The sequence below is a fragment of the Thalassotalea sp. HSM 43 genome, from assembly GCF_004752005.1.
Lineage (GTDB): Bacteria > Pseudomonadota > Gammaproteobacteria > Enterobacterales > Alteromonadaceae > Thalassotalea_A.
In genome coordinates this window covers 807399-1268771 of sequence record NZ_CP038493.1, presented here as the reverse complement: position 1 = coordinate 1268771, position 461373 = coordinate 807399, and the positions used below count along the sequence as shown (strand labels likewise).

369 protein-coding genes, 2 tRNA genes, 4 rRNA genes, 1 other RNA gene, 1 pseudogene and 1 riboswitch (2 of these 378 running past the window's edge) are annotated in these 461373 nt (G+C 42.8%); of the genes and pseudogenes, 204 read left to right on the top strand and 173 right to left on the bottom strand.

Annotated features, from left to right (window positions below; translation table 11 throughout):
- The 3 genes in view from E2K93_RS05275 to E2K93_RS05265 are tightly spaced (at most 15 nt apart) and all read left to right on the top strand, a layout consistent with a single transcriptional unit that may run on beyond the window.
- Positions 1 to 1150: the 3' portion of an assimilatory sulfite reductase (NADPH) flavoprotein subunit gene (locus E2K93_RS05275; RefSeq protein ID WP_135438090.1), read on the top strand. The gene continues 671 nt to the left of window position 1, outside the view; only the last 1150 of its 1821 coding nucleotides appear in the window; its start codon lies off the left edge, out of view; the stop codon is at positions 1148 to 1150.
- Entirely contained in the window at positions 1151 to 2878 is a 1728-nt protein-coding gene (gene cysI / locus E2K93_RS05270; protein WP_135438089.1) for an assimilatory sulfite reductase (NADPH) hemoprotein subunit, read from the top strand.
- 15 nt (positions 2879 to 2893) lie between these two features.
- Positions 2894 to 3634 (top strand): phosphoadenylyl-sulfate reductase, encoded by a 741-nt coding sequence (locus E2K93_RS05265; protein WP_135438088.1) that lies wholly within the window; start codon positions 2894 to 2896, stop codon positions 3632 to 3634.
- A 92-nt stretch (positions 3635 to 3726) separates the two neighbouring features.
- Here the strand turns inward: E2K93_RS05265 and E2K93_RS05260 are convergent, their stop codons facing one another.
- Entirely contained in the window at positions 3727 to 5721 is a 1995-nt protein-coding gene (locus tag E2K93_RS05260) for a sodium-translocating pyrophosphatase (protein WP_135438087.1), read from the bottom strand.
- A 364-nt stretch (positions 5722 to 6085) separates the two neighbouring features.
- Between E2K93_RS05260 and ppa the strand changes: the two genes are divergently transcribed.
- From ppa to fadA, 3 genes are all read left to right on the top strand, one after another.
- Positions 6086 to 6634 (top strand): inorganic diphosphatase, encoded by a 549-nt coding sequence (gene ppa, locus E2K93_RS05255; protein ID WP_135438086.1) that lies wholly within the window; start codon positions 6086 to 6088, stop codon positions 6632 to 6634.
- A 264-nt stretch (positions 6635 to 6898) separates the two neighbouring features.
- Positions 6899 to 9070, top strand: coding sequence for a fatty acid oxidation complex subunit alpha FadB (gene fadB, locus E2K93_RS05250; RefSeq protein ID WP_135438085.1), 2172 nt, complete (start codon positions 6899 to 6901; stop codon positions 9068 to 9070).
- A 14-nt stretch (positions 9071 to 9084) separates the two neighbouring features.
- The gene (gene fadA, locus E2K93_RS05245) at positions 9085 to 10248 is read left to right on the top strand and encodes an acetyl-CoA C-acyltransferase FadA (RefSeq protein WP_135438084.1); all 1164 of its coding nucleotides are present in this window, start codon (positions 9085 to 9087) and stop codon (positions 10246 to 10248) included.
- A 95-nt stretch (positions 10249 to 10343) separates the two neighbouring features.
- On the opposite strand, the gene E2K93_RS05240 is transcribed toward fadA, so the two are convergent.
- A complete protein-coding gene (locus tag E2K93_RS05240; protein WP_135438083.1) occupies positions 10344 to 11090 on the bottom strand; it encodes a hypothetical protein in 747 nt (248 codons plus the stop codon).
- 667 nt (positions 11091 to 11757) lie between these two features.
- Here E2K93_RS05240 and E2K93_RS05235 point away from each other — a divergent pair.
- The 4 genes from E2K93_RS05235 (at position 11758) to rrf (E2K93_RS05220) (ending at position 17389) form a co-directional block, all read left to right on the top strand.
- A 16S ribosomal RNA gene (locus E2K93_RS05235) occupies positions 11758 to 13299 on the top strand.
- 655 nt (positions 13300 to 13954) lie between these two features.
- Positions 13955 to 16841, top strand: a 23S ribosomal RNA gene (locus tag E2K93_RS05230).
- 155 nt (positions 16842 to 16996) lie between these two features.
- Positions 16997 to 17111 (top strand): 5S ribosomal RNA (rrf, locus tag E2K93_RS05225).
- Positions 17112 to 17274: 163 nt separating this feature from the next.
- Positions 17275 to 17389 (top strand): 5S ribosomal RNA (gene rrf / locus E2K93_RS05220).
- Together the 16S, 23S and 5S rRNA genes form the textbook arrangement of a ribosomal RNA operon.
- A gap of 651 nt (positions 17390 to 18040) precedes the next feature.
- On the opposite strand, the gene torD is transcribed toward rrf (E2K93_RS05220), so the two are convergent.
- The 7 genes from torD to E2K93_RS05185 all read right to left on the bottom strand — a co-directional run bounded on the left by torD (position 18041) and on the right by E2K93_RS05185 (position 27379).
- On the bottom strand, positions 18041 to 18688 hold the full coding sequence (gene torD, locus E2K93_RS05215) for a molecular chaperone TorD (RefSeq protein WP_135438082.1): 648 nt from the start codon (positions 18686 to 18688) through the stop codon (positions 18041 to 18043).
- Positions 18688 to 21153 (bottom strand): trimethylamine-N-oxide reductase TorA, encoded by a 2466-nt coding sequence (gene torA, locus E2K93_RS05210; protein WP_135438081.1) that lies wholly within the window; start codon positions 21151 to 21153, stop codon positions 18688 to 18690. The genes torD and torA overlap by 1 nt, the downstream gene beginning before the upstream one ends.
- Before the next feature lie 15 nt (positions 21154 to 21168).
- On the bottom strand, positions 21169 to 22350 hold the full coding sequence (gene torC / locus E2K93_RS05205) for a pentaheme c-type cytochrome TorC (RefSeq protein ID WP_135438080.1): 1182 nt from the start codon (positions 22348 to 22350) through the stop codon (positions 21169 to 21171).
- Between the two features lie 29 nt (positions 22351 to 22379).
- A complete protein-coding gene (locus tag E2K93_RS05200) occupies positions 22380 to 22568 on the bottom strand; it encodes a periplasmic nitrate reductase, NapE protein (RefSeq protein ID WP_135438079.1) in 189 nt (62 codons plus the stop codon).
- A gap of 47 nt (positions 22569 to 22615) precedes the next feature.
- Positions 22616 to 23527, bottom strand: a complete 912-nt coding sequence (locus E2K93_RS05195; protein ID WP_135438078.1) for a mechanosensitive ion channel family protein — start codon at positions 23525 to 23527, stop codon at positions 22616 to 22618.
- 9 nt (positions 23528 to 23536) lie between these two features.
- Positions 23537 to 26152, bottom strand: a complete 2616-nt coding sequence (locus E2K93_RS05190) for an AAA family ATPase (RefSeq protein WP_323368255.1) — start codon at positions 26150 to 26152, stop codon at positions 23537 to 23539.
- Between the two features lie 258 nt (positions 26153 to 26410).
- A complete protein-coding gene (locus tag E2K93_RS05185) occupies positions 26411 to 27379 on the bottom strand; it encodes a class 1 fructose-bisphosphatase (protein ID WP_135438076.1) in 969 nt (322 codons plus the stop codon).
- 354 nt (positions 27380 to 27733) lie between these two features.
- On the opposite strand from E2K93_RS05185, the gene E2K93_RS05180 reads away from it, so the two are divergent.
- The 4 genes from E2K93_RS05180 (at position 27734) to E2K93_RS05165 (ending at position 35562) form a co-directional block, all read left to right on the top strand.
- Positions 27734 to 30148 carry a zinc-dependent metalloprotease gene (locus tag E2K93_RS05180; protein WP_135438075.1) on the top strand — a complete coding sequence of 805 codons (2415 nt, stop codon included), beginning with the start codon at positions 27734 to 27736 and terminating at the stop codon, positions 30146 to 30148.
- A gap of 2 nt (positions 30149 to 30150) precedes the next feature.
- Entirely contained in the window at positions 30151 to 31515 is a 1365-nt protein-coding gene (gene mpl, locus E2K93_RS05175) for a UDP-N-acetylmuramate:L-alanyl-gamma-D-glutamyl-meso-diaminopimelate ligase (protein ID WP_135438074.1), read from the top strand.
- Positions 31516 to 31527: 12 nt separating this feature from the next.
- Positions 31528 to 32139: a flavin prenyltransferase UbiX gene (locus tag E2K93_RS05170; RefSeq protein WP_189637855.1), complete on the top strand. Its 612-nt coding sequence runs from the start codon at positions 31528 to 31530 to the stop codon at positions 32137 to 32139.
- Between the two features lie 219 nt (positions 32140 to 32358).
- Entirely contained in the window at positions 32359 to 35562 is a 3204-nt protein-coding gene (locus tag E2K93_RS05165) for an amidohydrolase family protein (protein WP_135438072.1), read from the top strand.
- 65 nt (positions 35563 to 35627) lie between these two features.
- Here the strand turns inward: E2K93_RS05165 and E2K93_RS05160 are convergent, their stop codons facing one another.
- Positions 35628 to 35846 (bottom strand): EF-hand domain-containing protein, encoded by a 219-nt coding sequence (locus tag E2K93_RS05160; RefSeq protein ID WP_135438071.1) that lies wholly within the window; start codon positions 35844 to 35846, stop codon positions 35628 to 35630.
- A 313-nt stretch (positions 35847 to 36159) separates the two neighbouring features.
- Between E2K93_RS05160 and E2K93_RS05155 the strand changes: the two genes are divergently transcribed.
- Together E2K93_RS05155 and E2K93_RS05150 are read left to right on the top strand one after the other, a co-directional pair.
- Positions 36160 to 38340 carry a diguanylate cyclase gene (locus E2K93_RS05155; protein WP_135438070.1) on the top strand — a complete coding sequence of 727 codons (2181 nt, stop codon included), beginning with the start codon at positions 36160 to 36162 and terminating at the stop codon, positions 38338 to 38340.
- Between the two features lie 72 nt (positions 38341 to 38412).
- Positions 38413 to 39168, top strand: a complete 756-nt coding sequence (locus tag E2K93_RS05150) for an alpha/beta hydrolase (RefSeq protein ID WP_135438069.1) — start codon at positions 38413 to 38415, stop codon at positions 39166 to 39168.
- A 170-nt stretch (positions 39169 to 39338) separates the two neighbouring features.
- Here E2K93_RS05150 and E2K93_RS05145 read toward each other — a convergent pair whose 3' ends face one another.
- Positions 39339 to 40841: a CoA-acylating methylmalonate-semialdehyde dehydrogenase gene (locus E2K93_RS05145; protein WP_135438068.1), complete on the bottom strand. Its 1503-nt coding sequence runs from the start codon at positions 40839 to 40841 to the stop codon at positions 39339 to 39341.
- 108 nt (positions 40842 to 40949) lie between these two features.
- On the opposite strand from E2K93_RS05145, the gene E2K93_RS05140 reads away from it, so the two are divergent.
- Positions 40950 to 41894 (top strand): LysR family transcriptional regulator, encoded by a 945-nt coding sequence (locus tag E2K93_RS05140; protein ID WP_135438067.1) that lies wholly within the window; start codon positions 40950 to 40952, stop codon positions 41892 to 41894.
- A gap of 231 nt (positions 41895 to 42125) precedes the next feature.
- Here the strand turns inward: E2K93_RS05140 and E2K93_RS05135 are convergent, their stop codons facing one another.
- The 3 genes from E2K93_RS05135 to E2K93_RS05120 all read right to left on the bottom strand — a co-directional run bounded on the left by E2K93_RS05135 (position 42126) and on the right by E2K93_RS05120 (position 46560).
- The gene (locus E2K93_RS05135; RefSeq protein ID WP_135438066.1) at positions 42126 to 42791 is read right to left on the bottom strand and encodes a hypothetical protein; all 666 of its coding nucleotides are present in this window, start codon (positions 42789 to 42791) and stop codon (positions 42126 to 42128) included.
- Positions 42792 to 43702: 911 nt separating this feature from the next.
- Positions 43703 to 45325 carry a S8 family serine peptidase gene (locus tag E2K93_RS05125; protein WP_135438065.1) on the bottom strand — a complete coding sequence of 541 codons (1623 nt, stop codon included), beginning with the start codon at positions 45323 to 45325 and terminating at the stop codon, positions 43703 to 43705.
- A gap of 398 nt (positions 45326 to 45723) precedes the next feature.
- Entirely contained in the window at positions 45724 to 46560 is an 837-nt protein-coding gene (locus E2K93_RS05120; RefSeq protein ID WP_135438064.1) for a mechanosensitive ion channel family protein, read from the bottom strand.
- 227 nt (positions 46561 to 46787) lie between these two features.
- On the opposite strand from E2K93_RS05120, the gene E2K93_RS05115 reads away from it, so the two are divergent.
- Complete coding sequence (locus E2K93_RS05115) at positions 46788 to 49373, top strand: TonB-dependent receptor plug domain-containing protein (protein ID WP_135438063.1); 2586 nt, start codon at positions 46788 to 46790, stop codon at positions 49371 to 49373.
- A gap of 116 nt (positions 49374 to 49489) precedes the next feature.
- On the opposite strand, the gene E2K93_RS05110 is transcribed toward E2K93_RS05115, so the two are convergent.
- Together E2K93_RS05110 and E2K93_RS05105 are read right to left on the bottom strand one after the other, a co-directional pair.
- Positions 49490 to 50710, bottom strand: a complete 1221-nt coding sequence (locus tag E2K93_RS05110) for an amidohydrolase (RefSeq protein ID WP_228445571.1) — start codon at positions 50708 to 50710, stop codon at positions 49490 to 49492.
- Between the two features lie 209 nt (positions 50711 to 50919).
- The gene (locus E2K93_RS05105) at positions 50920 to 51111 is read right to left on the bottom strand and encodes a PA3496 family putative envelope integrity protein (protein ID WP_135438061.1); all 192 of its coding nucleotides are present in this window, start codon (positions 51109 to 51111) and stop codon (positions 50920 to 50922) included.
- Positions 51112 to 51466: 355 nt separating this feature from the next.
- Between E2K93_RS05105 and E2K93_RS05100 the strand changes: the two genes are divergently transcribed.
- Positions 51467 to 52216 carry an SDR family oxidoreductase gene (locus E2K93_RS05100; RefSeq protein WP_135438060.1) on the top strand — a complete coding sequence of 250 codons (750 nt, stop codon included), beginning with the start codon at positions 51467 to 51469 and terminating at the stop codon, positions 52214 to 52216.
- A gap of 121 nt (positions 52217 to 52337) precedes the next feature.
- On the opposite strand, the gene E2K93_RS05095 is transcribed toward E2K93_RS05100, so the two are convergent.
- Positions 52338 to 52664, bottom strand: a complete 327-nt coding sequence (locus E2K93_RS05095; RefSeq protein WP_169127221.1) for a DUF3718 domain-containing protein — start codon at positions 52662 to 52664, stop codon at positions 52338 to 52340.
- 454 nt (positions 52665 to 53118) lie between these two features.
- On the opposite strand from E2K93_RS05095, the gene E2K93_RS05090 reads away from it, so the two are divergent.
- The 6 genes from E2K93_RS05090 (at position 53119) to ung (ending at position 59868) form a co-directional block, all read left to right on the top strand.
- Positions 53119 to 53451 carry a YebG family protein gene (locus E2K93_RS05090; protein WP_135438058.1) on the top strand — a complete coding sequence of 111 codons (333 nt, stop codon included), beginning with the start codon at positions 53119 to 53121 and terminating at the stop codon, positions 53449 to 53451.
- Positions 53451 to 54152, top strand: coding sequence for a M48 family metallopeptidase (locus E2K93_RS05085; RefSeq protein ID WP_135438057.1), 702 nt, complete (start codon positions 53451 to 53453; stop codon positions 54150 to 54152). The genes E2K93_RS05090 and E2K93_RS05085 overlap by 1 nt, the downstream gene beginning before the upstream one ends.
- 320 nt (positions 54153 to 54472) lie before the next feature.
- Positions 54473 to 56929: a bifunctional aspartate kinase/homoserine dehydrogenase I gene (thrA, locus tag E2K93_RS05080; RefSeq protein ID WP_135438056.1), complete on the top strand. Its 2457-nt coding sequence runs from the start codon at positions 54473 to 54475 to the stop codon at positions 56927 to 56929.
- Positions 56929 to 57876, top strand: coding sequence for a homoserine kinase (gene thrB, locus E2K93_RS05075; protein ID WP_135438055.1), 948 nt, complete (start codon positions 56929 to 56931; stop codon positions 57874 to 57876). The genes thrA and thrB overlap by 1 nt, the downstream gene beginning before the upstream one ends.
- A gap of 9 nt (positions 57877 to 57885) precedes the next feature.
- The gene (gene thrC, locus E2K93_RS05070) at positions 57886 to 59172 is read left to right on the top strand and encodes a threonine synthase (RefSeq protein WP_135438054.1); all 1287 of its coding nucleotides are present in this window, start codon (positions 57886 to 57888) and stop codon (positions 59170 to 59172) included.
- Between the two features lie 6 nt (positions 59173 to 59178).
- The gene (ung, locus tag E2K93_RS05065; protein ID WP_135438053.1) at positions 59179 to 59868 is read left to right on the top strand and encodes a uracil-DNA glycosylase; all 690 of its coding nucleotides are present in this window, start codon (positions 59179 to 59181) and stop codon (positions 59866 to 59868) included.
- 26 nt (positions 59869 to 59894) lie between these two features.
- Here ung and E2K93_RS05060 read toward each other — a convergent pair whose 3' ends face one another.
- The gene (locus E2K93_RS05060; protein ID WP_135438052.1) at positions 59895 to 60461 is read right to left on the bottom strand and encodes a GNAT family N-acetyltransferase; all 567 of its coding nucleotides are present in this window, start codon (positions 60459 to 60461) and stop codon (positions 59895 to 59897) included.
- A 96-nt stretch (positions 60462 to 60557) separates the two neighbouring features.
- On the opposite strand from E2K93_RS05060, the gene E2K93_RS05055 reads away from it, so the two are divergent.
- The 3 genes from E2K93_RS05055 to E2K93_RS05045 all read left to right on the top strand — a co-directional run bounded on the left by E2K93_RS05055 (position 60558) and on the right by E2K93_RS05045 (position 62564).
- Positions 60558 to 61898, top strand: coding sequence for an NAD(P)/FAD-dependent oxidoreductase (locus E2K93_RS05055; RefSeq protein ID WP_135438051.1), 1341 nt, complete (start codon positions 60558 to 60560; stop codon positions 61896 to 61898).
- A gap of 190 nt (positions 61899 to 62088) precedes the next feature.
- On the top strand, positions 62089 to 62286 hold the full coding sequence (locus E2K93_RS05050; protein ID WP_135438050.1) for a TIGR02922 family protein: 198 nt from the start codon (positions 62089 to 62091) through the stop codon (positions 62284 to 62286).
- A gap of 71 nt (positions 62287 to 62357) precedes the next feature.
- On the top strand, positions 62358 to 62564 hold the full coding sequence (locus tag E2K93_RS05045; RefSeq protein WP_135438049.1) for a TIGR02922 family protein: 207 nt from the start codon (positions 62358 to 62360) through the stop codon (positions 62562 to 62564).
- A gap of 23 nt (positions 62565 to 62587) precedes the next feature.
- Here E2K93_RS05045 and E2K93_RS05040 read toward each other — a convergent pair whose 3' ends face one another.
- Positions 62588 to 63532 (bottom strand): D-2-hydroxyacid dehydrogenase, encoded by a 945-nt coding sequence (locus E2K93_RS05040; protein ID WP_135438048.1) that lies wholly within the window; start codon positions 63530 to 63532, stop codon positions 62588 to 62590.
- Between the two features lie 4 nt (positions 63533 to 63536).
- Positions 63537 to 64739, bottom strand: a complete 1203-nt coding sequence (locus E2K93_RS05035) for an NnrS family protein (protein ID WP_135438047.1) — start codon at positions 64737 to 64739, stop codon at positions 63537 to 63539.
- A gap of 111 nt (positions 64740 to 64850) precedes the next feature.
- Between E2K93_RS05035 and E2K93_RS05030 the strand changes: the two genes are divergently transcribed.
- Positions 64851 to 65270, top strand: a complete 420-nt coding sequence (locus tag E2K93_RS05030; RefSeq protein WP_135438046.1) for a hypothetical protein — start codon at positions 64851 to 64853, stop codon at positions 65268 to 65270.
- 73 nt (positions 65271 to 65343) lie between these two features.
- Here E2K93_RS05030 and E2K93_RS05025 read toward each other — a convergent pair whose 3' ends face one another.
- Positions 65344 to 66150 carry a YggN family protein gene (locus E2K93_RS05025; RefSeq protein WP_135438045.1) on the bottom strand — a complete coding sequence of 269 codons (807 nt, stop codon included), beginning with the start codon at positions 66148 to 66150 and terminating at the stop codon, positions 65344 to 65346.
- A 185-nt stretch (positions 66151 to 66335) separates the two neighbouring features.
- Positions 66336 to 67622 carry a CinA family nicotinamide mononucleotide deamidase-related protein gene (locus E2K93_RS05020; protein ID WP_135438044.1) on the bottom strand — a complete coding sequence of 429 codons (1287 nt, stop codon included), beginning with the start codon at positions 67620 to 67622 and terminating at the stop codon, positions 66336 to 66338.
- Positions 67623 to 67714: 92 nt separating this feature from the next.
- Between E2K93_RS05020 and E2K93_RS05015 the strand changes: the two genes are divergently transcribed.
- A complete protein-coding gene (locus E2K93_RS05015) occupies positions 67715 to 68473 on the top strand; it encodes a DUF4097 family beta strand repeat-containing protein (protein ID WP_135438043.1) in 759 nt (252 codons plus the stop codon).
- Positions 68474 to 68550: 77 nt separating this feature from the next.
- Here E2K93_RS05015 and putA read toward each other — a convergent pair whose 3' ends face one another.
- Positions 68551 to 72345: a bifunctional proline dehydrogenase/L-glutamate gamma-semialdehyde dehydrogenase PutA gene (gene putA, locus E2K93_RS05010; protein ID WP_135438042.1), complete on the bottom strand. Its 3795-nt coding sequence runs from the start codon at positions 72343 to 72345 to the stop codon at positions 68551 to 68553.
- Positions 72346 to 72479: 134 nt separating this feature from the next.
- Between putA and E2K93_RS05005 the strand changes: the two genes are divergently transcribed.
- On the top strand, positions 72480 to 72968 hold the full coding sequence (locus E2K93_RS05005) for a winged helix-turn-helix transcriptional regulator (RefSeq protein ID WP_135438041.1): 489 nt from the start codon (positions 72480 to 72482) through the stop codon (positions 72966 to 72968).
- Positions 72969 to 73088: 120 nt separating this feature from the next.
- Positions 73089 to 73373 (top strand): Lpp/OprI family alanine-zipper lipoprotein, encoded by a 285-nt coding sequence (locus tag E2K93_RS05000; protein WP_135438040.1) that lies wholly within the window; start codon positions 73089 to 73091, stop codon positions 73371 to 73373.
- 133 nt (positions 73374 to 73506) lie between these two features.
- Here the strand turns inward: E2K93_RS05000 and E2K93_RS04995 are convergent, their stop codons facing one another.
- Positions 73507 to 74370 carry a L,D-transpeptidase family protein gene (locus E2K93_RS04995; protein ID WP_189637854.1) on the bottom strand — a complete coding sequence of 288 codons (864 nt, stop codon included), beginning with the start codon at positions 74368 to 74370 and terminating at the stop codon, positions 73507 to 73509.
- 223 nt (positions 74371 to 74593) lie between these two features.
- Here E2K93_RS04995 and E2K93_RS04990 point away from each other — a divergent pair, with 223 nt between their 5' ends.
- Together E2K93_RS04990 and E2K93_RS04985 are read left to right on the top strand one after the other, a co-directional pair.
- Positions 74594 to 75361: a class II aldolase/adducin family protein gene (locus E2K93_RS04990; RefSeq protein ID WP_135438038.1), complete on the top strand. Its 768-nt coding sequence runs from the start codon at positions 74594 to 74596 to the stop codon at positions 75359 to 75361.
- A gap of 31 nt (positions 75362 to 75392) precedes the next feature.
- A complete protein-coding gene (locus E2K93_RS04985; protein ID WP_135438037.1) occupies positions 75393 to 76568 on the top strand; it encodes a mandelate racemase/muconate lactonizing enzyme family protein in 1176 nt (391 codons plus the stop codon).
- 2 nt (positions 76569 to 76570) lie between these two features.
- On the opposite strand, the gene E2K93_RS04980 is transcribed toward E2K93_RS04985, so the two are convergent.
- From E2K93_RS04980 to E2K93_RS04965, 4 genes are read right to left on the bottom strand one after another with little or no spacing between them, the layout of a single operon-like run.
- Positions 76571 to 77413: an amidohydrolase family protein gene (locus E2K93_RS04980; RefSeq protein WP_189637853.1), complete on the bottom strand. Its 843-nt coding sequence runs from the start codon at positions 77411 to 77413 to the stop codon at positions 76571 to 76573.
- 1 nt (position 77414) lies between these two features.
- On the bottom strand, positions 77415 to 78167 hold the full coding sequence (locus tag E2K93_RS04975) for an SDR family NAD(P)-dependent oxidoreductase (RefSeq protein ID WP_135438035.1): 753 nt from the start codon (positions 78165 to 78167) through the stop codon (positions 77415 to 77417).
- 31 nt (positions 78168 to 78198) lie between these two features.
- Entirely contained in the window at positions 78199 to 78972 is a 774-nt protein-coding gene (locus E2K93_RS04970) for an NRDE family protein (protein ID WP_135438034.1), read from the bottom strand.
- Positions 78973 to 78979: 7 nt separating this feature from the next.
- Positions 78980 to 80203 carry a threonine/serine ThrE exporter family protein gene (locus E2K93_RS04965; RefSeq protein WP_135438033.1) on the bottom strand — a complete coding sequence of 408 codons (1224 nt, stop codon included), beginning with the start codon at positions 80201 to 80203 and terminating at the stop codon, positions 78980 to 78982.
- Positions 80204 to 80420: 217 nt separating this feature from the next.
- Between E2K93_RS04965 and E2K93_RS04960 the strand changes: the two genes are divergently transcribed.
- Entirely contained in the window at positions 80421 to 80807 is a 387-nt protein-coding gene (locus tag E2K93_RS04960) for a molecular chaperone DnaJ (protein WP_135438032.1), read from the top strand.
- 72 nt (positions 80808 to 80879) lie between these two features.
- Here E2K93_RS04960 and E2K93_RS04955 read toward each other — a convergent pair whose 3' ends face one another.
- Positions 80880 to 82694 (bottom strand): DUF885 domain-containing protein, encoded by a 1815-nt coding sequence (locus E2K93_RS04955; protein ID WP_135438031.1) that lies wholly within the window; start codon positions 82692 to 82694, stop codon positions 80880 to 80882.
- 124 nt (positions 82695 to 82818) lie between these two features.
- Between E2K93_RS04955 and E2K93_RS04950 the strand changes: the two genes are divergently transcribed.
- Entirely contained in the window at positions 82819 to 83241 is a 423-nt protein-coding gene (locus tag E2K93_RS04950) for a DUF3010 family protein (protein WP_135438030.1), read from the top strand.
- Positions 83242 to 83319: 78 nt separating this feature from the next.
- Here the strand turns inward: E2K93_RS04950 and E2K93_RS04945 are convergent, their stop codons facing one another.
- The 3 genes from E2K93_RS04945 to E2K93_RS04935 form a co-directional block, all read right to left on the bottom strand.
- The gene (locus E2K93_RS04945; RefSeq protein ID WP_135438029.1) at positions 83320 to 84660 is read right to left on the bottom strand and encodes a hypothetical protein; all 1341 of its coding nucleotides are present in this window, start codon (positions 84658 to 84660) and stop codon (positions 83320 to 83322) included.
- A gap of 161 nt (positions 84661 to 84821) precedes the next feature.
- Positions 84822 to 85220: a hypothetical protein gene (locus E2K93_RS04940; RefSeq protein WP_228445509.1), complete on the bottom strand. Its 399-nt coding sequence runs from the start codon at positions 85218 to 85220 to the stop codon at positions 84822 to 84824.
- A 152-nt stretch (positions 85221 to 85372) separates the two neighbouring features.
- Positions 85373 to 87214, bottom strand: coding sequence for a DUF885 domain-containing protein (locus E2K93_RS04935; protein ID WP_135438028.1), 1842 nt, complete (start codon positions 87212 to 87214; stop codon positions 85373 to 85375).
- Between the two features lie 240 nt (positions 87215 to 87454).
- Here E2K93_RS04935 and E2K93_RS04930 point away from each other — a divergent pair, with 240 nt between their 5' ends.
- From E2K93_RS04930 to E2K93_RS04920, 3 genes are all read left to right on the top strand, one after another.
- Positions 87455 to 88474, top strand: coding sequence for a Fe(3+) ABC transporter substrate-binding protein (locus E2K93_RS04930; protein WP_135440408.1), 1020 nt, complete (start codon positions 87455 to 87457; stop codon positions 88472 to 88474).
- A gap of 102 nt (positions 88475 to 88576) precedes the next feature.
- Entirely contained in the window at positions 88577 to 90172 is a 1596-nt protein-coding gene (locus E2K93_RS04925; RefSeq protein ID WP_228445507.1) for an ABC transporter permease, read from the top strand.
- A 20-nt stretch (positions 90173 to 90192) separates the two neighbouring features.
- On the top strand, positions 90193 to 91266 hold the full coding sequence (locus tag E2K93_RS04920) for an ABC transporter ATP-binding protein (RefSeq protein WP_135438026.1): 1074 nt from the start codon (positions 90193 to 90195) through the stop codon (positions 91264 to 91266).
- Between the two features lie 16 nt (positions 91267 to 91282).
- On the opposite strand, the gene E2K93_RS04915 is transcribed toward E2K93_RS04920, so the two are convergent.
- Positions 91283 to 92110: a DUF2797 domain-containing protein gene (locus E2K93_RS04915; protein ID WP_135438025.1), complete on the bottom strand. Its 828-nt coding sequence runs from the start codon at positions 92108 to 92110 to the stop codon at positions 91283 to 91285.
- A gap of 20 nt (positions 92111 to 92130) precedes the next feature.
- On the bottom strand, positions 92131 to 92550 hold the full coding sequence (gene arfB / locus E2K93_RS04910; protein WP_135438024.1) for an alternative ribosome rescue aminoacyl-tRNA hydrolase ArfB: 420 nt from the start codon (positions 92548 to 92550) through the stop codon (positions 92131 to 92133).
- 90 nt (positions 92551 to 92640) lie between these two features.
- Here arfB and E2K93_RS04905 point away from each other — a divergent pair, with 90 nt between their 5' ends.
- Positions 92641 to 92892: a GIY-YIG nuclease family protein gene (locus tag E2K93_RS04905; protein ID WP_135440407.1), complete on the top strand. Its 252-nt coding sequence runs from the start codon at positions 92641 to 92643 to the stop codon at positions 92890 to 92892.
- 96 nt (positions 92893 to 92988) lie between these two features.
- Positions 92989 to 93711 (top strand): DUF3581 family protein, encoded by a 723-nt coding sequence (locus tag E2K93_RS04900; RefSeq protein WP_135438023.1) that lies wholly within the window; start codon positions 92989 to 92991, stop codon positions 93709 to 93711.
- 92 nt (positions 93712 to 93803) lie between these two features.
- Here E2K93_RS04900 and E2K93_RS04895 read toward each other — a convergent pair whose 3' ends face one another.
- Positions 93804 to 94058, bottom strand: coding sequence for a PGPGW domain-containing protein (locus E2K93_RS04895; protein WP_135438022.1), 255 nt, complete (start codon positions 94056 to 94058; stop codon positions 93804 to 93806).
- A gap of 140 nt (positions 94059 to 94198) precedes the next feature.
- The gene (locus E2K93_RS04890; protein WP_135438021.1) at positions 94199 to 94492 is read right to left on the bottom strand and encodes a hypothetical protein; all 294 of its coding nucleotides are present in this window, start codon (positions 94490 to 94492) and stop codon (positions 94199 to 94201) included.
- A gap of 109 nt (positions 94493 to 94601) precedes the next feature.
- Between E2K93_RS04890 and E2K93_RS04885 the strand changes: the two genes are divergently transcribed.
- Both E2K93_RS04885 and E2K93_RS04880 read left to right on the top strand, forming a co-directional pair.
- Positions 94602 to 95537: a DNA ligase gene (locus tag E2K93_RS04885; protein WP_135438020.1), complete on the top strand. Its 936-nt coding sequence runs from the start codon at positions 94602 to 94604 to the stop codon at positions 95535 to 95537.
- A gap of 72 nt (positions 95538 to 95609) precedes the next feature.
- On the top strand, positions 95610 to 96215 hold the full coding sequence (locus tag E2K93_RS04880; RefSeq protein ID WP_135438019.1) for a LysE family translocator: 606 nt from the start codon (positions 95610 to 95612) through the stop codon (positions 96213 to 96215).
- A gap of 31 nt (positions 96216 to 96246) precedes the next feature.
- On the opposite strand, the gene E2K93_RS04875 is transcribed toward E2K93_RS04880, so the two are convergent.
- The 8 genes from E2K93_RS04875 to E2K93_RS04840 form a co-directional block, all read right to left on the bottom strand.
- A complete protein-coding gene (locus E2K93_RS04875) occupies positions 96247 to 97140 on the bottom strand; it encodes a class I SAM-dependent methyltransferase (protein WP_135438018.1) in 894 nt (297 codons plus the stop codon).
- A gap of 87 nt (positions 97141 to 97227) precedes the next feature.
- Positions 97228 to 98652 carry a sodium-dependent transporter gene (locus E2K93_RS04870; RefSeq protein WP_135438017.1) on the bottom strand — a complete coding sequence of 475 codons (1425 nt, stop codon included), beginning with the start codon at positions 98650 to 98652 and terminating at the stop codon, positions 97228 to 97230.
- Positions 98653 to 98886: 234 nt separating this feature from the next.
- Entirely contained in the window at positions 98887 to 99414 is a 528-nt protein-coding gene (locus tag E2K93_RS04865) for a DUF3833 domain-containing protein (protein ID WP_135438016.1), read from the bottom strand.
- A 2-nt stretch (positions 99415 to 99416) separates the two neighbouring features.
- A complete protein-coding gene (locus tag E2K93_RS04860) occupies positions 99417 to 99941 on the bottom strand; it encodes a hypothetical protein (RefSeq protein WP_135438015.1) in 525 nt (174 codons plus the stop codon).
- Complete coding sequence (locus E2K93_RS04855) at positions 99917 to 100411, bottom strand: DUF2878 domain-containing protein (protein ID WP_135438014.1); 495 nt, start codon at positions 100409 to 100411, stop codon at positions 99917 to 99919. The genes E2K93_RS04860 and E2K93_RS04855 overlap by 25 nt, the downstream gene beginning before the upstream one ends.
- A 312-nt stretch (positions 100412 to 100723) precedes the next feature.
- Positions 100724 to 101314: a lytic transglycosylase domain-containing protein gene (locus E2K93_RS04850; protein WP_135438013.1), complete on the bottom strand. Its 591-nt coding sequence runs from the start codon at positions 101312 to 101314 to the stop codon at positions 100724 to 100726.
- 140 nt (positions 101315 to 101454) lie between these two features.
- Entirely contained in the window at positions 101455 to 101610 is a 156-nt protein-coding gene (locus E2K93_RS04845; RefSeq protein ID WP_135438012.1) for a DUF2496 domain-containing protein, read from the bottom strand.
- Entirely contained in the window at positions 101610 to 102260 is a 651-nt protein-coding gene (locus tag E2K93_RS04840) for a DsbA family oxidoreductase (protein ID WP_135438011.1), read from the bottom strand. Before E2K93_RS04840 ends, E2K93_RS04845 begins: the two co-directional genes overlap by 1 nt.
- 138 nt (positions 102261 to 102398) lie before the next feature.
- Here E2K93_RS04840 and E2K93_RS04835 point away from each other — a divergent pair, with 138 nt between their 5' ends.
- Positions 102399 to 102572 (top strand): XapX domain-containing protein, encoded by a 174-nt coding sequence (locus E2K93_RS04835; RefSeq protein WP_135438010.1) that lies wholly within the window; start codon positions 102399 to 102401, stop codon positions 102570 to 102572.
- A 20-nt stretch (positions 102573 to 102592) separates the two neighbouring features.
- Here E2K93_RS04835 and E2K93_RS04830 read toward each other — a convergent pair whose 3' ends face one another.
- Together E2K93_RS04830 and E2K93_RS04825 are read right to left on the bottom strand one after the other, a co-directional pair.
- Positions 102593 to 104527: a DNA topoisomerase III gene (locus tag E2K93_RS04830; protein WP_135438009.1), complete on the bottom strand. Its 1935-nt coding sequence runs from the start codon at positions 104525 to 104527 to the stop codon at positions 102593 to 102595.
- Between the two features lie 93 nt (positions 104528 to 104620).
- A complete protein-coding gene (locus E2K93_RS04825) occupies positions 104621 to 105181 on the bottom strand; it encodes an acyloxyacyl hydrolase (protein ID WP_135438008.1) in 561 nt (186 codons plus the stop codon).
- Between the two features lie 134 nt (positions 105182 to 105315).
- Between E2K93_RS04825 and E2K93_RS04820 the strand changes: the two genes are divergently transcribed.
- On the top strand, positions 105316 to 107094 hold the full coding sequence (locus E2K93_RS04820) for a trypsin-like serine peptidase (RefSeq protein ID WP_189637852.1): 1779 nt from the start codon (positions 105316 to 105318) through the stop codon (positions 107092 to 107094).
- A 180-nt stretch (positions 107095 to 107274) separates the two neighbouring features.
- On the opposite strand, the gene E2K93_RS04815 is transcribed toward E2K93_RS04820, so the two are convergent.
- From E2K93_RS04815 to E2K93_RS04795, 5 genes and pseudogenes are all read right to left on the bottom strand, one after another.
- Positions 107275 to 107820: a YkvA family protein gene (locus tag E2K93_RS04815; protein WP_135438006.1), complete on the bottom strand. Its 546-nt coding sequence runs from the start codon at positions 107818 to 107820 to the stop codon at positions 107275 to 107277.
- Between the two features lie 285 nt (positions 107821 to 108105).
- Positions 108106 to 111072: pseudogene (locus E2K93_RS04810) on the bottom strand (S8 family serine peptidase); the annotation flags it as partial.
- Between the two features lie 42 nt (positions 111073 to 111114).
- Positions 111115 to 111633: a protease inhibitor I9 family protein gene (locus E2K93_RS04805; protein WP_135438004.1), complete on the bottom strand. Its 519-nt coding sequence runs from the start codon at positions 111631 to 111633 to the stop codon at positions 111115 to 111117.
- Between the two features lie 64 nt (positions 111634 to 111697).
- On the bottom strand, positions 111698 to 115495 hold the full coding sequence (locus E2K93_RS04800) for a S8 family serine peptidase (RefSeq protein WP_135438003.1): 3798 nt from the start codon (positions 115493 to 115495) through the stop codon (positions 111698 to 111700).
- Between the two features lie 579 nt (positions 115496 to 116074).
- Positions 116075 to 116659, bottom strand: coding sequence for a porin family protein (locus tag E2K93_RS04795; RefSeq protein WP_135438002.1), 585 nt, complete (start codon positions 116657 to 116659; stop codon positions 116075 to 116077).
- Positions 116660 to 116953: 294 nt separating this feature from the next.
- On the opposite strand from E2K93_RS04795, the gene E2K93_RS04790 reads away from it, so the two are divergent.
- Positions 116954 to 117457, top strand: coding sequence for a DUF3016 domain-containing protein (locus tag E2K93_RS04790; RefSeq protein ID WP_189637851.1), 504 nt, complete (start codon positions 116954 to 116956; stop codon positions 117455 to 117457).
- 142 nt (positions 117458 to 117599) lie between these two features.
- On the opposite strand, the gene E2K93_RS04785 is transcribed toward E2K93_RS04790, so the two are convergent.
- From E2K93_RS04785 to E2K93_RS04775, 3 genes are read right to left on the bottom strand one after another with little or no spacing between them, the layout of a single operon-like run.
- Positions 117600 to 118025 carry a universal stress protein gene (locus E2K93_RS04785; protein ID WP_135438000.1) on the bottom strand — a complete coding sequence of 142 codons (426 nt, stop codon included), beginning with the start codon at positions 118023 to 118025 and terminating at the stop codon, positions 117600 to 117602.
- Positions 118026 to 118028: 3 nt separating this feature from the next.
- Positions 118029 to 119159, bottom strand: a complete 1131-nt coding sequence (locus E2K93_RS04780; protein ID WP_135437999.1) for a hypothetical protein — start codon at positions 119157 to 119159, stop codon at positions 118029 to 118031.
- A complete protein-coding gene (locus E2K93_RS04775; protein ID WP_135437998.1) occupies positions 119134 to 120558 on the bottom strand; it encodes an MBOAT family O-acyltransferase in 1425 nt (474 codons plus the stop codon). The genes E2K93_RS04780 and E2K93_RS04775 overlap by 26 nt, the downstream gene beginning before the upstream one ends.
- Before the next feature lie 375 nt (positions 120559 to 120933).
- Between E2K93_RS04775 and E2K93_RS04770 the strand changes: the two genes are divergently transcribed.
- The gene (locus tag E2K93_RS04770; protein WP_135437997.1) at positions 120934 to 121746 is read left to right on the top strand and encodes a restriction endonuclease; all 813 of its coding nucleotides are present in this window, start codon (positions 120934 to 120936) and stop codon (positions 121744 to 121746) included.
- Between the two features lie 176 nt (positions 121747 to 121922).
- Here the strand turns inward: E2K93_RS04770 and E2K93_RS04765 are convergent, their stop codons facing one another.
- From E2K93_RS04765 to E2K93_RS04730, 8 genes are all read right to left on the bottom strand, one after another.
- The gene (locus E2K93_RS04765; RefSeq protein WP_135437996.1) at positions 121923 to 122531 is read right to left on the bottom strand and encodes a hypothetical protein; all 609 of its coding nucleotides are present in this window, start codon (positions 122529 to 122531) and stop codon (positions 121923 to 121925) included.
- A gap of 35 nt (positions 122532 to 122566) precedes the next feature.
- The gene (locus E2K93_RS04760) at positions 122567 to 123196 is read right to left on the bottom strand and encodes a hypothetical protein (protein ID WP_135437995.1); all 630 of its coding nucleotides are present in this window, start codon (positions 123194 to 123196) and stop codon (positions 122567 to 122569) included.
- A gap of 41 nt (positions 123197 to 123237) precedes the next feature.
- Entirely contained in the window at positions 123238 to 123807 is a 570-nt protein-coding gene (locus E2K93_RS04755) for a YagK/YfjJ domain-containing protein (protein WP_135437994.1), read from the bottom strand.
- A gap of 293 nt (positions 123808 to 124100) precedes the next feature.
- The gene (locus E2K93_RS04750; protein ID WP_228445505.1) at positions 124101 to 124535 is read right to left on the bottom strand and encodes a hypothetical protein; all 435 of its coding nucleotides are present in this window, start codon (positions 124533 to 124535) and stop codon (positions 124101 to 124103) included.
- 9 nt (positions 124536 to 124544) lie between these two features.
- Positions 124545 to 124796 carry a helix-turn-helix transcriptional regulator gene (locus E2K93_RS04745; protein ID WP_135437993.1) on the bottom strand — a complete coding sequence of 84 codons (252 nt, stop codon included), beginning with the start codon at positions 124794 to 124796 and terminating at the stop codon, positions 124545 to 124547.
- 113 nt (positions 124797 to 124909) lie between these two features.
- On the bottom strand, positions 124910 to 125728 hold the full coding sequence (locus E2K93_RS04740; RefSeq protein WP_135437992.1) for a hypothetical protein: 819 nt from the start codon (positions 125726 to 125728) through the stop codon (positions 124910 to 124912).
- 98 nt (positions 125729 to 125826) lie between these two features.
- Positions 125827 to 127065 (bottom strand): integrase domain-containing protein, encoded by a 1239-nt coding sequence (locus tag E2K93_RS04735; protein ID WP_135437991.1) that lies wholly within the window; start codon positions 127063 to 127065, stop codon positions 125827 to 125829.
- A gap of 174 nt (positions 127066 to 127239) precedes the next feature.
- Positions 127240 to 127316: transfer RNA gene (locus E2K93_RS04730), tRNA-Ile, on the bottom strand.
- Positions 127317 to 127612: 296 nt separating this feature from the next.
- Here E2K93_RS04730 and E2K93_RS04725 point away from each other — a divergent pair.
- Positions 127613 to 128770 (top strand): GGDEF domain-containing protein, encoded by a 1158-nt coding sequence (locus tag E2K93_RS04725; RefSeq protein WP_228445503.1) that lies wholly within the window; start codon positions 127613 to 127615, stop codon positions 128768 to 128770.
- 18 nt (positions 128771 to 128788) lie between these two features.
- On the opposite strand, the gene E2K93_RS04720 is transcribed toward E2K93_RS04725, so the two are convergent.
- The 6 genes from E2K93_RS04720 to rpsU all read right to left on the bottom strand — a co-directional run bounded on the left by E2K93_RS04720 (position 128789) and on the right by rpsU (position 135305).
- A complete protein-coding gene (locus tag E2K93_RS04720) occupies positions 128789 to 129445 on the bottom strand; it encodes an outer membrane beta-barrel protein (RefSeq protein WP_135437990.1) in 657 nt (218 codons plus the stop codon).
- 15 nt (positions 129446 to 129460) lie between these two features.
- Positions 129461 to 130522 (bottom strand): acyltransferase family protein, encoded by a 1062-nt coding sequence (locus E2K93_RS04715; protein ID WP_228445501.1) that lies wholly within the window; start codon positions 130520 to 130522, stop codon positions 129461 to 129463.
- 214 nt (positions 130523 to 130736) lie between these two features.
- A complete protein-coding gene (rpoD, locus tag E2K93_RS04710; protein ID WP_135437989.1) occupies positions 130737 to 132584 on the bottom strand; it encodes an RNA polymerase sigma factor RpoD in 1848 nt (615 codons plus the stop codon).
- Positions 132585 to 132689: 105 nt separating this feature from the next.
- The gene (gene dnaG, locus E2K93_RS04705) at positions 132690 to 134453 is read right to left on the bottom strand and encodes a DNA primase (RefSeq protein WP_135437988.1); all 1764 of its coding nucleotides are present in this window, start codon (positions 134451 to 134453) and stop codon (positions 132690 to 132692) included.
- Positions 134454 to 134617: 164 nt separating this feature from the next.
- The gene (locus E2K93_RS04700; RefSeq protein WP_135437987.1) at positions 134618 to 135064 is read right to left on the bottom strand and encodes a GatB/YqeY domain-containing protein; all 447 of its coding nucleotides are present in this window, start codon (positions 135062 to 135064) and stop codon (positions 134618 to 134620) included.
- Between the two features lie 25 nt (positions 135065 to 135089).
- Positions 135090 to 135305, bottom strand: coding sequence for a 30S ribosomal protein S21 (rpsU, locus tag E2K93_RS04695; RefSeq protein ID WP_135437986.1), 216 nt, complete (start codon positions 135303 to 135305; stop codon positions 135090 to 135092).
- 224 nt (positions 135306 to 135529) lie between these two features.
- Here rpsU and tsaD point away from each other — a divergent pair, with 224 nt between their 5' ends.
- On the top strand, positions 135530 to 136543 hold the full coding sequence (gene tsaD / locus E2K93_RS04690; RefSeq protein WP_135437985.1) for a tRNA (adenosine(37)-N6)-threonylcarbamoyltransferase complex transferase subunit TsaD: 1014 nt from the start codon (positions 135530 to 135532) through the stop codon (positions 136541 to 136543).
- Between the two features lie 17 nt (positions 136544 to 136560).
- Here tsaD and plsY read toward each other — a convergent pair whose 3' ends face one another.
- The gene (gene plsY / locus E2K93_RS04685) at positions 136561 to 137130 is read right to left on the bottom strand and encodes a glycerol-3-phosphate 1-O-acyltransferase PlsY (RefSeq protein ID WP_135437984.1); all 570 of its coding nucleotides are present in this window, start codon (positions 137128 to 137130) and stop codon (positions 136561 to 136563) included.
- A 154-nt stretch (positions 137131 to 137284) separates the two neighbouring features.
- On the opposite strand from plsY, the gene folB reads away from it, so the two are divergent.
- From folB to E2K93_RS04670, 3 genes are all read left to right on the top strand, one after another.
- The gene (folB, locus tag E2K93_RS04680; RefSeq protein WP_135437983.1) at positions 137285 to 137641 is read left to right on the top strand and encodes a dihydroneopterin aldolase; all 357 of its coding nucleotides are present in this window, start codon (positions 137285 to 137287) and stop codon (positions 137639 to 137641) included.
- Complete coding sequence (gene folK / locus E2K93_RS04675; protein WP_135437982.1) at positions 137641 to 138138, top strand: 2-amino-4-hydroxy-6-hydroxymethyldihydropteridine diphosphokinase; 498 nt, start codon at positions 137641 to 137643, stop codon at positions 138136 to 138138. The genes folB and folK overlap by 1 nt, the downstream gene beginning before the upstream one ends.
- 72 nt (positions 138139 to 138210) lie before the next feature.
- Positions 138211 to 139008, top strand: coding sequence for an undecaprenyl-diphosphate phosphatase (locus E2K93_RS04670; RefSeq protein ID WP_135437981.1), 798 nt, complete (start codon positions 138211 to 138213; stop codon positions 139006 to 139008).
- 68 nt (positions 139009 to 139076) lie between these two features.
- Here the strand turns inward: E2K93_RS04670 and E2K93_RS04665 are convergent, their stop codons facing one another.
- Both E2K93_RS04665 and E2K93_RS04660 read right to left on the bottom strand, forming a co-directional pair.
- On the bottom strand, positions 139077 to 139520 hold the full coding sequence (locus E2K93_RS04665) for a CoA-binding protein (protein ID WP_135437980.1): 444 nt from the start codon (positions 139518 to 139520) through the stop codon (positions 139077 to 139079).
- Between the two features lie 98 nt (positions 139521 to 139618).
- Entirely contained in the window at positions 139619 to 140863 is a 1245-nt protein-coding gene (locus E2K93_RS04660; protein WP_135437979.1) for a multifunctional CCA addition/repair protein, read from the bottom strand.
- 133 nt (positions 140864 to 140996) lie between these two features.
- Here E2K93_RS04660 and E2K93_RS04655 point away from each other — a divergent pair, with 133 nt between their 5' ends.
- Complete coding sequence (locus E2K93_RS04655) at positions 140997 to 142658, top strand: ExeA family protein (protein ID WP_135437978.1); 1662 nt, start codon at positions 140997 to 140999, stop codon at positions 142656 to 142658.
- A 3-nt stretch (positions 142659 to 142661) separates the two neighbouring features.
- Complete coding sequence (locus E2K93_RS04650; RefSeq protein WP_135437977.1) at positions 142662 to 143621, top strand: general secretion pathway protein GspB; 960 nt, start codon at positions 142662 to 142664, stop codon at positions 143619 to 143621.
- A 148-nt stretch (positions 143622 to 143769) separates the two neighbouring features.
- Here E2K93_RS04650 and leuD read toward each other — a convergent pair whose 3' ends face one another.
- The 4 genes from leuD to leuA are packed head-to-tail and all read right to left on the bottom strand — an operon-like array spanning position 143770 to position 148444.
- A complete protein-coding gene (leuD, locus tag E2K93_RS04645; protein ID WP_135437976.1) occupies positions 143770 to 144366 on the bottom strand; it encodes a 3-isopropylmalate dehydratase small subunit in 597 nt (198 codons plus the stop codon).
- A gap of 9 nt (positions 144367 to 144375) precedes the next feature.
- Positions 144376 to 145770 (bottom strand): 3-isopropylmalate dehydratase large subunit, encoded by a 1395-nt coding sequence (leuC, locus tag E2K93_RS04640; protein WP_189637850.1) that lies wholly within the window; start codon positions 145768 to 145770, stop codon positions 144376 to 144378.
- A gap of 23 nt (positions 145771 to 145793) precedes the next feature.
- Positions 145794 to 146873 (bottom strand): 3-isopropylmalate dehydrogenase, encoded by a 1080-nt coding sequence (leuB, locus tag E2K93_RS04635; RefSeq protein WP_135437974.1) that lies wholly within the window; start codon positions 146871 to 146873, stop codon positions 145794 to 145796.
- 5 nt (positions 146874 to 146878) lie between these two features.
- Positions 146879 to 148444, bottom strand: a complete 1566-nt coding sequence (gene leuA, locus E2K93_RS04630) for a 2-isopropylmalate synthase (RefSeq protein ID WP_135437973.1) — start codon at positions 148442 to 148444, stop codon at positions 146879 to 146881.
- 377 nt (positions 148445 to 148821) lie between these two features.
- On the opposite strand from leuA, the gene E2K93_RS04625 reads away from it, so the two are divergent.
- Both E2K93_RS04625 and E2K93_RS04620 read left to right on the top strand, forming a co-directional pair.
- Positions 148822 to 149856 carry a CDP-glycerol glycerophosphotransferase family protein gene (locus tag E2K93_RS04625; RefSeq protein WP_135437972.1) on the top strand — a complete coding sequence of 345 codons (1035 nt, stop codon included), beginning with the start codon at positions 148822 to 148824 and terminating at the stop codon, positions 149854 to 149856.
- 4 nt (positions 149857 to 149860) lie between these two features.
- Positions 149861 to 151051, top strand: a complete 1191-nt coding sequence (locus tag E2K93_RS04620; RefSeq protein WP_135437971.1) for a CDP-glycerol glycerophosphotransferase family protein — start codon at positions 149861 to 149863, stop codon at positions 151049 to 151051.
- A 70-nt stretch (positions 151052 to 151121) separates the two neighbouring features.
- On the opposite strand, the gene E2K93_RS04615 is transcribed toward E2K93_RS04620, so the two are convergent.
- The 6 genes from E2K93_RS04615 to E2K93_RS04590 form a co-directional block, all read right to left on the bottom strand.
- Positions 151122 to 152660, bottom strand: coding sequence for a capsule assembly Wzi family protein (locus E2K93_RS04615; RefSeq protein ID WP_135437970.1), 1539 nt, complete (start codon positions 152658 to 152660; stop codon positions 151122 to 151124).
- Between the two features lie 148 nt (positions 152661 to 152808).
- Positions 152809 to 153234, bottom strand: coding sequence for an adenylyltransferase/cytidyltransferase family protein (locus tag E2K93_RS04610; RefSeq protein ID WP_135437969.1), 426 nt, complete (start codon positions 153232 to 153234; stop codon positions 152809 to 152811).
- A 108-nt stretch (positions 153235 to 153342) separates the two neighbouring features.
- Positions 153343 to 154404 carry a CDP-glycerol glycerophosphotransferase family protein gene (locus E2K93_RS04605; RefSeq protein ID WP_135437968.1) on the bottom strand — a complete coding sequence of 354 codons (1062 nt, stop codon included), beginning with the start codon at positions 154402 to 154404 and terminating at the stop codon, positions 153343 to 153345.
- A 9-nt stretch (positions 154405 to 154413) separates the two neighbouring features.
- Positions 154414 to 155010 carry a TIGR04211 family SH3 domain-containing protein gene (locus E2K93_RS04600; protein ID WP_135437967.1) on the bottom strand — a complete coding sequence of 199 codons (597 nt, stop codon included), beginning with the start codon at positions 155008 to 155010 and terminating at the stop codon, positions 154414 to 154416.
- 153 nt (positions 155011 to 155163) lie between these two features.
- On the bottom strand, positions 155164 to 156216 hold the full coding sequence (locus E2K93_RS04595) for a CDP-glycerol glycerophosphotransferase family protein (RefSeq protein WP_135437966.1): 1053 nt from the start codon (positions 156214 to 156216) through the stop codon (positions 155164 to 155166).
- A 32-nt stretch (positions 156217 to 156248) separates the two neighbouring features.
- Positions 156249 to 157292 carry an NAD-dependent epimerase gene (locus E2K93_RS04590; RefSeq protein WP_135437965.1) on the bottom strand — a complete coding sequence of 348 codons (1044 nt, stop codon included), beginning with the start codon at positions 157290 to 157292 and terminating at the stop codon, positions 156249 to 156251.
- 236 nt (positions 157293 to 157528) lie between these two features.
- Between E2K93_RS04590 and E2K93_RS04585 the strand changes: the two genes are divergently transcribed.
- A complete protein-coding gene (locus E2K93_RS04585; protein WP_135437964.1) occupies positions 157529 to 159076 on the top strand; it encodes an inorganic triphosphatase in 1548 nt (515 codons plus the stop codon).
- A gap of 17 nt (positions 159077 to 159093) precedes the next feature.
- On the opposite strand, the gene E2K93_RS04580 is transcribed toward E2K93_RS04585, so the two are convergent.
- The 7 genes from E2K93_RS04580 to E2K93_RS04550 all read right to left on the bottom strand — a co-directional run bounded on the left by E2K93_RS04580 (position 159094) and on the right by E2K93_RS04550 (position 164976).
- On the bottom strand, positions 159094 to 159417 hold the full coding sequence (locus tag E2K93_RS04580) for a hypothetical protein (RefSeq protein ID WP_135437963.1): 324 nt from the start codon (positions 159415 to 159417) through the stop codon (positions 159094 to 159096).
- Position 159418: 1 nt separating this feature from the next.
- Complete coding sequence (locus tag E2K93_RS04575) at positions 159419 to 160054, bottom strand: DUF4178 domain-containing protein (RefSeq protein WP_135437962.1); 636 nt, start codon at positions 160052 to 160054, stop codon at positions 159419 to 159421.
- A 48-nt stretch (positions 160055 to 160102) separates the two neighbouring features.
- Positions 160103 to 160792, bottom strand: coding sequence for a PspA/IM30 family protein (locus E2K93_RS04570; RefSeq protein WP_135437961.1), 690 nt, complete (start codon positions 160790 to 160792; stop codon positions 160103 to 160105).
- Positions 160793 to 160809: 17 nt separating this feature from the next.
- Complete coding sequence (locus E2K93_RS04565; protein WP_135437960.1) at positions 160810 to 161223, bottom strand: YjfI family protein; 414 nt, start codon at positions 161221 to 161223, stop codon at positions 160810 to 160812.
- A gap of 120 nt (positions 161224 to 161343) precedes the next feature.
- Complete coding sequence (locus E2K93_RS04560) at positions 161344 to 163053, bottom strand: polyamine aminopropyltransferase (protein ID WP_135440404.1); 1710 nt, start codon at positions 163051 to 163053, stop codon at positions 161344 to 161346.
- Positions 163054 to 163096: 43 nt separating this feature from the next.
- Positions 163097 to 163999: a DUF350 domain-containing protein gene (locus tag E2K93_RS04555; protein ID WP_135437959.1), complete on the bottom strand. Its 903-nt coding sequence runs from the start codon at positions 163997 to 163999 to the stop codon at positions 163097 to 163099.
- 11 nt (positions 164000 to 164010) lie between these two features.
- Positions 164011 to 164976, bottom strand: coding sequence for a hypothetical protein (locus E2K93_RS04550; RefSeq protein WP_135437958.1), 966 nt, complete (start codon positions 164974 to 164976; stop codon positions 164011 to 164013).
- A 171-nt stretch (positions 164977 to 165147) separates the two neighbouring features.
- Between E2K93_RS04550 and glnE the strand changes: the two genes are divergently transcribed.
- Positions 165148 to 168027 (top strand): bifunctional [glutamate--ammonia ligase]-adenylyl-L-tyrosine phosphorylase/[glutamate--ammonia-ligase] adenylyltransferase, encoded by a 2880-nt coding sequence (gene glnE, locus E2K93_RS04545; RefSeq protein ID WP_135437957.1) that lies wholly within the window; start codon positions 165148 to 165150, stop codon positions 168025 to 168027.
- Between the two features lie 66 nt (positions 168028 to 168093).
- Here the strand turns inward: glnE and lpxL are convergent, their stop codons facing one another.
- Positions 168094 to 169029, bottom strand: a complete 936-nt coding sequence (lpxL, locus tag E2K93_RS04540; RefSeq protein WP_135437956.1) for an LpxL/LpxP family Kdo(2)-lipid IV(A) lauroyl/palmitoleoyl acyltransferase — start codon at positions 169027 to 169029, stop codon at positions 168094 to 168096.
- 180 nt (positions 169030 to 169209) lie between these two features.
- Between lpxL and hldE the strand changes: the two genes are divergently transcribed.
- Positions 169210 to 170637: a bifunctional D-glycero-beta-D-manno-heptose-7-phosphate kinase/D-glycero-beta-D-manno-heptose 1-phosphate adenylyltransferase HldE gene (gene hldE, locus E2K93_RS04535; RefSeq protein ID WP_135437955.1), complete on the top strand. Its 1428-nt coding sequence runs from the start codon at positions 169210 to 169212 to the stop codon at positions 170635 to 170637.
- A gap of 188 nt (positions 170638 to 170825) precedes the next feature.
- On the top strand, positions 170826 to 171521 hold the full coding sequence (locus E2K93_RS04530) for a MaoC family dehydratase (RefSeq protein ID WP_135437954.1): 696 nt from the start codon (positions 170826 to 170828) through the stop codon (positions 171519 to 171521).
- A gap of 110 nt (positions 171522 to 171631) precedes the next feature.
- Here the strand turns inward: E2K93_RS04530 and E2K93_RS04525 are convergent, their stop codons facing one another.
- Positions 171632 to 173809, bottom strand: a complete 2178-nt coding sequence (locus tag E2K93_RS04525) for a S46 family peptidase (protein ID WP_135437953.1) — start codon at positions 173807 to 173809, stop codon at positions 171632 to 171634.
- A 260-nt stretch (positions 173810 to 174069) separates the two neighbouring features.
- Between E2K93_RS04525 and E2K93_RS04520 the strand changes: the two genes are divergently transcribed.
- Positions 174070 to 174765, top strand: a complete 696-nt coding sequence (locus tag E2K93_RS04520) for an NAD(P)H-dependent oxidoreductase (RefSeq protein WP_135437952.1) — start codon at positions 174070 to 174072, stop codon at positions 174763 to 174765.
- Positions 174766 to 174856: 91 nt separating this feature from the next.
- Here E2K93_RS04520 and yiaY read toward each other — a convergent pair whose 3' ends face one another.
- The gene (yiaY, locus tag E2K93_RS04515) at positions 174857 to 176002 is read right to left on the bottom strand and encodes an L-threonine dehydrogenase (protein WP_135437951.1); all 1146 of its coding nucleotides are present in this window, start codon (positions 176000 to 176002) and stop codon (positions 174857 to 174859) included.
- A gap of 227 nt (positions 176003 to 176229) precedes the next feature.
- Between yiaY and E2K93_RS04510 the strand changes: the two genes are divergently transcribed.
- Positions 176230 to 176316, top strand: a tRNA-Leu gene (locus tag E2K93_RS04510).
- A 318-nt stretch (positions 176317 to 176634) separates the two neighbouring features.
- A complete protein-coding gene (locus E2K93_RS04505; protein ID WP_135437950.1) occupies positions 176635 to 177489 on the top strand; it encodes a hypothetical protein in 855 nt (284 codons plus the stop codon).
- A gap of 193 nt (positions 177490 to 177682) precedes the next feature.
- Here the strand turns inward: E2K93_RS04505 and E2K93_RS04500 are convergent, their stop codons facing one another.
- From E2K93_RS04500 to E2K93_RS04490, 3 genes are all read right to left on the bottom strand, one after another.
- Positions 177683 to 180598 carry a TonB-dependent receptor gene (locus tag E2K93_RS04500; protein WP_135437949.1) on the bottom strand — a complete coding sequence of 972 codons (2916 nt, stop codon included), beginning with the start codon at positions 180596 to 180598 and terminating at the stop codon, positions 177683 to 177685.
- A 623-nt stretch (positions 180599 to 181221) separates the two neighbouring features.
- Positions 181222 to 181950 (bottom strand): FadR/GntR family transcriptional regulator, encoded by a 729-nt coding sequence (locus E2K93_RS04495; protein ID WP_135437948.1) that lies wholly within the window; start codon positions 181948 to 181950, stop codon positions 181222 to 181224.
- 590 nt (positions 181951 to 182540) lie between these two features.
- Positions 182541 to 184814: a VCBS domain-containing protein gene (locus E2K93_RS04490; protein ID WP_135437947.1), complete on the bottom strand. Its 2274-nt coding sequence runs from the start codon at positions 184812 to 184814 to the stop codon at positions 182541 to 182543.
- Positions 184815 to 185585: 771 nt separating this feature from the next.
- Between E2K93_RS04490 and E2K93_RS04485 the strand changes: the two genes are divergently transcribed.
- From E2K93_RS04485 to E2K93_RS04435, 11 genes are all read left to right on the top strand, one after another.
- The gene (locus E2K93_RS04485) at positions 185586 to 188687 is read left to right on the top strand and encodes a TonB-dependent receptor (RefSeq protein WP_135437946.1); all 3102 of its coding nucleotides are present in this window, start codon (positions 185586 to 185588) and stop codon (positions 188685 to 188687) included.
- A 183-nt stretch (positions 188688 to 188870) separates the two neighbouring features.
- On the top strand, positions 188871 to 189749 hold the full coding sequence (locus tag E2K93_RS04480; RefSeq protein WP_135437945.1) for an NAD(P)-dependent oxidoreductase: 879 nt from the start codon (positions 188871 to 188873) through the stop codon (positions 189747 to 189749).
- A gap of 141 nt (positions 189750 to 189890) precedes the next feature.
- A complete protein-coding gene (locus tag E2K93_RS04475; RefSeq protein ID WP_135437944.1) occupies positions 189891 to 192113 on the top strand; it encodes a polysaccharide lyase 6 family protein in 2223 nt (740 codons plus the stop codon).
- A 96-nt stretch (positions 192114 to 192209) separates the two neighbouring features.
- Positions 192210 to 194372: a heparinase II/III domain-containing protein gene (locus E2K93_RS04470; protein WP_228445499.1), complete on the top strand. Its 2163-nt coding sequence runs from the start codon at positions 192210 to 192212 to the stop codon at positions 194370 to 194372.
- Between the two features lie 14 nt (positions 194373 to 194386).
- A complete protein-coding gene (locus tag E2K93_RS04465; RefSeq protein WP_135437942.1) occupies positions 194387 to 194731 on the top strand; it encodes a cupin domain-containing protein in 345 nt (114 codons plus the stop codon).
- Positions 194731 to 196053, top strand: a complete 1323-nt coding sequence (locus E2K93_RS04460; RefSeq protein WP_135437941.1) for an MFS transporter — start codon at positions 194731 to 194733, stop codon at positions 196051 to 196053. The genes E2K93_RS04465 and E2K93_RS04460 overlap by 1 nt, the downstream gene beginning before the upstream one ends.
- 2 nt (positions 196054 to 196055) lie before the next feature.
- Positions 196056 to 196976: a sugar kinase gene (locus E2K93_RS04455; RefSeq protein ID WP_135440403.1), complete on the top strand. Its 921-nt coding sequence runs from the start codon at positions 196056 to 196058 to the stop codon at positions 196974 to 196976.
- Positions 196977 to 197010: 34 nt separating this feature from the next.
- A complete protein-coding gene (gene eda / locus E2K93_RS04450) occupies positions 197011 to 197622 on the top strand; it encodes a bifunctional 4-hydroxy-2-oxoglutarate aldolase/2-dehydro-3-deoxy-phosphogluconate aldolase (RefSeq protein WP_135437940.1) in 612 nt (203 codons plus the stop codon).
- A 12-nt stretch (positions 197623 to 197634) separates the two neighbouring features.
- Entirely contained in the window at positions 197635 to 198708 is a 1074-nt protein-coding gene (fbaA, locus tag E2K93_RS04445; protein WP_135437939.1) for a class II fructose-bisphosphate aldolase, read from the top strand.
- 28 nt (positions 198709 to 198736) lie between these two features.
- Positions 198737 to 199744 carry a class 1 fructose-bisphosphatase gene (locus E2K93_RS04440; protein WP_135437938.1) on the top strand — a complete coding sequence of 336 codons (1008 nt, stop codon included), beginning with the start codon at positions 198737 to 198739 and terminating at the stop codon, positions 199742 to 199744.
- A 223-nt stretch (positions 199745 to 199967) separates the two neighbouring features.
- Positions 199968 to 200297: a hypothetical protein gene (locus tag E2K93_RS04435; RefSeq protein ID WP_135437937.1), complete on the top strand. Its 330-nt coding sequence runs from the start codon at positions 199968 to 199970 to the stop codon at positions 200295 to 200297.
- 22 nt (positions 200298 to 200319) lie between these two features.
- Here the strand turns inward: E2K93_RS04435 and E2K93_RS04430 are convergent, their stop codons facing one another.
- From E2K93_RS04430 to purU, 3 genes are all read right to left on the bottom strand, one after another.
- Positions 200320 to 200832: a hypothetical protein gene (locus E2K93_RS04430; RefSeq protein WP_135437936.1), complete on the bottom strand. Its 513-nt coding sequence runs from the start codon at positions 200830 to 200832 to the stop codon at positions 200320 to 200322.
- A gap of 163 nt (positions 200833 to 200995) precedes the next feature.
- The gene (locus E2K93_RS04425; protein WP_135437935.1) at positions 200996 to 202132 is read right to left on the bottom strand and encodes a hypothetical protein; all 1137 of its coding nucleotides are present in this window, start codon (positions 202130 to 202132) and stop codon (positions 200996 to 200998) included.
- Positions 202133 to 202216: 84 nt separating this feature from the next.
- The gene (purU, locus tag E2K93_RS04420) at positions 202217 to 203059 is read right to left on the bottom strand and encodes a formyltetrahydrofolate deformylase (RefSeq protein ID WP_135437934.1); all 843 of its coding nucleotides are present in this window, start codon (positions 203057 to 203059) and stop codon (positions 202217 to 202219) included.
- Between the two features lie 242 nt (positions 203060 to 203301).
- Here purU and E2K93_RS04415 point away from each other — a divergent pair, with 242 nt between their 5' ends.
- The 4 genes from E2K93_RS04415 to E2K93_RS04400 all read left to right on the top strand — a co-directional run bounded on the left by E2K93_RS04415 (position 203302) and on the right by E2K93_RS04400 (position 206500).
- The gene (locus E2K93_RS04415; protein ID WP_228445497.1) at positions 203302 to 203841 is read left to right on the top strand and encodes a GbsR/MarR family transcriptional regulator; all 540 of its coding nucleotides are present in this window, start codon (positions 203302 to 203304) and stop codon (positions 203839 to 203841) included.
- Between the two features lie 93 nt (positions 203842 to 203934).
- Positions 203935 to 204705 carry an elongation factor-1 alpha gene (locus E2K93_RS04410; protein ID WP_135437933.1) on the top strand — a complete coding sequence of 257 codons (771 nt, stop codon included), beginning with the start codon at positions 203935 to 203937 and terminating at the stop codon, positions 204703 to 204705.
- 124 nt (positions 204706 to 204829) lie between these two features.
- Positions 204830 to 205630, top strand: a complete 801-nt coding sequence (locus tag E2K93_RS04405; RefSeq protein ID WP_135437932.1) for an alpha/beta fold hydrolase — start codon at positions 204830 to 204832, stop codon at positions 205628 to 205630.
- A 57-nt stretch (positions 205631 to 205687) separates the two neighbouring features.
- On the top strand, positions 205688 to 206500 hold the full coding sequence (locus E2K93_RS04400) for an acyl-CoA thioesterase (RefSeq protein WP_135437931.1): 813 nt from the start codon (positions 205688 to 205690) through the stop codon (positions 206498 to 206500).
- A 12-nt stretch (positions 206501 to 206512) separates the two neighbouring features.
- On the opposite strand, the gene E2K93_RS04395 is transcribed toward E2K93_RS04400, so the two are convergent.
- The 4 genes from E2K93_RS04395 to E2K93_RS04380 all read right to left on the bottom strand — a co-directional run bounded on the left by E2K93_RS04395 (position 206513) and on the right by E2K93_RS04380 (position 212215).
- Positions 206513 to 207235: a DUF2182 domain-containing protein gene (locus tag E2K93_RS04395; protein WP_228445494.1), complete on the bottom strand. Its 723-nt coding sequence runs from the start codon at positions 207233 to 207235 to the stop codon at positions 206513 to 206515.
- A 51-nt stretch (positions 207236 to 207286) separates the two neighbouring features.
- The gene (locus E2K93_RS04390) at positions 207287 to 207913 is read right to left on the bottom strand and encodes a DUF1326 domain-containing protein (RefSeq protein ID WP_135437930.1); all 627 of its coding nucleotides are present in this window, start codon (positions 207911 to 207913) and stop codon (positions 207287 to 207289) included.
- A gap of 135 nt (positions 207914 to 208048) precedes the next feature.
- Positions 208049 to 211135, bottom strand: a complete 3087-nt coding sequence (locus tag E2K93_RS04385) for an efflux RND transporter permease subunit (protein ID WP_135437929.1) — start codon at positions 211133 to 211135, stop codon at positions 208049 to 208051.
- Positions 211136 to 211138: 3 nt separating this feature from the next.
- Positions 211139 to 212215, bottom strand: coding sequence for an efflux RND transporter periplasmic adaptor subunit (locus E2K93_RS04380; protein ID WP_135437928.1), 1077 nt, complete (start codon positions 212213 to 212215; stop codon positions 211139 to 211141).
- Positions 212216 to 212368: 153 nt separating this feature from the next.
- Here E2K93_RS04380 and E2K93_RS04375 point away from each other — a divergent pair, with 153 nt between their 5' ends.
- The 13 genes from E2K93_RS04375 to E2K93_RS04315 all read left to right on the top strand — a co-directional run bounded on the left by E2K93_RS04375 (position 212369) and on the right by E2K93_RS04315 (position 226249).
- Complete coding sequence (locus E2K93_RS04375; protein ID WP_135437927.1) at positions 212369 to 212902, top strand: lipocalin family protein; 534 nt, start codon at positions 212369 to 212371, stop codon at positions 212900 to 212902.
- Between the two features lie 126 nt (positions 212903 to 213028).
- Positions 213029 to 215731 carry a fasciclin domain-containing protein gene (locus tag E2K93_RS04370; RefSeq protein WP_135437926.1) on the top strand — a complete coding sequence of 901 codons (2703 nt, stop codon included), beginning with the start codon at positions 213029 to 213031 and terminating at the stop codon, positions 215729 to 215731.
- A gap of 737 nt (positions 215732 to 216468) precedes the next feature.
- Positions 216469 to 217047, top strand: a complete 579-nt coding sequence (locus E2K93_RS04365; protein ID WP_135437925.1) for an LON peptidase substrate-binding domain-containing protein — start codon at positions 216469 to 216471, stop codon at positions 217045 to 217047.
- Positions 217048 to 217125: 78 nt separating this feature from the next.
- The gene (locus E2K93_RS04360) at positions 217126 to 217743 is read left to right on the top strand and encodes a sigma-70 family RNA polymerase sigma factor (protein ID WP_135437924.1); all 618 of its coding nucleotides are present in this window, start codon (positions 217126 to 217128) and stop codon (positions 217741 to 217743) included.
- The gene (locus E2K93_RS04355; RefSeq protein ID WP_135437923.1) at positions 217740 to 218414 is read left to right on the top strand and encodes a ChrR family anti-sigma-E factor; all 675 of its coding nucleotides are present in this window, start codon (positions 217740 to 217742) and stop codon (positions 218412 to 218414) included. Before E2K93_RS04360 ends, E2K93_RS04355 begins: the two co-directional genes overlap by 4 nt.
- Positions 218415 to 218541: 127 nt before the next feature.
- Positions 218542 to 219486 carry a YbgA family protein gene (locus E2K93_RS04350; protein ID WP_135437922.1) on the top strand — a complete coding sequence of 315 codons (945 nt, stop codon included), beginning with the start codon at positions 218542 to 218544 and terminating at the stop codon, positions 219484 to 219486.
- Positions 219476 to 220873, top strand: coding sequence for a deoxyribodipyrimidine photo-lyase (gene phrB / locus E2K93_RS04345; protein ID WP_135437921.1), 1398 nt, complete (start codon positions 219476 to 219478; stop codon positions 220871 to 220873). Before E2K93_RS04350 ends, phrB begins: the two co-directional genes overlap by 11 nt.
- Before the next feature lie 224 nt (positions 220874 to 221097).
- Positions 221098 to 221568 (top strand): nuclear transport factor 2 family protein, encoded by a 471-nt coding sequence (locus E2K93_RS04340; RefSeq protein ID WP_135437920.1) that lies wholly within the window; start codon positions 221098 to 221100, stop codon positions 221566 to 221568.
- Positions 221565 to 222275, top strand: coding sequence for an SDR family NAD(P)-dependent oxidoreductase (locus E2K93_RS04335; RefSeq protein ID WP_135437919.1), 711 nt, complete (start codon positions 221565 to 221567; stop codon positions 222273 to 222275). The genes E2K93_RS04340 and E2K93_RS04335 overlap by 4 nt, the downstream gene beginning before the upstream one ends.
- A gap of 5 nt (positions 222276 to 222280) precedes the next feature.
- Entirely contained in the window at positions 222281 to 223534 is a 1254-nt protein-coding gene (locus E2K93_RS04330; RefSeq protein ID WP_135437918.1) for an NAD(P)/FAD-dependent oxidoreductase, read from the top strand.
- Between the two features lie 28 nt (positions 223535 to 223562).
- Positions 223563 to 224378: a DUF1365 domain-containing protein gene (locus E2K93_RS04325; protein WP_135437917.1), complete on the top strand. Its 816-nt coding sequence runs from the start codon at positions 223563 to 223565 to the stop codon at positions 224376 to 224378.
- A 14-nt stretch (positions 224379 to 224392) separates the two neighbouring features.
- On the top strand, positions 224393 to 225634 hold the full coding sequence (locus tag E2K93_RS04320) for an SAM-dependent methyltransferase (RefSeq protein WP_135437916.1): 1242 nt from the start codon (positions 224393 to 224395) through the stop codon (positions 225632 to 225634).
- 216 nt (positions 225635 to 225850) lie between these two features.
- Positions 225851 to 226249: a hypothetical protein gene (locus E2K93_RS04315; protein WP_135437915.1), complete on the top strand. Its 399-nt coding sequence runs from the start codon at positions 225851 to 225853 to the stop codon at positions 226247 to 226249.
- Positions 226250 to 226263: 14 nt separating this feature from the next.
- Here the strand turns inward: E2K93_RS04315 and E2K93_RS04310 are convergent, their stop codons facing one another.
- From E2K93_RS04310 to folX, 4 genes are read right to left on the bottom strand one after another with little or no spacing between them, the layout of a single operon-like run.
- Positions 226264 to 226524 (bottom strand): DUF5062 family protein, encoded by a 261-nt coding sequence (locus E2K93_RS04310; RefSeq protein WP_135440400.1) that lies wholly within the window; start codon positions 226522 to 226524, stop codon positions 226264 to 226266.
- Positions 226525 to 226583: 59 nt separating this feature from the next.
- Positions 226584 to 227270, bottom strand: coding sequence for a GTP cyclohydrolase I FolE (folE, locus tag E2K93_RS04305; RefSeq protein ID WP_135437914.1), 687 nt, complete (start codon positions 227268 to 227270; stop codon positions 226584 to 226586).
- Between the two features lie 14 nt (positions 227271 to 227284).
- Complete coding sequence (folM, locus tag E2K93_RS04300) at positions 227285 to 228007, bottom strand: dihydromonapterin reductase (RefSeq protein ID WP_135437913.1); 723 nt, start codon at positions 228005 to 228007, stop codon at positions 227285 to 227287.
- Between the two features lie 10 nt (positions 228008 to 228017).
- Complete coding sequence (gene folX, locus E2K93_RS04295) at positions 228018 to 228428, bottom strand: dihydroneopterin triphosphate 2'-epimerase (RefSeq protein WP_135437912.1); 411 nt, start codon at positions 228426 to 228428, stop codon at positions 228018 to 228020.
- A 276-nt stretch (positions 228429 to 228704) separates the two neighbouring features.
- Between folX and E2K93_RS04290 the strand changes: the two genes are divergently transcribed.
- Entirely contained in the window at positions 228705 to 229412 is a 708-nt protein-coding gene (locus E2K93_RS04290) for a GAF domain-containing protein (protein ID WP_135437911.1), read from the top strand.
- A gap of 13 nt (positions 229413 to 229425) precedes the next feature.
- Here the strand turns inward: E2K93_RS04290 and E2K93_RS04285 are convergent, their stop codons facing one another.
- The 5 genes from E2K93_RS04285 to pdsR all read right to left on the bottom strand — a co-directional run bounded on the left by E2K93_RS04285 (position 229426) and on the right by pdsR (position 235812).
- On the bottom strand, positions 229426 to 230976 hold the full coding sequence (locus tag E2K93_RS04285; protein ID WP_135437910.1) for a glycogen synthase: 1551 nt from the start codon (positions 230974 to 230976) through the stop codon (positions 229426 to 229428).
- A 9-nt stretch (positions 230977 to 230985) separates the two neighbouring features.
- Entirely contained in the window at positions 230986 to 232263 is a 1278-nt protein-coding gene (glgC, locus tag E2K93_RS04280; RefSeq protein ID WP_135437909.1) for a glucose-1-phosphate adenylyltransferase, read from the bottom strand.
- 212 nt (positions 232264 to 232475) lie between these two features.
- The gene (locus E2K93_RS04275) at positions 232476 to 232772 is read right to left on the bottom strand and encodes an isoamylase early set domain-containing protein (RefSeq protein WP_135437908.1); all 297 of its coding nucleotides are present in this window, start codon (positions 232770 to 232772) and stop codon (positions 232476 to 232478) included.
- A gap of 160 nt (positions 232773 to 232932) precedes the next feature.
- The gene (gene pdsS, locus E2K93_RS04270) at positions 232933 to 235110 is read right to left on the bottom strand and encodes a proteobacterial dedicated sortase system histidine kinase (RefSeq protein WP_135437907.1); all 2178 of its coding nucleotides are present in this window, start codon (positions 235108 to 235110) and stop codon (positions 232933 to 232935) included.
- A 9-nt stretch (positions 235111 to 235119) separates the two neighbouring features.
- Complete coding sequence (pdsR, locus tag E2K93_RS04265) at positions 235120 to 235812, bottom strand: proteobacterial dedicated sortase system response regulator (RefSeq protein WP_135437906.1); 693 nt, start codon at positions 235810 to 235812, stop codon at positions 235120 to 235122.
- A gap of 230 nt (positions 235813 to 236042) precedes the next feature.
- Here pdsR and pdsO point away from each other — a divergent pair, with 230 nt between their 5' ends.
- From pdsO to E2K93_RS04230, 7 genes are all read left to right on the top strand, one after another.
- Positions 236043 to 236816 carry a sortase-associated OmpA-like protein PdsO gene (gene pdsO, locus E2K93_RS04260; protein WP_135437905.1) on the top strand — a complete coding sequence of 258 codons (774 nt, stop codon included), beginning with the start codon at positions 236043 to 236045 and terminating at the stop codon, positions 236814 to 236816.
- 411 nt (positions 236817 to 237227) lie between these two features.
- Complete coding sequence (locus tag E2K93_RS04255) at positions 237228 to 237683, top strand: hypothetical protein (RefSeq protein ID WP_135437904.1); 456 nt, start codon at positions 237228 to 237230, stop codon at positions 237681 to 237683.
- A 141-nt stretch (positions 237684 to 237824) separates the two neighbouring features.
- The gene (locus tag E2K93_RS04250) at positions 237825 to 238172 is read left to right on the top strand and encodes a DUF6249 domain-containing protein (RefSeq protein ID WP_135437903.1); all 348 of its coding nucleotides are present in this window, start codon (positions 237825 to 237827) and stop codon (positions 238170 to 238172) included.
- Positions 238173 to 238187: 15 nt separating this feature from the next.
- Entirely contained in the window at positions 238188 to 238724 is a 537-nt protein-coding gene (locus tag E2K93_RS04245) for an RNA polymerase sigma factor (protein ID WP_135437902.1), read from the top strand.
- On the top strand, positions 238724 to 239053 hold the full coding sequence (locus E2K93_RS04240) for a hypothetical protein (protein WP_135437901.1): 330 nt from the start codon (positions 238724 to 238726) through the stop codon (positions 239051 to 239053). Before E2K93_RS04245 ends, E2K93_RS04240 begins: the two co-directional genes overlap by 1 nt.
- Before the next feature lie 124 nt (positions 239054 to 239177).
- A complete protein-coding gene (locus E2K93_RS04235) occupies positions 239178 to 241430 on the top strand; it encodes a marine proteobacterial sortase target protein (RefSeq protein WP_135437900.1) in 2253 nt (750 codons plus the stop codon).
- Positions 241431 to 241443: 13 nt separating this feature from the next.
- Entirely contained in the window at positions 241444 to 242262 is an 819-nt protein-coding gene (locus E2K93_RS04230) for a class GN sortase (protein ID WP_135437899.1), read from the top strand.
- A 107-nt stretch (positions 242263 to 242369) separates the two neighbouring features.
- Here E2K93_RS04230 and E2K93_RS04225 read toward each other — a convergent pair whose 3' ends face one another.
- On the bottom strand, positions 242370 to 242711 hold the full coding sequence (locus E2K93_RS04225; RefSeq protein WP_135437898.1) for a DUF2750 domain-containing protein: 342 nt from the start codon (positions 242709 to 242711) through the stop codon (positions 242370 to 242372).
- An 80-nt stretch (positions 242712 to 242791) separates the two neighbouring features.
- Here E2K93_RS04225 and E2K93_RS04220 point away from each other — a divergent pair, with 80 nt between their 5' ends.
- From E2K93_RS04220 to E2K93_RS04210, 3 genes are all read left to right on the top strand, one after another.
- Positions 242792 to 243112, top strand: coding sequence for a hypothetical protein (locus E2K93_RS04220; protein ID WP_135437897.1), 321 nt, complete (start codon positions 242792 to 242794; stop codon positions 243110 to 243112).
- Positions 243113 to 243266: 154 nt separating this feature from the next.
- On the top strand, positions 243267 to 243767 hold the full coding sequence (locus E2K93_RS04215) for an LURP-one-related/scramblase family protein (RefSeq protein ID WP_135437896.1): 501 nt from the start codon (positions 243267 to 243269) through the stop codon (positions 243765 to 243767).
- 86 nt (positions 243768 to 243853) lie between these two features.
- Positions 243854 to 244702: a tetratricopeptide repeat protein gene (locus E2K93_RS04210; protein ID WP_135437895.1), complete on the top strand. Its 849-nt coding sequence runs from the start codon at positions 243854 to 243856 to the stop codon at positions 244700 to 244702.
- A 145-nt stretch (positions 244703 to 244847) separates the two neighbouring features.
- On the opposite strand, the gene msrA is transcribed toward E2K93_RS04210, so the two are convergent.
- On the bottom strand, positions 244848 to 245390 hold the full coding sequence (gene msrA / locus E2K93_RS04205) for a peptide-methionine (S)-S-oxide reductase MsrA (RefSeq protein ID WP_135437894.1): 543 nt from the start codon (positions 245388 to 245390) through the stop codon (positions 244848 to 244850).
- A 90-nt stretch (positions 245391 to 245480) separates the two neighbouring features.
- Here msrA and E2K93_RS04200 point away from each other — a divergent pair, with 90 nt between their 5' ends.
- Entirely contained in the window at positions 245481 to 245693 is a 213-nt protein-coding gene (locus tag E2K93_RS04200) for a DUF3820 family protein (RefSeq protein WP_135437893.1), read from the top strand.
- A 381-nt stretch (positions 245694 to 246074) separates the two neighbouring features.
- A complete protein-coding gene (gene rmf / locus E2K93_RS04195; RefSeq protein WP_135437892.1) occupies positions 246075 to 246248 on the top strand; it encodes a ribosome modulation factor in 174 nt (57 codons plus the stop codon).
- Between the two features lie 70 nt (positions 246249 to 246318).
- On the opposite strand, the gene modC is transcribed toward rmf, so the two are convergent.
- The 10 genes from modC to E2K93_RS04145 form a co-directional block, all read right to left on the bottom strand.
- Positions 246319 to 247416 carry a molybdenum ABC transporter ATP-binding protein gene (gene modC, locus E2K93_RS04190; protein WP_135437891.1) on the bottom strand — a complete coding sequence of 366 codons (1098 nt, stop codon included), beginning with the start codon at positions 247414 to 247416 and terminating at the stop codon, positions 246319 to 246321.
- The gene (gene modB, locus E2K93_RS04185) at positions 247416 to 248105 is read right to left on the bottom strand and encodes a molybdate ABC transporter permease subunit (RefSeq protein ID WP_135437890.1); all 690 of its coding nucleotides are present in this window, start codon (positions 248103 to 248105) and stop codon (positions 247416 to 247418) included. The genes modC and modB overlap by 1 nt, the downstream gene beginning before the upstream one ends.
- Positions 248106 to 248120: 15 nt before the next feature.
- Positions 248121 to 248963 (bottom strand): molybdate ABC transporter substrate-binding protein, encoded by an 843-nt coding sequence (modA, locus tag E2K93_RS04180; RefSeq protein ID WP_135437889.1) that lies wholly within the window; start codon positions 248961 to 248963, stop codon positions 248121 to 248123.
- On the bottom strand, positions 248957 to 249412 hold the full coding sequence (moaE, locus tag E2K93_RS04175; protein ID WP_135437888.1) for a molybdopterin synthase catalytic subunit MoaE: 456 nt from the start codon (positions 249410 to 249412) through the stop codon (positions 248957 to 248959). Before moaE ends, modA begins: the two co-directional genes overlap by 7 nt.
- Before the next feature lies 1 nt (position 249413).
- A complete protein-coding gene (gene moaD / locus E2K93_RS04170) occupies positions 249414 to 249674 on the bottom strand; it encodes a molybdopterin converting factor subunit 1 (protein WP_228445492.1) in 261 nt (86 codons plus the stop codon).
- Positions 249675 to 249680: 6 nt separating this feature from the next.
- On the bottom strand, positions 249681 to 250160 hold the full coding sequence (gene moaC, locus E2K93_RS04165) for a cyclic pyranopterin monophosphate synthase MoaC (RefSeq protein ID WP_135437887.1): 480 nt from the start codon (positions 250158 to 250160) through the stop codon (positions 249681 to 249683).
- A gap of 2 nt (positions 250161 to 250162) precedes the next feature.
- Positions 250163 to 250702, bottom strand: coding sequence for a molybdenum cofactor biosynthesis protein B (gene moaB, locus E2K93_RS04160; protein ID WP_135437886.1), 540 nt, complete (start codon positions 250700 to 250702; stop codon positions 250163 to 250165).
- 22 nt (positions 250703 to 250724) lie between these two features.
- The gene (gene mobA, locus E2K93_RS04155) at positions 250725 to 251324 is read right to left on the bottom strand and encodes a molybdenum cofactor guanylyltransferase (RefSeq protein WP_135437885.1); all 600 of its coding nucleotides are present in this window, start codon (positions 251322 to 251324) and stop codon (positions 250725 to 250727) included.
- Between the two features lie 38 nt (positions 251325 to 251362).
- Entirely contained in the window at positions 251363 to 252334 is a 972-nt protein-coding gene (moaA, locus tag E2K93_RS04150) for a GTP 3',8-cyclase MoaA (protein ID WP_135437884.1), read from the bottom strand.
- Positions 252321 to 252479: riboswitch (molybdenum cofactor riboswitch) on the bottom strand. (Overlaps the previous gene by 14 nt.)
- Positions 252480 to 252661: 182 nt before the next feature.
- Positions 252662 to 253867: an alginate export family protein gene (locus tag E2K93_RS04145; protein WP_135437883.1), complete on the bottom strand. Its 1206-nt coding sequence runs from the start codon at positions 253865 to 253867 to the stop codon at positions 252662 to 252664.
- Positions 253868 to 254093: 226 nt separating this feature from the next.
- Here E2K93_RS04145 and glp point away from each other — a divergent pair, with 226 nt between their 5' ends.
- Entirely contained in the window at positions 254094 to 255335 is a 1242-nt protein-coding gene (gene glp / locus E2K93_RS04140) for a gephyrin-like molybdotransferase Glp (RefSeq protein WP_135437882.1), read from the top strand.
- A gap of 125 nt (positions 255336 to 255460) precedes the next feature.
- Positions 255461 to 255997 (top strand): hypothetical protein, encoded by a 537-nt coding sequence (locus E2K93_RS04135; protein ID WP_135440398.1) that lies wholly within the window; start codon positions 255461 to 255463, stop codon positions 255995 to 255997.
- Positions 255998 to 256299: 302 nt separating this feature from the next.
- On the opposite strand, the gene E2K93_RS04130 is transcribed toward E2K93_RS04135, so the two are convergent.
- From E2K93_RS04130 to napE, 6 genes are read right to left on the bottom strand one after another with little or no spacing between them, the layout of a single operon-like run.
- Positions 256300 to 256887 (bottom strand): cytochrome c3 family protein, encoded by a 588-nt coding sequence (locus E2K93_RS04130; protein WP_135437881.1) that lies wholly within the window; start codon positions 256885 to 256887, stop codon positions 256300 to 256302.
- Positions 256888 to 256896: 9 nt separating this feature from the next.
- Positions 256897 to 257388, bottom strand: coding sequence for a nitrate reductase cytochrome c-type subunit (locus tag E2K93_RS04125; RefSeq protein ID WP_135437880.1), 492 nt, complete (start codon positions 257386 to 257388; stop codon positions 256897 to 256899).
- 9 nt (positions 257389 to 257397) lie between these two features.
- Positions 257398 to 259893, bottom strand: coding sequence for a nitrate reductase catalytic subunit NapA (napA, locus tag E2K93_RS04120; protein WP_135437879.1), 2496 nt, complete (start codon positions 259891 to 259893; stop codon positions 257398 to 257400).
- 9 nt (positions 259894 to 259902) lie between these two features.
- Complete coding sequence (locus E2K93_RS04115) at positions 259903 to 260154, bottom strand: chaperone NapD (RefSeq protein WP_135437878.1); 252 nt, start codon at positions 260152 to 260154, stop codon at positions 259903 to 259905.
- Positions 260147 to 260662, bottom strand: a complete 516-nt coding sequence (gene napF / locus E2K93_RS04110) for a ferredoxin-type protein NapF (protein ID WP_135437877.1) — start codon at positions 260660 to 260662, stop codon at positions 260147 to 260149. The genes E2K93_RS04115 and napF overlap by 8 nt, the downstream gene beginning before the upstream one ends.
- Positions 260663 to 260827: a periplasmic nitrate reductase, NapE protein gene (gene napE, locus E2K93_RS04105; RefSeq protein WP_135437876.1), complete on the bottom strand. Its 165-nt coding sequence runs from the start codon at positions 260825 to 260827 to the stop codon at positions 260663 to 260665.
- Between the two features lie 221 nt (positions 260828 to 261048).
- Between napE and E2K93_RS04100 the strand changes: the two genes are divergently transcribed.
- Genes E2K93_RS04100 through E2K93_RS04090 form a run of 3 tightly spaced genes read left to right on the top strand, consistent with a single transcriptional unit; the run spans position 261049 to position 265203 of the window.
- A complete protein-coding gene (locus E2K93_RS04100; protein WP_135437875.1) occupies positions 261049 to 263310 on the top strand; it encodes a GNAT family N-acetyltransferase in 2262 nt (753 codons plus the stop codon).
- A complete protein-coding gene (locus E2K93_RS04095) occupies positions 263310 to 264203 on the top strand; it encodes an ABC transporter ATP-binding protein (RefSeq protein ID WP_135437874.1) in 894 nt (297 codons plus the stop codon). Before E2K93_RS04100 ends, E2K93_RS04095 begins: the two co-directional genes overlap by 1 nt.
- Positions 264196 to 265203: an ABC transporter permease gene (locus E2K93_RS04090; protein ID WP_135437873.1), complete on the top strand. Its 1008-nt coding sequence runs from the start codon at positions 264196 to 264198 to the stop codon at positions 265201 to 265203. The genes E2K93_RS04095 and E2K93_RS04090 overlap by 8 nt, the downstream gene beginning before the upstream one ends.
- A gap of 71 nt (positions 265204 to 265274) precedes the next feature.
- Here E2K93_RS04090 and E2K93_RS04085 read toward each other — a convergent pair whose 3' ends face one another.
- The 4 genes from E2K93_RS04085 to tal all read right to left on the bottom strand — a co-directional run bounded on the left by E2K93_RS04085 (position 265275) and on the right by tal (position 268599).
- Entirely contained in the window at positions 265275 to 266351 is a 1077-nt protein-coding gene (locus tag E2K93_RS04085; RefSeq protein ID WP_135437872.1) for a ketoacyl-ACP synthase III, read from the bottom strand.
- Positions 266352 to 266460: 109 nt separating this feature from the next.
- Entirely contained in the window at positions 266461 to 267111 is a 651-nt protein-coding gene (gene trhA / locus E2K93_RS04080) for a PAQR family membrane homeostasis protein TrhA (RefSeq protein WP_135437871.1), read from the bottom strand.
- A gap of 150 nt (positions 267112 to 267261) precedes the next feature.
- Positions 267262 to 267429: a DUF3545 family protein gene (locus E2K93_RS04075; RefSeq protein WP_228445490.1), complete on the bottom strand. Its 168-nt coding sequence runs from the start codon at positions 267427 to 267429 to the stop codon at positions 267262 to 267264.
- Positions 267430 to 267645: 216 nt separating this feature from the next.
- A complete protein-coding gene (gene tal / locus E2K93_RS04070; protein ID WP_135437869.1) occupies positions 267646 to 268599 on the bottom strand; it encodes a transaldolase in 954 nt (317 codons plus the stop codon).
- A gap of 281 nt (positions 268600 to 268880) precedes the next feature.
- Here tal and yaaA point away from each other — a divergent pair, with 281 nt between their 5' ends.
- The 3 genes from yaaA to E2K93_RS04055 are packed head-to-tail and all read left to right on the top strand — an operon-like array spanning position 268881 to position 271989.
- Positions 268881 to 269657 (top strand): peroxide stress protein YaaA, encoded by a 777-nt coding sequence (gene yaaA / locus E2K93_RS04065; protein ID WP_135437868.1) that lies wholly within the window; start codon positions 268881 to 268883, stop codon positions 269655 to 269657.
- A 26-nt stretch (positions 269658 to 269683) separates the two neighbouring features.
- Positions 269684 to 270202: a TIGR03546 family protein gene (locus E2K93_RS04060; protein WP_135437867.1), complete on the top strand. Its 519-nt coding sequence runs from the start codon at positions 269684 to 269686 to the stop codon at positions 270200 to 270202.
- On the top strand, positions 270202 to 271989 hold the full coding sequence (locus E2K93_RS04055) for a TIGR03545 family protein (RefSeq protein WP_135437866.1): 1788 nt from the start codon (positions 270202 to 270204) through the stop codon (positions 271987 to 271989). Before E2K93_RS04060 ends, E2K93_RS04055 begins: the two co-directional genes overlap by 1 nt.
- A gap of 58 nt (positions 271990 to 272047) precedes the next feature.
- Here the strand turns inward: E2K93_RS04055 and E2K93_RS04050 are convergent, their stop codons facing one another.
- The 3 genes from E2K93_RS04050 to fldB all read right to left on the bottom strand — a co-directional run bounded on the left by E2K93_RS04050 (position 272048) and on the right by fldB (position 275135).
- Positions 272048 to 273064: a hypothetical protein gene (locus E2K93_RS04050; protein WP_135437865.1), complete on the bottom strand. Its 1017-nt coding sequence runs from the start codon at positions 273062 to 273064 to the stop codon at positions 272048 to 272050.
- 157 nt (positions 273065 to 273221) lie between these two features.
- Positions 273222 to 274493 carry an ATP-dependent RNA helicase SrmB gene (srmB, locus tag E2K93_RS04045; protein ID WP_135437864.1) on the bottom strand — a complete coding sequence of 424 codons (1272 nt, stop codon included), beginning with the start codon at positions 274491 to 274493 and terminating at the stop codon, positions 273222 to 273224.
- 117 nt (positions 274494 to 274610) lie between these two features.
- Positions 274611 to 275135, bottom strand: coding sequence for a flavodoxin FldB (gene fldB, locus E2K93_RS04040; protein WP_135437863.1), 525 nt, complete (start codon positions 275133 to 275135; stop codon positions 274611 to 274613).
- A 432-nt stretch (positions 275136 to 275567) separates the two neighbouring features.
- Between fldB and dsbC the strand changes: the two genes are divergently transcribed.
- From dsbC to ruvX, 5 genes are all read left to right on the top strand, one after another.
- Positions 275568 to 276296, top strand: coding sequence for a bifunctional protein-disulfide isomerase/oxidoreductase DsbC (gene dsbC, locus E2K93_RS04035; protein WP_135437862.1), 729 nt, complete (start codon positions 275568 to 275570; stop codon positions 276294 to 276296).
- 200 nt (positions 276297 to 276496) lie between these two features.
- The gene (gene recJ, locus E2K93_RS04030) at positions 276497 to 278218 is read left to right on the top strand and encodes a single-stranded-DNA-specific exonuclease RecJ (protein ID WP_135437861.1); all 1722 of its coding nucleotides are present in this window, start codon (positions 276497 to 276499) and stop codon (positions 278216 to 278218) included.
- Between the two features lie 136 nt (positions 278219 to 278354).
- Entirely contained in the window at positions 278355 to 279452 is a 1098-nt protein-coding gene (gene prfB, locus E2K93_RS04025) for a peptide chain release factor 2 (protein WP_135437860.1), read from the top strand.
- 16 nt (positions 279453 to 279468) lie between these two features.
- Positions 279469 to 281007: a lysine--tRNA ligase gene (gene lysS / locus E2K93_RS04020; protein ID WP_135437859.1), complete on the top strand. Its 1539-nt coding sequence runs from the start codon at positions 279469 to 279471 to the stop codon at positions 281005 to 281007.
- A gap of 105 nt (positions 281008 to 281112) precedes the next feature.
- Positions 281113 to 281544, top strand: coding sequence for a Holliday junction resolvase RuvX (gene ruvX, locus E2K93_RS04015; RefSeq protein ID WP_135437858.1), 432 nt, complete (start codon positions 281113 to 281115; stop codon positions 281542 to 281544).
- Between the two features lie 5 nt (positions 281545 to 281549).
- Here ruvX and E2K93_RS04010 read toward each other — a convergent pair whose 3' ends face one another.
- The 10 genes from E2K93_RS04010 to ssrS all read right to left on the bottom strand — a co-directional run bounded on the left by E2K93_RS04010 (position 281550) and on the right by ssrS (position 291437).
- Positions 281550 to 283439: a GGDEF domain-containing protein gene (locus E2K93_RS04010; protein ID WP_135437857.1), complete on the bottom strand. Its 1890-nt coding sequence runs from the start codon at positions 283437 to 283439 to the stop codon at positions 281550 to 281552.
- Positions 283430 to 285247, bottom strand: a complete 1818-nt coding sequence (locus E2K93_RS04005) for a GGDEF domain-containing protein (protein ID WP_189637849.1) — start codon at positions 285245 to 285247, stop codon at positions 283430 to 283432. The genes E2K93_RS04010 and E2K93_RS04005 overlap by 10 nt, the downstream gene beginning before the upstream one ends.
- Before the next feature lie 209 nt (positions 285248 to 285456).
- The gene (locus E2K93_RS04000; protein WP_135437855.1) at positions 285457 to 285714 is read right to left on the bottom strand and encodes a hypothetical protein; all 258 of its coding nucleotides are present in this window, start codon (positions 285712 to 285714) and stop codon (positions 285457 to 285459) included.
- Between the two features lie 119 nt (positions 285715 to 285833).
- A complete protein-coding gene (locus tag E2K93_RS03995; RefSeq protein WP_135437854.1) occupies positions 285834 to 286664 on the bottom strand; it encodes an SAM-dependent methyltransferase in 831 nt (276 codons plus the stop codon).
- A 100-nt stretch (positions 286665 to 286764) separates the two neighbouring features.
- On the bottom strand, positions 286765 to 287247 hold the full coding sequence (locus E2K93_RS03990) for a GNAT family N-acetyltransferase (RefSeq protein WP_135437853.1): 483 nt from the start codon (positions 287245 to 287247) through the stop codon (positions 286765 to 286767).
- A 68-nt stretch (positions 287248 to 287315) separates the two neighbouring features.
- Positions 287316 to 288545 (bottom strand): phosphoglycerate dehydrogenase, encoded by a 1230-nt coding sequence (gene serA, locus E2K93_RS03985; protein ID WP_135437852.1) that lies wholly within the window; start codon positions 288543 to 288545, stop codon positions 287316 to 287318.
- Between the two features lie 404 nt (positions 288546 to 288949).
- Positions 288950 to 289609 carry a ribose-5-phosphate isomerase RpiA gene (rpiA, locus tag E2K93_RS03980; RefSeq protein ID WP_135437851.1) on the bottom strand — a complete coding sequence of 220 codons (660 nt, stop codon included), beginning with the start codon at positions 289607 to 289609 and terminating at the stop codon, positions 288950 to 288952.
- A gap of 81 nt (positions 289610 to 289690) precedes the next feature.
- Positions 289691 to 290299 (bottom strand): 5-formyltetrahydrofolate cyclo-ligase, encoded by a 609-nt coding sequence (locus tag E2K93_RS03975; protein ID WP_135437850.1) that lies wholly within the window; start codon positions 290297 to 290299, stop codon positions 289691 to 289693.
- A 78-nt stretch (positions 290300 to 290377) separates the two neighbouring features.
- The gene (gene elbB / locus E2K93_RS03970; RefSeq protein WP_135437849.1) at positions 290378 to 291031 is read right to left on the bottom strand and encodes an isoprenoid biosynthesis glyoxalase ElbB; all 654 of its coding nucleotides are present in this window, start codon (positions 291029 to 291031) and stop codon (positions 290378 to 290380) included.
- A gap of 223 nt (positions 291032 to 291254) precedes the next feature.
- Positions 291255 to 291437, bottom strand: a non-coding RNA gene (gene ssrS / locus E2K93_RS03965) — 6S RNA.
- A gap of 325 nt (positions 291438 to 291762) precedes the next feature.
- Here ssrS and E2K93_RS03960 point away from each other — a divergent pair.
- From E2K93_RS03960 to gcvP, 10 genes are all read left to right on the top strand, one after another.
- On the top strand, positions 291763 to 292332 hold the full coding sequence (locus E2K93_RS03960) for a UPF0149 family protein (RefSeq protein ID WP_135437848.1): 570 nt from the start codon (positions 291763 to 291765) through the stop codon (positions 292330 to 292332).
- 43 nt (positions 292333 to 292375) lie between these two features.
- Positions 292376 to 293701, top strand: coding sequence for a Xaa-Pro aminopeptidase (pepP, locus tag E2K93_RS03955; RefSeq protein ID WP_135440397.1), 1326 nt, complete (start codon positions 292376 to 292378; stop codon positions 293699 to 293701).
- A gap of 137 nt (positions 293702 to 293838) precedes the next feature.
- A complete protein-coding gene (gene ubiH / locus E2K93_RS03950; RefSeq protein WP_228445486.1) occupies positions 293839 to 295164 on the top strand; it encodes a 2-octaprenyl-6-methoxyphenyl hydroxylase in 1326 nt (441 codons plus the stop codon).
- 83 nt (positions 295165 to 295247) lie between these two features.
- Positions 295248 to 296477, top strand: a complete 1230-nt coding sequence (locus E2K93_RS03945; protein WP_135437847.1) for an FAD-dependent monooxygenase — start codon at positions 295248 to 295250, stop codon at positions 296475 to 296477.
- Between the two features lie 634 nt (positions 296478 to 297111).
- On the top strand, positions 297112 to 298590 hold the full coding sequence (locus E2K93_RS03940; protein WP_135437846.1) for an efflux transporter outer membrane subunit: 1479 nt from the start codon (positions 297112 to 297114) through the stop codon (positions 298588 to 298590).
- Positions 298591 to 298612: 22 nt separating this feature from the next.
- On the top strand, positions 298613 to 299887 hold the full coding sequence (locus E2K93_RS03935) for an efflux RND transporter periplasmic adaptor subunit (protein ID WP_135437845.1): 1275 nt from the start codon (positions 298613 to 298615) through the stop codon (positions 299885 to 299887).
- Between the two features lie 24 nt (positions 299888 to 299911).
- Positions 299912 to 303010, top strand: a complete 3099-nt coding sequence (locus tag E2K93_RS03930) for an efflux RND transporter permease subunit (protein WP_135437844.1) — start codon at positions 299912 to 299914, stop codon at positions 303008 to 303010.
- Between the two features lie 336 nt (positions 303011 to 303346).
- Complete coding sequence (gene gcvT / locus E2K93_RS03925; RefSeq protein WP_135437843.1) at positions 303347 to 304432, top strand: glycine cleavage system aminomethyltransferase GcvT; 1086 nt, start codon at positions 303347 to 303349, stop codon at positions 304430 to 304432.
- Between the two features lie 202 nt (positions 304433 to 304634).
- A complete protein-coding gene (gcvH, locus tag E2K93_RS03920; RefSeq protein ID WP_135437842.1) occupies positions 304635 to 305024 on the top strand; it encodes a glycine cleavage system protein GcvH in 390 nt (129 codons plus the stop codon).
- 91 nt (positions 305025 to 305115) lie between these two features.
- A complete protein-coding gene (gene gcvP / locus E2K93_RS03915; RefSeq protein WP_135437841.1) occupies positions 305116 to 308010 on the top strand; it encodes an aminomethyl-transferring glycine dehydrogenase in 2895 nt (964 codons plus the stop codon).
- Between the two features lie 482 nt (positions 308011 to 308492).
- On the opposite strand, the gene E2K93_RS03910 is transcribed toward gcvP, so the two are convergent.
- The gene (locus tag E2K93_RS03910; RefSeq protein WP_228445484.1) at positions 308493 to 309398 is read right to left on the bottom strand and encodes a GntR family transcriptional regulator; all 906 of its coding nucleotides are present in this window, start codon (positions 309396 to 309398) and stop codon (positions 308493 to 308495) included.
- 286 nt (positions 309399 to 309684) lie between these two features.
- Here E2K93_RS03910 and E2K93_RS03905 point away from each other — a divergent pair, with 286 nt between their 5' ends.
- The 20 genes from E2K93_RS03905 to E2K93_RS03810 all read left to right on the top strand — a co-directional run bounded on the left by E2K93_RS03905 (position 309685) and on the right by E2K93_RS03810 (position 339778).
- Positions 309685 to 311187: a sulfatase gene (locus E2K93_RS03905; RefSeq protein ID WP_228445482.1), complete on the top strand. Its 1503-nt coding sequence runs from the start codon at positions 309685 to 309687 to the stop codon at positions 311185 to 311187.
- A complete protein-coding gene (locus E2K93_RS03900; protein WP_135437840.1) occupies positions 311180 to 312670 on the top strand; it encodes a sulfatase-like hydrolase/transferase in 1491 nt (496 codons plus the stop codon). The genes E2K93_RS03905 and E2K93_RS03900 overlap by 8 nt, the downstream gene beginning before the upstream one ends.
- A 40-nt stretch (positions 312671 to 312710) precedes the next feature.
- Positions 312711 to 314390: a sulfatase-like hydrolase/transferase gene (locus E2K93_RS03895; protein ID WP_135437839.1), complete on the top strand. Its 1680-nt coding sequence runs from the start codon at positions 312711 to 312713 to the stop codon at positions 314388 to 314390.
- A 25-nt stretch (positions 314391 to 314415) separates the two neighbouring features.
- Positions 314416 to 316329: an arylsulfatase gene (locus tag E2K93_RS03890; RefSeq protein WP_228445480.1), complete on the top strand. Its 1914-nt coding sequence runs from the start codon at positions 314416 to 314418 to the stop codon at positions 316327 to 316329.
- Positions 316330 to 316438: 109 nt separating this feature from the next.
- Positions 316439 to 318328, top strand: a complete 1890-nt coding sequence (locus E2K93_RS03885; protein ID WP_228445478.1) for an arylsulfatase — start codon at positions 316439 to 316441, stop codon at positions 318326 to 318328.
- Positions 318329 to 318354: 26 nt separating this feature from the next.
- Positions 318355 to 319926 carry an alpha-L-fucosidase gene (locus E2K93_RS03880; RefSeq protein WP_135437836.1) on the top strand — a complete coding sequence of 524 codons (1572 nt, stop codon included), beginning with the start codon at positions 318355 to 318357 and terminating at the stop codon, positions 319924 to 319926.
- A gap of 92 nt (positions 319927 to 320018) precedes the next feature.
- Positions 320019 to 322118: a right-handed parallel beta-helix repeat-containing protein gene (locus tag E2K93_RS03875; RefSeq protein WP_135437835.1), complete on the top strand. Its 2100-nt coding sequence runs from the start codon at positions 320019 to 320021 to the stop codon at positions 322116 to 322118.
- Positions 322119 to 322382: 264 nt separating this feature from the next.
- Complete coding sequence (locus E2K93_RS03870) at positions 322383 to 325148, top strand: TonB-dependent receptor (protein WP_135437834.1); 2766 nt, start codon at positions 322383 to 322385, stop codon at positions 325146 to 325148.
- 99 nt (positions 325149 to 325247) lie between these two features.
- Positions 325248 to 328412 carry a right-handed parallel beta-helix repeat-containing protein gene (locus tag E2K93_RS03865; RefSeq protein WP_135437833.1) on the top strand — a complete coding sequence of 1055 codons (3165 nt, stop codon included), beginning with the start codon at positions 325248 to 325250 and terminating at the stop codon, positions 328410 to 328412.
- 283 nt (positions 328413 to 328695) lie between these two features.
- Positions 328696 to 328998: a UxaA family hydrolase gene (locus tag E2K93_RS03860; protein ID WP_135437832.1), complete on the top strand. Its 303-nt coding sequence runs from the start codon at positions 328696 to 328698 to the stop codon at positions 328996 to 328998.
- Positions 328998 to 330191: a UxaA family hydrolase gene (locus tag E2K93_RS03855; protein WP_135437831.1), complete on the top strand. Its 1194-nt coding sequence runs from the start codon at positions 328998 to 329000 to the stop codon at positions 330189 to 330191. The genes E2K93_RS03860 and E2K93_RS03855 overlap by 1 nt, the downstream gene beginning before the upstream one ends.
- A 12-nt stretch (positions 330192 to 330203) precedes the next feature.
- Complete coding sequence (locus tag E2K93_RS03850) at positions 330204 to 331244, top strand: aldo/keto reductase (RefSeq protein WP_135437830.1); 1041 nt, start codon at positions 330204 to 330206, stop codon at positions 331242 to 331244.
- 5 nt (positions 331245 to 331249) lie between these two features.
- Complete coding sequence (locus E2K93_RS03845) at positions 331250 to 332101, top strand: amidohydrolase family protein (RefSeq protein WP_135437829.1); 852 nt, start codon at positions 331250 to 331252, stop codon at positions 332099 to 332101.
- A gap of 50 nt (positions 332102 to 332151) precedes the next feature.
- Entirely contained in the window at positions 332152 to 332928 is a 777-nt protein-coding gene (locus E2K93_RS03840; RefSeq protein WP_135437828.1) for an SDR family NAD(P)-dependent oxidoreductase, read from the top strand.
- An 80-nt stretch (positions 332929 to 333008) separates the two neighbouring features.
- Positions 333009 to 334376, top strand: a complete 1368-nt coding sequence (fucP, locus tag E2K93_RS03835; protein WP_135437827.1) for an L-fucose:H+ symporter permease — start codon at positions 333009 to 333011, stop codon at positions 334374 to 334376.
- Between the two features lie 9 nt (positions 334377 to 334385).
- Positions 334386 to 334724 carry an L-rhamnose mutarotase gene (locus E2K93_RS03830; RefSeq protein ID WP_135437826.1) on the top strand — a complete coding sequence of 113 codons (339 nt, stop codon included), beginning with the start codon at positions 334386 to 334388 and terminating at the stop codon, positions 334722 to 334724.
- Between the two features lie 191 nt (positions 334725 to 334915).
- Positions 334916 to 335764, top strand: coding sequence for a fumarylacetoacetate hydrolase family protein (locus tag E2K93_RS03825; protein WP_135437825.1), 849 nt, complete (start codon positions 334916 to 334918; stop codon positions 335762 to 335764).
- A gap of 24 nt (positions 335765 to 335788) precedes the next feature.
- Complete coding sequence (gene lldD, locus E2K93_RS03820) at positions 335789 to 336928, top strand: FMN-dependent L-lactate dehydrogenase LldD (RefSeq protein ID WP_135437824.1); 1140 nt, start codon at positions 335789 to 335791, stop codon at positions 336926 to 336928.
- 83 nt (positions 336929 to 337011) lie between these two features.
- Positions 337012 to 338391, top strand: a complete 1380-nt coding sequence (locus E2K93_RS03815) for an ATP-binding cassette domain-containing protein (RefSeq protein ID WP_135437823.1) — start codon at positions 337012 to 337014, stop codon at positions 338389 to 338391.
- A gap of 130 nt (positions 338392 to 338521) precedes the next feature.
- Positions 338522 to 339778 carry an NADH:flavin oxidoreductase/NADH oxidase family protein gene (locus E2K93_RS03810; RefSeq protein ID WP_135437822.1) on the top strand — a complete coding sequence of 419 codons (1257 nt, stop codon included), beginning with the start codon at positions 338522 to 338524 and terminating at the stop codon, positions 339776 to 339778.
- A gap of 80 nt (positions 339779 to 339858) precedes the next feature.
- On the opposite strand, the gene E2K93_RS03805 is transcribed toward E2K93_RS03810, so the two are convergent.
- The 4 genes from E2K93_RS03805 to E2K93_RS03790 form a co-directional block, all read right to left on the bottom strand.
- Positions 339859 to 341928 (bottom strand): S9 family peptidase, encoded by a 2070-nt coding sequence (locus E2K93_RS03805; RefSeq protein ID WP_135437821.1) that lies wholly within the window; start codon positions 341926 to 341928, stop codon positions 339859 to 339861.
- Positions 341929 to 342094: 166 nt separating this feature from the next.
- On the bottom strand, positions 342095 to 342703 hold the full coding sequence (locus E2K93_RS03800; protein WP_135437820.1) for a MarC family protein: 609 nt from the start codon (positions 342701 to 342703) through the stop codon (positions 342095 to 342097).
- Positions 342704 to 342867: 164 nt separating this feature from the next.
- Positions 342868 to 344013 carry an iron-containing alcohol dehydrogenase gene (locus tag E2K93_RS03795; protein ID WP_135437819.1) on the bottom strand — a complete coding sequence of 382 codons (1146 nt, stop codon included), beginning with the start codon at positions 344011 to 344013 and terminating at the stop codon, positions 342868 to 342870.
- Positions 344014 to 344164: 151 nt separating this feature from the next.
- On the bottom strand, positions 344165 to 344602 hold the full coding sequence (locus E2K93_RS03790; RefSeq protein ID WP_135437818.1) for a DUF4174 domain-containing protein: 438 nt from the start codon (positions 344600 to 344602) through the stop codon (positions 344165 to 344167).
- Between the two features lie 161 nt (positions 344603 to 344763).
- Here E2K93_RS03790 and E2K93_RS03785 point away from each other — a divergent pair, with 161 nt between their 5' ends.
- On the top strand, positions 344764 to 346827 hold the full coding sequence (locus E2K93_RS03785) for a protein-disulfide reductase DsbD family protein (protein WP_135437817.1): 2064 nt from the start codon (positions 344764 to 344766) through the stop codon (positions 346825 to 346827).
- Positions 346814 to 347422, top strand: a complete 609-nt coding sequence (locus tag E2K93_RS03780) for a redoxin domain-containing protein (protein WP_135437816.1) — start codon at positions 346814 to 346816, stop codon at positions 347420 to 347422. Before E2K93_RS03785 ends, E2K93_RS03780 begins: the two co-directional genes overlap by 14 nt.
- A gap of 94 nt (positions 347423 to 347516) precedes the next feature.
- Here E2K93_RS03780 and E2K93_RS03775 read toward each other — a convergent pair whose 3' ends face one another.
- Complete coding sequence (locus tag E2K93_RS03775) at positions 347517 to 348593, bottom strand: alkene reductase (protein WP_135437815.1); 1077 nt, start codon at positions 348591 to 348593, stop codon at positions 347517 to 347519.
- Positions 348594 to 349014: 421 nt separating this feature from the next.
- Between E2K93_RS03775 and E2K93_RS03770 the strand changes: the two genes are divergently transcribed.
- Positions 349015 to 351399 carry a M28 family peptidase gene (locus E2K93_RS03770; protein ID WP_135437814.1) on the top strand — a complete coding sequence of 795 codons (2385 nt, stop codon included), beginning with the start codon at positions 349015 to 349017 and terminating at the stop codon, positions 351397 to 351399.
- 102 nt (positions 351400 to 351501) lie between these two features.
- Here the strand turns inward: E2K93_RS03770 and E2K93_RS03765 are convergent, their stop codons facing one another.
- Complete coding sequence (locus E2K93_RS03765; RefSeq protein WP_416316102.1) at positions 351502 to 353487, bottom strand: BCCT family transporter; 1986 nt, start codon at positions 353485 to 353487, stop codon at positions 351502 to 351504.
- Between the two features lie 556 nt (positions 353488 to 354043).
- Between E2K93_RS03765 and arsB the strand changes: the two genes are divergently transcribed.
- From arsB to E2K93_RS03655, 22 genes are all read left to right on the top strand, one after another.
- Positions 354044 to 355066 (top strand): ACR3 family arsenite efflux transporter, encoded by a 1023-nt coding sequence (arsB, locus tag E2K93_RS03760; protein WP_135437812.1) that lies wholly within the window; start codon positions 354044 to 354046, stop codon positions 355064 to 355066.
- Between the two features lie 923 nt (positions 355067 to 355989).
- Positions 355990 to 356787 (top strand): ABC transporter permease, encoded by a 798-nt coding sequence (locus E2K93_RS03755; RefSeq protein WP_135437811.1) that lies wholly within the window; start codon positions 355990 to 355992, stop codon positions 356785 to 356787.
- Entirely contained in the window at positions 356784 to 357452 is a 669-nt protein-coding gene (locus E2K93_RS03750) for an ABC transporter ATP-binding protein (RefSeq protein ID WP_135437810.1), read from the top strand. The genes E2K93_RS03755 and E2K93_RS03750 overlap by 4 nt, the downstream gene beginning before the upstream one ends.
- Positions 357439 to 358638: a lipopolysaccharide biosynthesis protein gene (locus tag E2K93_RS03745; protein ID WP_135437809.1), complete on the top strand. Its 1200-nt coding sequence runs from the start codon at positions 357439 to 357441 to the stop codon at positions 358636 to 358638. The genes E2K93_RS03750 and E2K93_RS03745 overlap by 14 nt, the downstream gene beginning before the upstream one ends.
- Entirely contained in the window at positions 358635 to 360284 is a 1650-nt protein-coding gene (locus tag E2K93_RS03740; protein ID WP_135437808.1) for a polysaccharide biosynthesis/export family protein, read from the top strand. The genes E2K93_RS03745 and E2K93_RS03740 overlap by 4 nt, the downstream gene beginning before the upstream one ends.
- Before the next feature lie 18 nt (positions 360285 to 360302).
- The gene (locus E2K93_RS03735) at positions 360303 to 361622 is read left to right on the top strand and encodes a hypothetical protein (RefSeq protein WP_135437807.1); all 1320 of its coding nucleotides are present in this window, start codon (positions 360303 to 360305) and stop codon (positions 361620 to 361622) included.
- 13 nt (positions 361623 to 361635) lie between these two features.
- The gene (locus tag E2K93_RS03730) at positions 361636 to 363753 is read left to right on the top strand and encodes a hypothetical protein (protein WP_135437806.1); all 2118 of its coding nucleotides are present in this window, start codon (positions 361636 to 361638) and stop codon (positions 363751 to 363753) included.
- A gap of 93 nt (positions 363754 to 363846) precedes the next feature.
- Positions 363847 to 366009, top strand: coding sequence for a glycosyltransferase (locus tag E2K93_RS03725; protein ID WP_135437805.1), 2163 nt, complete (start codon positions 363847 to 363849; stop codon positions 366007 to 366009).
- Between the two features lie 133 nt (positions 366010 to 366142).
- A complete protein-coding gene (locus E2K93_RS03720) occupies positions 366143 to 367756 on the top strand; it encodes a hypothetical protein (RefSeq protein ID WP_135437804.1) in 1614 nt (537 codons plus the stop codon).
- A 152-nt stretch (positions 367757 to 367908) separates the two neighbouring features.
- On the top strand, positions 367909 to 369075 hold the full coding sequence (locus tag E2K93_RS03715; RefSeq protein WP_135437803.1) for a nucleotide sugar dehydrogenase: 1167 nt from the start codon (positions 367909 to 367911) through the stop codon (positions 369073 to 369075).
- A gap of 55 nt (positions 369076 to 369130) precedes the next feature.
- Positions 369131 to 371296, top strand: coding sequence for a glycosyltransferase (locus E2K93_RS03710; RefSeq protein WP_135437802.1), 2166 nt, complete (start codon positions 369131 to 369133; stop codon positions 371294 to 371296).
- Positions 371297 to 371322: 26 nt separating this feature from the next.
- A complete protein-coding gene (locus E2K93_RS03705; protein WP_135437801.1) occupies positions 371323 to 373341 on the top strand; it encodes a glycosyltransferase in 2019 nt (672 codons plus the stop codon).
- Between the two features lie 27 nt (positions 373342 to 373368).
- The gene (locus tag E2K93_RS03700) at positions 373369 to 375375 is read left to right on the top strand and encodes a capsular polysaccharide biosynthesis protein (protein WP_135437800.1); all 2007 of its coding nucleotides are present in this window, start codon (positions 373369 to 373371) and stop codon (positions 375373 to 375375) included.
- A gap of 10 nt (positions 375376 to 375385) precedes the next feature.
- Positions 375386 to 376603: a capsule biosynthesis protein gene (locus E2K93_RS03695; protein WP_135437799.1), complete on the top strand. Its 1218-nt coding sequence runs from the start codon at positions 375386 to 375388 to the stop codon at positions 376601 to 376603.
- Between the two features lie 15 nt (positions 376604 to 376618).
- Entirely contained in the window at positions 376619 to 377530 is a 912-nt protein-coding gene (gene galU, locus E2K93_RS03690) for a UTP--glucose-1-phosphate uridylyltransferase GalU (RefSeq protein ID WP_135437798.1), read from the top strand.
- A gap of 269 nt (positions 377531 to 377799) precedes the next feature.
- Complete coding sequence (locus E2K93_RS03685; RefSeq protein WP_135437797.1) at positions 377800 to 378348, top strand: acyloxyacyl hydrolase; 549 nt, start codon at positions 377800 to 377802, stop codon at positions 378346 to 378348.
- A gap of 137 nt (positions 378349 to 378485) precedes the next feature.
- Positions 378486 to 380036, top strand: coding sequence for a phospholipase D family protein (locus E2K93_RS03680; protein WP_135437796.1), 1551 nt, complete (start codon positions 378486 to 378488; stop codon positions 380034 to 380036).
- Positions 380037 to 380136: 100 nt separating this feature from the next.
- The gene (locus E2K93_RS03675; protein WP_135437795.1) at positions 380137 to 380532 is read left to right on the top strand and encodes a CopL family metal-binding regulatory protein; all 396 of its coding nucleotides are present in this window, start codon (positions 380137 to 380139) and stop codon (positions 380530 to 380532) included.
- 134 nt (positions 380533 to 380666) lie between these two features.
- Complete coding sequence (locus E2K93_RS03670; protein ID WP_135437794.1) at positions 380667 to 382148, top strand: efflux RND transporter periplasmic adaptor subunit; 1482 nt, start codon at positions 380667 to 380669, stop codon at positions 382146 to 382148.
- A 1-nt stretch (position 382149) separates the two neighbouring features.
- Entirely contained in the window at positions 382150 to 385272 is a 3123-nt protein-coding gene (locus tag E2K93_RS03665) for an efflux RND transporter permease subunit (protein WP_135437793.1), read from the top strand.
- A 102-nt stretch (positions 385273 to 385374) separates the two neighbouring features.
- Positions 385375 to 386964, top strand: coding sequence for a PepSY domain-containing protein (locus E2K93_RS03660; protein WP_135437792.1), 1590 nt, complete (start codon positions 385375 to 385377; stop codon positions 386962 to 386964).
- Positions 386965 to 387017: 53 nt separating this feature from the next.
- Positions 387018 to 388847, top strand: a complete 1830-nt coding sequence (locus tag E2K93_RS03655; RefSeq protein WP_135437791.1) for an ABC transporter ATP-binding protein — start codon at positions 387018 to 387020, stop codon at positions 388845 to 388847.
- A gap of 105 nt (positions 388848 to 388952) precedes the next feature.
- On the opposite strand, the gene E2K93_RS03650 is transcribed toward E2K93_RS03655, so the two are convergent.
- Positions 388953 to 389894: a hypothetical protein gene (locus tag E2K93_RS03650; RefSeq protein ID WP_135437790.1), complete on the bottom strand. Its 942-nt coding sequence runs from the start codon at positions 389892 to 389894 to the stop codon at positions 388953 to 388955.
- A 242-nt stretch (positions 389895 to 390136) separates the two neighbouring features.
- Between E2K93_RS03650 and E2K93_RS03645 the strand changes: the two genes are divergently transcribed.
- Together E2K93_RS03645 and E2K93_RS03640 are read left to right on the top strand one after the other, a co-directional pair.
- Positions 390137 to 391771: a phospholipase D family protein gene (locus E2K93_RS03645; RefSeq protein ID WP_228445476.1), complete on the top strand. Its 1635-nt coding sequence runs from the start codon at positions 390137 to 390139 to the stop codon at positions 391769 to 391771.
- A 5-nt stretch (positions 391772 to 391776) separates the two neighbouring features.
- Positions 391777 to 392712 (top strand): M14 family metallocarboxypeptidase, encoded by a 936-nt coding sequence (locus E2K93_RS03640; RefSeq protein ID WP_135437789.1) that lies wholly within the window; start codon positions 391777 to 391779, stop codon positions 392710 to 392712.
- A 156-nt stretch (positions 392713 to 392868) separates the two neighbouring features.
- Here the strand turns inward: E2K93_RS03640 and E2K93_RS17845 are convergent, their stop codons facing one another.
- Entirely contained in the window at positions 392869 to 398214 is a 5346-nt protein-coding gene (locus E2K93_RS17845) for a S8 family serine peptidase (protein ID WP_189637848.1), read from the bottom strand.
- Between the two features lie 439 nt (positions 398215 to 398653).
- On the opposite strand from E2K93_RS17845, the gene E2K93_RS03630 reads away from it, so the two are divergent.
- From E2K93_RS03630 to E2K93_RS03615, 4 genes are read left to right on the top strand one after another with little or no spacing between them, the layout of a single operon-like run.
- Complete coding sequence (locus E2K93_RS03630) at positions 398654 to 399445, top strand: MipA/OmpV family protein (RefSeq protein WP_189637847.1); 792 nt, start codon at positions 398654 to 398656, stop codon at positions 399443 to 399445.
- Positions 399445 to 399864: a DUF3019 domain-containing protein gene (locus tag E2K93_RS03625; protein WP_135437786.1), complete on the top strand. Its 420-nt coding sequence runs from the start codon at positions 399445 to 399447 to the stop codon at positions 399862 to 399864. Before E2K93_RS03630 ends, E2K93_RS03625 begins: the two co-directional genes overlap by 1 nt.
- A gap of 27 nt (positions 399865 to 399891) precedes the next feature.
- Entirely contained in the window at positions 399892 to 400578 is a 687-nt protein-coding gene (locus E2K93_RS03620) for a response regulator transcription factor (protein WP_189637846.1), read from the top strand.
- Between the two features lies 1 nt (position 400579).
- Entirely contained in the window at positions 400580 to 401779 is a 1200-nt protein-coding gene (locus E2K93_RS03615) for an ATP-binding protein (protein ID WP_135437784.1), read from the top strand.
- Between the two features lie 50 nt (positions 401780 to 401829).
- Here the strand turns inward: E2K93_RS03615 and E2K93_RS03610 are convergent, their stop codons facing one another.
- A complete protein-coding gene (locus tag E2K93_RS03610) occupies positions 401830 to 402357 on the bottom strand; it encodes an LA_2272 family surface repeat-containing protein (RefSeq protein WP_135437783.1) in 528 nt (175 codons plus the stop codon).
- A gap of 399 nt (positions 402358 to 402756) precedes the next feature.
- On the opposite strand from E2K93_RS03610, the gene E2K93_RS03605 reads away from it, so the two are divergent.
- Together E2K93_RS03605 and E2K93_RS03600 are read left to right on the top strand one after the other, a co-directional pair.
- A complete protein-coding gene (locus tag E2K93_RS03605) occupies positions 402757 to 403644 on the top strand; it encodes a LysR family transcriptional regulator (RefSeq protein WP_135437782.1) in 888 nt (295 codons plus the stop codon).
- Between the two features lie 192 nt (positions 403645 to 403836).
- Entirely contained in the window at positions 403837 to 404847 is a 1011-nt protein-coding gene (locus E2K93_RS03600) for an oxidoreductase family protein (RefSeq protein WP_135437781.1), read from the top strand.
- A 26-nt stretch (positions 404848 to 404873) separates the two neighbouring features.
- Here E2K93_RS03600 and E2K93_RS03595 read toward each other — a convergent pair whose 3' ends face one another.
- Complete coding sequence (locus tag E2K93_RS03595) at positions 404874 to 405401, bottom strand: NADPH-dependent FMN reductase (protein WP_135437780.1); 528 nt, start codon at positions 405399 to 405401, stop codon at positions 404874 to 404876.
- A gap of 258 nt (positions 405402 to 405659) precedes the next feature.
- Here E2K93_RS03595 and E2K93_RS03590 point away from each other — a divergent pair, with 258 nt between their 5' ends.
- From E2K93_RS03590 to E2K93_RS03580, 3 genes are all read left to right on the top strand, one after another.
- The gene (locus tag E2K93_RS03590; protein ID WP_228445474.1) at positions 405660 to 406529 is read left to right on the top strand and encodes a MipA/OmpV family protein; all 870 of its coding nucleotides are present in this window, start codon (positions 405660 to 405662) and stop codon (positions 406527 to 406529) included.
- A gap of 86 nt (positions 406530 to 406615) precedes the next feature.
- Complete coding sequence (locus tag E2K93_RS03585) at positions 406616 to 407527, top strand: alpha/beta fold hydrolase (RefSeq protein WP_135437778.1); 912 nt, start codon at positions 406616 to 406618, stop codon at positions 407525 to 407527.
- 100 nt (positions 407528 to 407627) lie between these two features.
- The gene (locus E2K93_RS03580) at positions 407628 to 408056 is read left to right on the top strand and encodes an acyl-CoA thioesterase (RefSeq protein WP_135437777.1); all 429 of its coding nucleotides are present in this window, start codon (positions 407628 to 407630) and stop codon (positions 408054 to 408056) included.
- 22 nt (positions 408057 to 408078) lie between these two features.
- Here the strand turns inward: E2K93_RS03580 and rlmF are convergent, their stop codons facing one another.
- The 4 genes from rlmF to E2K93_RS03560 all read right to left on the bottom strand — a co-directional run bounded on the left by rlmF (position 408079) and on the right by E2K93_RS03560 (position 411312).
- The gene (rlmF, locus tag E2K93_RS03575) at positions 408079 to 409008 is read right to left on the bottom strand and encodes a 23S rRNA (adenine(1618)-N(6))-methyltransferase RlmF (RefSeq protein ID WP_135437776.1); all 930 of its coding nucleotides are present in this window, start codon (positions 409006 to 409008) and stop codon (positions 408079 to 408081) included.
- 30 nt (positions 409009 to 409038) lie between these two features.
- The gene (locus E2K93_RS03570; protein WP_135437775.1) at positions 409039 to 409512 is read right to left on the bottom strand and encodes a DUF2947 family protein; all 474 of its coding nucleotides are present in this window, start codon (positions 409510 to 409512) and stop codon (positions 409039 to 409041) included.
- An 87-nt stretch (positions 409513 to 409599) separates the two neighbouring features.
- Entirely contained in the window at positions 409600 to 410109 is a 510-nt protein-coding gene (locus E2K93_RS03565) for a YgjP-like metallopeptidase domain-containing protein (protein WP_228445472.1), read from the bottom strand.
- Positions 410110 to 410136: 27 nt separating this feature from the next.
- The gene (locus tag E2K93_RS03560) at positions 410137 to 411312 is read right to left on the bottom strand and encodes a hypothetical protein (RefSeq protein ID WP_135437773.1); all 1176 of its coding nucleotides are present in this window, start codon (positions 411310 to 411312) and stop codon (positions 410137 to 410139) included.
- A gap of 281 nt (positions 411313 to 411593) precedes the next feature.
- Between E2K93_RS03560 and E2K93_RS03555 the strand changes: the two genes are divergently transcribed.
- The 8 genes from E2K93_RS03555 to E2K93_RS03520 all read left to right on the top strand — a co-directional run bounded on the left by E2K93_RS03555 (position 411594) and on the right by E2K93_RS03520 (position 424459).
- Positions 411594 to 412814: an MFS transporter gene (locus tag E2K93_RS03555; protein WP_135437772.1), complete on the top strand. Its 1221-nt coding sequence runs from the start codon at positions 411594 to 411596 to the stop codon at positions 412812 to 412814.
- Between the two features lie 253 nt (positions 412815 to 413067).
- Positions 413068 to 418161, top strand: coding sequence for a response regulator (locus E2K93_RS03550; protein ID WP_135437771.1), 5094 nt, complete (start codon positions 413068 to 413070; stop codon positions 418159 to 418161).
- Positions 418161 to 419216 carry a response regulator gene (locus E2K93_RS03545; RefSeq protein WP_135437770.1) on the top strand — a complete coding sequence of 352 codons (1056 nt, stop codon included), beginning with the start codon at positions 418161 to 418163 and terminating at the stop codon, positions 419214 to 419216. Before E2K93_RS03550 ends, E2K93_RS03545 begins: the two co-directional genes overlap by 1 nt.
- 172 nt (positions 419217 to 419388) lie before the next feature.
- Complete coding sequence (gene dnaK / locus E2K93_RS03540; protein WP_135437769.1) at positions 419389 to 421317, top strand: molecular chaperone DnaK; 1929 nt, start codon at positions 419389 to 419391, stop codon at positions 421315 to 421317.
- Positions 421318 to 421434: 117 nt separating this feature from the next.
- Positions 421435 to 422577, top strand: coding sequence for a molecular chaperone DnaJ (gene dnaJ / locus E2K93_RS03535; RefSeq protein WP_135437768.1), 1143 nt, complete (start codon positions 421435 to 421437; stop codon positions 422575 to 422577).
- A gap of 176 nt (positions 422578 to 422753) precedes the next feature.
- Positions 422754 to 423215, top strand: a complete 462-nt coding sequence (locus tag E2K93_RS03530; RefSeq protein ID WP_135437767.1) for an RNA methyltransferase — start codon at positions 422754 to 422756, stop codon at positions 423213 to 423215.
- 173 nt (positions 423216 to 423388) lie between these two features.
- The gene (locus E2K93_RS03525; RefSeq protein WP_135437766.1) at positions 423389 to 424111 is read left to right on the top strand and encodes a tetratricopeptide repeat protein; all 723 of its coding nucleotides are present in this window, start codon (positions 423389 to 423391) and stop codon (positions 424109 to 424111) included.
- 12 nt (positions 424112 to 424123) lie between these two features.
- Positions 424124 to 424459 carry a gamma-glutamylcyclotransferase family protein gene (locus E2K93_RS03520; RefSeq protein WP_135437765.1) on the top strand — a complete coding sequence of 112 codons (336 nt, stop codon included), beginning with the start codon at positions 424124 to 424126 and terminating at the stop codon, positions 424457 to 424459.
- A 43-nt stretch (positions 424460 to 424502) separates the two neighbouring features.
- Here E2K93_RS03520 and dxs read toward each other — a convergent pair whose 3' ends face one another.
- From dxs to xseB, 3 genes are read right to left on the bottom strand one after another with little or no spacing between them, the layout of a single operon-like run.
- Positions 424503 to 426374: a 1-deoxy-D-xylulose-5-phosphate synthase gene (gene dxs / locus E2K93_RS03515; RefSeq protein WP_135437764.1), complete on the bottom strand. Its 1872-nt coding sequence runs from the start codon at positions 426372 to 426374 to the stop codon at positions 424503 to 424505.
- Positions 426375 to 426388: 14 nt separating this feature from the next.
- The gene (gene ispA / locus E2K93_RS03510; RefSeq protein ID WP_135437763.1) at positions 426389 to 427276 is read right to left on the bottom strand and encodes a (2E,6E)-farnesyl diphosphate synthase; all 888 of its coding nucleotides are present in this window, start codon (positions 427274 to 427276) and stop codon (positions 426389 to 426391) included.
- On the bottom strand, positions 427276 to 427524 hold the full coding sequence (gene xseB, locus E2K93_RS03505; RefSeq protein WP_135437762.1) for an exodeoxyribonuclease VII small subunit: 249 nt from the start codon (positions 427522 to 427524) through the stop codon (positions 427276 to 427278). Before xseB ends, ispA begins: the two co-directional genes overlap by 1 nt.
- A 167-nt stretch (positions 427525 to 427691) precedes the next feature.
- Here xseB and thiI point away from each other — a divergent pair, with 167 nt between their 5' ends.
- Together thiI and E2K93_RS03495 are read left to right on the top strand one after the other, a co-directional pair.
- Complete coding sequence (gene thiI / locus E2K93_RS03500; RefSeq protein ID WP_135437761.1) at positions 427692 to 429155, top strand: tRNA uracil 4-sulfurtransferase ThiI; 1464 nt, start codon at positions 427692 to 427694, stop codon at positions 429153 to 429155.
- A 198-nt stretch (positions 429156 to 429353) separates the two neighbouring features.
- Positions 429354 to 430607, top strand: a complete 1254-nt coding sequence (locus tag E2K93_RS03495; RefSeq protein ID WP_228445470.1) for a DUF4382 domain-containing protein — start codon at positions 429354 to 429356, stop codon at positions 430605 to 430607.
- An 85-nt stretch (positions 430608 to 430692) separates the two neighbouring features.
- On the opposite strand, the gene E2K93_RS03490 is transcribed toward E2K93_RS03495, so the two are convergent.
- Complete coding sequence (locus E2K93_RS03490; RefSeq protein ID WP_135437760.1) at positions 430693 to 432339, bottom strand: dipeptidyl-peptidase 3 family protein; 1647 nt, start codon at positions 432337 to 432339, stop codon at positions 430693 to 430695.
- Between the two features lie 218 nt (positions 432340 to 432557).
- On the opposite strand from E2K93_RS03490, the gene E2K93_RS03485 reads away from it, so the two are divergent.
- A complete protein-coding gene (locus E2K93_RS03485; protein ID WP_135437759.1) occupies positions 432558 to 433055 on the top strand; it encodes a glycine cleavage system protein R in 498 nt (165 codons plus the stop codon).
- A gap of 89 nt (positions 433056 to 433144) precedes the next feature.
- On the opposite strand, the gene E2K93_RS03480 is transcribed toward E2K93_RS03485, so the two are convergent.
- On the bottom strand, positions 433145 to 434116 hold the full coding sequence (locus E2K93_RS03480; RefSeq protein ID WP_135437758.1) for a PstS family phosphate ABC transporter substrate-binding protein: 972 nt from the start codon (positions 434114 to 434116) through the stop codon (positions 433145 to 433147).
- A gap of 484 nt (positions 434117 to 434600) precedes the next feature.
- Between E2K93_RS03480 and E2K93_RS03475 the strand changes: the two genes are divergently transcribed.
- The 3 genes from E2K93_RS03475 (at position 434601) to phoR (ending at position 437873) form a co-directional block, all read left to right on the top strand.
- On the top strand, positions 434601 to 435560 hold the full coding sequence (locus E2K93_RS03475) for a porin (RefSeq protein ID WP_135437757.1): 960 nt from the start codon (positions 434601 to 434603) through the stop codon (positions 435558 to 435560).
- Between the two features lie 265 nt (positions 435561 to 435825).
- Entirely contained in the window at positions 435826 to 436518 is a 693-nt protein-coding gene (gene phoB / locus E2K93_RS03470) for a phosphate regulon transcriptional regulator PhoB (protein WP_135437756.1), read from the top strand.
- Positions 436519 to 436550: 32 nt separating this feature from the next.
- On the top strand, positions 436551 to 437873 hold the full coding sequence (gene phoR / locus E2K93_RS03465) for a phosphate regulon sensor histidine kinase PhoR (RefSeq protein WP_135437755.1): 1323 nt from the start codon (positions 436551 to 436553) through the stop codon (positions 437871 to 437873).
- A 128-nt stretch (positions 437874 to 438001) separates the two neighbouring features.
- Here phoR and E2K93_RS03460 read toward each other — a convergent pair whose 3' ends face one another.
- On the bottom strand, positions 438002 to 438328 hold the full coding sequence (locus tag E2K93_RS03460) for a phage holin family protein (protein WP_135437754.1): 327 nt from the start codon (positions 438326 to 438328) through the stop codon (positions 438002 to 438004).
- Between the two features lie 69 nt (positions 438329 to 438397).
- Here E2K93_RS03460 and rdgC point away from each other — a divergent pair, with 69 nt between their 5' ends.
- The 5 genes from rdgC (at position 438398) to E2K93_RS03435 (ending at position 442354) form a co-directional block, all read left to right on the top strand.
- On the top strand, positions 438398 to 439318 hold the full coding sequence (rdgC, locus tag E2K93_RS03455; protein ID WP_135437753.1) for a recombination-associated protein RdgC: 921 nt from the start codon (positions 438398 to 438400) through the stop codon (positions 439316 to 439318).
- Between the two features lie 159 nt (positions 439319 to 439477).
- Positions 439478 to 440875, top strand: a complete 1398-nt coding sequence (gene yegQ / locus E2K93_RS03450; protein WP_135437752.1) for a tRNA 5-hydroxyuridine modification protein YegQ — start codon at positions 439478 to 439480, stop codon at positions 440873 to 440875.
- Between the two features lie 37 nt (positions 440876 to 440912).
- The gene (locus E2K93_RS03445; protein WP_135437751.1) at positions 440913 to 441167 is read left to right on the top strand and encodes a YfhL family 4Fe-4S dicluster ferredoxin; all 255 of its coding nucleotides are present in this window, start codon (positions 440913 to 440915) and stop codon (positions 441165 to 441167) included.
- A 38-nt stretch (positions 441168 to 441205) separates the two neighbouring features.
- Positions 441206 to 441787, top strand: a complete 582-nt coding sequence (locus tag E2K93_RS03440; RefSeq protein ID WP_135437750.1) for a TMEM165/GDT1 family protein — start codon at positions 441206 to 441208, stop codon at positions 441785 to 441787.
- Positions 441788 to 441967: 180 nt separating this feature from the next.
- Positions 441968 to 442354 (top strand): ribosome recycling factor family protein, encoded by a 387-nt coding sequence (locus E2K93_RS03435; RefSeq protein WP_135437749.1) that lies wholly within the window; start codon positions 441968 to 441970, stop codon positions 442352 to 442354.
- 133 nt (positions 442355 to 442487) lie between these two features.
- Here E2K93_RS03435 and E2K93_RS03430 read toward each other — a convergent pair whose 3' ends face one another.
- Together E2K93_RS03430 and ettA are read right to left on the bottom strand one after the other, a co-directional pair.
- The gene (locus tag E2K93_RS03430) at positions 442488 to 444545 is read right to left on the bottom strand and encodes a M13 family metallopeptidase (RefSeq protein WP_135437748.1); all 2058 of its coding nucleotides are present in this window, start codon (positions 444543 to 444545) and stop codon (positions 442488 to 442490) included.
- A 275-nt stretch (positions 444546 to 444820) separates the two neighbouring features.
- The gene (ettA, locus tag E2K93_RS03425; protein WP_135437747.1) at positions 444821 to 446497 is read right to left on the bottom strand and encodes an energy-dependent translational throttle protein EttA; all 1677 of its coding nucleotides are present in this window, start codon (positions 446495 to 446497) and stop codon (positions 444821 to 444823) included.
- A 219-nt stretch (positions 446498 to 446716) separates the two neighbouring features.
- Between ettA and E2K93_RS03420 the strand changes: the two genes are divergently transcribed.
- Positions 446717 to 449575: a sensor histidine kinase gene (locus tag E2K93_RS03420; protein ID WP_135437746.1), complete on the top strand. Its 2859-nt coding sequence runs from the start codon at positions 446717 to 446719 to the stop codon at positions 449573 to 449575.
- Positions 449576 to 449637: 62 nt separating this feature from the next.
- Here E2K93_RS03420 and rhlP read toward each other — a convergent pair whose 3' ends face one another.
- The 3 genes from rhlP to E2K93_RS03405 all read right to left on the bottom strand — a co-directional run bounded on the left by rhlP (position 449638) and on the right by E2K93_RS03405 (position 453798).
- Positions 449638 to 450645 (bottom strand): rhombotarget lipoprotein, encoded by a 1008-nt coding sequence (rhlP, locus tag E2K93_RS03415; protein WP_135437745.1) that lies wholly within the window; start codon positions 450643 to 450645, stop codon positions 449638 to 449640.
- Between the two features lie 110 nt (positions 450646 to 450755).
- Entirely contained in the window at positions 450756 to 452906 is a 2151-nt protein-coding gene (locus tag E2K93_RS03410; RefSeq protein WP_135437744.1) for a VIT and vWA domain-containing protein, read from the bottom strand.
- Positions 452907 to 453027: 121 nt separating this feature from the next.
- Positions 453028 to 453798 carry a helix-turn-helix domain-containing protein gene (locus E2K93_RS03405; RefSeq protein WP_135437743.1) on the bottom strand — a complete coding sequence of 257 codons (771 nt, stop codon included), beginning with the start codon at positions 453796 to 453798 and terminating at the stop codon, positions 453028 to 453030.
- A gap of 164 nt (positions 453799 to 453962) precedes the next feature.
- Between E2K93_RS03405 and E2K93_RS03400 the strand changes: the two genes are divergently transcribed.
- On the top strand, positions 453963 to 457412 hold the full coding sequence (locus E2K93_RS03400) for an acyl-[ACP]--phospholipid O-acyltransferase (RefSeq protein WP_135437742.1): 3450 nt from the start codon (positions 453963 to 453965) through the stop codon (positions 457410 to 457412).
- A 63-nt stretch (positions 457413 to 457475) separates the two neighbouring features.
- Here the strand turns inward: E2K93_RS03400 and E2K93_RS03395 are convergent, their stop codons facing one another.
- Both E2K93_RS03395 and E2K93_RS03390 read right to left on the bottom strand, forming a co-directional pair.
- Positions 457476 to 459785, bottom strand: a complete 2310-nt coding sequence (locus E2K93_RS03395; protein WP_135437741.1) for a hypothetical protein — start codon at positions 459783 to 459785, stop codon at positions 457476 to 457478.
- A 240-nt stretch (positions 459786 to 460025) separates the two neighbouring features.
- Positions 460026 to 461373, bottom strand: partial view of a sigma-54 interaction domain-containing protein gene (locus E2K93_RS03390; protein WP_135437740.1) — the 3' portion only. It continues 14 nt past the right edge of the window; the window shows 1348 of its 1362 coding nt (coding positions 15-1362); the start codon falls outside the window, past its right edge; its stop codon occupies positions 460026 to 460028.

Sequence of the window (461373 nt, the reverse complement as noted above, 5' to 3'; positions counted from 1 at the left end):
CACCTTGCCGTTTGCGCAGAGCCCAGCCGCTAGTGTTTATAACAAGCAAAATCCGTTTACCGCGAGCATTATTGAAAATCAAAAAATCACCGGACGTGATTCAAACAAGGTAGTGCATCATATTGAAATTGATTTGCAAGGCTCTGACCTGCAATACCAACCTGGCGATGCGTTAGGGGTATGGCCGGTCAATGACAATGCCTTGGTCGACAGCCTGATTGCACAACTTGGTTTGAACGCCGACAGCAAGGTAACCCTTGCCGAACAACAGATGACGCTGCAACACGCTTTATTGCGTAAAAAAGAAGTGACCGCATTAAACAAAGCGGTGCTGCAAAAATGGGCAGACCTTGCCGACAACGCTGACTTGAATAGCTTACTCGCCGATGGTGAGCAATGTCGCCAGTATTTGTCGTCTACGCAACTTATCGATATGAGTCGTCAATTCCCGGTAAATATTGACGCTCAGGGATTGGTTGATTTGCTCGCATCCCTTGCGCCACGTTTGTATTCCATTGCCTCGAGTCAACAAGAGGTCGAAGACGAAGTGCACTTAACCGTCGGGTTGCTTGATTATCAGCAAGATGAGCAGCAACGTCGAGTTGGTGCTGCATCTGGCTTTTTGATTGAGCGTTTACAAGCCGACGATGAAGTTGACGTGTTTATCGAGCACAACAATAACTTCCGTTTACCAGAGAATGACGATACGGCGGTGATCATGATAGGTCCCGGTACCGGTATTGCGCCGTTTAGAGCCTTCTTGCAAGAGCGTGATGCACGCCAAGCTGGCGGTAATAACTGGTTATTCTTTGGTGACCAAACCTTTACTCAAGACTTTTTATATCAAACAGAATGGCAGGCTTATTTGAAGTCGTCGTTATTGTCGAAGTTGGATGTCGCCTTTTCTCGCGATCAGCAGCAAAAAGTCTATGTACAACACAAATTGCAAAAACAGGCTGAGCAGGTTTATCAGTGGTTGCAACAAGGTGCGCACTTGTATATCTGTGGTGATATGCAGCGCATGGCGAAAGATGTGCATAACACCTTAGTAGAGATTGTCAGTGAACAAGGGCAAATGAGCTTAGAAGATGCTGAACAATATTTAAAACAGTTGCGAATAGATAAGCGCTATCAGAAGGACGTATATTAAATGACTGCGAAACCAGCAAACCAAGCCGATAACCTCATTGTTACTGGCAAACTGGCTGATAACGAACGAATAAAAGGTGACAGCAATTATCTGCGTGGCACCATCGCCGATGATCTTAACGATGAGATCACCGGTGGTTTTACGGCGGATAATTTTCAGTTAATTCGTTTTCATGGCATGTATCAACAAGATGATCGTGATATTCGTCAAGAGCGCAGCAAGCAGAAGCTAGAGCCATTGCACAATGTTATGTTGCGTGCACGTATGCCAGGTGGTGTTATTACGCCAGAGCAATGGTTAGCTATCGATAAGTTCGCTGCGGATCATACGATGTACGGCAGCATTCGCTTAACAACCCGTCAAACGTTTCAATTTCATGGTGTGTTAAAGCCCAATATCAAATTGATGCATCAAACTTTGAATGCAATTGGCATTGATTCTATTGCCACTGCCGGTGATGTAAACCGTAATGTGTTGTGTACCTCGAATCCGGAACAGTCAAAACTGCACCAGACAGCTTATGAGTGGGCGGCGAAAATCAGTGAACATCTATTGCCTAAAACCAATGCCTATGCAGAGATTTGGTTAGATGGCGAGAAAGTTGAGCAGACCGACACGGTTGAACCGATTCTTGGCAAAAACTATTTGCCGCGTAAGTTTAAAACCACCGTGGTGATTCCACCGCAAAATGACGTTGATGTTCACGCCAATGATCTTAATTTTGTTGCCATCGCTGATGGTGAACAATTGATCGGCTTTAATGTCTTGGTCGGTGGTGGTCTGGCGATGACCTTTGGTGATGATGCTACTTATCCTCGCCGTGCCGATGATTTTGGTTTTGTTGCCTTGGCGGATACCTTAGCCATTGCTGAAGCCGTGGTTGGCGTGCAGCGTGATTGGGGCAATCGTGTCAATCGTAAAAACGCCAAAACTAAATACACTTTAGACCGAGTTGGTATTGATACTTTTAAGCAAGAAGTTGAAAAACGAGCAAAGGTGAATTTTGCACCGTCAAAACCGTTTGAGTTTACCTCTCGCGGTGACCGCTTTGGTTGGGTGGAAGGCGTCGATGGTAAACATCACCTGACCCTGTTTATCGAAAATGGACGTATTCTTGATACCGAGCAAGCGAAGCTTAAAACCGGTGCACGTAAGTTAGCTGAGATCCATAAAGGCAGCTTTCGCATGACCGCTAATCAAAACCTGATCGTCGCCGGTGTTGCAGAGCAAGATATTGCCGCGATAGAGCAAATCGCCATAGCGCATGGCTTGCTAGATAGCAGCCACTCTTCGCAACGTAAGCAGTCCATGGCGTGTGTGTCTTTCCCGACTTGTCCATTGGCAATGGCTGAAGCGGAGCGTTTTTTACCTGGCTTTGTCACCGACCTTGAAGGTTTGCTGGCAAAACACGGTATTGCCGATGAGCATATTATATTTCGCGTCACCGGTTGTCCGAATGGCTGTGGCCGAGCAATGCTAGCTGAAGTGGGCTTAGTCGGTCGTGGTCCAGACAAATACAATATGTATTTGGGCGGCAATTTGGCGGGTACCCGTATTCCAAAACTTTACCAAGACAATATCAGTTCGGCGCAAGTACTCGAGCATTTAGATAGCTTAATTGCTATTTGGGTAGAGCAGCGTAACGAGCATGAATGTTTTGGTGATTTTGTGATTCGTCACGGTATTGTCGATGAAGTCATCGTCAGTGCTAGAGATTTCCATAAGTAAGGATATGCAAAGAAGATGACAAATCTCGCTGTAAATAATCGTTTTCCAGCATCTTTACCAGACAGTTTACTGGATAGCTGGAATCAACAGTTGGCCTCGCTTTCGGCAACTGAACGTGTACTGTGGGCGATGGAACATTTGCCTGGAGAATTCGCACTAACGTCGAGTTTTGGTATTCAGTCAGCGGTAATGCTGCATATGATGACGCAAATAAAAGCGGATATTCCTGTGGTGCTAACCGATACTGGCTATTTGTTTCCAGAAACATATCGCTTTATTGATGAAATGACCGACAAGTTGAACTTAAATCTTAAGGTCTTTCGCTCGGAACTAACCCCAGCATGGCAACGCGCTCGGTATGGCGAACAATGGCAAAGTGGTGAAGAACAGCTTAAGCAGTACAACTTAGCCAACAAGGTTGCACCGTTAGAGCGTGGCCTTGACGAATTGGGGGTAAATACCTGGTTCTCTGGTGTACGACACAGTCAAACCCAACATCGTCAAAATTTACCTATTTTGCAGGTGATCAGAGGTCGTTTTAAAATGCATCCGATCATTGAGTGGAGTAACAAGGATATTCATCAATATCTGCAGACCCATAATCTGCCTTATCATCCGTTGTGGGAGCAAGGCTATGTATCGGTGGGAGATGTTCATTCGAGCAAACCACTTACTTTAGGTATGCAAGAGTCGGATACCCGTTTTAATGGTCAACAACGCGAGTGTGGTCTACATACCGATGGTGATGGCATCTAAGCGAACCTGACAGAGGTAGAATAAAAAAAGCCCGACGGATGTCGGGCTTTTTGATTGGTGTATTTACCAGTTACGCTTTATAGATCAGCGCGTTATAAAACCGGCGCGATAACTAGCGACACAATCGCCATAACATTTATTAAGATGTTCATTGATGGACCCGAGGTGTCTTTAAACGGGTCGCCAACGGTATCACCGACAACGGCAGCCGCATGAACGTCACTGCCTTTACCGCCGTAGTTGCCTTTTTCAACAAACTTTTTAGCGTTATCCCATGCGCCACCAGCGTTAGCCATCATCAGCGCCATAAGTACACATCCTAATAACGCACCACCTAGCATGCCACCAAGCGCTTGCGGGCTAATACCAAAGCCAACGACGACAGGGACACTGACGGCAATAACCCCCGGCAAGATCATTTTTTTCAACGCTGCCGTGGTCGCGATATCAACACATTTTGCAGTGTCAGGATCCGCTTTACCTTCCAGTAAACCGTCAATTTCTTTAAATTGACGACGTATTTCGTGAATCATTTCAAACGCGGCATCGCCAACGGCGGTCATGGTAATTGAGGCAATTAAAAACGGTACCATACCACCAATAAACAGTCCCATTAACACTTCAGGATCGCCAAGGTGTAATGAAAAGTCGGGGATTTTCACCGTCATAGTTTCGACATAAGCTGCAATGATTGCTAGCGCCGCTAACGCCGCTGCACCAATAGCAAAACCTTTACCAATAGCCGCTGTGGTATTACCTAATTCATCCAAAGAGTCGGTAATATTACGGGTTTCTTCGCCAAGCCCTGCCATTTCCGCAATACCACCTGCGTTGTCGGCAACAGGGCCGTATGCGTCAATCGCCATGGTGATGCCAACGGTCGCTAACATGCCAACCGCGGCGATACCTACACCATACAATCCGGCCATTGCGGTCGAGGCGTAGATAATTGCGCTTAGTGTTAACACCGGAATAACCACGGATTCCATACCAACTGAAAGACCGGTGATCATCACCGTTGCCGGACCAGTTTCACCGGATTTAGCGATTTTCTCAACAGGGGTACTAGAGGTATAGTATTCGGTTACTAAACCAATAATGATACCGCCAATAGCACCGGTTAACACCGCGCCCCAAACATATGCGCTAATACCTAAAAATTGTACAGTAAAGTAAGCGACGATAATAAACAGAACCGCGGAAATCATCGTGCCGGCACGCAATGCCACTTCGGCCTTGCTGGCAGACATCGCCTTCACTAATAAAATACCGATAATTGAACAGATAAGGCCAACAGATGCTAAGACCAGAGGCAGTGCCATTAGCGCGCCGCGATCGCCTAAGTTATCAACCGCCATGGTTGATGCGATGGCGATTGATGCGATCATAGAGCCACAGTAAGACTCAAATATATCCGAGCCCATACCGGCAACATCACCAACGTTGTCGCCAACGTTATCGGCGATAACACCAGGGTTACGAGGATCATCTTCTGGAATGCCGGCTTCTATTTTACCAACTAAATCTGCACCGACATCGGCACTTTTAGTAAAGATACCGCCACCAACACGAGAAAATAGAGCGACACAGGACGCGCCCATGCCAAAGCCATGAATATAATGTGCCGTGGTTGGATCGCCACCAAAGTACCAATATAAAGTACCCAGACCAATCAAACCGAGAGAGGCGACACAAAGCCCCATGACCGAGCCACCAAAAAACGCCACCGTTAATGCCGGCGCTGAGCCTTTTTCGTGAGCGGCATTGGTTGTTCGCACATTGGCTTTGGTTGCGGTGAACATACCAATATAGCCAGCCAGAGCTGACGATACAGCACCGACTAAAAACGCCAAGGCAGTATTTGGATCAACAAAGAAAAATAAAAGCACCAATAATATGCCTGCAAAGATGGCAAGCATTTTGTATTCTCGATGCATAAAGACCATGGCACCAAGATGTATTTGATCGGCGATTTTTTGCAGGGCTTCACTGCCTGCATCGTAGGATTTAATGATGTTATAGAGGATGAACGCAAAAATTAAACCGGCAATACCTAGTACCGGAGGCAGTAATAGCATGTTATCCATAATGTCCCCATTATTGTTGTTATCAGGCAAAACCCAACCGCAAAATAGGTTTCGATGGCTTTATAAAAAGCCTCATTGGGATACCACCGCCCAGACAACTTAACAAAGAGGTGAATATTGTTTCCGTTAAAATATCGTTAATTATTAACGCGTTAATCTTACCTTAGCTTTATAGATTGCAAATGTGTAGTAAAACTTGTCAAAAAATAACCAATTTGTTGGCATTATTTCGGGAAAAAGCCCAATATTTTGACTAAAGTTTCATTGTTTTTGGCTATTTTTAGGCCAAAACAGATGTTTTTAAAAATTAACTGGTTATAATAGCGGCCTTAAATTATTTAGTTATGTTTTAATGGGAAAAACCATGAGCTTAAACACTGTACCTGCGGGTAAAAACCTGCCAGATGAAATTAACGTAATCATCGAAATTCCAGCTCACGCTGATCCGGTAAAATACGAAGTAGACAAAGATTCAGGCGCTATCTTCGTTGATCGTTTCATGTCAACGTGTATGCATTACCCTACTAACTATGGTTATGTACCACACACCTTATCTGAAGACGGTGACCCGGTAGACGTTTTAGTTCCAACGCCATTCCCATTAATGCCTGGTGCGGTAATCACTTGTCGTCCAATCGGCGTACTTAAAATGACCGATGAGTCAGGCGAAGATGCCAAAGTACTAGCGGTTCCTGTAGACAAGCTTTCTACTATTTACCGTGGTATCAATGAAGCGACTGAAATGCCAGAGCTTCTACTTAACCAAATTTCTCACTTCTTTGAGCACTACAAAGATCTAGAGCCAAACAAATGGGTTAAGATCGAAGGCTGGGCCGATGCACAAGCCGCGAAAGACGAAATTACTGACAGTGTTAAGCGTTACGACGACGCAGAAGAAAAACCTGCTTTCTAAATTCGTATAGATTATTGAAAAAAAGCTCGCTATTGCGGGCTTTTTTTATGCCTGTTTGCTACTGATTTTTGCCAAATACACTACCTTTATTTAGTACCCTCAAATTATACGAAAATTGACATTTGCAAAATTAAAACGCTAAATTAAAACGCTTGTTTAAAAATATATTGATTTGCCAGCTAAGACAAGGCACACTCAGTCAACCCAAATGATTATTTAATCTTTGCAATATAACGATAATCCTTAACTGGAAAGGAGATAGGCATGATTTATCAAGGCGAACGCCTCACTGCCAAACTGCTCGATGATAATATCGTTGAGTTATGTTTTGACGCGAAAGGTTCAGTTAATGCGCTTAACCTAGCAACCCTGCAAGAATACAAAGAAGCTATTGCCGCCATCGCAGCAAATCAAGACGCACAAGGCGTTATTGTCACATCAGCTAAGTCCACCTTTATAGTAGGTGCGGACATTACCGAATTTACCGAATTATTCAAAACCCCAGATGAAAAAATTGCTGGCGTTTTTAAGTCAAGCAGTGACATCTTTGACGCGTTTGAAGATTTGCAAATCCCTAGCGTTGCCGCAATTAATGGTTTTGCCTTAGGTGGTGGTTGTGAAACCGCGTTAGTGTGTGATTATCGTGTTGCCGACACCAGTGCGAGCATTGGTTTGCCAGAAGTAAAGTTGGGACTAATGCCTGGCTTTGGTGGAACCGTGAGATTACCGCGCATTATTGGTGTTGATAATGCTCTTGAGTGGATGACCACAGGTAAGCCGTATAAGGCCGATAAAGCATTGGCGTTTCATGCTGTCGATGCGGTTGTTGCGCCGGAGCACTTGCGCGACGCGGCGCTCTCTATGGTAAAAGATGCAATTAAAGGTGACCTTGATTGGCGTGCTCGTAAACAAATCAAGCTAGATCCGGTGACCTTGTCTGAGACCGAACATTTGATGAGCTTCTCTACGGCAAAAGCCATGGTTGCAGCTAAGGCGGGCAAACATTACCCAGCGCCTATGGCTGTGGTTAAACTTATGGAAAAGTCGGTTAAGTTAGATCGAACCGAAGCCATGCTGTTAGAAAATGACGCATTTGGTAAAGTTGCTAAAACGGACGCTTGTACAGCTCAAGTAGGTTTGTTCTTAGCCGATCAAGTTGTCAAAGGTAAAGCCAAGAAAGCAGCTAAGCTAGCCAGCAAAAAAGTAAACCGTGCAACGGTACTTGGTGCCGGTATTATGGGTGGTGGTATCGCATATCAATCCGCTTACAAAGGCACACCGATAGTTATGAAAGACATCAATAATGATGCCTTAGACTTAGGCCTTACTACAGCGTCTGGCATTTTAACCAAGCTGGTTGATAAAGGCCGTATGAATGCCAAGAAAATGGCAGGCGTATTAAATAATATTACACCGACGTTAAGCTATGACAGTGTCAAAGACACCGACATTGTGGTTGAAGCCGTGGTCGAAAACCCTAAGGTTAAGTCTGCAGTTCTAAAAGAAGTGGAAGCCGTGGTCAGTGATGATGCCATTATCACTTCGAATACCTCGACCATCTCTATCGACCTATTAGCTGAAAGTGTGGCAAAACCAGAGCGTTTTTGTGGCATGCACTTCTTTAATCCGGTTCATAAAATGCCGTTGGTTGAAGTTATCCGCGGTAAAGATACGTCTGATGAAACCGTCGCAGCCGTTGTCGCTTACGCCGCTAAAATGGGTAAGTCGCCAATTGTCGTAAATGATTGTCCTGGTTTCTATATTAACCGCGTATTATTCCCTTACTTTGCTGGCTTTAGTCACCTGTTATTAGAAGGTGCCGATTTCAGCGCCGTTGATAAGGTGATGGAGAAGCAATTTGGTTGGCCTATGGGCCCAGCGTACTTACTCGATGTCGTTGGTTTAGATACTGCGGATCATTGTACTGACGTGATGGCGGCGGGTTTCCCTACACGTATGGCGAAATTAGCCAAGGATCCTATCCAAGCACTATATAACAGTGACAAACTTGGCCAGAAGAATGGCACTGGTTTTTATGACTACTCGAAAGATAAGCGTGGTCGTCCGGTTAAAGTGGCAAGTGAAACATCGGTCGGTATTCTAGCGGATATGTGTCAGCCAACGGCGGACTTTAGCAGTGATGAAATCATTGCCCGTTTAATGATCCCTATGGTTAACGAAACCATTCGATGTCTAGAAGAAGGCGTTGTTGATACCGCAGCCGAAGCTGATATGGGCCTGATCTATGGTTTAGGTTTCCCTCCATTTAGAGGTGGTCCAATTCGATACCTTGAAACGCTTGGTTTGGATAACTTTATCGCTATGGCAGACAAGTACGCGCATCTTGGTGAAATTTATCAGGTTACTGATGGCCTGCGTGATATGGCTGCAAGCAAGAAGTCATATTTCAACACCGATGTTAAAACCAACAAATAAGGGCGGATAATAGAATGAATGAAGTAGTAATTGTCGATTGTATACGTTCACCTATGGGCCGTTCCAAAGGTGGTATATTCAGAAATGTGCGTGCAGAAGAATTATCTGCATCGCTAATGCGTCAAATCTTACAACGCAATCCATCGTTGGATCCTGCCGATATTGAAGACGTTATTTGGGGTTGTGTTAAACAAACCAAAGAGCAAGGGTTTAATATTGCCCGTAATGCCTCATTGATGGCGGGTATGCCAAAGTCAATTGCCGGTGTTACTGTCAACCGTTTATGTGGGTCATCAATGGAAGCACTGCATCAAGCCAGCACCAGCATTATTGCCGGTCAAGGGGATGTATTCTTAATTGGTGGCGTAGAACATATGGGGCACGTGCCAATGATGTACGATGTTGACTTCGCTCCTGCGATGGCAAAATACATGGCCAAAGCGGCAGGTAACATGGGTTTAACCGCCGAGCTGTTAGGTAAACAACATGGTATCAGTCGTGAAATGCAAGATGAGTTTGGTGCTCGTTCGCATCAACGTGCGTTTGCGGCGCAGCAAGAAGGTCGATGGGACAATGAGATCGTTGGCGTTGAAGGCCATGATCAAACCGGTGCCTTAAAACTCATTAGCGAAGATGAAGTGATTCGCCCAGAATGTACTGTCGAAAGCCTGCAAGGTTTACGTCCAGTATTTGATCCGGCAAACGGTACAGTGACCGCTGGTACATCTTCGGCTATTTCTGATGGCGCCAGTGCCATGCTCGTTATGTCAGCACAAAAAGCAAAAGAGTTAGGGTTAACTCCGCGAATGAAGATTCGTTCAATGGGTGTTGCCGGTTGCGATCCTGCGACTATGGGCTATGGTCCGGTACCTGCGACTCAAAAAGCATTGAAACGCGCTGGTTTAACCGTCGCTGATATTGATGTCGCCGAATTTAACGAAGCGTTTGCCGCACAAGCGTTATCATGTATTAAGTCACTTGGTATGCTTGATGTATTGGATGATAAAATCAATCTTAACGGTGGTGCCATAGCGCTTGGTCATCCATTAGGTTGTTCCGGAGCACGTATATCAACGACATTGGTAAACCTTATGGAAAGTAAAGACGCGAATATTGGTCTTGCAACCATGTGTATTGGTTTAGGCCAAGGTATTGCCACGGTATTTGAACGAGTTTAATAACTCGCTCTATATAATAGCTTTTATACAAGCAACAAAAAGGGAGCGAATGCTCCCTTTTTTAATGACGCCTTATTGTTGTACTGCGCTATGTTTTATGGCGCATGCTGCACAAGGTTGTCTTTCTCATATCCAGCTTTAACCGCAATATCAATTGCCTTATCTTTATTGACACCGGCTTTTACCGCTTGATCAATAATGGTGTTGACGTGCTGTTTATCGACAGACTTCAAAGCCACTTCGACAATTTCTTCACCGCTGTCAGAAAAGTTAGCGAACACACTTTGTAAAAGGGTGTCTAACATATCGGGTAATTCGGTAAAGGCGATAGACAATAACTGATCAAAATCATCAGGATATTCTTCAACGGTTGTGGTCACGATTGTCGGTGCCATTACGGGTTTGGTTTGCAGAGCGGTAATATAGATATGGTCTCTATCATCGGGATGAATACGGCTTGCTGCTAATACGATGTCATCAGCGTAACCAGGCTCAGCTTTAATCGCTGCTTTAATAATGTCATTACACTGTGCCACTTCGTGTTGCATGGCCAGACTTATGACTTCGTCCGCGTAATTAGGATTTGCGTTTAATGAGCCTCTTATAACTTGACGATAGTCACTCGGGTATTGAGTAAATGCCAAGTCAATAATGGATTCATGAAGGTCCGGGTATCGTTTTAATAGACTGCTTACTGTTCTCTCGACAGATATTTCCTTTTCGACTGACTTTGACATCAGTTTAGAGAGAAACTTATTTTGTGATCCTTGTGCGTTTACTGCACCATTAACTGTTAGCGCTATTGCGATGCCCCAAAATATTTTTAGTGTTTTATTTTTCATGGGATACCAGCAGATTTAATTATTGTACTTATGTCTGAGTCTCTATCTAACTACAAGTTCAAATAATAAGCAATGAAATACGTCTGCTATTTATCGCAAAACAAACGAATTGTTATCACAAGTCAATAAATTGGTTATTAAATGTAACTTCTGTTTGAAAAAGCAGCGATCAAACTGTTTTTTTCAACTTTTCTTAAAATTGCTGTTGACGGCAGCTCAAAAATCCCTAAAATGCGCTCCACTTCCTCGGGGAAACAGCGGTAACTACCAATGTTGATTCGAATTAAAACGGAAGTTCGGTTTCAAGTTTGCAAGCCTTATATAATAACGCTTACAGACAACAACGAAATAATTTAAAGTTTTTTAAATTTAACTGTTGACTTCGAAACTGAGTTGCGTAGAATGCGCATCCGCTTTCAACGGAAAGCAACGCCAACAACGAATGCGATTGATTGGCTCGATTCGACAAGAATCGGTTCTTTAACAATTAGTTATCATGCAATTTGTGTGAGCACTCACAAGATAAGATGGTTTTACCATTAAGTCTTTTTTAAGACTTTACTTGATGAGTTCTCATGCAAACGACAATTTATGTCAAAAATGTTTTTCGAAAGAGAAACAGCAACAGAATTCATTGAGTCGAAACATTTGTTTCAAACAACTTTTTTAATTGAAGAGTTTGATCATGGCTCAGATTGAACGCTGGCGGCAGGCTTAACACATGCAAGTCGAGCGGAAACGAAGAGTAGCTTGCTACTCTGGCGTCGAGCGGCGGACGGGTGAGTAATGCTTGGGAATATGCCTTGAGGTGGGGGACAACAGTTGGAAACGACTGCTAATACCGCATAATGTCTACGGACCAAAGGAGGGGATCTTCGGACCTTTCGCCTTTAGATTAGCCCAAGTGAGATTAGTTAGTTGGTGGGGTAATGGCCTACCAAGACGACGATCTCTAGCTGGTTTGAGAGGATGATCAGCCACACTGGGACTGAGACACGGCCCAGACTCCTACGGGAGGCAGCAGTGGGGAATATTGCACAATGGGGGAAACCCTGATGCAGCCATGCCGCGTGTGTGAAGAAGGCCTTCGGGTTGTAAAGCACTTTCAGTCGTGAGGAAAGGTAAGTAGTTAATAACTGCTTACTGTGACGTTAGCGACAGAAGAAGCACCGGCTAACTCCGTGCCAGCAGCCGCGGTAATACGGAGGGTGCGAGCGTTAATCGGAATTACTGGGCGTAAAGCGTGCGTAGGCGGTTTGTTAAGCGAGATGTGAAAGCCCAGGGCTCAACCTTGGAACTGCATTTCGAACTGGCAGGCTAGAGTATTGTAGAGGGTGGTGGAATTTCCAGTGTAGCGGTGAAATGCGTAGAGATTGGAAGGAACATCAGTGGCGAAGGCGGCCACCTGGACAAATACTGACGCTGAGGCACGAAAGCGTGGGGAGCAAACAGGATTAGATACCCTGGTAGTCCACGCCGTAAACGATGTCAACTAGCTGTCTGTAGACTTGATCTGTGGGTAGCGTAGCTAACGCGCTAAGTTGACCGCCTGGGGAGTACGGCCGCAAGGTTAAAACTCAAATGAATTGACGGGGGCCCGCACAAGCGGTGGAGCATGTGGTTTAATTCGATGCAACGCGAAGAACCTTACCATCCCTTGACATCCAGAGAATTTACTAGAGATAGTTTAGTGCCTTCGGGAACTCTGAGACAGGTGCTGCATGGCTGTCGTCAGCTCGTGTTGTGAAATGTTGGGTTAAGTCCCGCAACGAGCGCAACCCCTATCCTTATTTGCCAGCGCTTCGGGCGGGAACTCTAAGGAGACTGCCGGTGATAAACCGGAGGAAGGTGGGGACGACGTCAAGTCATCATGGCCCTTACGGGATGGGCTACACACGTGCTACAATGGCAGATACAGAGGGCAGCAAGACCGCGAGGTGGAGCGAATCCCACAAAGTTTGTCGTAGTCCGGATCGGAGTCTGCAACTCGACTCCGTGAAGTCGGAATCGCTAGTAATCGTGGATCAGAATGCCACGGTGAATACGTTCCCGGGCCTTGTACACACCGCCCGTCACACCATGGGAGTGGGTTGCAAAAGAAGTAGCTAGCTTAACCTTCGGGAGAGCGGTTACCACTTTGTGATTCATGACTGGGGTGAAGTCGTAACAAGGTAACCCTAGGGGAACCTGGGGTTGGATCACCTCCTTACCTTAAGTAAAACGCTTACTTGGTCGAGATTGTTCCTTACAATCTTTCGACACTTCCTACATCCTTGTAGGTCGTCGAGTGTTCACACAAATTACATGATAACTATTGAAAGAAATCAAAGATGAAATCTTTGTTGATGAGATACCCTAAATTCAGTTTAGGGTCTCCCGATGATTTACCTTTGGTTTTTTACCAAAATCTTTGCCGAATGCGCGCATTGATTAATTCTTTAACAATTTGGAAAGCTGATATTAAACCCGGTAACTTATGCTTGCGACCTCCAATCGTAAGCGCTGAATAAGTTACCACGATAAACAACTTGTTGTTTATCAACCGAAACGTGTTAAAGCGTTTCAAATTATAACTAACACTATTCGTTGTGTTAGTTGTTCTTACTCAAGGCTCAAATGGCAACATTTGAGTTTGATAACGTAAGTTATCAACATTCTTATTGAATGCGTGAAAATGTCAGACATACATTTGAATTTGGATTTGTCTCCAAATTATTCAAAATGCCATTGCGCAGGATTTTGAGCGTTAGACAACGCCGTCAAGTTCATTACGCTGGGAGTTATCTTCGGACAATGACCAAGTAATTAACGACGACAAGGCAGTATAAGGTTCAAAAGACAAGCAAGACTTTTTGGGGTTGTATGGTTAAGTGACTAAGCGTATGTGGTGGATGCCTTGGCAGTTAGAGGCGATGAAGGACGTGTTAATCTGCGAAAAGCCCAGTTAAGCCGATAAAAGGCGTTATAGGCTGGGATGTCCGAATGGGGAAACCCACCCAACGTAAGTTGGGTATCGTTAAGTGAATACATAGCTTAACGAGGCGAACCGGGAGAACTGAAACATCTAAGTACCCCGAGGAAAAGAAATCAACCGAGATTTCCTTAGTAGCGGCGAGCGAACGGGAATTAGCCCTTAAGCGGTTTGTAAGTTAGTGGAATGCTCTGGAAAGGGCAGCGATACAGGGTGATAGCCCCGTACATGAAAATAAACTTACCGTGAAATCGAGTAGGACGGAACACGTGAAATTCTGTCTGAATATGGGGGGACCATCCTCCAAGGCTAAATACTCCTAACTGACCGATAGTGAACCAGTACCGTGAGGGAAAGGCGAAAAGAACCCCTGTGAGGGGAGTGAAATAGAACCTGAAACCGCATACGTACAAGCAGTGGAAGCCCTTCGGGGTGACTGCGTACCTTTTGTATAATGGGTCAGCGACTTATGTTCTGTAGCAAGGTTAACCGATTAGGGGAGCCGTAGCGAAAGCGAGTGTTAACTGCGCGTTTAGTTGCAGGGCATAGACCCGAAACCCGGCGATCTACCCATGGGCAGGTTGAAGGTTGAGTAACATCAACTGGAGGACCGAACACACGTATGTTGAAAAATGCGGTGATGACCTGTGGGTCGGAGTGAAAGGCTAATCAAGCCGGGAGATAGCTGGTTCTCCCCGAAATCTATTTAGGTAGAGCCTCGGACGAACACCATTGGGGGTAGAGCACTGTTAAGGCTAGGGGGTCATCCCGACTTACCAACCCTTTGCAAACTCCGAATACCAATGAGTGCTATCCGGGAGACACACTTAGGGTGCTAACGTCCTAAGTGGAAAGGGAAACAACCCAGACCGCCAGCTAAGGTCCCAAAGTCTATGTTAAGTGGGAAACGATGTGGAAAGGCCCAGACAGCTAGGAGGTTGGCTTAGAAGCAGCCACCCTTTAAAGAAAGCGTAATAGCTCACTAGTCGAGTCGGTCTGCGCGGAAGATGTAACGGGGCTAAACATAGCACCGAAGCTGCGGATTTGCGCAATAGCGCAAGTGGTAGGGGAGCGTTCTGTAAGCCGTTGAAGGTGTGTTGTAAAGCATGCTGGAGGTATCAGAAGTGCGAATGCTGACATGAGTAACGATAAGGGGAGTGAAAAACTCCCCCGCCGAAAGACCAAGGTTTCCTGTCCCATGTTAATCAGGGCAGGGTAAGTCGGCCCCTAAGGCGAGACCGAAAGGTGTAGTCGATGGGAAACAGATTAATATTTCTGTACTTCTATATATTGCGAAGGAGGGACGGAGCAGGCTAAGCAAGCATGGCGTTGGTAGTCCATGTGAAAGTATGTAGGCTGAGAATTTAGGTAAATCCGGATTCTCTTAAGGCTGAGATACGAGACGAGACTCTACGGAGTTGAAGTTGTTGATGCCATACTTCCAGGAAAAGCTTCTAAGCATCAGATATATAGGAACCGTACCCCAAACCGACACAGGTGGTTAGGTAGAGAATACTAAGGCGCTTGAGAGAACTCGGGTGAAGGAACTAGGCAAAATAGTACCGTAACTTCGGGAGAAGGTACGCCGGCTAGGGTGATGAGACTTGCTCTCTAAGCCTCGGTCGGTCGAAGTAACCAGGTGGCTGGAACTGTTTATTAAAAACACAGCACTGTGCTAAATCGTAAGATGACGTATACGGTGTGACGCCTGCCCGGTGCCGGAAGGTTAATTGATTGGGTTAGCGTAAGCGAAGCTCATGATCGAAGCCCCGGTAAACGGCGGCCGTAACTATAACGGTCCTAAGGTAGCGAAATTCCTTGTCGGGTAAGTTCCGACCTGCACGAATGGCGTAATCATGGCCACACTGTCTCCACCCGAGACTCAGTGAAATTGAAATTGCGGTTAAGATGCCGTATACCCGCGGCTAGACGGAAAGACCCCGTGAACCTTTACTATAGCTTGACAGTGAACATTGCTCCTACATGTGTAGGATAGGTGGGAGGCTTTGAAACTTGGACGCCAGTTTGAGTGGAGCCAATCTTGAAATACCACCCTTGTATGCGTGATGTTCTAACCTGGGGCCCTGATCGGGCTTGGGGACACTGTCTGGTGGGTAGTTTGACTGGGGCGGTCTCCTCCCAAAGAGTAACGGAGGAGCACGAAGGTTGGCTAAGTATGGTCGGACATCATACGGTTAGTGCAATGGCATAAGCCAGCTTAACTGCGAGACAGACACGTCGAGCAGGTACGAAAGTAGGTCATAGTGATCCGGTGGTTCTGAATGGAAGGGCCATCGCTCAACGGATAAAAGGTACTCCGGGGATAACAGGCTGATACCGCCCAAGAGTTCATATCGACGGCGGTGTTTGGCACCTCGATGTCGGCTCATCACATCCTGGGGCTGAAGTCGGTCCCAAGGGTATGGCTGTTCGCCATTTAAAGTGGTACGCGAGCTGGGTTTAGAACGTCGTGAGACAGTTCGGTCCCTATCTGCCGTGGGCGTTTGAGAATTGAAGAGGGCTGCTCCTAGTACGAGAGGACCGGAGTGGACGAACCTCTGGTGTTCGGGTTGTCATGCCAATGGCATTGCCCGGTAGCTATGTTCGGAACTGATAACCGCTGAAAGCATCTAAGCGGGAAGCAGGCTTTGAGATGAGTTCTCACTGGGACTTTAAGTCCCCTAAAGGGTCGTCGGAGACTACGACGTTGATAGGTCAGGTGTGTAAGGGTTGTGAGGCCTTGAGCTAACTGATACTAATTGCCCGTGAGGCTTAACCATACAACACCCAAACGGTTTTGTATGTGTTTGACATATTCGTCGAAAGACAGCGTTCATCCGTGAACACTTTCGACATTAGTGCATCCGTGCACGTCACGCATCATAAGAATTGAGTAAGAATTTAATATCACTTTCAAATTGTTTAACGTTTTTTGTCTGGCGACAATAGCGCTTTGGAACCACCTGATCCCATGCCGAACTCAGAAGTGAAACGAAGTAGCGCCGATGGTAGTGTGGGAGTTCCCATGTGAGAGTAGGTCATCGCCAGGCTCCTAATACCAAAAAGCCCGTTCATTAGAACGGGCTTTTTACTCTAAGCTTTAAGCTAAATTGATTTTTGAAATCTATTTATCTTAGCGTTTAGAACTTGAAGAGTTATAGCTTCAGGAGACCCTGAACATAATTCAGGGCGTTTCGAACGAAACAGTTTTTATCTAGCGACAATAGCGCTTTGGAACCACCTGATCCCATGCCGAACTCAGAAGTGAAACGAAGTAGCGCCGATGGTAGTGTGGGAGTTCCCATGTGAGAGTAGGTCATCGCTAGGTTCCTATTGAAAATGAAAAAGGGTATCCGCAAGGGTACCCTTTTTTACGTTTTACATCCCTATAAAACACCCTTCGGGGAGTTTCGCTCAGAAAATTGTTCCATACAATTTTTTGTAGCCTGTAATTTACTGAAGAAAAGTGCCTATATAAGAGTGTAATGGATACCCTTTTCCATTTTAGAAGAAGCGTGCATACTAATCCCGCGTTCACTCGATCCCGAAGGGGAGTCCCTGATAGCAACAAGTTGCTCTCGAAAATACCACGCGAAACACGTTTCGCTAACAACGTGATATTTCCCCCATGTGAGAGTAGGTCATCGCTAGGTTCCTATTAAGAGAAAAGCCCGTTCATTTGTACGGGCTTTTTTCGTTTCTGAATCTAAAAATATATTGAAAAATAGCACCGTCATTGCGTGATGACGGAGTGCAAATTGTTAATGTATGTTAACTTACCCTTACTGATAATAGTCCCTAGTCCCTAGTCCCTAGTCCCTAGTCCCTAGTCCCTAGTCCCTAGTCCCTAGTCCCTAGTCCCTAGTCCCTAGTCCCTAGTCCCTAGTCCCTAGTCCCTAGTCCCTAGTCCCTAGTCCCTAGTCCCTAGTCCCTAGTCCTTAGTCCCTAGTCCCTAGTCCTTAGTCCTTAGTCCCTAGTCTTAAAGCGCATTGATGTCTTCTTTCAACAGCGACACATCCAATAGCAAGTACTTATAGAGTAATTGGCAAATGCCTTGATAAAACCCTGAATTATCACAGCGGCTCATCTTGTCCAACAACAAGGGTAACCAATTAAGAACTCTATGTTGAATAAATTCAAGTTGCTCAGCACTTGCTCGTTTCGGATCTGGTGCATTAAGTGATGACAATACCAAGTTACCCAAATAATCTAATTGAATGGCAATATGGTCTGCGGGTTCATTAAAGTCTTCAATCACTGCTAAGCCTTGCTTTTTCAGCAGTGCCACCATTTCATCATGAGCTTGCTGAAACATCAGTTCTTCATTCGATAGATAAATTGAGGCGTACGGAGGTGCACCATTTTTATTATCCATTAAAAACAATTGAGAAAACTCAACCTTGCACTCTATATAAGGGTGTTTATGAATATTCAACTTGGCCAGACTTTGCTTGATAGCACTAACACTTTTGGCTAGTAATGGCTCAAGCGCTAATTGATCGAGCAGTGTCGCCCCCTGTTGATTAATATAGGCATTGAACTGTTCTTTACTCAGTTCTTTACTGAGCAAAGTAGAAAACCACCAAAAGATGGTCGCTCTGATTTCAATTAACTGCTTATCTTGCATCAACTCATCTCCGTTGGTTGGTTAAAGGCAGTAACATCCGGTGCTTTACCTTTGAATTTTTCAACCTGAACGACACAAGTGAATGCGCTACAAGCTTGGGCTAGTTTTGACGTACCAACATCCATCGTTAAGGTGTTTGGATCGCCATAAGTATCAATTGAGCCGATCTTCTCATCGACAGGTCCATACCAGGCACCTTCATGTATTCGTGTAACCCCAGGCGCATAGTTCGCATCGACGCGGGCACCGGCTATCAGTTGGCCACGTTCATTAAATACTCTGACTAAATCGCCATCTTTGATGCCTCGTGCTTTGGCATCGTCGGGATTGATGTATATTGGCTCGCGCCCTTGCACAGCATAGGTGTTACGAAACTCGGTAGATTCACACATTTGTGAATGCAGTCGTTTATCCGGATGACAGGACTGTAACCATAATGGGTATTTTGTCGACCCTGGACCACCGTGTGAACGTTCCTTTTTTTCCATCCATGTTGGATGGCCAGGGCAATCATCGTAGCCAAAGCGATCAATTTTACGAGAAAATATTTCTATAAATCCTGAAGGCGTACCAAGAGAATTTAACTCTGGATCTTTTCGGAAGTCGGCAAACTTGGTCCATAATGCGCCTTTACCAAAATCAACAAAACCTTTTTCCCAAAACTCAGCGAATTTAGGCATCTCAAATTTGCCTTTGTTGGCTTCTACGCAGCCATCATAGAGGTGTTTAACCCATTCCATTTCGGTGCGATTTTGGCTGTACTGTTTATCGGTGCCCATGCGTTTACACAGCTCGGTAAATATTTCAAAGTCTGTTTTTGAGTGGTACAAAGGGTCCACCAGTTTATGCATGGCAATAACCCCACGACTGGAATAGCTACCATATAAATCGATATCATTGCGCTCATATTGAGTACATGCTGGCAGAACGATATCAGCAAATCGACAGGTTGCGGTCCAGTTAAAGTCAACCGCAACAACTGTTTGCAGTTTTCTAAAGGCTTTCTTCATCTTGTTTTTGTCTTGATGATGATGCCACGGATTGTTGCCGCTAAATATGGCCATATGCACATCAGGGAAGGTCACTTTTGAGCCATTAGCGTCAATTGTTTTACCAGGGTTAAGAATCATATCGACCCAACGAGCGACGGGAATGACCGCACTGGCACCTTTAAAGTCATCACTTTTGTGTTTGATATGATCTGGCGAGTCTGGAATGCCAGGGAAAGCACCTGGGCCAGCAGCGCCAGTTGATGACACACCTACGCCAGAATAGTGATGCGCATAGCTTACACCACCACCGGGTAAGCCAATATAACCTAACATAGTCGCAAGTACTGCGCCCATCCAGTATGGTTGTTCACCATGTTGTTGTCGCTGAATACACCAACCATATAATAATTGAGTGCGATTCGACGCCATATCTTCGGCCAACTGTTTTAAGTCTTTGGCACTGATACCACAAATTTCGCTCGCCCATTCTGGAGTCTTAGGTTGACCGTCTTTTTCACCGGTCAGATACGGTAAAAAATCATCAAAACCAAGGGCGTACGTATCAATAAATTTTTTGTCGTATAACTCTTCGGTATAAAGGTGATGTGCCATGCCTAACATCATTGCCACGTCGGTTTGTGGGTTAATGTATTGATGCTCACAATTGAGGTAGTTTTGCGTTTTGCTTTTTACCGGATCAATACTGATCACGCGGATCTCTTTGTTGGCGACTTTTTCTTTAAGCTTGGCAAGGTACTCGTATGATTCATGGGTCTCACATGCCCAGCCAACTTGCAGGTTTTTGTGCAGGTCATTAGCCCAAAGAACAACAATTTTGCTGTTATCAAGAATATTTTCCCACGACGTGCTTTGTGCATACACTTCGGTAGAGCCTAATACGTATGGCAGTATGGTCTGTCCTGCGCCTGTTGAATAATCGCCAACTTTACGTACATAGTTACCGTGCATAGACACCGCACGAAACATATGATTACCGCAGGAATGTACTTGCCCGGTTTGACGCCAACCTGTTTGTCCGGCGTATAACCCAGACGGTCCATAAGTGGTTTGTACACGTTCAAGTTCTTCATAGAACATGTCAATTGCTTCATCCCAAGTCACTCGTACAAATCTGAAATCACCACGTTGACTGGTATCACTTTCGTGACGTTTGAGATAATAGTCGTATCGTACCATGGGGTAACGGATGCGGCTTGGACTGTAGATAATACCTTTTATGCCATTAAGCATATCGGTCGGATATTTATCCAGCTCAAACGGTTTTATTTTTGCGACTTTGCCACCGATAACTTGAGCGCGAAACGCACCCCAATGGGAACCCGAAATCTTCCATTTCGCAGCCTCTTCAAGGCTTGTTGCCGCTTTAGCAACCGTTAATAAGCTTGGGCCTACTAATGATGCGGTACTACCTATCATTAAGCCTTTTAAAAATGAACGTCTGGAAATAGTCATGATCTACCCCACAGGTTAATGATCTTTATCGAAAGTCGATGAATGTTTCTGCAGATACTTAAGTACAAGCGCTTGAGTATCACCATCAAGATTGACGAAGGACAACATGCCATTAAACATGCCAGGCCAAGTATTTGCGTCAAAATGATTTACCGCCGGTTGTGAATGACATACCGAGCAGCTTTTGTCGTAAGTTGATTTAGCATAAACCCAAAGGTCATCCGTGGAATCGGCCAAAGACTCTGATCGCATCCATACCGTGACTTTAATTTCTTGCCACGGCAAACCGGTTAATTCATCTTCGACTTCTTCGCCAGTGGCGACAACAAACTGCTCATTTTGAGCAACTTCAGGGGTCAAGAACCCGTCGTTGATGTTAAGAGAAAAGTCTTCATACATTACACGGCCAAACCCTTTGTTTTTGCGCCAAACGTGCAATTCAACTTTAATGGCTTCTTCGCTACTTTCTAGGACGGTGACTTTGGTTGCGGCATTCAGTTCGCCGGCATGGGTTTTAAGTTCACTGTCTTCAAAGAGGGCCAATTGTCTTACGCTATAGTAGCTACTGCCTTCTTCAAAACTGCTGGCCGCCATCGCTTCTAGTTCGGCCAACATACCGTCACCAGAGTGCATGTCTTCAGGCAATTCGTGGGCAATACCTTTATGGCAATCTATACAGCTTTGATCGCGTTCTGCCGCCATTTTCATTTGCACCTTGGCGCGTTCACTCATATCGTCAAAATCCATGGAGTCATAATCGTGACAATTCTTACACTCTAATGAGTTGTTGGCGGTAAATCGGTCCCACTCGTGGGTAGCAAGTTCCAAACGTTTGGATAGGAATTTTTCTCGAGTATTAATGGTGCCAAAGACCTTGCCCCAGACTTCTTTGGAGGCTTGCATTTTACGGGCGATTTTATCGGTCCAATTGTGCGGAACATGACAATCAGGACACGTTGCTCGCACCCCTGCATGGTTTTTCCAATGCACCGTACTTTGTAGTTCCTGATAGACATTATCTTCCATTTCATGGCAACCAATACAAAACTTTTCGGTGTTGGTTACTTCTAGGGCAGTATTAAAGCCACCCCAAAAAATGATGCCAGCAATAAAGCCGCCAAATGCCAAAGTACCTAAGCTGTAATGTACGCTTGGCTTGCGTACCACTTTTATAAATTCTTTTAACGATCTAAGCATATGGATTCTCGTCTCTGTTTATATATGTCTTAACCATGACCCGGAGGGCCAAAAATCAGCTGTGACATCCATACAATAAAACCATAGCCACCTACAGCCAGAGTAGTGACGATGGGAAAGAAAAATAAAATGATAAAAATGAACGCCTTAAACTCTTTGGTTCGGCTTACGTCATCTTGATTATTATCTGCGGTATTGAAGTCGCTTGGTTCGCTCACGTGCAATATCCTTGGTTGATGTTTCTAAATTAAAGTTTAGCCAATAATTATGATTGTGCAGGAGCTCGAGATATCTCGTTCTTGACCACCATGGTAGGCGCAAAGATGTTGGCACTGCGAAATTCTTCGTTCACGCGCAAGGTAATATCTGTTTCTAGCGCTTTTTCATATTTGGTATCTAGCACATAGACTTTAAGCGTTAATTTATAGGCAATAAAATTGTTGGTGAGTACTTGTGAGATCAGCACGTTGATTGGCTTATTTAGATAGGCAAACTTACTTAATGCGGCACATTCTCGGATGATACCCTGCGCTTTGGCTAAATCTTCATTAACACCAATATGAAAAGTAATCGCCACTTGCATGTCCAGCTCACCGTAGTTACCGCAAGATGTTAATTGATTGAGAAAGATATTATTGGGAATGGTGACGACGTTATCATCTAAGGTGTTCATTTTGACGCTGCGCAGACCAATCGCAATAATGTCGCCATATTCACCGCCAAATAACACCCGATCGCCTACTTGGAAAGGGCGGTCAAACATGATGATAATACCGGCAACAACCGAGGCTGCTAAATCCTTCATTGCAAAACCAACCGCAACCGCCAAGGTACCACCTAAGATAGCCAATAACTCTTTACTGAATTCAAAACTCAGTAAAACGGCGGTGGAAATCGCGAAGAAGTAAATAATAAATTGAAAAAACACCAACGCCTTTTGCAACAATAGGCGCTTCTCAGCAAATACTTCCGCCAAGTCGTTAACGATAGATTTGACCACCTTGAGTACAATCCATACCGTGATAAACAAAATCATCGACATAAACAGGCCGCCAGGTTTTATTACCTCGGCCAAAGTGGTAATGACCTGTAATTCCTTTGAATCTGGCACTTGTGCGATGGCGGAGCTGCTAAATACAGCAAGTAATAAGATTAGAAGACGAATAGGGGGAATCATATGGCGCTCCTAACGGGGTAACAGGTTCTGGCGAGCCAGATATTTAGACACAGGACGGAACCAAAGCCAGGTGATTTGATATCGACCGCTTACTTGCTCAAGGATATCTTGGGCAACAGAGGCTGATAATGCACTGTTGACTATCAGACCATGCAAACGCAGGTTGTTAACAATATCGTTGGTATTACAACGACCAAATTGGCATATGGTACGCAATACCAATAAGGTATTGATATCGAAACTCTCTATGATTTTGTTGTCTGGGTAGGCTGGGAGTTGCGCTAAATAACCACCCTTTTCAACATTAATCGAAGCCGCTAAGGTGCGACACGCAATCGCCGGATTACCTTCAGCGTAGCCCCAAATAATACGATAGATGCCACTTTTGTTGCGACCTTCAATGGTTTCATCTTCAACATCGACAAGTTGTCTCGGGATAATGAGTTGGCTGTAATCAACCTCAATGTTAGCCTCTTTGCAGCGTCTATCGAATAACTCGATAATCTGCTCTTCACTCCAAGGCCGTAATTCTATGGTGGCAGAATAAAAACCGGTGGCGATTCCTAAGGCACTCAGTAAAGGCCAGCTGCTATTATCAAAGGTTAGTACCCAGAGACACATGCCTTTGAGCTCATTAATCCAGCCATAAAGGCGGCGAATTTCTCGCTGTCCGCTGGCTTCAGGAGTCAATAAGCGGTGGCAGTTATCCATTAACACCAAATCAATTTGCTTCTCTTCTAAGGCTTTAATAATATCGCCGGCTTTAACGTTTTCGTTTTCTATCTCGAGCTGTTCGCGAACTTGTTCAATTATTTCACCAAAATCTTCACTGCATCTGAGAATCAATGCGTTAGGGTGTTTCTTCTGCAGTGAATGCAAGAAAAACGTTTTTCCCATGCCACGTTCACCAGTAACCGCAATATGCGAACGCTCGTTTTGTTCGAGCATGGTCATTACTTTTTCTATCGGCTCTTCGAGCACCGATGCGACGTAGGTTTCTTCGCTTTCAATTAATATGTCGGATTGCTCCGGAGAAAGATTTGCCAATGACTTTGACTTTTCTAACAGTTCCGAATTGTCACTGAGCAGTTTTTTACGATAAATTTCAGCGGTAATACGACGTCCAGATTCAACCTTTGAAATGAGACCAAGAAAGCCTTTGGTTATGACGTAATACAACACCATGGCTAATGCTAGGTTTGCCATGGCAAAACCTTTTAGGCCGGTTCTCGATTTTAATAACTTGGTGATAAATTCTGGTGTATCACGTTCTTGATCCATGTAGGTGAAACAATCATCACGCCACTGTTGAATAAAGAAGATATAAACCGGTAATAGCAACCATAAAAATGCGGTGAATAACCAAGATAAAATGGTACCGTGGGCAATAAAGATTTCCGCTAATTCAATACTGAGTTTGTACCAACCGACCCACCATACGGCAACTTTTAAAGACAGTGATTGCGCTCGAGTAATATTGCGCAACAAGTTTTGTTTGCCACGTTCAATAACCTTACTGAGAAAGCTGAACGCAAAAAATGTGACACAAACCCAAAACGTGATTGTGGTTAGAACCTCTATCACCATCGGGATTTGCAATATGTCGGCACTGCGCAACATATAATTGATAAAAATCAGCCACTCAAGCGGACTGCGAGTATGTTCGAAATACCAAACCGCTCGTGCGGCTTTGATTTTGCCCGATGTTCTTGGTCGTACGGCGAGTATTTTTTGCCGCCACTGACTGAGGCCTTCTTTAGCCCAATTGCGCCAGGTTCTAAATAAGATGATGCCTACAATAAGCATCACTAGGTTCATAAAAATATCGAGTGGAGCTGCGGCAAACCGTGCAGGCACTTCAAAAACCCGTTGAAAGGTACCTCGTATAATGATCACCAACTGCAATCGTAAGTAGCTTAATTCCAGTTTGGCTTCGGTTACGCCATTGAGTTTGGTTGAGGTAAGCAGTGATTTGAATTCGTCACTGGCTTCATTAAAGATTTGTTGCCTTAGCAAGTAGAAATTACGAATTTCACGAACTCGGGCAAACAATTCCTGATATTCAGAATCATTCTCCAGCTGTGTCATCAATCGTAAGTCGACATGCTTGGCACTTACGCGTTCGTATAATAGTTGGGTCTTTTCTTCGATGACTGGACGCATTCGAGCATATAGCTCTTCGTAATCATCGACACTGCGGGAAAGATCGATAATCTTGCCTTTTAACTCGTCAAACTCGGTTTCAAACTGCTGCAGTAAATCATCTTCGAGGTAATTGGCATCGCCGGTGTCGACAATGTCATTATCATCGATATCTGTGTCTAACGTCTCAAGTGCAGAACTGTCTTGCTCAGATTCATCAGCCTCAGAGTTTTTTTGTTTTGAGTCGCTTTGTTTGGCGTCGCTATCGTCTGCGTCTACAGCTTTATCATTAGCGCCTTTATCTTCATCGTTAGCTTGTTGTGTTTTGGCATTGCTGTCTTGATCGGTTTCAGCTGTTTTTGCTTTGTCTGATGGCGCAGGTTGCTTACTCTTTTGTTGGCTTTTTTGCTCAGTTGTTTGTTCAGCGGCAGGTTGGCTTTGTTCGCTTTTATCCGGTTGTTGTTCGGCAGAAACGCTCGGCACGAGCGTCAATAGACACAGCAGTAGACCGAGTATCAGATATTTGTACAGACCAAGGTGTGTATTTTTATTGTTAAGGTCGCAATACACTTTTGCCTACTCTCCCGTTAAAATTATTAACTTTGAGTATGGTCTAGATTACTGATTTTGCATAAAAATATACGAAATGGTAGATGGGGAATAGGAAAAACAAAAAACCGGCTTTGAGGCCGGTTTTGATAATCAATATGGCTGTTTAGATACAGCGCAGTTGGTTTGTGCTTACTTATAGTAGCTCAGACACTTCTCAACTTCTTTTTTGGCACCAAGAATAACTTCAACTCGTTGATGAATACCTGATGGTTCCATTTCCATAATACGGCCTGTGCTAGTCACACTCAAACCACCTGCTTGTTCAACTAGGAAGCTCATTGGGTTGGCTTCATACATTAAACGCAATTTATATGGCTTATCGGCACTTTTCGTATCCGCAGGGTAGGCAAAAATACCACCTCGTACTAATACTCTATGCACATCACCGACCATGGCAGCAATCCAACGCATGTTGAAGTTTCTGCCGCGAGGACCATCACTACCGGCAACCAAGTCGTCAATGTAGTTCTTCATAGGCTCATGCCAGAATCGTTGATTTGACATGTTGACGGCAAATTCTGACGTTTCAGGCTCAATTTGCACGTTACGTTCTGTGCGCATGAAACTGCCATGGGTGCGATCTAAGGTATAAAAGTGAGTACCATTACCTGTGGTCATCGCTAACATCGTCGATGGACCATAAAGTACGTAACCAGCACATACTTGTGAGGTACCTGGTTGCATGAAAATACTAGGATCAGACGGATCCGCATCTTCATCGACTTCCATGATTGAGAAAATGGTGCCAATCAATGAGTTGATATCAATGTTGGAACTACCATCAAGTGGATCAAAAGAGACGATATATTTACCATTTGGGTTGCCTGGTACTGAAGTGTCTTCTTCTTCAGAGGAAATGGCGCGAACAAAGCCTGATTCAAGGGTGATGTCCTTAAATAGCTGATTGGCAACCACATCAAGGCGTTTTTGTACTTCACCTTGAATGTTTTCATCAAGAGTCGAACCCATTACGCCACTCATTTGTCCTTGGCCAACACGGAAAGAAATTTCTTTACACGCGGCAAGGATTGTTTTTATCAGCGAAATCAAGTCTAAAGGTACGCCATCTTCACGTAGCGCTGGAGCGAGTCGTTGCATGTTTTACCTGAACTTAAGAATTAATGTTGTAATATTAAGTGAAAGTTATCATTGTGAGTAACCGAGATTAATTGTACTAAAGATAGGCAAAGATAGCTAAATAAAAGTGTCAGTTTTATCGAACATTGCATGCTTTGTTGTATGGTTTTTGTTCCAGTTTTAACCACTAAGATCGTTTCTACAATCACTTACCTAGCGCATTACATGTAAATTATCGGCAATCGTCAGCCGATTTCCAATCACTCACCAGGCAAAGCCTAGTTTAATCGCTAAATTTTATGGCTAGCCTATCGCCATTTACGTTTAAATTAAGGTATATTGACGCTTAATAATAATTCTAATCAGGTAACTTTCATGTCTCGTTTTACCAGCCTTTGCAATGTCATACTTTTGGCTATGGTATTGCTACCGCTTAAAGCATTAGCAGCTTTTGCTGACGACAAGTCATTTTTAGACGGTTTTATGCCTCTATATATTGACGATGCCAGCGGCAAAGTCTATTTGCAAATTGATAAAATTGATAAAATTGAACAACAGTTTTTATTTCAAAGCAGCATGCCGCATGGCATTGGCTCTAATGATATAGGCTTGGATCGCGGTCAATTGGGAAGTACCCGTTTGGTGCAATTTGAAAAGGTTGGCGATAAAGTTTTTTTACGTCAGTTGAATACTTATTACCGTGCCGATAGTGACAACGCGCTAGAACGCCAAGCCATAGATGAAGCGTTTGCCTCGTCTATTATTTGGGGATTCAAAGTGGTCGAGCAAGACGATGATAAAGTTATTATCGATTACACACCATTTTTGTTATCTGATATTCATAACCTAGCGGATACTTTAAAAGCGACCAAGCAAGGGAGCTTTAAAATTGACAGCTCGCGCAGCGGTTTATACAGCAAACGTACCAAAGTGTTCCCTGATAATAGTGAATTAGAAGCCACCGTGACCTTCACGGGTTCTGGTGCGGGTTCGCATTTAAAATCGGTGACGCCTGACGCAAAAGCGGTCACCGTTAATTTGCATCACTCTTTGATTCGCTTACCAGATAATGATTACCAAGTACGCCAATTCCATCCATTTTCAGGAATGTGGTCAGTAGCTTATGCCGATTACGCCAGTGCCATTGACGATCCTTTGGTGCAACGGGTGATTCCTCGTCACCGCTTAGCAAAAAAACAGCCAAACGCCAAGGTAAGCGAAGCTGTCGAGCCGATTGTGTACTACTTAGACCCAGGTGTTCCAGAGCCTGTGCGTTCGGCACTGATTGATGGCGCGTTATGGTGGGATCAAGCATTTACCGCGATAGGTTATAAGAACGCATTTCAGGTGAAAATGTTACCTGCTGACGCCGATCCAATGGACGTTCGTTACAATGTCATTCAATGGGTACACCGTGCCACACGAGGCTGGTCATATGGTGCCTCAGTTGTTGACCCACGCAGTGGTGAAATCATCAAAGGCCATGTCACACTTGGTTCATTGCGTGTACGTCAAGATTACCTAATCGCCCTTGGTTTAACATCACCGTTTAAAGGCAGCAACACCGATACTAGCCGTCAAAAAGACATGGCATTGGCGCGTATCCGTCAATTATCTGCTCATGAGGTTGGCCACACACTCGGCATAGCCCATAACTTTTCAGCCAGTGTTAATGGTCGCGCATCGGTGATGGATTACCCGCATCCGTTGGTCAGCCTTGATGGCAAAGGTAATATCGATTTGAGCAATGCTTATGACGATAAAATCGGTGAATGGGATAAGCATGTAATTGATTACGCTTATGGCGACGCCAATGACAGTGCCAGTTTACGCGCTATTGTTATGGCGGCGAAAAACAAAGGCCTGAAATATATGTCAGACCCGGACTCTAGACCGCAAAGTGGTGCCGATACCAATGGTCACTTATGGGACAATGGCGCAGATGCCGTAGCAGAGCTGAAGCGAGTTGTTAAAGTACGTGAAAAAGCATTGACTGATTTTGGCGTAGATACCATAACCACAGGCACGCCGTTCTCTGAAATTGAAAATGCCCTAGTACCGATATATAACTTCCATCGTTATCAAGTTGAGGCGGTTGTCAAAGCGGTTGCTGGTGTTGATTACAGTTACGCCATCAAAGGCGAAGATGCTCAGCCATTTAGTGTAGTAACAGCGGGTCGTCAAAACCAGGCAATCGATGCTTTGTTAGATACATTAGGTAGTGAGTTTTTAACGATGCCTGCGCATATTGTTGCGCTAATACCACCCAAAGCCTATGGCTATGGTCGTACTCGAGAAAGCTTTGCCAGTAACACTGGATTGGTCTTCGACCCAGTAACAGCGGCAGAATCGAGTGCTAAACACACCTTGAAACTGTTATTTAATCCGGCACGTTTGGCGCGATTGTATCAACAGCACCAAATTGACGGCAATATACCATCGGTAACACAATTGATTGAGCGTACGCTTGAACAAACCATTGAACAAGCGGCTACCTCAGGACTATCCGTTGCGGTGCAACAGCGCGTTAATCAGCAAGTACTTGATGGTCTAATCGCCTTATACCATAACGAAAAACTGGTGCCAGAAGTGCGCAGCAGCGTTTACTTAAGCTTGATTGACTTACAAGCTTGGTTAAAGAAACAGCAACAAAAAAGCAATCCGTTATACGGTCAATATTTATTGATGCAACAACAAATCGCCTACAGCTTTGAACAAGGTGATGTGGTTATTAAGCATCAACCAGCTAATTTGCCACCAGGCTCGCCAATAGGCATGGCAGGAGAGTAACCATGAGCAAGCATGTTCATATTCTAGGTATTTGCGGCACGTTTATGGGCGGCATTGCGGCAATAGCCAAAGAAATGGGGTTTCGCGTATCAGGCTGTGATGCCAACGTGTATCCACCGATGAGTACCCAATTAGAGCAATTGGGCATTGAACTCAAACAAGGCTATAAAACCGAACACCTTGCCGATGAACCTGACATGGTGATTGTTGGTAATGCCATGTCGCGTGGTAACCCTATGGTTGAATATGTGATGGAACGCAACATTGCTTATACCTCTGGTCCACAATGGCTATTAGACAATGTGCTTAAACATCGATGGGTGTTGGCGGTGTCTGGCACCCACGGCAAAACCACAACCAGCTCTATGCTGGCGTGGATATTGGAATATGCCAAGCTTGCACCGGGTTATTTGATTGGTGGCGTGCCACAAAACTTTGGCACCTCTGCACGATTGGGTAATAGCCCATTTTTCGTCATTGAAGCTGACGAGTACGACACTGCGTTTTTCGATAAGCGCTCTAAGTTTGTGCATTACCGACCAAGAACGTTGATCATGAACAACCTTGAGTTTGATCATGCTGATATTTTTGACAGTCTAGATGACATCAAACGCCAATTTCATCATCTTATTCGTATGGTTCCTGGTAACGGCTTATTGCTTGCGCCAAAAGATGAGCAAGCGCTGCAACAAACGTTGGATATGGGACGATGGACGCCACTTGAACTCAGTCACGATGACAACGGCTGGCAAGCGCACAAACTATGTGATGATGGCAGCGAATATGAGGTGTACTTTGCTGGCGTAAAGCAAGGGCAGGTTAAATGGCAATTGCTTGGCGACTTCAATATTGATAATGGCTTAATGGCCATCGCCGCGGCTCGTCATGCCGGGGTGCCAGTGCCGGTCGCTTGTGACGCTTTAGAATCATTTATTAACACCAAACGTCGCCAAGAGTTAGTCGGTGAGGTAAACGAGATTCGTGTCTATGATGATTTTGCGCATCACCCTACGGCGATAAGTAAAAACTTGTCAGGTTTTCGCGCTCGAGTCGGGCAACAGAGAATTCTAGCGGTACTCGAGCCTCGCTCTAACACCATGAAAGCCGGTGTGCACCGAGATACGCTGGCGTCGAGTCTTGATCATGCCGATCAAGTGTTCTTATATCAAGATGACAACGTACAATGGTCGGTAGAAGACATGGTTGCCGAATGCCAAGGGCAGGCATTTTTTCGCGACGATATCGATCAATTGGTAAGCTTAGTTGCAGAGCAAGCACAAGCCGGTGATCATATTGTGGTGATGAGTAATGGCGGCTTTGGTGGCTTTCATACTAAGCTTATAGAAAAGCTTAACACCTTAAATTAAGAGGAGTTATTGGTGGCATTTAAAGGAACGATTACCTTAGCCATAACCGGCGCATCGGGAAGTGCCTATGCATTGCGATTGTTGCAGTGCTTGTTGGCGGCAGAATATAAAGTCTATGTATTGATCTCTTCTGCAGCTCGTGTGGTGCTTGATACTGAAACCGGTTTTAAATTGCCGGGCAGCCCAGATGCTGCAACCGCCATTTTGGTGGAAAAGTTTAATGCCAAAGACGGTCAACTGAAAGTGTTTGGTAAAGAGCAATGGTTCTCGCCTGTCGCATCGGGATCTGCCGCGCCGAAACAAATGATCGTCTGCCCTTGTTCTACCGGCACTCTAGCGGCGATTAGTCAGGGCATGAGTGACAACTTAATCGAGCGAGCTGCAGATGTTGTCATCAAAGAGCGAGGCCAACTGATTTTAGTGCCACGGGAAACACCGTTTTCGACCATTCATTTGGCTAATATGCACAGCTTGTCGCAAATGGGCGTCACCATAATGCCAGCCGCCCCTGGGTTTTATCATAACCCTGAATCGATTGATGATTTAATCGACTTTATGGTGGGACGGATGTTGGATCATTTGGGCATTGAGCAAGCCATTATGCCTAGATGGGGATACCAATAATATCGCTCATTTCGTATAAGCAATTAATGCAATAAAAAGCCGGCAAATACGCCGGTTTTTTATTGCCGCTTATCGCAAAATATTGGTGTTTTATCTTAAACTATTTTGATTGTTTGTAACCATCCTTTACTCCTTGTTATCAATGTGTTGTAGTGCGTAAAAACTTTTACTATGCCAAACGTAGAACGTTTGGTTCATTGCAATAATAAGGTTTATTAGATGTCATTGTTTAAACTAAACAATAAACGCAAAGCGGCGGCTGTCGCGGTCGGTTTATTATTGGCTAGCTCTGCGGTTTACGCCGAAGAAGCGGAAACAGAAGAAAGCAAAGAGTGGTCGGTAAATGAGCCTCAGGGTGAATTTTACGATGTAAATATTAACGTTGATCAGGGTACCTGGATGAACGTTGATATATCACCAGATGGTAAAACGTTGGTGTTCGATTTACTTGGTGATATCTACACCATGCCAGTTAGTGGTGGTGAAGCGAAAGCCTTAACACAAGACATTGCATGGCAAATGCAGCCAACATTCTCACCAGATGGTAAGCACATTGCGTTCACCTCAGACCAAGGTGGTGGTGATAACATTTGGGTGATGCAAGCTGATGGCTCCAACCCAGTGCAAATCAGTAAAGAAACATTTCGTCTAGTAAACTCACCAGCCTGGAGCCCAGATGGTGATTATATCGTAGCTCGCAAACACTTTACTGGCACGCGTTCACTTGGTGCGGGTGAAGTATGGATGTACCACAAAGCGGGTGGTTCAGGCATGATGCTAACCAAGCGCCCAAATCAGCAGAAAGATTTAGGTGAGCCAGCATTTTCTCCAGATGGTCGTTATGTGTATTTCTCACAAGATGCGACGCCAGGCAAGACTTTTCACTATTCAAAAGACAGTGAAAAGGGTATCTATAAAATCAAACGCTATGACCGTGAGACGGGCGAAATCGACGTGATTTTGTCGGGTCGTGGTGGCGCCATTCGACCTACGCCGTCACCAGATGGTAAGAAGTTAGCGTACATATCGCGTGTTGATTTTCAGTCAACTTTATTTATCTACGATCTTGAGACTGGCAAAAAGACGGCGGTTTATGACAAGTTAGATCGTGATATGCAAGAAACTTGGGCAATTCACGGTGTTTATCCAACGATGGCTTGGACTCCAGATAACGAAGAACTCATCTTTTGGGCTGGCGGTAAAATCAATAAACTCAACCTAGATGACGCTGAGTCTGAAGTGATTGAGTTTAACGTGTCTGCGACCAAGAAAATGCAAAAAGCGTTACGTGTTGCACAAGACATTGATCAAGATAACTTTGATGTGAAAATGCTGCGCGATGTGGAGATTTCACCAGACGGTAAGAAAGTGGTATTTGAAGCCCTTGGCCACGTGTATGTGCGTTCATTGCCAGATGGCAAGCCAAAGCGTCTGACACGTCAAGATGATTACTTTGAATTAAACCCAAGCTTTTCACGCGATGGTAAAAAAATTGTCTTTGCTACTTGGAATGACCAAAAGCAAGGTAACATTCGTGTTGTATCAAGCCGATCAGGTAAAGGTAAAAACTTATTGGACGAACCTGGTAAATACATTGAGCCAGTATTCTCTCCAAACGGTAAAACTGTTGTGTTCCGTAAAACTCGTGGCGGTTATATTACCTCGCCACAGTTTGGTTTAAACCCAGGCATTTACCATGTTGCAAGTGACGGCGGCGACGCTGAGCTGGTTACCGAAAACGGTACTCACCCACAATTTGCTGACCGCAATGATCGCATTTATATGATGCGTTATGGTGAAATGCCAGAATTAGCTCGCATTGACCTTAATGGTAAAAACGAGCAAACCTTATATACCGGCAAATATGCGACCGAGTTTAGGGTTGCACCAAATGGCAAATACTTAGCCTTTGCAGAACGTTTCAAAGTCTTTGTTACGCCATTAACAGAGCGTGGTGATGTGATCCACATTGGTCCAGATGCGAAAAATATCCCGGTTCGTAAACTATCAAGTCGTGCGGGTGAGAGCATCAGTTGGAACGCTAACTCAGATAAACTGTATTGGAGCCTAGGCCCAGAACTTTATCAAGCCAGCCTTGGTGGCATGTTTGATATTGGTTACCAGCAAGATGAACAGCAAAAACCTGAAATCACCAACCTTGGCTTTAACAAAAAAGCCGATGCACCTGAAGGTCTAATCGCCTTAGTTGGTGGTACCGTGGTAACCATGGAAGGTGAGCAAGTGATTGAGAACGGTGTTGTTCTCGTTGATGGTAAGCACATTAAAGCCGTTGGCAAGAAAGGTGAGATTGATATTCCATCGTCGGCTGAAGTTATCGACGTCACAGGCAAAACGGTGATGCCTGGCTTGATTGATGCCCATGCGCATGGCTCACAAGGTAGCAATGAAATTATTCCACAACAAAACTGGAGTAACTACGCAACGTTGGCACTTGGTGTAACCACCATTCACGATCCGTCTAACGATACCACCGAAGTATTTGCTGCCTCGGAATTGCAAAAAGCCGGTGATATTGTTGCGCCGCGTATCTTCTCAACGGGTACCATTTTATATGGTGCGTCAATGCCTGGTTATACCTCGCATGTCGATAGCTTAGAAGATGCTCGTTTTCACATCGAACGTTTGAAAAAGGTCGGTGCATTTACGGTTAAGTCATATAACCAACCGCGTCGTAATCAACGTCAACAGGTTATTCAAGCGGCTCGCGAAATGGACATGATGGTCGTGCCTGAAGGTGGTTCATTACTGCAGCATAACCTATCAATGGTTGCTGATGGTCACACCTCGCTAGAGCACTCTATTTCAACGGCAAAAATCTATGATGATATTCGTCAGTTCTGGCAGCAGTCAGAAACCGCTTATGTACCTACTTTAGTGGTTGCCTACGGTGGTATCTCTGGTGAGCACTACTGGTACGACAAAACTCAGGTATGGAAACACCCATTGTTGAGCAAGTATGTACCGTCAGATGTGCTAGCACCTCGTTCAATGCGTCGTACCACGGCGCCTGAACATCACTACAATCACATTAACGTGGCTAAAGTGGCGAAAGAGATGCAAGACTTAGACGTTAAAGTTGCCATTGGCGCGCACGGTCAACGTGAAGGTCTGGGTTCGCACTGGGAAATGTGGATGTTTGCACAAGGTGGCATGACGCCATTAGAAGTACTGCGCACTGCGACCATTGATTCTGCTATTCACTTAGGTTTGGATAATAACATTGGCTCGTTAAAAGAAGGCAAACTAGCCGATATTATTGTGGTCGATGGTGATGTCTTAAACGACATTCGTCAGTCAGATAAGATCAGCCATGTGATGCTTAATGGCCGATTGTATGATGCCAACACCATGAATGAAGTTGGTAATTATGATAATGAACGTAAACCGTTCTACTTCGAATAGAATCTGCGAATACAGCATGTAGCAAAACAAAAACCGGAGCTTAGGCTCCGGTTTTTTATATCTGCTTACAATGCCAAGTCGATAATCATTTCAGTCAATTCTTCTTTGGAGATCGCATTATCGTGATTGGTATCAAATTTATGGAAAATAGATTCGCACATACGAATACCTTTATCCTGCAATAGTACATCAATCAACTCGACAAACTCAGAACGATTAATCACGCCGTCTTTATCTTCGTCAAACACTTCAAATAATTCATCTACCCATTGAGATAACTGCATAGTTAATCCTTGTCATTTAATGTCGGCGCCTTGTTACGATGCGCCTTAGGTTTGTTTATCTACTTTACTATTTGCTGTCGTCTAATACAAATATCAAGGGGCTATGCTGAGTTAAAGGTAAACAAAATGAAACCGCGAAAATGTAACAAAACATGCTTAACCACAAAAGCAGGCATATAACCCCTTGTTGTTATTTTAATTTTACAAACCATAATTGCGGTTTTAAAGGTCGCAGATTATTGGTAACATCAAGTCTATAGCGTAAATATCAACCATAATTGATAACCAAAAATAACAATAAAAAGAGCCGAATTTGTCATTTACCAAGGACTTTAATGAACAGCTAAAGCCTCTTATGGTCGTCTTGGCTGTATCCATTTTGGGTTTTATCGCCAACCTTTATCCTGTCCCATTGTTTGCCAATATCCACCTGATACTTGGTAATGTGGCGTTTGTTATTGTCGCCATGCGTTTTGGCGTGCTTTACAGTTCATTAAGTGCGGTTATTGTCGCGACCGCTTTTGTGGTTTCTTTTGGTCACCCATTTGGTTATGGCATTTTTGTGCTTGAGGCCATTGTTCTGGCGTATTTGCGCAAGCGCGGTTGGTATGTCTTGTATGCTGACATTGCCTATTGGCTGGTTATTGGTATGCCTTTAACGGCGTTTATCCTCAATTTTGTAATAGACGCACCGGGGCAGATTTGGATGTTTGCCACCGTAAAACAAGGGTTTAATGGCTTGATTTATGCCTGTCTAGCCGGGCTGATAGTGTATTTTTTTCCAAAGACCTTTGCCTTTTCGTTTCGCCAACAGCCGCGGGTGCAGCGCAGTTTTAAAGTGCAATTGGTTTATGCGACCACCTTAATTATTACCTTTTCGGTAATGACCACCTCAATATTTGTAAGCCAAAGCGTTATTGACCGCCAACACAGCATGTTAGAGAAAAGCATTGTTGAAAGCCGCGATTACATTTTATGGTCTACCAATAATATGCTTGATACTCATCGTCGTGCGGTAACTCATGGCGCCGATTTTTTAAGCCAGCTTGATGCAAAGCAGTTGCCTGAAGCAGGGCGTTATTTACAGACTTTGCGGGCGCAGTATCCACAGTTTCGCACCATGGCATTAACCAATAACACCGGCGATGTGATGCATTCAAGCCCTGAGTTCTTATTGGACGTTACTTCGATAAAAGACAAACTGAATATCTCTTTTCGGGAATATTTTCAGCGTTCGATGAATAGCTTTGAGGTGGTGGTTTCAAATGCCATGGTTGGCCAAGGGTTTGGTAATGATCCTATTGTTACTTTCAGTAAATCCTTTAAGTTTAAAGACTCAGCGTCGAACAGTGGCATTATCCAAGGCGCGCTTAATTTACATACGATTGAAGAGATTTTACCGAAAACAATGCAGCAAGATATCGCCATTGTTGTTACCGATGATGCGAATAAAATCATCTACGCCAGCCCTTCTCTTGATTTAGCGCCGTTGACGGTTTTTGATTCTCGTCCGAAAAAGGATATTACCTTTAAAAATACCGGGTTAGTGGAATTAGTTGCCGATGGCAAAGCAACCGGCGTTAATTACTTTCTTAGCCAAGGTAATCTCAGTAATGGCTGGCAAACCTTTGTCTTGTTGCCGTCTATCTCGGTCATGAAGTCGGTGGAAAAAGAATACTTATTGATTTTTTATTTGCTGTTTTTAGCGTTCTTAATCTCTATCAGCTTGGCGCATAAAATTGGCAAGCAAATCACCAGACCGCTGAAATTCATCATCGGTCAGTTGCATAAGTTTGAGCAAGATAAACAGCCTCAATTTGAACCTTTGTATCCTAATGCAGCGAAAGAAATCATCACCTTGTATGATGAAATGCAGCTATCAAAAAATGAAATTTTTAAATACCAACAGCATCTTCAAGAAAAGGTAGAGCAACGAACGGAACAGCTTGAAAAGGCCAATGATAAGTTAAAAGAAATGGCACAACGCGATGGTTTAACCGGTGTGTTTAATCGTCGCCATTTTGAAGAAACCTTTGCTTTGTTTAAGAAGATGGCGATTCGTAATAAGAATGATATGGCGTTGGTGTTAATCGATTTAGATCATTTTAAGACGGTTAATGATACCTATGGTCATGTCAGTGGCGATTTATGTTTGCAAACTGTATCGTCATTACTCGCTGAGGCTTTCTCTCGTGATACAGATTTGATTGCCCGTTATGGTGGTGAAGAATTTGTAATCTTGATCAACCATATCAGCCAAGAGCATTTGGCTCATAAGCTAGAGAAGCTGCGCTTAGCGATACAAAGTGAACGCATTATCGACAGCAACAACAAGGAAATAAAACTGACGGCGAGTTTTGGTGCAATTTTAGCGCCTGCTTCATTCTCTGCCGACGTTCAGAGCTGGTTAAAATTGGCCGATTTGGCCTTATACAAAGCCAAGCGCAACGGTCGTAATCAAGTGCATTTTGAAAATATGGTTGGCATCTTATAAAGATGCCATTTGCACAAGACAATAGCCAAACATCATCCCACTTTATGCAATAGAAATACGTTAAGGCCAAACATGATATTCATCTTTGCTCTCATTTTAGCGCTTATAACGCCTATCACATTCGCGAATGGACTTTCGTTAGACAGTATTGAGGATGGCAAAAGAGGGCGGGTAATACCGGTTGAGTTAACGTTGCCGGTGCAGCCTGAGCAATGCCAGGCAAACAGTAAGTGTCCGGTGGTGCTGTTAAGTGCGGGCTATGGCATGGCACATAACCAGTATTCATTTTTAGCGACATGGTTTAGTCAGCAAGGCTATCTTAGCGTTGCTATAGGGCATGAATTGGCCGGCGATCCACCATTGTCGGTAACCGGTAACTTATATGAAACACGCAGTGAAAACTGGATTCGAGGCGCTGAAACGTTAGATGTGGTGCGAACGCAATTAAGCGGCCAACTAAGCAATTATAATTTCGATGAGCTGCTGCTTGTTGGTCATTCCAATGGCGGTGACATTTCTGCTTGGCGTATCAATCAAAGTACACAGTATATAAGCGGCATCATTACCCTTGATCATCGCCGTGTACCTTTGCCACGAAATTCAGATATAAACACCTTGTCGATTAGAGCCAGCGATTTTGCTGCAGACCAAGGAGTGTTGCCGACGAGCGATGAGCAGCTACGTGATGGGAGTTGCGTGATAACCATTGCTGATGCTAAGCACAATGACATGTGGGACGGCGGCGCTGAACAACTTAAAGCCGATATTGTCGCCATTATAAAGGCATTTCTCAGTGCCACACCATGCCAACAGATAGCGAACCGCTAGCGCTTTCTTGATTGAATATAAAGGTTGCTCAGTTTACAGAGCGCTCAGTTTAAAAATGCCGTTAATTACATTGCCAAAAACAAACAAGAACAAACAAAAACACCGGCAATCGCCGGTGTTTTATTTTATCTGCTTAATCCAGCTTACGAAAGCGGATTAATAGTCGCGGACTATTTAAGGCTGATGGTAGTGTGTACGGTGTCACCATCTTGATGGTCTGGTTCAAACCAACGCGCCGTAACGGTTTTGGTTTGGGTCCAAAATTGCGTTACTTGCTTGCCGTTAGGTCCAAGATCACCAAGTTTCGAAGCACGTGAGCCTGTAAATGAGAAATACGCAACCGGTACAGGAATTGGTACATTGATACCAACCTGACCAACATCAATGTTATTTTCAAAGGTACGGGCAACATAACCTGATGAAGTAAAGATTGATGTACCATTACCATTTGGGTTGCTGTTGATGATTTCAATGGCTTCTGCCAAGGTGTCAACTTCAAGTACACATAACGCAGGACCAAAGATTTCTTGCGTATAAATGTCCATGTCCGTGGTAACACCAGAGAACATAGTAGGACCAACAAAGTTACCTTTCTCGTAACCAGGTACAACACAGTCACGACCGTCAACCAATAGGTTAGCGCCTTGTTCAACACCCGTGTTTAAGATGTTGATGATGCGTTGCTTAGCTTGTGGTGATACCACGGGACCTAAGTCTGCGGCACGGTTGGTACCAACATCAACGATCATCTTCTTCGCACGTTCAGCGATTTCTGGTAACCAAGTACGAGCTTCACCGACAAGAATTGTCACTGGGTTTGCCATACAACGTTGACCAGCCGCACCAAATGCAGAACCTAACAAGTCGTTAATCGCACGATCTTTGTTGGCGTCTGGCATGATAACCATGTGGTTTTTCGCACCCATCATACATTGTGCACGTTTACCGTGTTTGCTGGCGTGATTGTATACATGAGTACCAACATTGGTTGAACCAATGAAAGAAACTGCTTTAACGTCATCATGTTCACATAAACGGTTAACCACATCTGGGCCACCATGAACAACGTTAACAACACCAGCAGGAACACCTGCTTTAAGGGCAAGTTCAACCATAAACAAGCTGGCTGATGGATCTTGCTCAGATGGCTTAAGAATAAATGTGTTACCACAAGCGATCGCCGCAGGGAACATAAATGCCGGAAGCATTACTGGGAAGTTGAATGCGGTGATACCAACACCAACACCTAACGGTTTGTTGAGGGTGTAAACATCAACACCGGTCGCAGCGTTATTGGCGATTTCACCCAGTTGTAAGCGGGTAATTGAACAAGCATTTTCAACGGCTTCAAGAGCACGACCAACTTCACCTTCCGCATCAGGTAATGTTTTACCATGCTCTTCGGTGATTAACTTGGCGATCTCAACGGTGTTTTCTTCAAGCAATTGTTGGAACTTAAGCATGATGCGCATACGCTTGGTTAGCGAAACATTGCGCCATGTCTTAAACGCTTCTTTGGCGTTAGCAACAGCAGCTTCAACTTCGTCCATTGTTGCCATTGGTACTTTAGCCACAACGTCTTGAGTGGCTGGATTTAATACATCCAACCAAGTGTCTGATTTTGAAATAACTTTTTCGCCACCGATAATCAGTGGAATCTCGCGAATACTCATAGCTCGCCCCTTATTGTTTATAGCATTAGGCAAAAATGGTCATAAAAATGAAAATTGCCTTGGTTGTGCGTAGAGTAGGGGCTTACCACGTCTTTATCAATAGCATTGGTGCAACGTAGTGTTGCAATAATGCAAGACAGTGTTAACCGAATTTGTTATTCTGCAAAGATGAACTGGCACGACATTAAAATATTCCTAACCGTCGCTCGTACCCGCACGTTAAGTGAGGCTGGACGAAGCCTGCATATCGACTCTTCGACGGTGTCTAGGCGTCTGCATCAATTGGAAAAAAATCTCGGTGTCAGCTTGTTTGAGCGGGGTAGTGAAGGTCATGTGCTAACCGAAGAAGGCAAGCAGTTTTTGCGCAATGCTCGCAAAATGGAAAACACCTTGCACAATAGCCTAAACACGTTAGAAGGCAAAGACTTACAAGAAAAAGGCAATGTACGAATAGGCTGTACCGAGGCCTTTGGTAGCTTCTTTATTGCCAATCAGCTTAATCGATTTCAACAAGCCCACCCTAATATCAGTGTTGATATTCTGCCTTTGTCACGGCAAGTGAACTTATCTCGTTATGAGGCGGATATCGCTATTACGGTTGGCAAACCAACCAACACGTCGATGATAGTCACCAAACTTTGTGACTATCGATTGAAACTCTATGCCAGTAAGAAATTGCTTAATGCGCATTCGGTAGAGTCTGTGAAAGACCTGCAAAACATCCCCTGGGTTTCTTACACTGAGCATATGGACTTTGCCTCACAACTGGCGTTTATTGATGAGATCGCGCCAAATAATGATGCCAGTTTAAAAAGCAGCAGTGTTATTGCCCAATATATGGCGGTTAAAAGTGGTTTAGGTGTGGCGGTTTTGCCGTGTTTTTTGGTATCGCAGCAAGATGAGTTAGTGCCATTGTTTAGCGACACCTTTGATCTGGTGCGTTCGTTTTACTTAATGGCGCAACCTGATCGCAAACGTATTCGTCGAGTTGAATTGTTGTGGGACTATATAAAAGCGTTAACCGCTGAAAATCAACACGTCTTATTACCTTAACTTGAGCATGACCGCCTAAAAGCAATAACCGTTGAGTTTTAATCGATCAGAACTGACGGTGTTATAGACATAGCGCCGTCACAAATATATAACCTTCATTTCTGACGCTATTTGCATTAGCACATGCTGTGCGTCATTGCGGCGATGGCCGCAACCTCCATCAAGTTCGAGGTAACTTTTTAAGTCTGGTTTGTGCCATTAACTGCCGTTCATTAAGCAGCGTGATTATGTTTATTTACTTGATTTTATTAACTTCTTTAAATAATCATGGAAGTCATTAAAATTTACTAATGTTTGATTATATTGTTGAATTATAGAGCCTTCTCCCAAGGTTTTAATTCTAACCTCTTCAGGGATTAACATATTATTCAGTTCAAAAACCAAATAATCGTCGTAATCAATCTTAATAGCTCTTTGTGGGAATGAATCGGCTTTAAGGCTATGTATTTGGTTAAGACAATTACTGGTTGAATCATCAATACCCTCTGATTCATCGATAGGTTCACCTGATTCATCAACGAGTATCATAGGTGGTCCCCATTGCCCACTATACCAGTCTTTGGAGTCCTCTTTTCTTAAAAAAATCAAATACTCAGTACCAACTTCAATGCTATCAGCTATTGAAAACTCTACGAACTTTTCTTCATTCTCAATGTAATCGTAAAGGATTCTAGCTCGTACATTGGTTCCGCATGAAGGAATGTCTATTTCATCTTCATTAGTTTCAAATTCTACAACTTTAGCTTCTAACACTTGGACGTGAGCTACTCGGTCAGATTTCTCAATTACTTCTATCGGTTCTACATTGCGAAGAGTTGTTGCTTCTAAATTAAAGCTTAAATTGTAGATTAGCAATAGCAAGCTAATTTGCTTGTAGTTGATTAGATATCCTTTCAAAAGTCTAGCTCCATATAGTGGTTATAAAACGTCGGGTCATCGCTCTAACCAGTCGTTAGATTTTTGATTACATTACGTTAAATCATTTCATGACTCAATAGTGCCAAGAGCGATCATTGTTGGCTCGAAGATGCTTGCATTTAAGTAGAGCTTTTTGCATTTCGATAAGCTTTATAAATATCAGTCAAATTACCATCATAAAACCAAATTAGCCCGCATGTGCAATATAAAACTAGAGAAGCCAAAAAGTTTACGTCTCTCATTATTTCTAGTGCTATTGGATCAACGAAGTACCAATAAATTGAATAGCAACCATCTACACCAAACCACATAAAAAAGAGCATTAAAGGAAACTTAGACCATTGTCGTTTTATTAATACCCTCATGCTCCAAGGTGCTGTTAAATAAGCCACAAATGCCATAATAAGACTAATAGGTATATCCCAGTCTGGGGCTTCGTAATAATAAGAGCCAACGATGAGTAATATCACGCCAATTAACAGTGATACTAGCTTCCAAGGTCTTGCGTAATCCAATAATAAAGAGTTGATGATTAGCTCCTAATCCAAATATTTGTAACGGTGTTATTTTTCACAGACAGCCTATAGCCGCTTGTCACTCTAATTAGACCTTAGCCTGTTCAGTCGTTTATCGTTTATTATGCTTGGAACTCATTAATATCGATCGGCGATTGCCTTTATAAACTATCATAAAGTAGTTAGTTTTCAATCGATTAAAGTTTGTTTGTGCTGCTTTTTAAAGTGCAATTTGTGTCTAGAGATTGTCGCTTGGCTCGAGCATCCTTAACAATTTATCCGGCATTTTCCTAAATATTTAGGGATTAATTTCGCGCATAAAAAAAGACCGGCTAAGCCGGTCTTTTTAGATAATAACCAAGGGTTAGGTCGTTATTATCGACAGCGAGGTCCATTACCTTTACATGGTTCTGGCTCTGGCTCTGGTGGAGGAGTCGTACCGCCACAACCATTTGCTGTTAAGTAAGCATCGGCTGCTACTGCATCAACAATACCGTAACCAAAGTAAACATCATGACCGCTTGCGCCTGAATCCGTTGCACTTGCTTTCAATGCTTCACGAATATCAGTACCAGTACAGCTGCTGTGGTTAGACCAAACAAGTGCTGCAATACCAGATACTGCTGGTGTTGCCATTGACGTACCACTCATGAAACCATAGTCACTCGCATCGACAGAAACAGAAGCTGAAGACGCTGCGATTAGGCTGCTGCGGTCGGCAAAATCGGCACCAACCGCTGGAATGCTAGTTGCATTCGTCTCACCTAACGTACCGTATAACATACCGGCTTCGTTATTAACGATGATAGCGCCTAGGCCACCTGAGTTTTCACAGTTTTGTACTTTGTCATGGAAGCTGATGTTGCCGCGATCGATAACACAAATCTTACCATTGGCACTTGAGTCAACCGCTTCAGCAGTGCCCATGTAGTATGCCGCACCACTTGCAGAACCGGTGTTTTCCATTGCCGACGTTGCATAGGCTTGTGAATCAGCGCTCATATTCGCTGAGGTTGCCATACCTGCAGGGTAGGTTGATAAGGTATCAACACCACCGGCAGTAGCTTCAACACAGATTGTTTCATCAAATGTTGCATTCTTTCCTCGACCTGCAGTACAAGACGGGAATTGAGAGAAATCTGCAATGTTGTTATCAGCATCATTTGCACCAATCATCATTACTGATTCATAGCCTGCTGGGTATGAACGAACGCTGTTACCGTCGTTACCTGCAGCAGCAACAACTAAGCCGCCATTAGCTGTGAAGTTAGCGAAGGCATTTGATTCAGTGTTATTCGCACCGCCACCACCTAAACTCATTGAAATGATGTTCGCGCCAGCTTGCTCACACAAGTTAGTCGCGTGGGCTAAATCAGACGAGTAACCCCAGCCTGAGGCATTAAATACTTTGATGATGTGCATATCAACGCCTGGCGCCATACCTACAACACCAACGTTGTTATCTTCAGCACCTACAGTACCTGCAACGTGAGTACCATGTGGACCACCATTCTCGTCCCAGTTACCTGTACCACTGTCATTGTCGCCAGTGATGGTGCCCCAATTAAAATCAGGGTTAGAACGGTCAAGACCTGAATCGATAACACAAACCTTCATACCAGCTTGGCTATTGAAACTCACTTGATTGGCTTTTGATTGGTAAACAGCGTACGGCGTAAGCTGCTCTTGCATGGCATCGCCAAGGTCATCGTTGTACATGGCCATTGGGTAACGACGTTGATCCGCCTCAACCAATTGTACATGTGGGTTGTTTAATAAACCTTTAACAGCAGCTAAATCTTTGCCTGCGAATTTAGCAACAATAAAACCTTCAGAATCAAGTTTAATATCGCCACCTAGTTTTTTCGCCAGTGCTTTTACCACACCTTTCTTGCTGTTATCTACTTGGATTACGTATCGGTCATCAGCGGCATTGGCGGCAAAACTTGTGCTTATTGCCAAGGCTAATGAAGAACTTAGAAATGTTTTTAACTTCACTTTGGTTTTCTCCCTTACATTATAATTATTTTCCAGTCGTTTGAGTTTTTTGTGATCTCTGGGGAAGATCAATTGGTATTATGTAAACGACAAGAGTTTTTCAGTGTAGAGATATAATTTTAAATGTCAGCGGTAAAAGGTATAACAAAAAGTTATAGCTTATAACTTTCTTAAGTTATTGATGTGTTAGTGATTTTGTTGTTTTAACGATGTTTTTGTAATTGATTTATTGTACAAAAAAGCATCGTATGTCATTGAAGTTACATGTTAAAAACTTGTTAAATTGTTTGTTTGTGCAAAGACGTTTAGCCGCCCAGATGACTAATATTTAGACAGATAAACTGCATAAATATTTGTTCTAATTGTCGATGATTTTGATTTTGATATAATAAAATAGTTTAAGAATCTAATCTGTCATATCTAAACTGCATAAAGTCTTGAGTAATACGCTGCTCAAGAGAGACTGCTTGCTCGGTAGGGCAAAACAAAATTATGGTGAATTTAAAATTACCAAGCTCTGTCGTTGTAATGCGAATGTAAGGTTCTTCACCGGGCAAATCGACACCCAATCTTTTTTCAATCACCGAATTATAGCGTTGGCCTATTTCTAAGAATTCTTTAGTGTATTTATCCATACGTTGGAATATATGGTCTCGCGCATCAAACATGTTTATCTTGGTATCACAGTGAATCGAAAACGTGTGATACACATAGCGCTTCATAAAATTCATATTTTTAACCGTCTCGGTTAAAAACTGGCTGTTCGGGATGATGGCGGTGCGGCCGGTGTAATTGTAGGTATTGTTGGCAAAGTCGACTTCTTGGATCAAGGTAGACAGTATATTATGTTCTATCACTTCACCATGATTATCGCCGACCTTAATCCAGTCACCTATCACAAACGCGTTCGAGGTGGCGCGCAATATCGAACCACTCAAGCACAGTATTAATTCTTTTGAGGCGATAACAATTGCCACTGCTACCGCTGCAATTGAAAGTGCAAAGGTTTGTAACTCTCCCCACCACAGGCTCAGCAGAAAAATCGCCATAACCATGGCTTTAATATTTTTAGTTCGTGATATCCAAGTTCGGTGCTGTTCATTTAGGATGTCATTATCACGTTTAATAAAGACAACGATGTACTTAGACAGCAACTGCAATACCACCACAATGGCGATGGTAAGAAAAATCTTATTAGTAATTAGCAGAGAAAATTGTTGTAAAAAGTGCTCCATAAATAGCCCTTCCTAGATACCTGAAAAATGCCTGTTAATGATAACTATTTTCAACAAGCAAGATAACAAAAACAGAGTAACGAAATGTAACCCTTTGATTTTTTGCAAAGAATGCGTGAAAACATTTCATGTTAATAGTTTGTAAATGCGCTCTAGGTCAGATATAAAGGTAGTTGAAGTATTAATAATATACTCGTTAATAAAAAAAAATGTGAGGGAGAAATCTAATGTCTAGGAACTTCAAATTGCGTCACCTGACCCTAGCGGTCGGTATCGCTCTGGGTAGTCAGCCTGTGCTGGCAGCCGAAGAGGGCGAAGCAGTAGCCGATGAAAACATCGAGCAGATCGTTGTTGTTGGTACTCGTTCTGCACCGCGCTCGGTAGCGGATTCACCGGTACCGGTTGATGTCGTAAGCGGTGATGAACTATCTAAGTCTGGTGCGTCGGATTTACTTGATGCACTACAAAGTGCGGTACCGTCTTTCAATGTACGTGCGCAACCTATCTCGGATGCTGCGACTTTGATTCGTCCAGTTAACTTACGTGGTTTGTCTTCAGACTCCACACTAATTCTTGTCAATGGTAAGCGTCGTCATCGTGCATCTGTTATTGCCTTCCAAGGTGGTGGTGTCAATGATGGTGCTCAAGGTCCTGATATCTCAGTAATTCCATCCGTTGCTCTTAAGCAAGTGGAAGTACTACGTGACGGTGCGTCAGCACAATACGGTTCAGATGCTATCGCTGGTGTTATGAACTTTATTTTACGTGACGACAGAGATGGCGGTTCTATCTCGGTTAAATACGGTGAGTTTTCTGAAGGCGATGGTGAAACCACCGTTGTTGACGGTAACATTGGTTTACCATTTACCGATGATGGCTTTGCTAACTTCAGTTTCCAATTGAAAAACGTTGACCCGACAAGTCGTTCAGTACAGCGCCCAGACGCGGCTAACCTGATTGACCAAGGAAACACCGACGTTAACGATCCAGCGCAAATTTGGGGTAACCCAGAAGTTGAAGACGATATCACTATCTTTGGTAATATCGGATTGGATTTAGAAGATGATAAAGAAGCGTACTTATTTGGTAACTACTCTGAGCGAGATGTTACCGGTGGTTTCTATTATCGTAATCCACATAACCGTGGTAACGTTTTCTCAATTGATGGTGGTGAAACACTATTGGTTGGTGATGTTGCTCAATCGGAAGGCGCAGCACGCAGTTGTGCGGTGGTAAATATTCCTAAGAACCCTGATGGTTCAGATGGTAACGTGCTAACCTCGCCTGAGTATTTAGCCATGTTGGCCGATCCAAACTGTTTCTCAATGAACTCAATCATGCCAGGCGGTTATACACCGCAGTTCGGCGGTAACATTACCGATACCTCCATTACTGGTGGTGTACGTGGTGATATCAATGCTGGTTTGATGAAAGAGTGGAGCTTTGACTTAAGTGCCTCTGTTGGTCGAAATGAGTCTGAATTCTTTTTGAAAAACACTCTTAACCCATCGCTTGGTCTTTCAACACCAACCAACTTCCAAACAGGTAAGTACATTCAGTTAGAGAAAACCTTTAACCTTGATTTAGTACGCGGGTTTGATATTGGTTTAGCGGAAGACTTAAACTTTGCAGTTGGTGCCGAGTGGCGTGAAGAGAGTTTTGAAATCGTTTCTGGTGAAGAGTCATCTTGGAAAGCGGGTCCTTATGCTGACCAAGGCTTCAACATCGGTTCACACGGTTTTAAAGGTTTTGGTCCAGAATCACAAGGTCGCAATGAGCGTCGTAACTGGGCATTTTATGCTGATGTAGAAACTTACTTCACTGAAGGCTGGATGGTCGGAGCTGCGGTACGTTACGAAGACTTTAACACCTTTGGTGATACTACGGATTACAAAGTTACGACACAGTTTGAAATAACCGATAACTTGTCAATTCGTGCGTCACATAGTACGGGTTTCCGTGCACCAACTGTTGGTCAAGAGAACGTTGTTAATACGCAAACGTCCTTGGTTGAAGGTGAGCTAATCCAGTCATTCTTAGCGCCACCGACTGATCCTCTATCAGCATTCTATGGTGGTAAAGTGTTACAACCTGAAGAATCAACATCGTACGCAGCGGGTATCGTATACCAAAATGGTGATTTCTTCTTAACCGTTGATGCATACAGCATTGAAGTAACGGATCGTCTAGCGCAATCGAGTCAAATCGATGTACTAGAAGAAGATTGGGATGACCTACGTGACTTAGGTGTTAAAAACCCTGAATTGATTTCAGCGGTAACGTACTTTAACAATGACTTTGATACCACAACTGAAGGTGTGGATGTTGTTGCTAACTACTCAATGGGTCTGTTAGGCGGTGACACCAAGTTTAGCTTGGCATACAACTTCAACGATACAACGGTTGATAAGTTTAATCCTGAAACCACGTCGGAAGGTAAAGTGGAGCGATTGGAAGATGGTATTCCAGATCACCAAGCAACCTTTACCGTTAGTCAAAGTTGGGACGCGTTTGGCGCCTTCCTACGCTTCAACTACTTCGGAGAGTACTACGCGGTGCATGCCGATGATACCTCTGATGGTTGGTCAGAAACAGCTGACTCTACTTTCACTCTAGATGGTGAAGTAAGTTGGTATGCGACTGATAGCCTAACCTTTACGGTTGGTGGTAATAACTTGCTTGATGAAGAAGCACAAGAGTTGCAGAAAGGCCCTGATGGCGCTTACTCCGTTGTTGGTGGTAAGTACTACGAAAGTGGTCCATTCGATTACAACGGTGCATTCTACTACGGTAAAGTTACCTACAAGTTCTAAACTAGCGATAGTTTAAGATAAAAAAAACCTGCTCAATGAGCAGGTTTTTTATTGTCTTTTTTATGGCTTAATTAGCGGTATTTGCTAGCGGTAATTGCTAACCATCTTTAAGCCTCTTATTTTTGGTGACTATTCATGTAATCTAACGTCAAACCTATCAGAGTTTGCACACCGGTTTTCAAACCTGACTCATCGACAAAAAACTCTGGTGTATGGTGCGCTGGCGCATCTTCTTTCTTAGTACCTTTTGGCATTCCGCCTACACCCAAAAATAACCCAGGCACTTGTTGTTGATAGAATGAAAAGTCTTCGGCACCGGTTTGTGCTTTTGATAACACCACGTTCTCGCTGCCCAAATTGTTTTGTAAATAAGGCAACATTTTGCCCATTAACGCCGGATCATTATAGGTAACCGGGTAATTAGCGCCAAATGGCACGGTTACCTCGGCGACTGCGCCCATACTCGCGGCAATATTGATTGCTTTGCGTTTTACCGCTTCGCGAATGTGCTCTCGCATTTCTGGGTTTAAACTTCTTAAGGTACCAACAATTTCCACTTCATTAGGGATAATGTTCGAACGTACGCCACCGTGAATACTACCGACGGTGACAACAGCCGCTTCTTCGATTAATTCTAACTCGCGAGAAACGATGGTCTGTAAGCCCATAATTATTTGCGCGGAGGTGACCACAGGATCGACACTCTTCCATGGGTAAGCGCCATGCGCCTGTTTACCTTTAACGACAATTTTAAAGGTATCAACCGCGGCCAATGTGCCACCTGGCTTATAACTGATTTGTCCTGCTTCTAAGTTGGACCAAATATGAACACCAAATACGACGTCAACGTCAGGGTTTTTCATTACCCCTTGTTTAACCATCAATTCGGCACCGCCTTCTTCACCTGCGGGCGCGCCTTCTTCGGCAGGTTGAAAGATAAACTTCACTTTACCGGTTAGCAATTCTTTATGCTGACTAAGCATTTTTGCCGTACCTAATAGCATGGCTATGTGGGTATCATGGCCACAAGCATGCATAACCGGTACTTGCTGGCCGTTATACTCGCCTACCGCTTTGGAAGCAAAAGGTAAGCCGGATATTTCTTTTACTGGCAGACCATCTATGTCAGCGCGTAAAGCTACGACCGGGCCAGGTTTACCTGAATCTAATACAGCGACAACACCCGTATGGGCGATTCCGGTTTGCACCTCTAAGCCTAATTGCTTTAACTCGTCGGCGATTCGCTTGGCTGTTTCAAACTCTCGGTTTGATAATTCCGGGTGTTGGTGGAAATGGCGGCGCCATTCAATTACGTCCTGCTCGACACTTGTTGCCATCGTTTGTGGTGACAGATCTTTGGCAAAGCTGCTTGTTATGGCGCAGTTGAACGCTACAAAACAGCTTGCGGCTAATGCGGTTTTTCGAAAATAAGACATAAATCTCCCTAATAGGTGTTATTGCTATGTACTTGAGAGTAGAGAAGATTTAGGGAAATGAAAAGAACAATTTAGGAAATGTAGCAGATTAGCAATCTAATAAGTGGGATTTATAAATCCCACTCATCTTCGTCAAGCAACTCTTTAAGTCGCTTCTTTTCAAGTAACTCATCGATACGGCGTCGGGTTTTTGCTGTATCTGGGTTACCCGCATCATTTTCTGTGTTTGACGAAACCTCATCAGTAAAATCCATATCACTGTTGGTTAAATCGACATCATTAATGATTTTATTTCGAGACATTACTGCATCCTCAAGAATTTCGTTTGACCGTTATTTGTGAAAAATAGGCAAAAATAAATCGTACGTCAAACAAAATTTGCGATTTTCAAATCAAATGCATAAAAAAACGTCATCCCTTTGTTTACAGGCTGTTCAGGCCTGTTTCTTGCTTGGTGTTTGCGAGTAAATACACAGTGAATTTATGGTTTTGACTGACTTAGCGGCAAGGGCGGTATTTAAGTTTATGGGAGACATCGTTATCTTTATTAGGTAAGTTATTGGACAATAACCATGTTTGATAATTTTAAGGTGTTTGTCGAATACAACGACAGACTTACTTGGTTTATAGCACGATAACTGATGAGACAATGACGTCATGCAACGCAAGAATATTATAATTACCGGTGCCAGTTCTGGTATCGGCGAAGAATTGGCCAAACAGTTTGCGCAAATGGGGCGAAATCTGGTGCTATGTGCCAGACGCACCGAACGATTGCAAGCGCTAGCGAGCGAGCTTGAGCAGCAGTACCCAGCCATTACGGTGTTGGTTTTTGCTCTGGATGTAAACCAAGATGAGCAAGTGTTTACAGTATTTAAACAGGCAAAACAGCAGCTTGGCAGTATTGATAGGGTGATAGTTAATGCCGGTATTGGCAAAGGAGCATCCATAGGCACCGGCTATTATGCGCAAAATAAGCTGACTGCGGTTACCAACTTTGTCGCTGCGTTATGCCAATGTGAAGCCGCGATGGAGATTTTCAGAGAGCAAAATAGTGGTCATTTGGTCACCATATCATCGGTAAGCTCACAACGAGGTTTTCGTCGCTCGATGACTGTCTATGCTGCAACGAAAGCAGGGTTGGCGTCATTAACGGAAGGCATTCGAATCGATACCTTAGGCAGCCCTATTAAGGTGTCGACCATACATCCTGGTTATATTAAAACAGAAATTACCGATACCGATAAAAATCCCCCGTTTTTGGTTGATGTCACATCTGGTTGTAACAAGGTCATCGCTGCTATTGAAGCGGAAAAAAACATTGCCTTTGTACCGGGGTGGCCATGGGCTGTGATGCGTTATATTTTACCTATATTGCCATTATCGATAATGCGCCGATTGAGCTAGAGTACGCATATAAAATACATGGGATGTGAAAAGATTAACGCCCTGACTCAAAAACATCGAGCCAGAGCGTTGGGGGGAAGCAAGGTCCAGGGTGACAGATCAGTCCTCGCTGTTTATGGGCTTAAAAATTTACCGCATAAACGTTTGCCAAATCGGTAATTTCACTACCGCCTAGGCGTTCTTGCAGATGACTGGCGGTGTTATATGCACCGGCATTTTCTGCAAAGTTAACAATATTTTCGCCATTACATACCACTTTTGCTGCAACGGTTTTCTCTTTTAGGTGATAACCTTTAATAGTGCGACGCATATCGCCAAGGTCGTCAGCTTGCGCTGATTTACATACTTGAATTAGTGCATTTTCAAGATAAGGATCCATGCCCGCGGTTGCATTCATTGTAAAACCCATGCTGGTTGCCATTACTGCTGCTAAAGTTAGTGCTTTCATCGTCGTTCTCCACATTCTCATTAAGTATTCTGTAACAGTGTTGTTGTCGTTCGCTGTTAATCTAATAGTGACGCATTTTGCGAGAAAAGTTGTTAATGCAGAATGTGTGAATGTAACAACTTTGCCGGGCCTTTATTTACCGTTAATTCGGGCAAATTCAGTTAAAATCACGAGGTTAGTAGAGTTCATCAAATGTTAAAGATGTGTTAACAGAAACATTTTTTTACATCGGTGCATAAAAACACGGTTAAATCGTATATTTAGTCAAGGTGAGTTGCGGGTTTTGTGCGATGAGTGAAAAAGGAAAAAAAATTTTTTCTGGCGAGTCATAAAAAAAGCTGTTAAATTACTGGATAAATATACACTACTTGAAACAATTTACATTAAATGCACGGAAAATACTGGCATTATACGGCCACTATTTACGTCATACACTGGGTAATAAGGAAAGACTATGGCTGTTGAAAGTCGCTTTGTAGTGGTTCGAAATGGGGTGGAGGTTGAAACGTTTATGGACAAAAAGGCTGCCGATGAGTACGACAAGATGCTCGACATGGCCGATAATTTGTCGGCGTTACTCGATCAATCTTCGTTAGCACTTGAAGAGCAAATGATTGAAGATGTCAGTATCTTCCTCGCGAAAAATCGTGAACAAGTATTGATTTCACTATTGGCAAAAAAACCTAAGCCGGCGGCGGAACCTGTTGTTGAAAAGCAACCCGCGACCAGTAAAGCAAAACCTGCCGCAAAGAAAGCGACGGCAAAATCGAAAGCTAAATCTGCCTAATGGCGTCAATTGATTATCAACTGGTGCGCAGTAGTCGGCGCAAGACCATCAGCTTGCAAGTTAAGCATGGTCAAGTACGAGTGCTTGCTCCGGAATTTGTTAATGAGCAATACATTGCCGAGTTGGTTGTCAAAAAGCGCGCCTGGTTACAGCAAAAAATCGCTTTGCAGCAGCAAAGCAGTGAGACCGTCGAGCGCCAGTATCAACATGACGAGGTGTTTTACTATCTAGGTAAGCCTTATCGTTTGTCGGTTGTTGTTGCCAGTAAAAATAGCGTGTCGATTGAAGCGGAACACATAGTCGTTGCGGTTAAGGTGGCTAACGATGACCCAGCACTGATAGCCAATGCCGTGAAAAAGCAACTGCACGCATGGTATAAACAACAAGCAATGTCGATATTGTTAGCGCGCAGCGAACAATGGCAGCAAGACACAAAGTTAAAGGCAAAGTGCAGCACTGTACGTTATTTTAAGTCTCGTTGGGGCAGTTGTGACAGTAAAGGCCATGTAAAACTAAACTGGTTATTGGTCATGGCGCCAGACTGGGTTATCGATTACGTTATCATCCACGAGCTTTGCCATCTTAAACACATGAACCATTCTGCCGAATTTTGGGCACTGGTCTCGTCATTTTATGGTAACCACAAAGTCGCCAAAACATGGCTAACGCAACATCAATCTCACCTCTACTGGATAAACTAGTCGAATTTTTATCGGCTATTGTTTATTTATTCTGCAATTTGTTGTCCTACATGTAATTTTTCATTGTTAATTTCTTGTGATTAATGGCTTGACAGCGGCGAACCGCTGGTGCAGAGTGAAAGCATGAGAATATTTATGCACCTGACCAACATTACAATTACCACCACCATTGGTACCCCAATGGAGGTCAGTGGCTAGCGTGTAAATAAAACGTTCAAACATAAAAGCCCGTGACCTGCAAAGTTCACGGGCTTTTGTTTTTAAAGCAAAAATTATTTGCCACACTTGTTAATAACAATGGCTAATTCGAGGAAAACAATATGAGAGTGATAAAATTCGGCGGTTCTTCCCTTGCCAATGCAGACCGTTTTAATACGGTTTGCGAAATCATCGAAGCGAAAAGCCAGCATTCACCGGTTGCGGTTGTTGTCTCAGCACCAAAAGGCGTTACCAATCATTTGGTAGCGATGACGCAAAACCTAGATGATAGCAACTCTCTCGAACAACAAATTGACCATTTGCAAAAAACGGTAAACGCGATTTTTGATGATTTAGATAATGGCCAGCGGGCGTTTAATCGTCATCACGCTGACCAATCTCTGGCTCGCAGTCTCGGCCAGTTAAAACGTTGGATGCAGGGTTCAGCGATGTTGAATCATTGTCCAGATCATATTCGTGCTTGTGTGATCAGTCTTGGTGAACGTTTAAGTGTTGCTATCCTCGAAGCGCTGCTTAACACCGAACAACAAACCATTGCGGTATTAGAGCCAGAGCAATTTTTAAAAACCAATGAATCGTCACTCGATGCGGTTGCCGATTTGGTGTTAGCACGCCAACAATTTGTTGATAAATACAATCAACTACCGCGTATCAGCGTGATGCCAGGTTTTATCGGCGTAGCCCCATCTGGAAAATTGACCACGCTGGGTCGTAATGGCTCGGATTATTCTGCAGCGGTATTGAGTGTTTGTGTCAATGCCGAATGCTGTGAAATTTGGACTGACGTCGACGGTGTCTTTAATGCCGACCCGCGCTTAATTAAAGAAGCGAGCTTATTAGAGCACTTGTCATATCAAGAAGCGATGGAGCTTTCTTACTTTGGTGCCAAGGTGTTGCATCCTAAAACCATTGGCCCGATTGCTCAATATCACATCCCATGTTTGATTAAAAACACCTTGAACGTCGATGCTAAAGGTACCTTGATTTCCAATGAAGACAAGGGCGAAAAGCAGGTTAAAGCCATTTCAAATCTTGATGAGCTAACCATGATCAACGTCTCAGGACCAGGCATGAAAGGCATGGTTGGTATGGCGAGCCGAGTATTTGCTTGCATGAGCCGAGAAAATATCTCAATGGTAATGATCAGCCAATCGTCTTCAGAATACTGTATTAGTTTTTGTGTTTATTCTGCCGATGCTTATCGAGCTCAGCAAAGTCTGCAGCAAGAGTTTGAACTTGAGTTACTTAATCAATTGCTTGAACCAATCGATATGCAATCGCATTTGTCTATTGTCTCCTTGGTCGGTGATGGTATGCATCATCAACGTGGCGTCGCCGGCAAGTTGTTTAGTTCGTTGGCGCAAGCGCGAGTGAACGTCATCGCCATTGCTCAGGATTCATCAGAGCGCAGTATTTCAGTCGTCATTGAACAACGCAAATGCACTGAAGCGCTGAAAGTATGTCATCAAAACTTCTTTTCAAGCAGACAAACGATTGATGCGTTTGTTGTCGGTTGCGGGGTTGTTGGTAGTGAATTGTTAGCGCAAATTTCACGTCAGCAAGCATCATTAAAACAACAAGGGATTGAACTGAACGTTTACGGAATTGCCAATTCAAAAGGCATGGCGTTTGATGCTCAAGGTATTCCTATGGATAACTGGCAATCGGCGTTAGCAGGCGAACAAAAAACGCTGAGTGTCGATACCGTCAAGCACTTTGCCCGCAGTCATCATTTGATTAATCCGGTACTGGTTGATTGCACCTCGGATGCAGAGCTGGCGCTTAATTACGCCGATTATCTTGCTGAAGGCTTCCATGTTGTAACGCCAAATAAAAAGGCTAATACCGACAGCTGGCAGTACTATCGTCAAATTCGTGAAAATGCGCGTAAAACCAATCGTCTGTTTTTATATGAAACCAATGTTGGTGCTGGTTTACCGGTAATTGATACGTTGCAAAACCTTTTTAAAGCCGGTGATAATTTACAGCAATTTGACGGTGTTTTATCAGGCTCGTTATCGTATATTTTTGGTAAGCTAGATGAAGGCATGAGCTTATCGCAAGCTACCGAAATCGCCAAACAAAACGGCTTCACCGAACCTGATCCTCGTGATGACTTAAGTGGCATGGACGTCGCTCGTAAACTATTGATTATGGCACGCGAAGCGGGTATGGCACTGGAGCTGGATAACATCAAGGTCGAGTCGGTATTGCCAGACAACTTTGACTCAACTGGCTCGGTCGATGAATTTATGCAGCGTTTACCTGAGCTGGACAGCTATTTTCAAGATAAAGTTGAAAGTGCCAAAGAGCAGGGCAAAGTGCTGCGCTATGTTGGTAAAATCAGTAATGGTGAATGTCAGGTGGCCATTGAAGCCGTTGATAGCAGTCACCCACTTTACGCGATTAAAGATGGCGAAAATGCCTTATCGATTTTAAGTCGTTATTATCAACCGATTCCACTGGTATTAAGAGGCTATGGTGCTGGCGCTGAAGTTACTGCGGCAGGTGTGTTCGCCGATATGCTGCGCACTCAAGCTTGGAAGCAGGAGTTGTAATGACAGTAAAAGTTTATGCACCAGCGTCAATCGGTAACGTAAGTGTCGGATTTGATGTGCTTGGCATGGCAGTCACCCCATTATCGGGTGAATTGCTTGGTGATGTGGTCAGCGTTGAGGCCTCAGCCACAGGTGAAAATCAACTTGAAGTGGTCGGTGATTTCGCCGATAAATTGCCGGCAAACTATCAAGATAATATTGTTTATCATTGTCTGCAGTTATTTGAAAATGCGCTGGCAGATGTAGGTAAACAGCCATCTCCTGTGGCGATGCAACTTAACAAGAGTATGCCGGTTGGCAGTGGCTTGGGTTCGAGTGCTTGTTCTGTTGTTGCCGCATTAGTTGCACTTAATGAGTATTATCAAAAGCCATTTGATGACAGTAAATTACTCACCATGATGGGACAAATGGAAGCGCAAATCAGTGGCAGCTTGCATTACGATAATGTCGCACCGTGTTTTCTTGGTGGCTTGCAACTTATGGTCAGTGATGATGGTGTTATCACTCGAACTTTACCTGAGTTGGCCGACATCTATTGGGTTATGGCTTACCCTGGTATCGAGGTATCGACTCGTGCTTCAAGAGAAGTGCTGCCTTTGCAATATAGCAGGCAGACATTGATCCAATACGGACAAAATCTCGCTAGCTTTGTTGATGCCTGTCATCGCCAGGATAACAAACAGGCATTGTCGTATATTAACGATGTTGTTGCTGAACCGTATCGACTTGAGTTGATTCCCAGATGTCAGCAAGCAAAACAATATGTATTAGAAAATGGGGCCGCCGCGGCTGGTATTTCTGGCTCTGGACCGACATTGTTTGTCGCTTGCGAAGATTTATCTAAAGCGCAGCAATTAGCACAATATTTAACAGAGAACTATCTGCAATCTGATGCAGGTTTTGTTCACATTTGCCTTGCGGATCAGCAAGGTGCCCGAGTGATTTAAGGGGACAGTATGCAGTATTATAATTTAAAACATCCACAGCAAAGCTTGTCGTTTGCCGATGCCGTCCGTCAAGGCTTGGGTCAGGATCAAGGTTTGTTTTTTCCTAAAGATTTGCCGCGCTATGACAATATCGATGAGTTATTAGCGATGCCGTTGGCTGAGCGCAGCGCGAAAATTTTATACCCTTTCGTTGCTGATGAATTTAGTGAAGATGCGTTTTTGCAGTTGATTAATGACGCATTTAACTTTCCTGCCAATGTACAAGCGATTGATGAAAAAATGGCGACATTGGAGCTGTTTCATGGTCCAACACTGGCGTTTAAAGACTTCGGTGCGCGCTTTATGGCGCACTGTTTACAGTCGTTTAGTCAACAAAGCAGCAAGCCTATCACCATTTTAACCGCAACCTCTGGTGACACCGGTGCTGCGGTTGCCCATGCCTTTTATGGGTTAACGAATATCAAGGTGGTGATCCTTTATCCAAAAGGCAAAATCAGTCTCTTGCAGGAAAAGATGTTTACCACGTTAGGCGGCAATATTGAAACGATAGCCATTGATGGCAGTTTTGATGATTGTCAGGCGCTGGTTAAACAAAGCTTCGATGATGAACATTTAAAACACAGCATTGGTTTAAATTCGGCTAATTCAATCAACATTTCTAGATTGCTGGCGCAAATCTGTTATTACTTTGAAGCCGCGGCACAGCTCAAGCGCCAACGTGGTAGCATTGATGATGTTGTCGTATCGGTGCCAAGTGGTAATTTTGGTAACTTAACGGCAGCCATGTTAGCCAAAGCCATGGGCCTACCTATTAAGCGTTTTGTCGCAGCTACGAATGTGAATGATACCGTACCAAGATACTTGAAGAATAAGATGTGGCTACCAAATGACACTATCTCGACAATGTCGAATGCCATGGATGTCTCTAAGCCAAATAACTGGCCGCGAGTAGAGCATATGCTGACCTCGGGTATTATCGATGACCAAGATTTAGCGGGTATTGCCATTGACGAAGAGCAAACACAAATCGGTGTAACTCAATTGAACCAGTTAGGTTATATCAGTGAGCCTCATGCTGCAGTCGCCTACAAAGCGCTTAAATATCAACTTAAAGACGATGAGTTTGGCTTATTTTTAGGGACCGCACATCCTGCTAAATTCAAAGATACGGTTGAAAGCATTTTGGGCACACCGATAGCCTTACCAAAAGAGCTAGCTGATTGTTCAACGGAAGAGATTTTGTCCGTGTCAATGGCTAACGACTTTGCTAAGCTACGGGATTTTCTGCTTGGCTAAAAAGACATGAATTGGCAAGAGTTTCTCGAACAGCAAAAACAACAGGATTATTTTCAGCAGCTAATGAGCAGGGTGGCTAATGAACGCGACTCTGAGCATGCTATTTATCCACCTGAAAATCAGGTGTTTTCAGCGTTTGATTTAACCCCGTTTGAGCAAGTTAAGGTGGTCATTCTTGGCCAAGATCCATACCATGGTCCAGGACAGGCGCACGGCTTGGCGTTTTCTGTGCAAGATAGCGTAAAGGTACCACCTAGCTTAAAAAATATGTACAAAGAGCTGCTAACCGATATCAATGGCTTTGATATACCAGAGCACGGTAACCTCACTTGCTGGGCAGAGCAGGGGGTGTTACTACTCAATACGGTATTAACGGTGCGTCAAGGACAGGCTCACTCGCATGCTAAATTTGGTTGGGAAACATTTACCGATGCGGTGATAGCCGCATTAAATGAACACGCTGATAATTTGGTGTTTATATTATGGGGTAAGCATGCGCAGCAAAAAGGTAAGTACCTAGATGATACGCGTCATTGCATATTATCTGGCGCGCATCCATCACCACTATCAGCTTACCGCGGTTTTTTTGGTTGTCAGCACTTTTCATTGGCCAATCAATATCTACAGCAACAAGGCAAACAAGCTATTGATTGGCGTGTACCCGAAATGGTGAAAAAGCAAGGCCAGTTATTTTAACTACCCTCGCCATTTTTGGTAATTAACTACTTGAAATAAATGATCATTTCAGCGGCTACACAGTGGCAATCATAGCCGCAAATAGTACAGTTGTAGCCGTTTTTGCTGTCTTCATTCCACTTGCCTGGGTGATCTTTGACCAGCTGTCCGCCGCATTTGGTAAAATATTTTACCGCACTATTGCCCGGACTTGGGCGCCACAAGTGACTGACGCCAGCTTTGGCACCTTGCGCTTGCAATGCCTTTATAGACAACTCTAGCAGTCGCGAACCTATGCCATAGCCACGATAAGTTTCATCGACAGTATTGCATTTAAAGTAGGCGGTTTCGCTGATTTCCGTTTGCCATAAATCAGGGCTGTACCATTGGTCTAAGCTAAACTGTTGCGCGGCATAGGTAATACGAAAACCGACGAGTTTATCGCCATCATAGGCGACATAATTTGAGTTAACGCCGTTTTTTAAACCTTTGCCATACCAAGTATGAATATTACTGCTATCGACATAGCCATCACCATGGACAAAATTGCCTAGCGCGATGATGGCGTCAAAGTCGCTTGCCTGCATCTCTTTATAAATAATATCTTCTTTCATATCAGCTATTGTCGTAATTCCAAGGCCTGATAGTATATAGCAAATTTGCACACATTTGTGCGACAGTTTTAGGTCGCAACCCAGGACAAATAACCCATGTACGATCCCCTTATTCAAAACCAGCTTGCCAATAATCAACCATACCCGGACAGTTACTGGGCCAGTGTTAGCGGTAAAGCGCCGCAAAATAAAGGCCGTTTGCAGCAGGACTTAGATACCGACGTGGTAGTGATAGGCGCCGGTTACACGGGCATGTCTTGTGCTTTGCATTTGCAACGTGAGTACAATATAAAACCGGTAATCATAGAAGCAAATGAGACCGCCTGGGGCTGTAGCGGTCGTAACGCGGGTTTTATTTTAAAGTCGACGGGTCGCAAGTCGTGGACCAAAATGCAGCAACAGTGGGGCGATCCCGTGATGCGCATGGTGTATCAGGAAGCCTGTGAAGGTGTTGAACGTGTGCATGCTTTTATTAACGAAGGCATAGACTGCGATTTACAGCAACCTGGTTATATTCGTGTCGCTCACAAAGCCAACAAGATGCAAGAGCTAGAAGCCCAGGCTAAGTTGCTCAGCTCCATGTTTGGCTATGACGTTGATGTCTTGTCTCGCGCGCAAATTCATCAGCATTATATGGCCGATGAAAATGCTCATGGGGCGATACGATTTGAAGACGGTGTTGGCTTAAACCCATTAAAATTGGCATTCGGCTATCAACGTCTATTAAACGACGCTGAGGTTGATATTTATACCCATACGCCGGCAATTGATGTGCAAAAGCACGGTGCACGCTATCAGGTACATACCCCACAAGGCATTATCACCGCGACGAAGGTGGTTATCGCCGGTAACGGTTATATGCCGAAAGGTTTTCACCCCGCGGTTGCCAATAAAACCTTACCGGTGTTATCGCAAATTATCGTCACCGAACCATTATCTGATGCACAGTTGGCGGCATGTAATTTTGTTACCTCGAATGTGATCATGGATACCAGAGCGCTAAAATACTACTACCGTAAACTGCCGGATAATCGAATATTGTTTGGCGGTCGTGGCGCTATTACCGGCAAAGGTGCCGATGATCCTTATTTTGCAGAGCGTTTATTGCAGGAGCTTAAACGCAGCTTCCCTGGATTAGCAGACATTCGTTATCAATATCGTTGGTCAGGATGGATCTGTATGACCCTCGATGATATTCCTCATATTGCCCAAGCAGAATCCGAGCCGGGGCTCTTTTATGCCATGGGATATTGTGGCAACGGTTTAAGCTTTTCTGTGCAAGCGGGAAAACGGTTAGCGGACAAAGTGGCAGGCCAGTCGGTGCCGAATATACCGCTATATCAATCGCAATTACCTGCGTTTCCATTACCGATGTTTCGTCGCGTTGGTCAGTGGGCATATTTTCATTATGGCAAATTTGCTGATCGCTTTATGTAGCAGGGTATAGCGGGTAAATGTCGCTGCACTACGCTGAAAAAAAGACCTTATTTAGGAAAAAATATCTTGACCTATTTACTAGGAATTATTAGCGTAGAGGAGGAACGGAATCGACAATATAAGTGTTTAAACAACCACTTATGGTTAGAATGGAACTCAAAATAATAACGATAAAACTGAGTTCAACAATATGAAAAGCGATAATGTTAGAAATGTCACCGTCATTTATTTTGACAGTGAGACCCTAGAGCTTAATCACCACGTGGGTGACTTCCCAACACTCGAGCAAGGCCGAGTGGTACTTTCCGAAGCGTTTAAAAAAGGCAAATCCATTATTGCTGTTTGTGAAGGCGATAATCAGCCTTTAGAGTTGGAATACGCCAGCTAACTGTGCATGTTTTATGCAAACCACGAGAGATTATGCATTCCTACTGAGTGCTAAGGACAGGTAGTAAATCCATGCAAGTAACCGTCATTTATTATGAAACTGTATCATTAGAACTTTTACATGATGTTATTGATCTTGAGGTCAGTGACGAAGGTAAAGTGATCATTCCGGTGCAGTATAAACAAGGCAAGTCGATTATTTCTGTATACAAAGGCGAGCTAAATATCATCAACAAAGTCGGCGAACGAATGCCGGACTCAATGCAGCACGCCGTGTAAGCATCCTGTTATAAAAAACCGTGTCATTCGACACGGTTTTTGCTTTTAAAGTCTGCAATATTTTTACCGATACCATTAATTAAGCGTTGCTGTGCCTGTTGAGAACCCCAGGCAACATGTGCGGTTAGATAAAGGTTTTTTAGCTTATTATTGAGTAAGGGATGATTAGCAGGCGGTGGCTCTACCTCCAGCACATCTAATATGGCGGCACCTAGTTGCTTACATTTTAATGCATCAACAACGGCGTTAGAGTCAACCAAACCACCACGAGCGGTATTGACCAAAATGGCGTCTTTTTTCATTATCGCCAAAGTCTGTTGGTTGATCATCAGTTCAGTTTCAGCGGTCAATGGCGCGTGCAAGCTCACAACATCGGCAACGGCTAACGCTTGCTCAAACGGCGTGCGGCCGCTACGAATCGATTGACTACCCTGGCGTTCAGCAATGAGTACCTGCATACCAAATGCCTCAGCAATAATGGCAACGCGTTGCGCTATCGTGCCATAGCCTATGATCGCCATGGTTTTACCAGCTAGTTCGTTAAATGGTTGACTGAAATGACAAAATACCGGACTTTTTTGCCACTGACCCTGTTTGACGTTGGCAATATACTCTGATGATTTTTGCAAATGCTCTAACAACATCGCAAATACGTATTGGCTAACAGCTGTGGTGGAATAACCACTGACATTCATTACCGTTACGCCTTGTGCCTTGGCGGCGAGCAAATCAACATTGTTGGTACCGGTTGCGGCGATACAAATTAGTTTTAATCGCGGTAACTGCGCCATCACCTGTTTATCTATAATTACCTTATTGGTAATAATGACATCGGCAAATCGACAACGTGATACCACTTTATCGGCTTCGGTACAGTCAAAGTAGCCAATAGTATCAAACTGGCTTTCAATTGCTGAAAAGTCTATTTTGTCATTTATAGTGCTTTTATCTAGGAATACAGCGCGCATTTTTTTATCCGGGTCTGCCATCTTTTCGTGGTTGCATCAACATAGGTGCATATTTTATAACAAATATTGTAAAGGCTATTAACCAGCACAGGCTACTTAAATTGATAAACAGCATGTGCAGTTGTGGTGCCAGCCAAGGGCCAAAGCCTCGAACTAGGGCGGCAACAATAACCAATAAAAAGGCTAAGCTCATTATTTTCGAGGGTTTTAGCGGTTGCCCTGTATGGCCAAGACTAACTCTCGATATCATCGCTAGAATCAATCCACCCATGCCACCTATGGTCAATAAATGCCATATATGGCTTAATGCGACGGACTGCATAAATAACCCTATACCAATGGTTAACAGGCCAAACCAAACAAAGAACATACTGGCGTGTAGTGACCACAATAACGGCACTGATAAGGTAATCCATGGACGCCATCGTATCCATCTAATGGCTTGCAATGCGGCGCTGATAACAAACAATGTGGCAACAATGTCGTTAGCGATCATTAGGTTGGCTTGCGTTAAGTGAACCACAATAAGCAATAATAGGCTGATTGTACATGACCATTCAAGCCACGCCCAAGGTGCGACTTTTTGCGTACCAGTACCATTGGCAGTAAACATCGGTGTTACCCGTCCCGCCATGATTGACATCAGCAAGGTAATTAATAACAACACCGCATAGCTCAAGGTTTTTAATGAGATAACGAGGTAGCCTTGAATACTGCTATGCATAAGCGTATTGAGCAACGCAAAAAATAGCAGCATTGGAATAAAAAATAAGTTGCGGGTTTGCTTCACTTTAATGATGGGAATCGCCAAATAGATAGCAGCAACCAGCAAAAAGCTAACATCAATAATGGCCGCTAAAGTGGCACCAAACCAGGATGGCATGAGCATCACCAATCGGCCTAAAAACCACAATAATACAAGCCACATCAAAGGCTTGCCATTAATGGAACGAATACCAGTCCAATTTTGCACCGCCGTTAGTAAGAAGCCGACAACGATGGCGATGACAAAACCAAAGACCATTTCATGAATGTGATAAAAATAGCCTCCACCGTACACCTCGAAATGCAATGAACCTGACAGCACACCAACCCAAACAATTAAGGCAAGACAGCTGAAAAATGCACCTAAAGTAAAAAATGGGCGAAAGCCCAATCGAAAGAATGGCGCAATATTTTGTTCTTTAGTGAGATCAGTGATTTGCATCTTAACGAGGTCCGGTTAGCTACTTACTGTCTATTTTAGCTAATTACGCTCAATCAAGTTACTGAAAATTGTAATTTTTATGTGCTATACCTAATGGAAACAGGAGGATACATGCCTAAATCATTAAGATATCCATTAGCGGTGATTCTTGGCTGGATTATTGCCATCTTTATGGTTTATTCCGTAGAGCAGCTGGGACACCTGATTTATCCGCCGCCGGCCGATTTAACCAGTCAGCAGCAGGTCAACGAATACATGAAAACTGCGCCAGCCGGGGCGTTGGTTTTCGTCATCATTGCTTGGTTTGTAGCGACCTTTGTCGGTGGCATTGTCAGTTGCTTTATCGCCAAAGGCGCGAGCATGATGATGGCCTTCTTTGTTGGTTTGCTGATCTTTTTTGGCGCCATCAGCAGTTTGATGATGATAGACCATCCTGTTTGGTTTTCGGTGATCACTATGGTGGGTATCCCTATTATCGTCGCTTATACGGGACGGTATGGTAAACGTTTTGAGCAGCAGGTAGTGTTGTAGTAGTAGGGTTTAAAAGTAACAAGGGAAGCTGATGCTTCCCTTGTGTTATTGGCTATTGTGACGCGGCGAGGTATTAGTCGCCAACGCTAATTAGGTCAATGTCGTTCAGCTCGTCAACGCTGTCGGTTAGACGTTGTTCAATATCATCCAGCTCTTTTAAGTTCTGACAAAGATCTTCCGCTTGTTTCTCTAGATCTTCGGCTTGCTCTTCGACGGTGCTCTCGATATCTTCACCCATTTTTTCCATTTTCTCGCCGAAAGCTTCCATATTTTCTTCAAAGCTGCCATCACCTTCGGTCATTGCTGTACCCGCTGCAATAAGGATATCACCGACAAAGCTTGACACAACGCCTTCAATTTCGGCTTCTAATTCATCTTCTATAAAGCGATCAAACTCGTCAAAGTCTTGTTGCGCGACATAGTAACTGCCTTGGTCTTTATTAAAACGTTCGGCAACTTTTTGTTCAATACGAGCAAAGATTTTCTCCAGCTTTTCACTGTTATCTGTATCTTCACCACTGAACGCCGTGGCGACATGACTGATGGCGGTGAAGGCAATGCCTATGGCTTCGTTGGCCAAATTGACCACGTTCGGTACTTGCTCGTTGATTGCATCGGCGTAATCTGACAGTAATTGTTTTTGCTCACTGGTTAGACGAACCTGTTTGCCTTTAACAAATAGTTGGTCACCGTCATTGATTTGAATAATGGTTTGGTCTTTATCAATAAAGCGAATGTGTTGCTCTTCAACAACCACACCATAATTAACATTGACAGAGCAATGCTCTGAGCTGAAATTGTAGCTATCGTCGTCATGGGCAAATGCACTACCCGAAGTCAGGGCAATGCTGGTCAGTCCCGCTAGTACAAACTTTTTCATGCTAAATATCTCTCCCGTGAGTCATTAATTATATTTATATACAGTAATTAATGAGCAATATCGGTGCCATAAAGTGAAATATACTTATAAATCATGTGTTTACAGTGTTTTCAAATGTAAGTGATATAACCTTATAGACAAATGACTGGTGATATTTACCAACTATTAGTCATTTTCATTAACATTTATTTTTGTTTCGGTAATTGACGCTCAGTAACGTATCTAGGCGTTTCATCAATCTCGAGCACTTCGCGACGAATTAAATCTAATGCGGCATTAGCAACATAGGTTTGAAAGTAAGCGCGACCAGCTGGAAAATACAATTGTGTGGTTTGCAACGCATCTTTGCTGCCCCAAGCAAGCCATACCGTGCCAACGGGTTTTTCATCGCTGCCGCCATCGGGGCCGGCAATGCCAGAGACGGCAACGGCATAATCGGCATTACTTTTAGCTAACGCACCCTTAGCCATAGCAATAACCACGGGCTCACTGACTGCGCCATGCTGGGCTAAAAGCTCGGCGTCGACATCGAGCATAGCTTGCTTCATTTGATTCGAGTAGGTGACATAACCGGCTTCAAAAACCTGTGATGAACCAGCAACACTGGTCACTTTCGCCGCTATTAGGCCACCGGTGCAGGATTCTGCCGTGGTCATGCGCAGCTGTTTTTGTTGTAACAGCTGTACTAATGTTTGTTGTATGTTGGCACCATCAGTGTTGATTAAATGCGAACCAAATAGTGTTTTTAATTTATTAAACCAGGTTTGTCTTAACGTATTTTGGCTTTTTTCTCTGCTGGTAAGCTTTACTTCAAGCAGTGGCATACTGGCTCGAAAGCCTAACTCTAATGATTCCGGCCAATCAGGAAATGATTCATTGATCATTTTTTGTAAGCCTGATTCGCCAATGCCAAATACTTGCATTTTGTCGGTGACCACTTGTACCGAGTCTGGCAACATCTGCTTTAAGATTGGCTTTATCTGTTCGTTAAACATGGCTTTAAGCTCACGAGGTACACCGGGAGTACAGATGATCAAGCAATCGTTATGACGCAGGCTAAACCCCGGCGCACTGCCAATAGGGTTATCGACAATGTCACATTCCATCGGCAATAGGGCTTGCTTCATATTAGGACCGGTGAGGCGGTAGTTACGTTTTACGCACCATGCTTTCACTTGCTCTAACGCGATGGGATGAATCGTTAAAGTACGACCACTCATCTCGCTTAACGCTTGTGCGGTCATATCATCTACAGTGGGTCCTAAGCCGCCATTAATAATGACAACGTCGGCGCTTTGCGACAGGGTTTGCATCTGCTCGACCAACAGTGGCAAATTATCACCTACCGTTGTTTTTCGCGTTAACTCAACACCCATAGATTTGAGTTGTTGAGCTAGGAAAACCGAGTTGGTATCGACAATATCACCGCTCATTAATTCATTACCGGTGAGTAATAACTGCACATTTAACATATCAGCTTCCAGAAAATTAAAATTGTTTTTAAACCTTTTTCAAACTTACTGCATCATAACAGACAAAGAGATAGATTAATTGGAAAAATCAGATGAAAACAATCAATAAAATAATCCTGCCTACTTTGTTACTTGCGTCGTTTGGCAGCATTGCTGCGGCCAATGAAACCAAAGAGCAACGCTTTGATTTAACAGGTAAAGGTCAGTTGTTACTGGAGAATGTTAATGGCGATGTTGAAATCACTTCATGGTCAGAAAAAGCGGTATTAGTCACCGCCAACATAACCGCAGATGATCAAGACGATCTGGACAATGTTAAAGTTATTATGAAACAAAATGGCAATCGCATCATTGTCGAGACCGAATACCAAGAAAGCGATGGTGGCTGGGGTCGTAATAGCAATAGTGGCAGTGTTGATTACAGTGTCAAAGTGCCAGAGAACATTGATTTACGTGAAATAGATTTAGTCAACGGATCATTATTGGTAGAAAACGTTGCTGGTGAACTAAATGTCGATATTGTTAATGGTTCGGTAGAAGCGACTGGAATGGCCGCTGACGTTGAAGTGGATTCTGTTAATGGTGGCGTTGAGTTAACCTTTGCCGATGATGCCAAGAATGTGGATATTGAAGTAGAAACCGTTAACGGCGGTATTCGTTTGTACCTTCCAGAAAACTTTGGCGCAAATGTTGATGCCAGTACAGGCAATGGCTCAATAAAAACCGATTTTGGTATTAAGTCCGTTAAAGGCGAATATTGGGGCACCGATTTAGAAGGCAAAATTGGCGATGGCTCAAGTGACATCGAATTAGAAAGCGTTAACGGTTCGATTCGACTGTTAAAGAAATAAATTTACAGTTGCTTATCTAAGCACGAATAAAAAAGGGCTATGTTTTCACATAGCCCTTTTTCGGTTTGTAACAAAGCTTAGTCGCTGATTTCCATTGTCATCAACGAGGCATTACCACCCGCTGCTGTGGTATCGATGGTAACGGTTTTTTCGGTTACCAAACGCTCAAATAAGCTGGCATTACTTTGTGCGGTAATGACAGGTAAAATCGCGCCACTGCGAGCCGCAAGCTTCTCACTCACTAATTGTTTTAGGCGAGAGTTACTCGCGATAACAGCACCGGTCAAATGTGGATTTTCCAATACCGTTGGCAAGTGGTTCAGTGATACCGCTTGGAATATACCTGTAACAAGACCGAACTCAGTGAATACGTTCTCGCATTGCTGTGCTTGTTCAAGGTATTGCTCTTCAACCATGGCGATAACATTGTTACCGGCCGCCAAAGCAGAGACCACAGACAATAACCAATATTCGAAACTGGTGTCTTGATCACGGATTACAGTAAGTACGCCGCGCGATTCCATATACAGTTTATTTGATTCACCTGTAGGACCTGGTAGCGTAATCGGCTTACTTAACGCTTTTTCAATCATAGTTAATTGTTTGCGTGCCGCTTCTACAACATTTTCTATTTCGCTCTGTTCTGAGGTAAATAGTTTATTCGCTGCAATTTGTGCCAATATTTGTCGACCAACAGAGATACGCACGGTAACGTCGGTATCACGCCACTTTAACTCATCGTTTTTGGCATTTTGCAATTTCGCACCAATTTTCCACGCTGACGTTGAGTAATCATTAAATTGATTCTCAAGTTGTGCTTTGTCGCTATCGCTCAGCACATGTTCCGCAGCCGCTGACGCTTCTTTAACCAAACGAGTTAAGTACATAGGGCCACCGGCTTTAGGACCGGTACCTGATAGTCCGCGACCACCAAATGGTTGCACACCTACGACCGCACCAATCATGTTACGGTTTACGTAAACATTGCCGGCACGAGAGCGTTTTGCTAAATATTCACTCTTTTCTTCGATGCGCGTATGAATACCCATGGTTAAACCAAAACCGGTACCATTGATTTGATCAATAACGTTTTCCAGTTCATGGGCTTTGTAACGGATAACATGCACACATGGGCCGAAAACTTCTTGTTTTAGAACCGATAGATCGCTGATTTCATATAAACGCGGCGCAAAGAAGTAGTGACCGTGTTCGAGATTTGGCAACTCGCATTGATAATGCAACGTCGCTTTATCTTTTAAGTATTCTACGTGGCTATGTAGGGCGTTAAAGGCTTTCTCATCAATAACAGGACCAACATCGGTGCTTAGCAATGCAGGATCACCAACGTGCAATTCTTGCATTGCACCGGTGATCATCTTGATTACTTTGTCGGCGATTTCGTCTTGCACAAACAATACGCGCAATGCTGAACAACGTTGACCGGCTGATTGGAAGCCTGAGGTAACAACATCGTCAACCACTTGCTCTGGTAGGGCTGTAGAGTCAACGACCATACAGTTTTGACCACCTGTTTCGGCAATAAGAGGCACTGGGTCGCCGCTACGTTCAGCCAGTTTTTGTGAAATCCAAGTACCGGTTTCAGTTGAGCCAGTAAACATAATGGCTTGAATACGTTCGTCAGGAACAATGTTGGCACCAACTTGACTACCACGAGCAATAACTGGAACGACAACACCTTCAGGTAGGCCAACCTCATGCATCAATTCAATGGTGCGTAAGGCAATTAAACTGGTTTGCTCCGCTGGCTTGGCAACCACAGTGTTACCGGTAACCACGGCAGCCGCAACTTGACCAAGGAAAATAGCTAGCGGGAAGTTCCACGGGCTAATACATAGCACAACACCGCGAGATTGCAGTCGTTCATCACTCATCATTTCTGTTGCACGAGCAGCATAGTAGCGGCAAAAATCGACCGCTTCACGGACTTCGGCAACACCGTCAGCAGGAATTTTACCGGCTTCTTTGATACACATGGCGATTAACTCGTCACGGTGTTCTTCAAGTTTGTCTGCGGTTTTCAAGAGAATGTCGGCACGAACTTGCACATCGACTTTTGACCAGCTAGTGAATGCGTCTTGAGCTTGCGCAAGAATGTCTTGCATTTTGTCAGCGCTAGCATGTTTAAGGTAACCAATCACTTGTTCGTGGTTCGCTGGGTTTATGACAGGTTGTGCATCATCGACAACTTCACAATCACTGGCTTGTTCGAACCAAGTATTCAGCTGATCACGCATTGGCGTTATCTGATCGATATTGGTTAAATCAATGCCTTTAGAGTTGGCACGTTCTGCACCATAAAGTTCAATTGACTGTGGGATCATTGGGTTGTACTTGTTTTGCCAACTGCGAACTTCTTCCACTGGATCGGTCAATAGTGACTCAACAGGAATGTTTTCATCAACGATGTTATTCACGAATGAGCTGTTTGCGCCGTTTTCAAGAAGACGACGAACCAAGTACGCTAACAGATCTGAGTGCTCACCAACCGGTGCGTAAACTCGACATGCGACACGATCACCTGTGACGACTTGATCGTATAACGACTCACCCATACCGTGTAGACGTTGGAATTCAAAACCGTGTTTGTCGCCAGCCATTTCTAATATGGTTGCTACGGTATAAGCGTTATGTGTGGCAAATTGCGGGTAGATAGTGTCGCGGTATGACAATAGACGCTGAGCACAAGCGTGGTAAGACACATCCGTAGATGGTTTGCGACTGAATACTGGGAAGTCTTCAAAGCCTTCAACTTGGCTGATTTTCACTTCACTGTCCCAATACGCGCCTTTTACCAAACGCACCATCATTTGACGTTGTGCTGTTAAGGTTTGCTCGCGCACCCAATCAACAACGTATAAAGCGCGTTTTTGATAGGCTTGCAGTGCAATACCAAAACCATCCCAACCATCAAGATCTTTATCTAAGAATACCGCGCCAATCACATCTAACGATATATCTAGACGATCAGCTTCTTCGGCATCAACGGTAAAACCGATATTGTATGATTTGGCCAGTAACGCCAGTTCTTTCAAGCGTGGAATCAATTCGCTTATAACACGCTCACGATGGGTAAATTCATAGCGAGGGTGAATAGCAGAAAGTTTAATCGATATGCCAGGGCTTTTTTGCGGACCTCGGCCTTTAGCGGCTTTACCAATGGAGTGAATAGCAGTGACATAGCTATCAAAATAACGATCGGCATCACTCATTGTGCGTGCGCCTTCGCCTAGCATATCGTAAGAATAGGTATAACCTTTGGCTTCGGTCTTAACCGCACGGTCAACCGCGCCGTCGATATTGCGACCCATAACAAATTGAGTCCCCATGATTTGCATCGCGTATCTTACCGCTTTACGAATCACTGGCTCACCTAAGCGACCGACCGTTTTCTTCAATAGGCCAAATTGTTGTTTTTTCTTATCGTCAGAATAGTTAACCAGCTTACCGGTTAGCAACAAGCCCCATGATGAGGCATTAACAAAAATTGAGTCAGAGTTACCAATATGTGAACTCCAATCGCCTTCCGCAAGTTTATCGCGAATCAAGCTATCGGCAGTCTCTTTGTCTGGAACACGCAACAGTGCTTCAGCAAGACACATAAGTACGACGCCTTCTTCAGTAGACAAAGAAAACTCATTTAATAAGGCATCTACACCGCCTTTACCGACTTGGTCCTTACGGATTTGGACAACAAGTTGACGTGCTTTTTCCCAAACTCGTGAACGGGCATTAGCGCCGATTTCGGCTAATGGTAATAACGTCTCAAGAACGTCATTTTCGTTTGCTCGGTAGTGGTCACGAATTTGTTGACGAATTGGATCGTCAGTGGTCAAGGTTCCGTTAAAAAGCATATTGCAAACCTATATAATAATTAATTGGAAATTTTTCGAATAATCGCAGATTCACCACAGAATGTGCTGATGAAATTCCGAATAATTCAGTGTAATATAGGGGTATTGTAAAAAATAACCCTATTAAATTCTAAATGAGTTACAAAAGTAGAACACTTGACCGTATTGATTTAACAATCCTTGATACTTTGCAACGAAATAGCCGTATTTCTAATGTTGATTTGGCTAAGCACATTAACCTTAGCCCAAGCCCTTGCCTCGATCGAGTCAAACGATTGGAAAGCGAAGGCTATATAAAACGCTATGGCGCGGTGCTGGATGCTAAAAAGCTTGATCTTGGTATGTCTGCCTTTATTCAGGTTACGCTAGATAGAACAAAAGCTGAGGTGTTTAACCAGTTTCGCGACAACGTTGTCGATATCAAAGAAGTGGCAGAATGTCATATGGTTGCTGGTGGTTTTGATTACCTCGTAAAGTTGCGGATAACCGACATGGATAACTATCGAGAGGTGTTAGGTAAAGTGGTTGAATTGCCTGGGGTAAGTCAAACCCATACTTATGTGGTTATTGAAAAAGTCAAAGAAGACTTAGGGTTACCTGTTTTAGGCAAGGCAATTAACTAGCGTATTTGTTCCAAGTCTCTAAATAATAAAACAAAATATGCAATATTAAAATTTTATGCCATACTCAGGTTTGAGTTGTAAACTCATTGTTAACAATAGTATCAAATCGGAGTCGACAGAATGAAAAAGTTAATGACACTAACCGGTGCGGTTTTGACCCTAGCTTTGACAGGGTGCGTTACCTCTAGTGAATTAGAAAGCCACAGCAGTGATATGAACGCGAAAATTGACGGTCTTGCTGCACAGATGGAAGCTCTTTCTGGTGAGCATGCAAGCCTAAAAGCTGATCATGCAAAAACCATGGCTGAAGTACAAGAAGCAAAAGAAATGGCTGCTGCTGCCGCTGCTGAAGCGCAAAAAGCTAATGAGCGCGTAGATAACGTCGTAAGCTCATACAAGAAATAAACAGATTTAAACAAAGATAAAATAGCCGGCTAAGCCGGCTATTTTTTTGTCTGTAAATAAATGGGGTTCAGTTTATATTGTCACTGAAGCTTGTCACTCAATCATAGGGGGCAACAGTGGCTTAAGCCGCAGATTATTCTGATCTGATCTCAACCGGCAGGCCGTTAGGGTCTAAAATCAATTCTTCCAATATCTCTAAATCTTCAGGATTATTGCCAATAAAGCGCTGTACGCCATTGGATATTGGCAATAAGCTCGGGATATTGCCTTCGTTATCGGTCAGCGGGCTATGAATTTCAATAATGCGCGTATCCGGCTCAATATAAGTCATTTTAATTGGCGTATTGATGATTTTTACTCGAGTACCCGATGGAGATTTTTTAAATAACCATTCGATATCTTCTGGGTGCATACGTATACAACCGGCGCTGGCGCGCATACCAATACCGAATCTTTGATTGGTACCATGAATTAAATAGGCACTGGTACCTATGCGCATCGCGTAATCGCCTAACGGGTTATCTGGCCCAGCAGGGATCATCTTAGGCATTTCTTTACCGTGCTTTTCTAAATACTCCTCACGATGGTCCGCCGTCGGAAACCAATTTGGGTTTTTACGTTTTTCGGTAATTTTATCGATTAAGGTTGGTGTCATATGGCCAATGCGGCCAATGCCGACAGGAAACACATGAACCTTTTGTTTTTTAGTATCAAAAAAGTACAGGCGCAATTCGGATAGATTGATGACTATGCCTTCATGCTTGCCATAAGGCAGAATCATTTGCGTTGGAATAAGTAATTCGGTGCCTGGCTCTGGGCGTAAAGGGTCGACGCCTGGGTTTGCTTCCATTAGAGCAAGGAAGCCAACGTTAAAATCTTCGGCCAGTTTTTGAAAATAATCCCCTTTTTTGGCAGTGTAATAAGTTAGTTCACCAACCAAACGACTTTTGTCTTGTGGTAAGTTAAATTCAAGGGCGTTGCTAGTAAAGCAGGTCAACAAAAGACATACCTTTGTGAACCAAAAAGCGATTTTATTCATTTGTGTGCTAACTTAATGCCAAATACGATAGACGTAGGTCGTTATTTAAATATAAAGTAAGTTTACTCTGGCCTTTTCTGGATTACCAGTTTTGAACAGCAAGCTGCCAAGTTTTAGTAGAAATTGCTGTTAATAAAGAGCAAAAAACAACATTTTTAATCATGGTATATAGGACGATTGAGTGTACGAATTAGTCGAGCGCAATTTACAAACAAAAGTCAGCGATATCGAGTGGCAAACGCGCCTAGATTTAGCCGCCTGTTATCGATTAGTCGCCGATATGGGGTGGGATGATTTAATTTATACCCATATTTCTGCCCGCATTGGTGATAGTGAGGAGTTTTTGATCAATGCCTTTGGTGTTGCCTTTGATGAGGTAACAGCGTCCAATCTGGTTAAAATTGATATTGACGGCAATATCCTTGATGGTGGTGAGTTTCAGATTAACCCTGCAGGGTTTACCATTCACAGTGCCATTCATCAGGTACGTCATGATGCCGCATGTGTGTTGCATTTACATACCCCAGCGACTATCGCCGTAGCGTCACAACGCCAAGGATTGTTGCCTGTTAGTCAATACGCCATGTTTTCACTACCAAGCCTAAGCTACCATGATTATGAAGGGTTAGCGGTCAATCCGGCGGAAAAGCAACGATTACAGCACAATCTTGATAACAACAATCATCTGTTACTGCGCAACCATGGCGGTTTAACTTTGGGTCCGTCAATTGCCGATGCCTTTATGCGCTTTTATGATCTTAATCGAGCCTGCGAAATTCAATTGCAGTTGCAGGCTTCTGGGCAAGAGTTGATCAATATTCCACAGCACATTATTGATAATATTTTTAAGCAGGCAAATATTGTTCATTCCGGTAAAACCGGTGGTCAAAAAGCCTGGCCAGCAATGATGCGCAAAGCCTACCGACTTGATCCCGGTTTTGCTAAATAACCTCGCGACTATTATTTGGATATCCTAAAACATGAAAATTAATCGAGTAGAAATTTTTGATATTGAGTGCCCTAAACGAGATGTATGGAACCCAGTATTTATTCGTATTCATACCGATCAAGGTATTAGTGGCGTCGGTGAAGCAGGGCTAGCCTACGATCTCGGCCACAGTGCCGCGGCACATATGATCAAAGAGATCGCCGAGGCCATGCTAATCGGACATGACCCATTTCAAACCGAAGCATTATGGACTCGCATGTTACGTGAAAGCTTTTGGGGCTTAGGTGGCGGACCGGTTATTTATGCGGCGATGAGTGCCATCGATACCGCGCTTTGGGATATCAAAGGTAAAGCACTTGGTGTGCCTGTTTATCAGTTGCTCGGCGGCAAGGTAAACCACAAATTGCGAACTTACGCGTCACAATTGCAATTTGATTGGGATAGCGAAGTTAATCGACTGTTTGCACCTGAAGATTATGGCAAGGCGGCACAGAAAGCGATAGACGACGGTTATGACGCGGTTAAGGTCGACCCGATTATGTATGATGCTGAAGGCACCTGCTTCTTTGATCGCACCAAATTATTCACCAATAAAGAAATGAAACTGTTCCGTGCGCGTTTGCAAGCGATTCGCGATGCTATAGGTGAAGATGCTGATATTATCTTTGAATGCCACTCACTGCCAGGTGTTACTAGCGCGGTCCAGTTGGGTGAGTTAGTTGAAGAGTTTCGTTGTATGTATTTTGAAGAGCCGGTTAATTACCTAAACCCAGACTTGCATCGTAAAGTTGCGGATAAGGTCAATGTACCGATTGCCGGCGGTGAACGCTTATACAATCGCTGGGGCATAAAACCATACATGCAAGACATGTCGATTGATGTGTTACAGCCGGATATTGGTTTGTCAGGTGGCTTCACGGAAACCAAAAAAGTCTGTGATTATGCGGACACATTCGATGTTCGAATTCAGGCCCATGTTTGCGGCGGCCCTGTTGCCACGGCGGCATCGCTGCACTTAGAAACCGCGATCCCTAATTTTCTTATTCATGAACATCACACCTACGCCATAAAAGATTGGAACCGTGAATTGTGTGTTCAGGATCCGCAACCGGTTAATGGCTTTTTTGAGGTCTCAGAGGAACCGGGATTAGGCATTGAGCTGAATGATAAAATCGTCTATCGCTCACCACATATGGAAGTGAAATAAACTTAATCAAAGCGATAGATTCGCTTAGCATTGTCATGGCAAATCGCATTTAACGTCGTTTCCGGCACGGGAATGGTTAAATAGCTTTGCCATAGTTGCTGATAACTGCGGGAAAATAAGGTCAATGGAAAGTTACTGGCGAGCATCACCTGTTGTTCACCAAAGATGTCAAGCAACTGCAACACTATCTGCTGCATCTCGGCATCTTGCCATTGACGATCACGCATTTCCCAGCCAGAGCATTTAATCGCAACCTGCCCAGTATTTGCTAACGCGGTTAAATGTTGATGCATTGTTGGCGTCAGCTGATTTTGCTGTAAACCACAATGATTAACAACGACTTGTAAATTTGGGTTTGTGGACAAAACGTGCAACAAGCCGCTAATGTTTCGCTTATCATGCAGCGCTGCCTGACATTCAAAGAGTAGGTTTTGTTGTGCTAAATACGCCAAATTTTGCTGGCTAATGTTTTGCCCAAGAATGGCATGCGCCTGATCGTCAAGAATATGGCGAATGCCAATAACACTGCCTTGATTCAGCAACGTCTGGCACTGCTGAGCAAAATTTTGCGCGCTGAGATCAGCGAAGGCGATGCTTTTAAATGGCTTGTGCAAATGTTGTTGCAACCATTGAATTTCACGTTCTGGCTGGTTATTGTCGAAACCCGCTTCGATATGCACCAACCCCGTTAACTGAATACTCGCCGGCAGCTGTAAATCATCTTCACTAAAATTTTTACGTATAACTGATTTATCAGGCCAGTGCGGTGGCTGGTCGGCATTAAGCCAGTGATAGTCACCAGCGTGTAAATCAAATAAATGCAGGTGCGGGTCAATAATATCCATATTATTTGCTGGTGTAACCACCATCGATGACTTGCAGCGAACCGGTAATAAAGCTGGCTTTATCGGATGCTAAAAATAGCGCGAAATCGGCAACTTCTTGCGGTTGACCAAGACGATTTAACGGCTGCAGTGCCGCTTCTTCGGCGTGAACCTTATTTTTATCGGCACCACTGCTTTGGCAGTAGTTATCGATAGCCTTGTGATACAGCGGGGTTTCTATGGTGCCTGGACAGATGGCGTTGGCGCGAATATTAAAGCTGGCGTAATCCAGCGCCGTGGTTTTCGCCATAGAGGCCAAGGCATGCTTAGATAAGTTATACGCAAATGACGATGGCTTACCGATAATGGCTTGGTCTGAGGCGATATAAATAATGGCACCATTATGTTGCTGCTTCATCATCGGCAGCACCGCTTGTGTTGCCGCGATAGCGCCTTTAACATTGAGCGAAAACAACTGCTCAAAGGCTTGCTCTGATGTGTTTTCAATATTGGCTGAGTAGTGCATTCCAGCATTTGATATCAGCACATCAACGCGACCATGACTATTGATGATGTTGCCAATAGCGGTATGAACTTGTTGACTGTCGCGCATATCGCAATCTATAAAATGGCCGGTGTTTGACGTGCTAATATCGAGGTTGTAAACAATATACTCTGCATCAATAAAGGATTGGCAAATGGCAAGGCCGATACCTGACGAACCGCCGGTGACAATACATACTTTGTTTTGTTGTTGAAGGCTATCGTTATTCATTGTGCTTTCTCACTTTTGACCCGTACTGATGTTAGCTGGCTTGACCATTAACGTGAAATTGTTGTTGATCGCTGATATTGCCTTGACGATCATATGTTTGCTCAAAAAAGCGTATATTACCGGATGTGTGTTTTAATACTAACGCACTGGAGCGGGTGCCATAATCATTTGACGTGATAAAAATACTCGACAGCATACGTTCCCAATCAAGACCTACGCCGGTATCCGGCAGTAAATGTTCTGGTGCTTGTTGTGTATCTTGTAATAAGCGCAACATTTGTTGGCAATCCGGTGCTTGTTGTTTGGCTTTAGCCTGTTTTACTAAGGCCTCTAGCGCTTGCTCACCGCGCGCCATTTTGGGCCAAACATCATCCATTTTGCCATTGCAAACCGCATGAAATCCTGCATTTAACGCACTTGAACGTGCCGTCATACTATTAAAGCAATGCAGTGTGTTATTGGCGCTATATATCAAGTTAAACGGATTGTATTGTTGATGATTCTGAGCAAGCCACTGTGGCGTTATTTGCTGAGCTAACGCTTGGCTTACCAAGTGACCACGAGAGAGCGCGTCATCGCTATGGGCTTTGGGCGCGCGAATGTTGGTCAGGGCAGCAAACTGTCCTTGTTTGTTTAAACCAAGCCAAGTGCCACCTTGTTGTAAATCTTTGCCTGCGATTATTCCGTCTGGCTGTTGCCAACGGTGCGCTGCTTGGGTTGGTCGAGCATGAAATTCATCGCGATTGGCAGCGATTATCAACGGATAATCTGGGTGCTGGTCAATGGCAATGAATAAAATACACATAGGTGAGTTACAACGAACTTTTCGGTCTTAGCGCCACATTGGCAAATATCAACCCAGCGACTAGTGACATAAATATCAAAAAGGTTTGTGAACCAATTTGCTCGGTGCTGACAATCTGGCTACCGGTGATCATCGCATTAAGGCCGATATAAACTTTTGAACCCGGTACCAAAACGACCAAGCCTTGCAGCATCACCACCGTCGCTGGCGCCTTTATATAACGCGCGAATAAGTTTGAATAGATACCAATGGCAAAAGCACCGACAAAGGCACCTAAAGCGAAACCTAAGTATTTACCAGCCCAGAGGCTAGCAGCATAGGCAATAAAGCCACTTAAAATACCCCAAAAGGCATGGCGTGGGCGTGCATTAAAGATAATCACCAGAGACAGTGACAAAATAAATACCGCTAACCACGAACTCCATTGCGGCACCATGGCAGCATCGATTTTATCTGCTGTGCCCCATAACAAGTTGCCTAAGGTTAGACCTAAAACAGCCCCGAAATACAGTTTAAACATGACCATGGTGGCATCCATGATTTTTGCCGTACCCGAGATCAGGTTTTTTTCTGCCAACTCACTTAAGCCGGTGGTCAATGACAAGCCCGGTATAAACACAATGATGCTCGACAGTATCACCAGCGGCGCATTAATGGAGGGATCAATAAGAGTAATCGCGCTCGCCAATATGGCGGTTACGATACTGGAAAGTGGCTCTAGAGAGTTGGCGATTCCGCTGGAACGTTGTGACCACAGCACCAATAAAAACACCACAAAGCCTAACATCGTCGACCAAAACACATCATTCCAAGAAGTGTGCATCAACAACGCAAAAGCACCACCTGAAGCACCGAAGCCTAAAAAGGTTAGGATGGTTGAGTAGGGGGATGGCTTTTCTTCAATTTCGCGTAGTCGTTCAATGGCTTCGCTAAGGGTTCGTTGTCCTGAAGCTAACTCTTCAACCACATCATTGGTGCGCGACAATGCGGCCAAGTCAATATCGCCTGGGTTAACACGAACAATAAAGTTGTAGTCTTGCTGATCTTCAGGGTTGTAGAGAACAAAGGTCATTGATGTCGGAGTAAGAACGAAAGACGCCTGCACTTCGAGTAATTTAGACACACTTTTGAGATGGTTTTCCAGACGATAAGCGGTTGCACCGAACTTATGCAGCATTTTACCTAGGGTAATAATAAAGTGACGTTTTTGTGTAAACGAGTCTGGTTTCAATGACGGAGCCCTGTAGAACAAATAGTAGTAATGAATTAGGCTAATTTTACTATCTATTTGCTAACTCTGTTAGCTTTTTTTGGTGCTTTTTGTGTTCTGGTAAAAATTGCTCGGTAATTTATATGTTGTTGAGCTGGTTAGTTTTATTAAATAGTTGCTGTGTTTTATATTACAGCTATAGTATAATTATTGACCAATCTGCAAGGAGCGCACAAAATTGAAAAAACTGATCCCCATTCCACTTTTATTTAGCTGTGTCATTCCCATCTGTTTTGCCAACAACTCAATTGGTTTTGATAGCGTTGCTGACGCCTTGTCATCATTAAAAGAAAAGCAAGGTACCAGTTTTCGTACCTACAGCGGTTGGACCGTGGTCAACTACACCGAAGATAATTACTTTGTGCTCTGGTCATTTACGCCAAAGTCACATGCCGCGCATCCAAGTGCGATCAAAAGGGTCTTAATAGAAAATGGCAATCGGTTCTTTATTAATTCGTCAACCTTATGTCAGGCGGAGCAACAAGCTTGTGAACAACTGAAAACACAAATTCGTAATTCCAATAATGATATTTATAAAGTCATGGATGGCGATTTATCCGGCTAAATATCGGCAATAAATTCATTAAAAAGGGTCGCTTTTTGCGACCCTTTTTACCTATTGGTTAGCAACAATCGATTAGTCGGCTAACATCATTTTGCGAATGATAGGGACCGGCGAGCTACCATAACTTAAAAATTTATTATGGAATTCGGTTAAATTGAAATCGTCGCCCATTTTTTGCTTCAACTCTTCGCGTAAATCATAGATCTCAGAGTAACCGGTAAAGTAACTGGTTAATTGTACTTGTGACAATGTCGCACGACGCCATTTGCCTCGAGCTTCCGCTTCTTGTTGGAATGCTTGGTTGATCATTAAGTCCAATGCTTCTTCTTCACCGATGCCTTTTACTTGAATCGAGTAATCAATGATAGAGTTCATAATGACACGCAGGTTCCACTTGTAGTACATCAACCAAAGTTCAGGCTCAAAATCACCGTAGCCTTCTTCAAGCATCATGCGTTCAGTGTAAACCGCCCAACCTTCGACCATGGCGCCATTACCAAAGATCGATTTAACCAAAGACTTTGATTTATTACTGTGTACCAATTGGGTGTAATGACCCGGTACCGCTTCGTGAATGTTCAGTATCTGCAAGATCCAATGATTGTATTCGCGTAAGTAACTCTCCGCCTGCTCATCATTAAAATTATCCAATGGGGTAACGTTATAGTAGGTGTTAGCGCCACTGTCATATGGTCCTGGGGCACTGATTGATGCACCAGCAAAACCACGCATGTAAGCCGGCGTTTCACGCACCACCAACGGCTTGTCGGCATCCATTTCAATCAGACCTTTTTCCATGACAAACTGTTCAAGTTCTGGGATTTGCGCCTTGATTGCGTCAACAAAGTCGTCGCGCTTAACGTGTTTTACCGATAAGTGATCAATCAGTTGTTTGACGGCGAGCAACTTGTCTTCAGGCATTGCTTGCTCGGCAAAATATTTTGGCCATAACTCTTCAGTTAGCTTAATGACCTCACCATGAACTCGCTCTTTTTCTGATAGCGCTTTTTGGTAAAGTTGTTTTGCGGTTAAGCCTGAATAAATATCGAATTTAAATTTCTTCTCATATAAATCTTCACCAATACGAAAATCACGGGCATTGCCTGAGGTCTTCATCTCTTCAAGTTTATTGCTTAAAAAGTCAATGTAACCATTAATCGCCGCGGTAGATTCAGCAAGGCGCGTATTAAAGTCAGCCTTTTCTAGCTCTGATAAACCTGAGTCGCTAACCGCTTGCAAAATGGAGTTATTAAACAGAGCCGCGGCACCTTGGTTTTGCTGAATTGCTAATTCGGTATGAGTAATGGTTGGATCCGTTAGATTGTCTTTTGCTGCTTGATAAAACGCTGGTACGTTTTGCATGCGACGGTAAATGGTGCGTAAACGCTCATCCATCGGTTTGTAATCGGTGTTAAGAATCACGCCAAAAACACCGGCTACGTTGTAGTTGGATGGGTCCCATTGATAGCTTTTCAGCTCTTCAAAGGTAAAGATTTGAGATTCTAAGTGGTTTTTCAGTATGTAGTAATCACTGGCGTTGCTATCGCTTAGCTGGTTAACATCCATGGCCAATAATTGTGCTAATTTTTCTTTCGCGACGGCAATTTCACTTTTTAATATGTCTTCACTTGGAACCGACATTTTGTCATCGTATTTGTAGTAACCGACATAAACCGCGTAACCCGGGTTGAGCTCCCACAACTTTTCAATTAAGTCTTCAGAAAAACGACTAAACTGCTGATTCAAATCTTGCTCAGCTTGGCTGTCTTTTGGCGCTGCTTCGCTGACTTGTGCTTCAGCGGTTGCTTGCGGCTTTTTTTGCTCTTCAGCAGGTGAACAAGCGGTTAAAGCCATAATGATGGCGCTGGCGAGTATGTGTTTTTTCATGGTAATCGACCCATTGAGTTGGTTTTAGTGTTCCTACCTTGCCAATAAAATACTGGCAAATCAATATGAACAACTGAATCAGATTGCATTATAATAACGCCAATACAAATGTTTAGGAGTTAAAATGCGAGTTTGTGGCGTAGAAATAAAAGGCGATGATGCCATTATCTGTTTGGTGGCACTTGAGAATAATTTATACGATATCCCTTATATGCGTGTACCAAAAATCAGTTTACAAAAAGGAACCGATGCCGAAAATATTCGCAAGTTTCAGTTTACCTTTGCCAAGTTGGTAGAAGATTACAAGATTGATGCAGTGGTTATCAAAGAGCGCGCGACCAAAGGTAAGTTTGCCGGTGGTTCACAGGGCTTTAAAATTGAAGCGGCGATCCAGTTGATTGATGATCTGCAAGTTGATCTGGTGCGTGCTAACGTTATTAATGAAAAATTAAAGAAATCACAGGTGAGTATTGATTTTAGAGATACGGGCCTAAAGCAATATCAGCAAGCCGCGTTCGAAACAGCCTTCACATCGTTTAATCCTTAGTAACGCTGTTGCTCACTTAAACATTAAAAAGGTCCCTATATTAAGGGACCTTTTTTATATCTGAACATTGCCGTGAGCTTATTTTAGCTCGATGCCGATATGATAAAAGTGTCGCTCAGAGGCAAAGCTATCATTAACATGCTGCTCTTCTAAGGCATCTTTGCCAGTGGCGTAGTAGTCGACATAGTCGTCATAATCACCGCTGTCATAACTGCGAATCAAGTCGACGAAAGTACCTTTAATGCTGGTATCTGTGCCGATGATATCTTGATAACCTGGTAGGCCATCAATAATCGGTAGGCTACCAGCAATTGGTGCATAGATTTTCCATCTAGCTGGCATATCTAGCTCTGTTTGCGGATCTTTTGCGCGATACACAAAGGTAAATACCGCCATTTCATGGTTATTCACTGAACCGTAATCGTATAAACCATCGTCTTGAATTTCAGTTAAGCGATCAAGATCGATATCTGGCTCATTTTTGCTTGGCTTTAAGTCCAATGCATCGTTGTAGTTATCGGAATAAATACTATGTTCTGAATAAACACTGACGTTACCGAAAATAGACGATGTATCATCAAATACAATCTGTGCGTTACCTGAGTAAACCGACTCCGCACTGTATTCATGGTTGTCAAAAATCAGTACTTCACCGGCATCTTCTTCGACGGTGATGGCAAAGTGACGCACACCATTAAACACCTGATCTGTGTATAGCTCTGGATTACTGGATGATATTTGAATCATGGCGGCTGACTCAAAGGCATTGACGTCTTCTAAGCCTGTGCCAAATCCGCCTAACGCCACCAAGTTTCCGTTGTTGTCAGTGCCTTGCACGGTAAATGAGTGAGTCGCCCAAGGTTGTGAACTGTCACGACAAACTTCAACACCTTTGAACATGGTACTGGTACCACTGATAACCTCAATATCTGAAAATTCGGCGCTGCTGTTGGCTTGCGTTAGGGCATCAATACGCGGGTGATTCAACGTTAAATCTTGGCTATTGCACTGACAATTTTCGTTATTGGTTTGGCCGGCATGGGTTGCGTAATAGGTGGCAGCAACATCGGCGTCGACTTGATGAAAGCTTACCGCTTCAATGCCTTCATCATCTTCACCTTGTTGATAGTTGGCTACCAAGGTGTAATTGATACGTTGGTTAATCACGTCGACAGCAAAGGCACCTTGTGCGTCGGGTTCGTGTCGGCTAATCACCTGCCAATTTTCATCTTGCAGGATCAACTCTACATTGGTAAATGGACTTTCACTGCCACAATCATTAATGACTTTGGCTTGCAAATTAAAGGTTACCGGCACAGGTAAAGGTTTGTTTTCGATATCTTTGGAGCCGCCACCGCCGCCACAAGACATCAACAAAATAGACGAAGCTAATACAGAAAAAGAAAATTTTTTCGACATGTGTTATCCGTAATATCGATTATTATTGTCATTTCTGGGCGAAGAAATAGTCCATAGCCCAGTTATTTAGCGCATTTTTGTACGTTACAAACTATCTTACCTTGCAGCCATATAGGAAGGAACAATAAAATCGAAATTTTTTGTTAACAACATGATTTACATTACTTGAGCTTTTTCAATTCTTCTTTATCAGCCTTGTCGATTGCTTCTTTGGCAGCCTTCTCTGGATCGGTGCTGTCCTTGCTTGCTTGTTTTATTTTTTCGCTTGAATATGCGCCGGCAACGCCCTCACCAATAGAGGTTGCTTGTGCTTGCAGTTTTTTGCCTTCGGCTTCTCCTGCTAGCCAGCCTTGCTTGTATGAATCATCGCTATTGAACTTGTCTTCATCGCGAATATAGCTTTCATAATTATTACCAGCTTCTTGCAAGCCACTGTGTCGGCCATCATGGAATCCTTGTACGTATGATTGGTCATAGCCAGCCTGACGTAATTCACTATCCGATGTACCACAGCCATAAAGTAGGGCGCAACACAGCGCCATAACGATTAATCGCGTCATAATCTTCACTTTTCATTTGTTAGTTTAGATATATCAAAGATAGTAGATATTTGCTTATAGATGAATGCGGCTGTTGTGGCATTGGCGATAAAAAAACGGCTACCAGAGGTAACCGTTTTTGTTTTAGCGCATTGCAGAGTCGGATTTGCAGACTACTTTTGCGTGGCTACCCAGGCATCAATTTTGTTGGCCAAAACAGGCATTGGCAAGGCGCCATCAATCAACACTTGGGTATGAAATTTGCGTACATCAAATTTATCACCAAGCTCCGCTTGCGCTTTATTACGCATATCACGAATTGCTCTTTGACCGGTTTTATAAGCCAAAGCTTGACCTGGTATCGAGATATAACGTTCTACTTCAGCGGTTATATCAGATAAAGCCATAGATGAATTGTCGGCCATAAATTGGATCGCCTGTTCGCGGCTCCAACCAAAGGCGTGCAAGCCGGTATCGACAACCAAACGCATAGCTCGTAATTGTTCATCCACTAAACGGCCATACCATTGGTATGGGTCACTGAACATACCCATCTCTTTACCTAAACTTTCAGCATAAAGAGCCCAACCTTCAGCAAATACCGTGTAACCACCAAATTTTCTGAATTTAGGTAGGCCTTCAACTTCTTGTTGAATGGTGATTTGGAAGTGATGTCCCGGTGACGCTTCATGAATGCTCAGGGTTTCTAACAAGAACTTCGGCTGCGCTTTTAAGTTATAGGTGTTGATATAAAACACACCTGGGCGCGAACCATCCGGTGCTGGCGCCTGATAGCTGGCACCGGCGCTTGATGCGGCACGGAATGCTTCTACTGGCTTAACAACGTAATCAGCTTTAGGGAAAACATCGAATAGCTGCGGTAAGCGAGCATCGATTTTTTCTTTAACATTGACATAAGCGTCAACGACTTCTTGTTCTGTTTCCCAGTAAAACTGCGGATCATTTTGCAGGAAGTCGAAAAATGCCGGCAAATCACCTTCAAAGCCAACCGTCTCTTTCACTTTGGTCATTTCACCTAAGATACGGGCAACTTCTTGTTGTCCATATTGATGAATATCTTCGGCAGTCAAAGGTAAAGTGGTGTTTACTTCAATTTGATGTTGATACCAAGCTTTACCGTTTGGCAAGGCCGATAAGCCAACGCTATCTCGAGCCACTGGGGCATATTCATTTTCTAAAAATTCTGCAAATCGAGTAAATACTGGTACCAGATCGTTTTCAATCATCGCCTGATAGGCACTGCTTAATTGTTGCTTCTGTTCGTCACTGAAGTCTTTATCTTGTAATTTATTAATCGGGCCCCAAAATACGCTATCACTGGCGGCTTCAACCATATGAGCCTGCATTTGTGGTAGGACTTTGGCAACAATGGCTTTTGGTAACACCATATTGTTTTCCATACCCTTGCGCATCGCTGCTATGGCGCTGTCCATGTAAACCACAAAACCTTCGGCACGTTTTATAAAGTCTTGATAGTCTTTTACGCTATTAAATGGTTGTGCACTTTCACCTGAACCAAGGGCGGCGAATGTATTGTGGATACCGTACATTTGGTTTAGTGGCATCATATAACCATTAAACTGATAACCTTTAATATTCAGTTCGCGGTCACGCTCAAAGATTTCAAAGCTAAGTAGGTCTTGACCTTGCAGCTTGCTTTTATCGATAGCACGCAGTTTGTCCAAGTATTTCTGTTCTAGCGCTTTGCTCTCGGCCAAGCTTTGCTCAGAAATCGGCGGGTTAAATTGGTCATTATATTGGTATTCACCGACATACACCGCGTACAAAGGGCTTAACGCTAAACTGTCGTTAAAGTAATCTTCAAATAATTGATTTACTTGTTCAGCGGCTGATACCTGGCTGACGGCGTCGGTTTGGCTTTGTTGTTTCGCTGCGGCATCTGTTGTTGCCGGCTTAGGCGTTTCTTGTTGACCACATGCTGCAAGTACTGCAACAAGCGAGGCGGCGATGGTTGATTTTACCAAAGGTTTCATAGTCACTACCTGTAATTTACGGATTGTTAAAATTTCGCCTAACAGGGTAAACCATCTGAAAATTTTTTTCAGTGAGTGCGGCTAAATAGTGATTATTTTTTGAAAAACGTTTTATTCTTGATCTGGATCAGTATAATGCAAATGAGAATTATTGCTATTTAGCTTTTGCTCTTCTATTATCAGAGCAATAAATAGACTTAAACAAAAAAATTAATACAAGGTCAGAGCATGTTAACAAAAATGAAGTGGATCAAATCGACATCGGCCGCGGTGCTAACCCTGATGGCTGGTTCTATCTTTGCCAGCGCCAACGCTGAAGAAGTTAATATTTACTCCTATCGTCAATCGTTTCTAATTGAACCTATTTTAAGCAAGTTTACCGAACAAACGGGCATCAAAACCAATGTTGTGTTTGCCAAAAAAGGTTTGGTTGAGAAATTGAAAAAAGAAGGCCAATACAGTCCAGCTGATGTATTGCTTAGCTCTGACTTTTCTCGTCTTATGGAAATGACATCAGCAGGCTTAAGCCAACCGGTTAACAGCGATGTATTAAATAAAAATATTCCAAGCCAGTTTCGTGATGTTGATCAACATTGGTATGCATTAACCAAACGCGTACGTAATGTCTATGCCTCGAAAGAGCGTATGGGTGAACTTACCGGTATCAGCTATGAAGCTCTAGCCGCACCTGAGTACAAAGGCAAAATCTGTATGCGTAGCTCTAAGCACCCATATAATATTGCCCTTATTGCCTCAATGATTGCACATCATGGTGAAGCACAAACGAAAACTTGGTTAGAAGGTTTAAAAGCTAACTTAGCACGCAAGCCACAAGGTAATGACCGTGCGCAAGTTCGTGCTGTGAAAGAAGGTGAATGTGATTTAGCTCTGGGTAATAGCTATTACTTTGGTGTTATGCAGTCTATTCCAGAACAAAAAGTGTGGGCCGATGCGGTCAATATCTTGTTCCCTAATCAAGACGATCGTGGTGCTCACGTAAATGTCAGTGGTATCGCCATGACCAAATACGCTCCGAATAAAGACGCTGCAGTTAAATTGATGGAATTCCTGTCATCTGAAGTTGCTCAACAATCTTATGCGTCAGTGAATATGGAATACCCAGTAAATCCGCAGGTAAAACCATCTGAGATTGTTGCCAGTTGGGGCGAGTTTAAAGAAGACACTATCGCATTGTCAGAGATCTCTAAACATCGCAAAACGGCAATTAAATTATTGGATCAATTGAAGTTTGATCTTTAAAAGTACGACAAGGCGCAAAGATTAGAGGTATAATTGCGCCTTTAATTTTTACGATGAACAGAGTTTATTTTGCTCACTCCTAAATGGTACTCACCGTGGTCGGTGGCTAGTTATACAACAGCGGCAATTCTGGTTTTGCCGTTGCTGGCATTGATAGCTCAGTCATTACTACCTGATACCGAAGTCTTCTCTCATCTGTTTGATACCGTATTGCTTGATTATGTCATCAATACGGTTTCTTTGATCTTGCTGGTCATCGTTTTTTGTTTGTTGATTGGTGTACCATTGGCGTTTTTACTCGCCAATTATTCTTTTACTGGTTCCCAGTTTTTCAATTGGGGTCTGTTGTTGCCATTGGCAATGCCTTCGTATGTGATGGCGTATATATATACTGATTGGTTAGAGTATGCCGGTCCGGTACAACGTTTTTTACGTGACGTATTTGCATGGCAAACAAAGCAAGATTATTGGTTTTTTGAAATACGATCGTTATTTGGCGCCGCTGTGGTGTTGTCGTTTGTGCTATTTCCTTATGTGTATTTAATCGTTAAAACAGCGTTTAAGGAGCAGTCGCAATCATTAACTCAAGCCGCGACCATGCTAGGTAAATCGCCAATAACGGTATTTTGGCAAGTGTCTTTACCTCTTGCCAGACCGGCAATAGCCATTGCTGCATCACTGGTGGCGATGGAAACCTTGGCTGACTTTGCGGCGGTCAGCTATTTTGCGGTTAATACCTTGACCACTGCGGTATACGATACCTGGCTAAGTTACGGCAGTTTAACCGCCGCAAGTAAAATATCGGTATTGATGCTGCTGATGGTGTTTTTGTTTATTTCCCTAGAGCGCTTTAGCCGCAATAAACAACGCAGCTATCAAACCTCAAAACAAGCGCAAAATAAACGCTTAACAGGTTATCGAAACTGGTTAGCTTTTTCCGTTTGTATGCTGGTACTGGTATTGGCATTTTTATTACCGGTTATATACCTCGCCAAAATGGCATTTACCTACAAAGAGCAGGCGCTGAATAGCGATTTCTTTCAGTTTGGCTTTAATAGCTTGAGCTTATCTTTGATTGTTGCCTTTATTTGCGTGGTATTGGCGTTGGTGGTGGTGATTGGCAAACGATTTAATCAACGTTTAGCAGGTGTAATGCCAATGCGTTTTGCCAGCAGTGGCTATGCCATGCCGGGTACCGTATTAGCCATAGCGGTATTGATACCGCTGACCTTAATGGATCACTCACTTAACGACTATTTGGTGTCGCTTGGACAAAAGCCGATAGGGCTCATTTTTACCGGTACCATTTTTGCGATAATTTTTGCTTACGTGATTCGTTTTATCGCCGTTGCTATTGGCTCGGTAGAATCAAGTTATGAACGCATGCCGCCGAGTCTTGATCAGGCCTCATTTACCTTGGGGCGAAATCGTTATATCACCATGGTGAAAGTACACTTTCCATTATTAAAACGTGGTGCGTTTACCGCGGCGTTGTTGGTATTTATTGAGTCAATGAAAGAATTACCGGCAGCCTTATTGTTAAGACCGTTTAATTACGATACCTTGGCAACGTATGTCTTTCAGTATGTCTCTGATGAGCAACTGGAATTAGCCTCGATGGCGGCCATTTCAATCGTTATTGCCGGATTATTGCCAATTATATTGCTCAATCGCAGCATGGAACGCTATCAACATTAAAGAGTAACGCTTTACCTATTATGAGTTTATTGACCGTTAATCAGTTAAGTTGCCATTATCATAAAACCTCGGTTTTAGAAGACTTATCGATCGAATTAAAGCAAGGCGAAATCTTGTGTTTACTTGGCCCGAGTGGTTGCGGCAAAACCACCCTGCTTAAAGCGGTTGCTGGATTGATTGAAACCGAGCAGGGGTCAATAACCTTAAATGAGCAAACCTTACTCGATCACGAAAATGATATTAATATCAGTGCCGACAAACGTGGTTTAGGGATGATTTTCCAAGACTATGCATTGTTTCCGCATTTGTCAGTCAAAGACAATATTTGTTTTGGTATCAGCGAGTTAGATAAAAAAGAGCAGCAGCGCATAATCAAAGAACTGCTGACTTTGGTTGACCTTGAAGGACTTGAACAACGTTACCCACATCAATTGTCCGGTGGTCAGCAACAGAGGGTCGCGATTGCCAGAGCCTTGGCGCGTAAGCCGAAAGTGTTATTGCTCGATGAGCCGTTCTCAAATATTGATTCTCAGCTACGAATGCCGCTTATCAAAGACATTCGTGAGATATTAAAACGCAGCGGCATTGCCGCCATATTCGTAACCCATGCGAAAGACGAAGCGTTTGCCTTAGCCGATACCATGGCCTTGTTAAATGAAGGTCGTATTATGCAAAAAGGCCAACCGCAACACTTGTATCGAAATCCGCAAAATCGATTCGTCGCAGACTTTCTCGGTCAAGGCACGGCTTTGTCTGGTACCTATCTTGGCAATGGTACGGTGCGCTGTATTCTTGGTGATGTTGCTATTGATCAACAGCAATTTGATCGTTTAGGCGTGTCATTGAATGACAAGCAGGCGGTTGAAGTGTTTATTCGTCCGCATCAATTTGATATCACTATGGCAGATGATGAGCAGCCTGATTGCGCTGAAATATTGCAACTGCAATTTCATGACGATGGCTTTCGAGCTCAGGCATTGTTAGCGCAAAACTTGCTTGATGTTTGGATTCCAGGCCACCTACCGGTATCGGTAGGTAGCAAGGTTCAGGTGAGATTGACGCCACAACCTGTGGTGATGTTTAAAGCCAGTTAAGCTGACTCGCGTCGCTTTAAAAGCTGGCGGTTACCTCGTACGAGGTGAATTTTCGAATGTTAATTACGCCGCTATCGAAATATAAATACTGACCTTTAATACCCATTAAAGTGCCACTCACTTCTGGGTTCTTATCAAAGTTAAATGATGAAATCTTGGTTGGGTATTCCAGCACAGGAAAATCAATTTCGACCATCTCTTCATCTAATAAAGTTACTGCATCTTCACCAAACTCCAACTTGATACCGGCAAGCTTTTCTTCGATTTGCGGAATCAATAGTTTGGCTCGCTCTTGCAAATCGATAGGATCGGCTTTGCCTTTAAGCATATTACGCCAATTGGTTTTGTCGCTGATAAATTCGGCAAGGGCTATTTCAACGAGGCCAGACTGTAAGCGAGTGTTCACTTTGAAAATTGGCAACGCCTGATTAGCCCCTTGATCTATCCAACGTGTTGGTATTTGCGTATGTCGGGTAATACCGACTTTGATGGCGGTGGTATTGGCCAAGTATACGTAATGCGGCACCATGCAATGTTGTTCTGCCCATTCTGGTTCACGACAAGTACCTTGGGCGAAGTGACAGGTTTCAGGTTTCATGATGCACATGTCACACTTGGCTAGTTTGATCATGCAGGGATAACAAAAACCTTGCGAGTAACTTTTCTTGGTTTTTTTGCCACATTCCTGACAATTGATATTGCCGGTAAATGTCAGTGATAAATGTTTGCCAATCAGCTCATTCATATCAATCGATTGTTCACCAACGGGCAGTTGATAATGGGCTAGACCGTCTTCGAGTTTGCTGGTCATCTTACGTAAGTGACCGGTTAGGCTATTTGTCATAATCGTTGTGTTTATTTAGCTTAAATTCGTATTTTGCCACGATTAGATTTTATCTGACCGCGTTGGGTTTTTTTATCCATGCGCTTGCGCTGTGAGGATTTGCTCGGCTTAGTCGCTTTACGCACTTTCGTTACTATGGTGACAGGGGTGATCATTTCCCGCAAGCGTTCTATCGCATCTTGGCGATTTTTTTCCTGAGTGCGGTGGCTTTGGGCCTTAATGATTATCACCCCATCTTTGTTAATGCGACTGTCTTTTAAGGCAAGGATTTTTTCTTTGTAATAGTCGCTGATGCTAGCGTTTTTGACATCAAAACGCAAATGGATCGCAGACGATACTTTATTGACGTTTTGACCACCGGCGCCTTGCGCTCTTATCGCCTGTAATTCGATTTCTTCTTCTTTAATAATCAGTCGAGGGGTTATTCGGATATCTGCCATAAATTACCATTGCTGTTATGCGAGTGATTGCATATAAACACTAATGATATTAACCTGCCTGAGTGTGCAATCCCAGAAAAACATCAACTTATGAATCAACCTTGGTACGTCTATATACTCAAATGTGCTGATGATAGCTTATATGCTGGCATCACTACCGATCTCGAGCGCCGAGTAAAAGAGCATAACCAAGGTGGTAAGCTTGGCGCTAAATACACTCGAGTGCGTTTGCCAGTTAGCGTGGTTTATCATGAAACCTGTCAATGTCGTTCTAGCGCCAGTAAAAGAGAGGCGGCGATAAAAAAATTAACGCGTAAACAAAAATTAGCGTTGATCGGCTAAACTGGTCTTATATGTTGATAAGTTCATGAATTGTGCGGCGAAGATTGGTAAACTAGCGCCCGCGTAAATCTCAAGACAAGGTAAGTTAAGTCAAAAATGTTTATAGAGCAATTTTATAGTGAACAAAATCAGAAAGTTAGTTTTACTCGTCAACAAGCGAGCGATTTTGCCAAACAAGTAGCTGATGATTTCAATCCAATTCACAACCTAGATGCCAAGCGTTTTTGCGTACCAGGCGACTTATTGTTTGCAATTATTTTGCATAAGTCAGGCTTAAGCCAGCACATGCATTTTGATTTTTGTGGCATGGTTACCGATGGTATCGAACTGACATTCCCACAACAACACGTTGATGCCGCTAAAGTGGTAGACGACAATGGTAAGGAATACCTCAGCGTGAGCGCTAACGGTGATTATAGCTCGTGTGAAACCTTGATTGAGTCATTAATCCGCTCTTATGTTGGCTTTTCAGGTCACACCTTCCCTGAGATATTAAACGACCTGATGAAGCGTAACAATGTGATGATCAACCCAACACGGCCAATGATCATGTATGAGAGCATGGAAATAAACCTAAAACGCGTTGATATGAAAGAGATTTCATTGCGATTTGACGCCGAGCAAACGGTTCTTAATGTTGATGGTAAGCGTGGTCAGGCTAAGTTGAAGTTTGACTTGCTTAGTGGTGATGAAGTCGTTGGCGACGGTGTTAAATACATGGTATTAAGCGGTTTACGTGAATATGACCAAGCTGTTATCGACCAAATCTGTGAAGATTATCAGCAAATGAAAGCCGACTATAAAGTCGCTCAAGTTTAGACACACAACAAAGCGAATTTAACTCCGCTTTATTGAATACGTCTGAAGCAAATCATTTAGATAAAGCCCGCCTAGTATTATCGCGGGCTTTTCTATGCTCGCATTTTACGATTACGCCAGTGGTATCTGCCCGCTTTGATCATATCATCCGTTTTATTGGCGGCTTTTCTGCTATAACGTTGATATTTTCTTAAATACACTTTCGCCACTGGGAACTGGGCGCTTAATAGCACAAGCCCTAATGGGATAAATAAAATTGCCGGACCAGGCAGGACGATAAATAGAATACCGATAAACAAACATATTGCACCTAGCACTGTTTTGGCATGCAATTTAAGCGTTTCCATGATTCTCTCCACTTGAATATTTAATCATAATCATTATTGCTTAATACGAAGCAATGGCCGTGCCATAAAATTAATACCTTTAAAAACAGTTGTTTATCGTTTTGCCTGGGCTTTTTAGAGCATGGCTTTAGTGAATTTAACTAAGATTTAGTCATACTGTTCACTTTTTTCTTCCATTGTTTTAACTGTTTGTTATCAAGTTTGTTGTTGATACATAGCCACCAAACACGCTTAATTTGTTTTTCTTGGTATTTCAGTCGTTCGCCTTCTTTAGGGCCGTAGCCATAGCGCAATTTACTGCGCACTTTATCGAGTTTATTGTCAAAGTATTGGCATTGTTGTTTACTAAACGCATAGCTGTTTGCTGAAAATAATAACATTGAGAGGGGCAGTAGTAGGGCGCGAATAAACGCCAATCGTAGAGTATGTTTCATGTGACATTCCTTGTCTTAGTGAGTGATACAATACCAAGATTAGACCAACATTGGTTTATTGCCAGTTGTTGACTAAACTGAGGTTGGGCTAATAGAAAAAGGACTTTCTATGTTTCACATAACCTCATTAAACTTCAATAAAATCAAAACTAAACTCAAAATATCACTAACCTTGATAGGCCGCGCTTTGGTGATCAATGTGATCTTTTATGGTGCGCTGATTGTGGCCAATATCGCATCCGCAAAGCCAGCTGACATGCAACCTGCGATGCAACATGGCAAAGCGTATCAAGGTGATGTGCAACTGAGTGAATACTTAGTCAGCGAAAAGCTTGATGGGGTTAGGGCGCGTTTTGATGGCCGACAATTGCTCAGTCGTAATGGCGTGGTATTTAAGGTTCCAGAGTGGTTTTTACAAGGCTGGCCTGAGCAGGCACTTGATGGCGAACTGTGGATAGACAGAAATCAGTTTTCAAAAACATTAAGCGTAGTGTCCAAAGAGCAGCCACATGATGGTTGGCAAAGCGTGCGCTTTATGGTGTTCGACATGCCAGACAGCATTAAGCCATTTGTTGATCGTGTGGTTGATATGAATCACATCGTTGATGCCAGTAACAGTCGCTATTTAGCGGTCATTGAACAACAAAACATCGACTCTGCAGCGGCGTTGCAAACTCTATTGGAGCTGGTAATCGCCAAGGGTGGTGAAGGCTTAATGCTACATAAAAAACAGGCATTGTATCAACCGGGTCGCAATGCCAATGTGTTAAAAGTTAAACGCTTTGCCGATGATGAGGCGGTTGTTGTGGCTCATCATGCCGGCAAGGGCAAGTTTGCCAATATGATGGGATCGATAACGGTGCGCAACAGACAGGGCCAAGAGTTTAAAATTGGCACTGGATTTAATCGTCAAGAGCGGGTGAATCCGCCAGCAATTGGCAGTACAATTACCTATCGTTATTGGGGCAAGACCGTTACTGGTTTGCCTCGATTTGCTTCCTATTGGCGGCCCAGAGCACTGATCAATCTTGCCCCACAGCCATGATAGTTATTTTTCGCTTTGCTATTGCTGGCTGTGTGATACAGTACAGCTTGAATTGCATTTTGAGGTAAAAAAATGGCACTAGAGCTTTGGTTATCACTGGTATTAGTTTGTATGTTAGGGGCATTATCCCCTGGCCCATCATTGGCGTTAGTGGTGAGAAATACCATGTTAGGTGGTCAACGTGCTGGCTTAGCAACCGCCATTGCGCATGGCATCGGTGTCGGCTTATATGCAGCCATCGCTGTTACTGGCATTGGCTTAGTCATTGTTAACTCGCCAACGTTATTTTCAGTGATTCAATACTTGGGGGCAGGCTTTTTGTTGTATATGGCTTACCAAGCATTAACCAGTAAAGGTGCACAAGTAAACCTCGACACGCCAGAGCAACAAGCAAGCGTCCACGGTTGGCGCGATGGTTTCTTAATTGCTTTTTTAAACCCCAAACTGGCGATTTTCTTTATCGCGATTTTTAGTCCTTTTGTTGACGTCAACGCAACCACCACACAGTTAACGATTATGGTGCTGACCGTCGGTATCATTGACACCGTTTGGTACTGTATTGTCGCCTGGGGTTTATCTCGTGGGCCGGTATTAAATAAGCTAAGAGCGAAAAGCCAGTTACTGGATCGAATCACGGGCGTGGTGTTAATTGCCTTAGCATTACGGGTCGCTATTTAGAGTCGGCTTGTGTGTCTGATATTAAGCTAACCTATGATGGATAGCGGAATAACAATACTTTTAAGCCTTTACCCGCTTGAGCTTCTTTGAATACTTGAGGTGGCTCAACACGACCAATAAATTGACATTGTGGGCAATGCTCAGCGATCATCTCGAAGATAAAATCTTCGCCTAAGTCTGGTGAATTTAGGCAAAGCATTAGCTCAGCGCCTGGATTCATTAACTCAGGTAAGCGTTTGATGATTTTTGGATAATCTCGTTTTACGTCAATGCTGCCTTTTTGAAATGACGGCGGATCGGCAATCAACAAATCATATGGGCCATGCTTTTTTAATCGTGCCCAAGACTTAAAGATATCAACCCCTTCAAATTTTACTTTGCTTAGTTGGTGATCATTCAAGCGGTGATTATCACGGCCTTTGGCGAGAGCTGCTTTAGCGATGTCTATATTGACCGCTTGTTTGCCGCCACCGGCGATACTGGCGACTGAAAAGGCGCAAGTATAGGCAAACAGATTAAGCACATTGCGGTCTTGGCTATTTTCCATTACCCATTGTCGGCCATTACGCATATCCAAAAATAAGCCAAAATTTTGGTTTTGGCTGAAATTGAGATGATATTTTAGACCATGTTCTATGGCATTAAGTTGTTCAATTTCATCTCCTAGCAGCTGCTCAAACGGTGCCCTTGGACGACAGCGGTATTGTACTTTGACAGAGCGACACCCTTGGATACTTGTCATCAGTCCGTGGGCATTCTCGTCAAGCCATTGTGCTGATTCTTCTTGGTATAAGGTGATTAACGCCAGCGGTGGGAAATAATCAACACTGACATGCTCAAGGCCAGGATAAGCATGACCACGGCCATGAAACAAACGTTGGCATTCAATGCCGTCAATAGTGTCGAAATCGATATGTTCGAGCATAGCTAACAACTAATAGAGGAAATAATATAGCGACTATTTTAACGGAAAAACCCGGCCGAAGCCGGGTTTTTTATATTCGTTGAGCGATTAGCCAAATACGTTATAGCCGAAATATATTTTCGCTACGGTATTGATCAGGATAAGCGCCAAAATAACCGGTATAAATGTACCTAATGAGAAGTCGACATATTTGGCTAAAAAGCTTTTGCCAAAGCTATCGTTACCTTCACTTAGCTCGGCATTCAAATTATGTTTCTTCCAGCGGTAGGTAACAAACAAACAGATGAGCAAGCCGTTTAGTGGCAAAATCGTATCGTAGAACATGTCATAAATGACATCGAACAACGACTTGTCTGCGCCACCGTAGGCGACAAACTTGGTTAGGAAAGGTACCAAGCCAAAGCTCAATGTCGCCAAAATCGCTAACACAGAGCCACTGATGAATACCGTTCTTAAGGCTTTTTTACGGCTATGTTTCTTCTCATCAATAAAGTACGACACGGGTACTTCAATGATCGAAACCAATGAGGTTAATGCGGCAAAAAATACCAGCAAGAAGAAAATAGAGGCGATAACGCTGGCGAAGAAAAAGCCAATACTGGTTTGTAAGGCAAGGAAGATCTTCGGTAGAAATACAAAAATCATCGATACCGAGCTGTCACTAAGTTCGTCAGGATTAATGTTTGGATTAAAACTGAATATCGCTGGTAGCACCATTAGACCGGCGATGAAGGCAACACTGGTATCGGTTATTGCAACCAATTTTGCCGAACCTTCAATATCGGTTTTCTTCGATATATATGAGCCGTAAGTAACCAAGATACCCATACCCAATGACAGTGAGAAGAATGCTTGTGACATGGCGCCACTGATCACTGCAGGGGTAATTTTGTCAATGTCTGGAATCAAGTAAAACTTCAGGCCGCTTACCGCATTATCTAAAGTTAATACAAAAATAACCAATAGTATCAACATGATAAATAGTGATGGCATCATGATTTTGGCGGCGCGTTCAATACCGTCTTTAACACCAAAGTTAAGAATTCCGGCAATTAACGCACCAACAACCACCATAGATGAAAATAAATAATATGGGTTATTAATGATTTCGCCAAAGCCTTGGCCACTGGCGAGGTAGTCGAGTTGACCGGTGACGGTCATGACTAAATAGATAAAAATCCAAATGGTAAGTACGGTGTAAAAGACCGCAATCATAAACGGCGTAATAATACCAAGCAGACCGGCAATACCCCATTTAGAGTTTTCACCTGCTAGCGCTTTGTATGCACCAACTGGGTTTTTTGCCGCTTTGCGTCCGACAGCCATTTCCGCCATCATCACCGGTAAACAAATCGCTAAAACGAAGATAGCGTACATAAGTAAAAATGCACCACCACCATTTTTTGCGGCGTTTACTGGAAAGCCAACGATATTACCAATACCAACAGCAGAACCTGCTGCTGCTAAAATAAATCCGAGTTTCGAACTAAACTCTTCGCGAGGAGCGCCCATAATAATTCCTGACGTATCAATGTATATTTATTATATAGGCCATTGTTATACCAATAACAGGCCGATTGTTATCTGATTGATGCTATCAAGTATTGATGTAAAAGTCTGTATCAAATTAAAGCAAAAGATATTATCGTTTGCTCAAGCTGTAAACATACCCTTAGCTAGCACAAATAACTAGCACAAATAACTAGCACAAATAACTAGTACAAAGAGCTGGCTATGCTGAGGTCGCTATTCAAGCTTTTCAAAGAATAATGTAACGTTGGCGACATTGAGGCCAAATTTGAAGATTTTAGCGGTATTTATCATGTGGTTTTCATCAATCAGTACCATGGTATCGTCAAAGCTAACTTCATAGTCTTCGCCATCTACCGTTAAAATCATATCGTATTGCCAGATTAATACCGCACCATGTTGTTGACCGGTGGCGGTACCGAGAATATCATCGGCCTCGCCTTGATAGTTATTGGCATCAAGTTTCTTCAAACGCCACTGGCGGAATTGTTTTTCACCGTCGTTGTAGACAAAGTATTCATCGAGAACGCCGCTATCGCCTTGCCAAGACGCGTCGATATCAACCACAAAACGACGGGTTATTTCATCGTTAAAGCCGGTAACCAAGCCATAGCCTCTGATTTTTCCGTCAAAAAATGTTTCGAGTGTAAATACCGGGGTGGTATCTTGATACTCGCTGACATCGGTAGAGCAGCTAGTGAGCCACAGTAGTGATGACATTATCAGTAGGCGTATGGTATTCATCCTTAATCCTTTTGCGCGTTTTGGCCGGTCAATTTGGCCATTAATTTAGGTCGTGTACTTTTATCGGATAGCCAAATAGCGAGAAATTGGTTTAGTTGCACGCTTGGTTCGAAGCGATAAATCAAATTTTCATTATGCAATAAATAACCCACATCGTTATCGTCAAGCACCATGGTCAGTGAGTCATTTTCTTGCAAGTCTGGAAAGACTTGTTTTAGTTGTCTCAACCAGGTGTTGTTATCGGCGTGTTCAAATTGCATTTCTTGCCACTGGTTACCTGTTTCTTCAGCAAGGTCTGCACCATCTATATCAATATAATAGGTTAAATGTAATTTTAACGGACCTTTTATGCCTTTGAAGTTGCCATCAGGTGTGTATAGCCGAGCTTGATACACATCCCAAAACAGTACTTCGAGTTTGGCCTTGCCAACTTGACGCCAGCTATGTTGTTCCAGCGCTGAAATGGTGAATGTTAGAACCAGTAGGGTGACAGCGACAAGCGCTATGCCAATATTTCTGAGTTGCATTGCAACCTCCTTAGCAGGGCTTGATACAGTGGTAACACTGCCGCCCAAAAAAGCAGAAATAACACAGTCAATGGCAGCATATTCCAAGAGATGCTAACCGCACCTAGTTTGGCGGCGGCCCAGTAGCTTGATGGACCACTAATTACGCCCAACAAAGCCAGCTGCCAAAGAGTGTATGTCTTGTAGTAAAAGAAAATGGCGCAGTAATATGAAAATGCCGCCCACAAAGTTATCAACACATAGGCAGGCAATACTTGATTATCGAATGTGATAAAGCCGGTTTGTACCAGTAGGGTGTCGACCAATAGACCCAGCGCAAAGGCTAGGCCAACGAAGATTGGTTGGGGCCGGCTTGGTTGCGGGTAGTAAGCCCAAGCAACAACCATAGCGAACCCCAGTAAAGGTTGTTTCGCCAATACGGCAGTCAGCCATATTGCATTGAAAACCAGTGAGTTGAGTATCAGAGCCATAGTCAGGTGCCATACGATAACTTTGAATATGTAGGGTTATACGCAATAACCGCCTTTTTGGATGACTATCGGCTGATTTAATTCGTTTTTTTTAACAATGTGACTAGCAGCGCGTTAAGGTCTAATTATTTACCGCGCATAGACTCTGAAAGGTTTGCTTAGCAGCACGGATTGCCGTGCTATTTTAGAGATGTGTTAGTGATATACTGTCGAGGATTATTATCGGCGTTTTTTGCGTTATGCTGCTGCGTGATGTCGCTGCGGTATGTTGTTGAGATAGGTGCTCGCAAGTTAAGCAGGCCATTAAATTCATTAACTGGCTTGTAAGTAACGCTGGTAAAGAATTTGCACCCGTTGAACATAGACCATGGTCTCAGGGTAGGGTGGAATACCTTTATATTTCGCTACTGCTGTCTCTCCGGCGTTATAAGCGGCAGCTACTAAATGGATTTGGCCATTAAATTTATTAAATAGATGGGCAAGCAGCTTTGTTCCACCGGCTATGTTTTGTTCGGCATTAAAGCTGTTTTTAACACCCATTGATGCAGCCGTTTTAGGCATTAACTGCATTAAACCAATTGCCCCAGCTTTGGATACCGCATCGGCTTGAAAGTGAGATTCGGCATGCATGATGGCGCGGATCAACGCTTCCTGTACTTTATGTTGCTGTGCATTCTTCGCCACTTGTTGGGCATAGGCTTTTTGATTAAGCGGTGTGGTATGCCAATCGACGCGAGAGCCAGGCTTACAGGCGTAACAACCATTATCAATGACTTGAAAGTCACCATGGCTAGGCTGAGTGTCGGAAAAGCTAGGTATGCCATTGCTTTGATACTTATATACGCGCGGATGATTATCAGCTGCCTGCAGTGAGGCAATACAGAATAAATAGCTACTTAGCATGAATATACGCTTGGTTAGTATCGGCAAGGTCAGTCTTATTATTGTTAGAAACTTTATTACAGGTTACACCCTTAGGGTGAGTAAATAAAGGCTCATCTGTATGCTTGTAAAAGCACTTGCAAAAGCACTTGCACAAGAGCTTATTGCGGCAGTTCGTTATCCCGCTTTTTTTCGAAGTCAGCAATGACGATGCGCAACGCTTTAATTGCCACATCAGACTCGATTTTATTTTCTTCGAGCAGTTGGATCAGATCGATAGCTAGCTTGATTTCATCAGGGGCTGTTTCTAATGACATTATTGCACCTCCTCATTGATGATTTTAGTCAATATTTGTTGCCATGATTCAACCGGATGCGCGCCACTGATCAAATACTGACCGTTAATAATAAATGCGGGAACCGCTTGAATGTTTTGTTGGTGAAACTGTTGTTGCAGGCTGCGAATATCATCAAGGTAACGATCTTCATGCAATACGGCCTCACACTCGGTCAATGGCAGGCTAACTTGCTGGCATATGGTCATCAGTACCTGATGATCCGATATGTCGAGACGCTGACTGAAATAGGCGTCAAACAGTGCCATTTTTAATGCATGCTGTAAGCCATGAGCTTTGGCGTGATGCAATAATTGATGCGCGGCTAAGGTATTAACAATGCGCATATCGTCGCTAAAATTAAATTCTATATCGAGTTCAGCGCCGACTTGACGCAAGTTTTCACGGGCGTTTTGTGACTCTTCAACACTGATTTGGTATTTCCCGATCAAATGCTCACGCAGGTTTTGTCCATCGCTAGGCATATCGGGATTCAGTTCAAATGGGTACCAGTTAATTTGGTATTCGACTTGCTCGAATTGTTTTAACGCCTGCTCGAGACGTTTAAAGCCGACAATACACCAAGGGCAAACAACATCGGAGACAATATCAAACGACAATGTTTTCAACATAATATGAGATTCACAAAGGACAATATTAATAAATATGGCGGTTTGCTGCTGACAAAACAAGGGCTATCACTGCCGATAGTGGTTTTTAGGTCTAAACTAAAAAGCAAACGACATTTATTGGTTTAATAAGGAGTTATTATGCAAGAAGTTATTTTAGCCACCATCGCCGGCTTTTCTGTTGGGATCTTATTTTCATTCCTTAAGCTACCTATTCCTGCGCCTCCAGTATTACCGGGTGTTATGGGCATTGTAGGTGTTTATCTAGGTGGTTTATCTTATATTTGGATCGTTGAACGATTTTTCAGTAATTAACGTATTTATCGCAACAGTTGCTAAGCACTTTTCTTTTGGCCGCTGCCTGACTTCTTGCGGAAGCGGCGTTTAGGTTTAAAGGCCTTTTTTGGTAAACCTGAAAAATCCTGCTTTTGACCGGCTTGAATAAAGTCGTTAATGGTCAGCAATAATGGTTGCATAAATTGTTGGTAACCCATTTGCTTTTCACAGATGGCATTTAAGCTAGACTCCCATTTGGCGGTTAAGTCTGGTTTTGTTGCGGGTTCTGGCAGGGCATTGATTAGTGCTTTTCCTACCAAGGTTGCTTTTATTTGTTTGCCGTTGCGTTCTAGATAGCCACGTTTAAATAACAATTCAATAATTCCTGCTCGGGTCGCCTCGGTACCTAAGCCATCATTCTCTTTTAATATTTGTTTAATGTCTTTATCGGCAACAAAACGGGCAATATTGGTCATCGCTTCGAGTAAGGTGGCATCAGTAAAACTGGACGGTGGTTGAGTATGCTTTTCTAATAAATCACCATTTTTGCAGTGCAGTCGCTGACCTTTTTGATACTGGTTAAAGTCAACGTTTTGCAATGGTTCGCTGTCATCGGCACTCGTTGTTCGTTTGCTTTGATACATTTGCTTCCAGCCCAGTTGTTGCTCATGTTTTGCTTTGGCAACAAATCGACCTCCAGCAATGTCTAGCGTCAATTGCGACTTGTTAAACACATAATTGGCAAGGAACTGGGCAATGTATTGCCGACAGATCAAGCTATAAACCTTTTCTTCAACGTCGGATAGTGTGATATTTTTTGCTGATTTTAACGTTGGCACTATGGCGTGATGGGCACTCACTTTACTGTCATTGAAGGCTCTACTTTTTTGTTTGCTATCCGCTTGCTCAGCAAACGACTTGTATCGGCCATTATCGCTAGCTAAGTTGGCTAATATTTTAGCGGCATCCGCGTGATGCTCTTTTGGTAAATAGCGGCAATCTGAACGAGGGTAAGTAATCAATTTATGTCGCTCGTACAGACTCTGACAGGTATCGAGTACGGTTTGTGCTTTAAGGGAAAATATCTTCGCTGCATCAATTTGCAAGCTTGATAAATTATAAAGCAATGGCGCGGCTTGCTTGTGCTGCTTGTCGCTAATATCGGTAATTTGTGCCGGTTGATTGGCTATGCGCTGCACTACGTTTTCAGCAAGCTTACGCACCAGTACATGACCTTGTTCGTCCATGTAAGGCTGACATGCCTCACTTGGTTGCCAGCGTGCCTTAAAAGTGGTGCCTTGGTCATCTGCGACGATGGCATCGACTTGAAAATAAGGCTTAGAGACAAACTCATCGATTGCTTGGTCGCGCATCACCACTAAGCCTAATACCGGTGTTTGTACTCTACCGACCGATAATACTGAGTTGTATCCGCTTTTTTGACCGGCCAAAGTATAGGCTCTCGTTAAGTTAATGCCATAAAGCCAGTCTGCACGGGAACGAGCCAGAGCAGAGATCGATAATGGCATAAACTCGGTATTTCGCTTTAATTGAGACAGTGCCCGTTTTACTGCGCTAAGGTTTAAATCGCTGATTAATAGTCGTTGGCAGTCGGATTTCTTTCGTTCACCGATGTTTAGATAGTCGAGCACTTCATCAACCAGTAGCTGACCTTCTCGGTCTGGATCGCCGGCATGGATAATTTGCGGGCATTGTTTTACCAACTTTCTTAATACCGCTAGTTGCGAACGCGTTTTATATTTTGGTGTTAATTGCCATTGCTCTGGCACGATAGGCAAATGTTCAAATTGCCATTTTTTAAACGCAGGATCGTATTTTTCTGGTTGCGCTTGTTCAAGGATATGGCCGATACACCAACTGACCAAATCGCCATTACCGACCTGGTAGTAACCATCGAGCTTTTTATGAGGTTTAGGCAAAGCGGCAACAATCGCGCGAGCCAAACTCGGTTTTTCAGCAATATAAAGTTTCACAAAACCATATTTATTAGTTAGGACTGTATAAAAATACAGTTTAATGTCGTTGATGTAAAGTGAATAAATGAGGCAAAGTGGTTGCTGGATTGGTTAAAAATAAAAACCATAGGCCAGACCATAAATATCCGCACCTTGATTATCACTTGCTAAATTGGCATTAGAATAATGCTGCCAAAATAACGTCAATTGATGGTCTTGTTGATACAGCAGGTTTAATTGGACTTTATCTTCAAACATCCATCGCGAGCCAAGTTTGGCATAGCCCCAATTATCATCATTTTGATAGCTAACACCGATGCCAAAGCCAAACTGCAGTAACCATCGATCGTCAAACTGGTACAAGGGTAATTTTATTACTGGGGTTACTGATAAGCCATAGATATCGTCATACCATTGGTCAGCAAAGCTGCCGTAACGTTTACTGTTGTCGCGCCATTGATTAACTGAGGCTTCTAAATCAACAGTTAATGAAAAGTCATTGCTGATATCAAAGATGCGCGGTTCTATCCAAGTAATTTGATAAGCATCGTTGTCATCGTGACTGGCGTATCTTGGCGGTGACGTGCCAACAGACAGCATCAAGCCGCTCGCCAATGCTAAGCTAGAATGAAAAATAAATAGAACGATCAATAAAATGCGTTTAAATATCATAACTAACTAAAGTGTATACACATTTTCAATAATTATGAGGTTTTTGTGAGGGCTTTTTACGATTGCAATAGTGGCAAAAACGCCACTTAACGCTAGTCTTTAATAGAATAAATATGAACAGAAAGAGGCATAGCATGCGCCATATTGTTGCCGGTGTTTTCATTATTGTGATTGGCTTTCTCGCCAGTACCTTTAGTGTTGACGCGAAAGACCAGCATAAAAACGAGCAAATGACCTCGACCAAGGCGGTAAAAAACGGCTTTAAGCTCGAACAAAAGCAACTTAAACAGCAGCAACTCTTTCAACGTTTACATTCCCGAGCAATGATATCACCAACCCCTGGTTTGTCTGTATTGTTGTCGGACAATGAAAAAGCATCAATCAATCAAAATAAAGGCTCGGTGCAACGCAAAGGCATCGAGTTTAAGCAGCAGGTAGGTTTGGTTCGAGACATAAACAAAGAGGTCAGCTTTACCCAGTTTCAAACCGCACAGTTTAACAGTGCCTCACAAAAGTTTGCTGTCGGTATGATGCATCGCAAAGGGGGCGCGTATACATGGACAGCAACCATAAACGCCATTGATGCCAGCGCGATGCGTATTCATTTTGCTGGTTTTTCTCTTCCTGATGATGCCAAACTTTATATTTTCAATAATTCTGGGCAGGCATTTGGCCCTTATAGCGGTCGTGGTCGCAATAATAGCGGTCAATTTTGGTCACATACGGTATTTGGCGATACCCTACATTTGCAAATTGAGTTTGGTAGCCTTAGCAGCGAAAAAGATATTCAAGCAACCCGCTTTGTCATTGCTGGCGTGGGCTATATTGGCAGTAAATTTAAACTGCTCGATTTATGGTCGCAATGCGAATCGGTCGCCAGCTGTGTGGTAGCTGCAGACAATCAACAAGGGGATGGCGTTAGCGCTGCGAAAAAAGCGGTTGGCCATATGCAATATGTCTCGGGTCGTTATATCTATATTTGCAGTGGGGGATTAATTGCCGATGTCCCAGACAGTGGCCGAAATTATTTTCTTACCGCCAATCATTGCGTCAGTAAAGGTGGTGAAGCAAACTCCCTTGAAACCTACTTTTTCTTTCAAAGCTGCGGTAATGGCAGCGCACCACCAAGTGTGTTAGGGGCGTCGATATTATCGACCAATCGCAGCAGTGATTATACCTTGCTTGAGCTTAACGGCAGTTTACCAACGGGTACGGTTAGACTTGGATGGGACGCGACGCCTGTGGCGTTTAATGATGGCGAGATGTTGTATCGCATCAGCCACCCACAAGGTTATAAGCAGGCGTATTCGCAACACAATGTCGATACTGATAAAGGAACTTGTCGTAGCTGGCCAAGAGGTGACTGGATATATAGCAAAGACATAGTTGGGGCAACTCAAGGCGGCAGCAGTGGCTCACCGGTATTAAACAGTCAAGGGCGTATTGTTGGTCAGTTATCTGGTGCTTGTGGCTATGATCTTGAAAATGAATGTGCGGTTGATGCCAATGCAACCGTAGACGGCGCGTTTGCTGCTTATTTTTCTAGGATAAGTCAATGGTTGGCACCATCTGGTGTGCCTGACCCTGACCCCGATCCAGAGCCCGAACCTGAGCAAATGGTTGAAGTCGGGTTATCAGCGAGTTCTGAACCGGCGCGACGAAATCGTTGGACCGCAATCGTCGATGTGCAATTAACACCGGTTGTCGCCGGCGCTTTGGTTAGCGGCCAATGGAGTGGCAGTGCTAAAGGCTCGAGCAGTTGTACAACCAATGCTCAAGGCCGCTGTAGCTTAGAGAAATCGAATATCAGGGCCGAGCAAAATGCCGTGTTAAGCATCAGCTCAGTAGAGCATCCTGATTACGGTTATGCGGATAGCGATTCGATAACCATTAGTCCGCCAACTTCTAATTGATAAAATGAAATGGCTAATTCGTTTAGAGTTATTTCAAGCGCGAGGTAGTACTTAAAAGAGCTTGTTCAAATGCGAGCGTGTTTATATTTGGGCGAGCGGGAAACAATAAATGAAAATCAAATAAAAACAGCCTGTTTGCCAATAAGCAAACAGGCTGTGTATTATCTATTGCAGAGTCGTTTAAAAAATTGATCTAAAGGACGAACCACCGCTACGTCGTGATGAACGACGATTACGCATTCTTGAATGCAATTCTCGGCGCTTAGCATCTAGCCAGTCTTCTTTGGTGATGGTCTCAGAGGCTCTGTCTTTTTCACGTTCTCGATAGCTACAAAACTCTTCAAACGCTTCAATATCATCTTTTAAATCTCCGGCAACCAACTCGATCATAATGGCATCATCAAGAAAGCCAAGTGCCGGAATGTCGTCTGGCACCAAATCTTCCGGTTCGCTGAAATAAGCCAACGCACTTAATACATCATTGCGCTCTACTTCCGGAATCTGCCATTCGTCATCTTCAATCATGGCGATTAAAACTTGTAATTTACTGATGCGCTCTTTTACAAACTCAGGAACGTTGTCGTGTACATCGTTGATTAAATTTTTTGCATTGCTCAGTATTACATTTTCACTCAAATGTTTGGCACTGTCTTGAGCTTTTCGCATTACATCACGAAAATGGTTCAAATCAGATTCTGTTAACTGAAAGGTCACTTCAAACGCCATTGTCATTCTCCTTATATGGCTGTTATCTCGGAAGGATATTTCCAAAGCTAATCATTTAAATTTAACAGAGATTTTGGTTTTCACCATTTACTGACAAAGATAATCTTATTTATCAATCAGTCATGGGCATATTCTGACCGATATTTGTGCTTCTTTTGAGTGCCTGACTTGAGTGACAATGAACCGTTGTCGCGATGATATTGGCATTAAAACGTTAGTGCCAATTCGCGCAAATAAAAAAGCCGCAGAGATTATCTGCGGCTTTTTGCTAGTCAGTGCGATTGATTAGTGTTGGCGTCTTCTTAGTCCAAACAGTGCTAACAAGGTCAACCAATACATAGAACCGCCTGAAGAGCTATCCTCTTCAACTGGTGGCGGCGTAGGCGTTTCTTTTTCTGCAACCTCAATCATAATTGCAAATGAGGTCGATACTTCAGATTCACCGTCTTTGGCGGTTACCGTAACCGTTAGATCCGTTGCCGATGACAACTCAACCACTAACATGTTGTCTTCGATAACTGCGCCTTCTAAGCCGCTAACAATGTATGTTAATTCATCACCATCAGGGTCATTAAAGATTTCGGTTAAATCCACTTCAACGCGATATGAATCACCTTCATCAATGGTTTTACTGATATCGGCAACTTTATTGCTTAATACCGGTGCTTTGTTGAAGTTCACGTCTTCGGTGGCTAGCTTGATAAGCGTTGCACCAACATTACGTCGTAGATCCGGCGTTGTACCCACTTCTAATAGGCCGTAATAAACACTGTGTGGATCAAGGTTCACTAACTCATCATCGAAGTCTTTGTAGCCATTAACCGCTAGGTTTATATCAAATAGTTCACTGGTATCGACTTGAGACGGCGCATCAATATCAAAGCTTTCCTCGGCTGTATATTCAATAGCCGTGTAGCGGATAGTGACATCGTCAGGCTCATCGTCCACAGTGCCTTGGAAATTGTGCGCTACTAACCAGTAGTTGCCAACCGGTGGTCTCTCAATAACACAGATTTCTTGTGAATCAACACGACCACTGATGCAAATTGTTGAATAGTACGCTTCCCAAACATCTGGTTGGCCATCGTTGTTTTCATCAATACCTACATATAAGTCCATATCTGGCGCGGTGGTATCGATAAGTTCAACAATCAATCGCTTAGTGTATGGTTTAACGGTGATCTGATGGCTAAACAAGGTTTCAAGGTTGCGAGTGAAACTGCTTTTCTCTTCATCATTTGAGGTGCCAATTGGGCTACCTGTTGCCGATTGAGCTTTAACAAAGCCAAATCCTTTGACCTGTAAATCATCACTACCGGTTGTTTCGATATCAGTGATACTAATGTTGTTATCACTGTAGGTTTTTTCCAAAATATCTGGAACAAAACCGGCTTTAAAGCCAACGGTTGCTTGTAGGTGCGAGTCAGAAAGGTTTTCACCGTCTGCCGTTAAGTTAATGTAACCATGTACGTATGCATCACGCAGGCCGCTGTTTGCTGCTGCGGTAATGGTTAACGTTTGTTTTTCACCGGCTTTTAAGCTGAACGATGCTGGGCTAACCGATAAGGTAAAACCTTCATTTAAGTATTCATAGCTTGCCGTCCAAGTACCGTCTTTGGTGGCTTCGACAACACGAGTCCACTCACAGCTTTGTAGACACTCATTATCAACCATAGAGGTTGAATTAAGCCGTTTAGGATCGCCACCACTTTCTGGGTCAGCATCAAGATATTCTTGTTCGGTAATATCTAAAATAAGACCAGCATTTAGGGCTTTATCAACACGGATGCTACCAGCACCTTGGTCAAAGAAATCAGAACGTTGTTTAACACCGTCAAAATCATCATCTTTAAAGGTTTCTTGGTGTGCGGTTGACATCACAGCCGATTGCACTTGTGCAGGTGTCCATGTTGGGTGTGCTTCGTGCATTAACGCCAATACACCGGCTACGTGTGGGCTCGACATTGAAGTACCACTCATCGTGGTATAAGGGCTGCCTTGATCTTCATCAGTAAATGGCGTTTCTTCATTACCCGCAGCGTAGATATTCACACCTGGGCCGGCGATATCAGGGGCAAAGATATTTGGATATGGTAGGTTAGGACCTCGAGAGGTGAACACACCTGCAATATCGCCAAGTTCAGCGTCACGTGCTTGCTCGGCTGCACTGATGGTTGCAATATGGTCTTCACCAGCGGCTAGCCAATCAACAACAACTTGGCCATCAGTGGCATTTAAATGAATCGCTGGTAATAGGTGGGTATCCGCATCAATCGATTCTGAACCACCGTCAACGTTGATCAAAATCAGACCACCAGCGCCACCTTCTTTGACATTTAAGCCTTTGCGTACACGGGCAATGGTGCCGCGTTCACAGATAACAATTTCACCGTCAAATGTTCCTTCTGGGAACGGTTCCATACATTGCGCATCACCAAACGCACTGGCATGAACGACATTACCGGTATAGGCTTTTGTTGCGCCTTTACCAACAAGATCTGCGATTGGTGCTGAGTCACCACCGCTAAAACCTGTTAACGCTTTATCGGCAAAACCACCATCGTGGGTGTATGCAGCAACGGTGGTGATCCACGGTGCGTTACCTGGGCTACCAATCGTTTCTGCTCCTGGACCGCTGTTACCGGCAGACGTGGCAATATGCAAACCTGCGGTACGGGCGTTCAAAAATGCCAAGCTATCAGCGGTGGCCCAAGGATTATCAGCGCCGCCACCAATAGAGTAGTTGATAACATCAACACCGTTAGCGATCGCATGTTCTAGTGCGCGGATCGCCATTTCTGGCCAGCATCGACCTAAATGGTCACACACTTGATATGAAACAATGTTGGCATGAGGTGCAACACCACTGACTTGCTGGTATGAAAAATCAGTTTCAGCGCGAATCGTACCTATATCATCCGCAACCGCCATGTGGTGCGGAACATCATTTAGAATATTACCTGCCGCGGTTGATGCAACATGAGAGCCATGACCATTAAAGTCATAGCCGACTTTCATCTTATCTTCAAAATCTTCATAGCCATGATCGATTGCATCGGCAGGTCGAATCTCAAGGATTTCTGGGTAGCTGACGACACCGATAAGTTTGTCATTACAAAACTGAGCGTATTGTAGACAGTCGCCTAAGTAATTGCCTTCACCCAATGGGTTGGTATGGTCATAACCATCGCCACCAACATCAGCGAATGATGGATGAGTTGCATTGATACCGGTATCAATGATACCTACGACAACGCCTTCACCTTGATGACTGGTGTGGCCTTCGACACCTTGCTATACTTTCTTGGCACCAATAAATTCAGGTCCTGCGTATGTTTGTAGGCGGTGATAACCAATTTTTTCAACACTGGCAACTTCGTCCATGTTGGCAAGTACTGCCGCTTCTTGGTCGCTAAGTTGCACAGCCATGCCGTTTAAGGCGATCTGATATTGCAACTTTGCCGCTAGCGGTCTTTTTAACATCTGGCTAGCTTTGCTAAGCACACCAGATTGTTTTTGTTTTAATTGATTGATATATGATTGACTTGTGGCACTGTTCACGTCTAGTCGAGGAGAAGACTGATTACCAGTCGACGTGATTGAAGAATACGGATTATAGTTAGCCAGTGCTTTGTCTTTTAGTAACACATAATACATAGAATCTTGACGCATTTTATCAGCGACAATATTTTCTATTTTTTCCTTACCAGGAATGATAGTACTTCCGTCAATTCCATTATTTTGGCCAGCAATAGCAGGGCCAATTAAAATACTTGAGGCAAGTAATGCTAGGGGTGAAAGGTTAAATTTCATAGTCTTTCCAAATTTGCCATAAAAAGGAAGCTACAAGATCGTAGCTTCCATGGAGTTATAATGGTTATAAACGTCTACGTAGACCAGCTAGAGCAAGCATTAGGGCAAACATGCCACCAACACTACCACCACTGTCTTTTTCTTCTACGGCTGTCGCAACAACAGCAAAGTCAGCGCTTACTTCGTTTGCACCATCAGAGGCAACAACGGTAAGAGTGTAATCACCAGCGGCTTGTACAACACCAGTTACCACAAAACCGTCGATTTGAACGTTAGCAATACCAGCACCTGAGGCGGTAAAGGTAAGCATGTCACTTTCAACATCTGAGAAGATATCGCTGAAATCGATAGAGAAAGATTGTGTTTCATCTTTTTCGATTTCTAATTGAACAACTGGCATTTCGGCTAGCTTGCTGCTGTCAATTTTTGGCGCGATGTCATTTACGTTGTTGATGTAAACCATAACGTCAGTAGGCTTACCCATTGAGTTACCTTCTTGCGTATTAATGGTTAACGTCACTTCTTTAACCATTTCATAGTCAAGGGCTTCAGGGTTTTGCACGTAGATCTCATAAGTGTCTTGGTCAATTGCAAACGGCGTACCAGCAACGGTATTTACGATAGACACTTCAAGAGGGTAATTTTGTGAACCACCAAATCCGAAGAAACCTGCCGCATCTAAGTCGATGGTGCCAACAACCGTGCCCATTGGCGCGTTTTCATTAACGTTGAACGATTGCTCTTCGGCAATTTGCACAACGGCAGAACCGCCACTTACTACGCCAACCGTACCCAAGTGCATAAAGTCATCAGATGAACTGATCACCATAAACTCAGTATCTGGCAGGTTCCAATCAGCATGTTGCAGGGCAACAATTGTCACTTCTTCACCAGGTTGTGCGGTATAGATGTGGCTAAAATCAGCTTGCGTGGTCGCGTCAGCTAGTGCCTCTGCGTAGGTTTGCTCTTCAGTCGGTACAATCTCACCAACGTTAGCGAAGCCAACTACATTTGACATATCGGTTACGACCGTTTCACACCACTCGTTACCAAACCAATCGGTACCACAGAACTCTTCTTCGCTGTAGTAACCACCTTTAATTGGGTTAAACTGGGTGATTGCTGCGAATCTTTCCATTCCCGCATCACGATCGGTTTCGATGTGGAAACCAAAGTTTTGATCAAAATCGGCTAATTCATCTAACTCATGATGGAATAACTCTTCCACACATAGTTGCGATACCACGTTGTGACCATTACCAGCGAAACGTGTCGGTAATTTTGACTCAGTGTATCGACCATTAGGGTCCTGCCAATCGAACGCTTTGTTGTAATCGATGTAGTAAGTGGCTGGCTGACCTTTAGCGTTTAATTGTACAAACGGTTGGTTAACAGTTTGCTCATCACTCAACCACACACCTGCAAAACTTTCATCAAGACCAAACTCTTCAACCACGGCTTCAGAGAACATGTCGTAGAAGAATAATGGTGGACCCATTTTGTCGGTAAAGTTGGCCATCGCAGTTTGTACTTGGTTATGGAAATTAACGGCAATAACAAGTTTTTTACCGGTTATTTCACACATGGCTTCATCATAGATGGCACCACCAACGGCGCGAATCTTATGACCTTTCACGTCAACGATATTGTCATCAACTTGTGGCTTTGAGATTAGCACTGGATATGCTTCAAAGGTTGTTGCTGTGTTCGATTCATTGACGAATGTTGCACCATTACCACGGTAGCTAGGGCCACCCCATTGGTCAGTGCCATAGCGCTCATCACCTAGTGGCAATGTACCCCATTCAGTTGCGCCTAAATCTGGATTCCAACCTTTGTAAATTGGGTATTCAGACGCAATTGGATTTTTATTGATGCTAGTAGCTGGACGTGCTTGCAACATCCAAGCTAGAGCGATATCAGGGTTATTGTCAGAGGTTAAATTAAAGTAACCATTGATTTCGTGTTGCGTCAGGTTTGCATCGGTGTAATCAGCGGTTTCGGTCAAGCCCCATGCCGGTAGCATAGTGCCATCGATAGTAACGGTCACCGGAATTTCAACCGCGTGATGTGCCGGAACGGTCACTGTTTGCGGGTGACTAATGGTAAGCGCTTGGTGAGTGTCTTTGTCTCCATTGAACGCAAAACTCATTGCATAAGATTGCATTGAATCAGACATGTTTCTGATCACAAGGTTCTTAACGATGGTTTTTTCATCCATGACTTCGTGATGGCCAAACTGCACATATGGCTGAGCATCTTGCTTATTAACAACATACACTGGCGAGCTAACCGCTGAGTCTACGTCTTCTACACCGTGACCTTTGGCCAGTAGATTGGCTTCCATTGTCGCGGCAGAGTTTAAAATGTTTTCTGCTGCTGCCGTATTTGCCAGCAACGCTTTGATTTCAACAGGGCCAAGATTTTGGTTATTGCTTTTGATAACCGCCGCCGCTGCAGCAATACGAGCTGCTGCTGATAACGCATCAGTACGCGAACCGGTCATCGCTGCCGTTGAATCAGCGTTGCTGATTTTAACAACAGGGATATCATCTGCTTTAGTAACAATTTCAGGTTTTAATGCCATTGAACCACGAACAGGGCCCATTGGTGACCAATCTGCGATACGAACACCCATGTCATCGTCAGTATTTACCACTGAACCTACGGCAATTGTTGCCGTTGGCGCGGCTTCATGGGCAATCCAACCACGGTGTTTTGCTTCGGCTAAGCCCATGGTTGCCCATTCACCGCCAGCACCTGCTGGGGTCACAATTGTCACACCCATCGCTGATGCTCTGTCGATCATCATGTTTATTAACGAGATGCCTGCTTGTGAGTGCGCATCATAAAACGAACCGGCACCTAGAGAGTCAATCAGAATCACGTCAAGGTGATCTGAAACATCGCCATCTTGGTTAGGATCCATGGCGTGTTCAATAGCTGAAATAACGTTACCTTGAGTTGGCCATTGCACGGTCAATGTGTCTGGATCCCAAGACGCAGGTGATACGTTAGCGATTTTATAAGCGTGCAGTTTTGCACCTGGCGCAAGCTGATGGACGATACTTGCTAATTCAGTACCTTCACCTGTGTTATATACCGCACCATTCCAGTGAACGTATTCGTAGTTTTGGTCGATTGGGTTTTCATCCATACCCCAGTTCTCTGAGGCGAAATCCATACCACCAACAACGGTTTCTGTTGGGAAACCATCAAAGGCGATTGCACCATTTTCTAATGCATCTAGGTAACTACCCGCTACTGGTGGTGTTTCTGGATCGTTATCTTCACCGTATTCACCTGTTCCACCAAAGAATGCCAACGTGTAATCGATACCGGTAGAAACGATACCTACGTGTACACCTTCACCAGCATTTTCGTTCGCTGTGTAGGCGGCCATAAGCTCTTCCATTTCGCCTTCGCTAGAAATGGTGGCATTGGTTTGGGCTTTTAATGCTGATTTTGGAATAAATGCTTGAGCGTTGTTAACATCAATGTGGCTAACACCGGCAAGCGTTTCAAGTTCGCTGACACGATCTGAGGCAATGTTAACGGTAATGAAGTTAGCGAGTAATCCAGCACGGCTTGTGATCGATGCATTAGAGTCTATTGCTAAAACATTTTTGAAAAATTCGTCTTGCGCTTTGTTTATGGCGCGTAAGTCGTTTTTAAAGTTGGCTTTACCTTTAGCATAGCTACTTAAAGCCGGTTCGCCTTGAAGAAATATAGTGACTTGTTGAGTCGCTTTCTCATGCTTTCCAAAGGTGGCTTTTAGATCTGTTTCTGCGTGAACGAATGATGTACCAGCCGCAAGTGAGCTGGCAATACAAATCGCTAATGCGCTTTTTTTCAACTTCATAGAGTATCCCCGATTTATTTAATGGATATGCACTTTGTAATTTCAGTGTTGTATTTTTGTGCATTGCCATTGGTTTTATACGGCTAGCAAAATGCAAACAAGAGAAGGGCTGGCAAATTAATGTCAAAATAACGTCATATCCAATAAGGACTATGTCTAATAAATGTCAAAAGCCTTCCGTGGTAAGGGGTTGGGAGGTTTTTGTTCGGCGTTAGTTGATAAGGTTTTTTCACTGTTTTTGATATTGTAAAAAAGCGATATTTACCTTTTTTGCCGAGTTATTAATCGAGTTTTTTCGAATCAGTGATCAGGCTTTTAACCGTGAATAACACAAAGCAAGTTTTGCTTGTGGTTCTTTTCTCTTAGCGAAAGGAGCAAGGTGAATCGTTTTTACGACGATAAATGCGTATATAAAGATGCAGATAATAACCGGTAAAATCGTTTTAATTATGTATTTAATATTTGAACGGTTTGAGCTATTTGAAGGGTTTAAATTGTTAGAATGATATGAATTGTTAGCAAAGATAATGCCCGGCACTTAATGTCGCGCCAGGCATAAATGACACCGATAGTTTGTGATTAGAATGACAAACGAGCAGATGCCGACATGGTGTCGATTTCATCAGAAACCGCGTAACCAAGACCAATCGAGAAACTCTCATTAATATGGTAGTAACCTGACGCTGACAGAATAGTATCTGTTTCATCATCGATATCAATGTGAGCGATTTCAGCGCCAAGCTCAAATGATGGTGTTAGCATTGAACGAACGCCAAGGTGTAAACCGTAACCACTGTCATCAATAGACTCAGAGTCTGCTTCAAGCTCAATGTATTGATATGACACTTTACCAAAGATATCCGTTGTCTTTGTCGCGCCGTAGCGATAGCCAAGGTGCGCTTCACCTTGCATTAAGTCAACATCAATACCGTAAATGTCATCAGAAACGGAGCTGTAACTAGCGCCTAAGATTACGTTTTCACCGATTAACGTTGAACCGGCAATACCAAATCCATCTGGTTCATAATCAATGTCAGAGTCATCGACTTCAGCTGATACATACGAACCTTCGATGAATCTCCAGTTTGGTGATTCAGCGGCAGTAGAGGCAAATGAAGCGAGTGATAAGGCAACTAGAGAGGCAATTGTTGTAAGTTTTTTCATTTCAAATCCTTATAAAATATACGCCATAACAAATCATAATGGCGCCTGAACGTTAGCATTATTAATTTTAATGGGCAATAATCCATTGAAATTATTAGCTTTATTTTTGTAACGATTTATTTGAACTTGGTCAGCGGTGAGAGTCTAACGTGTTCATTAAGCTGGTGTTGACCAAAAGCCTGGCTCATAAAGCGTTTGCTGGGGAGTTGTTATTGAAACTAACAAGCTGTATTTGATAAACAGTGTACTGATCAGTCAATGGCGACTAAAATTAAAGCAAGGCAGGAGAATAAAATGCACAAATTATTAACTCTTATGGTGGTGGTGCTACTTGCGTCGTGTTCGAACACCACGGAAAAACCCTCAACTGTTTCCGCGACGGATAGATCGGCTACCGTCACATTGCTAAATCCCAGTGACTTTAATGATATAGACACCGGGAATATCGGCATACAGTCTGATTTCGAGCAGAGTGTGGCTGATAAGTTGGCGGAAGCGTTAGCGGACCACTTTGAAGGTAAAGGCGTCACCATTGATATTAAATTTACCAACATTGATTTGGCCGGTGAGACTCGATTCAATATGCAGGAAATACGTGTATTAAAAGACGTTTATATTCCAAGAATGTCATTCGAATACGTTATTAAAGATGCCGATGGTAAGGTTGTCCGAGAAGAGACTGCTGATATCAAAGATATGGGCTACCTGAGCCGAACACTATTTGGCAGAGCCGCGGATGAAATGATTGGCTATGACAAACGTATGCTGGTGGAATATTTTGAGAAGGTGATGCCTTAAGTAGCGGTCAAGCGATTCAATTTCTGACACCACCGTTTAGAATTAAAAAAGACGCTCGAGGGCGTCTTTAATTTTTGCGCAATCTGCAATGCTTCTAGGCTCTATTATGACAGCGGTATTTTATTCGGATACACATTAGACGTTATTTGGGCACTAACAAAACAGGAATTGCCGAGCGCTTTAGTACCGCCTCAGCAACACTGCCGACTAATATATTGTAAATAGCACTGTGACCATGGCGACCTAATATAATCATCTTTGCCTTTATTTTTTGCGAATATTCAACGATTTCATCTACGATTACACCTGTTACATGAATTGTTTTAACGCTATAACCTTGTTTTACGAGTGTTAAGGTGAGCTGATTTAGTTTCAGTGTTTGTTTTTCAAACTCGTCATCTAATTGCTCTTTAACAGACGTTGGGCCAACGTCAAAGCCGACAAATTCAGGGTTCGGTTCGCCAACGTGCAGTATATGAATTTCATCTTCAATTTGCACTAAGTCAGGTAGTGCATTGATCACTGAGTTGGAGACCTCAGAAAAATCAATAGCGATGAGTATTGTCATAATTTAATTCTCCAACGGCTGTTTTGTTTTTAAGAGATCATTGATGTCGGCCTTGCGATTCTGATAGTAAGCCTCTTCAATATAGGCAATGATTTTCTCAGACCATACATCCTGACTTTTTCTTGATAAATGAGACCATTCTGGAATTTCTAACTGGCTAGAAAGTTCAGGAAAGTCCATGGTATTAATGGCTGGTACGTTTAGCGCTTCTATCATAGGTTGCCAAGAAAGTTCTCGGTAATTGCTCTTTACATCACGCTCTAAATAAAGCCCTCTTGACGGCATGCGAATAAATACCATATCCCCACCACGCTGGCGTAATTTGGTTATTAGAGGGCGAAAGAAATTGACGGCTTCATCAGTCATTTGTGCCATTTCTTCCGCTGTTTTAAGCTTGTTTAAATTTAACCCTGGTAACCAGAAATTTAATATTTGCTGGTTGTCGAAGCTGCCTTCTTGCTCAACGGGAGCCCACATGTCAGTTTGTCTGTCTTGGTAAACATCACCTAACTTCCAACCCTGTTGATTTAGCACCTTTGAGTTTTTCCGTTCAGGTAAAGCAACATAGTGATCGACCAATTCAAATAACGAAAACGCTTCATCAATAAAGCCAAAGTTTTTGGCTAAGGGATCATGTAACTTGGTACTTAACCATTGTGAAGGTGATTCACTATGATAGCGTTGAAAAGCATCTTTACCAAAGTAGCCTTCAGTTAACCAATTGAATAAAAAAGGTGTTACGCCGACTAATATGATGCCATCAAAGTCGGTGTTTTCGACGATGTCTTCGACAAATAGTGCAGGGCTTGTTCCAGGTAATGCCAGTTGCAATGGGCGTGTACCTAATTGTTGCTCCATAATATTTAAATCGGCAGCCCACAAAAGTCTGCTTGAGCCAGTCAATACGACTCGAATATTATGATCGGGAGAATCAAGTTTTCGTCTTTCGTTTGCCCACATGGCATCCATACCACTTAGGTAACCGCCGGGTTGATGGTGCATTTTTCTAGCAAGCAACTCCCAACCTACCAACAGCAATAAAGATAATAGCAAAGAGGTGATTATTATCTTGCCCCAAGGCTGTTCAGGTATATCTCGATATACAATTTTAGAATTGGAAGTAAATAAAGGCATTGCCTGTTCCCTGTGTAATAACGATGGTAAAGGTCATGATGGTCAATAAGCAAACGACTAGCCAAGAGGGCATTGTTTTGACGGTATCTTCTAAAGTAGAGTTACGCATGTACCAATGAGCCGAAATTAATAAAGATACCACCACGAGCACTTCAACAATATATAACGTAGGTAGCGGTGTTGCTGCATTATCAGGGGCAAAGCCAAACATGGAACTGATAATTTGTGAGGAGGTCGTGAAGTCTTTAGCACGAAAGAATACCCAGGTGATGTTAACTGCCGCAAAGGTTAATAACATCAAACAAAATGAAGCCAGTGTCGATTTTAAAATCACCAACTCTCCCCATCGTTTACGGGTAAATCGCTCAATCACTAAAAAGCCACCATGTAAGCCCCCCCAAATTACAAAGTTCCAACTGGCACCATGCCATAAGCCACCGAGCAACATGGTAAGCATCAAGTTTATTTGGGTACGTATGCTGCTCATTCTGTTGCCGCCTAACGGGATGTATAGGTAATCTCGCAACCACGTAGAAAGCGATATATGCCAGCGCCGCCAAAAGTCGGAAAAGCCAATGGCTGCGTATGGGAATCTAAAGTTGGTTGGCAATGAAAAGCCTAAACAAAGCGCGACACCTATGGCCGTTGTCGAGTAACCAGCAAAGTCTGAAAATATTTGCCCAGCAAAGGCAAACGTGCCTAACCAGGCATCAATAAACGTCACTGAATCTTTACTGTTGTAGACCGTTTCAGCGGCTGGCGATAATAACCCATCGGCAATCACCACTTTTTGGAACAGCCCTAAAATAATCAAGCCTAACCCCCAACCAAACTGTTTTAAGTTGGCTAAGTGGGGCTGTGCAAATTGCGGAATTAAATGAGTCGGGCGGACAATCGGTCCGGCAACTAATTGTGGGAAAAAGGTCACAAATAAAGAAAAATCTAAAAATGATTTGGCTGGCTCTGCTCTCTTTAAATATATATCTAACGAGTAAGCCATTGTTTGAAACGTGTAAAAGCTGACGCCAACAGGCAATATAATTGACCATTCAGGCACTTGATAATCAATACCGAAACTGGCCATCAACCATTGCCAATTCTCCAGTAAAAACTCACCATATTTAAAATAACCCAAAATGCCCAAGTTGGTGGCTAGGCTCAGTAATAATAACAATCGCCGTTTATGTTGCTTTTGCTCTTTAAACATCCAGTTGGCGACATGCCAATCGACAATTGTGGAAATCCATAACAACACAACAAAAGGTGGGTTCCACGCGGCATAAAATAAATAGCTGGCAATAAGTAAATTGCTCTTTTTGATACGCCAAGAAAATGGCGCGTAATGAAGGGCAAGAACAATGAGTAAAAATAAAACAAACGACAATGAATTAAACAGCACTAGGGTATCCCTGACTCAAGACCTGTACGCACTGTCTTTAAGCGTAAATTAGTATTATGCAAAGAGTATAGTCGGGTTTATTGCATGTAGCGAATTGAGGGCTAGATATCTAACTGATTATATTGGCTTTTTAAGATGTGAGCTGGTGCGCAGTATAGGGCGTACAATGTGTCGCCGTTATCTTTTATGTTGCGGTGATTTATATCGTCAAAGTTTTCCTTTTATTGGATAACTCCACTGTTATTGTTTGGGAGGAAAAGTATACGAGTTTCATACGAGTCATTTTCACCAACATCCAAGTAACTTCTTAAAAGCCTTTAAAAAAATTTAGTAGCAAGTTAAATTAAGCGAAAGCTTACTTTAAAGGGATTAACTATGGCGAAAAGGAATGATTCAATAATAGATTTAATGTTGGTTTTACCTTGGTGGGTGAATGCGATATTAAGTTACTTAAGTTATATATTTTTCAAATATCAAATACCTTCAATGCACTTTCAGTCAGCTGCATTTAAAAGTTTGTCTAATGGGATATCGAGTCTGGCTGAACCAATATCGTTATTAATTGCATTCATTGCCGTAGTCACATTTTTTAAAGCTCTTCATCGTAAATCTCTGATATCTAGAATGTCTGGCAATGGCATTTTGGGCTTCCTTAATGCTTTCGAATCCAAGAAAGATCCTCTTAAAAACATTACTTGGCGAGAATTTGAAATGCTCGTTGGCGAAGTTTATAAAAAACTTGGTTATCTAGTATACGAGACACAAGCTGGGGCTGATGGTGGAGTTGATTTAATTCTAAAGCGCAACGGTGAAAAAATTATTGTTCAATGTAAGCAATGGCGAACGCAAAAGATCGGTGTTAAAACGGTAAGAGAGTTATATGGTGTTATGGTCGCTGAAAGTGCAGATAGAGCAATTGTTATGTGTTCTGGTACATACACAGCGGAATCTTACGTTTTTGCTAAGGGAAAACCGCTCGATTTGATCGGTGGTTCCCAGCTTAGGGAGATGATTGATTCTGTATCAACGAATAGAACAATTGAGACACTACCAAAATTAAATGAAAAGAATTGTACTAGTTGTGGCAATCCAATGTTGATCAGAATCGCTAAAAGAGGTCCAAATAGCGGAAATAAATTTTGGGGTTGCAGCACATTTCCAAGATGTAGGAGAACAGAAGAATATTGAAAATGAATAAATATTATTCTAAATATATCCAGCAGTTTATAACTAAGCTGGCCTGCAGTAAATCGAAAAACTGTATGGGGAAATGATGACCCTCCCTGACTTGTATAGCATCTTGAGAGCCTTGTAAATTAAGGTCTTTGGTTGGGTTGTTGCTCTTGGTGTTACTTACAGTGTTACTATATCCTTATGTCACCACCAAATGTTGCTTTCATTTGTTCAATTGCTTGAGGCCAATATTGCTGCTCCAATAAAGATATTTTATTCTTTCTCTCTATAAACGTATTCCAACGCATATACTTTGGTTTAGGCCAGTAATTAATATTCTCGAACATATTATTTACATCGGGCCAATCATAACCCCATAGTTCTTTTCTTAGCTTTCTAATACGCCTCATAAGTCTTTCTTGTGACCGTTCACTCTGGCAAGCGTAATGTAAACCTATACATTCACGACAAGCATAGGCGTATTTGATCGCATAGAGACTCTGGCGTTGTTTTTGGCAGTAGGGGCAGGTTATGTATAGTTTATTGCTTGCGCTTCGATTATCGAGCTTCAAAGTTATCTTATGTGGCTTATTGTTTATGTTAAAAGTTATATAGCGGATACCATTGTCATTTTCATCTAAAGATAGCTTTTTGTGATCATGACTAAGATAACCAGAACTTATTGAGTAGTTACCAAGCGGCTTAGTGAGTAGAGACTTAAACAAATTGGCTTTTATACTATGGTATTCACTTGTATATGCTCGTGTTTGTGTCCTACCGTAATGCTGACCTTTAGGCATAGCCAATTCCTTTTATATAGTCCGAAAAACAGGCGCTAATTAACCAGTGGACGGCAAGAGCCAAAAGCAGTTTTAGTGTAAAGCCCTCTTTCTTTGTAATTAAAAGGTGTCGAGGATTGCCATAAAATTTTGATGCCACCATCAAAGAGTGTAAGAGTATTGTATGAATAACCCTGCGATAGATAATGGTCATTCGGTTTTGGTTTTATTGCTTCAAAAGGACTACCTGTCATAGGGTCTTCGTAACTAATGAATGGCACAACAATATGATCATCTCCATTGCCATCATATTCATGTAACTTAATGTGAGTAAGCGGCATTAGTTCAAATTTTGTTTTTCTGAATGCCTCATTTGGCATACTTTTATCTTTATAATGTAGCGTTGTAATCATAGCTTGCTCGAAAGACACTGAGTTAGCCTTGAAGTCGATAACAAAATTTTTTATTGCTAAATAACTATCTGGACTTTGATAAAATTTATAAATTTCCCCATTACAACCATCGTCCCTACATGAATAAAAGTTACCCGTCGGCTCTTTTCCACTAGGGTTTACAGGAAAAGAACACTCCCATTTATTAGCAATATCTTCCAAATAATTATCTTGATAAGCAGTACAAGGAAGTGCTAAAAACCATAAAGAAACCAAATATAATCTTCTATTCATAATGCGGCTATAACCTATAAAATTTATCTACTCTAATTAAGTTACTCTACCCACTTAACCCTACTTGTGCCATAGTTTTTTGTTTGATTAGGCTTATAGCCTTTACCACGAGCTTTAGCTAGGTAGGATATACGCCACACGGCACTTTGGATAGAGTCATAATCGTTACGTTTTACATTGTAATAGCAATTCTTGGGGGTGAATTCTGAGCCGTCTAAGTGTTGTTCCCAAATATCTTTAACTTTATTAAGTATTTCAATAGGGTGCCGTACTTTATGACCATCAATAATAAGTGCGTAGTGGTAATGCTGTTGTTTAGCTGTTTCTAATTCTCTACACCAAATAAAGCCAATTCTATTTAGTTTATATTTACGCTTTAACCATTTAAATAATCTACGATTAAAAACAGTCATTATCTTATTATCATCGGTGAAGCTATACATCCTTAAATCAAAGCGTATCACATGAACTTTACTGTGATAATTTAGCATTGAATCGACTTGGTTAATCATCGCTTTAATCGCATGAATAATAAGGCCGCTGCCAGTCGAATTTACCCACCAAGTTTTACCGTTCACAGTTATAGCTTTGTCTTTGGTTATATACGGCATTAGATACTCTAAAGAACTAAGAAAGCATAAAAGGATATTATTAATTACCTAGTTAAAAGTTAGTTGTTACTTACCTGTCTATTGCTAGTGCCTATATTGCCTTGTTAACAAAACGCTAAAAATATAGGGGTAAAAAACCTACAAATAGCAGTTAACAAAGAACAACCTAATATTAGTGGGTCGCATAGGGTAAGTGATCGCTGACTTTATTTCTCAGTTATACTATTGTTATTGGCTAGTGGTTTAGCCGTCAAACTTCATCCACTAGCCAGTTTTAATGAAAGCCTACTTTGTTAATCCTCAGTAGGCTTCTTACTTTCTATTCGTTGTTCATATTCCCTATCAGCTTCGGCTTTTTCTTGCTCAGCTTGTTGTAGGCGTTTTACGGCATTTTTACTGCCATAATATGAACGGTCTTTATATTGTTTTCTGGCAATAGTACGAGCATCTTTATCTTGCTCCCAATCACAAGAAAAGTGATTTTCATCAAGCCAATAGAAGGCCTGTTTTTTACCGTTATATTCGCCTTGCTCAGAATGTATAAGCCAGTGTTGATAATATTCTCCAGTAAGTTGTTGTAGGTATGCTCTAAAGCCTCCACCAAGCTCATTACATAAGTGATCTCTAGCGTGTTTATTACCATCTGATAGAATTGAAAGTAATTCATAAGCTGTGCTATTTGCTTCTGGTAATGAACCGACAGGGGCGGTAAATAATAAATTATCCATAATTCCCCCCTAGGCTGCTTTTCGTTTTTTGATTAGCTCTGAAACAAGCTGTTTGATTTGATCTGGAGTTTGACCCTCAATACGGGCCTGTATGACGGCTTCTACTTCGCTTTTTATATATGCGACAGCTCGACAGCCGATCGAAATTGGAGGACAAAACAGTTTAGCTTTTTCATCTAATTGTAATGCGGATTTTGAGCGAGCAGTTAAAGTTAATACTTCAGGTCTGCGGATTAATTCATAAAACTTTTTAGTAGTCATGTTTAGTTACCTTAGTCTGTTGTTAAACGATTCAGGTTTAATGCTACTTAAATGAATTTATGACAAAACCTTTGTCTTATGATGAAAGGTTTGTCATATATAAGTTTTTGATATTAAAGGTTAAATATTTCTATCAATGTTTTTTTGATTGTTTCGGATTCTCTTTTTGTGACTTTTAAAGTGTTTGTTAGCCAATCATCAATATGACCCATAGGGATGTTATTTGGCTTACGTTGTTGCTGTTGCCAAACAGGAAATTCATCAATAGCCTTTTCAGTTTGTTTGTATAAATCTTGCCACGTATTAGTTTGTATAATCTTTTCTGAAAAGGTTAATTGTTGAATGGTTGTAGGGGTAACAGCATTTGAAGTTTCTTTTTCATTTATATTAGCTATTGAATATCCAGTATCAACAGTTTTATAACTTTCGGTAGGATCAAAAAAATTAGCTTTATCAGGCAGGTTATTATAAAACCATTTCGCCAAGCTAACTTTTTTTATAGTTGTTTGTGCTGGTATTGGGCAAAATGAATATTCATCATCAGGTGCCATACGGCGTATCTGAAATACTTCTAAAGTCGTTTCATTGTGTGGTTGAGTTATACACTCATGAATGTATAACTCAACTTCACCTGATAAATAGTCGTGCCACTCACAAGCAATACTAACTTCATCTAGTAATGCTTCTCTTATCAGTTCGGCCTCAGCTAGTTTTTTGTAATCTTCATCGTGGGTATTTATATCATCCCAACTCATTGATGAAATGCCTTCATCATTGTAAGGGTTAGTTAATTCTGCTTCAGCATATCTTACAGAATCTTCTTCCACTTGAAGTGTTCTACTGGCATCGACTAAAGAATCAAACCTATCCAAACCAGTTGCTACTAAAGACGCTTCTTCGGCAGTTAAGCCCCTTTTAAATTTGTTAATCATGTGAGTTCCTCATTTCACTACCTCAATAAATTAACTGGGAAAGTACTGAGGTAGTACCTTTCACTTAAAATGATCAGTTTTAAGCTATCCCAATAAATTTAACTTATGGCCTTTAAGCCCTTATTAGATTTATTAAATTGTCCTGTCTGAGCTTGTTCAATATGATCAGACCACCAATACATTAATTTACGTCTGCGCTCTAAATATTCTGCTCGGTTATAAGCTCGCCTTACTTCGTTTTTATCTACGTGAGCTAGTGCTGCTTCTATAACATCAGGATCAAAACCTTGTTCATTTAGCGTTGTGCTAGCTAATGCTCGTAAGCCATGTGAAACTAATTCGCCAGCGAATCCCATACGCTTTAAAGCCATGTTTACACTTTGGCTATTAGCGTGTCTTGTTGGATCTCGATGATTAGTAAATAGGTATTCTTTGCCGTCAGACATTGAGCGAATTGTATTTAACAGTTCTAAAGTTTGCTCTGTTAACGGGATGGTATGAGGCTTTTTCATTTTCATGCGATCGGCAGGAATAACCCAAACTTTGTTTTCTAGGTCTATGTCCTCCCAACGTGCTGTAGCTGCTTCAATTGGTCTTGTCATTGTATGAAGTTGCCATAGAACTAAACAACGTGTTGTTCGCAATATGGTTGACTCTCTAATTGCTGACAGTAGCTCTGGTAAACGTTCTGGCTTGATGGTCGCCATATTAGTTTTCTTAGCCGCAGGGAATAGTTTTGTGACATCAGCTAAGTAATTAACCTCAATAATGCCCTGAGCAACACCAAGTCGCATTACTTCGTTAATGTTACGACATAGGCGTTTAACAGTTTCTAAACTGCCTTTGTTGGCAATAGGAGTGAGTAGGGTAATAACCGTCTTAGGTTTGATTGTATCTAGTGGTACATTGCTTAGCGTAGGTAAAACATGACGTTCTAATCCGCGCCAAGCATGGTTAGCTGTTTCCTCTTTAACTTGCGTAAGCTTTAATTCAAACCATTTTTGAGCAACAACACCAAAAGTATTTTCTATAGCTTCTTTATTTTGCTGCTCTTGTTCTGTGCGGTGAGCTTTCGGGTCGACATTTTCAGCTAATAATGTTCTAGCATCTTTTCTTTTGCTTCGAGCTTGCGCCAGTGTTACTTCGGGATATTTACCAAAACCAATATTTGCTCGTTTTTTTGTATACGGTCGATAATAGTTAAATAGCCATAGCTTAGAGCCATTAGGTTTTACTCGTAACATTAGCCCGTCACCATCAACAAGGTTGTATTCCTTATCTTTAGGCTTTGCTTGTTTAACTTCTGTATTGGTTAATGGGGTAGTTATTCGCGCCATAGTAACACTAAATTCCGTTTAATTAGGTTGGTGTTACTAAGAGTGTTACTAAAAATGGTGGCTTTTACAAGTTATTATTAATCGTTAATAACCGTAAAACTAGCAGATGACAGGTTAAATCGTTGATTTTTAGGCATAAAAAAAGACGCTCTAATGCGTCTTTAATTATCTAAATGGTGGCCCCTCCCTGACTTGAACAGGGGACCTACCGATTATGAGTCGGGTGCTCTAACCAACTGAGCTAAGGGGCCATTAGGAAATGCTTTGATTTAGATAATAACCAAAAACGCTGGCAAGTATAAGGGCTTTTTTTTAGGATGTCACCACTTGCCAAAAAAAATCTCCCGCTTTTGGTTCGGTTGCCTAATTTATATACGCTTTCGTTAGTGTTTTGTTAACTGATAGCCGGCTAAATTTACCCATTTCAGACTAATCTTACAGGCCTATTGGCGAATATCTTCTAATTTAATCATTAACATCGCCGCAAAACTTGCTACTATATAGAAGCTCGCGATATATACAGATTCTAATAACAAAGGGAAGGTCGGTGACTGATTTTTTGCAAACCAGCAAAGCTTTCATCTTGGGTGTCGCATTTATTATCTTGGCTCATATTGGCCTGGACTATTCTGCTGCGCGCTGGTCAATACCGGTCGATTCCGTGCAATATTCATTGCCTGTTCTATTCGCTATCTCTCTTTTGCTTCCGGCCTATTTCAAACAAGCTCGAATTAGCTTTTTAACCATCATTGTCTCTGCCTATTATTATTTACCAGAAGCTGAGTTGGTGATCTCTGAGCCGCAATTGTATTTATATGGATTAGCAAGTTTGGCATGGTTATCGATGATCACCGAACGTGGTGTATTTAGCGGGCATGCAATAAAACAAGTGCTGTTACTTATCGCGACTTTAGCTGCCGCTTACTTGTGGCTATTCGCCAGTGCAAAGCTGCAGTTGATTTGGCCGCAATTATCCGGTGATGTGAGCAGTGTCTATCTACCATCTCTTATCGTTGGTTGTGTGGTGTTATGGCGCAATATGGCTCAGCCATCATTGTCGCAAACGGCCGTCCTGGCGACTTATTTAATATGGTGCATTGCCCAATTTGAACTGGTTGTTATTAACTGGCCAATTACCATGGCGATTCTGTGCTGTTATTATCTATTGGTTGTTATCGTCAATTCGTATTTCTTAGCCTACCGTGATGAGCTAACTGGCTTACCGTCTCGCAGAGCGCTCAATCAATATGCCTCTACCCTTGGCAATACTTACGTGGTGGCTATGTTAGATATCGATCACTTTAAGAAGTTTAATGACACCTATGGTCATGATGTTGGCGATCAAGTTTTGAAATTGGTGGCGACTAAAATTGCCAAAGTACGTCGTTCGGGTAAGGCGTTTCGTTATGGTGGTGAAGAGTTTTCATTGATATTTCCGCGCAAAAATAGCGAACAAGTTATGGCAGAGTTAGAGCGCATGAGAAAACTTATCGCGCACTATAAAATGGCTATTAGGCAACTTAACCGTCAGGGAAAACAAGATCGTAAAGGCTCAAAAGTCACGACCAAAACGGTGCACGTGACGGTCTCTATTGGAGTTGCTGTACATCAAAAACAAATGAGCTTTGATGACACCATTAAAATTGCCGACCAAGCCTTGTATAAAGCCAAAAAAGCCGGTCGTAATCGAGTCGTTTCGGCTTAGTTGAAAGAGTTATATTTGTTAAAAGCGGTAGGTTAAACCCAAGGCAAATTCAGCTTGTAGCCATAGCTTACTTGAACTTCTGATCAAACAGCCCTTATTACCTGAACAAAATATGTAGCTGTCGCTATCAAAAAATGTCCCGTAGCCACGAGCATCAAGACGCAGACTCAAACTATCGCTAAACAAAAACTTCACTCCGGCGCCTAAGTTGGCCGATATACGTGTTTCTGAATCTAAGCTCTTATCGCTAGGGTCAAGGTGCGCGACACCTAGGCCACCACCAATATGAAATGGTACTTTGCCTTCAGAGATGGTCACGGTGCCGCCAATATGCAAGTAACTGACGCTGACCTCGGTATCCGCTAAATCAAATTCGACATCAAAATCAGTGACACTGTGGCTAAACAACAGCTCACCGGTACGATTGTAATCAAAGTTCCAACCCAAGATAACACCACCAGAGCCGGCATTATCAAAATCTATTTCATAATATTCGGTTTCATCGATGCTTACTTCGTCGTCATCGTCTTCTTCATCGGGTTCGATATTATCTGAGGTACGGTGACCACCAAAAAAGGTCAGTTCCCAATATTCTTCATATGATGCGGCCAAGGCTTGGCTGCTGTTAATACAAAGGCAAACTAATAGCCCTAAGAGTGGATACGTAAATTTCATAGATTCTTCTTATTGTTACCAACCAATCAGATAACGACTGCGCTTATCGAGCAACTTTTTAATCAACACGGCGATAAGGTAGGAGATATAGATGACCACCATAGTAACGATAAAGGTGGTGAAGATATTTCCTTTGCCGGCGATTCCTAATAAATCTGGGCTATCGTAAATCATCCACCAAGGGGTGGTGATCCACGGATGAATAAAGTAAATAGCAAAGCTGACTTCAGCCAACTTTTGTAAAAAGCCAATGCTAATGTGTTCGAACTTATTGAGAATGGCCAAAAGCACAAAGTTGATAAGCAGTTTTTGCGGCAGCATTAAATCCGGCACGGTGGCTTCAAAGGCGTCTTTATTTAACACCCCATGGCCAAAGTAGTAGGCTTGAATAAACGCCAAAGCAATGGCCGTTAACAGCATGATTAGCCAATATTTATCGATAAATGGGAACAGCTTGTCACGATGACGGGATGCCCACGCACCAATTAAATAGACCGGGAAAAAGTACACCAATGACTGGATGGCATTAAGATTAGATATTGGTCGATGCACGTACATGGCAATTAAGAATAATGGTACCGCGCTTAACAATAACCAATGTTTACGGATCATCAGCATCACCAAAGGGGACAAGGCAAATAACATCATGCCCATAGGTATATACCAATAAGCGGTTAACGCTCTGCCGGTAATAACATACCAAGCCGCTGCGGTGGATGTTTCGCTTATGTCGGCGTGAAGGTTGTGCAGGGTTGGCTCTGGTGCAGCGGTTAAATGCCAGATAATCCAGGGCAAGGACAGCAATATATAGGGTAAAAATACATATTTGGTTTTGTTCTTCATGTATTTTCGGTAGTCCCAGCGATGATAAAATACATGGTGAAACAAGAAGCCAGAGATGAACACAAAAAATACCGTGCCATTCATCATCAGGTTAAACCAGAACTTATCGGCTAAGGTAACGATTTCCCAACCGGCAGGACGATAACAATGCGCCATCACAATAAAGATAATGGCGATACCACGAAAGTGGTTGATGCTGTTGAGAAATTTTTTCTTTTCTGTTGAGTTCGTCACGATTCAAATCATTATTCTTGCTTTATAATCAGTATAATCCTAGTTACTGATTTTGCTCGAAAAATGCTGAAATAGTGGTGAACAGGCTGTTGCCCTAATAGATGGTACAGAGTATCTGTGTTCAGTGGCTTAGCAAGTATAAGATTTGTCGCCCATAAAAAAGCCCGCATCAGCGGGCTTTCAAGTAGCTTTTTTGGCTTACGCGGTTTGGCGTTTATTCGCCGTCCAAGAAGCTCTTTAATTGCTCTGAACGAGACGGGTGACGCAATTTACGAAGTGCTTTTGCTTCGATTTGACGAATACGCTCACGAGTAACGTCAAATTGCTTACCAACTTCTTCTAGCGTGTGATCGGTATTCATATCAATACCAAAACGCATTCTCAGAACCTTGGCTTCACGAGCGGTTAAACCGGCAAGAACTTCATGAGTTGCTGCTTTAAGGTTTTCCGTCGTTGCCGCATCAACTGGAAGCTCACCACTGCCGTCTTCAATAAAGTCACCTAAGTGCGAATCTTCATCGTCGCCGATAGGTGTTTCCATTGAGATTGGCTCTTTAGCTATCTTCAATACTTTGCGAATCTTGTCTTCAGGCATCATCATGCGTTCAGCAAGTTCTTCAGGGGTAGGCTCGCGGCCCATTTCCTGTAGCATTTGTCGAGAAATACGATTTAGCTTGTTGATGGTTTCAATCATATGTACCGGGATACGAATGGTACGTGCTTGGTCAGCGATTGAACGGGTGATTGCCTGACGGATCCACCACGTTGCATAAGTTGAGAACTTATAACCACGACGGTATTCAAACTTATCAACAGCCTTCATCAAACCGATGTTACCTTCCTGAATCAAATCAAGGAATTGTAGACCACGGTTGGTGTATTTTTTGGCGATTGAAATAACCAAACGTAAGTTCGCTTCAACCATCTCTTTTTTCGCTCGACGAGCTTTCGCTTCACCGATTGACATGCGACGGTTGATGTCTTTGATACTTTGCACTGAAAGGTAGGTTTCTTCTTCCAGTTGATTAAGCTTGTGAATACAACGCTCAATATCAAAATCGACCATTTTCAATTTGTCTGAGTACGGTTTACCAGCGGCAATTTCACTTTCTAACCAATCAGTCTTGGTTTCGTTACCAGGAAAGATCTTAATGAAGTGTACCTTCGGCATACCTGCGCCAACCACACAGTGTTTCATGATAAGACGTTCTTGAACACGAACACGGTCCATAACGTCACGCATGTTTTTCACTAAGCGATCGAATAATTTAGGTATTAGGCGAAACTCTTTGAATAATTCGGCGATGTCATCAATGGCTTGCATAGCATCTTTATGACCACGACCTTTTTTATCGATGATTTTATTAGCAACATCGTAAAGACGGCGTAATTCAGTGAATTTTTCGCGTGCTTCCTCAGGACAAGGACCTGTGTCCTCTTCCTCTTCATCTTCCTCATCTTCGTCTTTCTTACCGTCATTATCTTCGTCGGCAAGTTCTTCTTGAGAAAGCTCAGAACCAACGTGCGTTGCGGTAGGTGCAATTTCATCATCCGCATTCGGATCAGCAAATCCAATGATAATATCGCTTAAACGAATTTCTTCCGCTTCAAAGTTATCCCATTGCTCTAGCAAGTAATTAATTGCTGGCGGATACTCAGAAACACTTCGTTGAACTTCGCGAATACCTTCTTCGATTCGCTTGGCGATGACGATCTCACCCTTACGAGTTAGTAGTTCAACTGTACCCATCTCGCGCATATACATACGCACAGGGTCAGTCGTACGACCTATTTCACTTTCAACCGTAGCAAGTGCTTGAGCCGCGGCTTCCGCTGCGTCTTCATCGGTATTGGCTTCACTCATCATAAGTTCATCGGCATCAGGGGCGTTTTCAAACACCTGAATACCCATGTCATTGATCATGCGAATAATATCTTCGACCTGATCGGAATCTATGATGTCTTGTGGAAGGTGATCGTTTACCTCAGCGAAGGTTAAAAACCCTTGCTCCTTACCTTTAGTGATAAGTTCTTTAAGTCTAGATTGTGGGGCTTGATCCATTGACGAATGTCCACCTGTCTTGGCTATCAAAATACAAACAGTAAAGGACAAAATTATAGCAAGACGAAATAAGAAATTCCAGTTAAAGCTAGAGGCTTATTCAGCCTAGCTTTGCGCGTTGATCAGCGCTTGAAGTTCTTGTTTTTCCGACGAGTTTAATTGTCCCATACGGGCTTTTTGTAACAATAATTCGGTACGTTTTTCGACAAAACTGTTTATCAGTTTTTCCAGTATGTCGGTAAACACATGTTCTGCCGCATCGCCATCAATGTGGTGTTCCCACATCAATAACTTTGACAATATTTTTTCTTGTTCAGTTCCACGCCACATTTCAATCAACTGACTAGAGTTCATTTGTGGTTTTTGTTTGCATTGCTGCATGAGTTGTTTGAACAAGTCAATGCCGGGCATCTCGATTCGATCGAGTACGCTTAAATCATCGAGTACATTTACTAAATGGGGATGCTCAAGCAATAATGCAATAGCTAATCTCACCGGAGTTACTTTTGCGGTGGATTTTTTTGCATTTTTTGTCACATTACGGGCTTGGTTTTGATTCAATCGCTCTAATTGTTGCTGCGAGCCGGAGCCAAATTTATTGGCTAACTCATTAACAATTGAATCTTTTAACACACTGTCTGGTAGTTTTTGCAAATACGGTTGAAATGTTTCAACCAAGGATGCTTTACCTTCGAGCGAATTGATATCCACTTGCTGCATTAAATGATCGAATAAAAACTGCGATAACGGGGTTGCGGTATCAAGTAATTTCTCGAAAGCTTGCTGACCCTGTTGGCGAATCAGAGTATCTGGGTCTTCACCATCGGGAACAAAAACAAACTTCAGGCTAATGCCATCACGCACCAATGGCAGAGCATTTTCCATGGCCCGCCAAGCCGCATCGCGACCCGCTTTGTCGCCGTCGTAGCAACAGATAACTTCTTTAACGGTACGGAACATGGTTTGCAATTGCTCGGTTGAAGTCGACGTACCTAATGACGCTACCGCATACGGAATACCATGTTGCGCTAAGGCAACAACGTCCATATAGCCTTCAACCACCACCAAACGCTGCAAGTCTTTGCAATACTTCTTCGCTTCGTAAAGGCCATAGAGTTCCTGGCCTTTATGATAAATTCGGGTTTCTGGCGAGTTCAGGTATTTAGGCGTTCCATCTTGAATCACTCGACCACCAAAACCAATGACTCGGCCTCGCTTGTCTTTGATTGGGAACATTAAACGGCCACGAAATCGATCGTATGGGCGATTTTTATCGCCTTGAATCGCCATGCCTAAATCCACCAGTTGTTTTTGACTTTGACTGGCGTTACCAAACACCTTCATCATGTCGTCCCAACTGTCTGCAGAGTAGCCTATTGAAAATTGCTTGGCGACTTCACCGGTTAAGCCACGGCCTTTAAGGTATTCGATAACCATGGCAGAGTCGGCGTGCTGGCGCAGATTTTTCTGATAAAACTGGCTGATCTGACCAAGCAATTCATAATCATCTTGTTTTTGTCTGTGCGCCAGTTGCGCTTTTTTCAATTCAGCAGGGCTTTGGTGGGTTTGCTCGCGCTCAACTTCCATACCGTGAAAACCGGCAAGCTCTTCGATGGCATCGACAAACTCAAGTCTATCGTATTCCATTACAAAACTGATGGCATTACCGTGCGCACCGCAACCAAAGCAGTGATAAAACTGTTTGTCGCGAGAGACCGTAAACGATGGGCTTTTTTCGCTGTGAAATGGACAACACGCTTGATAATTCTTACCGGCTTTTTTTAATGGCACGCGCGATTCCACCAGATCGACTATGTCGGTACGAGCGAGAAGATCATCGATAAAGGAGCGTGGGATTAATCCTGCCATGTTCTGTAATTATTATCTGCTGATGTGTTATTCAGGGGAAAAGTTACTATAACAAATTCGTCTTTCAATAGACAATCGTTGTCGACACACAGTGTTGAATATTTAGTCATTAGCAAAAAAAAACCGCACCTAATAGTGCGGTTTTTTATATAAACTAATTTGACTTATGCATTCAATGCAGCACGTACCTGACCACTTACTTGGCCAAGATCAGCACGTCCTTGCATTTTCGGCTTTAACACGCCCATCACTTTACCCATGTCAGCCATTGAGGCGGCACCGGTGTCGGCAATAGCTTGTTCGATCAATGCTTTGATCTCGTCAGCCGTTAGTGCTTGTGGAAGAAACTCTTCCAAAACGACAGTTTCAGCTAGTTCGCTGGCAGCTTGTTCAGGACGACCGCCATCGGTATACATGGCTGCAGATTCTTTTCGTTGCTTAATCATTTTGGTGATCAAGGCAATGATGTCGTCGTCGGTCACGTCTTTTTGACCGTCAATTTGCGCCTGCTTAATAGCTGACAACGCCATACGTATTACGCCAAGACGAGGTTTGTCTTTAGCACGCATGGCGTTTTTCATTTCGTTGCTGAGTTGTTCAAACAAACTCATAATTTAAGCGATTATGCCTAAAGTCTTAGTATAAACGAACGCGACGAGCGTTTTCGCGAGCAACTTTCTTCGCGTGACGCTTAACTGCAGCCGCTTTTTTACGCTTACGTTCCCAAGTCGGCTTTTCGAAAGATTCGCGACGACGAACTTCAGAAAGGATACCTGCTTTTTCACATGAACGCTTAAAACGACGTAGAGCTACATCAAACGGCTCGTTTTCTCTTACTTTAATTACTGGCATTGTGCCTCTCACCTCTAGTGAATACTGTTGACCCGATATACAAATAATCGTGTCTGATTAAAAATGGTGCAGCATTTTAATCCGATCCATTCACCAATGTAAAGTCTTAAATGGTTTTTTATTGAAAAGCTGTGGTGAAAAAACTGATTGGGAGTTAAAATTGCTCCGCTTACGGCAATGTGCTGTAAAATTAATGTTAATTCTGCCAATGGAATCTTAGATTTATGCGAATTTTAGGTATCGAAACCTCATGCGATGAAACCGGTATTGCCATTTATGATGAACAGCAGGGCATTATGGCCCACAAGCTGTATTCTCAAATCGAAGTGCACGCCGATTATGGCGGGGTCGTACCAGAATTAGCATCACGTGATCATGTGCGCAAGACCATACCATTAATTAAAGAAGCATTAAAGGAAGCGGGACTATCACCAGCGGATTTAGATGGTGTTGCCTATACTGCCGGCCCGGGTTTGGTCGGTGCCTTATTGGTGGGTTGCTCAATAGGTCGCTCATTAGCCTATGGTTGGAATCTACCAGCGGTGCCGGTGCATCATATGGAAGGTCATTTATTGGCGCCTATGTTGGAAGACGATGTACCAGAGTTTCCATTTATTGCCTTATTAGTGTCTGGTGGCCACACCATGTTGGTTCGTGTCGACGGTATTGGCCAATATGAAATGTTAGGTGAGTCGGTTGATGATGCGGCAGGTGAAGCATTCGACAAAACCGCTAAGTTACTTGGTCTTGATTACCCAGGTGGTCCGGTATTAGCAAAAATGGCGGAAGCTGGTCAGCAAGGTCGTTATAAGTTTCCGCGACCGATGACAGACCGACCGGGTCTTGATTTTAGTTTCTCTGGCTTAAAAACCTTTGCCGCAAATACCATTCGCGATAATGACAGCAGCGATCAAACCAAAGCAGATATTGCGTATGCCTTCCAAGAAGCGGTTGTCGATACCTTAGCGATCAAATGCAAACGTGCATTACAACAATGTGGTTTAAATCGATTGGTTATCGCCGGTGGCGTAAGTGCGAATACGTCGTTACGTGAAAAGCTGGCGGCGACCATGCAAAAGTTGAATGGCAAGGTCTATTATCCTCGTCCAGAGTTTTGTACTGATAATGGTGCGATGATCGCCTTTGCTGGTATGCAACGTCTTAAGTCTGGTGTCAGCGCTGATTTAACGTTTAAAGCTAACCCGCGCTGGCCTTTAGATACATTGCCACCAGTCTAGTTAAGCGTGGCAACATTTTAGACTTTGTCTTCTTTGCCTTTTATTAGGCGCATGATGTTGTCACGGTGTCTGAATATGATCAGCACCGACAACATAGTTACCGAATTGGTATACAGCGGTTTTATAATAAAGGTATATAGTGGCGCTAATGATACGGTGACAATTGCCGCTAAAGACGAGTAGCGACTGAATTTGACGATCAAACCCCAAGTGATGATCAGCGCAAATGCCATTATCCAGCTAATCGGCGCTAACGCACCAAAGGCGGTCGCCACGGCTTTGCCACCTTTGAAATTAAAAAATATTGGATACATATGGCCAAGGCAGGCAGCGATGGCGATAAAACCAAGATGTAATGGCTCGACCCCGAGTTTATAAGCACCCCACACCGGAACCATTCCCTTTAACACATCAAACAGCAATACCGCTGCCGCGGTTGCCTTATTACTCATGCGCAATACATTCGTCGCGCCCGGGTTATTAGAGCCTTGGGTTCTTGGGTCGGGTAAGCCTCGTAAGCGGCATATTAATACGGCACTGGAAATGGAGCCGAATAAATAGGCGACAATAACAATGCAAATTGTCATAAACAACGGACTGTCTCCTATTTTGAATTGTGATTATCTTTGTTTGTTTTTTAAACAAAGCGTTTATTGTGCCATTCTAACAACACAATGAGTGGTGTTTCCATATAACATTAGGGTAAAATTGTGTTTTTGGTAATAAGAGTGCTAAGTCAGCATGGATATCGTCTTTATTGAAGGTCTGAAAATAGACACTACTATTGGCTATTATGATTGGGAAAAAACCATCAAACAGCCGCTAATCTTTGATCTGCAAATGGGCTGTGACATTCGTGCTGCGGCGTCTGGTGATGAGCTGGCGAAAACCCTTGATTATGCGCAAATCTCCAATGAAATTGAAACCTTTGCCAATGCTAAAGTTGTTGATTTATTAGAAACTTTGGCTGAAAACCTAAGTCAGCATTTAATGCAAGCCTATCAAATAAAATGGCTCAAATTAAAAATTAATAAGCCTGATGCGGTTGCCAATGCCAGCGGTGTTGGCGTCATTATTGAAAGAGGCAGTAAAGCTTAATGGCTCAGGTTTATATTTCAATTGGCAGCAATATTGATCGCGAAAACCAAATTATTTTGGCGGCTCGTGCTTTATATAGTGAATTTGATAATGTGCTGTTGTCATCGGTATATGAATGCGAACCCGTAGGCTTTAGCGGTGAAAATTTTTATAATTTGGTCGCCAAAGTTGAAACCTCAAAGTCACCCGAGTACATAGGTGCGCTGTTAAAGTCGTTGGAAAAGCAGCATGGTCGAGTTGATTTCTCGAAGAAATTTAGCCCGCGTAAGATGGATTTAGATATTTTATTGTATGATGACTTAGTGATGGATGAACCGGTGCAATTGCCCCGTGATGAGATCCCGTTAAACGCCTATGTTTTGCAACCACTGGCTGAGTTAGCGCCAGATGATATTCACCCGGTATTGCAAAAAAGCTATCAACAAATTTGGCAAGAGTACGATAAAAGCCTACAGTATCTAACGCGCGTAGAATTTACATGGCCTGAATTTCGCTAGCCATGAAACATTAGCCTCTTAAATGAAGGCAAAGCGGCGATAAAATAATAACAAAGGAACGCTCTTCTTAGCATGTCTACTATTGAAACCATTATCTTGGCATTGATTCAGGGACTCACCGAGTTTTTGCCAATCTCCAGCTCCGCTCATCTTATTTTACCGTCACAACTGTTAGGCTGGGTTGACCAAGGCTTAGCGTTTGATGTCGCAGTTCATGTCGGCACCTTGTTGGCTGTGGTGCTGTATTTTCGCAAAGAAGTGGGCAGCATGCTGTTTGCCTGGACCGATAGCGTTGTTCATAAAAAACACAGTTTTGATGCGACATTAGCCTGGTGGATTATCTTTGCCACCATTCCTGCCGGGTTGTTTGGTTTATTCGGTAAAGACTTTATTGAAGAGAATTTGCGCAGTGCCGCCGTGATTGCCTTTACCACGATTGTCTTTGGTTTATTGCTGGGCTTTGTCGATATCAAAGGCAAGCAAAACAAACAAATCGAACACTTAGGTTTTAAAGGGGCAATGTTGGTTGGCTTAGCACAAGCCACGGCATTGATTCCAGGTACCTCGCGCTCAGGCATCACCATGACTATGGGTATGATGCTTGGCTTAACACGAGATGCCGCTGCCCGTTTTTCGTTTTTATTATCCATTCCTGCCATTGCCATGGCTGGCAGTTATTTGACTTTAAAGCTGATCCTTGAAGCGAACGGGGTTGATTGGCAAGCCATAGCCCTTGGTGCGACAGTGGCGTTTGTTAGCGCGTATGCCTGCATCCATTATTTTCTGATCCTGCTCGACAAGTTGGGCATGATGCCGTTTGTTATCTACCGCCTAATACTCGGCGCTTTTTTACTTTGGTTTATTGTGTAGAGCTAAGAGCTATAAAAGCGAAGAGCTAAGAGCTAAGGGCTAAGTGCGATAAGGGCAAAAGCAAAAAATTATCCGTGTACTGGTTCGGACAGCAAACCTTGAGATTGCAGCGTTGGAATGTCAATTTTAGGACATCGGTCGACTATCATGTCGATACCATATTGCTGCGCTAATGCTTGTGCGTCGGCATCTACAACGCCCAATTGTGTCCATATTATTCCGATAGCTAAGGTATGACACTGTTCAACAATCTCGGCTAAATATTTAGGCAATCTAAACACATCCACCATATCGATAGGCTCACTAATGTTGGCAACAACGTCAGCAAGAGAGGCGAATACCATCTCATTGTGCAAGGTTTGCCCTGCCAATTGTGGGTTAACCGGTAAGACTCGGTAGCCTTGTTGTTGCAAGTAGGCCATCACGCGATGACTGGCACGTTGCGGTTTGTCGCTGGCGCCGAGTAAAGCGATGGTTTTTACTTGCTTAAGAGTATCAATAATATCCTGCATAGTGCTTTCGCTTGTTTCGCTAATATATTAGTTAACGCCTTTATTTTAGTTGGCTAATTTAACGGTACGCTGCAGTTAGTTTAGAACATGCCTGGCTTTTACGGACGTAACTGCTGCACGAGTTCTAATCTTTTATTATAAATGGCCTGTTTGATTGCCAATCCTTGCAAGCCTTGGGCTACAAACTCTTTTGCGTTTACCGTCAAACAGGTTTGCATCACATGCCTTAAGTAATCCGCTTGTGGGTAGGCTGAGTCTTCGAGCCCTGTGCGGCCTCGAGCATCGGCTTCACATGCCAATAAAAACCACTCAAATTGCTCTTTTTTACGCCAAGCATCGAGTTTATCAAACAGGCTTAGTATGGTGCTGGGTTTGAGCTCAAGCGCTCGATGACAATGCAAGTGAAACTCACACACTTTCAGGCTTAATTCTCTAATCTGATTCGGTACTCGAAACGCCTCACACACCTGTTCGACCAATGGTAGACCTGCCTTTTCGTGGCCGCGATGGCTTGGCCAGTGTTTTTTGGCTGTCAGTCCTTTGCCCAAATCGTGACATAAGCTGGCAAATCGCACCGCTAAGTCATCACTTAAGCGCACTGTTTGTTGCAATACCATTAGTGTATGTACGCCAGAATCAATTTCTGGGTGATGCGCTGGTGGGTTCGGCACGCCCCATAGCGCATCCAAACTAGGCCAAATAACTTTTAAGGCACCGCAATCACGCAACACTTGAATAAAAACATCAGGATCGTGTTCCAGTAGCGCTCGAGACATTTCTTTCCAGACTCTGTCCGCCGTTAAATGATTTAATTCGCCAGACTCTGCCATTTGTTGCATTAGGGCGTTGGTTTCGTCAGCCACCCTAAAGCCCAAATGATGATAGCGGGCAGCAAAACGAGCAACCCGTAGCACCCGTAAAGGGTCTTCGGCAAAGGCCGAGGAGACATGACGCAGTAATTTTTTTGCTAAATCTTGTTGGCCACCATACGGGTCAAAAATTTGCCCTTGTTGGTTTTGTGCCATGGCATTGATGGTGAGATCGCGACGGATCAAGTCTTGCTCAAGTGTGACATCGGGTTCGGCATAACAGGTAAAGCCGGTATAGCCTTTACCTTGCTTGCGCTCGGTGCGTGCTAGCGCGTACTCATCTTTGCTTATTGGGTGGAGAAAAACCGGGAAGTCTTTGCCGACTTGTTTAAAGCCAAGTTGCAACATGGTCTCGCGACTGACACCGACCACTAGGTAATCGTGTTCATGTACATCACGGCCGAGTAGCGTATCGCGCACTGCGCCGCCAACCAGAAAGGTATTTTCAGCAATGGCATCCAGATTTGCTGTCATGGGAGTAAAATGGCACTAATTTGTTGATTGTTTGTAAGTGTATCGCACTTTTCACCAGCAAAATAGCGGCAAATTTTGACTTATCAGTGATGTTTGGTTAGCGTTTGAGGTAATCGACATTAAAAATAACATCATGAATCAAAATTATCTGCAATATTTCGGTCTGAGCGAAGCGCCTTTCTCCATCGCTCCTAACCCTGACTACCTGTATATGAGCCCTCGCCATAAAGAGGCTTTGGCACATCTGACCTATGGGTTTGGCGAAGCTGGTGGCTTTGTTATGTTAACGGGAGAGGTAGGTACCGGTAAAACCACGGTATCAAAACGCTTGCTGAGCCAATTACCGGCGAATACACAAGCGGCGTTTATCCTAAACCCAACGTTGTCCGCATATGAATTATTGGCGACCGTCTGTGACGAGTTATCGATTAAGTACAATGATGGCGCAACACTCAAACATCTTACCGATGCGATATTGAATCATCTATTGGAAAACCATCAACATGGTCGCAATACACTGTTGGTGATTGATGAAGCCCAGCACCTTGAGCCTCAGGTATTGGAGCAACTGCGTTTACTGACCAACCTTGAAACTCATACCAAAAAGCTACTGCAGGTTATTTTAATTGGTCAGCCTGAATTACAAGAATTACTAAAACGTAAAGATTTACGTCAATTGGCACAGCGCATTACCGCTCGTTATCATCTACTGCCATTAAGTTTTAATGAAACCCAGCAATATATAGAGCATCGATTGACGATTGCCGGCAGTAACCGACCGATATTCGATAAATCGGCGGTTAAATTGATTCAGAAAATATCAGGTGGTGTACCTAGGCTGATAAATGTATTGTGTGATCGCTCATTACTTGGCGCTTACGCAGAACATCAAACCCATGTTGATAAACGCTTAATTGGCGCTGCTGCCAAAGAAGCACTCAATATGGATACAAAAAAATTTAGCCCATGGCAAACACCTTGGGCCAAGGCGGCTATGTTTAGTGCCTTCGTGTTGATACCGGCAGCAATTGGTGCGGTCATAGGTGAGCAACAACTTAACAGCGAAAAGCAGTTGTTTGCGGTCAGTGAACAACGCCTTAAGGCGTTTAATGATGAGCAACTGAATCAACAGCGCAGTCATATCAGTAATACCCTGATAAACAGCAGTCGCGAGTTGAATACGGCGTTTACCGAATTATATCGTCAATGGCATATCGATTATGTGGCGAGTGATAAGAACGTCTGTGCAGCCGCGCAACAATTTAATTTACAGTGTCATTGGTTTAACGGCAGTTTTGACACTTTATTGGCGTTAGGCCATAAGTCGATCATTGCCTTTTACGATGAAAACGGTGCGCCTTTTTATGGGGTCGTTGATGGCAAAGCCAAGACCGGCAGTGATGATGTATTAAACGTTAATTTTGCTGGTAACACGGTATTACTTAATAAAAATTTTGTTGCCCGTCGCTACAATCAACAAGCGGTGTTGTTATGGCAACCGCCAGCAGAGTATGTCGACAACCTCAGTGAGGATGTCAGCCCATCATTATTGTTATGGAGTGAGCAACAATTGGCGAAAGCGCAGGGTCGACCGGTTCGTCAACTCAATAAACAAGATGCATTGTTTAGCAACCAACTGGCACAGTTCAAACGCATCAAGAGTGGCGAGACATTAACCGACATTGAAACGGCAATTGCGTTAAGTAGTTTTCAATATCAATTGCCAACTTCGATTGACGCGCAAGACGCGGCGAATGTTGTTGATGATTCAAGCGCACAAGTAGAGGGAGAATAGGTCATGTCATTTATTTTATCCTCATTACAAAAAAACGATAACCAAGCCGACAATAAGCAAGATACAGTGCCATCGCTGGCAGCGGATGACTTGCAGCAAGAGTTGCAGCAACCTGGGCAAGCAACGGCAGTAGACAGCGACGGTGTCAACTGGCAAACACCACTGTTTGTGATGCTGACTATTGTGTTAAGTGGGGCGCTCGGTTATTTCTTTATGGGCGGTATGCAAGCCTATCAATTAACGCAACAACGCCAATTATTAGAGCAACAACTTAGTCAAACAACAACGGCTGAGCCCGAAGAGTTGATTAGCCTTAATGTTAATGAACCAATGCACGCACATTTTATTGATGGCGCGGCGTTTAATCAGCAAATGCGTGAGCAACGACTTGCCAATGTTGAACAAAAACGAACTGAACAAGCATTATTGGCAAAACAGCAAAGCGATCGCATTGCCGCGGAAAAACAAGCGCAAAATCAGCAATTGCAGCAGCAAATCAAATCTTTATTAGCTCTGCAAGACAAACAAAACCAACAAGCGCAAGAGGCAAACAGTAATCGTGCTGAGCCTGAACCTGTAGTTGAGGAGCCAAAGTTCTCGCTAAATACCGATGAGTTGCAAGGTGTTGACCCTAAATTATTGGCTGCGGTCGAGAATGCGTTGAATGAGACGATGACAGCGGAGAGTGGTGCAGAGCCGGTCGCCGAACAAAAGCCGGTGGAACGCGTTAAACCATTGGGGCAAATGCCTAGTTGGCTGCATAATGAATTACCGGAACTGGTGTTTTCATTGCATATGTATACCTCAGATTCTGCCACCAGCTGGGTTCGTCTCAACGATAAAGACTATTATACCGGTAATATTACTCAAGAAGGCATCACCATCGAGCGTATCGAGCCACAATTGGTGATCATGCAGTACAAAGGCATGCGCTTTAGTATGCAGGCGCTATCGTCATGGTAGGGCTCTAGGGCTCTGCTAGATAGGGTGTCTAAGCATACGTCTAGGCAAATTGTCATTACCGCCACGGTGCCTAGGTAAAGACATGAAAATAAAAAAGAGAGCGTATAAGCTCTCTTTTTTTGTTTCGGATTATGGTTTGAACATTAAGCTATTGCCAAGCGGGTAGCGCTTCTTCATAGGCTTTGATCTTGTCTTTCTTTTGTAAAGTCCAACCAACCGCGTCAATACCGTTTTGTAGGCAATAGCGTTGAAATTCAGTCAAGCTAAACGGGTATTGGTTGTTGCCGTGTTTTACCGTCATGCTGGTTAAATCAACGGTCAATTGCAGTTCAGATTGGTGATAGTCAGCAAATAAGCTATCTATAACATCAGCGGCTAACACAACAGGGACCATACCAATGTTGATGCAGTTGCCAAAAAAGATGTCGGCAAAGCTCGGCGCTATAACAGCTTTGAAGCCGAACTCTTGAATCGCCCATGGCGCATGCTCACGAGATGAGCCACAACCAAAGTTTTCCCGTGCCAATAACACGCTGGCGCCGGTACTTTCCGGTTTGTTTAAGACAAAATCTGGGTTCGGCTCGGTACCATGGTAATCAAGATAGCGCCAGTCATGGAACAAATGTTCGGCGAAACCAGTGCGTGTCGTTTTTTGCAAAAACTGTTTTGGAATGATTTGGTCGGTGTCAATATTGGCACGATCCAATGCAACAACCTTACCGGTATGACTTGTAAACTTATCCATTGTTAACTCCTAAACACTGACTTCTGTAAAATGACCGGCAACAGCAGCCGCTGCAGCCATCGCTGGGCTAACAAGATGGGTGCGAGCACCACGTCCTTGACGACCTTCAAAGTTACGGTTGCTGGTTGAAGCACAACGATCACCTTCGCTTAGTTTGTCATCGTTCATACCCAAACACATCGAGCAACCTGGCAAGCGCCATTCAAAACCCGCGGCAGTGAATATTTGCGCCAGTCCTTCTTGCTCTGCTTGTTGCTTAACTCGATAAGAGCCTGGTACGACAATGGCGGTGACACCGCTGGCGACTTGTTTTCCGGCAATAACTTTGGCGGCAATTCGCAAATCTTCAATGCGAGAGTTAGTACATGAGCCAATAAAGACGTTATTAACACTGATGTCGCTGATTTTTGTGCCTGGCGTTAAATCCATATAGCTTAATGCGTTAACACAAGATTCACGCTCAACCGGATCGCTAAATTGCTCCGGTGCTGGCACTACATCATCAATCGCTGCAACTTGGCCAGGGTTTGTGCCCCAGGTAACTTGCGGCTTAATGCTGGCAGCATCGATTGTGACAACATGATCAAATGTTGCATCGGCATCGGTTTTCAATGTTTGCCAATCATTAACCGCTTCCAACCAAACACCGCCTTTCGGGGCAAATTCTTTATCACATAAGTAATCAAAGGTGGTTTGGTCAGGGGCTATTAAGCCCGCTTTGGCGCCAAATTCGATACTCATATTACATACCGTCATGCGCTCTTCCATGGTTAAATCACGAATCGCCTTGCCGGTATATTCCACCACATAGCCTGTTGCACCAGCGTGACCAACTGCGCCAATAATCGCTAAGATAATATCCTTGGCGGTAATACCGTGTTGAACGTCACCGGTAACGTGGATGTTCATGGTTTTGGCTTTGTTTTGACGCAAGGTTTGTGTTGCTAAAACATGCTCAACTTCCGAGGTACCGATACCAAATGCTAATGCACCGAATGCGCCATGAGTCGCGGTATGCGAATCACCACATACGATTACTTGGCCTGGCAACGTTAGGCCAAGCTCAGGACCAATAACATGAACGATACCTTGGTTCTTGTGACCCATACCATAGAGCTCGATGCCAAATTCTTGACAGTTTTTCTCAAGCGTCTTTAACTGGTTTGCAGCATTTTCACCGGCGGCATCAATGTCACAGCTTTTCGTGGAAATGTTGTGATCCATGGTCGCAATGGTTCGCGCCGGACTGTGCACAGGGCGATTATGAAACGCTAAGTTTGCAAACGCTTGCGGTGAGGTAACTTCGTGTACCAAATGACGGTCGACAAAAATTAGCGGTGTTTCGCCTTGAACAGCTTCAATTAAGTGACGCTGCCATAACTTTTCATACAAGGTGGTAGCCATGATGTTGTATAACTCCTTTACGACTATATATTAGCGGCAATAAAATCGCCGATTTCGGCTGTTGTTTTAGCGTTGCTGCGATATTCGCTGGCCAGTAAGTCGGCGCTTAACATGCCTTCGTTTAAGGCTTTGGCAACGGCACTTTCTACGGCATCGGCAGCGTCAGGTTGATTTAGGCTGAAACGTAACATCAACGCCGCTGATAATATTTGTGCGATTGGGTTGGCAACCCCTTGACCGGCAATATCCGGTGCTGAACCGCCTGCAGGTTCGTACATGCCAAAGTTATCTTGATTTAAGCTCGCCGACGGTAGCATACCCATTGAGCCGGTGATCATGGCGCAGATATCCGACAAGATATCGCCAAATAGGTTAGGGCATAACATCACATCAAATTGTTCTGGATCTCGCACAAGTTGCATCGCCGCATTATCAACGTACATATGCTCTAATTGCACATTCGGGTATTCGCTGGCGACTTCCTCAACCACTTGACGCCATAATTGGCTGGTGGCCAAAACATTGGCTTTGTCTACGGATGTGACTTTGTTGTCACGTTTGCTGGCGGCGTCAAACGCTAAATGGGCAATGCGTTTAATTTCGCGACGAGAATACAACATGGTATCAAAACCGGTTTCGTCGTCACCGCTGCCTTTACGACCTTTAGGCTCGCCAAAATAGATATCGCCGGTTAATTCGCGTATCACTAACACATCAAAACCCGGTGCGGAAATATCACCACGTAGAGTCGATAAAGACGCCAGTGCCGGTTGCAATGTCGCAGGGCGCATATTACAAAATAAGTCAAAATGCCCACGCAGCCCCAATAACGCACAACGCTCTGGTTGTTCGGTCGGAGGAAGGCTCGCCCATTTAGGTCCACCGACACTGCCAAATAAGATGGCATCGGCTTGCTCACAACCTTGCAATGTTTGTTCAGGTAGCGCGTTGCCATGCAAGTCGATGGCGGCACCACCGACATCAAAATCTTCCATTTCCAGGTTCAATTGAAAACGACTGGCGACTGCATCGAGTACCTTTTTGGCTTCTACCATGACCTCTGGGCCAATACCATCTCCTGCCAATACTGCTATTTTTGCCATTTCAATTAAACTCCTTGAATCTTCTGTTGTTGATGTGCCTGTTGCTTTAAAAACGCGACTTTTTGCGCTCGAGCAATACTGTTTAAGGCGTTGATTAACGCTTTCGCTGACGCTTCAATGACGTCGGTTTCAATGCCGTAACCATGAAAGTTGCGACCTTGGTAATTGACCACCAAATCGGCTTGACCTAGACCGTCTTCACCTTCACCTTTGTTGGATATTTTGTAATCCGAAACTTCAAATTCGATGTCGACTGCTTGTTTGATGGCTCTATACAATGCATCGACCGGGCCATTGCCTGTCGCCGCTTGCGTTTGTACCTCATCATTACAACGGATCTTAATACTGGCGGTGGCGAACTCACCACTGCCAGAGTGCACACTTAAGTATTCGATTTTGTATGCATCACTTTGATCGCGCTGTTGCTTATCAAACAACAAGGCTTCTAAATCTTCATCAAACACTTGGCCTTTTTTATCGGCCAAGGCTAAGAAATCTTGGTACAGCTCTTCTAAATTAAAATCCGTTTCTTGATAACCCAACTCTTGCATCCGATGTTTAATCACATGCCGGCCACTGCGCGATGTTAAGTTAAGTTTGGTTTTGCTGATGCCGACGCTTTCCGGCGTCATGATTTCATAGGTATTGGCGTGTTTTAACATACCATCTTGATGAATCCCTGAGGAATGACTAAACGCATTACTGCCGACAATTGCTTTGTTTGGCTGTACTGGCATATTACAAATTTGGCTGACCAACTTTGAGGTACGGGCTATTTCTTTGTGATTGATGTGGGTATTAAGGCCAAGTAAATCGTTGCGAGTTTTTAAAATCATTGCCACTTCTTCTAAAGAGCAATTACCTGCGCGTTCGCCGATACCATTAATGGTGCATTCAATTTGTCTGGCGCCGGCTTGCACAGCGGCGACAGAGTTGGCAACGCTTAAGCCCAAATCATTGTGACAATGCACAGAGATGACCGCTTTGTCGATATTCGGTACGCGATTGAACAAGTCGGTAATAATACCGCCAAATTCATGTGGCAAGGTGTAACCCACCGTATCGGGAATATTGACCGTGGTCGCACCGGCATCAATCGCAGCTTCGACCATTCGGCATAGATTGTCTTTTGGTGTACGACCAGCGTCTTCACAAGAAAATTCAACATCGTCGGTAAATTGGCGGGCAAACTTTACCGCATCAACAGCCATATCTCGCACGTCGCTAAAATCTTTGCGCAGTTTTTGTTGTACATGCACGTCTGAAGTGGAGATAAAGGTATGAATTCTGAATGCATCAGCAACACTCATGGCGTCTGCGCACGATTGAATATCGGCTTTTACTGCTCTGGATAGGCCACACACTCTAGAGGTGGTTAGGGTTTTGGCAATGGTTTGCACCGATTCAAAATCGCCAGGTGACGAGACCGGAAAACCAACTTCCATGATGTCGACCCCTAAGCGCTCGATTGCTAGAGCGATTTGCAGCTTTTCGTGTACCGACAAACTGGCGATCAAAGCCTGTTCGCCATCGCGCAAGGTGGTATCAAAAATTATGACGTTATCACTCATAGCTGTGTCCTTTACTCATCTTGAGGTATTGCTGTTCACGTTAATTAAAGCCGTTAAACGAAAAAACCCGCAGTATTATGTGCGGGTTTTTTCGTTTAACTGGTTTGTTTTAATGCACCAATAAACGCCCGCGGCCAAAAGGTAGCAGGAGAATCAGTAATAAAGTTGCACTAAAATACTTATTCATAAAAATAGGGTTTTTATTCTAAAACACGTTATTGCTTAACATTAGAGCCTTTACTAGACGCTGTCAACCGAAAAATATTGGTTTTTGAGTACAAACCTCTATATCGGTTTTTTGTTGTCGGCAACGATTCCATAGTTGCGACCCTGTGATACACTTAACACATTCAAATTCATAAGCTTTTGGGGGTAATTTGACCACCAACAACAAATATTTGTTCTATGTCACTTTATCTTACTCATTTAGTGTCTTAAGACCGATCGAACAAGAATTGCAAAAACGCGGTCATCAAGTGGCGTGGTTTATACCCGATGGCGCAGAAGCGGAAGCCTTTATTGACGCGGCAGATAATCGCTTACTCGACATGAAAGCGGTCAAACAATATAACAGCGATGCGGTACTCGCACCGGGTAACTATATCCCTGATTTTTTCCCAGGAGTCAAAGTGCAAGTGTTTCATGGCTTTGATTCGGGCAAGAAAAATAAGTTTAATATTCGCGGTTTTTTTGATTTGTACTGTACTCAAGGGCCAAATATTACCGAAGCCTTTAATGCAATTAATGACGGCACCTGCGAAGTGGTTGAAACCGGTTGGGCAAAGCTTGATCCCTTGTTTACTGAGCATGCCGATACGCAAAGCTATCGCAGCGACAAACCCTTGATATTTTATGGTCCAACGTTCTCGCCAAAACTGACCAGTACCTATGATTTGTATGAACAAATCAAACATCTTAGTGTCAATAAAGAATGGCATTGGATAGTTAAATTACATCCTAAAGCGACCGCAGAAGAAATTGCCATGTTTAAAGCGTTGGAAAGTGACAATTTACGCTTTTTAGAAACCGGCAATTTGATTCCGTTATTACAAGCCTCCGACGTTTTGTTGTCGGATACATCGTCGATATTGGCGGAGTTTGCACTACAAAATAAACCCGTTGTCGCCTATAAAAATCGACGCCCGGAATCTTGGATGATCAATTTTTCCGAAGCAGAGCAATTAGAGCAGCAATTGAGCTATGCTCTTAGTGCCGAACAACAGCTATTACAGAACATTGAACAGCATTGTGATGCTATCCACCCATACCGAGACGGTCAATCAAGTGAGCGTGTTGTTAACGCCATAGATGACTTAATTGCCCGGGGTACAGGCCATTTAAAAAGCAAACCTCTTAATTTGGTGCGCCGTTTGAAGATGCGCAAGAAACTAAAATATTACCGTTGGAAATAAGGCCATGTTTGACTGCAAAGTTGCTTACTACGTAAATAACAATATTCAGCATTTTCCGCCCGTGTACCGCTTACAACAGCGGTTGCCTGGTCCGGTAATTGTGCGTGGCAAAGATATTCTTAACTACATCAAAGAAAAATATCCTGAGATTGGCGAACGTACTTATTACATTCGTAATCGCAATAAAGCCCGCGCGTTTTTAAAAAAGCACAAGATGCGCGCTGTGGTTTACCCTATGTTTAAAACACTGAACTTTGGTTTGAGTGTGGAAATTTTTCATGGCGGCTTATCGGATAAACGTTATTTAGAAAATGCCTATATTTCGATGTATGACTTGGTTTTGTTTCCTGGACAGAAGTCCGTCGATAAAGTCGCCAAGGTTGATCTAGTCGAGCACATTAAACGCTATGAGGTTATTGGGTACCCTAAATTTGATCCGCTAATTGATGCGTCGTTAGATTACACCCCATTGTTTGATAATGGAAAGCCAACCGTGTTGTATGCACCAACATGGGTGTCCGAAGCAAAAGATGGCGCAAAAGGCCATAGGTTCTCATTGCATGGCGAAAGTTCTTTGCCATTATGGGGCCTAGATTTGGTCAAAAACATGCCTGAAGACATCAATTTAATTGTTAAATTTCATGCACTTGTTCAAGGCGGGGCAGACTCGGTAAACCAACAGATGGAAGACTATGTTAAACAGCATAATCTCGAACATCGAATTAAGATCCTATATGCCGATAACATCTTACAATATATGGATCAATCGGATGTGATGATTTCTGATATCTCATCGGCCTGTTACGAGTGGTTCCACTTTGACCGACCAATTGTCTACGCGAACCCAGCACCTGAGCACTACAAGCCAAGTGATGATATATCGTCAAATACCTTTGCATGGCAGGCTGGCGATGTGTTGTACAGCGCCGCAGATATTGAACCGATATTAAGGCAAAATTTGGCCGCTGATATTCACCAGCAAAAGCGCAATGAGATTTTTCATTATTCGATTTTTCAGCCTGATGGTCATGCCACGGATCGTCAAGCCGAAGCGATTGAGGATTTGCTGCAGGAATACCAAGATGTGCCATACAAAACCTTTATTCGTGATAGTGCATGGCGCCATTTTAGACGCAATATGTATTTGCAATTGGTGCTTAAACGCAAAATAGATAAGCTGGAAGGCTTAGAATAAAACAAGGGCCTAAAGGGCCCTTATTTTTTGTCTTTGCTTAACTCGTTCAAGGTAGCTTAAGTCGGACGGGTTATTTTAAATTGTACTCGACATTAAAGTAGATATTAGGCTTTGAGCTGTCATCGACACCCGGTTCAATAAAGCTCGACTGGCTATAGTCGCCGCCTATGGTGTATTTAAAATGCCCCTGTCGCAATTGATACTTAACGCTGACCATCAACACTTCTTCGTTAATCTTAGTTAAGGTATTGCCTAAGTCTGGGTTGTTTGGGTACCAATCACTATTGTCATAGTTTAAATCAAGATATCTGAATTTGACTTCCCAACTGGATAACTCGTTCAATTGCGAGATAAAACCCAAGACATAGGTTTCAGCGTCATTTTCATAGAGATTACCAAGCACACGGCGCTCATAGCGCATGCCGCTGCGATAAATATGATGCTCATATAGACAGTCGCCAACCCCATAACGGCTGTCTTCTTCGCCTAAACTCGCAGGTGTACAGTCGGTATAGCTGTCGGTATATTCGAGGTAGGCACGCCAGTAATGATCTAGGGCGCGAAATTGCGTATCGATACCATGAGTCCATACTTTCTGACCGATTAAGCCGCTGTTTTTGCTGTTGCCATCTTCGCCGATAACCTGGGTATAGATTGAAAATGGGAGATCAAATAATACATTGCTATAGCGTAAATCCGCGCCGGCGAGTTGGTTGCCAGGCTCGAGACCTTGCTTCTCACACTCAGCGGCTGACAATACACAGTTGTCGTCGCCTTTAAGCACGTCCCAAAAAGTGCTTAAATCACTCGGTCTATCATCACCTGCCCATTGTGCTAAACGTGTAACTCCGAGCTCTAGGTTTGGCATAGGCTTGATGGTCATACGAAAGCCCCACAACAAGGTGTTTGGTACGTGACGATCATCTTCAAATTGATTCATAAAGGTTGTCGCCGTCCAAGGGATATGCCATTCGGTGAAAGGAAACTTGAACGGTTCAGAGGTTTTGCGGGTGATGGCCAAACCGGGCATTGGTCGAGCGTTGTTGGTTAAGGCTAGGTTGGTATCCCAGCCGGGACCCCACCAGCGGCTGTATGCGCCAGCACTAAAGACCCAATTACCCCAAAACGCGGCGATATAGCTGTCATCAATGCGCGCTTCTTCATCGTCTTCGGGATCGTTTACCACGGTTACTGATAATCGCGCGGCTAATCGCTCGCCCATGTAAGTGAGCGTACCTTGGGCATTATTGTCATCTCGATATTCTTCGCCAAAACTGGTGTAGCGTCGATCATTACTGGCAAAGTTCATCTCAACATAATGTTGGTCTCGGCCAGCTCGACGCATGTGTTGGGCAATATGCCAATAGGCGTTTTTGCTTTCTTCATCAAGCTGCTCTGGCTGTATTTGCTTAAAAACACGACCGACATCGGCCCACATTATCGGGAATGTGGTCAGCGGTATATTAAGGTGGCCTTTATCGGCCAGCAATTGCAAATCTGCTCTAAGGTAAATGTTTGAGGTATCTATCCAGGGTTCGGCAAGCACGCTGCCGTGAAAAGCCAAGCCAGTAAGTGCAGCCAATGTCGCTGTTTTGAAGGAGTGTTTCATTAAGTTTCTTATTATCAGTTTGCTATGCTTTTCAGCTTAAAAGTATAAGAGGAAGTACTTAAAATACAAGCAGCTAAATGAAAACCGCACCTAGATAGATGCGGTTTTGAGTATTACGTTGTTGTCGATAAAGACGGTAACCGTGTTGCTATTCTTCGTTGTAGATCTTATCTAAAACGTTACGCAGTTTGGTACTTGAAGTGTGTGACGTATACGGGAAGTAAACAATTTCACAGCCTAACTTGGCAAATTCTTGTTCGATTTTGTTCCACTTGTCGGTGCCTTTCCAGTCATCACCAACGAACATACGATCGAACTTATAGTTGTTCCACGCTTCCATTTTGTCATAGTTCATTTGCGGTACAACTTCGTCAACAAACTTGATGTTCTCAACGATTTCCATGCGCTCTTGGAATGGAATGATCGGCTGTTTATTTTTCGCCGACATACAAAGTTCATCGCTGGTAACACCCACAATCAGGTAGTCACATTCTAATTTTGCACGTTTCAATACGTTCAAGTGACCGATATGAAACATGTCAAAAACGCCGGTGGTATAACCGATCTTTTTCATGATATTGCCTTTTCTAATCTATTTTTGTCGCTGATACTGGTGTGACTTAGTATAGCTCTATTCTTTGCCACGCAGTTTACACAACTTATTGGCGTTTTAACAGCAGCCTTAATCTTGGCATAAATAGTCAACAATACGTTGACTGGCTTTACCATCGAGCGTACCTGCTAGCTTTTCTGACATACTCAGGCGCACCTCTTGCAGTTGCTCAGGGTGTTGATATTGCTGTTCAACAAGTTGCTGTAAATGCTTGTAATCTTTAGCGTGTACGGCAATGTTGGCGTACTCGCCGTAATCTTGGTCCATGCGTTTATTAAAGCGAAACTTCAAAGGACCACTGTAACTTTTACGCAACTTTAAGAAGTCGCACCAAACCACAGGTTTATTTAAGGCGGCAAATTCAAATAACGCTGAAGACGCATCGCTGATCAGTATGTCTGAGCTCGCCAAAAATGGCACTAATGAGTAGTCTTCAACCTTTGCCAAGTACACGTTATCAAACGTTGCCCAGTGCTCTAGTAGCCGCTTTTGCTTGCGGTACTTTTCTTTGGCGATGGAAAAGTAGTGCGGTTTAAGCAAAATATTGTATTGCTTAAAATCATCTGGCCAATTTTTGGCAAACTTTTCAATTGAGCTTGGGTAGAATGTCGGCGCGTACGTCAGTGTCGGTTTGTTATTATCCAGACCGAGGGCCTGCATATCAAAGCCTGGTTGTTGACCATTGATGATAGGATCCAGTTTGCAAAAACCGACGTCAACGAACTCATCATTTGGGTACATCTCACGCAATCTTGAACAACGGTATTCACCTTCAACAAAGCGCACCGTCATCGCGGTATCCGATTTGGTGTAGTAACTGGCTTTTGGGCCGATGCCATGACCAAGTTGAGCTGATTTGCTTACTTGGTGCACGTCATCTAAATACTTAAAGGCGTTGGCAAAAAAGATCCAATTTGGCTTGTGTTGCAGGTAGTAATCTCTCGCCTGCTTATCGCTATCAAGCCAATGCACACTGAGTTGCTCTTTGGCTATGATCTGTTTTATCACGTCATCAAAGATGCCGTGATAAAACACAAAATGAGTTTCGATGCCACGTAGGCTCAGTTCTTTATGTACCGGAATGTATTGTGGTAAATAATAAAGGTGCAGTACGTCAAAAAATACCTTCATGCTGGGAGGTTAGCCCCAAGATGAATAGTTACTGCGACGACGAGCAGCAAATCTAGGGATGATAAGACCCATAATAATACCGATGGCCATAACACCACCGCCGTAGATAAACCAAGTCAACATGATGTTCAGTTCTTTGTTATCTAACGCTTCTGCTGCGGTTTGATACTGTTGAGTTACCACATCATGTTGCTTTTGCAATTGATTAAAACTCGTTTGCAGTTCATTAATTTTGCCGTTGGCTTCGCTAAGCTGCGACTCCAAGGTGTTGTTGGTGCTGACTTGCTCGGCTAAATCACCGTTAAGTTCAGACACGACAACTTTTAATCCAGGTGAGTTTGATACGTATTTAGCATCAACCCAACCGTTACGGTTTTTACTATCAACCAGTTGTTGGTAACCGTTTTGGACGCCACCGATTAAGGTAACTTCTTCACCGGCGTCCATGCTTCCCAGAATGCGGTACTGAGTACCAGGACCTGAGTGAAAATAAATAAATAACTCGTCACTGATGTAGGCTGTTTTACCATCGTTTTGTTGCTGTGCGACTGACGCAAATGGTACAGACAAGATCATCAGACTTAAAAATAAACGTAATAACTTCATTGGGCTTTCGTTGTAACAATTAGTTGCTACAAATACTAGGTGTTTGTAACAGTGATGGCAAGATGTACAGCTAAATAGACCCTGATTAAGCGGGGAAGTTTCGATAAAAATAAACAGTTGTTTATAAATTGTGCAAAAATTGTTTGTTTTGATTTAATCTTCTGTCAAATAGGGGACAACTTGTTTTATGTGCTCAGCAGTGCGAAGACCTGCCTTGCCGTCCAATAGATCAAACATAATTTGGTTTGCTGTTTGTCGACCTTGTTGTAATGACGGTGGATCGCATAGCGCCTGTTCGATGGCATCGGCGAGCTCATCAATACGCTCTATCTGAATGCTAAAATGAGCAATCAATTCTTTGACGTGAGGTACGGTACGTTTGCCGTCTGCGACTTTGAAGGTCACCATAGGTTTGTTCAAGGCACAGCATTCCGCCAGTATAGAGCTTGTATCGCCAATGCAGACATCGCTAATACCGATATAAGGAACAACATCTGGGCTATCGATAAAAAATACGTCAGCGTAGGATTTAATGCGTTTTTTGATGGTATCACTGGTCCAAGGGTGCACGGTAACCAATACATTGTAGAGTTCGGTGAATGCATCCAATTGATCAAACCAAAGCTTTATTGCTGATACCATAGATTTGTCCCAAGTCGCGGTAAACAAAATCGTCGGTTTGTCGTTATCAAAGCCGATGCGCTGCTTGAGTTGTTGCTTAAAGTCGCTGTCATGTTGGCCATTTAAAGCGGGGTCTAATTTTGGGTAGCCTTTAGCGACACCGCATCGTATACCGGCTTTTTGGGCACGCTCAACTTCATCCTCGCTGGTCATATAGAAATAATCGAGCAAGTTATAACCCTTGGCGTTGGCAAACGGTTTAAAGGTATACGGGCCGTGGCGCATGCCTATTTTAGTTATCTTGCTGGTCGGGAACTTGTAGCCAGCCTGACGACACATAATCACTGCCTTTGGAAAGGCTGGATATACTTTTGCCTCAACGCCAATATCGCGTAATTGTTGCTGCACCTTTTTATTTTTTGCTAATACCGAAACCTTTGGCAGGTGGCGTTGTACTTCACTGAAAATGTGGTAATCAAGGGTGTTGGCACAATACAGCATTACATCGTCGGTTTTACCGAGCATATTCAGCACCGACCAAGTTATTGAATAGGGGATTTTGATTAGGTAATAGCTCAGTACCACTGGTAACTCCTTATGTTGTTATTGTTGTTAAGCTAGCCTTGGTTGCGCTTGTCATGATCGGTGAGCTGATAATAATCTTGGTACCAATTAACAAAGCGACAAATACCTGTAGCGATATCGGTCATTGGTTTAAAGCCCGTGATGGCGAACAAATCATCGCTATCAGCAAAGGTTTGATAGACATCACCTGATTGCATTGGCAACATATTTTTAATGGCTTTGATGCCAAGTCGCTGCTCTAGAGCGTCAATAAAATCAGTAACGTTGATCGGTTGGCCATTACCTATATTGTATAGTTTGTATGGCGCCGAAGACTCAGCAGCGGTGCCGGTTTCGACCTGCCAGTTAGGGTTTTTGCTCGGCACAATATCTTGGATCCGAACAATGCCTTCAATAATGTCGTCGATGTAGGTAAAGTCGCGGCGCATATTGCCATAATTAAATACGTCGATAGGTTTGCCTTTGACGATGGCATCAGTAAATTTAAACAGCGCCATATCAGGTCGACCCCAAGGGCCATAGACGGTGAAAAAACGTAAACCCGTTGTCGCTAAGTCATAAAGGTGAGCGTAGCTATGGGCCATTAACTCATTGGATTTTTTTGTCGCCGCGTACAGTGAAACTGGGTGGTCAACGCAATCGCTTACGGCATAAGGTGTTTTGTTATTTAGCCCATACACTGAGCTTGATGAAGCAAACACTAGGTGCTCAATGTTATGTTGGCGACAGCCTTCCAATATTGCTAAATGGCCGTATAAATTATTGTCTGCATAACTAAACGGGTTATCTAAAGAGTAACGCACACCCGCTTGTGCCGCGAGATGCACCACGCGTTGGAATTTGTGTGTTTGGAATAACGGTGAAACCGCGTCTTTATCGGTAAGATCAAGTTTGACAAAACAAAATTGTTTCTTGCTCAATTGCGTTTGTAAGTCATATAAGCGCGCTTTTTTGAGGGCGACATTGTAATAGTCATTGAGGTTATCAATACCGACCACCTCATGACCTAGCTGACAAAGTTTAAGCGCCAGATGGTAACCAATAAACCCTGCAACGCCGGTAACTAAAAATCTCATTAGCACTCCTAAAGTTTCCTGCCTCGAGAAGTTCCCATTTATTATTAGTGTATTTGGAAAGCATATTGTTGTTCCGTTAGAAAAAGCATAAGACAAAAACTGAAAAAGTAAAATGCATATAAAATAATGACTTATAAGCTTTAGCTAGTTTAAATAAATAAGTTTTATTTGAAAGCCTGGTCAAGCTTTTGTATTGTTAGGTAATTACCTATTATCGAGAGTCATTACTGCCCTAGATGGACATCGAAATTGAGCTCAAGTATCTGCTAGAAGATACTGATGTTGCGCAAAAACTTGCCAATTTGCTGACCCAGCACAACCTAACATTTTCTGAAGGCCAGAAACGGTTAAATAACACCTATTTTGATACCCCTGATTTAGCGCTTAGACGCCAAGATATTGGCTTGCGTATTCGAACTTTCGATGATGGCAGTAAAGAACAAACAGTAAAATTAGCAGGGCAGGTGATTGGCGGTTTACATAAACGCCCAGAATATAATGTCAGTATTGATGCCGAACGACCAAACTTAAGCTTATTTGCCGACGATATTTGGCCTGAGGCTTTATCAATCAATAGTGTCGCCAACGACTTAGTGCCGTTATTTACCACCAACTTCTCACGTCACTTTTTCCATATACATTGCCCTGATGGCAGTGAAATCGAGCTGGTGTTTGATCAAGGTGAAATAAGCAGTGGCGAGCGTTATCGTGATATTTATGAAATAGAATTGGAATTACTCAGCGGTGATCCGCAGCAGCTGTTTGAATTGGCACAACATTTATTTGCTAAATTCAATATGCGACCCGGCACGCAGAGCAAGGCGGCACGAGGATATCAGCTATCAGGTATTTATCAACGTCAACAGGCCGCTCCAGATAACAGCGAACCCGCGCCGACTCTATTTGATACGCAAACCAAAAATTTACGCATTGATTTAGATAAAAATTTGTCTATTCCTGAATCGTTTCAAGTCGGCATGCAGCAATGCCTGGTGCATGTACAGCGTCTTGTCAGTGAGTTTTTGGAAGAGCCACACCTTTATACCTTAAAAGATATCAGCGACACATTAGCGCTTACCCGTCATGGTATTTGGCTATATAGAGATTATTTGCCTACCCAGCAGAGTGAGCAATTACGACAGCAAATTAAAACCGTTTTAACGGAATTATCTTGGGTTAAAACCGCAACGCAAATTAAAGAGCTGACCAAGCGCAAAGGCAGTTATCGTAAAAAGATTGAAAAGAACGAAGAGTTACTGGCAACGTTAAAAGAGCAGCGTCATGAATTGATGAACATGCAGGAAATTAAGTCACTGATGCTAAGTGAACGATTTAATATGCTGCAGTTAACCATGTTGCAATTTGCCATTGCCGATATACATAGCGAATCAATTGACACCAAACTAATGGATCTGGCACCGAGTTGGTTGTCGATTAGCCTCGATACTTTGCAGCAAAACATGCCTGCCGAGAAAGCCTTTTCAACCACGGATTATATTAATCATCATCAAAAAGTCGTATACAGTTTGTTGACCGGAAGTTGGTTTGGCCGGTTATACAACAAAGACGAACGGCGTCAATTTCGTGGGCCTTGGCTAGATATTCACCATGGTATTGATGAGTTGGAAACCTTATATTTTCTCAAGCATTATTTGCAACAACGAGAACAAAAGCCACCAGCGAAACTGGTTGCTTGGATAGATGATAAAGTGGAAAGCTTGTTGTTGGCACTGGAACACACCCGTAGGGCGGCGTTTGTCGCATCACCATATTGGCTTAAGTAATTAGCTTAAGCTTCAAATTAATCGTCGTTAACAAATTCGATTAGCTCGTCCATTAAACGTCGTTTAATTTCGAGTTGTTGCTCGGCGTCGATACCGTATTTTTCACCTAAAGCTTGATAGTCATCAGGACTCAAGGATACGGTAAGCCGTGGTCGTTTAGGTTTTTTGTGGACACTCAGGCCAAGAATCTGACGAATTTGATCGGACGGGCTAAGGCCTGCTTCGACCGCCGCTTTGCGGATCTCTTTTTGAACTTTCTCATCCATATCAAAGGCAACTTGAACCGCTTTCACGGCCTTAACATTGGATTGCCACTTGTCAGGAATTTTACGATTATTCATATTAGCTTCCTGGATACATATCCTTGATATCGGTTAATGGACGATACATATGTAAAAAGACATCGGTATCACCATCGTCCCAAACTTCCAAATCCATACCAAATCGATCATCAGAACCTTCTAGCTGATACAGCTCAAAACGCTCTCCTTGATCTTTGCCTTGGTATTCGCTTATTTGCTCACTGCGATGGTCTTTGCGGTGAAAATAACCCACTTTAGCAAAAGTATATTGGCGATATGAGTCACTCGACCAACCGTCACCGACCGGCGTGTCACCGTGCTTGTCGATGATGGTTTCACCTTGCTCAAAAATGTTTGCAAATTGGTCAAGGTCAAACAGTTCAGCGACATCGTCGTCAGTAAGCTTGAGGGAGATTTTTAAATAAGTTTCATCGTCTTTGTACAAAGACAAATAGATTTGTGTATTGCGGTCATCGATCAATACCCATTCGGTTTCAGTATGATGTTCATATTCATAACTGTTGACGGCGCTGACCAAGAACTGGGCGCCTCGCAATAGTTCAGGTAGGGCAAAAGAATCATCAAAGATAAAGATATCATCGACCTTTAAATCATCGACTCTGCTTAGCTTGCGTTGCTGTTCTGGTTTACCAAATAACTTTTTTAAAAAACTCATGGTGTCCTCAAAAAAAGGGCGCAGTGGGAGTCTGCGCCATTGAAACGACTACTTTTGTTTCGCTTTGATGCGGTCAAGTACAGAGTTAGCACTGTTATCTTGATTACCGATACCTGCTTCTTTAAGCTGCGCTTCAAGTGAGTTATCAGAATCTTCAGCTTCTAATACTTCCGCCGCTTTCAACTGATCATCAAACTTTTGCTGTTTCGCTTTAATGCGCTCTAGAGAGTCCTTCGCGTTTAACAACTTAGAGTTGCTTGAGGCAAAGTTGTCGGTAATCGCCGACGTTGCTTTTTGCACGCTATCTGTGGTTTTCACCATAGATAACTGACGCTTGTATTCGGCAACTTGACGCTCAGACTTCTTCACCAAATCTTTTAAGCGATTAGCATTGGTGCTAAAGCTATCTAAAGCTTGCTGCTGAGTGGTAAGTTCATTTTCTAGATTGGCAATTTTCTCAGCAACTTGTAGTGCTAATGGTTCGTTGCCTTTTTCCAATGCTTGTGTTGCGTAACCTTCATGTTCGCTGATGTCACGCTTGATGCGGTCTACGTCACGTGATGCTGCCATTTGCTGAGCCATAACTGACGTTAGGTCACGCTTGGCTTTGGTCAAGTGATTTTCAGCATCGCGGATTTCTTGTTCAAAAATACGAGTTGAATTGGCATCGACAATGCCTTCGCCAATTTCCGTAGCACCGCCACGAATTGCTGTCATAATTTTTTTGAAAATACTCATAATGTCTCCGCTATGGTTTACACCAAAAATTCATCCATATCATCGATAACTTCGATGGCATTATTACTTAGCACTGCTAGTTCGTGCTCGATATCGGCAAACGCCGATGAAATAGACAGGGCGCCAAATATGACGTACTTGTCTGCAATCTTCGAAAATGAAGATAGTGGCATTGGAATACTCATTTCCAACATTGCCTCTAACATCTCAGTTCGTTTTTCTACTTTTACTTCGTCTTCACCCCAAAGGTAGGTGATGCATAAAACTTGATCTTCAGTGACCGACAAGAAAACGGGTAACTCTTCACGCCCATTGATGGTGATTTGCAATACATCAACGTCCCCGCTAATCGGTTGGCAGTCAAAGCCTAATCCGGTAAGCGAGTCATCTCCAAGTCCGTTTAGGTGATCGGCAATCTTATGAATGTTCATGATTATCCTCATTTTGCATTTTTTGCTGTCCGACATAATATGTCAACGATACTAACTTTAGCATGGTGACATAATATGTCAATTAAAATTTTAAACTATTTGTACACTGCATTTGTTCACTTATTGCAAACTGGCATTATTTAAACCTTGTTGCGACTGCCAAGCTTGCTGATGATATTGGTAGACCTGATGCGACCCTAAGTAGTTCACTTTTACCTGTTCCGCTTCTGCGTAGAAATTTTTAGGAAATATAAACGCGCTTTCGAGCATGGCTAAGCTTAACCAGTCTGAAGTTATGGGCAATTGCTGCAATTGCTGTAAACGAGTCAGCGGCGACGCGCCTTGCTTACTGGCGATGGTCCAACCCCATTCACCAAAGCTCGGTACGTTATCATGCAATTGTTCTACGCTGGCAAATCCCGCCGCTTTAACGGTTTTACCAATTGAGATAAACGCCTTTTTCGCATGGTATGGGCTGGTCGATTGAATGGTAATCAGACCATCTCCCGCTAACAGCTGTTTGATTCGGGCGTAAAAGTTAACCGAATATAATTTATTTAAATCCGGGTGACTCGGGTCCGGTAAATCAATAATGATGGCGTCGAATACCTCGCCGCTGGTTAACAGTGTATCGATGTACAAGTAAGCATCGTCATTGATCACATTAACGCGCTTGTCGCGCAAGCTGCCCTGGGTTAACTGTTCGATACGTTTTGCTAGTGATGCGTCTAAATGCTGCTCTGGTTGGCTAAATATATCGACCAGTTGTTTATCTAAATCGATCAAAGTGACCTCTTTAACAGGCCATTTTAAGACCTCACGCAATGCCAAGCCATCACCACCACCAACAATCAGGATCTTTTCTTGGCGAGCTGAGCCGGCGAGTGTTGGGGTGACCAAATAGCTGTGGTAGATAAACTCATCACTTGATGAGAATTGCAAACGCGCATTGAGATAAAAGTTAATCACCGGTTCACTACCGCCCATATTGCGTTCAGTGAATGTCAGTTGCTGATAGCGAGTTTTTTGACTGTGAGCCACCTTGTCTAAGAACAATAAGTTGCTCATATTATTAAGCCACTGACCACCGTATTGGTGAATCACAATGATCAGCATCAGCAGCAGTACATGAAAGCCAACCAATAACTTTTTAAATCTTAATTTGTGCCAGAATCGATAAATAAATACCGTGCCCGCGAGCAGGTTTAGTGAAGCGGTCAGTGCCGCGGCTTCGGAAATATCGATGGCCAATAACACCGTGACCCAAATTGCCGCACCAATACCAGCACCAATATAATCGGCGCCGTACATGGTGCCAAAATTATGCGCAAGGTGCTGCTTATGTTGTAGTTCGCGGATACGAGCGACCAATGGAATTTCCATACCAATGAAAAAACCCAAGACAAAACCAAATAGGTAGGGGGTTTGCATCGCCAGCTCGGTGAGTTGTTTAAACAAACCGCCGCTTGGCATTGCGTCATTAGGTAATGCCAGCAGTTCACTGATGGTTTGTGGCAGTATTTGGGTAAAACCGATGAGGCTGGCGATAATAAGAATACTGGCGCTGCCTAACAAGCCAATGATCAACTCCAATACGACAAAGCCTTGGAATGCATCTTTGATTGCTCTTGCCGCAAATGAGCCTAAACCCATGGCGACAATCATCAGTCCTATCATGGCATAAATGGTACTTTCCATTATGCCCAGTACGCGTCCCGCATAATGGGACAACAAATATTCGTAAATCAGACCGCAACCGGCTAAGACAGCCATGGTTAGGATCAGCAGGACATCGTCCCAAAATAGCCGCGACGCAAAACGATTTTGCATCGCCGCCAACATGCCTGAAGAGTTGCTCACAGGTTATATCTGCCTATGCCATCAAACCAGTTAAGATCATCGCTATGGCGATGCTGATGGCCATTTCAATCGCTGCCACACCAACATTGTGTTGTTGATCGACTTCTTCAAACCTATTGATACCAAATAAGATGATGCGTTTAGCAAAACCGGTCAGTAGTGACACCAATACCGTCATTGCCATACCAAACACCAACCAACCCAGCAGGTTTTCAATGATGGTTTCTGGGCTATAAATTAAAAAATAACTGGCGGCTGTAACCGCTAGAGCGGTTGAAATAATCTGGCCGCTGTAACGCAATGCTAAGGCTATTTGACCGTCAACGAAGGCCTCTTGCATAGAATCGTGTTGATTGTTTCTCGCATAATGGGTTTCACGAATTCGAGTAACCAGTACCAGCATAACTTGGGATACGATAAAACCACTGAAAATGGCAACAAAAGTGTAGATGCTTAAACCATCTACCCATATCAGCACGGCACGAATAACGATAGCTGTGGCGATGACACTGGCGGCATCGACAATACCGACGGTGATATTGCGTTGGCGAATTTGCTCCATTTTATTGAGCTTGTTTAGCGCCAGTTTATCGTGCACAAATCGACCCAGTTTGATCAACAACAAACCGAATAAACCGTAAGCAAACATGCCAATCGCTTCAAGCTGGTAGCTTGGTGCGCTTTCGCCGGTGATGGCGCCAGAGAGAACGATACCCAGTGCGGCAATAGAGCCTGCAACGGAAATACCAAACGCGAAGTTATCTTCTTTAGCGAGTTCGTCTTTGGTATTTACTTTTGCCGACACACCAGAAATAAAACGCATGGCGGTTAACAGCACAATCGCCACAGCAACGTCGATGGCTAAAAAGATCAGGATTTCCTGATTAATCGCTGTGATATTAAATAAGTTACTCATTATATTTCCTGTTATTTTCCGCGTCTGAAACTGCGTGTTGTTTTTGTTCTACTGTTTCGAAAGCTCGAATTACTGGCGTATTTAGATTTGCTGTTGCTCTTCGCGTATTTTGATTTTGAGCCGCTTTGTCTGAACTTACTGCTTTGTTGGGCACTGACGCTTTGGCGTGACAACCCTGAAGAACCGGTACGGTTTTTACTGTAGGTGCTGGTAAAGGTTTGGCCCTTACTGGTAAATGATTTGCGTGTACGCGTTTCAACTTGTTGTTGCTTGCGATATTGTCTTGGCGAGGTGTAACGACTGCGACCATAATCGTTGTAATAACTGTAACCACGGTTACGCCCCCAGCGATTGTAATAAACACGATCGCTTAATGAACTGAACATGGCATACATGCCATACCATTGCCAAAACGACATGCCGGAGTTATCGGTTTGCCATTGGCCATAAGATGGATTGCCGACCAGTTGCGAACCAACACCAAAATCTTGCGCATTGTTAGCCGCTAACTCGTCGGATTTACTCATCGCATTGACACGAGGTAACTCGCCATTAGACATATCGGCTAATACGTTAAGCGGGTCGCTAAGTGCATCTGAGTACAATACTTTGTCGGCGGCTTGATAGATATTGACCAGCTCTTCGTAGCGAACCTGATCACTAGCAAACATAGTGCCTTGATTTTTAACGGTGTCTAATCGTTGCAATAACGCCAGATACATAGGCCCTTGAACAGTGGCATCTTTGCGAAATTCGTCAATCAACTGATTCATGTCGGGATTGCTTGTGGCGAGCTTGTCGGCGTATTGATTGATGAGGTTGGCGTTTCGTATTTCACCATTTTGCAAAGCGGAAGATAATTGTTGCAGGCGTTTCTCTACCAATGGTAATTGGTCTTCAATTTTGGCAACGTAAGGATCCCCGCAACCGGCAATGAATAAAACCGCTGCAAGGATTAAGGTTTTTAGGTACGGCATTACGTCTAATTTCCCTTTTTAATGCTAAGGTCATTATAATGACCAATGCTAAATAGCTTACATCGCATGACATAATATGTCCAATGTTAGATGTAACAAAGTGTTGTGTAGACACCTTGGGTGTCGTTACTTTAGGCAAAGAGTTGAACCAAATCAACAGAGAATATAAATATGAGTGAACCAGCTCAACCTGCTTTACCTGAATCCTTAGTCAGCAAACAAGAAAGTGCATACCGTCGGCTCAATGAAACCGCGGCAGAAGTCGTGCAACAACTTAATGATGCGCAAATAAGCCAGCTAAAAAAAGCGTTCGCACTCAGTGATTTTCTAACGGAGAATTTTTTACGCCGTCCACAATGGATTATCAAGGTGATAGCTCAACTTGGTGCTGAGTTTATGGCTAAGGTTGATATTAAGGCCGAGGTAGCTCAACAATTAAACGCCTGCACCACCGAAGCAGAACTACACAAACAGCTAAGGGATTTACGCAACCTGTATATGTCGGCCATTGCCTATGCCGATCTATGCCTCGATGCACCATTGCCATCGAGTCTTTATAACTTATCACATCTCGCTGACGCGCTTATAGATGGCGCCAATCAATGGCTTAGCAAGTATTGTCAGCAACTTTGGGGCACGCCCGTTAATCGTGCCGGTGAACCGCAACCGCTGCTGATTTACGGTATGGGTAAGTTGGGCGGCAAAGAATTGAATTTTTCATCGGATATCGATTTGATATTTTGTTTCCCCGAAAATGGTGAAACACAAGGCGGACGACGCAGTCTCGATAATCAGACATTTTTCACCCGTTTAGGGCAAAAACTTATTGCCGCTCTTGATCAAGTTACCCTTGATGGTTTTGTCTATCGTGTCGATATGCGATTGCGACCGTTTGGTGACAGCGGTCCTTTGGTGCTGAGTTTTGCAGCAATGGAAAGCTACTACCAAGAGCAAGGGCGTGATTGGGAGCGCTACGCAATGTTAAAAGCGCGCTTGATAGGGGATAGCCCATATCACGGACAACTAAGCGCCATGTTACGTCCATTTGTCTATCGCCGTTATATTGATTTTAGTGTGATTGAAAGCTTACGACAGATGAAACTGATGATCGCGCAAGAGGCAAGACGGCGACAACTTGGCGATAATATTAAGCTCGGTATTGGTGGTATTCGCGAAATTGAATTTATTGTTCAGGTTTTTCAGTTGATTCGTGGCGGTCGTATCAAGCAACTTCAACAACGTAACTTGTTAACAGCATTGCAATTATTGGTGGAGGTTGAATGCATCAGCAGTGAGTCAGCCGCACAATTACGCCATGCCTATGAGTTTTTGCGTCGCAGTGAAAACGCCATTCAGGCATTTAACGACCAGCAAACCCAACAATTACCGGTTGAAGAGCATAATCGTCAGCGCTTGTGTTATGTGCTGGGCTTTCAAAACTGGGACGATTTCATGCACAGCTGCAAGCAACATATGCAGGCAGTAAACGCCGAGTTTTCATTACTCATTGGTGAAGAGAGCAGCGCTAGCGAATCAACACAAGAGCATTGGCAAACCCTGTGGCAAGCGAACTGGCAAGATGAGCAAGCGTGCGAATATATCGCCAGTTATCAAGCAAACTGGCCAGCAAAAGAGATGTATCAGGCGTTGCAGCACTTTCGCGCCGAAGTTGCTAAGCGCAGTTTGGGGAGTCGCGGTCGCCTTATTCTCGATAAATTAATGCCGGTGTTATTGCAACTGCTCGAGAGCGAAGCGCAACCGTTAATATCTCTACAGCGGGTGTTGCAAGTTTTAAGCAAAATTGTCACTCGAACCGTTTACCTAGAATTATTACTGGAAAACCCGCCAGCTTTTAATCAGTTGTTGTCGTTATGCCGAGCCAGTGCATGGATAGGTGAGTATTTATCGAAATACCCATTACTACTCGATGAGTTGATAGACCCTAAGTTATTGTTTGCCGTTCCAAAGCTTGACGATTATCAGCAAATGATGATTGAGCAAATGATGCGTATTCCAGAAGATGATTTAGAAAATCAGATGGAAGGATTACGCCAATTTAAGCAAGCGAAACAACTTAAAATAGCCGCTGCAGATATCACCGGTATTTTACCTGTGATGCAAGTCAGTGATCATTTAACCGCCATTGCTGAGGCGAGCATTGCAACTGTGGTGAATATTGCGTGGCAACAAATGGTGCACCGTTATGGTCAACCAAATGCGACATTGGGCAGTGATGACAAAAAATTTGCGGTATTTGGTTACGGCAAATTAGGTGGCTTAGAGCTGAGCTACAGTTCAGATTTAGATTTGGTGTTTGTGCATCAATGTGATGCCAATGATGTCACCAGTGGTGACAAGTCGATAGCGTCAACGCAGTTTTACTTAAAATTGGCACAGCGTATTATGCATTTATTCAATACGCGGACTGCCAGTGGCATTTTGTATGAGGTCGACATGCGCCTAAGGCCTTCCGGTAATTCGGGGTTGATGGTGGTGCATATCGATACGTTTGCACATTATCAACAAAAAGATGCCTGGACCTGGGAGCATCAAGCGTTAATTCGGGCGCGTTTTGTCTGCGGAGATACGGCACTTGAACATCGCTTTAAGCAAATCCGCCATGATATTTTAACGTTGGCGCGAGACAGTAAAAACTTGGCTACAGATGTCATTAACATGCGCCGTAAAATGCGCGATCATCTCGATAAAAGTACGGCGCAGTTAATGGATCTCAAACAAGGTAGTGGCGGCTTGGCCGATATTGAATTTTTAGCGCAATTTTTAATTTTGAATTTCAGCCATAATCACCCAAGTCTGACGGCGTATTCAGATAATGTGCGTATGTTCGAATCCTTGGCCGCTGCACAGCTTATCAGCGACGATGAGGCCAACGGTTTGATTGAAGGGTATTGTGCGCTGCGCGATCAAGGCCATGCGTTGACCTTGCAAAACCAACCGTCGTTGGTTGCCGATGATGCTTTCACCGTACCAAGAGACCTAGTCAAACGCTGCTGGCAGAAATACTTGCTCTGCCATGGCGACGAAAATTAGTGCTATGGATGCATAAAAAAAACGGACGCTACGTCCGTTTTTTTTATGTGTTGTAAATATTGCCGCTTAATAAAACTTCGGGTCGCTTCTATTTGGCCGAGTTTTAAAACGACGGTGCAACCACATGTATTGTTCTGGGTGCTTGCGGATGGCTTTTTCTAACTGCTGATTAACATGGATGATATCGGCTTCGTCATCACCGCTTGGAAAATCTTCAAATCCACCGACAAATTCAATGATGTAGCCGCTGCCATCGGCTTTTCGCGACGGAATGCCCATAATGGTTTGCACACCGGGTTGCTTGGCAAATATCATCGTGCCTATGGTGCTGGCGACTTTTTCAACGCCAAAATATGGCACAAAGATGGAACGCTTGCGGCCATAATCTTGATCCGGTAAATAGATCACCACCTCGCCATCGGCTAGGGCTTCTTTCATACCCAGCACATCGGATTTATCAAGCATGTATTTATTCGAGCGATCACGACCTGCGTGTTGGAAGTACTCCATTAATTCATTGTGATTTGGACGATAGAAAACAACTGTAGGTTGCACAAAACCAATGCCACGAGCACAGGCTTCAAGACATAAGTTATGCATGGCTAACAATAACACGCCAGTACCTTGCTGCTGAGCATTGCGCAGAACATCTTCGCCTACCACGTGAATTTTGCGCTTTAAGCGCCAATCTGGCCACCACCAACCAATGCCGGTTTCAAATAACGCACGGCCGGTATTTTCAAAGTTTTGCACCAACATCTGTTGTTGTTGCTTTGCGGATAGTTCGGGAAAGCAGGTGGCAATATTTTTTTGTGCTATTTTTAGGCGAGTGCCGCCAAGTTTCATCATGCCGCGGCCGAGCAGGGCGCCCATCATCATTTGTAAACGATAAGGTAGCCAGGAAATGCTATACAGGATAAAAACGCCTAGCCAAGTTGGCCAATATTTGGGAAGCAGGAAACTTGCCTTGAATTGGGTTTGTAATGATTTGTTTTTACTCAAGGTTTGGTCAACTCATCGAAAAGCTTATGATACACTATACCTAATAACAGCAATAATTGCCGTAAAGGCAGATAATTAACGTCTGCGAACGTGTTAAAGCGTGCGAAATTTAACGCAAACAACGCGATCAATACACAGCGAACGCAACAAACGCTAATTATACCCATTTTGGAAACAGGTATGAAAGTAGATATTCCTAATTTTAGTCAGGCCAGAGTTTTAGTTGTTGGCGATGTCATGCTTGATCGCTACTGGTCAGGACCTACAGGACGCATTTCTCCGGAAGCGCCGGTTCCTGTGGTAAAGATTGATGGTCGAGAAGATAGACCCGGTGGCGCGGCCAATGTGGCGCTAAATATTGCCTCACTCGGTGGTCAAGTAACCTTGTCGGGCATTACCGGTCAAGACGAAGTGGCTAGCGCCCTAGATACCAGCTTGTCGGCGATGGATGTAATATGTAATTTCTCGCAATCAGCTGACGTACCAACCATCACTAAACTGCGTGTATTAAGCCGTAATCAACAATTGATTCGCCTCGACTTTGAGCAGTCATTACACGGCTTGAATAAACAAGACTTAAATGAACTGGTTAGCGAAAATATTCGTCAGCATCATTTGCTGTTACTGTCGGATTACGACAAAGGCACATTGTCTGATGTGCAAAGCCTGATCCAAATTGCAAAGCAAAATAACGTCCCTGTGTTAGTAGATCCTAAAGGATCGGACTTTAGCAAATACCGTGGCGCGACGCTTATCACGCCAAATATGAGTGAATTTGAAGGCGTTGTTGGCCCATGTAAAGATGAAAATGACATTGTTGCCAAGGGGCAGCAGCTGTTAAAAGATCTCGATTTACAAGCCTTACTTGTCACTCGTTCTGAAAAGGGCATGACCTTAATTCGACCTGATCAGGACGAGTTACATATTCCTACCCAAGCCAAAGAAGTGTATGACGTTACCGGTGCCGGTGATACGGTGATCGCCACACTTGCATTATCGGTTGCCGCAGGCAGCTCATTTTGTGAAGCAAGTGCGTTGGCCAACATTGCCGCTGGCGTTGTTGTTGGTAAGCTAGGTACCTCAACGGTGAGCGAAGTTGAAATCGCACAGGCACTGATGTCAGGTCAAGAAAGTGGCAACGGTGTGGTCACCGAAAGTCAGTTAAAGATGATCATTGAACAGGCGCAAAAACGTTCTGAAAAAGTGGTTATGACCAATGGCTGTTTTGATATTCTTCATGCCGGTCATGTAAGCTATTTAGCCAATGCGGCGAAATTAGGCGATCGACTGATTGTGGCGGTAAACGATGATGATTCGGTTAAACGTTTAAAAGGCAATGGTCGCCCGGTTAACCCTCTTGATCGTCGCATGGCGGTGCTGGCAGGTTTAGGTGCCGTCGATTGGGTGGTTAAGTTTAGTGAAGATACACCACAACGTTTGATTGCCAATTTATTGCCGGACATTTTAGTCAAAGGTGGCGATTATAAAGTTGAAGATATCGCCGGCGGTGCAGAGGTGATTGAAAACGGTGGCGAGGTCATGGTGTTGAATTTTGAAGATGGTGTTTCGACTACCGAGATAATAAATACCATACGCTTAGAAGATTAACGAAATATCTAAGCTGTCAGACCAGTGATTGAAAGGCGCGGTATAGCGCCTTTTTTGTGTCTGTAATACCTTAGCGGCATCATTTCAGCGTACAGCTGTGCTTTGTTTGAACAGACACTGGGGGTACAATGCAGGAAATTGAGTGAACACGATCTATTTGAACTTGCTATCGCCAAGAAGGAATTAACATGAATGTCGTCGAATTTATTCGTGAGCAAAAGGAACAATTGCAACAACGTAATGACCAATTTAAAGCACGATTAGAGCCGAAGTTTAAAAACATCAGTGAATTGATCAGCAGTCGCATTACCAATCTCACCAACACCTTAAATAACCCATGGTTTTCGAAGTTTGCTGATAATGAGCATGACAATGAAACCGCCTGCTCTGAAAAATGCGAGGTGGTTGTACAAACGCCAAAAGCAGAGAAAGCCTATAATCAATTATTGGCAAAACTTGGCCAAGAAACCTATGTAGGTCAATGGTATACCGTTGATCAGCAATGCATTAATCAGTTTGCCGAAGTGACCGGTGATGACCAGTGGATCCATACCGATCCGGAGCGCGCCGAACAAGAATCACCATTTAAGGCGACCATAGCGCACGGCTTTTTAACCTTGTCGCTATTGCCGAAACTCACCGACACAGTAAATGAGGATAACAACCCTTATCCTGACGCAAAAATGGTGATTAATATTGGTCTAAATCAGGTGCGATATCCATACCCTGTGAAAGCCGGCTCAAGGGTACGGGTTAGAACGCGTCTGATTGAATTAAAACCGATGAAACGCAGCATTGAATTGGTCAACGAAATGAGCATTGAAGTGGAAAATTCAAAGCGCTTAGGCTGTATTGCAGAGACGGTTTTACGTCTGTATTACTAACTCAATCGCGAGCTGAGTATTCATTCACTGACGTTTAACAGAATTATCTAACACCATAAAAAAGAGCAACCATAAGGTTGCTCTTTTTTTATTATTTGCCGGCGAAATGATTATTCAACAATGGTCATTTCGTCAACGATGTTACCAGCACCGTCAATATGTTCCATGGTCCACAGCATAAATGGCACACTGGTATGGATGGCACGATTTAACTTGGTGTCATAATCCCAATCACCAATGATTGATTCATACACGCCGTCAAATACCAGACCAACAAATTCACCTTTACCATTTAGTGTCGGTGAACCTGAGTTACCACCGGTGATATCTAGGGTTGATAAATAGTTAACCGGCACTGATTTCACTTTTTCACGGTAGTATTTACCGTAGTCTTTGTTGGCAATCGCAGTGCGGATATTTTCGAATAGATCAAATTCACTGTCACCGGCAACATACTTGGCTAGCATACCTTCTAATGTGGTAAATGGCGTCGCTGTTAAGCCGTCTTGTGGTGAGTAGCCTTTGACATTACCGTAGGTGATACGTAGTGAGCTATTGGCATCAGCGTAAACTGGCTCACCTTTGCTCTTTTTAAAGGCAATCATCGCCGCCATAAATGCAGGGCGCGCTTGTGCTAATTGACCATACAAAGCTTCCGCTTGTTGCTCTAGTTTACGGTCGTTGTCATATTGCGAAACCGCATACTGAATGTATGGGTCGTCACTGGCCTTGAAGTCATCTACCGACTTTTCCATCCAAGCTAAACGTGTCGCTTCGTCATCAAGTTTAGTGTTACTGTGCATCTCATCTAACTTCGCCGCTAATTTGTCAGCATTAAAGCCGTCAGTCAGGGCGAAAAATGCATCGAACGTTGGGTTGCGTTCAGACGCTGGGAACTGCGCATACTCGGCGATAAAGTGCGTCAATACCGCTTTGTCGACCTCGGCATCGTAACGACGGTTAACGCGTTTCATGCCTTGGGTAAAACGCTTCATGTCACGTTGTTGGTAACCTTGTTTGCGTTCGCTGTCAGCTTTGGTTTTTTCATTGGCCAAACGATATAGACGTTTTGAGACACTCATTAAATTGGTGCGACCAATATAGCTCATGATCAAATCGCGCTGTTGGTTTTTCTCGGTCTCAGCCACTAACTGGTTCAGCTCTTTAAGTGCTTTACCATATTGCTGTTGACGATCCGCAGAAGCATTGATCCAGTCTTGTAGTTCAGTCAACTCTTGTTGCTTACGGGTTAGCATGTCACCTTTATTAAAGCTTTCAACCATAGAGCCATAGTTTTTCGCGTAGTTGGCTAAACCAGCCAAGGTGCTTTCGTATTTGATACGCGCTTCGCTGCCAGCAGGTGCTGTGGTTTTGATAACGTCAATGTATTCTTCGCGGTAGCGTTTTGATGTTGGGTAAACCCAAGTAAACACATTTTCTACTTCATCGGCGATGCGATAGCGATTGGTGCGCCCAGGGTAGCCAAGTACCATGACATAATCGTTTTCTTCAACACCATTGGCGTTAACGTTTAAGAATGCTTTTGGCTTAAATGGAACGTTATCTTTTGAATAATCTGCCGGCTTACCGTCTTTGCTTACGTAAGCACGGTAGAATGCCCAGTCACCGGTGTGACGTGGCCACATCCAGTTGTCGGTATCGCCACCGAATTTGCCAATGCTTGACGGTGGTGCGTACACCAAACGGACATCACGCAGCGCCAATTGTTTCATTAGAAAGTACTCTAAGCCGCCGTGAAAGCTGTACACTTCACAACGATAATCTTGTGAGGTTTCACATTCGGCAACCAGTGCTTTTTCATTTTTCTCGATGGCGTTGTAATACGCTTCACCTTGTACTGAGCTTGCAATGGAACCGGTAATTTTTTCGGTAACATTGGTCAATGACTCGGTCACGTATACGCGAGAGCCCGGTGCTGCTTGTAATTCTTCGGCTTTGGTTTTAGCAACAAAGCCTTGCTTTAACAGGTTTTTGTCTTCTGAAGAGTTATATTGAATAGAACCGTAAGCACAATGATGATTGGTTACGACTAAGCCTTGCTCAGATAAAAATGATGCAGTACAACCACCTAAGCTAATGATGGCGTTCATTGGAAATTGGTCTAGGTTTTCCATTTGCGTTGGGTCTAACTCTAACCCCGCTTGTTTTAGCTTTCCGCTTATTTGTTGTAACTGATGCGGCTGCCACATCCCTTCGTCAGCTTGCAGAGTGCCTGCAAATACCAATGATGACAAGGACAGTGCCTTGATCAAATTTTTGTATAGCATATATGTATGTCCAACTGTTTTTATTATGTCAGGCGGTTTTTTAACCCATTCATACGCGGATGTAAACATAACCACGATAATTGGTAAATTTGTTGCGATAAAACTGTAAAATTTTATTCACCACTGCCTAATATCACGCTGTTGGCAGCGCATTTGCGTGACTCATCTATACTTTTTCTCAAGTGCTTGTGCAAGCCACGCTGATTTGGCAGCTGCCTGATCCGTTTATTGATTTTTTATCGATGTATTGGGAGTTTTTAATGACAAATATTGAATCGTTGCAACAGCAAATTTTAGACGCCTCTAATATGCGACATGCAACCAAGGTGTTTGATGACAGTAAAGTCATAGCTGAAGCGCAATTTACCACCATTTTAGAAGCCGCTCGCTTATCACCCTCATCATTTGGTTTTGAACCTTATCAATTATTGGTGGTGCAGTCGCCACAAAAGCGCGAGTTATTTAGAGACTTTACTTGGGGCGCTAATGGTGCTTTTAATGATACCTCTGGGCAGCTTGGCACCGCGAGCCATTTTGTGATTTTCCTGGCTCATACCCAAGTTAACATGCAGCACAATTCTGACTACCTGCAAACATTCCTCAAAGACGTAAAGCAATTACCTGACGATGTGATCGCTTTTTTTAATCAGGCCTATCAAAAGTTTCAGGAGCATGATTTTAAGGTAACCACCGACCGACAAATTACCGACTGGTGCGGTAAGCAAGCCTATATCGCTCTAGCCAATATGATGACTACCGCGGCGCTAATGGGCATTGATTCGTGTCCGATAGAAGGTTTTGAACAGGATAAAACTATCGCCGTGTTAGAAGAGCACTTTGCCATTGATCCAGCGCTATACAAACCGGCGGTTATGGCTGCCTTTGGTTATCGAGTGCAAGACCCACCACGGGGCAAAACAAGACGCACAATGGCGCAGTTGGTGAGTTGGTATTAAACAACAAAAAGCCCTAGTCGATGACCAGGGCTTTTATAATCTAGCTTAGATTTATGCCAATTTAAAATACCATCAGCATTAATCTTGGATGCTACATTGCGGCAGCGTATATCGCTTTGATTTCATCGTGCGTCGCTTGAATTGGGTTGGTTAAACCACACGCATCGTTCAAGGCGTTTGTTGCAAGCACATCAAAGTCGCTTTCTTTTACATCCAACTCTGTCAAACCTGACGGGATATTCACATCTTTCGATAAGCTTCTAATAGCATCTAGTGCAGCTTGTGCGCCTTGCTCTGGGCTCATCGCAGAGGTATCAACACCCATAGCTTTTGCTACATCGGTTAAGCGCTCTGGGCATACTTTAGCGTTAAAGTTTTGCACATGAGGTAATAAGATAGCGTTACAAACACCGTGCGGTAGGTCATAAAAACCACCTAATTGGTGCGCCATTGCGTGTACATAACCAAGCGATGCATTGTTAAACGCCATACCCGCCATAAATTGCGCATAAGCCATTTGCTCACGAGCGTTAATGTCATCACCATTGCTTACCGCGGTGCGCAGGTTACCTTGGATAAGCTCAATCGCTTTTAAAGCGACTGCGTCTGTTAATGGTGTTGCCGCAGTTGATACATAAGCTTCTACCGCATGGGTTAATGCATCCATACCGGTTGCCGCTGTCAGTGACGCTGGTTTTTCAAGCATCAGCTCAGGATCATTTACAGAAATAAGCGGTGTGGTATTTTTGTCGACGATGGCCATTTTAATGTGGCGATCTTCATCAGTGATGATACAAAATAGCGTCATCTCTGAGGCAGTACCCGCTGTGGTATTAATAGCAATTAGTGGTAATTGCGGTTTTTTCGACAAGTTGACGCCTTCATAATCTTTGATTTGACCACCGTTGGTGGCAAGCAAAGCGATACCTTTGGCACAGTCATGTGGTGAACCACCACCTAAACTGATTACAAAATCACAGTTATTTTTTTGAAGAAGAGCCAAGCCGTCATTTACGTTACTAACGGTTGGGTTAGGCTGGGTACCGTCGAATACAACTGTATCAACGCCCTTGTCAGTGAGTAGCTGTTGAACTTTATCAACCATGCCAATATCGACAAGAACTTTATCGGTAACAATAATACCTTTTTTAAACTCTTGAGCCTCGATATTAGCGATTGCGTCCGCTAAACAACCAGCGCCCATTAAATTTATTGAGGGAATGAAAAATGCAGCCATGTGGTGCCTCCTAAGCAATTTAATGAATTGCCTAAAGCTTACGCCTATTTTGTTAAAAAAGGTGTTATTGAAATGTAAAAGTTACATTAACAATGTACCGCGCAGGCTAGGTGTAGAGTGAAATGGTTGAAAAATATACATATAAGTGGAATTAGTCATAAAAATACTTGCACCAAAAAAAATCTTCCCTATAATGCCTTGCATCAACTTAACGTTGAGCACGTGTTGCCGGAGTGGTGGAATTGGTAGACACGACGGATTCAAAATCCGTTGCCTTTGCGGGCGTGCCGGTTCAAGTCCGGCTTCCGGTACCATTTATTCTTGTCATTACCACAGACAAGAAAACAATAAACCAGCTTAGAGCTGGTTTTTTTGTGCCTGAAATTTAATAAGCGGCTTTTTTATAGGTTATATTTTGCGTTACGTGGTGCAGAACTGCGGCACTTTTATTAACTGCTGTTTTTATGTCTAACTGGTTATACTTGGAAAAGTCGATTAATACTATATTGAGTATTTTACCGACTTCTTGGTCTCTACAAGGATTAATTGTAAGACGTCAATGCTTTGCGTTGAATGATATGCTTGAGTAATTCAAGTATGGAATGGAACATCCAATCAAGTAACGAGCTAACATGAGTATTTTAAAAAGAATAATCTTATTCACAAGCTTCTCTTTCATAAGCCTTTCTGCCCATGCAATAAACAGTGTATTAACCCAGTGTAATAACTGTGTTTACTCTAGTGAGTACGAAAGTATCGCTAAATATGTGGCCGATGAAGAGGGGCATGCAAACGTCTATGTATTTATTGTCAATTTGGAACGAGAAGAATTGAGAAAATATCAGGTAGTGACGATTAAATCATTTGAACCTGGAGTAGCTGATATTAGAAATGTAGTGAGTCAGCATCCGTCATCTGAAGAGTTTGCGGCCTTTAATGATATGCTGGTTATTCATCAAGAGTTGATTAATTCTTTACAATATAAAACGGATATACCTAGTGAAGACGTCGGTGTCGATAGTGCTTATGATTTATCTGGCTCATCTAGTGCAAGAAATAAGGTGTCGGACTATTTGGTAAATACTCGAACGTATATCGAAAAGACGGGCGATTTATTGGCTTCTGCGGCTCAAATCTCTGGAACAATGCAGCCTTTCCCTATTATTTTTAAAGTAGAGTTTGATGATGGTTCGTCTGCTTACTTTCAAGCGTTAGTAAGTGTCGGTGATTCACTGCCACTGACTTTAATAAAAGCTGTTGATGCGGATGGAAATGAAATACCGTTAAATCAAGAGCAGTTTAGAACATCTCAATCATACCAATGGACAGAACAAGGGCAAGCAGGTGTAGATAGGTTTATGGCAGCAGCTAGTCGAAATGGTGTTGCAGTGGTTTTTGATGGTACTGCTGAGGAGCCGATTGAGACAAACTGTGTCGGTAACAGTAGTGGTGGCCTGACATGTACAATAGTGACCAAAGCAAAATAAATTGCCATTGCAGATTTGGCACTCGTAAACAATAAACCAGCTTAGAGCTGGTTTTTTTGTGTCTGAAATTTAATAAGCGGCTTGTTATCGATTGTATTTAGCGCAAAAAAATAGGCTTCCCGAATCATGTCGAGAGGCCTATTTCAGGGAGAGAAGGTTTACCTTGCGATATTGCTACAAGGTAAGTTTCACTTTAGAACTTAGCGCGTACACCAATTGAGTAGCGACGATCCGCTTCTGTGTACAACCAAGGGCTACCTAGCTCAGATAGGAATATTGAAGGTTCGCCAGTCAAGTTAGTACCATTAGCGACAACGGTGAAGTTCTCGTTAATATCCCAGCTTGCAGAGAAGTCTAACTGACCTCTGTCATCACGGTAGTTATTACCGTAAACCGAATCTTCTTCGCCAATAGAACCTGCAGAGTTGATACCGATTACACGCTTCTCATTCTCTGTATCAAGGTACTTATCACGATAGTTATAAGCTAAGCGCATTGCGAAGCTTTCGTATTCCCAAAATGCTTGTACGTTATAGGTGTTCTCTGAAATATCCAGTAGTGGGTTACCATTTGGTTGCTCACTGTCGGCATAGGTGTAGTTTAAGTTAATACCTAAACCTGACCATGCACCTGGTAAGAAATCAAAGATTTGTTGGTAACCAATCTCGAAACCTTTTACTTCACCTTCTTCACCATTGGTATCTTTTTGCGTATCGATACCCGTTAGGCCTGCATCACGCAATCCTTCAACATGGGCGAAGCCTTCCGCATCAGAGAATTCAGTGGTGCTTGAATACACAAGTTGTGAGTTATCTTCGCCAGCGTTCTCTAGTTGACAAACACTGTACCACTCGGTCACGTTTTGACCTGAAGTAGATGGGTCTGCAACACACGTTGATGATGTGCTTAAGAATGATTCTACGTCTTTGTAAAATACAGCAAACGAGATCATGTTACCTTGACCGTAGTAGTGCTCAATTGACATGTCATATTGAGTAGCACGGTATGGGTCTAGGTCGATCGCACCTTGAGTAGCCTTGGTGGTATCGTTGTTTACATCAAATGCTGGGCTTAGCTCGTTAAAGTCAGCACGACGCATAACTTTTGCTGCAGCAAAGCGAACTTGCGTTTGGTCTGAAATGCTGTAAGTAACGTTTAAGCTTGGTAGGAAGTCATCATAATCGTTCTCACCAGTAACCTTTTCACCGTCACGCATAACAGCTGATTCAAGATCGGTCGTTACATAACGGCCACCAACGATGGCTGTCAAATCACCAAAATCTAAATACGCTGACAAGTAAACTGCTGCGGTATCTTCGGTGATGTCACGATAAGCACCTTCATTGAAGTCTTGGTTATCACGCAAGCTGCCGGTTGTTGCCATGTTCGTACCCGCAAGCAATTGTTGTATCTCACTGTAGGTGCGACCTGGGTTTGACAAACCGTTGTATGTAGCAAAGGTAAGTAAGTCGTTTTGACCTGTCTTGCCTAATTGATCAAATGAATGATCATGGCTCAACGTTGTAAAGCTACCGCCAAAGGCTGCGTTATAATCATCAATCCAAAGTGCTGCACTTGAACCGTCGTCATTGAAGGCATTCTTATAGATATCTTTGATTTCTTCTTTGTACTCTTTGTATTCGTAATCGCGTTTGGTAGCACGAACACCGGCTTTAACTTTGCTTAACCAATCAATACTAAACGGCTCATCAATTTCGATATCAAAGCGTACAGCTGTTTCTTCATTATCGGTTTCTTTTAGTTCACTTTTAAACGTACGAAGTGCTAAGTTTTCTGCCGCAGTATAGGCGTTAGGATCTGAATGAATGATGCTAGGTAGTTTGTCACCTGATTGTGAAAATTCACCATCGTAAACGTGAGTCACTTGTGATTCATCAATCAACCATGGACCTTTTTCAATTGGGCGCAAGGTAAATTCAGTATCTGGACGGGTACTTTCTGATGACGCGTAAGACACTTCACCTGAAATTTTAACTGAGTCAGACAGATTCCATTCCGCGCCTAAGGCGTGAGAAAATGAATCCGTTTCACGGAAGTCACTGTAGGTTTTTGGAATAGCGAAATCGTTAACCAAGGTGTAATTATCAATTTGGCCATTGCTATCTTGGGTGGTGCCTTCATTGGTTTCTAATGCACCAACAACACCTAAGATTGAATTACCTGCTTGTTCACCTTCGCGCTTAGTACCGCTTAAATCAAGGTAAACCATACCATCTGCTGATTCTGGTGCCCATTGAAATGATAGGTTCGCTGCGGTGCGTTCACGTTTCTCTACGTACTGCTCTACAGTATGCTGATCACGAACGATAAAGTTACCGCTTTTGGTGTTTGCTTCCATACCGTTAATATCGATATCTTGTGGCAATACGCGACTCATAAATTGGTCTTGACGGATTTCGCGATCTTGATAAGCAAGCATAGCAATCACACCAAAACTACCTGAATCACCTAGGTCCCAATTATTACCAATTGAGCCATTGAAGATGGGTGCCCAGTTTTCGGTTTTATCGGCGTATTCACCGTCAATAGAGATGTAGCTGGTCATGGCATCCAATTCTAGAGGACGCACTGTGCGCATACTTACTGTGCCACCTAACGCGCCTTCAATCATATCGGCAGTAGGCGTTTTAACAACTTCGACCGTTTTAAGGAAGCTTGATGGAAAATCTTGCAGGCTGATACCGTCACGAGAGTCACCAATTGTAGAGCGACCGTTTAACTCAACACGGTTTTGCGGTAAACCACGGATAGATACGCCATCACCAACACCAAAATCTGTAGTAATTGACACACCGGTAATACGTTGTAGTGCTTCGGCAATGTTATTGTCTGGCAATTTACCGATATCTTCTGCGACAACGGCGTCAACAATTCGACCGTCGGTTTGTTTTAAGCGAGCGGCTTCTTTCATACTGCCAAGCATGCCTGTTACTTCGATGACTTCCATATCTTCGCTGGCGGCAGTTTGTTCTTGTTCCGCAGCAAAAGATTGTGCGGACAATAGAGTGGTAAGGGCTGCGGCTAAAGCGGCATTATTTGTCTTAAATAAATTGCTCTTTAATGCCGACGTTATCTTGTTGAGTTTCATTTTCATCTCCCCGTGAATGCGATAACAGTTGGTTGTTTTTATGTTTTATTATCATTTGGTTTATTTTGGTAAGGCCAATTTGTATTTTTGTTTTTATTGGTACTTACCTTTGGTCACTTCAACATTAGATTATTTATTGTGCTGTTTCAAAGGTTATTTTTACATGGATTTTACAATTGGTCATACAATCGTGTCGTGAGTCATTGTTTTTGGGGAAGTCTTTACTGGTCTGATGAGTTGGTTTTGGGTGGTTATTTTTTGACCACTTTGGTTTTACCAAGTTAGATTTGGTGGAACAGGGATTGGTTAGAATAAATGGTGAGATGTTTTGCCTGTTGGTTGCGAATCAATACGTACTATAAGGCGAGAGCCTGTAGCAAGTTAGCGGCTCAATTGACCACATCAATATCATATTTGAGCGGTATTACGAGCTTTACAACGGCTAAAAATAGGCTCAGCTATGGTTGTCGATTGCTAGGAAATCGTGGGGCGATGTTTGGTTATAATGGAACGCAAAAAAGTAACACAAAAAAGCCACCTTAATCTAAAGACTCAGAAGAAGGTGGCTTTCTATATTTAGTATGATGACAATTGAGCTGTCAATGCAGAAGGAGGGCGTTTATTTATGCCTGTCTTCTTATCGAGTACATGTCTCGTTTTTCACTGCTTTCTTTTTTGATTTTCTCTAAGGCTCTGCTTTCTTCGGCTTCAAACAAGGTGTTAATCAAGCGATCGAAATGCTCGTGCATTGCCGTTCTTGATTGACTTGCGTCACGTGATTTTAGCGCATTGTAGATGGCTCTATGCTCAGCAATTGTTTTCGCATTATCTTTGCTACAAACACTGTCGTAATCTTCGATGATTTCTTTTGAAGAAGCGCGCAATTCCCATAAGCTCGCCACTAAACTCTTCATTGCTTCGTTGCGAGTCGCATCCGCAATTATTCTATGAAAGTCCTTATCGGCGGCTTGCATATTCTTGCCTTCTTCCATATCTGTGAGCGTTTGATGCATTTCATCCAGCTCTTCCTCGGTGATGGCAGCAGCAGCCAGTGCAGCGACTTCACCTTCAACAACGGCTCGTGCTTGTGTCACTTCGAATGCATTGATTTTTTTCGATGCTTTACCGGATTTCTGAGAATCTAGTACATAAACGCCAGAGCTTGTTTTAACTTCAACACGGCCTCTCACTTCAAGCGCAATAATTGCTTCGCGAATGGTTGGTCGGCTAACATTGAATCGTTGCGCAAGCTCTCTTTCTGGAGGTAAACGACTACCCGCTGGAAACTTTCCAGAATTAATAGATGTTTCGATTAAATCGACAATGCCCCAGAACAGTCTTTTTGCTGCCATATTTTCCCTACCTCAATAGACTGAAAATGAAAACTTAACGCCAATATTCAGGCTTTAAATTTTGTCCAATAAACACAATGTAATAATTACATATCATTTGTTAATGTTCAAGATATTATATTACCAATTTTTATTGGGGTTTTAGTTAATTTGACATTGTTTTTAATGTTTATTTAAAAATAAGTAGAAACTCGATAAGTACGTTAAGTCCTTTGTTTGTATGTCTTTATTGGGTTTTTTAAAGGTGTGCACGCAGGTGTTTGGTTAAGTTTTGGTAAAGCGGCTATTGCTCTTATGGTTATACCAATATGAGTGTTTTTTGTATTTTCTGATGTTTCTAAGTGGTGTTTCTAAGTGGTGTTTCTAAGTGGTGTTTCTAAGTGGTGTTTCTAAGCGGCGTTTACAAGCGGTGCTTTTATTCAATATTTTAATAGGGCAGAGCAGTCGCTTGTTAGCCTGTGCCTATATTGTGCTGATTAGCTGTTATTAAGGCTCCCCTAAAACGCTTAGCAGGGCTATTTTTAGATAAAAAAAGCGCCACATTAAGTAGCGCTTTTTACTTGAGGGAGAATGTCTATTTTGTTGCTAAGTTACTCAGTAGTGACGATAACTTCAGCAGAGTTTGAATGATAAACTGATGCATCATTGCTGTCAGGGTCTAGCGATACACCGTCAGTGTAGCTTTCAAAATCATCTTCAAATGCCACGGTTGTACCGGCCATGTCTGAATAGATTTTAACCTCATCAACAAAGTACGCAGCATCAACAACCGTTGAACCATTGTCACCTAATTTAAAGATGGCATAACGAACACCGGTCATCACGTCACTTAGAGATGATGATGCTGAAGAGAACGCATCCGTCGTAACACTGGTACCATTGATAGTAATGGTAACAAGAGGTGCTACGGCATCGGTCGCTGCTGAGGCATCCCAAGTAATTTCAACATCAGTCCAAACACCTGGTACAAATGGAATAGCAACATCGATGTCTTGGTCACGAATCACGAATTTGTCTTCTTGGATTCGTAAGTCAACAATAGCATTGCTGGTACTGGTTGATTCACCAAATAAACCGATGTACGCGTCTTTCGCACCATCAGGGTTGGTTGAGTTGTCCTGTTTAAGGAACGATACGGTCAGTTTACCCTGAGCGATGGCTGAATCTAGCTTGTAGCGAAGTTCACCGGCATCGTCGGTCATGCTGTCAGTAATTTGCGCGATTTGGTTACCCGCACTACCAGGACCTGTCGTTGGTCCAGTGTCTGTACCGTAAAGCGCAACAACAGCCTCAGCGGTATTCGAGTGATAAGGTGATGCACCGTTATCATCATCTAACGAGTCACCAACGGTATAACCTTCAAAATCATCTTCAAATGCCACGGTTGTACCGGCCATGTCAGAATAGATTTTAACGTCATCTACATAGTAAGCGGCATCAACGATGGTTGAACTGTTATCACCTAGCTTAAAGATAGCGTAACGAACACCAGCCATTACATCACTAAGTGATGATGATGCTGAAGAAAACGCGTCAGTCGTAACACTGGTACCATTGATGGTAATGGTAACTAGAGGCGCGATTGCATCGGTTGCTGCAGAAGCATCCCAAGTCATCTCTACGTCTGTCCATACACCAGGTACAAATGGGATAGCAACATCGATATCTTGATCGCGAATCACGAATTTGTCTTCTTGGATTCGTAAGTCAACAATAGCGTTACTGGTACTGGTTGATTCACCAAACAAACCAATATAGGCGTCTTTTGCACCATCTGGGTTGGTTGAGTTATTTTCTTTTAGGAACGATACGGTCAGTTTACCTTGAGAAATCGCTGAGTCTAGCTTATAGCGTAGTTCACCGGCATCATCAGTCATGCTGTCGGTAATTTTTGCTACTTGCGTCGCAGCAACCATATCAGTACCTGTGATGGTAATAACAAGGACTGCAGTACTGCCATCGGTCGACATAATGGTAATGTCATCTGTGATGGTATCTGTAGAACTTGCAAGCGAAGACACTGTCGCATTTGCGGTATCTAATGTGTATGTCCAATCGCCATTGTCTGCGATTGAAAATGTACCGTAGGTCGTCATCACATCAGTTTGTACTTCAGCCATGTCTTCACCGGCGTCATCGTCACTGATGGCAACGTTACCACTGATAGGGTTCATAGCATTATTAGCAACAGTTGCTGCTAAGTTTTCGAATGTTGCTGGCACATTGCCTTGGTTGGCAATAATTGCAGACGTTGGTTCTGATGTCGTCACTTCATCGTAGGCATCACCATCAACGTATGATGCGGTTACAGTGATCACTTTACCAACATCGGCTTCCATGATTACGTAAGTTGCCGCAGTTTCGCCGCTGATCTCTACGCCATCGGCATACCAAGTAAATACAACGTTTTCTAGATCAAAGTTATTATCATCAAGTAACGTGGCTGTTAGCAGTTTACCTACTTCCATCGCACCTGAAATGGTGATTGAACCGATAAAGTTCATTAACGCTGAGCTTGTTTCATTTGAAGTGATTCGTTCTTGATAATCATCGTTATCAATATACGAAACCGTTACACTAATTTGAGAACCGGCCTGTGCTTCCGTTAACGTAAACGAATTAGATGTCGCTTCTGGTATTACTGTGCCGTCAGCCATCCAACTGTAGTTTATCGCTGATTCATCAACACCATTAGCATCAGCTACGGTTGCCGTTAACGTTTCCCCAACCCTTGCATCACCTGAAACGGTTAGCTGGCCAAATGAATTACCATTTTTGTCTGGCAACTCATCGGTATCACAACCAGCCATTGCTAACGCAATCGCTGCCATAGCAACCGATTTTCTCATTGTTATATTTTTCATTATTATAGTCCCATTGTTTTCTTGGTAAACCAATTGTTTTTATTTTGGTTTGGTTTTTATATTAAATTGTATAGCCAATTTGTCAACCATGCTATTGTGATTAAATTAATTTAATAGCAAATATTGTATTTTTACGAGGTTAGATGTGCGTTGGTAGCGGTTTATTTGGTCATCCCACTTTGCCTAACCAAGAATGTGTTTATGTTATTGTTTGGCAACATACTCCACTGAGATTGTTTACTTATATTAGCCGCCCTCATGGTTTGTAATTTGTCTACTTATTAATCTTTTATAAGGCTTGTGTTAGCTAATAGTCAACCCATAGATAGCTCACTGATATGGCGCGAGCATTGTATTTAACTGCCTTTTCATCATTAAGTCTCTGAACTTATGCGTTATGTTTTTATTGGCGTGCAGGGAAAATTTATCAATTTTAAGGTTTATTTTTCGTGTCTAATCCCTAGTTCCTGTCGCGCACGTCTAATACCTTAGTGTGGTAATCCTTACTGCAAATAAAAAATCCCTCAATGTGAAGCAGTAATCGAAGATATTTACCGCTGATATGAATTGGTCAAAATTAACCTGGTTTAACTGTCTTTAGTGACCCTTAGCCTGAAACCGTTATTGGTTAAGGGGTTGCGATCAATTGGTAAGTTTATAAATGTTATTTTATGTTAAATTGTTTTACCAAAATGGTTGACAATGTTTTTTTATGTTGCTTGAATAAGCACAAGCTGAATATAAAAAAATTAAAATAATCGGAATATATCAATGGCTACTAACAACAAGTTAAACAAGATTAGCTGGGCAATTCGCCAACAGGGCAGCTATCCACGAAAATTCTTATGTGCTTCAACATTGCTAACAATGCTTGCATTTGGTGCAACGGCACAAGAAAACGAAACCGAAGCTGAAGTAGAATCAGATATCGAAGTGATTGAGGTCAGTGGTATGAGGGGTACCATGACTCGTTCATTGAACGAAAAGAAAAATACCACTGCCATCGTCGATGCTGTCGCGGCAGCGGATTTTGGTGAACTACCAGGTTTATCATTATCAGACGTTATTGAAAATATTACCGGTGCAACCGGTCACCGCCTTAAAGGTAGCCAAAACGAAATCTCAATTCGTGGTCTTGGCTCATATTGGGGGTATTCAACGTTTAATGGTCGCACTATTACCAATGCTGGTCCTGGTCGAGCTGTAAACTTTAAGAAATTCCCATCAGAACTTGTTGATAAAGTCGTCATTTACAAATCTCAACAAGCTGACCTTGTTGAAGGTGGTACGTCAGGAACTATCGATGTGAACTCATTACGCGCGGTAGATTACGGCAAGAGCCAATCTACGTTCCAAGCTGCCGGTATTTACAACAGCTACTACGAAGATGTAGACGGTGATGTAGATCCTTGGGGTGCAAAATTTGTTGCATCAACGGTACAGCAATGGGAAACCGATGATTTCGGTGACATGGGTTTTACCCTTGGTTTTAACTACACAGATTCTTCTAACCCGGAAGAAAACTACGGCGGTAGTTCACAAATGGGTGTATGTGCCTTGCGCGCTGCTGATGGCACACCATTAACCGGTGGTAGTAACTGTGCTACAGGTCAACAAGGTGTTAGTGCCGGTCGTGTAGGTCGTGAACCTGAATTAGGTATTGATACCGACCTTGCCGATTATGATCAAAGCAGTATCTTTTATGTACCAAATGATGCCTACTGGCGTACAGGCGAAGATGAAGATGACCGTTTTGGCGCGGTATTTACGTTCCAATGGGTGCCAAATGATCAGTTAAACATTAACGTTGATTATGAGCACTCTGATTTAGAATACACCGAAAAACGTATGGAATTGGCGCTAGATACGCGTCGCGACGACCTTGCTGATCACATTATCAGTTCAGATCACACCTTATTGTATGCAACCGGTGAAGCCCGTCCTACATTACAAGGTGAAAACCGCAACCAAGAAGATGAATATCGCGGTGGTGGTATCGAGATTGAATACACGCCTACTGATGATTTAACTCTTAACTTAGATTTATCTTACTCAGAATCTTACCGTTACCGTACGCGTCATCGTACCAAGTTCCGTTCGACTGAGCGTTACAACTACTCACTTGATTTCCGTGGTCGTAATGTTCCAACCCTTACTTGGCTTGATAGCAATCGCTTAGGTCCAAGTGATCCTGGGTTCTCTTCTTGGGAAGCGTTTGATGCTAGCTACATGGGCAACTTTGTTCATGACGGTCATGCATACGTAGAATATCGTCGTACTCATGAAGAACGTAAAGATGATATCTGGGCTATCGATTTTAGCGGTCAATATGAACTGGATAATAATTACATTTCTAGCATTAAAGCCGGTGTTCGTTACTCAGTAGAACAATTGGTTGACTATGTAAACAATGATGTATCACTTGTTATTGCCGATGGTAGCCAACGTAATGGTGCCAGCGATAACGAAGATAACAGTTGGGACGAATTAAACCCAGAAGCAAACTCAGAATTGATCAATGGCATTATCGATAATTGTCAAAACGATCATGAGAACAACATTCAATTTACCGAAGAACCAGGTGAAGGTGGCGACGCAACGCGTTACGCAACCTATGATCACAAATGTTTTATTGGTCAAGTTTTAGGCCAGCTGCCTGGCGCAACAGGTACAGACTTTTATGACATTGGCGAACGTAACGATGGCCGCGATGGTGGTGACCGTGATGTAGAGGAAACCATTACAGCCGGTTATATTATGGCCAATATTGATACCGAAATTGCTGATATTCCAGTATTTGGTAACGTTGGTGTTCGTGTCGTTAAAACTGAAACTCACTCTGATGGTTGGGGTGACAAGGTGTACATCACATCAACAGAAAACAATGAAGGTGACATCACTTGGGATGCGGTAATTAACCCAACCGGTGAAATCGAAGCTGTTGACTTAGATTCAGATTACACTGAATGGTTACCTAGCATGAACTTAACCTTTATGGTTACTGACGAATTCTTCATTCGTACAGCAGCTTACCGCTCACTTTCTCGCTTCCAAATGAATGCGATGTCAGCCGGTGTAAGCTATGAAACTTGTGAAGATGAAGACGATACGGTTTGTGACCCGGATACCAATACAGATTACTCAGAAGTTATCCGTGGCGGTGAAGCAAATGGTAACCATTTAGACCCATACACTGCGATGAACTACGACGTATCATTTGAATACTATCCGTCGCAAGACGCGTTCTTTAGTGCGGCACTGTACTACAAGTCGTTCGAAGGTGGTTATGAGACCATTACTGAACAACGTGACATCACTGTTGAACTAGATGGCGAAGATTCGGTTTACCCAGATGTAAGTCACCTTGTGAAACAAACATCTGATGATGACTCAATCATTAAAGGTGTCGAATTTACCGGTCAGAAGCACTTTAGTGAATTACCTGCACCATTCAATGGTCTAGGTACCAAGTTTGCTTGGAACTACGCAGATTCAAACTTCAATACAGATGAGGTGGCAAGTCCAGGTATCGTATCAGATGCTAACTTATTTGGTTTCTCTCGTAATGTTGCGTCAGCGTCAATTTACTGGGAAGGTGAAAAGACTACGGTACGTCTATTGTGGAAACACAGATCTAAGTATCTTCAACCAAACAACCTGCCGTTCCCTGATCGCTCACATCGTTACGTGCAAGACTCGAACTACATCGATATGTCAGCTAAATATAAGTTGAACTCAAATGTTAGTTTCTTCTTGAAAGGTCTTAACTTGACCAATGAACCACAAGTGTACACTCGTGGTAACGACACAACGATTGCTGATTACTCTCGTTCAGGAACTAAATGGGAGTTTGGTGTTAAAGCTAAATTCTAATAAGCAACAAGACTTTGACGAGCAGTTAATGCTGCTCGTCTAAACAAACAAGACGACGTTTTAAGCCGTACCCACGATTAGAACGTTGTCGATTGACAAAGTAACAATTTAGGTGCCCCGTTATATAAGAATGTCTCGCAATTCATTCACGGCACGCACGAAACAGTAATTTAGGAGTTTTATATGTCAAAGCCAACGATTGGTTTTATCGGCCTAGGCCTTATGGGCGGCAACATGGTCGAAAATTTACAAAATAGAGGCTATGAACTGACGGTCATGGATCTTAACAAAGATGCCGTAGACGCATGTGTTGCTCGCGGTGCAAAAGCGGCAAGCTCAGCAAAGCAATTAGCAGAATCTAGTGATATTGTTATGTTGTGTCTGACCACATCTGCCATTGTTGAGAAAGTTGTTTATGGCGATGAAGGCATTCTTGCTGGAATCAAAGAAGGTTCTGTATTGGTTGATTTTGGTACGTCAATTCCTGCATCAACTCGTAAAATCGGTGCTGATTTAGCCGCTAAAGGTGTTGGTATGATTGATGCTCCTCTTGGCCGTACACCAGCACATGCGAAAGATGGTCTATTGAACATTATGGCGTCTGGCGATATCGATACTTTCAACAAAGTTAAACCTGTATTAGAAGAGCAGGGTGAAAATGTATTCCACCTTGGCGCTCTAGGTGCGGGTCACACCACTAAACTTATCAACAACTTTATGGGTATGACCACAGTATGTGCCATGTCTCAAGCGTTCGCTGTTGCTGATCGCGCTGGTGTTGATCGTCAACAATTGTTCGACATCATGTCGACTGGCCCGTCTAACTCACCGTTTATGCAGTTTTGTAAAAACTACGCAGTAGACGATGTTAGCGACTTGGGTTTCTCAATTGCCAACGCTAATAAAGACTTAGGTTACTTCTTACAAATGGTTGAAGACTTAGGCACTCGTTCAGAGATCGCAGAAGGTTCATCGGCGAACTTGCAAGCGGCATTTGACGCTGGCATGGGCAATGGTAACGTACCTGAAATCTTTGATTACTTTCGCACTTTAAACAAGTAATCTCGATCAGTTCGCGGTCTTGTGCCGCGAACACATGCATATAAACTCGCTCGCTGCGTATTAGATTAAGGCTTTTTCTGACACAGAGTTGTAAAAAGCCTTAATTCTTATCCACTGATAATCCTGATGTACGGTACACACATGAAAAATCTTGCCCTGACCCTTATCTCTCTACTGGTAACAACTGAACTCTGCGCTAAAGAATATTTAGTTGATTCACCAAAAGCCTACGCTGAGATTGCTTCTTCATTAGAAGCTGGAGATACGGTGAAGCTCGCCAATGGCACTTGGCAAGACTTTGAAATTTTGTTTACCGGGCAAGGTACAAAAGATCAACCTATCACCTTGATGGCAGAAACCAAAGGTGAGGTTATCCTAAGCGGCCAATCTAACTTGCGTTTAGCAGGTCAATATTTGCATGCATCAGGCTTGGTGTTTAAGCAAGGTTACACACCAAGTAATGAAGTGATTGCCTTTCGTCGCAATAAAACAGACTTAGCTTATCATTCACGCATTAGTGAAATGGTTATCGAAGATTACTCGAATCCAGATAAGCAAGAGTCTGATTATTGGGTCGGTATGTATGGTCAATATAATCGCTTTGACCATAACTACTTGGCGGGCAAGACCAACAAAGGCGTCACCATGGCGGTGCGTCTAAATAGTGAAAATAGCCAGCAAAATCATCATCAAATTGATCACAATTATTTTGGCCCGCGCCAAATATTGGGCTCAAACGGTGGTGAAACATTGCGTATTGGCACCAGTCACTATTCTTTAACGGATTCTTTTACCCTGGTTGAAAACAATTACTTTGACCAATGTAATGGTGAGGTGGAAATCATCTCAGTAAAATCTGGCAAGAATGTGTTAAAGAATAATGTCTTTTTTGAGTCTCGTGGCACACTAACGTTGCGCCATGGTAACGGCAACATCATTGAAAATAACGCGTTCTTTGGTAACGGTGTTGATCATACCGGTGGTATTCGTGTTATTAACAAAGACCAAATAGTTCGTAATAACTACTTGCAAGGGTTAACGGGTTACCGTTTTGGTAGCGGTTTCACCATTATGAATGGCGTGCCAAATTCACCCATTAATCGCTATCATCAAGTTGAGAATGCACAAATAAGCAATAACAGCTTTATCAATGTTGATCATATTCAATTGGCGGCAGGTAGTGATGCTGAACGCTCAGCCGTACCAATTAGCTCTTCGCTTACGAATAACCTCATTGTCAATGAAAGCAAGCAACCATTTAGCTTGTTTGACGATGTTTCTGGGGTGAAGTTTGCGGATAATGTCAGTAATCAGGTCGCACCGCCTGAGCTTGAATACGGCATTACGCAACAAGCTATCGAGTTAGAACAAGGTGATAATGGTCTGCTGTATCCAAAAGGGTTAAATATCGGTGTCGATAAAAAACTTACGCCGATTAAAAAGTCTCAAACGGGGCCAAGCTGGTACCCAAAACCAGCAACAGCAACAGCCTTTGATAGCGGTAAAAAAGTTGCCGTAAACGTTGCTGAAGACGCTTTATTCAACGCGGTTAAAAACGCCGAGGATGGTGACGTACTGCTTTTACAAGATGGTCGTTTTGATGAACGAAAAATTATCACGATTGATAAGACTATAACGATACAAGCACAAACTCGCGGTAACGCACAAATCACGTTCGAACGCGGTACCTTGTTTGAAATCGTTGATGGTGGCAGTTTAAAAATCGATGGCGTGGTTATCGATGGCGTAAACAGTCCAGACTCGTCTGGCAATGTAATGATTCGTTCTAAGAAATGGGGCATGACGCAAAATTATCGTTTGCTGGTGCAAAATTCCGTTATTCAAAACCTTGATGTGAATCATTCATTCCACTTTTTTGAATCAGGTAAAGGCGCATTTGCTGACCAAATTAGCTTGCTTGGTAATCGCTTTGTAAACGTTACTGGCGATGTGTTGCGCCTTGATAAAGAACACGAAGACCTAGGCATATACAATGCTGAATACGTTACCCTAAACGACAATGAATTTAATCAAGTACAGGGTGCATTGGTTAAGTTATATCGTGGTGGTACCGATGAAAGTACCTTTGGCCCTCATTTTGTTATGAATAACAACACCGTCAAAGACCTAGGTCTTGGCAAGCGCAACAAAGCCGCTGCCAGCATTTTCTTACATGGTGTACAAGTAACCAATATAGACGGCAATACGCTGCAAGACAGTGCGCCAATTGTTATAGAACACACGGTCGGTGAACCAATTTCATCATTGAGCAACAACGAACTGAATCAACAACCAAGCATTGTTGAATTGCGTGTTGCGGGTGAGCATACCGCTCTATTAGACAACAACAAGATTGTTCAATAGGCCGATACTATGTTTGCATCAAAATCTTTTAAATCTATATCTTTTAAATCTATTGTTAGCTCCCTCGGTTTATTACTGGTGTCGGCTCTGCAGCTTATGATTAGTGCTAATGCAGCAACTGAACTTGAGTCTCGTCAGAGCCCTCACCTAGTAATATCCCACCAAGATATTGCTGATATGCGCGCGGCACTGCAAGGTGACGGTCGCTTTTCAACAGAATTTGCCGACAGAAAATCGTCTGTTGATTTGCAAATAGCTCAGCCTATCGATGTGCCATTACCTAAAGACTCCGGTGGTGGTTTTACCCATGAGCGTCATAAGAAAAACTATAAACTTATGTATAACGCTGGCGTGGTGTTTCAATTAACCCAAGACAGCAAGTACGCCGCTTACGTTCGAGATATGTTGTTTGCGTATGCGGATATGTATCCAACGCTGCCACTGCATCCGGCTCGTCGCAAAGATAAAAACAACCCAGGTAAACTGTTTTGGCAAAGCCTTAATGAAGCGGTTTGGCTGGTGTATACCTCTCAAGCCTATGACATGATTGTTAACAGTTTGAGTGCTGCTGAAAAGCAACGTATTGAGCAAGGCATTCTGCGTCCTATCGTTAAGTTCTTGTCGGTGGACTCTCCGGCAACGTTTAATAAAGTGCATAACCATGGTACTTGGTTAACCGCTGCTGTTGGTATGACAGGTTATGCGATTGGCGAGCAAGAGTGGGTAGAGCAAGCTTTATATGGTTTAGACAAGTCAGGCAAGGGCGGGTTTATGCGCCAGTTAGACGAGTTGTTTTCGCCACAAGGCTACTACAACGAAGGGCCATATTATCAGCGTTATGCGTTGATGCCGTTTGTCACTTTTGCCAAAGCTATTGAAACCAACCAACCAGAGCGCAAAATATTTCAACATCGTGATGGTATCTTGCTAAAAGCTATCACCACCACGATTGAATTGAGCTATGACGGGTTATTTTTCCCAATTAATGATGCCATCAAAAGCAAGGGTATAGATACCATCGAGTTAGTGCGTGGAGTTACTATCGCCTATGGTTTGACCCAAGATACGGGCTTGTTAGATATCGCCGAACAGCAACAGCAAGTCATCCTAACCGGTGACGGCCTTGCGGTCGCAAATGCACTCGATGCGAACAAACAAACGCCTTATCAATTTAGATCGTTAGCCTTTGGTGACGGTGCCGATGGCAAGCAAGGTGCACTTGTGGTGATGCGTGAGCAAACCTTAGGTGACAGTGCTGTGGTATTTAAACCCGCTGCGCAGGGCCTTGGTCATGGTCACTTCGATAAACTGGCATGGCAGTTTTATGACAATGGTGCAGAAATTGTTGCTGATTACGGCGCCGCTAGATTTTTGAATGTTGAAGCCAAATCCGGTGGTCAATATTTACCTGAGAACGATAGCTACGCGAAACAAACCGTCGCTCATAATACCGTTGTCGTCGATGAACGCAGCCACTTTGATGGTAAGGTTGAAGTCGGTAATGCCAATCACCCAGAATTGATTTTCTTTGCTAGCAACGAGTTCGGAAGCATTAGCCGTGGCGATATCGATAGCGCCTATCCAGGTGTTAGTCTTAGTCGCACTATGGCTCTCGTCGCTTTGCCTGATAGCGAACAGCCTTTATTAATAGACCTGTTTAATGTCAAAAGTGACGCGCAACATCAATATGACCTCCCTGTGCATTATCAAGGCCAGTTGATCGACAGCAATTTTAAGCGTAATGCGTTTAGCGAATCATTAACCGCATTGGGTAAAGACAACGGTTATCAGCACCTTTGGTTAACCGCGCAATCGACACCAAAAGCAGGGCTAGCACAAATTACCTGGCTCAATGACAATGGCCGATTTTATACGCAATCAAGTATTGTCGACGGTGACACGCAATTGTTGTTTACCCGAGTTGGTGCCAACGACCCTGACTTTAACTTACGCAATGAAGCGGGCTTTATCTATCGAAAACAAGGTGTTAAAAATCACACGTTTGTTAGTGTATTAGAGCCGCATGGCGAATATAACCCATCGAAAGAATTTACTATTTCAGCGCAATCAAACGTTTCACAATTACGTTTTGAGCAGATTGGTGAAATAGAAGTGGTTGAGGTAACACTCAACAATAGTGGCCGCTACCTATTGGCAATTAATAGCCAAGGTATTGGTATGACAACATTTAATTATAAGAACAACGAGTATCAATTTGAGGGAAGGTTTACCTTATTCAAATTGCATAATCAGCAGTAACACGAGGAATTACAATGAGCGAAAGTGCCCACTTTACATTTGCCAGCGAAGCCGAGATTGAAGATATTGGTGGTGGCTTAAAACGTCAGATGCTTGGTTATAACCATGAACTAATGGCCGTTAAAATTTGGTTTTCTGAAGGGGCTATTGGTTACAACCATGCCCATAGACATTCTCAAGTTACCTATGTTGTTGAAGGAGAATTTCACTTCAATATTGACGGTGTCACCAAAATCTTAAAGCCAGGCGACAGCTGTTATATTCCGCCACATACCGACCATGGTGCTACGTGCCCAACCGGTGGCATCTTGATTGATACATTTAGCCCAGCACGCGAAGATTTTTTGGAGGATAAATAATGCAAGTTAAAGGATTACGTTGGTGGGTGATTGCATTAATCGCTCTTGCCACCATTATTAACTACATTGACCGTCAAGCGCTCAGTGTTTTATGGCCTGATATCGTTGAAGACTTATTCCCAGATGAATCGGCATTAGAGCGTAAACAAATTTACGCTAACATTTCGATTGTGTTTGTATTTGCCTACGCTTTTGGTCAGGCAATCTTCGGCAAGGTTTTTGACTGGATTGGTACTCGTCTAGGTTTCGTATTATCGATTGGTGTTTGGTCACTAGCAACGGTAGCACATGCGTTCGCACAAGGTATCTTAAGCTTTAGTATCTTCCGCGCTATTTTAGGTGTCGCTGAAGCCGGTAACTGGCCAGGCGCGACCAAAGGTAATGCCGAATGGTTCCCAACCAAAGAGCGTGCTTTAGCGCAAGGTATTTTCAATTCAGGTGCTGCTATTGGCGGTATCGTGGCGATACCGCTTATTGCCTTTTTGACTGTGTATTTTTCATGGCAAATGGTGTTCGTTGTCGTTGGCTTAGTCGGTCTTTTATGGCTTATCCCATGGCTAGTATTGGTGAAAGCGCCACCGGGTTCACATCCGTGGATCACCGAAGAAGAGCGTCAGTATATCTTAACCGGTCAACGCCCTGAGCAAACTGACGATAGTGAGCCAGAAGAGGAATACAACCCATCGACAGGCGAGTTGCTATCTCGCAAGCAAAGCTGGGGAGTTATCATCGCCTCTGCTGCAATTGATCCTATTTGGTGGTTATTTGTTTTCTGGATTCCAATTTACTTAAACGAAGTGTATGCCATGGATGTTAAATCGATTGGTATCTATGGTTGGGTTCCATATGTAGGCGCAATGTTTGGTGCTTGGTTTGGTGGTTTGCTAGCGCAAAATCGACTGAAAGCCGGTTGGAACACAGATAAAACTCGTAAGCTGACTATCACCTTAGGTTGTTTGATTATGTTGCCATCGTTACTTGCTATGGCAAACCCAGGTGAACCAGTTACAGCGGTACTTATCATGGCCGTTATTCTATTTGGTTTCCAAACTGCTATTGGTAACGTACAAACATTGCCAAGTGACTTGTTAGGTAAAAAATCTGTAGGCACCTTAGCTGGTTTTGCCGGTATGGCTGCGAAATTAGGCGCTGTAGGTTTAACCTCGTTGGTACCTTATTTAACCGCCGATGGTAACTATACCCCAGCATTCGTTATTGGTGCGTCTCTTGCCATCATTGCTATGTTGGCGGTTTGGATTCTTATTCCAAAAGTTGAGCCACTTAAAAGCCCAGAGCAACTTGGTAAAATGAAAAAGGCCTAATGATGAAAAGCATTTATTTACTCGGCGAATGCATGATTGAATTGATGAACAGTTCATCTGACACCATGAAGCAATCATTTGCCGGGGATGTTTATAATTCAGCCGTTTATATGAAAAGGTGCTTTCCTGAGACTCATGTAGGGTTAGTGTCTGCTGTAGGGGCAGACACTCTCAGCGACAAAATGCGTCAGCGTTTTGCCAGTGAAGATATCAATACCGATTTGGTGTTTACGCATCAACAAAAAGTACCGGGTATCTATCTGATTGAGACCGATGAGACCGGCGAGCGCAGCTTTACCTATTGGCGCAGTGATTCAGCGGCAAAGAAAGTGATGCAATTCGTCGATGCTGAAGTAACTGAGCAATTAGCCGGTTGTGATATGTTGTTCTTCTCAGGCATCTCTTTGGCTGTTATCGATGAAGAGTCTCGCCCAGCGTTTTGGCAGAAAGTCACACAGCTAAAACAAGCGGGTGTTAAAATTGTGTTCGATCCAAACTATCGTGCACGATTGTGGAAAAATGAGCAGCAAGCTCAACAGCAGTTTAATAAAGCATTTGAATTATCTGATATCGCACTACCTGGTGTAGATGACTTTGTCTCGTTATACCAAATTGACAGCAGTGACGGTGTACAAGCCTTTTGTGAGTCGTTTGATATCGCTGAAGTGATCATTAAAAATGGTCCTGCATCGGTTATTTCTGTGTGTGACGGACAGTCACAACAACATGTTATTACACCTGTAGAGAATGTCGTTGATACAACATCGGCAGGCGATGCATTTAATGGCGTCTATCTCGGTGCTCGATTAAACGGTGACTCTATTAGCCAAGCGATAAGCAAGGCTAGCAAAGCCGCTGGTATCGTTATTCAACATCCTGGTGCTATCGCACCAAAACAAGCAATCAACGCAACCCTCATCTAACGATGGGGTTGTGCCCAATTTTGAGAATATATTCATGAACACGTTTCGTTCTTTAATGGCCGATCAGGTCTTATTACCTATTATTCAAGCCGATACGCCAGAGCAAGGTGTTGATATTGCTCGCGCAATGCAAGCTGGCGGTATTCATTTAGTGGAAGTTGTGTTGCGCACTGATGCATCTATTGAGGCATTAAAAGCCATTAAACAGGCTTTCCCTGAGATGGTTGTTGGTGCGGGTACGGTTATTTGCGAACAAAGCCTAGCCAAAGCCATCGATGCTGGAGCCGATTTTATCGTCACCCCAGGCATGGACAGCGTGTTAGCTAAAGCGCTACAAAATTGCGGTGTTCCGGTATTACCTGGCGTTGCTAATGTTGCCGATATCTTAACCGCGCGTCGTCATGGTTTTCATGAGTTAAAACTGTTTCCTGCCTCATTATCTGGCGGAGCCAAATTTATTTCTGCTATGTCTGGCTTGTTTAAAGATACCGTATTCTGTCCAACAGGTGGTGTATCACAAGCCAATAAAGACGATTATTTAGGACTGGCAAATTGTTTTGCTGTTGGTGGCACTTGGGTTGCAAGCCAGCAGTTAGTTGATAACCAAGACTGGCAAGCGATTAGCAAGGCCTGCGCTGCGGTATAAGGAAGATAAACGATGCTGTCAAATAATTTACCCGTCGGTGTGATAACTGGTGATGAGTTAACCGCATTGTTTGCTGATGCAAAAGCAAATAAATACGCGTTACCGGCAGTTAATGTGGTGGGTACTAACTCAATTAATGCCACATTAGCCGCGGCTAAGCAGGTTAATTCTCCGGTTATTATTCAGCTATCTCATGGTGGCGCCTCATTTTTTTGTGGCAAATCGCTAGAGCTTGATGGCCAGGCGGCAGCCGTGCTTGGCGCAACCGCCGCGGCGCACTATGTGCATCAAGTGGCTGGTGCCTATGGCGTGCCAGTGGTATTGCATACTGACCATGCAGCGCGAAAGCTACTGCCATGGATAGACGGTCTATTAGACGCGGGTGAGCAGCATTACAAAGCCACAGGTAAACCATTGTTCAGTTCACATATGATCGATTTATCAGAAGAGTCACTAATCGATAATATTGATACTTGCGTTGCCTATTTAGAGCGCATGAGCAAAATTGATATGACCTTAGAAATCGAATTGGGTTGTACAGGCGGCGAAGAAGACGGTGTCGATAATACCGGTTTAGATGCAGCCTCGCTGTATACCCAACCTGAAGATGTAGCGTACGCTTATCAAAGGCTTTCACAGATTTCAGATAAGTTCATCATTGCCGCGTCATTCGGTAATGTGCACGGCGTTTACAAGCCAGGTAATGTCAAACTGACGCCTAAAATACTGAAAAACTCACAGGCGTTTGTCGCTGATAGATTTAATCTAGCAAGCCAACCTTTGAATTTCGTATTTCACGGTGGCTCAGGCTCATCACAAGAAGAAATCAGTGAAGCCATAGAATACGGTGTGATCAAAATGAATATCGACACCGACACTCAATGGGCAAGCTGGCAGGGTGTGTTGGATTTTTACCAAGCGAATAACGGTTACTTGCATAGCCAAATTGGTAACCCAGAGGGTGACGATAAGCCGAATAAAAAGTTTTACGACCCACGAGTTTGGTTGCACAAGGCAGAACAAAGTATGGCGCAGCGATTACAGCGAGCGTTTAGTGACTTGAACTGCATCAATCGTTTTGTTTAATCCATAAAGTAGATAGAGACCTTATCCAATGAAAAGATTAATTCCGGTATTACGTGAAGACGGCGTTGATAGTGATTTAATTATGGTCATTCGTACCATACTAGCCGCGTCGAAAGAGCTTGCCTTTCGTATCAGTCAAGGGGCGTTATCGGATGTCTTAGGTTCGACGTTGGATGAAAATATTCAAGGCGAAACGCAAAAGAAGCTGGATGTTATTGCCAACCAGTTATTCAAAGAGTTGTTGCAAGATGAGCGTGATGTTAAAGCCATCGCTTCGGAAGAAGAAGACGACATCGTTGCGGTAAACGAGTCGGGTAAATATATCGTGGCGTTCGATCCACTTGATGGCTCATCGAACGTCGATATAAATGGCCAAATCGGCACCATCTTTACCATTTTTAATGGCAAAGATGATATACCAGCGAGCGACTGGCGACAGTTCGCACAAACAGGTAATGAGCAAATTTGTGCCGGCTATGTATTGTATGGTCCATCCACATTATTGGTGATGTCTACTGGCATAGCGACCCGAGTGTATACGCTTGATTTAACTCATGGTGGGTTTTTGCTGACGATTCCCGAATTGAACGTTCCAGAGCAGACCGCAGAGTTCTCTATTAATATGGCCAATCAGCATGATTGGTTGGAGCAAACCAAACACTATATCAATGGCTTATTAACCTGTAATGACAAGCGTTATAATATGCGCTGGAATGCGGCCATGGTAGGTGATATCCATCGCGTACTGACCCGAGGTGGCGTGTTCTTGTATCCACAAGATATTCGCCCTGGTTATCAGCAAGGTAAATTGCGCTTGTTGTATGAAGCGTTTCCAATGGCCTATTTAATGCGTGATGCGCATGGCAAAGAGTCCACCGGTGACGCCTCGATTTTAACCCAGCAATTGGCTGAGTTACATCAGCGTATTCCTGTGGTGATGGGCAGCGCCTCTGAAGTAAATGAATATCAACGCTTATCATCAGTAGATGAGTCGCAATCAGCAGAGCAACCGCTAAGCTCTTCGCAAGCGGTTTAAGCTAGCCCTAAGCTAAATCATTAACATCGCCACGGTTTGTTGATGCTGTGGTGATGTCATTCTCCCTAGGCATTTGTGCCGGCTTTTGTGCAGGCTGTTATGCATGTATGTCCTTTACAAGCCTTGTCAGCTGCTGAGTCAGTAAGCTGTGTATTTTCCCTCGCCACGTTTATTTTTCTTTTATTCACTATACTTTACAGACTTAAACTGTGAGCAAATGATTATGAAAACACTAAGCGTTGCACTCTTTCTTGCGTTGTTGGCGATAACTAATAGCAAAGCTTTCGCAGCCGAGGCGCATCAATGCATCATTACCGCGTCAGAAAGCGCAGCAGAATGCAAAGGCAATGATGCGGCAGAATGCGCCAAAGTGTTAAAACAGGCCGATTGTAAATGTGCCGGTAAATGCGACGGGTTTATTGATACCCTAGCGCAATGTCATGCCGAATTTAATCAAGGCATACATTTATGTACCGAAGGGGATTTAGTCTGTGTTAATGGCCTTAAATCGGTGCGCACCAACTGTATCGATGAAGCGCAAGGGACTAAATAAGACCTAATTAACTTGTACTGCGTTAATGACCACTTTTTTGTTTTGGTTTAGATGGTGATTGTTTGGGGAGCTTACAGCGGTTCTCTTGGTAGTGCTCGCGTATAACAACAGGCTTTTTACTGTCAATTTTGATTAGTGCTAAAGGTCTGACTATTGCTGACGGAAAATTACATTCTTCATTGGATAACGTCTGGCTGTAAACCACATTAACTTGAATATATAGTTCGCGTTCTTTGATGCCGGTAATCTTTAGCTGATAGGCACTATTTGGTTTAGGGCCCCAATCAACGATAACAACTTGCGATGTTTGAAAGTCGACATCAAATACAGGCTCTGTTGTCACTTGTGATGTCGCTTCAATGAAACTATTCCATTCATTAAATACAGACACCGTTTTCAGCTGATTATAGGCATTGACCATATCGTCTTGTGGATAGAGTATTTCAGTATTTAGGTTGTTCTTCTTCGCTAGTGCCACGTTGGTGAATAAGCAGGTGAGAATAAGTAAAAAAGTCAGAGGAAAATTTGACTTCATGGGCATTGCCCTCCGTAGCGGTTATTGTTGTGCGGTACTGGCCTTCAATTTAACTGTAGACCAAGAACAGCATTCACGCTAAAGCATCAGAGCGAAATATTGATAGTTAAAATGGTTGCTTTACAAACTGCTATTTACGTCGCTATATCGCCGCTTCTTTTCCTTAAAACATGTATTGCCAGGCAAAGGTGATTTGTTTTGACGTTTGCAATTGCACACCATCGAAATCTTCTTCTAATGGTTCACTGTATTCAAAAGATAAACTGTTACCCATAAGTGTTGGATTACTAAAGCGATAACTGGTGCCTATGGCCCAATCCCATATTTTTGCGCCACGCATGTTGACGTCGGCAACCGGTGACATCATGGGGTTTAACCTGTCGTCACGGCCAGAATAATTATCTATGTCGGTAAAGCTTATGCGCATGCTGACATTGAGATTGTTATCAAATAAAAAGCTTACCCAACTGTGAACTTGCAATTGATCACCAGGTTCGTAATTAGCATCATTTTCATCTAGCGCTGTTTGGTAGTTAAATTGTGCGCCTAACTGATAACTATTTTCACTAAATTTGATAGTGTAGGTAGCTAAAAGATCGGTTGTTTCACTACCGATTTGCATTGGGTAGCCCATAATGACTTTGTCGCCCATCATATTCGTCCGCGATTGGTCAATATCACCAACAGGCAAGCCAACACCAAGACTGATATGGCTATCAACTTTTGTCGAAGTATAAGTGCGGTACATGGCACGGATATGAACATCGGCTAAACCATCACTGCTCATCTCAACCTCTGTTGCCATTGCAGGCATCATGCCGTCATACATAGGCGTATTCGCAGTAATACTTACTGGCTTTTGGTAAGTAGCCATCATGCCCATCATAGGCCGCATCAGCGAAGTCATCTCCTGATCGATAAAGTTTGCCGTCACCATCAAGGTCAAATCATCTGAATAACCATACATGGCACCGAACATATGCATATCCATGCTCATTTCATCTGGCACCATCATATAGGACTCGAGCGCGTAATCAGATGAAATTGGGTCCTTTCCTAACTGCAAGTCTTGCATATCCATGGTCATGTAACGATATGACACCATCCAATGGCCTTTTTTATGGATATGACTGCCCATAACACTGATTGGCGCAACGGCTTGACTCATATCCATGTTCATATCCATGTTCATGTCCATGTCCATGTCCATGTTCATGTTATCGTGCTGTTGCTCGGATGCTATTGAGCAAGTTGAATAGACAATAGCGGATAACAGCAAGCAGTGAGCAATCCTATTCATATATTCTCTTGGTTATATTCTCTTGGTTATATTCTATTGGTTTATTCTCTCGTTTATATTAGCTCGAGCCGGTACAGTAAAACATTAAAAGACTATGGTCTTATTGCCGCGGATAATCACTCTATCTTGCAAGTGGTATCTGAGGCCACGAGCCAATGCCATTTGCTCGACGTCTTTACCTAAGCGAATCAAATCGTGTTTATCACAACTGTGATTTACCCTGATCACTTCTTGTTCAATAATTGGGCCTTCGTCTAAGTCCGCGGTGACATAATGGCAGGTCGCACCGATTAATTTTACGCCGCGATCATGGGCTTTTTGATATGGGTTTGCGCCAATAAATGATGGTAAAAAGCTATGGTGAATATTGATAAGTCGACCGTGATATTTATGACACATTGCTTCAGGAATGATTTGCATAAACCGAGCTAAGACAATGGTGTCAGCCTGGTATTCATTAAGCAGTTTATCAATGTTGGCAAACGCATCGGCCTTCGTATCGGCAGTCATGGTTATGTGATGAAAAGGGATCTGGTAGAAACGTACCAAAGACTCAAGGTTTTGATGGTTGGAAATCACTGCGGCGATGTCGCAATCTAATTCGCCACTATGCCAACGGTGCAGAATATCAGCAAGACAATGTGAGGTATGACTGGCAAACAACACCACTTTTTGCTTTTCATTCATGTCTCTGACATGCCATTGCATGGAAAATTCTTCAGCAATAGCTGCAAATTGTTGTTCAAACTGGGCTTGAGAAATATTCATTTTACTGGTGTTGATCACATTGCGCATATAAAACCAACGCTCTTCAATATCAGTATGGTGATTAGATTCCATAACCGAACCATTATTACTGGCAATAAAATGACTCACTTTGGCAACGATACCAATAGTGTCTGGGCACGAGATAACCAAAGTCAGCATGCTATTTCCCTTCTCTTCTTATAGTCGATTATTTTTCTTAGCTTTCTATAACTTAGCTTATATTTTGCGGTTTAAAAAGTCAGCGGTTTGTTGATGCTATTTTGTGCTTAGCTATAGCGCGATTGGATATCGCAATAACGCGGTTTGATAAAAGCTAAGCCGACAAAATTCTGATTACGGCGGTTATTATTTGATCTAGATCAATTTTTAAATTATAGTAATTTCTGTAAGGACAGAAATAAATGAAAGGTCAAATTATGAAACTTACACCGTCTATGGAAAAGTTCATCATTCATTGGGGAGAGATGGGCTCTCGTTGGGGCGTAAATCGCACCGTGGCACAAATATTTGCCCTGTTGGTGTTGTCTGAATCGCCTTTAAATGCCGAACAAATTTGCCAAATCCTTGGTGTAGCCCGTTCTAATGTCAGTAACAGCTTAAAAGAATTGCAAGCTCTCGGCTTGGTTAATATGACGCAAAAACTTGGTGATCGCCGAGATTATTTTGAAGCAGTTAAAGATTGTTGGGACATGATGTTGGTGTTGGCAGAGCAGCGCAAGAAACGGGAAATTGACCCCACCATTGAGCTATTGCAGCAATTACAGACACAAGCGAAAAGTGAATCTGATACCCCTGATTATGTGCAACAGCAATTTCAACAAATGGCTGAATTTATGACCACAATGGATCTTTGGTATCAACAGATGAAGGCGATGAACAGGCCAATGCTAAGACGATTTTTTGGTCTTGGTGGAAAGTTAGTGAGCTGGCTTAAAGGCTAATTAAGGCAATATTTTCCCACTAATTTCATTAACCCCTTTGTTAACAAACCTAGGTAAAGGACTTAATGAAATTAACTTCACGAGGAAAATATTATGATAAACACAGACAGCACCAAGGCAACGCAAGCGGTGTTAAATTTGCCGTCTATTGCACTTGGTTTAAAAGCTCTTTTTACCGGCTACTTATTGGTGATAGGCATAGGGCTCATGGTTGCCGGCGGGCAAATACTATTGACCCATGGCATGGCCGATGGCAAATTTGGCTTATCTGTTGATGATATTGTTTATAGTTACTATGGCGATCGCAAAAGCAGTAAATTGGAAAATAAACTAAATGGCTCTATGCAAGATAAAGCCGACCGAGTCGTGCGCCAAGATATCATTAAATGGGTAAGAGAGGGCGCCAGTGAAACTCAGTGGGACAGCAAAATTGCCGCTCACTTTGCCAACAATTGCACACAATGCCATGGCGTTATTCCAGGCTTACCTGATTTTAACCAATATCAAGGCGTGTTGCCGGTCGCGCAAGTCGATAACGGTGCGAGCATAGATTCTTTAACTCGGGTATCTCACATTCATTTGTTTGGTATTGCCTTTATCTTCTTTTTTGTTGGTCTTATTTTTTCTTTAGCGGTTGGGATTCCAAATTGGCTAAAAGTAGTCGCAATTAGCACGCCATTTGCGTTCTTAATTATCGATGTGTTGTCTTGGTGGCTGACGAAAATAAACCCTCACTTTGCTTGGTTAACGATTATCGGTGGTGTCGGTTATACCATCGCCTCAGCTTATATGTGGTGTGTATCAATGCAGCAAATGTGGTGGCGCAGTAACAGCAACCCTAATCGTCATCAACCCGCGTGGTAATTGACCCATGCTTGGCAAATTTTAACATCGCTTAATGGTAGGCGATTTCAGTTTACAACTGTACGCCAGCGTGCGAGAATCTAACGCTCACGAAGTTCAGTGAGCGTTTTTTTGTAGTAACTCGATGTCGGCAAATTCATTACTTTTTCATAAAACCATTTTAAACCCCAATTCTGACGAATGGGTTGTTTTCGTGCATGGTGCTGGTGGCAGCTCATCTATATGGTTCAAACAATTAAAAGAATATAAACAACATTTCAATTTGTTGTTTATTGATTTGCGTGGGCATGGCCGTTCGGCACCGGTAACGATTCGACAATTGTTGACCAAAGGCTACACCTTCAAAGATGTCACCCAAGATATCATTCATGTACTTGATCACCTGAAAATACGCACGGCTCATTTCGTTGGCATCTCGCTGGGGACCATATTAATTCACAAATTGGCGGAGTTAGCCCCAAGTCGGGTTAAGTCTATGGTCTTGGGCGGCGCTGTTACGCGTTTTGATTATCGCTCAAACACCTTGGTTAAACTCGGTGATTTTTTCAAACATGTTATGCCATACATGTGGTTGTATCGTTTGTTCGCATTTATTCTAATGCCGCAGAAAGGGCAAAAAGAATCGCGCCATATGTTTATTAACGATGCGAAAAAGTTATGCCAGAAAGAATTTAAACGTTGGTTTAAACTGGCAGCAGATGTTAATCCGCTGATGAAGTATTATCGCGAACATGAAAGCGGTAAGCCAACTTTGTATTTAATGGGGCAGAATGACTATATGTTTTTACGCCCTGTTCGCGACATTGTTGCGCGCCATCAACAGAGTCATTTGGTGGAAATTGAAGACTGTGGTCACGTCTGTAATGTCGAGCAACCAAAACAATTTAATCAACAATCGATTGATTTTATCAAACAACATTCCTAAAATGAGTTAACTTTACTGGTAAGACCACTCGGGTCTGATAATAAGTATAACTCAATCATGCACATAGATGACATTTTAAGCGCCGTTCAACAACAGTTGGCAAATGGTGCAGATAAAGCGACGATTCAAGTTGATAAATCCTGGTCGCAAGGACGAACCTTATTTGGTGGTATTTCAGCCGCCGTTACCTATCAAGCCATTGCCATCAAAGTTGGTGAAGGTAGATTGTTGCGTTCTCTGTCTACGAGTTTTGTTGGCCCCATTAGCGCAGAGCAGCCGTTGTCTATCGAAGTCGAGATTTTACGACAAGGCAAAAATGTGACGCAAGTCTTGGCGAAAGCGATGCAAGACGATGCGGTTTGTATTACCGCACTGGCCAGTTTTGGCGTTGAACGAAGCTCAAAAATAAAGGTAGATAACCTGCAATTTCATGACCATCAGCTTCCTAAAAGAGCCAACTTTATTCCACAAATCCCTAAACTTGTTCCTAAGTTTTTGCGTCACTTTGATATGGCAATCGTTGAAGGCAAGATGCCCTTTATGGCCAATGACGCGTCCGCAATATTTGGTTGGATGCGATTTAGTAAAGCGCCAAAACAGATCACCGATGCTCACATCATTGCCTTAATCGACAGTTGGCCACCACCTGTTTTGCAAATGCTGCGCTGGCCAGCACCGGCAAGTAGTTTGAGTTGGAACTTAGAATTTATTCATCCACATCGCGATATTGCAGCAACTGATTGGTTCGCTTACCAAGTTAAAACACGGCAAGCAGCAGATGGTTATGGTCATACTGAGGCCAATATTTGGGATGCCAAAGGCGAATTGATTGCGATATCAAGGCAGGTTTTCACCGTGTTTGATAGTTAGTAATTACTTGCTTTACACCATATAGCTAATGCCCAATAGGATCAGCACAGCACCAAGAAACTTGCTGATGATATCGCCTTTGGGCATCGATTTTTCAATAATGACGACGATGGTTAGCAGTAAGATCCAGGTCAGATTCATCACTCCGCTGACAAATAAAATCGCCATTAAAAACCAACAACAGCCGACACAATAAGCGCCATTTTTTAATCCCATCTCAATTGCCGGCCAGGTGCCTTGTCGCCAACCGTTACTCAAAATCGTTAATGGCGAACGACAATAATTCAAACAGGATTGTTTTAAAGACGAGAATTGATATATACCTGCGACTAAAAAGATGGCACCGCTAAAAAGCGTTGAGCCACTGTCCATCATTGGCGTTAATAGTTCTAGGTGATGCAAATAATACTGAATAAAAGTAATTAGCGCAGAGTACAAGGTCCAAGCAAGTAAATAGCCAAGAGCAAAAAATAACGTTGGTGTGACTGTTTGTTGGCGTTGCAGCTTTTGTCGATTGACCTTATCAATCAACAGGATGACAGGCAGAGCAGATGGCAGCATCATGCCTGCCATCATTATTGCCCACATCACAAATAGGTTAAATATGTCCAGTGAGCTCCACGTCTGCACCGGATCCATGTTCATGGTCATGCCATAGAACATGTAGTACCAGCTTAAGTAAATAAGCAGGGCAATAGCCGACAATATGTATATGCGATTTATTGTTGTTGTCATACGCTGAAAATATTAACCAGAGGTTGTTCGCATTTAATGATGTTGGCGACGCTAGCCGGTTGGCCAGTTCACCACCGCATTGGCTGCAAAGGTATCTGAATATTCAAAAGCAAGATTACCGTGATTGATCTTCATCAATTTGGTTTTACCTGCAAAGCCGTCGTTCCACATAAAACCACCCTCAGGAAAGCTGATATGAACACGGTTTTCTTCACCGGTAACTGGGTTTATATGAGGTTCTTGTGAGACGTCAACCACACCTTCAATTTGTATGGTTGAACGATAGTCCTGTCTATCCAGTGTAATGTCGGCCATTAGTGGCCCATCAAATGAGGTAAACAAGGTACCTAGCGCTTCAACAGGCATACCACCTGCTTGGCCTGACATTATGGTGGCTAATGCAACGACTTGCTCTTGTGATGCGGCGTTGTCGATAAACAATACGCCTGAACCATTACCGTCATGCATGGCACCTGGCCAATCGGCAGCAAACACCATTTTTAAGCCGGTCAAATCTAGATTTTTGAAGTGGCCTTTAATGACGATAAAACCAAGCACCGCCTGACAACCGCCATTGGCACTGGTTGGGAACCCTGAAAATTGACAACCGCAACCGTGACTGCAACTGCAATTTTCGATTTGATGCATGGACAAATGCCAATCATGATCTGAAGCCATACATTATCTCCTTAACACTTTCCGTGGTGGCTCAAGTATAGACAATAAAAAGCGGCTTTTCCTTTTGCAAAAGGCATAAAAAAACGCCGCTTCATTGACGCGGCGTTTTCACTAATAACAAGACACTATGATTGCTTAAATAAAGCTTTTCGCAAAATCCAAGTCTTCATGTTTGGCTTTGCTGCGATTCTCGGCAAACCAGAGATAGAAAATCGGTAAAACCACTAGGGTAAAGAAGGTACCGATTAACATGCCAGCGACCAAAATAATGCCGATGCTGTTGCGAGCTTCGGCGCCCGCACCGGTGACCAGAACCAATGGGAAATGACCAAAAACGGTGGCGCCTGTGGTCATAAGAATAGGACGTAAGCGAGTTGTTGCCGCCGCTTTCACTGCCTCTAACTTATTTTTACCTTGCTCTTGCACATGGTTGGCAAATTCAACAATTAAGATACCGTTTTTGGCAATCAAGCCGACCAAGGTAACCAAGCCAATTTGCGAATAAATATTGATCGTGGTCAGCTCGATAAATGGTAATAGTAGAGCGCCGGATAATGCCAACGGTACACAACCGAGTAATACCACTAGAGGGTCTCTAAAGCTGTTAAATTGCACCGCTAAAATCAAAAACACAATCACCAATGATATTGCTAACACGGTCATTAAGGTATTGCCTTCATTGCGAATTTGCCTTGACTCACCGGCATAATCAAGTCGATAAGAACTGGGTAAAATATCTTGTGCTGCTTGTTCAATTGTCGCTAATGCTTTTTCTTTGGTGACCCCTGGCAGTACACCGCCGTATATCTTAACCGAGTTTTGTTGACCAAAGGTGGTGAGTTGTCTTGGTCCGGTACGCCACTCTAATGACGCGAAACTTGATATTGGAATGAAACCACCGGTTGGTGTTTTTACCGTTAGATTAAGAATGTTTTCTGGTACGCCACGAACCTGATCGTTAACCATAGGGATCACTTGATAAGCTTTACCGTTTGAGTCAAAACGGTTGACAAAGTTACTCGATAAATACACCGATAATTGTTGATTTACGTCGTTTACCGTGAGGTTCAAATCCGCAAGTTTATCGCGGTCTAGCAGCAGCTCAAGTTGTGGTAAGTCGATCTTTAATTCCGAATCGGCAAACAAGAATTGCCCAGAGGCAAATGCAGCTTGCACCAGTTTATCGGCATATAGCTTCATTTCTTGATAGTCTTGCGATGACTTAAGCACTACCTCGACATCAAACTGACCGGCGGTTGGTAACGAAGGCGGCAAAATTGGCAGCGAATCTAAACCCGAATTTTGCACTAGGTTCATGTAAACCTGCGGTACCATGGCATCGATATGAAAATCCCGCTCATGAGGTTTTGCAAAGGTAATGCCACCAAAACCACCGGTTGGGAAGATCACTTGCCACATTTCTTGAGCGTTTTCGATACTCAGTAAACCTTTGGTCATTTCTAACGTCGCCGCTTCATTGTAGGCAAGAGACGATTGCGGTGGTGATTGGACAATGACAATGACGCTACTTTGATCTTCAATCGGCGCCAGCTCTTTTGCCGATTGCAAATAAAATGGTACCGCCAGTATCGATATCACCACAGCCATTAAAGTTACTTGGTATTTCAAGGCAAAAATTCGCTCTAATGCCTTGCCATAAAACGATTGAATGTAGGAAAAACCATGATTCACTTTTCTGGTTAACCAACCTTCTTGACCGCCTTTAGGGCATACCGATGCACTCATTATTGGCGATAGTGTGATAGCGACGACGCCAGATATAACCACAGCAATCGCTAACGAAAAGGCGAACTCTTTAAACAGCATGCCGGTGAGGCCAGCTAAAAAGCCTATTGGCGAATACACCGCTGCTAAGGTTAAGGTCATCGATATAATCGGCACCAACAGTTGTCGCGAACTCAGCAGCGCCGCTTGGCGACGGCCCATGCCTTCGCGCATGTAACGCGCAACGTTTTCAACCACAACAATGGCGTCATCCACCACCAAACCGACGGACAGTACAATTGCCAATACCGTTAATAGGTTTAGCGAAAACCCCATAAGCGACATAGCGGCAATTGCCCCAAGAATAGAGATAGGAATGGTAACCAGTGGCACCATGGCGGTACGAAATGACCCCATCAGCATCAAAACCACCAGGCCAACGATGACAACCGTCTCTATCAACGTGGTGATGATTTCGGTTAGGGCATCACGCATATACAGCGTGCCATCGTAGGCAAACTCCATATCCATACCGTCTGGCATGGCTTTGTTTATTTCATCGACGGCCAGGTATAAGTTATCACCGATGTCGATTTCATTGGCGCCGGGTAGCGGCCATACCGATACATAAATGGTGTCACGAATATTTACCCGTGCGGTCACTGATGGTTCTTCTGAGCCTAATGCGACCGTGGCGACATCTTTTAAATAAATGATGTCACCATCTATTTTTTTGATCACCAAATTCTCAAATTCATCGCTGTTAGACAGCTGTGAGTTGGTAATAATATCAATTCGTTGGCGATCATTTTGACTGTAGCCTAAGGTGGCGATGGCGTTGTTATTACGCAACGCTTGATAGATATCGTCAGTACTTAGGTTAAATGCCGCGAGACGGTCACTGTCAATATTGATGCGCATCGCTGGAATGCGACCACCTTCAAGCTGTACTTTCTGCACCCCTTCAACACTGGTTAACAAGGGGATAACTTCGCGGTTTAAATAATCCGATACTTGCGATGAATCGCGCTCACCGAAGTTGACGTTGAGATAGAATGCGGCATACGCTCTGTCGGCACGAACCACGGAAACAATAGGGTCTTGCGCATCAGCAGGTAATTCATAGCTGATTTGCGATAACTTGGTGTTCAGTTCGGCTAAGGCACGAGTGCTATCTTGGTTTAATTTCAACCAAGCGGTCACCGTTGAGCTGCCGGCGGTGGTTTTTGAATCAACGTAATCAACTCCGGGAATAGTCGCAGCAACGCGCTCTACTGGCTCGGTGATAAAGCCTTTGACCACATCGGCGGATGCACCGGTATAGTAGGTGGCTATTGTCAGTGATGAGCTTTCCATTTGTGGAAATTGAATCACCGGAATCTTCATTATCGCCGCTAATCCCGCCAAACAAATGACAATAGATAGCACTATGGCAATCACAGGTTTGCGGACAAAGACATCCATAACACTTGCTTTGTTGTAGGCTTGGTTACTCATCGATTAACCCTGCAACTGCTTAATGAATACCTTCATACCGTCGCGCAGTTTAAAGGCTCCTTGCGTGGCGATAATTTGTTGCGCTTCAATACCTGAGGTGATGATGGCTTGCGCATTTTGTCTTTCAATGACTTGCACTTTAGTGCGTCTGGCGCGGTAACTGCCATCATCCTGTGGCTCTAACACGAAGACATAATCACCAAATTGATCATGGGTTAGGGCAATGTCGGCAACACTAAATTGACTGCTGGCAGCAGACACGGGCACTTCGACATTAACCAATGATTGCGGTTTTAAATTCAATGCTTGGCGAGGTAATTTTGCTCGATAGCCAAGCTGTCGAGACTGTTTATTAAACACCGGCTCGCTGGCGATAATTTTGGCGGTGAATTGTTGACCCGTGCCTAAGGTATGTATTTGTATTGCTTGGTCGAGCTTTAATGGTGAAAAGGTTTGTGGCAGGGAAAACTCTACCCATATGTTCTGATCATCGCCAAGTAAGGTTACGATATCGCTGTTACTATCAAGATATTGGCCGACCACTAATTTATGCAAACCAACGGTGGCTGTAAAAGGGGCTTTGATCACTTTTTTAGCGATTGTCGCTTCCAATAAGGCGACCTCTGATTTGGCAATCGCCAACTCGGAAATGGCTTTATCGAGTAACTCTTGTGATATTTCGTTGCCTTGCTCCAACTTACGGTAACGTTGTACGGTTTGTTGCGCCAAGGTGAGGCGCGCTTTTGCGGCAATTAATTGGGCTTTTTCATTACTGTGATCGAGCTCAATCAGTAGTTGGCCTTTTTCAACTTGCTGACCAAACGGCAGGTTTAGATAGGTAATGGTACCGGACAGTTGGTTGCGAAGTTGCAAGGTGGCAATCGCCACGAGTTCGCCATGAACTTTACTGGTGCGTTGAAAATTGATTTGCTGTACCTTTTCAGCATCAACGGTTGCTGCTGGTTCAAATTGTTCAGTATCAGCATCCGCGGGCGCCGTTAATGCTTGCTTATAAGAAAATAAGCCAAAGACTACCGCGCTTAACATGACTAGGGTTATCAGCCATTGCATCAATTTCATCTATTCTTTCCTGCCTAACTAAGGTGTTATCAAATTGAAGGGCGCATATTCTACCGTTTTTGTTAACATTTGTCAGATAACTGTCATATTTGTTTACACTTTGTCAGCGTTTATGGTTATAACTAAAGCACCATATTGATGATTGAGAAGTGCATGAGAAACATATTAACCGCGTTATTATTGGCTAACCTTTTTGCCTGTACAGGGTTACCAGATAAGGTCGAGCCGGTGAATGATTTTGCGCTGACGCCGTATTTGGGTACTTGGTATGAAATCGCCCGCTTAGATCATTCGTTTGAACGGGATTTGCATCAGGTTACTGCTACCTATGATGTCGCAAGTGATGGCAGTGTCACGGTCACCAATAAGGGATTTGACAAACAAGATGGTGAATGGCAACAAGCGATCGGTACCGCGAAGTTTGTTGATAGCGAGACGGTTGGCCATTTGAAAGTGTCTTTTTTCGGACCGTTTTACAGCTCTTATGTGGTATTTTATCTAGATAGTGATTATCAGCACGCGTTTGTCAGTGGTTTTAATCATAATTATTTGTGGTTGTTGAGCCGAACGCCTGAAATTTCTCAACAATTAAAGACACAATTTGTCGCTATGGCAAAAAGCAAAGGGTTCGATACTAAACAGCTAATTTGGGTAGAACACACATCGAAACCGACTGCAAAAAACTGATGATTGTTTTTAGTTGCCTTTAGGTCTAATTTTTTTCTTAATATTTCAAAGCTTTAAAAAGTTTGATCCCTTTCAAAAATTTCCTCGTAGAGATTACTGCGACATAACTTCTGTGAGGAAAATATAATGAAAAGGATCATACAGATCATTTTACCCGTGTTTTTACTAAGTGTCATCAGTGCATGTGGTGGAGACAGTGGTAGCGACAGCGTAAGCGCTGCCGCACAACCTACAACAACGGTTGTTGACGCGGCAGTTGATGCCGGCAATTTTACAACTCTTGTTGCTGCGTTAGAGGCCACCGGCCTTGATGAGGCGTTAGCCGACCCAGACGCAAGCTATACCGTTTTCGCACCAACTGACGCAGCGTTTGCGATGTTGGGTGAGGAAACAATCAATGCCTTATTGGCAGACCCTGATATGTTATCAGCCATCTTGTTATACCATGTTGTTGATGGACAAGTTGATGCCGCTGCAGCCGTAGGCGCAGCAGGTACAACAGTTGCTACCTTAAATGGCGCCTCTGTTGGTTTGTCATTAAGTGGTGACGACTTGTTAGTGAACACGGCGACCGTGATTACCACCGACATCATGACCGATAACGGTATTATTCATGTCATTGACGCGGTGTTATTACCACCAGCGGAGATGGGTGAGCCAACGGCTAATATCGTTGATACTGCGGTTGCTGCAGGTAGTTTTACCACCCTAGTGGCAGCCTTGCAGGCGACGGGCTTAGACTCTGTGTTAGCAGATGAGTCACAGTCGTTTACCGTATTTGCACCAACGGATGATGCCTTCGCACTGATTGGTGCCGATACCATCAATGCCTTGCTTGCAGACACTGATGCGTTGTCAGCGGTGTTATTGCAACACGTTATTTCAGGTGCCGCGGTTGATTCAACAACAGCTTACTCGTTAAACGGTTCAATGCCAGCGACCGCATCAGGTGCTGAAATCAAACTGATGATTGACCCATACAGCGACATGCTAATGTTTGGCGCTGCCAACATTGTTATGAAAGATATTTATACAACCAATGGTGTAATTCACGTTATCGATGCGGTTATTTTGGCTGACGCCGAGTTACCTGCACCGGCAGCAAGTATTGTTGATGTTGCTGTTTCAGCTGGCAGTTTTAATACCCTAGCTGCTGCACTGCAAGCAACGGGCCTAGACACGGTATTAGCTGACTTAGATGGCTCATTCACCGTATTTGCACCAACAGATGCTGCGTTTGCTAAATTACCAGACGGTACAGTAGAAGCATTATTGAACGATACCGACGCCTTGAGCAGTATTTTGCTATACCACGTTGTGGGTGGTGAAGTATTGTCTGATGCCGCAATCGGTGTTGCCCGCTCTATGGAAAATCAAGTGATGACGGTTAACGGTAGCAATGCTGCACTGTCTTTTGTTGATTCAAGCTTATACGTCAATGGCGCTATGGTTAGCGCTGCAAACATCACTGCGGCTAACGGCGTTATCCATGTTATCGATAACGTGATTTTACCGCCAATGATGAATGAACCTACCGGCACCATTGTTGACGTTGCTTTAGCCGATGAAAACTTCTCAACCTTAGTTGCGGCTCTATCTGCTGCTAACTTAGTTGATGTGTTGGCAGACGAAGGCGCAATGTTCACCGTATTCGCACCAACGAATGATGCGTTTGCGATGATTGACCCTGATGTACTAGACCAATTGCTTGGCGATACCGATGCATTGACTGCGGTTCTGCTACAACATGTTGTTGCTGATGCCAGCTTGTCATCAGTGGATGCCTATGCCGCGAATGGCAAAATGGTTGAAACCGCATCTGGTGCGAAAATTGGCGTAAGCGTTATGGCTGACACTGGCATGTTAATGTTCGGTGGCGCTAATATCGTTATGAAAGATATTTACACGACCAATGGTGTGATCCACGTCATTGATGCGGTTGTGACTGGCGACCTTGAGTTACCAGAGCCACGTATGAGTCTTGTTGATGTTGCCGTTGCAAACGGTAATTTCACCACCTTAGTTGCGGCATTGCAAGCGACAGGTTTAGACGCTGTATTAGCCGACCTAGACTCAAGCTATACCGTGTTTGCACCAACCGACGAAGCGTTCGCTAAGCTACCTGATGGTACCGTTGAAGCCTTACTTGCTGACACCGACGCATTAAGCAATATCCTGCTTTATCATGTGCTTGCTGGTAGTGTCGACTCGACTACGGCAGTATCTGTTGCCACATCTATGAGCAATCAAGTAGAAGCGGCAAATATGTCGAACCTGGCTCTGTCTTCTATGGACGGCATGCTATATGTCAACGGCGCAATGGTAACGGCACCGGACGTTATGTCTGATAACGGCATCATTCACGTTGTTGATACAGTGATTGTACCGCCAGAAATGACCGATATGATGGATAAAACCATCGCTGAAATTGTTATTGCCGACAGCAACTTCTCAACCTTGCTAGCTGCTGTATCTGCTGCAGGTTTGGCTGATGCCCTAAATGATGAGTCAGCAACGTTCACCGTATTCGCGCCTACTAACGATGCGTTTGACGCATTACCGGCGGGTACAGTGGAAGCCTTGCTTGCTGATATTCCGGCACTAACCGACATCCTTGAGCTACATGTTGTTAACGGTGCTGCGTTATCAGCTACCGATGCGTATGCAGCGAACGGCATGATGGTAGAAACCTTAGGTGGTGAAACGGTCGATATTGGTATCGATATGGATTCACGCATGATCACCGTTAGTGGTGCCAAGGTTATCGTCACCAATATCTATGCGAAAAATGGTGTAATTCATGTGATTGACGCAGTCATCACTGAGTAACACCGAACAGTAGCTGTACACATCACTTTCCGCCATACAAAGTGATGTTCCAAGCCCCCGAAAGGGGGCTTTTTTTTGCACAGGGATGTGCTTAGTCGCTATTTGACATCCTGTCACCGCGACATACATGGCATCCATGCCAATATCCTCCCGTATTGTGTTTGGCAGACAGGGGATGGTGGATAGGGAGGGTTCGTGCAGGGACGTGCTTAGTCGCTATTTGACATCCTGTCACCGCGACATACATGGCATCCATGCCAATATCCTCCCGTATTGTGTTTGGCAGGCGGGGGATGGTGGATAGGGAGGGTTCGTGCAGGGACGTGCTTAGTCGCTATTTGACATCCTGTCACCGCGACATACATGGCATCCATGCCAATATCCTCCCGTACTATGTTTGGTAGGCAGGGGATGGTGGATAGGGAGGGTTCGTGCAGGGACGTGCTTAGTCGCTATTTGACATCCTGTCACCGCGACATACTTGGCATCCATGCCAATATCCTCCCGTATTGTGTTTGGCAGACAGTGATTGGCGATTAGGGGTTCGTAATACAGTTTGCTTAGTCGCTGTTTGATACCTAGTCATCGCGACCACAGTTTGGTGCCGTCAAAATGACACGATTCATACAAATTGACATTTCGCAATTGATTAGTTGCAAGATGTGATCAGCAACTACGCTGCTATCGTATAACTAAACAGAGAATTTAATAAATACCGAAGAGAAACATTTATACCGATGAACATACCCGTGTTTCCATTACCTATATACTTGCTGCCTGGCGGTATTACTCGATTGAGAATTTTTGAGCAACGTTATCTCAATATGGTTAAAAATGCCCGCAATACTGATGGCTTTGTTATCAGTTTATATAGAGCAGACAAATCAGAATATGTCGGTCGTTGGGGCAGCTGGGTAGAGATCATTGATTTTCAATTAGGGCAAGATAACGTTCTCGTTATCGATGTTAAGTGTAATGAATTGGTATTGATTGATGATTTTCAGCGCAATGATGAAAATTTATTATTGGCACGTAAACAAAGTATGCAGCATTGGCCAGAAACCAAGCATACCGATGAAACTCGAATCTTCAGTGAGCAATTGAAACGATTCTTTTCCGCCAATAGCGACTTAAATGAGTTATACAAACAAGAGTTTGTTGATCAGCCTAATTGGGTCTGTGCACGTTGGTTAGAGTTATTTCCTATCAGCATTGAGGACAAGAACCACTTTGCTGAAGCGCAAAGCGTTGATGATGCTATCGAGTTTTTAACTGCGGTTATTATTGACGAGAAACGTATTGAAAAATATCTGTAAATTATGATCCAAAGTAAATTAGTGCTCGTAATATATAGTGAATTGTAAGACTAATTAGGGTTTTCAATGGGCTTAACTATGCTAACATCAAGGTCATCACAGCAAAGAAGTAATTCAAGACTGGTAACGATGACAAAAGAAATAGATCACAAGCAACTGGTGCAATGGTTATTGGCGGTGGCTGAAAAGCGCGATAAGTTGGCGTTTACTAACTTATTCAAATTTTTCGCGCCAAAGATCCAGCGTATCGCTGCGGGAAAGTTTACCAATCAGGCGATGTCGAACGAGGTGGTGCAAGAAACCATGACCAACGTTTGGCGTAAAGCCCACCTTTATAGTGCCAACAAAGGTGCCCCGACAACTTGGGTGTATACGGTGATGCGAAACGTAACGTTCGACTTATTGCGTAAGCAAAAAGCGAAGAAAGAAGATAATTTGAGTGACGACATCTGGCCGATGGTAGAAGGGCAAACAGCTGAAGAACATCAGTTTGATGACCACCTACAAAGCAAGAAGATCCTTGATTATCTCGATACGTTACCGGAGAACCAAAAACAAGTGATTAAAGGTTTTTACTTTATGGAGATGTCTCAAGAGCAATTGGCTGAGCATCTCGACTTACCGCTAGGAACGGTTAAATCCCGTTTACGACTGGCATTAAATAAATTAAGGCAGCAGATTGGAGAGCAGTTATGATTAAACATCATCCAACCACTGAATTGTTACAGGCCTTTGTAGGAGGTGAATTACCTGCCTCAATGTCTGCCGCTGTAGCAATGCATAATGAAATGTGTCCATTATGCCAAACCAAAGTTGCAACCATGACTGAGCTTCAAGCGGAAGACAGTTTTGAGTTACCGGCTGTTGATAATAGTCGCAACGAAGATGACGTTTTAGCGGGCTTTGACATGGAAGCGATGATCGGTGATATCACCGCCAGCGACGAGACTGCCTTTGAAACTGAAGAAGTACCGGTGTCGATTACCGTCAAAGGTAAAACCTATCAGTTGCCGCGAGCGATGCAACATATGCCACTGGGTCGTTGGAGCAATATTGGTAAATTGACTCGCTCTCGAATGGAATTAGGCGAAGGTGAGTTACACTCTAGTCTGTTGCAAATTGATGCGGGCGGTTCAGTGCCTGAGCATACCCACAAAGGGTATGAAGTGACATTGTTATTAGATGGTAGCTTCAAAGACGAGATGGGCGAATACGTCAAAGGTGACTTTATTTTGCTCGACGCGTCTCATAAACATCAACCTGTGACGGAAGACGGTTGCTTATGTTTCACCGTGGCCAATGATGCATTGCATTTTACCCAAGGTATCAACAAGCTACTGAATCCATTTGCCAATTTGATTTATTAACAGATTGAGCAATTGATAAAACCCGCTGTTAGCGGGTTTTTTTGTGGCTAAATTTTTCAAATAGTAATCTTAATCAGCATTGCTGCCGTATCTTATAACAATACCTAAACATATTGAGGTTGTAAGTATGGCTACTCCAATCACTATCGGTATCAGCGCTTGTTTAGTAGGTCAACAAGTCCGTTTTGATTCCAGTTCAAAAACATCACACTTCTGCGTTAAAGAGCTAGGCAAGCACGTACAATACAGAGCATTCTGCCCTGAAGTTGCCATCGGCTTACCTGTGCCTAGACCGACCATCCGTCAAATCAAAAAAGACGACATGATTGTTGTATCTCGACCTGATGGTAGTGGCGATGTCACTGAAGCGTTGTCTGAGTACGGCAAACGTGTGGCCAAGCTTGCGGAAAATTTTAGCGGCTACATTTTTTGCGCAAAAAGCCCTAGCTGTGGCATGGAGCGCGTAAAGGTTTACAGTGAAGATGGTAAAGGATCGACATCGGATGGTGTTGGCGCATTTGCACGCCAAATCATGGAAGCCAATCCATTATTACCATGTGAAGAGAATGGCCGCCTCAATGATGCAAAAATTCGTGAAAATTTTGTTGCCCGAGTATTCGCCTATCGCGATTGGCAACAGCTGCAACGCAAAGGGCTGAGCAAACATTTATTGATGACATTTCATGCTCGATACAAATATACCTTGATGAGTCATGATCTTGTTGCTTATAAAAAATTGGGGCGCTTATTGGCTTCTTCGGATGTTAGCCTTGAAGATATGGCGCAACAGTATATCTATGGTCTGATGATGGCTATGAAGAAAATAGCCACGCGTAAAAAACACGCTAATACGCTGCAACATCTGCAAGGTTATTTTGCCAAAGAGCTAACCGCTGAGCAAAAACAAGAATTGTGTCAACAAATCAATCATTATCGTCAAGGGGTATTGCCGTTAATTGCACCTCTGACTTTGATCAAACACTACTTATTGGAATTTCCAAAAGAGTATCTGGCACAGCAGTTCTACCTTGACCCATACCCGGTTGATTTAAGGTTACGCTATGGCTACTGATATCTTGCTTTGGTTTCGTAATGACCTGAGGTTGCAAGATAACCCTGCTGTTAAATACGCACTTGATAATGGCCTGACTAAGGCCATTTATTTTACCACTCCAGGACAATGGCAAGCGCATAACCTGTCAGCCATTAAAGTTGATTTTATGTTGCGCCACGTTGCCTTATTGCAGCAACAACTCAAAGCGTTCGGCGTAACGTTGCAGGTAGTCGAAGTTGAGGACTTTGCCGAACAAGCATTATTTTTACAAGATTATTGCCAGCGTCATAGCATATCTCAGGTGGTTGCAAATGCAGAGCTTGAAATCAACGAGAGACGCCGAGACCAACAATTACAACAATCGGGGATGGCATTAACCTTGTTTGAAGCCGATGTAATCGTCAACAAAGGCGCTATTCGAAACAAGCAAGGAGAGATGTATAAAGTCTATACGCCATTTCGCCGTGCTTGGCTCGCACATTTGCTCAATCAGGGCTTCAATTATCAACCGCAAACATTACAACTCGCTGCCATAAGCGAGCAACAAATGCTGCCAATAGATACGGCTTTTAAAAGGCAGTGTTCGCTTAAATGGCCGTTGGCAACTGACATGATGCACCACATTCTGCCAAGCTTTTTACAAGAAAAGGTCAGCGATTATGAGCAGCACAGGGACATTCCATCAGTGAAAGGAACCTCCGGGTTATCTGCCTATTTGGCGATAGGGGCAATCAGCCCTAGATACGTCTTGGCATTGTTGTTGAGCCGTGATCCGGATTTACTAAGCCGGCAATCGGGTGGCATTTTCACCTTTTTAAATGAACTGGTTTGGCGAGAGTTTTACCGTCATCTGCTGCATCATTTCCCTAAACTTGCCATGGGCGAAAATTTTAATGGCAAATACGACAGCTTGCCTTGGCACTTTGATGAACAAAAATTACGTGCCTGGCAACAGGGCAAAACAGGGTATCCGATTGTCGATGCGGCTATGCGTCAGTTACTGCAAACTGGTTGGATGCACAATCGCTTGCGAATGATAGTGGCCAGCTTTTTAACCAAGCATTTACTGTTGGATTGGCGGCTTGGTGAAAGGTTTTTCAGTCAACAATTGATAGATGCGGATCTCGCAGCCAACAATGGTGGTTGGCAATGGGCGTCTGGCACAGGCTGTGATGCGCAACCGTACTTTCGTATATTTAATCCTATCAGCCAAAGTAAAAAGTTTGATCCAGATGGCAATTTTATCCGTAGATATTTACCAGAGCTAGCGCATGTGCCTGATAAATATATTCATTTTCCACACGATTATATTAAAGAGCAGGGCCTGACATGTTACTGGCCAGCCATTGTAGAACACAAGCAAGCACGTTTGTCGGCACTGCAATTTTATAAGCAAGCGGTTTAGTAAGCGCCAAACATTTCCTAGACCAAGACGATAATTCCAATAACCGCAGGACCGGCTACTTTTAAGCATTCTCTTTGAACCTAAGCATGTTTGTACTTTTGTTCATATTTGATTGTTTAGCTGATATAGCGCATTGTATTGAAATGATATTGTGAAACAATGTGTTATCTATACTAAGTTAAAGTAAGCAGTTTGCGCATAAGCTAATAATTTTGGATAAAATTATGGATAATTCAGCAACACATCAATCGCTCGACACACAAGGCGGTTACCCAGGTTGGTTAAACAACTTTGTTGAGGTATATCAGCAGTTGTCTACCGACAACCTCGACTTGCTTGAGCGCATATACCATTCAGACGTATTGTTTGAAGACCCTATGCACAAGGTACATGGTTATCAAAACCTGAATCAATATTTTGCGGCGTTGTATAGCAACTTAAGTGCGTGTACGTTTCGCATCAATGAGGTCATCCCCGGTGATGAGCAAGCCGCGATCTATTGGCAAATGCAGTTCGCCCACCCAAAACTCAATGGTGGCGACCCGGTCAGCGTAGACGGTCACAGTCACATTAAGCAAGCCCAAGGAAAGGTTATTTATCATCGTGATTACCTCGATGTGGGGGCGATGTTATATGAACACATCCCTGTCGTTGGCCGCATTATCAAAGCCATCAAGCAACGAGCTGGCCAATGAAAGTACTGATCACTGGTGCAACCTCAGGTATCGGATTAGCGTTAGCAAAGCTGTACGCCAAGAATGACCATTATGTCGTTGCTTGTGGTCGCAATCAGGACGTATTGTCGCAAATTGCCGAGCATACTCATATCGAAGGTTTATGTTTTGATGTCACCGATGAACAGCAAACCGAGCAGGCATTGTCGACTATTGATGATCTCGATTTGGTGATAATTAATGCTGGCAATTGCGAATACATCGATGACGTTAAAAGCTTCAGTGCAAACTTGTTTCGACGTGTGCTGGAGGTAAATACCTTATCGGTGGCGACTATTTTGCAAACATTATTACCTGGCTTATCGTCAGGTACGCGTATTGTTTTTGTCTCATCCAGCGTGACCAAATTGCCATTGCCAAGAGCAGAAGCATACGGTGCCTCAAAAGCGGCGATGGATTATTTGGCCAATAGTTTACGTATTGATCTGCATCAGCACGGCATCGACGTAACCCTCGTTCATCCAGGGTTTATCAAAACCCCTTTGACCGACAAAAATAATTTCGCTATGCCGTTTTTAATGACTAGCGATGAGGCAGCAACAAGAATTTATAATGGGGTAAGCCAAGGTAAGCATTACTTGCAATTCCCTAGACGTTTAACCTGGCTTTTGTCGTTATTATCGTTATTACCGACAAAACTATGGACCAAAATTGCTTGCAGGAGCTAAAGCAAATGAAAAGAATCGCCGTTATTGGCTCAGGCATATCTGGCTTAACCAGCGCCTGGTTGTTATCGCAAAAACATCACGTAACTGTGTTTGAAAAAAATAATTATATTGGCGGGCATACAGCCACTGTCGACGTCGAAGTTGAAGGGCAATCGTTCGCTATTGATACCGGATTTATTGTCTGCAACGACAAAACCTACCCTAATTTTTTAAAGTTGTTGGCCAATATAGGCGTCGACAAACAAGAAACAGAGATGAGTTTCTCTGTGCACAATTGTCAAAGCAAACTTGAATATAATGGCCATAATCTCGATACCTTGTTTGCGCAACGACGCAATATACTGAGACCTAAATTTTGGTCTTTGATTGGCGAGATTTTGCGTTTTAACAAAGCATGTAAATTGGCCTTTGAAGACAACCAGCATGGTATGGAACTGACACTGGGTGAGTTTTTACAGCAACAAGGTTTCAGTGAGTTCTTTGCTGAGCACTATATTTTACCTATGGGTGCGGCAATTTGGTCAAGTTCTCTTGAGCAAATGAATCAATTCCAATTCCACTTTTTTGTCCGCTTTTTCCATAACCATGGATTACTGAATATCGCTGACCGACCGCAATGGTATGTTATCCCTGGCGGCTCACGCAATTACATTGAGCCACTTATTGCACCGTTCAAAGATAATATCCATCTCAATGCCGATATTGATTCGATTAAGCGACAACAAGACAAGGTGACATTGTTAATGGCGGATGGCAGCGAGCAGGATTTTGATGAGGTTATATTAGCCTGTCATTCTGACCAAGCGCTGGCGTTACTAGACGATGCCAGTGATGATGAACAAAGAGTACTTGGCAACATTCCATATAGCGCCAATGATGTGGTCTTGCATACAGACCGGGCGCTGCTGCCGGACCGACGCAAAGCTTGGGCCAGTTGGAACTATCAATTATCCGCCAATAGGGATAAACCTGCCAGCGTCACCTACAATATGAATATATTGCAGGGGCTAGAAACAGACATTACATTTTGTGTCACCTTAAATCAAAATGACGACATTGATGAGGCTAAAATCCTGCGAAAATTTGTCTACCACCATCCGGTGTTTAATGTTGATTCGATGCAAGCACAACAGCAACGAGACAGCATTTGTGGGCAAAATCGCACCCATTTTGCCGGCGCTTATTGGTATAACGGCTTTCATGAAGATGGCGTAAGAAGCGCCGTTGATGTTGGTCAACGATTTGAGTGTTATTTGTAACATGATTGGGGAAAAGATGGCGCATCGTATGCCACTTCAAAGTCAGATTTTTCATGGCAATGTTCGCCACCGTCGCTTTGTGCCTAAATCACATCATTTTAACTACAGCTTATACATGCTCGGACTCAACGTTAATGAGGTTATGAGCAAGAAAAAATTTGGCCGTATTTTTGGCTATTCATGGTTTAACCCGGTTCGTTTGGTTGAAAGCGATTATGTTTGCGGTGAACCAGGTTCATTACGACAACGTATAAGCCATAAAGTGACGCAATTGGGTGGTGTTATGCCTGATGGCGAGGTCATGATGTTAGTGCAAGCACGTTGTTTTGGTTTGTATTTTTCACCAGCAAACTTTTACTTTTGTTATGGCAAAAGTGACTGTGGTAATTGCCGATATATGCTGGCCGAGGTGAGCAATACGCCATGGAACGAACGTCATTATTATTTAATTGATATGCAGCAAGAAATGATCAGCGATAAGGATTTTCACGTATCGCCGTTTATGGATCTTGCCATGCAATATCACTGGCGTATCAAAGCACCATCACAAAATAGTAATAATTTACTGGTACATATTGAAAACAAACGCAGCCACGGCGAACACGTATTTGATGCCACTTTGGCCCTCAAAGCAACGTCATTAAACGCCAAACATATGTTAGCGGTATGGTTGCAGTTACCGGCGATGACCGTAAAGGTGGTTGCAGGTATTTATTATCAAGCCCTGAAATTATTTTTAAAGCGGATTAAATTTGTTCCGTATCAACAGGGTAAACAACAAGCGTCAGCGTCTGCAAAACAAAATGATAAACAAGCAGATGCACAGACGATGACAAATAAATAAAGGTAGGATGAATAGTGGAAGGCATAGTTTCTAGAGAGTCAACAGCATCGTTAACCTGGATTCAAAAACGCTGTCGAAGTCTGGTATTTTCGATTTTACAACGACTCGATGTAGGTCAACTGGTGGTCATTGAAGGCGACGAAGAATATCAGTTTGGTGACAACCAAGGGCATCACTATCCTGAAGCGCTCAACGGTATTGTGCACATTCACGACGGCGCCGCTTACCAACGCTTTGTCAAAGGTGGCAGCATTGGCGCGGCAGAGGCGTTTATTGAGGGAATGTGGTCAAGTCCGAACTTAACAGAGGTGATTCGCTTGTTTGCCCGAGCGCAATCACAAACCGATCAACTGGAACAAAAAATGGCCTGGTTGAGCCGGATCAAAAACAAAGTGTTTCACCGCGGTAATCGTAATTCTCACTCAGGTTCGAAACAAAATATTTTAGCGCATTATGACCTAGGAAATGAGTTATATAGCCGCTTTCTGGACCCGTCGATGATGTACTCTAGCGCTATTTTCAGCGAAGGCAGTATGGACTTGGACCAGGCACAGCAAAATAAACTGCGTGCCATTTGCGATAAATTAGCCTTAGAACCAGGTGACCAGCTTCTTGAAATTGGCACTGGCTGGGGCGGTTTGGCGATTTTCGCTGCAAAGCATTACGGTGTGCATGTTACCACCACCACCATTTCTGAAGAGCAATACCAATACGCTAAACAACAAATTGCCGCGCAAGGATTGCAGCAACAGATTACCTTGTTGAAGCAAGACTATCGTGACTTGCAAGGCCAGTTTGACAAATTAGTCTCAATTGAGATGATCGAAGCGGTTGGCTATGAGTATATGGACAGCTTTTTCAGCCAATGTAATGCGCGTCTCAAACCCGGTGGCAAAATGCTCATTCAAGCGATAACCATTGCTGATCAACGATTTGAATCGTATCTTAACAATGTTGATTTCATTCAGCGTTATATTTTTCCCGGCGGCTTTTTACCATCGGTTCAATTGATGAGTAAAAAATTGAGTCAACGCACCAATATGGTATTACATCAACTTGATGATATTGGCTTAGATTATGCGAAAACCTTGCATTGTTGGCGTGAGCGATTTTTAGCGAGCTGGAACGAGTTGCTTAATTATGGCTATGACGAACGCTTTAAGAAGCTTTGGCTATATTACTTAGGGTATTGTGAAGGTGCGTTTATTGAGCGCTCTATTTCAACGGTACACTTTGTTGCTCGTAAGGCACATTAAACGCCGAACATGTCATTGTGACGGTGAGATACAAATTAATAACAAAAGCGTGATTACGGTCGCGCTTTTTTACATTTATAATAACGGCAATAATGTGCTAACCTTGGCCCACTCAAATGCGCTAATGCTGGCTCATTTAGGAATAAAGCGAATTACAGCAGGATAAACGAGATGATCATCAAACCAACAAAAGTATTAACTTTAGCAGCTTCGTTAATGTTTTTTTCGACACAGGCCTGTGAAAACCATGGCGCTGGGTTTGATCCAATGTTTGGTCATATCGATGCCAGCATGTATAACGATCCCATGTTTGCTAAGCCAACCATCACTCTTGATTACAAACAGCAAATCCGTTTGACCCCTGATGTCCCTGGTGATGTCAAAATTGGTTACCGACTGCCTGCAGATAGCGAAGATGTTAAAGTGCTGGTAAATAGCAGCAGTAAGCTAACCTTGCTTGCCGATGAAGTGATTGATGTTGCCGATAAAAACGGTACGTTAAATATTGCTGTTATGCCAAAAGGTCAGGGCTATCACACCCTGACCGTCGTTGTTGAAGCACTGATTGCGGGTGAGCGTCAGACGCGCACGCAGAACATTTACATAAATTTGTAGGGCTACTGGCGTAGCTACTTAAGGAGAGGGTGGCCTTCAGGCAACTGTTTGGCGATCCATAACGCCAATTTGTGTTTCATCATAGGCTGGTCTGCTTTATCTTCCGGTACCGGCGTAATCAGCTTGTCATTTACCAATAAGCGATACAAGGCTTCAACTTTTTGCTTTGCCGAATCGGTACCAGAAAATGCACTATAACCGCGCTTAACAGCATACCCTTCGCCAACCCTTAAAGCGACTTTCAATAGTTCCGCTTCGTGCTTTATCTTTTTCATTGCCATAATCGGCTCCCTTAATGCTTTTGCAGAGTATGGCACAAATCGATTAACAGGGTCTAGCCTTTCAAAAATTCACTGCGCGAGGCCATATTTTCTTTAAAGCAGCCGCTTAATGCTGTGGTGACGGTACTGGAGTTGCTGTCCATAACACCACGCGCTTTAACACAATAGTGAGCGGCGTTGATGCTTACCGCAACATGCTCGGTATTGAGTAGCGCTTTTAAGGCGATAAGGATTTGTTGGGTCAATCGTTCTTGCACTTGGGGGCGCTGTGCAAAAAAGCGCACGATGCGATTAATTTTACTTAAACCAATGACTTTTTTGTTTGGGATGTAGGCAACCTTAGCGAAACCGTCGATGGTGACAAAATGGTGTTCGCAGGTGCTTATTAAATCGATGTCTTTAACCATCACCATTTCATCGATTTGCATCTTATTATCAATGGCGGTTATTTTTGGAAAGTTTTGATAGTCCAAGCCACTGAAAATTTCACTGACAAACATTTTGGCAATGCGATGTGGGGTTTCTTGCAAACTGTCGTCAGTTAAGTCGAGCCCCAGTGTTTTACAAATGTCAGTATAACTGTCTCGAATGCGACGATACTTTTCCTCGCTGCTGAGGGTATTGTCTTTGACTGGTGTTTCCAGACCGGCTTTGATCAAGGCTTTTTGCACAAGGATCGCTTCATCGCTGATCGTTGTGTTTTGTGAAGCAAGTGCCAAACTATTATGTGATTTGCTCATAGGTAATTCCCTGACTAACGTATGTGTCGACCACCGTCGATGGATATGGTACGGCCGTTTAGGTATCGGCTATTAAGCACATATTGCAGTGCTTCAACCCCTTCAATCTCACCAGGAACGACGCCAAGTAATGACTTGTTGATGGTTTTTTGCCGATAAGCGTCGTCATCCCACTCATTAAATGACATTAACGATGGAGCGACGCTATTTACTTTAACCTTAGGCGCAAACTTTTTAGCAAACGATAAGGTTAGGTTGGCGAGCGCTGCTTTGCTCGCTGCGTATGCAATATGCTTACTGCTACCTGTTTCTACGATGTAATCGGTGAGATGGATTATATCAGCACATGTTTGTTTTGCGTCGGCATAGCTAAAAAGTGCATCTTGCAAGGCTAAATTAATTTGATACGGTGCATGCACATGAACTTGCATCATGTTGTTCATCAAGATATCTGGCGCCAGTTGTTGGTTTTCTGGGTGCCAGTCTGAGGCATTATGAATAATAGCTCGGATTTGCGAATAACGCGCTTTAACCGTGGCAATAAAATCCTCAATACCTTGGGTATTGGCAAAGTCGGCTTGAATACAATCAGCACCTAAAGCGTTGAGTTGTTCCACTCCCGGCTTATCACGTCGGTAGCTAATGACCAAATGATATCCTTGTTCGATCAGGTGTTTGGCCGTCTCTAACCCCAAGCGCTGGGCTGCGCCTGTAATGATGATGGTGTCTTTGTTCATTGTCGTTGCTCTACTTACGACTGGCGCTTAAAGTCAGTGATACCGAATCTGCGAAGCGCAACGCGTGCGGCTTTTCTACGGTTACCTTGGCAAAGTTCACTTGCTTGTGCTCCATGCAAATTTCCAATAGATCTTTGGTGAGCTTTTCAAGCAGCTTAAAGTGACCATCTTCGACATGATGGATCATAGCCTTGGTAATGGTTTTGTAATTGAGTGCTTGTGTTTCTTCGTCGGTTTGGCAGGCATCTACCGCGGGATATTTGATTTGCGCATTGATAACAATATCTTGCTGCTTGGTCAGTTCATCTGGGTTAAAGCCAATAAAAGTTCTTAACCTAAGATTAATAATGTCGATGGTAGCATCATCGAGTTGCAACTGACTTTGACTGTTTATTTCGGACAGTTTTGACACGTTTTCCATAGCTTTTCCGTTTCATTATTTTATTCAGTATAACAGGATCATATACGCTTAAAACAAGTACCTGGATGACACTTATCTATGCTTTTGCTACAAAAGTTGCCTTTTGCCGCCATAAGGTCAACATTTAAGAGGAGCTTAATTCGATAAAATAGTTGGCAAGCACCTTTTTATATGTATAATACTTAAAGATGTTTAGACGTCTAAACATCCAGTTAAATAAACGATTAACCTAATGTTAATCTGTCGCTAAAAACTTCGCTGTGTGGAAAATTAATAATGCGCTTATTCGATATTCTTGGGGTGCTTTACGAGCCAATTAATGTGCTCGATAATCACGAACATTTACTGACGTACATTGAGCCTAAACTCAATGACGATGGTACCTGTCCTATTTTTAAAGAGCCGGGTCGCACCTATAACCTTGAACAATATGTTGACGATGTACATGGCATCACGGCTGCAGAGCAAAAGCATAATTTATTGGATTTATTGGCGCGTTTGAATCGTTTAGTGCGCTGGATACATGCAAAAACCGATGTGTTGTGGTTTGGCATATATTTGCGTCATGGCGACAAGTTGGTCAAATACGTTTATAACGGTGAAATGAGTAAAGCTGAATTTGATATATCAGAGGAATACTTGGAGAAGTCGATCAATACCCGCGTTATTATGGAGAAGCGCCCATACTATATCGCCGATGTTGATAGCCATAAAGGTCCGTATTACCGTTGTGACGCAAAAGTGAAATCAGAATTATGTTGTCCGATTTTTGCCCCAGATGGTCAGGTTATCGGCATTTTTGATAGTGAGGATCACCGCAAAAATTTCTTTGATGATAAAATCGATTTTATTTCGATGAAGGTGCGTCGCGCCATAGAGATATTTTTGGAAGATCATCCTTACATTACCCATTCCAATAACTTCACCATAGAAGAAGATAATTTCTCTAAAGATATGGACACTTCTAATTTGCTGGTTGAATAAACCAGCAAATTGATCAGCGATAGAGTTGCTCTATATAGGCGGTAATGCAAGTTTGCCATAAAAACCGTTCGGCTTTGGCATTAACGCACATTTTTGCGAACGCGGCTTTGTCTTGTTGATACATCTCCACAGCTAATTCTATTTTATCCATCAAATCAAATACTTGCGCATTGATACTATCACCAGAAAATAAAAATCCGGTGTGCATATGGCTAATGGTGTCATTCAATCCGCCAATTTGATGAGCAATGACTGGCATCGCTGCGCGCATCGCCAACATTTGTGAAATACCGCACGGTTCAAATGAGCTTGGCATAAAAAATATGTCGCCGTTAACGTACAGCTGTTCAGCAAGGCCGGCACAAAACCCATTAATGAATAATAGGTTTTCATGGCGCTGCATGACTTGGGTGATCTTGCGTTCTAGGCTCTTATCACCTGAGCCCAAAATGATCATTCGACCTTTGTATTGGGCTAATTGGTGCATAATATCATCCAGCACATAACCACGTTCGCTGGTTTCAAAGATCAACCGTACTTTTTGCTCGGTAAGACGACCAACGCTGATCAGCATCGGTCCAGAAAATGCCTGTTCAGCCCAAGATTGGCATCGCTGTTCAGCGACAAAATGTGAGGCTTTAATGAAATTATCCGAGCCATGCAAGCCGCGAATTTGACGGCAAATAAGTGCTAACAGCTCTTTGTTAGACAGCATTAACGGGCTTTCAACGGAATAATCACAGCCATTTAATATGCCAACAAATCGCCCTTGCTGATCCGCTTTTTGTAAATCTTGCTCTAAACCTTCGCCACCGATAAAACCATGCTCAGGGGCACTGGCTTTCATCACTTCTAGACGATAGGTTGGTGATACAACATGCACCATATCCGCAAGATTGATCGCCGCCCGCGTGGGATTAATACAATTATCGTATCTTGGGTCAACGAGCAGTGATTTATCGTATTGCAAGGTTGGAAACCATGCTTGTAAACTTGACTCGGTTTCCGTTAGAGGGCGAATGCCCTGAATGCCTAAATTATGGATTGAATAAACGCTGCGCAATGCCTCAATACTTTGGTAGCGAGGTGCATAACGGCTCAATATTGGGATAAACGCGCTGTGCCAGTCGTGCAGATGCAGCACCTGAAAGCGGTCTTTCCACTCACCGATGAGTAGCTCGCAAACACTGGCGCAAAATAAGGCAAATTTGTTGGCATCGGAATAAAAAGGGTTGTCGGCACCGTCATCAACATAGATTTGCCCTGGGCTGCCTTGGCAAAACAGCTTGCTTTCTAGCACATACTGGCCAATCTTTGCTGAGCTTTGTTGCTCTAAGTAATACAGTTCGACTTTTTCAAAGCCGTTTCGAAACGGTACATCAATGCTCGTGACGAGACGAGAAGGATTTGCCATGGCGTGATATTGATAGCCGGGTGTAACCACATCGACTTCAACATCTTGCTCACTGAGGAACTTAGGGATGTCGCGAATGACATCACCTATACCACCGACTTTGCCGTTTTTTAACGCGTCATTTTCAGACGCAACCATTAATACCTTCAAGGGGCAGCCTTATGTTTCTTGTTGCTTTTCCAGGTACGCGCTGACCATTTCGCGAGTAACCAATACGACGCCTTTGTCGGTTACCCTAAAGCCATTGGCTTTGTCTTGTTCGTGATCGACGCCAATATGTATGCCTTCAGGTACATTAACACTACGATCAATGATGGCCTTTTTAATGGTGCAATTACGACCGATAGTGGCACCAGGTAGCACCACGGATTGTTCGATATAACAGAATGAATTAACCCGTACATGAGAGAATAACAAAGACTGTTTGACCGTTGAACCGGAAACGATGGCACCACCGGCAATGGTAGAGTTAATCGCCAAACCACGACGGTTTTCTTCATCAAATACAAATTTAGCCGGCGCCGTTTGCTCTTGGTAGGTCCAAATAGGCCAGTCAGCATCGTACATATTAAGTTGTGGTTCAGGCTCGACCAATTCCATATTGGCTTCCCAAAACGAATCTAGAGTACCGACATCGCGCCAATATGGCTGACCACCGGTGTCTGGATCGATAAATGGAAAGGCAAAGACTTTATGGGATTTGATGATGTCTGGAATAATATCGTGACCAAAATCTTTGCTAGACGATTCTTTTTCATTATCACGTTGCAGTTGTTCAAACAAAAACTCGGTATTGAACACATAATTACCCATTGACGCCAACGTCAGACCCGGTTTACCCGGAATGTCTGATGGGTTTTCTGGTTTTTCATCAAAGCGTTGTACTTGGTTGTTTTCATCAACGGTCATGACACCAAATGCGCCAGCGGCCTCTTCACAAGGTACCTCAATACAACATACGGTCATGTCAGCACCCGTTTCAACGTGTTTGGCCAGTAAATTACCGTAATCCATTCGATAGACATGATCACCGGATAAAATCATCACATATTTAGGCAGTTCATGACGGATAATATCGATATTTTGAAATACGGCATCGGCGGTACCGGCGTACCAACCTTCACCATAGCGCTGTGACGCTGGCAGTATTTCTACCGACTCTCCCAGTTCTTTCTTGAAATGTCCCCATGCTCGGTTGATATGGCGGATCAGTGAATGAGATTTATATTGCGTGGCGATGCCAACTCGACGAATGCCGGAGTTAATACAATTGGATAAAGGAAAATCGATAATACGAAATTTGCCGCCAAAAAATGTTGCTGGCTTGGCTCGCCAATCAGTGAGTTCATGTAATCTTGAACCTTTACCACCGGCGAGAATTAATGCGTAAGTATCTCGGGTTAGGTTACTGATATAACGATGCGAAGTGAATGGCATGGCGGCGTCCTTTTTTGTTAGGTTAGTTCAATACTAGGGCAAGTTGAACAAAAATGCATCAATAATACTCACCCAATATGGCATGGTCGGATCAGCAAGTTCATTATCTTGCTGCCAACATATTTTGAATGGACGGACAGGCAGTAAATAACAGCCTGTCCGTATTGGCTATATAGCTGCGGCAATGAACTGCTATACCGCGTTGTTATGCGCTATACAGTGGTGCTGACAATCGAGTTATCACTGCCAAAGTCATTGGCTAAATAACAATCAGCTTTGTAATCGTTTTCCCACTCTTGACCGTTTAGCAGGTAGCGAAATTGATACTCCGAGTCTTTTGGCAAACGTACTTTGGTTTTAAAGCTGTTACTTGATTTAACAAACTTCATTGCAATCGGTTGCCAATCATTGAAGTCAGCATAGAGCTCCACTGACGTGACATCTTCACGAGCAAAATCAAAGGTGATTTCAGCTTCGTCTTTGGTTTTAAAAAACTTTTTGCTTAACATAATTATCTCCCTAAATGTATGTCTTGCGCCAAATTAGTGCGGAAAAACCGCTATTGCGCACAACCATGATGCGTTACCGGTGTTTCACAGCGGCAACATAGATAAGTTTGCACGTTTCGTGCCTAAGTTAATATGAAATAACAAAAAATTCATTTAATGTTCATTTTGGCAGGGTCAGGGTAAAGCGCACGCCGCTGTCATCAATTAGGTTTTCGGCAATGATTTTGCCTTTATGTTGTTCTGCGATTAAGCGGCAAATATACAAACCGATGCCTAAGTGCAATTGCTCACTTTCTGCCATAGATTGTTGCGGGGTGCGAATCGACACCATGGCATCAAAAATACTGAGCATCATATTGTCTGGCAATAATGGCCCTTTATTGCTGACCGATAATTGCACCTGCTGTTTGTCGTGTTGCAAATCAATATCAATGGCACTGCCATCAGAAAACTCTACCGCGTTGGCAATCAATTTATCAAAAAGCTGGGCGATGTGTTCGTCACTGCCGATAAATAGCGTCGGCTCTTCGCTAATACTGACATGAAATGATTGAGGCTGATAAATTTGTTGGTAACTGTTACTGCAACCCTTTACCAATGCGGCCAGATCAAACGATTCAAATTCACTGTGCTCGATGGTTTGTTCAAGTCGAGTTGCTTCACTCATGGCCAACAATATTGAGTGTAAGCGGTTGATGCCTTGTTGCGCCCGTTGCACAAATACCGATTTATTGGCATCGGTTTCGGTTAGCGCTAAATGCTCGAGTGAGGAGCGCACCACGGCTACTGGGGTTTTTAGTTCATGGGAAAGACGTGATGACATGTTTTGTAAATAGTCATTGTACTGGCCAAGCTGTTGAATGATGTCGGTAAAACTTCGTGATAAATCACCGATTTCATCTTTAGCCGTTGCCGCGGTCATCATGCCACGTAAACGGCCATTGTCATCGATTAATGCGTCGGTTTGATTGCGCAATTGTCGAATACGATAGGACAAACGCACGGTATAGAGAAACAGTGCGAGTACCGAAATAAAAATAAATAAACTGGTGAGTAGTACACCTTCAACGGCAGCATTACGAATGTTACGAATGCCATGCGTTGTTTCCTCTACAACCACGGCTCCCATCACCTTATCATCAACATAAATAGGGTGTGCCGCAGACAAGATAACCGCCTTGTTATCCGGTGTGGTCCACCATATTGAATCGAGTCTACCGCGCAATAAGGCATTATTGACATGGCGATTTTGATGGCGACGATTATCAAATGCTTGGATCTGGAATTCTTTTGGTGGCCTAGTAAGCAGGTACTGATAAAACGGTTCTAGAACCCATTGTTTGAATTGACTTATCCAGTTGCCAGAAAAGCCAGCACTGTAGGTGTTTTGTTGTAAATCTAATGGCTCAAGATAATCACCGGTGGCGTTATAAATGCTGCCTTGATGTTTGAGAATGCGCGAGTGTTTATCGACCACGGTTATCGCTGAATGAGTACGACCCATAGCAGCGATAATCGCCTCAATTTCAGGAGAAGGTACGGTAAAGGTACCAAGGTCTTGTGCGTCGTGGGTGTTGGCGGTACCTACAGCAACATGTTGAATGGGCTTTTGCAGGCTGTCGACATCCAATATCTGGAAACCAACTTTGTCTCCTAACATGTCTTCTTTAAGACGAATTTCAATGTTGTAACCGTTTTCAGTAATGGCTAAATGACCTTGTATACCCGGTTCATTTTGCGGCGTTGCACCGGGCACATCACTGACTTTGAATGCGCTTACCCATCCAGCTTTGTGATTGGAGATGATATAGCGTTGTAACTGACCTAGGTAATCAATGGTGGCGATTTCTAGGTGATCATTATTACTGATCGAAATGGCATTTTCAGGTCGCAAAATCAGTTTATCGTCAGTCACGTTAAAGAACGCATACACAAAGCCTTTATAGCGGCCGATATTGGCGCTGTATTCAACACTGACTTGCTGCTTGGTTAACTTGCTGCCAATTTGGTTTTGATAGTCATAGCGATTGATATTACGTGTGGCACTGTATTGCTGCCAATCTTCATCTTTGCCATCTAATAAAATGGCATCATTAATTTCAGTAGGGAAAAAGTCTTTGCCTTGTTCTAAGGTGTCTTTATAACTGGCATGGGGATTAAACAGATTAGGGCGATTATGTAATGCCGTGGCCAATGCTTTGGCATTATTTTTTAGCGTCTGTTCCTGACCAACACGCAAGTATTTTTCCATATCCCAAATATAGTAATAACCGATAAACGGTATGGCCAATAACACACTGGCCACCATCATAAGCTTTACGGTAATACTGATGCGCACAAATCCGTCCTATTTAGCTTCTAGCCAACGATAACCCATGCCATATACGGTATCAATGCAGTTGAAATTGGTATCGACCTGCATGAACTTTTTGCGAATGCGTTTTATATGGGCGGTGACGGTGTTGTCATCAACGACAATATTTGCATCCTGCATTAATTGATCCTTACTTTTAACGTGACCTGGATTTAACGCCAAAGAGTGAATCATCCAAAACTCGGTAATGGTGAAGTTTACCAAGTCATTGTGCCAACTGATCGATAATCGATCCTTATTAATGGTTAACGCCTGTCGCTGCAAAATGTTTTCAACAACCGGGGTTTCAATGATTTTTAAGTAATTAAGAGTGGCATGAATACGAGCGCTAAGGTTATCAAAACTCATGGTTTTGCTGACGTAGTCATTAGCACCAAGACGCAGGCCACTGATTTGATCGATATCGCTATCGCGTGCGGTTAAAAATATAATGGGTAACGTGGCCGACTTTTCTCGCAAATAACGACATATATCAAAGCCGCCATCAAATTCTTCTTCGAGGCCGACATCAAGAATGGCCAGATGTGGCAAGCTTAGTTCAAACGCCGACAAAGCCGTACTCTTATTCCTATAGGTTTGTACAACAAAGCCCTGTTGACGCAGAGCTTGCGCGTAATTCTCTCGAATGGCTTCATCATCCTCAACTATGGCAATGCGTTTACTCATTATGTTCTCGTTTTGATTTTGTTATTAAAGCCACTATACCCGATTGCATATCTGATTCTAGCGAAACAAAGCAATTTTCATAATTGGTCATAATCTATTTCACAAGTATCAGTTTTTGACGAAAAAAAAGTCAATTTTATTTTGTTTAATGAATTCATCGGCAGGACAGCAACGCTTCGACGCAAGTCACTGTTGATCTGCACAGTTATTTTAATTGACGAGGAATCATTATGAAAAAGACCATGACTACACTAGCTATCGCGACGATATTAAGCAGTTCATTTATTAACATTGCCCAAGCTGACGAGCAGCCGCAAGCGAAAACATTGGTCGAGCATATCGACGAAATGCCAAACGAAGAAAAGTGGGGTATCAGCATTGGTGCGGTGATTGGTGGCATCTTTGGTGGTCCACCAGGCGCTTTTATCACGGCCTTTGCCGGTGATTACTTTGCCAAGCATTTGGTATCAGAACGGGAAATTGACAGTTTGGAGCAGCAACTGGCCAGCGAACAAATGCAACGTAAAAATTTAGCGCATAAGCAAAGCAGTGAGCTAAAAAATCTCGAGTTGCAGTATCAAAATGAGATGATGAATATCGCTAAGGCCTATGAAAACAGCGAAAAAGCGCAAGTGGAAAATATTCTCGTTAGCCTAATGTTTCGAACCGGCTCAAGTGACATTGAAGCCCATTATCAACAGCAAGTTATCGCCCTAGCAACCGTGTTAAAGCGCTCGCCACACTTATATATCGACCTTGAAGGTTACACCGACCGTCAAGGCGATGAAACCTTGAACCTAAAATTGGCGCAGCGTCGCATCGACAAAGTAAAACAGCTGTTAGTCGCACAAGGGGTCGGTGAAGATCGTATTTATGCCACCGCATTTGGTGAATCCTTGCCATTGCAACCAGAGCAACAACAAGAGGTAAATTACTTTGACCGTCGCGTTGTTTTAAAATTAAAAGTCGACAGTGAGGAGGTGGCCAAACAAGCAAATTTATAACCCTGTTTATTAAGGACTTTTAGTCCTAAATCTCCCACCAAAACAAAGACGATATCGGCCTCTAGTTATCGTCTTTTTTTCATTGCAAAACATGATTTATCGTTTGTAATGGTGATTTTATCTCCTATAGTTAGGTTACAAAGTGTGTCACAGTGCACAGTTTGTTACGTCTTGATTTATTTGTGTTTTTGCTCTGCAGAGCATGAGAAATAGGCGTTTTAAGGAAAATGACCCCGCTTGTTCCAGTGGTTTGTTAGGCGATTATATAATCGGCGACAAATTTACTTACATTTGGACAAAGTTAGCGGGTTGTTTGTCAGGCAATTGCAGGCTATCTATAAGTCGTTAGCAATTAGTTAAGTCATTGGCTCTAATCGCATTTTGGCTTTAGTGACATTTAAGGAAGAAAATATGAAAACCAGTAAAAAACTCTCATTTATCGCCATGGCTATGGCACCAATGTTGGCTTTTAGCACCCAAGCTTTTGATGAGCAAGAAAGTGCTGAAACACTCGACCCAACGGCTTGTGGCATCGTTAGCGTTTACAAGCGCCCGCCAGAAACAAAGCGACTGTATCATGTGGTTATCAATACCATTGATGGCGTGCCGGTAGGCAGCAATAGCCATTCGTTTGTTTTGTCGCCAGGTAAGCATAAAATCAAAGTAATGGAAAATATTACCGACAGCTACTTTACTCGTCGACGCGGTGAAATGCTTAACTATAAAGTGATCGAAATCGATGTTGAAGCCAACATGCGATACTACTTAGGTGCTAAATATAATCGTAAGCATAAGTCAAAATTAAAGACTGGCGAATATTGGGATCCGGTTGTTTGGAAGACTCAAGAAAAAGAGTGTGAAGTATAATATTACTGCTTGTTAGCGGTATCTATCACACGTCAATGTTGTAACGTAGCAATGGGTGCAGTAAAAATATTTTCATTTACTGCATCCATTTTCATTATTTAATCCCTCTTAACGATAACACTACAGAAAAAGAGGAATGTAATGATGGAAGAACTAGTCCCTATCGTATTATTTGTGACCATAGGTGTCGTTGCTTGGTTGTTTTTATTTTATGCTTATAAAAATAAAATGGCTCTGCAGCAAACCATTCAAAAAGCTCTGGATAATGGTCAAGCATTAAGCCCAGAAAGTATCGAAAAAATACTGCACGTGCAGCGTAATCCGAAAGCGGATTTTAAACGTGGCATCCTGTTAGTCTCATTAGCCGTAGGTATTGCCTTGTATGCATGGATTAGCACCGCAGATGCGGATATGGCCGGTATTGCCATGTTTCCGTTGACCATAGGCATTGGCTATTTGTTGGTGTATCGATTCGCCGATAAAAGCTGATACAATAAGGCATATATGCTTAAACGTTTAATCGCTCACTTTCAAAGCACGCAAAACCGACAGACATTTGACCGCATCGTCACAACATGTCAGTCGGACTTGCGTGGTTATTGTCGGCGATTAACCGCTGGTGATTGCGCTTTGGCTGATGACATCGCACAAGAGAGTTTGTTGATTGCCTATCAACAATTGGGCAAGCTACAAAACGTCAAAGCATTTAAGTCTTGGTTATATCGCATCGCTTATCGTCAATTTTTGCAGATGCTTAAAGCACGCGGTGAGGCACAGGCCATCGATGAGCAAACCATGCTTGATGAGCAAAGTCCCGAATTAACCGAGCAACTGGCTCAAGAACAGTTAATCTATCGCCTCATGGCACCATTGAGTGTTGCACAGCGAGCGGTGATCACCATGCACTTAACCTTGGGTTATAGCCATTCTGAAATTAGTGATCTGTTACACATGCCACTTGGCACGGTGAAATCGCATTGCAATAGAGGCAAAGAAGCGATGCAGAAACATATACCATCTTGTTATAAAGGGGTTGCCTGATGAACGACAAAACCGAATTAGAACAACTGCTAAGCAAACCTATGCCGTCACTCAAAGCGGATGATTTTGTTGATAATCTGGTAAACCGTTATCAGCAAATGCAGCAATACCGAGTAAAGGTGTTAACCATAAGTTTGGTTTTAGCCTTGTTGTCTTTGTTATTGTTTTTACCAATGCAAGGCTTAGCAACAACGTTAACTGAGATTAATCAGTCGATTAGTTTTACACCGCTGGCGGCGTTAAATCTAAACCAAGCGGATCTTTGGTCGCTTATCCCGGTATTTGTATTGGCCTTGACGTTTCTATTTATCAAAGATGATTTTGCCTGATTGCTCGCGATAAATACTGGCATGTCATAATTGGTCATAATTAATCTCTGACTTGTCACTTTGGCTTTGCAGAAAGGTCAGGGTTTATTGTTTTACTGCACTTATAACTTAATGGAGATATGTTATGAGTGTAAAATCCACCGCAAAAATTCAACTCAACAATGCATTAGCATGGCTATGTTATCTAATGTTTGGCAGCGCATTAGTGTTCAGTCATATTGCCAATGCGAGCGTCAATCAAACATCATTTGAACCGACTATTGATTATAACGCGATTAGCTCGGGCACCATGTTTCTCAAGCAGCCGCAAGGCTATCAAGTAGGCATCATCAGTAACAGTGACTATACCGTTAATGTGACTGGCATGATGGCGCGAATCACCTTAAAACAGTCATTTGAAAACCCATCTAAACAATGGGCTGAGGCGATTTATGTGTTTCCATTACAAGATGGTGTCGCAGTCGATGATATGCAGATGCGTATTGGCGAGCGCATTATTAAGTCGGAAATTAAACCGCGAAAGCAGGCGAAAATCATCTATCAACAAGCTAAGCAGCAAGGTAAAAAAGCGGCGTTGCTTGAACAAGAGCGAGCCAATCTTTTTACCACCTCAGTGGCCAACATTCCACCGGGAGAATCAATAGAAATTGAAATCAGCTTTTTGCAACAACTGCAGCTGCAAGACAGTCATTTCGCTTTACGGTTGCCATTAACCATCACCCCTAGATACATTCCCCAGCAGTTTAAAGACCAGGCTGAGCAACAATACCAGCACGACATTGAACAACAATTGCAAGCGCAGCAGTTGCAACCTTTGGCTGCGCAATCAGGCAGTGGTTGGGCACTTGATAATAATCAGGTAACTGACGCCTCACGCATCACTCCGCCACAGGAGCACAAGGGAGCAGGGCAATCGGCAAAAATAAACGTTTATTTAAATCAAGGTTTACCGCTGGATAAGATCAACAGCCAATATCACCTTATCACTCAGCAAAAAGATTATAACGCCGACAATGCCTATCAGATTAGCCTACAGCAACAACAGGTTGCCATGGACAGAGACTTTGTTTTACGTTGGCAGCTATCCGATGCAAGTATGGTCAGGGCGGCATTATTTACTGAGCAAGATGATAACTATCAGTATGGCTTGTTGATGTTTATGCCACCGAAAATTGCCGCCTCACACAACCATATTGCCAAGGAAATGATTTATATCATCGATACATCGGGGTCAATGGGCGGGCGTTCAATGGAACAAGCCAAACAGGCCTTAGCGTTTGCGTTATCGCAATTGACGGCAGCTGACCGATTTAATGTCATTGAGTTTGATTCCAGTATGCGCGCTTTATACGGTACGCCTCAATACGCAACACATGCCAATATTCAATATGGGCAACGCTTTGTTCAATCTTTACAAGCCGATGGTGGTACCGAAATGTTGCCGGCGCTCAATGCCGCAATGCATATGCCGGTACTGGATAACATGTTACGTCAAATTGTGTTTATCACTGATGGCGCAATTGGTAATGAACAACAATTGTTCCTCGCTATCAATAATTCGTTAGCGGATGCCCGCTTACATACGGTAGGTATCGGCAGTGCTCCCAATAGCTATTTTATGCAACGCAGCGCCGAACTTGGCCGTGGCAGTTACACCTATATTGGTGACATCAGTGAAGTGCAAACACAAATGCAGACTTTATTGAGTCGCTTAAATCAGCCGCAATTAACAGATATCAATATTCAATGGCCAACTCAACCGCATGGCATGTTTCCAAATAAGGTTGCTGATGTCTATATGGGCCAACCATTGTTGGTAAGTGTGCGTTGGCCTGTCGGTGAAACCGCTGCGCAACATATAGAAGTGTCGGGTAAAGTTGCTGAGCAACAATGGCAACAATCACTCAATACCATAACAGGGCAACCACACAGCGGTATTAAAACCTGGTGGGCAAGGCAAAAAATCAAACAATTAGAGTATCAAAAACTACGCACCAGTTCGCAAACCGAGCGCCAAGCGTTAGTCGATGACATCACCCTTTTGGCCTTAGATAATCGCTTAATGAGCAAATACACCAGCTTTGTAGCGGTTGATCATACGCCGGCGAGAGCGATGCAAGATATTTTGCATCAGAAAAACGTAGCCAACGCCATGCCGCATGGTTCAACGTTAGCCGATAGCAAAACGCCAAACACAAACAAGCCCAGTGCGACGCAAATGCCATTATCGATTGGGCAAACGGCAACCATGTCTGCTCGGCACTTACAAACGGGCCTGTTATTACTGCTGATCTGCGCATTATGGCAACTGTCGTTGCGATGTCGTGACCGTTTTAAGCGAGACCATATAGATACCAGCGATAACCAACAAAATTAAGGAGGGCAGGAATATGAAATATCAACCCGTCGTCGATATTCGCTCATTAACACTTAGCACTGAAAATGACGCGAGTGACCGCAATCAAACAAACGCAAACTCGAGCACAAGCGCGGATACAACAGCCCATACAACAGCTCATACAACAGCTCATACAAGGGCAAAGAAAACCAAGCAGGCAACAGCGAGCGCAGTGTCATCTAATCGCCCTTATATTCGTTGGCTGATATTTGTTATGGCCTTGGCGTTTATCGGCAATAGTTTTTACATCCATGCCAAGGCGTATGCCGCACAATATTTACTGCAAAAAGCATGGCAGAAAAGTGATACAGAAAACCAGCATAAACCGTGGCCTTGGTTTGATTCATTGCCAATCGCCAAGTTGATTTTGCCAAGCTTGCAGGTTGAACATATCGTCTTGGCTGGGGATTCCGGGCAGGAATTGGCTTTTGCACCTGGTTTACATGGTCAAGCGGCTAAACCTGGTGAGGCGGGTACGGTTGTGATAAGCGCCCATCGAGATACCCACTTTAATGCCTTACAGCACCTGAACCCGTCGGAACCTGTGCTTTTACAAGACTTAGCCGGAGATAAATACGCCTATCAAATTACCGATATTCGCATCGTTGATATTGAGCACCAGCAACTTTACTTAGGCGATCATGATGGCTTGTTATTAATAACCTGCTATCCATTTGATAGCACCGATGCAAATACGTCATTGCGCTATGTTATCGAGGCTGAACCTGTGCAGGGTAGCGTTGCATCGCAACAGCAGTTGGCTTGGAACCGTTTTGACCAACGTATTCGTAGCCAACCGCGGCACTTTTAAGATGAGGTATAGGAAGTTGTCGTTAAGGCTCTGTTGACTACAGAGCCTTGGCTGCTGAGCCTTAACTACAGGGCCTTAACTAAAGGACCTTAACTACAGGGCCTAAACTAAAGCGCCTTAACTAACAGCTTGGCGAAATCGATGGCGTTGAGTTCTAAGCCAACTTGATCGAGACGCCAGTTCATGCCAATACCGACATTGTCTTCATTAAGATCGCCAACCCATTCTTCAAGAAATTGCTCAAGCGAAATTTCGCCTACTTGATAATCCTGCCATTGTTCGACACAAAAGCTTTTTGCTTGTTCAGCATCCGCCCATAAAGGCATTACATCGTTGAAGTCCTGATCCGAGTCACATACGACCCAATCACCCTCACTGGTTGTTAAGGCATAAAGACGTTGTTCTTCGTTAATGGTATCTAAGTAGGTATCCAGGTCTTGTTCAGTCATGGTTGTCCAGATCGTTATTTGCTATGGTTACCCATATTGTAATAAAAAACTTAAACAATTACTTTAGAGCTATGTTATTAATGCAAAAGTTTTCTCGTAATGGTGGCAATTCACTAGGCTTGATGGTGCTGTTGTTTATGCTGATTTTATTATCGAGTGCTTGCCAGCCAACACAACCTATACAACAAGCACAACCCGCGCTGTTGTGTACGCCAAGCTGGTATCAGCAGGTCGATAAAATCATCAGCAGCGGTGATGGCCAAGGCCATGGCCCAGATGTCGGCTCGGATGAATGGATGTCTGTGGTTGAATTTAAACTGGGGATTCGCGGTAAGCAAGGCATTCCGGCGCGCGGTAGTGAAAAATGGTGTGCCTACATCGATGAACTACTTAGCCAGTGAGATAACCAACCATAGCGTGAGTGATATCCATAACTTTAATGACTAAAGCGTTTATGACTAAAGCGTTTATGACTAAAGCCTTAATGACGAAAGCGTTAATGACGAAAGCGTTAATGACGATAGCCCCAATAATAATGGTCGATAATAATTTGATATGAAAAGATTTCAATTACAACAAAAGCTGTTTTCCCTTGCCGAAAACTTCAAGGTAACCGATGAAAATGAGCAAGTCGCTTACCAAGTTAGCGGTAAGCTTTTCTCGATTGGCAAACGTTTTACCTTGTTTGATGCGCAAGGTCGAGAATTAGCTCAGATTAAGCAAAAGCTAATGGCATTTCGGCCAACATTTTTTATCACTTTCAATGACGGACTAAACATACGCGTGAGAAAGATGTTCACACCGCTGTTTAAGTCACGTTTTGTCGCCGACTTTGATGATCGAGAAGTGACTATCATGGGCAATTTCCTCAGCCACGAATATCAATTTACGGAGCAGCAGCAAAAGCAAGAGCAGCAATTGGCGCAAGTCAGTAAAAGTTGGTTTTCGATGACGGATTGTTATGGTCTTGAAGTAGAAAACGATGACTTTAGCGCTATCGCCCTGGCTATTGTGATTGTTATCGATGCGATTCATCACACCGGCGATGATGGTTAACAATTGCGCGATTGATTCAGCGTCCCTTGTAATTTGCCTGGTATACCCACATTTTATAGATAAGAGTTAATTTAACGAGAACACATATGACACAAGCAACCGTTGCTCTGACCCCAGAGAATTTTCAGCAAGTGGTGTTAGAAGAATCACAAAAAAAATTGGTATTAGTCGACTTTTTTGCCGAACAGATGCCAGAGAGTATTGAGCTAAGAGATATGTTAGCTCGCAAGTTAACGGGTTTTGAACAATTTATTACGTTGGCTACCGTTGATTGTGCAACTCAACAAGCGATTGCGCAACAGTTTGGTATTCAGTCTTTACCTACGGCGGTTATGGTAAAGCAAGGCCAACCAGTCGATGGTATTGCCGGTGCTCAGACAGAACAACAACTTGATGAGTTTCTTGCCAAGTTTTTACCTAAGCCAGAAGATACATTATTGGCAAATGGCTTGCAGGCACTTGAACAAGGACAAATAGGCGAGGCGTTATCGGCCTTGACCCAAGCCAAAGCGTTGGATGACAAGCGTGCGGATATTACTAAAGCGTTCGCTGATGTTTCTATTCAAGTCGGTAAGCTAGAACAAGCCAAAGCATTGCTTGAAAGTGTTCTAATGGTTGATCAAGATTCTTACTATCAATCATTGATGTCAAAACTTGAATTGGCTGAAAAAGCCGGAAATTCACCGGAAATTCAAGCACTGGAGAAAAAGGTGCTGGAGCAACCTGATAACGTCGAGATAAAGCGTGAATTGGCGGTACAATATTCTCAAGTGAATCGCCAAGAAGAAGCATTGCAATTGCTTTATAGCTTGTTACTCGGGGACTCAAGTGATGCTGACAGTAAAAAATTAATGCTCGATGTTATCGCCGGACTCGCTGAAGGCGACAAATTGGCGACAACCTATCGTCGCAAACTCTTTGCGATGATGTACTAGCGGTTTATCGACGCGGCAGATTTAGCGCGTATATTACAAACCCTCTGCCGTTATGGTTAGAGGGTTTTTTATGGTCGCGCTTTATATAAATGCTTATATTAACAGCTTAAATTAACAGCTTAAATTAACAGCTTGTTGTATCAACTTAAGGTTTTAGTTTGTCACTAAACAGGTGCGCAAATTTTTGTAACTTAGGGGCGATAATTATCTGGCAGTAAGGCTGATATGGGTTGTTATCAAAATAGCTTTGATGTGCATTCTCAGCTGGGTAAAACGTTTGTAATGGTTCGATAGTGGTAACAATGCTGCTGTTTAAAACCCCATTGTTATCGAGTTCTTTAATCATCTTTTCCGCCATTACCTGTTGCTCGTTATCAATAGGGAATATAGCAGAGCGATATTGACTACCAACATCGTTACCTTGGCGATTGAGTTGTGTTGGATCATGAACGGTAAAAAATACCTGCAATAACTCTGCAAAACCTATGATGCTAGGGTCATAGGCTACTTCTACGACTTCCGCGTGGCCAGAACGACCAGAGCAAATGTCACGATAACTTGGGTTGGCTACGTGCCCACCCATGTATCCGGAGATGGCATGATGTACACCTTTAAGTCGAATCAAAGGTGCTTCAATACAGCAAAAGCAACCGCCCGCAAGATAGGCTTTCGATAAAACCGTGGTCATTTGTGTCTCTTAAATTAATGCTGTTATATTAATCATACGATGAAACCTTTATATTAGCGCATTCATTTTGCGTTTAACTCTTTGGACTATATGAATCAACAAGCTTTACTCGACGCGATTAATACGACAATGCCGTTTGGCAAGTACGCAGGTCGTAAACTTTTGTTATTACCTGAGCCTTATTTGGTTTGGTTTAACGGTAAAGGTTTTCCTAACGGCAAACTTGGCCAACAATTGGCGCTTATTCATGAAGTTAAAGTTAACGGCTTAGAGTCGATGTTAATGCCATTGCTTAAAGATTAATCTATATCGGTACTTTTGTAGATATTTTTAGATGTAAAACCATCTTTTTAATAGTTTTTTATGATGTATCTTGGCGCACTGAGGTTAAAAGTCTTGTTTTAAACATTTCACCCTATCAATTTAACGTGATGTTTTTATTACAGATAAATGACGTTTTTAAGGCTTTAGTGCAATTAAAACGGGTGAATAATCAATAAATATCAACAAAAAATCATAAATTATTGTAATCAATGGCAACAATTTTCGTCTCTTTGATTACATAAAAGGGCTTGCGTCGGAGTTTTAAATACGTCTATATTAGATATGTCGACGCAGTAATTTCGACCACTTCCAAGCGGTGTCCCTGTAACCGCTGATCTTCAAATAATAGAGGAATCATTTATGAAAAGACAGAAGCGTGATCGTCTAGAACGAGCTCATTCTAATGGCTACCAGGCAGGTCTTGCCGGGAAACAAAGAGATAATTGTCCTTACCAAACGGAAGAAGCAAAAATGCAATGGCTAGGCGGCTGGCGTGAAGCGATTAACGATCGAAATTTGGGATTATTCAAGTAAAACTAAGGTAACGAATTCAAATAAAAATGCCCTCAATTGAGGGCATTTTTATTTGTCTGTCGACAAGGATTTATAAATGCCTTATCGCCGAGGCTTTAAATTGAATATAAACCTCTGAACCAATCTGCAAATTCAACTTTTCGACCGAGTAGCGGGAAATGTTTACCGCAAATCGGTTGCTCAATACGTCGACATAAACCAGCGCAAGGTTGCGACTCAAGCGACGAATTTCACTAATGTTACCGGCAATAATATTGTTAATTGAACTGTTCTCAGATTTTTCTAACGTAATCGAGATGTCACTTGCCATGACATAGGCGCGGGTAAAGCTGCCTAATGGCTGATTGATAACGTTACTAAATAGATTGATGTGCTGTTTTCGGCCCTGTTGATCATGGCTGTTGTCATCAATCAATGCCAACTGTGTTAAACCAAAGTTTATTAAATGCTGCTGAACTTTAAGTGACAACGATGTTTGCTGGCTAAATGATGAGGCAATTGATTGATCAAGTTGATTAATAACGTGATGCACATGGCCCATTTGAATCACTTTGCCTTGTTCCATGACCAACACGTCATCCGCCAATTGTTGGATCTCAGCAACGCTATGACTGACATATAGCATGGGTAGAGACAATTGCTGGTGGATGTCTTTTAACAGGGTGATCATTTCCCCACGACTCTTGTTATCGAGCGAGCTTAACGGTTCATCTAAAAGCAAGAGTTTAGGGGCACTCAACAGAGCTCTGGCTAAGGCAACACGTTGCTTCTCTCCGGCAGACAGTTTATCGACACTGCGTGATAACAAGGCGTCGATTTTGGTCAGTTTACTGATTGTAGCCAGCGATAAGCCTTTATTTCGGCTGCGCTTTAATGCAAATGCCAGGTTTTGTTCGACATTTAGATGTGGAAACAGGCGGGCGTCTTGAAACACAAAGCCAATCTGTCTTTTGTCGGCGGCGATAAATGTCGAGTCATCTTGCATGACTTGATCAGAAAAAGTTATCTGCCCATCTGCGTCATTATTAAGGCCCGAGATTATGCGTAATAAGCTGGTTTTACCGGATCCAGAATGACCTAAAATACCGGTTATGCCATCAACCTTGATGTGCTGGGCAAAATCGAGCTTAAAGCCTGGATAGCTGAGCGATATATCAATAGCTAACATTAGTTGGCCACCTTAATCTTGCGTTCAGCACGGTAATTTAACAGGTAGATAAACGCCAGCAATAGCAGTGAACCAACTAATAACCCGCCGGCTAAATAATGCGCCGTCTGGTAATTCATCGCTTCGACCTGATCAAATAGGGCGATGGATAAAACCCGCGTTTCGCCTTCAATATTGCCACCTATCATTAACACCACACCAAATTCTCCGATTGTATGGGCGAAACCGAGGCTAGCAGCGGTGATAAAGGTTGCTTTGGTCATTGGCACGACAATATTAAAAAACCTGTCTAAAGGGCCTGCACCGAGCATAGTGGCCGCTTCAATATGAGTATCACCTAACTGTTCAAAAGCTTTTTGTAATGGTTGCACCACAAACGGCAGAGAATAAATGATTGAGCCAATGACAATACCGGTAAAAGAAAATGCCAATGACGAGCCCGTAAGGGATTGTAAAAACGAACCTGTGGCGTAATTAGGCGAAAATAGTAAGAGTAGATAAAAGCCTAACACCGTTGGTGGTAAGACTAATGGTAGGGCGACTAAGGCTTCCAGTATCACCTTAAAGCGTGACTGCATTTGTGCCAGCCACCATGCCAATGGCGTACCAATAATCACCAATATAATGGTGGTTATTGCTGCCAATTTTAGGGTTGTGGCTAGGGCTAGCCATTCATTGTAATAATCCAAACCAAGCTCGACCTTTTATTGTGTTTTTTTTGTTTGTGTTGCTGGTTTTGTGCCGTTATTCGGTGGTAACGAATCAGCTTGATCGCTAACAGGTACAGCATCGGTGGCCTTGTCAGCAGTTAAATAACCAAAATCGGCAATAATTTTCTGACCTTGTTCTGACAGCACATATTGATAAAACTTACGCGCCAATTCGAGGTTAGCGGCATTTTTTAATACTACTACCTGTTGTTCTAACGGCGTATGCAGGCTGTTATCAATCAATACGCCATTTCCTTGCGTCGATGTGAGCAGCTGCGAGTAAGAGATAAATCCGTAGTCGACGGCGCCTGTCAGTGTCTGCTGATAGGTTTGATTAATGTTGTTGCCCGTTATTAACTGTTGATGAAAGTATCGCCATAAATTTCGCTTAACCAGCACTTGTTTGGCGGCATTACCATAGGGGGCAAGATGGGGCGCCGCCATGGCGATTCGGCCTTTGTAATCTTGTAAATCGGCTAAACTAATAGGCCCTTTTTGGGTATTGGACCAAAGCGCTATTTGGCCTATTGCGTATGTTTTTCGATGATGCTCTTCAATCAGGCCTTGCTGCTCTAATAATTGCGGGCGACGAATGTCCGCAGCGAAAAATATATCAAACGGTGCACCATGGCGCAGCTGTTGATACAGCACGCCAGTCGATGCGACAGAGATCATTGGTCGATGTGGATGTTGTTTGGCAAATTCGGCCAACAATGCTTCTACGGGTTTGGCAAAATTGGCGGAGCTCGCCACTCTGAGTGTGTCGTTGTTGAAAGCGATACTGTGGGTACTAGCAAAGGTTGCGATACACAATAACAATAACCTAATGGTTACCATTTATTAGCCTCTTGATTATCTGAATGTTTGGCACTTACCCAGCGTTCACCGCGGGATGTGTTTTCTTTTTTCCAGAATGGCGCGTTTACTTTGAGATAATCCATTATAAATTCGTTGCCTTGGTAGGCATCTTTTCGGTGTTTGCTGGTGACGCCAACAAAAACAATTTTGTCACCTACCGCTAAGTCGCCAACGCGATGAATGATGGTAATGCGACCTAGCTGCCAACGCTGGCACGCTTGCTCGGCTATGTGCTGCAAACATTGTTCTGTCATGCCTGGATAATGCTCCAAGGTCAATTGACTGATTTGTTCGCCGTCATTGTTGTTGCGGACTCGACCGACAAAAGTAACCAGTGCGCCATCGCTCTGGTTATGCGCCTCTAAAATATCAACTTCTGAGGCAAAATCAAAGTCTTGTTGTTGCACTTTAATAATGATATTAGCCATACTAGCCACCCGTGACCGGTGGAAAGAAAGCCAAAGTATCACCGCTATTTATGACCAGACTGTCGTCATTAACCATTACCTGATTAACCGCTTGCATTAAATTACGGTCATTAAATACTTTCTGCCAAGCCTCGCCACGTTGCGCCAATTGTTGCTTTATTTGCTGCAAGGTTTGTTGTTCATCGCCTAGCTCGAGTTGCAGTTGTGGGCAATCCAATGATTCTCTTACTGCGGCAAAAAATAACACATCAATGATCATCATCTTCTCCTACGGCTGAGCTTGCCAATGGCCGGTTTTGCCGCCTTGCTTTTCCAAAACCCGAGTGCCATCGATCACCATCGCGGGATCAACCGCTTTACACATATCGAATAAGGTCAGAGCAGCAACACTGGCAGCGGTAAGTGCTTCCATTTCTACGCCTGTTTGGCCACTTAGGCGGCACATGGTTTCGATCCGTACTTGATTGGTTTCAGGCAGAATTTGAAAATCCACTTGTACTTTGGACAACATCAAAGGGTGGCATAAAGGGATCAAATCACTGCATTTCTTTGCCGCTTGAATACCGGCAATTCGAGCGACAGCAAACACATCGCCTTTGCGGTGCTCACCTTTACTGATCAGTTGTAACGTTTGTTCGCTCATACTGATATACGCTTCTGCTCGCGCTTCACGCGCACTGATAGGCTTAGCACTAACATCGACCATGTTGGCTTCGCCTTGCTGATTTAAATGACTTAGCTCTGCCATGGTTAACCTCGCGTTTGACAGGCATCAGACAAATTTAAATGCGGTGCAAAATTACAAGGTTTATGCTCTGCATCCAATTGTTCCGCTATGATTTTGTCCCATGCGGTTTTACATGCGTTGGTTGAGCCTGGTACACAAAAAATGACGGTTTTATTAGCCATGCCAGCAAAGGCTCTTGATTGAATGGTCGAGGTGCCAATTTCTTTATATGAGATATAGCGAAACAGCTCGCCAAAGCCTTCAACGGCTTTATCAAATAACACACTTATCGCTTCGGGGGTATTGTCTCGTTGACTAAAACCTGTGCCACCTGTTGAGATAATAACGTGGATATTATCATCGGCTATCCAGTTCGAAACGGCGGCTCTTAGTTGATATACATCATCTTTGACGATGGTTTTAGCGGCCAATGTGTGACCGGCGCGCTCTAACCTGTCGACTAGGGCTTTGCCCGAGGTGTCGGTTTGTTCATTGCGGGTATCTGATACCGTTAAAACGGCAATGTTAAGTGCTGTAAATTGTTCGCTCGCATGAGAAGACATACGCTTTGTCCTTGTTCTTGTTTTATTCTATTGGCCTAGAAAAGGCGGATTTACCAAGCATTTTTTTTGCCTGCTCAAACTCTTGTGGCGTATTGGTGTTAAACAATAGTTTGCCATCTTGTAGAGCGATAGATTGACTGCTGGCTTTTGAAAATGCTTGTCTTAATGAGGGCGCTTTACTGTTCGCTTTAAACTGGCCATGGGCAAAGCTATCATTGAGAAAGTCAATAAATGGTGCACTAACGGGAATGTACGCCGGTAGTGCGCTTTCATTGAAATAACTGATCTTGTTGGCCAATGCACCTTTAATTCGTAGTTGTTGCAAATGCTTGGCGTCCATCATTGGCATATCAACGGGCAAGACCAATATGCTTGCTGGTCGATAGGTGTTGATGATCGAATAAATGCCGCCAAGCGGGCCGGCGTTGCTGATCAAATCAGGCGCTCCGCCGCTGTTTGCGCCGGATACCACGACTTTGTCGACGCCGCATTGTTGTAATAGATTAACACTGCGTTGTTTTAGCGTACTATCTTCAAGGTTTAATAAGGCTTTATTTTGCCCCATGCGCTGTGATTGACCGCCAGCAAGGACGACACCAAGGCATTCGTATTGAAATTCCATGCTATTAAACTTCCATCCTAATTTACTCGCTTTTGCTACTAACCGCCCAGCATAGACAGATGCTTGGTCGCACCGGTCAAACCGTCATGCAGTAAGTGACTTATTTTTTTATCCTGCAAGAGTGCTACTAAGTTTTGTTCAAATTCACGGGTGTCATCAGTTTGTAGGTATTGACGAATAGGTAACCCTTGTTCGCTAAATAAACATAAATGTAAATTACCTAAGCTGGACACGCGAAGTCGGTTACAGGTTGCACAAAAGTCTTTGTCATATGGCATGATAAGGCCGATTGAGCCTTGATAATCACTGTGTTGATACACTTCCGCAGGGCCTGCTGTTTTAGCACGGACTTGCGGTATCCACCCATTGACTAACAGTTGATTTTTGATGTGCTGACCACTGACATGTTGGGCATTATAAAAATCGCGGTTATCGCCGGTTTGCATTAATTCGATAAAACGTAAGCTGATTGGCTTGTCTTTAACATAACGAAAAAACTGCTGTAAATCGTGACCATTATACTCGCGCATTAAAACGGTATTGATTTTTATTTGTTGAAAGCCATCGCACAAGGCGTTATCAATGGCTGACATAATACTGTCGAGCTTATCTTTGCCCGTAATCGCGGCGAATTGGCGTGGGTCAAATGAATCAATAGAAACATTCAGGGCATCTAGGCCAGCATCCATCCAATGTCGATATTGGCTTTGCATATTAAAGCCATTGGTGGTCAACGCCACAGTATTAATACCGGATGTTTGTTTACACAGCTCTATTGCTTGCGGTAAATCTTTGCGCAACGCCGGTTCACCGCCGGTTATGCGGATTTTTTCTGTGCCTAAACGGGCAAAGCCACGAGCGACTCGAGAGATTTCATCAAGGGTCAGGAATTGGCGATCATGCTCACACTGATAACCATCAGGCAAACAATATTCGCAACGAAAGTTGCATACATCGGTTATGGATAGCCTCAGATAATAAAATCTGCGGCCAAATACGTCTTTTAACATTTCACCTTTCCAAAGTCGGGAGGCCAATCGGTTTCCCTTTTGACCCTGGCAGCGAAAACATAACGAAATATCATGCTTGGCTACGGCCAGACACCCATACCTGATAGTCAGGGTTAGCGTGCAAGGCTCGGCGTGTTTGTATTACATGTGTCACTTAAGGTTAACACCAAATCGCAAAATACACCAAATTATGATGCACAAAAATGCCTTGTGAAACGATAAGTTAGCTTATAAAAAACGGCCAATTAAAAATTCATTGGCCGTATTAATTTGAGTCTTGTAACTAAGTACGGATCAATTATTGGCTGAGTTTTGATTCAGTTGCGACTAATAAGCGGCACTCAACATCAACCAAAGTTTGGTGGTGTCCGTTGATAAGTCATCGGCATTATATTGTGCCGCTTTAACCAACACTGAATAGTGCTTATTAATGCCATATGAGGCTGTGAAATTAATTTCATCGCCGTATTCGTCATTGCCTGAATCAGCTTCAAGAATGTGGTAACCGGCAGCCAAACCAAAACCTGCAAACTTGGTCGACGCCTTGATATAAGTATCTACTACACCATCAGCGGGGGTATTCAAGAACTTATCGGTAAAACCTTGAAACGCGTGTAATGTCGCTAATGGTGTACTAAAGCCAACGCCATTGTCGCTGCCTAACGATTCTTGACCTAGGGTGACGGTAAAGCTGCCAAGTTTGGCAGCCACTTGTGCGAGATAATAATCCGCTTCATAGTTGTTTGGATTGTCACCTTCATCTTCTTGGGTTGCCGCAGCAAACTTTAACATCAAGCCAAGGCCACCGATATCGACTTGCCCTTGATACAAAGCACCTATGGTGTTGCTTGACGCTGTTGCAGCGTTGTCAAAATCAAGGTAGTAGTTGTACCCCGTAATGCTATGTTTTTTATTGAAATTGAACTTAGCATTAAGTAAGTAGATATCGCCATGGTAATCGGAATTGGCACTATCTTCGCCAAATATTCGGTTTACGTTGTACACATAACTGCCATCAAGTTTTAAGCGTTTAAAAGGGCTGAATTGTACTCGGTAACCGTCGAAGGTTTGTTCATTTTGACGCCAAGCAACACCACCAACAAAACGTTGATCATCAAGTACGATACGCTGACGGCCACCACTGACGGTAAGTATTTTATTACTGTATTGCACAAAGGCTTGATTGATTTCACTGCCGTCTGGATCGGCGACGACAGGGTAGTCGGTTTTGCCATTGACGGTTGAGTTAAACGCGTCATCGCCAATGTTGGTGACATCATCTACTTCGACTTTGGCCGAAAAGTTGGCAAATTTACCTGTGGTCACGGTGAGCCTACTTTTTAACGTAGATGCAAGCGCATCCTCATCTTTGCCGTCTTCATCGACCGACTCGACTCGATATCTTAAGTTTACATCAACTTTACTGTCTTTAACGGCTTTGCTGATTTTGTCGCCTAAATCAGCATTGGCATAAAAACTAGTGCTAAGGCCAAGTACAGCGGCACTCAGTGGTAAAAGCTTTTGATATTTCATAAGCAGTTTCCTCGGACTATTGGGCTTATTAATTTGCAATAAATCGTTATTATTTGTTTTGTCGCTGTTGATTCTATTGCATCGCACACTAAGTTTAGTTGATTCTGATCAATGAGTAGCAACATTAATGTAACACCTGATTAACAAAGGGGTTGTAATGTTGCTAATCTTCAATAGAGTAGATAACAGAAGATATAAACGCGTTTTATAAAGGTTGTAGATATAAATGAGTGATTCATGTGCGGTTCCAGGACTACTGGAATTTGAACAAGCAAAAAACATGTTGCTTGATATTGTTAAGCCCGTCATTGAGATTGAAGACATCGCAATAGAGCAAGCAGCAAGTCGAGTGATGGCTAAGCCGGTGTTGGCGACTATGGCTGTACCGCCTCACAATAATTCAGCCATGGATGGTTATGCCTTCGTTTGGCACATGGATTTAAACAGCGCCGTAGAGCTTGATGTTGTCGGCCACTCTTTTGCCGGCGAGCCATTCAATGGGGATGTCGGCTTTGGCCAATGTGTACGTATAATGACCGGCGGTAAAATGCCTGCCGATTGCGATACTGTGGTGATGCAAGAGCATACGCAGCACGATAATGGCAAACTGCGCATAGATACGTTACCAGCGAAAGGGCGTAACGTACGCCTAGCTGGTGAGGACATAGCCCATGGCAGTCAAATATTCGACTCTGGACATTGCTTAGGCCCTGCAGATATTGGCTTATTAGCGTCAATTGGTGTTGCCAGTGTGAGCGTGTATCGTCCGCTAAAGGTGGCGTTAATCGCCACGGGCGATGAGCTAAAAACACCCGGTAGTGAGCTCAAAGATGGCGATATTTATGAAACCAATCGGTTTGTCCTAAAAGCAATGCTAAACAAATTAGCGGTCGAGGTGATTGATTTTGGCATCGTCCCCGATGATAAAGACGCCTTGCGCCAAGCCTTTTTACAGGCTGATCAGATGGCCGATATCGTAATTTCAAGCGGTGGCGTGTCCGTTGGTGAAGCAGATTACACCAAAGATATATTAGCAGAACTCGGACAGATAGATTTTTGGAAAATCGCCATGAAACCAGGTAAACCATTAGCGTTTGGACGCTTATCTGACAGTGTCTTTTTTGGTTTGCCGGGCAATCCCGTATCGGCGACGATTACCTTGTATCAACTCGCTTTGGCTGGCATTGAAAAAATGCAAGGTAAGCCACAACGTCAACGTGCTAAGTTTTTAGCCACCTGTTTACATGATCTAAAAAAGTCACCAGGTCGCATGGAATTTCAGCGGGCTGTTTGGATGGTAAACGATGATGGCGACATTGTTGTTGACAGCACCGGCTCACAAGGCTCGGGCATATTATCAAGTATTTCCAACGCCAATTGTTTCATTATTTTAGCGCGCCAACAAGGGCGGATAAGTGCGGGTGAAAAGGTTTGGGTAGAGCCATTCGATTCCTTGTTAAGCTGCTGATATTGCAAGTTTTTCATAATTTGCCAAACTTAAGGTTAATATACTGGCTTAGGCATTGATAACGATTCACCATAAGCAACCAAAACAACCAATGCTGAGCCTAAACGAGAAGAGAAAACAATATGATGAAATATCTAATTACCAGCGTCTTTTTATTGTTAATGATAACCCCTGTTACGCAAACGCAAGCGCAAGAGCAAGAACAACAACTTGATGAAAAGTTAACTTTGTTTGGCAAATATCTTGGTAACTGGGAGGCGGTATTTGAATCTGTAGATGGCAAACCCAGTGTGGTTGATGTTGCTCATTGGGAGCGAGCATTAAATGGCAAAGCGATTCGTACCTTGCACTCCATTAATGATGGCGTGTATGGCGGTGAGTCATTGATATTTTGGGATAAAGAAAAGCAAAAGGTGGTATTTTATTACTTCACCACCGCTGATTTTTATACTCAGGGCTACATTGAAATCGTCAGTGATAACAGTTTTATTGCTTATGAGGACGTAACGGGTAATGATGACGGTATTACCAAAGTACGTTCAACCAGTGTGCTTGAAAAGGATAAATTAACGGTCAGTACCGCATATTTTAAAAATGATGAATGGACACCTTCTGAATCGAGAAGTTATACCCGTTCTAACAAGAAAGTCATTTTTAAGTGATAGGCTGGTCTTTGGTTGCCTAGTTAAGCCGCTAACGTTGTTAAACGAGCAGTTAAAGCGACACTAGCAAAGCAGCACAAGAAAGCGGCATAAACAAGTATATAAAGCAGACATAAAAAAACGCCAGAGCATCTCTGGCGTTTTGCGTTTTATCAAACATTGACTGTTACGTCATAGGCTCTTGCTTTTTGTACCTGAGCTTTATGTATCTATGGTTTATGTATCTAAGCTATATGTATCTAGGTTTTATATACATTAGCCTTATAGCTGGATACTAAACCACATGATCAATAAAGTCGGTACTAAAACCCTTCGACACCTTGCATGTCAGGCAGCTCGTGAGCAATGCCTTTATGACAATCAATACAGGTTTTCTCGCCGCTAGCTAACGAGGTCGAATGTTGGTCAGACGCTCGGCTACTTTGTGCGGTAAAGTCCATATAATCAAAGTTGTGACAGTTTCGACATTCCAATGAATCATTGGCTTTGAGTCGAGCCCACTCATGTTCGGCAAGTTCTCGCCGCTTCGCAAGAAACTTTTCACGGGTACTTATGGTACCGAAAATCTTACCCCAAACCTCTTTAGATGCTTGCATTTTTCGGGCAATTTTATCTGTCCAGTTATGCGGCACATGGCAATCGGGACACGTTGCCCGAACACCGGAGCGATTGGTAAAATGAATGGTCGGTTTCAGTTCTTGGTAGACATTGTCACTCATCTCATGGCAACCAGTACAGAATTCCTCTGTATTGGTGACTTCTAACGCGGTATTAAAACCACCCCAGAATATGATGCCAGCAACAAACCCACCGATTACTAAAGTACCTAGACTGTAATGCACACTCGGACGCTTGAGAGTGTGCCAAATACGCATAATAGTATCTTTCATAGCACATCCTTAGTCATTTGTGTCGCCGTCTTTTTTACTACTTTCTAATTGTTTTGCCTGTATCAGTTTGTTCATATCAACAAACTGGTTTTCTACCAGCGCTTTTGTGTCGTATTGAACCACGTGGCATTGATTACAGAAATAACGTCTTGGTGATATTTCTGCAAGAAAATTGCCGTCTCTGTCCATGTAGTGGGTTACGCTTACCATAGGCGCTTGTGAATCTTCTGTCCTGTTTCTTGAATGACAGGACATACACTTATTGACGTTAAGATCGACTTGATAGTTGTCAATTTTGTGCGGTATTAATGGCGGTTGCATCGGATAGGCACGACTGCGTCTGACATCATCGTTGTTAACCTTTGGAATAATCTCAGGCTTTTGTTGAGTGTCAAGAGCGGTTGCGTCTCGCAACGTTGCTATTTCATTGGCGGTTGCAAATAAGGCCAAAAAAGCCAATACGCAGCCTAAGCCGGTGAACGTGAGTTTTGAACGTTTCATACTGCCTCCTTAAGCCTTCTCGATGCGAACAGCGCATTTTTTAAAGTCGGTTTCTTTTGACATTGGGTCGGTGGCATCCAAGGTAACCTTGTTGACCAAACGACTTGCATCAAACCACGGCATGAATACCAAACCAACTGGCGGTTTATTACGACCTCGGGTTTCAACTCGGGTTTGCACTTCACCACGTCGAGACACGATTTTTACCAAGTCGCCACGACGGAACCCGCGTTTTTGCGCATCTTCTGGATGCATATACACCACGGCATCTGGTACCGCTTTATACAGTTCAGGAACACGTTGGGTCATCGAGCCTGAATGCCAATGCTCAAGCACTCGTCCAGTTGATAACCATAAATCAAATTCACCATCAGGTACTTCCGCTGGTGGCTCGTACGGTAGGGCGAAGATAATGGCTTTGCCGTCTTTGTGACCATAAAATTGGAAGTCAGTACCCGCTTCAACGTATGGGTCACTGCCTTCTTTGAAACGCCACAACGTCTCTTTGCCGTTAACCACAGGCCAACGCAAACCGCGCTCCTCATGGTATCGTTCAAATGGTGCTAAATCATGAGCCTTACCACGGCCAAATGACGCATACTCTTCAAACAAGCCTTTTTGCAGGTAGAAGCCAAAGTAACGTGCTTCGTCATTAAGTCGGTCATCAGGGATCTCATCCAGTTTAAACTTATCCACTTGACCATTAGCAAACAATACGTCAAATAGCGTTTTACCTTTCACCTCAGGTTGCTTGGCAATCAAATCTGCCGGCCATACCTCTTCCACTTTAAAGCGTTTGGAAAACTCGACCAGCTGCCATAAGTCAGAGTGGGCACCTTCAGGTGGTGGTACTTGTTGATACCACAATTGGGTACGGCGCTCGGCATTACCATAGCCACCTTCTTTTTCTACCCACATTGCCGTTGGTAGTATCAAATCCGCTGCTTGCGCAGTTACCGTTGGGTAGGGGTCTGACACCACAATAAAGTTGTCTGGGTTACGATAGCCAGGGTAACCTTCCTCATTCATGTTCGCTGCCGCTTGCATGTTGTTGTTTACCTGAACCCAATAAAAGTTGGTTTTACCATCTTTAAGCATACGGTTTTGCAATACCGCATGATAACCCAGTTCAGGGTTGATGGTGCCCGGAGGCAGTTTCCAAAGTTTCTCGGCTTTTTTACGATGATCAGGGTTATTTACAACCATATCTGCTGGCAATCGATGCGCGAAGGTACCAACTTCACGTGCCGTACCACACGCCGATGGTTGGCCGGTCAGTGAAAACGGGCTATTACCCGGAGTGGAAATCTTACCGGTTAACAAATGGATGTTGTAAACCAAGTTATTTGCCCAAACACCACGGGTATGTTGATTGAAGCCCATAGTCCAAAACGAAGTAACCTTGGTATTTGGATCAGCATACATCTCAGCTAATTCTTTTAACTTGTCGACAGAGACACCTGATAGCTTCGATACATACTCGGCGGTATACTTGCTAACGAACTTAGCATATTCGTCAAACGTAATTGGTTTTGAGCCACCAGCTTTTGTGGCATTTTTGGCTTTTTTCTCTAGCGGATGCTCTGGACGTAAGCCATAACCGATATCCGCATTACCAATTTTAAAATTGGTATGTTTATTAACAAAGTCTTTGTTTACGCGATCGGTTTCAATAATGTAATGGGCGATATAGTTAAGAATCGCTAAGTCAGTTTGTGGAACAAACACCATGCCATTATCTGCAAGTTCAAAGCTGCGATGCTCAAAAGTAGACAGTACAGCGACTTTAACATGCGGTGCACTTAAACGACGGTCGGTCACTCGAGTCCAAAGGATAGGGTGCATTTCCGCCATATTTGAGCCCCACAGAACGAAGGCATCGGCGTTTTCAATATCATCATAACAACCCATCGGCTCATCAATACCAAAGGTACGCATAAAGCCAACAACCGCAGATGCCATACAGTGACGGGCATTCGGGTCAATGTTGTTGGAGCGGAAACCTGCCTTATACAATTTTGCAGCGGCGTAACCTTCCATAATGGTCCACTGTCCGGAGCCGAACATACCGACACCGTTCTCGCCATTTTTCTTCAGCGCTGCTTTGGCTTTTTCCGCCATAATATCGAAGGCTTGATCCCATTCGATAGGGGTAAAATCACCATTTTTGTCGTACTTGCCATTTTTCATTCTCAGCAATGGCTGAGTCAAACGGTCTTTGCCGTACATGATTTTAGACAGGAAGTAACCTTTCACACAGTTAAGGCCTTTATTCACCGGCGATTTAATATCACCATGAGTCGCAACGACCTTACCGTCCATAGTGGCGACGTTGACACTACAACCCGTGCCACAGAAACGACAAGGCGCTTTGTCCCACTTTAACTTGGTTAAGTCTGAACTGGTGATTAAATTAGAGGCACTGGCTGGAACCGCGATACCGGCCGTAGCAGCAGCAACGGCTACCGCATTTGCTTTAATAAATTCACGACGATTGAGTTTCATGGTCGCTCCCTATTCTTCAATATACTGATGGTAAACTGGCGCTAGGGTAAGCATACCCGGTGCCAGTTTGAGTTGATCGGCGCGTTGCCCTATCACACCTTGATTATCGGCCTCAAGGGTAAAAACCACTTTGCCTTGTTCATTACTTGCATGAATTTCGGCGCCGGGTGTGTCGGCAATGGATTGCATTGCTGCGTCTTTTTGCGAGACGTCAATTTGACTGATAAAGCTCGCAATATGGTATTCTTGTGTCTCACTCATCACTTACCTCCGAGACCGCGATTAACTCCAGCGACTGGCTGGGGCATGCATTAACACACGCACCACAACTGGTGCACTGAGATTGATTGATGCTGGGTGTCGGTATAGAGCTTTTATAGTGAAACTCCATCGCTCTGGTGTCGCAGACATCCTTACAGCTTTGACAATAGATCTGGTTATTAGCCAGGCAATTGTCTTTTATATTGAGATGAGCAGACCAAGCCTGCTCATCGGTACTTCTAAATAGTGGTTGCTCACAGACGTCAACACACTTTTCACAAAAGGTGCATTCACCTATATTGAAATCAACCGATACGAAACCATCGTCACTTTTTACAAGAATGTTTTCCGGGCACGCGGAAAGACAGTCGCCGCACTGAGTGCAACCATCAAGAAAGACTTTTTCATTAATAACCCAGGGCAGTCGGAGTTTAGGTTGTTTAATCCATTGCCGGCCACGCAAAAAATTGCGCCGCGAAACATCGGCAACGCGACTTGGTTGTGTCATCTAGCTTACCCCTGGAGGACCAAAAATTATTTGGCTTATCCAAATCGCAAAACCCAAGCCACCAACGATGGCGACAGATAAAATCGGTGCTAGAAAAACCGCTAAAAAGATAAAGGTATTACGCTCATCTTTCTTCTGATTTTCAATATCGATATGTTCAGTCATAGCGCTGCTCAGTTGTTTGAATTGTTAAGCAATTGTAAACAGTTATCTGATTTAAATGTAAACAAGTTGCTTAAAACTTGATCTTGATCATCTAATTAGTTTAGTTCACCGAAAAAAGTTAGCCACTTATGGGCCAATAAAATATGAAAAATTCTAAATGCTCTGTGGGTTTGCTAGAATGCAAAATATTCTTTATTTGATAATGGCTTAGGATTATCACTGTGCAACGATATATCGCCGAAAAAATAATAAATCTAAAAGCCAGCGAACAGCGTGGTGTATTGATTTGTGTCGGTGAGCAGGTTTGGTTGCAACAAACGTTGGCGATTGTTGATGACTTAGTCAACTCCGAACAGGTTTTACGTTTTAATTTAAACGCGCCTGAAAATGACAGCCAAAACACTAAGCAAAACAACAAACAAAACCAAAAACAAAATAACAATGCGGACAGTAAAAACTATCGCCATCAACTGGGGCGAGAGTATGGCTATTTATGGTTTAACGGTGGCGGCATAAGCGCTTGCCAAGATATGTGCAATACAGATCCGTCATTAACGACACCGTTTCATGTTGATGCGTTTGCTGCGTTATCAGGAACCTTAGTTAAAGGCGCGTTGAGCGTTGTCTTTTTGTCTGCTGAACAAGTCAGTAATAGCTTGTTTTTAAAAAGAATGCTGGCTATTTCGGCAAGGTTTTCTGATATCGACGTGATTGCACAGCATCAAACCCTAGATATCGATAAACTGCGGGCTAATTGTCATCCTACACCTGCGTCTAACACCCCCAAAACAACGCCGGTTAAGTTGCCCTTTGATTGTAAAACCGAAGAGCAAGTCGACGCCGTCAATGCCATTGAACAGGTACTGCTTGGACATCGAGATAGGCCGTTAGTGATCAGCGCCGATCGCGGTCGCGGTAAATCCACCGCGTTAGCCATCGCCGCTGCCAAGATATTGACCAAGGGCGATAAACACATTGTTGTAACCGCACCTCACCCAGACAGTTTGCAAATATTTTATCAACAGCTTAAGCAGCATTTACCTGATGCACGGCAAAAGCAACACGGCATTGAATATGGTGATAGCCGCATTGAATTTATTCCCGTCGATGTGTTGCTCAAGCAAAAAGTGTCCGCCGCAATGGTGTTAGTGGATGAGGCTGCAGGGATCCCGGTGCCTCTACTTGTGCAGCTACTGGCGGATTATCATCGTATCGTGTTTGCTTCAACCATACATGGTTATGAAGGCGCGGGTAGGGGATTCAGTCAAAAATTTATGGCGCTATTGAGACAACAAAAACCGCAACATCGTCATTTGCATATGCAACAACCGATTCGTTGGCGTGACGACGACATGTTGGAAAGGTTCAGCTTTGATAGCTTTCTATTGGCGGCAACATTGCCAGAGGTAGCAGACGATTTTACTGAATTAACTTACCACCAATATCAAGCCAAACAGTTGTATCAAGATGATGAGCTGTTGAGTCAGATATTCTCTTTGTTGGTTTGCGCACACTATCAAACCAAACCCAGCGATTTAAAGCTTTTGCTTGATGATGAACACGTTCATTTATTGGTGGTAAAAGCCGATAATCTGGTGTGTGGTGTTAGTTTGATGTTGGCTGAAGGCGAGCTCGATGATGCACTAATTAGGCAAATCAAACTAGGCAAGCGTCGACCTAAGGGGCATTTATTACCGCAATCTTTGTTGGCGCATGGCGGTTTCGAACAAGCATTCAAATACCGTTATTTACGCATTGTTCGCATTGCGGTGCTGCCGCGTTGGCAAAATCGAGGTATTGGCGCGGATCTGCTGGGCAAATGCCTTGATTACAGCCGCAACCAAAGCTTTGATTTTTTATGTTCAAGTTTTGGCGTCAATGCGCCATTGCTTAAGTTTTGGCAAAACGCTGGTTTTTCCATGGCTCGCTTGGGCTTTAGTCGAGACAAAGCCAGTGGTGAACATTCGGCCATGGTTCTGCAAGCATTGAATAAGCGTAGCGAGGAATTTGCTGCACAAATTAGCAGCGAGTTTTATATAAACTTTTACTATTATTTGGCAGAAGAGTTTAGCGCTTTAGCAAGCGAGCTGACATCGCAAATTTTGGCCAACAAGCGACCCCATTCCTCTGTTGATATATCGCCGAGTCGTGATAATCAAATCGTCGCTAAATTTGTCGATGGTGCTATGGTTTATTCTAGTTGCGCCGCCAGTTTGTCGCGTTGGTTAAAGGCTAATTTTGCTGATATCCAGAGCGATAAAATCACTGTAATTAGTGACCAAGACAAAGCATTGTTGGTGGGTAAGCTCTGGCAACGGCGCAGTTTCTCAGATATTGCCGAACAAATAGGACTTACTGGTAAAAAAGCCGCATACAAACAGCTGCAACAGGCGATACGTAGCTTGTACTTACACGTTGATTCTCTCGATGAGTCAGCGCCAGACGAGATGATAACGAGAAAACGACATGAAGATGAGTTGTAATGGCGAAACATAACATACTGACGGTAAATAATCTGGTTAAACACTACGGTCAGGTCAAAGCGGTCGATGGCATTAATTTTAACGTTGAACAAGGCATGTGCTTTGGTTTACTTGGCCCAAATGGCGCCGGAAAAACCACCACCATTGAAATTATGGAAGGTATATTGACCGCAGATTCTGGCGATGTGGTGATTAACAGTGATAGCGATAAACCGTTTAATGAGCTTATTGGTATTCAGTTTCAACATACAGCGTTACAGGATTTTTTAACGGTCCGTGAAACATTAAATTTGTTTGCCAGTTTTTATGAACAGCACTTAGCCATTGAAGAGCTATTAGAGCTCTGTCAGCTCAATGAGTTTATCGACAGAGACAGTCGCTTACTGTCTGGTGGTCAACGGCAACGCTTGTTATTGGCGCTAGCACTGATTAATGATCCAAAGATAGTCTTTCTTGATGAACCAACAACCGGTCTAGATCCGCATTCAAGACGGCAGTTTTGGCAGCTAATAAAACGCATTAAAGGGCAAGGTAAAACGGTGATTTTAACCACCCACTACATGGATGAGGCTGAGCAATTATGCGATCAAATAGCGATTATGGATCAAGGTAAAATCATAGAGCAAGGGGCACCGCAAGCGCTGCTTGATAGGCACTTCCAACAAGTGTTTATGTACTTGCCTTTAGATAATGTCAGCACTCAAATTATCGACGTAAATCAGTGGCAGATTCGCGATAATCGGGTTGAGATAAAGTCCACCGACGTTGAACAAACCGTATCACAATTGTTGGCTTTAGCTATCCCGCTTACGGGCTTGCACATAAAGTCGGCCAACCTCGATGATTTATTTTTAAAACTCACCGGCCATAGCCTTGGAGGCGAATATGATTAAGTGGTCAAGGCTGTGGGCAGTTTTCAAAGCCCGTAATTTGGAGTTTTTTCGCGACCGGTCGTCGTTGGCTTGGAACATTGCTTTTCCGGTGTTGTTACTGGTGATTTTTTCTATCGCTTTTTCTGGTGATGGCCGCGCGGTATACAAGGTTGGTGTCATGGCCAAAGCTGAATCGAGCCACCCATTTTTACAGACCCGATTTATTGATTTTATCGATTATCAACACATTGATAAAGCGATGATCAAACTCGATCAACACGAAATAGACTTGATTGTTGATGATGCGGGTAAAGCCTATTGGGTTAACGAAAATTCACCCAAGAGCTATATGGTGGAAAAGATATTTCTTGCCGACAGCTTAGATTATCAACGCCAGGTTACCCGTGGTGAGCCAATTCGTTATATCGACTGGGTGTTGCCGGGGATTTTTGCCATGAACATGATGTTTTCTTGTTTGTTTGGTGTTGGTTATGTCATTGTTCGCTATCGAAAAAATTCCGTACTTAAGCGATTAAAGGCAACGCCATTATCGGCGCTTGAGTTTGTCGGCGCGCAACTGTTGTCGCGATTATTTATCGTGTTGTTTATGGCAGCGGTGGTTTACATCGGTTGTAACTGGATTTTCGATTTTATCATGCTTGGCAGTTACCTCGACTTATTTTTAATCGCTGTTATTGGCGCGGTAAGCCTTATTAGTATGGGCTTGTTGATCGCAACGCGCAGTAAATCCGAGGAGTTGGTTGGCGGCTTGTTAAACATGGCGACTTGGCCAATGATGCTATTATCCGGGGTGTGGTTTTCTTTAGAAGGCGCCCCTGGTTGGGTTAAAACCATTGCCGATATTTTACCATTGACGCATTTAGTGGGTGCCGGCCGACGTATTATTACCGAAGGTGCAACACTTAATGATGTCAGCTATTCGATTATCTGGTTGTTAAGCTTCACCCTGATTTGCTTGTTATTGAGCTCGCGCTTATTTAGTTGGGATGCGGATAGATAAACACCGGTCACGACGGATAAAAAAACGCCTGCTAAGCAGGCGTTTTTATTTCACAATTCAATTAACGATGATTACTGCCCTTTGAGACAATGCTCTCTGGCCACAGCAATTAACTGCATCGCAGTTTGCTCACAGTGTTGTTGTTCTTGCTGATAATCGTTTACTGGGGTAACACGTTCACCCCATTTGATGTACGTTGCTGCCCAGGTTAAGCCGGCACCAAAGGCAGCTGACATAATATTAGCTCCCGGTTTTACCATGCCTTGTTCAACGGCTTCACACAGTGCCAGAGGGATGGTTGCCGCCGATGTATTACCGTACTTATTAATGTTGACCATCACCTTATCATCATCAACTTTCAGCTTTTGTTGCAAGGTTTCAATGATGCGGGCATTGGCTTGGTGTGGAATTAAAACGTCGATATCATCGACGGCTAATTTAGCGTTGCTGAGCACGGCTTCTGTTGCTCGGCCCATACCACGTACGGCGCGTTTGAAAATTTCTGGCCCTTCAAAGTCAATATCCAATGCACTCGGTGGGTTTACATAGCGATCCATGTCGGTACCGAAATTGCTGACTTTTAGGATATCCCTAGCGGATGAGTCACAACCAATTTTAGACTCTAACATGCCCAGTGGCTGATCCGTCGCTTCAAGCACGACCGCACCGGAACCGTCACCAAATAATACCGCGGTATCGCGTTTCGCCCAATTGATAAACCAGGTCATGCGCTCTGCACCGATCACCAAAGCGCGTTTGACCATGCCCATACGAATTTGTGCTGTGGCTGATTGCAAGGCATAGATAAAACCCGAGCAGGCGGCGCTGACGTCGTAGCAAGCTGCCTGGTTGGTGCCTAATAGCTGTTGCACGCGAGAGGCTGTATTTGGTACCAGCAAATCTGGGGTACATGTGGCAACGACGATCATATCGATATCATCGGCTTGAAGGCCGGCTCGCGCTAACGCTTGTTTTGCGGCTAGAGTCGACATTTCAGCGGTATTAATATGTGATATACGGCGGTTTCTAATACCGGTACGAGTCGAAATCCACTCGTCATTGGTATCCATGAATGTCGCGAGGTCATCATTGGTTAAAACACTTGGTGGCGTGTATTTGCCCCAGCCGGTAATTTCTGCGTACTGCATAGTCAATCCTGAGATACTCTAAGTTTCGCTAATTAATATAACGTAAAACGGACTGTTTTACATTGTAAGTGGTGGTGTTCCTTGCTCAATCAATCTGGCTATTTAACTATTATTCAATGACATACAGATAAATAGCGAGAAAATGACAGATGCTGCCAGCAAGTACAAAGACGTGCCATATGGCATGATTGAAAGGGATTTTTTTAAATGCGTAAAATACCGCGCCTAAGGTGTAGGCAGCGCCACCACTGGCCAGTAATATCAATCCACCAACAGCAACGTTAGCTAACATTTGCGGTGCGGCGATAACGACCAACCACCCCATGGCTAGGTATGTTAACAACGATACTTTAGGAAATCGTTGTTTGAATATGAGTTTGAAGCTGATGCCAACAATGGCTAACGTCCAGACAATCGACAATAGCGAATAGCCCCAAGCACCTTTTAAACTGATCAACATAAATGGTGTATAGGTACCGGCAATCAATAAATAAATGGCACAGTGGTCAAGCAGCTTTAATACTTGTTTAATTTGCGTATGAGCGATGGCGTGATACAAGGTGGACGCGAGAAATAAAATAACCATCGAACTGCCATAGATAATGGCACTGGTCATCTCCACCGCATCATTGGCAACCATAATCATTAAGGTAAGCGCGGCAACACTCAAAAGAGCGCCTATGCCGTGGGTAATGGCATTTACTAATTCTTCTGCCAATGAATAAGCAGGGTTAGTATTCGAATCTGTTTTGCTGTTCATGTTACGCCATTTTGTTGCTAAATCGGGAAACGCCTTAATGTGTAGGCTTAAGCAACAAGTATGACCAGTTGCTGCGTAAATTTCAAATATAAAAAAACCTGTTATCGAAACAGGTTTTTTAATCTCTTGGAATGTAGAGCATTCTATCTATCAGGACTCTTCAAGTAGATGTTCCGGAGAGCCGTTGTAAAAATCAATTTCTTTTTCCAGCTCCATTTTTTCTCTAAGTTGCTCAATCTCACGCCATTTTCGCTTTTGTTTGCTTTTTGACTTCGATTTACCTTCAATGATTTCCATGATGCTATCAATTGGATCCATGACAAAGCTCCTTATTTTTTATTTTTATTGCCAGCGAGAATGAACTCGTCGACTTACAACGTCACCTTCTTGATACCATAGTAAAAAATAAAATAAAACACTTTTTTCACAATTAAATAATAAAAAAGTCGCATTTGGCGACTTTTTAATCAGTTGGCAACTTTTGCTTAAAAAAAGTGTGCTTCTGGTACTTTAACTGAACAAAATATGGCTAATTTATAATAGCTCGCTTAACTTTTGTTCTAGCTTAATTTGATCGGCGGTGAAACCACGGATGCCTTCAGCCAATTTTTCGGTGGCCATAGCATCTTCGTTCATTTGCCAGCGGAACGTCGCTTCATCCATTGCAACTAAGCGATCATGGCCGGTTTGCGCGGCAACTAACTTACGCTCAACAACGCCTTCACCTTGCTCTAGTTCCGCCAATAGCTGCGGGCTAATGGTTAATCTATCGCAACCGGCTAATTCAAGAATCTCGTCTTTGTTTCTGAAACTGGCGCCCATGACAACGGTGTTATAACCGTGTTGCTTATAGTAGTTGTAGATTTTGGTTACCGACACAACGCCTGGATCTTCATGCGCTGGATAGCTTTCACGACCTTCTGCTTTTTTGTACCAATCAAGGATACGGCCGACAAACGGTGAAATGAGGTATACCCCTGCTTCGGCACAAGCTTGTGCTTGAGCAAAGCTGAATAATAAGGTCAAATTACAATTGATGCCTTTTTGCTCTAATACTTCAGCGGCACGAATGCCTTCCCAGGTTGACGCCATTTTGATAAGGATACGGTCTTTGCTAATGCCTTGTTGTTGATACAATTCAATCAATCGTTCTGCTTTAGCGATGGTTGCTTGTGTATCGAATGATAATCTTGCATCCACTTCCGTCGATATGCGACCAGGGACGACTTTTAATATTTCCACACCTATTAATACCGATAACATATCGCCGGCGTCCATAATTTGCTGCGATGAATCGTTTGATTGCGACTTAGCGTAATCGACAGATGCTGTCAGCAAGCTTTGGTAATCATCCAAGTCAGCGGCTTTCAATAACAAGGAAGGATTGGTGGTTGCATCGATCGGTTTGAATTGGGCAATAGCACCGACATCACCGGTGTCGGCAACAACCGTTGTCATTGCTTTCAATTGTTCTAGTTGGGAAGTCATAAATACCGCATTCCTTATTATCTATGTAATTATATTTCGTAATGTTTTTCAAAAAGTTAGCTTTAACACAGGCTTTCAATTGTAAGTGTTGTAAAATTACCAAAAATTATCACTAGTCACCAGCTCTTGTTAGAACTAAATACGCTTGTTCACTAAAAATTCATCTAAAGGAGGTCATCGCTTTATTATTTTTGTGCACAAGACTCTTATTTTGCTGTTGTTTTACGTGTTATAGTTTTGCTTCATCGAATTTTTTAATTACAAAAAGATAGAGCAAAACCATGTTAATTGTTGTATCCCCTGCTAAGAATCTTGATTACGAATCTGAGCTAGTTACTGATAAGTATAGTCAACCTGATTTATTAGAGTATAGCCAAGAATTGATTGATCGCTGTATTGAACTTACACCAGCGCAAATCGGTTCTTTGATGAGTATTTCCGATAAGCTTTCAGGCCTTAATGCGGCGCGTTTTGCCGAGTGGTCTCAGCCTTTTATTCCTGACAATGCCAGACCTGCGGTATTGGCTTTTAATGGTGATGTTTACACCGGTTTGGACGCAAAGTCATTTACTGAAACTGACTTTGATTTTGCACAACAGCATCTGCGTATATTGTCTGGTTTGTATGGCTTATTAAAACCTTTGGATCTAATGCAAGCTTATCGACTTGAAATGGGTACCAAGCTCGATAATAAGGGTGGCAAAAATCTGTATGAATTTTGGGGCACGGTGATCACTGATAAACTAAATCAAGCCATTGCCGCTCAAGGTGACGATGTATTGATTAACTTAGCCTCTAATGAGTACTTCAAATCGGTAAAGAAAAAGCAATTACAAGCGAACATTATTACCCCAGCCTTTAAAGATTGGAAAAACGGTCAATATAAAATGATCAGCTTCTTTGCTAAAAAAGCCCGTGGTCTTATGGCGCGTTACATTATCGACAAGCAAATCACTGACCTTGAACAATTGAAACAGTTCGATGTCGATGGTTATGGCTACAACGAGGCAATGTCGACGCCGACTGAACCCGTGTTTACGCGCAAATTGGTAGAATAATAACAGCACCAGCAAAAGGGATTGTCATGCTGACATTACTGGCTAAATTTTTTAAGGCGCTCAATTCTGAGAGCTCCCCTCGACAAATAGCCTTAGCGGTAGCGCTGGGGATGATTGTTGGTTTAACACCGACATTGAGTTTGCATAATGTCTTACTGTTATTAATTGCGTTCCTATTACGCATTAATTTAAGTGCATTCTTTGTCTCTATTGCGGTGTTTTCAATCTTGTCTTTATTACTGGCAACGCCGATGGCGTTGCTCGGTGACAGCTTATTGTTATCGCAACACTTGCAGGCTTTCTGGCAAAGTCTGTATCAAGTTGATGTGCTTAAACTCGCTCATTTTCATAACACGCTAACCTTAGGTTCTTTGGTCAGTGCCATCATAGCGTTTATCCCGGTGTACTTTTTAGCGACGTTATTGGTGCAACGTTACCGACATCATATGATGCAATTTATAGAACGATTTAAAGTTGTGCAAATGCTTAAAGGTTCGCGTTTTTATAAGGTTTATCAAAGCCTAAGTGGTGAGGGCAGCTTGTAATGAATCATTATTTTAGATGGCAAGGACTTGCTGGCTTTTTCGCTACGTTGACCGCGTTAGCGGCTATCTTATGGGTGCTGGCACCGAGTATTGTTAAACTGTCAATTGAGCAGGGTGGCAGCTGGTATTTTGGTGCTCAAGTGAATGTTGAGTCGGTTGAAATCGACTACACACCATTCAAAGTTGATGTCAGTGAACTGGCCGTAACGGACAACAGCAAACCAAGTCATAATCTATTTAGCTTTGAGCACGCCAGCGCCAGTGTCGATGTTTGGCAATATGTATTCGGGCGAGTAGTGATCGACGATTTAAATATCACGGGTTTGGCATTTGACTCACAACGAGCGTCTGCTGGTGAGGTCTATAGAGACAGCAATACCAGTATTGCGCAACACACTGGACAATCACTAAAGCGTCAATTGCCTGCGGTCGAACAATCGCTGCCGAATGTAAAAGACATTCTCAATGACAGTGACTTGCTCAGCATCAAAGCATCCAAACAACTACAACAACTGTATCATGATGAAAAGCAAAAACTGCTTGCCTTGGAGTCCCAGCTACCGGATGACGAGCGCCTTAAAGCTTATGAAGTGAAAGTCAAAAAATTGGTCGATAGTAAGGTTAAGTCGCTCGATGACGTGGCAAAAGTAAAAGCCGAGCTGGATCAACTGAAATCGCAATTTAAGCAAGACAAGAAGCTGATCAAACAAGCCAAAAATCAATTAACACAGAGTAAAGATGTTATAGCTCAGGCTGTTAAAGATGCACAGCAGGCACCAGAAAAAGACTGGCAGTATCTGCAAACCAAATATCAGTTAGACAAAATTGATAATGCTGACTTTGCGCACATTTTGTTTGGTGAGCAGGCGCGAGAATACTACCAAACGGCGGAAACGATTTATTATAAGTTAGCGCCGTATCTGCAACAAAAATCACAGCAGAGCGCTGAGCAAAAAGCACAACAACAGCAGAGTTTAGCTGCCGGCCGATTTGTTCATTTTAATGACAATAACCTGTTACCTGATTGGTTGATTAAAAATGCCGAATTCAGCTTAAAACTGCCACAAGGGACCTTTCAATTCTCTTTGCAAGAAGTTACCGCGCAGCATTGGATACGCAATAAACCGACCTTGATGACCGTCGCAACAAGCGATTTGTTAAAAGGTGGAAGCGGTCAGTTGCAGGCTAATATTTTTAATCATCCAGATAGCTATAAGGTTGATGGTGATTACCTGTTTGAGCAAGTACCAGTAACTAACGCCAAATTGCGTGAACAAGACAGTTTTGCTTTATCGCTTGATACTGCCAATATCGCTGGTGTCGGGCAATTTGCTATTGAGCCTCAAGGGGTGGTGAACGTTAATGAATTTAAATTAGTCGACGCGCACTATTCGGGACATGCTGACTCCAGTATTGGTCAAGCCTTGCTTGCCAGTGTCAGTGATATCGATAACTTCGACTTATCGGTTGAATTGAGCGGTGATATCAGTGCGCCAGATATGCGTGTTGCATCGGATCTTGATGGCATCATTGGCCAAGCGGTCAATAAGCAATTGCAAGCCCAACTCAATCGCTTTCAAACGGATTTGCAAACCGGTTTAAATGATAAGGTCGCAAGTGCCTTGAATAGCTCGCAAACCGATGCTGCACAGATTGCCGATATGGAATTACTATTAACGGATACCGACCAAGCATTGGATAAACTATTAAAAGCCAATGTCACCGACAATAAGAAAAAAGAGTTGGAAGACAAGTTAAAGAAGAAACTTGGTAAGCTGTTTGGTTAACTTGTATAAAAGGTTTAAAGACGATTAAAAAGGAGGCTCATGCCTCCTTTTTTATTGATTATTGACTGGGCGGGCTGTAACAACCTTCGCTTGCCATTTGCTCAACCTTGTATAGTTGCTGGTATTGCTTGCCATCGTATTGCCAAATGCCTTTATTACTGCTTAAGTAGGTTTGCTCATCATGGTGTGCAATACCGGTTAACATACCTATTTCTGCGGGTAGCTGATACTCCGTTAGCGTCATGGTTGACGGTTTCAGTCGCCAGTTTTTAGCTCCATCGGTGAAAATCACACTATCCTGGTGCACGTTAAAGTGAAGCAGATTATCGATGCTTAACTCTTGTTCTATCGACAAATCATCCTGTTTTAATTTTTGAATGCCCTGATTCCGCATAAACAATAACGTATTGTCGACATACACTAGACGTAAACCATTGACATCTTCTTGCATCAGTTGCCAATCGCCCTGCTGATATGTCAGCAAAAGATTGACCGTACCGGATCCCGTATTTGCGTCAAATAAGGTCACCAATGTATCCCGTTCATAAATGTATTGCGCATCTTGCAAAAAGCGAACGTTTATAGGTAATTCATTTTTATCGACATATAAATCATGCCATTGATTTAAATCCGTAGAATAACTAACTTGCTCTTCCCAGAACGATTCTATGACAAAACTTTGCTCGGAGCTGGCACTGAGATAATAGGGCTCTCGTTCATAGCCTTTGGCAAAGTTTTCAACCAAGTTATAGCCTTGATAAACCTCACCATTAGCAGTGAATAATTTGTCGTCGATAGAATAGACGGATGTAGAGCTGATTTGCCCCATCCCGTTGTGATCAAATGTGTGGCCAAGACAATACACGGCATCGAAATTCATGTCTTCAACCATATACAGAGACTGCTCATGGACAAAGTAAAAATCGCCATCAACACTGGCTAATGAATTGATATTGCCTTCAATAGGGAATGGCTGCCTTGCAATATGCTCATCGACTTCATTGTCAGGGCCTCCACCGCAACCGAACAATAACATTGAAGACAGCATGTAGATAGGCCGTTTGAATTTGCTCATAACATTCCTTTGCATTATTAGTGTTGAAATTACGACTGTGATTGTCTTGTATAGTTCAACTAAGTTATTAAACTATATGCTTTTTTTGGACATAAAAAAAGGTGAACCTGGTTTTGAGGTTCACCTTTAAGAAGCATTGCAGCAGGGCTGAAAGGGCTTAGGATTTTTGCGATTTCTTACGGGCTTTCTTATCTTTCTTACGCTTTTTCGCCAGTTTTTGCTGGCGCGTTAAGCCGGCATTCTTTTTGGCTTTTTGCTTTGGTTTTTTCTTACTCGGTACTCGTGCTTCTTTATGCAGAGGACGCAAGCCGTCGATAACTCGACGTTGCAAGCGTTGATCGGTGAAGCGTTCAATTTTTGCGAGATAAACAACATCATGAGCTTCGACTAAGGTAATTGCCGTGCCTTTTTTACCGGCTCGACCGGTGCGACCGATACGGTGCACATACACATCCGCTTTGCGTGGTAAGTCAAAGTTAATAACGTGAGTGATATCATCGATATCAAGACCTCGAGCGGCAACATCGGTGGCGACTAGGATATTAACCTCGCCATCTTTGACGCGCGCGACAGCGTTGTTGCGTTTATCCTGTGGCATTTCGCCTTCGAGCCATGCCGTAGATAAATTTTCACTTTGCAGCTTGCCAGATAAAAACTGCACGGTTTCGCGTTTGTTGGCAAAAATAACCGCACGTTTGACGCTGTCATCATTAAGTAATGCAACCAACAGGTCAATTTTATGCTCTTTGCTATCAGCAAGGTGCACCCATTGGTGTATTTTGGCTTTTTCTTTGCGTGATGGATCCGACTCTAAATAGACTGGCTCTTCGAGGATTTCTTTAGAAAAACGAATGATACCGGCACCAGCTAATGTCGCCGAAAACAACAATGATTGTTTACGCCATCTCGCTTCACCAGCAATGCGGTGAATATTATCGCTAAACCCCATGTCTAGCATGCGATCGGCTTCATCCAATACCAATATTTCGACTTCACGGGCATCAAACTGCTCGTTATCGATATACTCAAGCAAACGCCCCGGTGTGGCAATTAAGATATCGGTAGTTTTGGTCAAGATTTCCTTATGTGACCCATAATTAACACCACCTGTGATCAGGCCAATTTTAATATCAGTAAGTTGCGTTAATAACTCTGCTTGCTGAAAAATTTGCGTCGCCAATTCACGAGTGGGCGCCAAAATAAGCACTCTTGGGTAACCTGGTTTGGTGCGCGGATAATCCAGTAAATGTTGCGCACACGGCAATATAAATGCTGCAGTTTTACCTGTGCCGGTAGGCGCCGAAGCAAGCACATCTTTGCCGGCCATAGCTTCTGGCAATACCAGCTGCTGAATTGAGGTTGGCTTTTTAAATCCGGCTTTATCACAGCCACCAACTAACGCATCATCTAAATCAAATTGTGCAAACATGAAGGGGAGACCTTAAACCACTGTGGGTATTTATTTTTTACAAGTATATCGTACTTTTAATGATTAACCTTGTTTTGCAAACACTTGCATAGCCGCAAGGTGTCGCGCAAAAGGGTGTTAATCGTTAAGCAATTGCTGAATTTCAGTGAGGATCTGCTCGCACCATTGTTGTATGCGATCATCCGTCTTATCGTATTGGTTTTCATCGTCAAGAGATAAGCCGACAAAATAGTCACCGTCTTCGCTTAACGCTTTTGAATCGTCAAATTCATAGCCTTGGTTTGGCCAGTAGCCAACTATGTCGGCACCACAGGCAATAACCACATCGTGCAGCATGCCAAGCGCGTCTTGAAACCACTGACCGTAACCTTCTTGGTCACCAAGACCAAATAACGCCACTATCTTGCCGTTTAGGTTTAGCGCTTCGGCGTCCGTCCATTTTGATTCCCAGTCTTCTTGCAATTCGCCAAAATCCCAAGTGGAAATACCAAAAATGATGATGTCATAGTCTTGGCAGTCGCTAAGAGGTGCATCTTTTATATTGAAAATATCCACCAAATCCGCGCCTAAAGCCGCCTGAATTTTTTCAGCCGCCATTTCGGTGTAGCAGGTTGTTGAGCCGTAAAATAAGCCTATTTTCATCGTAAAACAGTACCTTAATAATTTGAGCCGCGATTCTACCGCAAATTGCATGCAGATCCTATGATCTCAGCAGAGAAAAAACGCCAGTTTATTATTGTCGGCTATATAACTTATATTTTCCCCCGTTTAACGGTTTTTAACGACATTATTAGCGACTTTATAACTATACTTGGTAAACAGGCTGTTAAAACTTGGCAAAAGCGGCAATTCATTGTTTTTTTTCTGGTGTTTACCTTGCATTTACATCAAAAGGGCAGTAATTTTATGCGCAGTTTTCTGGTCTGTATGTTGCAGGTGTCACGAACAGTGTCGACGAATAGGTTATAAAAGTTGGTCTTTGACGTCTTTGACATGGTGCACATTATTTCAACATTAAAAACATATGGACATATAACGTCAATGACTGGCGTTTATTGCAGCAAGGTTTAAATTATGAAGTTAGCAAAATTATTAATCACTATTGTGTCTGGCGTGATGTTATCTATGTCAGTACATGCCGAAGACGCGAACAGTAAAATTGAAGCGAATTTGGCAAAAATTGGTCTTGAAGTTGAGAGCATTAAAGCATCAAAAATGGACAATGTTTACGAAGTGTTTACCAACCAAGGGCTGTTTTACAGTTCTGCGGATGGTTCATTTTTGATTCAAGGTAAGCTTTATCAAATTCAAGAAGCGGGCATCGCCTCGCTGACCGAAGAAGCATTGGCTGAGCAACGTGTTGCCGGTATGGAGCGCTTCTCAGAGTCAATGATTGTTTTCCCGGCCACGGAAGAAAAATACCAAATGACGGTATTTACCGATTTGACCTGTGGTTATTGCCGTAAACTTCATAATCAAATGCAAGCCTACAATGACATGGGTATTACCGTGCGCTACCTTGCGTTCCCTCGTGGTGGTTTGAACAGCAAGTCGTACACCGATATCCGCAGCGTATGGTGTAGTGATGATCAACAATCGGCAATGACTCGCGCTAAAGGTGGTTCACAAATCGATCAGAAAATTTGTAAGCAACCGGTTGGTGAGCAATACGAATTTGGTAAAAAGATCGGTGTATCAGGCACACCAGCAATTATGTTGGATGATGGTCTAATGGTTCCAGGTTATAAAACACCTGAACAAATGAAGCAAATTCTTGAAGCCTACAGTGCGCAAAAAGGTTAATCGATAACCTAATGTTTACCGATAAAGGCGCCGTTGGGCGCCTTTATTATATGTCATGCGATTTCAATCAAAGTGATCACTCACCTGTCTCTTCTTTTGTTGGCCATTTCGCGATACTCTAAATCTCTTTATAGCTATGCAACACCTGTTGAATGACACACAGGTGGTCATGGTTTGATTAACTTTCATTACGGATTGGTATGGATAAGCAAATTCGTCGTCGTCAACAACCGTCAGATATTGGTTTTGGTGAAGATTTACACCCTATATTAAGACACATCTATGCCAGTCGTGGCATTACCAAGCAAGAGCAGCTTGACCAAGCGCTGACGGTTATGTTGGCGCCGAAACAGTTGCTTGGCATCGAGCAAGCCGCGGATATTTTAATTGCTGCAATAGATAATAAGCAGCGCATCATTATCGTTGGTGACTTTGATGCCGATGGCGCAACAAGTACGGCATTGATGATGCAAGGGCTTGGTTTATTAGGCTCGGCGAATCACGACTTTATTGTCCCCAATCGATTTGAATACGGGTATGGCTTAACGCCGGAAATTAGTGATCTAGCCAAACAGGCTGGCGCTGACGTTATCGTTACCGTCGACAACGGCATAAGCTGTTATGAAGGTGTTGAACGCGCTAAACAACATGGTTGTACTGTGGTTATCACCGACCATCATTTACCGGGGGCGAAATTGCCGCCGGCTGACGCGATTGTTAACCCCAATCAAAAAGGCTGTAACTTTGCCTCAAAAGCATTGGCTGGTGTAGGTGTCGCGTTTTATTTGATGCTAATGATGCGCCAACGTATGCGTGAGACAGACTATTTTGCTGAGCATAACCTGAGCGAACCTAACTTGGCAGTATTACTTGATTTAGTTGCCCTTGGTACGGTTGCTGATGTGGTCAGCTTAGATCAAAACAATCGCATTCTCGTCGCTCAAGGGCTAAAGCGTATCCGCGCTGGCGCGACACGCCCTGGAATAGAGGCGTTGATTGAAGTGGCCGGTAAGAACCAGCAAAAATTACACGCCAGCGATTTTGGTTTTGGCTTAGGGCCAAGGCTGAATGCCGCCGGACGACTTGATGATATGAGCTTGGGCATTAAGTGCTTGCTGGCTGATGATATGTATCAGGCCAGAGTCATTGCCGCGCAATTAGATGATCTCAACAAAGAACGTCGCCAGATTGAGCAGGGCATGCAGATTGAAGCAGAACAAATCTTACAGAAATTAAATTTTGCTCAGGATAATCTCCCCGGCGCATTAGCCTTGTATCAAGACGATTGGCATCAAGGGGTGATAGGCATTGTCGCTGGGCGAATAAAAGAGAAATATCATCGCCCAACGGTGGTCTTTGCTCAAGGTGATGAAGGCACAATTAAAGGCTCGGCTCGGTCAATTCCTGGCTTGCATATTCGCGATTTGCTCGAGTACATGGACAGCCAACACCCAGGGTTAATTGCTAAGTTTGGTGGTCATGCAATGGCTGCGGGCTTAACCATTGGCGAGCAAGACTTTATTCGCTTTCAACAATTATTCAGCCAATACGCCGCAGAAAAGCTAAGTGATGACTTACTGCAAGGGGTGGTGCTATCCGATGGTGAGTTGCCGTCCAGCTACCTCAACCTAAATTTCGCTGAGTTATTAAAACAGGCAGGCCCTTGGGGACAAAATTTTCCAGAGCCTGTATTCGACAATACCTTTACCGTAGTGCAACAGCGTATTGTTGGTGACAAACATTTAAAATTGGTGGTGCAGTTAGGAGACCTTGTCATAGACGCTATTGCCTTTAACGTTGATTTAAGCCAGTGGCCGAATCATCAGTGTCAGTCACTGCATATGGCGTATAAGCTTGATATAAATGAGTTTCGAGGCCGTCAAACCGTGCAATTGATGGTGGAACATTTACAGGCGCTATGATCTTGCTCGTGCGGCTCATCAAGATCCCAGTCATTTGTAACTTTTTTAGTGAAAAACCCGTGCCAATCTGTATTCTGCGGTACAGATAAGCTACAATGCGCGACTATTAATTACTATGCGACTTTTGTAACTTTTGATGTTTGAAATCAATCCTATACTAAACCAGATAAAGGACATTCGTGAACGTACCCAAGTACTTCGCACTTATCTGGATTACGAGCAAAAAGCAGAACGTTTGGTTGAGGTTAGCCGTGAGTTAGAGCAACCTGACGTTTGGAATGAACCAGAACGTGCTCAAGAGCTAGGTAAAGAGCGCAGTTCATTGGAGTTGGTGGTTAAAACCATTGACGATATGGACTCGGGCTGCGAAGACATTCAAGGCTTGATTGAGTTAGCGGTTGAAGAAAGCGATGAAGAAACCTTGGACGAGGCTGTCGCCGAATTGGCTGATCTAGAACAGCAATTGGCAACACTTGAGTTTCGTCGCATGTTTTCCGGTAAGCAAGATGAAAACGATTGCTATCTAGATATTCAAGCGGGATCTGGCGGTACCGAAGCACAAGACTGGGCCAATATGCTAATGCGCATGTACCTACGTTGGGGTGAAGCGCATGGCTTTAAAGTCGAAGTGATGGAAGAAACCGACGGTGATGTGGCAGGCATTAAAGGCTGTACCATCAAGTTTTCTGGCGAATATGCCTTTGGTTGGTTGCGTACCGAAACCGGCGTGCATCGTTTGGTACGAAAATCGCCATTTGATTCTAATGCTCGTCGTCATACCTCGTTTGCATCGGCATTTATTTACCCTGAGATTGATGACAATATCGAGATTGATATAAACCCTGCGGATTTGCGTGTCGATACCTTTAGAGCCTCTGGCGCCGGTGGTCAGCACGTAAATAAAACCGATTCAGCGATTCGTATTACCCACGAGCCTACCGGTGTTGTGGTGCAGTGTCAGGCTGACCGCTCACAGCATAAAAACAGGGCGCAGGCGATGAAGATGCTGCAAGCAAAATTATACGAACTGGAAATACAAAAGCAAAACGAAGACAAGCAAGTCATGGAAGAAGGTAAATCGGATATTGGCTGGGGCAGTCAGATCCGTTCCTACGTGCTTGATGATAGTCGCATTAAAGATTTACGAACCGGTGTTGAGTCGCGCAATACGCAAGCGGTACTTGACGGCGCTTTGGACCCATTTATTGAAGCCAGTTTGAAGTCTGGCCTGTAATTTACGAGAAACGACAATGACAGAACAAGTGAAAGACGAAAACAAATTAATCGCTGAACGTCGTGGCAAGCTGGAAAGTATTCGCAGCAATTGCCCGGCCAACGGTCATCCGAATGACTTTGATCGCGAGCATTACGCTGGTGATATTCAGGCTGCGCACGGCGAAAAAGATAAAGAGCAATTAGAGCAAGACAAGCTGGTTTTTGCTGTTGCTGGTCGCGTGATGGCCAAGCGTGGTCCTTTCTTAGTATTGCAGGACATGTCTGGTCGCATTCAAGCCTATGCGGATAAAACCGTACAAAAAGACATCAAGGCGCGTTGGGGCGTATTGGATATCGGTGACATCATTGGTGTTAAAGGTGAGCTAAGCAAGTCGGGCAAAGGCGATTTGTATATCAACATGCAAGATTATCAATTGCTGACCAAATCATTGCGCCCGTTACCTGAAAAATATCACGGTCTATCGGATCAGGAAATGAAATATCGTCAACGTTACGTTGACTTGATCATTAACCAAGAAACCCGAAATACCTTTGAAGTCCGTTCAAAAATTGTAAATGGTATCCGTAAATTTTTGACTGATCGCAACTTTATGGAAGTGGAAACGCCAATGTTGCAAACCATCCCAGGTGGTGCAACAGCGAAACCGTTTGAAACCTTCCACAATGCCTTGGACATTGACATGTTCTTGCGTATTGCCCCTGAGCTTTACTTGAAGCGTCTTGTGGTTGGCGGCTTTGAGCGTGTATTCGAAATCAACCGTAACTTCCGTAACGAAGGTTTATCGACACGTCATAACCCAGAATTTACCATGATTGAATTCTATCAAGCTTACGCCGATTACAACGACTTGATGAACTTGACCGAAGATATGTTACGTACTTTGGCGGAAGATATTCTTGGTGATGCCGTGGTACGTAATACGGTGAAAAACGCTGAAGGCGAAGTTATTGAAGAGAAATTCTATGACTTTGGTAAGCCATTTGCTCGTTTATCGATGATGGACGCTATTTTGACCCATGCACCAGAGCTGGATGAAGCGGTTATTCGCGACCCAGAAAATCGCTTTGAAGAATTACGTGCGATTGCCAAGCAAGTTGGCGTGAAAGAGCCGGAAGGTGAAAACGTTTGGGGTGCTGGTAAATACTTATGTGAAATCTTTGAAGAAGTGGCTGAGCATAAACTGGATCAACCAACCTTTATCACTGAGTACCCGTGGGAAGTATCACCACTGGCTCGTCGTAACGATGATAACCCGTTTATCACTGACCGATTTGAGTTCTTTGTTGGTGGCCGTGAACTTGCCAATGGCTTTAGCGAGTTAAATGATGCTGAAGATCAAGCCGCTCGCTTTAGAAAGCAAGTTGAAGAAAAAGACGCTGGTGATGATGAAGCAATGCATTTTGACGAAGATTACATTACCGCGCTTGAATACGGTTTACCACCAACAGCGGGTGAAGGTATAGGTATCGATCGCTTAGTGATGCTGTTTACCGACTCACCAACAATTAAAGACGTCATATTGTTTCCGCACATGCGTCCTTTGGCTGAGTAAGTCGACTAGATATTGGAAAATCCCGGTTCGCCGGGATTTTTTTTGGTTAATGATAACGATCGGCTATAATCAGCCGCCAGACAGTTGATAAAGAACACCTAATATATGGCAAAACAAGCAGGCAGCCGCACTCTGATGGGCTTTGACTTTGGTACTCGACATATCGGCATTGCCATTGGGCAGGAAATAACCCACAGCGCTCGAGGTTTGAAAGCCATTAAGGCACGAGATGGTATCCCTAATTGGGATGAAATTGGCAAACTGGTTAATGAGTGGCAACCGGATGTGTTGGTCATTGGCTTGCCTTTGAATATGGATGGCAGCGAACAACCTTTAACGGCACGGGCGCGAAAATTTGCCAACCGCCTGCATGGTCGTTTTGGCATTGCCATTGAGTTGCAAGATGAACGGTTAACGACGGCCGATGCGAAAGAGCAGTTGTTCAGTGATGGCGGTTATCGCAACCTACAAAAAGATAATATTGACTGCATGTCAGCGGCCTTGATCCTCGAAAGCTTTATGGACCGTCAAGGTTGATAGCGTTACTTAAAGGTGTAACGCTGCATCTGCATATACTCAAGGATATCTTTATCTTGGGTTTGATTAGGTAGTTGCATTCGGTGACGATATTGTACCGAGGTATTACCCCATTCTAACTTGGCAAAGTGCAATGCTTTTTCTGCATGCATCAAGATCTCTTGCCAATCAAAACCACTAAAGCCGGTTTCGGTAATCCCCGCACTAACGGTTAGCTCAACGTGAAAGCCTACGCTATCTTTGGCATCGGTTTCAGCGATATATTGACGACATTTTTCAGTCATATTATAAGCGCGTTGCATACGACAGTTAGGCAATAAAATCGCATATTCATCGTTTCCTAGCTCACCAATAACGGCATTGTCTGGAAAATGACTGCGGATATGTTTGACCACATGGCGTAACATACGATTGGCAATATCCATACCATGGATATGATAAAACTGACGGAACATGTCTATGTTAATCACAACCATCGCGTGGCGTTGCTGCTGTTGTTCGGCACTTGCTAATCGGCGTTGAATAATCTCAATAAACGCTTCACGAGTGTATATACCGGTGATCGTGCTAACCCTAGACCTTTGAATTGCTTGGCGCAAATAGGCTTTGGCAGTGCGCGTCATGCCGTGTACCCAATGGATATACTTAAACATCAGTAAAATCCCTAGCCAAATCGCACCGGCAAAAATATAACCCCACCAGATCTCTTGCTTCACTTGTTCGGTAACTTGTAAGTCGGTTTTATTACGAGCAATAAAACTCTCAACACTCATCCACTTCTTTTCAACCGTGTGGCTGATTGCCTGATATAGCAGCGACTTTTCATTTTCGCTGTCGATAACACTGCGTTCAAATTGCATCAGCGCGGTTTGTTTTTCAAAACGATCTTGTGCGCTTAGGTAATCCGATAGAGCGAGATCTAATTTCATCGCGTTAAGCATTTGCGGGTGTTTTTTATGTCGTTGCATAAACGATAAGGCGATATCAACATATTCGCGAGTACGTTGTTCGTCGCCCTCTTTGGCATAGACATTGGCTAAGTTTGCGGCATAGCGCAATATGTTAAGGCTGAATTCGCTGTTATAAACTTGCGGCCAGTATTGCGTTAATAAGCGCTTACCAATAGCAACTTCGCCATTACGGATATGCGCTGCGGCTTTAATGGCAACGATGTGCTGAGTAACCAAAGGCTCTTGTGCGACATTACACATACGTAGGGCTTCGACGAACTCTTGATCGTTAGGATCAAGCTCGTTTAAGGCGTAAGCGGATTTGATTCGTTCACGATTAATAAAACACACTTGTCGGGCGGTCGGTAACTCACCTTTTGAGTTGAGCATTTTTTTAAACATGGCGATCGCCTGTTTATACTCGTGCATATCATTGTAGAACATCATAAATGTTATTAATGCATTGATGTATATTGAGTTTCTACGGTTTATTGGCGCCAGCGATTGCTTGGTGATGATGTACATCGCCGCCGCCATTTTATAATCTTCCTGCAATAAATGAATGCGCAACATATTGGCATTAGCACGTAAGCGAAAATTGAGGTTGGTTGAGCCGGCATTTTTGGAATGCATATCAATGGCTTCTTGATACTTACCTTCGATGGTTAACAAATAGGCTTGAATATAAACGTATTGCTCGGACTGGCTGATGGTCATCCGATGGTTGTTCTCGTGCAAAATGGCGAGGATTTCTCGACTACGTTGTAAATCGCTACTGCGAATTTCCAAGGCTTCGCGAATTAAGTCATCGAGTTGCTCTTTGTAGTAAATCGACGATATGGCCGAGGCGGCCTGAGTTTGTGGGCTGATACCGATACATAGCATCAGCGCCAATAACCATGATCTGAGTAGCGCCTTAATTGGCGATGAATGCATTAACGCCATACTTGTTCCTCCTTAGTAGGGAAGAACACGCGGCGATCAGTCCAATCAACGCGGAAGGTGACAATGTTTTTCTCACCCCATTCCGCACGGGTCATCGCCATGCTCATATCGGTAAAGAAATATTTAGGGTTAAAGTCACTGGTGATGCTGTCGGTAAGACCAATATATAGCGCTAAATCATCTTTGGAGTAACCCATAGATACCATCATATGCTGATACTGACGGTCAATTTTATGGGCAATTTCCTGCATCGCAACAATCAAGGTATCGTGACGCACTAGGGTGAATTCATTACTGCCAGTGCGTCCCACATGATGCTTTTTACACTGGTGTTGAACCAGCAGTTTGGCGACCATTTTTAACACTTCATCGCCTTGACGGTAACCGTAACGACGATTAAATCGGCGCATGCCTTTAAGGCGTAATTGCATGCCTGCGTAGTTAATCTTGTCGACTTTAATGTTGACGTATGAACTGTATATTTGTTCGTGCAAATAACGGCGCGAAAGCAGCCCCGTTAAGATGTCTTTTTTCCACGCTTGTCGTTTAACCTTGCCTAGACTGCGCAAGCGCACTTGACGAATATAAATCAGCAGGGCAATCAAACCGAGACCAAATAAGATGCCACCATAGCTAATAAGGTCATCATTGAATGAGTAAAATTCATTTGAGACTTGTTCAAATTTTTCGCGGGTATCCATTAAAACGTTGGCTTTACGATCAGACAGTACTTGCATGGCATGAATATTTTGCATCACTTTGGCAAGCTGCAGTTCCCGCTGCAATAGCATGTTTAATTGATCTTCTTGGGTGGCGAGGTAACGTTGCTGAAGATCTAGGGCAAGATCAAATTGCTGTTGTTGGTAAGCAAAATCACTCAGTTGCTTGAGCACTTTTTCCAAATCTATGGTGATATTGGGGGCCTGCAGCAAAAGCTCAAGCGTGTTATCCGCCATGGCTTGTGCTTTATCATATTGTTGTTTCTGCTGATAAATGCGCGACATTTCATTGTAATAAATAATGCGATGATCAATCAGGTTATGTTTGAAAATGGCGTCTTTATATTTATCTAATAATGATAGGGCTTGGTCCGCTAAGCCTATGTCATTAAATAGCCTTGCGGAAACAACGGCTAATGAACTGGCAAAGATATATTCGCGCTGGCTGATGCAATAATCTGCGACTTGGTAAATGCGTTGTTGATCGTACTTGGCAAAATCAAAATGCATATCGGTCATTTCGATATTGGTTTGCAGTGTGCACTTTTCGCGAGCATTAAAATGGTTGCGATCCAGTAACCGTTGATACAGAACAGACCCTTCAAGGTTGCCAACGTTAAACATGAAGTAGGCAATCGTGGCAAACATATCACTGCGCTCACGCGGACTAAGTTCATCTTCGCCAAGCTGGGTCAGTAAGTCGACAACCTTTGAGCCTGCGTGAATGTTGCCAGTAAGTAAGGCGACATTAAGCTGTTTTGATAGGCTTTCAACCTTGATGTCATGATTTTCTGAGGCTTCGATAAAGCGATATAAACGCAAGGCATTGTATATCTCTTGCTCATGCAACAATAAGTTATAGGCCGATAATAACGTCTTTCTTTCTCGCTCGTAATCATTAAGGGTGCCATTGATATCACGCAGTTCCAGTTCGGCAATAATCGCCTGTAATAATTCTGGCGAACGGCTACGATTAGCTTCGGCAAGAACATGCAAATCATCAACTGTTAGATCGGGTAATTGTTGTATTATATCTAGGTGGTCCTGCTCCGCTGCTGTTTGAGCGAAGGCGGCTGTATTTGAGGCCAATAGCACACTGCAAAATAGCAATGCACAGCAGCTCTTTACCAGCGTATATGCCGATAGAGATCGCTTTAAAAATGTGAGATTGCCAAAAATAACCATTGAGTTGATGTCGTCAAATCCTGACGTTATTATTTTACGTTCCTTGCTATATCATAAACAAAAAAGATCACCGAAGTGATCATTTTTTTCATAACTTTGCTGAGCAGGGCTGATTAGCTTGCTCGACGAATGCGCTCTTGTTGCTCTTCATCATTGTCTGGCACATCGTCCGGATCGTCTATGTTGATGCAAACCGCACTGTCTATACCTTGCTGTTTTTCTATTGCTTTAACATCACCCGCTAACAAGGTTTGTAACTCGGCTACTGATAGACCGTGTTCGCTAGCCAGTTGTGCGATGCCTTGCTGATCTGTGTTGCTCAGCGTCGCGTCACTGGCCAGTTCGGCTAATATATCAATTAAACTTGCCATCTTAACTCCTTTTTGTTGTTGGTTTTAAAGGCAAATTCTATCTTGCGATGGTTTTTATCTTTTTACAACAGCTATTTACGCAAATCTGTTAAGTTTATTATTAAGCTAGGTGGCGACCCTTACGAGTCGTTGGTTATGGACGTTAATGATTGCTTCAATTTGCTTTTATCAAGAGATAACAGCCGTTTTTCAATCATTTCATCCTTGCGCATGTTGTATATAGGCGTCACCACTAAGGTTGATTCGGGGTGCAGTTTCACATCGAGCAAGTGATGCAGTGGCATGTGTTCAATACGGGGTTGCTCAGTGGCAATGGTCGCGGCTTGATAAATGATGATAGGGTGATCGTCTGGGTAATTACGCTGCAGTACCTCAATAAGTAATGCGCGATATTCTTTATCTGTGGCGAACTTAGTGAGTCGAGTGTCACCAACCACACTAACTTGCCATAAAAACAAGTAGGCACTGGTGTCAATTTGTTTGTGATAACGGATAAATTGACTGGCCTCAAAACTGGCGCTGCCCGTGCGTCCTGGGTCGATTCCGCAATCTGCAATTAGACAATCTTCAGCACTGATGCCAGGCAGCATTTTCGCTTGGAATCCTTCGTCTTTGGCTTGGGCGATGGCTTTATGACTTGGGGTAACAAATACGCCAGGATGACCATAAAAAGCGGCAACGACTTTTTTGCCCGCACGCACCGGCTCCAGCAATGCATGTTGCATTTGCTGATAACTGAGAGAGCGAGGTTTGCCTTGCTGGTAATAGGATTGCAAATCAATGATGTTACTGTTGATGCCAAGCAGCCATTGTTTCATTAAGCCGGTATTGCCAAGGCTGAAGACAACATCGGCCTGTTCAATGTGACTACGGGCGATTGGGGTTAAGTGAGCCCCGAGGGTTATCCCTACACCGACACAGGTTAACGAGCCGTTTTTATTTGATGTCATGGTAATACACTGAATTATAAGTTGATTTATTTTTATGGTGCTACGTTTTATCGAGCTAATTTGTCGAGCTAATTTGTATCAAGCTAAGTAAGAAACTACCCTAAAGCAAATTGATATGCCAGCCTATATGGTGTTTTAAAATATGTGGGTGGTTATCGTCGAGGCTGAGCGTATCTAATGCCTGGTGTTCAAACAAGGATTGCAAAAAACCTATCGTCACCAGGTTGTGCTTATCTGTTTGCGTAAGTAGGCTGTTCAGTTGCAGAGAGTGTTTGGCAAAGGCAATACTGGCGAGCAAAGCGTCGCTTGCAACACCTTGGCCTTGAAATGTCGGGCTAATCATAATGCCCCATTCAACCCCAGGTCGAGTTTTACTCCAGCTAAAGGTTAAGATACCGACTGACTGGGTGCGTTCGCTTATCACATATTGCAACACGCGTTTATTGCCTTGCTTTTGCAAGAGTATGTCGAACCTATGTGTTACCTGCTCGGCTGTCATAGGTCCTCCCATATAGCGCATCACGTCAGGGCAAGTGTAGAGCTGCTGATAGAAGGTTATGTCGTTATTGTTAATAAGGCGCATAACAAAACGCTGACTTGAAAATGACGTCAGCGTTGTTGATTGGTGAGAATTGGTTTGTTGCTCTGTCACTAGTGAATTAGGCGAGCGCGAATCGTGCCATCGATTTGGCGTAATTCTTTTAACGCCATTTCACTGTCTGTTGCTTCGACATCAATCACCACATAACCAATTTGATCATCGGTCTGTAGATACTGCGCATTGATGTTAATATCACGCTCAGCAAAGGCACGAGTGATTTGGTTCAATATACCAGGTTGGTTTTTATGGATATGGAATAAGCGCGAGCTGCCGGTATGCGCCGGTAACGATACTTCTGGAAAGTTTACCGCAGACAAGGTTGAGCCATTATCTGAATATTTGACGATTTTACCTGCCACTTCACGACCGATATTTTGCTGCGCTTCTTTGGTTGAACCACCAATATGCGGCGTTAACACCACATTATCAAAACCGCGTAATGATGAAATAAATTCATCGTCATTGGTTTTTGGCTCTACCGGGAATACATCAATAGCGGCGCCGCCAACTTTTTTGCTTTCCAGTGCCCCTGCTAATGCATCAATATCAACCACGGTTCCACGAGAGGCATTGATAAAAATAACGCCGTCTTTCATTTGTTCAAACTCTGCTTCGCCGATCATGTTTTGCGTTGCGCGGGTTTCAGGCACATGCAAAGAAATCACATCAGCGGTATTTAATAGGGTTGTTAAGCTATCAACTTGCTCGGCATTACCTAATGGCAATTTGGTTTCAACATCATAAAATTTAACGCGCATACCAATGTGTTCGGCCATAATGCCTAACTGGGTACCGATGTGACCATAACCAATAATGCCCAAAGTTTTGCCACGAGCTTCTACTGAACCCGCTGCTGATTTTTGCCATACGCCACGATGTGCTAAAGCGCTTTTTTCCGGTACGCCACGAAGCAGCAGCAATAATTCACCAAGCACTAACTCGGCAACAGAGCGGGTATTTGAAAATGGTGCATTGAAAACAGGAATACCGCGAATTTGTGCCGCTGGCAATTCAACTTGATTGGTACCAATACAAAAACAACCGATGGCGGCCAATTTATCGGCGTGTTCAAGAACCGAATCAGTAATTTGTGTACGAGATCGAATACCTAAGAAATAGACCCCTTTGATCTTTTGTTTAAGCTCTTCATCAGTCACCGACCCTTTAAGGTATTCGATATTGGAGTAACCACTGGCTTTTAATACTTCAAGCGCCGATTGATGTACGCCTTCAAGTAACAAGATTTTGATTTTATCTTTGTTTAGTGATGTTCTGCTCATGGTCTCTCTCTAAGATGGTGCTGCCGTGGGCCATTGGTTCAAGGCAAAAGGGCAAAATTTTATTTCTCTGGGGGTTAGCAACGCGATGTTAAAAGCCCTGCTAAAAAAGCCTAAATTAGCATATAGAGTTAAAACTCGAAAGTATTATTTTTTGTTGTCTTATAACCTGTTAGCAGCGGATGAGTGAGCTGTGTAAGGAGAGGTAATTATCATCGGAAACTGTGTGTAATACCGTTTTAAATATCGATGAATTTGTATGTGGTCGAATTAAATTCGATTTTGTTCGCTATCTTTTTATTCTTATTGTGTTTGTTGAACATCGCTAAGGCCGGCATGGGATCTCATATTTGGCCATAAAAAAGGCCGACATAGTCGACCTTACATGTTAGTAACGCTGTTAGGGCTTAGTATTTGACGACTTTAGCGCCTTCGCTTGTACCAAGCACTAAGATATCTGCGGCACGATGGGCAAACAAGCCATTGGTTACGACACCAACAATGGCGTTAATGCTTTGCTCTAATCCTTTAGGATCGACGATGCTCATATTATGGACATCAAGGATGACATTGCCGTTATCAGTGACAACCCCTTGGCGATACACTGGATCACCACCTAATTTAACCAATTCACGGGCAACATAACTGCGCGCCATTGGAATCACTTCAACCGGTAACGGGAAATCACCTAACACACCAACTTGTTTTGATTCGTCACAAATACAGACAAATGTTTTGGCGACGGCAGCAACTATTTTTTCTCGGGTGAGGGCGGCGCCGCCCCCTTTGATCATGTGCATGTGCTCATTGATTTCGTCGGCACCATCAACGTAAACCGATAAATCGTCAACACTGTTGAGATCAAACACTTCAATGCCATACTCGCGCATACGCTGAGTTGATGCTTCTGAGCTCGAAACAGCACCTTTAATAGTGTTCTTGATTGTCGCCAGAGCGTCGATAAAGTGGTTAACGGTTGAACCTGTACCAACGCCAACAATCGAATCCGCTTCAACAAAGTCTAGGGCTTTAATCGCCGCGGCTTTTTTCATTTCATCTTGAGTCATCTGCTTTCCCAACTAGCATTAAATGTTATGGCTTAAATTATAACCTTGGTGTTGGCTAGCGTCATTAAAAAACTGTCAGGGTTATACATAAATGATTTCTGGTAACGGGATATCCCAATGTTCGCTTGGCACAGACTCTATTTGTTGGCATTGGTGGGCAACGCCAATTGGGTATGGACGACAAGCGTTTTGCTGTGTTTCGCTGTTAGCCTGCTGCCATTGTTGATGCCAGTGCTGCAGCGTACGATCATAAAAACCGCCCCCCATGCCCATGCGATTACCGGACAAATCGAACGCCACTAATGGCGTCAATATAATGTCCAACTGGCTAATCGGTAACACGGCGTTTACCGCCAGTTTTGGTTCAGGGATTTGGTATTTATTATTCACCAGTGTGGTGTTTGGCTGATAATGCAAAAACAATAAATGCCCCTGAGAGAATGGGTGCAATACCGGTAAATACAATTGCTTACCTTGCTGCCAACACCATTGAATAAAATCGTCTAAATTTAATTCGCCGTCGGCGGCAAGGTAAAGGGCGATGCTATTGGCTTGCTTGATACGGGGGTGTTGTTTGAGTTTATCGGCAATCGCTGCCTGCGCAATCGCTTGCTGCGCCGTAGTTAACGCCTGACGACGAGCACGAATGAGACGTCTTATCTGTTGCCTGTCATTAGTCATACTGGTCATCGATTCAATTCATCTCAATTCAATGGGTTATTCAATCTAGGGCATTGTTTCGGTTTTATATAAGCTGGCGTTATAACACTAGCTTAGCTCAAACACTTTCTTGACTAATTTACTAATGCCTGCATTGGCTTGGGTAATGCTTCCGGCCAACATGTACGCTGGTGTCGACACGACTTTGTGTTGTTCATCGACAATAAACTCATCAACCGGGCAATTAATATGCTCGCCGCCCATGCTGGTGATAGCGGACGCGGTGTCCTCGTCATTACCTATGGTTAATTTTGTACCAGGTTGGTATATTTTCGGGATCATCGCCGGCGAAATACAGATATAACCAACCGCTTTTCCGGCGTTAGCAAAGGCTTTACAGGCGCTTTCGACATCATCATTTAAGCGACACTCTGCGCCAGTAACGGCAAAATCAGATAGGTTTTTTGCCGCGCCAAAGCCGCCGGGTAAAATAAGCGCATCAAAGTCATTTGCATCTAACTCGGCTAAATCTTTGATTTCTCCACGGGCAATGCGGGCGGCTTCGGTCAACACATTGCGAGACTCGTTCTCTGCGACCTCACCCGTTCGGTGATTAATGACGTGCATTTGCGCAATGTTTGGTGCGAAACACTGGTATTTACCGCCCTGTAATTCGACATGCAATAGGGTTAAAACCGCCTCATGAATTTCGGCGCCGTCAAATACGCCACAGCCACTTAAAATGATCGCGATATGTTTCATCGTTTGCCTCTTGTATTCATCTGTGTTCACTTTCGCTAACGTCAGCTTAGTTAATTTAACGCTATCTAACGGGAGTTCGTGTTATTGATTATGGCTTATATTACACCTAATAACTGAGATGGAAACAGTAAATTTAGTCGCAATAATCGGGCAGCTTTGGCGCAGGCACGTCGCCTGTTGGTTGTGATTGAATTTATAGAAGATTGTCATAGATAAGAGGTGGAAGCTCCCCAAGATGCCGTTTCCAACGTCAGCCCTTGAACACCGTGTGCTCAAGGCGGAGACCGTGTATTCACCGTAGGCTTCCCAATCGAAATGGGCATGCTCAATAGCAAGTACGGGGCCCCCTTAGGTAAGAATTATCGGCTCAGGGACATAGTTGAATTAACCAACACCCCAGGGAACATAACATCACCTGTAACCCTACAGCTGATATATTTAATTATACACAGACCGGGAGGTTTCCCAACCCATCCGTTGTATAAAAATGTAATGCGCGAGCATTTCATAAAAAACCGGCAGCCAATTGATAAATCAAGTTGATTGCAGGCGGCGCGAACTTTACGGAAAATCATATTAACTTTCAATAGCTTTTTGCTATAAGTAATTAATTATTGGCAATATGGTGGAAAACTTGGTCAACACTGGTCGAAATGCAGCGCAAGTGTTAGTATTTGCCTACATTGCAATATTTTTTGGAATCCCACTGACTGGGTGATAAGCACAAATATATGAGTGACAGCAATTCCTTAGATTTTTCTTCTGTTCAAAACGCACTTGGTGGTGAGAACTTTTCTGCGCATGCCTCAGAAATTCACGGTTTATTGACCGGTGTTATTGCCGCTGGCTTTGCTTATGAAGACGACAGTTACCTAACGTTTGTTAGTGACTTTTTCAATAATGGTGAAGGGTTGGGCAAAACCTTAAAAGACCTAATCAAGACCATGTACAGTGATATCTGGCAAGCGGTATTAGATGACAATTTTAGCTTTCAGTTATTGATCCCCGATGATGACGAATCGTTAATTGAACGTGGTCAGGCGTTAGGCCATTGGGTGCAAGGCTTTAACTTGGGCTTTGGTTTACAGCAAAAAGACAATAAAAAATTCTCTGAAGATGTGAAAGAAATCATTAACGATTTTGCCAATATTGCTAACTTGTCCACTGATTTGGAAGAGGACGAAGACACCGAAAACGCCTATTTTGAATTGATGGAATACGTGCGTATTTCAAGTCTGTTGTGCTTTGCTGAACTTGGTGCCAAACCGTCTCAGCGTAGCCCAAATAAAACATTACATTAGTTCGAATCATTCGAAGCAAAGAGTCAAACGAGATTTCCCGATGATGAAACATACACGCATTGAGGTGACGGAATTTGTTGAACGTCGCCAACGTGTTTTGGCACAAATGCCAGACAATTCAGTCGCCCTTATTCCTGCCAACAAAGAAGTCACCCGTTCTCGAGATACAGAGTTTTTATTCTGTCAGGACAAAGACTTTTACTACCTAACTGGTTTCCACGAGCCTGACGCGTTATTGGTGTTAGTGAAAGGGGATGAGACAGAGTCGATTTTATTTTGTCGAGATAAAGATCCAGCGCAAGAGGTGTGGCATGGTCGTCGCGTCGGTGCGGAAAAAGCACAAGAAGCATTTAAACTCGATCACACCTATACGCTCGATGAGCTTGAGCAAGTGTTGCCGATGTATATTAACGGCACAGAGTCTTTGTTGTTCGCACAGGGCGCTGACAAAGAGTTCGATAGCATGGTATTTGCCATTCTAGACATTTTACGCGCTGGCTTTAAACAAGGCTTTAGCGCACCAGGTACGTTGATTGATATTCGCCCAATCATACATGAAATGCGTTTATTCAAATCAGCCGCTGAAATCAACATCATGCGTGAAGCCAATGTGATTTCCGGTAATGCCCACAGCAGAGCGATGACATTTGCTAAACACGGTACCTTTGAGTATCAGGTTGAAGCTGAAATTCTTCATGAATTTGCCAGCAATGGTGCCCGCGCAGCGGCCTATGGTTCGATTGTCGGCGGTGGTGAAAATGCAACGATTTTGCACTATACCGATAACGATGAAGTGTTGATTGATGAAGAGCTGTTATTGATTGACGCTGGCGCCGAGCTCAGTGGCTATGCTGCTGATATTACTCGTACTTTCCCTGTAAGTGGTAAGTTTACGGCAGAGCAAAAAGCTTTGTATAATGTCGTACTTGAGGCACAAAATGCAACCATCGCGGCGATAAAACCAGGCAATAACTTTGCGCAACTGAATAACATCGCTTGTGAGGTGTTAACCCGTGGTTTGTATGATTTAGGTTTACTGTCAGGCGACTTGCAACAACTTATTGAAGAGAAAGCGTGTAAACAGTATTTTATCCATGGCCTTGGTCATTGGCTTGGACTTGATGTGCACGATGTTGGTGACTACCAAATGGATGAACACAAGAATCAATTACGTGCATTTGAACCGGGTATGGTTATGACCATTGAACCAGGCTTGTACATTGATGCTGAAGCCGAGGTTGGTGAGAATTATCAAGGCTTGGGTATTCGTATTGAAGATAATATTTTAGTGACCGCAGATGGTCACGAGAACCTGACTGTTAATGTTCCTAAAACGGTGGACGAAATCGAAGCACTCATGGCTGGCTAGTGAGTCAATGGCAAACACTATTGGCTATGAAGCAATAAGGGCTATGAAACAATAAGGGCTATGAAACATAAGGGCCATGAAACAATCAGGGCTATGAAACAATCGTGCGTGTGAATCAAGCAAAGGGATAAAGCATAGTGCAACAAAGCATAGTGCAAAAAAGCGAACACTTTGATGTCATTATTTCCGGTGGTGGTTTAGCTGGTGCCAGTATGGCACTGGCCTTAGCTGGTTTGCGTAATAGCCAAGGTGAGCCGCTGTCAATTGCAGTTATTGAAGCTGGTCGCATTGTAGAAAACCTCCCCTGTAGCTTTGATGCCAGAGTCATCGCATTAGCCAATGGCAGCGCAGCGTATTTACAACAACTCGATGCATGGCAAGTGATAAAGCCCCATGCAATGGCGATCAATAATATCCATATTTCAGATCGTGGCCATTATGGTAAAGCGCGATTATACAGCGATGATTACGACACCGACGCATTGGGTTATGTGGTTGAGATGCAAGCCATAGGTAATGGCTTATATAAAGCCTTAGGCGCTTATAACAATGTGCGCTTTATCGCCGAACACCGCATCACCGAAATAACTTGGCAAAAAAATCAGGTGGATGTTGAGCTACAGCATCAAGCGGTTGGCGAACAGCTCGACAAATCGCAAGGTAGCAACACGCTATCTAACGCGGAACCATCTAATGCTGATTGTTTGAACGATGCATCAGCGACACAGTCGCTAGGTCAGCACATCAGTGCTCAGCTATTGCTTGCGTGTGACGGCGGTCAATCTGTTTGTCGACAAAAAGCGGCGATAGATTCTAGCCTATATGATTATCAACAAGTGGCAATTATTGCCAACGTCATGTGTGATAAAGCTCATAATGGTAGGGCATTTGAACGGTTTACCGATAGCGGACCATTAGCTATGTTGCCAATGACCGAAGACCGCTGCTCTTTGGTTTGGACGGTAAAACCTGATCAGGTTGAACAATTGCTGGCGTTAGATGACAACGGCTTTGCTGCACAATTACAGCAACATTTTGGTGGCTGGCTAGGCAGTATTGGTAAAGTGGGTAAACGCTTTAGCTTTCCGTTAAAACTTGTCCGCGCTAATTCATCGATATATCATCGCATGGCCTTGGTGGGCAATGCCTCTCATACCTTGCACCCTATTGCTGGACAAGGGTTTAACCTTGGTGTGCGTGACGTTAAACAGATGGCGTCATTAATTGCCAAGGCACTGGCAACTGGGCAGGATATTGGTAACTTTGCCCTGTTACAAGACTATTCACAGCACAGGCAAAAAGACCATGATCAAGTGATTTCCCTGACCGACTCTATGGTGCATTTGTTTTCCAATGACTATTTACCGTTAGCCATCGGTCGTGGCATTGGCTTGAAAGTATTGAATTATCTGTCGCCATTGAAACAACAGCTAGCAAGAAAAACCATGGGGCATATTGATTAATTTCGATATAGGCGCCATGGCAAACCAAGCAATTTTATTGGCTATATCATCAACTAAACGATAACAAGGGGCTTGAGCAATAGATGCAACATTTTGATATCACCATCGTCGGCGGTGGAATGGTTGGCTTAAGTGCCGCTTTGGCTATTCGTAACGTTTGCCGCTTAAGTGTTGCCGTTATTGATCCAAGTCCGTTGGCAGATATTACTGACGAGCCTGGCTTACGAGTCAGTGCGATAAACGATGCCAGTGAAAATTTATTGCGTCAACTCGATGTGTGGCCACTGATCAAGCAGCAACGTCATCAAGCCTATAATCATATGCATGTTTGGGACAAAGATGGTTACGGTCATCTCGATTTTGATGTTAATGACATGCCGGCGTTGGCAAAAGATAAGACCGATATCGGTCATATTATTGAAAACGATATTATTCGTCAGGCACTTTGGCAAAAAGTCTCGCAAGACTCAGGTATCGCCATCATAGAAGATCGTATCAGCAGCATGGGGATGGGCGAGTCTGAGGTATTTCTTAGCCTAGAGAAGCAAGGACCTTTGCTTAGCAAGTTGCTGATTGGCGCCGATGGTGCTAATTCTTGGGTGCGCAAACAACTCGATATTGCCGTCACGTTTCGTGATTATGATCATCACGCACTCGTGGCGACGGTGTCTGTAGAGCAAGGTCATCAAAATACCGCTTGGCAAGTATTTCTAGAATCCGGTCCACTGGCGTTTTTGCCTTTATATGAACAAACCATGTGTTCAATTGTTTGGTCGTTACCGCCGGAAAAAGCCAAGCAATTTACAGAAACGGATCGGGATAGTTTCAACAAGGCGATTACCGCCGCAAGCGATGGCAAATTAGGTCGAGTCAACGTATTAAGCGAGCGTATTTGTTTCCCCTTAACCATGCGATTAGCACGTGAATTTGTAAAACAACGAGCCATTTTTATTGGCGATGCGGCGCATACCATCCACCCATTGGCTGGACAAGGGGTTAACTTGGGATTAGTTGATGTCGCTGCATTGGCTCAAACTTTAGAGCAGATCTTAGCCCAAGGAAAGGCTCTTGATGACAACAAGGCGTGGCAAGGATTTAGTCGCTGGCGCAAATCTGATGCCAGTGAAATGATGGCGGCAATGGAAGCGATAAAGCAAGGCTTTGCGGCACAAGACAAACTGCCAAAGATAATCCGCGGTGTGGGCATGTCGCTATTAAATCAATTGGCACCGGTGAAACAACAGATGATCAAGCACGCTATGGGACAACGCAGTGACTTGCCGAATTTGTGCCGTTACAAGCAGGATCTATAAACTAAGATGGGATGTACAGTCGATAACACGGCGGACAAAAATAGCCATCCATCAGCCTTACCAATCAAGCGCTCAGGAAACCCAAGTCTTCTCTAAATTGCATCAGCCCGCATTAACTCACACCAGACCGCATGAATTCACGTGAGCCTGCATGAATTCACATAAGCCCGCATAAATTTACATAAACCCGTATGAGTTCATTAGAACCCAACAGATTCTGCTGATTGATATCACCTCTGGCTTAGTGCCAGCAGAGATTAGTTGTAGCCGCGTACTGCGACTGAATCGTCTTCGTCTGTATAGAACATTGTCAATACCTCGCTATAAATAGCGTTATACATTTGAAAAATTTTACCAACTCATTAGGTTGCTCATTAAGCACTAGATATAGGAGCTTACTGACCGCCAAACAATCACGTCGGTATAAAACAAATAATAGGTCATAATCGGGGTCAATGCATTGTTGATTAAGTGTTAATTTGTTATTGATTGTAACTGGCTTAAATGATGGTGATCCAAGGTATACTGCAGAGCGTTTATTTGCCACTGTAAAGCTGTGTAAATATCTTTGTTTATTTGTCACAGACCCGTAAAATAGATATTGAAATTAACTTAGCGCTGATCCTATAAATACATGTTAAAAACTAAAAACAGCTTGCTACGCCCTGGCGTCAGTGCCGCGTTGCTAATAATGATCGCCGGGTGTCAGACACCTACGGGGATAGATCAGAGTAGTGAACAACTCGACTTACCTGAACAGTATTATTTTTACCAAAATACGGCGGTTAAACAGGCTGAGCAAGAAAGCCTGCTGACCTTAAACTACTGGCTGGCTGAGCTTGATAATCAAACCCTTGACGAGATGATCAATAAAGCGATTGCCAATAATCGCCAGTTACAAATACGTCGCTTTGAGTTGGCTAAAGCAGAACAACAGCTGATCATCAGTGGTGCCAGCGATTGGCCCGAGTTGTCGCTAAATGTTGCTCAGTCGCGCAGTAAAAATATCATCAATGATAACAGTAGCATTAATAACAATGCCGAAATAAGCCTAGATTTAAGCTATGAGCTAGACGTCTGGGGCAGATTGTCGGATCAACAAAAGCAAAGTCAGCTTAATTTTAAAATTGCCCAGGCCAACTATTCGCAGGCTTTAGCGGATCTCAGTGCAGAAATCGTTGCCGGTTGGTACCGCTTAGCCGAAGCGCAACAATTGCTTGAGTTATACGCTGAGCGCGCTCAAAACCTAAAGAATAATCTAGAGCAAATTAAATCGTCCTACCGCTTGGGCCTAAATCAAGCGCTGGATGTGTATTTGACGCAAAACGATGTGAGCAGTGAGTTGGCTCGTTTGGCTGAGCAAAACCAACAAGTGACCGAGGCCAGTAGGGCTTTGCAATTATTACTGGGTGATTACCCATCAGCGGCACTGAGCTCTGATGTGCAACTGCCGTCGGTACAAATTTCCGCATACGCAGGTGTGCCGTCCGAGCTTATTTCTCGTCGTCATGATTTAAACGCCAGATGGTATGGTTTATTGGCAGCCGATGCCGGGCTTGCTGTGGCACATAAAAACCGCTTTCCACGTATCGCACTAACCGCCAGTACGGGTGATAGCTCTGATCAATTGGATAACTTACTCGACGGAGGCTCTCTAGCGTGGTCTATTATCGGAAATATCAGTCAACCAATATTTAATGCTGGCCGCTTAGAAGCATTAGAAGAGCAAGCCTTGTTAGATGTTAAGATCACTGAACAACAATACTTAGACGACGTGTTTCAAGCGTTCAGCGATATCGAAAACGGTGTGCATCGTCATCAAACCTTGTTATCTCGATTTGATCATTTTCAATATGCCCGCGAAAACGCGGTGGCTGCTGAAAAGCTGGCATTTGATCAATATCTTAAAGGTATCGTCGACTACACCACGGTATTGGAATCACAACGCCGAGCGTTTGATGCCCAAACTCAGTTAATCCAATTGAAAGCGCAACTGTTACAAAACCAGGTTGCATTGGCGCTGTCATTGGGTGGGTATGACCCAGAACAAATTAATAATGAACGGCCAAGCCCTGGCAGTAATGCCGTCGTAACCAATAGCAACGCAGACTAAATTTTACGCCGAGAATACTCAAATGAAAAAGATTGTTTTACCCCTTATTATTCTGATTGGCTTTATTGCTATCGCGGTTATGGTGCTCAGTAATCCACCGGGCTCGCAACGCTCAGGCAAGCCTAAGGTTGCGCAACTTAAGGTTGAGGCTCGTCAACTTCAAGCACAAGATTATGCCATTAGTGTGAGCAGCTACGGTGTGGTGAAACCGCGCACACAAAGCATGTTGTTTCCGCAAGTGTCAGGGCAAATTGTTGCCATAGATGACAGTTTTCGCGATGGTGGCTTTTTTGAAAAGGGTGATGTCTTGGTGCGCATTGATGATAGAGATTATCGAGCTGAGATGAAAATAGCTGAGTCGAATCTGTTGTCGGCGGAACAGGCGTTAAGCGAAGAAAAAGCTCGGGTGCAACAAGCTGAGCAAGATTGGACTCGCTTAGGCAATAGTGATCAAGCGCCTGATTTAGTATTACGTAAACCACAATTAATGGCGGCAGAAGCACAAGTCTATGCAGCCAAAGCCAGCTTAGACAAAGCCCGCTTAGCCCTCGAGCGTACCCGTATTATCGCTCCTTATACTGGGCGCATATTGAAAAAGCAGGTCGATATTGGCCAAGTCGTTTCCTCGGGCAGCCAATTGGCAGAAATGTATGCCGTTGATTACGTCGAAATTCGACTGCCGATCAAGAACAGTGACTTGCAATATATGGTCTTACCTGAAAGCAGTCGCTTGCAAAGCGCGTCGTTAAAAGACCAACCACTGGTGCGTTTCACCTCTGATCTTGTTGCCCAAAGTCAATGGCAGGGTAAAGTCGTTCGTACTGAAGGCGCATTTGATAGTCAATCGCAGCAGCTTTTTGTGGTTGCCCAAATAGATGATCCTTACGGCCGCCGAATGGACGACAGTTTACCCATTAAAATTGGTCAATATGTATCGGCTAGTATCGCCGGGAAAACCATAAAAGATGCGTTGGTGATCCCTAATCGTGCCATTTATCAAGGCAGTTATGTGTATTTAGTGGAGCAGGGCAAACTAAAACGTCAGACAGTCAGCATTTCTTGGCAAAACGATCAGCAAGCGGTGATTGCATCAGGTTTACGTGCCGGGCAAATGTTAGTGACGACGCCATTAGGGCAAGTAAACTCAGGCACCTTGGTTTCGATATTAAACCAACAGCCTGTTACACAACAGCCGTCGGAATCGATTGCCAAAGGCAGTGGTGATGCAATGCAAAAACCAGCGACAGATAAAAACAGGAAAGTCATCGATGGTCTACAAGATGACTTTGGCGCTTAGGGCACAAGGTAAGGAGTTTATATTATGATAGCCTGGTTTGCCCGGAATCATGTCGCCGCCAATTTATTGATGTTATCCATCTTGTTGGCCGGTATTTTGTCGATCAACACACGTATTCCACTTGAGGTTTTCCCGTCATTTGAATTTGACGTGGTTAATGTTCAAGTGTCTTTGCGTGGTTCGACACCAGAGGATGTTGAACAGGGGGTTGCGATACGTATTGAAGAGGCTGTGCAAGATCTTGACGGTATCGAAAAGATCAGCAGCACCTCGACTGAAGGTCGCGCTGCCGTGCGTATTGAAGCACAAAACGGTTATGATGTGCGGGAATTACTCGCTGATGTAAAGTCTCGTGTCGATGCCATAAATACTTTTCCCGTCGATGCGGAAAAACCTATCGTATCCATGTTGCAGCGTAAACATGAAGTTATTGCGGTTACGGTCGCCTCCGAGTATGGCGAGCGAGAAATTCGTGAATTTGCTGAAACGGTGCGCGATGAGTTGTTGCGTCTGCCGCAAGTGACCCAGCTATCGTTGGATGCGGTGCGTAATTATGAAATCTCGATTAGTGTTAATCAAAGCAAGCTGCAACAGTATCAATTGACCTTAGCAGAGATCTCCAGCGCTATCAGTAACAGTTCTGTTGATATGTCTGCCGGTAATATACGCACCGATGGTGGTGATGTGTTAGTACGCAGTAAGAATCAAGCTTATCGTAAAGATGACTTTGAAAACATTGTTATACGCACCAATACCGATGGCACACGTTTGCTGTTAAAAGACATTGCTATCGTTAATGATGGCTTTGATGAAAAGCCGATTCGAGCGCGCTTTAATGGTCAACAAGGGGCGTTGATTGAAATTTATCGAATTGGTAATCAAAGTGCCATTGATGTGGCCGATGCGGTAAAAAACTATATTGAGGCCAAGCAACAAAGCTTGCCTCAAGGGTTTAGCATCAGTTATTGGGATGATGACTCGCAGATTGTCAAAAACCGATTAAACACCTTGATTAGCAACGCCCTACAAGGTGGCTTCCTTGTGTTGTTATTGTTGACGTTATTTTTACGTCCAACCATCGCGTTTTGGGTTTCGCTCGGCATTCCTATTAGTTTTATGGGCGCGTTTATCTTCATGCCGTTTTTGGGCGTGACCCTTAATGTGATGAGCTTGTTTGGCTTTATTGTGGTGCTTGGTATTGTTGTAGATGATGCGATTGTTACCGGTGAAAATATTTACCGTCACAGTCAATCTGGAGCTAAGTCAGGTATTGAAGCGGCGATTAAAGGCACACAAGAGGTCGCGACGCCAGTTACCTTTGGTATCTTAACCACGGTTGCGGCGTTTTTACCGTTAGCGTTTGTTGACGGCATGCGTGGCGCTATTTTCGCGCAAATTCCAGCGATAGTTATTCCGGTATTACTGTTTTCTTTAATCGAGTCAAAGTTTGTGTTACCGGCGCATTTATCAAAATTGCGCCTGCGTCATGAAAAACAAGGTCAGTCGCGCTTTAGCATATGGCAGCAAAAATTCGCCGATGGCTTTGAGAATGCTATTTTGCGTTACTACAAACCGGTTTTGGCAAAAGCACTAAGCAATAAAGGGGTTACCTTATCGTTGTTTATTGGCGGTTTTGTGTTGATTTTGTCTTTCATTGTCAGCGGTTGGATGAAGTTTGTATTCTTCCCTCGCATTCCGAGTGAAACGGTTCGAGCGAATGTAAACATGCCGATCGGTAGCAGTTTTGATGTGGTGGATAACTATACCGTGCGTATGGCAGATGCTGCGAAACAGTTGCAAGACACGTACCGTGATGAAAATGGTGACAGCCTGATTCTTAATATTTTAGCCATTACCAAAGGCAGCGAATCACGCGTTCGTTTTGAAACCATTCCCGCTGAAAAGAACCAAACCGGTGTTGATTCACGTCAGTTACTGGCTGAATGGCGTGGTTTGATTGGTGAGCTACCTGGTGCAGAAAGTTCAACGTTTCGTGCTGAGATTGGCCGTGGTGGTGATCCTATAGATATTCAAATCAGTGCAACCGATTTGACTCTGCTTGAACAGGCTTCAGAAGATATAAAGCAGAATTTGGCGAACTATCCGACGGTGTTTGAAATCAGTGATACCTTGTCTAATGGTAAACAAGAATTGCAATTGGAATTAACCAAGCAAGGACACGCATTAGGCATGTCAGTATCACAATTGACACGTCAAGTCCGTAATGCGTTTTTTGGTGCTGAAGTACAACGCATTCAACGCGGTCGAGATGACATTCGCGTCATGCTACGCTTTCCGCTAGATGAACGCGCATCGGTTGCCAATTTGTCGGATATGCTGGTGAGCACGCCGGTGGGCGATAAAGTGCCTTTGTCACATGTGGCGCGATTGATTCCAGGTAAGAGCCCATCATCAATTAATCGCATTGATCGATATCGTACGGTGAATGTTACCGCCGATGTTGAGAAAGATAATACCAATATGACGGTACTAAACGCTGAGTTAAAGCAGTTTTTAGATAATCTGGTGCAGCAATACCCTGGATTGAACTATACCCTTGAAGGTGAAGCTCGTGAGCAATCCGATTCGTTTGGTAGCTTGTTTTGGGGGCTGATCTTAGTGTTCTTTGCCATCTATTGCTTATTGGCGATCCCGTTTAAGTCATACTTGCAGCCAATTATTGTTATGTCAGTGATACCGTTTGGCGCCATTGGCGCGATTATTGGCCACTGGATTATGGGCATGCAATTGACCATGATGAGCTTGCTTGGCTTGATGGCGTTAATTGGTGTGGTGGTTAATGACTCCTTGGTATTGGTGGACTTTATCAACAAACGCCGCACTGAAGTGGGCAATGTGATGCAGGCGGTATTAGAAGCAGGTCAAGCCCGCTTTAGACCCGTTATGCTTACCTCATTGACAACCTTTATTGGCTTGATGCCATTATTGTTTGAAACACAAACCCAAGCCCAGTTTCTTATCCCTATGGCTGTGTCACTTGGTTTTGGTATTATTTTTGCGACCTTTATCACCTTAGTCTTGGTGCCGGTAAATTATCTTATCGTCGAGGGTATAAAGCGTCGTTTAGGCATTAAACCACAGATGCTGAGTCAACCCGCTTAGCCACAGAGTTGCTAAACAAATATTCAACGGTGTTCAGTCTAACTGAGCACCGTTTTTTTATGTTACTAACCATAACGTCGGTAAATCACGATTAAGCTGAATTAAATCTCGTAAAAATGCGCTTGGTGAAATTTAATTCGGGTGGTGTGGTTATTGTTGTGTTTTGTTTTAACTTTGACCATTTTAAAATTGATCGCGCAGCTGCTTTTGCGTATAATTTGCGACAAAATTTTTTAATGCTTTGGTAGCTGTAAGTTACCTGCTTCGTTTGTGTGGTGAGGCGTCACTTTAAAAACTTTATAAGACGCTTGTAACCTCTTGATAAAAGTGAATATTATGACAAACAAAACCGTTCTTCATGCCAAGCACCTTGAAGCTGGCGCCAAAATGGTGGATTTCCACGGTTGGGAAATGCCTATCAACTACGGCTCTCAAATCGAAGAGCACCATGCTGTTCGTAACGATGCAGGTATGTTCGATGTATCGCACATGACCATCGTTGATGTTAACGGTGCTGACGCTAAGGCGTTCTTGCGTCGCTTAGTTATTAACGACGTTGCCAAGCTTGAAGTTGCAGGTAAAGCGCTATACACCGGTATGTGTAATCATCAAGGCGGTGTTATTGATGACTTGATCATCTACTTCTTCACCGATACCGATTACCGTTTGGTTGTTAACTCGGCGACACGTGAAAAAGATTTGGCATGGATCAACGAACAAGCAGCAAGCTTCGATGTTAGCATCACTGAGCGTCCTGAATACGCGATGATCGCGGTTCAAGGCCCACAAGCCAAAGCAAAAGTTGCAACTTTATTGAATGCTGAGCAAACCGCCGCTGTCGATGGTATGAAGCCATTCTTCTCAGCGCAAGCTGGTGATTTGTTTATCGCCACCACAGGTTACACCGGTGAGTCAGGTTACGAAATTGCACTACCAACGGATATGGCAGCCGATTTTTGGCAGCAATTGGTTGATGCTGGTGTTGCTCCATGTGGTTTAGGTGCTCGTGATACCTTGCGCCTAGAAGCGGGTATGAACTTGTACGGTCTAGATATGGACGAAACCGTGACGCCTTTAGCGGCAAACATGGCTTGGACCATCGTTTGGGATGAAGAGCGTGACTTTATCGGTAAAGAAGCTCTTGCTGCACTGCGCGAAGCGGGCAGTGAACCAAAACTTGTGGGTTTGGTGATGGAGCAAAAAGGTGTTCTTCGTAGCGGCTTAAAAGTGATCTCTGAGCACGGTGAAGGTGTAATTACATCAGGCACTTTCTCACCAACATTGGGTCATTCAATTGCCATGGCACGTGTCCCTCGCGCGGTTAAAATCGGCGACACAGTACAAGTTGAGATGCGCAAGAAGTTGGTTGAAGTACAAGTTATTAAGCCAAGTTTTGCCCGTAACGGTAAAAAAGCGTTTTAAGCCTGTTTCGATAACGGTTTAACGTCAATAAAAGAATTAATAAAGCCTTTAACCATTATTTGTTTTAAAGGCTTTTCATCTGAAATTATTTGGCTAAAATGTAGTCAATCTGGCAAGTGCAATTTAACGCTCATGCCAAGGTATAATAGATTTCAGATAAACAAGAATTAACCATTTTTAAAAACATTTTAGGAACAAGAAAATGAGCAACATTCCTTCTGAGTTAAAATATGCTTCTTCTCACGAGTGGGTTCGCGTTGAAGGCGACGGTACTGTAACTGTTGGTATCACTGAGCACGCACAAGAGCTTTTAGGTGATATGGTTTTTGTTGAATTGCCAGAAGTTGGTGATGAAATTGAAGCTGGTGACGACGTTGCCGTTGCAGAATCTGTTAAAGCGGCTTCTGACATCTACGCACCAATTGGTGGTGAAGTTGTTGAAATCAACGAAGAACTTGAAGATTCTCCAGAGCTTGTAAACTCTGATGCATTTGGCGACGGTTGGATGTTCAAAGTTAAGCTTAGCGATGTTGGTGAGCTTGAGTCATTACTAGATGCTGAAGGCTACCAAAACGTAGTTGACGAAGAATAATCTAGTATTATCAATAAATTATAAACCCTGAGTGATAACTCGGGGTTTATTGTTTTTAGTAATTTGCTGTTTGAAAAGTTAAGTGAAATCTATGTCTACCCATACCTTGAACCAGTTGGAACAAACTGAAGATTTTATCCGTCGTCATATTGGCCCGGATGCAGAGCAAACCGAAGCGATGTTGAGCGAAATTGGTGCTGACTCTGTTGAAGCATTAATCGATGAAATTGTTCCTGCCAATATCCGTCGTGACGGATTGCCAAACATTGGTGAAAGCAAAACCGAAGTGAAGGCACTAAGTGACCTTAAAGCGGTTGCTGCTAAGAACCAAGTTTTCCAATCAAATATTGGTTTGGGCTATTACCCAACTCATACCCCAAACGTTATTTTACGTAACGTATTGGAAAACCCAGGATGGTATACCGCTTACACGCCTTATCAGCCTGAAATTGCTCAAGGACGTCTTGAGTCACTGCTTAACTATCAGCAAATGTGCATGGACTTAACCGGTCTTGATCTTGCCAGTGCGTCACTGCTTGATGAAGGTACCGCGGCGGCAGAAGCGATGGCACTTGCTAAGCGTGTTTCTAAAAACAAGAAATGCAATAACTTCTTTATTGCCAACAGCGTCTACCCACAAACCATCGACGTTGTTAAGCAACGTGCTGAAATGTTTGGTTTTGATATCATCGAAGGCGATGCAGCGGAGGTTGTTAACCACGATGTCTTTGGTGCGCTATTACAGTACCCAGGTGCTGAAGGTGAGATTGTTGATATCGAACCATTAATTACCGCGGTTCAAGCGAAAAAAGGTGTTGTTGCCGTTGCCGCTGACATCATGGCATTGACCCTACTTAAAGCGCCTGGCGAGCTAGGTGCTGACGTGGTTATCGGTTCAAGCCAACGTTTTGGTGTGCCTATGGGCTACGGTGGTCCACACGCGGCATTCTTTACCACTAAAGATAAGCACAAGCGTTCACTGCCTGGTCGTATTATTGGTGTATCAAAAGATACTCGCGGTAAAGATGCATTGCGTATGGCGATGCAAACTCGTGAACAACATATTCGTCGCGAAAAAGCCAACTCGAACATCTGTACGGCACAGGTACTATTGGCTAACATGGCTGCGTTTTATGCGATTTACCACGGTCCACAAGGTTTAAAAACCATTGCTAATCGTATTCACCGTTTGGCCGACATCCTATGTTTAGGTACGGCGCAAAAAGGCTTGCAAGCGGTTCACGCTCATTACTTTGATACATTGACGTTTGCCGTTGAAAACAAACAAGAGATTGTTGCTCGTGCGATTGCTGCCAACGTTAACTTACGAACTGATGTTGACGGTCAAGTGTCTGTTTCTCTTGATGAAACCACCACTCGTCAATCTGTTGCAAGCTTATTTGATATCTTGCTTGGTGAAGGCCACGGCTTGGATGTTGCTGAACTGGACGCGGCAATCCTAGATTGCGGTCATTCATCTATTCCTGCTGAGTTAGTACGTGAGTCAGAAATTCTGACCCACCCAGTATTTAATTCATATCACTCAGAAACAGAGATGTTGCGATACATCAAAAAGCTTGAGAACAAAGACCTTGCATTGAATCATTCAATGATCTCATTGGGTTCTTGTACCATGAAACTGAATGCAACGGCACAAATGATCCCAGTATCATGGCCTGAATTTGCCAACATGCACCCATTTGCACCACTTGATCAAGCTCAAGGTTACTCTGAGATGATCAACGAGCTAGGTGATTGGTTAATTGAGCTTACCGGTTACGATAATATCTCAATGCAACCAAATTCTGGTGCACAAGGTGAGTACGCGGGTCTTATCGCTATCCACAAATACCATGAAAGCCGTGGCGACAGCCACCGTAACATTTGTTTGATTCCATCATCTGCGCACGGTACAAACCCGGCTTCAGCGCAAATGGTTGGTATGAAAGTTGTGGTTACCGCCTGTGATAAAGACGGTAACGTTGATTTAGATGATTTGCGTGCCAAAGCAGAAGAGCACAGTGAAAACTTGTCTTGTATCATGATCACGTACCCGTCAACGCACGGTGTATACGAAGAAACGATCAAAGAAGTATGTGACATCATTCACGCGAATGGCGGTCAGGTTTACCTAGATGGTGCTAACATGAACGCTCAGGTAGGTATCACAAGCCCTGGTTTTATCGGTGCTGATGTATCACACCTTAACTTGCACAAAACCTTTGCTATCCCGCACGGTGGTGGTGGTCCAGGTATGGGACCAATCGGTGTTAAATCACACTTGGCACCATTCTTACCAGGCCATGCATTAATCGAATTTAATAGCGACCTGAAAGAAAATGGCGCGGTATCTGCTGCCCCATTTGGTTCAGCTGGTATCTTGTGTATCTCATACATGTACGTTGCTATGTTGGGCAAGAAAGGCGTTACCGATTCAACCAAATACGCGATTACTAACGCCAACTACTTGGCGCATAAATTAAGCCAAGATTACCCAATTCTATACACCGGTAACAATGGCCGTGTAGCGCATGAGTGTATTGTTGACTTACGCCCACTGAAAGAAGCATCTGGCATCACTGAAATGGATGTTGCTAAGCGTTTGATGGACTACGGTTTCCACGCACCGACAATGTCATTCCCGGTAGCGGGCACATTAATGATTGAGCCAACCGAATCGGAAAGCAAAGTGGAACTTGATCGTTTCGTTGAAGCGATGACATCAATCCGCGCTGAGATTGCCAAAGTTGAATCAGGTGAGTGGACCTTGGAAGATAACCCTCTTCATAATGCACCACACACGCTAGCTGACATCACCGATGCTAACTGGAATCGTGCATACACCACAAGCGAGGCGGTATTCCCAGTTCCAGCAGCGGCAGCAAACAAGTTCTGGCCAACCGTTAACCGTATCGATGACGTATACGGCGACCGTAACCTAATTTGTTCTTGTCCAGCGGTTGAGACGTATATCGACGCTGAGTAGTTGTTGTCGATGCTTAATGAAGTTTGTGAACGTTTTAATAAAGTTTGTGAATTGAATTAAGTTTGTGACTTAAAAGTTTTAAAAGGTGAGCTTAGTGCTCACCTTTTTTGTGATCCCAAAAAACGTCTAGATTCGTCCAAATCTTTCACAACCCGACTAATTGGAGAGTTCAATGAAACCATATACTAAGCGAACTCAACGCGATAATTCATCTAAAACATGATGGGACATATTCATCGATAAATAGCTTCAACTTAGAGAGTTATGAAAATACCGAATTGGCTTTATATTGCATGATTTGACGCCATTGATAACCACATTATTTCTAGCTATGAAAAAACAAAAATTGTGATGTTATGCGAAGCCATTTGAAGAAAAAATATTTGTTTAAGTGAGAAGCCTGACGATACATAACACTATAAGTTTGATGATATTTGCATTACAGAAAAGATATCAATTCAACGATATCTTTTTTTGAGTTGTTAACCATCTAAACCATGCACACAACGTAACAATGTAGTTTCAGCAGATTGTAGGTGTTTCTCCATACTTAAAATAGCGCCAGCATTGTTATGAATGATTAAATTGTTGAGAATGTCGATATGCTCATCAATGGCAATGGTAAATCGTTCTAATTCACCTGTTTTATCCCATTGATAGTGGTAATGACAAACAAACGAAACAATATCAAAAAATTGCTGAGTAAACCTGTTTTTTGCAGAGCGTTGAATAATTAAATGAAGCTCTCGGTCTAGATCTGGAAATTCCATGTATCGACTTTCCATATCAGCTCTTACTTCTTGATGTTTAAATAAAAGTTCCTGTAGCTCTTGCCATACTGGGCTTGATTTTGGTTGTTTTAATAATTCTGTTAATGCGCGCATTTCTACCATCTCTCGAAATGCAATGAGTTCTCTAGCAAACTCTTCATCAAACTTGACCATTTTCCAACGGCCACGAGGAATTTTTTCTATTAAGCCGTTATTAGAAAACTTAATTAAAAATTCACGTACGGTAATGGTTGTGCAGCCAGAGTTTTTAGCCAGGCTTAATTCTGAAAAACGGTCTCCTGGTAATAATTTCCCTGTATTAATCAAGTTCAAAAAGTACTTTTCAATTTGAACATCTTTGGTTGAGTTTTTATCTGAAATATCGAAATAGTCGTGTTGAGTTGGAACTCTTAATACAACTTTATTAGGTCCATCTCGTTTGATTATTCCTTCTTCACACAAATGCTCCACACAAGCTCTTACTGTAGTCCTGCTTATACTTAGAAGCTTTGTTAACTGAATGTCATTAGCCATTACCTTTTCGCGTTCTGGTAGCTGGGCAATGTGATCTAGCATTTGGTTAATAGATTTTTTAAATAAATAAGTTTTGTTGCTCAACTTTATAATCCTTGCGAATTTGATATTCGTTTAAAAGCTTTTTACATGTTTATTTAAACCTAATATGACAGTATTTTATGGGAAAATCTATGTTTAAGGTTTATTTAAGTAGCTTATTCGAAAAATAATACAGCGAACAGAGCTGTTTTTATTGTTTAGACTGTTGACTTGTAGGTATTTTCTTTATAGTTTGTATTTTACATATAAAAAAACACATTCGTTTTGAGGATAACGGCTAAAGAAGTCGTTCGTGAGATGAAGTGTGAAAGAGTAAATTGGCCAAACATTGAAAAGCGTCTTAAAAGATATTCAAAATAATGGTAATAACTTAGCTCTATTGCTTTGTTGTTTGATTGTCTGCGTAAATGTTGGAGCTTATGCTCAATCTCAGGTAAATAATGAAACGCCTAATATTATTCTAATAATGGCGGACGATTTAGGTTATGGCGATACAGGTTTTAACGGTAATACCATTATTCAAACCCCAAACCTTGATCAAATGGCTAAAGAGGGCGTTAAGTTTTCTCATTTCTATTCTGCTAGCTCAGTATGTTCACCAACTAGAGGTTCATTTTTAACGGGGCGTCACCCACATCGTTACGGTATTTTTTGGGCAAATGTCGGTCATTTACCCAAAGAAGAAATCACCTTGGCTGAAATATTAAAAGAGCAGGGGTATGCAACAGGTCATTTTGGAAAATGGCATTTGGGGACACTAAGTAAACAGTTTTCATCAAAAGGAAAGAAACGTAAGCCTGACGTTAATTACTCTCCACCAGCATGGCATGGCTATGATGTTTCATTTGTTACTGAATCAGCGGTAGCTTTATGGGATCCAGCAAAAGGTCAACGAGCAAAAAACAATCCGTTTTGGTTGGATGGTAAAGCACTTGAACCTAGTGATGCCCAATTGCAAGGAGGTGCAAGTCGTGTGGTTATGGATCAAGTACTGCCGTTTATCGAACAGTCTGTAAAAGCAAATCAACCGTTTGCAGCAATAGTTTGGTTTCATGCACCACATATGGATGTGGTTGCTGGCCCTAAGTACCTAGAAAAATACCAAAACTATGGTGAAGCGGCTCATTATTACGGCGTTGTTACTGAAATGGATGAACAAATTGGTCGGCTGCGTAAAGCATTAAAAAAGTTAGGGGTTGAAAGAAACACCTTACTTACGTTTACGAGTGATAATGGTCCTGAGGGTAAGACTAAAAACTCCAATGGTCGTACAGCAGGTGTTACTGGTGGTTTAAGAGGGCGTAAGCGAGATCTATTTGAAGGTGGCGTGAGAGTGCCAACACTTGCTGTTTGGCCTAAGCATATTACGGCAGGAACGACAGTTTCCTTGCCATCATCAACACTCGATTATTTTCCAACTGTTGCAGAAATAGTTGGTTATTCAATGCCTGATAGTCGGCCAATTGATGGCATTAGTCTTTTACCGCTACTAATCAATAATAAATCACAGCCTAACTTTAAACGACATAAAGCTATTCCTTTTATTGCCAAAGAAAAAGCCTCATTAATTGATGGGGGTTACAAATTAGTCACTAGCGTAAAAAATAACAACAAATTTGAGCTATATGATCTAGTTAAAGATCCTAGTGAAACTAGCGATGTTGCCAGTCAATATCCAGAGCTAGTTGCTAAAATGAGCCAACAAATTAAAGCGTTTTTAGCTTCAGCGAAAGCAAGCCATAGTGGCGCGGATTATCATGATAAAAATTATCACCCTGTAGTCGGTTGGCCCATAAACCAAGCAAAAAAAAGGTTAACAAGTGATGAATAGGTTAACGGTTATTGTAGTTTTTTTGCTTTCGTTTTTATCAATTTCAGCTAAAGCATTTAATACGAGTAAACCCCTCAATGTTTTATTTATTTTAACCGACGATCAAGCAATAGATACTATCAGTGCACACGGCAATAAACGTATATCAACACCTAACATCGACCGGTTAGCTAAAACTGGTATGAGTTTTACTCATGTTTTTAACCAAGGTTCATGGTCGCCGGCGGTATGCTCGCCTTCACGTAGAATGATAAATACGGGTCGTCACCTTTTCCATACCGGATTATCGCCAAATAATGATAAAAAAGGAGCAGACACTAAAAGCTTTAAGCTCTTTGGTGAAACCTTTAAAGAGGCGGGCTATACCACATTTATGACGGGCAAATGGCACCTACCTATGCCCATTTTTGAGCGCAGTTTTAGCCAAGGCAAAGCCGTATTTAAAGGTGGTATGTCATTTGTAAAAGATGGCGGACAATGGCAAGCCAATTATGTAGATTACAATGCGGCGGCAAAGGATACTGATAAATATAAAGCTTATAAAGGTAATAAACACAGCAGTGAAATGGTTGCTGATGCAGCGGTAGAATTTTTATCATCAAAACATACACAGCCTTTTATGATGTACGTTGGTTTTTTAGCACCACACGACCCTCGTCAATCACCGGACAAATTTACTACCAAATATCCCAAAAACTCAATTGAATTACCTGCTAATTATTTGACAGAGCATCCTTTTAACCAAGGGGATCATTATATTCGAGATGAGGTATTAGCGGATTTTCCCAGAAAGCCAGAAGCAGTAAAAGAATTTATTGGTGAATACTATGCGATGATCGATCATATGGATAGCCAAATTGGTCGAATCTTAGATGCTCTTGATGAGTCAGGTCAAGTTGATAATACTCTTATAATCTTTACGTCAGATCATGGTCTAGCAGTCGGTAAGCACGGCTTGTTAGGAAAACAAAACCAATATGATCATAGTGTTAGAGCGCCTTTTATTATCAAAGGCCCAAATGTGCCTAAAGGTAAAACAGCTAAGGGAATGTTTTATCTCAATAGTGCTTTTCCAACAGCTGTTGATATGGCAGGAATAGCAATACCTGGATCAGTCCAAGCGCCGAGTATCAAACCCTTAATCGAAGGTGAAAAAACGGCAGTTTATGACAGCATCTATGGCAGTTACCGTCACTTTCAACGCATGTTAAGAACTGAAGATTACAAGTTAATTTATTACCCGCACCTAAAAAAAACACAACTATTTAATATGGTTTCTGATCCTGATGAGTTGGTCGATTTATCAAGACATAAAAACCAACGCAAGCGAATAGCGGCAATGATGAATGAACTGGAATTATGGAAAAAAATAGTGGGCGATCCACTTGATAATACTAACGTTGAGAGCAGCTTTAAGATGATGGGTGGTGTGAAAGATAAAGATCACCGCCGTCAGATGCCGGAAAATAATTCAGCTCAATAGAAACAAATTAATAAGATATACAAATAAACGGAAAGCATGTATGAAAATAGATAGACAAAGGTTATTAACACTTGCTGTTGTTATAGGTGTTGCTATCGGCATAACAGCTTGTGGTGAATCAAAGACCTTAATGACCGAAAGGGATAGTGATTTATCAGTAAAAGAATCAATTGAAGAGTCTACTCGGCCTAATATCATCGTTATATTAGCAGACGATATGCAAAAAGGGGTGACGGGGCATGAAGGTCATCCCATTATCAATACGCCAAACATTGATAAGATAGCTGTTGGTGGCACTGTCTTTGGTAACGCATTTGCGACAAGTCCTGTATGTACACCAAGCCGCACTAATCTGCTTACTGGTCTTTACGAGCGCCGTCACGGTATTAACTTTGGTTCAAATAGTACGATGACTGAAGAAGCATGGGCTAATACTTACCCAATGCTGTTAAAAAAATCTGGATACTTTGTTGGTTATGTTGGCAAGAACCATACGCCTATCGGCATAACTGAAAAAGGTGGCTTTGGCTACAAAAGTGGCGTCATGGATAATAGTTTTGATTATTGGTATGCCAGCCACAAACATTTAAGTTTTTATCCTAAAGACAAAAAAGCTCATAAGATTTTTAAAAATGCCAAAGCTGATACACAAATTGAGATCATGGAAGAAGGCGTTGAAAACTTTATGGAGCCAAACGAAGCCTTTAAAGCTGGCAATAACTTCTTAGATAGTCGTCCCAAAGGCCAACCATTTGCTTTGTTACTTAACTTTAATGTGCCTCATGCTAATAGTACGAGTTCAATGCAGCTGCGTGATAGCGATTTAGACTTATATAAAACGGCGTATCGTGATCAGATAGATCAAATTACCGTTCCGGCTACTTATGTTTCCGAAAAAGATATTAAAACGCCTAAGCTGCCAAAGCATGTTTACAACGGCGAGTATATTAAAACGTATAACTATGTAAAAACTCCTGAGACGTTAAAAGAGCGAAAAATTCGCGAGATGCAAACTATTTCTGGTATCGATAAGTTGTTAGGTAAATTAATGGCTCATTTAGAAGCTCAAGGAGTAGCAGACAATACCATCATAGTGTTTACCTCAGATCATGGCTTAATGCATGGTGAATTCGGTATGGGAGGGAAAACATTATTATATGAGCCATCTGTGCGTATACCTATGGTCATTTACGATCCGCGCAATACTCAACCAGTATCGAAAAATGATGATTTAGTCGCATTAGTTGATATTGCACCAACGATATTGGATTTAACCAACACGCCTTCGCTTGCTGAGATGCATGGTAAAAGCTTAACGCCACTTATGCATAAAGAAAAAGCGTCAGGCGATAACACTCAGTGGCGCCAAGAAATCTTCCTTGAAAATATGATGATGATCCAAAACTACCCAAGAGCAGAATCTGTGCGGACTCACAAATGGAAGTACATTCGTTATTTTGACAAGAAGAATGACGGTCCTTACGAAGTTGTTATCAACAACTCAATTAATGGTGAACAGCCTATATATGAAGAGCTTTACGACATTGAAAATGATCCTCATGAAATCACTAACCTCATCGACAAGCCAGAACATCAAGCGATTATTGAACAGTTACGCCTTAAAAATGCAGAGCTAGTTAAAAAATATCGTGGTGAAGGTCCATTAAATTCACATATTAGTGAAGAAAAAATTAAACCAATAGACCCGTTGGTTGGCTAACTACACTTTGAGAATGGATGAGATAATGAATAAAAAATTAACAAAAGTTAGTGAAAAGGCTCACTTAGCGGTAATACTCAGCTTTCTTGGCATGATCGGTTGTAGCCCAGCTAAACAAGAAAGTGTTGTTGAACAAGATGTTATTCAAGAGTTTCAGCGTCCAAATATTATTTTAGTGATGACAGATGATCAGGGTTACGGCGATTTTTCAATGCATGATAACCCCATCATTCAAACGCCTAATATAGAGAAGCTTGCCAGTGAAAGTCACCGTTTAACTAATTTTCACGTTGACCCAACCTGTTCACCAACACGAGCTGCGTTAATGAGTGGCCAGTACTCCCTTCGAGCTGGCGTATGGCATACCGTTATGGGGCGCCATATGCTTAGTGACCAGCACAATACCTTGCCAGAAATATTAAAAGAAAATGGTTATCGCACAGCGATGTTTGGTAAGTGGCATTTAGGTGAAAATTACCCTTACCGCCCACAAGACCAAGGATTTGATCACGTTCTTATTCACGGTGGTGGCGGTGTCGGTCAAGCGCCTGATTATTGGGGAAATACGCAATTTGATGATACTTACTATTTAAATGGTGAAGAAAAGTCCTATCCTGGGTTTTCAACCGATGTTTGGTTTGATGAAGCGATTCGCTTTGTCGAAAAAGAAGCGACAACAGATGCGCCATTTTTCCTTTATTTATCACTAAATGCACCGCATGTTCCTTGGCGTGCGCCTGAGCAATATATTGCGCCATACAAAGCCATGGGGTTGGGAGATGACCTGGCTAATTTTTACGGCATGATCACTAACATAGACGACAACATTGCTCGCCTGCGACAGGCAATGCAAAAGAGCAATGTTGATGAAAACACCATATTTATTTTTATGACAGACAATGGCTCGTCCATGGCGGCGAAAAGCCAAGGAGAGCCATTAACGCGATTAGATCAAGCGACAATTGCAGCAATTGAAGCAAAAACAGGCCATAAGTTAACCTCTTTAAACAGCCATATGCGTCAAGGTAAAGGCTCTACATACGAAGGGGGTCATCGCGTTCCATTTTTTATTCACTGGCCTCAAGGTCGTTTAGGGCAAGCTAAAGATATTAATGACTTAACGGCTCATATTGATGTATTACCGACCTTGTTGGATTTAGCCAATATTGATGTTTCAGGTGTTGATACTGATGGTATTTCACTTGTACCAGCACTGCGTAATGAGCAAACGTTACCTGATCGGACTTTGGTAGTAACCAATCAGCGCATTCTGCATCCTAGCCGACAACGACCTTTTGCGGTCATGCAGGGTAACTGGCGTTACGTGCATGGCGATGAAAAAGGAGGTGTTGAATTATTTGATGTGAGTAATGATCCTGGCCAACAACATGATATTAGTGCTCAGCATCCTGAAAAAGCAGCTGAATTGGCCGCTGTATATGAACAGTGGTGGCAACATGCGACAGGTAAAGGTACACCAACAACACGAATTATCATTGGCTCTAAGCATGAGAACCCATCTCGTTTAACCGGCATGGATTGGTTGTCTCCAAATACTGAGCAAGTACCTTGGTGGCCAGGCTTTGGTGATGATAAATGGGGGAAAACAAGTAATGTAGCTTGGTTAGATAAAGAAGAAAACTTTATTGTTTCTCCTTGGGCGTTAAAGGTTGAAGCGGCTGGCAGCTACACCATGACACTTTACTTGCATGATATACCTGCACAAAAAGTCATCGATAATACTTATGCTCACCTGCAACTGAACGGGGAAACCCATACTTTACCCGTAGCGGAAGGGACAACTTCAGTGACTTTTAATGTGGATTTAGCGCAAGGTGAATTAGATGTACGCGCGTGGTTTGATGATTTGACCGATGATTCAGGTTTAGACTCAGGTTTAGCTGCATTTTATCTATATGCAGAAAAGGCCAGAGAATAGCACAATAACATTTGATTAATTCAGTATAGATGGCGCATTTCGGCACTATTTTTGTCGTAAATAGTGCCGAAAACTTAAATATTATTTTGAGAATTATATGTTAAAAAACATGAGTGAAACTATCAGTCAACTGTCTGTAGCGAGCTTTGCGCTAAGCGTATTAGTAATGTTGAGTGGCTGCAATGACGTTACTCAACGCCCTTCACAAATCTCGGCTAATAAGCTGTCTACACAACCAAACATCATTCTGGTGATGACTGACGATCAAGGGTATGGTGATTTCGGTCATAATAACAACCCCATTGTTAAAACACCCACCATAGATAAACTCGCTAATGAAAGTATACGTTTAACGGACTTTCATGTAGACCCGACATGTTCTCCTACACGCGCTGCATTATTGAGTGGTCAATACTCATTGCGCGCAGGGGTTTGGCATACGGTGATGGGGCGCCATATTTTATCCGATAAGATCCACACCCTTCCTGAAGCATTACAAGATGAAGGTTACAAAACGGGCATGGTGGGTAAGTGGCATTTAGGTGATAGTTATCCGTTTCGTCCACAAGACCAAGGTTTTGATCATGTAGTCATGCATGGCGGTGGTGGTGTAGGTCAAACACCAGATTATTGGGGAAATACCCAATTTAATGATACCTATTTTGTAAATGGTACTCCGAAAAAATATCAAGGCTATGCTACTGATATTTGGTTTGATGAAGCAATTAGCTTTATTCATCAGCAAGCAAATAAACAACCATTTTTCTTATATGTGTCAACTAATGCGCCGCATGCACCTTTTAGAGCACCAGACAAATATATAGAGCCGTATCGCGCTATGGGAGTGCCTGAAGACCTTGCGCTGTTTTATGGCATGATCACCAGTCTTGATGAAAACGTTGCTCGTTTACAAACCGCCATGAATGAAACGAATATTACCGATAATACTATTTTTATTTTTATGACAGATAACGGTTCAGTGATGGGGAGTCAGAGTGCAAAACTGGTTAAAGGTAAAACGAAAAAGCTCATTGAGGAAAAAATAGGACAACAAATTATCAGTTTAAATGATGGTATGCGCGGCTCTAAAAACTCGGCCTATGAAGGCGGGCATAGAGTCCCTTTCTATATATCATGGCCAAATGGCGGTTTGATCAAACCTGCTGAAATTGATGCGCTGACCGCCCATATTGATTTAATGCCTACTTTATTAGACTTAATTGGTGCTGACATCAGCATGCTTGATACTGATGGTATCAGTTTAAAAGCAGCATTAACTCAAGGTACTGAAATTCCTAACCGCGCTTTAACAGTGACTACACAACGAGTATTAACCCCTGATCCTAATCGCCCGTTTGCGGTAATGGAAGGCAAGTGGCGATATGTAAAGGCTAATGGTAATAAAGAGGTATTTGAACTTTTTGATTTAGCCAAAGATCCAAGTCAAAAAAATAATGTTATTAAACAACACCCTGAAATAGCAAAGAAAATGGCAAAGCAATATCGACAGTGGTGGCAACATACTACGAGATCAGGCATCCCTACTATGAGAGCTGTTATCGGATCTCCTCATGAAAATCCGATGCGTATGACTAGCCATGATTGGTTAGCACCTAATACTAAACAAGTGGGTCACACTACCGGTTTCGGTAATGATAAATGGGCGAAAAAGGGCTGGCTTGGTAAAGAAGATAAATACCAAATATCACCGTGGAAAGTGCAAACCGCAGAAAAGGGTGATTATCAGTTTACCGTAATGTTCCATGATAAACCGGCAAATAAAGTAATCCCAAAACAGTACGCACACTTAAGTATCAATGGTGAAACCATGGTTAAAAAAGTACCTAAAGGTGCGACCAGCGTTCGCTTTGAGCTACCCCTAATAAAAGAAGATATCGATATCAAAGCCTGGTTTACCAATACTAAAAATGGCTCTGATAACAAAGGTGATGCAGATAAACCTTTAGCCGCTTTCTTTATTTACGCAGAAAAGCTTTAACAAATTACAACAAGAGAAAATGACAAATGAAAATAAAAACAATCAATAAAGTGATTTATGCCGCAATATTTAGCTTGCCGATATTATCATATGCAGGGCAGCAAAACTCAGAAGGTTGTACTGCAGAAGAACTTGCTGCCCATGACGCACTGTCAGAGTTAGAGAAAAAATCTTTTTATGGCTTCGAAGGTTCAGGCATTCCTTGTTCTACCGAAATGAAAACCTTAACGGCTGAATGGAAAACGCTTAATGCTTCAAAAGCGAAGCAAAAAGGCCGTGATCGTTTTAATAAAAATAAATACGGCATGTTTATTCATTGGGGCTTGTATTCAACCTTTGGTGGTGTTTATAAAGGCGAGAAGATGGAAGACGGTGGTACAGGTCCTCGTGTTGCCGAATGGATTATGCGCCGTAAAGAAATTCCTCGCGGGGAATATGAAAAACATGCCAAAAACTTTAACCCTCAAGGTTTTAATGCCGATGAATGGGTCGCTATCGCCAAAGCAGCAGGCATGAAATATATTGTGATGGGCTCAAAGCACCATGATGGTTTTGCTATGTTTGATTCAGAGGTTAGTGATTTTAACATTGTTGATGCCACGCCTTTTGGTCGTGATGCCATTAAAGAAATGGAAATAGCCGCGAAAAAAGCGGGTATCGACTTTGGTGTTTATTATTCTAATGCGCTTGATTGGCGCAGTGGTGGTGACAGTGGATTAAAGGATTATGGGCCTAAACCGGGTGTGAAGCCTAGACGAGCACTGTTTGTCAACACATGGGATCCTGCGCCAACCACGTTTGACGATTACATGAGAGATAAATCTATCCCTCAAGTTAAAGAGCTACTGGCTAATTACGATTTAACCCAAATCTGGTTTGATACGCCAATATACATTCCACCTAAGCATAGTATTGAACTCTACCGTACCGTGTATGAAGCGAACCCTGAGATTTTGATTAATGCACGTATCGGTAATGGTTTTGCTGATATTGGCACTCCTGGGGACAATGTTATACCTGATGCCGCTAGTGCCAATACATGGGAAGGCATTGCGACAACTAATCATTCGTGGGGATTTAAATCCTACGACACTGACTGGAAAAGCCCTAAAGAAACCCTTTATTGGTTATTAGCCAATGTCAGTAAAGGCGGTAACTTCCTGTTAAATGTTGGTCCTGATGCTAATGGTGTTATTCCAAAAGAATCTGCTGATATTTTAAAAGAAGTTGGTCAATGGTTACTAGTTAACGGTGAAGCGGTTTATGATTCAAAACCATGGAAAGTTGATCATGAAGGGCCAACCAAAGTCAGCATGAAAGGTACAAAGCAGCGTGAAAAGCAGACAGTTACCTTTGACTTTAAAGAAACTGATTTTTGGTTTACTCAAAAAGACAATAAGGTTTATGTTGTTTCATTTACTAAACCAAAAAGTAGCAATATTTCGGTTAAATCATTAGTGGGGCTAGATATAAAAAATATCCGTGTCTTAGGGCAAGAAGGTAACGTTTCATGGTCACAAGGCAAAGATGCTGTTGATATCAAGCTACCTAAGTTAGTGAGCCCAACCTTGGGTTACAGCTTAGAAATAACCTTGTAATCACAAGAATGTGTTGAAGCTTCGATGATAAAATTCCAGTTTCAACACTCTCCTCGTTCTTTTATTAATTCTCCCTTTAACAGAGCAATAATATGAAATGGATCCAAATATCTAGCTTAATCGTGTCTTCTGTTTTTATTACAAAGGCTTACGCGGCAACTTACTATGTCTCACCTGTTGGTAATGACAAAGCTGCTGGAACCAAAATTGAACAACCCTTTCAGCATGTTCAGTATGCAATCAAGCAAATGAAAGCGGGTGATAAATTAATTGTGCTTGATGGTTTGTACAGCGAAAAAATCATTCTTAAATCAGGAATATCAATACAAGCGAAAAATCCCCGCAAAGCTATTTTTAGTGGTGTTGAAACCTTTAAAGGTCAATTTGAAAGTCATGGTAATGGAGTCTATAAAGCACCATTCAAACAAAATACAAAACAGTTATTTTATAAAAACCAACCAATGACGTGGGCACAGTGGCCGAATGTAACTTGGAAAGATAACTGGCGTGAAGATAAAAAGTGGGCAAGCGCTACTGACGGTACTGGACCTGGCGTTTTAACGTCAAATGAATTTAGTGAAATATCAACACTTGATTTAGCCGGTGGATATGTCTTTCTTCGTTACGGTAAAGGTAATAGTAACTACAGTCGATTAATTGAATCTTTTGATGGACGTATTTTAGCTTGGAATGATGACAATTTTTACAACCAAAAATATACCGGAGAAGATGGCCGCAGAGGTTCAATCGAAGCGCTTAAAAAAATGCCCGAAAAACATGCTTGGCACCCTAATAAATCACAATTCTTTATTGCTGGCGATATTGATTTGCTTGATGCTCCCTCAGAATGGTTTGCTGACGGAGACACATTATACTTCTACCCGCCAGATGGTAAACAACCTAGTGCCTCACAATTATTAGTAAAAACAGAGGATTACTGTATTGAAGAGAGTGCTGTACTTAGCGATGTGTCTATTTCTGGCATCGATTTTTTTGCGTGCTCAGTAAAGCTTATTAATGATGACAACAAAAATATTGCTTTTAAAGATAGTCACTTTACCTATATTGGCGGTGAATTATTGTTCCCAGATAGAATCAAAGGGAATGAGCTTAATAAACCAATTGAACTTTCTGGCGATGGTCTCTTAATTGATAAAAGTTTATTTGCCGGAGCACAAAATTCCGCACTTAAAATTGTTGGTAAGAATTTTACTATTCGTAACTCCGTGTTTATGGAAAATAACCGTAATGCCAATTTTGAAAGTAGAGCAATTGTTGTAGAGGCAACAGGCAGCTATCAAATTACACGTAACACTTTTTTTAATAATCACTCAGATGCGATCATGATCCGCACTAAAATCAAAAAGCCTGGCAGTGTCAATCCTGATGTGTCATATAACAATATTTTTAACAGTGGTAAATATAACAGTGATGTTTCAGGAATATACATGCCTACTGGCTCACAAATGTTTGCACAAGTTCATCATAATTGGATCCACAATAATAATGGTAATGCCTTTCGACTAGACCTAGCTGGGAGCCAGTTAAGCCTACACCATAATGTCTTCTGGGGATCTAAAAGAGGTATAAACGTTGAAGGGTACGGTGAGTTTAATATTTATAATAATACCGATGTGCATAATCATGTTTCCAGCGCACTTACTCGTAATGTGTTAAATCACGCTCGTCAGACAAGGGCTAGTTTAGACAAAACTTTCCCGCCAATATCCGATTGGAATGTGCTCAATAATATCAGCGATGCCCTTGATGACAGAGTGGGTCCAAGAGAGAAAAAATTACTCAAAGCGCAAATGAAAAAAGGTTTAGTGCATCCCGAAAGAAATAAACAGGGTAATATCGCAGTTATTGACCGTGGGGCTATTCAAGGGAACCTGACAGGTAAACACTATGATTTATTTATTAATGCTGAATTAGCCGAATTAAATCTTCAACCAAAAACTAATAAAGTGCGTGGTGGCGTCTCTCAAACTGAAAAACTTAGAAATCAAGGCGTAACAGCGCTTGGCTCATATAGAGGGGCTTACGACTTTCAAGGGGATAGTTGGATTGCAGGTAGTGACTGGATGCCTTATGGATTAAAGGTTATTCAAAATATGAAGGAAGCGGAACAGTTTGCGAAACAGTATTATTCTGAGTCAATAGTTCCTACTGTAAGGTGTTTTTCTCATTAGTTAGCATTTGTATTTAATTAGATAAAAAAGAGTTGTTTTAATATAAAACAACTCTTTTTTTTGTGCTGCACTAACGGTTTTTAATTTGTTTTAATGTTGTTTTCTAGTTTTAAGTTGTTGATTTTTATTGTGTTTTTGCTTGGTTTTAATTAATTTCATTTAATTGGTTTTTTTATAGACAATAATACAGATGTTGTGTATGTTATATGTAAAGATACACTTTAGTTACATAAAAATAACAAGATAATAACCCGGGGAAATAGAATGACCTTTAAAATTAATTATTTCAATCGAACTTTTAGCAGGAACAAATTATCACTGGCAATTTCGACAGCTTTTATTTTAGTTACTACTCATTCTGTTAATGCTGCCGAACAAGATCAAGAAAAAGTGGAAGATGAAGTTGAAGTCATAGAAGTAACAGGTTTTAGAAGCAGTGCGAGTAAACAAAGAGATTTTAAACGTTTTTCTGAAAATATTTCCGACGGTATCTTTGCTGAAGACATGGGTAAAATGCCGGATGAAAACATTGCTGAAGCCATGCAGCGTATCACAGGTGTCGGAATTGACCGCGTTGATGGCGAAGGTTCTACCGTAACTATTCGTGGTGTTGATCCAAGTCTTAACCAAATCAATATTAATGGCGTGACCATGACCAATGGTGGCGACGATAATGCTGTAAATTTCAGTACGATGTCAGCTGATATGTTAAGTTCAATTGAAGTTATTAAAAGCCCCAGTGCTCATCATGATGAAGGTAGTCTTGGTGGAACAGTAAATTTAAAAACCTTTCGTCCACTCGAACTTAATGAGCGAAAAGCGTCTGTTTCAGTCCAAACTAAACAAAATGAACTAGCCGACGAAACTGATTTTGCAGTTAAAGGTTCTTTTGCAGACAAATTTGCTAATGATAACTTTGGTATTGCTACTTCTGTTTTTTATGACGAGCAAACTGTACGAACAGATTTTTACAATATGTACAACTGGAAAGTTTGGCCTAATGTTTCTGCAACCAGTCATCAAACTGGCGAAAACCTAGGCAAAGTCTTTGCTTTTGACCCAACTGGCTTCGAGACGGGTACCAAATTTAATGAGCGTGTTCGTTATGGTGGCTCGTTAACCTTAGAGTATCGCCTAGATGAAGACAATCGGCTTTGGTCTGATCTATCTTATAGTATGTTAACTGTTGATGAAGATTTGTACCAAACTCGATTAACTGCTTTGCGCAAAGATAATATTTTAGATGAAGAAAGTGGCACATCATTTTATGCGAGTAGCGCAAAAGCTGGTGGCAATATTTTATCTAGAATGCGTGAAACAGACACGGAAACGATTAACTTAGGCTTAGGTTATGAAACCGTTATTGCTGATTGGGTAGTAACGGCAAAAGTCGGTATTAGTAGAGCGGATGAATCATGGCCGACAAATAATCGTTTGAACTTTGGTCAAGTAAAAGAATCAGCCTCAGCTAACTGGCTAGATGAAAACGGCAATATTCAAACGGTGCCTACGCTTGAGTGGAATAACGAATATGGCTATTTTGATCCGACGAAAGCTCGCTTGTTCCAAATTTATGATGATGACCGTTCAGTTAAAGATGACTTAGACTCTATCAGCATAGATTTACAACGAGATGTTGAATTTGGTGCGATTCACTCAATTCAGTTAGGCGCAAAGTACTTTGAACGTAGTAAAGATAGAAGCCAAACCATAGGAAATACCCCATTTACTAAAGATAGTGACGGTAACTTCGTTTATTTAAATGATGTCGGTCAAGACTTCCCGATTAATGATTTCTTTGATGGGGTACTAGATAACGCTTTAGAAGGTTGGATGGTCCCTGATTTCGATTACGTCTATAACACCTATTTACCTAACGGTTTTGATGGACCAAGTGACTTAATTAATACGTATACGATAGATACTGAAGCTACTGCAGTTTATATTGAATTTAATTATTCTGCCTTTGATGGCAAATTAATTGGTGATTTTGGTGTTCGCTATGTAGATACAACATCGAGTTCAAAGGGGCACCAAGGCGCTAACTTCCCTGCAGCTACTGGTGGTGATAGTTATGTTGTTCCTGTCGATGCAAGCTCTGATTATACAAATGTGTTACCAAGCTTTAACGCTCGCTACGTAATAAATGAAGATATGCTATTACGCTTTAGTGCGGCAAAAGTAATGGCGCGTCCAACACCTACACAAATTAGACCAGGTGTGGCAATTAAAGCGACAAACCCTGACAATGTTACAGCTGCAGGTGGTAATCCTTATTTAGACCCAACAGAAGCAACGCAATTTGATATTTCTTGGGAATGGTATTTTGCCGATTCAGGCTTGCTGTCTATTGCTGGTTTTTATAAAGATATTGACACCTTTATTTTCGATAAAATAGAAGAGCAAAGTTTTGATTGTCCTACGGGTACAACACCAGAAAACTGTGCATTACTTGTTGATGTACCTACTAAAATGTCAGACAACGGTTCAGGTGGTGAAATCACAGGTGCAGAAGTTTCTTATCAACAAGACTTCACCTTTTTACCTGGTTTCTTAAGTGATTTTGGTACTATTATCAACTATACCTACACCGACAGTGAAGCAAGCTTTGTTGATTCTGAAGAAACCAATGCAGAATTCTACGATGGCTTCCCATTCTTAAAAACGTCTAAAGATACCGTTAATGCAACCTTGTACTGGGAAAAGGATGGTCACTCAGTGCGCTTAGCATATAACTATCGTTCAGATAACTTATATCAAGCTGTGGTACTAGACTCCTCAATTTGGACTGACTCTCGTGAGTCCCTTGATTTATCAGCTAATTTTCAGTTAACTCAGCAGCTTAGTCTTAATATGTCAGCGAATAATTTAACTGATGAGTCAGACCGCCGATACGCAACTCGTACTATTGGAAAAAATGGCTTAGCAAGTGAAGGTAACGCCTTAACTTCAGGAACACCTGATTGGCGTACAGCCTATTATGCTAATACCGGACGTATCTTCCGTGTAGGTGTTACCTATAAGTTCTAATTTTAAATAGCAGTAAAACTTAATTATCAAAGGACGTATGTAATAGTGATATGTCCTTTTTTTTAACTCAGCAAAAGGTAAATAATAGGAGAAGTAGTAATGACACAGAATAAAAATACTAAATGGCTACTTGTACCTGTAATGTTATTGAATGTTGTAATAGCAAATGCTGCGGACTACTACGTTAGTGCAAACGGGAGTGATGCCGCATCAGGTACATTAACTGAACCGTTCGCAACAATACAACATGCCAAAAGCGTTATTAGCGCAGGTGATACTCTGTACATCCGTGGTGGCACTTATCGTGAAGTGATTGATATTACTGGCTTGATTGGTACGAGTGCTAATCCTATTACCATCAGCGCCTATCAAGATGAAGTGGTCAGAATTGATGGCACCAAGAGTATAGATGATATATCTACAGGCAACTGGTCTCTGGCAACTACAGAATTTCCGGGCACCAGCAATATTTACAAAATCACTTTAACTGAAGATGTGTGGCAGTTATTTGTTGACGACAAATACCAAGTGCCTGCGCGCTGGCCAAATGCTAATACCACTCCAGATGATCCCATTCAGCTAAAAAATAATGGCTATGAAGCAGTGAATAACACCTGGTGGAGTAAAACCACCTGGGCTAATGCGGATATGCCAGGGACTACTCAGTATACTCAAATTGAAAATGACCCAAGTCAGCATGATCTGGCAAGCACTGGTATCAGTTTTGCTGGTGGTACGGTTATTTATTCCTTTTTAAGTCAGGGGGGGGATGGTAACCAGGAAAGAAATATTTCAACCCATACTGCTGGCAGTAACTTGTTAACTCACCCAACCTATACAGGACCAGGAACAAAAAAAGGTTACACCAGTACAGGTAAGTATTTCGTCATTGAACACTTAGATGCGCTAGACCAAGCTAAAGAATGGTATTACTTGCCAGCTAGTAATACGTTGTTTTTATGGGCGGAAAACGGTGTTAATCCCAGTACTTTAGATGTACATGGTCGTGTGGTTAGTCGTTCTCTTGTAGGCACCGCTGAACATGTAACCATTAAAAGGCTTAACTTTTTCTCTGGCACCTTTGATATTACCGGGCCTAACCTGACCATTGAAGACAGTCGTTTCACTTTCCCTGATGCATCAAAACGTATGTTGGGTGAATATGCTGCTGATAGCAATGCCGCGATGCAAGACTACGGTAGTTTAGTTAATGGCGCTAATTTCACCATGCGAAATACCATATATGAGTATGCTGAAATGGGCATAGTTCTGGAAAAGCCTGATAGCTTGAACGGAACATTTGAAAATAACCTATTCCAGTATGTCAGCATATACGGCATGGGGAAAAATTCACTGGTTCAATTCGCGCCTACTTTTGTTCGAAATACTGTACGTCATTCTTCTCCTCGTGGTTTATTTAAATCCACCATAGACGGCGACTCTTCAGTTCGTGACCAAAGTTTTAACCGCTTGCAAAATTGGGGCTATTTACAGGTGCATGATGGTTCTGGTTTGCAAGTGGCAACAGATTATACCCAGCAAACCCAACGTACCCATAACTGGTTTTTATATGCCGCTAAATACGGTAGCCGCTGGGATGGTAAACCCGCTAATTTCTATGGTACTAACCATCATTCAGTGGGAATGAAAGTACGTGGCGCTTTTCAGGTGAAAGGCGATAGCCATGAAACCTACAACAACACCGCATTTAATGGTTTTGATGATAAAAACGATATTATTGTAGTCAGTGATATGACTTATGGCGGTAATAACAATTCCATAACTAAAAATAATGTCGCTGATACTATGGCGGGTGAACGAACAGGCGATACTACGCAATACCCTATGCCTGGCATCCACAGCCATAACTGGAACGGTTATGAAGAAACCGGCAGTGTTGAAGACTTATTGGTAGATCCAACTAATTTGGACTTTAGGCCTAAAGCAGGTTCTGCACTGGTTGACGCGGGAACCGTTATTTCAGGGATTACTGATGGCTATGTTGGTTCAGCGCCTGATATCGGCGCATACGAATATGGTGATGATGAATACTGGATACCAGGATATCAATCCGCACAGGCATCAACGCCAATACCTGCGGATGGTGCTACCAAACAATCAACCGATCGTGATTTAATCTTTTTGCCTGGCTATAAGGCCGATCAAACCAAGGTGTATTTAGGTACTGATGCAAATAACCTGAACCTGATTACCACCCGCACCAACCCGGATAAAAATATTGTAGTTGCTGGGCAAGACTTCACATTAACAGCCGATCAAATCTATTACTGGCGCGTAGATACCATTTTGGCTGATAGCTCTGTTGTAACAGGTGATGTTTGGTCGTTTACCGTTGATCCTTCAATCAATGAAACTGAACTGGCAACGGCTGATACCTTTGTAAATGCCGCACAGTCCACCACAGTCTACGGTGCTAATAATACTTTACGACTTTCAGGTACTAACTTCTTAGGTTATGTGAAATTTGATGTAGCAGCTCCAGCGGGTTATGAAGTTGCATCAGCAACATTGCGATTAAAAGCCGACGTTACAGACATTCCTGATACTTCTGTTTATGTTGTTACTGGCAGTTGGGATGAAGCCACGTTGACATGGGCAACAGATACCTTAACTTGGGGTCAACTGCTGGATTCTACAGCGCCAATTACTGCCAATAGCACGGTGGACTTTGATGTATCCGCTGCGGTTTCTGGTGATGGAACTTATACCTTTGGTTTGCAAACAACCAGCACGTTAGCTGCACTTAAGTATGTCACTAAAGAGGGCGGTAATTCACCTGAATTAATTCTGACATATCAGCCAATAAGCACAGCGCCTGTTACTTTATTGAGCGAAGATTTTGAAGATCAGGACCTTAGCGATTGGAGTACAACAGGCACAGTGACTGTTATTGCTGCCGCCGCAAGTAATAGTAGCTGGGGAACACGGGTTAAACAAACGGCGACCTTACGCAAGGCCATTAGTACAGTGGGCTATAGGGAAATTACCATTAGCTATGATCGCAAATCTAAAAATATGGATGCAGGTGAAGACTTTAGTATTCAGTGGACAACCAATGCAGGAGCTGGCAATTGGATAGACATCGAAGTAGTAACAGACGAAACCTTAACCTCGCAAACCTTTGTATTACCAGTTAACGCAGAAGATAATGCCGATTTTGAAATTCGATTCAGAACCAATGCTGATTTAACAGACGAGCGAGGAGATATAGACAATATTGTGATTACAGGTGTTGCAATGTAATCAAAGAAGATAGGCACCTAAAAGGTGCCTATCTAAAAATTAATAAAAAATAGCTGAAAAGAACTAACGTTATCTTCGCAGAAGAAAAAAGTAAAACTATGGTTGTATGTGTTTTTGGTGTGTATTTATTAATTTAAACACATTTTATTTGAGGTTATATAAAGATATTTAGTTTTTAGCTAGTTTTGTTGTGTTTTATTTGATATAAAAATACATAAGGCTGTTGGCGGTAATTCAAATGGATGGATACGAAAGTAATCTGATAAAAAGGTTAGGGACACAAATGTTAGATAAACGATTTGCTCTTTTGCATCAAGATGACAATGTATTCGTATGTTGTGAGAAAGTTGAGTCAGGCTCGAAAGTTACACTAGAAAATAGTGTCATCAAGATGATTGTTGATATTCATGTCGGACATAAAATAGCTCGTATTGATATTTTGCAAGGTGACAAAATTGTTAAATATGGTGCAAGTATAGGTTCAGCCAAAGAAGCTATTCAGTCTGGTCATCATGTTCATATGCATAATATGAAAAGCGATTATATTCCAAGCCATACCCGTCAAAATAAATCAGAGGACAACTAATGCAAGGTTATTTAAGAGCAGATGGTCGTAAAGGGATCCGTAACGTTGTTCTAGTGACGTACTTAGTTGAGTGTGCTCACCATGTCGCTCGTTCTATTGTTAGCCAAACAGCAAGTGATGATGTGCAATTAATTGGTTTTCCGGGCTGTTACCCTAATGAATATTCACTGAATATTATGGAAAAGCTCTGTACTCACCCAAATGTCGCAGCTGTTTTAATCGTATCGCTTGGTTGTGAAGGTTTTAATCGTGAACAGCTTAAAAACACGATTGAAGCCAGTGGCAGACAGGTTGAAACCTTAGTGATTCAGCAAGCTGGTGGTACGAAAAGAACCATTGATGCGGGTCTACAGAATATTAAGCAATTACAAAAATCCGCAGCACTTTTTGAACAAGTGTCTATGGACGTCAGTGAGCTGGTAGTTGGCACGATTTGCGGTGGCTCTGACGGTACTAGCGGTATCAGCGCAAACCCTGCTGTGGGTTATTGTTTCGATCAACTTATTGAACAACAAGCGACGTGTATATTTGAAGAGACGGGCGAGCTGATTGGTTGTGAGCAAATTATGGCAGACCGTGCTATCACGCCTGAACTTGGTATTGAGATTATGAAGTCGGTTGAAAAAGCCGAGCAATATTATACGGTGATGGGGTATGGTAGTTTTGCGCCAGGTAATGCAGAAGGCGGCTTAACCACTCAAGAAGAGAAATCCATGGGAGCTTATGCTAAATCGGGCAGTTCTAAAATCCACGGTTTAATTAAGCCTGGTGATATTCCCACTCAGGGCGGTTTGTATTTAATGGATGTTGTCCCTGATGGTGATCCGCTTTTCGGTTTCCCTAACATTGTTGATAGTGCTGAAATCGTTGAAATGATTGCATCAGGCTCTCATTTGATTCTATTTACTACTGGTCGTGGTTCGGTAGTGGGCTCTGCCATATCACCAGTGATCAAAGTATGTGCAAACCCAGAAACTTATCAGATGTTAGCGAATGATATGGATGTTAATGCCGGTAAAGTCATTAAAGGTCAAGCGACGGTGCAAGAAGTTGGCAAAGAAATTTATGACAATGTCATACAAGTGGCAAATGGCGAGCCTTCAAAATCAGAAGCATTAGGTCATCAAGAGTTTGTGTTAACGTATAAGCAATTTGAGGCGATTGGCCCAAGTTGTTTGCCAACCGTTAGATAATAGGCATTTAGTATGTTTCCAAAAAGAGAAATAGGAAATACAGGATTGCAAGTGTCAATCCTAGGCTTTGGCGCTGCGTCTTTAGGGAATTTATATAAAGCGGTCTCTGATGAGGACGCTGAGAAAACTTTAGCTGCGGCGATTTCTTCAGGTATTGATCTTTATGATACCGCGCCAAGATATGGCCTTGGTTTGAGTGAAAGAAGGTTAGGTGATGCGTTAAGAAAACTGCCTAAATCTGACTATGTCATTTCTACTAAGGTAGGTCGTGTATTAACGCCCGACCATAAAGCAAATGTTAATCAGTTAAGATATGGCTTTGATACGCCAATGCCGTTTGATGCCCATTATGATTATACCTACGATGGTATCATGCGTTCATTTGAAGATAGCCTACAACGTATGGGGTTAGCGCAAGTTGATATTTTATTAGTGCATGATATTGGTGTAGATACTCATGGCGATAAAGACTCATATTACTATCAACAGCTGGTTGATAGCGGCTATAAAGCCTTGGATGAACTTAGAACTCAAGGGGTTATTAAGGCCGTTGGTCTTGGCGTAAATGAAACGGAAATTTGTGAACGTGTGATGACACTTGGACAGTTTGATTGCTTCTTATTAGCAGGTCGTTATTCACTATTAGAACAAGGTGCACTAGACACTTTTCTTCCTAAATGTGAACAACATGGCGCCTCTATTATTCTTGGAGGGCCTTATAACTCAGGTATCTTAGCAACAGGCGTTAAAGGCAAAGCAATACCGCACTATAACTATGAACCCGCTCCAGCGCACATTATTGAAAAGGTCGTTAAAATTGAAGATATATGTCAGCAATTTAAAGTGCCATTAGCTGCAGCTGCTTTACAATTTCCATTAGGTCATAGCGCAGTATCAACTGTTATCCCTGGTTTAGGCAGTGAACGACGAGTTAATAAAACAGTCGAGCTATTTCATCATGATATTCCTAGTGATTTTTGGTCGAGTCTAAAAGACGCTGGTCTGTTAAAAGCAGATGCGCCTATTCCAACTCAAGTAAAGCTTAAAAGGTGATGGTGATGAAACGTATTGATAGTCATCAACATTTTTGGCAAGTAGATCGCGGTGATTACTCTTGGTTAACACCAGATCTAACGGTGCTTTATAAAGACCATTTACCAGCCGATATTCAATCGCATTTATCCCAAGCCAATATTAGCCAGACGATATTGGTACAAGCTGCAGATACTTTAGCTGAAACTGAATTTTTATTACAACTTGCCGAGCAGCATGAATTTATTGCAGGTGTTGTTGGCTGGGTTGATATGGAAAGTGATGATTGCATTGAGGTGCTTAAGCAGTTAAAGCAAAACCCGTATTTCAAAGGCATTCGCCCGATGATTCAAGATATCGCTGATGATGCTTGGATGCTAAACCCTGAGTTGACACCAGTTTTTGAAGCGTTAGTTGAACTTGATTTAACCTTTGATGCGCTGGTGCTGCCAAAGCAGTTAGCTAACTTAAAAGTGTTATTGAATAGGCACCCCAATTTATCTGTAGTTATCGATCATGGCGCTAAACCTAAAATAGTCGAAGCGATAGGCAAACCGATTGAATCATCAATCAATAAACAATGGGCAATTGACATGAAAGAGCTGTCAGGGTTTGCCAATGTGTATTGTAAGTTATCAGGCTTACTCACTGAAGCTGGTGAACAGCCAACATATGACAGTATTAAGCCTTATATGAGCCATTTACTACATTGTTTTGGTGCTCATCGCTTAATGTGGGGTAGTGATTGGCCTGTCGTTAATTTAGCTGGTGATTATCAAGCATGGACAGATCATGTGACCACGTTCGTTGAGCAATTATCTGAGCAAGAACAAGCATTAATATTTTCGGGTGTAGCAGAGCAGTTTTACCGCATTTAAATCTGCGCGATCGAATGCATACCCAATAGGTAAAAATTAAAGGTTATAAAATGAATTTACGTTTTGAAAATAAGACTGTTTTAATTACCGGTGGCGGTAGTGGTATAGGTCAAACTACTGCGATTAGATTTGCCAGCGAAGGTGCTCATGTCCTTATTTTCGATCTTGATATAGACGGTGCGAATACTACGAAAGCAGAAATTGAAGCAGCAGGTGGTAGTGCATCGGTGTATCAATGTAATGTTGCTGAACAACAGCAAGTGAACGAAATCATAACTTCTATCCTTGAGAAGCAAGCGATTGATATCCTAGTCAATAATGCAGGTATTGCGCACATTGGTAATTTAGAAAATACCAGTGAAGAAGATTTAGATCGCATTTATAACGTGAATGTTAAAGGTTGCTACAACCTAATGAAAGCAATTGTACCGAGTATGAAAGCGCGTCAGTCAGGTGTGATTTTAAATCTCGCTTCTATTGCTTCAACGGTGGGTATTCAAGACAGATTTGCTTACTCAATGAGTAAAGGTGCGGTATTAACCATGACTTACTCTGTTGCCCGCGATTACATCGACCATGGTATTCGTTGTAATTGTATTGCACCTGGTCGAGTGCACACACCGTTTGTCGATAATTTTTTAGAAAAAAATTACCCGGATAATCGTGATGAAATGTTTGATAAGTTATCAAAAAGTCAACCTATTGGACGTATGGGTAAAGTGGAAGAAATAGCAGGCTTAATTTGTTATTTATGCTCCGATGAAGCTGCCTTCATTACGGGAACAAATGTTCCTATAGATGGCGGTTTTGTTACCTTAAATAATTAAGCCCAATAGTGAGAAATAATAACTAAACCAGTATTACATTAAAAAGATAGCTAAAAATTATAACGATAAAAAGGTTACTCATGACAACTCAAATAGAACAAGCAGTGGTTGATACGCCGCAAACAAGTACGACAAAAGAAGTCGTGCCTAAGGCGTTTTTAGCGTCCTTTATTTTGGTGACTTTATGTTTTCCGCTGTGGGGATTTGCTAATGATATTACCAATCCATTAGTTAAAGCGTTTTCCAAAATACTACAGATGACGGCAGCTGAAGGCACTTTAGTGCAAGTGGCCTTTTATGGTGGTTATGGCGTCATGGCGATACCAGCGGCGATTTTTATCAAAAAATTTAGCTATAAAGCCGGTTTAATGTTGGGATTAGCATTTTATGCACTAGGGGCCTTTTTGTTCTTACCCGCTGCCAGTGCGCAAGCCTTCGCCCCATTTTTACTGGCATTTTTTGTGATGACTTGTGGTTTGTCATTTTTGGAAACCAGTGCAAACCCTTATATTCTTTCGATGGGACCTGCAGAAACAGCGACTCGCCGATTAAACTTAGCGCAAGCATTTAACCCTGTTGGTTCATTATTGGGAATGTTTATTGCCACGCAATTTATTATTCAAAAATTAGACCCGGCGACTGATGCAGAACGTCGAGCTCTTGCTGCTGATGGTTCTCAATCCGCTATTGACCAACTTAGCGCAATAACGGCCAACGATTTAGCAGTGATACGTGACCCGTATATTGGTATTGCTCTTGTCGTATTTGTCGTGTTGTTAATTATTGCTTTCAAGAAAATGCCACGCACAGAAGAAAAGTCAACCGATTTAGATTTGTCGGGCACTTTTAAACGATTGTTTGCTAATCAAAATTATCGAGAAGGTGTTATCGCGCAAATGTTTTACGTTGGCGCACAAATTATGTGTTGGACCTTTATCATTCACTACGGTACGGAAGTGTTTGTTTCCTTAGGTATGACAGAACAAGACGCAGAAGCGAAATCTCAAATGCTAAATATTTATGCCATGGTGATTTTCTGTCTAAGCCGTTTTATTTGTACTTTCTTACTGAAATATGTCAATCCAGGTAAATTATTAATGTTATTGGCTGCTGGCGGAATCGTGTTTACAACGGCAACTATTTTCTTAACTGGTGTTGCTGGTGTGTATGCATTAGTAGGTATTTCAGCGTGTATGTCATTAATGTTTCCAACGATTTACGGTATCGCATTAACCGGTACAGGTGACGATGCTAAGTTGGGTGCAGCAGGATTAATTATGGCGATTGTTGGCGGTACGTTCTTACCAATGGCACAAGCGTCGATTATTGATATGAAAATCGTGTTTGATGGTTTTTCTGCCACTAAGGCGTCTTTTATTCTGCCATTAATTTGTTTTGTTGTTATCGCCATATACGGTAAACGTTCACAACAACACTTGCCGGAATAAGAGCTGTTTATGACCACTAGATATTGCTTTGCTTTAGATCTTAAAGATGACTCTGCGTTAATTGCTGAATATAGAAAATATCACAGCCCAGAAGGTGTATGGCCGGAAATCATTGACAGTATCAAAGACTCAGGTATCGAGGCACTCGATATTTATTTGGTGGGTAATCGGCTATTTATGATTATGGATGTTAATGACAGCTTTTCATTCGAAGCAAAACAGCAAGCTGACTTAAGCAATCCAAAAGTAGTTGAATGGGAGCAGCTTATGTGGGTATTTCAACAGCAATTACCTTGGGCTAAAGGTGATGAGAAATGGTTGTTGATGGATAAAATTTTTAACTTATAACTTGATATCGATTCAGCTTATCGTCAGATAGCCCAAACTCTGCGTTAGAAGTGCTCAAGTATATTTATACATTCCGCACTTCTGTCTTGATTTTGAACAATCTGACTTAACACTGAACGGATACTGGCTTTTGAAAATTAGATACATGAATTAAAAAAGCTAAATTTAAACAGAAATTATTAGGATAGAAAATGAAATTAATGCGTGTTGGCGCTGTTGGCAAAGAAAAACCCGCGATTTTAGACAGCGAAGGAAAAATAAGAGATTTATCTGCGCATATCGCTGATATTGATGGTGATTTATTTTCCAGTGGTAATGTTAAGAAGATAGCAGAGTTAAATTTATCTACCTTACCTATTGTGGATGATTCAGTTCGCAAAGGCCCTGTTGTTACAAAAGTGGGTAAGTTTATTTGTGTGGGGTTAAATTACGCTGACCATGCAGCTGAATCTGGGATGGAAGTGCCGTCTGAGCCGGTTTTATTTATGAAAGCCACATCATCGATTATAGGGCCAAATGATACGGTAGAAATACCACCTACATCGACTAAATCTGATTGGGAGGTTGAGTTAGGTGTAGTGATTGGTAAAGAAGCTAAGTATGTTGCTGAAGCAGATGCAGTTGATCATATTGCCGGTTATTGTGTGATCAACGATTTATCTGAGCGTGAGTTTCAAATTGAAAAAGAAGGACAGTGGTGTAAAGGGAAAGGTTGTGACACCTTTGGTCCAATTGGCCCTTACTTAGTAACAACGGATGAAATCACTGACCCAAGTGAACTTGATATTTGGTTAGAGCTAAATGGTGAACGCGTTCAGGATGGTAATACTCGCACTATGGTGTACAAAGTACCTTTTCTGGTGTCCTATATTAGCCAGTTTATGAGCCTTCAACCGGGCGATATAATCAGTACAGGTACACCTCCAGGTGTTGGCTTAGGCTTTACTCCTCCTAAATACCTAAAAGAAGGTGATGTGATGAAACTTGGTATTTCAGGCCTTGGTGAGCAGCAACAAAACGTTGAGCGATATAAAGCTTAAATTTAAACCGGAAAGTAAATAAAAATGATTATCTCGTCTCCAAGTGATTATCGCGCAGCAGCGAAAAAAACCTTACCACCATTTTTGTTTCATTACATTGATGGAGGTTCATACGGTGAGCATACGTTAAGGCGCAACGTTGATGATTTAGCCGATGTGGCATTAAAGCAACGCGTGCTAAATGACATGTCTGAGTTAGACCTGTCGAGCGAGATTTTTGGTGAAAAAATGGATTTACCTATATCATTGTCTCCCGTTGGTTTGACAGGAATGTATGCAAGACGAGGAGAAGTTCAAGCAGCTAAAGCGGCAGAGAATAAAGGTATTCCTTTTACTATGTCTACGGTTTCAGTATGTCCAATTGAGGAAGTTGTACCGGCCATTCAACGACCAATGTGGTTTCAATTATATGTATTGAAAGACAGAGGCTTTATGAAAAACGTTTTAGAACGTGCAAAAGCCGCTGGAGTTAGAACATTAATTTTTACCGTTGATATGCCTGTTCCTGGGGCAAGGTATCGCGATATGCATTCGGGTATGAGCGGATCATTTGCCGCGCCTCGTCGAATTATGCAAGCGATGAGACATCCTAAGTGGGCACTAAATGTTGGATTATTAGGTAAACCGCATGATTTAGGCAATGTATCTGCATATCGAGGGGAACCGACCAATCTTGAAGATTATATTGGTTGGTTAGGTGATAATTTTGACCCTTCTATTTCGTGGAAAGATCTCGAATGGATCCGTGAATTTTGGGGTGGGCCGATGATCATTAAAGGGATTTTGGATGAAGAGGATGCTAAAGATGCGGTTAAGTTTGGTGCCGATGGTATTGTCGTGTCTAATCATGGTGGTCGCCAATTAGACGGCGTATTGTCGTCTGCAAAAGCTTTGCCTGCTATTGCGGATGCTGTTAAAGGTGATTTAAAAATATTTGTTGATTCAGGAATTCGTTCAGGGCTTGATGTGGTGCGAATGCTAGCATTAGGAGCAGACTGTGCAATGTTAGGACGTTCATACATCTATGCGCTAGCAGCGCAGGGACAACAAGGTGTTGAAAACCTGCTTGAACTTTATGACAAAGAAATGCGTGTGGCAATGACACTTACTGGGGCAAAATGTATTAGAGATTTAGACAGAAATTCGTTAATTCATTCTCCCTAAAAAGCACCTCAATATTTGCTAACCACTAGAGAAAAGTTAACGCAAAATGATCACATTAACTTTTCTGTCATTTTTATGAACTCATGATAAATATAAAAAACTTTCAACACGATAAACTAACTATCAAAAATTGGCAGTTATCCAAAGCTCAATCTTGGTGTGTGTTGGGAAAAAATGGCTCTGGAAAACAGTATTTAGACCAATTGATGACTGGCGGGTTAACGGATAGTACTGCACAAAAATGCCTGTTACCTAGTGTTGATAAAGTCGCTTTAGTGTCATTTGAAAAACAGCAGAGTATTTATGAACATGAGTTAAAAATTGATAGAACAGATTACCTTGATGTGCAGGATATTGGGACAAAAGCAAAAGACTTTCTACCTGCCTCAAAGCTCGATGACCCTTTGATTGAAGCCTTTGGTTTAGCCCATCGTTTAGAATACGGATACCGTCAACTTAGTACGGGAGAAAGTCGAAAGTTACTTATTCTACAAGCCATTTTTAACGGTGTTGAGTTATTAATATGTGACAACCCTTTTGATAGCTTAGATGAGAGTTCATGTCAGGCATTATCAAAAGTGTTACGAGATTTATGTGAACAAGGTATCACAGTACTTTTATTGCTCAGCAATAGGCTTGATATACCATCATGGTGCCGAAATATTGCTTTTATTGAACGAGGGCAACTAGAAGTAATTGGATTGCTTGAAAGTGAAGAAACTATAAGACAGCTCGATGCTTTACTTGATCTTGAGCAGGACAGCCTTGCTTGGCCAGATAGTAACTGTCGGCGTGAAAATATCAATTCCTCTTATTTAGTTAAGTTAAATAGAGGGAAGGTAAGTTATAACGGCGAGAATGTTTTTGAAAACTTAAATGTCTGTATCAAACCACAGCAGCATACTTTGATTACTGGCCCAAACGGCAGTGGTAAATCTACTTTAATGCACTTAATAACCGGTGACTGCACGCAATGTTATTCCAATGATCTTGAGGTACTCGGTTTTAAGAGAGGCTCAGGCGAGAGTATTTGGCAATTGAAAAAACAAATGGGAATTGTTAGCTCTGAGTTGCATCGACAATACCGTGTTAATGCTGAGCTGTTGACTGTAGTTGTCTCTGGTTTCTATGACTCTATTGGCTTATATCAGCAGCCTGAAAGAAAGCACATTGAAATTGCGAAACAATGGTTAGAAAAAGTTGGCCTGTTAGTACATGCACATCGCCTTTTTCAGACGTTAAGTTACGGAGAGCAACGATTAGCACTTATCGCTAGAGCTTTAGTTAAGTCTCCATACTTATTGATTCTAGATGAGCCAACTCAAGGCCTAGATGAGCTGAATCGATATCGAATACTTAACTTTATAGAGCACCTAGCAGAACAAAATCACAGTACTATTTTATTAGTGAGTCATAGAAAAGACGAGCATTTATCTTTATTTAAGCAGCATATTAGAATGTAATATCGTTAGGTTTTAGAAGCAGCCCACCTGACAATAATTAAGTAGAACTTAATTTATCACCTTGTAATTTTTAAAATCGCATCAATATATAGCAGTCTGCATACACACTTTATTAATTAAGACCTAGATTATGACCGCATTAAACTTGGCCAACAGTTTCTCTCTTGCGAACGGCGCTAACATTAAAAACCGTTTGTTTAAATCGGCAATGAGTGAACAGCTTGGCGATAAACATCACAACCCGAAAATCGGTTTGGCTAAACTGTATGGTCGTTGGGCTAACGGCGGTATAGGGCTAGCGATCACCGGCAATATCATGATAGATAGAAACGCATTAGGTGAGCCGAAAAATGTGGTCTTAGACGAGCAAAGTGATTTGGCTGAGTTTAGGCGTTGGGCCGACGCGGGTAAGCAAAATAACACCCATATTTGGCCGCAACTGAATCACCCGGGTAAGCAAATCCCTAGCTTTTTGTGTGAGCAACCGGTGGCGCCGTCTGCGATATCATTAGGTCGTGGTTTAGAAAAAGCCTTTAATCAGCCGCGTGCGTTAAGCGAGCAAGAAATTTTAGACATCATTAATAAGTTTGCGCTCAGTGCCAAATTGGCAAAGCAGGCGGGATTTACCGGTGTTCAAATTCATGGCGCACATGGTTATTTGGTCAGCCAATTTTTATCGTCTCGTCATAATCAGCGCGATGATAAATGGGGTGGTAGTTTAGAAAATCGTATGCGATTTGTGCTGGAAGTGTATAAAGCGATACGTGCACAAGTTGGCGTTGAGTTTCCGATTGGTATTAAGCTCAATAGTGCTGACTTTATGAAAGGTGGTTTCAGCGAAGAGGAGTCGATGCAAGTAGTACAGGCCTTAGCGGATGCCGGTATCGATTTAATTGAAATCTCCGGTGGTACCTATGAAAGCCCATCAATGATGGGGGCTGATAAAAAGACTGAAGCGAATACTGCCGAACAAAAGCAAACTACCATCAAACGTGAAGCCTACTTTTTAGATTACATGGAAAAGGTTCGTAAATTAGTGACATCCCCATTAGTGGTCACTGGTGGTTTTCGAAGTGGTGTGGCGATGAATCATGCCATCACATCAGGTGCAACCGACTTTGTTGGTATCGCCAGAACGACGGTTGTTGATCCGGAGTTTCCGAATAAGCTTATTGCAGATAATGCACATGCGATGCCACTTACTGTGCCAACCACCGGCAAACCGAAGTTAGACAGAGCCGCCATGGTGGGTCTTGTTTGGTATGAACATCAAATGTGGCGCATTGCCAAAGGCAAAGATCCTAAGCCTGATTTAAGTGCCATGGGCGTGGTGTTAAAAACCATGTTGTCGGCGGGTTTATATTCGTTTAGAAAACGCAGAGCCTAAACATACTTAAAACTTTTTAAGATAATAAAAAAGCGGATCATGAAGATCCGCTCTTTTATTGTTAACAAACCTTTGTAGAGTTACTTACTAGACTCTTGCTCGGCATTTTTGAATTTATCAAACCAAGCCAGGATATAACCAACTTTACGGGCTAAATTAGACGGTTTGGCGGCAATGCCATGGTAAGCACCTTGAATGCGTACTAATGAGCTTTCTACGCCTTGTAAACGCAGGGCACCATAGTATTGCTCACTTTCGCCCATAGGCGTACGAACATCCAACTCACCGGTGAGTACCATGGTTGGTGTGGTTACGTTACCAACTAGCGACAGTGGAGAACGGTTCCAGTATTGCTCGTAGTCATTCCATGGTAAGTCACTAAACCAGTATTTGCTCATAAAGGTATAAATATCTGACGTTCCTATCATGCTGGTCCAGTTAATTACCGGTTTGGCAACCACAGATGCTTTAAATCGGTCGGTGTTACCAATGATCCATGAGGTTAAGGTACCACCACCAGAGCCACCAGTAACGAACAAGTTAGACTCATCGATATAGCCTTTAGCAATAACGCCATCAACCATGTCCATAAGGTCGTTGTAATCTTGCGATGGATAGTTTTTATCTATTAAATTGGCAAATTCTTCACCCTGTGATGTTGAACCGCGAGGGTTACCGTACACAACGACATAGCCAGCAGCGGCAAACAATTGTACTTCACTAGAGAATCCCGGTCCGTACGCGGTGTGTGGGCCGCCGTGAATTTCTAAAATAAGAGGGTACTTTTTATTAGGATCAAAGTTTGGCGGCGTGACGATCCAAGCTTGTAAGTCGCGCTCATCGAGGCTGCTTTTTAATTCCATCAACTCTGGTTTGTTAACGGTTTTATGATCAAATACATCGCCGTTTAAATCGGTAAGTTGTTTCACTTTACCCTTTTTATTTACTACCGCTAAGTCTGCAGGGCGATCGCCGGTAGAGCTTGTGTAAACAACCGTGCCATTAGATGTCACATCATAGTTACCCGAGGTATATGGGCGGCCTAAACTCGTACCACCTAACTTATCAGTTTTAGTGGAGATCTTTCCTGATAAGCTCACATAGGCAACATGTTTTTCGCCCATGTCATCATAACTAAAGTACAAGCCTTTGCTATTGTCTTCCCAGTTTATATCAGCAACAGAGCGGTCTAATTTAGGGGTTAAGCTTTCAATGTCAGAGCCATCAACATTCATGACATATAGTTGGCTAATTTGATTTGATTTACCGTTATCTTCAAAACCGGTAAATGCAATTTTCTTCCCGTTAGGGCTCATTTTGGGGCTGTTTTCTGGGCCACTTGCGTCGGTTAACTTGCTTACTTTCGAGGTCTTTAAGTCAATAGCAAGTAGGTCTGAATTAAATACATCAAAATCAGCATCTTCGCGAGTATTCGCCGAGACGATGATCTGCTTAGCATCTTTCGTCCAGGCGATAGAGCCGGCGTAATCATGATTACCTGAGGTAATTTGGCGTGGCGTGCCGCCAATGGTCGGCACAACGTAAACCTGCATATTACCAGGCTTTTTCATACCCGCACCGTCACGTTGGAATAGGGTTTGGTCAATGTAGTGCGCATCTTCTGCCCACTTCGCGCCTTTAGGTTTAAAGCCAAGATTAAATAGAGGTTTCGCTTTCGTTGGCGTAAACATAGCAAATGCGAGTTGTTTGCCGTCAGGTGAAAAGCTCATGCTACTAGGACTTATGGCGACATCGGTGACACGAGCGGTATTACCGGTGGCAACATCTCTCAAGTAAATCTGTACCTTGCCTTCTTTGCTTGAAAGGTATGCCATTTTAGAACCGTCTGGTGAGAATAGCGGGCTAAAGTGATTTTTACTGTCCGATAACAATGGCATATGGGTGTCACCGTCTAAAGACACTGTCCATAGGTTACGACGTACCGAATCGGTCATAATGTCCATACTGCGACGTTCATAGACGACATGTTCACCGTCAGGCATTATTACAGGGTTTGCGGCATATTCGAGGTTAAATAGGTCCTTAAGAACCAAGGTGTTATCTTTGTTTTCCTCGCTAGCACTTGATGCGCCTGCAAATAAAACACTCATCACCAACAACGCAGATTTGCAAAGAGGTTTTTTAATCATTACAGATATATCTCTATATTATTGTTTTAAAGTAAAAAAACTGTAGATAACATAGCGCAGGTGTTGAACTAAACACCAGAGATATTATGTGAGTTGTTTGTTTTCTGAGATAAGTTAAAAAATCGTTGCTTCACCTTGTCGGCAGATCGAGCAACTAAATATTGGATTACAAGCCAAAATACAGTTTGATACCAGCTAATGTGTTGGTGGTCGCAACGGCTGCTAAGATAAGGCCCATAACGCGACTGATGACGCCTGCGCCACTGGAACCTATCAACTTAATTATTTGCCCTGATAGCAACATTAAAATATACGCAACCAATAATACGGCGAAAATCATCGAAACCGTTTGCGCTTGTTCCCACGCGCTAAAGCGACTGTTATCTGTGAGCAGCACCGCGGCTAGCATGGCTCCGGGGCTTGCAATAGATGGAACGGCCAAGGGAAATGTCGCGGTATCACGGTGATTTTTCGCCATCTGTATTTCTTCATCCGGTTTGCTATCGCCAAAGATCATGGTTAATGCAAATAAAAATAACACGATACCGCCAGCGATTTGAAAAGCCGGTAAAGGAATCGACATGGCGTTTAAGATATGCTCACCAATCAGCACGAAAAACAGTAAAATGCCGGCTGCTATTAAGGTGGCAAATAAGGCGATTTTTTTTCTAAGTTGCGCATCGTATTGCGACGTTACCGCAATGAATACGGGTACCGTGCCTATCGGATCGATGACCGCAAAAAAAGCGATAAAGGTGGCGACAAAATCAATCATCTTTATGTCCCGATTATAAGTACCTTATTTATGAAGGGGAAAAGGTAAACATATTAGATAGTGTAGGACATTTGAATGATTGCACATTTTACCATGTCTAAGAAAACAAACAGGCGAGCATGGTGCTCGCCTGTTATGAATTATCAACTGCTTGGAAGTGCTATTTACGCGACCGCATTGGTCAAAATTTGACGAACTTCAACGGGAGTTACCGTACCGTTTTCCGATAAGGATACATAGTTTAATCCTTCCAGTCGGCTTACCACGGCGTCAATAGCACCTTGTTTGTCATCGCCGTGTTCGGTCAATTGCGTGGCGACATTCAAGCTATTGTAGAAGGCTTCAATGGCATCGATGGTGCTCTCCGCCAAGTCATCGCTTTGTTCAAGCGCAAATACATTGCGACCCATTTGTTCCAGTTTGGCGCGTTTATGCTCGATTTGATTACGTAATAGTGATGGCTGCACAATCGCTAACGAGCGAGCATGGTCAACATGCCAAAGGGCGGTTAATTCATGGCCAATCATGTGTGTGGACCAGTCCTGCTCAACACCACTACCAATAAAGCCGTTCAAGGCTTGGTTAGCTGCCAACATTAAGTTGGCACGCCACGCATCATCACGTTCGTTGAAGCTATCACCTAACGACTTCAATGTGCGTAACAGTGTTTCAGAATAGCCATCTTGAACCATGGCACCGGCATTTTTGGTGATGTATTGCTCGCAGACATGGACAAAGGCATCGACCACGCCGTTGGCCAATTGTTTTTCTGGTAAGGTTTTCATTACATCAGGGTCCATGACCGCAAAAACCGGTAATACGCATTGAGCGGCAAACGCCATCTTTTGTTGAGTCTCTGACTTGGTGATCACCGAGTTACCATTGGATTCAGAGCCTGTGGCTGGAATGGTTAAAATGGCGCCGATAGGCAATGCGGTTTCAGGCGTATACTTGCCTATTAAAATATCCCAGGCATCGCCATCGTATAAGGCGCCAGCGGCAACGTATTTGGCGCCATCAATGACTGAGCCACCGCCAACAGCAAGAATAAAGTCGATGTTTTCTTGCTTACATACGTCGATGGCCTTGTCTAATGTTTCTTTGGTTGGGTTCGCTTCGACGCCAGAAAATTCTAGCCACTGATGATTTGTAAGAGCTTGCTTGGTTTGCTCATATACACCATTTTTCTTAATTGAGCCGCCGCCATATAAAAATAGCACCTTGCTTTGGCTGTCGATTGCGTCACTGATTTTGCTAATTTGCCCTTGGCCAAAGAATATTTGCGTTGCGTTTTGGTAGGTAAATTTCATGATGATAATCTCTGCAGTAGTTTGCTAATAGCTGTGTGTCTGACGCTAGCATTAACCACGTCATGTGTGATGTTAGCGTTGTATATACGTGTAGTTTATATATCGTTTCAGCAATGGCTTATTTCAAGGTTGTTAGCCTGTTATTGGCTAATTATTGTTGCTGTAACTGTCTTTGTCGCATCGGCATGGTGTTTATCAGTGATGCCACGGCGTCTAAATCAAAGCTATCAATAGGGTAGTTGGCTTTTACGCCGCCGTCCAAGCCGATAAGCCAGGCATGCTGTGCTTGGCTGTAGTTTTTCGATAACTCGGAATAGTGTGCCGCCGACAATTGTTGGTAGTTATCGTTGCTGTCAATAAGGTAAGCTTTTGTATCGATTAGGGTAATGATCTGTAAGTTAAACTCGTCTCTTATTTCAGTATCGATTTGTGGCAGTTGTTGCTTGTTATCGACATTAAAAATTAGCAGGCGATGTTGCCATAACATGGCTTCGCTAATGGAGTCTTGGGCTAAACTGTATTTTGAGTTTAGCAATGTCATTACCAATGCGATAACGGCAGCAATAAAGGCAGGATCATAGTTTTTCATGATGTGTTCGTCACAGTGCGGATAACGTGGCTAATAATACGTAGCAATAAGCGGTTAAGTTTACTTATTGAATCGGTCGCTGTTTTGATCTTTTATTATTTATCGCCCGTAGGCTATGATGGTTAAATTATTGTCATATTGAATCGAGTATCTATCTAAAAATGAAGCAGTTTTTGCTTTCCTTTGTGGTGTTAATAATCACCACATTTAATGTATCTGCGACCGAAACATATCGGGCAAACGCCAGTGGGCCGTATATTGAAGTAGCTCTTGTTACTGAGCATTTGCTGTTAATTCCAGGCCAAACCCAGTACCTCGGTATTTTACTGAGTCCAGAAAACCAGTGGCATACCTATTGGCGCAATGCCGGCGACTCGGGTGAAGCGCCAACCGTGCAGTGGACATCGTCTGTCGATATAGAGTTTGGTGATATTCAATGGCCATTACCTGAAGCAATTGCGGTCGCACATCTAGTCAACTACGGATACAGTGGCGATAACCTACTCATGGTGCCAATCACGTTAGCCGAAGATACTGCCTCAGTCGATGCGGCGAAGATTACCGCTGATTTATCCTGGTTAGTATGTAAAGAAGACTGCATTCCTGGTTGGGCAACTCTGACCATTGAGTTACCAATTGATGCGAGCAGCAATCTTGAGGCGACGCTAAGCCCTGATGCTGAGTTATTTAGCCATACTCGTGAGCAATTACCATCGACAAAATCCTTGTATGGTAAACATGAAATAACGGACACACATTTAGCGGTATCGGTAGCACTTGATAGTGATATCAGCGGCTTTGATAGTGATGGCTGGCAATTATTACCGTTTCGCGCGGACATTATTCAGCACAACGCGGTACAACAAGCGTTACAAGATAATGATGAGTTCAGCGACCTTAACTTCCTGTTACCCAAGTCAGATTATTTTTCCTTAGGGGACGAATCAATTGAGTTTTTGTTTACCAATGGCAAACAAGGCTTTTACCTAACATCTTCTATCAACAGTGGCGCCGTGCAATCAAGCGACAATCTATTGTGGCTGATGTTATTAGCGTTTGCTGGTGGTTTGCTACTCAATGTCATGCCGTGTGTGTTACCGGTGTTGTCGTTAAAAGCGATGTCGCTTAGCCAACAGTCAAATGCGATAAACAGTGGACAAAAATGGGGCTTTGCCATTGGTGTGTTAGCCAGCTTTTGGTTGTTCGCGGCTGTGATATTAGCGGTTAAAGCTGGCGGCAATGCCGTTGGTTGGGGCTTTCATTTGCAAGAGCCTCTTGTTATCGCAGCACTGGCGTTCTTGTTTTTGTTTATTGCCTTAATGTTATTTGATGTGGCACCCACGGGCGGACGTTTAGCGGGCATGGGGCAATCATTAACCCAAGGAAAGGGCTTTACTAGCCAGTTTTTTACCGGTGTTTTAGCTGTCATTGTTGCCTCGCCCTGTACTGCACCGTTTATGGCCACCGCGCTAGGTGTTGCCATGGTCAGTCCGGCGATGACAACGTTGGCGATATTTACCGCTTTAGCACTGGGCTTTGCACTGCCAATGACTTTATTGTCAATCAATCAGCGGTTCGCCGCGTTGTTGCCAAAACCAGGTGCTTGGACGAACACCTTTAAGCAGTTTTTAGCATTTCCAATGCTGGCGACGGTTATTTGGCTGGTGTGGGTATTTCAAGCACAAACTGGTGATATTGGGTTGTTGTGGCTAATGTCTGGTTTGCTCGCATTTGCATTATGTATTTGGCTCAGCAGTGTTGCCTCACAGCGATTTTCAATGATGTGTTTGATACTGGCACTATTGGCTGGTGGCTACAGCAGTCAACAAGCCAGTGATCATAACGCTGTGGTTGAACCGCAAACCGCTGCGACCTTTAACGATGCAACATTAGCCGCTTTGCGCAAACAAAATAAGGTAGTGCTGGTTAACATGACCGCAGACTGGTGCATAACCTGTAAAGTGAATGAACAAGTGGCATTCAATGACAGCGCTTTTGAGCAGATCATCGGTGATGATAATGTGCATTATATGGTCGGTGATTGGACCAATAAAAATAAACAGATTTTTGATTTTTTAACACGCTATAAACGCTCGGGCGTGCCACTTTACGTGGTTTACGCCGGTGAGCATTACGAACAAGTGTTACCACAAGTATTAACAACAGACATAGTTATTGATGCAATAAAACAAGCTCAACAGGAGATAAATAATGCGACACTTTAAGCAACTTCTCGCAGGTATATTATTGATATTACCAACAACCCTTTTTGCCGCAGCAAAAGTTGACACTCCAGCGCCGGATTTTAGCTTAGTTAATACTAAGGGAGAGCAGGTCAATTTAAGCGATTACAAAGGCAAATACGTGATACTGGAGTGGACCAATCATTTGTGTCCGTATGTACAAAAACATTACGACAGTGACAATATGCAAACGTTGCAACGTAAATACACCGGACAAGATGTGGTGTGGTTATCAATTATATCGTCAGCCGAGGGCAAACAAGGTTATGTTACACCAAGCGAGGCGGATGAATTAACGACGTCTCGCAATGCAGCGCCAAGTCAGGTGTTATTCGATGAAAGCGGCGATGTTGGCAAGCTTTATGGCGCAAAAACCACGCCACACATGTACATTATTACCCCTGATGGCATGTTACGTTACGCCGGGGCTATCGACAGCATTAAGTCGGCGAAACAAGCGGATATCGGCAAAGCAGAAAACTACTTAGATGTCGGTATGCAAAGCTTGATGGCTGGGCAAAGTGTGGCGAAAAAGGTTACTCCACCATATGGCTGCTCGGTCAAATATAAAAGCTAACCGCGGCCTTTTTACGACAGCTAAATAAAAAAGCGAACCTTATGGTTCGCTTTTTTGTAGTGGATTGAATCAACACCTGATGTTGCTTACTCGACTAATTGGCCATAAAAGGGTAATCGGTATAGCCTTTTGCACCACCTAAGTAAAAGGTATTTGGATCCGCTTCATTAAGCTTCGCATTTATCGCCAACCTTTCAACCAAATCGGGGTTAGCAATAAACGGTACACCAAATGCAACCGCATCCAATTGTTTATCGGCAATGGCTTGCTCTGCTTCTTGGGCTGTGTAGCCCATATTACCAATTAAATTGCCTTGATAAAGCTCGCGAGCCGGCGTTATGACATCGCCAGATTGCTGCTGCAAAAAGTCGGCGCGCATTAAGTGCCAATAGGCCAAATTATAACGATTTAGCTGTTTCGCTAAATATTTTGTATGACCAACCGGATCGCTATCGCTCATGCTATTAAAGCTATTTAAAGGCGATGTGCGCAGACCGACTTTTCCTGCGCCCCAAACTTCGACAACCGCATCTAACACCTCAAACAATAAGCGCGCACGATTTTCAATGGAGCCGCCATAGATATCGGTTCGATGGTTGCTACCATCACGTAAAAAATTATCAAGCAAGTAACCGTTAGCCGCGTGCACTTCAACGCCGTCAAAGCCGGCTTGTTTTGCGTACAAAGCGCCTTGTTTGAAGGCGTTCACAATGTTTGCTATTTCGTCTGTTTCTAACGCGCGCGGCACGGTATAGGCTTTTTTACCCTTGGCGGTATGCACTTCGTCATTAGTGATTGGCAGGGCACTAGCCGCGACAGGTACTGTGCCGTTATTTAAGTCTGGATGACTTGCGCGGCCACCATGCCATATCTGCAAAAATATTTTACCGCCTTTGGCATGTACCGCATCGGTGACTTTTTTCCAGCCTTGGACATGCTCTTGGGAGTAAATGCCAGGTCCATTTAAAAATGCCGCCGTATCTTTCATTATCGCTGTCGCCTCGGCAACAATGAGTCCAGCACTGGCACGTTGTGCATAGTGTTCAGCCATTAGCTCATTTGGCACATCACCGGTGGCGCGAGTGCGGGTCAGTGGCGCCATTAAAATTCGATTACTTAACGTGATATCACCCAACTGAATTTGTTGCAGTAAATGGGATGCATGCGTCATAAGGTACTCCTAAATTGACCTTGGTGTTCGTTATGAGGTTAAGATGGTGCTTAAAGTCGATATAACAATGGTGCGCCTTATGGCGATATTATCTAGCTTATTACATTGTTATTGATTGCCATTGCTGCGTTATAGACTGGACAAACCACTTGCGTTAGCTGGCATAATCCAATAACGTACGTCGATAATATATGCTGTCGATATATGTCGTTGAAATGCGTCATTATTAATATAAAGCGCTCAATGATGGCGCTAAACGATGGCGCAAATTAGCACGCCCTGTGTGAACGAATAGAGGGCACAGTTCGATCACCGTTCGATCATAGAACGATCACAGTTAAGTCGCTGGCAAATGCCTTGCGATTGAGATTTTGTGGTATTAATAGATACAGCAAAGCGATAGATAATAAGAAAAATAATAATGAAATCCACTAATATACCTGCCAACAAATTTAGCATAAACGCTGTTATCACCCCGCTGATATTGTTTTTTCTGGTGTGGCTGTCAATTACAGCTCAGACACCTGCAGATGATGCGTATGCAAATAGCGATATGACAGAGTTCTCGAGTGAGCGTGCCTATGCCCATCTAAATAACATTGCTGCAAAACCGCATTTTGTCGGCACCGCTGAGCACCAACGGGTGCGTAATTATTTAGTTGAACAACTCGATGCCATGGGGCTTGATGTGCAGGTTTTTGAGCACACTGGCGCGCATTCGCGGTACAGCTATATGGCAGCCAATACCCGTAATATCGTTGCCAAAATCCCCGGTAAAAGGGCAGGCAATGCCATCGCTCTGGTAAGTCATTATGACTCTTCTTTGCATTCATCTCCTGGCGCCAGTGATGCTGGCAGCGGCGTTGTCACCATTGTTGAAGGTGTGCGAGCGTTTTTAGCCAAAAATCAGCAAGCGGATAATGACATCATCATTGTTATCACCGATGGCGAGGAACGAGGTTTGTTAGGTGCGAAAGCCTTTGTAAATCATCACCCGTGGGCAAAACAGGTGAAGGTCGTGCTTAATTTTGAAGCACGCGGCTCTGGTGGCCCGAGCTATATGATCATGGAGACCAATGGCGGCAACAAACAACTGGTGCAGGCTTTTAGTGACGCGGGCATTGAACATCCAATAGCTAACTCACTTATGTACAGCGTTTATAAAATGCTGCCCAATGATACCGACCTGACTATTTTTCGAGAGGATGGCAATATTCAGGGCTATAACTTCGCCTTTATAGATGATCACTTTGATTATCATACGGTCAATGATTCGGTGGCAAGACTCGATAAAGCCAGCCTAAATCATCAGGCGGATTATTTGCTGGCGATGCTAAACTACTTCGCCAATGCCGACTTAACCACGCTTGAATCAGCAGACGACATGGTGTTTTTTAATGTGTTGAACTTAGCTGTGGTCAGTTATCCATTTAGTTGGGTGATGTTGATGCTGATTATCGCCAGTGTGTTGTTTGTGGCGATTACCTATAAAGGATTGCGATCAGGCGTTATAAATGTAGCTGCAATTGGGGTTAGTTTTGCAGCGCTATTGGCAACCATAATTGCTGCCGCAGCTTTTGGTTTTGGTGGTTGGTTGTTATTACAAAACATCGTTGCCGCGTACGCAGAAAGCCCACATAACTTTACCTATAACGGTCATTGGCTAATGCTGTTTTTCTTCAGTAGTTGTGTGGCGATAGGTTGCCGTATTTACGCGGTTGCTAAAGATAAATTGTCGTTACCGGCACTATTGATTGCGCCAATTGTTGTTTGGTTATTGCTAAACTTGATGCTCGCTATGTATTTACCGGGCGCCGGTTTTTTGATTTTACCGGTATTTTTTGCATTGCTGGTCTATTACATTTTGCTGGAAAGAGAATCAAAATCAGCATCAGAATCAGAACCGAAAGACCAACGCAAACCTTGGTCATTAATTACGATTGTTGCGCTTTTGCTTAGCCTACCTGTTGTCATTATCCTTGCCCCCTTGATAGCGTCATTGATTATTGGCCTTGGCTTAAATGCGCTGTATATCGGTTGTATATTGACCGTTCTAGTGCTGAGTTTGCTAATGCCCATTATTCGCATCAATAACAGTCAGTCATTTACTTTATGGTCGTCTTTGTTGCTGGCACTAGGCTGTTTTGCTGTATCAAGTTGGCAAGCCGGATACAGCGCTGAACAGCCGAAGCCATCAAGCATTAATTACCTGCTTAATGCCGATTCAAATAAGGCCTATTGGTTTAGCCACAGCAAACGATTAGATAGTTTTAGCGAACAATTTATTGGCGCCGAAGCAAACGACGTTGCCGCAAATGAATGGCCGCAACCGCTTTACCCGAGTTATCGACGTAGCACCATACGCCACTTTTCTGAGGCGGAAGCTAAAGACTTAGCGAAGGCAAAAATAGCAGTGCGCTTGGCGGCTAAAACGCAACAGCAACAAAGTTATCTGATCACCATTACACCGCAACGAGATAGCAATTTATTGCAGTTGGCGAGTTTAGAACCGTTAAACATTGTATCGTTAAAAGTGAATGGCCAAGCCTTTAGAAGAGCGGGGCAAAATATTGGTGAAAATACAGTGAGTGGTATGTTTTTACACTACACCTTATCACAGCCGCGAGAATCGATTGAGGTTGAGTTAACCTTACCCAGTGATGCCAGTCCACAGCTTAAATTATTTGAAACAAGCTACGATCTTATGCAGCAATTTGACTGGATCAAGCCGAGGCAAGCGCACTTAATGCCTGAGCCTTTTGCCATCAATGATGCGGTTATTATTGGTCAAAGTATAGAGCTATAAGACAGGTTTAATGCACGTTGCAAGCAAGACACCATGCCTGCAACTTGCAACCCGAAAGCAGCAAATAGCCTAGTTAGGCAGTGTCTACCATCACACTGCCTTTCATCGCAGCAAATGCAGAAAATGCAAATGCTTTTGGTATTGCTCTATAACGTCCATGATTACCGCCGATTCTGACCAACCCATGATGTCATAATCTTGGCCGCCCTGGCTTAAATGGACTTCGGCGCGGTAATAATTGTCATTATTACTGTCATCTTGGCTGGTGCTGTCGCTTTGAGTCGGATCGGTCTCGTCGCTAACAAAGTCTGGTTGTGGCAGTTCGTTTTTGTGCACACCATAGATAAAATCATGCTCTTCACCATGTAATACTTTAAAGGTCAAACCGGACTTTTTGTCTATGATTTCGGTATTGATGCTATTCTCTTCGAATTGCAGCTGTAATTTTTTAAACGCGCGCCTTACGGTTTTATCAATAAATCCTGCAGCGTTTTTCTTATCCGGTGTTGAAACAATATTATCGAGCTTTTCTTGCCAAGTTTTCGCATCTTTTTGCTGGCTATTCGGCATGGCGTTATATTGTAAACTGTCTTGTTTGGCGGCTTCTATTTTTAATGCTTTCATTAACCCATAACAGGCACTGAGCAGCACCATAGAAAACGGCAGAGCACTGGCGATGGTCATGGTTTGCAGAGCACTTAAGCCTCCGACCAAACTTAAGGTCGCCGCTACAACCCCGACGCTGATGGCCCAAAATAGGCGCTGCCAAAGCGGTGTATCATTGCGGCCATTAGAGCACAACATATCTATAACCATGGCTCCCGAGTCACATGAGGTGACAAAGAATATGACAATCATTATGATGGATAAGCCAGTCAAAAAGGTCGAAAATGGAAAGTTTTCCAGAAAAACAAATAAGCCTACGGAGGAGTTGCTGCTGATCATTTCGGCTAATTTGGTGATGTTTTCTTCGGCGACCAAGCTAATAGCAGTATTACCAAAAATGGTCATCCACAATAAGGTAAATGCGGTTGGTACCAACATCACGCCAAACACAAATTCCTTGATAGTCCGGCCTTTTGAAATTCGGGCAATAAACAAGCCAACAAACGGTGCCCAAGCAAGCCACCAACCCCAATAAAAAATAGTCCAACCGCCAATCCAGTCTTTCTTTTCATAGGCATATAGGTTGAGAGTGGCATGGACTAAATCTGATAAGTACGCACCAATATTTTGCACATAAGCTTGCAGTAAAAACACCGTCGGGCCGAGAACAAATATCAATGCTAATAAGGCAACCGCTAACAACATATTGGTTTGCGATAAAATTTTAATGCCTTTGTCTAAACCGGTGGCTACGGATATTGAGGCGAAAAAGGTGATGACCAACATAACGATCACTTGGTTGGTTTCGCTAATAGCAAGATCAAACAAATAGTTTAAGCCTGAGTTTACCTGCGCAGCACCTAAACCAAGCGACGTAGCTACACCAAATACGGTGCTGACCACGGCAAAAACATCGACGATATGACCAGGCCAACCATATATACGGTCACCAATGATGGGGTGTAGGGCAGAGCGCAAGGTTAACGGCAGATTATGACGATAGCTGAAATAGGCCAGAATAAGGGCGACAATTGCGTATATTCCCCATGCATGCAAGCCCCAATGGAAGAATGTAATCTTCATTGCCTCTCTGGCCGCAGCTAATGTGCCAACTTCAGCGGTTGGCGGGGCAAGGTAATGCATTATTGGTTCAGCCACACCAAAAAACATCAGGCCGATACCCATACCAGCAGCAAACAACATGGAAAGCCAAGTGGTTAGCGAGTAATCGGGGCTTGAGTGATCCGGGCCTAATTTAATATTGGCAAACCGTGACAGGCTCAGATAAATGACAAAACCCAGTATGATGGTCACAGTGAGTACGTAAAACCAACTGCCATTATCAATGATACGTGTTTGGATTTTAGAGAAGAACAGCTTTGCACCTTCAGGTGAGTACACAGTGAACAGCAATAAAGCTAAAATGGTTAACGCCGAAATCAAAAATACCTGACGATTGATTTTAGAAATGTCTAGTTTCAAACTAAGGCCCAGAATTATTGGCGAAAGATTAGCCATTAAGTATAGGACAAGACGCTTCGCACGGCTGTATTAAATCTCTGTTATCAAATGCATAGCCGATAGGGGCGTCGATCTACACGGTACATATTGCTTAGTTTGTTGCTCGTTTATGTATGGCGAGACATTGCTCGGGTTACTGGGTTACTGGGTTAGTGGATTAGCTGGTTAGTGGGCTAGTGGATTAGTGGATTAGCTGGTTAGTGGGTTAGCGGGTTAGCGGGTTAGTGAGCGATTTTGTCGGTCAAAGCTTGTGCTTTCGTTTGCATAAAAATTTATAACAAAAGCTTACTAGAAAGCGCACAACGAACGCCTTTTGGTGCGAGTTTTACAGGGTTCCTGTATACGAGAGTTCTATGCTTCGTTGTTTTAATAAATGGAGTTTTTTGTAATCAAGGTTAAGCTTTTATTGACTATGAAAGCTTTATATATGAAAATTCATATATTCGTTATTTCATATGTAATTGTGCTAGCTTTAGTGTCGAGCTATTGATTAAGCAACAACCTTTGGAGTTACAACATGGGTTTATTTGAACGTTATTTATCGGTATGGGTTGGCTTAGCAATTATTGCCGGCATTATATTAGGCAGTGCAGTCCCTAGCATATTTGATCAAATCGCGGTGTTTGAATATGCAAGCGTGAATTTGCTTATCGCGTTACTGATTTGGTTGATGATTTATCCAATGATGGTGCAAATAGATTTCACCTCAATCAAAGATGTCGGTAAAAAACCGAAAGGGCTGGTGTTGACCTTAGTGATTAACTGGTTAATCAAACCATTTACGATGGCGCTGCTTGGTTGGTTATTTTTTAAAGGCATATTTGCAGACTGGGTAGACCCACAAACCGCTAATGAATACATTGCCGGCATGATATTGCTCGGTGTTGCACCATGTACGGCGATGGTATTCGTATGGAGCCAGCTTACCAAAGGGGATGCCAATTATACCCTAGTGCAAGTCTCGGTGAATGATGTCGTCATGATTTTTGCGTTTGCGCCAATAGCTGGCTTCTTACTCGGTGTGTCAGATATCAGTGTGCCTTGGGACACTTTATTGCTATCAGTGGTTCTATATGTTTTAGTGCCGTTGATCGCCGGCGCCATTACCCGCAGCAAACTTGATAAAAAGGATGATCATCAAAGGCTCGATGGCTTTTTAGCCAAGATGAAACCTTGGTCGATTATAGGTTTATTGTTAACTGTGGTGGTGTTATTTGGATTGCAGTCGCAAACGATTCTGGAAAAACCTCAGGCTATTGTGCTTATCGCTATTCCTTTGTTGATTCAAACTTATGGTATTTTTGCCATTGCCTACTGGGCCGCTAAACGGATGAAGCTGGCGCATAACATTGCGGCACCGGCATGTATGATCGGCACATCAAATTTTTTCGAGTTGGCGGTGGCGGTCGCGATATCATTATTCGGCCTGCACTCTGGCGCTGCATTGGCAACCGTAGTTGGTGTTCTGGTTGAAGTCCCTGTGATGCTGTCATTGGTGTGGTTTGTCAATCGCACACGGCATTGGTTTAATGAGTATTAGGTTTGATGATTAATTAGTATAATAATTAAGCTATTTATCTTTCATGGTGAATACAAACTGAAAGGCGAACGAAGTTTCGCCTTTTTTTGTGTGTTAAACAGTCGTTATGTTGTTTTTTTACAACATTTGATGTTTGTCAATTTATCGATTTCGCGTCTAATTTAGCCTTTAATTTATATTCTTATTTGTTATATCTTATTTCGTTGGGTTATAGGTAAGACCAGTTTTAAAGCCCCTGAAAAATCATTGCTTTTTTAAAAAACAAACCACAGCAACTTGTTAAATGGACAATGTCTTACAAGATATTTTGAGAGCGTCCTACATCAATTGTAAAGGTTGTGTGAATTATAGAGTTTTTGTTCAGATTCGTGTTTACTTTGTAATTTTATGTCAATAGAATTGCCGGGTTAGGATCTATTATGCATAGGTCTTTAAGAAGAAATTGTTGTGGTATGTTTTAGCAATTTGCAGTCTTCAAAAATCATTCCTAATCCTGAGGGACAATGGAGTATCGATATTTGCCTGCGGTTAATTTGCGAAAACGGTTTAGCTAATCGAGATACACACGAATCGTGACGTGATTATAGCTTTGCTTCATATACTAAAATCGATAGCCGAATAGTGTTTACACTGTCGATAATGCCCCTAGCACCATTCAATTTCCTTTCAAAATAAACTGTTACGTATAAACGTTTTTGTCGTTATAAAACAACCGAGATTAGGTTGTTCAATCATTTCAGATTACGAATGCAAAAAGCAGTTTGTCGGCGCTAAACACATATACCTTTGCATTTGCTGGTAAGCACAACGGCTTAACCTTCGAATGCAATACCAATAAAAACAAATTTTTTATGCCTTGAGGAGCCAAACCTTTGGGCGGAAGCGTGCCTAACACGGCAGCAAAATAACAATAATTGAATAAAATGCTCGATAACAATTACCCACAACCTAGAAATGCCTGGCAAATTATGTGCGATAGTGTGCATGCTTTGCTATTGCGTGAAGTAAAGACACGTTTTGGTACCAATCGAATGGGGTATTTTTGGGCGCTGTTTGACCCTATAGCACAAGTTGCAGTACTAGCGTCTATTTTTACTTTTATTGGCAGGGAAAGTGTTACCGGTGTACCTATTTCTTTGTTTTTGATTGTGGCTATTTTACCCTATAAGTTATTTGCTAAATTGTTACCGCAGTTATCAGCGGCGGTAGCCTCTAATAAAGCGTTATTTGGTTATCGCCAAGTGTGCCCTGTAGATCCTGTCATAACTCGATTATTAATTGAAGTTGTTACATTTATTGTGGTGTATTTTATTGTTATGGCAATTGCAGGGTGGCTAGGGCTTGATGCGTTACCAAATGACTTGCTAATGCTGTTGTTAGTAACGTTTTTGCTTATTTGTTTTTCTGCGGGCTTAGGCTTATTACTTTGTTGTGCGACATTGCATTGGCAAGATACGCCTAAGCTACTAAGTCTTATTTTAGCGCCTATGTTTTTTATATCAGGGGTGTTTTTTAGTGCCACAATGATCCCGCCTAATATGTGGTTTTTATTTGACTGGAACCCTATTTTTCATTTTATTGAGCTTAGCAGAGACGCCTATTTTCTATCTTACCAATCTCCTATTGGTGATATTTACTATGTAGCCTTTCTTTCACTTATCTCTCTGGGTGTTGGCATGGCTATGTTTCAAGCCAATCGTCAAAAGTTCATTACCTTATGATTAAGTTTGAAAATTTAAGTAAATATTATAAAACCAAGCAAGGTAAGCATTACATTCTCAAAGATGTAAATATTGAGCTGCCTACCGATAGAAATATTGCAGTATTGGGGCCCAATGGTGTTGGTAAATCTACCCTAATTCGCATGATGGGAGCTGCAGATTTACCGAATAAAGGGAAAATCACATCAGATAAGAGAGTTTCTTGGCCACTAGGTTTACAAGGTGGTTTACAAGGCTCTATGACAGGGCGTGAAAATGTGCGCTTTGTTGCCAGAATTCACGGTTATAAAAACACCAAACCTATTGAAGAAAAAGTCGCAGAATTTGCCGAAATTGGCAAGTTTTATGATGAGCCGGTAAAAAACTATTCAAGTGGTATGCGCTCAAGAGTGACCTTTGGATTAACAATGGGCTTTGACTTTAATTTTGACGTTCTTTTAATTGATGAGCTTTCCGCTGTTGGTGACGCCAACTTTAAAGCAAAAAGTGAAGCATTAATGAAAGAGAAATATGAAAAAACCAAACTTGTAATGGTTAATCACTCGGTCAATGAATTACGAAAATTTTGTGATGCAGGGTTGTTGATTCATAACCAACAACTGCATTTTTATGATGATTTAGAAATCGCAATAAAAGAATACGAACAAATATATGTTAGAAACTAAAAAATCACTAACGCCGATGCAAAGAAAGTTTAGGAAGCTAAAGCGCAATCCTAAGCTATTTTTAGTTGATTCAAAGGCATACTTAAATACTCGAAAAACACTATATGTTACGTGGGCCAAGCTAGGTTCTTTTGCATTAGTTGTTTTGGCCTCGCTTTTTATAATTGCTTACTATGCGGTTATTGCTAGCCCAAGATTTGTAAGTGAGTCTCAGTTTGTTGTCAAAGAGGCTGGCTCATCAGAGGTGTCATTAGGCGGATTAGCCGCTTTAGGTGGTTCTTCCCCGTCAATGCGCGATGCCTTAATTTTACAAAAGTTTATTCAATCGCGTGAAATGGCGATGAAGCTAAACAACAGCGTTGATTTAAAAAGCCATTATGAAAACACAACTTGGGATTTCTTTAGCCGCCTAGAGTCGAAAAGTTCAAATGAAGAATACATCGAGTATTTTCAAGAACACGTAAAAGTGATTCACGATGAAATGTCAGACGTGCTGTTAGTTGAAGTACAAACTTTTAATAGTGACTATTCACTAAAGGTTGCTCAAGCATTACTAAAAATTAGTGAAGAGTTTATTAATCAGTTAAGCGATAAAATGGTATTGCAACAATTAGATTATGCGCAAACTGAAGTTGAGAGAGCTTATACAAAACTAACTGAGCAACAAGCCGCTTTAATACAGTTTCAAGATGATTTTAAACTATATAGCCCTGAGATTCTGGGAGGGGCTTTAGTTGAGGCGATTAATCAAATAGAAGTTGAAATTATTAAAGAAGAAGCAGAGCTTAAATCTTTACTCGTGGTAATGCGCGAAGATTCGGTTGATGTACTGAATAAACAAATTCGAATCCAGTCTTTAAAAGAACAAGTGGTACAAGAGCAATCTAAATTGACCGAGAAAGATCATGATTCATTAAACAAAGTTAATCGTGATTTTAATGAAATAAAATTAAAAAATGAATTAGCCGCAGATCTCTATACATCGGCTCTAGTTAATTTAGAAACTGTTCGTGCAGATGCTTACGGCAAGGTCAAACATTTACTCGTAATTGAATACCCAGCATTGGCAGAAGATCAAAAATACCCACGTCGTATATACAGCATAATTACCTGGTTCATTTCTATATTACTTATCTATGTTGTCGGACGTATGGTCTACACAATAATAAAGGAACATCAAGAATGATAAGAGCATTATTATTTGCCACTAGCATCATACTTTTTACTACTACTTCATCGCATGCCATTTCGATTACGCAGGATGCAAAGTCGGAAAATCAGCAAACTATCGATCAAACAAATTTAAAAAAATTATATGGTGATTGGGTTTTTAAAGGTGGTTTTAAAGAAACTTCGTTTTCAGCAATCAATCCTATGTACCAAATATCTCAAGGCGATACGCTATTGGTACAATTGTGGGGTGGGGTGAATTTTCAAGAAAACATCAAGGTTGATCCAAGAGGTAATATTTTTATTCCTAAAGTCGGCCCTATTAAAGTGTTAGGTGTACAAAACTCAGATTTAAACGACGTGATCAATAAAAGCATTCGTCGAGTTTATAAAGCTAATGTAGAAGCGTACGTTAGTTTGCTTTCGAGTCAGAAAGTAAAAGTGTTTTTATCTGGCTTAGTGACCAACCCAGGTTTATATGAAGGGCAAAGTGCAGATAGTATTTTTAGATTTATTGACCTAGCTGGCGGTGTACGCCGTGATATAGGTAGCATGCGTCATATTGCTGTAAAACGAAACAACCGAGTTAAATACGATATCGATTTGTATGCGTTTTTACAACGTGGTGAATTGCCGGTAATGCAATTACAAGATGGCGATGTAATATTTGTAGGCCCTAAGCAAGGCGAAGTTGAAGTTGAAGGTGAAGTAGGTTTTGAAGGAAAGTACGAACTTAAAAATGCCACTGCTAACCTTGCCAATATTATCTCTGCGGTACTTGCTAAAGATAAAGCGACTCATATCACCATCATTGAACCACAACACAACAAAATTCAAACTGGTGCGGTTAAAGAAATTACCGCACACCAATATCCGATTAATCAGACAGACCTTTCGACTATAGAGATTGAACCTGGCGCCTTAATCAAAGTGTCATCACAACTAAAACCAACCAGTATCAGTGTTGATGTATTAGGCGAGCATGACAGTGAATTTGAAATGGTTTTACCTTGGGGCTCAAGCCTCGCAGACTTATTAGAACGAGTAGAGTTTAACAAGCTTTCAAATGACAAAGCTGTTCAGTTATTCAGACGCTCAGTTGCAAAACGCCAAAAAGAGATGCTTGAAGCATCATTGGCATCATTAGAGCAAAACGTATTAACCACTCGCTCAGAATCTACGGAAGCCGCCCAGCTTAGAGAAGCCGAAGCCGGCATTATTCTTCAGTGGATTGAAAAAGCCCGCCAAGTACAACCTAAAGGCCAAGTTTTATTATCCGAAGGATATAGCCCTGAAAAAATAATTCTTCAACAAGGTGATCAAGTTGTTATTCCAAGCAAACGTAACTTAGTTATGGTGCATGGTGAAGTGCTATTCCCAACGGCAATCGCCTTCAAAGAAGGCATGAACGTTAAACAGTTTATTGCCAAAGCTGGCGGTGCAACAGCTGAATGGGAAAAAATGAATATTTTGGTGCAAAAGCCAAATGGTGACTTTGTCAAAATAGACGAAGAAAACCTAAAAGATAACAAAATAGTTAAAGCAGGAGATGAGATTTTCGTATTAGCCAAACCCGACATGAAGGAATGGCAGTTAACGAAGGACATATTCCAAGTGATTTATCAAATAGCAGTATCAGCTGCTGTTGTAGTCGGTTTATAAGAGTTTAAGTAGAGAGTTATGAAAAAAATAATTATTACGGGTCTGGATAATAAAGTGGCTCAACACTTTGGTTCTGTTCTAAAAAAGTCTCTAAGAAAAATTAAAAACACCAATGTTAAATGTCTAAGTTTTGATTCAAATCTATTGAATAGCAACGGCAAATTTGTACTTTTTTATTCTTCACTAGAGTCTTATTTGGCTGATAAATTAAAAAGAGAAGGGTTTGATGAATCTCAATTAACCGAGTCTATTGAGCAATGGATAGAAGCGAATGCAGATATTTTACGCTTTTATAATCGCAATGCCGAAAGGTGTTTATTGATCAATTCTGGTTGCTTTTTAGAAGATGATTTCCAAAACAAACTAGAAAAGTGTTTTAAAGCAGTATTCAATTTTAACTTGGGGGAATTAAAGGGACTTCAAAACAAATTCTCGCAATCAAACAAGTTGGAAATTGAAATTATTCGCCAATTAGTTGAGTCTAAATCGTCTGAGCCTGAAGGCCTGTATGCTGATTTAGAGAGTGTGGCGAACATTTACTCTTCAGAACAAACTGATACTCTATCTATAGTCGATAGATTCAAAGACTATTGTCGTCAAAATGAATTATTAGAAGCCTCAAAAAAAGAATTAATCGCCCTTAAAGAAAGTACTCAGGAGATAGCACAGCAATTGGCTAGTGCAGATGGCTTGATTGACTCTTTAAAAGATGAAAATGCTAAGTTAACTGATGAAAATGAGAGTGTTTTCTCTTCCTTGTTACCACTGCAAATGGAAATAGAAGAACTAAACCTTAAATTGCATCGTTCTGCTTCTCGTCATCATGAAAATATTTTAGAGAAACAAGATGAGTTAAAGGATAAAGGTTACGAGCTTGCTAGGTCTGAAAAACAAGTAACTATTAAGACGAATGCGCTGGAGGAAACTCGAAAGGAATTAAGGCACATAAATTGGTTGAAAAACAAATTTGAACAGGAATTGGCTGAATTAAAGCTTGAGAATGAAGCCTATAAAAAAGAGTTAAAGGTAGCTCAAGTAAATGTCCAAGACCAGAATGAAATTTCTGAATTGAAATCAGAGAATAAAGAATTAGTAGCACAATTATTATTAACTCAAGAAAAGTATGAAGAGCTTTTTGGAATTAATGAGAAACTAATTTATCAACAAGAAATTAATAAACAAACTTCTTTAGATGGCCAACCTAAACGAATTGCTCAAATAACACCTAGTATTTCTCAAAGGAGACGTAAACTAAGAAAATTGAAAAATAGCCCTGGTCTATTTTTTGTGGATGCTCTGAAGAATACTTTTCAAAGTAAAAATAAGCTAGCAAGCTAATTTGGAACCTATAATGAAATTAAAAGATGTATTGCTAGATAAGCTAGAGATTTTAAAAGAAGTCAGTCCTATTAAAGGTATCGTTCAAGTTGGTATTCGAGAATCGATTGTAGAGCGATACAATGACTGGGGAGTGGAGTCTTGCCTCTTAGTTGATACTGACCCTAAGTTGAGTAAAAAAATTGAAAGAGCTTATAAGCATTTAGGCTGGAATACGGTAAACGTTACCGTAGCAAGCACTGCTAATGAAAGATCGTTTTTTCTAGCAAATAACCCAAAAGAAAGTGGCTTGGTAGATATAAAGGCTCTTTCAAAATATTGGCGTAATTTAAAAGTTGCCCACATTAAGAGTGTGCAAACAGAAACTCTTGAAAATTTATTAGATTCAATAGAAGTAACAGCAAACTGGCTGTGCATTGACTGCTTCCCTGCGATGGAAATCATTGAAGGTCTTGGTTCTAAACTTAATCGCTTTGACGTTATAACCGCCAGAGTTATTATCGATGATGCAAAAGATGCTCCACTTGGTGCGACGAAGAAAGAATGTATAGAGTCCTTAACTCCACATGGCTTTGTGTGCATAGCAATTGAAGATGAAACAAATCCTAATATCGCGACTTTAGTTTTTAATAGAAAATTTAATGAAAAAGCTGAAGATATGGAAGAGTCGCTGATTTCAAACGACGTTTATCAAACATTAGACGCTAAATTAAAAAGTAGTGAAGAGAGAGTTACCGAGCTATCAAATATTGAATCTAAATTAGAGACACAAGTTGCTTCACTAGAGTCACTTAATGAAAAGCTAAGAAATGAATGCTTAAGCATTGAAAAGAAATTGATGGCAGCTGAGAGTAATTTAATAGCTGAAAATGATTCAAGTAATAACCTTACCAAGGAAAAAGAGCAATTAATTACAGCTTTAAATATTGCAAAAGCGGAAATAGAACCTCTCAAGGCTCAACTAAGCGAAACTCACAAGGTTATTGATGCATCTGCTATTGAGGTTAATAGCCTTACAACTTCAAACGACGAGCTGCAAAAGGTAGTTGCTAGATTAACTAGTGAGAAAGGCGAACTGCAAAGCACCTTAAACCAATCGATTAGCGAACAAGATAAACATCAAGCCATGATAGTATCGCTAGAAAGCAGCGTAGCAGAATTAAACGATGATAAAAAAGGCCTCACAGAGCAGATTAATGCTTTAGCCGAAGAAAATAATGGGTTATCAAGTCAAAAAGAATCATTAGAGTCGACCATCAAGCAATTAACAGAAACTAATGAACTTTTAAATAAACAAAACCAAACTTTAACTAATTTGGTAGATGGCCAGAGTAAGTTGTTCCAATCTCTTGAAAATAATTTGTCGCATAAAATTACCACTGGATTAAATAATTCGGTAAAACAGATAGAGTCGTACATTGGCGTTCAAAATTATTTGGAGAATGGTACTGTTGGTCTTGATTATCATGGCTGGCCGATTAGTAGTGATATTGCACTATTTTTGCTTAATAAAGTGGAAACTAATAACTATGATTTAGTTATAGAATTTGGCAGTGGCACCTCAACGATGTTATTTGCCCAAGCAATGAAGAATTTAACTAATCGTAGCGAAAATGACTTCAAGCGAATCTCTGTTGATGCAGAAAACTCACAATATTTAGCTAGTCACCAAGACCTACCTAAAAAGGTCGTTACTTTCGAGCATAATAAAAAATATTTTGATAAAACATCAAAATCATTAGTTAATTCTAATTTTGATGATGTGGTTGAATTAGTTCATGCACCTTTAGTGGACTATAAAGTAGGCGAGAAAAACTACTTATATTATTCTTGCGAAAGTATGCTTCAGCAAATCAAGCAAATCTTTAATGGACGTACTGCCAAGATATTGATTTTAATTGATGGTCCACCAGCTACAACAGGTCCTTTGGCTAGGTTCCCAGCCATTCCAATGATATTAAACAATCTTGCAAATCATCAGCTGGATATTGTTCTTGATGATTACAACCGTCAAGAAGAAAAAGAGATTGTTGATGGTTGGAAGAAAATCTTTGAAGAAAGGTTTATCACTTATGAAGAAGAAGTAGTGAACTGCGAGAAAGGGGCTTTCTTCTGTAGACTCAACTCTTAAGTTAATTCTGTAATATTCATTTTTAAGTCTAAATCTAAATTTAAATCTAAATTTAAATCACTTGTATTTAGAACGTTAACATATAGGTGCTCCATGTTGGAAAGCATATTCTCTAAAGCTAATGAAGCTTATAATCAAGGTGATTACTTCAAGGCTAAAAATCTATACGAAAAAGCCGGCGACAAGTACGGCAAAGACTTTGTTCGTCTTAATATACAAAGATGTTTGAAAAACTTAAAACAAAGCGCTAACCATAATGTTAAACCTGTAACAATCAATCAAACTTTTGATCACGTGTACATGGTAAACCTTAAGGATAAAGTTGAAAATAGGTTGAAGGTCGCACAACACCTAACCAGTCGAGACATTGATTTTGAAGTATTCGAAGCTACTAATGGATATAAAGGCGAGCCTTTAGAAGTTTTCGAGAAATATAAGCAAAAAGAGCTTGGTACACTTTCAATGTTTCCAGAATTTAATGATTTGGAAGTTAAGAGGGGCAAAGGTTTTCTTGAATCCGCAGGAGCGGTTGGTTACATATTTACCTACCTCAGAATTATTAGGGATGCAAAAGCTAATGGCTATAAGAGAATATTAATAGTTGAAGATGATGTGTTGCTAACTGAGAACTTCGATATCGAATTTTCAAAGTTTATGGATTCAACAAACGATCAATGGAAAGTTTTGCAATTTGGTGCATCGCAGTATAACTGGGACAGTGTAGATATAAATGATGCATATAATAAGGGCTATTATAGTCCAAGAAGATTACATACTTGTGGATCTTTTGCTATTGGTCTAGATCATTCAATTTTTGATGAACTTATTGAACTTCAAGAAGCATTTGAAGCACCTTTTGATCACATATCACTTGGAGCTCTTTATGAAAAGTATTTAGGTGAGTGTTTTGTTGCGTTTCCTAATATCATTATGCCTGATGTTGAAGATAGCAGCATCCGTGGAGGCAGATGTCAAATTACCCATGGCGAAAAGATGAAATGGGAAGTCGAAAGCTTTGATTTTCCTTTGAGTAAGCCTTCGGTAAATGTTCTGGTTGATGATAGCAATGCATTAAAGTACTTACATAGCTTTGAAAAACCAGCTTATCAACCATTTGAACTTCGAGTATTCATTAACACCGAAGACGGCCCTAGAGCTATCCATAATTTAGAACTACTTGATTTAGATTTCAATCGATTAGTCGCGGTCACTGATAACGTAAAGTTGCCAGAAGCAGACTACTCGTTGATTATTGAAAGTGGCGCAACGCTTACGGAAGATGATGTCACCAAGTATATTGAATTTTCAACTGGTGTAAGAAGCGTTAATGCAACGCCTTTAATACCATTAAAAGCAGAACATCAAAATATTGTTGAAGGTCGAATTAGCGTTATTATTCCAACATATAAACGACCAACTAACCTGGCCAATGCGTTACGCTCTGCTGCTTCACAAGAATACTTCGATAAAGAAATTTTAGTTGTTAGTGATAATGGCATTGAAAGTTCATTCAATGAAGAAACAACTAAAATAGTAAATCAAATTAAAGAAGAATTCCCGCAAGTTTCAATTCAACTGTTGATACATAACATGAACCGAAATGGGGCTGCTGCTCGAAATACTGGCCTTAATGCATCTACTGGCGAATTCATTTGTTACTTAGATGATGATGACATTTATTTGCCTGGCAGACTTAATAAAAGTGTCGAAGCGTTAAATGCACTTCCTAAAACGATTGGTGGGGTTTATGGCGGCTTTCTTGGGTGGAATTCACCTGTTAATGATGACAATCGCTATGCAACAGGTGATTTAACCAAAGAAATTTTAACGTTAGATTATATGAAGCACTATTTACATACGAATACAGCTACTTATAGACGAAGTGCTGTTTTGGCCATCAATGGTTTTGATGAATCATATAGAAGGCACCAAGATCTAGAGTTTAATTTAAGATACTTCGAATTATATCAAGTCGGTGCAGTGAATCATCCAATGGTTCGCATGAACCCTGAGCCTTCAGATGTGAGTAATAAAGTATTTAATACGGGGATGCTTACCTTAAAAGCCAAATTCCTAGGGCAATTTAACAATACGATAGAGTCATTTGGAAAAGATGTTGCAGAACAAATTTACCGTACGCATTGGAATGAAGTAGCGCGATATACCGATAATCCTATTGAAGTCGATAATTTTCTAAATTCTCAATACTCGAACGGGCCTTTACAAGTAGCTCTCCACTTTAAGAATAAGCAGTAAGTCGAAACCTAGCATCCCTATCATTGAGGACTCGATGATAATGGCACATTTTAGGGTTTTTAAAACTAGTTAAAAAATACTACCTCTTTAAGATAAGAGCTTTAGACATCATAATTAATGGAAAGTTAATTTAATGGTAAATTATTATTCAAATCAGTCAGATTTTTTAATATCTAACTTCGAACGTTATACTACGCTTCCAAATGGAATGATTAAAACGCAAAATGACAGGCACGTTTTTGGTTATTGTCTTAGCTCTACAGAATACTTTCAAAATGAAACCATTAGCAGCGAACAATTTGCTTTATTAAAAACAAATAATATAGATTGTTCTGGTGTATTTGTTGCCATAGAACTTCATCAGGACAGAGCAGAGTTAATAATAGATCCACTTTGTCAGTTCAATATTTTTTATTTTTCAGATGGTAATAGGTTTGTTATATCAAGCTCAATAGAAGCAATGAAAACTTATCTACACTTATCAAAAATAAATGATTCATATTTATACGATCAAATAGCATATCAAAGCCCAATCAGAGGACAGACAATACTAGAAAATGTTTTCTACATTCAATTTGATGATGTGGCGAATAGACAACAATCTCGTAAAGAGTTTATACATATAGATACTAATAGCCTCATTAGAATAAATAGACCCAATTATCAATCATTTGATGACTTAAGTTATACAGAACTGTGTAGGTTATATACAGAGCGATTAAATATGCGCGCTAATGTAGTTGCTTCGAGGTTCGATAAGATCCATGTCCAGTTAACTGGTGGAGCCGATAGTAGACTTGCGCTAAGTGGCTTTTCTCAATTTGATAATGTTGAATGTTATGTTTACGGTAATGGCGAAAGTCAGGATAGACTCGTTTTTGAAGAAATAATAAGAGCTAGAAATATTGCCCCTGTGTCTGAAATTAAATTTGTAGGCCAACCTCTTAGCTGCCCTAATAGAATATTAAAAGGGTTGCTGGATAGTAACTTTTTAAAATTTAATAATCTCAATACGTATATGAATGGCGGTATAGAAAGTGACAAAAAATATTGCAAAATAACAGGGTATTATGGTGCCAACATTAGCGGCGGAGTCGCGATCCCTCCAAAGGATACAGCCTCTAACCCAAGGTTGAAAAGCATTCCAACTGAGTTGTTTACATATCATGATTATGTCGAAGACTTTACAAAAAGGCATGAGGGGTTGCGTTCAGCAGCGTTTAATGATCGATTTTATATAAATAATCGAGGAAAAGGGCACTATGCTTCTCATTCAATTGCTGATAATAAAAGTGTGGCCTCTATCGATATTCTTTATGATTATATTAATTTATTATTGGTAGAAAAATGTCCATATAGCGATTGGGAAATTGATAAAAATGCGGTGTCAATAGATCTTATCTATGAAAATGATAAAGCGTTGGCTTTATTCCCGTATGATAGTCGTCGAGTTCCAAATTATAGAACCTTTAAAGACATACCTCTTATTAATTGCTTCGATGGATATTTATTTTCCTCTAGGCAGTTAGAAGACTTTAAAGTGGTAAAACCTAAAGTTAGTACAAACAATTATCAGTTATTAGAAGAAGGGAATTCATTTCTATCTATAAAAGAAATGTTAAATCTGAACGAAATACAAAAGTTATCTTCTGAATATAAAGAATTGCTATATTTAAATGACTGCAATGATATCCAAGCAAATATTTTCCTGTATTTCTTGTTGGGTCAACTATATATGCAACAATAATAATTTATGATCCTTTCCATATACTAACTGTCAATTTAATTTGGTGTGTATTTTCAAGTCTATCGAGGCTTTAATTATTACATTTTAATAAAGTCTTTTTCTAATATGCAGAAAACATACTTTCAATTAGAACAAAAAATAACGAGTTAAAAATGAATATAACAATCGCCGGCACAGGTTATGTCGGCCTATCTAGTGCTGTGCTTCTTGCACAGCACAATGACGTTATCGCACTAGATATCGTTCCTGAAAAAGTAGAAATGTTAAATAACAAGCAATCACCAATTGTTGATGCTGAAATTGAACGTTTCTTAGGAGAAAAAGAACTTAGCTTTAGCGCTACGTTAGACAAAGAAGCAGCCTATAAAGGTGCTGACTTTGTCATTATCGCAACACCTACAGATTACGATCCTGAAACCAATTACTTTAATACCAACTCTGTTGAAGCGGTAATTAAAGACGTGATTGCAATTAACCCTGATGCGGTAATGATTATCAAATCAACAGTGCCTGTTGGTTTTACGGCAAATATTAAAGCTGAAACGGGCAGTGAAAACATCATATTCTCGCCCGAATTTCTGCGTGAAGGTAAGGCTTTATATGATAACCTTTACCCTTCCCGTATCATTGTTGGTGAAGAGTCAGAACGAGCGAAAATCTATACTGAAATGCTAGTTCAAGGTGCAATAAAAGAAGATATTGAGGTTTTATTTACCGATTCTACCGAAGCAGAAGCGATTAAGCTTTTCTCAAACACCTACCTTGCTATGCGTGTGGCTTATTTTAATGAGTTAGATAGCTATGCCGAAGCGCATGGATTAGATTCTCGTCATATCATTGAAGGGGTGAGTCTAGACCCCCGTATTGGTTCGCATTATAACAACCCATCTTTCGGTTACGGTGGTTACTGCTTGCCTAAAGATACCAAGCAGCTTCTTGCTAATTATCAAGATGTTCCAAATAACATCATAGGTGCTATTGTTGATGCTAACCGCACACGCAAAGATTTCGTCGCAGATTCAATCATTAAATCGAACCCAAAAGTTGTAGGTGTTTATCGATTGGTTATGAAGTCGGGTTCAGATAACTTTAGAGCATCTTCCATACAGGGTGTTATGAAACGCATTAAAGCGAAAGGTATCGAAGTGGTTATTTACGAACCTGTTATGGAAGAAGAAGAGTTCTTTCATTCAAGAGTGATTAAAGACTTAGAAGAGTTTAAGAAAATTTCCGATGTGATCGTTGCAAACCGACGCACAGATAATTTGAGCGATGTTGCTGACAAAGTATACACACGCGACTTATTTGGTAACGATTAGGTATTAAGAATAAAGCGTAGCCAAGTTTGGTTACGCTTTATTGGCTTTTGGTAGTATGCAGAATTTATTTAAACAAGCAGCGAAAAAGTATAATGCAGGGGACTTCCATGGTGCTCATGATTTATATCAGCAGGCCGGCGATAAATTCGGTATGGAAATGGTTCGTCATAATATATTTTTATGTGAGCAGCAACTCGAACCTACCTCAAACCGCTTAAGTGATAAATATGGAGCAGCTTCGTTAACCGATACAGTAGTTGACTCGTTTTTTGACAAAGTCTTTGTGGTGAACTTAGACAAAGATTTAGCAAAGCGCTTTAAAATAACAAAGCAACTTAGAGAGTGTGGCGTAGATTTCGAATTATTTACGGCAACTGATGGCACCGTCGGTGAGGTTATGCAAGAATTTATGCAGTACCAAGCTCGGCCTCAAGGAGCACTAAAACGTTTTGCTAAGTTTAACCATGTTGAGCGACAACGCAGTTCCAAATTTATTGAATCTCCTGGTGCTTGGGGATACATTAAAACCTACTTAAGATTATTAGAATATTTAAAAGCACAAGGTATTAAAAGAGTCTTAATTTTGGAAGACGATGTTATTCTAGCGGATAATTTTTTTCCAAAACTAACTCGTTTAATGGCAAATGTTACAAGTAATTGGAAACTAATTCATCTAGGAGCGTCCCAATATAATTGGGATAAAATAGACGGAGAGCAGGCATCAAGAGACGGTTTTTATCATCCCACATTACTCGATACCTGTGGTTCATTCGCTATGGCTCTGGACGTATCTATTGCTGATAAGCTGATTGAATTAGCAAGTTCATTCGAGGCTCCGTTTGATCATTTGCCTTTAGGACACATATACAATGCATTTCCAGACAAATGTTTTGTTGCGTTCCCGAATATCGTAATGCCAGATGTGAGCGCTAGTTCGATTAGACAAGAGCGTTGTCAAAGTGAACATTCGCAAAAGATGAAATGGCCATTGGCTGATTTTTGTTATCCACTTTCTTCACCTTCTTTGGCCTTAATTGTCGAAGACTATGACAGTTTAAGGTATTGGTCTAGCTTTGCAGGAAAAACTCTGGAGGCTATTGATTTACGTTTATTTGCGAATTTTCGTGAAGGGCTTGTTGCATTGCATAGTATGGATGTTGCGGATAAGTATCAAAAGCAATTTCAGCCCATTAAAAGCTCTATATATTTGTCGGGTAGTGATGTTTACGGTGTTATAAAATCAGGCCATATATTAACGGAATTAGATTTAATTAATTTTGTTAACAATAGCTTGAGTGCAAACTGTTCTGCTTATACACAAATCCAATCTGTGGATATTATCGATAATAAAATTGTTGATAATAGGGTGTCGGTTATCGTGCCCACATATGGCCGCAGTAATTCTTTGGAAAATGCCTTGGAGTCAGTTGCAACGCAATCCTATTCGGATAAAGAAATTATTGTCGTAGATGATAATGGTATATCTAGCGACGCTCAACTTGCCACCGCGAAAATAGTACAAAATATTAAGTTTAAATATCCGAAATTAAATATTAAATACTTAATTCATGAGTCAAATCGTAATGGCTCTGCTGCTAGAAATACTGGGTATTTAGCATCTAAAGGTGAGTACATCTGCTTTTTAGATGATGATGATATTTATCTTCCTGGCAGATTAAGCAAAAGTATTGCTAAGCTGAAACAAACCAACAGTTTAGTTGGTGCTGTTTATTGCGGATACATCAATGGCGGCGAAACTGGACGTGATAAAACACGCTATATTTGCGGTGATCTAAGTAAAGATATTTTGTTATTAGATTATCAAAAGCATTATGTTCACACGAATACCGTAACATACAAGAGAAAAGCTGTTGAGCAACTAAATGGGTTTGATGAGTCATATATAAGGCATCAAGATTTAGAATTTAACTTGCGGTTTTTTAATCGCTTTTCAGTTGATGTTGTTTGCGAACCATTAGTTCACCTTAGACCGTTTCATGTGACTCATGAAAACAAAGTGTTTAATCAACAAATGCGAGCTGTTAAGTATAAATTGCTCAGTCAATTTGAGCCACAAATAAAGTCTTTCTCTGAAAAAATACAAAATAAGATTTATCTTAATCATTGGAAGGAACTTATCGAATTTAGTTCATCTAAAAAAGAACTTAAAAGGCGATTAAAGAATAATAATAATCAATTCAATATTAACCTCTTCAAGTAAAGCAATTAACTATAAGTATTACTGTTTTGACCTGTTTAAAAATTTCTAAATTTCAGCTTAGTGTCATTGTACCTGTGCGTTTGATTGATGATCGCATGGATATATTGGAGAGATTGTCATTCTGCAAAATGTCCTACCAAGGAACTCATATCGAGTTTATTGTTATTGATGATGGCTCTGATGATGATAAAGCCGAACTACTGCGCTCGATGTGTCTTGATTTGGAGCTTAACTATTACAGCACAGGAGCTGAATCGTCGTCTGCGTTTAACTTAGCGAGAGCGAGAAACTTCGGTGCAAGAGTTGCTAAAGCTGAATTGATCATGTTTATGGACGTAGATCTAATTCCATATCCAGGTTTTTATGATGACTTGCTTATCGAGGCTGAGTTACTTGATATGCGCAATACAGTTGATCATTTATTAATGTGTCCTGTCATTTATTTAACGGATGAAGGATATAGGTTATACAACAAGACTGAACAAAGAATGCGTAAGTCTTTTTGTATTAATCAAATGATTGAATCTAATAAAGATTATGTTTCTAAATATTCTCATGGTACGTCTGTTGTTTTAGTTAATCGTTATTTTTATTTAAGTTGTGGTGGCCAAAACGAAACCTTTGAAGGTTGGGGGTATGAGGATTACGAGTTTACTACGAGGCTGATACGTAAAAACATGCGCTATCCCCTGCCTCGTAAATGGAATTCAATGAAGGGTAACTTCATGAATATTCGTAAATATAGGGGATGGAAATCAATCTATCGCTTATATGGTGATTGGCTCGGTTCTAAAGGAATTTATCTTATTCATGCGCCTCACGATATCGATGGCGAATACCATCAGAATAAAAAAAGAAATGAAAAAATATTAAAAGCGCAACTTGAACGAGACGTAAATATCCTTGAGCCTAGACCTTTATCGATTAAAGATGAAATCGTAACCGCTGTGCACCAGAGAAACCGCTACAGTGACAGCAGATATTTACATAGCTTTTTTGGTCAATGTATTGATTATCAATACGAAAAATTTGATTCTGATTCGGCAATAGTCAATTGGCTAGAAAAGCACAACATAAAACAATGTTTATTCGAATTACCATTATTAGACGAAAATTCGAAGGCGCTCTACCAATGGTGTTTGAACAAGCATTTTAACTATATATGCTGCGGGAAAGGAGCGCTGCCTAACTCAGTTTTCTTTGAAAGAAATAACTCTGTTAATCTGCAGAAATCATTACCAGAGGAGTCATGGAATCATCCTTTATCTGTTGATGAAATATTACAAGTTTCCAAATATGTAGAGCATAAAGAAGGTAAGAGAAAGCAGAAGCTGGCAAAGCTTTCCTCCAAGCTTTTTGAAAACATAAATAAAAAGGTATTGTTAGTATCATTATGCGATGAATATTGCCCTCTCACTAAAGAGCAAATTGCTGATGTTATTTTACTATTGTCACAAGGATTAGGTAGTGACTGGCTTATAGTGTACCCACGTGCGAAACAGCTAAATATAGAAATTACAGGCCGTGTATGGGCAATAAATGATGCCGATTTGTTCGAAGCTGAGGAGTTAGCTGATTCAATAATAGCTTTAAATGCGAATTCGGCAATACATGGAATTATTTGTAATAAACCTGTTTATCTATTAGGAAAAACATGGTTTTCTCACCCCCTTTTAAACGTCACTGTGAATAGTAATCAACAACTTGTTGAAGCGATTAAAAAAGGCTTTCGTCCCAGTACTACGCAAATGATGAGGCTGGTTTATTTTTTAAGATTTAAGTTTTATTCTTTTACGCAATATCCTCTAAATGACGTTGAAATGTCAGGTGATAATCCATCATCGCCAGACAAATTCATTGAAATTAGAGGGTTAAGCGATACAGCTATTCACTTTAATCGAGGCCGCGACGTAATTCCTTTTAGTAGTCCGCAGTTTGATAGGTATTGGAGTGATAATTATCAAAAGCTAAATTATTTAAAGAAAATAGCGTCTCATAAAAATATCAAAGCTTTTGTTTCAAAGCTTTTCAAAAAAATAGCTTAACCGCCTAACTAAAATAAAAAATTAACTATGACTTTGTGGACCACCTCAAAAGGTATTTACCAACGACAAGCTTTAATTGAAGCGTGTTTAAAGGATAACTTATCTTTAGTTAAATCATTTGTATCCCCCGCTGATAATGACAAGGTTTTAGGTTGGGGTTTAAAAAAGAATACGCTTAAAGCAAAGGCTTTCGCCCAAAAACATCATCTTGATTATCTGTATTTAGAAGACGGCTTTATTGGTTATATTGGTCACCCAGCGAAAAATGGACAAAATGTATCTTTAATTACCGATTCTAAAGGGCTTTATTACCAAGCTAATTCAGCTTCAACTCTCGAAGAACTAATAGTAAGAGAAAAGACAGAGGAGCAGTTGTCGCGTAGTGAAAATCTAATTCGCAGTATTTCTGAAAAAGGCGTCACCAAATATAATTGCTACGCTTCTTCGGTCTTACCTAGAGAACTAAAACAGAGACTATCTTCATGCGAAAATGAAACAGTATTGGTTGTTGATCAGGTTGCCGGTGACTTATCTATTAAAGGATCTTTGGCTAATAAACAAAGCTTTATAGATATGTTAGCCTCTGCACGTCAGAACCACCCAAATGCAACTATCTTTATTCGAGTCCACCCAGATACAAAGTTAGGTAAGAAAAAGGGCGTATTAGCGAGCCTTAATCTCGATAATGTAGAAATTATCGATGATGTATGTCACCCCCACGCTTTAATCAAATCTGTTGATTTTGTTTATACGGTTTCCTCTCAAATGGGATTCGAAGCGCTTATATTAAACAAGCCTGTTTACTGTTTTGGTATGCCTTTTTATGCAGGGTGGGGGTTAACAAATGATTCGCTTAGTAGTGGGCGTAAGAATGGCATTAGCTTGCAAGCCTTGGTACATGCATCGTTGGTTGAATATCCAAAATACTTTAACCCTATTACCAATGAACCTTGTGAGATTGAAGATATTATTGATATCGTTCAGCAACAATATTTGCAGCCGCGATGGCAAACCCTTTATGCGGTGAACTTTTCAATTTGGAAACGTTCTTTCATTCAATCTTTTAGTCAAAAGTTTGCTAGAGAGGTAAAGTTTGTTAAATCTGTGCCAAATAACTTAAAAGAAAGTGAACAGCTGTTAATTTGGGGCGCGAAAAATAGTGATAAAAAATGTCTTCGAGTAGAAGATGGTTTTATTCGTTCTTCTGGTTTAGGCTCAAATTTATGCCGACCATCTTCATTGGCCTTCGATAACCATGGTATGTACTTTGATAGCTCTATTGAAAGTGATTTAGAGCGGCTGATAAAAAGCACCGAATTATCTGCTGAACAATTCCTCCGCGCACAAAAGCTTTTAACAAATTTGAAAAATAGCCAAGTTAGCAAATACAACGTTGGAAAATTATCTGAATATATTAGGCCAGACGTGAACAAACCTATATTACTAGTTGTTGGTCAGGTAGATGGAGATGCCTCTTTGGAAAAAGGCAGTCCATTTATTCAGACAAATGAAGAGTTATTATGGGCTGTGCGTAATTACCATCCTGGAGCCTATATCATCTATAAGCCGCACCCTGACGTCGTGGCTGGAAATAGAGCTGGCGTTATTTCTGCTGATTGTAAAAATTTATGCGTAGATGAAGAAGTTACCGAATTGACTCTTACAAGTCTCTATAGTCATATTGATCAGTTACATACCATGACGTCTCTGAGTGGTTTTGAAGCATTAATTAAGGACGTCAATGTAGTGACTTGGGGGCAGCCTTTTTATTCTGGATGGGGTTTAACAAAAGATATGCACCCATTAGCACGCCGTAAGAATTTAAAAACCATAGAAGAGCTCTTATACGCAACTTTGATCCAATACCCAACCTATATCGATTGGGATACTGGTTTGTTTGCGTCAGCAGAAAATATTGTTTCCAAAGTCCAACAACAAACATCAAACCAAAAGATATCCATATCACCTATGCAAAAATTGTTCATTAAGCTTAGCTTTTTATGGCAAGCGATGACTATGCGTATATCATTTTAATGGAGTAATGATGAAAAACGTATTATTTCTACAAAGCCCACTTGGTACTTTTTTTAAGTACATGGCGAATCACTTTTCTACTCATGGACATAAAACCTTTAAAATTAATTTTAATGGTGGCGATAGAGTATACGCAGGGGCAGATCATCAGTTTGATTACCAAGGAAAAACTGCTGATTGGGGGAAGTATATTATGAGCTTTATTGACGAGCATAATATATCCGATCTGGTTTTGTATGGTGACTGTCGCTTTTATCATCGTGTTGCAATAACTGTTGCTAAAGCTAAAGGTATCAAAGTATGGTGTTTTGAAGAAGGGTATTTACGCGCTGGTTTTATCACATTGGAGCAAGATGGTTGCAATGCCTATTCAACATTGAATTGTTCGCTAGATACGATTCAATCGACCGTTGCCAAACCTGTAAAAAGTGAGGTTCAAGTTGGGCCGACCTTTAAAAAGAGATTGTGGTATGCGGTGCGCTATTATATCGCAGCAACTCTTACCCAAAATGAATTTCCACACTATGAACACCATAGGCCTTGGTCGAGTTGGCAAGAGTGCTGTTTTTGGTTAAATAATTTTAAACAAAAGTTAACTTCTAAAGTAAAAGATATAGGAGTTAAACGACATGTTTTTCGTAAGTTTGATCAAAAATTTTTCTTATTACCTTTGCAGGTACAAGTTGATTATCAACTACGCGAACACTCACCGTTTTCTAGTGTTGAAGAAGTTATTAAACACGTAGTAATATCCTTTGCAAAAAATGCGAACAAAGCCGAAGCGCTCTTAATAAAGCATCACCCTCAAGATCGAGGCTTTTTCAATTATAGAAAGCTGATCAAGCGATTGGCATTGCAACATAACCTGATGGACCGAGTATTTTACGTGCATGATGTCAATTTACCTGACATATATCGTCATGCAAAAGGGGTCGTGACAGTTAATTCGACCGTGGGAATATCAAGTTTAATCCACCATTTACCTACGATGACGTTGGGTAAGGCTCTTTATGATATTGAGGGGATTACTTATCAGGGAAGCCTAAATGATTTTTGGACATCAAATTTTACCGTTGATGAAGAACTATTTGCTAAGTTTCACTCTCATGTTCAACAACAGACGCAAATACCAGGCGATTTTTACAAAGGCCGAAGGCGTTTAATTGATAGAGTGTATGATGTGATTCAATCATCTCCTAAGATTTCAGAGATTCGTAAAGCGAGTTAAAACAAGGACAAACCTATGGCTCAGCAAGAGCAAATTAAAAAAATTAGAAAAGCGGTTATTCCAGTAGCTGGACTGGGAACTCGTATGTTACCGGCAACAAAAGCCATTCCAAAAGAAATGTTGCCTGTTGTTGATAAGCCACTGATTCAATACATAGTGAATGAATGTATAGCCGCTGGTATCAAAGAAATTGTACTGGTTACCCATTCATCAAAAAATGCCATTGAAAACCACTTTGATAAGCAGTTTGAACTTGAAACGACGTTAGAAAAGCGTGTTAAACGTCAGTTGTTAGATGAAGTTCAATCGATCTGCCCTAAAGGCGTCACCATTATGCACGTGCGTCAAGGCGAAGCGAAAGGTCTTGGTCATGCGGTATTAAAAGCGTTACCTATTGTCGGTAATGAGCCGTTTGCGGTTGTACTGCCTGATGTTTTGATTGATGACGTAGCAAGTAACCCTAAAACCGAAAATTTAGCGGCTATGCTTAATCGATTTAATGAAACCGGCGTTAGTCAGATCATGGTTGAGCCAGTAGCGCAAGAATTAGTAAGCAGTTACGGTGTGGTAGATTGTGGCGGCGAGAACGTTGCCGCTGGTGAGTCTTGCACCATGACACAAATTGTTGAGAAACCAGCGCTTGAAGATGCGCCTTCAAATCTAGCCGTTGTTGGTCGTTATATTTTATCTAATAACATATGGCAACTGCTGGAAATGACTCCTCCCGGAGCTGGTGATGAAATCCAGTTAACGGATGCTATCGCAACCTTAATGAAGCTTGAAAATGTAGAAGCGTTTCATATGACCGGTAAATCTCACGATTGCGGCTCAAAATTGGGTTATATGAAAGCAAATGTTGAATATGGTTTACGTCACCCTGAATTAGGTGAAGAATATAAAGCCTATTTAAGTGGTTTGAATTTGTAATTGTAAGTCACTTATTTTAAAAGAAAAACCAGAGCTGAGCCTCTGGTTTTTTTATGTCTGACACTTAAATTTTATGCTACCCAGTTTGCGCTACAAGCCTTTGTTTACTAGGGTTAAAACTGTACCTACATGGAAGTCAAAGGGCGGTATTACTGGAGCCGTTTTTTGGTGGTTGCTGCGCGGCATATCGCCATCTATCTTTACCTGTATATCGCAAAACAAATTTTTATTAGGGATTCATTCCAACAATAAGAATAGAGGTTTTGCATATGAAGGGTGTTATACACACCACAAGACGGGTGTCTTGTATTTTACTGGGCCTATCAGGCCTTTTTTTAACGAGTGCTCATGCGATTGATGAGCATCAGGTTGCTGTGTCTTATGCGTATCCAACTACAGATCAAAATCTGGATATCCAAAAAGTAGAGGTCAGCTATTTATTTCCCGAGTTTCAAGCGCTTGAAAAACAGCCCTTGTATTGGTATCCGGTGGTTAATGCCGGGCAGTTGCAAACCTCGGGTGGTGATAGTGAGATTCTCGGTGGCGGATTAGGTTTGAGTTGGTATTGGTCAAATGAACTGAAAGTTGCTGTCGAAGGTGGTATGTACTGGTATAGCGATTATGAGTTTGGTGAGCAAGGCGTTGCTTATAAAGATTATGGCGGTCCGTGGCAGTTTTATTATCGACTCGGGCCTGTTTATAGTTTTGATCGTGACACCCGAGCGGGGTTTGCTTTTCAGCACATATCCAACGCCAATCGTTATGATTCAAACCCAGCGTTTGATTCCTATCAGTTTTATTTCGTCTACGATTTTTAACGAAAAAAGATATTTATAACATGTAAAAAGCGAGTCTTAGACTCGCTTTTTTTGTTATTTCTCTTATAGTTTTCAGTGATCTAACAGATAGATGCATGTTGGTTATCGTTAGCGGTTTTCTCAATAGGACGTGATATATGCCGCATAAAACTGTGCCTTTACTAATACTATTAACGGTGTCGGTACTGGTATTGTTTACCGCTTGCTCACACCCAGGCTTGTCTTCACTGAGCGTGGATGAAGATTATTGTGCCCTTATCCCGCCGGTTGAAAATGATATTAGCCTAAGTAAATTGCTTGTCCCCGATCTCGATCAAATGAAAAATCGCACCGGAATTTATGTTCTTGAAAGAGGCAGTGAAGCTGTGCTGACGCGTGCTTGGTTATCAGACCATGCCGAAAAGAGTATTGATGTTCAATATTTTATTTTTTCTGCTGATAATGTCGGATTGCTAGCGACTTATTATTTGGTGGCAGCAGCAGAGCGCGGCGTCAAAGTTAGGGTGATCATTGACGATATTTTAGTAGATGCCAAAGCCAAGGATTTGTTGATTGTCGACTCACACCCCAACATAGACATAAAAATATACAACCCAGTTGCTAATGTCGGTAAGAATATTGTTGAAAAGTTTTTTCATGTTGGTACCAATTTTTATAACCTAAATCAGCGCATGCACAATAAAAGTTTTATTGTCGATGGCCGGGTCAGCATCACCGGTGGCCGTAACGTCGCCAATGAATACTATGGATTCGACAGAGAGTATAATTTTCGAGACAGAGATGTGTTGATGATTGGCGGGCAAACGCGCTCGGTACAAAATTCTTTCGAACAATTTTGGTATAGCCCTTATGCGGTGCCGGTAAGCGAGCTTATTCACCTGCCAAACGACACAGATATTGCTCTTAATGTTGAGGCATTGAATCAATATGCCTGTAACCCAAAGCATTTTTACCCAAGTGTGCGCCAACGAATTAATCTGGTGCCGACATTCTACCAACGCCTTAAAGATGAGAAACAATTGCTTTGGTTAGATGATGTAGAGTATTTATCTGATTTTCCGGGAAAAAATACCGATACCAATGGTTGGTATGGTAGCGGACACACAACAGACAAGATCCGTAAGCTGATCAGCGCTGCAAAACACTCGGTTGTTATTCATACACCGTATTTAGTGACTAAAAGTCAGACTAAAAAGTTATTTAAAGAGTTGATTGAACGTGGCGTTCGGGTGTCTATTTTAACCAATAGTTTGGCATCAACCGATAACATTGAAGCGTTTAGTGGTTATCATCGAGATAGAGAACGTTTGATTGCAATAGGCATTGAACTCTATGAATTTAGGCCAGATGCCAACATTAGACGGCAAGTGATGATGGAAGAGATCGTCGCTGAAGAGAAAGACATGCCTGTATTCGGATTGCATGCTAAATCAATCGTTATCGACCAACATATCGCCATCATCGGCACCCATAATCTCGATCCGCGCAGTGATAATTTAAATACCGAAGCGATTACCATTATAAAGTCACAGAACATTGCTAAAAAACTCAATAGCTACATGGTTGAAGAAATGCAGCCAGAAAATGCTTGGCGTATTCGTGCTGACTTTAATCCTGACGATGAAAGTAGTCTATTCAAACGCTTGCAAATGCGCCTGCGCAAACTGGTGCCGAAAAAAATATTATAGTTTTTTCTATTGCGCTGAAATAAATCAATCACAAGCTAGGTCTTTACAGTTAGTCAAAGTGCCATTAAACTTTGCAGTAAGTATGTAAAAGGTATTTAACGTGTCGTTTTTAAAGATGTTTTTATGTTTGGTGTTTGTCGTTGCTCAATTCGGGCAGGCAAGTGCTATGCAAAATCATCAATGCGAACAACAAACTAATACCAGCTCACAAATGCACATGAGCCATGACATGAGCCACGATATGCATCAACAGCACGGTGAACATCATCAAATGGCTGACGCAGACAGCCAGCACAACATGCACGCTGATATGGCAATGGATTGTTGTGGTGACGATTGTGCTTGCCCAAGCAATGCATGTTCGTCTGTGGTATTCATTCTTGCTCAAGCAACACACACTGATGCCAACATCGCCCCGCTTAAAATCCGCGTAGCCGACAAATCGTCGCTAACGGCGTTACAAACCAACCTTTATCGCCCACCTATTATCGCTTGATATAGGATAGGTGCGTCCAAAATTTGCCCATTTACCGTTACTTAGATAACGGCTTCACAGATAAATTAATTAATTCGCAATAGTATTTTGCAATGACGTTCAAGGGATCTGACCCCTTGATATTTGGAGTAGATATGTCGACCGGTAAAATCTCGACATTGGTAGTTGGTGTTGTTCTCGGCGCCGCTGCTGTATTTGGTTATCAACAGTTCGCTATTAATGATGGTGCTGTAGAGCAATCAAGTGAAAAGAAACCTTTGTATTGGGTGGCGCCAATGGACGCCAACTATCGCCGTGATAAGCCAGGTAAGTCGCCGATGGGCATGGACTTGGTGCCGGTGTATGAAGAAGACGATCCAAGTGATGAATACGGCCCAGGGGCGATAAGCATTGCGCCAAATGTGGTCAATAACTTGGGCGTGAAAACGCAAATCGTAGAGCGTCGCAGTTTAACGGAATCGATTGAGGCGCTTGGTCAGGTGGTATACAACGAAGACAGCTTGATACATCTGCATCCTCGGGTCGAAGGCTGGGTTGATAATTTGTATGTGCGCGCCGTGGGTAATCCTGTAAAGAAAGGCCAGCCGTTATACACCATGTATTCCTTGGAGTTAGTCAACGCTCAGCAAGAGTATTTAGTGGCGTTGAACTCCAAACAAGCATTACTTATTGAAGCGGCACGTCAGCGTTTACTAAGCCTTAAAATAAACGATGAATTTATCGACATCTTGCATAAAAGTCGCAAGGTCTCGCAGTCTGTTACGTTTTATGCGCCGCAATCAGGCATCATTGATGGCCTAAATGTTCGAGAAGGGTTTTATGTTGAACCGGGCACCACCTTAATGAGCATTGGCCAGTTGGATGAAGTCTGGGTTGAAGCAGAAGTGTTTGCCTCTCAGAGTCACTTACTCGCACCCGGACAATCGGTGGTGATGAGCGTGGACTATTTACCAGGCAAGCAATTTTCAGGGGTTGTTAACTATATCTACCCAACCTTAGATGCCAGTTCTCGCGCCTATCGATTGCGTATTCGCTTTGCCAATCCTGAGCGGTTATTAAAACCCAATATGTATGCCAAGGTGCACATCGATGTAGGCACAAGTGAGTCATTACTTACCGTGCCGACCGATGCCGTTATTCGTACCGGCAAACAAGATAAAGTCGTTGTTGCCTTTGGTGGCGGCAAGTTTAAAAGCGTTGAGGTTAAACTCGGTCGCAATATTAATGGCTATACCGAAATCTTATCGGGGTTACTGGAAGGCGATTTTGTGGTTACCTCAGCTCAGTTTCTATTGGACTCCGAATCGAGTAACAGCTCTGACTTTCAACGTATTCAGGCCAAACAATTACCAGCGGCAACCGTTGATGGTGTAATTAACGCCATTGATAGCGACAACAGAGTGGTTAATATTTCCCGTGGACCGATTGAAAAGTGGGATAGACCAGCAGCGACAATGGATTTCATACTTGCCTCTCATATAGATATCGAACAGCTAAAGGTTGGCATGAAAGTAACCTTTACTTTTGAAATTGACGATGATTTTGTGGTGATTAAGATAGCCCCGCAAGAGTCTCATTCGTCGCATGCTGGGCACGATATGGGTGGGGAGAGCTAACATGATCGCCGCCATTATTCGCTATTGCATTGCTAATCGCGTACTTGTGCTTATTGCCAGTATCATTCTGGTATTGGCGGGTATTTACTCGGTAAAAAATACACCTGTTGATGCGATCCCTGATTTGTCGGATGTGCAGGTGATAGTGAAAACCAGTTATCCGGGACAATCGCCACAGGTTGTGCAAGACCAAGTAACTTTTCCGCTTACCAGTGCCTTGTTGTCTGTGCCTGGGGCTAAGACGGTACGAGGATTCTCTTTTTTTGGCGACTCCTATGTCTACGTCATTTTTTCAGATGACACCGATTTATATTGGGCACGCTCTCGAGTTTTGGAGTATTTGGATCAAGCCAGTCAAGATTTGCCGCAAGGGGTAAAACCACAATTAGGACCCGATGCGACCGGCGTCGGCTGGGTCTATCTTTATGCTTTGAAGGATACCACGGGGCAACACGACCTTGCTGAGTTGACCAGTATTCAAGATTGGTTTTTACGTTATGAGTTGCAAACCGTTCCTGGTGTCAGCGAAGTCGCTCGAGTCGGCGGCATGGTGAAACAGTATCAGGTGCAAATCGACGTTAATAAATTGCGCGCTTATAACATTCCATTGTCTCGTTTAGAAATGGCGCTTCAACAAGGCAATCAAGAAATGGGCGCCTCGGTTATTGAGATGGCTGAAGCGGAATACATGGTCACCAGTAAAGGCTACATCAATTCAATAGCCGATATTGAAACCATCCCCCTTGGTAGTAATGACAAAGGCGTACCATTAACGGTGAAAGATATTGCTGAGGTGCGACTGGGGCCGCAAATGCGCCGCGGCGTGGCTGAGCTTAACGGTGAAGGTGAAGTCGTTGGCGGTGTGGTGGTCATGCGCTTTGGTGAAAATGCCGAAACTACCATCGATGGCATTCGCACTAAGTTAGCAGAGCTAAAAAAGGGCCTGCCGCAAGGCGTTGAAATTGTTACCGTTTACGACCGTTCGGCATTAATCGATCGAGCCGTTGACAACCTCTGGCAAAAACTAAGCGAAGAGTTATTGGTGGTGGTACTGGTTTGTGTGCTGTTCTTATTTCATATTCGCTCAGCACTAGTCGCAGTCATCAGTTTACCTTTAGGCATTCTAGCTGCCTTCATCATCATGAATTTACAAGGCATCAACGCCAATATTATGTCACTCGGTGGCATTGCCATTGCTATTGGTGCGATGACCGATGGCGCTATTGTGATGATTGAAAATATGCACAAGCATATGCAAAAAACACCATTAACGGCGGAGAATCGTTGGCAAATCGTGACCAAATCTGCCACTGAAGTCGGGCCGGCACTGTTCTTCAGTTTGTTAATTATCACCGTCAGCTTTTTGCCCGTGTTTATTCTTGAAGCACAAGAAGGGCGCATGTTCGCGCCATTGGCTTATACCAAAACGTATGCCATGGCAGCGGCCGCAGGTTTAGCAATTACCCTAACGCCGGTTCTTATGGGCTACTTTATTCGCGGTAACGTGATCAGTGAGCAAAAGAACCCACTTAACCGCTTATTAATTGCGCTATATACGCCAGTCGTTAAGCTCGTGGTACGCTTCCCAAAAATCACCGTTATTGTTGCAATTGTGGTGACGGTGTTAGGCTTTTATCCCGCGGACAAAATCGGCAGTGAATTTATGCCAGAGCTTGATGAAGGGGATCTAATGTATATGCCAACCACATACCCTGGCATATCGATAGGTAAAGCACGCGAGTTATTGCAACAAACCGACAAATTAATCCGCACCATTCCTGAAGTGGAAAACGTGTTTGGCAAAGTCGGTAGAGCGCAAACAGCAACGGATCCAGCGCCGCTGACAATGATCGAAACCTTTATTCAGCTTAAACCGAGACACCTTTGGCGTGAAGGCATTAGCACCGATGACATCATTGCCGAATTAGACCAACGGGTAAAATTCCCTGGGCTAACTAATGCTTGGGTTATGCCCATAAAAACACGCATTGATATGCTGGCAACTGGTGTAAAAACACCGGTCGGCATCAAGGTTGCTGGCGCTGATTTGCGTGTTATTGAACGTATAGGCCAAGATATTGAAACCTTGTTATCTGATCTTGCTGGTACCGCCTCGGTTTATTCTGAGCGAGTCGCGGGTGGGCGTTACTTAACTATCGACATCAATCGCCTCGCGGCGGCGCGTTATGGTCTTAATATCGCCGATGTGCAGCAAATCATCAGTACCGCCGTTGGCGGTAGACAAGTCACACAAACCGTTGAAGGTCTGGCTCGCTACCCGGTTAACATGCGCTATGGGCAAGATTACCGCAACTCGCCACAGGCATTAGCACTATTGCCTGTCATTACACCGGATGGTCAACATATCGCCCTTGGCGAGATTGCCAGTATAGCCATTGAAGACGGCCCGCCAGGGATCAAGAGTGAAAATGCGCGCATTAATGGCTGGACCTTTATCGACATTGAAAACGTCGATATTGGCAGTTACGTACAAAACGCTAAATCATTATTAGCCGAGCAGTTGGATCTGCCGGCGGGGTATTCGGTAAACTTTGCAGGCCAATACGAATACATGTTGCGGGCACAACAAAAACTGAGTTTTGTACTGCCGCTGACATTGGCGATCATTGTCGTTTTGCTTTATCTAAACTTTCGTCGTTTTAGCGAGGTTATGATTATTTTATTAACCCTACCGATGGCCATGGTCGGTGGCTTATGGCTGCTTTACCTCGAAGGCTTTTATTTCTCGGTTGCCGTTGGCGTAGGCTTTATCGCTTTAGCTGGTGTTGCGGTTGAAATTGGCGTGCTTATGCTCGTCTACTTAAATCAATCTCTGACCGATGCTAAGCAGGATAGACAACAATCTCAGCTTACCGACGTTGAATTTCGACAAGCCATCGTCGATGGTGCCAGTAAACGAATTAGACCGGTAATTATGACAGTTGCGACCATTATTATTGGCTTAATGCCTATCTTGTATGGCACAGGTACAGGCTCTGAAGTCATGAGCCGTATTGCCGCGCCTATGGTAGGTGGCATGAGCAGTGCCTTAGTCTTAGCATTGCTACTTTTACCTGCTGTTTTTGCCTTGGTTAAACGCCGCGAATATGTCAAACTGGACTGATTAGCGGCACACCCATGTGGGCAGACCTATGTGGGCAGACCTATGTGCCTTGGCGGAGATAAACGTCGAGCACCTAGGTGCAAGGAATAAGAAGAATAACGCATGCTCAAACTGGCGCGTAAATACCACAAATGGCTGATGTACTTTATTGGTATTCAGTTTTTAATTTGGAGTCTGTCTGGCCTTTACATGGTCAGTCAGGACATCCATGGTATTCATGGCGAGTCGGTGTTAAATAAAGCTAGCGCAATTGATCTCGACAAGGTTCGCTTTTCAATAAATGAGCTATTACAGCGTTACCCTGATGCCAAAAACGTTCAACTGCAGGCTTATGCCAACAGGCAAGTGTATCGACTGCAATCTGACCAGCATGATAATAAGTGGTTATTAATCGATGCCGTTAGCGGCGACTTGTTAAATACGATTGATCGGCAAATGGCGATAGATATCGCCAAGCGACGCATTACTTTAGCCGCTAACGACGCTAACGACGCTAACACCGCGAACAATGCTAACAAAGCTAACAAAGCTAACAACAGCAATATTGCCTCAATTGAGTTGCTTAGCGCGCAACACCCAGTTGAAGAAATATCTCCTCGCAAGCTGCCAGTCTGGCAAGTCCAGTTTGATGATGGTTTAGCAACCACCGTCTATATCGACCATTTTTCCGGTGAAGTGGTAAATATTCGCCACCATTTGTGGCGTATTTTTGATTGGATGTGGCGACTGCACATTGTTGATTACGACGATGGTGCTGACATTAATAACCCGTATTTATGGGGTTTATCCATTTTGGCGCTATTGGCCACATTGGCAGGGTTAATTCTGACCATAAAATGGCTCGCTAATAAATTTAGCCGTATAACCACGCTAAGCTCGGCGGATGGTACTAAGCAGCTGTTGCGAGTTCGTTCTAAATGGTACCAAGCGATACATAAACTGGTGTCCGCTTTAGTGGTCATACAATTTTTACTTTGGTTAATCTCCGGTTTGTATTTAGCCGGATTCAGTGAAAAAGTGGTGTTACCAAAACAACCGCAGTGGCCGCAAAACTGGGCAAACTCATTGGCCAATACCTCCCGTTTGCTGGACATCGCTATGCTCAGATCAAAATTAAGCGGCCAGGCTGCTAATGATCAGATAGCTCTGCAGTCTGTTGAGCTGATCTGGCGCTTTGATGCTCCGCATTATTTACTCACCTTCTATCGTGGTGCTCATCAGTATCAGCCACGCAAACAGCTATTATTGCATGCGCAAACAGGGCAACCTGTGGTGCTGGATAAAGCATCAGTAGTAAATTTAGCGGCGGCGCTTAATCCTCAGCCACAACACATTAGTGATACTAAATACTTTTATGGAATGCCCAAAGATGGTGTGTTTTCTCGCGATATCGCCGGTTTCAGCAACCCATATTGGCGTCTTTCGTTAGCTGATGCGCAACAAACTTATCTGTATATTGATGCACAACATGGCGGTTTAATTGATGTATCGACTACAAACACTCGAATTGATGATTTAATGCTAAAACTGCACTTTATGGATTACGCCAATAACGGCAGTTTTAACCACTGGCTCATTATCTGTTTTTCATTGCTCAGCCTGCTGATGTCTATCACCGGGGTGATTTGGCTGTTAAAGTCATTGCAGAGAAAGCGCCTGACAATTCGTAAAGCCGGTGGCTTTGTCTCATAATTAGTCATATTCATACCGACGTATCCCCTTACTTAACACAATAGAGATCTTTGATGTTCAAACTTTTTGAATCTTGGGTGGCCGCGCTACCAGAAAATAAAGTCAGCCAGCCACCGGGTAAGTTGTGGAAGTTTTGTCGCCATTACACCAAAGGTTTTGAATTGCCTTTGGTTTTTATGTCTATTTTGACGGCGGCACTGGCCATTCTTGAGGTGTCATTGTTTGGTGTGATGGGGCAATTAGTCGATATGCTGTCTAGCAACAGTCCAGACACGCTGTGGCAAAACGAAGGCGGTAAGTTATTAACCTATGGCCTGATTGTTGTCGTGGTCATCCCAATTTTGGTGTTGCTACACGCATTGATTATCTATCAAGGTCTGCTTGGTAACTATCCGATGTCAATTCGCTGGTCAGCGCATCGTTACATGCTCAGACAAAGTGTGTCGTTTTATCAAGATGATTTTGCTGGACGAGTGGCGACCAAGGTGATGCAAACCGCACTGGCAGTGCGCGAAACCGTCACCAAATTGTTGGATGTCTTGGTGTATATCACCATTTACGTGGTTACGATGGCGGTGATGATGGCGGATGCTGATTTACGGCTGCTATGGCCAATGCTGATATGGATGGTCGCTTATGCGTTATTGCAAGTGTATTTCCTACCTCGCTTAAAGCGGGTATCGACCGAGCAGGCTGATGCGCGCTCGTTAATGACCGGGCGCATAGTCGACAGTTACACCAATATTCAAACCGTGAAGTTGTTCGCTCATACCGATCAAGAAGCAGCCTACGCTAAACAGAGTATGGAAGGTTTTCTTGATACCGTTTATCGACAAATGCGCATGGTAACCGGCATTAATTTCTCTGTGCAGTTAATTAATTACCTATTGATTTTCAGCGTTGCCGCGATTGCCATTTACTTATGGACGATTGAAGCGATAAGCGTTGGTGCGATAGCCGTTGCCATCGCCTTGGTATTGCGCTTAAGCAGCATGTCACAATGGATCATGTGGGAAGTCAGCGGTTTGTTTGAAAACATCGGCACAGTCGCTGATGGCATGAATACCTTGTCTAAACCAACGGCAGTGCAAGATACCGCAAACGCTGGCGATTTAAACGTCAGCCAAGGGGCGATTTCATTTAGCAATGTCAGTTTTCACTATGGTGAAAATATCGGTGTAATCGATGGCCTTGATTTGCAGATAAAGCCGGGTGAAAAAGTTGGTTTAGTTGGACGCTCTGGCGCGGGCAAGTCAACCATGGTCAACTTATTGATGCGATTTTACGATCTAGAAAAAGGTCGAATTAGTATTGATGAACAAGATATCAGCCAAATAAAACAAGACTCATTGCGGGCTCATATCGGCATGGTTACGCAAGATACCTCGTTATTGCATCGCTCTATTCGTGAAAACATTCTTTATGGCAAACCAAGTGCCAGTGAAGACGAACTACTGGCGGCAATTGAGCAGGCCGAGGCCAGTGAGTTTATCGCCACGCTTACAGACCCGCATGGCAATAAAGGCTTAGATGCGCAGGTCGGTGAGCGAGGTGTAAAATTATCGGGTGGTCAGCGTCAACGCATTGCCATCGCCCGAGTGTTGTTAAAAAATGCGCCAATATTATTATTGGATGAAGCAACATCGGCGCTTGATTCTGAAGTCGAAGCGGCGATTCAGGCAAGCTTATATCAATTAATGGAAGGTAAGACAGTGATTGCCATTGCTCATCGCCTGTCAACCATTGCCGCCATGGACAGGCTTATTGTGCTGGATCAAGGCAAAATCGTCGAACAAGGTAATCATCAACAATTGGTGGCGAAAAAAGGCATTTATGCGCAGCTTTGGGCACATCAAACCGGCGGCTTTCTCGGTTTGGAATAAGCTGCAATGTGCATAGCTTTATGCTGGTAGAGCTCAATGCAGTTAGAAATCAATGCAGTTAGAGCTCAATGTTCTGAGAGCGTAGCGCTTGCATACTGTTGTGGCTTATTGGGCGTTTGTTAACTCGGCTTTGTCTAGAGTTGCAGACTCACCTAGGCTCTTATCAGCATCAGCATCAGCAACGTCTATATCGGCTTTATTTTGCTGATAATAATTGGCGACTTGGTTAATCAGAGCATCGTCAATCTGCGGGAAATCCTCGCGTTGGTGGTATACGTCAAACGTGGTTGAAAACAATTTGGTTTTGCTGACTTTATCCAGTTGTCCTGCCAAATTTTTGCCACGTTGAAACGATGTTAAACAGCAGTTGTAATACTCTTCAACTACTTTCGCTAATGAACTGCCTTGCTGTTGCAGTTGACTATCTATGGTTAAGTAATACGCAACCCCAGACCAATGTACTCGGCGAAATGCACGTTTTTGCCACATATCATCGCTGACCTCGGCTAAAGGGCCGGGCGCTCGGCGCCAGTTACTCTCACCGCGGCGAAAGCCATCTTTGATTTTATAAATAAAGGTTTGTTTATCATACACTTTAGCCTGCAGCATAATCACATTTTGCATGTATGAGGCAAAGCCTTCGCTCATCCAAAAAGACGGATAGTCCATGTAAGGTAAATATAGGTGCGCCATCTCATGGTAAACCGTCCAGTCTTGTTGCATTTGCATTAAGCTGGCGCGACCGCCAACCACAAAATTGAGGGTGTCATATTCTTCGTTGCCGCGCGAGGCACGTTTCACTTCACCCCAAGGTACAGGCTCTGTGCCATAGCGTTGCACGCTCACCGTTATCGGCAGTTCCGGTTGTTTGATGATTGTTAAGGTGGATTCCGTTGCTGTTTTGGCAAAGGTCAACCAGGATTCGATTTTTTGCTTTTGCTTACTGTCTTGACTGTTGCTGGTTATGTTTAGTGTTGCCGCAAAGCAGCTGGCGCTTGCTAATGCGCACAGCATTGCACAGGCCACCTTGGTCAATGTTGTAAACATAATTTTCACCTCACTATGGTCGTATGACAATTAAAGTCAGCATAAGGTTTCAACGCATGCGCTGCAGCGCAAGATCATTAGCGAGTCCGACATGCTCTGGCAAAGTCGACATGCGCTAACAAAGTCGACATGCTCTAACAAAGTCGACATATTGAGCAGGCTCAGGCAATATTAACTACATAATTGTGCTGATGTACAATATTGTAAACCTTGTAAATTACCAAATAAGAGTAAATACGGTTATGGAACATTCCGTTAAACATCGCAGCAAGAGCGTTATCAAAGCCAGTTTACTTACTGGCTTATCGCTATTAAGCATAACAGTTTTGAGCGAACCGTCATCTAATTCGTTGGCTTCGAATCATGCCGTCTTACAGCATACGGTTGCTACTAGCGTCACAGCGAGCAAAACAAAAATAAACGAACAAGAGCCGCACCATCAACATTGCCAAATGGCAACTCAATCTGAGGCCAGTTTAACCGACTTATTGCAGCCATTTGCGGACAAAATGCAGCATAGTACCGGTGTTTATGTGTTGGAAAAGGGCAGTGAAGCCATGCTATCACGAGCTTGGCTAACCACACAGGCAGAAACGTCGATTGATATTCAGTACTTTATTTTTAGTACCGACAATATCGGCTTGATCGCGAGCGACTATTTAGTGCAAGCGGCAGAGCGGGGTGTCAAAGTGCGCCTGTTGGTCGACGATATTATGATAGATGCCGAAGATGACGAGCTATTAAAAATCGACTCACATCCTAATATAGAGGTTCGAATTTACAACCCTCTGGCAAATGTTGGTAAAAACCTTGCTGAGAAACTGTATCACTTAGCCACTGACTTTCATGATTTTAATCAGCGTATGCATAACAAAGCATTTATTGTTGACTCCAACATGGTGATCACTGGCGGGCGTAACGTAGCCGATGAGTATTTTGGCTATGATCAACAATATAACTTTCGCGACCGCGATGTATTTCTACTCGGTGGTATTAGCCAACAAGTACAGTCATCATTTGACCAATATTGGCAACATGAATTAAGTGTGCCTGTCGCCAAACTACTAAAAAAAGGTAACGGTTTTGCTGATTTAAATTTCACTCAATTGCATCAATATGCCTGCGAGCCTAATAACTTTTTGCCAATTATTCGAGAGCGTATTGGTCAAGTACCTAAGGTGTTTAGTAAGGTTAATGAACAAGGCAAATTACACTGGTTAAAAGGTGTGCAATACATTGCCGATGCACCAGGCAAAAATGATGCGGATAATTTTTTAGCTGGCTCAGGTAAATCAACGCAAACGTTAATCGATTTAATCAACAGCGCTAAGTCGTCAGTGCTTATTCAAACCCCGTATTTAATTACCACCGACAAAGGCAAGCAGCTATTACGAAAGACTGTTGAACGTGGCGTAGAGGTTAAAATACTCACCAATAGTCTAGCTTCGACCGATAATCTTGAGGCTTTTAGCGGTTATAAGCGTGATCGCAAACAACTGCTGGCAACGGGCGTACAGATTTTTGAGTTTAAGCCTGATGCGCAAATCCGCCAAAAAGTGATGGCATTGGATTTAAAAGACGGAAGTCATCAATCACCGATTTTTGGCTTGCATGCAAAAACCATGGTGATTGATGACAACATTACGGTGATTGGCACCTTTAATATGGACCCACGCAGCGCTAACCTTAATACCGAGAGTGTTACCATACTTCCTTCGAAACAAATAAGCGCCGCAGTACGGCAAGAAATATTGACTGAAATGGCGTCAGAAAATGCTTGGCAGACTAAGCAAGATTTTAATCCTGATAGTGAGGCGGGTATACTTAAGCGATTACGTCTCACCTGGCGACGGGTGATCCCAAAAAGTATTTTATAAAGGCTATGAAAATGAGTTCAGAACACGCCTATGACATAGGCATCCCAGGGCAAAAATGGGGTGAGGCAGAGGTCGCACAGTGGCTTTCAAAGCAACAGATAAAACGCAGCTATCAGCAACAGGTTGTCGATAAGATAAATGCTTTAGCCGATACCTATTTGGTCGAGCAATACGGTGAACTGATATATCCGGCAGGGGATTACCCTTTATACGCGATAAAGGTCAGTGCATTAGGCGATAACAAACCTTGGGTCTTGGTTACGGGTGGCGTGCATGGCTACGAAACCTCTGGTGTGCAAGGGGCGATTCGTTTTGTTGAAACCCAAGCCGAGCATTACCGTCAGCACGTAAACTTACTGATTTTACCCTGCATCAGCCCATGGGGTTATGAAACCATTAACCGTTGGAATGTCGATGCGATTGATCCAAACCGGTCTTTTTACGCTAATTCGCCTGCGCCAGAATCGGCTCAAGCTATCGACTATGTGCGCCGTTTTGCCGCCGATGCGGGTCACGAATTTGTTATGCATATCGATTTGCATGAAACCACCGATACTGACAACAGCGAGTTTCGACCAGCGTTGTCGGCGCGTGATGCCATAGTGCAAAAAACATGGAATATACCTGACGGGTTTTACTTAGTTGGCGATAGCACTAAACCTGAGGCTGACTTTCAAAAAGCGATTATCGACGAAGTTGCCAAGGTCACCCATATTGCTCCTGCTGATCAGCAAAACAAACTCATTGGTGTTGATTTAGAACAGTTTGGTGTTATCAATTACGCGGCGAGAGAGCTTGGCCTTTGCATGGGCTTGACCGAAGCAACTTATGTGACCATCACCGAAGTGTACCCGGATAGTCCTTTGGTCGATGATGAAAATTGCACTTTGGCGCAGGTGGCGGCAATAACCGGTGGTTTGGATTATATTCTGAGTAAATAGCGGTTAAACAGCGTTTTGAATTGATATCTCGTCAATCAATAACACGCTAAACAAACATAAAAAGAGCTAAAAAAAGGGCCGATGTGATAATCACATCGGCCCTTATTAATTCGCTGCACCCAAGGGAGAATAAATGCAGCGATTTTGCTCCAGAAATTAAGCCTTACGGCGCATTGCTAAAGGCAATAACAATAATAAGAAGTACAAAGCACCACCAGAAGAGTCATCATCGTCAGATTTCTCTGCAATGGTGTTTTGCTCAGCTTCGATTTCAACTTCAACTTCTAATACAGTTGTTTCGATACCATCACTGATGGTTAGCGTAAAGGTATAAGTCCCAGCACTCAAACCTGTTACTTCAGTCACAACCCATTCTGGATTGTTAATCTCACCCGGACCTTCCCAAAGATAGGTTAGGTTATCACCGTCATCATCAGTCGAACTAGATGCATCTAAGACTACAACGCTGTTGTCTTCAATTGCCGAAACTACTTCCGCTTTAGGCGCTGTATTCTTACCATTTACGGTAAGCATAAAGCTCGCGCTTGCCGCATCACTTGGATTTTCAACATCAGATACCATAACGGTAACTTCTGTTTCACCTAGTAACTGGGCTTGCGGAGTAATGGTAATGATTGAACCTGATTCGTGTGATTCAACCGAGTAGTCGATACCTTCACCGTAAGCACTGATCTCATTTACTGAGTTTTGCTCATCTGCATAGTAAACAGGGAAGCTGATTGACACTTTTCTGTCAGTTTCCATGTCGTTAAATGCACCGATGCTTAGGTTGCTCGCCACATCAACAGTGTGCGTCATTTCGATATCTTGCATACCTTCAATGCTTGATACTGCGTCAAATACCAATACCGCACCTGCCGCTGAATGAGCAATGTCAAACCAAGCTGTTACTTCAAACTGCGAAGACTCTGGACCAACATAGTCATAACAAACAACTAGATCGTTAGACACTTTGTCTTTTAGGTTGCCAAATGTGTATTCAGCACCCAAGTAGGCTGATAAAGGACCACGGATATATACAGGACCTTTGAAACCTTGCAGACCAATCGAACCACGATCATCGGCAGTACCAAAATCGATGTTGTCATAAGCCATATACATTTCGTATTGGCCAGCACCGAAACGGGTATCTTTGTTGATGATCATTTCAAAATCAAAGCTGTTATCTAGCTTGGTCCAGCTGTAGCTGCGGGTGAAGCGATCGTAAACAGGATCAGTGTAATCTGCAGCGTTATCCCACTCGATAATGCTCCAGGTACCTGTACTTGCAATACTTATACCTGAATTAGCAGATAATTCGGTGGCGAAGAAGTCGTTATTCCACGCACCACTGCTGTCTGGACCCCAACCACGCCACAATACACCAATACCTTCATATGGGAATGCATTGTATGGGAATGGACGGAAGTCAGCCCAAAAGTTCGGGTGGCCCCACAAATCAACAAAACCGTTTGAACGAATACCCATGACTTTATTGTCGACGTTAAGGTTGTCGGTGTTGTTAAATAAGTGATAAGTGTCTGTCGCACCATTGAACATAAGTTCTGTTGGTAAGATAGTACCTGAACGGTAATCCGGTTGATTACGCTCATCAAAACCACCGAATAATGGTCCAATACCAAACTCAGATAAGTCAACATAACCGCCTGGTGTGGAGTTACCAAAGTTTGGTGTACGACACATGGCATCGGTAAGGTTGGTGGTCATCGCATAACCTGGTGTCATTGCGCTAGTATCGATTTGAACACCTGAGATGGTCAACATCTCACCATCAATGGTTATATCGCTAACACTGTCGTTTGATGCAAGAACATCTTCCACGTTAAGGCGCAAGCCTTCAGGGATTTTAGCGCTGATACTAAAGGCACGGTCGGCACCTGAGTTGTTGGCTAATACCGCGAACGTATATGGTAGTGTTTGGCCTGCTAACGCTTTGTCTTGTGGCACATCTAACGTTACATCATTTTTGCCACGAATCAGCTTAAATGGAATGTTACCTAAATTGCCTGCGTTAATTTCAGAGGTACCAATATCTAAACTGGTGTAATAGATATCGCCTTCTTCCATAGGCATATCCCAGCTAACGGTTAGGTTAACGGCTTGCTCACCATCACTTGCTGGTGTTTCCATGCTCATGTTATCAGCGATGTCACCGGTCACAACGGCAGTCGAGACTGTAAACGTTTCCTCAGCTTCATCAAATGGACCGCTTTCTTTGCTGTTGTAGAAAATAGCCCAGTATTGACCTGATTCAGGGTTATTGATGTTACAGAAGTTGTCATAGAGGATGTGGTTTGATACACACAGTAATTCTTCAAACGGGTCTGCTTGACCATTACCATTGTAGTCTTTACCGACATAAACCAAGACGTTACCTTTGTCGAAGGTACCCATTGCAGGAGAGTCGACAACACCCAGAGATTCAACGATCAAACGCTTAGCGTTTTCAGGAACATCGATATAAGTAGTGTAAGTCGCTTCATCTAAACGCTCTGCCATATCAATTGACATGTCAGCGTCTGAGCTCCATGGGAAGAAACCGTCGTTATCTTTTGGTAAAACGATGGTTTGTTGCTCAGCTTTTACCGGCTGATAAACGCGCGAGTATGGCGTCTCAGAGTATGGCAACATCACATTGTTTACTTGGTAATTGCTGTTGTCACGATGTGCCGTAGCAACTAAACGTGATGGCAAGTCGCCACGGTCATACTTAAATACAACTGGCCATTGTGAGTTTGGAATGTCCACATCATCGGCAGTAAAGATTAGGTTAGAATGCAACTCAACTTCAGAGTTACTGAACCAATCTTGGGTATCCATGATAGACGCTTTAACCACAATAGTTTGTGTCTCACCAGCTTTTAGAGAGAACTCACGTGGTGTTACATCAATGTTGACACCGTTTTGTGCACTTTGATTTTTCATATCAAAGTTCCAGTTCAACACGTCAGAGTTCGATACGGTCCAGCTACCATCTCTGGTGGCTTTTACGGTACGAATCCATTGACACTCTGGCGCACAGCTAAAGTCAACCAAGTTAGGCATGTTTAGTTTGTGTGGTGTACCACCATTAAATGGGTTAGCCGCCATAAAGTTTTCGGCGCTTTCATCCATAACCAAACCAGCTTTAACAGCTTTGGCAACGTTAATACGACCAGCACCCGCACGATAAATCTGTGCGTGACCAACTTGATCCGCAGGGTTGTTTAGTCGGTGATATTGCACCACATCATCAGCAGTCATTGACAAGGCTGATTGGATTTCTGTTGCTGACCATTCTGGTTGGGCTTGACGTAACAACGCCATAGCACCAGCAACATGTGGTGAGGCCATTGAGGTACCACTGATAGCAGCAAAGTCTTGACCAAACGGAGTCGCTGTAAACGGTTGCTCATCTGAGTATGCCGCCATAATATTAACACCCGGTGCAGACATAGTCGGCGCTAAGGTTTCAATGTTTTGGAATGACGGGCCACGTGATGAGAAGGTTGCTAAGAAATCCGCATTAGCAGGGTCGACACGACGCTCAATAACGGTTTCTTTGATGGTGATCATGTGACCTTTTTCAGAATAAGAATCAATCCAATCTTCTAAACCATCAGTGTTTTCAGGGTTGTTGTAACTGTAGTACTTACCGTTCCATTGCTCGTATGTAAAATGAACGCTAGGCAGGTCATACTTGGTTGGTACAGTGCCTTGGCTTTGGTTACGGTTAAACATGATGAAACCATCGGCGCCACCAGCTTGAACGTTAGCTACTTTGGCAGTACGTGCATTGGCGTTTGGATCGGCAGGATCGTGACGCTGACAAACAACGATAACATTGGTTGTACCATCGGCAGCACCAGGGATCGCGGTACCATCTTTAAAGTTCTCAAAAGTACCTACTGGGTATTCGTCAACACAATATCCGTTGTAGTCTTTTGTACCGTTGATGTCGGCGTAATCTTTGGCCCAAACAACAACACCAGTAAGCTCAGTATCGTTAATGGCACCACCAACTAAACCAGTCTCTGACCAGCTCGGTAGCTCTGAACCAAGTGATTCATCGATAAAACCGGCGTAATCAATAGCGGTATCAACGGCGATTTCACGACCGTGCGTGGTTGCAGCAACTTGTGCTAACCAAGGTGAAGAGTTATCTAGAACACCAAAACACTCGGCGCCACAAGCTTGGCCTGAGTTACCAGCAGCAGCGGCAACACTGATGCCTGCTTCACGGGCAGAAAGGAATGCAAGTTGCACCGGGTCAGCCCATACATTTGAGTCAGCACCACCGATTGAGAAGTTGATAACATCAACACCATCAGCAATAGCATCTTCAATACCAGCGACTAGTGCTTCACCAGGACAACCGCGGTAGCCTTGATCATTAGTCGGGTTACACACCTGATAGGCAATGATGTTAGCGTGAGGTGCAACACCAGAAACAACAGGGAATAAGTCTTCTTTTAATACGATACCATCGGCGTTTTCACCCGCTTCTGGAAGCAGCATATCTACGTCATACAACACGTTACCTGCAGCTGTTGCTGCAACGTGTGAACCGTGACCTTGATAATCTTCAGCAATTGCAGGCCAGCCTGGACGCATCGCTTCAAAGTTATCTGTGATCGCACTGTAGCTGCGCATACCGATTAATTTGTCATTACAGTTAACCAGCTCAGATACTTCAGGATCAGCACAGTTACCTACGTATACGCCTTCACCCCAAGGGTTGGTGTGGTCATAGCCGTCATCACCGATATCGGCAAATGAAGGGTGATCAGAGTTGATACCGGTATCGATGATTGCCACGACTTGGCCTTCACCTTTGTAGCTCATGCTATCAAGTGGTGCTGTACCGTCCCATACTTCTGCTGAGCCAATATGCTCAGGGCCTGTATCTGACAGCAAATCATAGTTTTTCGAACGCATTACCGAGGCAACATTCGACAAGTTAGCAATGCGACGTGCCTGCATTGGTGTCATGGTTACAGAGAAACCATTCATCGCTTTGGTAAATTGTTGTCTTACGTCAACTTTACCGGCAACACTTTCAATGCTGCTTAAAACTTGTTGTTGATAGGCAAGTAACTGATTTTCATAATCTGCAACCGCTTGGACACTGGCTTTACCTTGTTGGTAAAGTTTTTTGGTACCATTGGCGGCTAAAGCTGAGTGCAAGCTAGAGTTGCTGTCTTTTGCTTGTGCAGACACGGCATTGGCATGCAAACGTACAAAATACACCTGCTCACCAGTTATTAACTCTTCTTCAACGAATTTAGTGCCTTGTAAGTTAACCTGAACATTCAGGCCATCATTTTGCATCATTGATGCTGGATTATTTACAAGCTGTTTTTGGAACTGCTGGATTTGCTCAGTGGTAACGTTCGGCGCGGTTAACTTACCGACCTCCTGTCCACCAAGATCAGCAGCTTGCGCGACACCAACACTATACAGTGCAGTGGCAACAGCGCTAAAAAGCATACTTCTTTTCATTAGAACTTCCATAATTGTTATATTTTTATTGTGCAATATTGACGTTTGCCGCCAATATGGAAGCTCGAATATAACGCTCAAAAATACTAGGATGCTCGATATTTGTTGTAGCGTTTTGTACAAAAAGGCAACGCCAATTGCTCGCTTTTAGTTCGCTAAACTATTGATGGCCAAGGTTCTTTATGGTGATCGCGGACAACTGTACAAAAGTAATTTCAACTGGGCAGACGAGTTGCAAACGTGTTTGAACGTCTTGTTATTAATGGAAAAATGTGGCGAATTGTTGTTAAAGTGACGAATTGTAGCTTTTTGTACACTGGTGTTTATTTTTGTTAAAACTTGTTATTATCGGCTCAATTCAGTCTGTTTTATTTATTATTTTGCGTAGTTGATGTTGTATACGTTGTTTAGATTATGTTTTGTCCTTATGTTGCTCTGCTTGCCAACGACGGTAAGTGCTGTTGAGCAAGTTGAGACCGATAAGTGGACCTTCTCCATTTTTGCCGGCCAAGGTAAAATTGAAAATCCCGTTGTAAATCTTAAAGATATTGATACCAATGTCTTTCCTTCGATCAGCTATTATGGCGAACGTTTCTTTTGGGAAGGGACGACACTTGGCTACAGTTTACTGGAATCTGACGATGTTATCGTCGACTTAGTCGGCCTTCTTAACGAAGATGGCTTATTTCATCATTTTGAAGAACAAGAAGACCTGACGGTTATCGATGCACTTGGTTTTAATCCAAGTCGATTTCCTATTGATGGTGGCGAAGTCTTCAAACCGGTCGAACGCGACATTTCCTACTTAGGCGGCATCAGTGTCAGTGTGTTCAATGATTATTTTGAAACACGACTCGGTTACTTTCATGATCTCACCGCTGTTCACCATGGTTATGAAATTCACTTTAGCCTTGGCCGTGGCATCGAAACCAAATGGTTTAATATCTATTTCGAGGCGGGCAAGGTCATTAAAAGTGACGATTTGGTGCGCTACTACTATCAATTTCAAGATAAAGAGTTGGCATTTCTTGGTGGTATAAAAGATTTCTATACAGGCGGCCAAAGTCATAACCATTATTACAAAGTGGAGCTTGATGTACCGCTTACTGACTATTTGTCGCTAACGGGCTTTTTCAAGCATACCCATTTAGGGAATAACATCAGCAAAAGCTTGTTAGTTGAAGACAACAATTACCAAACGAGCTTCATTGGCGTGAGGTATAGCTTCTGATGAGTCTAGGGCTGCCAATCACAACAACGTATCGCACCACATTGCTGTTCTCAGCGGTGTTGGTATCTCATGTTGCGAAAGCTAAGTCGCCGGAGTTTATTCAAGCGGAACTGACTTTGACACCGTCGGTATGTGTTATGGCCGCAGAGCAAGGGAATTGCCAAAAACAAATCACCATGTCGTTAATTGGTCAGTTACCTGAGCGCTTTTGTGTCTTCGTCGAACACCAACCGCAAACCCGCCAATGCTATGTCAAACATCAAGCAAAGCAATTTAATTTCCCAATGGTAACGGAAAAAACGGCTACCATATTGGTAGAAGATACGACGCGTAGCCTAGTTATTGCTAAGGCGTTGTTTAAAGTCGCAACCTATGTAGGCAAACGTAAGAAGCGACGTTATGGCTGGAGTATTTTTTAATGCAAACCTCAGTTTCAAGGTATGACAATGACTCAGTTATGTAAATTACTGTTGATTGAAGATGATCTGCCATTAGCCAGCTTAATTTGCCAATACTTGCGAGCTAATCAGTGTGATGTGACCCATGTTAGCAGTGGTGAAGAGGTCGATATGTTGTTCAACATACAGCAATTCGACATCATTATTTGCGATGTTATGCTGCCAGATATCAGTGGTTTTGATTTATTTAATAATTTACGGGATCGGGTCGAATGTCCGGTGATTTTCTTTACCGCATTGGATGAAGATAAGGACCAGATTTATGGTCTAGAATTAGGCGCCGTTGATTATGTTGTCAAGCCGGTAGACCCGGCTATTTTGCTGGCCCGCATAAAAGCTCAGTTACGACGCAGTAAACCACAACTTAGCACTCAGCTTCGCTTAGGGGAGCTTGTGCTAGATGACAAACAAAAGACCTTATATTATGACGGTGACGTCGTGTCGCTAACCATTCAAGAATTCGATGTGCTCTACTTGATGGCAAAGCACCATCAACAAGTGCTGCCTCGAGATGAATTGTTCCATCAAATTATTGGCCGTGAATACGATGGTCTTGACCGCGCCATTGATTTGATTATTTCCCGAATGCGTAAAAAGTTAATGGCTCTAGGTGTCGATTCAATTTCGATTCGGGCAATTCGTGGTAAAGGCTACATGCTGAGTTACGGAGGCTAAGGTGCTGTCTCAGTTTACCCGCTTATACGCGTTAATCGTGTTGTTTGCTTGCTTGATTATCTATTTATTTAATCAGCTTTATCATAATGTTGTCGATAGTGGTACCAACTATCAAATTGATATTGAACAGGTTTTTCAAGAGTCAAAAAACACTGAAGTGGATATCATTGCAACCAGTAGCATTGCCTTACCGAGCAATTTGCAACAAGAGCTCAGCTCTGGACGGGTGATTCAACTGGTTGATGATCAACAGAAGCATTATTTTTATCAAAAAAATGCGCAAGGCCAGTTATTGCGCTATGGACCAATAGATAAGCAGTTTATCGCACAAGATGAAGATGGTTTTTACCTGATCATTATGTTCTATTCGGCGCTGGCGATATTGGTGTTAAGTTTTATTTGGCCATTGTTTCGCGATTTAAGTCGGTTGCAGAAAAGTGCCTTACAATTTGGTCAGCACATCGATAGCCTTAATACGGGTATTAAGGCCAATTCAAATATATATCCGCTCGCCAAAACCTTTGAAAAAATGTCTCATCAAATCAGTGCCAGTGTCAAAATGCACCAAGATTTGTCTCGAACCATTGCCCATGAGATTCGTACGCCACTGGCAAGAATGAAGTTTTTGAGCGAGATTGTTGCCAAAGATATCGCCAGTGAACATCGCCAACGCTTGGTCAAAGATGTGCAGGAAATAGAGCAATTGATGGCTGAGTATCTGTCGTTTGAACGACTTGAACATGATCAGGTCATGGCGGATAAACAGTTACATAACGTCGATGATTTTTTTGCTGAGATTGCCGACAAGTTTAGTTATCAAAAGCATGGTTTTGATATTGCATTTCACTCTACCGCAGCGCAGGCCTATTTTGATCAACCGGCAATGGCGCGGGCGTTGCAAAATTTGATCAACAATGCCATTCGCTATGCGCAAAATACCATCTCGGTGCAATTGCATATTGAGGATGGGTTATGTCAGTTAACAGTGGCAGATGATGGACCAGGTGTCGGTAAAGAAGCCTATAAGCTTATTCAACCATTTATTCGTAAACAACAAGCCGGTGGCGAGAAAACCGGTTTTGGTCTGGGCTTGTACATAGTCCGCAAGATCATGATTTGGCACCAAGGCCATGTTGAATTAACCAATTGTGAGCAGTTACAAGGGGCTAAAATCAGTTTGGTTTGGCCTAATAAAGCCTAGGCGACTTAATTTTTTCGGTCGGCTAGGCTCTAGTTTCAACCCGTCACTGACTAGAAACGAGCATTGATAATAGGGAATACCTTGAGGTTTTTATCGACGAAGGTACCTGACTCATCGTAGTTAATTAGACCAATCTGCACACCTTTATTGATGCGAGTTGTGGCATTAATCAAACCAAACTGCAAGCCGTTTAAGGTTCCCGCGTAATTAACGAAACCCAACTGGGCACCGGTTATGTTGTTTTTGGTGTAATTTACCGCGCCCAATACACCACCGGTGGCGTTATTGTCGTGCCAGTTGGCGATAGATAAGGCAACACCAGTGAAGTCATTTCGAACCCGCTGTGCACCATAAAGGCCAATATGTAAGCCGCTAAAGTTATTGCTTTCAGCTAGGCCAAATAAGGCGATTTCGAAGCCTTTAACGTTATCTGTCTTACCCCATAGTGTCGCCAGGCGAGCGCCTTTAACATCCCCTTCAGGTAGGTTGGTATCTGGTAGCGAAAGTTGCGCGATGTTTTCGGCAAAAACAGAGGTACTTAGCGCCAACAGTGATGCGGCGAGTAAGGTTTTTTTCATGTCGATCCTTTATTGTTTTAGAAGAGTGCGATTGCGAGGCAATATGCTTTTTAACAGGCGTATAGTATGTTGTCGCTACGCTAAATACTGTTATCAAAACGTAATAAGTGTTAATAAACTGTAATCGTTGATATTTGTCGATGCATCGCTAATGTTGGGCAACGCTAGCGAATGTTTGGCAATGCCGTTACTGCTGGGTATGCCTTTTTATGTTGATTAATATATCTGTTGATTGAGATACGGCGGTTATATAACGCGCGCACTTTACCCGTCGATAGGTGGTTCATGATTAAATACGTTGTAGCTTACTTGATGCAGGCATACTAGGTTGCGATTTGGCAGCAAAATACTATGGTAGTAGACAACAGACGTTATAAAACACCTATGGTTTGATTAGTCATGATCACCCGCTCTGATGATTTACATATATTACTCACTGTCGTTGACGCGGGTGGTTTTTCCGCGGCAGCGAATGTACTGGATATGCAAGTTGCCAAAGTGTCGCGCTCCGTCGCCAAAATTGAAACGCAATTAAATACCACTTTGTTAAATCGCACCACTCGTCGTGTTGAACTGACCGAAGAAGGCCTGATTTTTGTTGAACGTGTCAGGCAGGGGTTATATACATTACAAGAAGCGGAAGAGGAGTTGCTCTACAAGGGGGAGTTGCCATCTGGCGTGTTACGAGTCGATGCCGCCAGTCCGTTCGTGTTTCACCAATTGGTGCCGTTAGTGCGAGAATTTCAACAGCATTATCCGGCGATACAATTGCAGTTAACCTCTAATGAGGGCTACGTTGATTTACTTGAAAAGCGCACCGATTTAGCGATTCGCATTGGTAAATTGCAAGACTCAAGCTTATACGCTCGGCCTTTAGGTAAAAGCCCATTGCACCTTGTCGCGAGCCCTGAATATCTTGCCAAACGCGGCGTACCAGCTCATGTCGCCGATTTAAACGGTCATGATTTGCTTGGTTTTAGCGATAATCGCGTGTTAAATCGATGGCCACTAAAAGGCCTTAAAGAAATCGAGCCTAGCATTACCGCCAGTAGTGGCGAAACGCTACGCTTGTTAGCTCTGGCGGGCAATGGCATCGCTTGCATGTCTGCATTTATGATCCGTGATGATGTCGCGCATGGTCGACTGGTGTCCGTTCTATCCAAGCATAAAATTGCCGGTACGGAACGTGAGCAAGTTAACGCGGTGTTCTATAAAGCCTCGTCATTATCAAAACGTATTGCGGTGTTTATAGAGTTTATTCAACCTCGTTTGCAGTTAGGTCTTTAATGGCATTAACGACTTTAATGGTTTTACCTTTCGCTTACACGCCAATATTGCAAGCCAAGTGCATATATTCATTTTTTGCCGTCAATGTTTAGTATGAGCCTAGCCGGTGATATGATTTCAGTTTCCTTTTTCGTTTTACTTGTACGTTCACTTTCGCTTTCACTTTCACTTTGTTATTGCAGTGGGTAATTAATGTCACAATCAACGCTATCTAGATACTTAAATCAAGCAGGTTTAACTGAGCATGAGCACATCCAGTCGCTGTGGAGTGGTTATGGTGAGATAGCCCGGTACAGCAATCCGCGCAACAATAGCTCAATGGTTATTAAAAAAGTCGAGTTACCACAACAGGTTTTTCACCCAAGAGGCTGGAACACCCAAACCTCGCACCTAAGAAAGCTAAAATCGTATCAAGTGGAACGTGCTTTTTATCAACACATAGCGCCGTTACTTGATCAACATTGTCGCGTTGCCCGCATGCATGAGTGTATTGGTGAGTTACCGAGTATGGCGCTGCTATTAGAAGACTTGGACGCATCTGGCTATGTCGTGCGACGTATGGATGACAACATCGATGCGATAAAGCTCTGCTTGCGCTGGCTGGCGTTTTTCCATGCGAAAGGTCTTGCCTTAATCGAGCGCCAAACTAATGTCAGCAACCAGTTATGGCCTATCGGTTGTTATTGGCATTTAGCGACTCGCCAAGACGAGTTACAGGCCATGGCATCCGGTTTATTACAACAGAGCGCGGTGGCTATCGACAATGCGCTAAATACGGCTCGCTATCAAACGATTGTCCATGGTGATGCAAAAATCGCCAACTTTTGTTTTCATGTTAATGGACAACAAGTGGCTGCCGTGGACTTTCAATACCCAGGCCTTGGCGTCGGCGTAAAAGATGTTATGTATTTTTTTACCAGTTGCCTTGATGAGCGTGGTTTACAGCAACACCATAATGTTCTGTTAGACCAGTATTTTGAGGATTTACAGCTTGCGATGGCGCACTATCAACTCGATATTGATGGCGGGCAAGTAGAACGTGAGTGGCGTGATTTGTACGATCTGTGTTGGGCCGATTTCCACCGTTTTTTAGCGGGATGGTCGCCGCAACACACCAAGCTTAATCGATTTATGTTGAACAAAACCGAACAAGCACTTAAACATTTCAAGGGGTCAGAGTTGTTGAAATTTCAACAACTCTGACCCCTTGAAACTAGATCTATTGGAAGCTATTGATTCAATTGGTTAACGGTTTTGTATAGCGCTGTGGCTAGCTCGTCATCATTGATTTTTCCAGCTTGCATATCAAAGTTATCGTAAAAGCTTGGTAATGAAAATGTGCCTTTGACATCGCCATCAAAATAAGGTGCTGAGTTGCTTGCGCTCGCTAACACACTTTGCGCGCCGCCTGGGCCTGGTGAGCTGGCTAAAAGGATCATTTTTTTATTTTGGTAGACTTTCATATTGATGCGTGAAGTCCAATCAAATAAGTTTTTAAAGGCCGCGGTGTAGCTACCATTATGTTCAGCGTAAGAAATCATAATCGCATCGCCACTGCCTAACTTGTCAAAGAATGCTTGAGCCAGTTCAGGTTTACCTAGTTTGGCTTCTCTATCTTCACTAAACAGAGGCAGTTCATAATCATTAATGTCGATGACTTCTACTGTTGCGCCTTCGACCAAATTTGCGGCGTAGGTCACCAATTGTTTGTTAATAGATTTTGAGCTTGATGTGGCTGCTAGCGCGATAATTTTCATAATAATTCCTTAAAGCAAATTGATTCGGCGTTGATGTAGGGTATGATGAATGAAAACGTTGTCTGTGAATAGCGGTTAATATAGAAAATCACGTTCGATTTAATCGAACGCTTGCGCTTTAAATTTGACCTAACGTACTTTTAAAGCGAAAGAATGATCGTCAATCTCTCAGCAGCAGTAGATAACTCAAGTCATAATAATAAGTCATCGTTCATGAAATCAATTTCAGCAATTTGTTCGCTATGTGTTGCCGCTTGTATGAGTCTGCTATCTACCATCAGTCTCGCCAATCAGGGCAGTGCCTTGTCTGTGGATGTGACCGAAGATAAACCTCTTTGGGAAGCGGGTTTGTTCAGTGCCGCGTTTAGAGGCCCAATTTATCCAGCCGCTGAAGATTATCAAAATAAGTTTTTGCCAGTACCGTTTTTAATTTACCGTGGTGACGTTATTCGTATCGGTGATGAATCGATTGTCAAAGCGGTCGCGGTAGAAAAAGAAACCTTCAAATTAGATGTCAGTATTGGTGGCGCATTTAACGCAGATTCTGATGAGTCGAAGATTCGAGATGGTATGCCAGACTTAGACTTTATGTTTGAGATTGGTCCGGAAGCGAGCTTTTTATTGTCGGATTTTGGTACTGCCAGCAACAGTGATTCAGTTGCAAAAGGTAAACCAGCAGTCGACAAAGCTGAGCTGTGGCTGAATTTGCAATTACGCTCAGTATTCTCTACAGATTTTGAACGCATCAATCATCGCGGCTACGTTTTCCAACCTGAATTTGCCTTCACCTTGGATAACCTTTTCTTTGACGACTCACGATTCTTCCTTAGTGTTGCTCCTACGTTTACTACGGATAAAACTCAACAATATTTTTACGATGTGCAAGAGCAATATGCCCGTCCAGATAGGCCGTTTTATGAAAGTGACGCGGGTTACCTTGGCTCTAAAGTATCAATTGCTAACCGAGTAATGATCAACCCTGAATTGATGATTTTTGTCGGCGCGCAATTGGGCTTTTGGCATGGTGCTGAAAACAAAAACAGTGCGTTGTATCAGGATGAATTTACCTACGCCATCGCGCTGGGTGTTAAATGGACATTGTTTAGCTCCGAAGAAAAAGTGAAGTAATTACAAAGGTTTTCATTACAAAAGCTTTAATGCTCATTGATAACGCGCTACAATCTGGTCATACCAGTATTTAGTTAAAGCAATCTATGTCTTTATCGCCAGAGCAGGCGTCCTTGTATGTTGAAAGTCAGGGACAACAGATTCATTTGCGCCATATTCGCGCCAGTAATGTAAACAAAGATGCCATTGTCACACCGATATTTATGGTGCACGGTGCGATTGAAAATGGCCGCATTTTTTATACCGAATCCGGCAAAGGTTTGGCGTGTTTTTTAGCCAAACAAGGTTTTGATGTTTACGTCATGGACATGCGTGGCCGTGGTAAAAGTAAACCGACCATGAGTGCCAGTTCAGACTATGGCCAGTTTGAAACCATTAACCAAGACATTCCTGCCTGTATTGATTTTATTTTCGAGCGCAGCCGACAGCCGATGCATCTTATTTGTCATTCATGGGGCGGGGTATTACTGGCCAGTCTATTGATTCGCCACCCACACTATTTGGATAAAGTCAGAAGCAATGTCTGTTTTGGTACCAAACGCAGTATCTATCGACGCAGTTTTGAAAAGTGGTTTAAGGTCAATCTAGTATGGAATCGTTTTGCACCAATGATGGCAAAGCGGCATGGCTTTTTTGATGCTAAACGACTAGGAATTGGCGCTGATAGCGAATCAAAAATGTCGCTTGATGAGTGCATTGCTTGGGTCAATAAAGGCCCATGGATTGATCCTCGAGATGGCTTTGATTATGGCTCGGCCGCCGAACATACGCACTGGCCACCAACATGGCATCTCACTGGTATTAAAGACTTGGTGTTAGGTTATCGCGGTGATGTGCAGCGCTTTATTGATGAATGTCGAAACGAGAATGCTAAGTTCTCTTTGTTGTCAAAACAAAACGGCAATATGGTCGATTATGATCACAATGATATTCTCACCCATCGGCTTGCGGTCGATGATCATTTTCCGGTGTTGTTAAATTGGCTTAAGCAACATTAATTGCTGCCATTATTTATAGGCAGATGTAGCCTACACTTATAAAAGTCCGTATAATTCGCAGCCGATTTTTTGCTGTATTTTATTAGTTATTGGAGTCGCTATGCGCTTTTTGTCTCGTCGTTTGGTTATGCCTAACGATCTTAATTACGCCAACTCGTTGTTTGGTGGTAGAGCTTTGGAATGGATTGATGAAGAAGCGGCAATTTACGCTATTTGTCAATTAGAAACCAATTGTCTAGTGACCAAACATATTGGTGAAATAAGCTTTCAGTCACCAGCGTTGCAAGGTGACGTTGTCGAGTTTGGTTTAGCCACGAAAGCGGTTGGTCGCACCTCTATCACGGTGACGTGTTTGGTGCGCAATAAAGCCACCAAAAAGACCATTTGTCTAGCCGATGATATTGTTTTTGTTCAGGTCGACCCACAAACTCGTCAACCTATTGCGCATGGCAAAACCGAAGATGAATTGATTGGTCAAACCGAGCGTGAGCTGCGCTCATTAAACTTACTTGGTGGTGAACCAGAGTAACTTGTCACATTAACCTCAATGGTTAATTAAATCGTCTATCACACCAGTCGTTTTGTTGCTCTTGGCTAAGAAAGCTCCAAGCAATAAACCGGCTGGTTTTTTGTCCCTGCTGCATCGACACGGTTTTAACCTGGGTCGCATTTGCTTTTTTCAACGCTTGTTTCAATGCTCTTAGGTTATCTTTATTGGCGACCAAAGAGGTAAACCAAAAGACTTGATGGCCAAAATATTTGCTTTCATTAATCATTCTGCGCACAAACTTTAATTCACCGCCTGGGCAACATAATTCGTCATTACTGCCAGCAAAGTTAAACCCTTGATTCGCTATCTTATTAACGTCTTTATTAAGGTTTTGCCACTTGCGTTTATTGGCGGCACGAGCCGACGCTATCGACTCGAAAAAAGGCGGGTTACACATTGTAATGTCGATAAACTCATTACAGCGAATGATGTTATTAAAACAATGTTTACTGTCGTTTTGATGGCGTAAATGAATAGCCTGCTGTAAGCCATTTCGCTCTATAATGGATTGCGCATTATCTAGCGATGATTGACTAATATCGCTGGCGATCACCTGCCATTGATAGACCTTATGGGCGAGCAATGGGTACACTACGCTGGCACCGGTACCTATATCGAGTAGGCGAATATCTTTTGCGCGCTTAGGTATGCGATTATTGTTGCTGCTTTTTAGAAGGTCAGCGAGGTAGTGCAAGTAATCGACTCGACCGGGAATAGGCGGACACAAATGACCGTCAGGTAACTGCCAATAATCAAGCTCATAGTGTTGTGTTAATAACGCTTTGTTAAGACAAACTAAGGCCTTCGGGTTACTAAAGTCAATGCTTTGCTTGCCGTGTTTATTGTCGACAACAAATGCCTTAAGCGCTGGAACAGCAACACATAACTGCTTGAAGTTATAATCACCTTGGTGTTTATTGCGTGGGTGCATGAGGCTCGCTTGTCTCGATAAACTGATTGCTTAGGGCATGGTGCCTAAACGAAATGTGCCATCAGGAAAGAACTGAATCGCTTGTTTTTTCTTTTTTGCAATCAAGATAGGTCCGTCGTCCATCATTAAGAAGTTTTTCCAACAACGTTGAAATACATCAAAACGGGTTTCTATGACCTGTTTGCGTGAATTACAGAAATACACCGTGGTATTGCCCTGCCAATCAAGAAAATCCGCTATTTCATCGGGTAAGCTCTCATCGTCACTTTCCCACGCATTTTGCCAGTTGCCTTTATCATGCCAGCTATCATCTTTGCCAGGCCAATCGGCTTCACCGATAAAGTCTGGATGGTCAGCATTCTTGGCGATAAATTGGCCCCATAGCGTGGCGCAGCGAGCCGGTGCCATTGGTTTTATCAATTGCATATCTTGTTCGCTGATCGGCAATTGTTTAAAACGAAATACCCAGGCGTATTTGAGATCATCAATCTTGATGTAGTTCATATCATTGTATGTTGACAGGATTTTGCCAGAGTATAACAAATTGCAGCCAAGGTTAACGAGCTAAAACCATGACAATTTGTTATTTCGTTATGCAGAGTATAAACGACCGTGTGTTTCGGTTTGCACTAAATAGAGGCGCAAATGCAGCTCGACTTGATGATAATCATGCATCATATGCTGACACAACTGGTAAAACGCCTTGTTATGTTGTTTCTCTTTTATGTGCGCCAATTCATGCACGCAAATCATTTTTAAAAATGGCTCAGGGCATTGTTTAAAAATACTGGCGATACGGATTTCATTTACTCGTTTGATTTTACTGCCATGTACTTTGCTTATGTAACTGTGGGTACCTAAAGCGTTGTTAATGACATGAAGTTTATTATCAAAGCAAACTTTGCTTAGCGGAGCGGACTTTTTTAAGAATTGGTTTTTTAACGACTGTACATAGTCTCTTAGTTGCCCATCATTGCCTATCTGATGAGCGTCAGGATAACGCGCTAATAACCATGGCCCGAGCTTTTGCTGAGTAAGCAACTGTTGTGCTTGCTCAACAACTTGTTGCGGGTAACCTTGTAGGTATCTTAACGCGTTCATCATGCTATCTTAATGCGAAACAGGCGATTATCCAAAAATACTGCGCATCAACTGCATTGCCTGGTCGACGCTTTTGCCTGCACTAACACTTTTTATTAAGGTGTCACGCATATCCAGTAAATACGCTTCAACGCCATCTTCTGCCAACGCTTTATCAACCAACATCTCTGCGGTTTCTTTGCTACGTTTGCTGGCTCTATTGGCACCGGCACTGATTTTCACTGTCTTTGGTTTGTCGCGCATACGGACATAATTAGAACGGCGTGCTTGGTCTTCATCAGCATAAAAGAACAGGTCGAACATCAATGCTCTATGTTGCCAGATAAAGGCTTGTTGCTCATCTTCTGGTTGCGCACAGCGGTACCAAGCATATATTGGAAGCACATTAATGAGCTCTTGATAATAGCCATCAAAATCTTGGTTGCCGAATTTACTAATGTTTAAACCTTTACATAAATTGGCCAAGTTGGCATTGGTAAGAGGCACAAATACGTCTGGACGACGCATCGCTAATAATCGAGTTGCGGCGATTAATGGCGCTTTTTCACTGTCCGTCTGTGTCGCAAAAATGTGCTGATAGGCATCAACAAAATCTTGATAATGTTGCTTTTCTACCTCGCCTTGCAACGGAATATGCGCAAGCGCCTGATCAAATAACTCGGTGTGATTGGTTAACAAACGATGAAATGTCTTTGCCGCTTTGGTTGACGCAAACCATTCCACATCAAACGGATAGTTATCAATGTCATGACATGCACCATGCTTACCACTAAATGCCTGCAAATCAGCTTGGCTTAATTGCGCTAATGGTATCTCTCGAATATTGGCGATGTAGTGTAATAGCTGTGTGCGCTCTTGCAAAGATTGCAATTCAGACATGCTTTCAATGGCTTGATAAAATACTGGCCAAGGCGCGACACGTAACATTTTAAGCTGTATTTGCGAAATGCCTTGTTGCAGGGTGTCTTGCAACTTTTTTAGTACCGGTAATTGCTTTTCTTCAAGCAAGTCAACATTCAGATCGTGTTGGCAAATCTTCAGTAATTGTTGGCACCAACCGAGAAAGTCTTCTGGGTGATGCTCGACTTTAACGGCCATTAGATTTAAGGCTAAGTCGGTTATACAGGTTAACGCATTTTGGTATATAGCGTCTTCAACAGGACAGGTGTTTAATTTTGCTGGAAGGGTAAGCAATTTTCTCATTTAAGGCACAGCTCCAATTCGGTGAATCGATTACGAGGGGCGCGATTTTACCGACCTAGCGGTCGATAGCAAGACAAACAATGTTGGTTTTTGTGATATTTTTTGCGACAGGTCAATTAACAAGCAGTAAACAATGGATTTACAGTAATAAACTGTAAAAATTTTGTATATATCTTTGCGTTTAATGCAAAAGTGAATTGCCATTTTTGGTGTTTTTGCAATTGAGATACTGTGGATAATAGTCGCCAACTTGAACATCTTAAATCATTTTGGAGTGGCTCATGCCATTAGCTTTATTCGCTTTGACTCTCAGTGCTTTTGCTATCGGCACAACCGAGTTTGTTATTGTTGGTTTGATACCGACTATCGCCAATGACTTATCCGTCAGTTTACCCTCTGCCGGGTTATTAGTGAGTTTATATGCCTTGGGTGTTGCCATCGGTGCACCGGTGTTAACCGCATTGACCGGACGCTGGAATCGTAAGTATCTATTGATTGCCCTTATGGCGCTGTTTACTTTAGGCAACCTGGTTGCTTGGCAAGCACCTGGATATGAAAGCCTGATTGCCGCAAGGATTTTAACTGGGCTTGCCCATGGTGTGTTCTTTTCGATTGGCTCAACCATTGCCACATCATTAGTGAGCAAAGATAAAGAAGCCAGTGCCATCGCCATTATGTTTACCGGTTTAACGGTCGCCTTAGTTACTGGCGTACCGCTTGGCACATTTATTGGTCAGGAATTTGGTTGGCGAGCAACGTTTCTAGTGGTGTCACTATTGGGTGTTATTGCCATTATCGGCAGCCTGCTCTTGGTGCCAAAGGATTTGAAAAAAGGCCAGTCAGCGAGTTTTAAAGAGCAATTTCAGGTATTAGTTCACCCTAGATTGCTGCTGGTGTACATCATTACAGCTGTTGGCTATGGCGGAACGTTTACGGCATTTACCTATTTGGCACCGATTTTACAGCAAGTCAGTGGCTTCGATGCGTCGATGGTCGGTGTTATCTTACTGGTGTATGGTGTTTCGGTAGCGATTGGTAATATTTACGGTGGCAAACTTGCCGACCGCAAAGGGCCTATATCAGCACTTACCTTTGTGTTTAGCGGCTTAGCATTGGTGTTACTGTTATTAAGTTTTGTTGCGGGTTCAAAACCAGCGGTACTGATCACGGTATTGGTTTGGGGCGCCTTTGCATTTGGTAATGTTCCTGGGTTACAAGTCTATGTAGTGCAATTGGCACAAAAATACACACCTAATGCCGTGGATGTCGCCTCAGGTTTGAATATCGCTGCGTTTAATGTCGGCATTGCCTTAGGATCACTGAGTGGCGGGGTTATTGTTGAAACCGCCCAGCTTACCGATACCGCTTGGGTCGGGTCGATCATTGTCGCTGTGGCGTTAGTTTTAACACGTTTAAGTGGCGCATTGGATAAAAAACAGGCGCAAGACCAACAAATGTCAGTAGCCGTTAATAACTTATCGGTTATCAAGGCAAAGTGTTAGTGACGAGTGCCTGATTACTCTTAATGGCAAATGATGTTCTAATCGGCATCATTTGCTGTTTCTTGTATGGTCACCGTTTTTTAATCAAGCTCATATCTTAAGTTGTTGCTTTGATTACATATTGTTGCAATTTTCATAGCCCGTACGAGGCGAGGGCTAGATTCAAACATCAACATCTTGTTAACCCATGGCCGGTCGTAAATTTCTCATGTGATTATATACTTATAAGATCACTCTTTTTTGACCTGTTTGCATGAAGCTGATTAGGCCTGCATTTTCACTGTTAGTTACCTTAGTATTTGTCCTGTCGATGGCATTGAGAGCCTTCGCAGCTAACGATTTGCCGCCTGAACTCATGGATTGGGCCAATAAGCACCCCATTGTTAACGTTGGTATGGATGCCAATTTCCCACCATTTGATTTTGTCGATGAGCATGGCCAAGTTGAAGGTATAGGCAAAATGGCGCGCTTGTCTCTCAATGAAGTGCTACCCATCACCTTACAAGTCACCTCGCAAACGACTTTCGATCAAGAATACAAAAGCTTAATGCGCGGCGATATTGATGTGTTATCGATATGCGCAAATAGCGAAGAGCGCCAAGGCGAGGTGTTATTTTCAAAACCCATTCAAACGTTTACGCCAATTTTGGCGGTGCGCCAAGACAGTCAGGTGTTTAACGCCAAAAAAGACGGCAAATACCATGCAACATTAGGAGTCGTAAAAGGCTATGCGACTCATGCCAAGGCAGAAGAGTTGGTCGGCGCCAGCAATGTGATCACCACTGATAACATCGAGCAAGGCCTACAGCAAGTGCGCGACGGTAAAATTGATGGCTTTATTTTATACCTATATAGCCTGAACTATTATCAAAAAAGCAATCGAATTGCCGGGCTTAAACCGGTCAGTGTTGAAGGGTTAGAGCCTTTTGCTATTGGCTATTGCATCAATAAAAATTTACCTGAACTGAAAAATATCATTGATTGGGGCATAGACCAATTAGGGGCCGAGCACTTAAGTTCGATGCAACGACAATGGGAGAGTCAATATTTTCAAGAGAAAAAAGATACCAATTTATCCGGTAATTATATCGCCGTAGGAGCCGCGGTACTTGGCATGTTTTTGTTGTATATGGTTTGGCATGTGGCGCGAAAATATACCGATGAAATAGCGCGAAAATTTGGCACCGCGCGCTTTAAAAGTGTGTATGTGCTTCTCGTCTTATTGATATTAGCTATCATGGTGTCCGGTATGTCTTGGTATTTGAGTGAGTTTAGAAAATATTCACAGCAAGAATACGATAAATTGCTATCAATAACGCAAAAAAGTGTGCTTACCAACCTGAAAGGCTGGTATCAGTCGCGTAAACAATTAACCAACTCGGTTAGTGAACTGCCACAATTTATTGAATTAACCGAGCAATTATTGCTTGCCTACGATAGAAAAAGTCTAGAAAACATAACCTTATCTAACAATCAATTGGACCGATTTTTTCGCGAACGACCGTCTACTTACATCTCTGGGCGAGCCGCATTTTTGATCTCAAAGCAAGGCTTAACCTTATACAGTACGGAAAAGGCATTAACGGGCTTAGATCATGCAATCGCTGAACAACGACCAGAGCTTTTTGAGAAAGTGGTTAATGGTCAAAGCCAATTCATTCCTTCGGTGTGGTCAAAAGTCGATATCGATGGCAATTTATCAAAGCAAGATCAAGACGCCGTGGTGTTTGTAGCGACCCCGGTAACCGATATTTGGGGCGAAGTTATTGCCATTATGGCGATGCGATTTGATCCCAAAGGTAACTTTGCCGCATCCTTTACCGATGTCGGTGTAGGCGACACCTTAGAAGCCTATTCAATTGATAGAAAAGGTCGCATGCTAACACAAAGCCGTTTTCTTTCTGACTTATACGATCTGGGGCAACTTGAATACGGCAAGTCGAATATCTTAAACGTTGTCTTACCAAATGGTGAAGACAACACCATGACCCAAAGCGCGTTATATCAAGTCGATACCGAAGACATTGTTGGCTATCGTGACTATCGTGGCAAATTGGTGGTCGGTAAAGCCACTTGGCTTAAAGAAATGAATAACTCGGTAGTGGTCGAAGTCGACATCGACGAAGTCTACAAACGCTATTATCAATTACGCTTTTTGTTTGCCGTTGTGACCATCACCATTGTCATTGTTGTCGCAGCCTTGTCGACCTTTATGTTTATCATATCGCAACGGGCTACAGACATTACTCGTCGCTCACAACAAGAGCTAGAACGTATTATCGATGAAAGAACACAGGAGTTGGTGGCATCAGAGCGCACTAATCGTTCGGTTCTAGGCTCTGTTGCGGATGGTATTTTTGGTATCGATAAGCACGGTGTCTGTCGTATCTTTAATGAATCCGCGTCGAATCTACTTGGCTATCAAGAAGAGGACGTTATAGATCAGCCTTATTACCAACTATTCCACAAGCAAAAAACCAATGGTGACTCGTTAACCGATGACAATAACCCCATTTTAAAAGCGGTGCGTGAAGGCAAAACCATACGCAATCCTATGGCGGTATTTGAGCACAAAAATGGCGAATCGATTCCGGTAGAGTATTCTGTTGCACCGATTAGCGAAGACGACGAGCACAGTGAACTGGCAGCGGTTGTCGCGTTTCAGGATATTTCTGAGCGGTTGGAAGAGAAAAACCGCATTAATACCATACTAGAGTCGATGCCAATTGCGATGTTACTGGTCAATACGGATGATGTTATTGAGCAAATTAATGCCACAACCACGCGCATGTTGGGCTGGGCGGCGGAAGAGCTCGATGGCAAACCATTACACACCATAGTGCCGCACCATCGACGCAAAGAGCACCAGCTGTTCACCCAAGATTATTGGCAAGAGCCTTTTGTGCATCACAGCGGTAATGCCGATGTACCTTTAGATATTTTAACCAAAGATGGCGGCTGCATTGAAGTTGAATCGGTATATACGCCAATCGTACTCGAGGACAAGTCTTATGTGATTGTGTCACTGCGCGATGTGACTCAAGAGAATCAAGCGAAAAAAGCCTTGCTGGAAGCAAAAGTGTTGGCGGATGAAGCCAGTCGCGCCAAATCTGACTTTCTTGCCAATATGAGTCATGAAATTCGTACGCCGATGAATGCAATCATCGGTATGTCTCATTTGGCGTTAGAGCATGAGTTGGACAGCAAGCCAAAAAACTACATTAAAAAAGTGCACAGAGCGGCAGAGTCGTTATTGGGGATCATTAACGATATCCTCGATTTCTCAAAAATCGAGGCTGGCAAACTCGAACTAGAACGTATCGACTTTACCATCGATGACGTTATGGATGATGTGGCGAATATCATTGGTTTTCAGGCCCACGATAAGGGGATCGAATTATTATTTAATATCTCCCCAGATGTGCCGGTGTATTTGAGTGGCGATCCGCTGCGTCTCAATCAAATACTGATTAATTTAGCCAATAATGCGATTAAATTTACCGAACTAGGGCAAATTGTTATCTCCATTAAATTGGTGCCACATCACACCGATAAAGTGCGCTTGCGGTTTGCTGTTCAGGACTCTGGTATTGGCATGTCTCAACAGCAAATGGACAAGTTATTTCAGTCATTTTCACAAGCGGATTCGTCAACTACGCGCAAATACGGTGGTACCGGATTAGGACTGACCATATGCCAAAAGCTGATTCATTTAATGCAAGGCGAGATTTGGGTTGAGTCGGAAGTGGGCAAGGGCAGTGTGTTTTTCTTTGATGTGGTCTTGGATTTGCCGCAAGGTAAATTGGAGCCGAAATTTAGTGAGCAGCAACGTCACTTGTTAACCGGGAAAAAAGTGTTGATTGTCGATGACAATACCATTGCCGCTGAAGTGCTAAGTAATATTATGAGCAGTTTTGGTTGTGACATTCAGGTGGCATACAGTGGTTTGCAAGCCATTGATTTAGTCTCCAATGGTCAAACAGATTTTGATTTTGCCATGATAGATTGGCAAATGCCTGGCTTAGATGGCCTCGATACCGTGGCAAAATTGCAGACCTTATTGTCTGATCAAACCAAGCACTTTGTGTTGATTACTGCCTACGGTAAAGACCAGATAAAAAATCGCGCACAATTGGATCAACAACTGCATATTGATAGCTTTTTAAGTAAACCGGTAACCGCCTCGTCCATATTTGATGAAATGATGCGCTTAATGGGCCAGTCATACATTGCCACAACGCGCAAGCTCGGCAAGGACGAAGCATTGCAGCAAGATTATCGCAAGCTCAATAATGCCAAAGTGTTGTTGGTGGAAGACAATGAGCTTAATCAGGAATTAGCAATCGGTTTATTGCAGCAGGCGAAGATTCGTTATGATGTTGCCGACAATGGTCAACAAGCGGTCGAAATGGCAGCCTTAAATCGTTATGACGGCATATTAATGGATTTGCAAATGCCGGTTATGGATGGGTACACCGCCGCTGGCATTATTCGTCAAGAGCAGCCGGATATGCCTATTATTGCCATGACCGCCAATGCCATGGCTTCCGATAAGGAAAAAGTCTTATCGGCGGGCATGAATGCGCATATTGCCAAACCGATTAACGTCAATGATATGTTCTCTACCATGGCGAAGTGGATCAGCTCACAAGGGCCATTTGCTGTCGAGCCAATTACAGACGTCGGTGAGTCTCAAGCAACTGATGGCGATGATATTGCGCTACAACAACAAGACTTATCTTACGTTAATATTGATAAAGGCTTAGCAACCTGTGCGGGCGATAAAAATTTATACCTGCGTTTGCTGCGCAAATTTGTCGCCAGTCAAAGTGATTTCTATAGTCACTTCAGTGAAGCCTGGGGCGAACATAAATTAAATAAAGCGACACGTTTAGCGCATACCTTAAAAGGCACCGCGGGTAATATCGGCGCCAACTTATTACAGGCTGAAGCCGATAAGCTGGAGACGGCATTAAACGGCAATGCCGGCAACGAAATCATTAGCACCCAATTGCAACAAGTGACCAGCAAGCTGCAGGATGTATTATCGGAGCTGGGGCAACTGCTTAATAGCAGCAAAGTCAAAGATAGCGTTAACGATGATCGCGACGAATCTGCTATCGATATGAGCCAATACAGCCAACAGTTAAATCATTTATTGTCATTGATAGAAGATTTTGAAACCGACGCCACCGATGTCGCTGAAGACTTGCAGCAACAGTTTACTGCCAGCCGTTATGAATTTGCGTTTAAGCGAATATTAACTAGCATAGAAAATTATGACTTTGATAACGCCCACGCATTATTAAAGCAGTTCATTAGTGAAAACCTCGCCAAGGATACTTGATGACAGATAACTCAGCCACCATATTGGTTGTCGATGACAACCCCGCCAACATTGACGTACTCAATGGTATTTTACGCCCTACGTATAAGGTTAAGGCGGCGGTTAACGGTGAGTTGGCGTTAAAAATAGCTCAAGGGCAACCGAAACCTGATCTTATTCTGCTCGATGTTATGATGCCTGGTATGGACGGCCATGAAGTGTGTCGGCGGTTAAAATCAAACCCTCTGACATCGGATATTCCGGTGATTTTTGTCACCGCGAAATCACAAGTGGAGGATGAAGCCATTGGCTTTAAACTCGGCGCGGTTGATTATATTACCAAACCGGTAAGCGTGCCTATTGTTCAGGCCCGGGTGCGAACTCAATTGGCTTTGTATAATCAGCAACGAGAATTAACCCATATGGTGGCTCAACGCACTGCGGAGCTCGAAACCACTCGTGTGGAAATCATTCGTCGCTTAGGGCGTGCGGCAGAATACAAAGACAATGAAACGGGCATGCATGTTATCCGCATGAGTTATTACTCTCGGATGTTGGCGCAAAAGGTACACGCCAATCAGGATTGGGTTGAACTGCTTTTTGATGCCGCGCCAATGCATGATATCGGTAAGATAGGCATTGCCGATGCAATCTTAATGAAACCGGGCAAACTCGACCATGGTGAGCGACAAGAAATGCAGCGACATGTCGAATACGGCGCCGATATTCTCGGTAGCAATGATTCTCCGTTATTATCATTAGCGCGAGAGGTCTGCCTTTATCATCATGAAAAATACGATGGCAGTGGTTATCCACACGGCACCAAAGGTGATGATATTCCATTGAGTGCGCGAATTGTTACCATCGCAGATGTGTTCGATGCGCTAACGTCAGAACGGCCATACAAACAGGCGTGGAGTTATGAGCGAGCGATTGAGTATCTGCAACAAAATGCAGGCAATACATTTGATCCGGCTTTAGTTGTTGCTTTTAGTCAATGTGAGCCGCAAATTAGGCAAATCATGAGCCAATATAATGACGCACACGAGGATGAGATATACGGCAACAACTTATAGTTTTTTGTTATCTTGAGGTGATTTAGCCTTAAGTGAGGCAAAATCGAGCGTTACAGCAACAGAAAAATAATTTTTTTTAAATTTTTTTCACTTTTCCTATTGAAAACATATCCGCCGTCCCCCACTTATCAAATTATCTAAGATGTAACTATTTTTTTCGGAGATCCTCAAGATGGGCAAAATAATTGGTATTGACCTAGGGACAACTAACTCATGTGTTGCTGTACTAGACGGTGACAACGTTCGTGTAATTGAAAATGCAGAAGGTGATCGTACGACCCCTTCAATCATTGCATATACTGCTGAAGGCGAAACTCTTGTTGGTCAGCCAGCTAAACGCCAGGCTGTGACTAACCCTGAGAATACTTTATTTGCTATCAAGCGTCTTATTGGTCGTCGTTTTGAAGACAAAGAAGTTCAGCGTGATATCGACATCATGCCTTTCGGTATCAAAAAAGCCGACAATGGCGATGCTTGGGTTGAAGCGAAAGGCGAAATCATGGCGCCGCCGCAAGTATCAGCTGAAGTTCTTAAGAAAATGAAGAAAACGGCTGAAGACTTTCTTGGTGAAGAAGTAACTGAAGCGGTTATCACTGTTCCTGCTTACTTTAATGACTCTCAACGTCAAGCAACCAAAGATGCAGGTCGTATCGCTGGTTTAGAAGTTAAGCGTATTATCAATGAGCCAACAGCCGCAGCACTTGCTTACGGTATGGACAAACAACAAGGTGAGCGCGTTGTAGCAGTATACGACCTTGGTGGTGGTACATTTGATATTTCAATCATCGAAATTGATGAAGTTGAAGGCGAGCACACGTTTGAAGTTCTAGCGACTAATGGTGATACACACCTTGGTGGTGAAGACTTTGATAACCGCATGATCAACTACCTTGTTGAAGAATTTAAGAAAGATCAAGCGATCGACTTAACTAACGATCCTTTGGCAATGCAGCGTCTTAAAGAAGCGGCAGAAAAAGCCAAATGTGAGCTTTCATCAGCACAACAAACCGATGTTAACTTACCGTACATCACGGCTGATGCAACGGGTCCTAAGCATATGAACATCAAAGTAACTCGTGCCAAGCTAGAGTCTTTGGTTGATGATATGGTTAAAGCAACACTAGAACCATTAAAAATGGCTCTTTCGGATGCGGACTTGTCGACCTCTGATGTAACCGACGTTATTTTGGTTGGTGGTCAAACTCGTATGCCACTAGTACAAAAAACGGTAACAGACTTCTTTGGCAAAGAGCCACGTAAAGACGTAAACCCAGATGAAGCTGTTGCTTCAGGTGCTGCGGTACAAGCTGGTGTTCTTGCTGGTGACGTTACTGACGTATTACTTCTTGACGTTACACCTCTATCTCTTGGTATTGAGACCATGGGTGGCGTAATGACCAAAGTTATTGAGAAAAATACAACGATTCCTACTAAGCAATCGCAAACATTCTCAACCGCTGAAGATAACCAAGCTGCTGTAACAGTTCACGTTGTTCAAGGTGAGCGTAAGCAAGCATCTTTGAATAAGTCTCTTGGTCAATTTAACCTTGAAGGTATTGATTCAGCGCCACGTGGTGTTCCGCAAATCGAAGTTACCTTCGATATCGATGCCGATGGTATCTTGCACGTAACGGCAAAAGATAAAAATACTGGTAAAGAGCAGAAGATCACAATCAAAGCGTCTTCAGGTCTTTCTGATGATGAAGTAGAGCAAATGGTACGTGACGCGGAAGCAAACGCTGATTCTGATGCCAAGTTCGAAGAGCTAGTAAATGCTCGTAACCAAGCTGACGCAATGGCGCACGCAACACGTACGCAAATTACCGAAGCCGGTGACGACTTACCAAGCGAAGATAAAGATAAGATCGAAGCGGCACTAACTGAACTTGAAGAAGCAATCAAAGGCGATGATAAAGACGCCATTGAAGCTAAGTCTCAAGCGGTTATTGAAGCCTCTGCAAAACTTATGGAAATCGCTCAAGCTAAAGCGCAAGCACAAGCTGGTGCAGCTGGCGGTGCTGAGCAAGCTGAACCACAAGCAAACCCTGCTGAAGATGTAGTAGATGCAGAGTTTGAAGAAGTTAAAGACGACAAAAAATAATTAACACCTCGGTTAGTTATTGATATAGAGCGCTGCTGTCAATTTCTGATGTCAGCGCTTTATTATTTTATCTGCAAGCTGAATATTCAGCGGGCCTAAACAGAAGTAAATACAGGTATGTCAAAACGCGATTACTATGAAGTGCTCGAAGTGGCAAAAGATGCCGGCGAGCGCGAAATCAAGAAAGCCTATAAACGTTTGGCGATGAAATATCATCCAGACCGTACCAAAGGCGACAAGGACAAAGAAGAACAGTTCAAGGTCATTAAAGAAGCCTATGAAGTGTTGAATGACTCGCAAAAGCGTGCTGCATATGACCAGTATGGTCATGCTGCTTTTGAACAAGGCGGCATGGGCGGCGGTGGCTTTGGCGGCGGTGCTGACTTTGGCGATATCTTTGGCGACGTATTTGGTGACATATTTGGCGGTGGTCGCGGTGGCCGTGGTGGTCAGTCTCGTGCCCGTCGTGGTTCTGACTTACGTTACAATCTTGATATGACATTGGAAGAAGCGGTTCGCGGTAAAACCGTTGAGCTTAAAGTGCCAACCTATGTCAATTGTGAACCATGTGACGGATCGGGTGCTAAGAAAGGTTCTTCAGCGACGACCTGTCAAACCTGTCATGGTCATGGCCAAGTGCAAATGCGCCAGGGCTTGTTTGCGGTACAGCAAACTTGTCCAACGTGTTCTGGACGAGGCAAGGTGATCAAAGACCCGTGTAATTCATGTCATGGCCAAGGCCGTGTGCAGAAAACCAAAACCTTATCGGCAAAAGTACCAGCTGGTGTGGATACGGGTGACAGAATTCGTTTATCAGGCGAAGGCGAAGCCGGTGAAATGGGCGCTCCAGCCGGAGACTTATATGTACAAGTCAATGTTCGAGATCACGATATTTTTGTTCGTGATGAGAATAACCTGTACTGTGAAGTGCCAATCAGCTTTACTACAGCGGCGCTTGGTGGCGACATTGAAGTACCAACTCTTGATGGTAAAGTAAAACTGAAAATTCCTCGTGAGACGCAAACCGGTAAGCTATTCCGTATGCGTGGCAAAGGGGTTAAGTCGGTGCGCAGTTCGGCAACCGGTGATTTATTGTGTAAGGTCGTCATTGAGACCCCTGTGAACCTTAACAGTGAACAAACCGAGCTATTGGAAAAGCTGCAAGAGAGCATGGGTGAAGGCGCCGATGCGGCTAAATACCGACCAAAAGAGCAGGGCTTTTTTGACGGTGTGAAAAAATTCTTTGATTCGCTAAAATAAGCGTGTAACTGATTGAAAAGGCTGCGATTGCAGCCTTTTTTGTCACTATTTTTAGGCACACTCTTGCTTCAGGAGGTTGACCCTTTCGCCGCAATGACCTTCATGGAAGTAGGGAATGCCGAAAATGCAGAAGCAATTTTCTGTGACGATGAATATGTATAGAAAACTGAGGCGTAATGGCTAGATTAAAGCAAACATACCCAGCCGATGGATTTTTTGCGATCGGTATTTTTAACAATAAGGAACAAGTTAATCTTGGTACCTTATGGCGCAGTGCGTATATACTTGGCGCCTCATTTATTTTTACCGTGGGCAGTAAGTATAAAAAGCAAGGCACGGATGTGGTCAATGCTTGGCAAAAAATTCCATTGTTTCACTATCGGGACATGGATGATCTTATCACTCACTTACCCTATGACACACGCTTGGTTGGGGTAGAACTTGATGACAAAGCGATTGATATGATCGACTATCAACATCCATTTCGCTGTGTCTATTTACTCGGTAATGAACAATCGGGCTTACCAAGCGAGGCACTTGCTCGTTGTCATGAGTTGGTAAAATTACCGGGAAATTACAGCCTAAACGTTTCGGTTGCCGGCTCTATTGTTTTGTATGACAGACTAGCAAAACAGTAAATTTTTCAGTAACGTAACAGATAAATTTAAACTAAACTTAAGCTAACTATTTAGGCGCATTTAAGCTGTATTGAACTTTATCGTTTAAAAGCTAATCAAACATTATGCGCTGACATTATTGCTGACCAAATGTTTAATCAAATTGGTATCATCAGTTTTCACTGAGGCAAATTATGAACAGAAAAATTTTAGTCGTATTGTTCTCTACACTGCTTGCAAACACGGCAATGGCAGGTATGGAAGAAGCGGTAGAGATGATGAATCGCGGTGACTTTATCGCTGCGGTAGAAGAGTTAAAACCTATGGTTGATTTGGGCCACCCACAGGCCTTGTACCATCAGGCAACGATGTACGAACGTGGCTTGGGTGTTAAGAAAAGTCAAACCAAAGCGTTTGAGTTATACCAAAGAGCTGCGAAACGCGGTATTCCTGAAGCACAGTTTAATATCGCACAAATGTACCTTGAAGGTCGTGGCACCATAGTGGATAAGCGCCAAGGCTTTGAATATACCAAGAGAGCAGCAGATAAAGGTTTAGCTGCGGCCCAATTTAATTTGGCCTTGATGTATCAAGAAGGCGTTAATACCACGCAAAATTATGTCAAAGCGGCAACGTGGTATGAAGATGCCGCAATGCAAAATTATGCCTTGGCACAGTTTAATCTAGCGATTTTGTACTATGACGGCAAAGGGGTGTCTAAGAATGTGGAGCAATCCTACATTTGGAACCGTATCGCCGCCTACAATGGCTACGGACCGGCAGAGCAAAGCATGGATATGGATGCGCAAGGCTTGTCCCGTGATCAAATAAAGCGTTGCCGAGCCCGAGCCGATGAGCTGTACCTAAAAATTGCGCCAAAAATTGATGAATATAAACCTTATAGTTGGAATCAATAACGAGCCTGACGAATGAGTAAACACCTATTTGTCTATGGTAGCCTGTGCCCAGGTCAGTCTAATGAACATATATTGACAGCGATCGGTGGCCGCTATGAAAAGGCAAAAGTCAAAGGTCATTTATATCAACAAGGCTGGGGTGCTTGGCTAGGTTATCCTGGCATAGTCTTAGACAAAGAAGCCGAGCCCGTCTCGGGCTATTTGTTTATCTCTGATAATTTACCGAGCAGTTGGACTTTGCTTGATGACTTTGAAGGCGAGGGCTATAAGCGTGTTGAAACCGAGGTGTTAACCGAGCAGGGGCGTATCGTTAAAGCGTTTGTCTACCAGCTAAAATTTGAACAATAAAAAAGCCGCGAAAGCGGCTTTTTTATTGTTCATAATCGCAGTATTAACTGCTGGCGTTAATAAAGCCCTTGGCTTTCATCAAAATACCTTCACCATCAATCAACAACTCTTTATGGATCTCGGGTTGTGTACCGTGCTTGATAAACTCATCAGGCAAACCAATGTTTAATACTTTATTTGTGTAGCCTTTGCTTATTAGGTATTCATTCACCGCCGAACCTGCGCCGCCGGCAATGGCATTGTCTTCGATGGTGATGATGTATTCATGCTCTGCCACTAATTGATCGATTAAGGCGGTATCAAGTGGCTTAACGAAGCGCATATCGGCAACCGTGGCGTTAAGTTCATCGGCGGCATACTGACCCGCTTGCAACATGGTGCCAAACGATAGTATCGCTAATCTGTCACCTTGGCGACGAATAACGCCTTTACCGATTTCAATCACTTGCTGCAAATCTGGGAGTTCGACACCGACTGCGTTACCACGAGGGTAGCGAACTGCGGCAGGACCACTGTGCTTATGACCTGTGGTCAACATCAATCGACATTCTGCTTCATCCGACGGACACATGATCACCATGTTAGGTACACAACGCATAAAACTTAAATCGTATGCACCTTGATGCGTCGGACCATCGGCGCCAACAATACCGGCGCGATCGATGGCAAACAAAACCGGTAAGTTTTGAATGGCGACATCGTGGATCAATTGATCATAGGCACGTTGTAAGAAGCTTGAGTAAATGGCAACAATGGCGTTGTTGCCACCTATTGCCAAACCTGCACCAAATGTCACTGCATGCTGTTCAGCTATGGCAACGTCAAAGTATTTGTCTGGAAAACGCTGACTGAATTCCACCATGCCAGAGCCTTCACGCATCGCCGGGGTAATGGCGACTAATTTGTCGTCTTGTTCGGCCATGTCACATAACCAGTCACCAAATATTTTTGAATAGGTTGGCAGACTTGGTGGACTCTTTGGCAGAGACTGACTGGCAGGATCAAACTTAGGTACGGCGTGGTATTTGATCGGGTCTTGCTCAGCTTGCTCGTAACCTTTACCTTTTTTGGTGACCACATGCAAAATCTGTGGACCTTTAAGGCTTTTCATATTGCGTATGGTGTCAACCAAACCGTCAACATCATGACCGTCAATCGGGCCAATGTAGTTAAAACCTAACTCTTCGAAAAACGTTGATGGCACCACCATACCTTTGAGGTGCTCTTCGGCTCGTGATGCCAATTCTTTGATTGGCGGAATGGAATTAAGAATTCGTTTTGAGCTTTCGCGTAAACCGGTATACAAACTGCCGGACAATAATTTCGCCAAATGGTTGTTTAATGCACCAACGTTTTCAGAGATACTCATCTCGTTGTCGTTTAGCACAATCAACATATCTTTGTGGATATCGCCACCGTGGTTTAATGCTTCAAAAGCCATACCTGCGGTCATTGCGCCATCACCGATCACGGCAACGGTTTGACGACCTTTACCTTCTTTTTCCGCGGCAACCGTCATACCAAGGGCGGCGGATATTGAAGTACTCGAATGACCGACGCTTAACACATCGTAATCGCTTTCTTCACGCCACGGAAACGGGTGTAAACCATCTTTTTGACGAATGGTATGCAATTGATCGCGACGACCGGTTAGGATTTTATGAGGGTAGGCTTGATGACCCACATCCCAAACAACGTTATCAAACGGTGTTTCGTAAACATAATGCAGGGCGACGGTTAACTCTATCGCACCGAGGCCCGAAGCAAAGTGACCACTGCTCTTACTAACAGAGTTTAGTAAGTAGCTACGCAATTCATCACTGATCTGCTTAAGTTTCTCCTGAGGGTAATCTCTCAGTTGACTTGGTTCGTCAATGGTTGCCAATAATGGGTAGTCAGACAATTCTATAGTCATAGTAATCAATATAATTAATGAGCACGTTTAATGATAAACGTGGAAAAATCAGCCAAGTTTCGGGTGTTGTAAGGCAATGCCGTGAGCGCAGTGAGTGCTTGCTCAAATAATTGCTGCTCTTTTTTCAAGGCGCCATCGAGTCCTAGTAAAGAAGGATACGTAGATTTGTTCGCTTCAAGATCAGATCCGGCAGGCTTTCCCAGGGTTTCTTCGCTACTGGTGATGTCGATGATGTCATCATGGACTTGATATGCAAGGCCGATTTGTTCAGCAAATTGCTGCAAACCAGCAAAGGTTTGCTCGGGTAAATCTTCGCGACAACTTGCCGGCATCAATATAGACGCTTTAAGTAAAGCGCCGGTTTTTAATTTATGGATGGTTTGCAAATGCGATAACGATACTTGCTCACCGGTCGCGGCTAAATCCATAGCCTGACCACCGCACATCCCTTGATAGCCAGTGGCATGGGATAACTGCTGCATCAAATTCACATGGGTTTGTGCACTGATACTGCTAAAGCTGTGATTGGCAAGAATATCAAACGCCAATGATTGCAAAGCATCACCCGCTAAAATCGCCGTCGCTTCGTCAAATTTAATGTGACACGTCGCTTGACCACGACGTAAATCGTCATCGTCCATGGCAGGCAGATCATCGTGAATTAATGAATAAGCGTGAATGCATTCAAGTGCCGCGGCAATAGGGTCGATGTCATCTAAATCCAAGTGCAACATATTGGCGGTGACATAAGCCAAATATGGGCGCATGCGTTTTCCACCAATCAATAAACCATATTGCATGGCATCAAATAGACGTTGATCGTTAATCTCAAGGTTATCTAATTGCAGCTGCAGATAGGCATCAATGCGCTGCTGATAATGTGCAAGGTTTTCCAGTTGCATTAAAGTTCGCTATTGTCATCTTGAGTGAAGTTGGCAAGGGTTTGGTCGCCATTTTTGTCCAACAAAATTTGGATTTTTTGTTCGGCACCATCAAGCTTTTGTTGGCTTGCCTGACTTAAAGCCAGACCGCGTTCAAACAGTTTCATCGAATCTTCGAGTGACAAATCGCCTTGCTCTAGGCTGGTTACGATTTGTTCAAGTTCGTTGATAGACTCTTCAAAGCTTTGATTTTCAGGCTTTTTCACCATGCATACCCTTGTCATGTCGAGTAATACTCGAGCGAGTTCATTATTAATCGGCCATTTTAACCTGTATTTGCCATAAATGGTATAGACTTTAAATACATAGATGCATTAGCACATCTTGTACGCCATAGTGTATAATGCGCCAGTTTTTTAGTCGCCCGGTTTTGATAATGAAGTTTATCGTAAAATTACAACCTGAAATTACCATAAAGTCGCGCCCAGTGCGCAAGCGTTTCACGAAAATCCTTGAATCGAATATTAAAAACGTACTACGCCGCGTTGACGAGCAAGTCCGTACCAAAATGAATTGGGACAATATTGAGGTTACCAGCAAGGATACCAGTGAAGACAATCGTATTAAGATCATTGAAACTTTAAAATGTGTGCCTGGTATTACGCATTTTTTAGAAGTTATCGAATACGACTTCGACTCGGTACAAGACATTTTTGAAAAAACCTTAGCAGTGCATGCCAAAACCATTGAAAATAAGAGTTTTTGTGTGCGTGCTAAGCGTACTGGTGAACATGATTTTTCGTCGCTGCAAATTGAGCAATACGTTGGTGGTGGTCTGAACCAAAACGTCGAGTCGGCGCGGGTGAAACTGAAAAAACCTGATGTCACTATTCGTCTTGAAATAAATAGAGACAGACTATTTATTGTCAGTGAACGTCATCAAGCACTAGGTGGCTTTCCGATTCCTACCCAAGAAGATGTGTTGTCATTAATGTCTGGCGGTTTTGATTCTGGCGTTGCCAGTTATCAACTGATCAAAAAAGGCGCGCGAACACATTTTTGTTTCTTTAATCTTGGTGGTTCTGCCCATGAACTTGGCGTTAAACAGGTCAGTTATTATCTGTGGAATAAATACGGTGCATCTCACAAGGTGAAATTTATCGCCGTTGATTTTGAACCTATCGTTGCCGAAATTCTGGAAAAAATCGAAAACGGCCAAATGGGCGTTGTGCTAAAACGCATGATGATGCGTGCAGCGACCAAAGTTGCTGACAAAATGGGCGTTGAGGCGCTCGTTACCGGTGAAGCGCTTGGCCAAGTATCGAGTCAAACGTTGACGAACTTAGGGGTTATAGACCGAGTTACCGAAAAGCTGATTTTACGTCCACTAACGGTGTATGATAAACAAGATATTATTGATATTGCTCGTCAAATCGGTACCGAAGATTTTGCTAAAGTGATGCCGGAATATTGTGGTGTTATATCGCAAAAACCAACGGTAAAAGCGGTGCTGTCTAAGATTGAAGCAGAAGAAGCCAATTTTGACATGAGCTTGATTGATCAGATGGTTGAGCAAGCTCGTGTGATGGATATTCGCGACATCGGCAAAGAAACCGAAGACGAAGTGCAAACCATTAAAGAAGTTGAAATGGTGGAAAGCGCGGGCAGTGAGCACGTTATCCTCGATATTCGTAGCCCAGAAGAAGAAGATGCCAACCCACTTGAACTGGATGATGTTGAAGTAGAGCACATCCCGTTTTATCGCTTGGCAACTCAATTTGGCGATTTACCGCAAGACAAGACGTACTTGTTGTATTGTGACCGTGGCGTGATGAGCAAGCTACAAGCATTGTATTTGCATGACAATGGCTTTATGAACGTAAAAGTATATCGTCCATAAACGCATTAAAGAGTTTACAGAAAGCCCGCTACAAATGATTTGTAGCGGGCTTTTTTTATGCCTTTTACAATGTCATTTAAGCTGATGTTCCAAGAGAAAGCACCGATAGCTCAACAGCCTGCCTGGTAAGTAAAACAAGGGATTTGTACTACACTGACAAATAACCTTAATAACAATAACGAATGACTTGGAGAAGTTATGATGAATACAAAAATAACATGTATTGCAGCGGCCGTTTCCATGTCACTTGGGCTGAGCAGTTGTGGTGGCGGTAGTGACAATGATAACGACCCCTTGCTTGTGATGGTGCCATTTTCACTAGGTATCTCTGATGCCCCCGTTGATGATGCCAAAGAAGTTGTGATAGCCATTGACCAAATTCGTTTGATCCCTGTTGATAATGATGACGACGACGACGACGACGACGACGACGACGATGACGACGACGATGATGACGATGACGACGACGATGATGATGACGATGATGATGATGATGATGATGATGATGATGATGATCGCCAAACCGTTGTTATCGATAGTTTCGACGGTGAAGATATTGTCAGCATTAACCTATTGGACTATACCGGTTCAGATCAATTAACCATCATCAGTGAAGACGACGATATTGAGGTTGCCGTTGGTGCCTACCGAATGGAGTTGGTGGTTGTAAATAATATGTCCTGGGTTACCTTGGACGATGACGTGCAATATGATTTGAAAGTCCCCAGCACTCGCTTAAAACTAGGGCGGTTTGACGTGGTTCTTGGTGCCAGTGAAACTGAGAGCGGCCCCGCCTATACCGTCGAATTTGATTTACGCAAATCTTTAGTCCAGCGTGGTGTCGATCCGGCGCAAAACGGCTTTATTGTAAAACCGCACGGGGTGCGAATTACCGGCAGTAGCAGCAGTGGTCACATCGAAGGCGATGTCGATCTAGCGGCGGTTATTGAGTTATCCGAGCTCAATGGCGATATGCCAACGTGCACTGGCTTAACGCATACGGTTTACCTATATCAGGGCGATCAAACCGGTAATGAAGCGAGTCTTATCGATAATATCGACAGCGACGATATCGACTATGTCATGCCCACAGATGAAGACTTTCCTGCAAATCCAGTAGAGCCATTTGCTAGTACGTTAGTTGTGATGGACGACGATGACGATGACGATGACGAAGGCGATGATAGCGATGAAGGGGACGTAGAATACGAGTATGAATTTGGTTTTGTCCCCAATGGTGAGGGATTTGCTGTTGACGTCGACCCTAATGATGCCATTTATACCGTTGTATTAGCTTGTAATGTTGGTGGTGATGGCTATATCGACGATCCCGTGCAATATGATGGTTTACTCATTGCAAACCCAGTAGGTCAAGCGGCGGTGGTGAAAGTGATCACCGGTGAAGAAGTCGAGCAAGACTTCCCTATTGGTGATGACAGTGATGATGATTAGCCATATCGACTGATAGGCACATTGAAAGCAACAAAAAAGCCATCTCTTTTAGGGGATGGCTTTTTTAATGAGGCTTAAATGTAGATTACAAATCTAGCACACGCTTACCTTGTTTAAAGACGATATCTACGGGAATGTTGGCCGCTTCTAACTTTGCCAAATCGGCGGCTAGATCGTCTCGTATTATGCCCATTTCTTTAACCATGGTAGCGACGCCTTGATAATCACCATCACCTTGCAAGGTTAAGATCAACTTGGATAAGGAGTCGATGGCTTTGCTCATTTTGTCCATGTCGACACGATAAAAACCTTGCTCGTCTTTGGTGAAAGCACCTTGGTCGGCAAAATAGTTAAAACGCACCATGTTGGCCTTGCCGTGGGCGCTAGAAGCACCAAAGCGCACAGAGCGGAATATGCCGGCCATAAAGGTGGTGTAGTAGTCTTTTAATTCACCTTCAGTGATGACCTTCTTCTTAAGCAGTTGACGCACCATATACAAGCCAAGAATATCCGCTTTACCTTCTTCTAATGCAGATGCGTGCTCTTTTAAGGCGCTACGAACGGTACCTTTTTTATTGATGGTATTTTTGATGCCTAAGCCGTGGGCAACTTCATGGAACATGGTATTGGCAAAAAATGCGGTGAAAGTGACATGTTTGCGGTCTTCTTCGCTGACTAAGGTGTCGGCAATTGGCAGCATAATGGTGTCGAATTTAGCGCGCATTGCGTTTTTAAGCTGCAAGCGTCGCGTGCCTTTTTGCAATTGTACCTGCTCATCGTTCGGTAGGTTGATGGCGATGGTTTTAGAGCCAGCGTTGGAGTGACCAGCATAATAAATGACATCGTAGGCATTAAGATCGGCATCCGCACCTGGTGTTTCAGCTTTGTATTTTTTACTTACCGGTAACCCTTTTTGCAAACTTGGTAGGTGCTCAGCGTATTTGGCTAATCGTTCGCTCCAGCTTAAGTCTTTGACCAGAACATAGGATTCAAACCCAGCACGATAACCGTACAGTAAGTCTTCATAGGTTTCGATAGGGCCGATGACCACATCTATCGGGTTGTTTTTCATATCCATCCAAGCAAAATCGGATGGCTGATAATTATCATTTAGAAACGCTTCGGCACGCATATTAAGGTAGTTGGCAAACTCGGTATCTTCGGCATATGTGGCGGCTTTTTTCAGCAATGCTGCCGCACGCTCTAATTGTTCGGCGTAGGCTTCTGAGTATGGCAATGAGTATAATTGACCTTTTTGATTACGACGTACAACCGAATAGAGCGATTCTTTACCTGCAAAGTCCGCTGCGTCGAATTCATCTTTGCTCATATCGGCAGGGTAGAATTGCGCGCCCATAGGTTTGACATCAATATTACTTAAGAATGGCTTGTCACCTTGCAATCGATCCCAAGGGCCATAGTTAATTTCAACAAAACGCTTGGTTGCCGGATCTTTGATACTGGCTAAAAACGCGGCTTTATTGTCACCAAACGCTTGCTGCCAAAATAGCTCATCCATTATTTTCGATGCGTCTATTAGAATCGACAGCATGGTTCGTTGGTTGTCGCTTAAGTGCGATAAATCGGCGGATAAGGTGACTTCTTGATAAATATTTAAACGAGATTCGGCTTGCGGTAATAACTCATGGGTTTGATGCTCAGCATCTTTGTTATTACATGCGAAAAGACAGGTTGTGACTGCGATTGCTGCTGCAATTTTTGCCAACTTCATAGTTTTCCCCAGTAGTATTTTAATTATTTGTGAGTGCATGACGCACTATAGTGTTTAGAAGAATAAAAATTATTGACCGAATAAGCAACTTGTTGCGCAAAATGATTGTCATTTCGTTGGTTGTCCGTGGCAGCGAACATTGGACTTGCCACAATTCCTCTGTTATTAATTAATTGAACAGGCGGCACTTTTGCAATTGTACAGACGAGGGAAGAATTATGAGACATGTAGTAATTTCATTTTTGGGTGAGGATCGTCCTGGCTTAGTTGAGAAGTTAGCAGCGATTGTGAAACATCATGGCGGTAACTGGCAAACCAGTAGCATGCGTCATTTATCTGGTTTTTTTGCTGGCATTCTGGAAGTCATGGTTGCCGAACAAAATGCCGAGGCTCTGGTAAATGACCTACAAGGCTTTGATATGTTGGATATGAACATTCAGCTAAGCAAACCTAGTAATTACGATGACAGAACCATCTCTATTGATATAACTGCCAATGATCGTCCTGGTATTATTGGTGATATTTCTGCGGTGATACATAAAGCCAAAGGTAATTTGGTTAAATTGGTAAGTAGCCAGGGCAATGCACCTCATTTTGGTCAGCCAATATTTAAAGCATCAGCCATTGTTGCGGTGACAACGGACCAGCAAATAGAACAACTTGTCGATGCGCTTGAAGGTATCGAAGATGATTTAATTGTTGATTTGAATATCTAGCGGCAGTGTTTATTTGCGCTTGATAGGTTGAGAATCAGATAAAAAAATGGCCCTTAAGGGCCATTTTTATCGATAATCGTTTGCGCTAATTAAAGCGACAAACCTAATTTTTTGAATTCTTTTTCTACAACGTCTGCTGGAAGTGGAATGTAACCATCTTTCTCAACAATTTTTTGACCTTGCTTTGATAGAACCATCTTCAAGAACTCTGCTTCTTTCGGAGCAAGTGGTTTGTTTGGGTGCTTGTTCACGTAAACGTATAAGTAACGTGATAGTGGGTACTCACCAGATACTGCATTATCCATGTTTGCTTCAACATAGTTAGTGCCTTTCTTGCTTAGTGGTAAAGCACGAACACCTGACGTTTTGTAACCAATACCTGAGTAACCGATACCGTTAAGGGACGCTGAAACAGATTGTACAACAGACGCAGAACCAGGTTGCTCGTTTACGGTGTTTTTGAAGTCACCTTTACACAACGCTTTTTTCTTAAAGTAACCGTAAGTACCTGATACTGAGTTACGACCGTAAAGTTGGATGTCTTTAGCTGTCCATTCACCGTCAAGACCTAATTTACCCCAACGGTCAGCATCTTCAGAGCCTTTACATTTGCGGTTTGAAGAGAAAATCGCATCAACTTGCTGGATGCTTAGGCCTTCAATTGGGTTATCTTTATGAACGAATACCGCTAGCGCATCGATAGCAACACGAACCGCTGTTGGCTTGTAACCAAATTTCTTTTCAAAAGACTGAATTTCTTTCGACTTCATTTTGCGGCTCATAGGGCCCATGTTTGAAGTGGCTTCAGTAAGCGCTGGTGGCGCAGTAGAAGAACCGGCCGCTTGAATTTGAATGTTTACACTTGGGTAAGTGCGCTTAAACTCTTCAGCCCAAAACGTCATCATGTTGGCAAGAGTATCTGAACCTACAGAAGATAGGTTACCTGAAATACCACTGGTTTTTTTGTACTCTGGCAAGTTTTTGTCAAGAGCTAGCGCATTTGAACTTGCTAAAGTTGCTACAGCTAAACCAACACCGGTTAGTAAACTTTTAAGTTTCATAGTTATTCTCCAAAGAGTAAAAGTATTAAGTCAAAATCTTTTTGATGGTGCAGATATTAAATTGTCAATGTGACATTTTTATTACAACTTTGAATTTTTTTATTTTTTACCTTTATGACGTTTTTTTGACGTATATATGTCAACTTTCATAAATCGTTCATATAAACCCTACTCATTTAGGCCGGTAAAATACAACTCATATTTCCCTATTTAGGTGTTCTGGTACCGGTTTTTAAAGGCTTTACAAGTTTACATAAAGTAAGAATAATCGCTTGGATTACATGTGGTTACAGGGTTGTACATTGTGTCACATTTGTTACAGTTCGATTTAACCTGTCATTAACACGTCATTAAAGGTTAATGAAAATTTCAAAAATATTACACATTGTCACAAAAGTGTAATATTGCCGTGGCAAACTAGCCGCAAATATCACTGGTAACCAGTAATAACAATTTTTTGTTTTTGTTTAATAGGGTAAACATAATGAACTTAACTAAAACAACTATCGCGCTATCACTAATGGCTGCTATGAGTGCACCTGCTTTTGCTGCTGAAGAAATCAGCTTCTACGGTAAAGCTAACGTTGGTCTTCAAAGCTCTGATGAAGGTGGTGAGTCTGAAACGGAAGTTAAATCAAACGCATCACGTATCGGCGTTAACGGTGAACTTAAAGTAAACGATGGTTTGTCTGTAGTTTATAAAGCGGAAGCTCAGCTTGAAATGGCTGATGATGAAGCTGACAACATCAAAGCTCGTAGCCAATACGTAGGTCTTAAAGGTAACTTAGGTACTGTACTTGTTGGTCGTAACGACACCATGGTCAAACAATCTCAAGGTAAAATTGACCTGTTCAGCGATTACGAAGGTGACATCAAACACCTTTGGAAAGGTGAAAACCGTATGGGTGAAACGGTAAGTTACATCTCTCCTAAGTTTGGCGATTTTTATGCCGGTTTTACCTATGTAGCTGAAGGTGATAAAGACCAGAAAGCCAAAAACGAAGGTGATGCTGGTTTTTCTGCGGCGTTGATGTACGGTGATGCCAAGCTTAAAAAATCAGACTGGTTTGCATCTGTCGCTTTCGATAGCGAAGTTGAAGGCTATGACAATATGCGTGCTAGCGTACAGACTAAAATTGCTGGTATCAAACTTGGTCTGATTGCACACAGCCAAGAAGAAGTAGAGTCAGGTGATGAAACTACAGGCTTTATGGTAAGCGCAGCATACAAAATCAATGACTTCACCTTAAAAGGTCAAGTGCAAACCGCTGAAGAAGACTTTGGTGATGATGCAGAGTTCATGTCTTACTCAATCGGTGTTGATTATGCCTTAGCGAAAAACGCTAAATTATTTGCTTGGGCAACCTCTATTGATAACGACGAAGATGTGACTGGCGAAGATGACAGCACATATTTGTCAACGGGTATTGAATACAAGTTCTAAGAACACCTTTTTCAATGTCATAAAAAGCCATGCTTTCGAGCATGGCTTTTTATTTTAAATTTTTGTTTGTAAACGATTAATGTTCATTTGCCAGAGATTATCGAAAATCGTAAATGTTTTTGCTTCGCTGTCTGAGGAGCGATATAGTTAGCTATAATTAACAGCAGTAAATATGTGATGATTTTATGACGACTGTCATAAAAGTGTCATTATAGACTGGCAGAATGATGGCGTAACTAATGAATAAATTGATTATGGAACCGCTATGGAACGACGAATTCTTGTAGTTGAAGATGAAACCCCAATTCGTGAGATGATTACCTTTGTGTTAGAGCAAAATGGCTTTAACCCAATTGAAGCCAAGGACTATGATGAGGCAAAAGCGCTATTAACTGATCCGCTTCCTGACCTGTTGTTGTTAGATTGGATGCTGCCTGGTGGCAGCGGCCTAAAAATAGCTCGAGAGGTCAAGCAGCAGGAGTATACGCGCAATATTCCTATTATTATGTTAACGGCTCGCTCAGATGAAGACGACAAAGTTCGCGGTTTTGAAGTCGGTGTTGATGACTATGTCACCAAGCCTTTTTCGCCGAAAGAATTGATTGCTCGTATCAAGGCTGTTATTCGCCGCGTCGCACCAACTGCCCTTGAAGAGTTAATTGAATTTAAAGGGCTATCACTTGATCCTGTATCACATCGTGTTTCGATTAATGAGGCACCGATTGAATTAGGTCCAACTGAATTTAAAATGCTGCACTTTTTTATGACCCACCCTGAAAGGGTCTATTCGCGTGAACAATTACTTGATAATGTATGGGGCACCAACGTCTACGTTGAAGATCGTACCGTCGATGTTCACATACGACGTTTACGTAAGTCTATCGCGGGTCAAGGCCACGATGAATTCGTACAAACGGTTCGTGGTGCAGGTTATCGATTTTCTAGTCGTGTAAACTAGCACCCAACATGTTGAGAGATTAAACATCAACTATGATATTTCGATTTTCTGCGCAGCAGTTTGTTGTTAAGCAGTGCCTGATTCTGCTGGCGAGTGGCCTAATTGGCTACTGGCTAGGCTATTTTTGGCTTGCACTGTTTGTTGTAACTGCGGCAACGCTGGCCTGGCATTACAAATTTTTGCTCGGCTTGATCAAATGGTTATGGCATAAAAATTTACTGTATCCGCCAGAATCAAAAGGTATCTGGGGGCATGTCTACGATGGTATTTATCGCCGCATTAAAAGCTACCGTAAAAAACAAAAACAGCTGAATTTGCGTATTCGCCAATATCGTGATGGTGCTGAAGCACTGCCCGATGCGGCGATTGTGTTAGATTTATATTTCAATATTCGCTGGTCGAATAAAAAGGCAAACCGATTGCTAGGGGTGCGCTGGCCACAAGATGCTGGGCAGCGCATAACAAACTTGGTGCGCTCACCGGTTTTGAACAAATACGTTAAGAAAATGGATTTTAGTGAACCTTGCTCTATAGTTTCACCGGACTCGCCTGAACAACAAATTGAAATGCGCTTTATGCTATATGGCGAAGACCAATACTTAATGTTGGCACGCGATGTGAGTCAAACTAAGCGTCTTGAAAAGATGCGCCGCGATTTTGTTGCCAATGTCTCCCATGAGCTAAAAACACCGCTTACGGTGATGCAAGGCTATGTCGAGGTAATGCTCGATCAGGACGATATCAGTGAGCAATGGCGAAAAAGCTTAGATACGGTGCAAACTCAAGTCTCGCGTATGGATCGCTTGGTACAACAACTGTTGGTGCTGTCTAAAGTTGAAGTGCCAGCAGAAGAGGATAGCCGCCATAACGTGCATCTACCAAAACTGCTTGATAAAGTCATGGAAGATGTTCATTGGCTTAACAAACAAAAAGGCCACGAAATTGCGGTCGAGATTGATCCAAGGTTGGGTATATTAGGTATCGAATCGGAACTGAAAAGTGCCTGTTCTAACTTGATTGTTAATGCCATGAATTATACTGGCACTGGTGGACGCATTGATATCTGTTGGAAAAAACAAGGCGATTACTGCCTGTTTAGCGTTAAAGATACCGGCTGCGGCATCAGTGAGTTTGATATTTCTCGCTTAAGTGAGCGCTTTTATCGCGTCGATAAATCTCGTTCTCGTGATACCGGCGGAACCGGGTTAGGTTTGGCTATCGTTAAGCATGTGGCGGCCAATCATAACGCTGAATTATTGATTGAATCACAGCTTAATCAAGGCAGTACCTTTACCATCAAGTTTCCAGCATCAGATTCATTTACTATCCGCAAATTAGAATCCGCTATCAATTAACCCTTTGTTATCAATTAACTCTTGGTTATCAAGTTAAGGGCAGAGCGCCTGATTGTGTGTGCGCTCTGTCCGATTGATTTGCGGCAATCTAGTCAATACCCTTTAAAAAATAAAATGTTGGTTTGCGCTTAGAAAATGGCACCTAGCAATAGGTGGATGATGGTTATCGCAAACGATGCGATCAAGGTTGTTTTTAGGTCTTTTATTTCAAAATCATCAATTATTTGATCGGTAAGCCAAAGCAAAAAGGCGTTTAATACAAAGACAAATAAGCCGAAGGTGATTAAAATCAATGGCATAGAAATAATGGCGAGAAACCAATACAGCAACAGATCAGCTACCGAGTAAACTATCGCAACGATCACGGCGGTTAGCGGGCTCTTTAAGCGAATCCCTGTCATTAGTCGAGATACCAAAAAAATAGATATACTTAGCAACACTAATTTGGTTATCATTTCCTACCTTATCCTTTATTACGATTATTATCCTTACCTGTTGTATCAGGTTGGCCAGGGAATTTCATCATGTGGTTTAAAAATTTATATATTTTTGCGTTTACCCGACCTTTTACTACCAGCGAGGAAGAGCTGGAGAAAGCATTACAAGAACATGTTTTTGCACCTTGTGCCAAAACAGAGATGTCACGCTTTGGTTGGAGTAGCGCCTTAGGTAAACACGGCGATAGATTGTTACATCACGCCAATGGTTGTATTTTATTGAACGCTCGTAAAGAAGAAAAGCTTCTTCCTGCCGCGGTGGTAAAAGAGCAGTTGGAAGCCAAGGTGGCGCAACTTGAACAAGAGCACAGTCGAAAAGCAACCAAAAAAGAGAAAGAACAATTTAAAGAAGACATTACCTTTGAATTACTACCACGCGCATTTTCTCGTATTTCTGATACCCAAGGTTATATTTGCCCTGACAAAAATATCATTGTCATTAACAGCAGTTCACGTAATAAAGCTGAAGACTTTTTAGCCTTGTTGCGTAAATGCTTAGGCTCATTACCAGTCACCAGCTTCGCGCCACCAGCTGGTGCTGAAACGGTGATGACCAGTTGGTTATTAGAGCAAAATTTACCAGAGCGTTTTGTCATCGGTTTTGAAGGTGAACTCAAAGCCCTCGGTGAAGATGCGGCAGTGATTAAGTGTAAGAATCAGGATTTGTTATCTGATGAAATCTTAGCGCATTTAAATACCGATAAGCAGGTGGTAAAAATAGCCTTTGATTATGAGCAAGTCTTGTCGTGCATTTTATGCGATGACTTGTCAGTGAAGCGTGTTAAGTTTCATGAAAGCGTATTTGAACAAAATGATGACATCGACAACGATGATATTTTGGTCAAAATTGATGCCGACTTTACCCTAATGACCGGTGAGTTGAACAAATTTATTGACGACATGTTAGCGCAATTCGATTTGGCGACAAATAGTTACCTCGAATCTTAGTCTAACGTCATGTGCTAAGGCACTGAAATACCTACCTTTTGAAGGCGCGATTACACTTGGTTACAGCTGTTAACCTAATGTGTATTGCGCCTTTTTGCTATCGGCATTAAAATAGCGCTCCAATTTGAATATCCAGACAAAACTTAGGGTTTTATACATATGTTGACGCCAGAATTATTATCACCTGCCGGTAGCTTAAAAAATATGCGTTACGCCTTCGCGTATGGCGCAGATGCGGTTTATGCCGGTCAACCTCGTTATTCACTGCGAGTGCGTAATAATGAGTTCAACCTGGAAAACCTTAAGCTGGGTATAGATGAGGCGCACGAGTTAGGAAAGAAACTCTATGTGGTAAGTAACATTGCCCCACATAACGCCAAATTGAAAACCTACTTACGTGATATTGAGCCGGTTATTGCCATGAATCCTGATGCCTTGATCATGAGTGATCCAGGTATGATCATGATGGTACGCGAAGCGTTCCCAGATATGGCGATTCACTTATCGGTACAGGCCAATGCGGTCAACTGGGCGACGGTTAAGTTTTGGCAGCAGCAGGGCGTCGAGCGTGTTATTTTGTCCCGTGAATTATCGTTAGATGAAATTGAAGAAATCCGCATGCGTGTGCCAGAAATGGAACTTGAAGTGTTCGTTCACGGTGCTCTATGTATGGCTTACTCTGGTCGCTGTCTGTTATCGGGTTACATCAACAAGCGTGATCCTAACCAAGGTACATGCACAAATGCCTGTCGTTGGTCATACAATGCTCATGATGCCAAAGAAGATGAACATGGCGATATCATTGCGGTGCAACCGCAGCAGCCTATCGCTGGCGCTGAGCAACCTGAAATTTGGACACCGGATATGGCCAAGCAAGAGCAACAGCCAACGGATGAAGTGTTTTTATTGCAAGAACAAGGGCGCCCAGGCGAGTATATGCCGGCGTTTGAGGACGAGCATGGCACCTACATTATGAACTCAAAAGATCTTCGTGCAATTGAACATGTTGAGCGCTTAGTGAAAATGGGCGTACATTCATTAAAGATAGAAGGTCGCACTAAGTCTTTCTATTACTGTGCCCGTACCGCGCAAATATACAAACAAGCAATGAATGATGCAGTGCAAGGTCGCAGTTTCAATGAACGCTTGAAGCTTGACTTAGAACACTTAGCAAGTCGTGGTTACACTGAAGGCTTCTTGTCTCGCCACCGCCATGATCAATTGCAAAATTATGAGTACGGTTATTCCAAATCTGACAGCCAACAGTTTGTTGGTGAGGTAATGGGCCGTACCGACGATGGTTTGATTGAAATTGAAGTGAAAAACAAATTCTTAACCGGTGACGAAATCGAATTAATGACGCCAAGTGGTAACAAGAGTTTTGTGCTTGAGCACATGCAAAATCGCAAAGGTGAAGAAGTCACCGATGCAAAAGGCTCGGGTCATATCGTGCAAATTCAGTGCGATACAGACTTAGACTTGGAGTACGCGATCATCATGCGTTATTTAAACCAGGGTGAGACCACACGTCACCCATTTGCACAAAATCAGGCATAAGTGCTGCTTTCATTAAAAGTGGACGATAGGTTTTACTATGGCTCTTAAAATACTCGATACCTGCATTAACTGTGATATGTGCGATCCAGAATGCCCCAATACCGCTATCTTTATGGGCGATGTCATTTATGAAATCGACGCCGATCGCTGTACTGAATGTGTTGGTCATTACGATACGCCACAATGCGTCGCGGCGTGTCCTATCGATTGTATCAAGCCCGATCCAGAGCGAAAAGAAAGCGAACAAGAGTTATTACAAAAATGCTTTGAATTACACGGTGTCGAGTCGTAACGTGCACATGATTAAGGCATTACTAGATTAGTTCGTTTATGGAAATACTTAGCTCGTATGGCGCGGTTGCCACGTTTTTGTTGATTTTTGTTGCCGAGTTTGGTGATAAATCACAACTGGTTTGTATGACACTGGCAGCAAAATATCGCGCTCGACCGGTATTGTTTGGCGCCATATCGGCGTTTGCCATTCTCAATGTTATTGCTGTGTTGTTCGGTGCCAGTTTTGCCAATTTTATCGACCAACGTTACTTAAGTATTATTGCTATCGTATTGTTCGCTTTGTTTGCAATATCAAGTTGGCGTGATGCGCACCATGACGATGACAACGATGAAGGCAAGCTTAAGGTCGGTAAACACATCAGTATGTCAGCATTTACCTTGATTTTTGCCGCAGAAATGGGTGATAAAACCCAATTAGCGGTAGCGACCCTAAGTACCACGCAACCACCTCTTATGGTGTGGATTAGCGCAACCCTGGCGTTAGCAACAACCTGTGTTATCGGTGTCATCGTTGGCAAAAAGTTACTCAATCGTATTAGCGAACAACTGCTCAGTAAAATGGCTGCGCTATTATTTGCCACATTTGCGGTCATTACCGCCATAACCACCTTTGCCTAGTTCTGCTTAGTTCTTAATACTTAGCACTTAGCACTTAGCACTTAGCAATTAGTCCTTAGCACTTAGTCCTTAGCCCTTAGCCCTTAGCCCTTAGATTCGACACTTAAGTCCCTCTTTGCCTTGGGGTTCTTGCCTGATATACTGATTTCTTTAGCGTTAATTTAACTTTTACTATCGATCATGTCGGTCAATCGGACAAATGAACACATCAGACACGTTACGCTGCCTTCGTTTTTAAGGCGAGCATTGCGCGCCTTTGAATTAAAAGCACTTATTCGTGACAGTGGCAGTGAGTTGAGCCGCATTGGCCGCTCTCGCAATTGGCGACTCAGCGCCAGTCGTGAACAGTTGTTTAAAGTGATTGAATCGATACGCAGGGTAGATGAGCCAAGCTGGCAATGGGTGATCACCTTACTTGAAAAAAAATTAGGCGATTTTACCCAAGACGACATTATTAATCTGGTAAAGCGCAACCCAGGTATTACCGTTAATGAATTGGTTATTCTTGCCAATTGCACCATAAGTGAAGCGCGCAAAGCCATCGATGCTTATGAATGGATGGATTGAGATAGCAATCGCTGCTGATTGAGCATAACATCTCTATTTGTTAGCGGCTTTCTCACGGTTATCTGGCAATTATTAAAACAAAAAGGTCAGCGTAGAAATACGCTGACCTTTTTAATATTAGCCTTGTTTGGAATTACCAGATTTTTACACGTTGCTCTGGAGCCAGATATAATTTAGCGTCTTTTTCAACGGCAAATGCACTGTAAAATTCAGGCACATTTCGCACTGTACCATTGACTCGAAATTGAGCCGGAGAGTGCGGATCGGTGCCAACCAATTGGCGCAATAACTCTTCACGATATGAACCGCGCCATATTTGACCAAAGCCTATCAGGACACGTTGCTCACCAGTAAAACCATCGATCACCTGCGCATCTTCACCGATCAGTGATAGTTTATAGGCTTTCATGGCGATACTTAGGCCGCCTAAATCACCAATGTTTTCGCCCAAGGTAAAGGTACCGTTAACATTCAGATCATCAAATACTTGATATGAGTCGTATTGTGCAACAAGGGCTTGGGTGCGTTTTTTAAACTCTTCTTTATCGGCTGGTGTCCACCAATTACGCAGTACGCCATCGCCATCAAAGGTTGAACCCGCATCGTCAAATCCGTGACCAATTTCATGACCAATGACCGCGCCAATACCACCATAATTTACCGCGTCATCGGCGTTCATATCAAAGAACGGTGGTTGTAATATGCCCGCTGGAAACACGATTTCGTTAAGCGGTGGGTTGTAATAGGCGTTGATGGTTTGTGGGTTCATCTGCCACTCTGATTTATCCACCACGCGGCCTTGACGGTCTAGGTTTTGTTGATATTGAACCAAAGCCGCACGTTCAATATTGCCGAAGTAGTCATCGGCTTTGATTTCCAAATCACTGTAGTCTTTCCATTTGTCAGGGTAGCCGATTTTTGGCGTAAATTTAGATAACTTATCGAGTGCTTGCTCTTTGGTCTCTGGGGTCATCCACGTCAAGTCTTGAATGCTGCGGCGATAAGCCAAAATAAGGTTATCAACCAAGTGTTGCATACGCGCTTTTGCTTCTGGCGGGAAGTGGCGAGCCACATAGACTTTACCAACAACCTCACCTAAGGTGCCGTTAACCACATTGACACCACGTCGCCACATCGGGCGCTGTTGTTTAGCTCCCCATAAGGTTTTGGTGTAAAAATCAAAGTTCTCTTTATCTATGGCGCTGGTCAAGCGAGAGCCATTGGCACTTAGCGCTTTCCAGGTTAAAAACGTTTGCCAGTCGGCAATCGAGGTTTGGCTGATAATGCCATTTAACGCTTTCATGTAATCGATTTGAGTGATCACTAAACCATCGATGGTGTCTATGCCGGCTTCTTGTAAAAAGGCACTCCAGTTAAAGTCAGCCATTATCTGCGCAAGATCTTCGCGTGGCACTTTATTGTATAGCGCCACCATATCGCGGGTTTTCTCTTTTTCCATATGAACCTTAGCAAGCTTTTGCTCTAGGTCATATATTGTTGCGGCGGCCTGTTTGCCTGCATTAAAACCGGCAAGATCAAACATATTTTCAATATGTTGCAGATATTTATCACGTATATCTGCCGACTTGTCATCTTCTTTAAAGTAGTATTCTCGGTCCGGAAGACCTAAACCGCCTTGCCAGGTGTACATCATGTAGGTGTCTGGTTCTTTAAAGTCGACGTACTGACCAAGCGCAAATGGCATGTTGTAGCCGCGTTTATTGGCAGTCGCAAAGTACACGGCTAAATCGTCATAATTAGCAATCGCACTGATTTTGCCAAACTCAGGTTGCAATGGTTTGACGCTGAGCGCATCACGAGTTTTCATATCCATATATGAGTTATACAGATCACCAACTTTTTGTTGGTCAGAACCCGGTGCAAAGTCGCCCTTCGCAGATTCTTCGATAATGATTTTAACGTTATCTTGCGACGCATCTCTAAGTGTCGACCAAACACCGACACTGGATTTGTCCTCAGGGATGGTGGCGGTTGCCATCCACTTCCCATTCACGTATTGATTAAAATCATCGCCAGGATTTACCGAGGTGTCCATGTATTCGGTATAAATACCAGAACTAAGTTCTGGTAGGGTGGTATCCGTTTCATTTGCTGTGGTGTCTTCGCCATTAGAGCAGGCTACCAATGCAATCGTCATTAGCGATAATGACACAGGTTTTATATAGTTCATTGAATTGTCCCTGTTAATCGTATTGATTGAATTAACTACTTGTTATCAATCATTTATTTTTAAAAAGGTATAGCTTCGCTTATTTACTATAGAGCAAAAAACAGGCAAGTCGAGTTGTTGATATATTTCATTACAAATTAACCACGGTTGGCCATGTGATGGCGAACAGTCAAAACAGGCCATGTGATGTAACTTACTAAGATAGAAAACAAAAACGCCTGATAATATCAGGCGTTTTTCAGTTTTACATGCATCCAAGTTAATACAAAGGCGTATTACTTGGTAATGCGCTTGTATTTCATGCGATGTGGTTCGTTCGCTTGTGGACCAAGAGTTTTCTTCAACCACGCATCGTACTCGGTGTAGTTACCTTCAAAGAAGTTCACTTGACCTTCGTCACGGTAATCAATGATGTGGGTAGCAATACGGTCTAAGAACCAACGGTCATGGGAAATAACTAACGCACAGCCAGGGAATTCCAATAGGGCTTCCTCTAGCGCACGTAAGGTCTCAACGTCCAAGTCATTGGTTGGCTCATCCAACAGTAATAAGTTACCGCCGGTTTTCACTAGTTTGGCTAAGTGCACACGGTTGCGTTCACCACCAGACAAGTCACCAATGAATTTTTGTTGATCGTTACCTTTGAAGTTAAAACGACTAACATAAGCGCGCGCCGGTACTTCATAGTTGCCAATACGAATGATATCGGCGCCCTCTGAAATTTCTTGATAAACCGTGTTGCTATCAACCATGTCGTCACGGAACTGATCAACGGACGCTAATTGCACGGTGTCACCAACAATAACATTACCACTATCAGGTTGTTCAGCACCGGATAGCATTTTAAACAGAGTTGATTTACCCGCACCATTCGGGCCAATAATACCGACGATAGCCCCTTTTGGAATTGAAAAACTCAAATCGTCAATTAATACGCGATCACCATATGACTTGGTAATGCCTTCAATATCCAGTACTTTGTCACCAAGGCGTGGCCCCGGTGGAATGTATAGTTCGTTGGTTTCATTACGCTTCTGGTTTTCTTGGCTTTGCAGCTCTTCAAAACGGGCCATACGAGCTTTTGACTTTGCTTGACGACCTTTAGGATTTTGACGAACCCATTCAAGCTCTTGCTTAATGGTTTTAGCCAATGCATTTTCTTGGCGTTTTTCCATTTCAAGACGAGCGTCTTTTTGTTCAAGCCAAGATGAGTAGTTACCTTCCCATGGAATACCTTCACCACGGTCAAGCTCTAAAATCCAACCCGCGACGTTATCTAAGAAGTAACGGTCATGGGTAATCGCCACAACGGTACCTGGGTAGTCGTGCAAGAAGCGCTCTAACCAAGCAACAGACTCGGCATCCAAGTGGTTAGTAGGCTCATCGAGCAACAACATGTCTGGTTTTTCTAATAATAAGCGACACAGAGCAACACGGCGACGTTCACCACCGGATAGTACTTTGATTTTTTGATCCCATTCAGGCAAACGCAAGGCATCGGCAGCGCGTTCTAGAGCGTTTTCAATGTTATGACCGTCATGAGCGGCAATAATGGCTTCAAGTTCGCCTTGCTCTTTGGCCAAGGCATCAAAGTCAGCGCCTTCTTCAGCGTATTCCATATACACTTGATCAAGACGTGCTAAGGCATCTTTTACTTCAGAAACTGCCTGCTCAACAATTTCACGTACCGTTGCTTCTTCATTCAATTCTGGCTCTTGCGGCAAGTAGCCCACTTTTGTACCAGATAACAATTTTGCATCGCCATCAAACTCGGTATCGACACCGGCCATGATACGCAGCAAGGTTGATTTACCAGCACCATTTAAACCAAGCACACCAATTTTGGCGCCAGGGAAAAATGAAATTGAAATATCTTTTAGAATGGTTTTTTTCGGAGGTACCACTTTTGAAACGCGGTGCATCGAATAAATAAACTTGTCAGGCAATGCCATCAGAAAACCTTTATCAGAATTAGAGTTATGAATATTGGCGTTATTTTAGTTGATCGGCCTTGTTTGTTACAACTAATTTGATGTATTTCATAACAGACAAAATGGTATTCACCGTATCGCTATCACTCGCGTCGATTTTCATCGGGCTATGTTTTTAATATTCACTGACAATATGTTATAAAAGTATTTATCTATTCATCGATCATAAAAAGTGAATTAATGTCGTTCATTGATTCGATAACTGGCCTGAAACAATTCAAATGTTTTTGCATTCGCGTTGTTGGAATAATCTGTATTTGTACGGTGATTCCAGCGTTTGCTGAGGTCGCTCAGTTTGATCAGAAAATGCAAAGCATAAACGCATTGGACGACGCTTTGCAGGCGCAAACACAATTGCAAATGCTGTTGTCAGAGCAAGCTATTTCTTCGAAACAGACAGAACAAGTTTACCGAGCACTGGCGATGAGTTATTTCCAAAACGGTAAAGGCGAACACGCGTTAAAGATCGCACAGCAAGGCTATGATTATGCAACGCGTCAGCAGTTACCAGAGATGGCAGCGCAATTTGCTAAACTCACCGGCATTTTTCATTATTTTCAAGGCAGTTATAACCAGGCGTTAGAGCACTATAATGACGCTATTGCCTATTACATTAACGCTGATAACCCCATTCAGCTTGCGCACTTATACAATAATGTTGGTTTGGTTTTGGATAACAAAGGCGAGCCAACTAAAGCTTTGACTGTCTACAAAAAAGCCAAAGTTATATACGATGAAATCGGCGATGAAAACGATAAAGTTGATATTGCCTTTAACATTTCCGGTCTTTATTTGACACTGAAACAATACGACAAAGCGTTGCAAGTTTTGCCAGGTATTATTGCCGCGAGAGAACGAATGCAACGACCCGCAGATGTCGCCCTAGCTCACAGTAATATAGCCATTGCCTTTAAATATTCAGGTGAATTTAAACAAGCTGAACAATACACCTTTAAGGCTATAGAATACTATCTAAGTGAAAATAAATTTTATGACTTGGCTAGCCAATACAATAACTTAGCCGACCTTTATACGGAAATGCGTGCGTTTGAAATGGCTGAGGATTACGCACAAAAGTGTTTGCATCTATCACAGCAATACGAACATATGAATTCTTATTCTAATTGTTCGTTTATTAGTGCCCAGATCAACTATTACCATGGTGACTATCAAACGGCGCTAGACTTTGCCAGACGTTCATTAGACTTGTCTATTTCACAACAAGATGAACACCTAGAGCTCGCTAATCTGGAAATTTTGTCGCTTATTCATGCCGCACTTGGTCAACCACAGCAAGCATTTACATATTATCAGGATGCAAGAAATGGCTTGTTTAAAGTAGCCAATGGGCAATTGACTAAAGAGTTGGCTAATTTTGAGTCTGAACAGCTCAACTTGCAACTTGCCCATGTTGAAAAACAACGTCAACTGGAAAGCCAAAACAACATAAAACGCCAACAAGCCAGAGATTTATTAACCCTGGTTTCGGTGATGTTATTAGTGGTTGTATTTTTAGCCTACCGAAAGCATCGTCACAAAAAATACACCAAACAATTGGAGCTGTTAGTAAAAGAGCGAACGGCCAAATTGCAGCAGACGACACAACAATTAACTCAGGCGAATCTAATCAAAAGCCAGTTTCTGGCGAACATGAGCCACGAAATCAGAACACCACTTACCGCTATTATCGGTCAATCTGAGTCGATTATGTATGACGAAGTGCAAGTGGAAGATATTGTTACCGAAGTAAGTGCAATCCACAGTAACAGCAAACATTTATTGCAGTTGGTTAATGACATACTTGATTTAAGTAAACTCGAAGCCAATAAATTGGTACTTAATCGTACGGCAACGGATATTTCGCTGATATGTAGCGATTTGCAAAATATCTTTACCGAGCAGGCAAAACAAAAAGGCATTGAATTTTCAATTAATAATCAACTCCCCAGTCCTTGTGTTGTCGCAATAGATTACCTGCGCTTTAGCCAAATCATCATTAACCTGTGCTCTAATGCGATTAAATTTACTCATAATGGTCAAGTTAAGGTTGTTATCGGTTTCGATGATAAACGTCTACAAGTCAGTGTTTTAGATACCGGTATCGGTATGCAAAAAGAACAATTAGCGAGTATTTTTGACAGCTTCACCCAGGCCGATAGCACCATAAACCGTCGTTTTGGTGGCAGCGGATTAGGTTTGTATTTATCAAACCAGTTAGCCAAATTAATGTCAGGTAGCATTGGCGTTGAAAGTGAAGTTGGCCGAGGCAGTCGTTTTACTTTCGTTATGGATGCAGAACAACTGACGCAGCAAGATAGGGAAATCAGCACACAAGAACTGCAAGACGTTATTAGCCAACCACTTGTTGGCAATATATTGATAGCGGAAGATCATCCGGATAATTTGCGTTTTATTTCACGTTTGCTAGAACATATGGGCTTGCATGTCTTTCAAGCCAGCAATGGCTTACAAGTATTGAATATCGTTGCTCAGCAGCCTGTAGATTTAATATTACTGGATATACAAATGCCACAAATGGATGGACTGGAAGTCCTACAAAAGCTGCGCAGTTCAGGCTACACAAAACCGGTTATTGCACTAACAGCTAATGCCATGGCTCATGAAGTGAGAAAATATCTTGATCTCGGTTTTGATGAACACCTTAAAAAGCCCATAGAGCGTAATTCATTTATTCAATGTGTTGCGAAATACTATCAAGTCCCCTTGTCTGAACAACCGTTCTTCGCTGCCGATTCTATGCAACCAGAAAGCTATGAGGATTTGAACCTTAGCTTTCAACAAAAACTGCCCATCTATGAACAGAAAATAGGCCACTACTATGCCGCTCAAGATTGGCAATCATTGCAGCAGTTGGTTCATCAAATTGCCGGTGCAGCATCTGTGTTCGGTCACGAAAACTTGTCAAATTTGGCTATTGCTCTGGACAAATTACTTAATCAGCCAGAGCGTGATTGTGGTCATGAAAACGGCCAATGTGACGACTTGGTTATGCAGCTTAGAGCGGCACTGAAAGCGTGATTCATTATTTATTTCGGCTTGTTGACCTATAAACGAGCCAACAAGCCTCTGCCAATATTAATCTATTGCTGATGATTATTTGTTTCTGAATTTTGCCAAAATGATGCTTTTTGCTTCTGTTGAATGTCGTTTAGCTGTTGGCGAGCTTGAGTTTGTAACAGTTCAGTTTCGCGATTTGATTGTGCATCAGAATCCATATCTGTCGTCGTGTTAGAAACTACTTTGCTGGTCAATTGTGCAGATTGTGTAACAGGCTTAGTGGTTTTATCTATGTCAGGCTGTTGTTGATCACTGGCGTACTGCCCGTTTACGGCGTATTCCAAGGTACCTATTTGCCCCTGCTTAATGCGTGAGCGGAACAATTGCAGCTCCTTTTCAAGGTTGCCATTCATTTGTGCCACTGCCTTTTTAAAGCCCGTGGCGGAGTTTTCTTTTAAGGTCGCATCAAGGCCTAGGGCAGTAGAAGTGTCATCGACGATGCTTGTGCCAGGTGCTCTAAACAGTAATTTACGACTCTTAATATCAATTACCGCAGTATCAACCAAGGTTTGTACGCTGCTTTCACTGCCCGGAATAACGTACATGCCCACCAGCGTCCAATACAATAATGAGGCATTATTTTCGTCAGTGTTGGTGAGCTGATCAAAAGAGACCAGTGCCATTAAATCGACATCATAGGTTTTAGCCACATGATCGAGTGCTTCAAATCCCTTGTCGCCCTGTAAATACATGCTTGGTAAGACTTGAATACTTTCAACAAATTCATGCTTTTCAAAGGCTTGTTTTATTTTGTAGAGCAAATCTATTTGCGCACTATCATGAATGTTATTAAAACTGTTGCCTTTATTTGGAACAAAGGCAATCGCCATTCGAACCGGCACTTTTATATTGGGTTTAGCCGCGGTGTGTACGATATTGGTTTGACCGTCGGGATATAAGTAATCCATTAGGTTGCCTGAAGACGTGGTGCGCTTGTCATGATCGCTGATCATCGAGTTACAACCGGTCAAATACAGTGTTGTTAAAATCCAAAAAAATGCATTGCGGGCGGTTACGTTAAACATGTTCATCGTATTTCCTTAATGTATTTATTAATTAGGGGGGTTATCGAAACGTTGCTTTTTAGCAGCCCCTAACTTTATTGTTAAAGCTGGGGCTACAAGTCTTTTTTGCTGATAAGTTATAAAACCCGAATCGATTGCTTATTCGGCTCGGTGGATTTTGCTCTTGGCGCATTTGCTGTAGCAGCACTTGCGTGTGCAGGGCGCGAACGGCTGCACAATAGGCCGAGTAACACCACCACAGTGATCATCGAGGTGCTACCGCCACCGCCAAATGATGGTCGTGATTTTTTGTACATCGGTTTTTGTTGGTCGACACGGTTATGAGACACCGCTGCATGTTTGCGCTGATCGCGAGCCTTGTATTCGTTTTCAACGCGGTTTTTATTGCGACGCTCAATATTATGTGCGGCAAACTGCTCATCACGCATGACGATCATTGAGGTGTATGGGGTAACCAAACCATATTCAAGGGCAAGATCGGTAACCGCTTGTTCGCTGTCTTTATCGGCGCCAAGGTAATCCATTTTGTCTTGCAAGGCTTCGATGCTGGCAAATGCCCATAGACGCTCAAGCTCCGGGTTTTGTTCGCTGTCGTTAAAATCAAAGCTGGTGTTAAAGGTTGTTTTTTGACCGGCAATTTTACCGCTAACTTCAACATTGGCTTTACCCTGACCGTAATAGTGACCAAACACAATCAGTTGTTGACCACGATATACACTGCCTATTTGCTCTGGCGTTTGGTTATTTACCTTAATACCACTTATTTTTACGTGCACATCTCGCATCGCTTGATGAGTAAGCTTTGAACTGGCTTGCATAATTTGACCGACGATATCATCACTGTTCGATACGTTCATAGCAAAGCCGTTTGACAGTTTTGCCATGCCTTGCAGTAAGGGACGGTCGGCACTGTTGCCCATAATGAAGGTAAACAAACGCACATCATATTGCTCTAATAGACGGTAAAATGCTTTCTTTTGCGTAACACCGACATTGGCAACACCATCGGTCACTAATAACACCGCAGTAGGGCGATCGCTATCAAGTCCTTTTAATGCCATTGATACGCCATCATACAAATGGGTACTTCCACCCGGCTGCATAGCGTCCAAGCGACTTAGTTGTTGATTGACGTTTTCTGCTGTGGCGTTAATAAAACCTGAGGTAAGCATATTCGCATTGTCGTTAAATATGATGATTTTAAATCGGTCATCGTGACGAAGTTTACCTAAGCCTTTACGCACACCGTCAACCATAGCGCTGTATTTGCCGCTCATAGAGCCGGAGTAATCGAGAACAAAAACCCAGTCACTGCCATTGTGTATCGGTGCTAAGTCCATACCAGGAGTAAAGGTCATCATAAATGTGCCTTTGTCTTTGCCCGGTTGTTTGTGAGTGACAAGGTCAACCGAACCTGGCAAACCGTTTTGTAGGCGCCAGTATACGACGATGTCTTCATTTAACTGATAAGCCGGCGCTGATTGCGTCTGTAACTGCGCCTGGGCTTGTGCTGCTGCCGTCGGCTGACCTTCATCGACCATAGAGGCCGCCGAGTTACCCGACTGATTGCTTAAAGATACCATCCACTCATATTGCGATAACTGCTTGATTTGCGCATTGGCAATACTCGGCAGGCGAAATTGCTCTACAGGATAGGCGGAGCGATACAAAAGGTTAAAACTAAACGCATGTTCAACGCTGTCTTTGTAGCTCCAGAAATTCAATTCTTGTTCATCGACGCCACCGTTTTCCAGTGGGTAGACGTAACGACCAATTGCGGTGTCGATATGTACCGGTTGAATATAAGTTAAATGAATTCGCACATAATCATTGGCGCGCACTGGGTAAACTTGCGTTTCAAAGGTTTTGAAACTGTTTTGGCTAGTCTTCGCGACGTCACGACCGGCTTGTTTTTCCTGCTCATACAAGCTGTCGGCTTTTTGTTGAGTGACTACTTCACCAATAACAGGGTTGCCATCGATGTAATAAACAAATTCCCCTAATGAGGCTTTTTCAGGTACAGGGAAGCTGTAGAGAGCCTCTAAGTCTTGATTGTTAGGATTGAAAAATACTTGTTCAACCTTAGTGATGGCGTAACCATTTTCGATTACCACATCGACATGGTGTTCGCTAATTTGCAATTCAGGTAAAGCGCTGTTGTTAGGGGTTAGTAATCCCGCGGCAAACGCGCTATTGAGATTACATAAACCTAGGGTGATTACAACCGCCACCCATGCAAGTTTTATCAATGAAAGTAGAGTTTTCATAACCTGTCATCCTTTTAGTAAATGCTACTTAGTGATGACAGCCACCTTGGTATTTAATTGCAAATATTGCCACTTAAAGTTAACAGGTTGTAATATTTGGTGGTGTTGGGTTCGAATATTGCTACCTTTTTATGATCTGAGGCTTTTTCGCTGGTGAACCGTTGTTAACTAAATGGCGTGATAAGCCATAGCGCCAGTTACGGATAGCAAGTACCACAGTCGCGCCATTTCGTTCTGTTAACGATAAACTGGAGTCTTCATGATTTAGGTCTTCAAACTCACGTGCTAAGCGACGCAATTTGCGCTGGAACTCACCATTACTTTGCAGTGACAGCATACCGTTTAAGACAATGAGGCATTCGTCGTCAAGATGAAATGAACTGTTGAAGAATTCCTGGCCTATGGTGCGTTGAAAAAATGTTTGTATTGGGCCATTTTCTAGCCAACCAAAATTGGCATCGACCAACAACTTTATGCGATTACCAGGCAGCAATTCGATGATTTTTAGTTTATCTAATTTGGTCAGTTTGCCAATACATTCCGGCTCAGACATCTGATAGTAATCGACAATATCTTGCATACGCCATTTGTTTAACACGCAAACGGCGACCAAGAGTAGCGCAATATCGTTGGTGATCTCTGTTTCTTGTTCGACACTTAATTGTTGCAGGCGTGCTTGCTGCTCAGACATTTGTTTGACCAAATCGGATATTTGCATATCCATTAACTGGCAAATCTGCTCTAGCCGTTGTAGCGAAAAATTTTCTTCGGAAAACAATCGTTTAATGCTAGCCTGAGATAAGTCCATATGTTTTGCCACATCGGCGTATGTGAAGCCATGGGCTTTTAATGCTTTTTTTAAAGTGACAAGCAAGGTCGTTGTTTGCGACATATTCACCTCCATGTTGTTAGGTTATCGAATGTTGTCAGAATACCGGTGGTATTATTTTTTAATACTTGTTGTCGATAATAATGCAACAACTCAGGAAATGGTAGTGCTTATTGCTTTGAACAAGCAAGCTAGGGACATTAAGAAATAGATAGGACAGCTTTCTCATGAAACACTTACTTGGTTTTAAGGGGTTTTTTGCTTACATCGTCATGGTGTTTATCAATGCCTTTGTCGACTTAGGCCATAAAATTGTTGTGCAAAACACCGTATTTAAAATTTACGACGGTGAGCTGCAAATTGTCTTAACGGCGATATTGAATGCATTAATATTATTGCCATTCATATTTTTGTTTTCGCCTTCGGGGCATCTAGCCGATAAATACCCTAAACCGCATATCATGCGCATCAGCGCCATTGTTGCTGTCGTTGCCACGTCAATCATCACCTTTTGTTATTTCCAAGGCTGGTTTGAAGCAGCCTTTATTATGACCTTGATTATGGGCATTCAATCGGCAATTTATTCGCCAGCCAAGTACGGTTACTTAAAAGAGTTAATCGGCGTGGAAAACTTAGCGCAAGGTAACGCCAGCGTACAGGCGGTTACTATCGTATCGATTTTAGGTGGTACCTTTGTATTCTCGGCGCTGTTTGAAATGATGGTTCCTAATGCATCTGAGTTAAACACCACAACCATTATGCAATCGGTGGTGTGGTTAGGTTGGGTGTTTGTCGCTTTATCATTGGTTGAGTGGTATTACGCCAGCAAGCTGCCTATCACCAAACCAAAAGATGACAGCAAGAGATTAGAGTTAAATCAATACGTCAAAGGCAAGTATTTAAAAGATAACCTCAAGCTGATTTTATCTGATCGGGTTATTTGGTTGTCAATTATTGGCCTGTCTATGTTCTGGTCGGTATCACAAGTCATGTTAGCGACGTTTCCGGCATTTGCGAAAGAGGTGCTGGCATCCGACAACGCGTTGATTGTGCAAGGTATTATGGCCTGCACCGGTATTGGTATTGTTATCGGCTCTATCATTGCCGCCAAGGTATCGAAAAATCATATTGAGCTTGGCCTGATCCCGTTATCTGCGTTGGCGTTTACCGCATCGCTTGCCATCATTGCTTCGTTAGACTCGGCTTATGTGATGGCGGCGGTATTTCTCATTGCCGGGATCAGCGGTGGTTTGTTTATCATTCCGCTTAACGCGTTAATTCAATATCACGCCAAAGAAGATCAGTTAGGTGTAGTGCTAGCCGGTAATAACTGGGTGCAAAATGTCGCCATGTTAACTGGCTTAATCGCGACCATTGGTTTGGTTACCTGGGGTATAAGCTCAGTAGGTGTATTTTATTTGTTGTCGGCGTTAGCATTAGCGGGCGCGTTATACACGGTATGGCAATTACCACATTCATTGGTGCGCATTATTGCCACCTTTGTGATGCGTCGTCGATATAAGCTTGAAGTCTTGGGTTTTGAACATCTGCCAAGCGAAGGCGGTGTATTATTGCTGGGCAATCACATCAGCTGGATTGACGGGCTATTAGTACAAATGGCCTGTCCTCGTAAGGTACGCTTTGTTATGTTACGCAGCATATACGAGCGTTGGTATGTTAAACCGTTGGTAAAATTGTTCGGCACCATTCCTATCAGTCGAGGTAATTCAAAAGAATCGTTGGCGGCGGTTAACGAGGCATTAAAAGCCGGTGAAGTGGTGTGCTTATTTCCAGAAGGTGCAATCAGTCGTACCGGTTCGTTAGGTGTGTTTCGCAGTGGTTTTGAGCGTGTAGTCGATGATGTTGAAGGCGCGATTATTCCATTTTACTTACATGGCTTATGGGGCTCACGTATGTCGAGAGCCAATAGTGACAAGCTGCGTAATAACACCATTAACGGCCTGCGCCGTGATGTGGTGATCGCTTTTGGTCAACCGTTAGCGATGAGCACCAATGCACAAGAGCTCAAACAAAAAGTCTTTGAGTTGTCATTTGAAGCTTGGGAACATCAAACCAAGCAAACAGATCCTTTGCCTTTAGGGTTTATGCAAAGTGTTAAGGATACGCCGTCTGCCGATGCCGTAGTTGATTCTAATGGCCAAGCGCTATCGTATCGAAAGTTATTGGCGGCTTGTTATGCCTTCGCCGGTAACATTAAGCGTCTAGACGATAGTCAAAATATTGGCTTGATGTTGCCCTCCTCAAGTGCGTCGGTAATTGCCAATATGGCGGTGCTTTTAAATGGCCAAACCGTGGTAAATGTGAATTACACCACCAGTGTTGAAGCGGTTAATGCGGGGATGGACAATGCCGCAATAAAAACCGTGATAAGTTCGCAAAAATTTCTGCAAAAGCTGAACAGTAAGGGCGTTGATACTGAAGCCATGCTTGCCAATGTCAATGTGGTGATGATGGAGGATCTAAAGCCACAGCTGTCTAAGGTGCGTTTGTTCACATCGATGCTGGCCACTGCGTTATTACCTGCACGCTGGTGTTATCATTTGTTGGCAAAACCCGTTGCCATTGACTCGCCTGCCGCCATTTTGTTTTCCAGTGGCAGTGAAGGAACGCCAAAAGGCATCGTGCTAAGTCATCGAAATTTTAGTGCCAACATCCGTCAGATAAGTGATGTATTGCGCACTAAAGAAGACGAAGTCGTCATGGGTACCTTACCGCCATTTCATTCATTTGGCTTGACGGTAACCACCTTCTTGCCGTTGCTTGAAGGTATTAAGGTGGTCTGTCACCCAGACCCGACCGATGTGGTTAATATTGCCAAAACCATTGCCAAACAAAAAGCCACTATGTTGTGTGCCACAGCGACGTTTTTACGCTTGTATGTGCGCAATCGAAAAGTGGAGCCGCTGATGCTCGACAGCTTACGTACCGTAGTCGCTGGCGCTGAAAAACTGCCAGCGGATGTACGTGAACAGTTTAAGCAAAAATTCAGTAAGGACATTTATGAAGGGTATGGCGCGACAGAAACAACGCCGGTTGCCAGTGTCAATATTCCTGATCAATTGGATATCGGTGATTTTCAAGTACAAACCGGCAGTAAGCAAGGTACCGTGGGCATGCCTGTGCCGGGTTGCTCATTCCGAATTGTTGACCCAGAGAGCATGGAAACCCTACCGGCCGGAGATGATGGTCTGATATTGATTTCCGGCAGCCAGGTGATGTTAGGTTACCTAAATGATGCCGAGAAAACCGCCGAGGCGATCATTGAAATGGATGGTCGCCGTTGGTATAAAACCGGCGATAAAGGTCATTTAGATAAAGACGGTTTTTTAACCATCGTTGACCGTTATTCACGTTTTGCCAAAATCGGTGGTGAAATGGTCAGCCTAACGGCTGTCGAATTACAACTTGCCAATGCTGTAACGGATGTGGAGTTTGTTGCGGTAAACATTCCCGATGCGAAAAAAGGCGAGGCCATTGTCGCTCTGACAGAGCACGATATTGATCTGAGTGAAGTAAAGCAACTGCTGATTGCCAATGATTGTAATCCGTTAATGATGCCATCAAAGCTGTTCAAAGTGGATGCGTTGCCTAAGCTTGGCAGTGGTAAAACAGACTTTGCTGCGTCAAAGAGGCTGGCGTTGCAATTGGCGGTTTAATTGGTCGTTATAAAAAATAGCCAGAGCGTATCTGCTCTGGCTATTCATCGACTTTTGTTATTCTCAATTATTGTTTACCGGATAAAGCTGCTCACACAGTGCTTGATCTGGTACGAGCTCAACCGCATTGTTTTCATTGAAACTATTAAGCAACTCTTGGCGTGTGACTCTTTCAGCAGAACTGCCACTAGCCCAAATCACTATTGATGAATCTATTATTTCGGAAAAGGTCATAAGCGTGCCATCAAAATGAGTTTGAGCATCCATTGATGCACGATGTCTGACGTTAAAAATAAACGCCAACAATTGTTGTGCAAGTTGCTCTTGGTGGCCATTTAAGTCCGCATTGCCATTATCATCTATCAAGAACAGTGAGACTTCCAATTTAGAATCAAAAGGCTCATCACCGGCATCAAAATATGCGGATGGACTACTATATGGCAGTTTTGAATTGGCATAATCAATATCGGCTTGAGTGAGTTCGGCCTGACCATTGTTGTTGTGCCAGTAACCTTTAGTATCAAAATCAACGGTTACTTTACAATAATTACCAAACGCCGCATCGGCGCCGCTCGGTGGTGTCATTTGACCGACATTTAGATTAACCAAAGCACCGGCGATGTTACCACCACTGGCCGTAGATATGACATCGAAATTGTATGATGTTGGCCCACCCGAGTACCAGCCAGATGGCATAGCTTCAGAGATAACGTATTGGCTTTCTTCACCAGATGCCACGGCAATAATAGGATTTAAATTATTCAGATCATCTTTATACGCGTTCGGCAACAAGCCATTGAAAGTGACACAACCACTAGTGTCGGTATATTTAGTCACTGTTAAGCTACCATCAACGATGTCAACATCGACACTGCCACCGAATTTAGCGGTAATTTTTGCTGCGGTATCACTGATATCTGGTAGCGGCACGGTCTTAGGGACAGTGAGTGTAATAGGCCAGCCTTCTATAATGGGTTCATTACCACTCAAGGTACCACCTTTATCGGCTGAATAGACTTTACAAACGGTTATATCATCAAAACCGACATTACCAAATCGCACATATAATTGTGGCGGATTATCCGCGCCATCAATCGCTTGCGCATAATCGCCTGGAACAAAGTCTGGTGTTTGTTCGGTGGCTAATCGAGTGACATAGTTTTGAATATTTGTTGTACATGCATTTACGCTAGCAAAAATACCAACGCCTTCTTTTTCAATGATGGTGCGAGAAACATCAAGTAAGTCTGCGTAGGTGGTGATGTGAGTGGAGCCTGTATTCAGTGCGGTAAGTGCTAGTGGTGTTGTTGGCGTATTCGCCCAACGGTATTCATGGGTGCTCCATGCAAGATGCTCTTTATCGAGCACTGAAAATGCTAACGGCATATTTTCATCATTTGATGTCATGTAAATTTGCTCTTCACCATCACCACCGTTAGGTTCTATTACACCTATTTCCCAACCAGCGATGTATTGGTCATTATAATATTGATCTAGGTCGTCGAATTGACAGTTTAGATTGGCATCATGATACTTTAATATACCGACATCAAACCCTTGCGGCGGGTTAAAGTGATCGGCTTTATAATTATCGGTTTTAGACCAGCGAGGTATAAAACCGAAAAAACCATTACAGCCTTCACCTGTTTCCCCACTGCTATTCATGGCATCCATGTCAGCTACGCCACAGGCACTGTGCACGCTATGTGCCGCGGATACCCATGCTTTGTAGACACCACCTGGGTTTGGGGTGTTGGCATAAGGGAATAGTTGTAACGTCTCGCCGTCAGGAGGCGTGCCACTACCACCATTTTCAGCAATGTATTCCGTACCCAGTTTATGCTGACATGGGTAGCTACGTTCGACCATTTGACCTTTAACTTTTTCAGTTACGGTGTAGGTAGAGTTCATTAACGTGATCCCATCTTCACCATCAAAATAGAATAATCGGCAAGAAAGAGGCTCTGCGCTAAAAGTCTGAGCATTTTTCGGGCCACCTCTACCTTTAACGGATTCAAAACAGGTACCGCCATTCACACCAGCATCTTCGAAGATACTCGATAACAGACATTTTCCTGACGGATCCGTTACTTGAAAATAATAGTATCCCGCCGGCAGTGCTGCTGCACTTCGAGGCGCATTAAGTCCTGGGCCACCATCTAAAAACACCTGTTCTTTACTCTCATAACGAACATTTTCATTGACGATTGAACCATCAGGTGTTGTGGTAAATATGGCGCCAGATAACCTGTTAGGGTCAACCGCTTTGACTGCATGTATACCGAGAAAAAAAGTACTCGTTAAAATCACAAACATCAGCCCGAATTTAGTTTGTGAGGCTTTAAGAGCATCCTTAGCCTTATTAAAAATCATAGCTACCTCCAGTTGTAGACAATTTTGAAATGCAACTGGAATAGGCAACTCTTGTACCAAGTTTTAACTAATTGAAAAATATGGATTTAATTTAATTTAGGTAAGCAGTTTAAAGTAGATAATATGAATGTTGTTGGTAACAACATGATTTAATTATGAATATTTTAAGTTACACAGTGTGTCATTATTTTAATCTATTGATTTTCTGTGAGTTTTTGGCTGAGGGCTCATTTAGGTCAATCATTTAACGGTACTTAATTGAATATTGCAGCGTTTAAGTAAACGATAAAAAGTGGTACGAGATATTTTCAGTTGTCTCGCCGCGGCAGATATATTGTGGTTATTATCACGCATGGCGTTAATAAGCGTGTCACCATCGATGTCAGCACGTTGGCGCAACAAGCGAACATTGTTACTGGGAGAATGTTGTGCTTTGATACCTAAATCGTCGACTATGATTATCTTAGTATCAGCCATTATTAACGCGCGTTGCACGCGATTAGCAAGCTCTCGAACATTGCCTGGCCAAGAATATTCTGTCATCGCGTTTATTGTGTCTTTGCTAAATCGGTAGTTATCAGTTTGTTCACTGTATTGAGCTAAAAAGAATTTAGCTAACAACGAGATATCTTGTGGTCTTTCTCTAAGACTTGGGATAGTGAGTTGCAAAACATTAATGCGGTGATATAAGTCTTCGCGAAACCTTCCTTCATGAATGGCCTGCTCTAAATCGACGTGAGTGGCAAAAATAACCCGGCAATTAACATCAATCAGTTTGTGGCCGCCAATTCGTTCGATTTTGTGGTTTTCTAAAAAGTGCAACAAACTCACTTGTTGGTCTAGCGGTAAATCACCAATTTCATCGAGAAACAAGGTACCGTTATCGGCTCGTTCAATATGACCTATATATTGTTTATCGGCATTGGTGAATGCCCCCTTTTCATGACCAAAAAGCTCAGAATGAATCAAAGTAGGCGGCAAGGCACCGCAATTAATGGTAATAAATGGCCCGTTTTGACGATGAGACTGGTTGTGAATGAGTTGTGCGCAAAGATCTTTTCCGGTTCCCGTCTCACCGTTTAGCAATACCGAGTTATCGCATTTGGCAATTTTTACCAGAACAGAGCGTAGCTCTTTTATTGCTTGGGTTTCACCAACCAGTTCAAGACTATCCGAACAACTATTCGTCGATAGATGAGACACTGCCAGTTGGGCGATGCCATGGGCATGACCCAGTTCATAGATTAGTTGCTGGTAATCTAGTGGCGGGTGAAAAAAGTCATTGAACAGTAATGGAATTTTGTTGCTGCTCGGTTTTTCTAATAAATCTTCAGATTCAATAACGGCAAACAAGCGCAGAGCATTAAATTGTTGTTTGAGTTTTTCAATACAACTGAACGTGCGTCGATAATTGCCCTCGCTGAGAAAAACCAAAGCGACAACCGCTTTATTTTGTTCAATATAATGACGGGCAGACTTGAGATCATTGGCAATAAAGTAATTCCATCCCGCTTGATGTAATTTCGATTGCCAATTGTATGTTTTGTCGCTTTCGTTCAGAACCAACAAGGCTCTGTTTTGTGATCTT

Excerpts from the sequence above, each read along its gene's own strand:
- cysI (WP_135438089.1), top strand. The coding sequence starts at position 1,151 with ATGACTGCGAAACCAGCAAACCAAGCCGATAACCTCATTGTTACTGGC.
- E2K93_RS05265 (WP_135438088.1), top strand. The coding sequence starts at position 2,894 with ATGACAAATCTCGCTGTAAATAATCGTTTTCCAGCATCTTTACCAGAC.
- E2K93_RS05260 (WP_135438087.1), bottom strand. The coding sequence starts at position 5,721 with ATGGATAACATGCTATTACTGCCTCCGGTACTAGGTATTGCCGGTTTA.
- ppa (WP_135438086.1), top strand. The coding sequence starts at position 6,086 with ATGAGCTTAAACACTGTACCTGCGGGTAAAAACCTGCCAGATGAAATT.
- fadB (WP_135438085.1), top strand. The coding sequence starts at position 6,899 with ATGATTTATCAAGGCGAACGCCTCACTGCCAAACTGCTCGATGATAAT.
- fadA (WP_135438084.1), top strand. The coding sequence starts at position 9,085 with ATGAATGAAGTAGTAATTGTCGATTGTATACGTTCACCTATGGGCCGT.
- E2K93_RS05240 (WP_135438083.1), bottom strand. The coding sequence starts at position 11,090 with ATGAAAAATAAAACACTAAAAATATTTTGGGGCATCGCAATAGCGCTA.
- torD (WP_135438082.1), bottom strand. The coding sequence starts at position 18,688 with ATGCAAGATAAGCAGTTAATTGAAATCAGAGCGACCATCTTTTGGTGG.
- torA (WP_135438081.1), bottom strand. The coding sequence starts at position 21,153 with ATGACTATTTCCAGACGTTCATTTTTAAAAGGCTTAATGATAGGTAGT.
- torC (WP_135438080.1), bottom strand. The coding sequence starts at position 22,350 with ATGCTTAGATCGTTAAAAGAATTTATAAAAGTGGTACGCAAGCCAAGC.
- E2K93_RS05195 (WP_135438078.1), bottom strand. The coding sequence starts at position 23,527 with ATGATTCCCCCTATTCGTCTTCTAATCTTATTACTTGCTGTATTTAGC.
- E2K93_RS05185 (WP_135438076.1), bottom strand. The coding sequence starts at position 27,379 with ATGCAACGACTCGCTCCAGCGCTACGTGAAGATGGCGTACCTTTAGAC.
- E2K93_RS05180 (WP_135438075.1), top strand. The coding sequence starts at position 27,734 with ATGTCTCGTTTTACCAGCCTTTGCAATGTCATACTTTTGGCTATGGTA.
- mpl (WP_135438074.1), top strand. The coding sequence starts at position 30,151 with ATGAGCAAGCATGTTCATATTCTAGGTATTTGCGGCACGTTTATGGGC.
- E2K93_RS05165 (WP_135438072.1), top strand. The coding sequence starts at position 32,359 with ATGTCATTGTTTAAACTAAACAATAAACGCAAAGCGGCGGCTGTCGCG.
- E2K93_RS05160 (WP_135438071.1), bottom strand. The coding sequence starts at position 35,846 with ATGCAGTTATCTCAATGGGTAGATGAATTATTTGAAGTGTTTGACGAA.
- E2K93_RS05150 (WP_135438069.1), top strand. The coding sequence starts at position 38,413 with ATGATATTCATCTTTGCTCTCATTTTAGCGCTTATAACGCCTATCACA.
- E2K93_RS05145 (WP_135438068.1), bottom strand. The coding sequence starts at position 40,841 with ATGAGTATTCGCGAGATTCCACTGATTATCGGTGGCGAAAAAGTTATT.
- E2K93_RS05120 (WP_135438064.1), bottom strand. The coding sequence starts at position 46,560 with ATGGAGCACTTTTTACAACAATTTTCTCTGCTAATTACTAATAAGATT.
- E2K93_RS05115 (WP_135438063.1), top strand. The coding sequence starts at position 46,788 with ATGTCTAGGAACTTCAAATTGCGTCACCTGACCCTAGCGGTCGGTATC.
- E2K93_RS05110 (WP_228445571.1), bottom strand. The coding sequence starts at position 50,710 with ATGGCAACAAGTGTCGAGCAGGACGTAATTGAATGGCGCCGCCATTTC.
- E2K93_RS05105 (WP_135438061.1), bottom strand. The coding sequence starts at position 51,111 with ATGTCTCGAAATAAAATCATTAATGATGTCGATTTAACCAACAGTGAT.
- E2K93_RS05100 (WP_135438060.1), top strand. The coding sequence starts at position 51,467 with ATGCAACGCAAGAATATTATAATTACCGGTGCCAGTTCTGGTATCGGC.
- E2K93_RS05095 (WP_169127221.1), bottom strand. The coding sequence starts at position 52,664 with ATGAAAGCACTAACTTTAGCAGCAGTAATGGCAACCAGCATGGGTTTT.
- E2K93_RS05090 (WP_135438058.1), top strand. The coding sequence starts at position 53,119 with ATGGCTGTTGAAAGTCGCTTTGTAGTGGTTCGAAATGGGGTGGAGGTT.
- E2K93_RS05085 (WP_135438057.1), top strand. The coding sequence starts at position 53,451 with ATGGCGTCAATTGATTATCAACTGGTGCGCAGTAGTCGGCGCAAGACC.
- thrA (WP_135438056.1), top strand. The coding sequence starts at position 54,473 with ATGAGAGTGATAAAATTCGGCGGTTCTTCCCTTGCCAATGCAGACCGT.
- thrB (WP_135438055.1), top strand. The coding sequence starts at position 56,929 with ATGACAGTAAAAGTTTATGCACCAGCGTCAATCGGTAACGTAAGTGTC.
- thrC (WP_135438054.1), top strand. The coding sequence starts at position 57,886 with ATGCAGTATTATAATTTAAAACATCCACAGCAAAGCTTGTCGTTTGCC.
- ung (WP_135438053.1), top strand. The coding sequence starts at position 59,179 with ATGAATTGGCAAGAGTTTCTCGAACAGCAAAAACAACAGGATTATTTT.
- E2K93_RS05060 (WP_135438052.1), bottom strand. The coding sequence starts at position 60,461 with ATGAAAGAAGATATTATTTATAAAGAGATGCAGGCAAGCGACTTTGAC.
- E2K93_RS05055 (WP_135438051.1), top strand. The coding sequence starts at position 60,558 with ATGTACGATCCCCTTATTCAAAACCAGCTTGCCAATAATCAACCATAC.
- E2K93_RS05050 (WP_135438050.1), top strand. The coding sequence starts at position 62,089 with ATGAAAAGCGATAATGTTAGAAATGTCACCGTCATTTATTTTGACAGT.
- E2K93_RS05045 (WP_135438049.1), top strand. The coding sequence starts at position 62,358 with ATGCAAGTAACCGTCATTTATTATGAAACTGTATCATTAGAACTTTTA.
- E2K93_RS05040 (WP_135438048.1), bottom strand. The coding sequence starts at position 63,532 with ATGCGCGCTGTATTCCTAGATAAAAGCACTATAAATGACAAAATAGAC.
- E2K93_RS05035 (WP_135438047.1), bottom strand. The coding sequence starts at position 64,739 with ATGCAAATCACTGATCTCACTAAAGAACAAAATATTGCGCCATTCTTT.
- E2K93_RS05030 (WP_135438046.1), top strand. The coding sequence starts at position 64,851 with ATGCCTAAATCATTAAGATATCCATTAGCGGTGATTCTTGGCTGGATT.
- E2K93_RS05025 (WP_135438045.1), bottom strand. The coding sequence starts at position 66,150 with ATGAAAAAGTTTGTACTAGCGGGACTGACCAGCATTGCCCTGACTTCG.
- E2K93_RS05020 (WP_135438044.1), bottom strand. The coding sequence starts at position 67,622 with ATGTTAAATGTGCAGTTATTACTCACCGGTAATGAATTAATGAGCGGT.
- E2K93_RS05015 (WP_135438043.1), top strand. The coding sequence starts at position 67,715 with ATGAAAACAATCAATAAAATAATCCTGCCTACTTTGTTACTTGCGTCG.
- putA (WP_135438042.1), bottom strand. The coding sequence starts at position 72,345 with ATGCTTTTTAACGGAACCTTGACCACTGACGATCCAATTCGTCAACAA.
- E2K93_RS05005 (WP_135438041.1), top strand. The coding sequence starts at position 72,480 with ATGAGTTACAAAAGTAGAACACTTGACCGTATTGATTTAACAATCCTT.
- E2K93_RS05000 (WP_135438040.1), top strand. The coding sequence starts at position 73,089 with ATGAAAAAGTTAATGACACTAACCGGTGCGGTTTTGACCCTAGCTTTG.
- E2K93_RS04985 (WP_135438037.1), top strand. The coding sequence starts at position 75,393 with ATGAAAATTAATCGAGTAGAAATTTTTGATATTGAGTGCCCTAAACGA.
- E2K93_RS04980 (WP_189637853.1), bottom strand. The coding sequence starts at position 77,413 with ATGGATATTATTGACCCGCACCTGCATTTATTTGATTTACACGCTGGT.
- E2K93_RS04975 (WP_135438035.1), bottom strand. The coding sequence starts at position 78,167 with ATGAATAACGATAGCCTTCAACAACAAAACAAAGTATGTATTGTCACC.
- E2K93_RS04970 (WP_135438034.1), bottom strand. The coding sequence starts at position 78,972 with ATGTGTATTTTATTCATTGCCATTGACCAGCACCCAGATTATCCGTTG.
- E2K93_RS04955 (WP_135438031.1), bottom strand. The coding sequence starts at position 82,694 with ATGAAAAAACACATACTCGCCAGCGCCATCATTATGGCTTTAACCGCT.
- E2K93_RS04950 (WP_135438030.1), top strand. The coding sequence starts at position 82,819 with ATGCGAGTTTGTGGCGTAGAAATAAAAGGCGATGATGCCATTATCTGT.
- E2K93_RS04945 (WP_135438029.1), bottom strand. The coding sequence starts at position 84,660 with ATGTCGAAAAAATTTTCTTTTTCTGTATTAGCTTCGTCTATTTTGTTG.
- E2K93_RS04940 (WP_228445509.1), bottom strand. The coding sequence starts at position 85,220 with ATGACGCGATTAATCGTTATGGCGCTGTGTTGCGCCCTACTTTATGGC.
- E2K93_RS04935 (WP_135438028.1), bottom strand. The coding sequence starts at position 87,214 with ATGAAACCTTTGGTAAAATCAACCATCGCCGCCTCGCTTGTTGCAGTA.
- E2K93_RS04930 (WP_135440408.1), top strand. The coding sequence starts at position 87,455 with ATGAAGTGGATCAAATCGACATCGGCCGCGGTGCTAACCCTGATGGCT.
- E2K93_RS04920 (WP_135438026.1), top strand. The coding sequence starts at position 90,193 with ATGAGTTTATTGACCGTTAATCAGTTAAGTTGCCATTATCATAAAACC.
- E2K93_RS04915 (WP_135438025.1), bottom strand. The coding sequence starts at position 92,110 with ATGACAAATAGCCTAACCGGTCACTTACGTAAGATGACCAGCAAACTC.
- arfB (WP_135438024.1), bottom strand. The coding sequence starts at position 92,550 with ATGGCAGATATCCGAATAACCCCTCGACTGATTATTAAAGAAGAAGAA.
- E2K93_RS04905 (WP_135440407.1), top strand. The coding sequence starts at position 92,641 with ATGAATCAACCTTGGTACGTCTATATACTCAAATGTGCTGATGATAGC.
- E2K93_RS04900 (WP_135438023.1), top strand. The coding sequence starts at position 92,989 with ATGTTTATAGAGCAATTTTATAGTGAACAAAATCAGAAAGTTAGTTTT.
- E2K93_RS04895 (WP_135438022.1), bottom strand. The coding sequence starts at position 94,058 with ATGGAAACGCTTAAATTGCATGCCAAAACAGTGCTAGGTGCAATATGT.
- E2K93_RS04890 (WP_135438021.1), bottom strand. The coding sequence starts at position 94,492 with ATGAAACATACTCTACGATTGGCGTTTATTCGCGCCCTACTACTGCCC.
- E2K93_RS04885 (WP_135438020.1), top strand. The coding sequence starts at position 94,602 with ATGTTTCACATAACCTCATTAAACTTCAATAAAATCAAAACTAAACTC.
- E2K93_RS04880 (WP_135438019.1), top strand. The coding sequence starts at position 95,610 with ATGGCACTAGAGCTTTGGTTATCACTGGTATTAGTTTGTATGTTAGGG.
- E2K93_RS04875 (WP_135438018.1), bottom strand. The coding sequence starts at position 97,140 with ATGCTCGAACATATCGATTTCGACACTATTGACGGCATTGAATGCCAA.
- E2K93_RS04870 (WP_135438017.1), bottom strand. The coding sequence starts at position 98,652 with ATGGGCGCTCCTCGCGAAGAGTTTAGTTCGAAACTCGGATTTATTTTA.
- E2K93_RS04865 (WP_135438016.1), bottom strand. The coding sequence starts at position 99,414 with ATGAATACCATACGCCTACTGATAATGTCATCACTACTGTGGCTCACT.
- E2K93_RS04860 (WP_135438015.1), bottom strand. The coding sequence starts at position 99,941 with ATGCAACTCAGAAATATTGGCATAGCGCTTGTCGCTGTCACCCTACTG.
- E2K93_RS04855 (WP_135438014.1), bottom strand. The coding sequence starts at position 100,411 with ATGGCTCTGATACTCAACTCACTGGTTTTCAATGCAATATGGCTGACT.
- E2K93_RS04850 (WP_135438013.1), bottom strand. The coding sequence starts at position 101,314 with ATGCTAAGTAGCTATTTATTCTGTATTGCCTCACTGCAGGCAGCTGAT.
- E2K93_RS04845 (WP_135438012.1), bottom strand. The coding sequence starts at position 101,610 with ATGTCATTAGAAACAGCCCCTGATGAAATCAAGCTAGCTATCGATCTG.
- E2K93_RS04840 (WP_135438011.1), bottom strand. The coding sequence starts at position 102,260 with ATGTTGAAAACATTGTCGTTTGATATTGTCTCCGATGTTGTTTGCCCT.
- E2K93_RS04835 (WP_135438010.1), top strand. The coding sequence starts at position 102,399 with ATGCAAGAAGTTATTTTAGCCACCATCGCCGGCTTTTCTGTTGGGATC.
- E2K93_RS04825 (WP_135438008.1), bottom strand. The coding sequence starts at position 105,181 with ATGATATTTAAACGCATTTTATTGATCGTTCTATTTATTTTTCATTCT.
- E2K93_RS04820 (WP_189637852.1), top strand. The coding sequence starts at position 105,316 with ATGCGCCATATTGTTGCCGGTGTTTTCATTATTGTGATTGGCTTTCTC.
- E2K93_RS04815 (WP_135438006.1), bottom strand. The coding sequence starts at position 107,820 with ATGGCGTTTGAAGTGACCTTTCAGTTAACAGAATCTGATTTGAACCAT.
- E2K93_RS04805 (WP_135438004.1), bottom strand. The coding sequence starts at position 111,633 with ATGAAATTTAACCTTTCACCCCTAGCATTACTTGCCTCAAGTATTTTA.
- E2K93_RS04800 (WP_135438003.1), bottom strand. The coding sequence starts at position 115,495 with ATGAAGTTGAAAAAAAGCGCATTAGCGATTTGTATTGCCAGCTCACTT.
- E2K93_RS04795 (WP_135438002.1), bottom strand. The coding sequence starts at position 116,659 with ATGAAAAAACTTACAACAATTGCCTCTCTAGTTGCCTTATCACTCGCT.
- E2K93_RS04790 (WP_189637851.1), top strand. The coding sequence starts at position 116,954 with ATGCACAAATTATTAACTCTTATGGTGGTGGTGCTACTTGCGTCGTGT.
- E2K93_RS04785 (WP_135438000.1), bottom strand. The coding sequence starts at position 118,025 with ATGACAATACTCATCGCTATTGATTTTTCTGAGGTCTCCAACTCAGTG.
- E2K93_RS04780 (WP_135437999.1), bottom strand. The coding sequence starts at position 119,159 with ATGCCTTTATTTACTTCCAATTCTAAAATTGTATATCGAGATATACCT.
- E2K93_RS04770 (WP_135437997.1), top strand. The coding sequence starts at position 120,934 with ATGGCGAAAAGGAATGATTCAATAATAGATTTAATGTTGGTTTTACCT.
- E2K93_RS04765 (WP_135437996.1), bottom strand. The coding sequence starts at position 122,531 with ATGCCTAAAGGTCAGCATTACGGTAGGACACAAACACGAGCATATACA.
- E2K93_RS04760 (WP_135437995.1), bottom strand. The coding sequence starts at position 123,196 with ATGAATAGAAGATTATATTTGGTTTCTTTATGGTTTTTAGCACTTCCT.
- E2K93_RS04755 (WP_135437994.1), bottom strand. The coding sequence starts at position 123,807 with ATGCCGTATATAACCAAAGACAAAGCTATAACTGTGAACGGTAAAACT.
- E2K93_RS04750 (WP_228445505.1), bottom strand. The coding sequence starts at position 124,535 with ATGGATAATTTATTATTTACCGCCCCTGTCGGTTCATTACCAGAAGCA.
- E2K93_RS04745 (WP_135437993.1), bottom strand. The coding sequence starts at position 124,796 with ATGACTACTAAAAAGTTTTATGAATTAATCCGCAGACCTGAAGTATTA.
- E2K93_RS04740 (WP_135437992.1), bottom strand. The coding sequence starts at position 125,728 with ATGATTAACAAATTTAAAAGGGGCTTAACTGCCGAAGAAGCGTCTTTA.
- E2K93_RS04735 (WP_135437991.1), bottom strand. The coding sequence starts at position 127,065 with ATGGCGCGAATAACTACCCCATTAACCAATACAGAAGTTAAACAAGCA.
- E2K93_RS04720 (WP_135437990.1), bottom strand. The coding sequence starts at position 129,445 with ATGAAATTTACGTATCCACTCTTAGGGCTATTAGTTTGCCTTTGTATT.
- rpoD (WP_135437989.1), bottom strand. The coding sequence starts at position 132,584 with ATGGATCAAGCCCCACAATCTAGACTTAAAGAACTTATCACTAAAGGT.
- dnaG (WP_135437988.1), bottom strand. The coding sequence starts at position 134,453 with ATGGCAGGATTAATCCCACGCTCCTTTATCGATGATCTTCTCGCTCGT.
- E2K93_RS04700 (WP_135437987.1), bottom strand. The coding sequence starts at position 135,064 with ATGAGTTTGTTTGAACAACTCAGCAACGAAATGAAAAACGCCATGCGT.
- rpsU (WP_135437986.1), bottom strand. The coding sequence starts at position 135,305 with ATGCCAGTAATTAAAGTAAGAGAAAACGAGCCGTTTGATGTAGCTCTA.
- tsaD (WP_135437985.1), top strand. The coding sequence starts at position 135,530 with ATGCGAATTTTAGGTATCGAAACCTCATGCGATGAAACCGGTATTGCC.
- plsY (WP_135437984.1), bottom strand. The coding sequence starts at position 137,130 with ATGACAATTTGCATTGTTATTGTCGCCTATTTATTCGGCTCCATTTCC.
- folB (WP_135437983.1), top strand. The coding sequence starts at position 137,285 with ATGGATATCGTCTTTATTGAAGGTCTGAAAATAGACACTACTATTGGC.
- folK (WP_135437982.1), top strand. The coding sequence starts at position 137,641 with ATGGCTCAGGTTTATATTTCAATTGGCAGCAATATTGATCGCGAAAAC.
- E2K93_RS04670 (WP_135437981.1), top strand. The coding sequence starts at position 138,211 with ATGTCTACTATTGAAACCATTATCTTGGCATTGATTCAGGGACTCACC.
- E2K93_RS04665 (WP_135437980.1), bottom strand. The coding sequence starts at position 139,520 with ATGCAGGATATTATTGATACTCTTAAGCAAGTAAAAACCATCGCTTTA.
- E2K93_RS04660 (WP_135437979.1), bottom strand. The coding sequence starts at position 140,863 with ATGACAGCAAATCTGGATGCCATTGCTGAAAATACCTTTCTGGTTGGC.
- E2K93_RS04655 (WP_135437978.1), top strand. The coding sequence starts at position 140,997 with ATGAATCAAAATTATCTGCAATATTTCGGTCTGAGCGAAGCGCCTTTC.
- E2K93_RS04650 (WP_135437977.1), top strand. The coding sequence starts at position 142,662 with ATGTCATTTATTTTATCCTCATTACAAAAAAACGATAACCAAGCCGAC.
- leuD (WP_135437976.1), bottom strand. The coding sequence starts at position 144,366 with ATGGATAAGTTTACAAGTCATACCGGTAAGGTTGTTGCATTGGATCGT.
- leuC (WP_189637850.1), bottom strand. The coding sequence starts at position 145,770 with ATGGCTACCACCTTGTATGAAAAGTTATGGCAGCGTCACTTAATTGAA.
- leuB (WP_135437974.1), bottom strand. The coding sequence starts at position 146,873 with ATGGCAAAAATAGCAGTATTGGCAGGAGATGGTATTGGCCCAGAGGTC.
- leuA (WP_135437973.1), bottom strand. The coding sequence starts at position 148,444 with ATGAGTGATAACGTCATAATTTTTGATACCACCTTGCGCGATGGCGAA.
- E2K93_RS04620 (WP_135437971.1), top strand. The coding sequence starts at position 149,861 with ATGTTTGACTGCAAAGTTGCTTACTACGTAAATAACAATATTCAGCAT.
- E2K93_RS04615 (WP_135437970.1), bottom strand. The coding sequence starts at position 152,660 with ATGAAACACTCCTTCAAAACAGCGACATTGGCTGCACTTACTGGCTTG.
- E2K93_RS04610 (WP_135437969.1), bottom strand. The coding sequence starts at position 153,234 with ATGAAAAAGATCGGTTATACCACCGGCGTTTTTGACATGTTTCATATC.
- E2K93_RS04605 (WP_135437968.1), bottom strand. The coding sequence starts at position 154,404 with ATGAAGGTATTTTTTGACGTACTGCACCTTTATTATTTACCACAATAC.
- E2K93_RS04600 (WP_135437967.1), bottom strand. The coding sequence starts at position 155,010 with ATGAAGTTATTACGTTTATTTTTAAGTCTGATGATCTTGTCTGTACCA.
- E2K93_RS04590 (WP_135437965.1), bottom strand. The coding sequence starts at position 157,292 with ATGAGATTTTTAGTTACCGGCGTTGCAGGGTTTATTGGTTACCATCTG.
- E2K93_RS04585 (WP_135437964.1), top strand. The coding sequence starts at position 157,529 with ATGGACATCGAAATTGAGCTCAAGTATCTGCTAGAAGATACTGATGTT.
- E2K93_RS04580 (WP_135437963.1), bottom strand. The coding sequence starts at position 159,417 with ATGAATAATCGTAAAATTCCTGACAAGTGGCAATCCAATGTTAAGGCC.
- E2K93_RS04575 (WP_135437962.1), bottom strand. The coding sequence starts at position 160,054 with ATGAGTTTTTTAAAAAAGTTATTTGGTAAACCAGAACAGCAACGCAAG.
- E2K93_RS04570 (WP_135437961.1), bottom strand. The coding sequence starts at position 160,792 with ATGAGTATTTTCAAAAAAATTATGACAGCAATTCGTGGCGGTGCTACG.
- E2K93_RS04565 (WP_135437960.1), bottom strand. The coding sequence starts at position 161,223 with ATGAACATTCATAAGATTGCCGATCACCTAAACGGACTTGGAGATGAC.
- E2K93_RS04560 (WP_135440404.1), bottom strand. The coding sequence starts at position 163,053 with ATGCAAAATCGTTTTGCGTCGCGGCTATTTTGGGACGATGTCCTGCTG.
- E2K93_RS04555 (WP_135437959.1), bottom strand. The coding sequence starts at position 163,999 with ATGAGTAACTTATTTAATATCACAGCGATTAATCAGGAAATCCTGATC.
- E2K93_RS04550 (WP_135437958.1), bottom strand. The coding sequence starts at position 164,976 with ATGCCGTACCTAAAAACCTTAATCCTTGCAGCGGTTTTATTCATTGCC.
- glnE (WP_135437957.1), top strand. The coding sequence starts at position 165,148 with ATGAGTGAACCAGCTCAACCTGCTTTACCTGAATCCTTAGTCAGCAAA.
- hldE (WP_135437955.1), top strand. The coding sequence starts at position 169,210 with ATGAAAGTAGATATTCCTAATTTTAGTCAGGCCAGAGTTTTAGTTGTT.
- E2K93_RS04530 (WP_135437954.1), top strand. The coding sequence starts at position 170,826 with ATGAATGTCGTCGAATTTATTCGTGAGCAAAAGGAACAATTGCAACAA.
- E2K93_RS04525 (WP_135437953.1), bottom strand. The coding sequence starts at position 173,809 with ATGCTATACAAAAATTTGATCAAGGCACTGTCCTTGTCATCATTGGTA.
- E2K93_RS04520 (WP_135437952.1), top strand. The coding sequence starts at position 174,070 with ATGACAAATATTGAATCGTTGCAACAGCAAATTTTAGACGCCTCTAAT.
- yiaY (WP_135437951.1), bottom strand. The coding sequence starts at position 176,002 with ATGGCTGCATTTTTCATTCCCTCAATAAATTTAATGGGCGCTGGTTGT.
- E2K93_RS04505 (WP_135437950.1), top strand. The coding sequence starts at position 176,635 with ATGAGTATTTTAAAAAGAATAATCTTATTCACAAGCTTCTCTTTCATA.
- E2K93_RS04500 (WP_135437949.1), bottom strand. The coding sequence starts at position 180,598 with ATGAAACTCAACAAGATAACGTCGGCATTAAAGAGCAATTTATTTAAG.
- E2K93_RS04495 (WP_135437948.1), bottom strand. The coding sequence starts at position 181,950 with ATGGCAGCAAAAAGACTGTTCTGGGGCATTGTCGATTTAATCGAAACA.
- E2K93_RS04490 (WP_135437947.1), bottom strand. The coding sequence starts at position 184,814 with ATGAAAAATATAACAATGAGAAAATCGGTTGCTATGGCAGCGATTGCG.
- E2K93_RS04485 (WP_135437946.1), top strand. The coding sequence starts at position 185,586 with ATGGCTACTAACAACAAGTTAAACAAGATTAGCTGGGCAATTCGCCAA.
- E2K93_RS04480 (WP_135437945.1), top strand. The coding sequence starts at position 188,871 with ATGTCAAAGCCAACGATTGGTTTTATCGGCCTAGGCCTTATGGGCGGC.
- E2K93_RS04475 (WP_135437944.1), top strand. The coding sequence starts at position 189,891 with ATGAAAAATCTTGCCCTGACCCTTATCTCTCTACTGGTAACAACTGAA.
- E2K93_RS04470 (WP_228445499.1), top strand. The coding sequence starts at position 192,210 with ATGATTAGTGCTAATGCAGCAACTGAACTTGAGTCTCGTCAGAGCCCT.
- E2K93_RS04465 (WP_135437942.1), top strand. The coding sequence starts at position 194,387 with ATGAGCGAAAGTGCCCACTTTACATTTGCCAGCGAAGCCGAGATTGAA.
- E2K93_RS04460 (WP_135437941.1), top strand. The coding sequence starts at position 194,731 with ATGCAAGTTAAAGGATTACGTTGGTGGGTGATTGCATTAATCGCTCTT.
- E2K93_RS04455 (WP_135440403.1), top strand. The coding sequence starts at position 196,056 with ATGAAAAGCATTTATTTACTCGGCGAATGCATGATTGAATTGATGAAC.
- eda (WP_135437940.1), top strand. The coding sequence starts at position 197,011 with ATGAACACGTTTCGTTCTTTAATGGCCGATCAGGTCTTATTACCTATT.
- fbaA (WP_135437939.1), top strand. The coding sequence starts at position 197,635 with ATGCTGTCAAATAATTTACCCGTCGGTGTGATAACTGGTGATGAGTTA.
- E2K93_RS04440 (WP_135437938.1), top strand. The coding sequence starts at position 198,737 with ATGAAAAGATTAATTCCGGTATTACGTGAAGACGGCGTTGATAGTGAT.
- E2K93_RS04435 (WP_135437937.1), top strand. The coding sequence starts at position 199,968 with ATGAAAACACTAAGCGTTGCACTCTTTCTTGCGTTGTTGGCGATAACT.
- E2K93_RS04430 (WP_135437936.1), bottom strand. The coding sequence starts at position 200,832 with ATGAAGTCAAATTTTCCTCTGACTTTTTTACTTATTCTCACCTGCTTA.
- E2K93_RS04425 (WP_135437935.1), bottom strand. The coding sequence starts at position 202,132 with ATGAATAGGATTGCTCACTGCTTGCTGTTATCCGCTATTGTCTATTCA.
- purU (WP_135437934.1), bottom strand. The coding sequence starts at position 203,059 with ATGCTGACTTTGGTTATCTCGTGCCCAGACACTATTGGTATCGTTGCC.
- E2K93_RS04415 (WP_228445497.1), top strand. The coding sequence starts at position 203,302 with ATGAAAGGTCAAATTATGAAACTTACACCGTCTATGGAAAAGTTCATC.
- E2K93_RS04410 (WP_135437933.1), top strand. The coding sequence starts at position 203,935 with ATGATAAACACAGACAGCACCAAGGCAACGCAAGCGGTGTTAAATTTG.
- E2K93_RS04405 (WP_135437932.1), top strand. The coding sequence starts at position 204,830 with ATGTCGGCAAATTCATTACTTTTTCATAAAACCATTTTAAACCCCAAT.
- E2K93_RS04400 (WP_135437931.1), top strand. The coding sequence starts at position 205,688 with ATGCACATAGATGACATTTTAAGCGCCGTTCAACAACAGTTGGCAAAT.
- E2K93_RS04395 (WP_228445494.1), bottom strand. The coding sequence starts at position 207,235 with ATGACAACAACAATAAATCGCATATACATATTGTCGGCTATTGCCCTG.
- E2K93_RS04390 (WP_135437930.1), bottom strand. The coding sequence starts at position 207,913 with ATGGCTTCAGATCATGATTGGCATTTGTCCATGCATCAAATCGAAAAT.
- E2K93_RS04385 (WP_135437929.1), bottom strand. The coding sequence starts at position 211,135 with ATGAGTAACCAAGCCTACAACAAAGCAAGTGTTATGGATGTCTTTGTC.
- E2K93_RS04380 (WP_135437928.1), bottom strand. The coding sequence starts at position 212,215 with ATGAAATTGATGCAATGGCTGATAACCCTAGTCATGTTAAGCGCGGTA.
- E2K93_RS04375 (WP_135437927.1), top strand. The coding sequence starts at position 212,369 with ATGAGAAACATATTAACCGCGTTATTATTGGCTAACCTTTTTGCCTGT.
- E2K93_RS04370 (WP_135437926.1), top strand. The coding sequence starts at position 213,029 with ATGAAAAGGATCATACAGATCATTTTACCCGTGTTTTTACTAAGTGTC.
- E2K93_RS04365 (WP_135437925.1), top strand. The coding sequence starts at position 216,469 with ATGAACATACCCGTGTTTCCATTACCTATATACTTGCTGCCTGGCGGT.
- E2K93_RS04360 (WP_135437924.1), top strand. The coding sequence starts at position 217,126 with ATGCTAACATCAAGGTCATCACAGCAAAGAAGTAATTCAAGACTGGTA.
- E2K93_RS04355 (WP_135437923.1), top strand. The coding sequence starts at position 217,740 with ATGATTAAACATCATCCAACCACTGAATTGTTACAGGCCTTTGTAGGA.
- E2K93_RS04350 (WP_135437922.1), top strand. The coding sequence starts at position 218,542 with ATGGCTACTCCAATCACTATCGGTATCAGCGCTTGTTTAGTAGGTCAA.
- phrB (WP_135437921.1), top strand. The coding sequence starts at position 219,476 with ATGGCTACTGATATCTTGCTTTGGTTTCGTAATGACCTGAGGTTGCAA.
- E2K93_RS04340 (WP_135437920.1), top strand. The coding sequence starts at position 221,098 with ATGGATAATTCAGCAACACATCAATCGCTCGACACACAAGGCGGTTAC.
- E2K93_RS04335 (WP_135437919.1), top strand. The coding sequence starts at position 221,565 with ATGAAAGTACTGATCACTGGTGCAACCTCAGGTATCGGATTAGCGTTA.
- E2K93_RS04330 (WP_135437918.1), top strand. The coding sequence starts at position 222,281 with ATGAAAAGAATCGCCGTTATTGGCTCAGGCATATCTGGCTTAACCAGC.
- E2K93_RS04325 (WP_135437917.1), top strand. The coding sequence starts at position 223,563 with ATGCCACTTCAAAGTCAGATTTTTCATGGCAATGTTCGCCACCGTCGC.
- E2K93_RS04315 (WP_135437915.1), top strand. The coding sequence starts at position 225,851 with ATGTTTTTTTCGACACAGGCCTGTGAAAACCATGGCGCTGGGTTTGAT.
- E2K93_RS04310 (WP_135440400.1), bottom strand. The coding sequence starts at position 226,524 with ATGAAAAAGATAAAGCACGAAGCGGAACTATTGAAAGTCGCTTTAAGG.
- folE (WP_135437914.1), bottom strand. The coding sequence starts at position 227,270 with ATGAGCAAATCACATAATAGTTTGGCACTTGCTTCACAAAACACAACG.
- folM (WP_135437913.1), bottom strand. The coding sequence starts at position 228,007 with ATGAACAAAGACACCATCATCATTACAGGCGCAGCCCAGCGCTTGGGG.
- folX (WP_135437912.1), bottom strand. The coding sequence starts at position 228,428 with ATGGAAAACGTGTCAAAACTGTCCGAAATAAACAGTCAAAGTCAGTTG.
- E2K93_RS04290 (WP_135437911.1), top strand. The coding sequence starts at position 228,705 with ATGCGCTTATTCGATATTCTTGGGGTGCTTTACGAGCCAATTAATGTG.
- glgC (WP_135437909.1), bottom strand. The coding sequence starts at position 232,263 with ATGCCATTCACTTCGCATCGTTATATCAGTAACCTAACCCGAGATACT.
- E2K93_RS04275 (WP_135437908.1), bottom strand. The coding sequence starts at position 232,772 with ATGTTAAGCAAAAAGTTTTTTAAAACCAAAGACGAAGCTGAAATCACC.
- pdsR (WP_135437906.1), bottom strand. The coding sequence starts at position 235,812 with ATGAGTAAACGCATTGCCATAGTTGAGGATGATGAAGCCATTCGAGAG.
- pdsO (WP_135437905.1), top strand. The coding sequence starts at position 236,043 with ATGAAAAAGACCATGACTACACTAGCTATCGCGACGATATTAAGCAGT.
- E2K93_RS04255 (WP_135437904.1), top strand. The coding sequence starts at position 237,228 with ATGAAAACCAGTAAAAAACTCTCATTTATCGCCATGGCTATGGCACCA.
- E2K93_RS04250 (WP_135437903.1), top strand. The coding sequence starts at position 237,825 with ATGATGGAAGAACTAGTCCCTATCGTATTATTTGTGACCATAGGTGTC.
- E2K93_RS04245 (WP_135437902.1), top strand. The coding sequence starts at position 238,188 with ATGCTTAAACGTTTAATCGCTCACTTTCAAAGCACGCAAAACCGACAG.
- E2K93_RS04240 (WP_135437901.1), top strand. The coding sequence starts at position 238,724 with ATGAACGACAAAACCGAATTAGAACAACTGCTAAGCAAACCTATGCCG.
- E2K93_RS04235 (WP_135437900.1), top strand. The coding sequence starts at position 239,178 with ATGAGTGTAAAATCCACCGCAAAAATTCAACTCAACAATGCATTAGCA.
- E2K93_RS04230 (WP_135437899.1), top strand. The coding sequence starts at position 241,444 with ATGAAATATCAACCCGTCGTCGATATTCGCTCATTAACACTTAGCACT.
- E2K93_RS04225 (WP_135437898.1), bottom strand. The coding sequence starts at position 242,711 with ATGACTGAACAAGACCTGGATACCTACTTAGATACCATTAACGAAGAA.
- E2K93_RS04220 (WP_135437897.1), top strand. The coding sequence starts at position 242,792 with ATGCAAAAGTTTTCTCGTAATGGTGGCAATTCACTAGGCTTGATGGTG.
- E2K93_RS04215 (WP_135437896.1), top strand. The coding sequence starts at position 243,267 with ATGAAAAGATTTCAATTACAACAAAAGCTGTTTTCCCTTGCCGAAAAC.
- E2K93_RS04210 (WP_135437895.1), top strand. The coding sequence starts at position 243,854 with ATGACACAAGCAACCGTTGCTCTGACCCCAGAGAATTTTCAGCAAGTG.
- msrA (WP_135437894.1), bottom strand. The coding sequence starts at position 245,390 with ATGACCACGGTTTTATCGAAAGCCTATCTTGCGGGCGGTTGCTTTTGC.
- E2K93_RS04200 (WP_135437893.1), top strand. The coding sequence starts at position 245,481 with ATGAATCAACAAGCTTTACTCGACGCGATTAATACGACAATGCCGTTT.
- rmf (WP_135437892.1), top strand. The coding sequence starts at position 246,075 with ATGAAAAGACAGAAGCGTGATCGTCTAGAACGAGCTCATTCTAATGGC.
- modC (WP_135437891.1), bottom strand. The coding sequence starts at position 247,416 with ATGTTAGCTATTGATATATCGCTCAGCTATCCAGGCTTTAAGCTCGAT.
- modA (WP_135437889.1), bottom strand. The coding sequence starts at position 248,963 with ATGGTAACCATTAGGTTATTGTTATTGTGTATCGCAACCTTTGCTAGT.
- moaE (WP_135437888.1), bottom strand. The coding sequence starts at position 249,412 with ATGGCTAATATCATTATTAAAGTGCAACAACAAGACTTTGATTTTGCC.
- moaD (WP_228445492.1), bottom strand. The coding sequence starts at position 249,674 with ATGATGATCATTGATGTGTTATTTTTTGCCGCAGTAAGAGAATCATTG.
- moaC (WP_135437887.1), bottom strand. The coding sequence starts at position 250,160 with ATGGCAGAGCTAAGTCATTTAAATCAGCAAGGCGAAGCCAACATGGTC.
- moaB (WP_135437886.1), bottom strand. The coding sequence starts at position 250,702 with ATGTCTTCTCATGCGAGCGAACAATTTACAGCACTTAACATTGCCGTT.
- mobA (WP_135437885.1), bottom strand. The coding sequence starts at position 251,324 with ATGGAATTTCAATACGAATGCCTTGGTGTCGTCCTTGCTGGCGGTCAA.
- moaA (WP_135437884.1), bottom strand. The coding sequence starts at position 252,334 with ATGTTAAAAGACGTATTTGGCCGCAGATTTTATTATCTGAGGCTATCC.
- E2K93_RS04145 (WP_135437883.1), bottom strand. The coding sequence starts at position 253,867 with ATGAAATATCAAAAGCTTTTACCACTGAGTGCCGCTGTACTTGGCCTT.
- glp (WP_135437882.1), top strand. The coding sequence starts at position 254,094 with ATGAGTGATTCATGTGCGGTTCCAGGACTACTGGAATTTGAACAAGCA.
- E2K93_RS04135 (WP_135440398.1), top strand. The coding sequence starts at position 255,461 with ATGAAATATCTAATTACCAGCGTCTTTTTATTGTTAATGATAACCCCT.
- E2K93_RS04130 (WP_135437881.1), bottom strand. The coding sequence starts at position 256,887 with ATGAAAGATACTATTATGCGTATTTGGCACACTCTCAAGCGTCCGAGT.
- E2K93_RS04125 (WP_135437880.1), bottom strand. The coding sequence starts at position 257,388 with ATGAAACGTTCAAAACTCACGTTCACCGGCTTAGGCTGCGTATTGGCT.
- napA (WP_135437879.1), bottom strand. The coding sequence starts at position 259,893 with ATGAAACTCAATCGTCGTGAATTTATTAAAGCAAATGCGGTAGCCGTT.
- E2K93_RS04115 (WP_135437878.1), bottom strand. The coding sequence starts at position 260,154 with ATGAGTGAGACACAAGAATACCATATTGCGAGCTTTATCAGTCAAATT.
- napF (WP_135437877.1), bottom strand. The coding sequence starts at position 260,662 with ATGACACAACCAAGTCGCGTTGCCGATGTTTCGCGGCGCAATTTTTTG.
- napE (WP_135437876.1), bottom strand. The coding sequence starts at position 260,827 with ATGACTGAACATATCGATATTGAAAATCAGAAGAAAGATGAGCGTAAT.
- E2K93_RS04095 (WP_135437874.1), top strand. The coding sequence starts at position 263,310 with ATGGCGAAACATAACATACTGACGGTAAATAATCTGGTTAAACACTAC.
- E2K93_RS04090 (WP_135437873.1), top strand. The coding sequence starts at position 264,196 with ATGATTAAGTGGTCAAGGCTGTGGGCAGTTTTCAAAGCCCGTAATTTG.
- E2K93_RS04085 (WP_135437872.1), bottom strand. The coding sequence starts at position 266,351 with ATGCAGTACGCAGAAATTACCGGCTGGGGCAAATACACGCCACCAAGT.
- trhA (WP_135437871.1), bottom strand. The coding sequence starts at position 267,111 with ATGAACAGCAAAACAGATTCGAATACTAACCCTGCTTATTCATTGGCA.
- E2K93_RS04075 (WP_228445490.1), bottom strand. The coding sequence starts at position 267,429 with ATGGATCCAATTGATAGCATCATGGAAATCATTGAAGGTAAATCGAAG.
- tal (WP_135437869.1), bottom strand. The coding sequence starts at position 268,599 with ATGACTTCCCAACTAGAACAATTGAAAGCAATGACAACGGTTGTTGCC.
- yaaA (WP_135437868.1), top strand. The coding sequence starts at position 268,881 with ATGTTAATTGTTGTATCCCCTGCTAAGAATCTTGATTACGAATCTGAG.
- E2K93_RS04060 (WP_135437867.1), top strand. The coding sequence starts at position 269,684 with ATGCTGACATTACTGGCTAAATTTTTTAAGGCGCTCAATTCTGAGAGC.
- E2K93_RS04055 (WP_135437866.1), top strand. The coding sequence starts at position 270,202 with ATGAATCATTATTTTAGATGGCAAGGACTTGCTGGCTTTTTCGCTACG.
- E2K93_RS04050 (WP_135437865.1), bottom strand. The coding sequence starts at position 273,064 with ATGAGCAAATTCAAACGGCCTATCTACATGCTGTCTTCAATGTTATTG.
- srmB (WP_135437864.1), bottom strand. The coding sequence starts at position 274,493 with ATGTTTGCACAATTTGATTTAGATGATGCGTTAGTTGGTGGCTGTGAT.
- fldB (WP_135437863.1), bottom strand. The coding sequence starts at position 275,135 with ATGAAAATAGGCTTATTTTACGGCTCAACAACCTGCTACACCGAAATG.
- dsbC (WP_135437862.1), top strand. The coding sequence starts at position 275,568 with ATGAAGTTAGCAAAATTATTAATCACTATTGTGTCTGGCGTGATGTTA.
- recJ (WP_135437861.1), top strand. The coding sequence starts at position 276,497 with ATGGATAAGCAAATTCGTCGTCGTCAACAACCGTCAGATATTGGTTTT.
- prfB (WP_135437860.1), top strand. The coding sequence starts at position 278,355 with ATGTTTGAAATCAATCCTATACTAAACCAGATAAAGGACATTCGTGAA.
- lysS (WP_135437859.1), top strand. The coding sequence starts at position 279,469 with ATGACAGAACAAGTGAAAGACGAAAACAAATTAATCGCTGAACGTCGT.
- ruvX (WP_135437858.1), top strand. The coding sequence starts at position 281,113 with ATGGCAAAACAAGCAGGCAGCCGCACTCTGATGGGCTTTGACTTTGGT.
- E2K93_RS04010 (WP_135437857.1), bottom strand. The coding sequence starts at position 283,439 with ATGGCGTTAATGCATTCATCGCCAATTAAGGCGCTACTCAGATCATGG.
- E2K93_RS04000 (WP_135437855.1), bottom strand. The coding sequence starts at position 285,714 with ATGGCAAGTTTAATTGATATATTAGCCGAACTGGCCAGTGACGCGACG.
- E2K93_RS03995 (WP_135437854.1), bottom strand. The coding sequence starts at position 286,664 with ATGACATCAAATAAAAACGGCTCGTTAACCTGTGTCGGTGTAGGGATA.
- E2K93_RS03990 (WP_135437853.1), bottom strand. The coding sequence starts at position 287,247 with ATGCGCCTTATTAACAATAACGACATAACCTTCTATCAGCAGCTCTAC.
- serA (WP_135437852.1), bottom strand. The coding sequence starts at position 288,545 with ATGAGCAGAACATCACTAAACAAAGATAAAATCAAAATCTTGTTACTT.
- rpiA (WP_135437851.1), bottom strand. The coding sequence starts at position 289,609 with ATGACTCAAGATGAAATGAAAAAAGCCGCGGCGATTAAAGCCCTAGAC.
- E2K93_RS03975 (WP_135437850.1), bottom strand. The coding sequence starts at position 290,299 with ATGACCAGTATGACTAATGACAGGCAACAGATAAGACGTCTCATTCGT.
- elbB (WP_135437849.1), bottom strand. The coding sequence starts at position 291,031 with ATGAAACATATCGCGATCATTTTAAGTGGCTGTGGCGTATTTGACGGC.
- E2K93_RS03960 (WP_135437848.1), top strand. The coding sequence starts at position 291,763 with ATGAGTGACAGCAATTCCTTAGATTTTTCTTCTGTTCAAAACGCACTT.
- pepP (WP_135440397.1), top strand. The coding sequence starts at position 292,376 with ATGAAACATACACGCATTGAGGTGACGGAATTTGTTGAACGTCGCCAA.
- E2K93_RS03945 (WP_135437847.1), top strand. The coding sequence starts at position 295,248 with ATGCAACATTTTGATATCACCATCGTCGGCGGTGGAATGGTTGGCTTA.
- E2K93_RS03940 (WP_135437846.1), top strand. The coding sequence starts at position 297,112 with ATGTTAAAAACTAAAAACAGCTTGCTACGCCCTGGCGTCAGTGCCGCG.
- E2K93_RS03935 (WP_135437845.1), top strand. The coding sequence starts at position 298,613 with ATGAAAAAGATTGTTTTACCCCTTATTATTCTGATTGGCTTTATTGCT.
- E2K93_RS03930 (WP_135437844.1), top strand. The coding sequence starts at position 299,912 with ATGATAGCCTGGTTTGCCCGGAATCATGTCGCCGCCAATTTATTGATG.
- gcvT (WP_135437843.1), top strand. The coding sequence starts at position 303,347 with ATGACAAACAAAACCGTTCTTCATGCCAAGCACCTTGAAGCTGGCGCC.
- gcvH (WP_135437842.1), top strand. The coding sequence starts at position 304,635 with ATGAGCAACATTCCTTCTGAGTTAAAATATGCTTCTTCTCACGAGTGG.
- gcvP (WP_135437841.1), top strand. The coding sequence starts at position 305,116 with ATGTCTACCCATACCTTGAACCAGTTGGAACAAACTGAAGATTTTATC.
- E2K93_RS03900 (WP_135437840.1), top strand. The coding sequence starts at position 311,180 with ATGAATAGGTTAACGGTTATTGTAGTTTTTTTGCTTTCGTTTTTATCA.
- E2K93_RS03895 (WP_135437839.1), top strand. The coding sequence starts at position 312,711 with ATGAAAATAGATAGACAAAGGTTATTAACACTTGCTGTTGTTATAGGT.
- E2K93_RS03890 (WP_228445480.1), top strand. The coding sequence starts at position 314,416 with ATGAATAAAAAATTAACAAAAGTTAGTGAAAAGGCTCACTTAGCGGTA.
- E2K93_RS03885 (WP_228445478.1), top strand. The coding sequence starts at position 316,439 with ATGAGTGAAACTATCAGTCAACTGTCTGTAGCGAGCTTTGCGCTAAGC.
- E2K93_RS03880 (WP_135437836.1), top strand. The coding sequence starts at position 318,355 with ATGAAAATAAAAACAATCAATAAAGTGATTTATGCCGCAATATTTAGC.
- E2K93_RS03875 (WP_135437835.1), top strand. The coding sequence starts at position 320,019 with ATGAAATGGATCCAAATATCTAGCTTAATCGTGTCTTCTGTTTTTATT.
- E2K93_RS03870 (WP_135437834.1), top strand. The coding sequence starts at position 322,383 with ATGACCTTTAAAATTAATTATTTCAATCGAACTTTTAGCAGGAACAAA.
- E2K93_RS03865 (WP_135437833.1), top strand. The coding sequence starts at position 325,248 with ATGACACAGAATAAAAATACTAAATGGCTACTTGTACCTGTAATGTTA.
- E2K93_RS03860 (WP_135437832.1), top strand. The coding sequence starts at position 328,696 with ATGTTAGATAAACGATTTGCTCTTTTGCATCAAGATGACAATGTATTC.
- E2K93_RS03855 (WP_135437831.1), top strand. The coding sequence starts at position 328,998 with ATGCAAGGTTATTTAAGAGCAGATGGTCGTAAAGGGATCCGTAACGTT.
- E2K93_RS03850 (WP_135437830.1), top strand. The coding sequence starts at position 330,204 with ATGTTTCCAAAAAGAGAAATAGGAAATACAGGATTGCAAGTGTCAATC.
- E2K93_RS03845 (WP_135437829.1), top strand. The coding sequence starts at position 331,250 with ATGAAACGTATTGATAGTCATCAACATTTTTGGCAAGTAGATCGCGGT.
- E2K93_RS03840 (WP_135437828.1), top strand. The coding sequence starts at position 332,152 with ATGAATTTACGTTTTGAAAATAAGACTGTTTTAATTACCGGTGGCGGT.
- fucP (WP_135437827.1), top strand. The coding sequence starts at position 333,009 with ATGACAACTCAAATAGAACAAGCAGTGGTTGATACGCCGCAAACAAGT.
- E2K93_RS03830 (WP_135437826.1), top strand. The coding sequence starts at position 334,386 with ATGACCACTAGATATTGCTTTGCTTTAGATCTTAAAGATGACTCTGCG.
- E2K93_RS03825 (WP_135437825.1), top strand. The coding sequence starts at position 334,916 with ATGAAATTAATGCGTGTTGGCGCTGTTGGCAAAGAAAAACCCGCGATT.
- lldD (WP_135437824.1), top strand. The coding sequence starts at position 335,789 with ATGATTATCTCGTCTCCAAGTGATTATCGCGCAGCAGCGAAAAAAACC.
- E2K93_RS03815 (WP_135437823.1), top strand. The coding sequence starts at position 337,012 with ATGATAAATATAAAAAACTTTCAACACGATAAACTAACTATCAAAAAT.
- E2K93_RS03810 (WP_135437822.1), top strand. The coding sequence starts at position 338,522 with ATGACCGCATTAAACTTGGCCAACAGTTTCTCTCTTGCGAACGGCGCT.
- E2K93_RS03805 (WP_135437821.1), bottom strand. The coding sequence starts at position 341,928 with ATGATTAAAAAACCTCTTTGCAAATCTGCGTTGTTGGTGATGAGTGTT.
- E2K93_RS03800 (WP_135437820.1), bottom strand. The coding sequence starts at position 342,703 with ATGATTGATTTTGTCGCCACCTTTATCGCTTTTTTTGCGGTCATCGAT.
- E2K93_RS03795 (WP_135437819.1), bottom strand. The coding sequence starts at position 344,013 with ATGAAATTTACCTACCAAAACGCAACGCAAATATTCTTTGGCCAAGGG.
- E2K93_RS03790 (WP_135437818.1), bottom strand. The coding sequence starts at position 344,602 with ATGAAAAACTATGATCCTGCCTTTATTGCTGCCGTTATCGCATTGGTA.
- E2K93_RS03785 (WP_135437817.1), top strand. The coding sequence starts at position 344,764 with ATGAAGCAGTTTTTGCTTTCCTTTGTGGTGTTAATAATCACCACATTT.
- E2K93_RS03780 (WP_135437816.1), top strand. The coding sequence starts at position 346,814 with ATGCGACACTTTAAGCAACTTCTCGCAGGTATATTATTGATATTACCA.
- E2K93_RS03775 (WP_135437815.1), bottom strand. The coding sequence starts at position 348,593 with ATGACGCATGCATCCCATTTACTGCAACAAATTCAGTTGGGTGATATC.
- E2K93_RS03770 (WP_135437814.1), top strand. The coding sequence starts at position 349,015 with ATGAAATCCACTAATATACCTGCCAACAAATTTAGCATAAACGCTGTT.
- arsB (WP_135437812.1), top strand. The coding sequence starts at position 354,044 with ATGGGTTTATTTGAACGTTATTTATCGGTATGGGTTGGCTTAGCAATT.
- E2K93_RS03755 (WP_135437811.1), top strand. The coding sequence starts at position 355,990 with ATGCTCGATAACAATTACCCACAACCTAGAAATGCCTGGCAAATTATG.
- E2K93_RS03750 (WP_135437810.1), top strand. The coding sequence starts at position 356,784 with ATGATTAAGTTTGAAAATTTAAGTAAATATTATAAAACCAAGCAAGGT.
- E2K93_RS03745 (WP_135437809.1), top strand. The coding sequence starts at position 357,439 with ATGTTAGAAACTAAAAAATCACTAACGCCGATGCAAAGAAAGTTTAGG.
- E2K93_RS03740 (WP_135437808.1), top strand. The coding sequence starts at position 358,635 with ATGATAAGAGCATTATTATTTGCCACTAGCATCATACTTTTTACTACT.
- E2K93_RS03735 (WP_135437807.1), top strand. The coding sequence starts at position 360,303 with ATGAAAAAAATAATTATTACGGGTCTGGATAATAAAGTGGCTCAACAC.
- E2K93_RS03730 (WP_135437806.1), top strand. The coding sequence starts at position 361,636 with ATGAAATTAAAAGATGTATTGCTAGATAAGCTAGAGATTTTAAAAGAA.
- E2K93_RS03725 (WP_135437805.1), top strand. The coding sequence starts at position 363,847 with ATGTTGGAAAGCATATTCTCTAAAGCTAATGAAGCTTATAATCAAGGT.
- E2K93_RS03720 (WP_135437804.1), top strand. The coding sequence starts at position 366,143 with ATGGTAAATTATTATTCAAATCAGTCAGATTTTTTAATATCTAACTTC.
- E2K93_RS03715 (WP_135437803.1), top strand. The coding sequence starts at position 367,909 with ATGAATATAACAATCGCCGGCACAGGTTATGTCGGCCTATCTAGTGCT.
- E2K93_RS03710 (WP_135437802.1), top strand. The coding sequence starts at position 369,131 with ATGCAGAATTTATTTAAACAAGCAGCGAAAAAGTATAATGCAGGGGAC.
- E2K93_RS03700 (WP_135437800.1), top strand. The coding sequence starts at position 373,369 with ATGACTTTGTGGACCACCTCAAAAGGTATTTACCAACGACAAGCTTTA.
- E2K93_RS03695 (WP_135437799.1), top strand. The coding sequence starts at position 375,386 with ATGAAAAACGTATTATTTCTACAAAGCCCACTTGGTACTTTTTTTAAG.
- galU (WP_135437798.1), top strand. The coding sequence starts at position 376,619 with ATGGCTCAGCAAGAGCAAATTAAAAAAATTAGAAAAGCGGTTATTCCA.
- E2K93_RS03685 (WP_135437797.1), top strand. The coding sequence starts at position 377,800 with ATGAAGGGTGTTATACACACCACAAGACGGGTGTCTTGTATTTTACTG.
- E2K93_RS03680 (WP_135437796.1), top strand. The coding sequence starts at position 378,486 with ATGCCGCATAAAACTGTGCCTTTACTAATACTATTAACGGTGTCGGTA.
- E2K93_RS03670 (WP_135437794.1), top strand. The coding sequence starts at position 380,667 with ATGTCGACCGGTAAAATCTCGACATTGGTAGTTGGTGTTGTTCTCGGC.
- E2K93_RS03665 (WP_135437793.1), top strand. The coding sequence starts at position 382,150 with ATGATCGCCGCCATTATTCGCTATTGCATTGCTAATCGCGTACTTGTG.
- E2K93_RS03660 (WP_135437792.1), top strand. The coding sequence starts at position 385,375 with ATGCTCAAACTGGCGCGTAAATACCACAAATGGCTGATGTACTTTATT.
- E2K93_RS03655 (WP_135437791.1), top strand. The coding sequence starts at position 387,018 with ATGTTCAAACTTTTTGAATCTTGGGTGGCCGCGCTACCAGAAAATAAA.
- E2K93_RS03650 (WP_135437790.1), bottom strand. The coding sequence starts at position 389,894 with ATGTTTACAACATTGACCAAGGTGGCCTGTGCAATGCTGTGCGCATTA.
- E2K93_RS03645 (WP_228445476.1), top strand. The coding sequence starts at position 390,137 with ATGGAACATTCCGTTAAACATCGCAGCAAGAGCGTTATCAAAGCCAGT.
- E2K93_RS03640 (WP_135437789.1), top strand. The coding sequence starts at position 391,777 with ATGAAAATGAGTTCAGAACACGCCTATGACATAGGCATCCCAGGGCAA.
- E2K93_RS17845 (WP_189637848.1), bottom strand. The coding sequence starts at position 398,214 with ATGAAAAGAAGTATGCTTTTTAGCGCTGTTGCCACTGCACTGTATAGT.
- E2K93_RS03625 (WP_135437786.1), top strand. The coding sequence starts at position 399,445 with ATGAGTCTAGGGCTGCCAATCACAACAACGTATCGCACCACATTGCTG.
- E2K93_RS03620 (WP_189637846.1), top strand. The coding sequence starts at position 399,892 with ATGACTCAGTTATGTAAATTACTGTTGATTGAAGATGATCTGCCATTA.
- E2K93_RS03610 (WP_135437783.1), bottom strand. The coding sequence starts at position 402,357 with ATGAAAAAAACCTTACTCGCCGCATCACTGTTGGCGCTAAGTACCTCT.
- E2K93_RS03605 (WP_135437782.1), top strand. The coding sequence starts at position 402,757 with ATGATCACCCGCTCTGATGATTTACATATATTACTCACTGTCGTTGAC.
- E2K93_RS03600 (WP_135437781.1), top strand. The coding sequence starts at position 403,837 with ATGTCACAATCAACGCTATCTAGATACTTAAATCAAGCAGGTTTAACT.
- E2K93_RS03595 (WP_135437780.1), bottom strand. The coding sequence starts at position 405,401 with ATGAAAATTATCGCGCTAGCAGCCACATCAAGCTCAAAATCTATTAAC.
- E2K93_RS03590 (WP_228445474.1), top strand. The coding sequence starts at position 405,660 with ATGAGTCTGCTATCTACCATCAGTCTCGCCAATCAGGGCAGTGCCTTG.
- E2K93_RS03585 (WP_135437778.1), top strand. The coding sequence starts at position 406,616 with ATGTCTTTATCGCCAGAGCAGGCGTCCTTGTATGTTGAAAGTCAGGGA.
- E2K93_RS03580 (WP_135437777.1), top strand. The coding sequence starts at position 407,628 with ATGCGCTTTTTGTCTCGTCGTTTGGTTATGCCTAACGATCTTAATTAC.
- rlmF (WP_135437776.1), bottom strand. The coding sequence starts at position 409,008 with ATGCACCCACGCAATAAACACCAAGGTGATTATAACTTCAAGCAGTTA.
- E2K93_RS03570 (WP_135437775.1), bottom strand. The coding sequence starts at position 409,512 with ATGAACTACATCAAGATTGATGATCTCAAATACGCCTGGGTATTTCGT.
- E2K93_RS03565 (WP_228445472.1), bottom strand. The coding sequence starts at position 410,109 with ATGAACGCGTTAAGATACCTACAAGGTTACCCGCAACAAGTTGTTGAG.
- E2K93_RS03560 (WP_135437773.1), bottom strand. The coding sequence starts at position 411,312 with ATGAGAAAATTGCTTACCCTTCCAGCAAAATTAAACACCTGTCCTGTT.
- E2K93_RS03555 (WP_135437772.1), top strand. The coding sequence starts at position 411,594 with ATGCCATTAGCTTTATTCGCTTTGACTCTCAGTGCTTTTGCTATCGGC.
- E2K93_RS03550 (WP_135437771.1), top strand. The coding sequence starts at position 413,068 with ATGAAGCTGATTAGGCCTGCATTTTCACTGTTAGTTACCTTAGTATTT.
- E2K93_RS03545 (WP_135437770.1), top strand. The coding sequence starts at position 418,161 with ATGACAGATAACTCAGCCACCATATTGGTTGTCGATGACAACCCCGCC.
- dnaK (WP_135437769.1), top strand. The coding sequence starts at position 419,389 with ATGGGCAAAATAATTGGTATTGACCTAGGGACAACTAACTCATGTGTT.
- dnaJ (WP_135437768.1), top strand. The coding sequence starts at position 421,435 with ATGTCAAAACGCGATTACTATGAAGTGCTCGAAGTGGCAAAAGATGCC.
- E2K93_RS03530 (WP_135437767.1), top strand. The coding sequence starts at position 422,754 with ATGGCTAGATTAAAGCAAACATACCCAGCCGATGGATTTTTTGCGATC.
- E2K93_RS03525 (WP_135437766.1), top strand. The coding sequence starts at position 423,389 with ATGAACAGAAAAATTTTAGTCGTATTGTTCTCTACACTGCTTGCAAAC.
- E2K93_RS03520 (WP_135437765.1), top strand. The coding sequence starts at position 424,124 with ATGAGTAAACACCTATTTGTCTATGGTAGCCTGTGCCCAGGTCAGTCT.
- dxs (WP_135437764.1), bottom strand. The coding sequence starts at position 426,374 with ATGACTATAGAATTGTCTGACTACCCATTATTGGCAACCATTGACGAA.
- ispA (WP_135437763.1), bottom strand. The coding sequence starts at position 427,276 with ATGCAACTGGAAAACCTTGCACATTATCAGCAGCGCATTGATGCCTAT.
- xseB (WP_135437762.1), bottom strand. The coding sequence starts at position 427,524 with ATGGTGAAAAAGCCTGAAAATCAAAGCTTTGAAGAGTCTATCAACGAA.
- thiI (WP_135437761.1), top strand. The coding sequence starts at position 427,692 with ATGAAGTTTATCGTAAAATTACAACCTGAAATTACCATAAAGTCGCGC.
- E2K93_RS03495 (WP_228445470.1), top strand. The coding sequence starts at position 429,354 with ATGATGAATACAAAAATAACATGTATTGCAGCGGCCGTTTCCATGTCA.
- E2K93_RS03490 (WP_135437760.1), bottom strand. The coding sequence starts at position 432,339 with ATGAAGTTGGCAAAAATTGCAGCAGCAATCGCAGTCACAACCTGTCTT.
- E2K93_RS03485 (WP_135437759.1), top strand. The coding sequence starts at position 432,558 with ATGAGACATGTAGTAATTTCATTTTTGGGTGAGGATCGTCCTGGCTTA.
- E2K93_RS03480 (WP_135437758.1), bottom strand. The coding sequence starts at position 434,116 with ATGAAACTTAAAAGTTTACTAACCGGTGTTGGTTTAGCTGTAGCAACT.
- E2K93_RS03475 (WP_135437757.1), top strand. The coding sequence starts at position 434,601 with ATGAACTTAACTAAAACAACTATCGCGCTATCACTAATGGCTGCTATG.
- phoB (WP_135437756.1), top strand. The coding sequence starts at position 435,826 with ATGGAACGACGAATTCTTGTAGTTGAAGATGAAACCCCAATTCGTGAG.
- phoR (WP_135437755.1), top strand. The coding sequence starts at position 436,551 with ATGATATTTCGATTTTCTGCGCAGCAGTTTGTTGTTAAGCAGTGCCTG.
- E2K93_RS03460 (WP_135437754.1), bottom strand. The coding sequence starts at position 438,328 with ATGATAACCAAATTAGTGTTGCTAAGTATATCTATTTTTTTGGTATCT.
- rdgC (WP_135437753.1), top strand. The coding sequence starts at position 438,398 with ATGTGGTTTAAAAATTTATATATTTTTGCGTTTACCCGACCTTTTACT.
- yegQ (WP_135437752.1), top strand. The coding sequence starts at position 439,478 with ATGTTGACGCCAGAATTATTATCACCTGCCGGTAGCTTAAAAAATATG.
- E2K93_RS03445 (WP_135437751.1), top strand. The coding sequence starts at position 440,913 with ATGGCTCTTAAAATACTCGATACCTGCATTAACTGTGATATGTGCGAT.
- E2K93_RS03440 (WP_135437750.1), top strand. The coding sequence starts at position 441,206 with ATGGAAATACTTAGCTCGTATGGCGCGGTTGCCACGTTTTTGTTGATT.
- E2K93_RS03435 (WP_135437749.1), top strand. The coding sequence starts at position 441,968 with ATGTCGGTCAATCGGACAAATGAACACATCAGACACGTTACGCTGCCT.
- E2K93_RS03430 (WP_135437748.1), bottom strand. The coding sequence starts at position 444,545 with ATGAACTATATAAAACCTGTGTCATTATCGCTAATGACGATTGCATTG.
- ettA (WP_135437747.1), bottom strand. The coding sequence starts at position 446,497 with ATGGCATTGCCTGACAAGTTTATTTATTCGATGCACCGCGTTTCAAAA.
- E2K93_RS03420 (WP_135437746.1), top strand. The coding sequence starts at position 446,717 with ATGTCGTTCATTGATTCGATAACTGGCCTGAAACAATTCAAATGTTTT.
- rhlP (WP_135437745.1), bottom strand. The coding sequence starts at position 450,645 with ATGAACATGTTTAACGTAACCGCCCGCAATGCATTTTTTTGGATTTTA.
- E2K93_RS03410 (WP_135437744.1), bottom strand. The coding sequence starts at position 452,906 with ATGAAAACTCTACTTTCATTGATAAAACTTGCATGGGTGGCGGTTGTA.
- E2K93_RS03405 (WP_135437743.1), bottom strand. The coding sequence starts at position 453,798 with ATGTCGCAAACAACGACCTTGCTTGTCACTTTAAAAAAAGCATTAAAA.
- E2K93_RS03400 (WP_135437742.1), top strand. The coding sequence starts at position 453,963 with ATGAAACACTTACTTGGTTTTAAGGGGTTTTTTGCTTACATCGTCATG.
- E2K93_RS03395 (WP_135437741.1), bottom strand. The coding sequence starts at position 459,785 with ATGATTTTTAATAAGGCTAAGGATGCTCTTAAAGCCTCACAAACTAAA.